This is a genomic window from Zobellia russellii (assembly GCF_018728565.1).
Lineage (GTDB): Bacteria > Bacteroidota > Bacteroidia > Flavobacteriales > Flavobacteriaceae > Zobellia > Zobellia russellii.
On the sequence record NZ_JACSOI010000003.1, the window covers coordinates 1 to 461,373 of the forward strand.

At 38.5% G+C, this 461,373-nt stretch carries 366 protein-coding genes, 1 other RNA gene, 1 pseudogene and 1 riboswitch (1 of these 369 only partly in view); of the genes and pseudogenes, 162 read left to right on the top strand and 206 right to left on the bottom strand.

The genetic code is table 11. The features are described from left to right. Nucleotides 1-108: 108 nt before the first annotated feature. Nucleotides 109-1,389 carry a sugar isomerase gene (locus H9565_RS08225; RefSeq protein WP_215438748.1) on the bottom strand — a complete coding sequence of 427 codons (1,281 nt, stop codon included), beginning with the start codon at nucleotides 1,387-1,389 and terminating at the stop codon, nucleotides 109-111. 78 nt (nucleotides 1,390-1,467) lie between these two features. Next, complete coding sequence (locus tag H9565_RS08230; RefSeq protein ID WP_215438749.1) at nucleotides 1,468-3,573, bottom strand: bifunctional aldolase/short-chain dehydrogenase; 2,106 nt, start codon at nucleotides 3,571-3,573, stop codon at nucleotides 1,468-1,470. 175 nt (nucleotides 3,574-3,748) lie between these two features. On the opposite strand from H9565_RS08230, the gene H9565_RS08235 reads away from it, so the two are divergent. From H9565_RS08235 to H9565_RS08270, 8 genes are all read left to right on the top strand, one after another. Next, nucleotides 3,749-4,795: a GntR family transcriptional regulator gene (locus H9565_RS08235; RefSeq protein WP_215438750.1), complete on the top strand. Its 1,047-nt coding sequence runs from the start codon at nucleotides 3,749-3,751 to the stop codon at nucleotides 4,793-4,795. Nucleotides 4,796-5,629: 834 nt separating this feature from the next. After that, nucleotides 5,630-7,240, top strand: a complete 1,611-nt coding sequence (locus tag H9565_RS08240) for a sulfatase (protein WP_215438751.1) — start codon at nucleotides 5,630-5,632, stop codon at nucleotides 7,238-7,240. A gap of 503 nt (nucleotides 7,241-7,743) precedes the next feature. After that, complete coding sequence (locus H9565_RS08245) at nucleotides 7,744-10,839, top strand: SusC/RagA family TonB-linked outer membrane protein (RefSeq protein WP_246560415.1); 3,096 nt, start codon at nucleotides 7,744-7,746, stop codon at nucleotides 10,837-10,839. Nucleotides 10,840-10,897: 58 nt separating this feature from the next. Then, on the top strand, nucleotides 10,898-12,394 hold the full coding sequence (locus tag H9565_RS08250; protein WP_246560418.1) for a RagB/SusD family nutrient uptake outer membrane protein: 1,497 nt from the start codon (nucleotides 10,898-10,900) through the stop codon (nucleotides 12,392-12,394). A 233-nt stretch (nucleotides 12,395-12,627) separates the two neighbouring features. Further along, nucleotides 12,628-13,443 carry a 3-keto-disaccharide hydrolase gene (locus tag H9565_RS08255; protein WP_246560421.1) on the top strand — a complete coding sequence of 272 codons (816 nt, stop codon included), beginning with the start codon at nucleotides 12,628-12,630 and terminating at the stop codon, nucleotides 13,441-13,443. A gap of 25 nt (nucleotides 13,444-13,468) precedes the next feature. After that, on the top strand, nucleotides 13,469-14,044 hold the full coding sequence (locus H9565_RS08260) for a peroxiredoxin-like family protein (RefSeq protein ID WP_215438752.1): 576 nt from the start codon (nucleotides 13,469-13,471) through the stop codon (nucleotides 14,042-14,044). A 172-nt stretch (nucleotides 14,045-14,216) separates the two neighbouring features. Continuing rightward, nucleotides 14,217-17,738, top strand: coding sequence for a sulfatase-like hydrolase/transferase (locus H9565_RS08265; RefSeq protein ID WP_215438753.1), 3,522 nt, complete (start codon nucleotides 14,217-14,219; stop codon nucleotides 17,736-17,738). 124 nt (nucleotides 17,739-17,862) lie between these two features. Continuing rightward, on the top strand, nucleotides 17,863-19,200 hold the full coding sequence (locus tag H9565_RS08270; protein ID WP_215438754.1) for a Gfo/Idh/MocA family protein: 1,338 nt from the start codon (nucleotides 17,863-17,865) through the stop codon (nucleotides 19,198-19,200). A gap of 62 nt (nucleotides 19,201-19,262) precedes the next feature. Here H9565_RS08270 and H9565_RS08275 read toward each other — a convergent pair whose 3' ends face one another. The 19 genes from H9565_RS08275 to H9565_RS08365 form a co-directional block, all read right to left on the bottom strand. After that, nucleotides 19,263-20,786 carry a sulfatase gene (locus H9565_RS08275; RefSeq protein ID WP_215438755.1) on the bottom strand — a complete coding sequence of 508 codons (1,524 nt, stop codon included), beginning with the start codon at nucleotides 20,784-20,786 and terminating at the stop codon, nucleotides 19,263-19,265. Between the two features lie 21 nt (nucleotides 20,787-20,807). Continuing rightward, the gene (locus tag H9565_RS08280) at nucleotides 20,808-22,724 is read right to left on the bottom strand and encodes a hypothetical protein (protein WP_215438756.1); all 1,917 of its coding nucleotides are present in this window, start codon (nucleotides 22,722-22,724) and stop codon (nucleotides 20,808-20,810) included. A 31-nt stretch (nucleotides 22,725-22,755) separates the two neighbouring features. Beyond that, complete coding sequence (locus H9565_RS08285; RefSeq protein WP_215438757.1) at nucleotides 22,756-23,859, bottom strand: glycoside hydrolase family 88/105 protein; 1,104 nt, start codon at nucleotides 23,857-23,859, stop codon at nucleotides 22,756-22,758. 217 nt (nucleotides 23,860-24,076) lie between these two features. Further along, nucleotides 24,077-25,519: a sulfatase family protein gene (locus H9565_RS08290; protein ID WP_215438758.1), complete on the bottom strand. Its 1,443-nt coding sequence runs from the start codon at nucleotides 25,517-25,519 to the stop codon at nucleotides 24,077-24,079. Between the two features lie 11 nt (nucleotides 25,520-25,530). After that, nucleotides 25,531-26,865 carry a sulfatase family protein gene (locus tag H9565_RS08295; protein ID WP_215438759.1) on the bottom strand — a complete coding sequence of 445 codons (1,335 nt, stop codon included), beginning with the start codon at nucleotides 26,863-26,865 and terminating at the stop codon, nucleotides 25,531-25,533. A gap of 62 nt (nucleotides 26,866-26,927) precedes the next feature. Next, nucleotides 26,928-28,445: a RagB/SusD family nutrient uptake outer membrane protein gene (locus H9565_RS08300; protein WP_215438760.1), complete on the bottom strand. Its 1,518-nt coding sequence runs from the start codon at nucleotides 28,443-28,445 to the stop codon at nucleotides 26,928-26,930. Between the two features lie 10 nt (nucleotides 28,446-28,455). Next, on the bottom strand, nucleotides 28,456-31,878 hold the full coding sequence (locus H9565_RS08305) for a SusC/RagA family TonB-linked outer membrane protein (protein ID WP_215438761.1): 3,423 nt from the start codon (nucleotides 31,876-31,878) through the stop codon (nucleotides 28,456-28,458). 93 nt (nucleotides 31,879-31,971) lie between these two features. Next, the gene (locus H9565_RS08310) at nucleotides 31,972-33,099 is read right to left on the bottom strand and encodes a FecR family protein (protein WP_215438762.1); all 1,128 of its coding nucleotides are present in this window, start codon (nucleotides 33,097-33,099) and stop codon (nucleotides 31,972-31,974) included. A 120-nt stretch (nucleotides 33,100-33,219) separates the two neighbouring features. Continuing rightward, nucleotides 33,220-33,780 carry an RNA polymerase sigma factor gene (locus H9565_RS08315; protein WP_215438763.1) on the bottom strand — a complete coding sequence of 187 codons (561 nt, stop codon included), beginning with the start codon at nucleotides 33,778-33,780 and terminating at the stop codon, nucleotides 33,220-33,222. 430 nt (nucleotides 33,781-34,210) lie between these two features. Further along, nucleotides 34,211-35,683, bottom strand: a complete 1,473-nt coding sequence (locus H9565_RS08320) for a sulfatase family protein (RefSeq protein WP_215438764.1) — start codon at nucleotides 35,681-35,683, stop codon at nucleotides 34,211-34,213. Nucleotides 35,684-35,693: 10 nt separating this feature from the next. Then, nucleotides 35,694-38,696 carry a glycosyl hydrolase gene (locus H9565_RS08325; protein WP_215438765.1) on the bottom strand — a complete coding sequence of 1,001 codons (3,003 nt, stop codon included), beginning with the start codon at nucleotides 38,694-38,696 and terminating at the stop codon, nucleotides 35,694-35,696. Nucleotides 38,697-38,803: 107 nt separating this feature from the next. Beyond that, nucleotides 38,804-39,865, bottom strand: a complete 1,062-nt coding sequence (gene rhaT, locus H9565_RS08330; protein WP_215438766.1) for an L-rhamnose/proton symporter RhaT — start codon at nucleotides 39,863-39,865, stop codon at nucleotides 38,804-38,806. A gap of 26 nt (nucleotides 39,866-39,891) precedes the next feature. Further along, on the bottom strand, nucleotides 39,892-41,319 hold the full coding sequence (locus H9565_RS08335; protein WP_215438767.1) for a hypothetical protein: 1,428 nt from the start codon (nucleotides 41,317-41,319) through the stop codon (nucleotides 39,892-39,894). Continuing rightward, the gene (locus H9565_RS08340; protein ID WP_215438768.1) at nucleotides 41,316-44,423 is read right to left on the bottom strand and encodes a glycosyl hydrolase; all 3,108 of its coding nucleotides are present in this window, start codon (nucleotides 44,421-44,423) and stop codon (nucleotides 41,316-41,318) included. The genes H9565_RS08335 and H9565_RS08340 overlap by 4 nt, the downstream gene beginning before the upstream one ends. A gap of 103 nt (nucleotides 44,424-44,526) precedes the next feature. Then, nucleotides 44,527-45,624, bottom strand: coding sequence for a 6-bladed beta-propeller (locus H9565_RS08345; protein ID WP_215438769.1), 1,098 nt, complete (start codon nucleotides 45,622-45,624; stop codon nucleotides 44,527-44,529). 123 nt (nucleotides 45,625-45,747) lie between these two features. Continuing rightward, complete coding sequence (locus tag H9565_RS08350) at nucleotides 45,748-47,211, bottom strand: DUF1501 domain-containing protein (protein ID WP_215438770.1); 1,464 nt, start codon at nucleotides 47,209-47,211, stop codon at nucleotides 45,748-45,750. Between the two features lie 8 nt (nucleotides 47,212-47,219). Beyond that, nucleotides 47,220-50,054: a DUF1549 domain-containing protein gene (locus H9565_RS08355; RefSeq protein ID WP_215438771.1), complete on the bottom strand. Its 2,835-nt coding sequence runs from the start codon at nucleotides 50,052-50,054 to the stop codon at nucleotides 47,220-47,222. Nucleotides 50,055-50,163: 109 nt separating this feature from the next. Beyond that, nucleotides 50,164-51,669 (bottom strand): RagB/SusD family nutrient uptake outer membrane protein, encoded by a 1,506-nt coding sequence (locus H9565_RS08360; protein WP_215438772.1) that lies wholly within the window; start codon nucleotides 51,667-51,669, stop codon nucleotides 50,164-50,166. A 22-nt stretch (nucleotides 51,670-51,691) separates the two neighbouring features. Next, nucleotides 51,692-54,763, bottom strand: a complete 3,072-nt coding sequence (locus H9565_RS08365; RefSeq protein ID WP_215438773.1) for a SusC/RagA family TonB-linked outer membrane protein — start codon at nucleotides 54,761-54,763, stop codon at nucleotides 51,692-51,694. A 233-nt stretch (nucleotides 54,764-54,996) separates the two neighbouring features. Between H9565_RS08365 and H9565_RS08370 the strand changes: the two genes are divergently transcribed. Together H9565_RS08370 and H9565_RS08375 are read left to right on the top strand one after the other, a co-directional pair. Next, entirely contained in the window at nucleotides 54,997-55,884 is an 888-nt protein-coding gene (locus tag H9565_RS08370) for an AraC family transcriptional regulator (RefSeq protein ID WP_215438774.1), read from the top strand. 71 nt (nucleotides 55,885-55,955) lie between these two features. After that, on the top strand, nucleotides 55,956-57,272 hold the full coding sequence (locus H9565_RS08375; protein WP_215438775.1) for a pectate lyase family protein: 1,317 nt from the start codon (nucleotides 55,956-55,958) through the stop codon (nucleotides 57,270-57,272). Between the two features lie 247 nt (nucleotides 57,273-57,519). Here H9565_RS08375 and H9565_RS08380 read toward each other — a convergent pair whose 3' ends face one another. Then, complete coding sequence (locus H9565_RS08380) at nucleotides 57,520-60,282, bottom strand: alpha-L-rhamnosidase (protein ID WP_215438776.1); 2,763 nt, start codon at nucleotides 60,280-60,282, stop codon at nucleotides 57,520-57,522. A gap of 234 nt (nucleotides 60,283-60,516) precedes the next feature. Between H9565_RS08380 and H9565_RS08385 the strand changes: the two genes are divergently transcribed. The 5 genes from H9565_RS08385 to H9565_RS08405 all read left to right on the top strand — a co-directional run bounded on the left by H9565_RS08385 (nucleotide 60,517) and on the right by H9565_RS08405 (nucleotide 67,359). Further along, nucleotides 60,517-62,271: an alpha-L-rhamnosidase-related protein gene (locus tag H9565_RS08385; protein ID WP_215438777.1), complete on the top strand. Its 1,755-nt coding sequence runs from the start codon at nucleotides 60,517-60,519 to the stop codon at nucleotides 62,269-62,271. 25 nt (nucleotides 62,272-62,296) lie between these two features. Further along, nucleotides 62,297-62,590, top strand: a complete 294-nt coding sequence (gene rhaM / locus H9565_RS08390; protein WP_246560424.1) for an L-rhamnose mutarotase — start codon at nucleotides 62,297-62,299, stop codon at nucleotides 62,588-62,590. Between the two features lie 64 nt (nucleotides 62,591-62,654). Next, nucleotides 62,655-64,145, top strand: a complete 1,491-nt coding sequence (locus tag H9565_RS08395; RefSeq protein ID WP_215438779.1) for a sulfatase family protein — start codon at nucleotides 62,655-62,657, stop codon at nucleotides 64,143-64,145. A 62-nt stretch (nucleotides 64,146-64,207) separates the two neighbouring features. Next, nucleotides 64,208-65,218, top strand: a complete 1,011-nt coding sequence (gene fbp / locus H9565_RS08400) for a class 1 fructose-bisphosphatase (RefSeq protein ID WP_215438780.1) — start codon at nucleotides 64,208-64,210, stop codon at nucleotides 65,216-65,218. A 680-nt stretch (nucleotides 65,219-65,898) separates the two neighbouring features. Beyond that, nucleotides 65,899-67,359 (top strand): BLUF domain-containing protein, encoded by a 1,461-nt coding sequence (locus H9565_RS08405; protein ID WP_215438781.1) that lies wholly within the window; start codon nucleotides 65,899-65,901, stop codon nucleotides 67,357-67,359. Between the two features lie 10 nt (nucleotides 67,360-67,369). Here the strand turns inward: H9565_RS08405 and H9565_RS08410 are convergent, their stop codons facing one another. Continuing rightward, a complete protein-coding gene (locus tag H9565_RS08410; protein WP_215438782.1) occupies nucleotides 67,370-67,807 on the bottom strand; it encodes a response regulator in 438 nt (145 codons plus the stop codon). 308 nt (nucleotides 67,808-68,115) lie between these two features. On the opposite strand from H9565_RS08410, the gene H9565_RS08415 reads away from it, so the two are divergent. Beyond that, a complete protein-coding gene (locus H9565_RS08415; protein ID WP_215438783.1) occupies nucleotides 68,116-68,343 on the top strand; it encodes a hypothetical protein in 228 nt (75 codons plus the stop codon). Between the two features lie 24 nt (nucleotides 68,344-68,367). On the opposite strand, the gene H9565_RS08420 is transcribed toward H9565_RS08415, so the two are convergent. The 4 genes from H9565_RS08420 to H9565_RS08435 all read right to left on the bottom strand — a co-directional run bounded on the left by H9565_RS08420 (nucleotide 68,368) and on the right by H9565_RS08435 (nucleotide 73,287). Then, nucleotides 68,368-68,751: a hypothetical protein gene (locus H9565_RS08420; protein WP_215438784.1), complete on the bottom strand. Its 384-nt coding sequence runs from the start codon at nucleotides 68,749-68,751 to the stop codon at nucleotides 68,368-68,370. 149 nt (nucleotides 68,752-68,900) lie between these two features. Continuing rightward, nucleotides 68,901-71,399: a PAS domain-containing protein gene (locus H9565_RS08425; protein WP_215438786.1), complete on the bottom strand. Its 2,499-nt coding sequence runs from the start codon at nucleotides 71,397-71,399 to the stop codon at nucleotides 68,901-68,903. A 5-nt stretch (nucleotides 71,400-71,404) separates the two neighbouring features. Further along, nucleotides 71,405-71,851 carry a response regulator gene (locus tag H9565_RS08430; RefSeq protein ID WP_215438788.1) on the bottom strand — a complete coding sequence of 149 codons (447 nt, stop codon included), beginning with the start codon at nucleotides 71,849-71,851 and terminating at the stop codon, nucleotides 71,405-71,407. Nucleotides 71,852-72,117: 266 nt separating this feature from the next. Next, nucleotides 72,118-73,287, bottom strand: a complete 1,170-nt coding sequence (locus H9565_RS08435) for a HipA domain-containing protein (protein ID WP_246560427.1) — start codon at nucleotides 73,285-73,287, stop codon at nucleotides 72,118-72,120. A gap of 437 nt (nucleotides 73,288-73,724) precedes the next feature. On the opposite strand from H9565_RS08435, the gene H9565_RS08440 reads away from it, so the two are divergent. After that, a complete protein-coding gene (locus H9565_RS08440) occupies nucleotides 73,725-73,925 on the top strand; it encodes a hypothetical protein (protein WP_215438791.1) in 201 nt (66 codons plus the stop codon). Nucleotides 73,926-74,236: 311 nt separating this feature from the next. On the opposite strand, the gene H9565_RS08445 is transcribed toward H9565_RS08440, so the two are convergent. From H9565_RS08445 to H9565_RS08470, 6 genes are all read right to left on the bottom strand, one after another. After that, nucleotides 74,237-74,602 carry a hypothetical protein gene (locus H9565_RS08445; RefSeq protein WP_215438792.1) on the bottom strand — a complete coding sequence of 122 codons (366 nt, stop codon included), beginning with the start codon at nucleotides 74,600-74,602 and terminating at the stop codon, nucleotides 74,237-74,239. Nucleotides 74,603-74,874: 272 nt separating this feature from the next. Continuing rightward, the gene (locus tag H9565_RS08450) at nucleotides 74,875-75,603 is read right to left on the bottom strand and encodes a phosphatase PAP2 family protein (protein WP_215438793.1); all 729 of its coding nucleotides are present in this window, start codon (nucleotides 75,601-75,603) and stop codon (nucleotides 74,875-74,877) included. Nucleotides 75,604-75,676: 73 nt separating this feature from the next. Then, on the bottom strand, nucleotides 75,677-76,135 hold the full coding sequence (locus H9565_RS08455) for a DUF2383 domain-containing protein (RefSeq protein ID WP_215438794.1): 459 nt from the start codon (nucleotides 76,133-76,135) through the stop codon (nucleotides 75,677-75,679). Nucleotides 76,136-76,263: 128 nt separating this feature from the next. Then, nucleotides 76,264-77,109 (bottom strand): SDR family oxidoreductase, encoded by an 846-nt coding sequence (locus H9565_RS08460; protein WP_215439459.1) that lies wholly within the window; start codon nucleotides 77,107-77,109, stop codon nucleotides 76,264-76,266. Nucleotides 77,110-77,510: 401 nt separating this feature from the next. Beyond that, entirely contained in the window at nucleotides 77,511-78,248 is a 738-nt protein-coding gene (locus H9565_RS08465; RefSeq protein ID WP_215438795.1) for a DUF3891 family protein, read from the bottom strand. Between the two features lie 368 nt (nucleotides 78,249-78,616). Next, nucleotides 78,617-79,339, bottom strand: a complete 723-nt coding sequence (locus H9565_RS08470) for a GNAT family N-acetyltransferase (RefSeq protein WP_215438796.1) — start codon at nucleotides 79,337-79,339, stop codon at nucleotides 78,617-78,619. 285 nt (nucleotides 79,340-79,624) lie between these two features. Between H9565_RS08470 and H9565_RS08475 the strand changes: the two genes are divergently transcribed. From H9565_RS08475 to H9565_RS08515, 9 genes are all read left to right on the top strand, one after another. Continuing rightward, nucleotides 79,625-83,740, top strand: a complete 4,116-nt coding sequence (locus H9565_RS08475; protein ID WP_215438798.1) for a two-component regulator propeller domain-containing protein — start codon at nucleotides 79,625-79,627, stop codon at nucleotides 83,738-83,740. Between the two features lie 693 nt (nucleotides 83,741-84,433). Further along, nucleotides 84,434-87,532, top strand: a complete 3,099-nt coding sequence (locus tag H9565_RS08480) for a SusC/RagA family TonB-linked outer membrane protein (RefSeq protein ID WP_215438800.1) — start codon at nucleotides 84,434-84,436, stop codon at nucleotides 87,530-87,532. Between the two features lie 11 nt (nucleotides 87,533-87,543). Next, nucleotides 87,544-89,352: a RagB/SusD family nutrient uptake outer membrane protein gene (locus tag H9565_RS08485; protein ID WP_215438801.1), complete on the top strand. Its 1,809-nt coding sequence runs from the start codon at nucleotides 87,544-87,546 to the stop codon at nucleotides 89,350-89,352. Nucleotides 89,353-89,389: 37 nt separating this feature from the next. After that, nucleotides 89,390-92,239 carry a SusC/RagA family TonB-linked outer membrane protein gene (locus H9565_RS08490; protein ID WP_215438802.1) on the top strand — a complete coding sequence of 950 codons (2,850 nt, stop codon included), beginning with the start codon at nucleotides 89,390-89,392 and terminating at the stop codon, nucleotides 92,237-92,239. Between the two features lie 19 nt (nucleotides 92,240-92,258). After that, on the top strand, nucleotides 92,259-93,986 hold the full coding sequence (locus H9565_RS08495; protein ID WP_215438803.1) for a RagB/SusD family nutrient uptake outer membrane protein: 1,728 nt from the start codon (nucleotides 92,259-92,261) through the stop codon (nucleotides 93,984-93,986). Between the two features lie 62 nt (nucleotides 93,987-94,048). Further along, entirely contained in the window at nucleotides 94,049-95,074 is a 1,026-nt protein-coding gene (locus H9565_RS08500; RefSeq protein ID WP_215438804.1) for a DUF5627 domain-containing protein, read from the top strand. 9 nt (nucleotides 95,075-95,083) lie between these two features. Then, the gene (locus tag H9565_RS08505; RefSeq protein ID WP_215438805.1) at nucleotides 95,084-96,673 is read left to right on the top strand and encodes a carbohydrate binding domain-containing protein; all 1,590 of its coding nucleotides are present in this window, start codon (nucleotides 95,084-95,086) and stop codon (nucleotides 96,671-96,673) included. A gap of 211 nt (nucleotides 96,674-96,884) precedes the next feature. Further along, nucleotides 96,885-98,066, top strand: a complete 1,182-nt coding sequence (locus tag H9565_RS08510) for a glycoside hydrolase family 5 protein (RefSeq protein WP_215438806.1) — start codon at nucleotides 96,885-96,887, stop codon at nucleotides 98,064-98,066. Between the two features lie 313 nt (nucleotides 98,067-98,379). After that, complete coding sequence (locus H9565_RS08515; protein ID WP_215438808.1) at nucleotides 98,380-98,958, top strand: collagen-like triple helix repeat-containing protein; 579 nt, start codon at nucleotides 98,380-98,382, stop codon at nucleotides 98,956-98,958. 264 nt (nucleotides 98,959-99,222) lie between these two features. Here the strand turns inward: H9565_RS08515 and H9565_RS08520 are convergent, their stop codons facing one another. Then, nucleotides 99,223-100,611, bottom strand: coding sequence for a helix-turn-helix domain-containing protein (locus H9565_RS08520; protein ID WP_215438810.1), 1,389 nt, complete (start codon nucleotides 100,609-100,611; stop codon nucleotides 99,223-99,225). Nucleotides 100,612-101,035: 424 nt separating this feature from the next. Here H9565_RS08520 and H9565_RS08525 point away from each other — a divergent pair, with 424 nt between their 5' ends. Beyond that, nucleotides 101,036-102,856, top strand: coding sequence for an arylsulfatase (locus H9565_RS08525; protein WP_246560430.1), 1,821 nt, complete (start codon nucleotides 101,036-101,038; stop codon nucleotides 102,854-102,856). A gap of 36 nt (nucleotides 102,857-102,892) precedes the next feature. Further along, nucleotides 102,893-104,155 carry a glycoside hydrolase family 117 protein gene (locus H9565_RS08530; protein WP_215438811.1) on the top strand — a complete coding sequence of 421 codons (1,263 nt, stop codon included), beginning with the start codon at nucleotides 102,893-102,895 and terminating at the stop codon, nucleotides 104,153-104,155. A 384-nt stretch (nucleotides 104,156-104,539) separates the two neighbouring features. Here H9565_RS08530 and H9565_RS08535 read toward each other — a convergent pair whose 3' ends face one another. From H9565_RS08535 to H9565_RS08625, 18 genes and pseudogenes are all read right to left on the bottom strand, one after another. After that, complete coding sequence (locus tag H9565_RS08535; protein ID WP_246560433.1) at nucleotides 104,540-104,758, bottom strand: hypothetical protein; 219 nt, start codon at nucleotides 104,756-104,758, stop codon at nucleotides 104,540-104,542. A gap of 96 nt (nucleotides 104,759-104,854) precedes the next feature. Then, nucleotides 104,855-106,036 carry a putative Ig domain-containing protein gene (locus H9565_RS08540; RefSeq protein WP_215438813.1) on the bottom strand — a complete coding sequence of 394 codons (1,182 nt, stop codon included), beginning with the start codon at nucleotides 106,034-106,036 and terminating at the stop codon, nucleotides 104,855-104,857. A gap of 419 nt (nucleotides 106,037-106,455) precedes the next feature. Then, on the bottom strand, nucleotides 106,456-106,986 hold the full coding sequence (locus tag H9565_RS08545; protein ID WP_215438814.1) for a DUF4269 domain-containing protein: 531 nt from the start codon (nucleotides 106,984-106,986) through the stop codon (nucleotides 106,456-106,458). Between the two features lie 126 nt (nucleotides 106,987-107,112). Further along, on the bottom strand, nucleotides 107,113-107,865 hold the full coding sequence (locus H9565_RS08550) for a YoaK family protein (protein WP_215438815.1): 753 nt from the start codon (nucleotides 107,863-107,865) through the stop codon (nucleotides 107,113-107,115). Nucleotides 107,866-108,084: 219 nt separating this feature from the next. Next, entirely contained in the window at nucleotides 108,085-108,861 is a 777-nt protein-coding gene (gene speB / locus H9565_RS08555) for an agmatinase (protein WP_215438816.1), read from the bottom strand. A 95-nt stretch (nucleotides 108,862-108,956) separates the two neighbouring features. Beyond that, nucleotides 108,957-110,603, bottom strand: a pseudogene (locus H9565_RS08565) (amidohydrolase). A 106-nt stretch (nucleotides 110,604-110,709) separates the two neighbouring features. Further along, the gene (locus H9565_RS08570) at nucleotides 110,710-111,510 is read right to left on the bottom strand and encodes a M20/M25/M40 family metallo-hydrolase (RefSeq protein ID WP_215438820.1); all 801 of its coding nucleotides are present in this window, start codon (nucleotides 111,508-111,510) and stop codon (nucleotides 110,710-110,712) included. Next, the gene (locus H9565_RS08575) at nucleotides 111,435-111,848 is read right to left on the bottom strand and encodes a M20/M25/M40 family metallo-hydrolase (protein WP_215438822.1); all 414 of its coding nucleotides are present in this window, start codon (nucleotides 111,846-111,848) and stop codon (nucleotides 111,435-111,437) included. Before H9565_RS08575 ends, H9565_RS08570 begins: the two co-directional genes overlap by 76 nt. A 350-nt stretch (nucleotides 111,849-112,198) precedes the next feature. Beyond that, nucleotides 112,199-112,714, bottom strand: a complete 516-nt coding sequence (locus tag H9565_RS08580) for a hypothetical protein (protein ID WP_215438824.1) — start codon at nucleotides 112,712-112,714, stop codon at nucleotides 112,199-112,201. A 3-nt stretch (nucleotides 112,715-112,717) separates the two neighbouring features. Then, complete coding sequence (locus H9565_RS08585; RefSeq protein WP_215438826.1) at nucleotides 112,718-113,629, bottom strand: helix-turn-helix domain-containing protein; 912 nt, start codon at nucleotides 113,627-113,629, stop codon at nucleotides 112,718-112,720. 8 nt (nucleotides 113,630-113,637) lie between these two features. Further along, complete coding sequence (locus H9565_RS08590) at nucleotides 113,638-114,300, bottom strand: NAD-dependent epimerase/dehydratase family protein (RefSeq protein WP_215438828.1); 663 nt, start codon at nucleotides 114,298-114,300, stop codon at nucleotides 113,638-113,640. A gap of 10 nt (nucleotides 114,301-114,310) precedes the next feature. After that, nucleotides 114,311-115,261: an SDR family oxidoreductase gene (locus tag H9565_RS08595; protein ID WP_215438829.1), complete on the bottom strand. Its 951-nt coding sequence runs from the start codon at nucleotides 115,259-115,261 to the stop codon at nucleotides 114,311-114,313. Nucleotides 115,262-115,835: 574 nt separating this feature from the next. After that, complete coding sequence (locus tag H9565_RS08600) at nucleotides 115,836-116,378, bottom strand: GNAT family N-acetyltransferase (protein ID WP_317195435.1); 543 nt, start codon at nucleotides 116,376-116,378, stop codon at nucleotides 115,836-115,838. A gap of 8 nt (nucleotides 116,379-116,386) precedes the next feature. Next, entirely contained in the window at nucleotides 116,387-116,863 is a 477-nt protein-coding gene (locus H9565_RS08605; protein ID WP_215438830.1) for a GNAT family N-acetyltransferase, read from the bottom strand. Nucleotides 116,864-117,105: 242 nt separating this feature from the next. After that, a complete protein-coding gene (locus H9565_RS08610) occupies nucleotides 117,106-118,128 on the bottom strand; it encodes a phosphotriesterase family protein (RefSeq protein ID WP_215438831.1) in 1,023 nt (340 codons plus the stop codon). A gap of 461 nt (nucleotides 118,129-118,589) precedes the next feature. Next, complete coding sequence (locus H9565_RS08615; RefSeq protein ID WP_215438832.1) at nucleotides 118,590-119,726, bottom strand: fibronectin type III domain-containing protein; 1,137 nt, start codon at nucleotides 119,724-119,726, stop codon at nucleotides 118,590-118,592. Nucleotides 119,727-120,303: 577 nt separating this feature from the next. Next, entirely contained in the window at nucleotides 120,304-120,852 is a 549-nt protein-coding gene (locus H9565_RS08620; RefSeq protein ID WP_215438833.1) for a hypothetical protein, read from the bottom strand. Nucleotides 120,853-121,255: 403 nt separating this feature from the next. Further along, nucleotides 121,256-122,497 (bottom strand): DUF2971 domain-containing protein, encoded by a 1,242-nt coding sequence (locus tag H9565_RS08625; RefSeq protein ID WP_215438834.1) that lies wholly within the window; start codon nucleotides 122,495-122,497, stop codon nucleotides 121,256-121,258. 337 nt (nucleotides 122,498-122,834) lie between these two features. On the opposite strand from H9565_RS08625, the gene H9565_RS08630 reads away from it, so the two are divergent. Then, on the top strand, nucleotides 122,835-123,380 hold the full coding sequence (locus H9565_RS08630; protein WP_215438835.1) for a DUF4442 domain-containing protein: 546 nt from the start codon (nucleotides 122,835-122,837) through the stop codon (nucleotides 123,378-123,380). A gap of 62 nt (nucleotides 123,381-123,442) precedes the next feature. Here the strand turns inward: H9565_RS08630 and H9565_RS08635 are convergent, their stop codons facing one another. Next, the gene (locus H9565_RS08635; protein WP_215438837.1) at nucleotides 123,443-125,101 is read right to left on the bottom strand and encodes a sulfatase; all 1,659 of its coding nucleotides are present in this window, start codon (nucleotides 125,099-125,101) and stop codon (nucleotides 123,443-123,445) included. A 262-nt stretch (nucleotides 125,102-125,363) separates the two neighbouring features. Between H9565_RS08635 and H9565_RS08640 the strand changes: the two genes are divergently transcribed. The 5 genes from H9565_RS08640 (at nucleotide 125,364) to H9565_RS08660 (ending at nucleotide 136,339) form a co-directional block, all read left to right on the top strand. Then, nucleotides 125,364-129,278: a hybrid sensor histidine kinase/response regulator transcription factor gene (locus tag H9565_RS08640; RefSeq protein ID WP_215438838.1), complete on the top strand. Its 3,915-nt coding sequence runs from the start codon at nucleotides 125,364-125,366 to the stop codon at nucleotides 129,276-129,278. Nucleotides 129,279-129,395: 117 nt separating this feature from the next. Then, on the top strand, nucleotides 129,396-130,451 hold the full coding sequence (locus tag H9565_RS08645; RefSeq protein ID WP_215438839.1) for an NHL repeat-containing protein: 1,056 nt from the start codon (nucleotides 129,396-129,398) through the stop codon (nucleotides 130,449-130,451). Between the two features lie 3 nt (nucleotides 130,452-130,454). Beyond that, nucleotides 130,455-132,758 (top strand): PSD1 and planctomycete cytochrome C domain-containing protein, encoded by a 2,304-nt coding sequence (locus H9565_RS08650; protein WP_215438841.1) that lies wholly within the window; start codon nucleotides 130,455-130,457, stop codon nucleotides 132,756-132,758. Between the two features lie 16 nt (nucleotides 132,759-132,774). After that, nucleotides 132,775-134,229 (top strand): DUF1501 domain-containing protein, encoded by a 1,455-nt coding sequence (locus H9565_RS08655; protein ID WP_215438842.1) that lies wholly within the window; start codon nucleotides 132,775-132,777, stop codon nucleotides 134,227-134,229. Nucleotides 134,230-134,233: 4 nt separating this feature from the next. After that, nucleotides 134,234-136,339, top strand: coding sequence for a c-type cytochrome domain-containing protein (locus tag H9565_RS08660; protein WP_215438843.1), 2,106 nt, complete (start codon nucleotides 134,234-134,236; stop codon nucleotides 136,337-136,339). 3 nt (nucleotides 136,340-136,342) lie between these two features. Here H9565_RS08660 and H9565_RS08665 read toward each other — a convergent pair whose 3' ends face one another. Continuing rightward, the gene (locus H9565_RS08665) at nucleotides 136,343-137,374 is read right to left on the bottom strand and encodes a LacI family DNA-binding transcriptional regulator (RefSeq protein ID WP_215438845.1); all 1,032 of its coding nucleotides are present in this window, start codon (nucleotides 137,372-137,374) and stop codon (nucleotides 136,343-136,345) included. A 333-nt stretch (nucleotides 137,375-137,707) separates the two neighbouring features. Here H9565_RS08665 and H9565_RS08670 point away from each other — a divergent pair, with 333 nt between their 5' ends. The 8 genes from H9565_RS08670 to H9565_RS08705 all read left to right on the top strand — a co-directional run bounded on the left by H9565_RS08670 (nucleotide 137,708) and on the right by H9565_RS08705 (nucleotide 150,352). Further along, nucleotides 137,708-139,207: a xylulokinase gene (locus tag H9565_RS08670; protein WP_215439469.1), complete on the top strand. Its 1,500-nt coding sequence runs from the start codon at nucleotides 137,708-137,710 to the stop codon at nucleotides 139,205-139,207. Further along, entirely contained in the window at nucleotides 139,195-140,520 is a 1,326-nt protein-coding gene (gene xylA / locus H9565_RS08675) for a xylose isomerase (protein WP_215438846.1), read from the top strand. Before H9565_RS08670 ends, xylA begins: the two co-directional genes overlap by 13 nt. Before the next feature lie 5 nt (nucleotides 140,521-140,525). Then, a complete protein-coding gene (fsa, locus tag H9565_RS08680) occupies nucleotides 140,526-141,179 on the top strand; it encodes a fructose-6-phosphate aldolase (RefSeq protein ID WP_215438847.1) in 654 nt (217 codons plus the stop codon). Between the two features lie 302 nt (nucleotides 141,180-141,481). Continuing rightward, nucleotides 141,482-145,621, top strand: a complete 4,140-nt coding sequence (locus H9565_RS08685; RefSeq protein ID WP_215438849.1) for a hybrid sensor histidine kinase/response regulator — start codon at nucleotides 141,482-141,484, stop codon at nucleotides 145,619-145,621. A gap of 72 nt (nucleotides 145,622-145,693) precedes the next feature. After that, nucleotides 145,694-146,368 (top strand): hypothetical protein, encoded by a 675-nt coding sequence (locus H9565_RS08690; protein WP_215438850.1) that lies wholly within the window; start codon nucleotides 145,694-145,696, stop codon nucleotides 146,366-146,368. Between the two features lie 333 nt (nucleotides 146,369-146,701). Beyond that, on the top strand, nucleotides 146,702-147,841 hold the full coding sequence (locus tag H9565_RS08695; RefSeq protein WP_215438852.1) for an endo-1,4-beta-xylanase: 1,140 nt from the start codon (nucleotides 146,702-146,704) through the stop codon (nucleotides 147,839-147,841). Between the two features lie 5 nt (nucleotides 147,842-147,846). Next, on the top strand, nucleotides 147,847-149,304 hold the full coding sequence (locus H9565_RS08700) for an MFS transporter (RefSeq protein ID WP_215438853.1): 1,458 nt from the start codon (nucleotides 147,847-147,849) through the stop codon (nucleotides 149,302-149,304). A 25-nt stretch (nucleotides 149,305-149,329) separates the two neighbouring features. Beyond that, entirely contained in the window at nucleotides 149,330-150,352 is a 1,023-nt protein-coding gene (locus H9565_RS08705) for a glycoside hydrolase family 43 protein (RefSeq protein ID WP_215438855.1), read from the top strand. A gap of 33 nt (nucleotides 150,353-150,385) precedes the next feature. On the opposite strand, the gene H9565_RS08710 is transcribed toward H9565_RS08705, so the two are convergent. The 4 genes from H9565_RS08710 to H9565_RS08725 all read right to left on the bottom strand — a co-directional run bounded on the left by H9565_RS08710 (nucleotide 150,386) and on the right by H9565_RS08725 (nucleotide 160,110). Next, nucleotides 150,386-153,712, bottom strand: coding sequence for a VCBS repeat-containing protein (locus H9565_RS08710; protein WP_246560439.1), 3,327 nt, complete (start codon nucleotides 153,710-153,712; stop codon nucleotides 150,386-150,388). A 122-nt stretch (nucleotides 153,713-153,834) separates the two neighbouring features. Next, entirely contained in the window at nucleotides 153,835-155,322 is a 1,488-nt protein-coding gene (locus H9565_RS08715; protein WP_215438856.1) for a RagB/SusD family nutrient uptake outer membrane protein, read from the bottom strand. A gap of 10 nt (nucleotides 155,323-155,332) precedes the next feature. After that, nucleotides 155,333-158,359, bottom strand: coding sequence for a SusC/RagA family TonB-linked outer membrane protein (locus H9565_RS08720; RefSeq protein WP_246560442.1), 3,027 nt, complete (start codon nucleotides 158,357-158,359; stop codon nucleotides 155,333-155,335). Between the two features lie 506 nt (nucleotides 158,360-158,865). Beyond that, nucleotides 158,866-160,110 carry an MFS transporter gene (locus tag H9565_RS08725; protein WP_246560444.1) on the bottom strand — a complete coding sequence of 415 codons (1,245 nt, stop codon included), beginning with the start codon at nucleotides 160,108-160,110 and terminating at the stop codon, nucleotides 158,866-158,868. A 499-nt stretch (nucleotides 160,111-160,609) separates the two neighbouring features. Here H9565_RS08725 and H9565_RS08730 point away from each other — a divergent pair, with 499 nt between their 5' ends. From H9565_RS08730 to galK, 3 genes are all read left to right on the top strand, one after another. Next, the gene (locus H9565_RS08730; RefSeq protein ID WP_215438859.1) at nucleotides 160,610-161,950 is read left to right on the top strand and encodes a Gfo/Idh/MocA family protein; all 1,341 of its coding nucleotides are present in this window, start codon (nucleotides 160,610-160,612) and stop codon (nucleotides 161,948-161,950) included. Nucleotides 161,951-162,094: 144 nt separating this feature from the next. Beyond that, nucleotides 162,095-163,237, top strand: a complete 1,143-nt coding sequence (locus H9565_RS08735; RefSeq protein WP_215438860.1) for a formylglycine-generating enzyme family protein — start codon at nucleotides 162,095-162,097, stop codon at nucleotides 163,235-163,237. A gap of 12 nt (nucleotides 163,238-163,249) precedes the next feature. After that, nucleotides 163,250-164,377: a galactokinase gene (gene galK / locus H9565_RS08740; RefSeq protein WP_215438861.1), complete on the top strand. Its 1,128-nt coding sequence runs from the start codon at nucleotides 163,250-163,252 to the stop codon at nucleotides 164,375-164,377. A gap of 53 nt (nucleotides 164,378-164,430) precedes the next feature. Here galK and H9565_RS08745 read toward each other — a convergent pair whose 3' ends face one another. Further along, the gene (locus H9565_RS08745) at nucleotides 164,431-165,132 is read right to left on the bottom strand and encodes a LytR/AlgR family response regulator transcription factor (RefSeq protein ID WP_215438863.1); all 702 of its coding nucleotides are present in this window, start codon (nucleotides 165,130-165,132) and stop codon (nucleotides 164,431-164,433) included. A 261-nt stretch (nucleotides 165,133-165,393) separates the two neighbouring features. Between H9565_RS08745 and H9565_RS08750 the strand changes: the two genes are divergently transcribed. Continuing rightward, the gene (locus tag H9565_RS08750; protein WP_215438865.1) at nucleotides 165,394-166,239 is read left to right on the top strand and encodes a universal stress protein; all 846 of its coding nucleotides are present in this window, start codon (nucleotides 165,394-165,396) and stop codon (nucleotides 166,237-166,239) included. Between the two features lie 14 nt (nucleotides 166,240-166,253). Here the strand turns inward: H9565_RS08750 and H9565_RS08755 are convergent, their stop codons facing one another. Further along, nucleotides 166,254-166,952 carry a LytR/AlgR family response regulator transcription factor gene (locus H9565_RS08755; protein WP_215438867.1) on the bottom strand — a complete coding sequence of 233 codons (699 nt, stop codon included), beginning with the start codon at nucleotides 166,950-166,952 and terminating at the stop codon, nucleotides 166,254-166,256. 257 nt (nucleotides 166,953-167,209) lie between these two features. Between H9565_RS08755 and trxB the strand changes: the two genes are divergently transcribed. Next, nucleotides 167,210-168,175, top strand: a complete 966-nt coding sequence (trxB, locus tag H9565_RS08760) for a thioredoxin-disulfide reductase (protein ID WP_215438869.1) — start codon at nucleotides 167,210-167,212, stop codon at nucleotides 168,173-168,175. A gap of 60 nt (nucleotides 168,176-168,235) precedes the next feature. Here trxB and H9565_RS08765 read toward each other — a convergent pair whose 3' ends face one another. Next, nucleotides 168,236-168,685: a hypothetical protein gene (locus H9565_RS08765; protein ID WP_215438871.1), complete on the bottom strand. Its 450-nt coding sequence runs from the start codon at nucleotides 168,683-168,685 to the stop codon at nucleotides 168,236-168,238. Between the two features lie 71 nt (nucleotides 168,686-168,756). Continuing rightward, on the bottom strand, nucleotides 168,757-169,203 hold the full coding sequence (locus H9565_RS08770) for a hypothetical protein (RefSeq protein WP_215438872.1): 447 nt from the start codon (nucleotides 169,201-169,203) through the stop codon (nucleotides 168,757-168,759). A gap of 265 nt (nucleotides 169,204-169,468) precedes the next feature. Here H9565_RS08770 and H9565_RS08775 point away from each other — a divergent pair, with 265 nt between their 5' ends. Both H9565_RS08775 and H9565_RS08780 read left to right on the top strand, forming a co-directional pair. After that, a complete protein-coding gene (locus tag H9565_RS08775) occupies nucleotides 169,469-172,564 on the top strand; it encodes a SusC/RagA family TonB-linked outer membrane protein (RefSeq protein ID WP_215438873.1) in 3,096 nt (1,031 codons plus the stop codon). Nucleotides 172,565-172,568: 4 nt separating this feature from the next. Next, nucleotides 172,569-174,068 (top strand): SusD/RagB family nutrient-binding outer membrane lipoprotein, encoded by a 1,500-nt coding sequence (locus H9565_RS08780; protein WP_215438874.1) that lies wholly within the window; start codon nucleotides 172,569-172,571, stop codon nucleotides 174,066-174,068. 17 nt (nucleotides 174,069-174,085) lie between these two features. Here the strand turns inward: H9565_RS08780 and H9565_RS08785 are convergent, their stop codons facing one another. The 7 genes from H9565_RS08785 to H9565_RS08815 form a co-directional block, all read right to left on the bottom strand. Further along, nucleotides 174,086-175,129, bottom strand: a complete 1,044-nt coding sequence (locus tag H9565_RS08785) for an aminotransferase class I/II-fold pyridoxal phosphate-dependent enzyme (RefSeq protein ID WP_215438876.1) — start codon at nucleotides 175,127-175,129, stop codon at nucleotides 174,086-174,088. After that, the gene (locus H9565_RS08790; RefSeq protein ID WP_215438879.1) at nucleotides 175,126-176,139 is read right to left on the bottom strand and encodes a dipeptide epimerase; all 1,014 of its coding nucleotides are present in this window, start codon (nucleotides 176,137-176,139) and stop codon (nucleotides 175,126-175,128) included. Before H9565_RS08790 ends, H9565_RS08785 begins: the two co-directional genes overlap by 4 nt. A gap of 162 nt (nucleotides 176,140-176,301) precedes the next feature. Then, nucleotides 176,302-177,033, bottom strand: a complete 732-nt coding sequence (locus H9565_RS08795) for a head GIN domain-containing protein (RefSeq protein WP_215438881.1) — start codon at nucleotides 177,031-177,033, stop codon at nucleotides 176,302-176,304. 119 nt (nucleotides 177,034-177,152) lie between these two features. Then, nucleotides 177,153-179,012: a PspC domain-containing protein gene (locus tag H9565_RS08800; protein WP_215438883.1), complete on the bottom strand. Its 1,860-nt coding sequence runs from the start codon at nucleotides 179,010-179,012 to the stop codon at nucleotides 177,153-177,155. A 62-nt stretch (nucleotides 179,013-179,074) separates the two neighbouring features. Further along, nucleotides 179,075-179,404: a PadR family transcriptional regulator gene (locus H9565_RS08805; RefSeq protein WP_215439474.1), complete on the bottom strand. Its 330-nt coding sequence runs from the start codon at nucleotides 179,402-179,404 to the stop codon at nucleotides 179,075-179,077. Between the two features lie 213 nt (nucleotides 179,405-179,617). Then, complete coding sequence (locus H9565_RS08810) at nucleotides 179,618-180,070, bottom strand: nuclear transport factor 2 family protein (RefSeq protein WP_215438885.1); 453 nt, start codon at nucleotides 180,068-180,070, stop codon at nucleotides 179,618-179,620. Continuing rightward, on the bottom strand, nucleotides 180,070-180,549 hold the full coding sequence (locus tag H9565_RS08815) for a DUF4870 domain-containing protein (RefSeq protein ID WP_215438886.1): 480 nt from the start codon (nucleotides 180,547-180,549) through the stop codon (nucleotides 180,070-180,072). The genes H9565_RS08810 and H9565_RS08815 overlap by 1 nt, the downstream gene beginning before the upstream one ends. A gap of 133 nt (nucleotides 180,550-180,682) precedes the next feature. Here H9565_RS08815 and H9565_RS08820 point away from each other — a divergent pair, with 133 nt between their 5' ends. The 5 genes from H9565_RS08820 (at nucleotide 180,683) to nudK (ending at nucleotide 183,880) form a co-directional block, all read left to right on the top strand. After that, nucleotides 180,683-181,138, top strand: coding sequence for a DUF4442 domain-containing protein (locus H9565_RS08820; protein ID WP_215438887.1), 456 nt, complete (start codon nucleotides 180,683-180,685; stop codon nucleotides 181,136-181,138). A gap of 72 nt (nucleotides 181,139-181,210) precedes the next feature. Then, complete coding sequence (locus tag H9565_RS08825; protein ID WP_215438888.1) at nucleotides 181,211-182,008, top strand: TIGR00266 family protein; 798 nt, start codon at nucleotides 181,211-181,213, stop codon at nucleotides 182,006-182,008. 59 nt (nucleotides 182,009-182,067) lie between these two features. Further along, the gene (locus H9565_RS08830; protein ID WP_215438889.1) at nucleotides 182,068-182,724 is read left to right on the top strand and encodes a DUF2461 domain-containing protein; all 657 of its coding nucleotides are present in this window, start codon (nucleotides 182,068-182,070) and stop codon (nucleotides 182,722-182,724) included. Nucleotides 182,725-182,820: 96 nt separating this feature from the next. Beyond that, nucleotides 182,821-183,240: a response regulator gene (locus tag H9565_RS08835; protein WP_215438890.1), complete on the top strand. Its 420-nt coding sequence runs from the start codon at nucleotides 182,821-182,823 to the stop codon at nucleotides 183,238-183,240. A 55-nt stretch (nucleotides 183,241-183,295) separates the two neighbouring features. Then, nucleotides 183,296-183,880: a GDP-mannose pyrophosphatase NudK gene (nudK, locus tag H9565_RS08840; protein ID WP_215438892.1), complete on the top strand. Its 585-nt coding sequence runs from the start codon at nucleotides 183,296-183,298 to the stop codon at nucleotides 183,878-183,880. Between the two features lie 15 nt (nucleotides 183,881-183,895). Here the strand turns inward: nudK and H9565_RS08845 are convergent, their stop codons facing one another. Beyond that, nucleotides 183,896-185,164 (bottom strand): D-alanyl-D-alanine carboxypeptidase/D-alanyl-D-alanine-endopeptidase, encoded by a 1,269-nt coding sequence (locus tag H9565_RS08845; RefSeq protein WP_215438893.1) that lies wholly within the window; start codon nucleotides 185,162-185,164, stop codon nucleotides 183,896-183,898. Nucleotides 185,165-185,316: 152 nt separating this feature from the next. Between H9565_RS08845 and H9565_RS08850 the strand changes: the two genes are divergently transcribed. Next, complete coding sequence (locus H9565_RS08850; protein WP_215438895.1) at nucleotides 185,317-185,514, top strand: hypothetical protein; 198 nt, start codon at nucleotides 185,317-185,319, stop codon at nucleotides 185,512-185,514. A 90-nt stretch (nucleotides 185,515-185,604) separates the two neighbouring features. Here the strand turns inward: H9565_RS08850 and H9565_RS08855 are convergent, their stop codons facing one another. Continuing rightward, on the bottom strand, nucleotides 185,605-186,543 hold the full coding sequence (locus H9565_RS08855) for a hydrogen peroxide-inducible genes activator (RefSeq protein WP_215438897.1): 939 nt from the start codon (nucleotides 186,541-186,543) through the stop codon (nucleotides 185,605-185,607). Between the two features lie 107 nt (nucleotides 186,544-186,650). On the opposite strand from H9565_RS08855, the gene H9565_RS08860 reads away from it, so the two are divergent. Continuing rightward, complete coding sequence (locus H9565_RS08860) at nucleotides 186,651-187,130, top strand: Dps family protein (RefSeq protein WP_215438898.1); 480 nt, start codon at nucleotides 186,651-186,653, stop codon at nucleotides 187,128-187,130. A 9-nt stretch (nucleotides 187,131-187,139) separates the two neighbouring features. Here H9565_RS08860 and H9565_RS08865 read toward each other — a convergent pair whose 3' ends face one another. After that, nucleotides 187,140-187,550, bottom strand: coding sequence for a TfoX/Sxy family protein (locus tag H9565_RS08865; protein WP_215438899.1), 411 nt, complete (start codon nucleotides 187,548-187,550; stop codon nucleotides 187,140-187,142). Nucleotides 187,551-187,729: 179 nt separating this feature from the next. On the opposite strand from H9565_RS08865, the gene H9565_RS08870 reads away from it, so the two are divergent. Beyond that, nucleotides 187,730-188,713 (top strand): NAD-dependent epimerase/dehydratase family protein, encoded by a 984-nt coding sequence (locus tag H9565_RS08870; RefSeq protein ID WP_215438900.1) that lies wholly within the window; start codon nucleotides 187,730-187,732, stop codon nucleotides 188,711-188,713. Nucleotides 188,714-188,719: 6 nt separating this feature from the next. On the opposite strand, the gene H9565_RS08875 is transcribed toward H9565_RS08870, so the two are convergent. Next, a complete protein-coding gene (locus H9565_RS08875; RefSeq protein ID WP_215438901.1) occupies nucleotides 188,720-189,328 on the bottom strand; it encodes an FMN-binding negative transcriptional regulator in 609 nt (202 codons plus the stop codon). A gap of 141 nt (nucleotides 189,329-189,469) precedes the next feature. Here H9565_RS08875 and H9565_RS08880 point away from each other — a divergent pair, with 141 nt between their 5' ends. After that, entirely contained in the window at nucleotides 189,470-190,303 is an 834-nt protein-coding gene (locus H9565_RS08880) for an alpha/beta fold hydrolase (RefSeq protein ID WP_215438902.1), read from the top strand. A 67-nt stretch (nucleotides 190,304-190,370) separates the two neighbouring features. Here H9565_RS08880 and H9565_RS08885 read toward each other — a convergent pair whose 3' ends face one another. From H9565_RS08885 to metE, 4 genes are all read right to left on the bottom strand, one after another. Continuing rightward, nucleotides 190,371-191,129: an endonuclease/exonuclease/phosphatase family protein gene (locus H9565_RS08885; protein WP_215438903.1), complete on the bottom strand. Its 759-nt coding sequence runs from the start codon at nucleotides 191,127-191,129 to the stop codon at nucleotides 190,371-190,373. A 261-nt stretch (nucleotides 191,130-191,390) separates the two neighbouring features. Beyond that, nucleotides 191,391-192,704, bottom strand: a complete 1,314-nt coding sequence (locus H9565_RS08890; RefSeq protein ID WP_215438905.1) for a DEAD/DEAH box helicase — start codon at nucleotides 192,702-192,704, stop codon at nucleotides 191,391-191,393. Nucleotides 192,705-192,762: 58 nt separating this feature from the next. Beyond that, nucleotides 192,763-194,316 (bottom strand): NAD(P)/FAD-dependent oxidoreductase, encoded by a 1,554-nt coding sequence (locus tag H9565_RS08895; RefSeq protein ID WP_215438907.1) that lies wholly within the window; start codon nucleotides 194,314-194,316, stop codon nucleotides 192,763-192,765. A gap of 84 nt (nucleotides 194,317-194,400) precedes the next feature. Beyond that, the gene (gene metE, locus H9565_RS08900; RefSeq protein WP_215438909.1) at nucleotides 194,401-196,725 is read right to left on the bottom strand and encodes a 5-methyltetrahydropteroyltriglutamate--homocysteine S-methyltransferase; all 2,325 of its coding nucleotides are present in this window, start codon (nucleotides 196,723-196,725) and stop codon (nucleotides 194,401-194,403) included. 159 nt (nucleotides 196,726-196,884) lie between these two features. On the opposite strand from metE, the gene H9565_RS08905 reads away from it, so the two are divergent. The 5 genes from H9565_RS08905 to H9565_RS08925 all read left to right on the top strand — a co-directional run bounded on the left by H9565_RS08905 (nucleotide 196,885) and on the right by H9565_RS08925 (nucleotide 200,397). After that, nucleotides 196,885-197,346 carry an Lrp/AsnC family transcriptional regulator gene (locus H9565_RS08905; RefSeq protein ID WP_215439476.1) on the top strand — a complete coding sequence of 154 codons (462 nt, stop codon included), beginning with the start codon at nucleotides 196,885-196,887 and terminating at the stop codon, nucleotides 197,344-197,346. A gap of 124 nt (nucleotides 197,347-197,470) precedes the next feature. Next, complete coding sequence (locus H9565_RS08910) at nucleotides 197,471-198,814, top strand: 2TM domain-containing protein (protein ID WP_215438910.1); 1,344 nt, start codon at nucleotides 197,471-197,473, stop codon at nucleotides 198,812-198,814. 145 nt (nucleotides 198,815-198,959) lie between these two features. After that, nucleotides 198,960-199,253 carry a 2TM domain-containing protein gene (locus H9565_RS08915; RefSeq protein ID WP_215438911.1) on the top strand — a complete coding sequence of 98 codons (294 nt, stop codon included), beginning with the start codon at nucleotides 198,960-198,962 and terminating at the stop codon, nucleotides 199,251-199,253. A gap of 23 nt (nucleotides 199,254-199,276) precedes the next feature. Next, nucleotides 199,277-199,612: a 2TM domain-containing protein gene (locus H9565_RS08920; protein WP_215438912.1), complete on the top strand. Its 336-nt coding sequence runs from the start codon at nucleotides 199,277-199,279 to the stop codon at nucleotides 199,610-199,612. Between the two features lie 29 nt (nucleotides 199,613-199,641). Then, complete coding sequence (locus H9565_RS08925) at nucleotides 199,642-200,397, top strand: LytR/AlgR family response regulator transcription factor (protein WP_215438913.1); 756 nt, start codon at nucleotides 199,642-199,644, stop codon at nucleotides 200,395-200,397. Nucleotides 200,398-200,476: 79 nt separating this feature from the next. Here the strand turns inward: H9565_RS08925 and H9565_RS08930 are convergent, their stop codons facing one another. Continuing rightward, a complete protein-coding gene (locus H9565_RS08930) occupies nucleotides 200,477-201,664 on the bottom strand; it encodes an LETM1-related biofilm-associated protein (RefSeq protein WP_215438914.1) in 1,188 nt (395 codons plus the stop codon). 291 nt (nucleotides 201,665-201,955) lie between these two features. Between H9565_RS08930 and H9565_RS08935 the strand changes: the two genes are divergently transcribed. From H9565_RS08935 to H9565_RS08945, 3 genes are all read left to right on the top strand, one after another. Continuing rightward, nucleotides 201,956-202,636 carry a DUF4331 family protein gene (locus H9565_RS08935; RefSeq protein WP_215438915.1) on the top strand — a complete coding sequence of 227 codons (681 nt, stop codon included), beginning with the start codon at nucleotides 201,956-201,958 and terminating at the stop codon, nucleotides 202,634-202,636. A gap of 24 nt (nucleotides 202,637-202,660) precedes the next feature. Next, nucleotides 202,661-203,470 (top strand): DUF4331 family protein, encoded by an 810-nt coding sequence (locus H9565_RS08940; protein ID WP_246560448.1) that lies wholly within the window; start codon nucleotides 202,661-202,663, stop codon nucleotides 203,468-203,470. A 93-nt stretch (nucleotides 203,471-203,563) separates the two neighbouring features. Beyond that, nucleotides 203,564-204,847: a tetratricopeptide repeat protein gene (locus tag H9565_RS08945; RefSeq protein WP_215438916.1), complete on the top strand. Its 1,284-nt coding sequence runs from the start codon at nucleotides 203,564-203,566 to the stop codon at nucleotides 204,845-204,847. 507 nt (nucleotides 204,848-205,354) lie between these two features. Here H9565_RS08945 and H9565_RS08950 read toward each other — a convergent pair. After that, a complete protein-coding gene (locus tag H9565_RS08950) occupies nucleotides 205,355-207,598 on the bottom strand; it encodes an efflux RND transporter permease subunit (RefSeq protein WP_215438917.1) in 2,244 nt (747 codons plus the stop codon). Between the two features lie 95 nt (nucleotides 207,599-207,693). Here H9565_RS08950 and H9565_RS08955 point away from each other — a divergent pair, with 95 nt between their 5' ends. Then, nucleotides 207,694-208,794 carry a BamA/TamA family outer membrane protein gene (locus H9565_RS08955; protein WP_215438918.1) on the top strand — a complete coding sequence of 367 codons (1,101 nt, stop codon included), beginning with the start codon at nucleotides 207,694-207,696 and terminating at the stop codon, nucleotides 208,792-208,794. Between the two features lie 9 nt (nucleotides 208,795-208,803). On the opposite strand, the gene H9565_RS08960 is transcribed toward H9565_RS08955, so the two are convergent. Continuing rightward, nucleotides 208,804-209,592 carry a DUF547 domain-containing protein gene (locus H9565_RS08960; protein ID WP_246560451.1) on the bottom strand — a complete coding sequence of 263 codons (789 nt, stop codon included), beginning with the start codon at nucleotides 209,590-209,592 and terminating at the stop codon, nucleotides 208,804-208,806. A 164-nt stretch (nucleotides 209,593-209,756) separates the two neighbouring features. Between H9565_RS08960 and H9565_RS08965 the strand changes: the two genes are divergently transcribed. Then, the gene (locus H9565_RS08965; protein WP_215438919.1) at nucleotides 209,757-210,467 is read left to right on the top strand and encodes a TIGR04283 family arsenosugar biosynthesis glycosyltransferase; all 711 of its coding nucleotides are present in this window, start codon (nucleotides 209,757-209,759) and stop codon (nucleotides 210,465-210,467) included. Between the two features lie 88 nt (nucleotides 210,468-210,555). Here H9565_RS08965 and H9565_RS08970 read toward each other — a convergent pair whose 3' ends face one another. The 11 genes from H9565_RS08970 to H9565_RS09020 all read right to left on the bottom strand — a co-directional run bounded on the left by H9565_RS08970 (nucleotide 210,556) and on the right by H9565_RS09020 (nucleotide 219,952). After that, nucleotides 210,556-211,359 (bottom strand): anti-sigma factor, encoded by an 804-nt coding sequence (locus tag H9565_RS08970; protein ID WP_215438920.1) that lies wholly within the window; start codon nucleotides 211,357-211,359, stop codon nucleotides 210,556-210,558. Next, complete coding sequence (locus H9565_RS08975; RefSeq protein WP_215438921.1) at nucleotides 211,350-211,898, bottom strand: RNA polymerase sigma factor; 549 nt, start codon at nucleotides 211,896-211,898, stop codon at nucleotides 211,350-211,352. The genes H9565_RS08970 and H9565_RS08975 overlap by 10 nt, the downstream gene beginning before the upstream one ends. Nucleotides 211,899-211,975: 77 nt before the next feature. Beyond that, nucleotides 211,976-212,587: a superoxide dismutase family protein gene (locus H9565_RS08980; protein ID WP_215438922.1), complete on the bottom strand. Its 612-nt coding sequence runs from the start codon at nucleotides 212,585-212,587 to the stop codon at nucleotides 211,976-211,978. Between the two features lie 198 nt (nucleotides 212,588-212,785). Beyond that, the gene (locus tag H9565_RS08985) at nucleotides 212,786-213,421 is read right to left on the bottom strand and encodes a hypothetical protein (protein WP_215438923.1); all 636 of its coding nucleotides are present in this window, start codon (nucleotides 213,419-213,421) and stop codon (nucleotides 212,786-212,788) included. Nucleotides 213,422-213,551: 130 nt separating this feature from the next. Beyond that, entirely contained in the window at nucleotides 213,552-214,772 is a 1,221-nt protein-coding gene (locus H9565_RS08990; protein WP_215438924.1) for a bifunctional alpha/beta hydrolase/OsmC family protein, read from the bottom strand. A 35-nt stretch (nucleotides 214,773-214,807) separates the two neighbouring features. After that, a complete protein-coding gene (locus H9565_RS08995; RefSeq protein ID WP_215438925.1) occupies nucleotides 214,808-215,506 on the bottom strand; it encodes a DUF2490 domain-containing protein in 699 nt (232 codons plus the stop codon). 269 nt (nucleotides 215,507-215,775) lie between these two features. Next, nucleotides 215,776-216,792 carry a transporter gene (locus tag H9565_RS09000; RefSeq protein WP_215438926.1) on the bottom strand — a complete coding sequence of 339 codons (1,017 nt, stop codon included), beginning with the start codon at nucleotides 216,790-216,792 and terminating at the stop codon, nucleotides 215,776-215,778. Further along, a complete protein-coding gene (locus H9565_RS09005; RefSeq protein ID WP_215438927.1) occupies nucleotides 216,770-217,819 on the bottom strand; it encodes a cytochrome-c peroxidase in 1,050 nt (349 codons plus the stop codon). Before H9565_RS09005 ends, H9565_RS09000 begins: the two co-directional genes overlap by 23 nt. A 73-nt stretch (nucleotides 217,820-217,892) precedes the next feature. Further along, nucleotides 217,893-218,693 (bottom strand): MbnP family protein, encoded by an 801-nt coding sequence (locus H9565_RS09010; protein WP_215438928.1) that lies wholly within the window; start codon nucleotides 218,691-218,693, stop codon nucleotides 217,893-217,895. A gap of 195 nt (nucleotides 218,694-218,888) precedes the next feature. Further along, nucleotides 218,889-219,266, bottom strand: a complete 378-nt coding sequence (locus tag H9565_RS09015) for a hypothetical protein (RefSeq protein WP_215438929.1) — start codon at nucleotides 219,264-219,266, stop codon at nucleotides 218,889-218,891. A 77-nt stretch (nucleotides 219,267-219,343) separates the two neighbouring features. After that, nucleotides 219,344-219,952 (bottom strand): methyltransferase domain-containing protein, encoded by a 609-nt coding sequence (locus tag H9565_RS09020; RefSeq protein ID WP_246560457.1) that lies wholly within the window; start codon nucleotides 219,950-219,952, stop codon nucleotides 219,344-219,346. A gap of 163 nt (nucleotides 219,953-220,115) precedes the next feature. Between H9565_RS09020 and H9565_RS09025 the strand changes: the two genes are divergently transcribed. Then, nucleotides 220,116-223,148 (top strand): ThuA domain-containing protein, encoded by a 3,033-nt coding sequence (locus tag H9565_RS09025; protein ID WP_215438930.1) that lies wholly within the window; start codon nucleotides 220,116-220,118, stop codon nucleotides 223,146-223,148. Nucleotides 223,149-223,214: 66 nt separating this feature from the next. Here the strand turns inward: H9565_RS09025 and H9565_RS09030 are convergent, their stop codons facing one another. The 7 genes from H9565_RS09030 to H9565_RS09060 form a co-directional block, all read right to left on the bottom strand. Next, on the bottom strand, nucleotides 223,215-224,831 hold the full coding sequence (locus H9565_RS09030; protein ID WP_215438931.1) for a M1 family metallopeptidase: 1,617 nt from the start codon (nucleotides 224,829-224,831) through the stop codon (nucleotides 223,215-223,217). Between the two features lie 137 nt (nucleotides 224,832-224,968). Then, nucleotides 224,969-225,544 (bottom strand): hypothetical protein, encoded by a 576-nt coding sequence (locus H9565_RS09035; protein WP_246560460.1) that lies wholly within the window; start codon nucleotides 225,542-225,544, stop codon nucleotides 224,969-224,971. Between the two features lie 384 nt (nucleotides 225,545-225,928). Then, on the bottom strand, nucleotides 225,929-226,867 hold the full coding sequence (locus H9565_RS09040; RefSeq protein ID WP_215438932.1) for a nuclear transport factor 2 family protein: 939 nt from the start codon (nucleotides 226,865-226,867) through the stop codon (nucleotides 225,929-225,931). 452 nt (nucleotides 226,868-227,319) lie between these two features. Then, complete coding sequence (locus H9565_RS09045) at nucleotides 227,320-228,243, bottom strand: NAD(P)-dependent alcohol dehydrogenase (protein ID WP_215438933.1); 924 nt, start codon at nucleotides 228,241-228,243, stop codon at nucleotides 227,320-227,322. A 163-nt stretch (nucleotides 228,244-228,406) separates the two neighbouring features. Continuing rightward, on the bottom strand, nucleotides 228,407-229,579 hold the full coding sequence (locus tag H9565_RS09050; RefSeq protein ID WP_215438934.1) for an MFS transporter: 1,173 nt from the start codon (nucleotides 229,577-229,579) through the stop codon (nucleotides 228,407-228,409). A 6-nt stretch (nucleotides 229,580-229,585) separates the two neighbouring features. Further along, nucleotides 229,586-230,773, bottom strand: a complete 1,188-nt coding sequence (locus H9565_RS09055) for a nuclear transport factor 2 family protein (protein WP_215438935.1) — start codon at nucleotides 230,771-230,773, stop codon at nucleotides 229,586-229,588. Between the two features lie 17 nt (nucleotides 230,774-230,790). Then, on the bottom strand, nucleotides 230,791-233,001 hold the full coding sequence (locus H9565_RS09060) for a bifunctional alpha,alpha-trehalose-phosphate synthase (UDP-forming)/trehalose-phosphatase (protein ID WP_215438936.1): 2,211 nt from the start codon (nucleotides 232,999-233,001) through the stop codon (nucleotides 230,791-230,793). Between the two features lie 102 nt (nucleotides 233,002-233,103). On the opposite strand from H9565_RS09060, the gene H9565_RS09065 reads away from it, so the two are divergent. After that, nucleotides 233,104-234,906, top strand: a complete 1,803-nt coding sequence (locus H9565_RS09065) for a glycoside hydrolase family 15 protein (protein WP_215438937.1) — start codon at nucleotides 233,104-233,106, stop codon at nucleotides 234,904-234,906. A gap of 79 nt (nucleotides 234,907-234,985) precedes the next feature. Here H9565_RS09065 and H9565_RS09070 read toward each other — a convergent pair whose 3' ends face one another. From H9565_RS09070 to H9565_RS09095, 6 genes are all read right to left on the bottom strand, one after another. Then, on the bottom strand, nucleotides 234,986-236,782 hold the full coding sequence (locus H9565_RS09070) for an acyl-CoA dehydrogenase family protein (RefSeq protein ID WP_215438938.1): 1,797 nt from the start codon (nucleotides 236,780-236,782) through the stop codon (nucleotides 234,986-234,988). A gap of 31 nt (nucleotides 236,783-236,813) precedes the next feature. Next, on the bottom strand, nucleotides 236,814-238,004 hold the full coding sequence (locus H9565_RS09075; protein ID WP_215438939.1) for an acetyl-CoA C-acyltransferase: 1,191 nt from the start codon (nucleotides 238,002-238,004) through the stop codon (nucleotides 236,814-236,816). Between the two features lie 38 nt (nucleotides 238,005-238,042). Beyond that, entirely contained in the window at nucleotides 238,043-238,390 is a 348-nt protein-coding gene (locus H9565_RS09080; protein WP_215438940.1) for a four helix bundle protein, read from the bottom strand. Nucleotides 238,391-238,434: 44 nt separating this feature from the next. Further along, the gene (locus H9565_RS09085) at nucleotides 238,435-240,840 is read right to left on the bottom strand and encodes a 3-hydroxyacyl-CoA dehydrogenase/enoyl-CoA hydratase family protein (protein WP_215438941.1); all 2,406 of its coding nucleotides are present in this window, start codon (nucleotides 240,838-240,840) and stop codon (nucleotides 238,435-238,437) included. A gap of 22 nt (nucleotides 240,841-240,862) precedes the next feature. After that, the gene (locus tag H9565_RS09090) at nucleotides 240,863-241,345 is read right to left on the bottom strand and encodes a MarR family winged helix-turn-helix transcriptional regulator (protein ID WP_215438942.1); all 483 of its coding nucleotides are present in this window, start codon (nucleotides 241,343-241,345) and stop codon (nucleotides 240,863-240,865) included. A 184-nt stretch (nucleotides 241,346-241,529) separates the two neighbouring features. Then, a complete protein-coding gene (locus H9565_RS09095) occupies nucleotides 241,530-243,305 on the bottom strand; it encodes an AMP-dependent synthetase/ligase (protein WP_215438943.1) in 1,776 nt (591 codons plus the stop codon). A 254-nt stretch (nucleotides 243,306-243,559) separates the two neighbouring features. On the opposite strand from H9565_RS09095, the gene H9565_RS09100 reads away from it, so the two are divergent. Next, complete coding sequence (locus H9565_RS09100; protein WP_215438944.1) at nucleotides 243,560-246,157, top strand: DUF6923 family protein; 2,598 nt, start codon at nucleotides 243,560-243,562, stop codon at nucleotides 246,155-246,157. Between the two features lie 23 nt (nucleotides 246,158-246,180). On the opposite strand, the gene H9565_RS09105 is transcribed toward H9565_RS09100, so the two are convergent. From H9565_RS09105 to H9565_RS09115, 3 genes are all read right to left on the bottom strand, one after another. Then, nucleotides 246,181-246,633: a GNAT family N-acetyltransferase gene (locus H9565_RS09105; protein WP_215438945.1), complete on the bottom strand. Its 453-nt coding sequence runs from the start codon at nucleotides 246,631-246,633 to the stop codon at nucleotides 246,181-246,183. A gap of 82 nt (nucleotides 246,634-246,715) precedes the next feature. Further along, nucleotides 246,716-250,399 (bottom strand): phosphoribosylformylglycinamidine synthase, encoded by a 3,684-nt coding sequence (gene purL / locus H9565_RS09110; RefSeq protein ID WP_215438946.1) that lies wholly within the window; start codon nucleotides 250,397-250,399, stop codon nucleotides 246,716-246,718. 201 nt (nucleotides 250,400-250,600) lie between these two features. Further along, entirely contained in the window at nucleotides 250,601-251,815 is a 1,215-nt protein-coding gene (locus H9565_RS09115; protein WP_215438947.1) for an RsmB/NOP family class I SAM-dependent RNA methyltransferase, read from the bottom strand. A gap of 72 nt (nucleotides 251,816-251,887) precedes the next feature. Here H9565_RS09115 and H9565_RS09120 point away from each other — a divergent pair, with 72 nt between their 5' ends. Further along, the gene (locus H9565_RS09120; RefSeq protein ID WP_215438948.1) at nucleotides 251,888-252,916 is read left to right on the top strand and encodes a WD40/YVTN/BNR-like repeat-containing protein; all 1,029 of its coding nucleotides are present in this window, start codon (nucleotides 251,888-251,890) and stop codon (nucleotides 252,914-252,916) included. A 6-nt stretch (nucleotides 252,917-252,922) separates the two neighbouring features. Here H9565_RS09120 and H9565_RS09125 read toward each other — a convergent pair whose 3' ends face one another. The 7 genes from H9565_RS09125 to H9565_RS09155 all read right to left on the bottom strand — a co-directional run bounded on the left by H9565_RS09125 (nucleotide 252,923) and on the right by H9565_RS09155 (nucleotide 259,789). Next, nucleotides 252,923-253,387, bottom strand: coding sequence for a hypothetical protein (locus H9565_RS09125; protein WP_215438949.1), 465 nt, complete (start codon nucleotides 253,385-253,387; stop codon nucleotides 252,923-252,925). Then, complete coding sequence (locus tag H9565_RS09130; RefSeq protein ID WP_215438950.1) at nucleotides 253,380-253,895, bottom strand: hypothetical protein; 516 nt, start codon at nucleotides 253,893-253,895, stop codon at nucleotides 253,380-253,382. Before H9565_RS09130 ends, H9565_RS09125 begins: the two co-directional genes overlap by 8 nt. 11 nt (nucleotides 253,896-253,906) lie before the next feature. Then, nucleotides 253,907-254,461, bottom strand: a complete 555-nt coding sequence (locus H9565_RS09135) for an RNA polymerase sigma factor (RefSeq protein WP_215438951.1) — start codon at nucleotides 254,459-254,461, stop codon at nucleotides 253,907-253,909. A gap of 58 nt (nucleotides 254,462-254,519) precedes the next feature. Beyond that, nucleotides 254,520-256,346: an ABC transporter ATP-binding protein gene (locus H9565_RS09140; protein WP_215438952.1), complete on the bottom strand. Its 1,827-nt coding sequence runs from the start codon at nucleotides 256,344-256,346 to the stop codon at nucleotides 254,520-254,522. Beyond that, entirely contained in the window at nucleotides 256,346-258,055 is a 1,710-nt protein-coding gene (locus H9565_RS09145) for a phospho-sugar mutase (RefSeq protein ID WP_215438953.1), read from the bottom strand. Before H9565_RS09145 ends, H9565_RS09140 begins: the two co-directional genes overlap by 1 nt. Nucleotides 258,056-258,118: 63 nt before the next feature. Further along, complete coding sequence (locus tag H9565_RS09150; protein ID WP_215438954.1) at nucleotides 258,119-259,069, bottom strand: glycosyltransferase family 2 protein; 951 nt, start codon at nucleotides 259,067-259,069, stop codon at nucleotides 258,119-258,121. A gap of 198 nt (nucleotides 259,070-259,267) precedes the next feature. Then, nucleotides 259,268-259,789: a DUF4199 domain-containing protein gene (locus H9565_RS09155; protein ID WP_215438955.1), complete on the bottom strand. Its 522-nt coding sequence runs from the start codon at nucleotides 259,787-259,789 to the stop codon at nucleotides 259,268-259,270. A 175-nt stretch (nucleotides 259,790-259,964) separates the two neighbouring features. Here H9565_RS09155 and H9565_RS09160 point away from each other — a divergent pair, with 175 nt between their 5' ends. From H9565_RS09160 to mtaB, 3 genes are all read left to right on the top strand, one after another. Beyond that, complete coding sequence (locus H9565_RS09160) at nucleotides 259,965-260,252, top strand: type B 50S ribosomal protein L31 (RefSeq protein ID WP_215438956.1); 288 nt, start codon at nucleotides 259,965-259,967, stop codon at nucleotides 260,250-260,252. A 117-nt stretch (nucleotides 260,253-260,369) separates the two neighbouring features. Beyond that, a complete protein-coding gene (locus H9565_RS09165; protein ID WP_215438957.1) occupies nucleotides 260,370-261,545 on the top strand; it encodes a GlmU family protein in 1,176 nt (391 codons plus the stop codon). A gap of 223 nt (nucleotides 261,546-261,768) precedes the next feature. Continuing rightward, nucleotides 261,769-263,100: a tRNA (N(6)-L-threonylcarbamoyladenosine(37)-C(2))-methylthiotransferase MtaB gene (mtaB, locus tag H9565_RS09170; RefSeq protein ID WP_215438958.1), complete on the top strand. Its 1,332-nt coding sequence runs from the start codon at nucleotides 261,769-261,771 to the stop codon at nucleotides 263,098-263,100. 57 nt (nucleotides 263,101-263,157) lie between these two features. On the opposite strand, the gene H9565_RS09175 is transcribed toward mtaB, so the two are convergent. Continuing rightward, nucleotides 263,158-263,451 (bottom strand): GNAT family N-acetyltransferase, encoded by a 294-nt coding sequence (locus tag H9565_RS09175; RefSeq protein WP_215438959.1) that lies wholly within the window; start codon nucleotides 263,449-263,451, stop codon nucleotides 263,158-263,160. A gap of 169 nt (nucleotides 263,452-263,620) precedes the next feature. On the opposite strand from H9565_RS09175, the gene H9565_RS09180 reads away from it, so the two are divergent. From H9565_RS09180 to cls, 3 genes are all read left to right on the top strand, one after another. Beyond that, complete coding sequence (locus tag H9565_RS09180) at nucleotides 263,621-264,283, top strand: alpha/beta hydrolase (protein WP_215438960.1); 663 nt, start codon at nucleotides 263,621-263,623, stop codon at nucleotides 264,281-264,283. Between the two features lie 188 nt (nucleotides 264,284-264,471). After that, a complete protein-coding gene (locus H9565_RS09185) occupies nucleotides 264,472-265,437 on the top strand; it encodes a lytic transglycosylase domain-containing protein (RefSeq protein WP_215438961.1) in 966 nt (321 codons plus the stop codon). A gap of 122 nt (nucleotides 265,438-265,559) precedes the next feature. Beyond that, nucleotides 265,560-267,032 carry a cardiolipin synthase gene (gene cls, locus H9565_RS09190; RefSeq protein ID WP_215438962.1) on the top strand — a complete coding sequence of 491 codons (1,473 nt, stop codon included), beginning with the start codon at nucleotides 265,560-265,562 and terminating at the stop codon, nucleotides 267,030-267,032. Between the two features lie 26 nt (nucleotides 267,033-267,058). Here cls and H9565_RS09195 read toward each other — a convergent pair whose 3' ends face one another. Continuing rightward, a complete protein-coding gene (locus tag H9565_RS09195; RefSeq protein WP_215438963.1) occupies nucleotides 267,059-267,574 on the bottom strand; it encodes a DUF2892 domain-containing protein in 516 nt (171 codons plus the stop codon). Nucleotides 267,575-267,579: 5 nt separating this feature from the next. Continuing rightward, the gene (locus H9565_RS09200; RefSeq protein ID WP_215438964.1) at nucleotides 267,580-268,485 is read right to left on the bottom strand and encodes a DUF6263 family protein; all 906 of its coding nucleotides are present in this window, start codon (nucleotides 268,483-268,485) and stop codon (nucleotides 267,580-267,582) included. A 185-nt stretch (nucleotides 268,486-268,670) separates the two neighbouring features. Between H9565_RS09200 and rpmH the strand changes: the two genes are divergently transcribed. Both rpmH and carB read left to right on the top strand, forming a co-directional pair. After that, nucleotides 268,671-268,838 (top strand): 50S ribosomal protein L34, encoded by a 168-nt coding sequence (rpmH, locus tag H9565_RS09205; protein WP_072991142.1) that lies wholly within the window; start codon nucleotides 268,671-268,673, stop codon nucleotides 268,836-268,838. Between the two features lie 119 nt (nucleotides 268,839-268,957). After that, complete coding sequence (carB, locus tag H9565_RS09210; protein ID WP_215438965.1) at nucleotides 268,958-271,813, top strand: carbamoyl-phosphate synthase large subunit; 2,856 nt, start codon at nucleotides 268,958-268,960, stop codon at nucleotides 271,811-271,813. Nucleotides 271,814-271,939: 126 nt separating this feature from the next. Here carB and H9565_RS09215 read toward each other — a convergent pair whose 3' ends face one another. The 4 genes from H9565_RS09215 to gndA all read right to left on the bottom strand — a co-directional run bounded on the left by H9565_RS09215 (nucleotide 271,940) and on the right by gndA (nucleotide 276,698). Beyond that, nucleotides 271,940-272,290, bottom strand: coding sequence for a ribose-5-phosphate isomerase (locus tag H9565_RS09215; protein ID WP_215438966.1), 351 nt, complete (start codon nucleotides 272,288-272,290; stop codon nucleotides 271,940-271,942). A 15-nt stretch (nucleotides 272,291-272,305) separates the two neighbouring features. Next, nucleotides 272,306-274,534 carry a tetratricopeptide repeat-containing hybrid sensor histidine kinase/response regulator gene (locus tag H9565_RS09220; RefSeq protein WP_215438967.1) on the bottom strand — a complete coding sequence of 743 codons (2,229 nt, stop codon included), beginning with the start codon at nucleotides 274,532-274,534 and terminating at the stop codon, nucleotides 272,306-272,308. A 145-nt stretch (nucleotides 274,535-274,679) separates the two neighbouring features. Beyond that, nucleotides 274,680-275,237 carry a DUF3124 domain-containing protein gene (locus H9565_RS09225; protein WP_215438968.1) on the bottom strand — a complete coding sequence of 186 codons (558 nt, stop codon included), beginning with the start codon at nucleotides 275,235-275,237 and terminating at the stop codon, nucleotides 274,680-274,682. 48 nt (nucleotides 275,238-275,285) lie between these two features. Beyond that, nucleotides 275,286-276,698, bottom strand: coding sequence for an NADP-dependent phosphogluconate dehydrogenase (gene gndA / locus H9565_RS09230; protein WP_215438969.1), 1,413 nt, complete (start codon nucleotides 276,696-276,698; stop codon nucleotides 275,286-275,288). 173 nt (nucleotides 276,699-276,871) lie between these two features. Here gndA and zwf point away from each other — a divergent pair, with 173 nt between their 5' ends. Both zwf and pgl read left to right on the top strand, forming a co-directional pair. Beyond that, a complete protein-coding gene (gene zwf / locus H9565_RS09235) occupies nucleotides 276,872-278,404 on the top strand; it encodes a glucose-6-phosphate dehydrogenase (RefSeq protein WP_215438970.1) in 1,533 nt (510 codons plus the stop codon). A 55-nt stretch (nucleotides 278,405-278,459) separates the two neighbouring features. Continuing rightward, nucleotides 278,460-279,185 carry a 6-phosphogluconolactonase gene (gene pgl / locus H9565_RS09240; RefSeq protein ID WP_215438971.1) on the top strand — a complete coding sequence of 242 codons (726 nt, stop codon included), beginning with the start codon at nucleotides 278,460-278,462 and terminating at the stop codon, nucleotides 279,183-279,185. On the opposite strand, the gene H9565_RS09245 is transcribed toward pgl, so the two are convergent. The 7 genes from H9565_RS09245 to H9565_RS09275 all read right to left on the bottom strand — a co-directional run bounded on the left by H9565_RS09245 (nucleotide 279,166) and on the right by H9565_RS09275 (nucleotide 285,467). Further along, entirely contained in the window at nucleotides 279,166-279,711 is a 546-nt protein-coding gene (locus H9565_RS09245; RefSeq protein ID WP_215438972.1) for an acyl-CoA thioesterase, read from the bottom strand. The genes pgl and H9565_RS09245 overlap by 20 nt on opposite strands. Continuing rightward, nucleotides 279,711-280,076, bottom strand: coding sequence for a 6-phosphogluconate dehydrogenase (locus tag H9565_RS09250; protein ID WP_215438973.1), 366 nt, complete (start codon nucleotides 280,074-280,076; stop codon nucleotides 279,711-279,713). The genes H9565_RS09245 and H9565_RS09250 overlap by 1 nt, the downstream gene beginning before the upstream one ends. After that, the gene (gene rmuC, locus H9565_RS09255) at nucleotides 280,073-281,419 is read right to left on the bottom strand and encodes a DNA recombination protein RmuC (RefSeq protein ID WP_215438974.1); all 1,347 of its coding nucleotides are present in this window, start codon (nucleotides 281,417-281,419) and stop codon (nucleotides 280,073-280,075) included. Before rmuC ends, H9565_RS09250 begins: the two co-directional genes overlap by 4 nt. 66 nt (nucleotides 281,420-281,485) lie before the next feature. Then, nucleotides 281,486-282,268 carry an ABC transporter ATP-binding protein gene (locus H9565_RS09260; protein WP_215439486.1) on the bottom strand — a complete coding sequence of 261 codons (783 nt, stop codon included), beginning with the start codon at nucleotides 282,266-282,268 and terminating at the stop codon, nucleotides 281,486-281,488. A gap of 12 nt (nucleotides 282,269-282,280) precedes the next feature. After that, on the bottom strand, nucleotides 282,281-283,153 hold the full coding sequence (locus H9565_RS09265) for a 3-keto-disaccharide hydrolase (protein WP_215438975.1): 873 nt from the start codon (nucleotides 283,151-283,153) through the stop codon (nucleotides 282,281-282,283). 133 nt (nucleotides 283,154-283,286) lie between these two features. Then, nucleotides 283,287-284,318, bottom strand: a complete 1,032-nt coding sequence (locus H9565_RS09270) for a FecCD family ABC transporter permease (RefSeq protein ID WP_215438976.1) — start codon at nucleotides 284,316-284,318, stop codon at nucleotides 283,287-283,289. After that, nucleotides 284,319-285,467, bottom strand: a complete 1,149-nt coding sequence (locus H9565_RS09275) for an ABC transporter substrate-binding protein (RefSeq protein ID WP_215438977.1) — start codon at nucleotides 285,465-285,467, stop codon at nucleotides 284,319-284,321. A gap of 220 nt (nucleotides 285,468-285,687) precedes the next feature. Between H9565_RS09275 and H9565_RS09280 the strand changes: the two genes are divergently transcribed. The 4 genes from H9565_RS09280 to H9565_RS09295 all read left to right on the top strand — a co-directional run bounded on the left by H9565_RS09280 (nucleotide 285,688) and on the right by H9565_RS09295 (nucleotide 290,334). Then, a complete protein-coding gene (locus H9565_RS09280; RefSeq protein ID WP_215438978.1) occupies nucleotides 285,688-286,137 on the top strand; it encodes an FKBP-type peptidyl-prolyl cis-trans isomerase in 450 nt (149 codons plus the stop codon). 87 nt (nucleotides 286,138-286,224) lie between these two features. Beyond that, a riboswitch (cobalamin riboswitch) is annotated at nucleotides 286,225-286,452 on the top strand. Nucleotides 286,453-286,483: 31 nt separating this feature from the next. Then, nucleotides 286,484-288,328 (top strand): TonB-dependent receptor plug domain-containing protein, encoded by a 1,845-nt coding sequence (locus H9565_RS09285; RefSeq protein ID WP_215438979.1) that lies wholly within the window; start codon nucleotides 286,484-286,486, stop codon nucleotides 288,326-288,328. A 15-nt stretch (nucleotides 288,329-288,343) separates the two neighbouring features. Next, on the top strand, nucleotides 288,344-289,402 hold the full coding sequence (locus H9565_RS09290) for a YncE family protein (protein WP_246560463.1): 1,059 nt from the start codon (nucleotides 288,344-288,346) through the stop codon (nucleotides 289,400-289,402). Nucleotides 289,403-289,407: 5 nt separating this feature from the next. Further along, nucleotides 289,408-290,334 carry an ABC transporter substrate-binding protein gene (locus H9565_RS09295; protein ID WP_215438981.1) on the top strand — a complete coding sequence of 309 codons (927 nt, stop codon included), beginning with the start codon at nucleotides 289,408-289,410 and terminating at the stop codon, nucleotides 290,332-290,334. 74 nt (nucleotides 290,335-290,408) lie between these two features. On the opposite strand, the gene H9565_RS09300 is transcribed toward H9565_RS09295, so the two are convergent. Further along, on the bottom strand, nucleotides 290,409-291,896 hold the full coding sequence (locus H9565_RS09300) for a S41 family peptidase (RefSeq protein ID WP_215438982.1): 1,488 nt from the start codon (nucleotides 291,894-291,896) through the stop codon (nucleotides 290,409-290,411). A gap of 83 nt (nucleotides 291,897-291,979) precedes the next feature. Beyond that, nucleotides 291,980-293,494: a S41 family peptidase gene (locus tag H9565_RS09305; RefSeq protein ID WP_215438983.1), complete on the bottom strand. Its 1,515-nt coding sequence runs from the start codon at nucleotides 293,492-293,494 to the stop codon at nucleotides 291,980-291,982. Nucleotides 293,495-293,729: 235 nt separating this feature from the next. On the opposite strand from H9565_RS09305, the gene H9565_RS09310 reads away from it, so the two are divergent. The 6 genes from H9565_RS09310 to H9565_RS09335 all read left to right on the top strand — a co-directional run bounded on the left by H9565_RS09310 (nucleotide 293,730) and on the right by H9565_RS09335 (nucleotide 297,393). Continuing rightward, a complete protein-coding gene (locus H9565_RS09310; protein WP_215438984.1) occupies nucleotides 293,730-294,239 on the top strand; it encodes an RNA polymerase sigma factor in 510 nt (169 codons plus the stop codon). Continuing rightward, nucleotides 294,226-294,675: a hypothetical protein gene (locus tag H9565_RS09315; protein WP_215438985.1), complete on the top strand. Its 450-nt coding sequence runs from the start codon at nucleotides 294,226-294,228 to the stop codon at nucleotides 294,673-294,675. The genes H9565_RS09310 and H9565_RS09315 overlap by 14 nt, the downstream gene beginning before the upstream one ends. A gap of 16 nt (nucleotides 294,676-294,691) precedes the next feature. After that, on the top strand, nucleotides 294,692-295,234 hold the full coding sequence (locus tag H9565_RS09320; RefSeq protein ID WP_215438986.1) for a DUF4252 domain-containing protein: 543 nt from the start codon (nucleotides 294,692-294,694) through the stop codon (nucleotides 295,232-295,234). Between the two features lie 58 nt (nucleotides 295,235-295,292). Further along, the gene (locus H9565_RS09325) at nucleotides 295,293-295,838 is read left to right on the top strand and encodes a DUF4252 domain-containing protein (protein WP_215438987.1); all 546 of its coding nucleotides are present in this window, start codon (nucleotides 295,293-295,295) and stop codon (nucleotides 295,836-295,838) included. 54 nt (nucleotides 295,839-295,892) lie between these two features. Then, nucleotides 295,893-296,429 carry a DUF4252 domain-containing protein gene (locus H9565_RS09330; RefSeq protein WP_215438988.1) on the top strand — a complete coding sequence of 179 codons (537 nt, stop codon included), beginning with the start codon at nucleotides 295,893-295,895 and terminating at the stop codon, nucleotides 296,427-296,429. 148 nt (nucleotides 296,430-296,577) lie between these two features. Next, nucleotides 296,578-297,393 (top strand): mechanosensitive ion channel family protein, encoded by an 816-nt coding sequence (locus tag H9565_RS09335; RefSeq protein WP_215438989.1) that lies wholly within the window; start codon nucleotides 296,578-296,580, stop codon nucleotides 297,391-297,393. Nucleotides 297,394-297,476: 83 nt separating this feature from the next. Here H9565_RS09335 and purB read toward each other — a convergent pair whose 3' ends face one another. The 3 genes from purB to H9565_RS09350 all read right to left on the bottom strand — a co-directional run bounded on the left by purB (nucleotide 297,477) and on the right by H9565_RS09350 (nucleotide 300,220). Further along, entirely contained in the window at nucleotides 297,477-298,820 is a 1,344-nt protein-coding gene (purB, locus tag H9565_RS09340; RefSeq protein ID WP_215438990.1) for an adenylosuccinate lyase, read from the bottom strand. Between the two features lie 119 nt (nucleotides 298,821-298,939). Further along, the gene (locus H9565_RS09345; RefSeq protein ID WP_215438991.1) at nucleotides 298,940-299,512 is read right to left on the bottom strand and encodes an adenylosuccinate lyase; all 573 of its coding nucleotides are present in this window, start codon (nucleotides 299,510-299,512) and stop codon (nucleotides 298,940-298,942) included. A 12-nt stretch (nucleotides 299,513-299,524) separates the two neighbouring features. Then, nucleotides 299,525-300,220: an SIR2 family NAD-dependent protein deacylase gene (locus H9565_RS09350; protein ID WP_215438992.1), complete on the bottom strand. Its 696-nt coding sequence runs from the start codon at nucleotides 300,218-300,220 to the stop codon at nucleotides 299,525-299,527. Between the two features lie 32 nt (nucleotides 300,221-300,252). On the opposite strand from H9565_RS09350, the gene H9565_RS09355 reads away from it, so the two are divergent. Together H9565_RS09355 and H9565_RS09360 are read left to right on the top strand one after the other, a co-directional pair. Then, nucleotides 300,253-300,924: a TrmH family RNA methyltransferase gene (locus H9565_RS09355; protein WP_215438993.1), complete on the top strand. Its 672-nt coding sequence runs from the start codon at nucleotides 300,253-300,255 to the stop codon at nucleotides 300,922-300,924. Between the two features lie 100 nt (nucleotides 300,925-301,024). Next, nucleotides 301,025-301,552 (top strand): SRPBCC family protein, encoded by a 528-nt coding sequence (locus H9565_RS09360; RefSeq protein WP_215438994.1) that lies wholly within the window; start codon nucleotides 301,025-301,027, stop codon nucleotides 301,550-301,552. A gap of 65 nt (nucleotides 301,553-301,617) precedes the next feature. Here the strand turns inward: H9565_RS09360 and H9565_RS09365 are convergent, their stop codons facing one another. The 4 genes from H9565_RS09365 to H9565_RS09380 form a co-directional block, all read right to left on the bottom strand. Then, nucleotides 301,618-303,333, bottom strand: coding sequence for an alpha-amylase family glycosyl hydrolase (locus tag H9565_RS09365; protein ID WP_215438995.1), 1,716 nt, complete (start codon nucleotides 303,331-303,333; stop codon nucleotides 301,618-301,620). Between the two features lie 50 nt (nucleotides 303,334-303,383). After that, complete coding sequence (locus H9565_RS09370) at nucleotides 303,384-304,160, bottom strand: carboxypeptidase-like regulatory domain-containing protein (protein ID WP_215438996.1); 777 nt, start codon at nucleotides 304,158-304,160, stop codon at nucleotides 303,384-303,386. A 102-nt stretch (nucleotides 304,161-304,262) separates the two neighbouring features. Next, complete coding sequence (locus tag H9565_RS09375; protein WP_215438997.1) at nucleotides 304,263-306,047, bottom strand: DEAD/DEAH box helicase; 1,785 nt, start codon at nucleotides 306,045-306,047, stop codon at nucleotides 304,263-304,265. Nucleotides 306,048-306,187: 140 nt separating this feature from the next. Continuing rightward, on the bottom strand, nucleotides 306,188-306,757 hold the full coding sequence (locus H9565_RS09380) for a non-canonical purine NTP diphosphatase (RefSeq protein WP_215438998.1): 570 nt from the start codon (nucleotides 306,755-306,757) through the stop codon (nucleotides 306,188-306,190). A gap of 87 nt (nucleotides 306,758-306,844) precedes the next feature. Between H9565_RS09380 and H9565_RS09385 the strand changes: the two genes are divergently transcribed. The 5 genes from H9565_RS09385 (at nucleotide 306,845) to serA (ending at nucleotide 311,511) form a co-directional block, all read left to right on the top strand. Then, nucleotides 306,845-307,297 carry a methyltransferase family protein gene (locus tag H9565_RS09385; protein WP_215438999.1) on the top strand — a complete coding sequence of 151 codons (453 nt, stop codon included), beginning with the start codon at nucleotides 306,845-306,847 and terminating at the stop codon, nucleotides 307,295-307,297. A gap of 83 nt (nucleotides 307,298-307,380) precedes the next feature. Continuing rightward, on the top strand, nucleotides 307,381-307,989 hold the full coding sequence (locus tag H9565_RS09390; protein ID WP_215439000.1) for a SatD family protein: 609 nt from the start codon (nucleotides 307,381-307,383) through the stop codon (nucleotides 307,987-307,989). Next, a complete protein-coding gene (locus tag H9565_RS09395) occupies nucleotides 307,990-308,688 on the top strand; it encodes a DUF3307 domain-containing protein (protein WP_215439001.1) in 699 nt (232 codons plus the stop codon). Continuing rightward, nucleotides 308,675-309,475: an alpha/beta fold hydrolase gene (locus H9565_RS09400; protein WP_246560465.1), complete on the top strand. Its 801-nt coding sequence runs from the start codon at nucleotides 308,675-308,677 to the stop codon at nucleotides 309,473-309,475. The genes H9565_RS09395 and H9565_RS09400 overlap by 14 nt, the downstream gene beginning before the upstream one ends. A gap of 143 nt (nucleotides 309,476-309,618) precedes the next feature. Next, nucleotides 309,619-311,511 carry a phosphoglycerate dehydrogenase gene (serA, locus tag H9565_RS09405; protein WP_215439002.1) on the top strand — a complete coding sequence of 631 codons (1,893 nt, stop codon included), beginning with the start codon at nucleotides 309,619-309,621 and terminating at the stop codon, nucleotides 311,509-311,511. A 166-nt stretch (nucleotides 311,512-311,677) separates the two neighbouring features. Here serA and H9565_RS09410 read toward each other — a convergent pair whose 3' ends face one another. Continuing rightward, entirely contained in the window at nucleotides 311,678-312,712 is a 1,035-nt protein-coding gene (locus tag H9565_RS09410; RefSeq protein ID WP_215439003.1) for a bestrophin family protein, read from the bottom strand. A 102-nt stretch (nucleotides 312,713-312,814) separates the two neighbouring features. Beyond that, on the bottom strand, nucleotides 312,815-313,288 hold the full coding sequence (gene rlmH / locus H9565_RS09415) for a 23S rRNA (pseudouridine(1915)-N(3))-methyltransferase RlmH (protein ID WP_215439004.1): 474 nt from the start codon (nucleotides 313,286-313,288) through the stop codon (nucleotides 312,815-312,817). Nucleotides 313,289-313,418: 130 nt separating this feature from the next. Between rlmH and nadC the strand changes: the two genes are divergently transcribed. Genes nadC through priA form a run of 4 tightly spaced genes read left to right on the top strand, consistent with a single transcriptional unit; the run spans nucleotide 313,419 to nucleotide 318,155 of the window. Further along, nucleotides 313,419-314,276: a carboxylating nicotinate-nucleotide diphosphorylase gene (gene nadC, locus H9565_RS09420; RefSeq protein WP_215439005.1), complete on the top strand. Its 858-nt coding sequence runs from the start codon at nucleotides 313,419-313,421 to the stop codon at nucleotides 314,274-314,276. Next, nucleotides 314,277-315,245 carry a YihY/virulence factor BrkB family protein gene (locus H9565_RS09425; protein ID WP_215439006.1) on the top strand — a complete coding sequence of 323 codons (969 nt, stop codon included), beginning with the start codon at nucleotides 314,277-314,279 and terminating at the stop codon, nucleotides 315,243-315,245. Beyond that, the gene (locus tag H9565_RS09430) at nucleotides 315,242-315,682 is read left to right on the top strand and encodes a DUF2147 domain-containing protein (protein ID WP_215439007.1); all 441 of its coding nucleotides are present in this window, start codon (nucleotides 315,242-315,244) and stop codon (nucleotides 315,680-315,682) included. The genes H9565_RS09425 and H9565_RS09430 overlap by 4 nt, the downstream gene beginning before the upstream one ends. A 16-nt stretch (nucleotides 315,683-315,698) precedes the next feature. Next, a complete protein-coding gene (gene priA / locus H9565_RS09435; protein ID WP_215439008.1) occupies nucleotides 315,699-318,155 on the top strand; it encodes a replication restart helicase PriA in 2,457 nt (818 codons plus the stop codon). A 65-nt stretch (nucleotides 318,156-318,220) separates the two neighbouring features. Here priA and H9565_RS09440 read toward each other — a convergent pair whose 3' ends face one another. Then, nucleotides 318,221-318,913, bottom strand: a complete 693-nt coding sequence (locus H9565_RS09440; protein ID WP_215439009.1) for a LytR/AlgR family response regulator transcription factor — start codon at nucleotides 318,911-318,913, stop codon at nucleotides 318,221-318,223. A gap of 228 nt (nucleotides 318,914-319,141) precedes the next feature. Here H9565_RS09440 and rpsF point away from each other — a divergent pair, with 228 nt between their 5' ends. The 6 genes from rpsF (at nucleotide 319,142) to hisS (ending at nucleotide 325,519) form a co-directional block, all read left to right on the top strand. Next, nucleotides 319,142-319,480: a 30S ribosomal protein S6 gene (gene rpsF / locus H9565_RS09445; protein WP_215439010.1), complete on the top strand. Its 339-nt coding sequence runs from the start codon at nucleotides 319,142-319,144 to the stop codon at nucleotides 319,478-319,480. Between the two features lie 6 nt (nucleotides 319,481-319,486). Further along, complete coding sequence (rpsR, locus tag H9565_RS09450; RefSeq protein ID WP_013991412.1) at nucleotides 319,487-319,783, top strand: 30S ribosomal protein S18; 297 nt, start codon at nucleotides 319,487-319,489, stop codon at nucleotides 319,781-319,783. 12 nt (nucleotides 319,784-319,795) lie between these two features. After that, nucleotides 319,796-320,248 carry a 50S ribosomal protein L9 gene (rplI, locus tag H9565_RS09455; RefSeq protein ID WP_215439011.1) on the top strand — a complete coding sequence of 151 codons (453 nt, stop codon included), beginning with the start codon at nucleotides 319,796-319,798 and terminating at the stop codon, nucleotides 320,246-320,248. Between the two features lie 102 nt (nucleotides 320,249-320,350). Next, complete coding sequence (locus tag H9565_RS09460) at nucleotides 320,351-323,488, top strand: TonB-dependent receptor (RefSeq protein ID WP_215439012.1); 3,138 nt, start codon at nucleotides 320,351-320,353, stop codon at nucleotides 323,486-323,488. 65 nt (nucleotides 323,489-323,553) lie between these two features. After that, entirely contained in the window at nucleotides 323,554-324,027 is a 474-nt protein-coding gene (locus tag H9565_RS09465) for a DUF6495 family protein (RefSeq protein ID WP_215439013.1), read from the top strand. Nucleotides 324,028-324,142: 115 nt separating this feature from the next. Beyond that, nucleotides 324,143-325,519, top strand: a complete 1,377-nt coding sequence (hisS, locus tag H9565_RS09470; RefSeq protein ID WP_215439014.1) for a histidine--tRNA ligase — start codon at nucleotides 324,143-324,145, stop codon at nucleotides 325,517-325,519. Here hisS and H9565_RS09475 read toward each other — a convergent pair. Beyond that, the gene (locus tag H9565_RS09475; protein WP_215439015.1) at nucleotides 325,514-326,062 is read right to left on the bottom strand and encodes an NUDIX hydrolase; all 549 of its coding nucleotides are present in this window, start codon (nucleotides 326,060-326,062) and stop codon (nucleotides 325,514-325,516) included. The genes hisS and H9565_RS09475 overlap by 6 nt on opposite strands. A 43-nt stretch (nucleotides 326,063-326,105) precedes the next feature. Then, entirely contained in the window at nucleotides 326,106-327,194 is a 1,089-nt protein-coding gene (locus H9565_RS09480; RefSeq protein ID WP_215439016.1) for a M42 family metallopeptidase, read from the bottom strand. 102 nt (nucleotides 327,195-327,296) lie between these two features. Between H9565_RS09480 and H9565_RS09485 the strand changes: the two genes are divergently transcribed. Beyond that, nucleotides 327,297-327,980, top strand: a complete 684-nt coding sequence (locus H9565_RS09485) for a DUF4294 domain-containing protein (protein ID WP_215439017.1) — start codon at nucleotides 327,297-327,299, stop codon at nucleotides 327,978-327,980. Nucleotides 327,981-327,982: 2 nt separating this feature from the next. On the opposite strand, the gene H9565_RS09490 is transcribed toward H9565_RS09485, so the two are convergent. The 10 genes from H9565_RS09490 to H9565_RS09535 all read right to left on the bottom strand — a co-directional run bounded on the left by H9565_RS09490 (nucleotide 327,983) and on the right by H9565_RS09535 (nucleotide 339,953). Continuing rightward, on the bottom strand, nucleotides 327,983-328,225 hold the full coding sequence (locus H9565_RS09490; RefSeq protein WP_215439018.1) for a DUF6095 family protein: 243 nt from the start codon (nucleotides 328,223-328,225) through the stop codon (nucleotides 327,983-327,985). Between the two features lie 26 nt (nucleotides 328,226-328,251). Then, nucleotides 328,252-329,109, bottom strand: a complete 858-nt coding sequence (locus H9565_RS09495; RefSeq protein ID WP_215439019.1) for a DUF4249 family protein — start codon at nucleotides 329,107-329,109, stop codon at nucleotides 328,252-328,254. Nucleotides 329,110-329,113: 4 nt separating this feature from the next. Beyond that, entirely contained in the window at nucleotides 329,114-331,513 is a 2,400-nt protein-coding gene (locus tag H9565_RS09500) for a TonB-dependent receptor (protein WP_215439020.1), read from the bottom strand. A gap of 125 nt (nucleotides 331,514-331,638) precedes the next feature. Next, nucleotides 331,639-333,858 carry an NADP-dependent isocitrate dehydrogenase gene (locus H9565_RS09505; protein ID WP_215439021.1) on the bottom strand — a complete coding sequence of 740 codons (2,220 nt, stop codon included), beginning with the start codon at nucleotides 333,856-333,858 and terminating at the stop codon, nucleotides 331,639-331,641. Nucleotides 333,859-334,564: 706 nt separating this feature from the next. Then, a complete protein-coding gene (rplS, locus tag H9565_RS09510) occupies nucleotides 334,565-334,915 on the bottom strand; it encodes a 50S ribosomal protein L19 (RefSeq protein ID WP_215439022.1) in 351 nt (116 codons plus the stop codon). 142 nt (nucleotides 334,916-335,057) lie between these two features. Then, the gene (gene trmD / locus H9565_RS09515) at nucleotides 335,058-335,732 is read right to left on the bottom strand and encodes a tRNA (guanosine(37)-N1)-methyltransferase TrmD (protein WP_215439023.1); all 675 of its coding nucleotides are present in this window, start codon (nucleotides 335,730-335,732) and stop codon (nucleotides 335,058-335,060) included. Nucleotides 335,733-335,743: 11 nt separating this feature from the next. Further along, nucleotides 335,744-336,187, bottom strand: a complete 444-nt coding sequence (locus H9565_RS09520) for a GNAT family N-acetyltransferase (protein ID WP_215439024.1) — start codon at nucleotides 336,185-336,187, stop codon at nucleotides 335,744-335,746. 42 nt (nucleotides 336,188-336,229) lie between these two features. Next, complete coding sequence (locus H9565_RS09525; RefSeq protein WP_215439025.1) at nucleotides 336,230-336,850, bottom strand: tRNA (guanine-N1)-methyltransferase; 621 nt, start codon at nucleotides 336,848-336,850, stop codon at nucleotides 336,230-336,232. A gap of 148 nt (nucleotides 336,851-336,998) precedes the next feature. Next, the gene (locus H9565_RS09530) at nucleotides 336,999-338,447 is read right to left on the bottom strand and encodes a glyceraldehyde-3-phosphate dehydrogenase (protein ID WP_215439026.1); all 1,449 of its coding nucleotides are present in this window, start codon (nucleotides 338,445-338,447) and stop codon (nucleotides 336,999-337,001) included. 114 nt (nucleotides 338,448-338,561) lie between these two features. Continuing rightward, nucleotides 338,562-339,953 (bottom strand): S1C family serine protease, encoded by a 1,392-nt coding sequence (locus tag H9565_RS09535; RefSeq protein ID WP_215439027.1) that lies wholly within the window; start codon nucleotides 339,951-339,953, stop codon nucleotides 338,562-338,564. Nucleotides 339,954-340,143: 190 nt separating this feature from the next. Here H9565_RS09535 and dapF point away from each other — a divergent pair, with 190 nt between their 5' ends. From dapF to H9565_RS09555, 4 genes are all read left to right on the top strand, one after another. Continuing rightward, complete coding sequence (gene dapF / locus H9565_RS09540) at nucleotides 340,144-340,920, top strand: diaminopimelate epimerase (RefSeq protein ID WP_215439028.1); 777 nt, start codon at nucleotides 340,144-340,146, stop codon at nucleotides 340,918-340,920. Next, entirely contained in the window at nucleotides 340,914-341,438 is a 525-nt protein-coding gene (locus tag H9565_RS09545) for a GNAT family N-acetyltransferase (RefSeq protein ID WP_215439029.1), read from the top strand. Before dapF ends, H9565_RS09545 begins: the two co-directional genes overlap by 7 nt. Next, nucleotides 341,438-342,481: an endolytic transglycosylase MltG gene (gene mltG / locus H9565_RS09550; RefSeq protein ID WP_215439030.1), complete on the top strand. Its 1,044-nt coding sequence runs from the start codon at nucleotides 341,438-341,440 to the stop codon at nucleotides 342,479-342,481. Before H9565_RS09545 ends, mltG begins: the two co-directional genes overlap by 1 nt. Before the next feature lie 146 nt (nucleotides 342,482-342,627). Further along, the gene (locus tag H9565_RS09555) at nucleotides 342,628-343,257 is read left to right on the top strand and encodes a hypothetical protein (RefSeq protein WP_215439031.1); all 630 of its coding nucleotides are present in this window, start codon (nucleotides 342,628-342,630) and stop codon (nucleotides 343,255-343,257) included. 135 nt (nucleotides 343,258-343,392) lie between these two features. On the opposite strand, the gene H9565_RS09560 is transcribed toward H9565_RS09555, so the two are convergent. The 5 genes from H9565_RS09560 to dnaA form a co-directional block, all read right to left on the bottom strand. After that, entirely contained in the window at nucleotides 343,393-343,782 is a 390-nt protein-coding gene (locus tag H9565_RS09560) for a RidA family protein (RefSeq protein ID WP_215439032.1), read from the bottom strand. A 140-nt stretch (nucleotides 343,783-343,922) separates the two neighbouring features. Continuing rightward, complete coding sequence (locus H9565_RS09565; RefSeq protein WP_215439033.1) at nucleotides 343,923-344,486, bottom strand: Crp/Fnr family transcriptional regulator; 564 nt, start codon at nucleotides 344,484-344,486, stop codon at nucleotides 343,923-343,925. A 213-nt stretch (nucleotides 344,487-344,699) separates the two neighbouring features. Continuing rightward, nucleotides 344,700-345,425 carry an SAM-dependent methyltransferase gene (locus H9565_RS09570; protein WP_215439034.1) on the bottom strand — a complete coding sequence of 242 codons (726 nt, stop codon included), beginning with the start codon at nucleotides 345,423-345,425 and terminating at the stop codon, nucleotides 344,700-344,702. A 13-nt stretch (nucleotides 345,426-345,438) separates the two neighbouring features. Continuing rightward, nucleotides 345,439-345,885: a low molecular weight protein-tyrosine-phosphatase gene (locus H9565_RS09575; RefSeq protein ID WP_215439035.1), complete on the bottom strand. Its 447-nt coding sequence runs from the start codon at nucleotides 345,883-345,885 to the stop codon at nucleotides 345,439-345,441. A gap of 6 nt (nucleotides 345,886-345,891) precedes the next feature. After that, on the bottom strand, nucleotides 345,892-347,316 hold the full coding sequence (gene dnaA / locus H9565_RS09580; protein WP_215439036.1) for a chromosomal replication initiator protein DnaA: 1,425 nt from the start codon (nucleotides 347,314-347,316) through the stop codon (nucleotides 345,892-345,894). Nucleotides 347,317-347,523: 207 nt separating this feature from the next. Between dnaA and H9565_RS09585 the strand changes: the two genes are divergently transcribed. Continuing rightward, complete coding sequence (locus H9565_RS09585; RefSeq protein ID WP_215439037.1) at nucleotides 347,524-347,931, top strand: acyl-CoA thioesterase; 408 nt, start codon at nucleotides 347,524-347,526, stop codon at nucleotides 347,929-347,931. A 254-nt stretch (nucleotides 347,932-348,185) separates the two neighbouring features. Further along, complete coding sequence (locus tag H9565_RS09590) at nucleotides 348,186-352,706, top strand: DUF7507 domain-containing protein (RefSeq protein WP_215439038.1); 4,521 nt, start codon at nucleotides 348,186-348,188, stop codon at nucleotides 352,704-352,706. A gap of 6 nt (nucleotides 352,707-352,712) precedes the next feature. On the opposite strand, the gene H9565_RS09595 is transcribed toward H9565_RS09590, so the two are convergent. Genes H9565_RS09595 through ribD form a run of 4 tightly spaced genes read right to left on the bottom strand, consistent with a single transcriptional unit; the run spans nucleotide 352,713 to nucleotide 355,878 of the window. Further along, nucleotides 352,713-353,330 (bottom strand): IMPACT family protein, encoded by a 618-nt coding sequence (locus H9565_RS09595; protein ID WP_215439039.1) that lies wholly within the window; start codon nucleotides 353,328-353,330, stop codon nucleotides 352,713-352,715. Then, the gene (locus H9565_RS09600; RefSeq protein ID WP_215439040.1) at nucleotides 353,330-354,193 is read right to left on the bottom strand and encodes a DMT family transporter; all 864 of its coding nucleotides are present in this window, start codon (nucleotides 354,191-354,193) and stop codon (nucleotides 353,330-353,332) included. Before H9565_RS09600 ends, H9565_RS09595 begins: the two co-directional genes overlap by 1 nt. Nucleotide 354,194: 1 nt before the next feature. Then, on the bottom strand, nucleotides 354,195-354,800 hold the full coding sequence (locus H9565_RS09605; protein ID WP_215439041.1) for an HAD family hydrolase: 606 nt from the start codon (nucleotides 354,798-354,800) through the stop codon (nucleotides 354,195-354,197). Beyond that, a complete protein-coding gene (gene ribD / locus H9565_RS09610) occupies nucleotides 354,793-355,878 on the bottom strand; it encodes a bifunctional diaminohydroxyphosphoribosylaminopyrimidine deaminase/5-amino-6-(5-phosphoribosylamino)uracil reductase RibD (protein WP_215439042.1) in 1,086 nt (361 codons plus the stop codon). Before ribD ends, H9565_RS09605 begins: the two co-directional genes overlap by 8 nt. 88 nt (nucleotides 355,879-355,966) lie before the next feature. On the opposite strand from ribD, the gene H9565_RS09615 reads away from it, so the two are divergent. From H9565_RS09615 to ligA, 3 genes are read left to right on the top strand one after another with little or no spacing between them, the layout of a single operon-like run. Then, on the top strand, nucleotides 355,967-356,452 hold the full coding sequence (locus H9565_RS09615; protein WP_215439043.1) for a GNAT family N-acetyltransferase: 486 nt from the start codon (nucleotides 355,967-355,969) through the stop codon (nucleotides 356,450-356,452). An 18-nt stretch (nucleotides 356,453-356,470) separates the two neighbouring features. Then, nucleotides 356,471-357,331: a peptide chain release factor N(5)-glutamine methyltransferase gene (prmC, locus tag H9565_RS09620; RefSeq protein ID WP_215439044.1), complete on the top strand. Its 861-nt coding sequence runs from the start codon at nucleotides 356,471-356,473 to the stop codon at nucleotides 357,329-357,331. Nucleotides 357,332-357,388: 57 nt separating this feature from the next. Further along, nucleotides 357,389-359,386: an NAD-dependent DNA ligase LigA gene (gene ligA / locus H9565_RS09625; protein ID WP_215439045.1), complete on the top strand. Its 1,998-nt coding sequence runs from the start codon at nucleotides 357,389-357,391 to the stop codon at nucleotides 359,384-359,386. Nucleotides 359,387-359,408: 22 nt separating this feature from the next. On the opposite strand, the gene H9565_RS09630 is transcribed toward ligA, so the two are convergent. Beyond that, the gene (locus H9565_RS09630; protein WP_215439046.1) at nucleotides 359,409-360,650 is read right to left on the bottom strand and encodes an EpsG family protein; all 1,242 of its coding nucleotides are present in this window, start codon (nucleotides 360,648-360,650) and stop codon (nucleotides 359,409-359,411) included. A 72-nt stretch (nucleotides 360,651-360,722) separates the two neighbouring features. Between H9565_RS09630 and H9565_RS09635 the strand changes: the two genes are divergently transcribed. Beyond that, nucleotides 360,723-361,025 (top strand): hypothetical protein, encoded by a 303-nt coding sequence (locus H9565_RS09635; protein WP_215439047.1) that lies wholly within the window; start codon nucleotides 360,723-360,725, stop codon nucleotides 361,023-361,025. On the opposite strand, the gene H9565_RS09640 is transcribed toward H9565_RS09635, so the two are convergent. From H9565_RS09640 to H9565_RS09650, 3 genes are read right to left on the bottom strand one after another with little or no spacing between them, the layout of a single operon-like run. After that, nucleotides 361,026-361,478 (bottom strand): GNAT family N-acetyltransferase, encoded by a 453-nt coding sequence (locus H9565_RS09640; protein WP_215439048.1) that lies wholly within the window; start codon nucleotides 361,476-361,478, stop codon nucleotides 361,026-361,028. It abuts the gene before it with no gap. A gap of 2 nt (nucleotides 361,479-361,480) precedes the next feature. Then, complete coding sequence (locus H9565_RS09645) at nucleotides 361,481-362,392, bottom strand: bifunctional metallophosphatase/5'-nucleotidase (protein ID WP_215439049.1); 912 nt, start codon at nucleotides 362,390-362,392, stop codon at nucleotides 361,481-361,483. Nucleotides 362,393-362,407: 15 nt separating this feature from the next. Then, nucleotides 362,408-363,127: a 5'-nucleotidase C-terminal domain-containing protein gene (locus H9565_RS09650; RefSeq protein WP_246560467.1), complete on the bottom strand. Its 720-nt coding sequence runs from the start codon at nucleotides 363,125-363,127 to the stop codon at nucleotides 362,408-362,410. Between the two features lie 149 nt (nucleotides 363,128-363,276). On the opposite strand from H9565_RS09650, the gene H9565_RS09655 reads away from it, so the two are divergent. The 13 genes from H9565_RS09655 (at nucleotide 363,277) to H9565_RS09715 (ending at nucleotide 375,818) form a co-directional block, all read left to right on the top strand. After that, nucleotides 363,277-363,810 (top strand): DUF6913 domain-containing protein, encoded by a 534-nt coding sequence (locus tag H9565_RS09655; RefSeq protein ID WP_215439051.1) that lies wholly within the window; start codon nucleotides 363,277-363,279, stop codon nucleotides 363,808-363,810. Further along, a complete protein-coding gene (gene dapA, locus H9565_RS09660; RefSeq protein ID WP_215439052.1) occupies nucleotides 363,810-364,697 on the top strand; it encodes a 4-hydroxy-tetrahydrodipicolinate synthase in 888 nt (295 codons plus the stop codon). Before H9565_RS09655 ends, dapA begins: the two co-directional genes overlap by 1 nt. A 120-nt stretch (nucleotides 364,698-364,817) precedes the next feature. Then, nucleotides 364,818-365,642 (top strand): outer membrane protein assembly factor BamD, encoded by an 825-nt coding sequence (locus H9565_RS09665; protein WP_246560469.1) that lies wholly within the window; start codon nucleotides 364,818-364,820, stop codon nucleotides 365,640-365,642. A gap of 12 nt (nucleotides 365,643-365,654) precedes the next feature. After that, entirely contained in the window at nucleotides 365,655-365,987 is a 333-nt protein-coding gene (locus H9565_RS09670) for a DNA-directed RNA polymerase subunit omega (RefSeq protein ID WP_197057960.1), read from the top strand. Nucleotides 365,988-365,990: 3 nt separating this feature from the next. Further along, nucleotides 365,991-367,196 (top strand): bifunctional phosphopantothenoylcysteine decarboxylase/phosphopantothenate--cysteine ligase CoaBC, encoded by a 1,206-nt coding sequence (coaBC, locus tag H9565_RS09675; protein WP_215439054.1) that lies wholly within the window; start codon nucleotides 365,991-365,993, stop codon nucleotides 367,194-367,196. Beyond that, on the top strand, nucleotides 367,189-368,076 hold the full coding sequence (gene porD / locus H9565_RS09680; RefSeq protein WP_215439055.1) for a type IX secretion system protein PorD: 888 nt from the start codon (nucleotides 367,189-367,191) through the stop codon (nucleotides 368,074-368,076). The genes coaBC and porD overlap by 8 nt, the downstream gene beginning before the upstream one ends. A 55-nt stretch (nucleotides 368,077-368,131) precedes the next feature. Beyond that, complete coding sequence (gene recN / locus H9565_RS09685; protein WP_215439056.1) at nucleotides 368,132-369,784, top strand: DNA repair protein RecN; 1,653 nt, start codon at nucleotides 368,132-368,134, stop codon at nucleotides 369,782-369,784. 154 nt (nucleotides 369,785-369,938) lie between these two features. Beyond that, on the top strand, nucleotides 369,939-370,751 hold the full coding sequence (locus tag H9565_RS09690; protein WP_215439057.1) for an enoyl-ACP reductase FabI: 813 nt from the start codon (nucleotides 369,939-369,941) through the stop codon (nucleotides 370,749-370,751). Nucleotides 370,752-370,874: 123 nt separating this feature from the next. Then, on the top strand, nucleotides 370,875-371,876 hold the full coding sequence (locus H9565_RS09695; RefSeq protein WP_215439058.1) for a glycosyltransferase: 1,002 nt from the start codon (nucleotides 370,875-370,877) through the stop codon (nucleotides 371,874-371,876). Nucleotides 371,877-371,942: 66 nt separating this feature from the next. After that, nucleotides 371,943-372,845, top strand: a complete 903-nt coding sequence (locus tag H9565_RS09700) for a CdaR family protein (RefSeq protein ID WP_215439059.1) — start codon at nucleotides 371,943-371,945, stop codon at nucleotides 372,843-372,845. Next, the gene (coaE, locus tag H9565_RS09705; protein ID WP_215439060.1) at nucleotides 372,842-373,429 is read left to right on the top strand and encodes a dephospho-CoA kinase; all 588 of its coding nucleotides are present in this window, start codon (nucleotides 372,842-372,844) and stop codon (nucleotides 373,427-373,429) included. Before H9565_RS09700 ends, coaE begins: the two co-directional genes overlap by 4 nt. A gap of 83 nt (nucleotides 373,430-373,512) precedes the next feature. Then, nucleotides 373,513-375,096: a sensor histidine kinase gene (locus tag H9565_RS09710; protein ID WP_215439061.1), complete on the top strand. Its 1,584-nt coding sequence runs from the start codon at nucleotides 373,513-373,515 to the stop codon at nucleotides 375,094-375,096. An 11-nt stretch (nucleotides 375,097-375,107) separates the two neighbouring features. Beyond that, nucleotides 375,108-375,818, top strand: coding sequence for a response regulator transcription factor (locus H9565_RS09715; protein WP_215439062.1), 711 nt, complete (start codon nucleotides 375,108-375,110; stop codon nucleotides 375,816-375,818). A 53-nt stretch (nucleotides 375,819-375,871) separates the two neighbouring features. Here H9565_RS09715 and H9565_RS09720 read toward each other — a convergent pair whose 3' ends face one another. Genes H9565_RS09720 through H9565_RS09750 form a run of 7 tightly spaced genes read right to left on the bottom strand, consistent with a single transcriptional unit; the run spans nucleotide 375,872 to nucleotide 382,137 of the window. Next, on the bottom strand, nucleotides 375,872-376,366 hold the full coding sequence (locus H9565_RS09720; RefSeq protein WP_246560471.1) for a gluconokinase: 495 nt from the start codon (nucleotides 376,364-376,366) through the stop codon (nucleotides 375,872-375,874). After that, nucleotides 376,356-377,297, bottom strand: a complete 942-nt coding sequence (gene miaA / locus H9565_RS09725; protein ID WP_215439063.1) for a tRNA (adenosine(37)-N6)-dimethylallyltransferase MiaA — start codon at nucleotides 377,295-377,297, stop codon at nucleotides 376,356-376,358. The genes H9565_RS09720 and miaA overlap by 11 nt, the downstream gene beginning before the upstream one ends. Next, complete coding sequence (locus tag H9565_RS09730; protein ID WP_215439064.1) at nucleotides 377,297-378,145, bottom strand: ion transporter; 849 nt, start codon at nucleotides 378,143-378,145, stop codon at nucleotides 377,297-377,299. Before H9565_RS09730 ends, miaA begins: the two co-directional genes overlap by 1 nt. A 3-nt stretch (nucleotides 378,146-378,148) precedes the next feature. Then, complete coding sequence (locus H9565_RS09735; RefSeq protein WP_215439065.1) at nucleotides 378,149-379,519, bottom strand: exonuclease domain-containing protein; 1,371 nt, start codon at nucleotides 379,517-379,519, stop codon at nucleotides 378,149-378,151. Nucleotides 379,520-379,571: 52 nt separating this feature from the next. After that, nucleotides 379,572-380,228: a YggS family pyridoxal phosphate-dependent enzyme gene (locus tag H9565_RS09740; protein ID WP_215439492.1), complete on the bottom strand. Its 657-nt coding sequence runs from the start codon at nucleotides 380,226-380,228 to the stop codon at nucleotides 379,572-379,574. Nucleotides 380,229-380,270: 42 nt separating this feature from the next. After that, on the bottom strand, nucleotides 380,271-381,158 hold the full coding sequence (locus H9565_RS09745) for a 3-hydroxyacyl-CoA dehydrogenase family protein (RefSeq protein ID WP_215439066.1): 888 nt from the start codon (nucleotides 381,156-381,158) through the stop codon (nucleotides 380,271-380,273). Nucleotides 381,159-381,177: 19 nt separating this feature from the next. Beyond that, nucleotides 381,178-382,137: a Gfo/Idh/MocA family protein gene (locus tag H9565_RS09750; RefSeq protein ID WP_215439067.1), complete on the bottom strand. Its 960-nt coding sequence runs from the start codon at nucleotides 382,135-382,137 to the stop codon at nucleotides 381,178-381,180. Nucleotides 382,138-382,298: 161 nt separating this feature from the next. On the opposite strand from H9565_RS09750, the gene H9565_RS09755 reads away from it, so the two are divergent. Then, on the top strand, nucleotides 382,299-382,940 hold the full coding sequence (locus tag H9565_RS09755; protein WP_215439068.1) for a protein-L-isoaspartate(D-aspartate) O-methyltransferase: 642 nt from the start codon (nucleotides 382,299-382,301) through the stop codon (nucleotides 382,938-382,940). Between the two features lie 12 nt (nucleotides 382,941-382,952). Here H9565_RS09755 and smpB read toward each other — a convergent pair whose 3' ends face one another. Beyond that, nucleotides 382,953-383,417 carry an SsrA-binding protein SmpB gene (smpB, locus tag H9565_RS09760; RefSeq protein ID WP_215439069.1) on the bottom strand — a complete coding sequence of 155 codons (465 nt, stop codon included), beginning with the start codon at nucleotides 383,415-383,417 and terminating at the stop codon, nucleotides 382,953-382,955. Between the two features lie 113 nt (nucleotides 383,418-383,530). Then, on the bottom strand, nucleotides 383,531-384,088 hold the full coding sequence (locus H9565_RS09765) for a SixA phosphatase family protein (RefSeq protein ID WP_215439070.1): 558 nt from the start codon (nucleotides 384,086-384,088) through the stop codon (nucleotides 383,531-383,533). Between the two features lie 99 nt (nucleotides 384,089-384,187). On the opposite strand from H9565_RS09765, the gene H9565_RS09770 reads away from it, so the two are divergent. After that, nucleotides 384,188-385,990 carry a PorP/SprF family type IX secretion system membrane protein gene (locus H9565_RS09770; protein ID WP_215439071.1) on the top strand — a complete coding sequence of 601 codons (1,803 nt, stop codon included), beginning with the start codon at nucleotides 384,188-384,190 and terminating at the stop codon, nucleotides 385,988-385,990. Nucleotides 385,991-386,114: 124 nt separating this feature from the next. Here the strand turns inward: H9565_RS09770 and H9565_RS09775 are convergent, their stop codons facing one another. Both H9565_RS09775 and clpB read right to left on the bottom strand, forming a co-directional pair. After that, nucleotides 386,115-386,711, bottom strand: coding sequence for a TetR/AcrR family transcriptional regulator (locus H9565_RS09775; protein WP_215439072.1), 597 nt, complete (start codon nucleotides 386,709-386,711; stop codon nucleotides 386,115-386,117). 120 nt (nucleotides 386,712-386,831) lie between these two features. After that, on the bottom strand, nucleotides 386,832-389,432 hold the full coding sequence (clpB, locus tag H9565_RS09780; RefSeq protein ID WP_215439073.1) for an ATP-dependent chaperone ClpB: 2,601 nt from the start codon (nucleotides 389,430-389,432) through the stop codon (nucleotides 386,832-386,834). A 166-nt stretch (nucleotides 389,433-389,598) separates the two neighbouring features. Here clpB and ytxJ point away from each other — a divergent pair, with 166 nt between their 5' ends. Next, entirely contained in the window at nucleotides 389,599-389,994 is a 396-nt protein-coding gene (gene ytxJ, locus H9565_RS09785; protein WP_215439075.1) for a bacillithiol system redox-active protein YtxJ, read from the top strand. Nucleotides 389,995-390,054: 60 nt separating this feature from the next. Here the strand turns inward: ytxJ and fahA are convergent, their stop codons facing one another. Beyond that, complete coding sequence (gene fahA / locus H9565_RS09790) at nucleotides 390,055-391,347, bottom strand: fumarylacetoacetase (protein ID WP_215439076.1); 1,293 nt, start codon at nucleotides 391,345-391,347, stop codon at nucleotides 390,055-390,057. A gap of 112 nt (nucleotides 391,348-391,459) precedes the next feature. On the opposite strand from fahA, the gene glyA reads away from it, so the two are divergent. Further along, on the top strand, nucleotides 391,460-392,734 hold the full coding sequence (gene glyA, locus H9565_RS09795) for a serine hydroxymethyltransferase (protein WP_215439494.1): 1,275 nt from the start codon (nucleotides 391,460-391,462) through the stop codon (nucleotides 392,732-392,734). A gap of 146 nt (nucleotides 392,735-392,880) precedes the next feature. On the opposite strand, the gene H9565_RS09800 is transcribed toward glyA, so the two are convergent. From H9565_RS09800 to H9565_RS09835, 8 genes are all read right to left on the bottom strand, one after another. Next, nucleotides 392,881-393,537: a hypothetical protein gene (locus H9565_RS09800; RefSeq protein ID WP_215439078.1), complete on the bottom strand. Its 657-nt coding sequence runs from the start codon at nucleotides 393,535-393,537 to the stop codon at nucleotides 392,881-392,883. Between the two features lie 148 nt (nucleotides 393,538-393,685). Next, nucleotides 393,686-394,357: a response regulator gene (locus tag H9565_RS09805; protein ID WP_215439080.1), complete on the bottom strand. Its 672-nt coding sequence runs from the start codon at nucleotides 394,355-394,357 to the stop codon at nucleotides 393,686-393,688. Nucleotides 394,358-394,392: 35 nt separating this feature from the next. Next, entirely contained in the window at nucleotides 394,393-396,456 is a 2,064-nt protein-coding gene (locus tag H9565_RS09810; RefSeq protein WP_215439082.1) for a tetratricopeptide repeat-containing sensor histidine kinase, read from the bottom strand. A gap of 72 nt (nucleotides 396,457-396,528) precedes the next feature. Next, complete coding sequence (locus H9565_RS09815) at nucleotides 396,529-396,927, bottom strand: hypothetical protein (RefSeq protein ID WP_215439084.1); 399 nt, start codon at nucleotides 396,925-396,927, stop codon at nucleotides 396,529-396,531. 142 nt (nucleotides 396,928-397,069) lie between these two features. Continuing rightward, nucleotides 397,070-397,801, bottom strand: a complete 732-nt coding sequence (locus H9565_RS09820) for a LytR/AlgR family response regulator transcription factor (RefSeq protein WP_215439086.1) — start codon at nucleotides 397,799-397,801, stop codon at nucleotides 397,070-397,072. 289 nt (nucleotides 397,802-398,090) lie between these two features. Beyond that, the gene (locus H9565_RS09825) at nucleotides 398,091-399,629 is read right to left on the bottom strand and encodes a hypothetical protein (RefSeq protein ID WP_215439088.1); all 1,539 of its coding nucleotides are present in this window, start codon (nucleotides 399,627-399,629) and stop codon (nucleotides 398,091-398,093) included. Nucleotides 399,630-399,711: 82 nt separating this feature from the next. Continuing rightward, entirely contained in the window at nucleotides 399,712-400,107 is a 396-nt protein-coding gene (locus H9565_RS09830; protein WP_215439090.1) for an acyl-CoA thioesterase, read from the bottom strand. Continuing rightward, nucleotides 400,108-401,160 carry a glutaminyl-peptide cyclotransferase gene (locus H9565_RS09835; protein ID WP_215439092.1) on the bottom strand — a complete coding sequence of 351 codons (1,053 nt, stop codon included), beginning with the start codon at nucleotides 401,158-401,160 and terminating at the stop codon, nucleotides 400,108-400,110. Nucleotides 401,161-401,299: 139 nt separating this feature from the next. Here H9565_RS09835 and ffs point away from each other — a divergent pair. From ffs to fsa (H9565_RS09850), 3 genes are all read left to right on the top strand, one after another. After that, nucleotides 401,300-401,398: signal recognition particle sRNA small type (gene ffs, locus H9565_RS09840), an RNA gene on the top strand. A 114-nt stretch (nucleotides 401,399-401,512) separates the two neighbouring features. Continuing rightward, the gene (locus tag H9565_RS09845) at nucleotides 401,513-402,322 is read left to right on the top strand and encodes an SDR family oxidoreductase (protein WP_215439094.1); all 810 of its coding nucleotides are present in this window, start codon (nucleotides 401,513-401,515) and stop codon (nucleotides 402,320-402,322) included. A gap of 74 nt (nucleotides 402,323-402,396) precedes the next feature. After that, nucleotides 402,397-403,050, top strand: coding sequence for a fructose-6-phosphate aldolase (gene fsa, locus H9565_RS09850; RefSeq protein ID WP_215439096.1), 654 nt, complete (start codon nucleotides 402,397-402,399; stop codon nucleotides 403,048-403,050). An 83-nt stretch (nucleotides 403,051-403,133) separates the two neighbouring features. Here fsa (H9565_RS09850) and H9565_RS09855 read toward each other — a convergent pair whose 3' ends face one another. Next, on the bottom strand, nucleotides 403,134-404,516 hold the full coding sequence (locus H9565_RS09855) for a transaldolase (RefSeq protein WP_215439098.1): 1,383 nt from the start codon (nucleotides 404,514-404,516) through the stop codon (nucleotides 403,134-403,136). Nucleotides 404,517-404,695: 179 nt separating this feature from the next. Here H9565_RS09855 and H9565_RS09860 point away from each other — a divergent pair, with 179 nt between their 5' ends. After that, nucleotides 404,696-406,327, top strand: coding sequence for an ABC-F family ATP-binding cassette domain-containing protein (locus H9565_RS09860; protein ID WP_215439100.1), 1,632 nt, complete (start codon nucleotides 404,696-404,698; stop codon nucleotides 406,325-406,327). A gap of 143 nt (nucleotides 406,328-406,470) precedes the next feature. Further along, nucleotides 406,471-407,610, top strand: a complete 1,140-nt coding sequence (locus H9565_RS09865; RefSeq protein ID WP_215439103.1) for a hypothetical protein — start codon at nucleotides 406,471-406,473, stop codon at nucleotides 407,608-407,610. 74 nt (nucleotides 407,611-407,684) lie between these two features. On the opposite strand, the gene H9565_RS09870 is transcribed toward H9565_RS09865, so the two are convergent. Then, complete coding sequence (locus H9565_RS09870) at nucleotides 407,685-408,398, bottom strand: hypothetical protein (RefSeq protein WP_215439105.1); 714 nt, start codon at nucleotides 408,396-408,398, stop codon at nucleotides 407,685-407,687. A 195-nt stretch (nucleotides 408,399-408,593) separates the two neighbouring features. On the opposite strand from H9565_RS09870, the gene H9565_RS09875 reads away from it, so the two are divergent. Further along, the gene (locus tag H9565_RS09875; protein WP_215439107.1) at nucleotides 408,594-409,157 is read left to right on the top strand and encodes a fasciclin domain-containing protein; all 564 of its coding nucleotides are present in this window, start codon (nucleotides 408,594-408,596) and stop codon (nucleotides 409,155-409,157) included. Between the two features lie 50 nt (nucleotides 409,158-409,207). On the opposite strand, the gene pheT is transcribed toward H9565_RS09875, so the two are convergent. Next, nucleotides 409,208-411,634, bottom strand: a complete 2,427-nt coding sequence (gene pheT / locus H9565_RS09880) for a phenylalanine--tRNA ligase subunit beta (protein WP_215439109.1) — start codon at nucleotides 411,632-411,634, stop codon at nucleotides 409,208-409,210. Between the two features lie 130 nt (nucleotides 411,635-411,764). On the opposite strand from pheT, the gene H9565_RS09885 reads away from it, so the two are divergent. Beyond that, on the top strand, nucleotides 411,765-412,988 hold the full coding sequence (locus H9565_RS09885) for a TlpA disulfide reductase family protein (RefSeq protein WP_215439111.1): 1,224 nt from the start codon (nucleotides 411,765-411,767) through the stop codon (nucleotides 412,986-412,988). 3 nt (nucleotides 412,989-412,991) lie between these two features. Here the strand turns inward: H9565_RS09885 and leuB are convergent, their stop codons facing one another. Next, nucleotides 412,992-414,110 (bottom strand): 3-isopropylmalate dehydrogenase, encoded by a 1,119-nt coding sequence (leuB, locus tag H9565_RS09890; RefSeq protein WP_215439112.1) that lies wholly within the window; start codon nucleotides 414,108-414,110, stop codon nucleotides 412,992-412,994. A gap of 142 nt (nucleotides 414,111-414,252) precedes the next feature. Next, nucleotides 414,253-415,425 carry a 2-isopropylmalate synthase gene (locus H9565_RS09895; RefSeq protein ID WP_215439114.1) on the bottom strand — a complete coding sequence of 391 codons (1,173 nt, stop codon included), beginning with the start codon at nucleotides 415,423-415,425 and terminating at the stop codon, nucleotides 414,253-414,255. Nucleotides 415,426-415,731: 306 nt separating this feature from the next. Between H9565_RS09895 and H9565_RS09900 the strand changes: the two genes are divergently transcribed. Both H9565_RS09900 and H9565_RS09905 read left to right on the top strand, forming a co-directional pair. Next, entirely contained in the window at nucleotides 415,732-417,276 is a 1,545-nt protein-coding gene (locus H9565_RS09900; protein ID WP_215439117.1) for a hypothetical protein, read from the top strand. Between the two features lie 3 nt (nucleotides 417,277-417,279). After that, a complete protein-coding gene (locus tag H9565_RS09905; protein WP_246560477.1) occupies nucleotides 417,280-418,143 on the top strand; it encodes a DMT family transporter in 864 nt (287 codons plus the stop codon). 36 nt (nucleotides 418,144-418,179) lie between these two features. On the opposite strand, the gene H9565_RS09910 is transcribed toward H9565_RS09905, so the two are convergent. The 7 genes from H9565_RS09910 to panB form a co-directional block, all read right to left on the bottom strand. After that, the gene (locus tag H9565_RS09910; RefSeq protein WP_215439118.1) at nucleotides 418,180-418,389 is read right to left on the bottom strand and encodes a hypothetical protein; all 210 of its coding nucleotides are present in this window, start codon (nucleotides 418,387-418,389) and stop codon (nucleotides 418,180-418,182) included. 72 nt (nucleotides 418,390-418,461) lie between these two features. Continuing rightward, nucleotides 418,462-418,770 (bottom strand): DUF3817 domain-containing protein, encoded by a 309-nt coding sequence (locus H9565_RS09915; RefSeq protein ID WP_215439120.1) that lies wholly within the window; start codon nucleotides 418,768-418,770, stop codon nucleotides 418,462-418,464. A 2-nt stretch (nucleotides 418,771-418,772) separates the two neighbouring features. Continuing rightward, on the bottom strand, nucleotides 418,773-419,231 hold the full coding sequence (locus H9565_RS09920; protein WP_215439122.1) for a hypothetical protein: 459 nt from the start codon (nucleotides 419,229-419,231) through the stop codon (nucleotides 418,773-418,775). 70 nt (nucleotides 419,232-419,301) lie between these two features. Beyond that, nucleotides 419,302-419,892, bottom strand: a complete 591-nt coding sequence (locus tag H9565_RS09925; protein WP_215439124.1) for a TetR/AcrR family transcriptional regulator — start codon at nucleotides 419,890-419,892, stop codon at nucleotides 419,302-419,304. 191 nt (nucleotides 419,893-420,083) lie between these two features. Beyond that, complete coding sequence (locus H9565_RS09930; protein ID WP_215439126.1) at nucleotides 420,084-420,626, bottom strand: DUF4252 domain-containing protein; 543 nt, start codon at nucleotides 420,624-420,626, stop codon at nucleotides 420,084-420,086. A 33-nt stretch (nucleotides 420,627-420,659) separates the two neighbouring features. Then, nucleotides 420,660-421,358, bottom strand: coding sequence for an RluA family pseudouridine synthase (locus tag H9565_RS09935; protein WP_215439128.1), 699 nt, complete (start codon nucleotides 421,356-421,358; stop codon nucleotides 420,660-420,662). 32 nt (nucleotides 421,359-421,390) lie between these two features. Beyond that, complete coding sequence (gene panB, locus H9565_RS09940) at nucleotides 421,391-422,209, bottom strand: 3-methyl-2-oxobutanoate hydroxymethyltransferase (RefSeq protein ID WP_215439130.1); 819 nt, start codon at nucleotides 422,207-422,209, stop codon at nucleotides 421,391-421,393. A gap of 147 nt (nucleotides 422,210-422,356) precedes the next feature. On the opposite strand from panB, the gene H9565_RS09945 reads away from it, so the two are divergent. After that, the gene (locus H9565_RS09945) at nucleotides 422,357-422,815 is read left to right on the top strand and encodes a nuclear transport factor 2 family protein (RefSeq protein WP_215439132.1); all 459 of its coding nucleotides are present in this window, start codon (nucleotides 422,357-422,359) and stop codon (nucleotides 422,813-422,815) included. Between the two features lie 50 nt (nucleotides 422,816-422,865). On the opposite strand, the gene H9565_RS09950 is transcribed toward H9565_RS09945, so the two are convergent. Continuing rightward, complete coding sequence (locus H9565_RS09950) at nucleotides 422,866-424,332, bottom strand: Gfo/Idh/MocA family protein (protein WP_215439134.1); 1,467 nt, start codon at nucleotides 424,330-424,332, stop codon at nucleotides 422,866-422,868. 170 nt (nucleotides 424,333-424,502) lie between these two features. On the opposite strand from H9565_RS09950, the gene H9565_RS09955 reads away from it, so the two are divergent. Both H9565_RS09955 and H9565_RS09960 read left to right on the top strand, forming a co-directional pair. Beyond that, entirely contained in the window at nucleotides 424,503-425,372 is an 870-nt protein-coding gene (locus tag H9565_RS09955) for a cation diffusion facilitator family transporter (RefSeq protein ID WP_215439498.1), read from the top strand. Nucleotides 425,373-425,519: 147 nt separating this feature from the next. Beyond that, the gene (locus H9565_RS09960; RefSeq protein ID WP_215439136.1) at nucleotides 425,520-426,452 is read left to right on the top strand and encodes a 3-keto-disaccharide hydrolase; all 933 of its coding nucleotides are present in this window, start codon (nucleotides 425,520-425,522) and stop codon (nucleotides 426,450-426,452) included. Between the two features lie 63 nt (nucleotides 426,453-426,515). On the opposite strand, the gene H9565_RS09965 is transcribed toward H9565_RS09960, so the two are convergent. From H9565_RS09965 to H9565_RS09975, 3 genes are all read right to left on the bottom strand, one after another. Beyond that, complete coding sequence (locus H9565_RS09965) at nucleotides 426,516-427,313, bottom strand: DNA/RNA non-specific endonuclease (protein ID WP_215439138.1); 798 nt, start codon at nucleotides 427,311-427,313, stop codon at nucleotides 426,516-426,518. A 105-nt stretch (nucleotides 427,314-427,418) separates the two neighbouring features. Continuing rightward, a complete protein-coding gene (locus H9565_RS09970) occupies nucleotides 427,419-428,210 on the bottom strand; it encodes a DUF3050 domain-containing protein (protein ID WP_215439140.1) in 792 nt (263 codons plus the stop codon). Nucleotides 428,211-428,352: 142 nt separating this feature from the next. After that, nucleotides 428,353-429,780 (bottom strand): L-serine ammonia-lyase, encoded by a 1,428-nt coding sequence (locus tag H9565_RS09975; RefSeq protein ID WP_215439142.1) that lies wholly within the window; start codon nucleotides 429,778-429,780, stop codon nucleotides 428,353-428,355. A 276-nt stretch (nucleotides 429,781-430,056) separates the two neighbouring features. Between H9565_RS09975 and dnaK the strand changes: the two genes are divergently transcribed. Beyond that, nucleotides 430,057-431,964: a molecular chaperone DnaK gene (dnaK, locus tag H9565_RS09980; RefSeq protein WP_215439144.1), complete on the top strand. Its 1,908-nt coding sequence runs from the start codon at nucleotides 430,057-430,059 to the stop codon at nucleotides 431,962-431,964. A 122-nt stretch (nucleotides 431,965-432,086) separates the two neighbouring features. Further along, on the top strand, nucleotides 432,087-433,019 hold the full coding sequence (locus H9565_RS09985; RefSeq protein ID WP_215439146.1) for a hypothetical protein: 933 nt from the start codon (nucleotides 432,087-432,089) through the stop codon (nucleotides 433,017-433,019). A 4-nt stretch (nucleotides 433,020-433,023) separates the two neighbouring features. Here the strand turns inward: H9565_RS09985 and H9565_RS09990 are convergent, their stop codons facing one another. Continuing rightward, entirely contained in the window at nucleotides 433,024-433,452 is a 429-nt protein-coding gene (locus tag H9565_RS09990; protein WP_215439148.1) for a YybH family protein, read from the bottom strand. A gap of 92 nt (nucleotides 433,453-433,544) precedes the next feature. Beyond that, complete coding sequence (locus H9565_RS09995) at nucleotides 433,545-434,252, bottom strand: Bax inhibitor-1/YccA family protein (protein WP_215439150.1); 708 nt, start codon at nucleotides 434,250-434,252, stop codon at nucleotides 433,545-433,547. Between the two features lie 289 nt (nucleotides 434,253-434,541). Here H9565_RS09995 and H9565_RS10000 point away from each other — a divergent pair, with 289 nt between their 5' ends. Both H9565_RS10000 and H9565_RS10005 read left to right on the top strand, forming a co-directional pair. Next, complete coding sequence (locus H9565_RS10000) at nucleotides 434,542-435,582, top strand: sugar kinase (protein ID WP_215439152.1); 1,041 nt, start codon at nucleotides 434,542-434,544, stop codon at nucleotides 435,580-435,582. 25 nt (nucleotides 435,583-435,607) lie between these two features. Beyond that, nucleotides 435,608-436,276 (top strand): bifunctional 4-hydroxy-2-oxoglutarate aldolase/2-dehydro-3-deoxy-phosphogluconate aldolase, encoded by a 669-nt coding sequence (locus H9565_RS10005; protein ID WP_215439154.1) that lies wholly within the window; start codon nucleotides 435,608-435,610, stop codon nucleotides 436,274-436,276. 2 nt (nucleotides 436,277-436,278) lie between these two features. Here H9565_RS10005 and uxuA read toward each other — a convergent pair whose 3' ends face one another. Both uxuA and H9565_RS10015 read right to left on the bottom strand, forming a co-directional pair. Then, entirely contained in the window at nucleotides 436,279-437,481 is a 1,203-nt protein-coding gene (uxuA, locus tag H9565_RS10010; protein WP_215439156.1) for a mannonate dehydratase, read from the bottom strand. A gap of 51 nt (nucleotides 437,482-437,532) precedes the next feature. After that, entirely contained in the window at nucleotides 437,533-438,339 is an 807-nt protein-coding gene (locus tag H9565_RS10015; protein ID WP_215439158.1) for an SDR family oxidoreductase, read from the bottom strand. Between the two features lie 378 nt (nucleotides 438,340-438,717). On the opposite strand from H9565_RS10015, the gene H9565_RS10020 reads away from it, so the two are divergent. From H9565_RS10020 to H9565_RS10045, 6 genes are all read left to right on the top strand, one after another. After that, nucleotides 438,718-441,798, top strand: a complete 3,081-nt coding sequence (locus tag H9565_RS10020) for a SusC/RagA family TonB-linked outer membrane protein (protein ID WP_215439160.1) — start codon at nucleotides 438,718-438,720, stop codon at nucleotides 441,796-441,798. 17 nt (nucleotides 441,799-441,815) lie between these two features. Next, nucleotides 441,816-443,372, top strand: coding sequence for a RagB/SusD family nutrient uptake outer membrane protein (locus tag H9565_RS10025; RefSeq protein ID WP_215439180.1), 1,557 nt, complete (start codon nucleotides 441,816-441,818; stop codon nucleotides 443,370-443,372). A gap of 71 nt (nucleotides 443,373-443,443) precedes the next feature. After that, nucleotides 443,444-446,956 (top strand): VCBS repeat-containing protein, encoded by a 3,513-nt coding sequence (locus H9565_RS10030; protein ID WP_394370251.1) that lies wholly within the window; start codon nucleotides 443,444-443,446, stop codon nucleotides 446,954-446,956. Between the two features lie 28 nt (nucleotides 446,957-446,984). Then, nucleotides 446,985-451,217, top strand: a complete 4,233-nt coding sequence (locus H9565_RS10035) for a two-component regulator propeller domain-containing protein (protein ID WP_215439184.1) — start codon at nucleotides 446,985-446,987, stop codon at nucleotides 451,215-451,217. An 8-nt stretch (nucleotides 451,218-451,225) separates the two neighbouring features. After that, nucleotides 451,226-453,049, top strand: coding sequence for an arylsulfatase (locus tag H9565_RS10040; protein ID WP_215439187.1), 1,824 nt, complete (start codon nucleotides 451,226-451,228; stop codon nucleotides 453,047-453,049). 3 nt (nucleotides 453,050-453,052) lie between these two features. Continuing rightward, nucleotides 453,053-454,375 (top strand): Gfo/Idh/MocA family protein, encoded by a 1,323-nt coding sequence (locus tag H9565_RS10045; protein WP_215439189.1) that lies wholly within the window; start codon nucleotides 453,053-453,055, stop codon nucleotides 454,373-454,375. A 3-nt stretch (nucleotides 454,376-454,378) separates the two neighbouring features. On the opposite strand, the gene H9565_RS10050 is transcribed toward H9565_RS10045, so the two are convergent. Continuing rightward, nucleotides 454,379-455,242, bottom strand: coding sequence for an AraC family transcriptional regulator (locus tag H9565_RS10050; RefSeq protein ID WP_215439191.1), 864 nt, complete (start codon nucleotides 455,240-455,242; stop codon nucleotides 454,379-454,381). Between the two features lie 231 nt (nucleotides 455,243-455,473). On the opposite strand from H9565_RS10050, the gene H9565_RS10055 reads away from it, so the two are divergent. The 3 genes from H9565_RS10055 to H9565_RS10065 form a co-directional block, all read left to right on the top strand. Further along, complete coding sequence (locus tag H9565_RS10055; RefSeq protein ID WP_215439194.1) at nucleotides 455,474-458,722, top strand: DUF1553 domain-containing protein; 3,249 nt, start codon at nucleotides 455,474-455,476, stop codon at nucleotides 458,720-458,722. Nucleotides 458,723-458,747: 25 nt separating this feature from the next. Next, a complete protein-coding gene (locus H9565_RS10060; protein ID WP_215439196.1) occupies nucleotides 458,748-460,262 on the top strand; it encodes a DUF1501 domain-containing protein in 1,515 nt (504 codons plus the stop codon). A 64-nt stretch (nucleotides 460,263-460,326) separates the two neighbouring features. Then, nucleotides 460,327-461,373: the 5' portion of an NHL repeat-containing protein gene (locus tag H9565_RS10065; protein ID WP_215439198.1), read on the top strand. The gene runs 57 nt beyond the window's last position; the window shows 1,047 of its 1,104 coding nt (coding positions 1-1,047); it begins with the start codon at nucleotides 460,327-460,329; its stop codon lies beyond the right edge, outside the window.

The following is a 461,373-nucleotide window of genomic DNA, read 5'->3' on the forward strand; positions in this document are numbered from 1 at the left end:
ACGTATTCACGGTGCACCTCCTGGAAGTTCCCGTCAAAAAGAAAGAACTTTTTGTTGGTCTTCCCGATATCGAATACCGCCGTTACTTTAGTTTTCATGGTGTTGTGGTTATAGTCCGGATGCGACAGAGTCAGCGCCTCTTTCTTTAATTAAATTTTCTCTTACTTTTAATGATCGATAAGCGTCTAAAGGACTTAAAGCTCCACCTCTGTTTAATCTTGCTCTTTCCAATAGAGGTCTAACATCCGTACGGTAGGCATCTTGAAGAATTTCTTGACATTTAACCACATCATGATTCAATTGTGCCTCGGTCAATAGTTTTTGGTCTACAAGTAGAGCTTTTGCGTGCGCCTCCTGTATGGCCTCTAAAGATTGAATCAAATCCTCTAATGGATCTTTTATGTTATGGCTGGCATCTATCATCCAAGCCGGATATGGATTTTGAGGATTATTTTCCATTCCATAAACCAACGCATTAAAAATCAAAAACAGGGCATAAGGTTTAACACTACCAACGGTAAGGTCATCATCGCCATATTTGCTATCATTAAAATGGAAACCTCCCAGTTTACCCTTTAACATTAATGTAGAAACTATTTGTTCAATATTGGTATTAGGTAAATGATGTCCCAAATCTACCAAGGTATATGCTTTATCTCCACATGCGTTGGCAAGCATGAATGAAGTTCCCCAATCTTGAATTACCGTACTATAAAAATTGGGCTCATAAGGCTTATATTCTATGAACATTTTCCAGTCCTCGGGAAGGGTTTTGTAGATATCCTTAAGGCTATCTTCTGTATTTTGTAATGCAGATTGAAAGTTGGTCTGTCCAGGAAAATTAGAACCGTCCGCTAACCAAACCGTTAAACTTTTGGAACCTAGCTTATCTCCAATTTTTATTACCTCTATATTATGAGCTACAGCCTGTTCGCGAGAAGCTTTACTTGTGTTGCTCAAAGAACCGAACTTATAACTTTCCTTACTGTCCTTTTGGTCCTGGAAGGTGTTGGAGTTGACAGCATCGAAGATAATATCGTGGGAATCTGCGAGATCCTTTATGGAATTGTAGTCCGTTGGAACATCCCATGGAATATGCAAAGATATGGCGCCCGCAGTTTGTGTAAGTGAATGAATCAGTCCCACATCGTCTATCTTCAGCTCTAGGCTAGAGGGTTCTCCTTGAAACCCGAAACGACCGAAGCGAGTACCGCCGGCCCCTAAGGCCCAACTGGGTATAGCTACTTGGAAGTCCTGTAATTTCTTGATAATTGCGTTAACGTCGTTCCCCTTGTTGGAAAGGGTATGTGCTAAAAAGTCGAAACGTTCATTGTGACCGGTGATTCCTTTTTGGTTGGCATCACCAAGCCGATTTTTATCTATTCTCATAAAGTTCTTGATTTTGGTAAAAATACTTCCATGGGCCATACGGCCCATGGAAATAAAAACAAACTAACTCAAAACGATCTATCTTACAAAGGCATTCGCCATACCCCCGTCCACATTGATGATGTTCCCTGTGGTCTTGTTCAATACGCCCACGCATGCAAATACCCCGTCCGCGATATCCTTGGGGTATATGATCTCGTTCAGGAGGTTGCGTTTGGCGTAATGTGCGGGAAGCTCCTCAACGGTGATCCCGTAGGCCTTTGCACGTCCCTCGGCCCAATCGCCTTCCCAGATCTTGCTGCCCACGATCACCCCGTCCGGGTTTACGGTATTGACCTTTATTTTGTCGCCCCCCAGTTCCGCGGCCAATAGGCGCGCCATATGCTGCTGTGCGGCCTTCGCCGTTCCGTAGGCCACGTTGTTGGGCCCCGAAACCAGTCCGTTTTTACTGGCTATGCTAATGAAGTCCCCACCCAAATTTTGTTTACGCATAATGGCAACCGCCTGTTTCGCGAGTTCAAATTGCCCTTTTACCAAAACGTTTTGTAGGATGTCCCAATCTTTTTCCGTGGTATCTCCCAAAGGTTTTGAAATGGCCAGGCCTGCACTGTGCACAACGATATCGACACCTCCAAACTCCAAGCATGCTTTTTTGTAGGCATTTGCAATGGATTCGCTTTTGGTTACGTCGCAAACCGCATAGCTTGCCGTATCCCTAGCGTAGGTGGCCACACCTTCTTTTAATCGGTCTTCGGCAATGTCGGTCAACACCACATTGGCACCTTCTTCGGCCAGTTTATCGGCAATGGCCTTGCCGATTCCTCCCCCTGCACCGGTAACCAAGGCTACTTTGCGTGACAAAGGCTTCTCTTTCGGCATTCGCTGTAGTTTAGCTTCTTCCAGCAACCAATATTCAATATCGAACGCTTCTTGTCGGGGCAAGGATGTGTATTCCGTAATGGCTTCGGCACCTCGCATTACATTAATGGCGTTTACATAAAATTCATTGGCAACACGGGTCGTCTGCTTGTTTTTGGCGAAACTGAACATACCTACCCCCGGATAGATAATTATAACGGGATTGGCATCTCTAACAGCAGGACTATTTTCGCGTTTATGGAGGTCGTAATACGATTGATATTCCTTTCGGTACTCTTCAAAGGCAGGTCTTAATTTGGCCAGCACGGCCTCGGTATCGGAAAGGTCTTCTTTGGCATCTAATTTTAATACCAAAGGCTGTATCTTAGTTCTCAAAAAGTGGTCTGGGCAAGAGGTGCCCATAGGAGCCAAGCGCTCCAAGTCATTGCTGTTAATGTACTCAAGAACAACATCACTATCGTTAAAATGCCCGATCATTCCGTTTTCGGAAGAACATAGTCCCCTTAACATAGGCATAAGCAGGGCGGCTTTTTCCAAACGCTCCTCTTTGCCCAGGCTTTCGATTTTTTGGCCTCCGAATACGCTTCCGTTGGCCTTGATTTTATTCTCTATATATTCCGAAGCCATTTCAATGACCTCTAAACTGTTTATGTAACATTCATAAGAGGTATCCCCCCATGTGAAGAGACCATGGCTTCCCAAGACTATTCCACGTATTCCAGGATTGTCGTTCAGACATTTTTCCAGTTGGAGTCCCAAATCGAAACCGGGCCGTTGCCATGGAACCCAGCCCATGGTGTCTCCCCAGATTTCCTTGGTCACTTTTTCGCTATCCTTTGCTGCGGCTACGGCAATTAGGGCATCGGGGTGCAAATGGTCAATATGTTTAAACGGAAGCAATCCGTGTAAAGGCGTATCTATAGAAGGGGCTTTGCTGTCTAGGTCATAAATGCAATGATTGAAAAGTCCGACCATACGGTCTTCATCTTCCAGACCGCCGTAGACGTTTTTTAGATTTCTCAACCTTTCGGTATAAAGACCGGCTATGCCAGCTTTGGTCAAGGTTCCAATATCACCGCCCGAACCCTTGATCCACATCACTTCTACCTCCTCATTGGTCAGTGGATCCTTTTCAACGGTCTTACAACTTGTATTTCCTCCGCCGTAATTGGTGATCCTTAAGTCCGCACCTAGAATATTGGATCGATAAAGAAATAAGGCGACCTGGTCATCACCTAGGGCTGCAGCTTTCTCTTCGTCCCATAGATAATCGACATACTTGAATTGTTGTGTTGTATTTTTCATTTGAAGGGTTATTATGTTTGGTAGCAAAAGTAGATTATGATGGAAAGCTTTGTGTCCTGTACTGTACCGTTCAGTGAAAAAATAAACTGGTTTTTCTTGTAAATTATCAAATTACATCTTTATTATTGCTCTATTATGTGTCAACGCAATCATAAAGAGAAAAAGCCTTTTGACGATGAATATATTTGAGTTTATTAAGATCAATGAGAATTCAAGAGTTCCAAAGTACAAACAAATTGTGGACTCGATAATTTATAATATTTCCGCAGGCAATTTAAAGATGGATGATAAAATACCATCTATCAATAGATTCAGTGAAGAATACCTACTTTCAAGAGATACGGTAGAAAAGGCATATAGTATTTTAAGGGAGCGTAAAGTCATTGTCTCTATTAGGGGAAAAGGGTATTATATAGCCAGGACCAAATTAATTTCAAAGGTTAATATCCTCTTTTTAATTAATAAATTGAGTTCGTATAAGATGAGAATCTATAATTCTTTTGTCAATAGTATCGGAGGGAAGGCACACACAAATCTTTTCATATACCATTGTGAAGAAGAACTTTTTTTGAATCTGTTGGAAAAAAATAGAAATGCATATGATTACTATGTCATTATGCCTCATTTTAAGACCGAGAAATTAAAACATACAAGTAGTACCCCTGAAGTAATCAAGTCTATAAATGACATTCCCAAAGAGAAGTTAGTCATAATGGATAATTTGATAACCGAAGTAAAGGGTAACTATATTGAAGTGTATCAAGATTTTGAGGACGACATTTATAATGCCCTAAAAAAGGGTTTTAATAAAATTTCGAAGTATGAAAAAATGATTATTACCTATCCCCAAGAGTCTGTTTATCCCTATCCAAAAAGAATATTACACGGGTTTAGGAAATTTTGCAGTGAGCATTCTATAGATTTTGAAGTGTTGGACGAAATCTATGACGATATGATCTTAAAAAAAGGTGACTTATTTATAACTATAAGTGAGTCTGATTTAGTTAATCTTGTTAATCAAATAAGGAACCAAGAATTTGATCTTGGTAATGATATCGGCGTTATATCCTATAATGATACCCCTTTGAAACAATTGCTGGGGATTACCTGTATTTCAACTGATTTTAAGGCAATGGGGGAAACTGCCGCCCACATGATTATGGATAAGAAAAATGGGAAAGTTAAAAACCCATTTCATTTTATAGATAGAAATTCTATTTAATCTAAACTTGCTATCTAATAAAATCGACACCAATAGCACCATTTCAACCATGTAAAGAAGTTGTTGAGAGATGCGAAGGTCTTTTGGCATGTCAATATTTTTTTCAAACTTTTTGCTTGCATAGATTCTAAATCAAGCTAATTTTTATAACAACTTTTGGCATTTGGTTTTTTTTTATGTCGCATTACGTTCCACACTGCGTTAGTATGGCAAGGGGGAGATTTTCTTGGCCACGGGGTAAAGTGCGGTGATATTACTTCCATGGCCTATTTGGTTTATGTTTTTTAATAAGTGTGAGCTGTAGCATATATTCGTTCTTTTATGCAAGGGCAAGCACCCTCCCTCATATTTCTTCGTTGTTAATAGATGAACCTATTCAATCGTAAAAAGGTCTGTTTTTCAACATTTTATTACTGGTAGGGGCATTAAGGTTTAGGTTAACTTTTTGTAAATCAGGGTAAATAGATTTGCGTGTTATGTGAATTATTTGAAAACCTCGTTTGCTTTGTGATTTTCTCGAGATTGCCGCCCCTATTTTAGCGAACAGTATAGAACAGGATGGTAGTTTAAAAATCTGAACCTAGATTAGCTGGAATTTAATAGCCTGTTATAGGTGCATTCTTCTTGTTGTTTTCTTTTCTGAGATGGTGCGTTGAAGATAATTTGTTACGCTTCAATGTTCGGTTTTATTCAAATAGGAAAATAATCTTATACGCGATAAAATTATAATCAAATATCATTAAAATGACGGAATTTAAATCGATAGTTATATGCTTATTCCTTTTTGTAATAATGGGATGCAGGGGCACAACCGAGGAAAAAACGACAGAAGAAGTGATTAGAACAAAACCTAATATCATCTTTATCTTAGCGGATGATTACGGTATAATGGATAGTCAGGCTTATGCGCGCAAATTCTCCGGGGCCAATACGTCTGAAATGTATTATGAGACACCTAATATAGATAGATTGGTAAAAGAAGGAGTAGCCTTTAGTCAGGCCTATGCCAATCAATTGTGTTCACCTACACGGGCTAGCATTATGACAGGTAAGTACGCCAGCCGTCTAGGCTTTACCACGGCCATGCCGCCAAGGGAAACCTATTACAATCAAAATTTGCCGGTGCCAGATGGTTATTATGCGAATGACGTTTTAGAGCACAAAGACCCTATTGCTATTGAACAGGCTTTGGAAAATGGTATTTCAAATTCAGCGGTACCGGCTGGTTCGATTCTAGACAGCGGTCAGGATGAAGTTTCCATAGCAGAGGCTTTACAAGCGTATCATTCCGCTTTTATTGGGAAATGGCATATTGGTGGTTTTGGAGCAAAAGGGTACCAACCTTCAAACCAAGGTTTTGAGCCTTTAGCTTGGTTTGATGCCGGCGGTTCTGTGTATTACGATTGGAAAAAAGGTTGGAATAATAAAGAAAAGACCCTATTTCCTAAAATGCCACAGGAATTTTCAGAAATAGGGGATTCCGGACGTGAAACAGGTGAAGATTATTTAACGAACGACCTTACTGTTCAAGCTTTGAATTATATTGATAAAAGGTCAAAAATAAAAGAAGAACCTTTCTTTCTCTATTTTTCGCATTTTGCCGTACACTCTCCTTACCAGGGTAAGGAAGATGAAATAAATTACTTTAAAAATAAAGCAACTAAAGGATGGAACAATCATAAGGATCCAATTTATGCTTCTATGATTAAAACCTTGGATTGGTCAGTTGGTCAAATCTTGAAAAAACTTGAAGAAACAGGTCTTGATGAAAATACACTGATTATTTTTATGTCTGATAACGGAGGTATAGATTCTAAAATTACACCAAGGGGAGAAGGTACGGATAATAGCCCATTTTTAGGAGGTAAAGCCTGTCTTACCGAAGGGGGTATTAGGGTGCCACTTATTTTTAGATGGAAAGGAAAATTAAAGAAAGGTCAATGGGTAGATGTTCCTGTTGACTGCACAGATATCTACCCCACTATTTTAGATGTTGCTGGTTACGATTCAAAATCTATTTCCAAAGCTAATTCCTTAGATGGGCAGAGCCTTTTAGGCTTATTGGCAGATACCGAAAACAAAGAGAATACATATAACAAAACAACACATTATTGGCATTATCCCTTTAATGTTATTTACAATAGTCCCTATGAGCCTTACGCGCTTACACCTCATTCTGCAATACGTGATGGGGATTATAAGTTAATATTTGATTGGTACGGGCGATTGCATCTATATAATATAGCCAAGGATCCCTTTGAGCGAAATGATTTGGCCTTAGACAACGAAAATTTACGAGAGCAACTTTTTGATAAGTTGATGGTCTGGATTACAGCAAATGTTGAAAAACGATATTGGCCCTCGATTAACCCTGATTATAATGCGGCCAAAGAAGTTAGAAAAGACCCTTTTCAAGATTTGTTCTCTGTCTATGTAAAACATTAGGGGCCAAATTCCTTTCCGTTTACCCTTAAGATTTGATGTTTTAGAATAGAACTTTTTCATCATTGACTTTTGTGTACTTCAGGTGTGCGAAATTTAATAAATATAATAATGCTGTAGACGAGACCAATGTCATTTGAGTATCAATCAGGAAGTTAGAATTATAGGTTGGTATTACAGTATTAGAAAATTTAGTACACGTCAATTTTGTCCAACAGATAAAGTTGGAAATTTACTATGGGATACGTTATTATATGAATTTTAGAAATAAGAAAAAAAGTTGGGTCTAAGCTTAATTTGGTTGAAGTTAGTAGTATTTGCTGGTTTTTATAGGGTTGAACAGAGGAGATTTGAATCTGTTTTAACATGTTAAACAGGACAGTACAGGACACCACAGCATGGTACAGGATGAGTTCTAATAATCACCCGCATACATTTGAAGATGCCTTAAAATATCGCTCAATATTTTAAGGATTGTATATAACTCAACTAAATAATTCTACATTATGAAAAAAAGGTTTAGATGGAACTCCCAAGGGTTTCTAATTATTATGACCCTGTTATGGGGGGGTACAATGCAGGCGCAAAGCGTTACAGTATCTGGAACCGTGGTTTCGGCCGACGATTCGCAAGCCCTGCCCGGGGTTAACGTAGTCGTTAAAGGTACAACTATAGGATCAGTGACGGATTTTGATGGGAATTACAGTATTGAAGCTCCAAATGCCAATAGTGTTTTGGTATTTACCTACCTAGGTTTTACTACCCAAGAGATTTCGGTTGGGGGTAAAAACCAGATAGATGTGTCTATGACAGAAGACGCAGCACTTCTAGATGAAGTTGTAGTGGTTGGGTATGGTACTCAGATTAAGCGTCAAGTTACTGGTGCGGTTTCTACCATACAGGCCAATGAACTTGCGGATATACCTGTTTCACAGGTTACCCAAAAGATACAGGGTAGATTACCAGGAGTTCAAATAAATCAGGCCACAGGTAAACCGGGACAGGGAATGTCAGTTCGGATAAGGGGGCAATTATCCGTTTCAGGAGGAAGTGATCCATTGTACGTAGTAGACGGTTTTCCCATTTCCGGAGGTATAAACACCATAAACCCAGATGAGATTCAGGATATTACAGTGCTAAAGGATGCTGCCTCTACTTCGCTTTACGGTTCTAGAGCAGCCAATGGGGTAGTTTTAATTACGACTAAAAGTGGACGATCAGGAGAAACTAGTGTGAGCTTAAACATGACAACCAGCATGCAAAGTGTTCCGCAACGTGGAAGAATAGAGATGATGGATGCCGTGGAGTTCGCTCAATTCAAAAAAGAATATTATGAAGATCAAGGTAGCCCTGTTCCGGATATTTTTCAGAATCCGGCACAGTATGAAGGGCAGACCAATGATTGGTACGATGCACTTTTGAGAACTGCGCCTATGACCAATTATAATTTAAGTATTACTTCCAACAAAGAAAAATTAAAGACATCCGTAGTATTAGGCTTTTTTGACCAAGAAGGAGTTGTTCTAGGTTCTGACTATAAGCGTTACTCACTTCGTGCTAATTTGGATTACACCTTATCGGATAAGGTTCGTATAGGTGTAAACATTGCCCCCAACCATATAGTTGACAATGTGCCAAGAACAGATGGTACTAGGGGCACTGGTCTTTTGTTCAATGCATTGCATACATGGCCCATTATGCCAATTTATAATCCGGATGGTACAAGAACCGAGTTTAATAGATTTCCTGCGGATACAGGAAATATCTTCTCGTACGCCAACTGGTTGAACTCTGCGGAACGAATTAAGGATGAGACCAAAAGTGTTAACCTTTTGAGCAACGCGTTTCTTGAATATAAACCTATTGAGGGTCTTGCTATTAAGACTAGTTTGAATGCAGAATTATATAATGAGCAATATGAATTCTTCAGTCCAACTAACGCTACTTATTCAATCAACAGACCCGTGCCTACCAATAATGAGGCCATTTGGGATGATCGAAATACATTTTCTTGGTTGAACGAAAATACGATTACCTATGATAAGAGTATTGGTGATCATACCTTCTCCGTTTTAGGAGGTTTTACCTATCAGAAATACCGTCAAGATCGTAACAGGGTTCAAGCATCAGATTTTGCAGATGATCGTTTGCCTACTATACAAGGCGCGACCAATATTAACAGAAACGGGACTTTTGATGAAGTTAGAGAGTGGAGTTTGGTTTCTTTTCTATCTCGTCTTACCTATAACTACAAAGGAAAATATTTGTTGACCGGATCCATACGTAGTGATGGTTCTTCTAGATTTGGGTCGGAGAACCGTTGGGGTACGTTTCCTTCTGTATCCGCTGGTTGGATAGCTTCGGATGAGCCTTTCCTAGAAAAATCAGAAACTATATCCTTGCTTAAATTACGAGGTAGTTACGGTGTAACAGGAAATAATAATATTGGTAATTACACGCAATATGCATTGATTGATAATACGGTAAATGCCGTTTTTGGAGATACTTTTGCACCAGGTTCGGCAGTTAACTCACTGTCAAATTCAAACTTAGGTTGGGAAACTACCAAGCAGTTTGATGCCGGGCTTGATTTAAGTCTTTTTAATGATAGGGTATCCTTTGTGTATGATTATTATACAAAGAACACTACCAACTTACTTTATAATGTTCAGGTTGCTCGCGAATCAGGCTTCTCCAATTTTAGTGATAATATTGGTGAGATTCGTTTCTGGGGACATGAATTTGCCTTAAATACAGTGAACACAACTGGTAAGTTTCAATGGACGACCAATGCCAATATTTCATTCAACCGAAATAGAGTAGAAGCGCTGGCTGATGGAATTGATAGGGTTTATGGACCAGGAGGATGGCATATTACTCAAGTGGGCCAACCCTTTGGTCAGTTTTATGGTCATGTATCGGATGGAGTATATCTCAATCAAGAAGATTTGGACAATTCACCTCAAGTCCCAGGTCGTTCTACGGTAGGGAGTATAAAGCTTGTGGATATAAATGGAGATGGTATTATTACAAATGGAGGAGATTTTGATGACCGAGCTATTACTGGAAGCCCTTTTCCAGATTTTACCTATGGTATTACAAATACTATTAAATATCGCAATTTAGACTTTTCCATTGTGGGTACAGGTTCTCAAGGTAATGAGTTATTGGTTCGTCACTTATATAGTACTACCAATCTTGATGGTGTTTTTAATCTTTTGAAAGACGTTGAGAATCGGTTTAGGTCCGTAGATAATCCAGGTGATGGTTTTTATGGAACTACCGTTGGAGGAGGAAACGTTACAGGTATAGAGAGAGACTGGATAAACGATCGCTTTGTTGCGGATGCCTCTTATTTCAATATTAGAAATATAACTTTAGGCTATACCTTACCAGGAGTGGATAAATATTTTAAATCGGCCCGTATATACGGATCTATTCAAAATGTACACATTTTCACTAAATATTGGGGAGGACCAAACCCTGAAATAAGTGTGCAGAATAACGGAGATGGAGACGGGGGCAACCTTGCTTCCGGGGTGGATATTTCTGGATACCCGGTTCCCCGCATTTTTAGTGTTGGTTTAAACTTAAACTTTTAAATCATAGACTACGATGACAAAACATATTTCACTTTCGACAAATTTTAAAACTGAAAAAATGAAAAAGATATTTTATTGTGTCGTAGCGTCCATGGCTTTTATAGTCAGTAGTTGCGATGACGAATTAACCATATTTCCCGAGGACTCATTAAGTGTTCCTACATTCTTTAAAACAGAAACGGATTTTACCCAGGCAGTTAACGGTGCTTATGTCCCGTTACGTCTGATTAACAACCAAGCCAAGCCTTATCTGGCGGAAATGCACTCAGACAATACTTATTTTGCTCGTAATACGGCATTTGGTGCAACGGATAATCAGGAAGATATTGCGGACCACTCCATACCTAGTGATGGGGGAATAACTGCTAATACTTGGGTGGAGCAGATTTACCGTGAATATTATCAGATCATAGCACGTACAAATCAAATTTTGACCACTATTGATGATGCGGAATTTGATGAAGCGGCCAAGGCCAACCTTAAAGGACAGGCACTTTTTTTAAGAGCTTATTCGTATTTTGAATTGACGCAGCTATTTGGTAGTGTACCTATGCACCTAGAACCAGTATTAGATCGTGATGGGGCAGCTTTGCCACTCTCTAGTGAAGACGACCTTTATGCACAAATTATTGAGGATGCTCAGGGAGCTACAGCCTTGTTGCCGCTTAAGTCGGAGCAAGAACCGGGTAGGGTTACACTAGGAGCGGCTCAAACCCTTTTGGCCAATGTTTATATCGTTAGAGAACAGTGGGCAGAGGCGGAGATCCTTTTAAAAGCTGTGGTAGCTAGTAATGAATATATGTTGATGCCTAATTATGAAGATGCTTTTTCCGGGAATAGCGAAAACAAGAACAATATGGAATCTGTTTTTGAAATTCAATACAGGGAGGGTGCCGAAGGTTTAAACGGAAGTTTTTTATATAACTTTCTACCAAGACCAATTACTGCCGAAGAAGTTGGTGCTATAACGGGAACTTCAAATCCACAACCGGTTAATGGTGAAGGAAACAATATACCTACACCGGACATAATTGATGCCTATGAAGAAGGAGATTTAAGGGAAGATGCTTCAATTATGTATGTTACTATTAGTGAAAGTTTTTGGGAAGATGGTGTTTACCCTATCATTAAAAAATATGTGGAGCCCCATGCATTACATAATAACCATGGAATGAACTGGCCCGTATACAGGTATTCCGAAGTGTTGTTGTTTTTAGCCGAAGCTTTGGAAGAACAAGGTAAAGACGGAGAAGCTCTTCCTTATCTTAATCAGGTTCGTACACGTGCTGGTCTAGGTGATCCTGTGGGGGATCTGGGAGAAGCTATCTTTAACGAAAGAAGGGTGGAGCTTGCTTTTGAAAACAAAAGATGGTTTGATTTGGTAAGGACAGGCAGGGCTATAGATGTGATTACCGCTCACGGTAATAAAATAAAGGCGAATCCTATTGATTATTACTATCCTGCTGGTGTAGAGCCAAGAGGCAATGTTTTTACCAATATTTCTGAACGTTACGCCTTACCTGCATCGGAATCTTCATTAAATCCAAATTTTTAATTGAATCGGAAAATATAATTTATCAAAGAAAATTAAAGGTCATGGACATCCATGACCTTTAATCGTACAAAAAATTTCACTTGTAATCTATCAATTAGAAGTGCGGAAAAATCAAAGAATAAACCAAGAATTGTTGTAAATGTAGAACCTTAAAAAGGAGGCTTTAGGTTTCTTAATTTTATGGAAATTATCAGTAGAAGAATTATGACAATCAAAAAAATATAATAGGAATTATGAATAAATATAGTAGCGTATTTAAATTAATGGGGAGAACTCTTTTTGCTTTAACATTACTGTTAGGTTTTCAATCTTGTAAAGAAAAAAAACAGGAAACTACTGTAGAAACCACGGCAAAAGTTCAAGAGAAAGAAGACGGTTTTATAAATATATTTGATGGGAAAACCTTGACAAATTGGAAAGGCGACCTCAATTATTGGCGTGTTGAAAATGGTCATCTAGTAGGAGAGGTAACCCCGGAAACCCTTTTGAAAAGTAATACCTTTATTATTTGGCAAGGAGGGCAGCCGGATGACTTTGAGCTGAAGTTGGAATTTAGAATAACCGAATCCGGTAATAGTGGCATAAATTATAGAAGTGATTTGATCGATACCATACCTAACGCCATGAGGGGATATCAAGCAGATATTGATGGAAAAATTAGGTATACGGGACAGAACTATGAGGAAAAGAAAAGGGCTACATTAGCATACCGTGGGGAGAAAGTAAAAATAAAGACTCAAGATAATCCGGATGTTGCCGGTTCTTTACGAGGCAATGTAAAAAAGAATTGCTGGCAAAGTAGAGAGGTAATAGGTTCTTTGGGAGAATCGGATTCGTTAAAGACTAAGATTAAAAGTGAAGATTGGAACGAAGTACATCTGGTTATAAAAGGAAATCGCCTTCAGCATTACGTAAATGGGACATTAATGAGTGACGTAATTGATGAAGATACTATAAATAGAAAATTAAAAGGACATTTAGGAGTGCAGGTACATGTTGGCCCGCCTATGAAGGTAGAGTATAGAAATATACAGCTAAAGAACTTGTAACATCTAAAAGATAAAGATAGTTAGAATGGGAGATTTAAAAGATTTTCAAAAGTTGGTTATTTCAAATGCAAGCCACGTTAAAGGATTAACGGTAGGAGATAAAGCTCCGGACTTTACGCTTCCCAATGCCTTAGGGAAAGAGGTTTCGCTATCTAAACTTTTAAAATTTGGTGTAGTTGTCATCAAATTTTATCGTGGTGAATGGTGTCCTATTTGTAATTTAGACCTGAAGGAAGTACAAAGTAAACTACCCGATATTACATCTTTAGGAGCTTCATTTTTGGCAATAAGTCCTCAAAACCCTGATGAAGCATTAACGGCAAAAGAGAAAAACAGTCTTGATTTTGAAGTGCTAAGTGATACACATCAAAAAGTCATTAAAGCGTATAATCTTCAGTTTGATCCAGGAGAGGATTACCATGCGCGAAGAGATTTAACACTTTTAAATGGCGATGGTTCAAAAACACTTCCTGTTCCCGCAACATTTATTATTAACACTGATCAAATTATTGAAGCTGCCCATGTTGAAGCAAATTATACAGAAAGAATGGGAGTTTCTGAAATACTATCGGTACTTAAAGATTTAGCGAACAAAAAGTAATACGTTGGGTGAATGTAACACAAGAATTTATAAACAATAATCACGCCCGCTCTCAGGACAGCACAGGATGGGTAATGCTTCTATAACACATAAGTTTGAATAAGATTCCTTACCCGACTTCTAAGGTTTGAACAGAGAATCTAATTTAAGAGAATTAACAAATATCAAGTTTATGAGTATAAAAATTTTAGCGGCAATCTTTCTTTGTGGTGGCGTACTAACATTAAAGGCACAAAAAGCGGAGAAAGAACTGCAGGTTAAAAAGCCTAACATTATTTTTATTTTAACGGATGACCAACGTTTTGATGCTCTGGGTTATGCAGGGAACAAACTTATTTCTACCCCTGAAATGGATAAGTTGGCAAAAGAGGGTACCTATTTTAAAAACGCTATGGTTACCACTCCGATCTGCGCGGCAAGTAGGGCCAGCATTTTAACAGGGCTTTATGAGCGTACCCATAATTTCAATTTCCAGACAGGAAATATTAGAGAATCGTACATGGCTGAATCATATCCTTCAATTTTAAAAGAGAATGGATATTTTACCGGTTTTTATGGGAAATATGGGGTTCGTTATGATAAACTAGAGAATCAATTTGATCAATTTGAGTCCTATGACCGTAACAATGAGTATAAGGACAGACGTGGTTATTACTATAAAACGTTAGGTAAGGATACCGTTCATTTAACGCGATATACGGGACAGAAAGCTATAGATTTTATTGCAGATGTAAAGACGGATAAACCTTTTTGTCTTTCTTTAAGTTTCAGTGCTCCCCATGCACATGATGGGGCAAAGGACCAATATTTTTGGCAGGGAGAATCAGATGCCTTGCTTCAGAACATCAATATGCCCGATGCAGATTTAGGAGAGGACAAGTATTTTGAGGCTCAACCTAAATTTGTACGAGATGGTTTCAACCGGTTACGTTGGACCTGGAGGTACGATTCCCCTGAAAAATATCAGCATAGCGTAAAAGGCTACTATAGAATGATTTCTGGTATTGATAGGGAAATTGCCAAAATTAGGGCCGAGCTGGAAAAGAAGGGACTTGCAGAAAACACGGTTATAATTCTCATGGGCGATAACGGCTACTTTTTAGGGGAGCGCCAGCTTGCAGGTAAATGGTTGTTATATGATAATTCCGTAAGGGTGCCTTTAATAGTCTTTGACCCAAGGGAGAAAAAGCAAAAAGATAGTGATGCCATGGCCCTGAACATAGATGTACCTTCTACAATTCTGGATTTGGCCGGCATTGATCAACCGAAAGCGTGGCACGGTAAAAGTCTTATGCCTATTGTGAAAAGCGCCAAGCGCGATTTTGGGCGGGATACTGTGCTCATTGAGCATATTTGGGAATTTGAGAATATACCACCTAGTGAAGGAGTACGTACAAAAAAATGGAAGTACTTCCGGTATGTTAATGACCAATCTTTTGAAGAACTTTATAATTTAAAAGACGACCCCAAAGAAATACACAATCTGGCCAAGGATGCAAAATATGCCGAAAAATTAAAGGCTTTTAGAAATAAAACTAACAGTCTTATTCTAGAGCATTCGGATGAATATTCCAATGGACCAAGCGACTTGATTGTAGAATGGATACGCAACACAGAGGGTGTTGCCATTATTGATGACAAACCAGAATTTGGATGGGTGGTGCCGGATGGCGCAGTTTCACAATCGGCCTATCAAATATTGGTAGCTTCAACCAAAGAAAAAATAGACAGCAATATTGGTGATGTTTGGAATAGTGGACAAATGCGGACCAATGCCTCATCAGAAATAGAGCACGGTGGGTCAGCTTTAAAAAACGGAGAGACCTATTTCTGGAAGGTACGTATTTGGGACCAAGATAATCGACTATCAAGATATTCTCAAAGTCAGTCTTTTACCATGGGAAGCCCCAAGGCAACCATAACGACCCCCAATAGTTTTCAAATAGACAAAATTAAACCTGTCAAATTCGAAAACAGAGGCGATACTTATTTCATGGATTTTGGAAAAGCGGCTTTCGCTACCCTCAATTTTACATATAAGGCCAAAACTTCAGGTATAGTTACCTTTAGAATTGGAGAACAATTAGACGGGGAGAACATCAACAGAAAACCTTTTGAAAAAAGTCATATCAGATATCAGGAAATTAAAATGAAGGTAAATCCGGACCAAACGGAATATCAACTTGAAATCAAACCGGACAAGCGAAATACCTTACCCGGCAAGGCACTACCTCTTCCTAAAGGTTTTTCTGTCTTAATGCCTTTTAGGTATGTAGAGGTTCAAGGTATAGAGGGGGACGTTAATGCGGAAGACTTTACATTCTTAGCGCATCATAGCTACTGGGAAGAAAGTGCCAGTAGCTTCAAAAGCTCAGATGATATTTTAAATCAGGTTTGGGAAATTTGTAAGTACACGATAAAAGCTACAACATTTAACGGTCTTTATGTAGATGGCGATCGAGAGCGTATTCCGTATGAAGCAGATGCGTATTTGAACCAACTAAGTCATTATACCACTGATCGGGAATATGCTATAGCTAGGCAAACCATAGAATATTTTATGGAACATCCTACATGGCCAACGGAATGGCAACAGCATGTGGCGCTTATGTTTTATGCAGATTATATGTATACGGGCAACACAGAACTGATCAAGAAGTACTATAATCGATTAAAGTATAAAACGCTTTACGAGCTTGCTAATGAAGATGGTCTTATAACCTCTACTAAAATGACTCCGGAATTGATGAAAAACCTTGGGTTTCCCAAAAAAATGAAGGAGACCTTTAGGGATATTGTAGATTGGCCTTCTGCGGGCTGGGGAGGAGACCCATCAAATAAGGGGGAACGTGACGCTTATGTTTTTAAAGATTATAATACTGTAGTAAATGCGTTTTATTACCAGAATATGAAAATCATGGCGCAATTTGCGGAGGTTTTGGGTAAAACGGAGGAGGCACTGGATTTTGAACTCCGAGCTTTAAAGGCAAAAAAAGCGGTCAACGAAAAAATGTTCGATGCCGAACGTGGTATATATGTAGATGGAATTGGAACGGACCATGCAGCCCTGCATGCCAATATGTTGCCCTTAGCCTTTAACATGGTACCGGAGGAGCATATTTCTTCTGTTGTAGAACACGTAAAATCTAGAGGAATGGCCTGTAGCGTTTATGGTTCACAATACTTAATGGATGGATTGTATAACGCCGGAGCAGAGGACTACGCGTTGGAATTATTAACGGATACCAGTGATAGAAGCTGGTATAATATGATCCGTATTGGGTCTACTATGACCTTGGAAGCTTGGGACCTGAAGTACAAGAACAATCTAGATTGGAACCATGCGTGGGGTGCTGTGCCCGCAAATGCCATTCCACGAGGACTTTGGGGTATTCAACCCAAAACACCGGGGTTTGGAGTCGCTATTATAAAACCTCAAATGAGCGATTTGAAAAATAGCAGTATTGAAGTGCCTACCATTAAAGGAACAATAAAAGGAGAATATACCTATGAGACTTCTAGGCTTCAGGTTTTCAAAATTGAGATTCCGGCAAATATGGTAGCAGAGTTTGAAATTGCTCCATCACCAGGAAAAGAGTTAATGCATAATGGTAAAAAAGTAAATGCCGCTTTCGGTTCTGTACGTTTGGAACCAGGGCATCATGAAATTAAATTGGTAATCAATTCTTTTTAAAGATAATATAGTAGCAATGGTCTACATTGTGCTTATTTTGGTGACGCCAAAACAGGGAGCATATTATTACAAAATCATGGGTCCAAGTATTTTACCGGAATATTAATATCAAAGAATTATAATAATGAAAACATCTAGACGAAGTTTTATTCAGAAAACAGCCTTGGGAACTACGGGTGCTATACTCGGAAGTTCCAGCTTATCTGCTAAGAGTTATAGAAAAGTTATGGGGGCCAATGATAGGATCCAAGTAGCCATAGCTGGTTTGGGCCGTCGTGTTGGAGCCATATATGCTCCGGTAGAGTTAAAGAGTAATAATGTGGAGCTCGTTTACCTTTGTGATGTTATGGAAAGCCAGCGTGTAAAAGCAGCAAAAGAAATGACTCCTCGTTTGGGGTATACTCCAAAACTGGAAAATGATATAAGAAAGGTGCTTGAGGATAAAAAGGTAGATGCATTGTTTAATCTAACACCTGATCACTGGCATGCTCCAGGTTCTATAATGGCACTAAAAGAAGGAAAACATGTATATGTTGAAAAGCCTTGTAGCCATAACATGGCCGAAAACGAACTGCTCGTTGCTGCGCAGAAAAAATATGATAGAGTGGTTCAGATGGGTAACCAACAACGTTCTGCTCAGCATAGTATAGATATTATCAAGCAAATTCATGATGGTGTAATAGGTAAGCCATACAAGGCTGTAGCCTTCTTTAGTAGCAAACGGGGAGAGGTTCCACATCAAAAAGCGGCTCCAGTTCCTACAGGACTAGACTGGGAATTGTTTCAAGGACCTGCTGTTCGCCGTGATTATACTTCGGAGACATGGAATTACAATTGGCATTGGTACGGTTGGAATTACGGTACCGCAGAATTGGGAAATAACGGTACACACGAGCTAGATGTAGCACGTTGGGCCTTACAAGTAGATTTTCCGAATCATGTGGAGGCAGATGGCATTAAATCTGCCTTTGTTGATGATGGTTGGGAGATGTACGATACCATGGAGGCTACATTTAAGTTCGATAACAATACTACTATTAAATGGGACGGAAAGAGTAGAAACGGATACGGGACCTATGGCGGCGGACGTGGTACGATTATTTACGGTAGCGAAGGCAGTGTTTATGTAAACCGTGATCTATACAAGTTGTATGGTCGTGAGGGAAACTTGGTAGAAACGGTCAAGGCCAAAACCAAGGAAGGTGGGTTAGAGCTTGGTGGGGGTGGAGGAATGAGTACCATACATGTGGGTAATTTTTTCAATGCCATTAGAGGTAAGGAAACTTTACAAGCCCCTATAGATGATGCCTCTAAAAGTATGGCGTTGGTACACTTTGGAAATGTAGCTTATAGAATTGGAAATGGTTTTGATATAGACCCCAAAACAGGTAGAATGTTAGATAGAAAAGCCTTGGCTTTATGGGGAAGGGAATATGCTGCGGGTTGGGAGCTTACGCTGTAGAACTTCTATAAAAAATATAAGAAACGGGGTAATGTTCTTTTTGGGAGATTACCCTGTTTTAGTTATTGGGGCGCTCCAATTACTTTTACATCTGTCATCTCTTTGCCGTTAGTTCTTGTCTTTTGTTCAACAAAATAAGGTTGAAAAGTATAGGATGAATTATCGTCCCAAATGGCATTTTTAGTGGGCAGATGTTGTTTTAAACGCCTTGTAATGTTTAGGTAATCAGGGTGGTTCGCTAGATTGGTGAATTCGTTGGGGTCATTTTTATGATCATATAATTCTTCCGTTTCATCTTCGTAGCGAATGTATCTAAATTGCTTGGACTTGACGGCATGATTGTTCATCCCAAAGGTTGTGATTGCAAAATGGGGATTTAGATCGTTATCATTCATTAAGGGGACAAGACTTTTTCCTTCGTTTCTTTCATAAGCCGGTAGTCCGCACAGTTCCAAAAGAGTAGGGTAAATGGATAATAACTCCGCGGGTTTATCTATTACTTTTCCTTTAGGTAAATTGGGGGCTGCAAATAATAAGGGTGTCTTGGTAGTCGCATTCCAAAGGGCATGCTTGGCGAAGGTGCTTTTTTCCCCCAATCGATAGCCATGATCGGACCAAAGAACAATAACGGTATTATTGGCGTGTTCGCTTTCATCAAGTGCATCTAACAGTCTTCCTATTTCGTAATCCACATAGCTGATACAAGCCAAATATGCCTGAATGATTTTTGGCCATTCTCCACTTTTAATGGCCCAATCTGTAGAGGGCATCATAGGCAAATCGTTTATTTGTAATGCCACAGGAGGAACATCGTTTAAATCATCTGCCCGATAGGGCCTGGTTTTTATACTGTCGAGCGGATGGAGGTCAAACCACTTTTGTGGCACATAAAGTGGTACATGTACCCGTAAGAAACCTATTCCCATAAAAAAGGGACGGTCGTAGGTTTTCTTTAAACGCTCGTTGACCCAATTTACGGATTGGTGGTCGGGCATCAATGAGTCGGCTTCTGGGAAAGCACCCCAATCTGTACTTGTTCTTCCATATTTCTTACGGTCGGAGGAACCGAAACCGTCCCAAACAAATCGTTTCTCGGGATAAGGTCCAAAACCCTTCTTCCTGCCGCCAGACTCGTCAAAAACTTCATTTGGGGCATGGGTATGGAACAATTTGCCAATCCCCATGGTATGATAGCCATTTTTCTTAAAGTATTCGGGAAGCATTATAATATCCTTTGTTGCGGGATTGTTCTCAGAACGTATTTTTTCATCCGATATCATGCCATAAATGCCGGTGGTTGATGGTCGTAGACCTGTCATTAATGAAGCCCTTGAAGGGCCGCACAAGGGGGCTTGGCAATGCGCATCGGAAAAAATCACCCCTCTAGAGGCCAATCGGTCTATGTTGGGGGTCTTGGAGCCCGAATACTTATCGAGTATTCCGATCATATTATTCAGGTCGTCTACAGCAATGAATACTACGTTAGGATGTTCTGTTTTTATGTTTTTTTTTGTTTCCCCTTTCTCCTTACAGGCGAATAAACATAATAAACTTAAGAAAAGAACGAAAAATACTCCATTTTTCATAAGGTGAATTTTATAGGGCCTTTAGAAGATTTCAATTGTTAGTTCTACCACTTTGTTTTTGTCAAAATAGGCCATGATAGGAATAGCTTCGGCGCCGGGAACCATATTAAAGATACGTTCTTTAGACGTTTCCCTTATGGTGAGGGGGACATTTGAAGTGATTTTTACCAAACCTTCTGGTTTTTGTACGGTAAGCTCATTCGTATTGAGTTGTGTGATCGTCTCTCTGCTAGGAGAAATAATAGGTAGTACAAAAGAGGTTCTCGAAATAATTTCCTGATCGGTTTTAGCAATTATTCGTAAAGAACTTTCCGAACATTCATAAGTTAAATCAAAGTCCGAGGCGGTAGCCTCAACAGCTTGGTTGTACTCGTTTTTTAATTGGCATTGCGCATTTATTAGAATCTGTCCATTGGTATCTTCGGACGAAATAGTCGCAGCACGATCAAAAATATTAGAGCTCCATTCGTCATTATGTACGGTTTCTATTCTTGGGGTAAACGGAAAATCTTCTCCAGGATTGGGTTGTTGGTTTAATGGCTCTACCAACTTATATTTGGCCATACTTGCTGCTAGCACTAGCCCTACTTTGGTATGGAACAATAAAGACAAAGCTCCTCCCGTAGCTTGACGGTAATACCCGTCCTTATAAATAGCGTCATAGGCGGTTACGGTTCCTCTCCAATTTCCACGGGCAAAAAGACTTGTGTCTATTTCCTTATAGTGTTTTATACCATCAGCAGTACTTCGAGGTAGGGGGGCGGCTGTGTTTATTTTGGGTAATTCGTTCCAATTATCCAATAAATGGGCCAATGGTTTGGTATGGGCGAACGTGTGGTGTATACAAGGTTTAATACCGTGCGAAGCATAGTGAATGCCACCATGTAATAATCCGTTGTGGGTACAGCGTCTCAATAATTCGGTATATTTTACCGCGGCCGTGCCCAAAGCGGGGTTACGGTTGGCCATAAGTGCCAATGCAGGTTGACTGCCATCACAAGTGCGACTGCCCCAATAGGTCCATTTGAACATTCGTGTTCCCCAGCCGTTGTCCCACCCCCCATCAGGCAACATGAATTCTAAATGGGTGTTTAGGGATTTATTCAATAGTTCAAGAAGTTCGGTGTCGTTCTCATGCACGGCATAAAGCACGATGTTGTTTAAAGATTCTTCTACATTATAGCCTAAATCTACTCCATGCAGTCCCTTGGCGCTTAATTTATGTGCACTTGGTTTTACCTCACCGTATAAAAAATTATTCGGTTTTGTGAAATATGTTTTGATGGTTTTCGCTAGTTCCTTACTACGGGATAGGTATTCTGGCTTATTGAGCATCTTTCCAATGAGGTTGAGAGCGTAAATGGTAGTGGCTCCATAGTTTACGTTGGTCACATCTATCGTTGGGAATTTTCTGTAAACAAAATCTGCGGCTCTGGCCAATCTATCCGTCCATCGTTCACGTCGTTCTTCGTCGAGCAAATCTCCTTGGTACTGTAAAGCTTCGGCTAGCGAAATGGCACCAAATACCGTAATGCCGTTCCAAGATTTTGGATTAAGATCGTTGGACCACGCTCCACTAGGCAATGTTACATTTTCGGCCCACTCCATCACGGCAATACCTGAGTTGAGATATTTTTGTTCCCCCGTGTACTTTGCCATAGCCAGAAGAGGATATACGGCATCCATCATTCGTCCGTGGACCTTGTTGCATGCCGGACATTTGAACATACCATGTACTTCTGGGTTGTCCGTATTAATAATTTGTGTTCGGATAAGCCCGTCGCACCAATCTTTTAAAAGATCATAAACGAGTTTTTTGAACTCTAAAGAATGTTCTTTGGTAACCTTATCGGAACATGAATTGAACCATGGCCCCATAGATAGGGTAAGACCGGCGGAGCCTAGGCTGGAGAGTTGTAAAAATTCTTTTCGTTTCATAAGAGCCGATTTTTTTTTTGGGTTACCTTTTCTACTGACCCTTTACCATTTTGTAAATTTCGGAACCTGCACTTAAGAAAGCTCCAGTACCGTACACTTCCGTCTTGTCTGGGCTGGCGTTACCGGGAGCGGCACCAATGGGCTGAACATACCCCAGCATGCCATTATCATCCACATAACTGGCCATGGCGTTCCATCCTTTGATTATGGCTTTTTTATAATTGTTGCCTTTTAATATTCCGTTATTGATGCCCCAGGTTAGACCATACACAAAAAAGGATGAACCACTGCTTTCTGGTGTTGGATAGAATTCTTGACCCAATAGGCTCATGGCCCAATGTCCTTCTGGAGTCTGTAATTCAAGGAGTTTTTTAGACATTTTTTTATAAATGTCCAAGAAGTATTCGTATTCCTTGGTTTGAGGTTTTAAATTCGATAGAATATCGGCTAGGCCAGCATAGACCCAACCATTCCCTCGTCCCCAAAATATTTTGGTCCCTTTATCTAGTTTTCCTTTAAACCTCTCATCACGATAATATAGGTGCTCCTCCTTATCAAACAAGAATTCGGTAGTAGCCTTGTATTCTTCAAACATGAAATCTAAGTATTTTTGTTCTCCGGTTATGTTGTACAAGTCGGCCCAAACTGGTGGAGACATAAAAAGGGCATCACACCAGTTCCAACGGTCTTGGTGGTAGGGTGTGGCCCAGTTCAATTTGGTATTGGCAGGGTGGTGCATAAGAAAGCTGAATTGTTCTATAGTGGGCTCCAACATCTCTTTTTGGTTATATTTTCTATACAATGCCGCATACATTCGGCCAACGGCATGGTCATCTGCATGATATTTGCGTTCATGTAATTGCCAGTTGTTTTGATTGCCGATTCCCTTCAACCAATTGTAGTAGGTGTCATCGTCGGCCATTTCTGCCCATTTGGCCATTCCTACATAAAGAGCTGCGTTTGTCCAATGTAAAGGATGATGAGGTTTTTTATTACTATAACTGTCATTGATGTGGTCCATTTGCCAGTCAGCCACCTTTTTCATGATGTCTTTGACTTCGTCAGGGATTATTTTTTGGGCATTACAGAAATGAATGGTGAAAAATGTGACGAGTAGTAATTTGATTGTTTTCATAGGATTGATTTTTTGATTTTATTCAAAACGCCCGATGTGATGCTTCAGTTCTGAAAAAGAAAAGGAAGCACAAATGGAATAACAATTTTAGTGGGGTTTTGGGGAATTTGCATCCTGTGCTATCCTGTCATTCCATACTATTAAGACTTCGTTTTAAAGTATAAAGGGCGGCTCTTTCGAGCAGCCCTTTATTTTAATCGAATTAAATTAGGTATAGTTAATGTGTATAGGGAACCGTACCGGTTTCATCAATTGTATATCCCCATTTTTTTATGTACTCCAGACCGGGAAGAAATTCATCTCCCGTTTCCTTTAATCGTTGATATAGCAATTTCTCCATATCGTCTTGTACTGAAGTATACCCTTCATTGCCCACAAGGTTGTTCAGTTGATAAGGGTCGATTTTATTATCAAAAAGAAGCCATGGTCCTGTTAAACCCCTGGCATAAGTATATCGTTGTGTCTTAATAGCTCTATATTCCCTGGCACCATGCTGTACCTTGTTCCATTGCCCAAACGGTTGTACGCATGTCAGTAATGTTACGTCACCTACCTGCTCCTTTCCTTCCATATAGGGCCTATAATTTATTCCTTCTACAGTACTTGGAATAGAAATATTGCACAAGCCTAATATGGTTGGCATAATGTCTTCTGAATTCATCAATGCATCTCGCTCTCCTTTTTGAATTTTTAGTTGTTGTGGGATGCGGAATAACATAGGGACCCGGGCAGACTCTTCATAGGGTTGTTGCTTTTTGTATGCGCCATGAGAGCCTAGTAAATCGCCATGATCAGAGGTGAAAACAATAATTGTGTTGTCGTACTTACCGGAGTCTTTTAGGTTTTTGATGAGCTTACCTATCATATCGTCGATTGCGGCGATATGGGCATAATAGCCGGCCAAATCTTTTTTAGCCCTTGCTTTGAGACTGTCCGGGACATTTTTACGTAATTGAATCTTATCTGGGTCAAATCGATTTCTATATTCCTCCGGTGCCGTATGGTACGGCGCATGTGGTGTGCCGTAAGAAAGAATCATCATAAAAGGATTGTCGGAAGATTTTCTTTCTTTAATATAGTCGATGGCCGCATCGGTTTGTTCAAAGGTATCGTACCCGTCCCAGATTTTTCTGTTCGGGTCTTCATTATCATAATATACCGATTTGTTGTAGTCATGGGTACATTCGTTGCCCTTCCAGAATTTGAATCCTTGTCTTCTTTTGCCAGGGACCACATTCTGAAGCCTGCCGTGCCCGTCCAAATGCCATTTGCCAATATAGCCAGTATCGTAATTTTCTTTATTAAATACTTTGGCAATTGTTACCGCATTGGTATCTAATTGAACATCGTTCATAAAGACCCCATGGGTCAATGGACGTTGACCAGTTAAAAGTGAAGCCCTAAAGGGAGAACATACGGGCATACCAGAAACTGCATTTTTGAAGTTTACGCTTGCCGAGGCCAGTTCATCTAGATTAGGAGTGTTTACATTTGGGTCTCCAGCATAGCTTGTTGCTTGAGCCCGCCATTGGTCCGTTAGGATAACGAGGACGTTAGGTCTAATACCGTTCTTAGGGGTTTCCTTAAGATTCTTATTGTTTTTACAGGAACTAAAAGCAATTAAAACTGCTGCGAAAATAAAATAGCACGTTTTTTTCATAAGTTTTGTAATCAGTTTTTCCAAGATTCTTCTATTTTTTTCTTTAACTCTTCAACTATGGAAGGGTTTTCATCCGCTATATCTGTCTGCTCTAACGGGTCTTCATAAATATTGAACAATTGAACTTTTTCGTTAGGTCTATTTTTGGAATTGGGGACAATTAACTTGTAAGGATCCGTCATTACCATTTTATATTTTAGACTTTCTTCTACGGTATTGAAATCGTGATTATAGATTTCTCCGAAAATTGCTTTTCGGTTTTCAAGTTCATTTTTATCTAAAACATTTATACCGTCGAGGGCTTTGGGGCGTTCAATCCCCAATAAACTCAGTACTGTAGGAACCATATCTAAACTACTGACCAATGAGCGGTCGTCATGGTAGGGTGTGATTTTTCCTTTCCACTTGAACATAATCGGGGTTCTCAAACCGTAATCATACGGTGCTTGTTTAGAAATAGGGTTGTAGTTGGAATTGTTCTCATTTTGTACCCATCCATTGTCACAAACGTAAACGAACAATGTATTTTCCATTTCCCCTTTTTGGTCAATGTAGTCCATTAAGTCTCCACAGGTATTATCGAACCATTCGCACATAGCCCAGTATTTGGCAACATACTCAGACGGCGCTTTCTTCCGATATTTTTGTAAGAGACTATCCGGTGGATTGTGTGGCGAATGAGGTAAAAATGGGGCATACCAAGCAAAAAAAGGTTTCTTTTTTTCTAAGGCCAAATCAATATAACTGTAAAGAGTGTCCATGCCCTTTCTTCCTATTTCCAGGCCATAGTCTCCATGTCTACCTCCTCGTTCGGGATCACCATGGGTCATGCCATAATCGAACCCTCCATTGGCGTAATTGCCTATCCACCATTTTCCGGTTTGAAACGATACATAGCCTTTGTCCTTCAGCATTTTTGGTAAAGTTTCTAACTGTTTGAAGTTTTCGATGACGTGGTTGTAATTTTTTGATCTCCAAGGCATTTCCCAAGCCCTGTTATTCTCTACAACATTACCTGGTAAAACTCTGTCATTACCCAAAACCATATGGTCACGTGGGTACACTCCTGTAATTATCGATGCGAGCGAAGGTGAGCATAGTGATGTTGGCACGTAACCACGGGTAAAAGTTCTGCTCTCAGAGGCGAATTTATCTAGATTAGGAGTTTCAATAAACTTATGTCCCATGAATCCGTAATCCGTCCAAGCCTGGTCATCGGATAAAATGAAAACTATATTGGGAAGTTTTTCTCCTGTTTTTTCCTTTGAAACTTGTTTAACTTCTTTGCAAGAAGTTAAACAAGTTATTGCTAATATTATTGATGTTAGCAGTGTTATATTTTTCATTTTGTTCTTTACTTTATGGTGTTGTTTGCATACTCCGTTATATAAAAAAGTAACATTATGCGTTAGTAGCCCGGATTCTGTGTAAGGTTGGGGTTTAAGTCTAATTCATTGTTAGGGATAGGGTACAATAACTTTTCTTGGGTTATAGCAAAAGACTCGGCACCATATGCTATAAAATCGGGAGGGGTCAAAGTGGGGTTGGCTTTTTCCTTGATTCCAAAAGCTGTAATTGTCTCAATTGCTTTATCGGTTCTCAAGAGATCAAACCAACGATGGTTTTCAAAGGCAAGTTCAACTCTTCTCTCTTGAGCGATAGCATTTCTAAATGATTCTTGGTCGGGTAAATCCGTAGAGGTTAATTCTCCCAACCCTGCGCGGGTTCTGACCATATTCAGTAAGTTAAATGGAGTCCCTGTCTGATAACTTTGTTCGTTTATTGCTTCCGCCAACATTAAAAGGACGTCGGCATAACGGTACAATGGCCAATTGTTCGGTGTGCGCGAAAAATCTGGGTCCGTATCATGGTTGTATTTGTTGATATAGTACAATGGACTCGGATTTCTGTCGAAGTAGGCCACCGATATATCTTTTCTCAAATCGTTAGGTTCATAGGCCTCGACCATATCGGTAGTCGGGATGTTTCTTCCAGGTCCGCTCTCAGGTCCTAAAAAAACAACTCCCCTTGATCCCACGGGAGCAAATTGATATATGAAATTACTGGACTCCCCTTCAAACCCTTCTTTAAACTGGATTTCAAAAATCGATTCATTATGATTTTTATTCGCTGGGTCAAAAATAGCAGCGTAATCTGTGAGCAGTGAATATTGATTAGAAGAAACGATTGTATTCAGTTGTTGCACGGTATTGGAATAGTCCTTTCGGGTTAAATATACTTTAGCCAAGAGCATTCTTGCGGCTCCTTGTGTAACCCTACCAATATCGTCGCCCGAGTAGTTTTGTGGTAGATTCGAAATCGCAAATTCAGCATCTTCTATGATTGCCCCGTATACCTCCGATATTGGATTTCTTTGAAGGGCAAAGGCTTCTTCTGCAGAGTTTATAGGTGCTAACAGTAAGGGTACATCTCCCCAATATCTAACGGCTACAAAATGATAGAAAGCCCTAAAAAAACGAAGTTCGGCTTCTGATCTTTGTGCTAAAACGGGATCGATATCGGCTTTGCTAAGGTTTTCCAATGTAACATTACAGTCTTTGATCGCACTATAAATACCATTCCAAGCGTCTGCCACTGGACCTGCATCAGAAGTCATCTTAAACTGATCTAAAAAACCATATTGTCTTCCGCCACCCAATGAGCCTTGGTCTAAAAGGTTGTCATACATAGTGTTATCTGATCGCCCTTCTTCAAGAAAATGCGCAGACAGCACATAATCCTGTAAACTGCCATAAACTCCTAGAACGGCTTGGTCAATATCTTCTTCCGTTTGATAGAAATTACCTTCGGTCAAATAATGATTGGGAGTAATATCTAAAAACTCATCGCTACAACTTGAAAAAAATAGGATTAGAACTATATGTAAGATGTTTGTAGACTTGCGAATTGAATTATATTTTTTCATTTCAAATGTTTTAGAAATTAATGTTGACACCTAGGGTGTAGGTTCTATTTATGGGATAGGAAAAGTCATCAACCCCTAGTCTTTGCGGGTTGTTGCCAAAATTGCTCACTTGTGGATTCCAGCCAGAATAACTGGTGAATTTGGCTAAATTCTGAACACTGAAATTAAACCGGAGACTTCTTATGAACACATTTTCTAAAGCAGAATCGGGTACTTGATAGCCCATACTTACATTTTTGATCCATAAATGATCACCCTTCTCTAGCCAGAGGTTAGAAGCAGCATGTTGCCCAGGGTAGTGTATGGAGGGAATTAGACCGTCACCGGGATCTTCGGTAGACCGCCACCTATTCAAGAACTCAGAACTTACATTCCATCGCCCTTTTTCATTGTAAAGAACTTCGTTTAGTTGTGGGATAATTTGATAACCAAAGGCGCCCGTGGCCAATATGGATAAAGAGAAGTTTTTGTAGTTAAAGACATTATTGAAACCTAATATTGTTTTGGGGTGGGGGTTTCCAATATGGTCCCTATCGAGACCGCTGATTACCCCGTCGCCATCTACATCTCGATAGATGTATGCCCCTAATTGTTTGGCGCCTGGCCATCCGTGTAGATTGGGGTCGTCTAATTGTTCTTGGGTGTTAAAAATTCCATCGATAACATATCCTCTTAAAGAACCTACAGGCAATCCTACTTGGGTGATATTCCATGTAGATATAATCTGGGATATTTCTTCAGGAAGATAGGTGACTTCGTTTTTAATGAACGATAGGTTTAAGTTACTTTTCCATGAAAAATCACCACTATTTACCCGTCCGCTCAACTCAAGGTCAACCCCCTTGTTTACCATCTCCCCAATATTGGTTCTCGTTGAAGAAAATCCTGACGCCCTTGGTATTGACAAGTTGAAGAGCATATCTTCAGTAGTTTTTTCAAAATAGCTGGCATTTAAGGTAATGGCATCATTGAAAAAGCCCATAGAAAGCCCCAAATCCAATTGTTTACTAGTTTCCCATTTTAAATTTTTAGAACCTAGCGAGGTCAACGATTTACCGACCTTTATATTATCATTCAATACGTAATTGAAATTATTGTCAAGGTTGTTCAGGTTTGGAGTGGAAATAATAGTCCCGAACCGGTCGAAATCGCCAATGGCCGAGTTACCCGTTATACCGTAACTTGCCCTTAGTTTGAGCTCGTTCATTAGAAAGTCTTGAGGAAAGAATTGCTCTTCAGAGATTCTCCAACCTACTGAAGCAGAAGGAAAATTCCCGTATTTGTTGTTATTTCCAAACCTAGAGGAACCCTCTCTTCTAAAATTGATTTCTGCTAAGTATTTCGATTTGTAATCGTAGCTGAAGCGGGCAAAATATGCTGCTAATGACCAATTGGTCAGATCGGTAATCGCTGCCGATACTTCGGCGGCCTCTAAGTAATTCAGGGTGACATCACTAGGAAAACCCTTAGCATTAATGGTAGAGAGTTCGCCAGTTTGCTTTTGGGCAGTGTAGCCTAACAAGGCACTGAGTGAATGGTTTTCAATTGCAATATCATAAGACAAAAGATTGTCAATACCCCAATTGGTAATATCGCTCTTTTGATTGGCACCTGAATTTACAAAGGGGGGAGCCCCAGGGGCAAGATTCGAAGCATTGCCGATAGCATGTCTACCAATAGTACTTGGGGTGAATGTGTTAACTTCACGGGTCAACAATCTTCCATAAATTTGAGGTTTGTAATGTAAGCCTGGAAGAATTTGCATATCTAGGTTGAAACTCGCATTTATATCTCTTTCTACCCTATTATTAGTAAGGGACTCCGCTTGGAATATCGGATTTGCATATGCAAAGTAGCCTGGTGAATCAGCGGGTATATATGGCTTCAGTTCTCCTGTTTCGTCAAAGGGAGACTGTAGAGGACTTGCTGTTATGGCCTTCATTAGAACACCGCGAGACCCATCTTCCGGAATTGAATTATTGTTAGAATAGGAAACGAACATATTGGTTCCTGCCTTTAACCAATCGTTAATGGTGGCATCCGCATTTGCCCTTAGTGATAACCTAGAAAAATCAGTTTTAAGTAAAACTCCTTCTTGATTCAAGTAGCCGGCTGAAACTACGCCTTTAAATTTATCGTTGCCCCCCCTGAATGTAAGGTTGTGGTCTTGAAAAAGGGCACTGCGCATTAGTAAGTCTTGCCAATCGGTACCACTGTTCTGAGAGTTGTTAAGAGCATCTAGGTAGATTTGGGGAACGGGACTGTTGTTCCCGCTTCTTTCATTGATTTCTTGAACCCGTTCTATATTGTATTGCGCATATTCTTGCGCGTTCAGTGTTTGAGGACGCCAATTGCTAGGTACCGATTGAAATCCGCTCGACCCACTATAGGAAAATTCACTCCTTGTTTCTTTGGCCTTCAGTGTTTGTATCAATACCACACCGTTAGTTCCCCTTGCACCATAGATAGAAGTAGAAGCGGCATCTTTAAGAACCGTAATTTTTTCAATATCGTTGGGGTTAAGACTCTGGGGTATACCGTTACCTACCGGAAAACCATCTATAACCACTAAGGGTTCTATACCTGCGTTAATAGAGCTTATGCCACGTATCCTAATACTGGGTGATGCCCCTGGGGAACCATTGCTTTCACTAATTGTAACCCCGGAAACCCTGCCTTGGAGAACTTGTCCTGAAGTAGAGTTCGGCATATCCTGTACCCCGCCCATATCAACTTCGGAAACGGCAGAGGTAATCTTTTTTTTGCTTTGCGAACCATACCCTACCACAACTACTTCATCCAAACCTGCAGCACTTTCTTCTAATGTTATTACCATGTTTGTTTGGCCGTTTACGGGAATTTCTTTTGTAGCGAATCCAATATAGGAAACCACTAGAATAGCATCGTTATTGGATGTCTTCATGGAAAAATTACCGTCAAAATCTGCGGTAACTCCATTTGTAGTGCCCTTTTCCACTATGTTAGCACCTGGTAATGGCACACCACCGGAGTCGGTTACGGTACCTGTAATCGGTTGTTGCACTATTTTATTAGGGACAGTTTTTGGGCTTTTCTGCAAGAAGATAGATCCGCTATCATCAAATCTGAATTCAAGGTCGGTTAGGGTTGCACACCTATTGAGCAATTCTCCAACCTTAACTGTACCTTTTTTAACGTCGACAAGCGGACTACCGACGAACAAATCCGATCGATATATAAAATTATAATCAGTCTGCTTTTTAACAACCTCAAGCACTTCTTCGATTGAAAGCCGGACATCTTCGGTAAACGTAATTTTTTTGTTTTGTGAAAATCCTTTTTCTGCGGTAAACCCGAATGCAAGGACCGAAAAGAAAAAGATGAAAATTTTCATAGTTAAAAGTAGGGATGACTTGACATAGCCAAGGGGAGTCCCATTTGGTTTAGTTTTCATAAATTTGAATGTTAGTTAAATTTTTTAATTAATGATTTCGGGGGGTGGAGATTTAAATTTTCCCGATCTAGACTCCATTCCCTTTTTTAAGATTTACTTCATAGTGATGGTTTTTCCTTTTATTTCGTAATTAACTTCGTTGGTGTTCTGAATGATTTTTAATATTTGGTCAAGTTTTAGGTTTTTTCTAAAGATACCATTGAAGGTCAACTTTTTAATACTTTTGTTTTCAAAGGCTACATCAACGTTATACCAGCGAGAAAGCACTTTCATAATATCTTCTAACGATTGGTTCTTGAAGCTGAAAAGTCCATCTTTCCATGATATTTCATTGTACACATCTACCGTAGAAACGACTAGTTTATTTGTGCTACGGTCGATTTTTGATTGATGGCCGGGAGTAAGGTTCTTTGAATCATCTCCGTTTTTAACCAAGACCTTGCCTTCTACTAAAGTTGTGGATATATGGTCATCGTCATCATAGGCCTTAATGTTGAACTCCGTGCCCAAAACTTCTATTTTCTGACCCTCGGTTTTTACGATAAAGTGAGAGCCATTGTGTTCTGTACTCGGGGACACATCAAAATAGGCCTCGCCATGTACCAATTCTATTTCTCTGGGTTCGTTAGCGGTAAAGGCTACAGGATACTTTATTTGTGTTCCAGAGTTGATCCATACTTTGGTTCCATCGTTGAGAATTAAGAAAAATTGACCTCCCCTAGGGATAGTAAGTGTATTTTTACCTGTGCTTTTCTCTGGAGATCTATTTTTATTGTAGACTAACTGTTCCCCATTACTTGACGCTTTGTTAGTTTCAAAACTTTCCCCTCTTTCTAAAAGTACTTCTGATCCGTCTTCTAAGGTAAGTGTGGCTTTATCCGAACCAATATGATCCTGTTTTTTATGGATTACGGTTGATTCTATGGGAGGCGTTGTTCGGATATTTTCGGTATTCCAATACCAAGTAAGGATGGTTGAAAAAAGTAAGGCGATGGCAGCTGCATATTTATAAGAAGAATAACGCTTTTCTTTTATCTTGGCAGAAACATTGGTCCATCCTTTTTTAACATCGACTATATCAGCTCCCTTTGAATAATTATTTTTCACCCTATCAAAGTAGTTTCGATGAACTTCGGATTCATTGTGCCACGCTTCGAAAATTTTACTTTCCTCTACGGTTAGGGTGTTGTTAATTTTCTTTATTATGAGTTTGAAATCCATTGATGCTTGATTGCTTATACTTGTAAGACAATCAAATTCTTAAAATGGGTGACATAAAAATGTAAAAAAAATAAATTTTACCGCAGATATATGTGGATGTGATGTTCTAAAGGGGTTTTTCTAAAGAAATAATAATAGAACTGTTATAGAGGCGGTAAGTTCACCTAATTTGGCCTTGGCCCTTTTCAATTGGGTCTTTACAGTGTTTATGGAAACATTTAATTCCTCGGCTATTTCTTTATAGCGATAATTGTCTCTAAAACGTAGTTCAACGATGGAACGCATTCTTAGAGGTAAATTCTCTATGATACATAAAGCTTGTTGATTCCGAATTTCCTTTTCTTGTTCAGTGGACCAATCTGGTTCTTGATCAAATGAAAATAAAATTTGTGTGTCTAAAGTATTCGAATTGTCCGTAACTTTTAATGTCTTTAACCTATTCAAACATTTATTTCGCACCATGGCGTACAAGTAGGCTTTCAGGTTTGTTTTAAGGTCAATCTTGTTTGATTTCTCCCAAAGTCGCACAAAAATTTCTTGTACTACATCTTCACTGGAAGCCATATCAAATAAATAACCATGCGCATATGTAACCAAATCATGGTACATGTCATCAAACAACCTTTTAAAGACAAAGTGGTTTTTGTTCTGTATTTCCGTTAAGAAGTTATCTAGGTTCAAATTGATAATTAATTGAGTTAGCCTAAAACTTAGTTATGGGTTTTGCCATCATCTTTAATAATACCACTGTTTGAATCGAACTAGTATATTTTTTAATCGATGCCGTATAAAAAATAGATAAAATCGAGGCTATTCGATAGGGTTCAAAATTTTATCGTCTATAGGATAAAATTGTAACATTGAACTAAAGAATTGAATTTTGTTTCAATGTCATATCAAGTTTACGTAATAACCTAATAAAGAGTATCCTGTACTGTACTGCATGGTTGGCCAGGAGGGTGTAAAACAAAAACCTACAGGAGCCGTCGAATCAACGGCTCCTGTAGGTTTTTTCTTTTAATATCTTTCCATTTGTAGGAAGGGCAAGAATAGGTTGTAAAGGCAATTTTTCAAACCATGTTGTTCTTAAAAAAAGCGAAGAAAGTATTCTTCAGTTATGGGTAAGCCTAGGTGTTTGAACGACTCCTTTGCCCTCTTCAAAACCGAAATAATCAATTGCATGATTTCTATTACTCAGTTCTAAATTCCACTTTTTTAAATAATAGTCCCTATGTTTAAAATTTTTATCACCAATTTCTTGCAGGGCCTTTTTGAGTTTAGCATCCAATTCTATATAAAGATTTTGAAAATTGTCATTGCCAATGAGGTTTTTCGTTTGGTATGGGTCATCAATATTATCAAAAAGCATGGTGGCATTATCAGGTGTGCGAACATAGGTATATTGCTTTGTCCGGATGGCCCTATACTCTTGATAAATGTATTCTTCGGCAATAGGACAGACGCTCATAACCAAGGCGGTTCGGTCAATCTCAGGGTTTGGGGACTTTATCAAGGATGAAAGATTTTCTCCTTCAATAGTTGATGGTATTTCAATTTCAGATAGGCCCAAAAGAGACGGAAGAATATCAGGGGTGTTTATCGGGGCATTTACAATAGCTCCCTTATTTTTCCCAATAGAAGGATAACTAATCAAAAATGGAACTTTAATAGATTCATCCCATGCCAATTGTTTGGCAAAAGGCCTAGCTCCATGAGAACCCATCATTTCACCATGGTCGGCCGAGAAGACTATAATGGTATTTTCCCATATGTCCAATTCTTTAATTTTATTAAGAATACTTCCAATAGCCTCATCTGAAACTGTGCATTGCGCATAATAACCTTGTAATTCTTTTAGGGTTGCATCTTTCCATTCCTCAGGTACATTGGGAGCAAGTGTTAATTCAGATTTTGGGTATAAGTCTTTATATTTTTGAGGGGCATTGTTATGGGGGAAATGTGGCGTTGCTATAGAGACAAATAAAAGAAAAGGGTTGTCTTTTTTTGTTTGTTCGGCCATGTAATTGTTTGCATCTTCGGCAATGGCAAATGGAGAAAAGCCATCCCAGTATTTCATTTGCGGATCTTGGTTTTCATAATAGGGCATCTTGTTATAATTGTGGGAACACTCCAAGGCCTTCCAATAATCAAAACCCTGTCGTCTTTCCGGGGCTACGTTATTCAACCTTCCATGGCCATCTAAATGCCATTTTCCAAGGTATCCGGTGTCATAGCCAGCGGTCTTGAATATTTCTGCCATGCAGAGTTCTTCTTCAGGTAAATGAAGATCGTTCAGAAACATACCCGTAGTGGTTGGATAGCGACCAGTCATCAAGGCCGCTCTATGCGGGGTACAAACCGGGGCAACAGATACTGCATTGGTGAAATTGACCGCCTCTTTGGAGAACTTATCCAGGTTTGGAGTTTTTACATCTGGGTTTCCTGCGTAACCAAGGGCGGAAGCCCTCCATTGGTCAGTTAAAATGTAAACTACGTTTGGTCTTTTGGTCTTATTCTTTTCCTGTGAACGCAAGCTTGGAGGGAAAAAAATAACGACAGATAATAACAAAATTTTAATATTCATTTTTAATTTTTTAATTTTTAATAAGTTGTACGGGGCCTAACAAGCCAGACGATAGAGGTTTCTTAAATTTAAAAGAACGCATTGCGGCTTTTGTGGTAAACGTATATCTACCGGTAGTAAATTCTTTTCCGCCCAGTAATCCGTTATTGAATTTTACCTTACGAACATTGGCATCTGGTGCTTGCTGGTCTCCCAGTAAACGGTTGATCCAACGGTTGGCGACTTCAATCTCCAATTCGTTGGCACCTTCTTGTAAGGCACCGGAAACTTCGATTCTCCAAGGGGCACACCAAACAACACCGAGGTCTTTGCCATTGAGCTTTACCCGTGCGATGTCGTTAACCTTTCCTAGGTCTATAAAGTATTTTTTATCGTCAACACCTTCCAGCTCAAAGGTTTTTTTATAGGAGGCAATGCCAGAATAATACTTTACGCCCCTATTTTCGTGGGATGTCCAATCTTGAAGCTCATTGAATACAATGTTTTCTGGCCCTCCGTTTTTGGGGTCAAAAGAAACGAGCCACGAGCCTTGCAAAGTTTTTACAGGGGTAAGTCTTTCAAAGTTGCCGTTATTGTTTCTCGTATTGGTTTGATTAGTATTGTTTTTAGAGAAGGTAATAAAGAAACTTTCGTAGGGGAAAAATTCTAAGGGGATAACAGTGCTACCATCTTTAAGTGAATAATCTGTTATTTTTCTAGTTTCCCCCGTAGTTGGAAGCCATAGCTCTGGAGTACCCTGGGCACGAAATGTGCATTTTTTGGATTGAAAATGGTCTGTTCTGTTGGCTACAAAATAGATGTCTCTGTTTTTTGTTTTTCGGTGGCCGAACCTAATCGTATTGTTTTCGGAACTAAAGTCTATAGGAACGTTTAATTCGGATAAAATTTCTAAAGTGTTTTTGAACGTAGGGTAAAGCTCACCGGTCTCCATATTGTTTAATTGACCTCCCCAATAAATTGTTCCGTTTCCATACTTTACCTCTTGTCTTGTTGCTGGAGGTTGAAGCTTTCCCCAAAGTTTTTCGGCCATAGTTTTAACTTGATCGTCACATTCTGGATAATCTGTTAGACTAGGGGACTTATGGGGAGGGGAACCTATTATTTTGGCGCCTTGCTCTACGAGCGATGCGATTTTGTGGAGTAATGCAGGTGTCATTGATTCAAAGTTGGGCAATACCATGATTTCATAGGAAGAAGCACCGGGAAAGACTATTTTCCCATTTTCAACTACGGCCCTATCCATTAACATTTTGGGAGAGCAGCCGTCAAAACCATATTTTTTCTTATCCGGAATGGCCCCATTTTCTTCCAAAGCATCTGTAGGGGGGGTAAAGACCATAGGGGCACCTTCGGGTGTAAGATATAGAATGTCGGAAACTGCCTGCCCCTGTTGCATCATGTGCGAAGAACGATTAATGTACTTATGGTATGCCTCGACCATGGGCCACCAGGTCTGTCCCCTGTCCCAATGCACACCATATTGTCCCATGGTCATTCCTGGACGGTATTCATCACCTAATGGCTTGTGGGCAAAAGTGTGATATATAAAGCGATTGACACCTAATGCCAAGGCCCAATCACTTTGGTCTTTCATAGACCAAGGGTATTCTTGCCAAGCCTGTTCGTTGCTAGAGGTGAAAACTTCCGCTCCTACTATAGGGCGACCGGTTATGTGGGCAATGGAAGTGGCTTCTAGAACTGCGTACCAAGTGACGTATCCAAAGCGCTTGCTCCAAAATTCGGCCATGATAACATCGGCAATCGCTCCTAGGTCTAAGTCGCCTGCCGGGTTCATGTCGTAGGGCTCAATAGTTAATTCCAAGCCGTTTCTATGTGCATATTTCTTGGCAAATTCAACGTGGTTTTCTAACACTAATTCCTTACAGGTTTGACGTAAATCCCATAAGAATCGTTCCGTAATCTCCGTACTTTTTACCGTTCGGCCAGTATAGGTTAGAAAATAGGGTTCAGGATCGTAGCCCCTACGTTTTATAAACTCTTCAACAATGCCTTCAGTCCAGTTTTGGGCCCCGCTTTCCCAACTATCCATATGGAAACCTGTCCAGCCGGAATCTTCTTTTCTAGGTGCAGTTTTTTCTAGTAATATATCAGTATAGTTTGCGAGATGATTTTTAAAGGCAACTGAATCCATTTTGTTGCTTTCGAGACCAATTACAGGTTCGGGGGAAGGACGGGTGCTTGCTCCCGTTACTCTCTTTCCCATACGGATAATGGTCCAATCACCTTTAGGAGCTTGCCAGACGAGCTTCCCGTTCGGCTCCATAAACGAGGTTATATTGATAACGTCGCCATGATCGAGGATTTTACCGCCATCGACATTTGAACCACCGGTAGGGTCGGGCAGAAAGGGTTTTACATTTGGTTTTGAAGAATAAGGGTCGCGTTCATAAAGCGCTTTTTCGTTTATATCCTTAATCGTTGGCTTTACGGAGTTGGGAATCGCATATACTGCAACATCCTCGTAATATGGATCTTTAAGGTTGTGCCATTGCGTACTTCTCTGTTCGGGTATAGGAAGCTTTATTTTTCTTTTTTTTTTTCCTTTAACTTCTGTTTCGCTATACACCAAATGTTTCATAGACTCCTCTGGTGTAACCCAAGGACCGCCGCTGCCGCACCATCCTGGTCCTGCACCTAACAAAATTTTAATTCCTAATCTTTCGGCCTCCCTAACCGCATGTACATAGAGCTCTTGCCATTCGGCACTCATAAAATCTATAGGGCCGCGGGGCACTCCGATTCCGACTTCAAGAAATATCAGGTTACTAATGCCGACTTCTTTCATTGATTCGAGGTCTTTCGTCATTTCTTCACGAGAGAGGTTTCCATCCATAAAATACCAATAGACTCCAGGAGCGGATGTAGAAGGCGGGTTTTTGAAATCTTCTTTTAGAGCTGACTTCTCATCGTTGTGCTGACCAAAAAAGAAAGTAGTGTACAGCATAAAACATACCACGGTTAATGGCTGTATTCTGGAAATAATTGTATTCATTATGATTGCTATTTTATTCTAAGGTTGTTTTATAAATATTGACTTGCCGTTAATGGGGAATTATTGCGTTTATATGTTTTTTAGATTGAATTATGTCTAATTCTCTTTTAAATGGAGCGTAAATAGTTTCCATAGCCCAGTAGGGCAACGGAAATTAGAATCACAAAAATACCTGTGCCTACCGTGATTTTTGCCCTACTTCCAGTCTCCTTCCATTCCTTTAGTACAATACCCCAAATATTACCTACCAATATGATACAAGACATATGCAGCACCCATCCTGTAGCTCCATTCCCCAATTTACTTTCGCCCATGCCATAGAAGAAGAATTGCAGGAACCAGGTTGTTCCGGCCAGAGCGCATAACAAATAGTTTTTTCCCAAGGGTTTTTTTAAGTCTGAATAATCGCCAAAGCTTTTATTTCTAATATTAAGTGAGACGCACCAAATTAGATTTAAGGTAAGGCCGCCCCATAACAGTACCACAAAGGTGGCGTTGTTCTGAAATAAAGGATTCATACCGGCCGCAACGGCCGATTCGGCCAAAGACTGACCGGCCTCGATACCAAAATTAAAACAAGAACTTAAAATTCCCGAGCATAAACCAATAGACAACCCTTTGAATAAGTTAAACTCGTTATTGGTCTTTGATTGCTCTTTTTGGGGTAACTGTTTTTCCTTCATCATACCCGCTTTTCCGCAGATAGCAATTCCTAGTAAACAAATTAAGATGCCCAATAAAATGACTTGCCCCCATGTAGAGGAAATTAGTTCGTTAAAAGTGGTCTTTCCTTCTTTAGGGAAAAAGTCGTAATAAATTGTTGGGACAAGGGCGCCAAATGCGGCGGAAAAACCGAGTATTACGGTATTTCCCAGTGATAGTCCCAAATAACGAATACCAAGGCCATAGGTCAATCCGCCAATACCCCACAACAATCCAAACAAAATAATATACCCCAATGTAGCTGGGGGCATACTCCAAATTAACTCCCAGAAACCGGGCAGGGTCAACCACGCCATGATAGGGGGTATTATAAGCCAAGAAAAGAGTCCGCCCACAAGCCAATAGGTTTCCCAATTCCAACGTTCCACTTTTTTATATGGCATGTAAAAACTTCCTGCCGCCACCCCTCCGATTAGATGAAAAAATACTCCTAATACTGTTTGCATGTTTTACGATTTATTAGTGTTTGTCCTTAGCAAATTTTAATACACTCAATATTTAAAAGTAAGGCGAGTTTTTTTATTTTCGATGCGATATGTCCCACACCCACCGCACAATGGTGCGCTGGTCCATGGCTGTTCCATTGTTGCACAAAATTTCGGGCACCAATAGAAAATTTATAGCGGCTATTGGTATTTCCTATCTCCAATATAGGCCCGGCCACCGATTCTCCTTCGGCAATTAAGAACAAAAGACTTCCTTTGCCATCCTCAACAACGGAAAGAAGTGTTACTGGACCATTTTTGACTGTCATTTCAATAGAGAGCCCTTGACCTACTTTTCCGTGGTAGACCTCAAGAGGCTTTACCCTGGTCTTACCTTGGGCAATGGCAATATGTCCAGGACCGTCGTGCCCCATAAGAACCACATCTTCCTTAAAATCTAATGCGTAATATTCGGTAAAAGAACCGCCTGCACCAAAACAATCCATAATTTTCATGGCTTGTGCATTCTTAATTTCATATTCGCCGGCTACAGGAATACCACTACCTGTAAGTAGTGAAGTTCCTAGAATGATAGAGCTGAGCGTATCGTAATTATCGGAACCTTCGATGCCTTTATAGTAGTAGGCCATGGAACCCAAATCGTATTTGTTGACCAATGTATCTAATGCGACAGATGTTCTCGCGGCCCTTCTTACTTCACGTTCTAAACAATCGCTTTGAATATCGAAAGCCTCGTAAAAGGTTTGTATTTTATCTTCGATGGATTTGCTCGATACATTATGGCGCAATGCTGATAGTTCATCTACTTCAATAAGTTCTATATGTCCCCCAAATACGGAATATTGAGTAGTTAAATCGGTATAGATGTCTAACATACCACTGTAGTAATGGCCCATGCATCCTAATTTGTTGTTGGACATGGAGTGTGATACGAATGCGGCATCTACCCATTCTTGGACTTCATTCCAGGTTTTATCGTCATTTTCTAAAATACCGACAACTTCGTGAAATTGAATACCTACTCTTTTAAATACATTTGCGATTTCCGGAGCGGGACACGAAGAGCAATACGCTAACCATTCACCGGTCATATCTTTTCTGGTCTTCAACTGGCTGAAAGCGTTATAATCAATGGCATCGACCGGGGTTAGGTTTAATATGATCACAGGTACTTTTGCCTTTTGTACCACTGGTAAAACAGTAGAGGATAAAGCGTAAGTGCTTATATATAGAAAAATAAGGTCTACACTTTCTTCCTTAAATTTAATGCCGGCTTCAAAGGCGCTAGAGCTATTATCTATAAGTCCAAAGTTGATAATGTCGTGGCCTGATTTTTTTAGTTGATTTTCGACTATTGTCGTATACCCCTCTAAACGGGATTTTAATCCTTCAAACTGATCCCAGTAGGTGTCTAGGCCAATTGAGAAAAGTCCAATTTTTAAATTTGGAGTCATAATTTTATCTTTTTTGAAAAACGTAGCCGAACCGGACCGAACAAACCTGATTTTCGTAAGTACTTTTCAGCATCCGGTTGGTCGAACTTATTAATATTGGTTTTTGTTGTACGTTCATTAGGGGGTAATTTACTATCGCCAATAAGCTGATTGGGCCAAAGGTTGATGATTTCTATTTCGATGGTATTGCTTCCTGCATTTAAATAATTTTTTACAGGTATTCTATAAGGTGCTTTCCAAAGGGTATTTACCTCTTTACCATTTATACGAACCGTGGCCACATCCTGTAGATTTCCCAAATCCAAGGTGATATTTAAGTTGTCCTGTATTTGTTTTTTGGGGAGCCTGAAAATTGTATTGTAGGTGGCTTTGCCGGAATAATACTTAATTCTAGGGTCAGGAACCTCTGTCCATGATACAAGGGTGTCCATTTTATACGTAAAACTCTCCTTTTTTATAGGATGAAAAGTTACCCTCCAAGCATTATTGATATTCGAGAAGGTTTGAAATGACTTTACTACTATATTTTCTTTTTTTCGATTGGCTCTTGTGATAGTGTATGAACCAGGTTCAAAAACTTCGAGTATTTGTAGACCATCCTCTTTAAAGAATCTTTGGGCAGGATAGTCACCGACCTCTGTCTCTTTTGATACGGGAAACAACGAAACACCATCTTTGTAAATAGCGTAGCCGACTTGAGGTTTAGTGGTATTCCTGAAAATAATAAACTTAGATTCCTCGGGTTTAAAATACAATGAAACTATAGTCTTTCCGTTTTTGTGTCGATAAAGTAAAGGCTTGGTAATGCTTCCATCCATTGGGTCCCATATTTCGGGGATACCATTTTCTACCCTAAATTCACAATCTACAAGTTCATAACGGTTCGGTAGCGAACTGTCATAGTGATATTTAAAGCTGTTGAGGTCTTTACGGAGCATGGTGTTAACCACAAAATAGATATCGGTTTCCTTTGTTTTTCTGTGGATATAATCCAATTGGGTATCATCATTGGCGCTCTTGAAACTAAAATCGGGAGATACTCTCATGGCCTTCAATACCTCAGCTGCCGTTTTGCCATATACAACTTTCCCCTTTCCTGACTTGTTTTCTCCTTGGGGGGCAATCTCGGGACCCCATAGTCTGTTCACTATTTCGGCTACCTTCTTATCGGCTACAGGGTAATCCATCAAGCCTTTTGCCCGCTTGGGCCTTGGACCGAGCACAGTGAGTCCTTCCTTTACAAACTCTTCTATTTTTTCAAGAACATCAAGTCGTATGGATGCTTCATCGGGTAAAACTAGCACCCTATATTGCATACCATCGGGCAAGACCAAGCGGTTGTTCTCAACCTTGGCCCGATTTAATAGAACATCTGAGTTTGCCTTGTCCCAATCATAGCCAAAACCTAAATCGGGGACTTCGGTTTTTAAGAATACAAAATTGGGTACATCGTCTCCATAATAATATAAGGCATCAGCTTGAAAATGTCCTAGGCTCAGTAAGTAGCTAGAGCGATTCAAATAACTTGTAACTGCTCCCGCCTGTTCCCACCATGTGGTGCTGGTATTGAGGTGTGTGCCGGCAAAATACTCATTGCCCGGCACACCAAATTCTTCCGGAGAGGAGGTAAACGTATGCCATACCAAACGGTTGACCCCTGAACAAAATATGCGGTCAATCACACCTTTTAGGTCATTGGGCGAACGTTCCCATTGAGGGCCAATACTTGTAGGGCCTTCCGCTGCCATGAAGCGTTTTCCGTATATGTGGGCCGCAGAAGCCCCTTGCTTGACAGATAGCCGTTCTGAATCTTCTATACGATGATTGTCGTTTCTTGCCCAAAATTCACCCATAGGGATGTCATTTGTGCCCATTACTTGTAATGCATCTACAGGGGCCGAATGTGGTCCGCCGGATTCTGGATGAACAAAAAGTCCGTTTTGATGTGCCAGTTCACTAAAATACTTGTAGTTGTTCTCATAAACCAGGTCTCCTATCGTTCTTCTAAAATCGTATAAAAAGCGATCGGAAATCTGGGCATTGCCCACTATTTGATTTGTCAATACCGGTAAATATGGTGTTATGTCATAACCCCTTAACCGTTTAAAATCATTCATAAAAGTGTCCGTCCAGTTTACGGCACCCATTTCCCAGCTGTCGGTATGTAAAAACTTTAGACTATTACCTGCTTTTTTGCTGGTTTCAATTAGGGGCTTGACTACTTGGTCAAAATAATCCTTAAAGGGCTTTTTGTTAAGATGGTCGTATGACAAACCTTTCCATCCATCTGAACCTGTTGAAACCCGTGCCCCGGTATTGGCCATACCATAACGCACTACCGTCCATTTACCATTAGGGACATTCCAGTTCAGTGTATCGTTCTTGAAAAAATCGGTAATGTCGATTATTTTGGCGGGATCCAATCCTTGCTTGCCGAGGGAAGCTTTTTCCTTTAATTTATAAATGGGAAGGATACCTTTCCAGCCTAGATTGGCGTTCATACTTTTTTTGTCCCAGTCTAAAATAGTCGCTTCGGACAAATCATCATCTAGAGGGTAAGCTTGTACGATGATATCGCGATAATAACCTTGCCCACTTGGATTTGGAAGAGGAATAGTTTGTAGACCGGGGCCTTGAACAGTGGTTTTACTAGCTACAATCTTCTTTAGTGCTTGCTCGGGTGTCACTGTTGGGCCACCAGGGTTCCAACCACTTTGGATATTCAAACTCAGTTCCATATCCAAGGAATCGGAAATCTTGATTGCATGGGCGAACAAACTATGCCATTCAGGACTGGAAAAATCTGGGCCATGAGGAGTTTTTAGGGCAACTTTATAATTGGAAGAACCGGCATCGAAGATTATGGCCCCTCCGTAGCCTTTGGCTTTCATTTCACTCAGGTCGCGTGTAATCGAAGTTTTTGTAGCCATACCGTTGAGCCACCACCAATACGACCTCATTTTTGCTTCATTGGGTGGGTTTTTAAAACCTTTTTTGATATCAGCATAGCTAAGGTCGCTTATTGTGTTTAAGCTATAGTTTAATTGTTGTCCATAGCCCAAGCCCCATAGGAGTAATGCGATATATGGTATTAGAATCTTCATCTTTAGCAATTTGTATTTAGGCCTGTATTTTGCTTCTCGATTGTTAAAATGGCTTTTTTTACTATTAAACAGTCTTTTCTTTTAGGGATACAGGATGCATGCATCAGACCCTTTCCAATTTTATAGGGTAGGCTTTATTGGCATTCCATTGGCACACATATAGATTATCATCATTGTCGATACAGACATCGTGACAGTGATGAAAAACAGGCTCTTGCTGCATCATTCTTTGTAATTTTCCATTGTTATAGTTGGGAGCCGTGCCACCAGGATTTGAAACTACTTTATTGTTTATATCTAAAATGGTAACAAAACCAGAATTAGGATTGGTTCGTGTAGGGTGTGTATCCATGTATCCCTCAATAAAATCAATCTTTGAAGACCAACATACCCCGGCATATAGGTTTTGATGGTGAATGACGGGGCGACAAACGAAAGCACCGGGAAGAATGATTTCCTCAAGATAATTGCCATCTAAAGTAAATCGTTTAAAAGAATTGCTCGCGCGTGATGTAATAAGTAGGGTGGGGGAGGTTTTAATCCTGTAATCAATACAGATACCATGGGCGGTTTGGAATTGGTCTTTGTCGGTGCCCCGGCCATTTCCTATTTTACGAATGAATTCTCCGTCTTTGGTAAATTGAAGTACATACTGGGATCCGTAGCCATCTGCAATATAAATATCACCATTAGGGCCAATTGCGGTTTCGGTTGGCTTAAACGGATCTTCTTTTTTGTAGGCTCCATATTCGGAGGGATGGCCTAACAACATTAACTCTCTACCGTCTAAGGTTGTTTTTACCATAGATCCATCAGTGTCGCAAATAAAAAGAAAATCTTCTACACCGTCGTTCCATAAGGAAAGACCGTGTCCTCCTTTGTAGCGTATACCCCATGAGTCTAGTAATTTTCCGGACTTATCGTAAATCAATACATTATTGTGAGTGTTGTCCCCAACCATAATTAAACGGTTCTTAGAATCCATAACCATTTCGTGACAATTATTTACAGGGGTTTTGCTTGGGTCTAGGTTGCCCCACTCTTTGTGTACCTTGTATCGGAAATCACCATGACCTATAACAGTTTCGGTTAGTTTAGGTTTAGACGAGTTGATGTTGAAATGGGGAACAACAAAAACACCCGCCGTAGCTTTGGCCGTTGTGCTCAAAAAATTTCTTCGATTTCTTTTTATTTTTTTCATGGAATATGGCATTTATTATATTCTTCAAAGATTCATTTATAAACCTTATGTGAACACTGTCTAATTGATATGGTTTCTTATTAGAAACACGGGCCATTTGGCCCGAGCCTCAAAAGAACTAACTCAACTAACGTTCTTAGAATTTTTTTTAATTGGTTTACCGAATAAATCTAAAATGGGCTTACCATGTCCGTCAGGTGTGGTATAAAACGGCCTACCTTCGATAGTGTAATGCGTTTCGGGGTGCATCCCTAAAGCATGATATATAGATTGGTGTACTTGATCGATCACTACGGGATTCTCTATTGAAGAACAGGGTCTCTCATCTGCTGTTTTTCCGTATACAAGTCCTTTTTCAATTCCACCGCCCCACATAAGTATAGAACTCCCGTCTGTAAAATGTCTGTGCATGCCAAAAAATTTTTCATCCTCGATTATATCGGGTTGCTTAACCTGATCCTGTACTTGTTCGCCAGGTCTACCTTCCATAATGGCATCACGGCTAAATTCGCTTGCGAGAATAATTAGGGTTCGATCTAAGTGGCCACTTTCGTCTAGGTCTTTTATCAATTGGGCAATTGGCCTATCCACTAATTTTTTCATTTTTTCTGTACGGGTATGACCATTTTCGTGGGTATCCCACCCTAGAAAGGGCTCATATTCGGTAGAGACACTAATAAACCTACCACCATTCATAGCAAGTCTTTTCGCTAAGAGGCATCCCAAACCAAATCTGCCCGTATTGTAGGTGTCGTATACTTCTTTTGGCTCTTCAGAAAGGTCAAACACTTTTGCTTCCGGAGAGTTTAACAAACGATAAGAAGACTCCATAGAACGCATTAATGATTCACGTTGATAGTCGCTACCATCTTCCATGATGCTGCTTTTGTTGGCTAATTCTTTATAGAGTTTATAACGAGCCTCAAACCTTTTTAAAGACATACCTTGGGGAGGTCTAACGCTATCTAAGCCAGATGAAGGATCTGGTATTAGAAAGGGACCAAACTCACTTCCTAAAAAACCAGCTGAATGAAAAGCTTTTAATTCTTCGGCTTCTCCGACCGTAAAGCGTTGCCCCATAGAAATGAAAGGAGGGATGACCGGATTTACGGGGCCTAACTCCTTTGCTATCCACGCACCTATATGTGGTGCCTGTACAGATTGTGGAGGTTCGTAGCAAGTGTGCCAATGGTATTGATGTCGCGTGTGTAAAATATGACCAAGATCGGCAGATTTATAGGATCGAATAATAGCGCCTTTATCCATTACCCCTGCAATAGATTCAAGGCCTTCTGAAAATTCTAGCCCATCAACGACTGTTGGTATTTTTGGGAAAGTACTAAGTATCCTTTTACTTTCAACACCCTTACTGTATGGTACATATGCCTTGGGATCGAAAGTTTCGGTATGGGCCATGCCCCCTGCCATCCAAAGTAAGATAACGGTGTCGGCAGTGGAAGCAATTTTAGGAACTTGGTTAGTACAAGAACTTAAAAAGCTTGCTAAAGGTATTGATGTGGCCGATGCGGCCAAACTTGCAGCCGTCATTTTCTTGATAAAATCCCTTCGTGCGTTTTGTTTATCCATTATCAGCTTTAATTTATGAATTGGAATTCCGGTAAAATCAGTGTAGACCAAAACAAGTCCTGTAATTTTTCTTTGCTGGGGTCGTTACCCAATGCAGAAACCATTATTCCGAATTCTTGATCGGTTGGTTTTCTGCCCATGGCATGTAAATAGAGTTCATTCACGATTTTGCTACTGTCTTTGTTGTATTTTTCAAGCCAAATTTTTGCACCCTCTCCTAAGACGTTGTTGAAAAACTCCCCATTGGTGAGCTCTAAAGCTTGCAATAGTGTGGCTTGTTCGTCTCTTGAGGTAGTAACGTTTTCCCTGCTAGGTCTGCCAAGGGCTTTCATGAACGGGTGTTGTTCAACAAGGCTTGCCCTGGCGAATTCACCGTTACGTTTCTTAAATGTGAAATCTATTAAATTGCCCCAATTTGAATCGCCATAATTACGCACAGCTTCCCACTTACTATCATTATAATCGGAACTGGTCCAATTTTTTTCTGGTTTACCGGAGGTGCTTTTCCAGGTATTATCAGAATTGATGATGGTCTCGTCACCATTGGTGTAAACAATCTTTAGGGAGAAGAGTATTCCAGCAGGGTTTGCAATCTTACCCTCGTTGATGCCTTCAATAGCAATTGTATTTTTTCCGCTTTTTAAAGTTTTTTGAATACTTAGCTTATCCACTTGTGTCCAATCGGAACCTTGCGCCAATTCAGAACCATTTATATAAAGGGTGTAAGAATGGTCTACTGAGATTAAGGCGGTTGCACTTTCTATAAGCTTACGGGGTAGTGTAAATGTTTTTCTGAAATATCTTTTTCCCGGTTCGGGAAGAACGACCCTGTCAAACTTCACTTCTTTATGCCAAATTCGGGAAGAAGGTAGTTCGTTACCTTCTGGGTTATAGGCTACAGAGGCGTATACTGGTTTTATCAATTGGCTGACCGCATCGGAAAACTGTTCGGCACTCATGCGTTTAAGTATAGGGCCTTTAAATTGATATGACGATTTGATGTCATCACTATTTTTGTAATTGACCGTTGGCAGCTGGTATGCCTTTGACATCATGATTTGTTTAATAAGATGCTTCAGGTTGTAATTCGAATCTATAAAATCAGATGCTAACCAATCTAGTAAATTGGCATCCCATGGTTCACTGTCCATTTCGTCTAAGGGTTCTATAATACCCCTGCCCATTAACTGCTCCCAAAACCTATTGGTTATAGTACGGTACAGTCTGCCGTTTTCTGGTTTTACCATTACTTCGGAAAGCTTAAATAACCTTTCTTTGATACTTTCTGCCTCAACACTACCTAATTCCGGATAAAGAAAATTCACAGAGGCCATTTTTCCGATGGGTTTGTCACAACGGTTCAATTCTAGGACGGAGTCTGCAAAAATCGAAGCAAAACCATAAGATTGTTCAAGGGTAAGGTTGCTTACAAAGCTATTATGGCATGAAGCACATTTCACATTGACCCCAAGTAAGGATTGACCAATATTTTGGGCAGCTTGCATTTCAGTACGTTGACTGGCATTGACTACGCCTCTCCATTGAATTCCTTTTATAAAACCCTCGGAGACCTCTGTAGGGTTGACGAGTTCCTTTACCATTTGGTCATAGCTCTTATTGTTCAATAGTGAGGTGTACAACCAATCGGTAATTTGTTTTCTTCCTCCCGTTATAAAACCCGTTCCACTGTAATCGTTTCGCAAGAGATCGTTCCAGAAACTCAACCAATGTTGGGTGTAGTTATGAGAGTCGTTTAATAAGGTGTCAATTAGAGCTTCTCTTTTGTTTAAGTTTGTGTCATGGACAAATTCGGCGACTGTTTTTGGATTTGGAAGCAATCCAATTATATCTAAATGCGCACGTCTTACAAAGGTTCGGTCATCGACGACTTGTGGCCATACAATGTGGTTATCATTAAAGTAGGTATCTATTAATTTGTCAACGGGATTAATTTCACCCGACTCAGGTAATTTTGGTTTTTTTAGGGATAATTCGGCTTCAGGAAAAACTTTTAGCGTTTGGTCTGACCAGTGAGCCCCATTTTTAATCCATAGTTTTATCAATGCAATTTCATTATCCTTGAGAGCTTTACCCTTTTTTGGCATAACTTCATCATCATTCGGAGATAGGGTTATTCGTCGGTACAGTTCACTTTTTAAAGGATTTCCAGCTTCAATGGCTTTTCCGGAATCTCCGCCCGCAAAAACGCCCTCTTTGCTATCCAATACCAGATTTCCTTTTTGTTTGTTCTCATTATGACATTGGTAACAGTTATGGGCTAAAATAGACCTGACTTCTAAATTTAATTTGTCAAGTTGTTCTATGGTTAAAGAATCGGATTCTTTTAAATCGGTCAGCAATGCTAGACCCTTGGTATGGTCATAACCTTCATTGTTCCCTGGTAAAACACTGGTAAGATAATCTTCTCCATGCGTAAGGTTCGCCCCTAAATGACCGGCTATGGTCAGCACAACAATGGTCAATGTAAGCGAAGTCCTGTAGAGACGAAAATCAGTAATTCTCCCCTTTAAGGTAGCCCTTAATATCAGAATGGTGATACTTGCCAAGATTGCAGTAGCAATACCCGTATATTGATGATTGTCTACTAAATCTCCACTGTAGTCCTCTTGCGTTCGTAAAAGCCAACCGAAAAAAGCTGAAAAAATTGAGAAAATCGCCCCCGCATAAATCATGCAATAGGTTCCTGTGCGAAGCCCTTTTCTTTTTCCTCCGACGGTTGACATTTCAAAAAGAAAGGCAACTACTAATAATCCAATAGGAAAATGCACCAATAAAGGGTGCAACCTTCCTAATAGTTGAAGTATCCAATAAGAATCGTCCATAGTTTATTTACTTAGTAATGTTCAAGCTCGCATATCTATTCCCCGTATTTTCTTTTTTGATATAATAAGGTGTAGCAATAAAAGGGGGGGGAGATGTTGTCTTTGTGTCTCAATAACCTTCGTTCTGCTTTAAATTAGGGTTGACCAATAATTCTCTTTCCGGTAATGGAAATAAAATTTCGTGGGCTTCAAACTTATAATCTCCTGGAGAAAATCCGATTTGGCCTCTTGAGGTAGTGGGGTTCGCTCGTTCATTTTCACCATGTGCATTTAAGAACGTCACTAATTCGGAGGGGGTAAACGTGCGTTTCAAATCAAACCAACGATGGTTTTCAAAAGCCAGTTCAATTCGTCGTTCATGACGTATGGCATCCTTGAGCTGGTCTTGAGAAAGCCCGCTAACGGGGTCTAATCCTGCCCTTTCACGAACTTGGTTCAAATAGCCTAAAGATTCGTTGGTCGAGCCTGATGTTTCATTTATTGCTTCGGCCAACATCAATAATACATCGGCATAGCGAAACACTGGCCAATTGTCGTCTGGGCGACCTTGAACAGAGTGGGTATGATGGAATTTTTTTATGAACGGAACATCTACAAATGTACCTTCATTGTTTGTGTAGCCTTCACTTAGGGATACATCTTTGCGTAGGTCACCCTCTTCATAAGAGTTGATCAAATCAAGGGTAGGTATATTCCATCCATTGCCATCAACACCTGAAAAACCGGTTACTGCACCTTGCGAAAATAATGGGTAAAAGTTGTAGATAAAACCACTTGATTCACCTAAGTCGTTATCTCCCTGAAATTGTACCTCAAATATAGATTCTCGGTGATTTTTGTTGTTCGGGTCAAATATGTCGGCATAGTTCGGTAATAATGAATAAATCCCTAAATCGATTACTTCTTCTAAAACAGTCTTTGCCTTTACATAATCTTTTTGGGTTAAAGAAACCTTTGCTTGTAACGTAAGTGCGGCTCCTTTACTTGGTCTACCTGCTTCCGAAGCGGATATTTCTTTAGGAAGGCTTGAAATAGAGAAGGCCAAATCGCTTTCTATTAAAGCATAGATTTCAGAGATTGGGGAACGCGAATACTCAAAAGCTTCCGAAGGGTCTTGAATAGACTCTTCTACTATGATGGCATCACCAAAATACTGAGAAAGAAGGAAATAGTAATAAGCTCTAAAAAATCTTGCTTCCCCTTCAAATCTTGATTTTGCACTTGCTTCAATTTCGGTTTCCGAAAGTTTCGATAATACGGTATTGATATTTCCTAAAGCATTATAAATACGCCTGTAAACGTCATATATTTTCCCTGTATTGGAATTGTATTGCCAATATTCGATTGATTCGATATTAGGTCCGTTTCCTCTGTTTCCTTCGTTGAAGTGAACCGTGGTGTTATCTGTAATGAACTCTTGAAACAGCCATTGGTCAGCTATGATATCCTGCAATTGACTATAAATACCTATGACCGCTTGGTTGACTTGTACCTCTGTATTATAGAATGTTTCTTCCCCAAGTTGAGTAGGGTTTTTTTTGTCAAGAAATTCTTTACTACAAGAGCATATGAACAAAGCAAGCATAGTCCCTATAATTTTTGTTGAAAATTTCATTGGTATAGTTTTTTAGGTGATGTTAAAATGATAATGTTGCTCCTAAAGTTATTGTTCTAGGAACGGGATAAGCAGAATCGTCTCTTCCCGGATTTATTCCCCCTGCTGTACTCACTTGAGGGTTGCCGCCTGGGAAATCTGAAAATAGATAGAGGTTATCTGCATTGATATAGATTCTGGCATTGCTCAATAGGGCACCTTCATCTAAAGGTAGTGTGTACCCAAGGGAAACACTCCTGATCCACATATGGCTGGCATCATGGACGTAAAAGGAGTTGGATTCACGTTCCCATTTCCAGAAATTACTTGTAGGTACTATTCCGTTTCCGGGATTGTCCGCAGAACGAAAACGCTCCTTGGCTCGAACATCAACATTAAAAACTCCATCAAGGTTTAGTGTCGTAGATTCGATATTTCTATAAACATCATAGTTTTCAGCCCCGGTTAAGACGGCATTAAAGTCAAAAGCCTTATAGTCGGCACCTAGAGTAAATGACCATACGTATTCAGGATGTGGATTGCCTATTTCTACCCAATCCGTAGTGTCATACGATATTTCTCCATCACCGTTCGCGTCAAAATATATAAATGAACCGGGAATAGCCCCATCTTGGGTGGGGGAAGAGTTTATTTGCTCTTCTGTTCGGAATACGCCCAAATTTCTAAACCCGTGTAACATTCCGATAGGGCGGCCCACTTGAGATACATTATTGGTACTGTAAAACCCGCCATTTCTTATCTCGTCATTGTCACCGTTTATTTCTAAAACCTTATTGTCGTTGAACGAAATATTAAAATTACCTCTCAATCTCAGGTTGTCGGTAATTTGCTTTCGATAGCCAAGGGCGAATTCTAAACCGGTATTCTGGACTTTGCCAATGTTGGTAAACGTGGTTTCAAATCCCGATATGACGGGAATGTTAACCGGAAGCAACATGTTTTTTGTGGTTTTCTTATAGTACTCGGCGGTAAAAACCAGATTATTAAAAATGGTGAGGTCTAGGCCATAATTATATTGGTCGGATTCTTCCCATCCCAATTGTGGATTCGCTAAGGAGTTTAGTACTTTTCCGGGTTGAAAGGAGTTCCCTAATATATAATTTTCAGGAGCTAGCGTAGAAAGGCTGCGATAGTTTCCGATATTATTGTTGCCCGTAACGCCAAAGCTTGCACGGAGCTTTAAATCGTTCAACCAATCGATTTCTTTTAAAAAATATTCATCTGAAACTCGCCATCCCAACGATACCGAAGGAAAGTTACCCCATCTATTTTCAGATCCAAATCTAGAACTTCCCTCACGACGATAAGTGGCCGATACCAAATATTTATCTTTATAAGCATAGTTCAAACGGGCGAAATAAGCAAGTAGACTCCAACTACTTTCACCTGATTCAACGCTAAAAACTTCGGCATTTTGAAGAAATTGAACTTGGTCGTCAGGAAACTTTTGCCCGCTTCCATCAATGTTTCTTAGGGTGGCCTCTTGCGCAGTATACCCTAAAAGCACATCTAAAGCATGGTCTTCTTGTATAACCTTTGAATAACTGAGCAACTGATCTGTTGACCAATTCACTTCTTCAGTGTAGGTTTCACTTAATACAGCATCTCTTGGTGGCGGACTATTAAAGCTGTTGGCGGCCAGTGTGGAAGGTCTAAAGCTATTTTCCTTGGATCCAATTAATGATGTATTTACCAACGACTTGAATTTAAAGTCTTTAAGAAATTCGAATTCTATAAAGGCATTTGAAAGAAGCCTGTTGATATGCCTTGTGTTTTTTTCTTCATGTAATAATTGAACAGGATTGGGAGATCCGAAAATTAAGTCTCCTTCGCCACCATAACCTCCTATATAGTCGTTAAAACTGCCGTCGGGGTTGTAAACAGGTTCGCGAGGATCAGCCCACAAGGCTCTTCCTACGACAAGGTTTCTACTACCGTCATCAATAAACCTTTCATTGGTTCTAGAGCCGGTTACATTTAGACCAACCGTAATTTCGTCGGTAATTTTGGTATTTACGTTTGCTCTTAGGTTGAAGCGCTCAAAATTGGTTTTGATAATAACCCCTTCTTGGTCTAAATAACCCATTGAGATGACTGATTTCGTTTTTTCGCTACCAGAAGTAATGGTTAAATTATACTTTTTGAATAGCGCGGCATCATTTACTATTTCATCGAACCAGTCCGTAGATGTCATATACTGTTCGGGCGTTCTAATTCTAAGGGGTATTTCACTCTCTAATGGCTCGCGTCCTTGGTTAAGAATATATTTGTCAATCCAGCTCTCTTTTTGAAACTGTCCGAATTCTTGCGCGTTCAACATTTTTTCTCTCCTCGAATCGGGTACTTGTTGTAGACCGGAAACTACATCTAAAGTTACACTTGTTCTCCCCTCACTACCCTGTTTTGTATTGATTAGAATAACACCGTTAGATCCTCTTGCTCCGTAAATGGCGGTAGAAGCGGCGTCTTTTAGAACTGTCATAGACTCAATATCGGCAGGGTCAATACTAAGACCGGTAGATGTTCCTACGGGAAAACCATCTATTACATAGAGGGGTTTGCTGTCAGCTCCTAAAGAACTTAATCCACGAACTACAATATTGAGTTCTTGGCCTGGGCGGCCTGAAGTTTGCCCGACAATAACACCTGGAGCTTGCCCCAAGAGCAACCGGGAAGCATCCGTTGCAGGGACGTCTTTTACTTCTTTAAGGTCAACCACGGAAACAGCCGAAACAATGTCTCTTTTTCGTTTTGTACCATAACCAACTACGACTACTTCTTCTAGTCCTGCAGCATTTTCTTCCAGAACAATGTTCAGGCTACTTTTATCGTTCACAACAACTTCTTTTGTAGAAAATCCAATATAGGACACAGACAAAACTGAGCTGTCATTAGAAACGTTTATTGTGAAATTCCCATCAAAATCAGCGGTAACTCCGTTGGTTGTGCCTTTTTCAACGATATTGGCGCCAGGCAGGGGAGTGCCATCTGAAGAACTTACTACACCGTCTATTTGCTTTTGTCCAAAGGAACAGACACTGGTGAAGAGTGTTAGTAGCAGCAAGATTTTTAAATGCGACTTTTTTGTTTTCATATGTTGATCATTTATTGGTTGGAAAGTTTTTGTTTTAAATTGAATTGTTTTGCTCCTGCTTCTTAATCACTTTATGTTTGGTTGTATCATAAAATTTATTTTTTTTCATATTTAAATGTTATGTTTTGTGTATTGTATAATATATTGTGGTAAGAATTGGTGTGTTTGTCAAAATACGACCATATATTTTACAATATCCATACACAAACTGGCTATCTTTTGTACTATTTGATATGAGAATTTTTAAAAAATACCTAGGTAATAATGCGAAATCAATTTCTGAGAATTTTGGAGTTCAAATATTGAACTTGGGCCATAATGTGCATCCTCCAAATGTGCAATATCCCGATGTGGATCATCCTGAAGGATATTATTTTGATTGGAAAAAAGGAAGGTACTTAAAAGAGTATCAGATTATATACATTACTAAGGGTGAGGGAATTTTTGAGGCTAATGGACTTCCTCCTCAACAAATAGGAGCAGGTACTGTATTTCTACTATTTCCAGATGTGTGGCATAGGTTTCGACCTAAAATTAGTACGGGATGGGAAGAATATTGGGTAGGTTTTACTGGGGAGTATGCGAAATATTTACTCGACCAAAAATGTTTTAGCCCAGAAAACCCCATAATAGATGTTTTTTTTATTCCTGAGTTTTTGGAAACTTTCTCAAACCTTATAGAGACTATAGAAACGGACAATGTCTTGTTGAAGAAAATGTCTTCTTTTCATCTCATAAATTTGTTAGGTATAGCATATGCATCCGTTTTAAAAAACAATAACGGACTTTCGCATAAAAAACAAACTATTCACGAAATGCAGAATGAAATTCACAAGCAGTGGAACCAAAATATTGATTTTGAACTTCTTTGTGATAAATTTAAAGTAAGCTATAGCTGGTTTAGAAAATCGTTCAAGGAAATATTTGATACGCCACCAAATCAATATCTTTTAATGTTGCGGCTTAGAAACGCCGCCCGTATTATCCAAGAAACCGACTTATCTATTTCAGAGGTGGCTTTTGAATGTGGGTTTCATTCCGAACACTATTTTTCTCGGGTTTTTAAACAAAAGATGAGATTGAACCCAACAGAGATAAGAAAAGATAAAACTAGTAAATAGTATATTATATATTAATGCTCAATCATTGTGCCGCAGGCAAGAACATTAAGCATCATATAAAATCTAAAAATATGAGAGAATTAATCTTGACTGGGGCAATTTCAATACTAAGTTTATTTTATGCATGGTCTCAACAATTGGCCTTCCCTACTGCAGAAGGTTACGGAAAATACACAGTCGGGGGGCGAGGTGGAAGTGTATTTGAAGTCACAAATCTTAATGACTCAGGAGAAGGCAGCCTAAAGGCTGCATTAGAAGCTAAAGGCACTAGAACTGTTGTCTTTAGGCTTTCGGGTACGATAACGGGTAATTTTAGTATCAATAATGACAGTATAACTATTGCCGGACAAACGGCTCCGGGTGAAGGAATATGTGTTAAAGGAAACCTGTCTATCGATGCCGATAATATAATCATTCGGTACATTCGAGTAAGGTTTGATCCATCCACTGGTGAAAATGACGGAATAGGCGGCAGATATCACAAGAATATTATTTTTGACCATATTTCGGCTAGTTGGAGTACCGATGAGACGATGACACTTTACCATAATGAGAATACAACCGTTCAATGGTGTATTATAGCAGAAGCATGCCCCAAAGGGACTACCGATGAACATCGATTTGGGGGTATATGGGGAAATAAATATGGCTCCTGGCATCATAACCTTTTTGCACATAATGCTAGTCGAAACCCGCGTTGGGCTTCTGGAAGCGGGTTTAATGATTATAGGAACAATGTAATCTATAATTGGGAATATGCAAGTAGCTATGGCGGTGAAGCACGTCAGAAAGGAGATAGGCGTAACCCGCCAATTGAACATTCTACGATTAACATTGTTGCCAATTATTATAAGCCGGGGCCCGCAACCGATTCAATCGTAAGGAGCTGTATTGTTGCTCCTTCATCAAGGGGTGAAGATGCTGATGCAGGAAAATGGTGGGTTTCGGAAAATATTGTCGATGGAAGTCCTAAGGTTACTGACAATAACTTATTTGGGGTAACAAAAACAAGTTCGGCGTATAAACTAGATGAACCATGGCCTGCAATTAAAATTAATCAACAAACGGCAGAAGAAGCTTATATGGTTGTGTTAAAATACTCGGGTTGCTCTTTACCTATACGAGATAAAGTAGATGAAGATATTGTAGATGATGTATTTCATGGAACGGCGAAATATGGTAGCAATGGTATTATTGATGCTCCAAGCGATGTTGGTGGCTGGCCCGAACTGAAAAGTACTCCCGCCCCACTTGATACTGACCATGACGGAATGCCAGATGACTGGGAGGTTAAAAACAAATTGGATAAACAAAGCCCTGATGACCGCAATATAATAGCTACGGATGGATATACTATGTTGGAAAAATATTTAAACAATATAAATTAATAGCACGACACCGGCTAGAAGTAATGCGGGAGGTTGATGTTTTTTTCAATATTTCGTGTGTATTTACAGGGGCCGCAAATTTTAGCATTGGGTTTTAAGGGAAAAAAGATAGTCCAAAAGTGAAAATTTTGCTTGTGCTCGGCCAAAAGACCTTTGCGCATCTACCCCAGTACTGCATATAGACCCAGCACTACACGACCTATACAAATAATACCTTGTAGTAAATCTATCCTTTGCTTATTGGAGTTTAGTTTTTACATGAAAAAATATATGTTCCCGAACCAATTTCAACGATAGTTTCTTTTTCGTTTGATTCTAAGACTTGAACGGATTCATTTCTAGTGAGACTTTTATTCCCTTCTTTTATATCGGAAAGTACTGATGTGGGGATATAGACTTTGGCTTTGGTATTCACGGGGATCGTAATATTCATATAAACCTTATTCCCCTTACGTTTCCAAGCAGATGCTATGGTACCATTAATACTTTTGTAGCTACCCTCTATGAAATCCATTTCTCTGGTTATGGCGGGTTTTATAATAATTTTTCTATATCCGGAATCTTCTGTGTCTATTCCTACGGCATGTTGAAACATCCATTCTGCCACTGAACCGAAAGCGTAATGGCTAAAGGAATTCATTTTAGCGTTCAAATCCGAATTTTCCGCGTCGTCTTTAGTATAGCTGTTCCAGCGCTCCCATATAGATGTACTACCGTTTTCGACGGAATAACCCCAGCTGGGATATTCGGTCTGTTGAAAAATTTTATAGGAGATGTCATTATAGCCGTATTTGGACAAGGCTAACATAACATGTTTGGTGCCTAAAAACCCCGTAGCAAATTTGTATCCGTTTTCTTCTATTTTTTCTGCTAGCCTAGCGGCCCCTTTTTTTGCCAGTTCGTCAGGGTACAAATCAAAATATAAAGCTAGGGCATACGTAGTTTGTGTATCTTCTGTAGTATGTCCGTTCGCTAAAATATACTTTTGGGCAAATGCTTTTTTAATATTTTCAAATAGATTCCTGTAATTAGCTGCATCTTTGGTCTTTCCCAATGCTTCGGCCATTTCGGCCATTAGTTTGGCATCGTATCCATAAAATGAAGCACCTATGAAATCATGGCTCGTTTCTTCGTTAACGGCAAGCCAGTCTCCCCAATTGTTGCCTCCACCTGGTCTTAAATAATCTGTGCTCGCGTCTTCTTGGAACGCCATGAACTTTTGCATGCCTTCATACATAAAATCTAGGGCACGGGTATCATTATACACTTTGTACATGTTATATGGAATAATGATTCCTACATCCATCCATGCCGGTGCATATTGATTGGGTCTTGAATAAGGGAAAGGAGCAAAATTCGGATAGGCTCCGTACCAACGTTGTGCATCATCAAGGTCTACCAAAAACTTGGTCATAAAAGCGGCCACATCTGAATTGTAGGTGGCGGATCGCATATAGATTTGCGCATCTCCCGTCCATCCTAAACGTTCATCCCTTTGTGGGCAATCCGTAGGAATCTCAAAAAAATTGGCACTTTGTGTAGTGTTTATATTTTTGAACAGGGTATTGTTCATTGCATTAGATGAACTGAAGGTACTGGCATCAGTTTCAATAGAGCTTAAGACTAGCCCTGTAATGGCATCTAAAGTAGGCTTTCCGGGGTATCCTGTTACTTCTACATACTGAAAGCCATGATAGGTAAATTTTGGTTGCCAGGTTTCTAATCCGTTCCCTTTAAGGATATAAGTGTCGGTAGCCCTTGCCTTTCTTAGGTTCTCGGTCTGAATATGGCCATCGCTTTTTAAAATTTCTCCGAAACGCAATTTGACCTTTGTTCCTTTTGGACCTTTCACTTTGAGTTCGGCAATCCCGGCAATATTTTTTCCGAGATTAAAAACATAGGTTCCTGGGCCGGGTTCCGTAATTTCAATAGGTTTTAATTGCTCAACATTTTTAACTTTCGTACCTGGATGGGCTTCTAATTTTCCATTGGGGTAGGTGTATATTTTTGGGTTTTTCCATCCGCTATCATCATAATTTGGAGTGTCCCAACCTGAATGTTCTAATCGAGCATCGTAAGTCTCTCCCATTATAATATCCGCTTCACGAATAGCTCCTTCATTTGATTTCCAAGAACGATCCGAAGCTATGATTTCGGTTGAGCCATCTTCGTATTCAATATGTATTTGACCCATGAAAGAAGGGTTGACGCCGTAGAATTCCCTAACCTTATCCAAGCGTACCAAAAGAGCATATCCGATATAGCCGGCGTACCATCCATCCGCAATAACCGCCCCAACTACGTTCTCGCCTTCTTGAAGTCTGTCCGTAATATCAAAAGTTTGATAATATAGCCTTTTGTTGTAATCGGTCCATCCTGGTAAAAAATAATCATCTCCCACCTTGTTACCGTTTAATCTTAGTTCGTAAAGTCCTAGGGCGGTAGTGTAGGCAGTTGCTTGTTTTATTTTTTTATTTATAATAAAAGACTTTCGTAAGTACCTGGCGGGAGGTAAATATAGGCTGTCATATTTATCTACAGTATTATAGCCGACATCATGACCGATAAAAAGCCCTTTCCAACTAGAGAAATTCAAAAGTCCCATGGACCAATGAGCCGGCGAACTCCATTCCGACGGGTTATTTGATTCGTCCCAAATTTTTACCTTCCAATAATATTTGGAATCTGATTTCAATGAAATTCCGTCATATTCTATTTGATTGGTATGGTTGGAGTTTACTTTTCCGCTATCCCAAATATCGGCTTCGTTTTGTTCCAGTTTAGTACTGGAAGAGGCCACTATAATTTGATATGCAGATTGTAACCTGTTTCGTCCATTGCCTTTTAGAATCCAGCTGAACCGTGGTCGTTTGACATCAATTCCTTCTGGGTTAGTAAGGTATTCAACGCGTGTTTCATGTATGGTGAGTGCGTCATTTTTTTTATGTTGAGAATAAGATGACACCATTGTCAAAAGGGTGATAAATAATGCGGATAAATGAATCTTCATTTTGGGCTTATGGTTTATTGGTAAGGGAAATCTTTGCATTTTGCAGCAAGGTAATTGGCTTTGTTTTTATAAGTGTCCTGTACTATGTGGGCTAGGGTCGGTTTATGGTGTTAGCTTTAAATATTTGGCTTTAACAGCATTGTGCAGGATACTTAACTATTTTTCTAACTTTATTTTTGAGGCAATTAAGAATGACTAACTCTACTATCATTCTATCAACTCACACACAAAAAAATGAAAAAGAGTATTCAAATTTTGGTTCTCATACTGTTTGTCAATTACACATACCCACAACTGCCACCTGTGTTTAAAGGTGGTGATATCAATCGGGCCAGTACATCGGAAATGATCAAGAGCTACCTTGTGCCCCGACAAATCATATGGCAATCCGATACTTCCGGAAAATCAATTCAAAATGCGGAAACGCTACTTCAAACCGGGAACGGGCAGGTTGCGGTTAATGACGAAAACCTTTTTCGTTTTGTAAGTACAGAGAATGAGAAACCGGGAATATTACTGGATTTTGGAAAAGAGATTCACGGTGGGATTAAAATCTCTATGGGAATACGTAAAAGTAAAACACCCCTTAAATTACGCCTTCGTTTTGGAGAATCGGTTGGGGAGGCGATGTCCGAAATTGGAGGGCGGCAGAACGCCACTAATGAACATTCATTGCGTGATTTTATAATTGAAGTTCCGTGGTTGGGCAGTGTAGAAGTAGGGGAAACCGGTTTTCGGTTCCTACGGGTAGATGTTGTGGATTCAGGCGAAGATGCCCCCATAAAATCTATAGAGGCTGCTTTTGTTTACCGTGATATACCTTATTTAGGAAGTTTTGAAAGTGATGATGAACGTTTAAATGAAATTTGGCTTACAGGGGCTTATACAGTACACCTAAATATGCAGAATTATTTATGGGATGGAATTAAACGAGATCGTTTGGTCTGGGTAGGGGATATGCATCCTGAAGTAATGACCATCAATACTGTTTTTGGTAATCATGAAATAGTAAGTAAGAGTTTAGATCTGGCACGTGACCAACATCCATTGCCGCAATGGATGAACGGTATTAGCTCTTACTCTATGTGGTGGCTACTTATTCATAAAAATTTATATGATTACCATGGAAATCTTTCTTATTTAAAGGAACAGGAGCCTTATATGATTGGTCTACTAGATCAATTGAGCACATTTATAGATAAGGATAACAAAGAAATTCTAAACGGAAACCGATTTTTAGATTGGCCCACGAGTGAAAAGCCAGAGGCTATACATGCAGGGCTTCAGGCCATGATGGTAATGACTTTTCAAGCAGGTGCTGATATGATGTCTATTTTATCTCGGCCTGAACTCCAAGAAAAATATAATAAGATAGCCGATAGGCTTAAAAAACATAAGCCAAAGGATAACACCACTAAGCAGGCAGCGGCCCTAATGGTGCTTGCCAGTTTAAAAGATGCCCAAAAAGCTAATAGCAAGGTGCTGACAAAGGATGGCGTGCAACGTATGTCTACCTTCTACGGATATTATATTCTTGAAGCCATGGCAAAGGTGAAAGATTATAATGGGGCACTTAGGGTAATACGTGATTACTGGGGAGGAATGTTGGATTTAGGGGCGACTACCTTTTGGGAAGATTTTGACATACTCGATATTACCAACAGTGGTCCAATAGATAAGCTGATACCTGAGAGCAATAATGATATACATGGTGATTTTGGTGAGTATTGTTACGTAGGCTACCGGCATAGTTTATGTCACGGATGGGCTAGTGGACCTACTGCTTGGTTAAGTCAACACGTTCTAGGTATTAATGTAATGGATGGAGGGAACAAAGTGAAAATTGCACCAAACTTGGGCGACCTTAAATGGGTTAGGGGTAGCTTTCCCACCAAGTACGGTGTGTTGAAAGTAAGTCATACAATTGGTGCGGATGGTAATGTCAAAACAGAAATCGATGCTCCTGAAGGACTGGACGTAATACAATAATAAAATGGTTAGAAAAGCATTCAAAATGAAGGTATATGAAGATAAAATCGAGGAATATACCAAGAGGCACAATCCAATTTGGCCAGAATTAAAAGAAGTACTTAAGAACCATGGCGTTCGTAATTACAATATTTTTTTAGATACCGAGAGCTGTTTTTTGTTTGGTTACGCCGAAATAGAATCGGAAGTAAAGTGGAATGAGATAGCCAATACTGAGATTTGCAAAAAATGGTGGCAATATATGGCGACCCTGATGGAGACCAATGAAGATAGTAGCCCGGTCTCTACTGAGTTAAAACATTTATTCTACATGGAGTAGTCTGCATAAGACGAGGTTTGTTTATAGCATTAACTATATGTTTAATCGATAATATTAATAATTTATGTTACGCACTAAAGAGGTATTGCTGGGTTTGGGAGTCTTGGTAATGATGGTTTCCTGTGGGAATAAAGAAAAAAAAGTAAAAAGCGAAGTAATTAAAAAACGTCCGAATATAATATTTATTATGGATGACCAGCATAAGTACGATGCTTTGGGATTGATAAACGAACAAGTACTAACCCCTACGTTGGATAGTCTTGCAGCTAGCGGTACCTACTATAACCAAGCTGTTTGTCAGGCTCCAATGTGTGTGCCTAGCCGTAATTCAATAATGTTCGGACTCTATCCAAATCAAACAGGTGTTTATCGAAATACACGAGGTGGTGTAAGCGATGATAGTTTGCCGGGAAAGACAATGGCCCAATATTTTAAAGATGCCGGGTACGAAACAGCTGGTTTTGGAAAAACCCATTGGGGAAGGTATAAAACCGGGACTAGGGGATTTGAAACGAGGTATGTATCGGAAATTGCCGAAGACGGAGCTATTAGTATGCAAGATTTGAACCCTGAAGCCAAACGAAGATATAACGGGGAAACAAAAACAATGGGGGCCGGAGAAGAAAATAACTTGGGTTATCTTGGTTTCACCAGTGAACTTCCAGAAGAAGATCATCGTGATGGTTGGATAACAAAGCAGGCTATCGAGTATATAAACAAAAGAGAAGACGAACGTCCGCTGTTTTTTTATCTCTCATATATGAAACCGCATGCCGGACATAATGTACCTAAAGGTTATGAAGATTTATATGATGTAGATAACATTTCTTTTCCCGAGCAACCAAATTGGGATAAAGATTATTCGCCACATTCGGAAGGGATCAATAGAAGGGAAATGTATGAAAATTACTGGAAAGACGCTTCTGAGGAAGATTGGAAATTAATGACAATGCGTTATTATGCCAATGTAACATGGATTGATGATATGATGGGGCGTACATTGGATGCTCTGAAGAAAAAAGGAATTTTGGATAATGCCATTGTAATTTATACTTCTGATCACGGAGAAATGTTGGGTGAACGGTACTATAGGTTTAATAAATATAATTTATATGAATCAAGTGTTCGGGTTCCGATGATAGTATCGGGTTCGGCCTTGCCCGAGTCGTTTAAAGGAGGGAAGGTAAATAGTCACCCTACAGAAAACATTGATATTTTACCAACGCTCTTGGATTTGGCGGAGATAGATATGGAAAAAAAATTGCCAGGAAGGAATCTTTTGGAAAATAAGCCAAGAAAAGCAAGTTTTTCAGCGCTTCATGAGCGTGAGGGCGAAGCTGCCTTTATGTGGAGGACGCGTCAATATAAACTGATACTTGTATTTCACCGGAAAAAGGAGGCTGCCGATTATAGGAAGGAAGATATTATCACGGGAGAATTTTATGACCTGCATAATGATACCAAAGAGTGGTATGATTTGTATGGTAAAAAGGAAATCCAACCTATACAAGAACAATTTACGAGCGAGTTATTGGAACATTTACAATCAATGTAAATACAGGGCTCTTGCATGTTTGGGTACTGTTACTGATTGTTATAAAATAAAAAGTATAGAAAATGACCAATCAAAAAATGACTCTTGGAGAGTTTATTTTTGACAACCAATCCGCTTTTCCTTATTCTACCGGTGAATTGTCAAAACTTATTAATGCCATACGTTTGGCCGCAAAGATTACGAATCACGAAGTGAATAAGGCGGGATTGGTAGATATACTTGGTGATGCAGGAAATACTAATATCCAAGGAGAAAATCAACAGAAGCTGGATGTTTACGCAAATGTGAAATTTATACAAACCCTTGTTCAAAGAGGTATCGTATGTGGAATAGCATCTGAAGAAGAAGAAAATTTCATAGCCGTAAATAGTCATGATGGGAAAAACAGCAATCAATATGTAATACTTATTGATCCTTTGGACGGCTCTTCAAATATAGATGTCAATGCATCTGTTGGAACTATATTTTCTATATATCGAAGAATTTCCCCCATAGGCAAACCGGTAGAATTAAAGGACTTTTTACAAGCAGGAAATAAGCAGGTTGCCGGGGGATATGTTATGTACGGCACATCTACAATTTTGGTCTATAGTACGGGGCGTGGTGTTAACGGCTTTACCTTGAATCCGGCCTTGGGAACTTTTTATCTTTCACACCCAAACATGCAGTTTCCTGAAAATGGAAGTATCTATTCGGTTAATGAAGGTAACTATGTTCATTTTGCCCAAGGGGTTAAAGATTATATAAAATATTGCCAATGCGAAGAAGAAGATAGACCTTATTCTTCGCGGTATATTGGTTCGTTAGTTTCCGATTTTCATAGAAATTTGATTAAGGGAGGTATCTATATGTATCCTAGGATTGGCCCAAGGCAGAAAGGTAAGTTAAGATTGACCTATGAATGTAATCCAATAGCATTTCTGACCGAACAGGCAAATGGTGTTGCAACTACTGGATATGAAAGAATTTTAGATCTTAAGCCTACTGAATTACATCAGCGCGAAGCCCTGTTTTGTGGGAGCAAAAATATGGTTGAAGATTTAATTCATTTTGTACGTAGGGACACAATGTAATTTTTGATTGCTCTTGGAAGAGTAGCCTCTAATTCCGAAGATAAATATGTATCACGTAAATTAATATACAACTACTATATCTTATAAAAATTAAGTATATGGAATTGATTGTTGCATGTTAGGGTGTTTTTGTTGAATTTTTTGAAAACAATAACCCTAGTAATTTCCGGATTAATATTATTTGAAATCATTTTGTTAGATTTGTTTTATTGAAAGCTTTAAACGCTCTCGTTAGTGTCTTAATTGATGTCTTTTTTTAGTTGATTAAGTGTAAAATATTGGTTTTAAGGATGTTGTGTGGGTTTTTTGTTAACTCTGTCATCCCGACAAATTAAGGTGTTTAAATACGATTTTAATGTAAAAACACAAAAGTCAGTAAATTTTTACTGGCTTTTTTTGTTTTTTAATGAGAAAAAGTTTCTACTCTCCCTTTTTGTAAAACATCTCTATTTGAATAAAGTAGGTTTTATAGCACTTTGGATGATTTTAAATTTAAATATGCATTTAGAGTAGTTTTGCATAAGATTTTCAGGTAATTTTTTTTCATAAGGGAGTATATGCTGGATTTATATTTACACTTTATAAATGCCAAGTTGACATTTACATTGCTCAATAACGTTAATTTTTCTCGATAGCGTTAAAATTTATTCAACAATAATTTTATTTTTAAAGAAAAAATTATGTTGAGATTAAGGGAAGATAATCCCTTGGAAATGCTACGTCAATTTTCAGTTTACTATGATGGCGACCTCATTGAAAATTTGGGTGCAGCCAAAATGTCAATTGATAATGAGCATGGTAAAGGGTACGTAAGTTTATATGAGTTGATGCCAGGTCTTACGGCATGGGTGTATAATATTGAGTTTACCCAAAATTTAGTAATCAATATGAACTTCTCCGAGGATAGACCCTATTACTTTGGGTATAACGTATCAGGTCACCAATTGCAGAAGTTTCCTAATGAACCTGAACATAAGAAAATAAGGCAGGGGCAAAATTTTATTATTGTTAGTGAACCTAATACTAGCTCAGAATTTATTGTACCAAGTAATATTGCATATAAATGCTGTTATATTATTATCAATCCTAAGGAATTGGCAGAGGGGAATATAGCTAGTAAAAAAAGACTTCTTCAGGAGTTGGAGGCGAACTTTGATAATAAAACTAGTAAACACCCGTATAGATATTTTGGTGACATTGATACTAGGATTGGAACTTACGCCTCAATCATTGTTGAAAATTTACGCACAGACGTGGTTGGTAGATTAATTACGGAAGGCACTGTGCTCAGAATGTTGGGTTCGCAATTAGAGGCACATCAACATGACCGTAATAATGAAGAATTTCGACCTGTTTTAACTAAATCTGAGCTTTCCAGAATAACCCATGTTGGTGACTATGTGATCGAGCGTATTGCCGATAAATTTACCATAGATGATATCAGCCTCCACTTGCGTATTTCACCAAAAAAGCTTCAAAGCGGAATTCGTTTCCTGTATGGGTATTCTGCAAATGAATATCTCACAAAACTTCGTTTGGAACACAGCAGGGAGTTAATGCATTCAACCGAAATGAATATCTCAGAGATATGTCTTGCGGTGGGTTATCAGAGTAAAAGTTACTTTTCTAAGATTTTTTTGGATATGTACGGGTTTAGCCCAAGTGTTTATAAAAAGAGGTTTGAAGACGCCAATTTACTTTTTGATATAAGCTACCGCTCATTAGCTGTAGATACTACTAGCGGAAAGGATGTTGATGCTATTATTAAAACGGCAAGATCCTTAAACCCTGAATTTAATATAACTGGCTGTATCATTTATCACCGTAATATATTTTTCCAAATTATTGAAGGTCCCAAAAAGGATATACTAACGTTGTTTGATAATATCAAGAACGATGAGAGGCATAAGGATATTAAGGTGATGTGGAAAGGTTACAAAATAAGACGGGAATTTAAAAATTGGGCATTGGCAACAATTAGTGACGAGGGTGTGTTAGATGTGCAAATTCAAGGAAGTGCCAAGAGTTTAGAACTAAGTAATGTTTTGGGTAAGTTGGACAATAGTGCTATAGACTCTGAAAACTTATGGCGAAAAGTTAGAAATATTATAAAAGTCCATACGGATAACTCCGCTGCTTGACTTCTATTAGTTACACTAATTTTAGATTTTTCTTTCTTTTGAACAATTCGTCTATCACCAATTTTAATTGATTGTGCATTTTATTTATAGAGGTCTCTTTTGTTAAAAAAAACAAGGCTCCCATTTCTAAACTTTTGCGTCGGTCTTCTTCCGATGAGGAAGTAGAATAGATTACAACCGGGATTTTAGTTAGTAATTGGTTTTTTTTAAGATGTGTTAAACATTCAAACCCGTCCATTACGGGCATATTTAAATCTAAAAAAATTACCTTAGGAAGTATACCCGCAGATAAAGTATTCAATATATGGGTCATTAGTAATTTTCCATTAGGAAATATTTCCATATTTATCTCAGGGAAAATATCTTGCATGGCTTCAGCAAAGAACATTCTGTCATCTTCATCATCATCTGCATACGCCAAAGGACTAAAAACACTGTAGTTGTTCATAAATGTGATTTTGGGGTATTTGTGATTTCTCACTAAATAAATGTAGTATTTTTAGTAAGCCTCTTATAACAATATACGATAAATATATAACACTATTCGGATTGCCGTAAAACAGGTTGTTTCACTTTAAAACTGGAACTCATTATTTTTATTTTAGAGCAGATGTATGGGCAAACCCTTTTCGCAATATGATAATGATAGCAAACAATTTTTTCAGATAGTTTTCCACCTGATATAGTTAAACATCAAAAAGCTATCTCATTAAATTTCGTGTAAGTATTAAAGTCTAATTATAACTTACAGTAATCATGAAAACTCCAAAACTACTATATGTATTTACACTATTTATGTTTCTAATAACTTCATGCAGAGAAAGTACGGAAAAGTCGTCAACCCCGGGAAGTGGTATGGATGGTGTTAAGGAAACACAACAAGAGGCCATGGAACGAGAAAAAAAATGGAAAAGCGAAGAACGTCTTGGAGCGGATACCGTAAATATAGATAGTGCAAAGACTAATGGAAAATTGAAGGAGTAGCTCTATACCTACACTATACATTTTCTAAAATTTAGTAATTGATTTTTTTTTGAAAAATGCAGCATATCTCATTGATTGTTTTAAGGACAATTTTCCATCACCAAGAATAGAACTGAGGATATTATCGCTTAAATCAATATGTTCCTCCCCAAACCATTCAAGGGTAAAGGTATACCAGGTTTCACTTATTACTTGTACCCGAGTATATTCAACCTGACATCCAGATGCATAATCTATTGATAGTGGTTGTATCTCTAATTGTCCATCATTATCAATAATATTAAGGGCCAATCTATTTTTGGTTACCTCCAACCATTCGTTATTATCACAATCGGGTAAAATACTATTTTTAATTTTTGGGTCGTCCACTGTAAAGCTCCATTTTAGCCAGTTTTCACAGTATCCCATAGCTGTATGTACACGCGTTCTTGCAAATGGGACAGGTTCTCTTTGCTTAATTTCAATTCTATTTTCTCTAAACTTAATATTATTGTTTTTAGTAAGCTCGCTGAAAATAAAATTGTAATTATCTTATCTTTTTTTTCAATATCGCGGGCTTAAGCAAGCGGAAGGTACAGTCTGAAAATAGCTCCTTTACCTAAGCTGCTATTGGCGGATACGGCACCATTGTGGTTAAGCGCTATTTTCTTAACAATAGCTAGGCCAATACCGGTTCCTTGGTATTCCAACTTACCATGTAGTCTTTTAAAAATCTCAAAAATTCGTTCCTCATGTTCTTTTTCAAAACCTATACCATTATCGTGAAAACTGAGCTCTTGGTAGGAAAGTTCAGAATCCAATAACACATTTTTTATTTTGGAACCATGAATAGTTTTTACTTTGATATCAATTTGTGGAGGAGTATTTATCTTTGCAAATTTTATTGAGTTTTCGATTAGATTTTGAAAAACTTGTCTTATTTGAAAGGGAATTACTTTTGCTTCACCAAGTTCATCGTATGTAATTTGGGTATTGGTCATTTCAATCTTTTCAGAGAGGTTCTCAATTACCTGTTCTAATAATGATGTCAAATTCTGAACTTCAAACTCTTCTTGTTGTTTAGAGGTTCTTGAAAAAGCCAATAAATCTTCAATAAGGGTTCGCATACGTTCTGCAGCCGATATAACTCGGTCAAAATATTGCATACCTTTCTCGGACAAATTCTCCGATTCCATTTTTAATATGCGACTGCTCATCATCTGTATTTTGCGCAGGGGCTCCTGAAGATCATGACTTGAAATATAAGCGAAAGACTCCAACTCATCATTACTCTTCTCCAGTTCTCGTACGGTATCTTCTAATTTTTCATTTGCCTTTTTTAATAATTCTGTCCTTTCGAGTACTTGTTGCTCAAGTTCCTTTGAGAAGTTTTCTAACTTTTGTCTTGCCGCTACACTATTGGTTACATCTGCAACCGTTAACATAACCCCGGAGATTGAACCGTCTAACTCTTTAAGAGGTATATAATCAAAATCTACATAATACTCTTTTCTAACACCATTGCTTTCTACAATGGCATGAGATTCTTTAACAGACACAGGCTTACCGGTCTTAATAACCGAGCGTAGATAGGTAGGATATTCTTGAGAATTAAGCTCAGGAAACACATCTAAAAGATTTTTGCCTAAAACCTCTTTCTTTTTCTTCCTCCAAAAGTGGTTCAATAATACCTCATTAGCCATCTCGATTTTTAAATCGGTGCCTCGTAATATTCCCATAGCAATGGGTGATTGTAATACTAAATTCTGAAATTCGGCTTCACTTTCTAAAACATGATGACGTGCAATAACGGATTCCGTTACTTCTGATGCAACGCATAAGATTGTGGCAACATTACCTTTGTCATCAATTGAGGGGCTAAATATAAAATTGAAATAGGCTGTAACTGTCTGCCCGTTACGCACCAGATTAAATGGGTATTCCATACCCGTTTGAGCAGTCTGCGTTTGAATAACGTTTTCAAAAATGGGACGAAGACCTGCTTCTATCTCTGTTAAAACATTAAAAATGGACCTTCCTTCAGCAAGATTTCTATTTGTATTCCAAATATCCAGAGCCTTATCGTTTACTAACTCAACCTTAAAGTCTTTGGCATTGATTATAGCGATACCTACAGGCACATCCTGAACAAGATTCCGGAATTTTTTTTCACTATCTTGAATTTTTTGTTGGGCTTTTTTATCATCGGTAATATCCTGCAAAATACCATTAAAGCGATATGCTATATTTTCATTGTTAAACCAGCTTCTGCCAACTGCCCTTACAATTCTTGTTTGTTTGGTCTTTTTATTTTGAATCGTGTAGCATATATCATACTTGCCTCCCGAGGTATGGTCTAGTGCCCTAGCAATAGCTTTGGACACGCGTTCTTGATCTGATTTTTGTATGGCGGCTATGGCATCATTCAATTGAATATGGAATTCCATAGGCAGGCCAAACCATTCTTTAAGACGCTCGTTACTTTTAAATTTATTGGTAAGCGGGTTGTAGTCCCACGTACAAAGTTCGGCAGCATCCATGGCAAACTGAAGATCACTTTCACTTTCTTCAAGATCTTGCATTGTTTTTACACTGGCCGTAGTTTCGGAACAGGTTACCAAAATTCCGTTTATTTTTCCTTTCTCTTCTTTTATGGGACTATAGCTAAATGTCCAATAAGCTTCTTCAATAGTACCGTTTCTGTAGATTGGTATAAGTTGGTTTTCGCTCCATGTTGCCCCATTTCCTTTTAAAACATTCTGTAATAGGGGGTATATAGTGTCCCAAATTTCAGGCCAGGCATCCTTGCCTTTCATGCCTAGAATGGAAGGGTGTTTTCCATCTTTGCCTAAGCTAACCCTATAAGCGTCATTGTAAAACCCAATATAATCAGGACCCCAAAAGACATACATAGGAAATCTTGAATTTAGAACAATACTTAATGTTGTACGTAAACTTTGTGGCCAGGTACTAGGAGAGCCCAAAGCAGTTGACTCCCAATTTTTGTTACGGGTCAGTTCTCCCATTTCACCTCCGCCTTCCATAAATGGAAAAGTATGTTCCGTTTTGGCTTCCATAAAGGTTAATATTTGAGAACGAAATTATTGGAGGAAACTTCCTGACGAAATTTAAAATCTATAAACTCAATGCACTTTGTAAGAGCTAGTTTTAATTGGTCAAAAGTATTCGGTTTTTTTAGATAAAGGTCCGCGCCCTTGCTTTGTAGTTCAAGAACTTTTTTGGAATCTATAAGGGTGGAATAGATAATAACCGGAATCTGCGTAAATTTTGATTCTAGCCTAATATCGTTCAAACATTCTTCACCGTTCATCATGGGCATATTCAAGTCTAGGAAAATACAATCGGGTAGTTGTATTTCGGCATCCAGTAAATTTTTCATTAAATCAACACCGTTTTCAAATGATTTGAAAACGATATTTATACCAATATCGTTTATGGCTTCCTCAAACAATTGGCGATCATCGTAATCATCATCGGTTAGAAATATATTATATGTTTTACCACTCATCGTTACTATGAAAATTGAAAGGTTAAAAATTTATGGAAGTGCTCATAGGTTATCGCTTAGACTAGGCTTATTTGCAATTTCTAGAGAACTAATCATCGTCTAATCTTGTGGTAGATGTTTTCATAGATGGAAACTGGATTAATATATTCTATAAAAATATATAAGGTTGTCAAAAGTTTTGTAACCGAATAAATTTTTATTTGACTTGATAGAATATAAGTTTGAAAAATTTACTTCTATAATATTCATTTCATTGGAGCTGTTTCTTAGGGCCAACACGCAAAGCATTTGTGTAGTTGAGAGGGAATAGTGTCATTTTTTGATCCCTTTAAAGGTTTCTCAAGATAGGGTTGGTCATCAATCAGACCCTTGAATTTGATGGCATACTCATGAATATTTGATTTGCGTTCCTGTATTTTATTTATGATTTCTTGGCCTTCCAAATTGAATATTTCTGTAGGCCAAACTTTAAAAGCATTTGTAATGTTCTGATCAGTAAGTCTGGTTTCGAGATATTTGGCCTCTTCTTCAAAAATTCGCCTATCTATTTCTTTTAAAAAATATACATCAAAATCCATTATTAGCCCAGGGAGATAATCAATTTCCTTTTCAAAATTTTGAAGATCGGGAATAAATACTTCGTTAGAAATAATAGTAGGAACTATACCTTCAATTTTAAAAAAGGCATTGTCTCGGTCGCAGGGTAGTGGTATTGCTTTTAGTTTGTCGTTCTTTTTCTGTATAATCCAGCCCCATTGCTTTGCATGACGGTCCCAGTCCCCAATTAATAGATCAAATAATCTAGACCTGACCAATAAGTTTTGGTCAATGATCAGATTTTTTCCATACTCTAGTTTCAAAAGTTGGAGCTCTTCGGTATCTACCACTTTCCAAGTGTTGGGTATATCACTCCATTCTGCATTGCCGGAATCTTCGTGTTCTAACAAGTATAGTCTATTACCGTATTTGGCGTTATATTTATCTAGTGTTGATTGTTTGGGAATGAACAAAAGCTGTGGCCTAGTTGATGAAATACCCACATCTTTAGCCAACTGCGCGACAACCAATGCCGCATATGGATGTTGAGCGGAAATTCCATCTACAATAATATTTTCTAAGCCAAGAATCCGTGCAAATTCGGGGATTAAAGGTTCTGGGTTTTTGGTAACACTCCGTAGGGTAAATATAGTACCATTGGAGGTTTTTAATTTTAAAGAATGGGTTTGTTGCCCCCCGCCTTCATCAATAATTGTAAGACCTCCTTTTAAAGTATCCAAGAAAGCAATAGGAACTTTAATAGGTGTTTCCCATACCTTACGGTACTGTTCTCCTTGAATTATTTTTTTTAATGAATTGCCTTTGTATAAAGTGCTTGCAGCTACAAGTACCGAATCGTAATCACGAAAATTTACGGATTCTAACTGGTAAATATTCAAAATTTTGCAGGTGCTAAATTCTTTTTCAGTTGTGGATACAGAAAAATAAACGACTGTAATAAACAGAATCGCAATTGCGACGAAACCTAATATTATTTTTTTTAGCATGGTTTAGTTTTTCCTTCAAATGAGCTAATCTTAATTACTAGTTTATGCAAATAGAAAAAAGAATAACTGCTTCAAGGATTGTATTAAGGTGATTATGGTTAACTGGTTTCAATTTAGTGAATAGGGTGATTCTTTTAAACGCTATCAAAATAGTTGTTGACCTAAAAGGACAGCTTAAAAAAAATTGATTTGCTTCTTTTTGTATTAAAAAAAAACTCATTTACAATAAGGCCTCCCAGTAGAAATGAAGAATTTAGAAAAGACATGGCGAAGGAATTTTCTATTGAAATTCCAGCTTTTAAGTAAAATGAACCTTTTAAATATTGATTATGAGTACTGGAGTTAATAAAGAAGAGATGAAGGCTAGTGAAAGTGCCCCTATGCCTACTAAGCAAAAAGATGATGGGTCAGTAAGAAACCAGACTACCAATGTTCCTAGAACCCGCTTTCCTTGGGTAACTATCATTATGGTAATTGCCTTTTTAATGGTTTTTTGTGTTATTTATTTTGTTCTGGACTCTGCCTCATAAGAAAATTCATTGAGTTAAAAGCTGATAGGGGACGAGTTGCGCAATACCTGTGTACATTGCAGAACTAAAGGAGATATAATAAAATCTTTGTTCACCAGCGGTTCGTGCATATACACTGCATTAAGCAACTGTATAGATTAAATTATCTATAAAAACTTGTGCTTTTAATCCTTGCCTGCACCCTGCTATAGTTGACGCAGTATCCATACAAGATGGCTAAAGAAATTTAAGAATGTATACGGAACAAGGTGTCCGGACATGTATAAAGATTAACTGTGAACTAAATAGTATATTGAGTTACTAAATAAGAATTATTCATTTTCAGCTACCCATTTTTCATATCTGATAAATTGTTCATCAGATAATATATTCTTCATTTGTCTAGAGCGTTCACTTTCAAAACTTCCTAGCATCTCGCCGTTTGGCATATTTCGCTTTTGACTTTCGAAATTTTCTATAGCCGATTTGTAGGAGTTGATTTGTTCTTCGGTCATATCCAAATGTGAAAACAATTGCGAATCTCCGGAGGTAATAATTTGATTGTGTTGCGCATTGGCTTGTAGGTTATTCATGGCTCCTGTAGCTCCGTTAGCTTTGGCGACGGCTCCACCGGATATTTGGGAATCAGAAGAAGTAATGCCAATTGAGGTCTCGGTATTTTGTTTCTGGGCTATCACGGAGTTGTTATTTGTCGCTTTTTGCTTGGTGCTTGTGCACGCTGTGAAGCAAATTGTGAGTAACGTTGTACCTATTATATTTTTTAACATGGTTTCTATATTTTAATTATACTAAAATTAATCTACAGATGAAGAAAGGATAGATGTTATTAAAAACAATGTTAGCTCAGTTGATTAGTAAACTGTGATTGTTCATATGGAATGGACTGTCTAATGGAATTTAACTTAGTGAAGAGATTTTTAATTACTCCGTTAATTCGCCCAATTCTAAACTAAGTTTTTGGATCTCTTCTGAATATGTCTATTAGATTAAATATCATTATGCAAAATATAACCCATATGAATCCGGCTATGAACCCCCCGGCAATATCTGAAGGAAAATGAACTCCCAGATAAATTCTACTGATTCCAATGCTCAATATGAGTGCAACCAAAAGAATAATCAAAGGGATTTTAAAAAGTCGGCCCATTTTTAATTTAGAGCATAGATATATTAGAAAACCATAAAATGCCATTGCGCTCATGGCATGACCGCTAGGGTAGCTTAAAGTTTCAACCGAAACCAGGTGCTCAATACCCGGACGGGCTCTATCAACAAATCGCTTTAATACCATATTAGAAATCGTAGCTAAAAAAAGAACAATAGTAATCTGTGAAACATATTTCCAATTTTTATAAACTACGGCAGAAAGTAATACGCCCAGACCAAGAATAATCAGATAGCCATATACGTCTCCTACATGGGTAATGAATACAAAGAAATTGGTAAGATTTGGTGAGCGATAAGAAATTATATAATCCGTAATACTAGTGTCATATGCAGTTAGGACTTCGTTTTTTAATTCTTCGGTAAGTTCCACGAACAAATTAATGCCACCTACTACTATAGCTGTAGAAGAAATAACAGCAATGATATAGGGTAAATAGGTACTATACTTTTTGTAGTGAAGTTCAAGAAACCCTCTTAACTTTTGAATTAATTGGTATAATTTTTCTTTCATCTTAGAGTTTTAGTCAAACTAAACATACGATTACGACGTTGAGGGCAGTTCATATATATTCTAATATTTAAAATTAAGATTCTTCTTGAAACTGAATGCTGTCAAGCTCTTTCAGAATAGCTAGCCCGTATTCAATCTTTGCACAATGTTTCTTTAGAATCACCACAATTCTGGAAGGTAATTTCGTGTTGGAAAGCATGCTATTATATTCATCCACAGCTGCTTTTTCAGCTCTTAGAGCTTCTTTCAGTATAGTTTCATCGTCAGTTGCGGCTTGTATAGTTTTAAAATCTATACAATTATATACTAAATCTTCCACCGTATTTTGTAAATCTTTATCCGAAATATCACAGCTGTTCATTTCCTTGGTGAGCTCTATTTGGAAATCTCTTCTTTCATTTTTTCTAACATCAAACCATTGGGTCAGGGACTCAGCAGTTACTTTTTTAGACGCCATAAAAAAAACTCTTTCGGCCTGTATGTTCTTATTGATAAGACCATCAAGAGTTTTTGTAGCAAGTTTTGTCATCATAATTTTACCCTTTCATTCTGTAGCTTTAGGAAGAGATTTTAATTGGACCCGCATCAATTTTTGAGGCGCGTAATTCTTAATATTTAATTTTTTGAACCGATACAGGTACGCTGGAAATAGTGTGCCTATCACCCTCCAATTATCTCCCCGCCATTAATATGTAACACTTGGCCGGTCATATAACTACTATCTTCACATGCCAAGAATACATAAGCTGGCCCAAGCTCAGAAGGTTGTCCTGGACGCCCTAAAGGAACATCTTTGCCAAAGCTCTCTAGTTCTTCCTTATCAAATGTAGCGGGAATAAGCGGAGTCCAAATTGGTCCGGGAGCAACAGCGTTGACCCGGATTCCGTCTGCAGCCAAATTCTTGGAGAGGCTTCTGGTAAAGGCAACAATTGCCCCTTTCGTGCTTGAATAGTCTATTAAATGTTCAGACCCTCTGTATGCCGTTATGGATGTTGTGTTTATGATGACATCACCTTTTTTTAAATGTTGTATTGCTGCTTGTGCTATATAAAAATAGGAGTAGATATTGGTTTCAAAGGTCTTATGTAGATTCTTAGTTAGAATATCGTCTATATTTTCGGAAGGAAATTGCATAGCGGCATTATTGACCACGATATTAATTTTTCCAAATTCTTTAATTGTTTTTTCTATAGCTTCTTTGCAGAATTCTTCGTCACGTACATCACCTTTTAATAAAAGACACTTTTTTCCCTCTGCTTCAACCGTGTTTTGCACTTCTTTGGCATCTTGGTCTTCTTCCAGATAAACTATTGCAACGTTAGCACCTTCTCGTGCAAAATGTACTGCAACACTTTTACCAATACCGCTATCACCTCCCGTAATTATAGCTACCTTTCCTTCTAATTTGTTGCTCCCCTCATAATCCTTGCGTATAGTTTGTGGTGTTATTTCCATAGAATGTTGGTTGCCCGGTTGCTTATACTGCTTTTCTTTGGCAAGGGTCATTTGGTCATCTATTGTAGAGACCACATCATCAATTCTAGATTCATTATTATTATGTGCGTTAGTAGCGTTTTTATGTATATCCATGATTCAATATTTTGGCGAAGATTATTTGGTGTAAACAACCATAAAAGTGAAATTTAGCAACAGATAATCTTTGTGTGATTTTAAAATTTTACATTTCTAGAATTAAATTTACATTATGGGAAAAAATAGGATGAACCTTATGCAATTTGAAAATATCCCAAATGAATTTTAATCTCGAAAGACCCATCATAAGAGAATTTCTTAAATAAAAATTATAGAAACATTCTAGAGGTTCTTGGAATCCTATGTTATAAATGGGAATGAGGATTAAGCTTGTAAATCAATAAATAGCCTATTGGGGAAGTGGTCGTTGTATATTACTTTTTAAAGATATAAGTACGCATTTTAAAATCTGCCTCTGCAAGTACTTTCTTTAAGTGATTGTTGTCCTTGTAAACAGGTGTATCCAAGACTTTGTATTCGGAATGGACTTTAAAGAAATCAGATTTAAAGGGCCAAGGTTCTACGGTAATGGAATTATCTTCTTTTTGCCTTAGATAGTACCTTTCGTTATTTATAGTTTTATTGATTTCTACTTTACGACCAACTTCCGGTATTTTGTCTTGACTTAGAATTAAGGAACAGCGGTCTGAAAAAAGCAATATATTATATAATTCGTCTTCAGTTTTTTTTGATATTGCATAGAGTTTTCTTTGAGTTGAGCGTTTAGAGTCTATTTCTGAAAGGAATTGCTTCAAAGGCTCGTAATCACCTGCTAACGATTCATAAAGGAAGGATAGGTGCCGGCCAATTAAAAGCGCGATTAACTGAGATTTTTGCATGGAGTTCTCAAACACTCTTTTAGCATGTTCTAAAGCATCTGAAGGGGAATTAGTATCCATTGTAAAATCTTTAGGACTACCATTTTGTGTCAAATAATTATGTTCTTCAAAATTTAAAAGATAGTCATCATGCTCTACAATAGCTGTTAGGGCATCAACCCAAAAACTTTGTGTTAGGCTTGTCTCTAATTGAGATGCTATCTTTCCAGCAAGAAGGCCATGAGCATATTGAGATATAATTTCCCAACCTGTTAACGTGTGTTTTACTATCATAAAATTTCATTTACTTTTCTCAGTAGTCTAAGTAATATTAAAACCTAGCAAAATATTCTAGTATGCAAATAGTGAGACTCCGATTAAAATTATCTAACAAGTAACAGTCAATTTTAGCAATTGATTCTTAAATCTTATGACCCAAAAGAAATAATTTCTGTTTGGAATAGATATTGCAAATCACTTTTAATGGTTTAGCAAAATTGTTTGGGTTGGTTCTATTGAGAGCTTTCAAATTTTGGGAATACTAAATAAATGGCAGCTCTTTCCTTCTGGTTAAGAACATTTGAATTTAGAGTTGAATACATGGTCTGTAAAGGCCCAATTCTGGTGTAAGAACAAAAAATTACGGGTCTATTCAAATTGTTTTAAGGACCATGTGTTGTTAGGAAATAATCGGAATTATGTTGATTTGAATCAGTCGCCATTAAATTATTAAAGCTCATTTTTCTGAGTGTCTGGAACCCCAATGATTTGTATATACCTATGGCTCGGGTATTGATTTCCAAAACATGTAAAAACGGAGTTTTCCCTGACTTAAAAATAATATTAGAAGTATATTTAAGTAACTCTTTTGCATATCCGTTTCCGGTGTGTTCAGGATGGGTTACAACAGCACTTATCTCGGTAAAATCATTCATTTGTAGACGTTCACCAGCCGCCGCAACAAGTACATTGTTTTTATAAATCCCAAAATAGCGTCCTAATTCTGCAGTCTTTTTTGTAAAATAACCTGGCTGTACCAAACTAACCAACTCATAAAGTTCGTTCTTCTGTAGATTACTGGTTAAGGATGTTATTTGGTTTTTTAGTTTCAAATCAATTGGAGCTCTCAAAATCATTTGATCACAGATATATTCTTTTTGCAGCGTATAGAGAGGTGATGGTAATGGTTGACTACCTACCACAAAGAATTGTTTAATATGCTGGCTGTATTCTACAATGCTCTGCATTGCTTTTTCAATGGCGTTGGCACCGCCAAACAGGCAATAGTCTGGTTTATAAAAAGCAATACCTTCTCCCAAATGGGAAAATTGTGAATGTGTTTCATTTAATGAATACCATACGGGATTCTTCAATTTATCTTCCATTTAATACGCTTCACTTTTACAAAAGTTAAAAATAAAGGAATTGGGGATTGCTCGCACTGTCTAACGGAAAGAAATAGAATTTTAAACACTAAAAAGTTTATCCATTGGAATTTACAGATAACAATCTTAAAGCGTTAAATTCTATTCGTTCAAATTCATTTATCAAATTAACATATACATATAGTTACTTGGAACGGTTTTTTATTAACTTAACTTTTTTTCGGATAAAGGTGGTTATCCTTATCTCGTATAACTATTGAAAAACACAGGGGGACACTCGTTTCTATGGGGAAAAGATTACTATTTTATATATACTTCGTAAGCATATTAAGCTGGCAGGTAACGGCGCAAGATGAAAGAAAGAAATTAGATTTTTATAAGATTAAGGATGGTATTTCTCAGGTTGGTGTGCATACCATTGCTCAAGATAACAACGGGTTTGTTTGGATAGGTACGCATGGATCGGGTGTGTATCGTTATGATGGAATGGACTATGTCTCTTACAGGCCCAAAGATATTAATCATAAGACGTTGAACAGTAGTTTCGTATACTGTACTTATTTAGATCAACGCAATAGATTATGGGCAGGAACTAATATTGGACTTGCGCTCTATGATAGAGATAATGATGAATTTCGTCATATACCATTAATTTCCAAGGAGAACTCAAAATACGGTAATATAGGGGTTATAAGTTTGCAAGGTGATGGTAAGGGTAACCTGTATGTTGGAACCGGGGAACAAGGGGTATATGTCATGGACCTTGAAACATTAAAGCTTGAGGAATTAGCCTTTAACAACCCCAATTCAGATACTTATCTTGCCGTAAATGAGATTAAGTTAACCAGTTCTGGAGTAATTTATGCCGCTACCAGTGGTGGCCTTCTAGAGGTAGACCCAAGAAACAAGAGGGTAGATTTTGCGCTATTTAGAGATGGAAAGGAGGCAAAGACTATTGCCGTGGGCATACAGTCATTGTTTATAGACTCGGATAATACCATTTGGGCGGGCTCTATTTCTAATGGTATTTATAGGGTAAAGTTGTCTGCAGATAGCCAAACACCTGCTGTAGATAATTTTAAGGTTACATCAAATAACATCTTCGCTATTGCAGAATCGCCATACGATGAGATTTTACTTGGAACGGAAAATGACGGACTTTATAGCCTAAACAAAAATGGAGGTGTAATTCATCATTATCTCTTTGATAAAAATGATGAGAAAAGTATTTTATCCAATTCTGTTTGGTCTTTGTATGTAGATGAAGACCAAAGAATATGGATGGGTTTTTATAATAGAGGTATTGTAGTCCATGATAAATTCCACAATAAGTTTAGTGAAATTCAAAGTATCTATAATAAGTCCAACTCATTGCAAATAAGTTCGGTAACCTCAATTATTGGAGACAATAATGGTAAGTTATGGATAGGAATGGATGGAGGTGGTATTGATGTTTTGGATAAAGCAACTAACTATTTCAAACATATCAATACAGGTGTCCGTTCAGAATACACGGGCTTGACCAGTGATTATATTCAGTCTTTGTTTATGGATAGCCAACAGAACATTTGGGTTGGTAGTTGGGATAAAGGTCTTTACTTTCTAAAAAAGGGAACTACAAAATTCGTCAATTACAAATTTCCTGTCATACGAAACAGAAAAGGCTCCGGCGCTATTATGAGCTTCGCAGAAGACGATTTTGGTAAGGTTTGGGTTGGGACCTTTAATCAGGGTTTGTATTCGTTTCAACTTAATGATAAAAATGAAACCAATATAATTCCTTCATCGTTTGAGCTTCATGATTTGGCAGGGGAATATATAAATAAAGTAGAAGTAGATTCTCAAAATACCATTTGGATAGCAACAACTAATGGTCTGTTTAAATTAGATAAAGATACGGATGATTCTTATAAACTGTTACGTATGAACAATTCTATATCTGCGGATAAGACCGAAAATTTGACCTATTATGACATAGTATCATTGTATGCAGATGGAGACATTCTTTGGGCAGGAACTAGGGGTATGGGGTTATTGCGTTTCAACACTCGGGATAGCTCTACTACTTGGTATAATAACGAAAACGGTTTAAGTATGCCTAACGTTATTGGAATTATTGGCGATTCCAATGGTAATTTATGGTTGGATGGTAATTCGGGCTTAGTATTGTTTGACACTAAAACCAATGAATTTACCAAGTTCACTAAAAACGATGGTTTGGTTTCTAGTGACTATAATAAGAATGCGTTATATAAGGACAATGATGGAAAGTTATATTTTGGGGGAACAGAAGGAATTGATTATTTTAATCCCAATGGCATAAATATATTGGAAACACCTCCTCAGGTCTATCTTAAAAACCTGAAACTATTTAATGAAACCGTGCAGCCTATGGCCGAAGGTTCTCCTTTGGAAAAAGCACTTTCCCAAACGGATAGTATTACGTTAAACAGTAAACAGTCTGTATTCTCCATAGAATTTTCCGGAATAAATTATACACGAGCCGAAGAGAACCAGTATGCGTATTATCTGGATGGCTATGAAACCGATTGGAATTTTGTGGGTAAGGCAAGGAGTGCTACCTATACCAACTTAGATGCGGGCCATTACACATTTATGGTAAAAGCGGCTAATAATGATGGGGTGTGGAGTGAAACTCCAAAGAAGCTATACATAGAGGTGTTGCCTCCTTGGTGGAAGTCCAATTGGGCACTGTTTGTATATGCTCTTATTATTTTGTCCTTGCTGGGGTTGTTAAGGCAGTTTGAAAAAAAACGAATTATAGACAAACAGCAGGTTGAAAACGAACGCCAAAAAAGGGTAAGGGAGGAAGAATTGCACAAAGAGAGAATTCAGTTTTTTACAAATGTAGCTCACGAATTTAGTTCGCCGCTTACCTTAATTCTGAACCCTATTAGAGATATTATAAGCGAACCGAACGCTAATTTTTCCAGCAGGCTTAAAATCAAGCATGCTACTATATATAAGAATACGGAGCGCTTAATTCGTTTGATCAATGAGTTGTTAGACTTTAGTAAACTAGAATCCGACAAAATTAAAATTCATGCCAGCAATCTAAATGTTGTACCGTTTGTAAAAGGAATTGTAGACCATTTTATAGAAGAAGCTTTTTCAAATCATATTGAGCTAAAGGTAAGTTCAAACCAAGATGTTATTAGGCTATGGGCAGATGAAGGTATGTTGGAGAAGATAATTTTTAATTTGTTGTCTAACGCTTTCAAGGTTACACCAGAAGGTGGATCCGTTCACGTTAATATTGAGCAAAAAGAAAATCATGTAGAGTTTTCTGTGTCGGATACAGGGCCTGGTCTAAAGAAAGGGGAACAGGATAAATTGTTTGAAAGGTTTTATCAAGCTGAACCTTTCAAAAAGGGATTCTATAACGGTACGGGTATAGGGCTGGAATTGGTTCATAATTTTGTGAAACTCCATAGCGGCAATGTAGAGGTCAATAGTCAACTGAATTTGGGAACAACCTTTAATGTATCACTTCCACTAGGAAATGCCCATTTTAAAGCTTCAGAAATTCTAACCGAAAACAGTAGTGTGTCGTCTCCAAGACAAAGTTTAGTTAAATCTAGTTTTGTTCCCGAGGAAAACAGTCAGCCTTCATCAACAAAAACAACAAAAACCTTACTTATCGTTGAGGATGATGCAGAACTACGAAATTATTTGAGAACGGAGTTTAAGAGTCAGTACAAAATTCATATTGCAAAAAACGGAAAAGAAGGTTTACGATTGGCTCTGGAACTTCTGCCCGATGTTATTATGACGGATGTTGTTATGCCTGAAATGAACGGTTATGATTTCTGTGAAGCCATACGAACGGATATTAAGACCAGTCATATACCTATAATGATGATTACCGCTAAATCTAAGGTGGATAATAGAATATCAGGTATTGAAAAGGGTGCGGACGTTTACTTGGAGAAACCTTTTGATATGAAATTGGTACAACAACATCTTAAACAGCTCATTCATAGCAGGGAGGTTATTTACAAGAAATATTTTAAGTCTATGGGAGAGATCCAAGATGATACCAGTATTACATCTTTGGATAAAGCTTTTGTTGAAAAAGCGGTGAATTATATTCATGAGAACATCACTAACCCAAATTTAGGGGTAGAGTCGTTGGCCTCGCATTTAAATTTGAGTAGGAGTCAGTTGTATCGGAAAGTAAAAGGACTGACCAACCAAACGGCTAACGAATTTATTAGGAACCAAAGACTTCAAATAGCTAAAAAACTTCTCGAAAACGGAAACAAAGACCTAACTGATGTTTGCTCCAAAGTTGGTATTTCATCTACAACCTATTTCTCCCAAAGATTCAAGGATTATTTCGGAATAGCTCCTATGGATGTGCAAAATAACAAAGCATAAAACTTCATTGCTTATTCCATCCTTTACTGGGTAAATACACCCTTCTAAACAGTAACCCCTTGGATTTTTTTATTAGCAAAAACTTTGTTCCGTTGCAGTAGTTCTATGAGTGTGAAACAAAACTAGGACCCTGTTTCTTGACTGTACTTTATAGTGTGTTCTTTTAGGTACTATTAGCTTCTTTAAAAGACTTAAATCAGCTCTGGTTATTTAGTTTTTCCATAACCCTTTCCGTTAAAATCCACATGTTATCGGTTCAAATACTCATGAGATTGACATGGGTACGCGGTTTTTCTATTCGACAAGAATACAAATGTTGCACAAAAAATTACAAATGTTGCAAAGTGCATCAAACGAGGAATAATTGCAACAAATAAAAGGCTAGTGGCATCATCCCTGTTTTTGTTTATTTGATTTTTTTTTAACATTTACAACAGGAAATTAACAATTATCTAACGTTCAATTGTGAATTTGAAAAGTCGTTAGGATTTATTTATGATTTTCAAGTAGCTCTTTGTTTTACCAGTTTCAATAAGTCTAAGTAAAGCCGGGCTTTTTGATAATAATAAAAAGTTATACCAACCATAATTATACAAAGCTCAATTAAGAAATATCAACCCACATTATAGCGGTATGAAAAAACGGATTCCTTGTACAAAACAGTCTATATTTTGTTTTCATTTATTAAAGAAGATGAGAGTTTTAGTAGTGTTTATTTTGCTTTCTCCCATTATTCTTTCTGCCAGTGATTACCCGCAAAGTAAGATTACGGTAACCGGTAATATATCGGAAGCGGATACCGGTTTGCCAATTATTGGTGCCAGTATATTACAACAAGGAACCACAAATGGGGTAATGACAGATTTTGATGGTAACTATACCATTAATGTACCGGAAGATGCAACGTTGATTATCAGTTATATAGGTTATGCAAGACAAACCATTAACGTATCCGGACGAACAGAAATGGACGTTATCATGCAGTCCGAGGCATCGGAACTGGATGAGGTGGTGGTTGTGGGGTATGGTACCCAGACCAAAGAGAGTGTTGTAGGGTCCATTGCGCAGGTAACCGGGGCAGACCTTATGCAGTCTGGTGGTGTTTCTACGGTAGGGCAGGCATTAACCGGGCGTTTGCCTGGTGTAACTACGGTATCTTCAACAGGTAGACCTGGTGATGAATCTCCCCAAATTTTTATTCGTGGTCAAAGCTCATGGAACGGTGGGGGGCAACCTCTTATTTTAGTAGATGGTATTGAGCGTAGTATGAATGATATAGATGCGGGAGACATTGAAAGTCTTTCCGTTCTTAAAGATGCTTCCGCAACGGCAGTGTTTGGTGTAAAGGGAGCCAATGGGGTAATACTTATTACCACTAAAAGAGGTAAGGAAGGTAAGGCGCAACTATCGCTTACGGCAAGTTCCGCAATAAAGACATTGTCTAGAATTCCAGAAAAATACGATTCATATAACAGTTTAATGGTGGCCAATGAGGCTATTGAAAGAACGGTTCCCGTTCGCGAAGAAGCTTGGAGAAATTATACACCCGTAGATATTATTGAAAAATATCGTAATCCGGCCAATGAATTGGAGAGAAGTATCTATCCAGATGTAGATTGGGTAGATGTAATGCAAAAGGATTTTGCTACAGATTATAGGCTTAATTTTTCTGTTGCCGGAGGAACAAAATCCGTTAAATATTTTGGTGCACTTTCTTACCAGCACGTGGGTGATATTTTTGATGCGGGAAGTTTCAATAACGGACGTGATTATGCGCCCAACTTTAATTATGATAGATTTAATTATAGAAGTAACATAGATTTTGATATTACGCCTACAACTCGTTTATCGGTTAACTTGTCCGGTTACTATGGGCTTCAGAATTCTAACCAGGCAGACCCACAATTGTTGTACAGTAGTATCTATTCACTGGCACCAAACTTATACACCCCTATTTATGAAGACGGTACTTACGGCAGGGCCATTACAGAGAATTTTGAGTTAAGTAATCCTGCCGTAATACTAACCGCAAAAGGTTCAACAAAAAACCATAGGGTACAGGTAAACAGTGATTTTGTCCTAGATCAAAAATTAGATTTCCTCTTAAATGGTTTAAGTTTTACCGGGCGTTTGTCCTATGATAACAATTTTAGAGGAGGTGGCGGAGTCGTGGAAGAGAATCCCACTGGTTTAGATAACGTAGTGTACAAGATTTACGACCAAGACGGATCCGCTCAACTGGTTTCACCGGTAGGCACAAATCAGTTTGATTTTGTACTGAATCCTTGGGAACGCAATGGGCTTACCATACAAGATTGGGAAACAAGCAGACGTTTGTTTTATCAGCTTTCATTAAACTACAATAGAACCTTTGCTGAAAAGCACAATACCACCATATTAATGTTGATGAACAGGGAAGAATACGCAATTGGTAGTATGTTCCCGAGGTACCGTGAGGATTGGGTTGCACGTGCTACATATAATTATGACGGACGCTATTTTCTTGATGTAAACGGAGCTTACAATGGTTCGGAGAAGTACGGGCCAGGTTATAAATTTGAGCTGTTCCCATCAGTTGCTTTGGGATGGATGGTAAGTAATGAACCCTTTATGGAATCGGCAACGTGGTTGGATAAGTTTAAAATAAGAGGTTCTTACGGAGTTGTTGGAGATGATAGTGCCGGAGAAAGATGGGCTTACCTGTCACAATGGTCTAGTGGAGGTAGTGCATTTTTAAATAATGTAAGTCCCTACGGCACGCGTTCACCATATACCTTTAGAATGGAGGATATAATTGGTAACCCCAACTTGCAATGGGAAACGTCCGAAAAAGCAAATATAGGTTTTGAGCTATCGGTTCTTAAAAATAGCCTTTCTTTAGAAGTCGATGTTTTTAAAGAGGACCGTCATGATATAATTGTGCCGGCAGATTCCCGTAGTGTTCCTAGCTTCTTCGGTTTTCAACCTGCTGATTTTAATATTGGAGAGACAACGGTTGAGGGTATTGAGGTTTCCTTGGACTATAAAAAACAGTTGACCCAAAACTGGGATATCTGGTCCAATTTCGCTTTTACCAAGGCAAGAGACGAGATTATTTTTAAAGAAGACCCACTCTTGAAGCAAAGCTATCAAAAAGAAGAAGGTTTTGCCATTGGTCAACCTAGGGTTAATATTAGGGGAGATATATTACAGTCTTGGGACGACGTGTACGGTGCAACGCCTCAAGAGAACAGTCAAGAAACCAGACGCCCCGGTTACTACGATGAAATAGATTATAACGGAGACGGGGTAGTAAATAGTGATGATGCAGTCCCTTTTGGTTATACCGTAAGACCACAGAATACCTATAATCTTACGTTGGGAACTGGGTACAAGAACCTATCCTTCATGGTTCAATTTTATGGAGTGAACAATGCTACTAAATATTATCAAGATAGAAGTTTCATACTAGAGACCCCTTTGTTCTTTGAGGAGAAATCTGATTATTGGAGTGTTGATAATCCAGACGGAGAGGAAGTACTTCCCGCTTGGTTGGGTACGGGAGGGGCAACCGATCCGTATAGAAATTGGTACGATGCTTCTTTTGTACGACTTAAGAATATTGAGTTGGCCTATACTTTTAAAACCGAAAACGGAAGTAGTTATAGGGTTTACGTAAGCGGTAACGACTTGGCCTACTGGTCAGATTTACCTGATGACAGACAGGATAACACCGGTAGTACGGCCTCTGAATATAGAGGTGATTACCCTACGTTCAAGAGATATAACATAGGGCTGAACATTAACTTTTAATATAGTAGACAATGCGTAAAATATTCAAACTGGTAATAGGAATATGTTTTCTGGGAATATTCGCCTCTTGTGAAGATTACCTGGATAAATCAATAGAGACAGAACTAACAAAGGAAGAAGTCTTTAAAAATTTTGATAGTGCTCAAGGCTTCGTTGAAGAGATGTATGCCATGATCGTAGATTACAGTACGGCGGCACATTGGCAACATTTTCACTGTTATGCAGAAGATGCGGTTGGTATTGATACATGGCAGTTTGATTATGCCATTGATGAAGGACGATACTGGGAATGGCAAAGAAGCGGTCCGGGAAGTATGTTTGACGGTAACACCAACACTGATGCCGAATTACCTTTTGACAGGGCCAAGCTATGGCCAAGCAGTTGGGCGGGTATTCGCAAATCAAATATTGTTATAGCCGATGCGGATAGCCTAATGACAGGTGCCAATCAGGTAGAAAAAGATGTGGTTTTAGGGCAAGCGTATTTTTTCAGGGCATTTTTTCATCATGAAATCATGAAGTTTTGGGGAAGCATTCCATATATAGACCAAGTTCTGGAAGATGATTGGAAGTTGGAGAGACCTGCGGAATGGTCCGAAACTGCTCTTAAAATAGACGAGGATTTTCAAAGAGCTGTTGATTTATTACCGGTTGATTGGGACGACCCTGATTTTGAGCCTGGATTAAAATCAAGAGGAGAAAATATGTTCAGGCTTACAAAGGGAGCCGCCTTGTCCTTAAAAGCAAAGAACTTGCTCTATGCAGCTAGTCCGCTTATGCAAAATAGTAGTAGTACCTATGATTATGACGTAGAATTGGCAAAACGTGCTGCGGATACCTTTGCAGAGGTACTTAAAATGTCTAGATACAGCCTTACACCTTGGGATGAGTATGAAAGTGTTTTCTATTCAACACAAGGTAGATATCCCTATTCTTCGGAGTATATTTTTAGCCAGGCAGGTTCTGTAGGCTGGTTTCAAAGTTTTCTGTCTACGAATTGGCAGTTGGGGGCAATTGGTCAAAATAACCTAGCATCGTTCCCTACCCACAATTATATTGAGGACAATTTTGGAATGAGCGATGGATTGTCCTGTGAGGATAGCCCTCTCTATGACCCGGCCAATCCTTGGGAGAATAGAGATCCAAGACTTTACAAATGGATTGTTTTAGATGGAGATCAAATGGTGGAGAACCTTGGTGCTGCCACGGGAGAAAACGAGGTGCATCGTTATGCCCAGTTTTTTAGGGAAGGTGCACACCGCTATCCTAACAAAGGAAATGGATCTAGAACGGGATATGTAGCCAAAAAATGGTTTCCGGTGGGGTTCAACAATTTTGATAATCAAGGTGTATTTGCATGGCGTCTTCATGTGAGGTTAACAGATGTGTATTTAATGTATGCGGAAGCTGCTTTGGTCGCTTACGGAATCAATGGAAAACCACAAGGTTTTGAACTATCCGCACTTGATGCCATTAACAGAATTAGAGAGCGCGCAGTTCCGGATGGTAGTTTAAACGTAAAGCCGGAATACCTTGTTAGTGATAATGCTTTTATGGACGAAATACGAAGGGAAAGGGCCGTAGAACTGTCTTATGAATCTCATCGTTGGATGGATGTTAGAAGATGGAAATTGGGCACTCAAGAAAAATATAAGCTTAAAACAGAAATAATTTTTGATCGTAATGCCGAAGGTAAACCCATAAATTTTGTAGAAAGGGTCTTAAGAACCAAAGTTTTTGAGGATAAGCACTATTGGTTGCCTTTCCCTAAAAACGACACAGAAATATATGAAGGTTTTCCGCAAAACCCAGGTTGGTAATTAAAACGATTTCACCACTAGACAATAACCATATTTTATGATACAATTAAATATACTTACAAAACTTCTGCTTGGTGGGTCCTTCTGTATGCTCTGCTGCATGTCGGTAACGGCACAAACTATAGATTCCACCAGTACGGTTATTTTAGAGAACGCACCTAATGGGTTGGAGTCCTATTTAAACGAAGACATAAACTTGGGTTTCCACACCACGGAGAAAAAAGATATTGTGGGTTCTTCGTCTACCGTAAAACCAGGAGACTTTTTAAAATTTGATACTACACAATGGGTACGCGATGCCCTTGGGGGAAGACTTACCGGTTTATCGGGAGGGAGCAGTGTTCGTGGGTTAGGAGAGGCCTTGATAGTGGTTGATGGTATCCCGGGGCGTAATATAGACTTGTTAAATATGGAGGAAATAGAGGAAATCACCATATTAAAAGATGCAAATGTATCTGCCCTCTATGGCTCTATGGCTAGAAACGGTGTTATAGTAGTAACTACAAAAAGGGGTTCCACCCAAAAGCAGTTTAATATAAGTGCCAGTACTGGGGTAAGATTACCTATTAGCATGCCCAATTATTTGAACTCGGCAGATTATATGGAATATTTTAATGAGGCTCGCGCCAATGACGGTCTGGGCGAACTATATTCTGCAGAACAAATACAAAACCACAGAAGTGGTGTCAACCCGTATAGATACCCAAATGTAGATTTTTATGACGATGGAAACTTTAATCCATTAACGCCGTATTCCAATGTTACGGCAGATTTTGCAGGGGGCTCTGAAAATACTAAGTTCTATATTAATCTCGGGTTTAAATCGGATGGTAGTTTTCAATCGGTAAACCCTGAAAATGACAAAGGAGCTAAAAGGTTTAATGTACGGGGTAATATAGATTTTAAAGTAAATGATTGGATTAAAAGTAGCTTAGATGTTGTGGCTATTATCGATAAAAATAAAACATCGCTTAGTAATATTTACGCAGCGGGCGATTCTATAAGGCCTAACTTATATTCCCCATTACTGCCCATAAGCGAGATTGACTTTTCTGCAAATCCTGATTTGCGCGGTGTTGTTGACGCGGCCAACCAGTATGATGGTTTTCTTTTAGGGGGGAACCAAGTGTTCAATGGTGGTGCCATTGCAAGTATTTATGCAGGCGGTTACCAAACGAACATGACTCGTATGAGTCAGGTGAACAATGCTATAGATTTTGACCTTAGCGCAATTACTAAAGGGTTGTCTGCAAAGAGTTACGTGAGTTTTGATTTTTACAACATTTACAATTTAAGTGTTCAGAATGAGTATGCAGTGTATCAACCTACTTGGAACGATCAAAACAAAATTATCGATTTGGTCAACGTAAGGGATAACGACCTTAAAGATCAGGTTGAAAGTGTAAACACAAACGTTTTTGCTATCAGGTATGGTTTTTATGGTCTGTTGAACTATGAAAAACAAATTAAGGATGACCATTTTATAGATGCGTCATTAATCGGCTTTGCCAATAATACCTATGTGAAAGATGAAAAACAGTCCGCTAAAAACAGTCATGTAGCATTTAGCCTTAATTACAATTTTAAGAAGAAGATATACGCTAATTTCAGTGGGGCCTACGTAAACTCTGTAAAGTTGGCAGAGGGCAATAGAGGTAAATTTGCACCATCGCTAGGCTTGGCATATGTATTGACTGAGGAGTCTTCCTTAAAAGAATCATCATGGTTAGATTACTTGAAATTAAGATCATCCATTGGCGTGGTATATACAGATTTGGGTATTCAGGACTATTTTCTTTACGACGCTATTTATCAGCAAGATGGTGGGGGGTATAATTGGGGAGATACCAATGGAGCGGGCTATTACAATGCATCTACAAAAATTCTGCGCGGTCAGAACTTAGGTTTGGATTTTGAAAAAAGAACGGATTACACATTAGGTTTTGAAGCATTAATGTTTAAAAAGGTTTGGTTAGAGGCCAATGTTTTTCAGTCCGTAATGGGAGAAAAAGTAATTAGGGCTTCTACCTTATATCCTGATTATTACAATTCGTTTAGACCGTATAGTAATTTTAACGAGGATCAATATTCAGGTTTTGAAGTAGGTGTCAATTACCGTACAAAAACAGAGAACTCAACTTTGGATATTGGGGCCAGGGTACTATATACGAAGTCAAAGAGAATAAAAGTAGACGAGATTTACGAAGACGAATACCAAAATAGAAAGGGCACTCCCGTAGATGCTATCTGGGGCCTTGAGTCTTTAGGACTATTTGGTGTGGATGATTTTAATGAGGATGGAACGCTAAAAGGTGACTTGCCAACACAATATGGTACAGTAAAACCGGGTGATATTAAATATAAGAACCAAAATGGAGATGATGTTATAAATGATCAAGATATGGTCCAAATTGGATTGTACGGAGCACCTTGGAGTTTTGGGTCTGACTTTACATGGTCTTACAAAGCCTTTACTTTATTCGCTCTCTTTACTGCAGAAGCGGGTAGGGACGGGCTCTTGTCCGGAGATTATTACAAACCTCAAGGAGACGCCAAATACTCAGAAGTTGTTGAGGGCAGATGGACGGAAGCTACTGCGGATACAGCTACGTTTCCAAGGCTTTCCTCAATTGGGAACACCAATAATTTTGATAAGCCCTCTACCTATTGGTTGTACAGTAATGACAACTTTAGGATACAACGGGTACAGCTAACGTTTGATTTGCCTGATCAATTGGTAGACAAATTAAAAATGAAGGATATTAACCTGTTTACTTCGGTGTCTAATTTGGCGGAATTTTCAAAAAACAAGGATATCAGGGAATTACAGTTAGGTTTTGATCCAATGTTCCGGTATTTCTCTTTTGGGGCAAGAATGAAGTTTTAATGTGAAAAATAAAATTGAAATGAAGAACATACTTAAAAATATAACCCTTTTCACGTTATTTTCATCCATAATGGCGTGTAGCTTGGTAGAACCCGTAGATGAAAATCTATTGGGGGAAGATCGTCTCAATTTTGATCCGGCCTTTGCCGAGGGCGTTTTGCTAAACGCATATGAGGGCTTGGTTAATCAACTCTATTTTAATGATGCAGCAACAGATGATGCCGTAAATAATTTCTTGAGCGGCTACCGTAGAATGGCCACCGGAGAATGGAATGCCCAAAACGCCTATACAAGTAAGTGGGGTATGTATGAGCAAGTATTATATGCCAATAAATTTATCACCTTAATAGAAGAGGTGCAGTGGAAGCGAGACGATGAAACCAATGAATTGTTTAAAGAGCGTTTGTATGGTGAAGCCGTTGCACTTAGGGCACTTAGACATTTTTGGATTCTTCAGGAGCATGGGGGGCGTGGTGCTTCAGGGCAATTATTGGGCATACCTTACATTAGCGAGTTCTATGAATTTGATGCCGATTTCAACACACCTAGGTTAGGATTTGAAGAAACGGTTTCCAGAATTTTGGCAGATTTTGATGAGGCGTTGGAATACTTACCAATGGATTATGATGGTGATTTGGCCAAAAGACCTTCTAGGTATAATGATTCTGATGATGATAAATATCAATTTGTATTCGGCAAAGATCAGGACAACAGAATAAACGGAAGAATCGTAAAGGCGTATAAAGCTAAGTTGTACTTATTGGCGGCAAGTCCTGCTTTTATGAACGGCCAAGGAGGGTATTACCAAGAGGCGGCTAACCTTCTTGCAGAACTTCTAAATGATATTGGAGGTCTTGGTGGACTTGATCCTGAAGGTTATTTTAACTTTTATGAATTTCCCATAGGAACACGAAATTTTCCTGAAGTACTTTGGAGAAGTAACGCTTTTACCTCTATGACCTGGGTAGAAAGTCAGCATTTTCCTCCTTCCTTAAACGGGCAAGGTCAACTTAACCCGTCTCAAAACTTGGTGGAAGCTTTTCCTATGTTAGATGGTTTTCCATTCTCGGAATCCCACCCAGACTATAACCCAGCCAATCCTTTTGAAAATAGGGATATGAGATTACAGCGGTACATACTTTATAACGGCAATGATTTAAATGGGAGAGCGGTAAGTATTACTAATGATGGAGGTGTTGATGGTATTGACCAAATTTCGCAACGGTCAACACGATCGGGGTATTATCTAAAAAAATTATTAGATCAAAGAGTAGTAATAAGTGCAGATGGTTCCATCTCTAGCTCGGAGAAGATAAATGTTTTTGTACGGTATACGGATTTGTTCCTTATGCTTGCTGAGGCAGCCAATGAATTAGGAGGGCCGGATCAAATGGTAGGTGGCATGTCCGCTAGAAATATCATCGGGGCCATAAGGCAGAGAGCTGGTATTGGACTTAATAATTCAGATGCGTACTTAGGTAGTATAAGTTCTCAAGAAGATATGAGAAACCTGATCCGTAACGAACGCCGTTTAGAACTTTGCTTTGAAGGCCATCGGTTGTACGATTTAAGAAGGTGGAACCTTTTTGACCAAACCCCGGATGCTAAAGGGTTACAGTTTGATGGGGGCGCCTACAAAAGCTTTACGGTAGAACCAAGGCTCTATAATGCTAATGCCAATTATGCGCCTATCCCGCAAAATGAAGTCGTACGATTCAATTTAATTGAACAAAACCAAGGATGGTAAGGCATTCAAAAAGGATATAAATTTAAGCTTCGGCCAAAATGTTAATTTAATTTTTTCATTTTATGAACACAAGATATTTCATTGGTATACTTTCAATCTTATTCTTGGGATCGTGTAGCAATACAGAACCTGAATTTGATGATTTTGATACGCAAACCGTCTATTTTCCATACCAAACACCGGCAAGAACCCTAATTCTGGGTAATTATGACCAAGGAATAAATGTGGAGGATAATGCCCATCGTTTTGAAATTACAGCTTTAATGACCGGGGTTTATTCTAACGATGAAGAAAGAAAAATTCACTTTGAGGTAGATAATAGTTTATTGGCCAATGTTGCAAATGTAAAACCACTTCCGGCAAGCTATTATACTTTTGAGAACATTAGTCCCGTAACCATATCCGCAGGAGATACTAAGGCGCGAATACAGGTACAATTGTACGATGATTTTTTTAACGACACCTTATCTTTTGGAGCAACCAATACTACCAATTACGTAATTCCCCTTAGGCTAACACAGGCCGAAAATATAGATAGTATTCATTCAGGTGTGAGCTTTGAAGGTATAACCGATTTAGATAGGGTGAATGCCAACCACTGGGACATTCTTCCTAAAGACTACACGCTTTTTGGTATCAAATACATGAATAGGTTTCATGGAAATTATCTCCGAAGAGGAACTGATATGATTACTACGGGAACACCCACTCTAGGTAGGGAATACAATGCAGAGTTTACTGTAGATGATGAAATAACCTTTGTGGCCACTAGCGGTTTTAACAAAGTGCACCTAGAAAATATTATTGGACGAGGAGAAAACTCAAGTCCCGGAAACGTAGCTATGGAACTAACTTTTTCAGAAAATAATTGCACCATTTCAAGCTATAAAGATGACCCTTATAATGTTAGTGGTACAGGAACATTTGTAGAAGGAGGAGATACATGGGGAGGAAAACCACGAGATGTTATTTATTTGGATTACACCTATACAGATGCGGATAATTCAGAAACTCATGCCGTTAAGGATACCTTGGTCATACGGGATAGGACCGCTGTTTTTGAAGAGTTTGAAATTGAATTAAAATAAGATCGGAAAATGAAATATATTCTAAATTTTGCACAGAACAGAATAGTATTACTGTTAATGGCATTAACGGTTTTCATATTTTCTTCCTGTAATAGTGATGACGATGCTGAGGTGGCCGATGGGTCCACGGTACGTATGAAAACCTTGCCCAAAGTGGCATATGTACTTGGAGAGGCGTTGGACCTTTCCGGTATTGTTATTTCTATGGATAAAGACGGGAGTGTTGTAGATGTTCCGTTTGCTTCTTTTGGTTCGGAAAACATTAGTACGGACCCCGCCAATGGTACGGTACTGGATTTTTCTCACCAACAAATAACCATTTCCGTTGGGGAATCTGGAACGGGGTTGATTCAGGCTATTAGTGTAACCAATAATGTGGTGGCTTTAGAAGTAAAGAACAAGGCTACCGAGAACTATGTGAATGGCCAAAAATTGGACTTGAGCGCCATGGTGGTTACACTAGTTAAGGAGGACGGCACCAAATCGGATGTCGCTTTTGCCGATTTTGATACGGATATACTAGTAGCTCCAATGAACGGGGATGTTTTATCCGTAGACAATGCAGAAATTACCGTTACTTATGCTTCTACGAACGCTAAGGTTGCACAGGAAATTCAGGTATTGCCTTTTGCTCCTTTAAGCGGCTCGGTTACTACACCGCCTATTAAAAGTGAATATGAGATAGGGGAGCGGTTGGATCTAGAGGGCGCTGTTATAACTTATGAAATGACCGGTGGTCTAGAGGTAGTAGTTCCTTTTGAAGAGTTTGAGGCTTTTGAACTCATGGCAACTCCTACAAACGAAACTAAATTGAAAGCTACGGATACCGAAGTTCAGATTGCACATTCTTCCGGAGTTTCCGTTGCCGTTCCTATTACGGTAAATATGCTGGATATTACGGGTATGGTTATGGAAACAAAACCGGAAAAAACACTTTATGCAGATGGGGAGACAATAGACCTTAAAGGATTGACTCTTAGATTATCCATCAATGGAAAAGAAGACCTTATTGTAGCAAGCGAAGATTTTGATATCTATGGCATCGTGTCCACTCCCGCACAAGGAGAAGTTTATACTGAAGGCACCAGTGAAATTGTAGTTTCCTATCCGGATTTACTGGATACCGTTTCTATATCCTTAGGGTCAGAGACTATTTATGAATCTGATTTTTCAGCAGGTGAAGATGGTTGGGCGGCCAATCAAAATGGGGGCGGTTCTGTAAACTTCTTTGCAGAAGATAATCTGCTTGTTGCAACTGATATTGTTGTAGGCGCTAACCCTTGGGATGTACAATTGTTCAAGCCTTCAATAATACTTGAGAACGGAGCTAAGTATAAGCTTTCGGTTATTGTAAAAGCTTATCCAGGACAAGGAGATTTTTGGTTTTCACTTTCTGTTGGGGATGGCACCGGTAGAGATGGCTGGCAAGCGTATGATGGTGGAGGCGGCATTTGGTTGGCAGGAGATACGGAATACCAAACCTATGAGAAAGAATTTGTAATGGGACAAGAGACCACAAATGGAGGTCGTGTTTTATTGGACATCGGAAACCAGACCAATGGTGTTATGGTGCAATATGTAAAATTGGAAAAGTTGTAGTTTATTAGTTTAGTAGTTAGTTAAGGTAATTTTTTGACAGAGTTGAGTTGTTTAGTTAGTCAATAATTACAGAGGTAGGGCCGGTTTTTTTTCATAATCAACCGGCTTTGTCCTTTCGTTTCGTGCCTTATTTAAGTATTCTGTTTACAGAAGGTCAAACGCTTTTAGGTTTGTTAAAACCAAGTACAATTCACTTTAAAATTAAAATCAGATGAAAAATACAGTACTAGTATGCATAGTTCTCAGCATTACTTTGGGTAGTTTTTTTGGATGTGCCCAAAATAATAAGGATGAAAATGATAATAGCAAAGATGTGGATAATACGACCGATACTGTTGAAACGGAAATACCAGATGAGACAGAGGAGGATGGTGATATGCGTGAAATAACCGCGCAGGAATTTGTTACGGATATGGGTGCCGGATGGAATCTTGGTAACGCTATGGATACCGAAAATGAGGATGAAACGGCTTGGGGAAATCCTATCACCACAAAGGCAATGATTGATGAGATTGCCAAAAAAGGCTTTAAAACCTTACGATTGCCCGTCACGTGGAGGTTTCATATGGGGCCTGCTCCAGACTATATTATAGAAGAGGAGTGGATGGATAAAGTGGAGGAAATTGCAAATTATGCATTAGATAATGGCATGTACGTTATCTTAAATATTCATCACGATGAAGCATGGATTATACCCACTTATGAAAAGGTCCCAGCGGTTAAAGACCAGCTCACCAAGGTGTGGACTCAGATAGCCAATAGATTTATGGCCTACGGAGATTATGTAATTTTTGAAACGTTGAATGAACCCCGTCTAGAGGAGAGCCCCGAGGAATGGAATGGAGGTACTGCAGAGGGGCGTGATGCCGTAAACCAATATCACCAGGTAAGTGTAGATGCGATCCGGGCTACCGGAGGGAACAACGCCACCAGAAAAATCATGGTCTCTACCTATGCCGCCAGTACAACCCCTAATGCTCTTAGTGACTATAAAGTTCCCAATGAAGATGAAAATGTAATTGTTTCCGTTCACAGTTATTTTCCGTATTTGTTCTGTCTAGATGGAACCGACCCTACATGGGGTACAGAAACTGATAAAAACGAGTTAACCCAGGAATTGAATACGGTTCAGGATACTTTTGGAAAGAAAGGTAGAGCGGTTGTAATGGGAGAGTGGGGTTCTACTTTTAGTAATAATCCACAAGACCGTTTGGCCCACGCGGAGTTTTATGCGAAAGCATGCATTGAGCGAGGTATTTGTCCTGTTTGGTGGGATAATGGAAATCTTGACGAGTTTGCCATTTTTAATAGAAATACGTTGGAGTGGACCTACCCGGAGATTGCGGATGCGATTGTAAAGGCAGTCAGTAACTCCAGTTCTAAGACGAAGTGAAAATAAGAAAAAGTCTCTTCAAACGGGTCAATACAATTAATTCGGAATTATCGTCACACGCTCAGTCTTTAGAAGAACTCTCAATAGTACCTACTTTTTTCAACTTCTTCATCAAATATTATAAACATTAATTAAGCATTTGTCCTGCAATTTTAAGGCAAATTGGATTCTGGGATGTAAAGTACTCTTTTTCATTTTTCATTTTTTTCTTGATAGGTGTTAACCTTTTTTAGCTAAAAACATACAAAAGGGCAAACAATAAATTTTTTTCCAGTTAAAATTTAGAATTATGAAAACTATGAAATTATTTACAATGCTATTTTTAGCAATGGGTATCGCTTTTACATCCTGTGAAGGTCCGGAAGGTCCGGAAGGAGAAATGGGACTTACAGGTGAGACCGGTGCACAAGGTGAGGCTGGTGCTGAAGGTGAACAAGGGGTACAAGGTGAGCCAGGAGAAGATGGTAATGCCAATGTTATTGCGTCAGACTGGATACCATCAACATTTTCTGATACAGAGACGTATTTTCAAAGCCAAGAAGTGTTTGATGAAAGTATTACGGGTGATATAATTGATGGAGCACAAATTCTTACGTACGGTAGACTTGGCAATGATGGTGATCCAAACCGTCTTGCATTTAGTTTACCTTATCATTATATTACTGGTGAGGGACTTTATTTTAGCTATGCGCAAATAGGCAGTATTTTCTTTTCTGCAAGAAGAACTGGTAGTGACAATGTAATTTTTGATTACTTCACGGCGTTTAGATATGTCATCATTCCGGCTAGTAGCGCATCAAAAGCGAATCGCTCAAATTTTGAAAAAATGTCTTACGAAGAAGTAATGGATCATTTTGGTCTAGACTATAAAAATAAGAAAATTAAGAATTGATGAACCGGGGCAAAAGCTCCGGTTTTTTTGGTCTTAACTCTAAATATTTGATAGGTCCGTTCATCTTTTCAACTAGTTTCAAGACTAAATTGAAAATAATAACAATGATATAGTTAAACAAAGTTTTAATATTCGTTGGAGCACTTTCTTCAATCTAAAGAGCTAGAAAACCTATATGTAAGAATTCATAGAAAAACAGGTGCATGAGCTATCTAGTTTGCGATTGCAGTACCAAAACTTAATTACAGATATTAATAAGTACAACTAAATACCCGCAATATAATTCTCCAAATTATCTGACCGTTCCAACCCCATCTTTTTACGGATTCTAGAACGTGAAACGTGAACGCTATGCGGCTCTATGTTCAGGATTCTAGCCATTTCTTTGGTGCTTAAATTTAGTTTGATTAGGGCACAGTGTTTCTGCTCGGTAGAACTTAATTTGGGATGTAACGTTTTGAGCTTGTCATAAAAGGCCGAGTTAACTTGGGTAAATTGCAGATTAAATTCGTTCCAAAGGTCTTTGGAGCCCTTTTTATATTTATTGAAAAGCGATTTGTATTTAGGTGAAGATTCCGTTTTTAGTAGCTCTAAAAGTTCGTCAATCGCACTATCCTTATCAATCAATTGCAGTGCATATGATGTTAGCTCCCTACTTTTAAGTTCTATTTCGTTATGGCTTCTTTCCTTTATGAGTTTTGTTTGAAGTTCCGCCTCTTTTTTGTGTAAAAGGGTCTTTTTAAGTTTTAAGCGCATTTGAAATACAATAGCCAGAACAAGACCTAAAAGAACCAATAGAAAGAGTATAATTTTAAGCCGGAATTGAATGGTATTGTTTTCTTCAATAGTCCGTGTTTTTTGCTCTAACTGTTCATTTTTTTCCGAAATGGATTTTAAATATGTGTCCTTTATCTGAAAAAGTTCACTGTTGGTTTGGTTCTTGGCCTGTAGTACCTGATCTGCTTTTTTTGTAGATTTCACAAGATAGTCGTAGGCAAGTTGCGTATCACCGTTTGTAGAATAAATTTCGGATATCTTTCGTAACACTTCGGCTTCTAAATCATTTCTAAAACCTTGGTCTTGGCTTAAGGCCAGACTTTCATTGTAAAAGAAAAGGGCACTGTCTTTTTGGCCAAGGTCCTTTTTTAAATCGCCCAAATACATAGAGATATTGGGTCTATAATTTAGTTTTTTTCCAAGCGTATGGTTTCGGGAAATATGCAAAAATGTATTTGCTTTTTTAAACTGATGCAGTTCTTGCATAATTTTCCCCTTTTCAGCATCCCAAAAGGGCATTTCTATACTTTTTTCCAAGGTAATAGAGGGAGTAACAAAACAAGAATCCAAGTACTGAAGTGCTTTTTGGTAGTTGCCCATCTTTCGTTGTCGTACGGCCAAATACATATAACTAGAAATAAGGTCGTCTATTTTTGTGGAATCTTGAACATAAATTTTCTTGGCAATTGTTACAGCTTCCTTTAAATACAAAACGGATTGCTCGTCCATATTGAACTCATCGTACAATCTGGCTAAATTAACACGGGTTTGAACTTTCTGGGCTTTACTTGAAACTTGATCACTTAAATATTTAGCCTGCCACAAGTGGTCAAACGATGTACTGAATTTTCCTTTTTTCTTTTGAATGTCTGCCATGGCCAACAAACATTTTACCAAGTTGGATGTATCCTTTTTCCTTTCAAAATAGGCTTTGGAATTTGCTAGGACCTCATAGGATTCAGTAGGAAATAGATTAGAGTTGGCCAACGCTTTTCCAAATCTATCTGTATAGTATAAAGCACTGTCTTGTATATTATTTTTTGTGCTTTTAGTTTGGCAATTTCCCGTGGCAATAGCAAGAATTAGAAATAATAATATATGTAGTTGTTTGTAATACAGTGTGTTGTGATTTTTTTCGTTTAGTTAAATCAAGATATTAAATATTAGGGTGATAATGGCAATAATAGCATTTAAATCTAGTCTTGTATAATATTTGTACAGTACATTTTTGGTCAATTATGCTTTTCTATGGTTAGTTTTGAGAGGTTTGATTATTCAATTCATTAGAATGTTACGGGAAATGAAATTTCACTTAAATATGATTACGCTACAGTTGTCTGGAAATAGGTATAAACAATTACTTCTAATGTGCTTGTTAACGGTATGGGGCACCAACTTATTCGCGCAAGAAAAGAAACCGCCCAATGTAATTTTAATAATGACAGATGACCAAGGAATTGGAGATTTGGGCTGTCATGGAAATCCTTGGATAAAGACGCCAAACATAGATAAGTTTTATAAGCAGGCGGTGCGTATGACAGACTTTCATGTTAGCCCTATGTGCACGCCAACACGTGCAGCATTAATGACTGGAAGATATCCGGTAAATAACGGTACCTGGGCAACTTATAAAGGAAGGGACGCTTTAGCCGAAAACGCGATTACCATGGCCGATGTATTTAAGAACAATGGGTATAGAACGGCCATGTTCGGTAAGTGGCATTTAGGAGATAATTATCCGTCAAGACCCACGGACAGCGGTTTTGATGTAGCCGTGCATCATAAAGCCGGTGGAGTGGGAGAACTATCCGATTATTGGGGCAATAGCTATAATGATGACGTGTATTACGTAAATAATGAGCCCAAGCAGTTTTCAGGGTATTGTACGGATGTATGGTTCCAAGAAGCTATGCGCTTTATGGATGAGAATAAAGACGCTCCATTTTTTCTGTATCTACCTACGAACGCTCCCCATAGTCCTTTTATAGTCGCAGAAAAGTATGCGGCTCCTTATCGGCATTTGGTGGGAGATAAAATTGTTGGGGCCGAATTTTATGGTATGATTACCAATATAGATGAAAATTTTGGGAAGCTAGAAACTTATTTAAAGGAGAAAAAGTTGGCTGATAATACCATACTCATCTATATGACCGATAACGGTTCCGGAGGTGGATTAAGTAACGATGGAAAATTAGGTTTCAATAAGGGGTTTAGAGGAAAAAAAGGACATCGCACAGAAGGTGGTCATCGTGTTCCTTTCTTTATTAGATGGAAAGATGGTAAGGTTAAAGGAGGGAAGGACCTTAATGAATTAACTGCTCATGTAGATTTGATTCCAACTTTGGCCGGACTTTGTAATCTTCAAATTCCAGAGAGTATGAAGTTAGACGGCATCGATTTTTCGCCCTTGCTCCTAAAAACCGGAAAACTAGATGGCAGTAGAACGGTCTTTGTTCATAATCGTCAAGATTGGCGTACTCCACATGACAAAGAAGAAACCGCAATTCTTAATGAAAAATGGCGATTGGTAAACGGAAAGGAACTCTACAATATTGAGGCGGATAAACATCAAGATAAGGATGTGGCATTAGAAAACAGAGAGGTAGTTGATGGTCTCCTGTCCCGTAACGAATCCTTTTTAGATAAAGCAAAAGCGGGGTATGAATATCAGGAATTTCCGGTGAGTATTGTTGGAAACGAAAGCCAAAAGGAGATAAAACTAACCATACAGCACGCCATAGGAGAGGACGGAGGTATTTGGAAACCGGAGCAGGTAGCATCGGGAATGAAAAATAGTAACAATACGCACCCTATAAAAGTAGAAAGAGCAGGTAGGTACAAAATATCATGTATGCGTTGGCCCAAAGAATGTCCAGGACCAATTTTAGGCATTCCAGAGGAAAATCCCAAGAACCAATATGCCTATAAAGCCATACATCCGGAGAAGGTGCGCATCCAAATTGCCAATCAAATTAGAGAGCAAACTATTGAAGGTGACATGCAGAGTGCAGATTTTATATTAAACCTTCAGAAAGGGAAGACAATGTTGGTGAACGATTTTATTGAAAACGGGAAAACCTTTGGAGTATACTACACTTACATTGAATATTTGGGTGAATAATAAAAGATTTTTTTAAACCTTAAAACAAACCGAACAATGAAAAACATAATTACAATCCTGTCGCTATTTTTAGTTTTGAGCGCATGTAAGGAACAGCCCCATAAAGAGGTGGTGGAAGAAGTAAAAGAGAAAACAGAAGGTTTCCCGTTTAAGTTGCCAGAGGAGAAGCCCAATAGGCAAATGAGTGCTGCCATGGAACGTATTTACACGAATTATGAGTCTCCCGAACCCCATAAGAATGAACTTTTTAGTCAATTTAAGTATACTGAACTTAAGGGGTTTGACTACAATGGGCACGACGGAACCATTACACGAAGAGACCCCTCAAAAATACTCTTGCATGATGGTAAGTATTATGTTTGGTACACTTATAGAAACACTTCTACACCACCGCGTGGGGCCGATATGAGCAATGACACAATTCCATCATCGGATTGGGATCTTGCGGAGATTTGGTACGCTACTTCCAAGGATGGCATTACTTGGGAGGAACAAGGAGTTGCTATTGAAAGACCGGAAAAACCTTTGGTAGGGTGGCGTTCCGTTACCACTACGGATATTTTGGAGTGGAAGGGAAAATACTACCTATACTATCAAGGATTTATGGAGGCTAGCGGTAAAAGGGGGGATGATTGCCCGGTGGCCGTTTCCTATGCAGATTCTCCGGATGGCCCTTGGACAGCGTACAACAAAATAGTTATTCCCAATGGAAAAAAAGGGGAGTGGGACCAATATTCCATTCATGATCCGTACCCTTTGGTACACGATGACAAAATCTATATTTATTACAAATCGGATTTTGGTGATCCTGACAAAGTACGTATGCAAGGGCTGGCCATAGCCAATGATCCACTGGGTCCTTTTACAAAGCACCCTTTAAACCCGGTAATTACATCTGGACATGAAACATCGTTGTTTCCATTTAGAAAAGGGGTAGCGGCCTTAGTGTATAAAGATGGGCCGGAGCATAACACCATTCAATATGCAGAGGATTGGGTAAATTTTGAAATAGCTTCCATTACAGAATTAATGCCTTATGCTGCAGCGCCTTATGTGCCCGATGCTTTCACGAATACAACGGACGGACGTGGAGTTACGTGGGGACTTGCCCATTTTATCAGTTTGGGTGGCAAGGACCAGTTTCATTCCAAACTTGTCCGGTTTGACTGTGATTTGAGTTTAGATCTGGATGATCCCGGTATGAAAAACCATAGGGTAAACCATGAACCGGATGTATATTATCGTCAAGGATTAAGTAAAAAACAAATGGAGCGTATACAATCTGAGCGTTTGGATTAATTACAACGTTTTCCACAATATATTTTAAAGGGCATCTTAAAAAGTGCTCTTTTTTTATGCGAAAAAACCATTCGTCTATAGGTATTTAGGGATTAATGTGTAGATAAACGGAGTTGACCGAAAATGAGGGTTTTTAACAGCAGCGAAGACGTAATTTTGGAGTAAGCAAATTAAAAAATGCTTAATCACTATTGGTTTTTAGTTCTTTAAAATGCGGACGATATATGTCTGATATGAAGTTTGAGAAAGGTCAGTTTTATTGTTTATGATAGAATGATATTAAACGTTCCCCCTTTTTGAAAAAACAGCAATTGACCGAGTTGAAACTATCGTTCGCATTTTATATTTTCTTTTTCCCCATATCCAAATTGGGAATTTACTCCTTTAAAAATTTAGAACATTGGCCCATTTTAAGACACAAAGTATAAGAAGGGTAACTCCTGTACTAGTATAAATGGCACCCTGCCAAAAATAAAGCCTTGTTCCCCATTGTTTCCAAAGTCTTTCTCCATATTCATTTTTGAAATGTGCGCTCAGAAGCTTCCAAAAAAGAAAAGTGGTCAGAAAAAGTACTGCCAATGCAAAAATCCAGTTCGTTGCCATTTTTTTATTGATTAATGACTGGTAGTCAGGTGTTTATTAACTTAAGATACAAAAAAATACTTAACTGTGGTAGTACAACTTTTTCTAATAGCAAGATTATTGGGTAACAGTTATTTTTAATCTGTCTTCAGTAGAGTTTAAAGCTTTATCGGTTGCCGTAAAAATCAGTTCAAATTCTCCGTCTAGGGTAGGGCGTCCGGATAATGTCATGGTTTCATTATCAAAATTTAGCCAATTCAATTTACTCTTCGTGGTGTTCAAAACCAGTTGCGTATCATCTATGTCTTTAAAATAATCCGGGGGAAGCTGTAGTTCAAAATTTTCTCCTTTTCGTATGGTAATGGCGTCAAGTGGATGGTAAACGAAAGGATGGAAGACCTTTGAAGTGTTTGACCAATAAATGTCGGATTCGGCTAAACTGTTTGAGGCAATTTGTAAACGCGTAAAGAATAGATACTTGTTATCTGCACTTACAAAAGGTCTCCGGTCCCAATCTTTGGAATTTATAGTGGGATCAAGGATTTGTGGCGATGTCCAATTTCCATTGTGGTTACGGTAACTAATATATAAATCTACAAAAGTTTCGTCATTAGTATATCTGCAAAAAAGAAGGTATGTTTCTTTAGGGGAGATAAATACACTTTCTTCATCATTGGCCGAATTTAGGTCGGCTATTTCACTTACGGATTGATACTTTTTGTCCAAGATTTTTGAAAAGAACAAATCTGCAGTAAAACAATTTTCCTTTCCTTGGCAGTTTCTATTTGATGAGAAATAAAGGGTTCCATCCATAGTAATACTGGCACTGGCTTCCCTGCTTGCTGAGCTTATTGGGGTTTCTAGTTTTTCAGGGAGTCCCCAATGATTATCCACCTTTTTAAGGCTCCCAATATTCGTAATGTATAAGTTGTTGGTGTCAGGTATGCTTTGAGCGTAGAGCAACGCTTGTCCGTCTGGCGTAAAATAGGGTAGAAATACGCTCCTATTTTCTAGTGGCTTAAAAGTCTGCGGATCGGACCATGTGTTATTATCTTTTTTTGAATAATAGATTTCTCCCCTAACACCAGTTTTATCCAAAATCCCAAAAGCCAATTCATTGGTATTAGGCGTAAATGAAATGCCATGCTCAAATCTGTTTTTAACAGAAATAACGTCCGGAGCAAATATTTCAGGAATGGCTCCAGGGTATTTTTGTCCAAAATAACTAGTTAGTTCAGTAGAGGATTTACAGCTCATTAACGCAATAATGAAAAAAAATGGTAGTATGGTCTTAATCATTGGGTTTTATGTTGTTTAGGAATTGATGAAGTTATGAGTAAACGAATTCAATAAATATGAGCTGTCCTTTTTCTACAAACCTAAAATAAATTTAGAAGATAAAACGGTTCATCTACAGATATGTAAGATTGGAGTACGGATAAACGGCATTCGTCTAAATTGTAGGATAATAACTACATGTATATTGTAATTTTGAAGTAAGCAAATCAAAGAATTCACTAATAGAATTAAGGTTTAAGTTCTTTAATATGCGGACGATACGTGATGGATCGGATGTTTAGGAAGGCCATTAGCACTGTTTATGATAGAACAGATGATGATGTTACCCCCGTTTGGAAAAAACAGTGCTAAGGCCTATTTGAAGTTATCGTTCGCATTTTCTAATAATACTTCTGCATCAGCTACAACTTCTGGCCCTGTTACTTTCCTTCAAGTTTTAATAATTCAAGATAGGGGTTGCCTTTTAGGCCTAGTAATTGAGCAAAAGCGGGCTCGGTCTTTAATCCTTTAGATTTTAATTCTTTTATCTTTTGCCTAAAGTCTGCTCCCTTTTCAAGTAAAATCTTATTTTCTATAAGCATGTGCCGGTAAGCGTTCTGTTTTTCGGTAGCTTTGTTCTGCCCAAAAATTTCGAATAGAAAATTCTCCGTTTTGAATTCTGCAATAGTGGATTCGGTACCGTTTTGAACCGTAGAATACGTCTTGAAACCCTTTTCTTGGGAAAATTGCTCCGTAACATATGCTGTGAACTCGGCATGGTTTTTACACTCACAAATTATATCCAAATCACTTATAGGTAAATCAATACCAATGGGAATGGTACCGGTTAAAATAGGATTGTATTTTTTCAGTTTCCCAAAGACCTTATATTTTATGATTTCGGCATGGGCAAGCTGTTGTCTTTCCGTACCGGATTTTAAATATTCAATATTCTTAAAATCAATATTCATTTTTGGATATCAATGTTTTTGGCGATTTGTAACCGAAAAGGAATATATACGAAAACAATTTTTTGGGTTTTTCGTACAACTATAGTGGACAAAGTTTACATACTAAAGTTTACCGCGGCAAAGGGGTTATACAAGTCTATGAGCATTTTTTCTTTGCCTATATTTCCTTTTGGTTCTGATTAGCCTATATCTTAAATCATCATAAAATAAGCTTGTAGCTAAAATTACAGCTCCTATGATTAACGTGTGCAATTTGAGGTCTAAACGGGAATAGAAGAATCCTCCGGAGATTCCACCAATAAAAAAGAAACAAATGATATAACTCCGCAGTTTTATAGTTGATTTAATTTTTTCTCTATTTGGATGTGATTTGGGAAAAAACAGTTGTGATAACTCAATTCCTAAATCTGTGAATAATCCTGTAAGGTGAGTTGTTCTTACCACGGCATTTGAAATTTTGGTTACAAAAGAATTCTGGAGTCCCATTGCAAAAAGTAAGGAGCAAACAATAAAATTAGGATATTCTAGGGCCGTTACAGTACTCAAAAAAGAAATGAAGGTAAGAATTAGACACTCTATAGCGGTGGGTAATACAAAGACATTAAGTTTTTTATTACCATTAAACTTTTCAATTAGAAAACTAGATAAAAAAGAACCTAGAAGAAAGGAGAAAATATATAAGAAATAAACTGTTCCCTTCCAAAACTCAAAGTTGGCTACATCGCTTATAAAGAGGGCAAAATGACCGGTTACATTTGTAGTTAATTGATGAAAAGCTAAAAAACCGGTAACATTTACAATGCCTGCAACGAATGACAAAATGGTGGCAATACGCAGATTGTGATTTAAAGTCCTGCTTTTACCTTGATGTCTAAACATTCTATATATCTTTGGTTAAACCCGAAAATTACCATAAAGGTATTACATAGGAATTGCCTAAAAGCATATACGCATTGATTTATGTTTTGGCTATTTGCAGAGCTTTTAAATTTCCTGCGGAAGGCTTTCTGAATATAAAGTCTAAGTAAGACTTTGCTACAATTTAGAGCTCACCAAATGTTTATTTTTTAGAGTTATATGGTATAAAAAATCCATGCTTTAAAGCATTTTTCCTAATAGTTCTTTCATCATTTTGGCAGCTAGAAAAGCAGTCATATTTTGAAAATCCCTATTTGGGTTGTATTCAACAATATCGGCTCCAATAATTTCGGTGTTTATATTTTGAATTATATGAATTACTTCTCTGGAGGTTAATCCTCCGGGTTCATGATGCGAGACTCCTGGAGCAAAGGCCGGGTCAAATCCGTCCATATCCAAAGAAATATATAAGGGGTTCTCAAATTTTGGAATTCGGTTTAAATTCAAATCCTTCATTTGATGAATTTCAACATTAAATTTATCCGCTTGTTCCGCTTGGTGTGTGTTCAATGTTCTAATTCCAACTTGAACTAATTTTATGGCAAAGCCGTTTTCCATAATCCTCGCAAAAGGGCATGCGTGGGAATATTTATCGCCTTCGTAATTATCGTATAAATCTGAATGTGCATCTATGTGAAGAATGTCTAGTTTGGGATATTTTTTGCTGTGGGCTTTAATTATGGGGAAGGTTATGGAGTGATTGCCCCCTAAAGTAAGGATTTTGGCACCGGAGTCTATGTGCTTTTCAGTTATGCGTTCAATATCAAAATATTCGGTTATTTCAAAATTGCCTTTATCTTCAATTCTTGAATTTTCGATAGAAATCAAGTTTTCGGCATACATATTGGCAGAGCCACAGTTTAAAGCTTCCCTTATCAAAGGAGGAGCTAATTTAGGGCCTTTCTGATACGAAGATTTTTCATCGAATTGTATTCCTTGTACGATTATTTTGCTCATTTTATGCTATTAAATACAACAGTTAAACTTGATTAGACCACTTGTAGCAGGGATTTTAAAGGTTTTTCTGTTTAAAATTAGTTTAGTTATTACTTTTAATTACCTGTATAAACCTTTTGCCCGCCAACGTATGTTTCTAAAACTCTAACATCCTTTATTTTTTCTGGATCTATCTTGGTTAAATCATCACTTAAAATAACAAAATCAGCAAGTTTTCCTTTTTCCAAGGTTCCTTTTAAGCGTTCCTCAAATGAACTATAAGCTGCATCTCTGGTATAAGCCGTTAGGGCTAGTTGTACATTTATTTTTTGTTAGGGAACCCAGCCATTTGGGTTTTTATGATCTAAAGTTTTACGCGTTACGGCCGCATAGATACCTAATAGGGGAGAAGCGGGAACAACGGGCCAATCACTACCAAAAACCAATGTTGTATTGGCATCTAACAAAGATTTAAAGGCATAAGTTGTTTTTATTCGTTCCGGACCGATCAGATCTTCTGCCCACCTACCATCATCAATGGCATGGTAGGGTTGCATACTTGCAATTACATTTAATTCTGAAAAACGGTCTATATCTTTACGGTCTAAATGTTGTGCATGTTCAATTCTAAACCTACGGTCTTTTTTTCCGTTGGATTGTATTACCGTTTCATAAGTATTCAGGAGGGTATTGTTGGCTTTATCTCCTATGGCATGTACCGTAATTTGTAAATTATTTTTGTCTGCCTCTGTAATCCATGTTTTGAGGCTATCTAGATTAGCGGTTAAAATTCCCTTATCCGTTGGCTGGTCTGAGTAGGGTTCTTTAAATGCCGCCGAATGTGACCCCAGGGAACCGTCTACAAATCCTTTGAGCATTCTGTTTTTTAGCCATTTGTTATCTATTTTTTCCTTGTTGGAAAGTAGTTTCCAATTGCGTAGAGGATCAGCGGAATAAACACGGACCTTAAGCTCCTTGTTGGAGTGAATTTTTTTCAAAATGTCAAAACCACCTAGGCTATCAACATCATGAATGCTGGTAATACCTTGGGCATTTAAATAATCCTGTGCCGCCTTAATGGCTTTTTCTTTTTGGGAATCGGATAGAGCGGGAATTTTGTTCAGAACCAAATACATAGCCTCACTTTTTAAAATTCCGGTGGGTTCACCATTTGAGTTTTTAACGATTTCCCCATTTTCTACGTCTGGCGTGTTTTTATCTATACCCGCAATTTTTAGAGCTGCTGAATTCGCTAAAATCATATGGCCGTCCATTCGGTACAGGGCAACAGGATTATCTTGCGTAAATTCATCTATCCACTCTTTCGTAGGAAGTTCACCGCCCCAAAGGGTATGGTCCCAATTGCCTTCTACGATCCATTGTTTAGGTTTTAGGTTTTTTGAAAATGATGCTATCCTTTTGATGAATTTTTCCTTTGTGACAGCATCTCTCAATTGAACACTTAAAAGGCTGTTTCCGCCCATTAATAAATGTACGTGGGAGTCAATAAAACCTGGGGTGATAAATTTTCCTTGAGCATCAACAATTTTGGTAGCATCACCTACACTTTTTTCTATATCCTCAAAAGAACCAATCGCCAAAATAGAATCCCCCTTAATCGCTATGGCTTTAGCATTTGACTGGTTTACATTTCCGGTCCAGATGTTAGCATTTTTAATGATGAAATCGGCCTTTGTAATTTCTTTATGACATGAAGTAAAAAGAAATAAAATAATAATAATAAATTGAAAGTGTATTTTCATTTTTTTAGATATGTGTTAGGGCAAATGGTTCGTCTGCAGACTTTATAAAAGTAAGTGAACCATTTTTATTTAAGCTGAAGCACTGGAAATCGTTGTTTGAATCAATTTATGACTCTTCCAAAATAGTTGAAATTATGGATTGGAACATGTTAATCCCGGTTTCTATAATTTCATCGGGAAAATCATAGTCAGAATTGTGTAAAGCGGGTGTCTCAATGCCTGCACCTAAACCGAACATTGCCGTTTTGTATTCTTTTGAAAACCATCCAAAATCTTCTCCAAATTTAAATGGATAAGGTCTTTTGATGATTTTATAACTGTTTTTTTCAGCAGCCTTAATTATATAATTGGTACTTTCTGTATGGTTTGTAGAAGCAGGAAAATATTCTAACCATTCTATTTCGTGCTTCAACTCATACTTTTCACAAGTATTTTCTATAACGGATGTTATTTGAGATTTTAGATGAGTGGTTTTTTCTCTGGACCATGTTCTCATAGTATAATGCAATTCTGCATTTTCCGGCGAAATACCGTAAGCAATTTGTCCCATGTTAATATGCACGGGTGTTATTAGGCTAAAATTCTCATCTTCTGGATCGGTTACTTCCAAGCTGGAAAGTAGGCTGATAATACTGGAAAGTGCCAATGCTGGATTGTTGCCATTTTCCGGTTCGGATGCGTGAGACTTTTTACCTTTGAGCCGCACAATAAAACTTTGTACTTCTGCCGAAAACCCTTTATCTATAACAATAATATTATGAAAAGGTTCCTTGGGGATGTTATGAAGTGCAAATACATAATCTGTGTTAAGATTTTTGAACCTTTCATCGGTTACGACCTCTTTGGCTCCTTTTCCATTTTCCTCTGCTGGCTGAAAGAGTAAAATGACTTCTCCAGAGCTAAACAAACTTTTTTTAACCAAAATAGTAACCCTGAAACTATTGCCATATGACCATCGTGACCACATTTATGAGATATTCCTTTGTTTTTTGATTTATGGAGAAATTGATTCTCTTCCTGAATTGGTAATGCATCCAACTCACATCTAATAGTAATGGATTTTCCTTTTTTAGGAAGTTTGTAGATAGCGGCAAACCCCGTTTTACCTATACCATCAAGAATTTCTGTAGGGTTATGCTCATTAATAAACCTTTGGATTCTTTTAGCCGTTTCATGTTCAAAACAAGATAATTCAGGATGTGAATGAAGCTCTTTTCTTAATTCTATTATTTCCGGATGAATCAATTTTGTTTTTCTTTTTAGATTAATACTCTAGATAGTCAATCCAAAGCTAAAATAAATGGGGCTAATGGATAATTTAATTTATTTGAGTATAGTAAAAATACGGAAATAGTGTGATTACACACTCAAAGCAGTATCGCTTTTAGAAGTCTAAATCAATAAAAAGAAAGTCATAAAACCGTAAGTTAAAGAGAAATATTTGGTTATAGGGTTTTGTGAAAATTACTGAAAGAGTTTATTGGAAAACCTGGGAGTAAGGATGATTGGTACAGCACTTTTTACTGTTATATTTAATAGATAAGCCAAAGTTTTTAGATATGAGGACCTATTATTCTAGTGTAATCGTCTTAATACTAGCGATTGTTTTCATTTTCTATATCCACCAACTTCAGTTTTTTATGGTAAGCTTCAATTCTTGAGTAAGCCGTTCCGTCAACCAATAAGATAACCGTCAACATTGCAATTGTTGTAATACTAATGGCTCTCCACGTTGAGGTAGGAAAAAAGAGAATAAGTAGTGCCGCTATGATAATGAGAATAGGTATGACCTTGAATACAACGGTGTATTCCTTTAGGGTGCTTTCTGTACGTTTAATTTCAGAACTATAAAAGGCAGGGACATCTGCGTTAAAAGCTTTTTCAAATTGGGTAATTCTAGAAGTATTTGTAAAAAATAAACCGAGACCTATAGTCATGAGTAATAGCCCCGCTACCAAGGTTGGAATTATGTAAGCCTTTGCTAAGTCGGTTTTTCCCAATTGCCAAAAACCAACACTTGCTATTAAAAATAAAATGGCAAATAAGATGAAGAAACGGGTTGAAAAAACCTCGGCCTTTGCCCATTCTGTGGCTAATTTTAATAGTTCCATATCTTAATTAAGTTTATATTTTTCTCTGTACTCAGTAGGACTTATACCTTGTTTCTTTTTAAATAATCTAGAAAAGTAAGGCGGATATTCAAACCCTAGTTCATACGCTACATCTGCAATACTTTTGTTGGGTTGTAACAGAATATTTTTTGCTTCATCTATTAAATGCAAGTGCAAATGTTCAGTAGTGGTTTTACCGGTTTCTTTTTTAAGCGTATCACTTAAATAACGCTGTGATACCAACATTTTATCCGCTATTTGTTCTATGCTCGGTATGCCCTTTTCCTGTAATTGTCCAGATTCTAAATAGGCAGCTATTTGCGCATTGAACTTTTCCAACAAATTATTGGACAATTCTTTTCTATTTAAAAATTGGCGCTCATAAAATCTATTGGCATACTTTAAAAGGGTACTCAATTGTGATATAATAATTTCTTTGCTAAAAGCATCTTGGTTGTTCTGGTACTCCATTTCAATATTTTCAACCAGCAGTTCTATTTGCTTTTCTTCTTTAGGCGAAAGGTGCAAAGCTTCATTCACGGAATACGAAAAGAAACCGTAATTTTTTATTTGTTGCGCTAATTCCGTGCCTTTTATAAAATCTTCATGAAAGTTAATAGAAAACCCTTTTTGCTCAAAGACCACGCTGCTATCCCATTGTAACACTTGTCTTGGAGCAATACATATTAACGCACCATTTGTAAAATCATATTTGGTACGTCCGTAGTTTAATTCGCCTTTTACAAACTTTTTAAAACTGATAGAATAACAATCATTTGTAATTGCAGGCGAACTTTCCCTGGGGCAGGGTAAAAAGCCATCACCTTTGGAGTTAAAGACACTTAACATAGGATGCTCGGGTCTGGGCAATCCCAAATAATCTAAATACGATGCTAATGTTTTAAAGTGTTGCATAGTTTTAATCAGTTCAATAGTGCTTCATTAATAGCTCTTCCACTCAAGATTTTTAAATTTTGAGGCTTTTCTACTAAAGTAATCATAGCTTTACCTATGGTTATAGTAGTAGTAACAGATTTCATTCTTTGCATTATAGGAAAAAATGGTCGTGTTAATATGTAAAAAATATTGTACAGTCTAGTTTTAGATTTAATTCCTCTTTTTGGCAAAATAACTCCTGGCCTAAAGGTATAGGCATCTTTAAAGCCTTTATTAAAAATAGAATTCTCTGTTTTACCTTTTACTCTTGCCCACATGGTTTTACCTTTTTCAGTGCTGTCCGTGCCTTCCCCTGAAACATAAACGAAAGTTAAGTTTGGGTTGGCTGCATAGGTAGCATTGACCAAAGCCTCTGTAACGGTATAGGTTAATTTATAGTATTGTTCTTCTGTCATTCCAGCAGAAGAAACTCCCATGCAATGAAAACAGGCATTGTACGCTTCAAAAGTCTGTTGAATGGCACTAAAATCAGTGAAATTTGGATGGATGATTTCTTCTATTTTAGGATTTTTAAGGCCTATAGAAGATCTATTTATTAAGAGGATTTTTTTAATTCTCTTATCATCTAAACATTCTAACAAAACACCTTTGCCTACCATTCCTGTAGCGCCCGTAATTATTACGTTCATTTGCTTTGCTTTAAATATTCCACTTTACACCAGTCTCTTTTTCTGAAAGTTCCCACAGTCTATAAGCCACAGCTTTATCTTTGGCATGCGGCTCCAATTTATGCGCCCCAACCGGACCGGTCCAAAAGTTTCTCCCAGTTGGCCCGTAAAAACCATTTTGGTCCAGATTTGGTTCCGTAGCACACATGAGTTGCGGGTAGGCCCCTTTTTCTGCCGATTGTGTCAAAGGAGATAATTTCATTAAGTTAAAGATAAATTTCATCATAAAACTACCACTGGAATTTATTAAGTTGGTTCTTGATGAACCAGGGTGACAAGCATATGCTTTTACCTCTGTTTTACCTGCTGCTGCCAATCTATCCTGTAGTTCATAGATAGTCATGATCTGTGCCAGTTTACTTTGGCTATAGGCATTATTAGGGGTATACTCTTTATTCCAATTTAAATCATCAAATTTTATGGTTTTAATTCCCATATCATAGCCCATACTTCCTACTGTTACAATACGTCCCTTGGATTTTTCAATAAGCGGAAACAATAATGCCTGAAGTGTAAAATTACCAAAGTAATTTGTCCCCATTTGACTTTCCCAACCGTCTACGGTTAGTGTTTGTTTTGGCACCTGGGCTATTGCGGCATTGCAGATAAGCGCATCTATTTGAGAAACTGTTTTTAGAATTTCTTGCGCTGCTTTTTTTACTGAAGCTTGTTCTGATAAATCCATTTTTATGGTCGTAACCTCTATAGCGTTACCAAGCTCTTGTTTTAATGTAGCAATAGTATCCGCAGATTTTTGTGGGTTTCTATTGAGCATTACCAGTTTTGCACCTTTAGACAATAGTATTTTAGCAGCTTCAAATCCGGTTCCGCTAGTGGTGCCCGTTATCACAAAGGTTTTACCGTTTAAATTTTCAATTCTATCCGGTGTCCAACCATTTTCCCCAAACTGATTTGTTGTCATTATTGCCTATTTTTTGATGATTAAAATAATAGGGCAAAGGTCGGACAGACGTAAACTTAAGTACGTATACGGATTTTCATATGTTGTATACTTTTTGGTAATTCCCAATCGTTCCGGACGAACCTATTGGAATGCGTAGGCACTGAATTTCGTGATGCCCTTGAAAAGATAGGGTTACTCTAAAATTGACTTTTAACGTCAGGTTGAACATGAAAAAGACTTCTTAAAGAGGCCTATATGAATCTATTGTTGATACTGAGATGATCTAAGTACCTAATAAACATTGAATGTTTTCCTCTGATTTATTACCGGAAATAAAAGAAGAGTACGCCGTTAATAAATTATTGAGAAACGAAAAACAGTAGGTGATTTCATCATCATTGTTCTAAATGTAGAAGGACCAGAAAATACCACTTTTGATAAAGCTTAGTGAATTAGAAACCTCATTTTGATCCATATAAGTATCACCCTTTTTTACATGTTTTGTTTCTGTCAATTTTAGAAAATCGTCTATTTCGTAGTCAGTAAATAGGTTAAAGGATTTTAGATAGTCAATCATTAGTACATGTAGTTTTTATTCGTTTAAAACAGCATATAAAACATGGTCTTGGTATACTCCAGCTTTATAGGTGTGGCACTTTAATATCCCCTCTTTTTTCATTCCTGCTTTTTCCATAACCCTTCCAGATGATAGGTTTGAGGTAAAGTGAGTTGCAAAAATTCTTTTCAACTTTAGTTCTTCAAAACCAAATTGAATTATTGATTTTACGGCCTCGGTCGTAAACCCATTATTCCAATATTTTTGGTCTAGCCAATATCCCAATTCGGCTTTATTAAACGGTTTGTCAATTCCCAAGTCAACTCCTCCAATTAATTCATTGCTTTCTTTTAAGCGAATGGCGAAGATATACTGATCTTGATTTTTTAGTCCGTCATCAGCTAATTTCACCCAAAATTTTGCGTTGTCTAGGGTGTAAGGGAAAGGAATGTTAATTGTATTTTTTGAGTACAGTTCACTAGCATTCAGTATGGAACTTATTTTTCCCAAATCGTTTAAGCTAGGTCGATTTAGAATTAGCCTTTTGGTTATAATCTGGGACAATTGTATTCTAGACACGATTTTTTTTAATTATTGGCAACGTCATTAATATTCTCCATTCCACTATATACTTTCGGGTTATGTTTCTCCATATAAAATTCAGGATTAGGTATTTCTGTAAAGCCAAATTTTTTATAAAGCCATTCAGCTGTATTAGTCAATAAAATCCAGCGTCTTAGGCCCTGAAGATTTGGGTGTACCATTATTTCATTAATTAGCCATTTACTTAATCCTTTTCCTCTGTATTCCTTTAGAACATAAACATCTCCTAAATATGCAATAGTGGAATAGTCCGAAATTATTCTAGCAAAACCAATTTGTTTGTTTTTATGATAAAGCCCAAAATTCAAAGAGTTTTCAATTGATGTTTTTAAAGTATTGATTGGAATTCCGTTGGCCCAATCGGTTTCGTTTGCAAGGAATTTGTGAATACTCAAAATATCTAATTTATCCATGTCAGTTGAAATGGTATATTCACTTCGATGAACTTCTCTAATTTCCATTTTAATTTTCTTTGTTATAGCTAACGATTTAAGTTTGTATTTTGGGTTCTTGATTAGCGGGGTATTTGGCTAGTATACGACAAACAAATAAACCTTTCCGATTTTCGTAACAAGGTAAGAACTAACCTTTAATTATACATGGTATTGGCCTAGGTTACCGCCAATAAAATACTAAATAGAAAGCCAAACTTTGAGCAAATTACTGAACCTCAAATGTTTGTATGGAGTTATGATTCGTTGTATCACTTGTTGATTTTATCTGAAGGGTAGTTTTTGACTTCTATTAAAAATGCCTTTGTGGGATTGGCGCTTATTAATACATTGAATTCATCATCTGTAAACCCATGTGATTTTAGCTCTGGATAGAGTTTCTCAAAAATATTTGTATATGGTTTTATTGTTTGATTTTCTTTTTGTGGATCATACCAACCAGAATCGTGCGAAATTAAAATTCTATCTAAGATTCCATTTCTTTTTGCAAACAACAGTTTTTCAACATGTCTATCCAATTCCCAACCTAATCCATCAAGACTTACCCAGCACCCCATCTCTGCGGCTTTAAGATAATTGTTGTTATTGTCTTCTTCTTGAGCATGCACCCAAATAAAAGCTTCGGGAGAAACCCCCATTTCTTTAAGAATGTCTAATTGCGGCCATAAACCGGTTGCCTTTCCGGTGTGTGATGCTATTGTTAAACCTGTTTCTAAATGAGTCAGGGCTGCAGCTTTTGCCAATTTTTGGTGCATCACATGTAAGGAGTCGGAATTATCTATACCAATCTTAATAAAGCCTGGTTTTATCGTGGTTCCGTCAATGCCATTTTTAAACTCATCAATCCACAATTGAGCAAGATTTTCTGCTGTCATTTCTTGGGCATACTTAGGAATAAATTTATTATTCCGCGCTCCATAGAGACCGGTATTTGTAATAATCTTAATACCTGTTTTATTGGATATTTTATTAAGAAGTAAAACATCTCTTCCTAAGTAAGCTGGTGTAGCGTCAACAAAATAACTAACGTTATGCTCTTTAAGCTCTTTGAGATAGGGCATCATTTCGTTAATTATGGTATCATGGTTCCATCTTGTAGGTTGTATACTGTCTGCTCCTATAAAATCAACTAAAATATGTTCGTGTGATAACCATATTTGATTTGAGACAAATTGGTGCGTTCCGTTTACATCTTGTATTAACGGTTGTTTTTGTGCTCCACAACCAATTAATAAGAAAAAAAATAAAATATTAATTTTTAGTTCCTTCTTCATGGATGTATGTCGTGATCTTTTAATGAATAAGCAATATTATTTATAAATGAACTCTAACCGTTAAATTCAGCATTTATGCCCTATTTGCTATAGCCATTGTGCCTGATGTACAAGTTAACGAAAAAAACATATAGGGAGAACATGATCTTAACTTTGCGTTATTAGCTTTAAGTATACATGGAAAAAAAAGAGCGCTAAGAAAAGCTGTCCACCTATTGTTAGTAGAGTAAGGAATACATGAAATTTGAACTAAAGCAGTCAAAAGAGGGGCAGGACAACCAGCTTTTACCGGATGTATAAAAAGAGCCCCTGGATATTTAACGGGCTCTTTTATCAAGCATCTAAAATTAGAAATCGGTTTCTGGTCGGGCATAAAAAAAGCCCCGTAAAGAGGCTTATATGAATCTGTTTTTTTACTTATCAATGGCTTGTGCAACGGTTACTATTGTTAGCAATAGTAATCAATAATAAAGTAGATTTATCTCCATTCCATCAGTTATGAGTTTTACCGGGTACCCATATTCATTATACTCATATTCGAATGACCTTATTATATCTCCATTTCGCGAATACCTTAAGGGATTGTTTGGGTTAATATGATTATGTAAGTCAGGTATTAATCTTAGTTTTCCCGCTAGACTATTGTCTAAAAATAACAAACTCATAACGTCTGAAATTCTAGTGCTCCATCCGTTGCTATAGCCACTGGCATAAGTATGAAAATTCCTTTTATTGTCATAAACTATCTCATATTGATTTTGATCTTGATCAGTGATTTTTGTTAAGTTTAAACTTTTGTCATATTCGAAGACAAGCTGACTTTGTTTATTGTTATCTGTATTTTTGGAATTTACTTGAATAATTTTGCCATTTGAATCTTTTGATAAATTCACTTCAAAAGTCCCAACGTGAGTAGTTTCAAAATCACTAAAATATTCAGTTCGAGTATATAATGAATTATTGGTGTAAACTATTTCATGTATTTGTTCTGCATCAGAATATCCATTTGTAATTCTTATTTCGGAAAAACTACGGTCATCATATACGTAAGTTGCAGAATTCCCGTAAATCGAACCGTCATTAGATCTTTGACTCAAAATATTTCCATCTAAATCATAATTATAATATGTATTGCTTCCGTAATTTGAGACACTAAATGAAATTTGTGTTATTTTTTCATCAGTATAGGTGAAATTGGCTTCAGAGCCATCATTTCCCAAGTGTTTTTTTAAAAGTAATGTTAGATTTTCTAATGTGGTAAATTGAATTGAGTCGCTTGATTCTCCTACTGCATTTTTAGCAATTATTTTTATTTGATAATCAGTGGAGCTATCTAGGTTTAATAGTTCGTATTTCGTTTCAGACATATCACTATTTAAAATTTGATCGTTTAAATAAATGGAATATGTGATTTCTGATTCGTGGTTGCTTATGGATTCATTCCATCCTAATTCGGCAGAGTCAACAGTTATATTTTCTACAAATATTTCTAATTCACTTGGTTCGTAATTTACCAATTCGTTTGATTGTTCTTCTTCGTTACAGGACAAGATTAACAATATAATAATAAAGAAAATACCATTTTTGAAGTTCTTCATTTTAATATTTATTTGTAAGATATTATTGCTGACTATTCTATAAACGCACCCCGAATACATTTATTTCTCTTTCAAGGGTAATTTACTTAAATATCCGATACTGTCAGTATCTGTAGGAAAATAAGAATAAAACGTCGGTGTATTACACTTTTGTAAACGTCAAAAACGGTTTTTCAAATTTAAAATGGTGGGATGTGTCATATTGGTAAAGTTGGGGAATTTTATAAGTAGATACAGTTCATGAGTTCTAAAAAGATAGACACTGTTAGGATTGGAACAGGCGTGAATAGAATATGTGTGCTGCATCTAGAATTTACTTTCCACTTCTAGTCGGACATAAAAAAAGCCCCTTGATGAGGCTTGTATGAATCCGTTTTTTGCATGTAAATAGCTTATGTAACGGTTACTATTGTTGTAATCAGTAGTGATACGTTCGTGTAAGCACATTATTCTTTTTTTTACCCGAGTAAAGTCTATCTACGCAACAATTGTGTTTGAGTCAAATCCACTCAAATGAACTGGCAAAAAAGTCCATCTGACTTAAACTAACTTTCTTGTATTCATAATCAAGTAAATTCTAATTAGTTAAAAAATACTGAACGTTTACAAGTTCTATATCATTGATCATACCTAAATCTAGGGAGCTTTCGTGGTCATATAATAACGTACAACTGGATTTAGCTCCAAGTTGGAAGCAGGGTAAGGTTGTTTTATCTGAATAACTTTGACTGGACGTTAGCTCTCCTATCTTTACGGTTAATATAGGCAACCCTGTAACATCGTAAACATTTGGGTTATTTAATTGAATTTCAAATCGCCAACGCGAAGTATTATTTCCAGTATCAGGTGTAAACTCATAAAATAAGACATCGTAAGTAAAGCCATCTAACTCCGGTGGGTCAATTTGATTTAATGGTTCTGGATCAGGAAAGCTACAGGGTAGTTCAATAGTTTTATCAATGAAGTATTGTTGATTATTTAAGAAGTAAGTATCGCTAACAACAGCATTTTTTGTGCAATCTTCATCTTTAGAATCACAGCTACTGATAAGAATAATGCCGTAAAAGGAGAAAAAAAGTAATAGTGTAGAAACTGTGCGTGGTGAACGCTTTATGCTATTTTTCATTAATGAATATATTATAATTTAAGATTCTTGTTTTTGATTTTCGAAAGGTCAAACCTCACTCAGGGCGAGAATTCGAATATCATTTAAGGAAGAAAAATCTTAATCACATATATTTTGTTTTAGTGATGTCAAATGTATACAAAATAATAAAATGGAAACTTTTTATACCTGTAATTAAAGGCTTTTTTTTATTGAGCTATTGATTGTAACGGTTGGGCTATGTGGAGTGCGGGACTTTGAAACGCTTCACAGTCAGGCTACCACTGAGCCAATTCGTTTATTCATAATTTCAAATTTTCCGTCAATCGTCGGAGACGAATTGGCGGTGTTGCAACAACGAGCCGCAGTTACAAAAAACCGCTGAAACCCGCATTACATATAGCTTTTGTTAGGCACTGGTTTTTTATAAATTATATCTTTCTTTATTCAATAAATTCATTTTTTCTTGCTTGTCATTATCGTTTTCTAGTTGATATATAATTTTACTTCGATTACGATATTCTTCCTCCTCTATGTTTCTCAAATACAAATCCTCAAGTCTTAGTTCAAAGGTTTCGTTACTTAGTTTAGTTTGATAGATTGGAATTTCTTTCTTTTCCGCAATTTGCACAAGGAACTTTTTGAGATTTGATTCAATCCTCGCACCGAGAAAAATTGCTTCTGCTTTTAAAAAAGGAATTGTATTATTGGTTATTATATCCGAATCATAGTTGCTGAGAATTAAACGCCATTCTTTCTCATAACTCCATGAGCGTGATTTCGTTGTCATGGTTTTGTAAGCTGTTTTAAGAACTGGTTTGTTTAACTTCAATTCTTCATCTGAGAACTTTAACCTCATAAGTTCTCTAGGAGAAATTTGTGGTACTTTGGAAGTATAATGAATGGGGAAGAGTCCACATTTAATAGCTTTTCCATTAACTATATTGTCGAAGTCAGTTTTATATTTAATACTAAAACCTTGATGGTTATCCGCATAATGTGACCACATAGTCGTATTATTCAATAATTCTGTTTCATCCTCGAAATTTGAGAAACAAGAAATTTTGAATTCCATATTCCTTATGTAATCAATCTTTTTTCTACATTCTCTCCTTGCTTCCTCAACAATTTCATAAAGTAAGGAACTCAGTGAACCACTTTTTTTATTTCTAATGTCAAATAAAGCAAAAATGAAATGTTTTGGACGTTTCCTATTTAGCATAAAAGGTGGTTCTGATTCTTTAGTCCATGAGTGGTAAAGTTCATAATATTCCTTTTCAGAGATTTTATCCTCGCTCTCTGCTTTTGAAATTAGGTTTAATTCTTTGAGTTTTTTTAGCAAATATATTTTCTTAAACTTCTCAGCTTCTATGCAAACAAAACTGTCAAATGGGTCATTAAAATTTCGTGGTGATGAAAGGAAAAGTGAGTTGTTTTCTAAATTTATTAAACTGTATTGAGAAGGAGGGAAAAATTTAAATAAGCTTTTAGGTAGGTGCTCATTTTTATAGTCGGCATACTTTTCTTGTGTTTCGACAATGCCTGAATTGAATATAGAATCAACAAAGTCATTAACGAAATGCTTTGTCCAATAACCGGAGAAATCTCTACTTCTATAGTCTGATTTTGGAAAGTTTGATTCTATTTTATTATTCCAATCTATCATTTAGGTTCGGTTTTCAAGCTTGTGCCTAACAATTGTATAAAGCAACTAGTTGCTTTATCTCTATTTTAGACCTAATTTACTTAAATATTGGATACTGTCAATGTTTGTAGGAAAATAAGAATATAGCATACATATAATATGCTTTTACAAACGCTTAAAAACGGCTGGGCGTTTGTAGAATAATTACTTATCCCAGAACTTATCTTAACAGCTGACAAAACTTGGGTACCCCCTTTTTTATGTTTTTCACTGAACCGCGTTTCTCATGTATATATTTCTTAAACCCTTTTTAGAGTACTAAATTTGTGGTTTTATTACATAAAAAAACAGAAGGCAAATGTCATTTTATAGTAAGGTATCGGATTTTGGTTCACGGTTTATGGGCAAGCACACCCTTTTTAAACATGGGTTTAACTTATCGCCAATGTACCGCAGAACTACCGCTAGGGTAAAACACGTTTCAGAAGACCTTAAAAAGGTAACGGTTAAACTTCCTATTAGCTATAAAAACAGGAATTACGTAAATACTATATTTGGGGGCAGTCTTTTTTCGGCGGTAGACCCCATACCCATGGTCCAGCTAATTCATATTTTGGGCAATGATTTTGTGGTGTGGGACAAATCTGCGGAGATTGCTTTTAAAAGACCGGCAAAAGAGGACGTATACGCAGATTTTGAATACGACCAAGAAGAAATAGACGAAATTAAATTAAGGCTAGGGCAGGAAGAGGAGATAGATATCGTAAAGACAACCCATTTAATGAATGCCGATCGTAATACTGTTTTCTGTGAAGTAAAGAAAACGATTTATGTAGCGAACAAGGAACACTACAAAAAGAAACGGGCGCTGGCCACCGTACAAAAAAAGGAAGGGAAACAGTAGGTTGTTTACCTAAGTTGCGTTTGGTTTTTTTCTGCTTCGCACCACTGTGTGTCAAAGGAGCGTTAAGCTCCTTTCTCAGCAACTTTGGCCTGGTTCCCTTGCCAACCTTTATTGAATTGTTCCATAAGTTCTTTTACAAGCTCAGGCTGCTCCTTGGCAATGTTTACGGTTTCGGACGGGTCTTTTTCATGGTCATAGAGTTCTATGAAAATGGGTTCTGCTGTAGCATCCGTATAATCTTTCCAAACTATAAACCGATACTTTTGGGTACGCATAGAATAGCCCATGAGTCGGTTTTCAAATAGGTCGCGGTCCCATTTTTTGCCTTGTTGTTTTTTTATACGGCCCTCAACATCCTCTATTAATGGTCCAAATGAAGTTTCCCGCATTCCTTTGGATAAGGGGTTGGCCGCCCATTCACGCAATGCTGGCGTGGGGAATTGAGAAAAAACCGCTGTTTTCCATTCTTGTTCGGGATTGGAAAGTAAAGGCGCAAAACTCTGGCCCTCTAAAGTTTCGGGCTTTGAAATAGCGGCAAGCTCACAAAGGGTTGGGTACATATCCACTAGCTCTACAAGGGCATCGGTAGATTTCCCTCTAGTTTCTTTTGCCATATCCGGAGTGCGTATAATTAACGGAACCCGTGTTGCAATTTCATAATTGGTGGCTTTCCCCCAAATACCCATATCGCCTAAATGCCAACCGTGGTCACTCCACAAAATAACAATGGTATTGTCCTTTATTCCTGCATCTTCCAATGCGGCAAGCATTTTACCAATTTGGGCATCTACGTAACTTACGCAGGCTAGATAGGCATGTTTCAATTGTATGGCCTGTTCGGGAGAGATATCGCCTTTTTTAGGAATTCCCGCCCTGGACCTTAATTCAAACGAAGCATGAAGCCCCATAGTGGCACCGTCTTTGGGGGCTTTGTCCTGCTCGGCAAGTTTAATGTCCGCCTCATCGTACATATCCCAGTATTTTTTAGGGGCTATCCAATCCAAATGGGGTTTTTTCATGCCCATACCCAAGAAGAACGGTTTTTCAGGATTTTTTTCCAACATATCTTTCATAGTGGCAATGGCCAGATCGGTGTTGAAACCGTCTTCGTAGGCATTGTCGGGAAAATCGGCAAACTCATAGGAAGGCCCTTTACCAAGTCCGTTTCTAAGCGCATTCTCGCCGTATTTGGCTACCATGGCCGCGCTATTTTCTTTTTGCATTTTAATGTTCTCGGGCAGTTTAAAACCGAATTTTACATCGCTTTTGCTCATGGCAACGGGCTCTCTGCTCCATGAAAGCTCCGGGTCGTTATATTTGCCGTGATAGATTTTTCCGGTGTAAACGGTCTCATAACCATTGGCTTTAAAATGCTGAGGAAGGGTTTGTATATCCGGGTTTTTATCCCTGAAATACGTAAAGTTTTCAATCACCTGAATGGTTTCGGGCCGGGCACCGGTCATTAAACTGGCTCTGGAAGGACTGCAAATGGCCTGTTGGCAATATGCATTATTAAAACGAAGACCTTCATGGGCAAGTGCATCTATGTGTGGGGTAATGGCAATATCGGAACCGTACACGCCCAATTCCGGCCTAAGGTCATCTATGGCAAGAAACAGAATGTTAGGTTGTTTTGGTGTTTCTTTTGGTGCGGGAGTAGTAGAATTTTTGCAACCGAATAACAACCCAATACAGACAAGAGCAAGGATACGAATGTTCATTTTTAGCGTGTTTTATAAAACGATTTTAAAGTGCCTAGTTCTTAAAGTCACGGAAGGGCACATACAACGGTCTACAAAGTAACCTTAAAATGGGGCGTGTGCGTTTTCGTATTTTAGCAAGGGTCGGCACTATTTTAACCCTATTGGCTAACAGGTGTAATTAGTAGGTTTTCACACTAGAAAGCGGTGTGTATTTTTAATTAGGGGCTTATAAATTTTAAAATTAATTTACCTTTCATGAGAATTGGTTTATATTCAAAACATGCATAGCGTTTCTCGTTTTTTATTTCAATTTATAACGGTCTGTATTCTAGGTTTTTCTACAACGGTCTACGGGCAAGGTAAGGTTGGTAATTATGAAATTACTCATTTTCAACTGCCCATAGAAACGGAGACCCAGGATATTTTGGAGGATCGTTACGGGTTTCTTTGGATAGCCTCTACCAATGGTCTATGGCGTTTTGATGGGGGTAATTTTAAGAATTATAGTAAAAATGAGCATGAGCAGACCAGTATCACGGACAATCATGTTTTTTGTCTGTTTGAAGATAGTGCGGGTGTTTTATGGGTGGGTACCTATGGTGGTGGTTTATTAAAATATGATCGGGAGTATGACCGTTTTCAGCGGTTTATTCATGACGAAAATAACCCGGAAAGCCTCAGTTTTAATGAAGTTAGGGTAATTTATGAAACGGCGGACAAAACTTTTTACATCGGGACGGATGGTGGCGGGTTAAATATCATGGACCGTGAGACCGGAACTTTTAAAAGGTTTCAACACAATGCACAGGACCCCAAGAGTATTAGCCATAATAACGTGCTGGATATACAGGAAAGCCCGGATGGTCGCCTTTTTGTAGGTACCTGGATCGGGCTAAATGTATTCCATTCAAATACAGGGAAATTTACACGTTTGGTAAAAAATATAGCGGAGGGTTCCCATGCGTATCCCGTTTTGGGGTTTTATAATGATTTGATTGTTTCTAGCGGTAAGCTGTTTACCGTGGATAAAAAGAACCGGTTCCACAGATTGAGTTTAACCCAGGACTGGGTGAGTGCCATACAGCCGGATGACGTAGGTAACTGTTGGATAGCTCATGGGGGAGAAATAGCGATTATAGATGACCAATTTAAAACCCAGAAATTAATAGCGCTAAATGAGCGGTTCAAGGATGGGGCTTTTTACATACGGCAAATATTTCACAACCCGGCCAAGGAAGATTCTTGGGCCTTGGACGGTACGGGCCATTTTTTCCACATTAAAAAATCGGCAGTCATTTTTAAGCCGTTCATAGCACCTGGGGTTAGCGGCAAAATCCTAAAAACAAATAGCAACTACTGGGTGTTTGATGGAGGTACCATTACCATCTATGACAAAGCTACTCACGAACAGGTTAAAACGCTAAAGGGCTTTTACCATAGAACGTATATGAGTTCCTACGACAAGGAAACCGTTTGGGTGGCAGATACCAATTCCATCTATCAATTTACCGAAGCAGGGGAAACGCTTTCCAAAACCAGTAGAAAACCTGCCGAGCTTTTTGGTCTTTTGGAGACCAGTGCCGGACTGGTTTGGACAGGAGAGGTTTTGGGTGCACGTATCTACGACCCCAAAACCGATGCCACTGTTTATTTTGACTGTGACCCCAATGACCCTAACGGTATCGGGTACTTTCACCGTGCCAATGAACTGTTCGAGGATTATAAAAATCAAATTTGGATCGGGACCAATGGCGATGGGGTAAAACGCTATCTACCGGAGAAAAATCAGTTTGTACACTACAGGCATGAGATTGGCAATACCGCAACGGTAAACAACAATTTTATAAATGTAATTTTTGAAGACGCAGACCGTACCCTTTGGGTGGGAACAAACTCGGGGCTTTGTAGTTATGATGCACAAAAAGATTTGTTTGTTCAGTATGATAATGCCCTCCTGAAAGATAGGATTATTAACAGCATTGAACAGGACGGCAAGGGCAACCTGTGGTTGGGTACAAGAAACGGACTTATAAAACTGGATGCGAAGAACAATGTGGTGCGTATTTTAAATGAGCAGGACGGACTCATTTCACAGAAAATCAATGTTTCTAGCGCGGTTACGGATAACGGGCATATGGTATTTTCCACCAACTCGGGCTTTATGACTTTTGACCCGGAAAGGGTAGTGCCCAGTACCAAGACACCATCGGTCTATATTTCTAAACTGTGGGTTAACAATGAACTGGTTACACCGGATAGCGATTACATAAAAAAAAGTATTGAGGTAGAGGATCATCTACAGTTATCCTATAAGGACCAAAAGATAGAACTGGGATTTCAAGCCATTCAGTACGAAAATACACAACGGTGCCAATATGCGTATATGCTGGAAGGTTTTGATAAGGACTGGACCATGGCCAATGGTACACGGGCAACCTATACCAACTTGCCCTCCGGGAACTATACCTTTTTGTTAAAAGCTACCAACGAAGACGGCGTCTGGACGGATAAATTAAAACGATTGCACATTGAAGTGACCCCTCCGTTTTGGGAGCGCCTGTGGGTTCAAATTCTAGCGGGAATTCTGGTGATTTTATTAGGGGTCTGGGCATTTCGCTACTTCTTGCTACGGGAAAGGACCCGGAACAAGTTTGAGATAGAGAAGCAACGCGTGTATCAATTTGAGGAGTTGGCACAGATGAAATTGCGGTTTTTTACCAATATCTCCCATGAGCTGCGTACACCCTTAACGCTCATTACCTCTCCGTTGGACAAGTACATACGTAAAGGCACCAAACCGGATACCAAGGTATTGCAGATGATGCACAGAAATAGTAACCGTCTGTTGGAGCTTGTCAATCAGATTCTGGATTTTAGAAAACTGGAAGGAAACCAACAATTGCGAATCAAGGCCCATGATGAACTATTGGTCTGTTCCAACATGTACACGGCCTATGAATATTGGGCAAAGGAGAAGAATATAAATTTTATATGCGATGCCCCGGAAACGGATTATACCCTTTATTTTGATGAGGATATTATTGAAAAAATGGTGAGTAACCTAGTTTCCAACGCGTTTAAGTTTACACCAAAAAACGGAAAAATCACCTTGAAGGCTTCGTACGTAAATCTTGAAATTGATACGGATGATAAAGTAAAGAACGGAAGCTTGTGTATAGAGGTCATAGACAACGGTTCGGGCATTCCGGCAAAGTACCAGAAAAAAGTTTTTGAACGGTTTTATCAGTTAGATGAGAACCCCAATAAAGGGTACAGTAGTGGTATTGGTCTTTCGCTGATTTCGGAATTGGTGAAATTGCACAGAGGGAGTATCGGCTTAAAGAGCGAAGAAGGTGTAGGTTCGCATTTTACCATCACCTTGCCTATAGGTTATAAAGATTATGAAACCGCCGTTGAAGAAAAAGCGGTTCCCATGGTAGAGAGTACAACGGGGGAAACCGTAGTGTTACTTATTGAGGATAATGAGGATATCAGAAATTACCTGACCACAGAGTTGTCCGACGATTATGTAATTCTTCAGGCAGATAATGGCAAGGATGGTTTTCAGTTGGCCTTGGAGCATATTCCGGATATTGTAATAAGTGATATTATGATGCCATTATTCGATGGAATTCAAGTGGCAAATCAATTAAAGGGAAATGAATTAACGGCCCATATCCCGTTGATGTTCTTGACTGCCAAAACGGGCTTGGAAAACAAATTGAAAGGTCTGGAAACGGGTGCCGAAGATTATATTGAGAAGCCTTTTAATGTTTCGGAGATTAAAATGAAAATCCAGAACCGTCTAAAAAGTAGGCATAGACTCATCAAAAAATATCAAAAAGAAGAGTTGTTCGTAGAACCTAGCTCGTCCGTAGATCAGTATTTGATAAAGGTGAACGAAGTCATTGATGCGCATCTGGAAAACTCGGATTTTTCAATCGATTATCTATGCGATGAATTGGCTATTGGCCGTTCACAATTGTACCGAAAAATTCAGGCCTTGACCGGTAAAACCATAATTGAATATATCAACACCTATAAATTATCCAAAGCCATGCCCATGCTTCAGGAAGGGAATCTAAGCATTAAGGAAATTGCGTTTAAAGTAGGGTACAATGACAACCGGTATTTTAGTAGAATTTTTAAAAAGGAGTTTGGCCACCCGCCATCTCATTACGTATCCAAGAAGTAGGTTAAGTGTATGTAACACACAAAAAATGCACCTATTTGAGTAATAAGTCTACATTGTAAAAGAGGGAGTTAGGTATTTTTGAGAAGCATTTTGTATAACTGCACCAAAAATACTCAAATGAAAAACTCCAGACGAAACTTCATTAAACAGTCCGCTCTTGCAAGTGCCGCTGTAACCATACCCACTTATAGTTTTGGGATTATAAACAGGCCAAAATTATCCGATCAAATTATTGGTCATGGCAATTTTAAATATCGTGTCCATAAAGAGTGGGGCAACCTAAATCCGGCAAGCACTCCGGTGAAAAATTGCCATGAAATGGTAATGGACTCCAAAGGCAGATTGATTATGGTAACGGATGAAATAAAGAACAATGTTATTGTTTATGACAAGTCTGGAAAACTATTAAAAAGCTGGACTCATGATTTAAAATCCGCCCATGGTTTAACCCTGTCCAAAGAAGGGGAAGAGGATATGCTTTTTATTACTGATAATGATGGGGCTATCTTAAAAACTACGGTAGACGGCAAAGTACTTATGCAATTGCCAAATCCGCATGAGATAGGAGTATATGAAAAGGACCAAAAGTACCGTCCTACGGAAACTGCTGTAGGTCCCAACGGAGACATCTATGTTGCTGATGGGTATGGCTCCGATTTCATTTTGCAATACTCAAAAGATGGAGAGTTTATCAGAAAATTTGGGGGGCACGGTCTTGAGGACCATTTGTTCAGTACGGCCCACGGAGTTACGATAGATGACAGAGATCCCAACAATATCACTTTATTATGTACCTCTAGAAAGCACAATTCGTTTAAACGCTATAGCCTGGACGGTAAATATCTGTCCAGTATTTTTCTGCCCGGGGCTTTTGTTTGTAGGCCGGTCATAGATGGTGAGAATTTGTACTCGGGCGTATGTTGGTCCAGACTTAAATATTTGGAGCAAACTCCGGATTCGGGTTTTGTTACCATTCTGGACAAAGACAATAAAGTAATCTCAAATCCCGGAGGTACTGCCCCCGTCTATAAGAAAGGGGAACTACAGCTTATGGTGCAAGAGGTGCCGTTGTTCAATCATTGTCATGATGTATGTATTGATGATGATAAGAACATTTATGTCTGTCAGTGGAATGCCAATAAAACCTATCCTATAAAATTAGAAAGGGTATAGTTCATGAAAAAACAGGTTTTACAACTCCTAATTTTGGGCGTACTTCTGGTCTCTTGCAAGGACCAAGGGCAATATGCTTCCATTCCGCAGAAAAAAGTGCCGGATAGGGTAGACTATAATTTTGATGTGCGTCCTATCTTGTCGGACAAGTGTTTTAATTGCCACGGTCCCGATGCCAATAAAAGGTCTGCAGACCTGCGGCTAGATACTCCCGAAGGGGCGTATAAGGCATTAAAGGATTCGGAAAACGAGTTTGTTATTGTGCCTAGGAATATAGAAAAATCCATGGTGTACCAACGGATTACGACCAAGGATAGTTCCAACCTTATGCCACCGTTGGAATCCAATTTAAAACTATCCGATTACGAAATAAAGGTGTTGAAAAAGTGGATAGAGCAGGGAGCGGTCTATGACCCTCACTGGGCGTTCATACCTGTGAAAAAACCAAAAATTCCAAATACGGATTCAGATTGGGTGAATAACGAAATTGACCATTTTGTTTTGGATAAACTGAGCGAAGTCGGTCTTGAACCCAACGAAATTGCGGATAAGGAACGTCTGTTAAAAAGGGTTTCTTTGGATATTACAGGTTTGCCGCCCACTCCGGAAATGCGTAAAAAATTCATATCGGATAATGCTCCCGATGCTTATGGGAAAATAGTAGATGAGTTATTGTCCAGTCCTCATTACGGTGAGAAAATGGCGAGTCATTGGTTAGATGTGGCGCGCTATGCAGATTCGCACGGTTTCCAGAACGATCAGTTGCGTACCATGTGGCCATGGCGGGATTGGGTAATTCATGCTTTTAACGAAAATTATAGCTACAAAAAGTTTGTAACCTACCAGTTGGCGGGAGACCTGATGCCCACTAAAAACATAGAGACCATTTTGGCAACGGGTTTCAATAGGAATCATAAAATAAACCAAGAGGCCGGTATTATAGAAGAAGAGTTCAGGATAGAAAATGTAACAGATCGAACCAATACTTTTGGGAAGGCTTTTTTAGGACTCACCTTGGAGTGTGCCAAGTGCCATGATCACAAGTATGATCCCATTTCGCAGAAAGACTACTTCAGCACCTTTGCCTTTTTTGATAAGGTAGTGCATAGGCCAAAACCAATGGGCGAAGTATTGGCAGAGCCTCCATTAATTACACTTACGGATGAGGTTGTAGAAAAGGAACTCCCGTTCGTAAATAAAAAGGAACCGGAAGATGTAGAGGTTATGGTTATTGAGGAGAAACCGGACATAAGAACCACCCATTTGCTAAATAGGGGTGTGTATGATGATAAAGGTGAAATTGTCCAGCCCAGTACACCGGAGTCGGTCTTAAAATTTGATACTCTGGTTTATGACCGTAACAGGCTTGGTCTTACCAAATGGCTTTTTGATGAAAAGAATCCATTAACGAGCCGTGTTTTTGTGAATAGGGTATGGCAAGAAATTTTTGGTGAAGGTATTGTTAGGTCTTCTGGAGATTTTGGTATGCAGGGAGACCTGCCCACTCACATAGGTTTATTAAATTGGCTTTCCGCAGATTTTATGGAGAACGATTGGGATATGAAACGTTTGGTGAAGCAAATAGTCATGTCATCTACCTACAGACAGTCTTCGGTGGTTGATAATAAAAAGCTGGCCATAGACCCGGACAACAGATACCTTTCGCACATGACGCGCTTACGGTTTACTGCGGAAACCATTAGGGACCATGCATTGGCAACCAGCGGTTTATTAAATGATGAAATAGGAGGCCGTAGTGTAAAAGTATACCAACCTGATGGTATTTGGGAAGCGGCCAGTTCAGGACGTGGTATTTTGGCCAATTATGTGCAAGATCATGGGAAGGACCTGTATAGACGGGGTATTTATATTTTTATAAAACGGACAACCCTGCCACCGGTTCAACTGACTTTTGATGCGGCCACACGTGACCAATGCGAGGTAAAAAGGCAGTCAACCATGACTCCGCTCCAAGCACTCATAGCCTTGAACGACCCTACTATTCTTGAAGCGGCAAGAGTACTGTCCGAAAGTTTAATACAGGAAAAAAGTACGGTAGATGAAAAAATAGAGAAAGCCTTTGAGCGCATTCTCTGTAGGAGTATAAAGCCCAAGGAAAAGGAAATGTTGGTAGAGTATTACCAAGATCAGGAAGAGACATTTGCGAACAATACGCAGAAAGCAAAAGATTTTATTGAAGTTGGGGAGTACCCCATTTTAAAGGGTAGGGATGAGGTGAAAGTTGCCGCACTAATGCAGATTGTTCACACCATCTATAATCTGGAAGAAACCATAGTAAAAGGTTAACGTTCAATTAAAAGATATGGATAAAGAAGTTTTTGAACATTATTTGAATACGAACCGTAGACACTTTTTGGGTAAAATGGCCATGGGAGTAGGGGGTGTAGCCTTAGGTTCCCTTTTAATGCCCGATTTGCTAAAAGGTAAAAAAGCAGCGGAAGAACAGTTGCCTTTGGGATTAAAGCATTTTGCCGCCAAAGCCAAACGGATTATTTTATTGGTACAGAACGGGGCACCTTCGCAATTGGAGACTTTTGATTACAAACCCAAATTGAACGATATGTTCGGCCAAGAGCTACCGCCTTCAATTAGAGGAGAGCAAAAGTTAACGGGTATGACAGCGGGGCAAAAATCGTTTCCGCTAGTGGGGTCTAAATTCGGCTTTAAGCAATATGGGGAATCCGGTACTTGGGTAAGTGAGCTTTTTCCGCATATCGCCAAAATTACAGATGATATTTGCATGATCAAGAGCATGCATACGGATGCTATTAACCACGATCCGGCACTAACCTTTATGCAAACCGGGGCCCAGGTTGGGAATAGGCCCAGTATTGGTTCATGGTTCAGTTATGGTCTGGGTAGTGAAAACCAAAATTTACCGGCCTATTGTGTGTTACTTTCAAAGGGCAAGGGTAACGGTCAAGGAGTATATTCAAAATTATGGTCTAATGGATTTTTGGACAGCTCGCACCAAGGGGTGCAATTGAGTGCCAGTGAAGACCCTATTTTATATTTGAACGACCCAAAGGGAATGGACCGTGAAACCCGGCGTAAGATGCTAGACCATTTGGCGTCTTTAAATCAGCTAGGGTACGATGAGTTTGGTGATCCAGAAATTCCGGCAAAGATAAAGCAGTATGAAATGGCTTTTAGGATGCAAACGGCCGTTCCCGAGATTACGGATGTATCCAATGAGCCCGATCACATCAAAAAAATGTACGGGCCGGATTGTATGGTGCCGGGCACCTATGCGGCCAATTGCTTGCTGGCAAGAAAACTCTCCGAATCCGGAGTGCGTTTTGTACAATTGTACCACCAAGGGTGGGATCAGCACAATGATCTGGTAGGCGAGATTAAAGGACAGGCCAAAGATGTGGATATGGCTACCGCAGCCCTGATTACCGATTTAAAACAAAGGGGACTTTTAGATGAAACCTTGGTGATATGGAGCGGAGAATTCGGTAGGACCAACTATTGCCAAGGAAAACTCACAAGAGACAACTATGGGCGTGATCACCATCCACGATGTTTCAGTATCTTTTTGGCCGGTGGCGGTGTAAAATCGGGTATCTCCTATGGTAAGACGGACGAGTTAGGGTATAACATAGTGGAAAGTCCGGTGCATATTCATGATCTGCATGCTACTATTATGCATTTAATGGGCTTGGACCATGAAAAATTAACGTATAAGCATCTGGGTAGAAGGTTCCGTTTAACGGATGTTCATGGCCATGTGGTAAAAGATATTCTAGCCTAGCTATATGAAAAAAGCGGTTCCCTACGTTTTGAACGTTTTGTTCTTTCTGCATGTACTATTGGCATTTTTAGTACTCTTTGAAGGCTATATGAAGGTTCCCTTTTGGGTACAACCTTTAGGACGGATGCATCCTTTGGTATTGCACTTTCCGGTAGCGTTCATCGTACTTTTGGTAGTACTCAATCTGTTCAAAAAGCAATTGGAACCCGCCACTTTTAAAAAGATAAACTTTGCGCTGTTATTGCTTACGTCCTTTACAACGGTTCTGGCAACCCTTATGGGGCTTTTGTTATCGTTGGAAGGGTATGATTCGGAGTTGCTAACGCTCCATAAATGGGTAGGCGTGGCCTTGTGCTTTGTGATTTATGCGCTTGTTTGGTGTTATTCCTATCCAAAAGTGTTTCAGGTATTACTGTATGTGGGTCTGATAGGTGTTATGGTAGGCGGGCATTTTGGTGCGGGATTGACGCATGGCACTAATTTTTTAATGGAGCCCATTACCGCTTCAAAAGAGGGAATTATAGATGAAAATACACCGGTTTATACGGCATATATTGCTCCCGTTTTAAAGGCGAAATGTACCAGTTGCCATAATCCGCAGAAACATAAGGGCGATTTGGATTTGACCACAATCGAAGCTATAACCAAAGGAGGGGAAAATGGAGACTTGTGGTTGCCCCATAATGCAGAGGAGAGTCTTTTTCTAAAAAGGGTAGCCTTGCCTCTTGAAGATGAAGAGCACATGCCGCCCGAAGGAAAACCGCAACTTACGGAAACTGAAATTGAATTAATGCGGACTTGGATTCAACACGGAGCGGACCATCAAGTGAATTATGCGCAACTAAAAGAAGCCGATACCTTAAAGCAACTACTTGCCAGTAAATGGATAAAATCTACGGAAGAAAAAAAGTATGAATTCGGTTTTGTAAGTCAGCAGACAATTAAAGAACTCAATAATCCGTACCGTACGGTAGTTCAAAAGTCGCCTTCATCACCTGGTCTGGACGTTGCAATATTTGGGCGAAGCGCCTTTCAGGATGCCAATTTAACCGAATTGGAAAAGGTAAAGAATCAAGTAGTCTATTTAAATCTGGCGAACCTCCCCATTAATACAGATCATACGGCAACCATTGGAAAGTTTGGAAACTTGGAGCATTTGGTGCTCAATTTTACAGATGTAAATAGTGAATCTATTGCCGCGTTGGCGAGTTGTACCCAACTAGAAACCTTATCCTTGTCCGGAACCGCTGTAGACGCCAGTGTTTTGGAGCACTTAAAAGGTCTAAAAAGTCTAAAGGAGGTGTTTGTTTGGAATACGGACTTGGAGGCAGAGGATATTGAGGCATTAAGAAATGGATTGCCCAAAATGGTTATTAACGAAGGTTACATTCCAAACCCGGAAGAGGAGCTGGAATTAACACCGCCAACTTTGGAGAACGAAGGCAATATTATAAGTTCTGGTGATTTGATTTCCCTAGGACATAAAATGAACGGAGTTAGTATTCACTATACTTTGGATGGTTCTCAGCCGGATTCTACTTCAACCATTTTTACAAAACCCTTTGCGTTAGATTTAAAGGGCGAAAGAAAACAGACCATAAAAACATTGGCCTATAAAGACGGTTGGTTGGCCAGTAAACCGGTTTCCTATGAGTTTTATGATAGAGGTTTGGTACCTGAGGGCGTAGAAGTTTTACACCCCGGGCTATTAAGTTCGTACACGGGCAATGCCGAGAAAATATTAACGGATGCCGTTCGCATCAATGAAAAAATAGGTTTCTCTAAATACTGGGCCTCTTTTAAGAAGGACCCGTTAGTGGCCGTTGTTGATTTTAGCAGTTCTGCACCGGAAATTGGGGAGGTGGTCCTAAGTTGTGGTATCCATTTTAAGCAAAAGGATTCGCCATTGGACTATGTAGCCGTTTGGGCCAGCGATGACAAGGAAGATTGGAAACTGATTAAACAACAGAGTTTTGCCCATGAAAATATAATGGAGCGACTTAAGGAAATATCTATGAAGCTTCCGAAGCAATCCTATAAATACTTAAAAATAGTAGCGCAACCGCAAAAAGGCCAGATCATACGCGTTAATCAATTGTTCTTTTTTTAAGGGTTAGGCTTTTACCAAGGGTATGGTAGAATCCCGTTCGATCATAGTGGTTTTGATTACTTCGGTTTCAAAAGCTTTGTCCGTTTGGGTTTGTTCTATCCGGCTCACCAACCGTTGGGCTGCGCGTTGCCCCATGTGGTACCCATGTTGACTTATAGAAGTTAGGCTGGGCCTTACATATTTGGGAAGCACCCCGTTGGTAAAACAGATTATGGAAAGCGCCTCGGGAATCTTCATGCCCAAAGAATTAGCGGTCAGCAAAGAGGTAACTCCTGCTTCTTCCTCCAATCCCAAAATAGCGTCTACTTTTCCGGCAGAGAGTAATTTTCGAATTTCTACCTCCATAAAAGACTTCTCCAGTTTTTCAAAAATTAAGCTCTGGTCCAGTTCTATATTGTGGTCCTTTAGGCATTGGTGGTACCCGTTAATTCTCAGTTTTGAAATCTCAAGGTCGCCCAAAAGCGAAACAACGGCAATACGCTTGCATCCGGATTTTATAAGATGCTCTGTTGCATTGTAGGCAGCTTTGGTATCATTTATGGTTACCTTATCGCATTCTAATTTTGAGGAAACACGATCAAACATCACCAACGGTATACCTTTGTTCAAAAAAGGTTCAAAATGGTCTACTTTGTCCATCTTTCCGGTTTCCTCGGCCAAGGAGACTAAAAGTCCGGAAATGGCACCTTTGCGTAACATCTCCGTAATGGCAACCTCTTTATTGTAAGATTCATTGGAGATACAGGCAATCATATTATAACCATGATCGTTCAGGACCTTTTCCACACCGCTAATGACCTGGGCAAAGAAGTAATTAAGAACATTGGGAATGATAACACCCACGGATTGCGATGATTCCTTTCTTAGATTAATGGCATTAAGGTTAGGGCGATATTTGTGTTCCTTGGCGTAAGCAACTATTTTGGCCTTGGTACGGGCACTGATCTCATGGCTATCGTTCAATGCTTTGGATACGGTAGATTTAGAGACCTTAAAATGCTTTGCAATATCGTCTAAACTAAGTTTTCGTTTCATAACTGCATCAAGATACTAAATATCATCAATACCATTTTACTTCTTTATTACCTTCCTGATCGCTAAAATACCATTTTGGCCCTACGCTTTTTACGAAACCCGTTTCGAAAAATGTAAAATATTGTAAATATCTGATTTTAAACAGGTTGTGATTGCGAAATTTTGAATTTATAAACGCTTGTATTTCGTATTTTTAGTACGGAAACGAATTATCTGGAACTCGTTTTAAGTTATAGTGTAAATTTGACAAAAGCGCTTGGTTTTTAGGGGTCTACAAGATACCCTATGAGGATTAAACCGAAAAACAAAGGCACTTACAAACACCAAAAGATGATGTATAGTATAGGTTACGATATAGGAAGTTCGTCAATAAAAGCGGCCTTGGTAGAGGTGGGTACCGGTAAACCCGTAGCTGTAGTGAGCGAACCCAAAACAGAGATGGATATTCTGGCCATTAATAATGGTTGGGCGGAACAGGACCCGGATACCTGGTGGAAACATGTGTGTACCGCAACAAAAACATTGTTGTCCGAGAACAATATAAAACCGGAAGAGGTCACGGGTATTGGTATTTCTTATCAAATGCACGGATTGGTGGTGGTTGATGAAAACCTAAAGCCTTTACGCGAGTCCATTATTTGGTGCGATAGTAGGGCAGTGGGCATAGGTCAAAAGGCATTTGATGAATTGGGGAATGACCGTTGTAGTGAGAATTTATTGAATTCGCCGTCCAACTTTACCGCTTCCAAATTAAAATGGGTAAAAGAAAACGAGCCGGAAACTTTTGAGCGTATCCATAAGTTTATGCTTCCCGGAGATTATATAGCTTGTAGGTTAAGCGGAATGACAAACACTACCTTATCCGGCTTGTCCGAAGGTATTTTTTGGGATTTTAAAACGAATAGTCTGGCTACTTGGTTATTGGACTATTACGGATTGAATGAATCTCATGTACCTGAAATAGTAGATACTTTTTCGGTTCAAAGTAAAGTGTCTGAACAAGGCGCAAAAGAATCGGGTTTAAAAGAAGGCACGCCTATTTTATACCGCGCAGGAGACCAACCCAACAATGCATTGTCATTGAATGTTTTCAATCCGGGGGAGGTAGCGGCTACAGGTGGTACATCTGGGGTAATCTACGCGGTTACGGATAACCTTTCGGTTAAGGAAAGCTCGCGGGTAAATAACTTTGCCCACGTGAATTATAGTGAGGCCAACAGGTTTGTGGGCAAGCTTCTTTGTATTAACGGAGCTGGTATTCAATACCGCTGGTTATTGAACAACTTAAGTGTTGCTTCATACGATGAAATGAACGATTTGGCCAATTCGGTACCACAAGGTTCGGACGGTGTAAAAATATTGCCCTTTGGTAATGGTGCCGAACGCATGTTGAACAATGTAGACCTAGGAACCAATATTTTTGGTATCAACCTGAACAACCACACCAAAGCCCATTTATGTAGGGCCTCATTGGAAGGAATTGCCTTTTCATTTGTGTACGGTATGGAAATCCTAAGGTCGGACGGCATTACCGCTACCAAAATACGGGCTGGAAACGATAACCTGTTTCGCTCGGAAATTTTCTCGAACACTATAGCGACACTTATTGATCGCGAAATAGAAATATATAATACCACAGGCGCTATTGGTGCAGCTAGGGCTTGTATTTTACGCGATGGCGATTTTTCAAGCTTCGGAGAACAGATTATGGCCAATGATTATGTCATGAGCTATAAACCATCCGCAGAAAAAGAAGCATTGCAATCTGCATATTCCGCATGGAAAAAAGAATTAGAACAATTATTAAAAAAACAAGTAACATGGCATTATTAGGAGACAAGGAGTACTTTAAAGGTATTGGAGACATTAAGTTTGAAGGGAAAGAATCAGACAACCCTTTAGCGTTTAAATATTACAACCCCGATCAAGTTGTTGCTGGCAAGACCATGAGAGAGCATTTTAAGTTTGCCATTGCCTACTGGCATACGTTCTGTGGGCAGGGTTCCGATCCATTTGGACCAGGTACGCAAAGCTTTGAGTGGGATAAATCTACGGATGCCGTTCAAGCCGCAAAAGACAAGGCAGATGCCGCTTTTGAGTTTATCAGCAAAATGGGATTTGATTATTTCTGTTTTCATGATTTCGATTTAATTCAAGAAGCATCAACTTTTACCGAGTCGGAAAAAAGATTGGCTACGATTACGGAGTACCTTAAGGAAAAGAAAGCGGCTTCAGGTATTAAATTATTATGGGGTACAGCTAACTGTTTCTCTAACCCAAGGTACATGAACGGTGCCGCTACCAACCCTGATTTTGATGTGGTTGCCAGAGCCGGAGGTCAGGTAAAAATGGCATTGGACGCTACTATTGCCTTAGATGGTGAGAACTACGTTTTCTGGGGAGGTCGTGAAGGATACATGTCCCTATTGAACACCAATATGGGAAGAGAATTGGATCACATGGCCAAGTTCTTGACCATGGCAAGGGATTATGCCCGTAAGCAAGGTTTTAAAGGAACTTTCTTTATTGAGCCAAAACCAATGGAGCCTACAAAGCACCAATATGATTTTGATACGGCTACGGCAATCGGGTTCTTAAGAGAGCACGGACTTGAGAAAGACTTTAAAATAAACATAGAGGTAAACCATGCTACTTTGGCACAGCACACTTTTCAGCATGAAATGGAAGTTGCCGCAAACGCAGGAATGCTAGGAAGCTTGGATGCCAACCGTGGTGATTATCAAAACGGATGGGATACAGATCAGTTCCCGAACAATATTCTTGAAACTACAGAAGCTATGTTGGTTTTCTTGCAAGCAGGAGGCCTACAGGGTGGTGGTGTTAATTTTGATGCTAAAATCAGAAGAAACTCAACCGATCTAGAAGATATTTTCTTGGCCCACATTGGAGGTGCGGATACGTTTGCAAGAGGTTTGATTACTGCCGATAAAATTATCCAGTCTTCGGACTACACCAAACTTCGCGAAAACCGTTACAGTTCTTTTGATTCCGGAAAGGGAAAAGAATTTGAAGATGGTAAGTTAAGCCTACAGAACTTATACGATCTAGCGGTAACTAATGGTGAGTTAGAGCTTAAGAGCGGTAAGCAAGAATTGTTCGAGAATATTGTAAACCAGTACATTTAGGATATATGAAGTTTTTTATAGATACAGCAAATTTAAACGACATTCAAAGCGCCTACGAGTTAGGTGTTTTGGATGGCGTAACTACCAACCCTTCTTTGATGGCCAAGGAAGGAATTACTGGAAAGGAAAACATTTTAAAGCATTACTTGGCTATTTGTGAGAAAGTTGAAGGCGATGTTTCCGCTGAAGTCATTGCGACGGATTATGACGGTATGATCAAGGAGGGCGAAGAATTGGCTGCCTTACACCCGCAGATCGTAGTAAAATTACCTATGATTGCAGATGGAGTTAAAGCTTGTAAATATTTTTCGGACAAGGGAATAAAGACCAACGTTACTTTAGTTTTTTCCGCGGGGCAGGCGTTATTGGCCGCTAAAGCGGGAGCTACCTACGTTTCTCCGTTTTTAGGAAGACTGGACGATATTTCAACGGATGGTTTACGTTTGATCGAAGAAATACGTTTGATCTATGACAACTACGGTTTTGATACACAGATTTTATCCGCATCCGTACGTCATACCATGCATGTTATTAACTGCGCCAAATTAGGGTCTGATGTAATGACAGGTCCATTATCAGCAATTGAAGGCCTTCTAAAGCACCCATTAACGGATAGTGGTTTAGAGAAGTTTTTGGCAGATTATAACAAAGGAAACTAATAAAAAAAACTTAAGAAAGTAGACCATGTAGCCATGGTCGCCCCAATGGTTAATTTTTGATTCAATACATGAAATTGCCGGTGGTCTGATCTACCGGCAATTTGGTTTGTGATATCTTTAGTATCCAGTATTAAATGTAGATGCTTTGGTGACAGCTTTTCCTTTCATGGTGCCAGAGCGTTGGCCAACTGTTCCGTTTGTGTGGATTGATCAATTGGTCTATCTTCAGGCAGGCATGAAAAGGCGTTCGTTTTAGAGTCAAATCGGTAATCTATAATTCATCCGCAAGGCGGTACTTATATATGCAGTTTGTAAAGGTAATTTTGGTCTTAATTTCTTGTGCGTTTTTTACGCAAGGTTGCCTGTATGCCCAAAATTCTGAAACGGAATATAATTTTGTAAGTATTGAGCAGGACAATACACAAAGAGCGGTCTCTACTATTGTTGAAGATAGTATGGGACTTATCTGGATAGGAACCAATGGCGTTGGGTTAAAAAAGTATAACGGCATTGATTTTATTACCTACAAACAAGATATAAACGAATCCAAGTCAATAAGTAACTCGCTTATTCATACCTCGTATATAGACCGTTATGATAGACTTTGGGTGGGTACGGAAACAGGTCTTGATCTCTACAACACAGACCTTGATAATTTTGATAAAGTAGAACTTGGGAATGATACCGCAAGACAAGGAAGTATCCTTATTAGGGCTATTCAAGAAGGTATTAATGGAGAACTCTTAGTGGGCTCACATTATCATGGTGTATTTAGGGTAGACCCTTTGACTATGAAAAGTGAGTCAATTCCCATTCAATCTACTATAGATATAGCCACACTTCAGGTCAACTATATTTTAAAAAGCACCACGGGTAAAATCTATGTGGCCACAAATTATGGTCTCTTTGAGTATAATGGAGTTAAGGTAATACCCTTACAAATAGTAAATGAAAAGGGAGAGGAAGTCAAAAGTCTATCAAGGAATATCGAGACTTTATTCCAGGATAAAGAAGGGGCCATTTGGTTGGGAACCTTATCGGATGGTTTGGTGAAAATAAAATTCATATCCGGGAACAAATACAGTATAGACTCCTTTGAAATAACTCCGGAGCGGGTTTTTTCAATCGCTCAAGCTGCAGATGGTAATATTATCTGCGGTACGGAAAATGATGGCCTTTTTGTCCTAAAAGCAGATGGAACGCTGATCAAGAACTATCGTTATGACAAGTTTGATGTAAACAGCATAAAATCCAATTCCATCTGGTCCGTATTTGTAGATAGCCAAGAGCGTATCTGGATCGGCTACTACAACAAGGGGGTAGGGGTTTATGACAAGTTGTACGATAAGTTCAGAGATATAAAGAGCTTGGCGAACATCAATAACTCTTTGCTGTTGCCATCCGTTACGGGTATTGTGAGCGATAAAAAAGGAAAACTGTGGATAGGTTTGGATGGTGGTGGAATAGATGTATATGACACTAAAGACAATAGCATTGTACATTTGAAAGACCCTCAAAACGGGATAGCCACGAACCTGCATGCCGCTGCGGTTTCAGGGATGTTTTTTGACAGTAAGGGCAATCTCTGGGTAGGAACTTGGAACTCGGGCATTTACTTTCTGGAAAAGAATGCTACAGCCTTTAAAAATTATAAAATTTCCAATACCAATGGCGGATTAACCAGTAACCGTATCATGACCTTTGATGAGGACAAAAACGGAATAATCTGGATTGGCTCCTATGTAACGGGTTTACATTCCTATAATCCTAAAACCCAAAAATTCACACCTCACCTTGACCGGATTTTTCATGACCAGGTACCCCATCACGGAGAGGTACGTAAGGTTCTGGTAGATAGCAATGGTTTTATCTGGTTGGGTACCACAGGCGGACTGTACAAAATTAAAAGTGATTTTTCCGAAGGAGACAAGGCTATTTCTTTGGTGGAGCGCATGCATGCAAATACGAGTCAACAGCTTATAGTAGATAGAATTATATCCTTATATGAGGATAGTAACCGCATTATTTGGATAGGCACGGACGGCGGAGGTCTGTGCAAATATGATCCTTTCAAAGACTCGTTTACTTGGTACGGAGATAGGAACGGTCTAAGCCAACAGACCATAGCTTCTATTTTAGAGGACAATAATGGCGCCATTTGGTTGGGGGGCAACAATGGCATTTCTAGAATGGATGTGGAAAAAGAGAATTTCAAGAATTTTGATGTTCACGACGGACTTCTGGCCAATGATTTCAATTTTAATTCCACTTTTAAGGATGAAGCGGGTATACTATATTTTGGGAGTTATGAGGGCGTAAATTCTATAGACCCCCAGAACCTGAATTTTAATGAGCACGAACCGGAAGTATATTTTACGGATTTTAAACTCTTCAATAAATCCGTGGTTCCGGGAACGGAAGACTCGCCTTTAGAGAAGGTAATTAATCGTACCAAGGCCATGACTCTTTCCAACAGCCAGTCCGTTTTTACCATAGAGTACGCCGGAATTAATTTTACAAGGCCCAAAAAGAACCAGTACGCCTATATTCTGGAAGGGTTTGATAATAGATGGAACTATGTAGGTAGTACAAGAAGTGCCACCTATACCAACCTGCCTCCGGGCGATTATGTTTTTAAAGTAAAGGCCGCCAATAATGATGGGGTTTGGAACAATACCCCAACGACAATGGTCATTACGGTTTTGGCGCCGTGGTGGAGTACCAATCTGGCCATATTTCTATATGTTTTGGCTATTCTTCTCATTACCTATTTCTTAGTGAATTTGGCCAGCCAGCGCATACGTGAAAAGCGCATAGTTCAGTTTGAACGTGAAAAACGACTGCAGGAAGAAGTATTGAACGATAGAAAAATTCAATTCTTTACCAATATCTCTCACGAGTTTAGAACCCCGCTTACCCTTATATTAAATCCTTTGGAAGACATTCTGCGAGATTCGGAACAGGTGTTTTCAAAGAAAATGAAAGAGAAGTTGAGCATCATCCATAAGAATACCGATCGGTTAAAACGGTTGATAGATGAGCTGATGGATTTTAGAAAACTGGACATCAACAAGCTGAACGTTAAAGTATCTGAACTGGAAGCCGTGTCATTTGTAAAGGAGATAACCGGTCATTTTGAGGAAGAAGCTATCTTAAAGGATGTGCATTTGGTGGTTGAGTCGGATGAACCGCCCATAACGCTATGGAGCGACCCCTCCATGCTAGAGAAAGTAATTTTTAATATTCTCTCCAATGCCTTTAAGATTACTCCGGATAAAGGCACCATTACCGTGGGTATTTATAAACGTGCCGATAAAATTATATTGCCTCTTTTAAACGAAGAAGAGCCCGTTCAGGCCTTGGAAATTTATATTGAGGATACCGGAAGCGGTATTGGTAAGGACGAATTGGAAAAGGTTTTTGAGCGTTTCTATCAGGTTGAAAAAATGAACAGCCAGTATTATGGCGGTACAGGTATTGGTTTAGAAGTGGTAAAGAGTTTTGTAGATCTGTTAAAAGGAAAAATTACCGTAGAAAGCGAAGAAGGTATCGGAACCAAGTTCAAGATTTTCCTGCCGTTGGGGAATGCCCATTTTAAACCTAGCGAACTTTTCTTAAAACCAACACCTAAAGCGGATGACTTACCACTGGCCAGAGTAGATGAAGATATAGTGGAAAGACTTACCAATAAGGGCTCCGGTATTACTTTGCTCATTGTGGAGGACAATGCGGAACTGCGTAGCTACCTAAAAAGCGAACTTAAGGAGGAGTACACCATTATTGAAGCCGTAAACGGTACGGAGGGACTAAAAGCTGCGGAAAAAAGAACTCCGGATATTATCCTGTCGGATGTGGTTATGCCCGAAATGGATGGTTTTGAGTTCTGTAGACATATTAGGGAAGACCTAAAAACAAGCCATATTCCTATACTTATGTTAACGGCCAAAACCATGACGGAGGATTGGGTAAAGGGAATTGATTCCGGAGCGGATATCTACCTTACCAAACCTTTTGAGATGACCGTTTTAAAAGCTCAACTAAAGCAGATTCTTAGCAGTAGGCAGGTACTTTTTAACAAGTATTTAAATGATTCCAATAATGTAAAAGTACCCGAAAACACTTCCGAACTGGATAAAGGTTTCATTTCCAAAGTGCTGGATTATGTTACCGCCAACCTATCGGATGAAAACCTTAATGTAGAGCAGTTGGCAGAAGAACTGAACCTAAGTAGAAGTCAATTATACCGGAAGATTAAAGCGCTCACCGGTTACTCCGCAAATGAATTCTTAAGAAAGATAAGGCTTGAAAAAGCCAAGAAAATGATAGAGAACGGAAACGAATCTATCAGTGAGGTCTGCTTTAAAGTGGGTTTTTCCTCTCCTTCTTATTTCACCAAATGCTTTAAGGCCCAGTTTGGGTTTCTTCCTACAGAAGTAAAGTAAGGGCTTATTAATTTTTATTGTAGTACAAATCTTAATTCTTCGTTGGATTTAACTAAATTAGGGGTTGAATAGATGCGTACGGATTATGCGGTGTATAAACGCGTTTGCAGACTAGAAAATATAAAAATGACATCTAACCGATACATTTCAATTGGAAAAATAATAGCTCTGATTACTTTTTTGATTGGTATGTTGATTTTTGGAACATATTACTTTACAACAAATGGAGAACTCTTGTTTCTCGGATACGGTTTTGTCGTTCTTGCAGGAATAATCAACCTAATTACCCTAATCGGAATTTTAGTGCGAGTCCAAACCGATAAAACAAATCGGAAAGAATTATTAAAAGTAAGCGGAATGATATTGTTGAATATACCAATTATGTTTGGCTGTATGTTGATATCGATGATGGTTCTTGGTAATATGAGAATTACATTCACAAACAGTACACAAAACGAACTGACAGAAATTAAAATTGTAGGTTGTGAAACGGAACGAATTGCGCAACTTGAACCGAATGAAAGTAAAACCGTTTGGGTTGGTATTACAGGAGACTGCTCAATATTCGTTGAATACACAGAAAACGGAGTAAAAAGAAAAGAAACAGTTGTTGGGTATGTAACGTCTGGTGGAGGACAAAAAATGAGTTATAAAATTAATAGAAAAAATAAAGACAATCAAGTGCAATACATCCAAAATTCTTTATGGAATAATGGCTTTTGTTTCTATGCTCACCTTGTTTATTAGTTTGTGAGAAAAGGTATTGGTGATTTCTCCAATATTCAAAATAAACCCTAAAAACTCACCTTATTTCAATGTGTTTTTACTTCAATTAGACACGATTCTGTCATCTGTTTTCTCGGTTTCGTAAGGCATAATTTTACACTCTCATTTTCGGCCTAGGGCCCAAATGCTTTGGTACTATTGCATTTGCAAAACAAAATGCCACAAATGTTCTATACTGCGCTTCATTTGTAGTATGGCCCACCTGCTTATTTTCCGACTTTTATCAAACTATAGTCTTCAAAACAGAAAGGAGCTATTATCAATTTCTTTATTTAACCTTTTTAAATTAATGATATGTTTAAATCCGTTGTATTATTTTTTGCAATTCTGTTGTTTTTGTTCGGTTTTGGAAAAATCAGGGAAAGCAATTTTCAAACCGAAGATGATGCTGCCAGTCTCAAGAAAGTATATGAAAAAGACTTTTATATTGGGGCGGCCGTAAACGACCGGATCATTACAGGAAACGATGCAAAAGCGCTTAAAGTCTTGAAAGGGGATTTCAATTCGCTAAGCCCGGAAAACGTTATGAAATGGGAAGCCCTTCATCCATCTCCCGATACCTATAATTTTGAGATGGCGGACAAATATGTGGCGTTGGGCAAAAAGAATAATATGCACATTGTAGGGCATACATTGTTATGGCATAGCCAAATTGGCCAATGGATGAATTCCGTCAAGGATAGTGCCCAAATGGCCAACTATATTAAAGAACACATTACCACGGTTGCAGATAGGTACAAGGGAAAGATAGACAGTTGGGACGTGGTGAACGAAGCGCTTAACGAGGATGGCTCTCTACGGGAATCCGTTTTCTTGGAAGTAATGGGGGAGCGCTATTTGGAGTTCGCTTTTAAAATGGCAGAAAAGGCCGATCCTGCCGCAGAGTTGTATTACAATGACTATAACATGTGGAAGCCTAAAAAGAGGGAAGGCGCCATTAGGCTTATAGAAAACCTTCAAAAGAACGGTGCCAAAATTCACGGGGTTGGTATGCAGGCCCACTGGGGTCTTACGGAACCTTCGTTGGAAGAAGTAGAGGCAAGTATCGTAGCCTATGCCAAATTAGGGATTAAAGTAGCCATAACCGAATTGGACGTTACCGTTCTGCCCAACCCTAGGGAACTAGAGGGCGCGGAAATAAGCCAGAACTTTGAGAACAGCGAGGAAATGAATCCATACCCGGATGCCTTGCCGGATTCTGTAGAAGTACAGTTGGCGGAGCGTTACCGAGATATTTTTAAGCTTTTCTTAAAGCACAGCGATAAAATTGACAGGGTTACGTTCTGGGGTGTGAACGATAGAAGCTCGTGGCTTAACAATTGGCCCATTAAAGACCGTACCAACTATCCGCTACTTTTTGATCGGGAGTACAAAACCAAAAAAGCATACTACGCTGTTACAGGCTTAAAAACCGATGCTACCAACCAACATTAATCTTCATGAATTTAGAATCTCAAAAATTATCCGTTAAGGAAAAAATAGGCTATAGTCTGGGCGATCTCTCGGCAAATTTGGTCTTTCAGACCTTAATGACGTACCTGGCCTATTTCTACACGGACATCTATGGCTTGGAAACCAACCATGCATCGGCCATTATGCTTACCGTAGGTCTTATTGCGGCCTTTGGTTTTAATCCTATTATAGGGGCTTTGGCAGACCGTACCACCTCCAAATGGGGTAAGTTTAGACCTTGGATTTTGTTTACGGCCATTCCGCTAGGAGTAGTGGCGCTGCTGGCGTTCAGTACACCTGATTTTGCCTATAAGGGCAAGGTCATTTATGCCGTGGTAACTTATACGTTGCTATTATTGCTGTACGCTGCGAACAACCTGCCTTACTCGGCCTTAAGTGGGGTTATTACGGGCGATATGGGCGAGCGAAACAGTTTGTCCGCTTACCGCTTTGTAGCGGTTATGTTCGCACAGTTTTTTGTTCAGGTTTTTATGTTACCCATAATTGAATCTGCAGGAGGTGGCAATAAAGCCGTTGGTATTGAAATTGTAATGACCTGGTTGGCCATTATAGGAACCGTAATGCTGATTATTACCTTTTTGACCACTAAAGAACGCATTGTTCCTACTTTGGAACAGAAATCTACACTTAAGGAAGATTTGGGTGACTTGTTCGGTAACAGGCCGTGGATCATTATGTTGGTGCTTACCACTTTGGTATTCATAACCTTGGCCATGAAAGGTGGCTCTTATGTGTATTATTTTGAAAATTATGTAAACGAAGAAAGCCTTACCCTTTTTATACAGCCCGTTCTTGATGGTTTGTCCGCTATTGGGGTCAACTTTTTTGGGGAAAATCCGGTATCCGCTGGTTTTGGCCTTTTTAATGCCGGGGGAATTATTTTTATGATTGTGGGTATTACGCTCTCAAAACGGTTCGCAGATACCTATGGTAAAAGGGATGTTTTTATGGTAGCCCTATTTTTATCAACACTGTTCATAGTTTTCTTTTACTTTTTTGCACCTACTTCTATTGGGTTGATTTTCATCTCACAAATTTTACACGGCTTCTTTTACGGTATCACCATACCCTTGCTTTGGGCCATGATTGCAGACGTTGCAGATTTCTCCGAATGGAAGAACAACCGTAGGGCCACAGCCATAATTTTCTCTGCCATGATGGTAGGGTTAAAAGGAGGTTTAAGTATAGGGAGCGCATTGGTAACCGCTATTTTGGGTATGTACCACTATGTTTCAAAAGAAGCAGTGGTAGCCGGAGAAGCCATTGTGCAGCCGGAAACTGCAGTGCAAGGCACCCGAATGTTGGTTAGTATCTATCCGGCCATTCCGTTTTTGATAGGTATAGGTTTGTTGTTTTTCTATGAAATCAACAAAACAACGGAAACCCGCATAGAATTGGATTTAAAGAAACGAAGAGAAAAATAATATCTAAAACAAAACACAAGATTTCATGCCAGAAGAATCTATAGAAAATATCGATTTTGATAAGTTGAACGAAACGGCTATTTCCCAGCCATTGGTAAAGCACATATACACCGCAGACCCTTCTGCCCACGTTTTTAACGGAAAAATTTACATTTACCCATCTCATGATATAGAATCTGGGATTCCTTTTGATGACTTGGGAAGCCATTTTGCAATGGAGGATTACCACGTGCTTTCCATGAACGGAATAGCGGGTGAAACGGTAGACCATGGGGTTGCACTTCATGTTGATGATGTGCCCTGGGCGGAGAAGCAAATGTGGGCACCGGATGCGGCCCATAAAGACGGGAAGTATTATTTGTACTTTCCTGCTAGGGATTATGATGGAATTTTTAAAATAGGTGTTGCCGTAGGCGATGCTCCAGAAGGACCTTTTACGCCCCAACCCGAAGCTATTAAGGGAAGTTATTCCATTGATCCAGCAGTATTCGAAGACGAGGACGGAAGCTACTACATGTATTTTGGTGGAATCTGGGGCGGACAGCTCCAAAAGTACCGTAAAAATGCTTACGATAAGACCAATGAAATGCCCGAACCCCAAGAAACGGCCTTATTGCCTATCGTAGCCAAGTTAACGGACGATATGTTGGAGTTTGCCGAGGAACCAAAAGAAGTACAAATTTTGGATGCCAATGGTAACCTTTTGTTAGAAGGGGATAATAACAGACGTTTCTTTGAAGCATCATGGGTACACAAATACAATGGCAAATACTATTTCTCATATTCCACTGGAGATACCCATTTCATTTGTTACGCTATAGGGGATAATCCATACGGACCTTTTACCTATGCCGGACGCATCTTGAATCCGGTTGTGGGTTGGACGTCTCACCATTCCATTTGTGAGGTAGATGGCAAGTGGTATCTGTTCTACCATGATTCTAGCCTTTCCCGAGGGGTTACACATCTACGATCTGTAAAGGTTGTGGAGATTACCTATAATCCAGATGGGAGTATCGTAACCTTAGACCCATATAAAGAATTTTAATCGGATTTTATAATGAAGAAAAAAGAGGGACTATCATTGTGGTAGTCCCTCTTTCTTGTTAAATGCTATAAACTGCAAATAATCATTGTTTTTGGCCGCTAGAATGTAGGATTGGGAATTTACTTGAATAGGGGCCATATGCTTCACATCTCCAGTAACAAAAAAGCCGCTTTCAGAAGCTGCTATAGGTGTAAAACCTCCTTCTCCGTTACCTTCTAGGAAGAGTCCGTGGCTTGCATCGTTACGTGGAGTCTCAACTTCCGAGGCATAAAGGTTGCCCGCTACAAGAATATCTAGGTTTCCATCCTTATTATAATCGTCTACCAATATTTCGTTAATGCTAGAGGTTTGCGCTAACACCGGAAGCTTATGAACTATAAATTTCCCGTCCTTATTTTCTAAATAGATACTGGCAAAGGATTTTACTTGATAATGAAGCGCGGATTCCAGAGACTTTTCTGTGTAGACATCTTCTAAGGTAGCTTCGGCAAAACTCTCGTAATCCTGGAACTTCTGTTTTATAGCAGGAATCTGCTGTGACGAACATCCACGGCCACGAACAGGGTACTGTTTACCATCATTATAGTAACTAAGTACAATATCTTGGTTGTTGTCCTTATCAAAATCGCTCACGAAAATATCAAACGTTTCTTCTTCAGTGGCCTTATATTTATAGTTTTCACCATTGTTGCCCAAAACATAATCCATATCGCCATCCTTGTCAAAATCGCCTTGTTGAATGCTCCACCACCAGCCAGTAGTATCTTTAGTGAGCCCCCAAGACTCAGAAACTTCCTCAAAACCGTTCTCGGTATTTTGGAACAGGCGTATGGGCATCCATTCGCCCACAATCATAATATCCTGTCTGTTGTCATTATTAAAATCTGTAATTAAGGCGCTGGTGGCCATGCCCAGATTTTGGAATTCTTGTGGTTGCATATTTTCAAAGACTTCAAAACTAACGTTGCCGTTTGTACTCGTGTTTTTAAGAAGGTAACTGGAAGTAGGGCTAGGGTAGTTTTTAGGAATCTGTCTGCCTAAGACCAGAAGGTCCGGTTTGCCATCTCCATTAAAATCGGATTGATAGACTTGGGAACCGCTAATTTTTAAATCCGGTAGGGCCATGGCATCAGATTTTTGGAAATTGCCTTGGCCGTCGTTTAGATATAATCTATCTCGTAATGCATTAGAGTTTTCTGAAAATTCATATCCTCCACTTACTACGTAGAGGTCATTATCTCCATCCCCATCGGCATCAAAAATTAAAGAACCGGAATCCTCACTTATTAAATCATCCTGTAAAAAGTTAGAAGATTGCTTTTCAAAGCCATCATCCGTCTGTAAAAATATACTACCAAGATTTCCGGAAGAGCCCCCTACGAAGTAGTCATCCAGACCATCATTGTTAAGGTCTCCAACAGCAAGAGTAGGACCAAAAGAGGACATTTTATGTGGGAGCAGAACCTGGTCCTCAAAATCATCATATTTGTTTTCTGTATGTTGATATTCAGGGAACTTTGAGTTGGTAACCGTGGCAAATAATTTAGTTTGAGATCCCTTTTTCTCAATATTCGTAACAGCACTCTCAAAATTTAAGGTCAGTGCTTGGTTGGCTTTTACCGCCTGCAGTTGTTGAACCTTTCCGTTAGGCCAAACCACTTTTAATCCGTCTACTATAGAAGCGTCGCCCAATCCAAAATGAAGCATAGGAGCTACTGAAGACTGAAATCCTCTGGTCAGCGTTAATTCTTGCATTTGTGTCCGTCCATTAACCGTTACATATACACGGGCACCTAAACCAAATGGATTGGTATTATTGCCTTGGAGCTTTATTTGTACATAATTATTGTTCTCCGAAGCGTTGTTCCTAAAAACCGAGGCTTTATCATCTATGTTATTGGTAACGATTTCCAAATCTCCATCATTATCAAGATCAGCATAGACCACGCCGTTGGAAAAACCTTTAAACTCAATGCCCCAATCCTTGTTGGCTCGTTTGAATTCTAAGTTTCCGTTGTTCTTAAAAATGAAGTTATCTATTTTCTCAGATGGAATTTTTTGACTGAGTTCCAGTAGCGTATCATTCTTTATTTTGATGGATTTCAGTTTGTTGAAATAGTCATTATTATTGATTTCCCGTCGCGTACCGTTGGATACAAAAAGGTCTTTATACCCGTCATTATCAAAATCGGCAAAAAGAGGGCCCCAGCTCCAATCGGTTGAAGAGGTTCCGGTAATTCTAGAAACATTGGAAAAATGAGGAATGCCATCTTCAAAAACTCCAGAATTCATTTGCATACAATTGTGCATGTACTGGTAATGGAACCCGGCATCTACCACGTCCCAAAACAGTTGCGGATTCATGCTGGCCATATTGGCTTTTTTTCGTCGGTTGGATTTGGCGTCCATATCTACCTGGAAAATATCTAGGTTTCCATCGTCGTTAAAATCTGCTATATCGGCTCCCATACCATAAAACGCAGTATGGGATGTAGCTTGTTTTACCACTTCTTTAAATGTACCGTCCTGATTATTAATGTACATGAAATCAGGAGAATTAAAATCATTGGATACATAAAGGTCCGGCCAAGTATCATTGTTGAGATCGCCTACGGTGGCACTTAAGGAAAGTCCGTATGCTTTAAGTCCCGAGGCTTCGGTAACATTGGTAAAGGTCTGTCCGTTATTTTGGTACAAGTGCCCGGATTCATGGTCCTGGACATTTTTCATCTTATATGAATAAACAAAGGTGGGAGAGTCAAATTTAGTAGGAGGGTAGTTGGCCACGAAAAGGTCTAGATCACCATCTTTATCATAATCAAAAAAAGTAGCTTGCACACTGTTGCCTTTATCGTTAAGACCATATTCTGCCGCCTTTTCGGTGAAAGTACCATCTCCGTTATTCATGAAAAGTTCATTGTCCTTTGGACCGAATTTGCCACCTACGGAACAATAGATATCTAGAAATCCATCTGCATTAACATCGGCCATGGTAACTCCGGTATACCAACGGTTATCACCTGTTACGCCGGCTTTTTCCGTAATATCCTCAAATTGAAGATTACCCTTGTTTAGGTATAATTTGTTAGAAACCTGGTTTCCGGTAAAGTAAAGGTCAACCAAGCCGTCATTATTAACATCCCCAGCAGATACGCCACCACCCATGTACAGGTACGAATAGGTAAAATAATTTAAGGAATCATTCTCCGTAAGGGTATTATTAAAGTGTAAACCACTAAGCTCCGGGTCTAAACCCGTAAATAATTTTGTTTCCACTTTATTGGATTCTTTGGTGCAATTCACCAAAAAAAGAAGGATAATGGAGTATACCAGTGTTTTACCGTACATATTAAAATCCATTGGATATGTGTTCAAATTTTTAAGATACAGCTTTTTTAAAATAGAATTGAAGCAAAAAAACAGTGTGTTGACCAAAACACACTGTTTTTAAAATAACTAACTCAAACTAACTCGTAAAATGTTTAGTAGCCAGGATTCTGATCTGCAGCAGAAATATTGATATTGGCATCAATCTCTGCTTGAGGTATAGGTAAAAGCTCATGCTTGCCTTCTTGGAACTGGGTCCCGGACAATTCTGTACTTGCAATTCCCCAACGGATAATATCATTGAACCTGCATTGCTCACCGGCCAATTCAACTTTACGTTCGTGTACCAAAGCATCAAAGACTTCAGCTTTGGATAATCCTGTAGGCAATGGGTCTAATGTAGCCCTTTCGCGAACTTGGTTGATGTAACCTATGGCTACATCTTGGTCACCTCCCGGTCTCGTGCTCTCACACTCGGCCATCATTAACAAAACATCGGCATATCTTAAATATTTAAAGTTGATACCAGAAGTTTGATCCTCATTGGCATCTTTGTAATAGTTGTTGTATTTGGACCAGCCTGCATTGCCACCACCATTGCTAGGGAAAGCATCTACGGTTAATGAACCGTCAGGTCCAAATGTATCTCCGTTTACGTAAAAACTTTGCTCAAAACGAATGTCTCCAATTTCATATTCCTCCAATAAATCATCCGAAGGAAAAACATTGAACCAATCATTAAAGCCATATTCTTGACCTCTAAAAGTGGCCTCGTTAGGACCTTGACCGCTGCGGTCCGAGTTCCACTGTGCGCTGGTGCCAAAATCATCATTATATTCAATTTCAAAGATAGATTCAACACCATGTTCGGTTTCTTCCATGAAATTGTCAAAGTAGTTGTCTTCCAATTGATAGCCGTTTAAAGCATTGAACTGAGCCAAAGCATCATCATATTGCTCCAAGAACAAGTATACTTTGCCCAGTAAGGCTTGAGCGGCCCCTTTTGTAGCACGGCCATTTTCTTCCTCACCCTTTACTTTAAGTACAGGAATAGCTTCTTGCAGGTCTTTGATGATCTGTGCATAAATTTCAGAACTAGGGCTCTTGCCTGGGCCGGAACCATCATCTGGGGGCAATGTAGTAACCAACGGCGCATCTCCATATCTGGTTACAATAAAGAAATGGAACAGGGCACGCAAGAACTTAGCCTCTCCAATGGCCTTTTGCTTTAGGGCATCGCTCATTTGAGAAGGTAGAATCTCATTGATTTTATCTGAATTCTCAATAACGAAATTGGCTTTGTTGATACCTCTGTAGCAACTTTCCCAATAAGCTCCAATGGCGCCATGACTGGCATCAAATGAGAAATCAAGATATTGTCTTTTATCGGCCTCTAATTGGTTGTTTCCTCCGTTTTCATGAGACATATTATCCATCATAAAGAACATATGACGACTATAGAGGCCTCTGGTCTGCAAGTTAGAGTACACCGCGTTAACGGCAGACTGTACCTGGGTGCTGTTCGTAAAAAAGGTATCTGGCGAAAGTTCGTTCGGGTTGGTCAATTCCAATGAATCTTCATTACACGATAGCACCAGACTTATCGTAGCTATGACCGTTACTAATATTTTATTTCTTTTCATGATAATTTTTTTAGAATGATAGTTGAACTCCAAGTAATACTGATTTAGGCTGTGGATAGTTACCTCTATCTATTCCCAATTCATACTGGCTATTTCCACCATTATTTGTCAAAGGGTTTCCTATCTCTGGATCCAAACCTGAATAATCTGTTATAGTAATCAAGTTCTGACCGCTCACGTAAATTCTGCATTTAGAGAAGTAATCTTCCAAGGCAGTATTTTTTAAGGTATACCCCAGTGTTATGTTCTTTAATCTGGTAAATGAACCATCTTCTACAAAACGATCGGAAATGGAGTTGAAATTCTGGGCATTACCTCCTGCAGCAGGTACGCTATTTGATGTTCCTGGGCCCGTCCAACGGTTTAGGACATTAGTGCCTGCGTTGAACAACCTTGGCATACCTTCCAAGTCATAAATATTGGTGTTGTACACATCAACACCGGATACCCCGGATATGAATAGGTTAAGGTCTAACTGCTTGTAATTAGCGTTTAGGTTTAGCCCATAAGTGAAGTCAGGATATGGGTTTCCAATTTTCACACGATCGTCCGCATTAATTTGACCATCTCCGTTTTGATCTACGAATCTAATATCTCCAGGGTTAACCGGGAACTCACCATCAACAAGGGTTTGGTTTAGATTAGCGTCTACTTCTGCACGAGTTTGGTAAATACCGTCTGTTTCATAACCGAAGAAAAAGAACAAAGGCTCGCCCACTTCAATCCTTGAGATATCCTGAGACTCAAAAGTACCCCCAGAAAGCGACTCGTTAGATCCTAAGGATTTTACTTCGTTGGTAGACGTACCTACATTAAGATTGGCAGACCATGTAAAGTCTCCGTCGTAATCATTGTAACCAATATTAAATTCAACTCCATTCGTTTCAACAGAACCTACATTTTCGGTTACGGAACCAGAGTGAATTCCTAGTGACCCGGCAAGAGGGCGACTCATAAGTAAATCATCACTGGTGTTGTTGAAGTATTCAACGGCACCCGTTAGTTTACTATTGAATAGTTCAAAATCAAGTCCAATATTCATCATGGTAGTTTCCTCCCATTTTAAATCAGGATTAGCGAGTCCGCCTGCTGTTGTTCCGGTTGCCAATGTATCGCCAAACGGATAAAAGAAATCAGAAAGTAAGGTAGCGCTGTACTGGTAATTGTTAATACGGTCGTTACCCGTAATACCCCAACTACCTCTTAATTTTAAAGTGTTGAAAGCGGTGTCCGTAAGGAAATTTTCTTTGGCAATGTTCCAACCTAAAGCTACAGAGGGAAAAGTACCCCATCTGTTGTTCTCTCCAAATCTAGAGGAAGCATCGTGTCTGATTGATGCTGCAAAAATATACTTCTGGTCAAAGTTATAGTTTAACCTACCCAAATATCCTAAGCGGTTATATTCATACGTAAAAGACTGTAAGAATGCTTTTTCTGAAGATACTTGGTTAATATCATTAGTAATGGGGTTCTGACTATTACTGTTTAGAAGCTCATCTATGGTTTCTTGTTTCTCTGCAAGTACCAGTACATCAAAATTATGCTTGTCATTAACAGAGAAGGTATAGTTTAAGCTATTGGTAATCGTAATTGATTTTCTTAGGCTAGAATTTTTGGTAATGGCCGCAAATTCTGAGCTGTGCGTAGCTCCTTGACTATCATCATTATAAGAAGGTACAAAAATATTGGTATTGGCGTTTCTGTACTCTAGACCCACTTGACTTTTAAATTTAAGCCCGTCTATAATTTCAAATTCACCAAAAATACTACCAAGAACGGCAGATGATTTGTTCACGTGTTCCCCAAGGGTTTGAACTCTAATTGGGTTCTCGCCGTCTTGGCCGTCCGCATCATTATTTGGTCCCTGAAAACCTTGTAAGTTGTTAGGATTGTAAATAGGTAAATAAGGAGCAGCTTTTATAGCATGTTCCAAAAGGGACCTATCTCCTAGGTTTCTTTCAGGGTTTTGCTTTTGAAAGGAAACCGCCATGGTTTCACCAAAATTGAATTTACCTACGGTAAAGTTACTATTGGCACGGAAAGAAAATCTTTCAAAGCCAGTTTCTATAATAGCTCCTTCCTGATCCATATATCCGGCAGAAAATCTATAGTTGTTATTGTCTCCACCACCAGCAAGTCCAAAATCTACTTTTTGCATAACACCCGTTCTAAATAGAGCGTCTTGAAAATCCGTAGTGTTCCCATTGGATTGTGAAAGGGCGGAAGTTGGGGTAAACCCAAAAGCGTCCTGTGCGTACTGTAAGTATTGCTGTGTATCCAATAGGTCAAACCTTTGGTTTGAGAAATTAACCCCTGTATATGCATCAAGCGTCACTAAGGTTTTTCCGGACCTGTTTCCTTTTTTAGTAGTCACCATAACCACACCATTAGATCCCAAAGAACCATAAATGGCCGTTGTAGAGGCATCTTTTAATATGTTGATGGATTCAATGTCATTAGGGTTCAAATCGCCCAAACCGCCAGCAATAATACCATCAATAACATACAATGGATCATTGTTGTTCATAGTACCAAGACCACGAATACGAACTACCGGGGCGGTACCGGGAGAACCGGTATTTAAGACCGTAACACCTGCGGCCCTACCTTGCAAGGCTTGATCGGCACTAGCTACTGGTAATGCGGATAGTTCTTCCGCTCCTACGGTGGCAATAGCTCCGGTTACTTCTGCACGGGACTGCGTACCGTAACCAACCACAACCACTTCATCCAAAGCTTGAGCGTCTTCTTGTAAGCTTACGTTTATAGAGGTTCTGTTTCCTACGGTAATGGTTTGTGATGTCATGCCTATATAGGAGAAAACTAAATTGTCCGAAGGGCTTACATTAGAAAGGGAATAGTTACCATCAAAATCCGTAGTTGTACCGTTTGTTGTTCCGGATACTAAGATTGTAGCACCTGGCAAGGGAGTTCCGCTTTCATCTGAAACCACACCATTAACGGTAGAGGTTTGAGAAAAAGCAAACTGTCCGATCATTACAAGACATGCAATGATCGCATGTTTAAGTTTAATCATAATCATTAAGTTTAGTTAGTTAATTTTTAGGATGTTGGTATCAATGAAAACATCACCGAAACAAATGTATGTGAAGGCTTGAACGAGAAGTAAAAGATTTGACGCATATGATGGAAATTTTGTTGCATTCCTTTTGTTATCCCAATATTTACGGGGTAAAAATGAGGAATTTAATAGTTTTGAGAGGTGAAAATTAGTAATGTGATATGTGTCTGAGAGGGCATAAATAAGAAGCGAAAAACCATATGTTATGCATATGTTTTACTTTGTATCATACAACTGCTAATTTGCATTGAAAAAATCCTAAAATATAATACCAAGAAAACGGAGTTTATAGTGCTGCAAGGCTATGTTCGCAGTAACTAGAATAGAGTACTTCAAAATACATAGAAACAAGTAGGGGAGAATGAAGGAGAGGACTATAGGAGCAGCACTTAATGGGGAGGGATAAATAAAAAAGCCCGATGTATCATCGGGCTTTTCCATATAAATTATAAGACTAAGATTTAAGCAACTTCAGCCTGAGTGTTTTCTTTTCTATTTTTCATCCAGAAATAAAGCAGGGTGAAAAGCACGATTAGAATACCAGGGAATATTGTCATTGTCAACAAAGTAGCTTGACCGGAAACCAAATCCAGTTCATCACCTGTAAAACCTTCCGCAGCAGCTTTTGCTTTATCGGCATCAATCCATCCACCAATAATTGGTTGAAAAATAGAGCTAGAGAACATACCTACGGCACCAACAATAGAAAGACCTAATGCACCACTTTTTGGAATTTTATCAGCAACAAAACCAATCATGTTAGGCCAGAAGTATGCAACACCTAGGGCAAAGAAAATAGCAGCAACATATGCCATAGCACCTGTTTGCGTGCTAAATAAGTAAATACCTAAAGTGGCAAGTACGGCAGAACCTAAAAGAACGCCGGTTTGGTTAAATCGCTTCACCATATTACCTCCAAAGAATCTTGCAATGGCCATTAGTCCCGCTGTTAAGGCAAGAATGATCATAGGGTTGGCTCCACTTTTAGAGAGGATAAGACCCACCCATTGGTTAGGGCCAAATTCGGAAATAGCCGTCAAAGACATACAAACCAACATAAAGATGAATAATGGCGATAACATAGCTTTTACGTTCCCGCCAAGTGTAGCGGCTTCTTCTACCTTAGCCTTAGGCCATGCTTGGCCAAAGAATAAATAGGCGTAGATTAAAGTAGGTATTAAAATAAGCCATATTTGACTTTCCCAGCTAAAGCTCATATCTGTCATAAAGCTTGAAATTAAGCTTCCTATAGCAATACCACCTGGGAACCACATGTGAAAACGGTTCATCATAGTACTCATCCTGTTTCCTTGGTATGCATCTGCAATCATAGGGTTACATGCGGCTTCGGTACAACCGTTACCCAAACCTATTAAAAGAGTAGAGATAAGAAGACCAGTATAACTACCGGAATAAATGGTAAGTATAATTCCTATAGCATGAGCAAAAAAAGCAAACTGCATTATGGCTTTACCACCAACTTTGTGGTAAATAAGACCCCCTATAACCATAGATAAAGGAAAGCCGATAAACCACATAGCGTTAATAAAGCCTAATTGTTCACCACTTAAACTGAGCTCTTCGCCCAATTGTGGTAAGATACCAGCCCTAATACTAAAAGAAAATGCGGTGGTAATAAGTGCAAAGCAACTCGCGTAAAAAAGTCTATTGGCGTTTGAAGCCATTTCATTTGTGTTTGTTTCCATATAATATTTGGTTTGTTGTTTTTGGTGTTCAGATTTGTAAAAGTAATTTTTATTAAAAGTTTTTTTACGAAAATCGAAACGAAAGATAATTTAAAAATATGTAATTGATAAAAAAAAAGTGAATTTAACAATCCTTGGTTTACTTGCCTAACACAGGAAAATTAGACAAAAAGTTCATTTTTAAAATTCAAAATGTGTTAAAAGTACACTTAATTGAAATTGGAGGTATATCTTCAAGGTGCCAAAAGTCAGGTGGTTAGGAGTAAAAAAGACTTAATGCTATAAAATGGCAGACTTACGGCTGAAAAGGTAGTTTGCGCCCATCCCATTGACTGGATATTCTTAAAACTAACAAATTTGTATTGCTTTGATAAAATAATGTTTCAGAAAGTGAGAAAAACGCAAATTTTGATGAAATAAGTTGGCTTATTATTTTTATATTCACAGTTGCTTTGTAGATGTACCAGCTACTGCAAATAATCCTAGAAATATACAGAAAATGAAAGTAGACAAGACCAAAACCAGTATGATCAAAAAATCCAGAAGAGATTTTGTTAGAAACACCGCCTTATTTACTGGCGGGGCATTGTTGTTGCCCAATTTACAGATGAGCGGTATGGCAAATGTATTAGGGGACAAGAAATTGAAATTAGCACTAGTAGGTTGTGGAGGTCGTGGAACCGGCGCAGCTGTACAAGCGTTGAATGCAGATGATAATATAGAGCTTGTGGCTATGGCCGATGCCTTTGAAGATCGTCTAAAAGGTAGTTTGGCCAATATTTCAAAGGCAATGGGCGAGACTAAGAAAATTAATGTGAAGGAAAAGAACCAATTTGTTGGTTTTGATGCTGCTACAAAGGCAATGGACCTAGCAGATGTTGTTATCCTTGCAACGCCTCCAGGATTTCGTCCGCAGCATTTTGAATATGCGGTAAACAATGGCAAACACGTCTTTATGGAAAAACCGGTTGCTACAGATGTACCTGGCGTTCGTAAGGTTTTGGCCGCTGCCAAAAAGGCCAAAGAGAATAAATTGAACGTTGTTGTAGGTCTGCAAAGACATTATCAAGATAGTTATCTATCTGCCATTGACCAGATTAAAAAAGATGCCATCGGTAAAATTGTTTCGGGACAGGTGTATTGGAACAGTGGTGGTGTTTGGGTTCGTGAGCGCCAACCACAGCAAAGTGAGTTGGAATACCAAATGCGTAACTGGTATTATTTTAATTGGTTATGCGGAGACCATATTTTGGAACAGCATATCCATAATATAGATGTTGCCAATTGGTTTGTTGGTGAATACCCAATTTCTGCCCAAGGTATGGGTGGTAGACAGGTTCGCAACGGTAAGGACCATGGTGAGATTTATGACCACCACTTTGTAGAATACACTTATCCTAGTGGCGCGGTCGTTGCTAGTCAATGTCGTCATCAGCCGGAAACTATGAGTAAGGTTTCGGAGTTTTTCCAAGGAACAAAGGGTACCGTTTATACAAAAGGAGATACCGCTACAATTACAGATTGGAGCGGAAACTCGGTCTTTGAACATAGAGGTAAGGATGATCCTAATCCATATGAAATAGAACATATAAAGTTGTTTGAATCCATAAGAAACGGAGGTGTGATAGCTGATGCCGAAAATGGGGCCAAGAGTACCATGAGTGCCATTATAGGAAGAATGGCAACATATTCGGGTAAAGTAATTGAATGGGACGAAGCCATGCAATCTAACATTGATTTGGCACCCGATGATTTAACATGGGATTCTCCAGCCCCCGTACAACCTAATGCGGACGGTAGTTACAACATTCCAAAACCAGGTGAAACCGTAGTCATATAATTTATAAGTATCACAAAATAACAATGTCCCCGTCTTTTTCGGGGACATTTTTTTGTTTCCGTTTTAAAAGAAACAGACGGAATCCAATATAGTGGTTAACCGGAAAATAGGTTTAACTTTGTTTTCCATTTTTGAAATAGAATTATGCATAATACAATCAAAATACTTGCTTCTGTTGCGGTTTTATGTTTTGCCATAGGGTGCAAAGAAGATAAATCACAAAAGGCAGAGGTAGTAAAAACTCCAGAAAAGAAAGAGGAGTCCAAGCCAATTGTGGTAGATACAACGGTAGTTAAGGAAAAACCAGAAGATGTAACTACTCCCAAAGGAATGGTTTGGATTCCAGGAGCAGTTTTCTCACAAGGTGCCGTACCACAGGATAAAGGGGCAATGGAACATGAGAAACCAGCACATAAGGTTGCCGTTGATGGTTTTTTTATGGACATTACGGAAGTAACCAATGACCAGTTTAAAGAATTTGTAAAGGAAACAGGTTATAAAACAGTTGCCGAAAGGGAAATAGATTGGGAGGAAATGAAAAAGCAACTTCCCGAAGGCACTCCCAAACCACATGATAGTATCATGCAACCAGGGTCGCTAACGTTTAAGCAGGCAAAAAGTCCTGTGCCCAATCTTTATGATTTCTCACAATGGTGGAGTTGGACCATTGGTGCAGATTGGCAGCATCCTAACGGACCCAAAAGTTCCATTAAAGGAAAAGGGAATTATCCCGTAGTGCATATTGCTTATGAAGATGCCTTGGCTTATTGCGAGTGGGCCAACAGACGTTTGCCTACCGAAGCGGAATGGGAACGTGCTGCACGTGGTAATCACTTAACTACAACTTATTTCTGGGGAGATGAGGATACGAAATTATCGGAAAAAGCGAATACCTGGGAGGGTGAGTTTCCGGTAACCAATGTAGAAACGGATGGTTTTGGACTTCGGGCACCTGTAAAATCATATCCTGCCAATGATTTTGGTCTTTATGATATGGCCGGAAATGTTTGGGAATGGACCAATGACTGGTATAACACCAATTACTATAAAGAGTTAAGCGCAACATATCCGGTAGCTAAAAACCCGTTGGGTGCGGATCAAGCCTATAATGAAAGAGACCCTTATGCAAGGGAGAAAGTTATGAAAGGCGGCTCGTTCTTGTGTAATGCCAGTTATTGCGCCAGTTATAGGATATCGTCTCGTATGGCTACAAGTTTAGATTCATCATTGGAACATTTGGGTTTTAGAACTGTTGCAACGCCCGATATGGTCCGCAATTCAAAATAAACAACTTCTCTTATGCAATTTTTAGAAAATTTTCAGCCAGAACTGGTTATATCATCACCGGGTAGAATTAACCTTATAGGTGAACATACGGACTACAACATGGGGTATGTGTTGCCTACGGCCATAGAAAAGAACATAACTTTTAGTTTTAGAAAGAACGGTTCTGAAAACCAATGCCATGTGTATAGCAAAACTTACGATACGGGTTTTGAGATAGATTTGAATAAAATTGCCGTAAGCAAGGTAGAATGGGAGAATTATATCCTGGGCGTGCTGAACGAAATTTCAAAAAGAACCGATAAGGTAAGAGGTTTTGACTGTGTTGTAGAAAGTAATTTGCCTACGGGTTCAGGTCTTAGTTCATCTGCGGCCTTAGAATGTGGTTTGGCTTTTGGTCTTAACGAAATTTTTGATCTTGGACTATCAAAAATAGAAATGGTTCAGCTTTCACAAACCGCGGAACATACATATGTGGGCACGCAGTGCGGAATTATGGATCAATTTGCCTCGGTTATGAGTGAGGCCGGTAATGTTATTTTATTGGATTGCCGTTCATTGGATTACGATCACATTCCCATAGATTTAAATCCGTATAAAATCATACTATTAAACACGAAAGTGTCTCATAATTTAGCTTCCAGTGAGTATAATACACGTAAGCAAGAATGTGAACAAGGGGTAGCCATTATCCAGAAAAAACATCCAAACGTAAAATCACTAAGGGATGTTGATAGCGAAATGCTCTTAGCTTCAAAAGAAGAGATGGATCCTATAGTTTATAATAGGTGTTCGTTTATTGTTAAGGAAAACGATAGAGTATTGGAAATGGTTAAAGCCTTAAAAGAGAACAATCTTAAAGAAGTAGGTCAGATTCTATATAAAGCTCACGAAGGAATTAGTACGGAGTATGAGGTGAGCTGTCCGGAATCTGATTTCTTGGTAGATTTCTCTAAAGGTAACGATCAGGTTTTAGGCGCTAGACAGACCGGTGGCGGTTTTGGAGGCTGTACCTTGAATATTGTACATGATAGTGCGGTAGAAGATTTTGTAAGTGCCGCAACCAAAGCATATAAAGATAAGTTTAATATTACTCTTGAAGCTTTTGAAGTCCGGCCAAGTGGCGGTACTTCCGCTATATAATTAAAAAGGCCGATTTTTTAAATCGGCCTTTTTTTTATTTTAAACAATAGACTTTACGCCTGAGAGTTCATAAGTGCATCTTCCAATGCTAATTTTTTATGTCTGCTTAACGGAATGGAATGCCCGCATACTTCAACTTGGGAGCCGTTAAATTTATCAACCCTATCTAAATTGATAATATAGGATTTGTGTACACGCAAGAATCTATCCTTAGGTAGCTTCTCGGCAAAGGATTTCATGGTAGATAAGATTAAAATATTCTTTTCTTCGGTTACCACCTTTATGTAATCGCCAAGACCTTCGATCCATTTAATATCACCAAGAACGAGCTTTAATTTTTTGAGTTTGCTGTTTACATAAATGTAATCGTCCTCATTTTCCTCAACTTCAATATTATTTTGAAGGGCCCTTTTTATAGCAGTGTTAAAACGGCTTTGGCCAATGGGTTTGAGAAGATAATCCGTTACATCGTAATCAAAGGCCTGCATGGCGTATTCTTCTTTTGCCGAAATTAAAATGATCTGCGGACGATTTTTTAAAGAATCCAAAAATTGAAACCCGTTAATGAGCGGCATTTCTATATCAAGAAAAACAAGGTCAACATTGTTCTTCTCCATATGTTTTTGAGCCTCTACCGCGTTCTTGTAGTCGGCTAGAAAACGCAGGTTAATATGATTTTTTATAAGCTTGGCAACTGCGATACGTTGTGTTTTAGAGTCATCTATAACTACGCACGTTAATTTTACAGAGTTCATAATAAGAGGATTGCTTAAAAAGTATGTAACTTCTTAAAGAGGTTAAATATTAATTAACTAATCACCTTCTTTTAACAGTTGTGGGGCCAGATAAAATAGGTTAGCTATTACAAATATATAGTTTAAAAATTTATTGGCTCCCCAGCTCATTTAAAATTAGACTTGACACCCGTAAAATTCCGAATATTTCATTCAAAGCTGATAGATGTCATGTTTTTTCTCTTTAAAAGGATATAGTTTTATTAAATCAAATCAAAAGTCATGCTAAAAGTCCTTTTGCCCACAGATTTTTCTGAAAATTCTAGAAATGCCATTGATTATGCCATGCGATTGTATGAGCATACAGAGTGTGTCTTTTATTTCTTGCACACCTATACTCCGGCAGCTTATAGAATAGATTACATCTTAGGTTCGCCCGCACAGGTAGGATTGGGAGATAATTGGCAATTGGAAGCAGAAAGTCAAATGCATGATTTCTGTACCAACATTGCAGAGGAGAACCAAAACCCAAGGCATACATTTATTGAACACATAGCTTTGGAATCCTTGTTAACCGAAATTCTAAAGGTATCTGCAAAAGAAAAAATAGATCGTATTGTTATGGGTACCCAAGGGGCAACAGGAGCAAAATCTGTTTTTTTAAGTACGAGAACGGTAAACGTAATTAAGATAGCGGCCTGTCCGGTACTAGTAATTCCTAATGGATGCTTTTATAATGAGCCTAAGAAAATAGCATTGGCAACTCATTTTAAAAGAAACTTCTCCGCAGACGTTTTGGAGCCTATAAAAGAAGTACTCAATAAGTACGAAGCCAGTATGCATGTAATGCATATAAATGAGGAGGAGCGGTTAGATTCTATACAGATTTCCAATAGAAATACCTTAGAAGCGTATTTATCAAGGTATAAACTCTCCTACCATTGGATGCCCAATTTTACAAACAAGACAAAGAGTATTCAGGTTTTTCTTAAGGAGTTGGATATTGATATTTTGGCCATGATCAAACATGATCATGACTTTCTTGAGGGTTTAATGAGAGAGCCTGTAATCAAAAAAGTAAGCTTTTGCGTAGAAATACCTTTTTTGGTGGTGCCAGTGGCCAACTAAACCAAGAGGTATCTTTAGGAAGTTCCTATGGCGTTCATAAAAGAATCCCTTCGGCTTCTGCTTAGGGTTATTTTTTTACCTTCAACCTCTACCATGGTGTTGTTGAATTTTTCTATTCTTTTTAAGTTGATGATATAAGATTTGTGAATACGTACAAATTGCGAAGTAGGTAGTTTTCCTTCAAAAGCTTTCATAGAGGACAATACAATGTGGTTAGATTTTTCGGTGACTAATTTTACGTAATCCCCTAAAGCTTCTATCCATTTAATATCCTTGTAGTTTATTTTTACTTTTCTTGAGTTGCTTTTCACAAAGAAATGCGCTTCATCTTGCAAGATTGCTGTCAGTTTAGCATTTCGCAGTGCTTTTTCAATTGATTTGTTAAATCGTGAGGACAAAAAAGGTTTCAGTAAATAATCGGTTACTTCATAATCAAATGCCCTAAAGGCATAATCTGGCTTACTGCTTACCAATATAATTTGCGGACTTTTTTTAAAACTTTCAATTAAATCAAAACCGGTAATCAACGGTAATTCCACAGTCAAAAAAAGGAGGTCAACATTTTCGTTCGCTCTATGGTTTTTTGCTTCTATTGCGTTTCTATAGGTTTTTTTAAACTTTAAACTCGTATGTTGATGAATTAATTTTTCCAGTTGCTTGGCGTGAGCAGGAGAATCTTCAATAATTGCACATGTCAACTTTAAATTTTCCATAATAGCTTGTTCTTTTTCAACCAGTATTTACGAGATGCGCATATGAAGGGTTTGGTTTTTCAAAAACTTTTTGTTAATTCATCTTTCGTTTTTAAATAAGGAAAGTTTAAAACCTTAGTGTTTATTGAAGGTCTGCGGCATTGTAAGTACGTAGAACAAATACGACCAATCCCTAAAACTTTTAATAACTTTTAGAAGGGTCTTTTTGCAAAAAGGCTATTTTTGTTTTTTAACTATTTTAAAATGAGTATTTGATTATGTCTGAGAAAATAGAAAGGCTTAAAACGTTGATTATAGGATCGGGACCTGCAGGTTATACTGCGGCTATTTATGCGGCCCGAGCAGATTTAAAACCGGTTGTTTATACTGGAATGGAGCCAGGAGGACAATTGACCACTACAACTGAGGTCGATAATTTTCCAGGCTACCCTGAAGGTATAGACGGACCAAGCATGATGGTACAATTACAACAGCAAGCAGAACGCTTTGGTACTGAGGTACGTATTGGCATGGCTACCGCTGTTGAGTTGAGTGATACCGTTGGAGGTATACACAAAGTTACTATTGACGATTCTAAGACTATAGAAGCAGAGACTATCATTATCTCAACGGGAGCTTCTGCAAAATACCTTAATATCCCTAGTGAACAGCGTTTACGTGGAGGTGGTGTTTCGGCATGTGCCGTTTGTGACGGATTCTTTTACAAAGGTCAAGATGTGGCTATTGTAGGTGCGGGAGATACTGCAGCGGAAGAAGCTTCATATTTAGCTAATATTTGTAACAAGGTTACTATGTTGGTACGTAAGGACCATATGCGTGCTTCAAAAGCAATGCAACACCGTGTTGAAAGTATCAAAAATATTGAAATTAGATATAACACAGAGGTTGATGAGGTTCTAGGTGAACAAGTAGTAGAAGGCTTGCGTATGGTGAACAACCAGACAGGGGCAAAAGAGGATATTGCTATCACCGGGCTTTTTATAGCTATTGGCCATAAACCGAATACCGATATATTTAAAGGTCAATTGGATATGGACGAAACCGGGTATATTATAACCAAGGGAAAATCTACCAAAACTAACAAACCTGGTGTTTTTGCCAGTGGAGATGCTCAGGACAAGGAGTACCGACAGGCCGTGACGGCAGCAGGTACAGGTTGTATGGCTGCGTTGGATGCAGAGCGTTATTTGGCTACGGTAGAAACTCCGCAGGAAGCAATCTAAGAATTGTAGGATATAAATTAGAAAAAAGCTGCTTTACGCAGCTTTTTTTATGGGTAATTGTTAATCTAAACGTTTATAATTTTCAGAATTTATCCTGTTTCCTTCTTCATCCCTAAAAATTTGACTGTACCTATCTTTTTCCAAATGTAATTCCATGTGCCATTTCATATCGGAATTGGCAATTTTTCTCATGGAGGCAGACATGTACTCTAACTTTTCCGTTAAGGTACTGTCCGTAGTTTCATAAGAACCATACCCGAACCACTCTACGGAATCGTTGGGTACGTAGCGGGTCCACATGACCTTACCGTTATAATACATTTTAATTTGTCGGTACCCGTCAACCGCAAGGAGTGTATCGGAAGGGTGTACGCCATCATTGTAGTTGTAGTGGCTAACAAGTTCCCAAGTCCCCTCAATAGAAGGGTGGTAGGGAGTGGATGGTGGTTCCAAGTTAGTAGCGGAAACAAGTAAAAAAGAAATACAGATTATAGTAATTAGTTTTTTCATGGCTAAGTGTTTTAAATGTTATTTGCGTTTTGATAAAACCAACTAAGAGGCATTAGCTTTATGGTTCTTAATTAATCAATGCGCCTATAATTTTCAGAAGCAATTCGCCCACCATCTTCATCTAATGAGATTTGGGTAAATGCGTTGTTTTCCAATTGTAGCTCCATACTCCATTGCATATCCGGGTTGGCAATTTTGCGCATGGAGGCAGACATATACTCTAGTTTTTCTGTAAGTGTGTTTTCCGTGGCTTCGTATGAGCCGTAACCAAACCATTCTACCGTTTTGTTTGGCGTGTAGCGTGTCCACATGACTTTACCGTTATAGTACATTTTAATTTGGCTGAAGCCCTTTTCCGGGGTTAGTGTATCTGTAACATTCTCACCATCATAGTTGTAGCGGCTAACCAGTTCCCATGTGCCTTCAATTGAAGGGTGAAGTTCAGTTTTAACAGTAGTAGTTCCTGTTGCGGAGATGAGTAGAAGCATCAATAAGGCCAATCCTAATAGTTTTTTCATAATAGTGTAGTTTAAATGGATAAGCGGTTTTGTACCAATAAGTTACAACAAATTTTGGGAAAATCGTATTTTTTGTAACAAAAAAATAGGGTATTCTCAGTGTAGGTAAAATCTTCAATTATGGGTATTTGTAAATCTAAATTGAATAAAATAGCATATTGATAAATTGACGAATGTATATTATAGATGTGTCATTTCTGCTCTTTAGCCTGATGTTTTGGGCAAAAAATACCTAAATTTAATAGATAAACTAACTCCAAAACACATGAAGAATATTACACTCGTAATGTTTGCCTTGCTTTGTTCATATACATCGTTTGGCCAAACAATTTCAGGAAATGTTACTGACACAAAAGAGGTGCCCCTGCCGGGTGTTTCTATTGTGGTCGTAAGAACTAACAAAGGTGCCACAACGGATTTTGATGGTAATTATACCATATCAGCTTCGGAGGGTGATGTACTCAACTTTTCCTATATAGGTATGAAAAGTAAGACTGTCACTATTGGCGCGGACCAAACCATTAATGTAGTCTTAGAAGAAGACGCCCAACAACTTAATGAGGTTGTGGTTACGGCCTTGGGTATTAAAAAGGAAAAACGCTCTGTTGGTTATGCAATTCAGGAAATTGGCTCCGATGAGCTTAATAGGGATAACAACGGAGATGTTTTAAGTGGAATACAAGGTAAAGTTGCCGGGGTAAATATCAACTCTAGTAGTGGTGCTGCCGGAGCTGGTTCTAGCATTATAATAAGGGGTATTACTTCTTTGAACCCTTCAGCAAACAATCAGCCATTATTTGTTGTAGATGGTATACCTATAAGTAATGAAGCTACAACGGGTAATCTTTTGCCAAGCACAGGGTCTAATGCACCCTCTTCCTCAGAGCAGTTTTCTTTTACGAACAGAGGGGCGGATATAAACCCTAATGATATAGAAAGTGTCTCCATATTAAAGGGTCCTGCTGCTACAGCTTTATATGGTGTAAGGGCAGCTAACGGGGTAGTGGTAATTACTACCAAGAAAGGAAAGAATGGAGAAACCAAATTTAACCTGAGAACAAGTATTGGTTGGCAGGAAGTAAATAAAACGCCTGATGTTCAAACCAAATGGCGCGAAGGAAGAGGTGGTGAGATTATTTCTACATCCAATAACAACGCCCCTGACGGATATGATTTTGCAGGTGACAACAGTTTTGGGTTTTGGACACTAGGTCCTAAGTATGGCCCAAACGACAAGAATTACGATAATTTCAAGAATTTTTTCAATAGGGCTTTTACTACTAGTAGTTCTTTAAATATAAGTGGTGGTGGTGAGAGTTATACTTATTTTGGTTCCATATCGCGGTCAGATGATGAGGGCTTGGTACCCAACACCTATTTTGATAGAACCTCCCTTAAGCTTTCAGGTACTTTTAATATAACAGATAAGTTTACGGTAGAACCCTCTTTTTCATACATTATTTCAGATGGGAGATTACCAAATGGTGGCGATAAGTCTATAATGAGTTCTCTGTCCTATTGGTCCCCTACAATAGATGTAAATGATTATATCCTGCCTAACGGAGACGAAAAAAATTATACGGCAGGAGTGGTAGACAATCCTCGTTATTTTGCTGAGGTAAGCTATCTGGACAGTAGGGTAAACAGAATTTTAGCCAATACAAAGTTCAATTATAAATTTAATGATTGGGCTTCCGTGCAATATCAATTGGGTGTAGACAATTATCATGATTCAAGGCTTCGTTTTGTTCCGCCGGATATTGACCCCGGTTCTGCGACCCAAGGTTTTATTGTTGACGAAGCTTTAAATTACAATGAGCTAACATCTAATTTGTTCGTTACACTATCAAAGGATTTTAACGAAGATTTTTCTGGGTCTATCCTCGTAGGAAACCAAATATCGGATACAAAAACAAGAAGGCTTACGTTACGTGCCGAAGGTCTTGACCCAAACAATTTAACAGCCTTTGGCCAGGCAAATAACTTCTTTGAGGATATTGGTGGTGCCGAACGTAAGATTGTTGGTGTGTTCGGAGATGCAAGGCTGGAGTATAAGAATACTTTGTTTTTGAACGTAACGGGTAGAAACGACTGGTCGTCTACACTACCAAAGGAGAATAGAAGTTTCTTTTATCCATCTTTCAATTTAAGTTACGTTCTATCTCAAACTCTTCAAGATGCAGGAAGCTTACCGGACTTTTTAACCTATGCTAAATTTAGGGCCTCTTATGCTGAAGTTGGTAAGGATGCCCCAGCTTATGTAGGAGTTTATTATGATCAACCCTCTAACTTTCCGTTTGGCACTGTAGATGGACTTTCACGAGATAGCTCCGGAGGTTCAAGTACCCTAAAACCGGAACGCACGGCTTCTATTGAAGTTGGTGGAGAGTTTAAGTTTTTCAATAATCGATTTGGAATAGACTTTACTTACTACAAACAAAATAGTAAGGATCAAATTCTACCCGTGCCCGTTGCCCAATCTTCTGGTTTTGATACGTTTGTTCTAAATGCAGGTGAAATTGAAAATAAAGGATTGGAAGCATTGGTAAATATTGTTCCCATAAGGAACGATAATTTTCAGTGGGATGTTACTTTAAACTGGTCTAAGGTTGAAGCGGAAGTTATTTCATTACCTAACGGTATAGACGAAATTATATTTGCCGATAGTGGTTTTCCCGGGGTTGTTTCCAAATTAGAAGTTGGCGGTGCTCCCGGTGACCTTTTTGGATACGTTTATGCAACACATGAAAATGGTAGTCGGTTAATTGGTGATGACGGTTTTCCTACCATCGTGGCCAATAACCCTTCTGATCGTGTTAAAGTGGGTAATGCGCTTCCAGATTGGTTGGGAAGTGTAAGCAGCACAGTTAAGTATAAAGGATTGGCATTATCATTTTTGTTGGAAAGAAAAGAAGGAGGTGAGCTTTATGACTCAGGGCAACGAAACGGTATCCGTAACGGGGTTTTGGCCATTACTGAATTCCGTGATGCCGAAATTGTTTTGGACGGTGTTCTGGCAGACGGTTCCCCAAATAATATTCCTGTGCTTATAGATGAAAATTACTATAGAAGTTCTTCTGTGTACAATCGTGCTTCAGAAATATTGGTTCAAGATGCTTCTTGGTGGCGTTTGCGCAATGTTACCCTGTCTTATGACCTTCCTAGTAAATTGATAAAGAATACCCCTTTTACAACAATGGGCTTCAGTTTTACAGGCACCAACCTTTGGTTAGATACGCCTTTTAGAGGTTATGACCCAGAAGGTAGTCAGTTTAGTGCCGGTACAAATGCTTATGGCTTTACCGGACTTAACATTCCTAATACAAAGTCGTTCATATTTGGTCTTAACCTTAATTTCTAGAAAAATGAAAGTTTTAAAATATATATTCTCGGTTACGGTAGCGACCTCTTTTTTAATTGGTTGTGATGATTATTTGGGCGATAATGTAGACCCGAACAAAGAGCTTCCTGAAAATGTTACGGAAGCAGATTTATTGCCTACGGCTATTTACAATTCATCCTCTGCACATTATAGTATAGCCTTAAGCATATGCCAATATTCTCAGCAATTGGCCTCTTATTTTGAGCCTGGGGCAGATACCCAGGAAGAGGTTCAGATCAGTGGAGGATGGAGCAATATTTATTTGCAGGCCTTGGCAGACTTGGGTCAAGTAGTTGCAATAGCTGAAGAAAACGGTGCTAACCACTATTTAGGTGTGGCTAAGGTTTTACAGGCATTCAATTTAGGACTCGCAACGGATCAGTGGGGAGACGTACCTTTTTCGTCGGCTTTAAAAGGCGAAGATGATTTTAAACCTTCCTATGATTCCCAAGAAAGTATTTACACTCAAATAAACAGCTTGTTAAATGAAGCAATCACTTTATTGGAAGCTTCGGGTTCCAGTACTATTGGTGAAGCGGATTTGATTTACAGCGGAGACCTGTCTAAATGGATAAAAACGGCTTATTTCTTAAAAGCTAAGTATGCGCTTCATTTATCCGAGGTAAACCAAACCGAAGCAATTGAGGGTGTATTGGCCAATGTATCTTCTAGCTTTTCTAGTAATGAAGATGATTTTCAGTTGGTATACAATGAAAGAAATTTTAACCCATGGAACTCAGGAGTTGTTTTGCCTAACAATACGGGAAATTTTTCAGTGTTATTGTCCGATCAGTTGGTAAGCTTAATGGATGGTACTTCAATACCATTTGCAACTATAGAACTAGACCCACGTTTGCCCCTAATTACTACTATAGGTGATGATACGGAGTATAGAGGAGCTATTAATGGTTCTGCAGGAAGTCATGAGCTGGCCGCATCGGAAGACGATGATGGAGTAAGTGCCAACACGGACCTTGGAGCTAATAATTTTTATTCCTCACAGACAGCTCCGGTACTATTAGGAAGTTATTCGGAACTCAGATTCATGGAAGCGGAAGCTCTATTCCTTCAGAATGGTGGTAACGCTACTTCTGTTGGTAGTTCTGTAGAAGCCTACAATGCTTATTTGGCTGGAGTTGAAGCTAATATGGATAAACTGGGGGTCTTGCCAGCCGATAAAGCGGCTTATTTAAGCGATGCGTCCGTTGCTGTTGGTGCTGATAATTTAACCATGGCGTTGATTATGCGCGAAAAGTTCATTGCTACTTTTTTAAATCCGGAATCTTTTGTTGATTTAAGAAGGTATGATTTTGACCCCAATGTTTTTATAGGCTTGGAATTGCCTGTGGGACATAATGAAATATTAAATGGGGAGTGGGTTAGAAGAGCCCAGTATCCTGCATCGGAGCAAACTAGAAATGGAGAACAAGTTGAGGCCGTAACCAAGAATATAAGTGAGCCTGTTTGGTGGGATAGGGATTAACCACTAAAGAATATTTTTTAAGGAAGGATATTGATGCAATGTAATACGTGCTCAATATCCTTTTTTTTATGGGCGGCACTCAATACGATTCTGCTCATAAGGGGAGCGCTTTCATCTGGATACGGAAAGCTGGTAACGATAATTCTATTGGCTTCAAGGTATTCGGTTAGTTGTAAGTCCGAAAAGGAATAGGCAGGATGACCCGGCATAAAATGGAATTTTTTTCGCTTTTTCAGATGCCTAAAAAAGTGATTCATATTTCGTTGTAGTCGCTTTCTTTTTAGGTCATAAATAACACCCGCTTCTACAAGAGTGGCCATAGCTGCTGGTGTTGCCGGACTTGCACCACCATAAAAAGAGGTCTCGGTTAAAGAATTGATGCGCTCATCCGTACCAAAAATGGCACCTGCTTGAATCCCGAAACCCTTGCCCAATGACCCGCAGACAATAAGTTCTTTGATCTTTAACTTGGATAAAATAGAGAAAACGCCACTTCCATTTTCCCCAACTACACCCAAACCATGGGAGTCGTCTACCACTAAAATAATTTCTTCTAATGGCAGTACTTGTAATGCTTCAAAACCAGGATAGTTACATCCTGAAAAATCAATACTGTCCAAAAATACAACCGGGGTAGTCTTACTGGAAGTTAGATGTTCGCGAACGGCAATATTCAATGCGGCAAAGGTGGTGAACGGTTTCCGTTTTACTTGGTATAGCGCAGAATGGGTGTTTGGTGCATAAAAGAAGTGATGTTCTTTGGAATTGAGCGCCTGAGCTAAAAACTGACCGGCCAAATATCCTGAGGATACCGTTATGCATCCTTCGCTACCAGCTAAATTGGCCAGATAACGCTCGGCCTCATCAAATACTCTTAAGCGAATATTGGATTTTCTAGAAGCTCCGTAATTGGTGCCATATCTTTTAATGTTATTGATAAACAGTTTTTGAAAATCACTGTCCGTTTGAAGTGCAAGGTAGGAGGTGCCCCCAAAATAGAGATGGGGGACTTCGTTAATGATTACTTTTCTTCCGGGAAATGTATCTATATAATGATTCATGGCCTAAGGCTTACTCCGGTTCCGTTCAACTGTGGGAAAACAAGTTTTCCGTTGGGCAAAATTTTAACGCCATCGGCTATATCGTCCTTTAAAAGTAGTGGGCCGTCCATATCTACATAATCAAGTTGGGGAACCAACTGCGCTATAGCCGAAATTCCTACGGTAGATTCCGTCATGCAACCGATCATAACTTTTATACCCATATCTTTTGCTTGGGCGATCATACGTAGAGCAGGGGTAATGCCTCCACATTTGGTCAATTTTATATTTATTCCACTGTAATGCAGCGCGCATTTTTTTACATCTGCCTCTACAATACAACTTTCATCGGCAATAACGGGTAGTACGCTATGATGCATAACTTTTTCCATTCCTTCCCAATCATCCGCCTTTAAAGGTTGTTCAAGAAATTCAACACCCAATTCTTTTAAAAGTGGGGCATTGGCAATAGTTTCATTAGCAGACCATGCACAGTTGGCATCTATTCTAAAAATAGCATCGGTATGCTTGCGCAGTTCCCTTACAATGGCAACATCATCTTCCGTTCCCAATTTTATTTTATAGATAGGCCATGGCATTTCTTTCATTTTCTCCAACATTTTTTCGACGGGAGCTATACCAATGGTATAGTTGGTTATGGGGTACGAGGCGTTACCGGTATTCCAAATACTATACAACGGTTTCTTATTGAGTTTTCCATATAGGTCCCATGCGGCCAGGTCTAATGCGCAAATAGCAAAATTAGAAAGGTTTTTTGTGGTTAGGAAAGCGTGGAAATTTTCCGGATGGTCTATGTTGAACGCCTCTATTTCTGTTCTGATTTCTTCAATTTCCGCCATCATACTTTCAACCGTAATCTTATAGTACGGATTAGAGGTAGTTTCACCGTAACCGGTTTCGCCGTTCAATGAAAGTGCAACGATAAGGGTATCTTGAAAATCGTGTGATTCACGAGAAATACTAAAGGTGTGTTTTAAGGCTAGGACGTATTTTTTTAAATCTAACTGCATGGTTCAATTCTTTCTACTAATATAAAAAGACAAATAGGGTTTGTAGTTTTCTGCGCGCTTTTTTTCGGAAAGAAGAAAAGATTAACATTAAAGACCCTTTAAACCAAAAACAAGCTGCCAAAAATTTGACAGCTTGCATTCATGGTCGATCGTTTTTTGATTTTAATATTTATGTACGCTGCCCGAAACCGATTTTTTTGTTTTTACACTGGCATTACCGGAGTAAGCAACATTGCCACCGCTGCTGGCATCGGCTACTAGGGTTTCTGAAACTAGAATTTTCATGTTACCGCCACTGCTGGCATCTGCGGTACAGGTTTTGGTAGAAAGCGTTTTTGCGTTAATATTACCACCGCTACTTACATCTACATCTGCACGATTAGCTTTGCCGGAGATGTTTAGATTGGCTCCACTACTGGCATCTATTTCAATGGTATTTGCTATAAGTTCTACACTAATTTGAGCGCCACTGCTGCCATCAATTTCTAGATCATCACTTTCAATGGTGTTTTCAATACGAAGTTGAGAACCGCTAGAAGCATTTAAACTAGTTATTACGGGAAGCGAAACATATACAGTTTTGATTGCTTTGCCAATGTTCTCTCTGGCATGAATACGTAATTTCCCATTTTTTATATCCGTAGCAATAAGGTCTATAATGTTCTCATCTGCTTCTACCTTAATGTCAAATTCATCGGCTTGGGTTACGTACACCATTAGCCCTTCTGAGGATGATACTTTGGTAAACTCGCCCGTTACTTCTCGGTTATCCGTTACTACGGTTCCGTTTCCTTTTTCTCCTGTTCCAAAATCTCCTATGTTTATGTCAAACCCACAGGATGATAGAAATAGCGCAACTAAGAATGCTATTGCAATACGAATTAATGTTGTCATGATTGTTGTTTTTAGATTGATGTAAAATTGAACTATTGGTTGCGTTCTGACCAGATTTTCAGACTCAAACGTCATATTTTGATACTGAATTGATTACACTGGATAGATCGCCTTGATAATTATGTTTTATAATTGGTGTCCTCAGGTTCAGAACGCTTGTCGTCTATATCTATATCAATGCCGTTTTCATCTATATTGATTCGGTTTTTACCATCAGAGCCATTTTCGTTGGATTTTATTTGTACTCCGTCTTCACCTATTTTCATTTTAAATGATTCACCATCTTCTTGAATGTCTATATCAATACCGCCTTCGTTAATTCTGATTTTGTTTCTTCCGTTATTGTCATCATCAAAATCATCATCATCGTCCTCATCAACAAACTCCGGGCATTCTAGACATTTTAATTCTCCATCAGAACCCATTTTCCATGTATAATCGCTTATATCGCAGGCATCCAAGTTTCTATCGTTTTGAATATGGAAGCGCCAGCATCTATAATCGCTATCATTTACATAGTTAAGAACAGTGCCTTCTGGAATGTAAAGGTTGATGCGAACCTCTTGGTTCATCATTTTATTCTCTCTGGCAGTTGTTAAAAAGTCTTGAAGGTAAAGTGTGCTGTTTTCAACCTTGTAACTATAGTTGATAGCTTCGGCATATTTTTCTGCCACCTCAAAAGAAGAACCATCGGATTCTTTTATAATCTCTATTCTAGTGATGGTGTCTTTTGATTTTTCCAAATAGAAGCTAACATCATCTAACACCATTACTTCTTCACCAGATTCGTTTCTGCTAATAGTAACTCCGTTACCCATCTCAACTTTACGCTTGTTTCGGAATTTTCGGTTGTAGGATTCCAAGTTGATTTCTAAGGTGTCAACCGTGGTTGGAAAATGAATATTCTCCATAGTTACAGTAGATTCAGAAAATGCGCGCGCAGAAGCTTGTTTTATTCCAAAAACAATCAATAGTATTATGGAAATCAACCAAAGGCCTAATAATGAGAATTTAGCAATACTTCCAATAGATTTAAGGTTGTTGACCAAGATTTTCAATCCTAAATAAAGAAGAAAGAAAAACGGAATACCTATGGCAAAAAATCCAAGTAGTGAAATCAACCAGATAGACATATCACTGGCATCCACAATATGGTACATGTTTATTCCTGGTACATGAACCATATCTGCAATACCTACTGTTATCATTCCTATAAACAGCCCAATAATAGTAGCCGCACCAATAAGGATTAGGAGAATACCGATAAACTTTCCAAAGATTTTGAAGAAAAACATTATGATATCTCCTAAAGTGTCAAAAAACGACTGACCACCACTTTTTACTTTGTTACCTACACCTTCATAATCAACGCTCTTAATTTTTTGGGCAACATCATCAAAGCCTTCCTTGACCTTGCGTTCTATATTGCTGATGTTGATGTCCTCCCCCCGCATATCCAATTTTTGCGATGTGGTAACTGCTTCGGGAATCAATAACCAGAGTAGTCCGTAGATTAAAATAAACCCACCCGAAGAGCCAATGGTTAACAGTACCCATATTAAACGCACCCAAAGTGGGTCTATATTAAAGTAATGTGCCAGACCGGAAGATACGCCCGCTACATATTTGTGCTCTGTATCTCGGTACAGTTTCTTGGATTTTCTTGGTTCCGAATAACTACTTCTTGTATTGGGTTCGTCTTCAAAAATATCTTCGTCAACCATATAGTCTTCTGGTTGCCCCATGATGGCGATAACCTCGTCTACCTGTTTTTGGGTAATGACCTGGCGCTCGTTCTCAAGCTTTTCATGAAATAGTTCCGCTATACGGGCTTCAATATCTGCCAGTATCTCATCACTGCCGGGAGTATTTGCAAAAGACCGTTTAACGGACTCTAAGTAGCGCTGCATTTTGTTATATGCGTCTTCATCCATATGGAAGAGCATATTGGCTAGATTAATGTTTATAGTTTTGTTCATTTTAGTCGTTTTTTCTCTGTAAGTGCATAGTAAGTATGAAGCTGCAGAGTAGTTTTTTAGGTTTATTTATTATTGGTTACCAAATTTGTTGCTGTTCTTAGCTCGTCCCACGTACTGTCCAGTTCCTTTAGAAAAAGTTTACCGGTTTCTGTAAGTGCATAATATTTTCTTGGGGGACCAGAAGTTGATTCTTCCCAGCGGTAGCTGAGTAGTCCCGCATTTTTAAGACGGGTAAGCAAAGGGTAAATAGTGCCCTCTACCACAAGCATTTTTGCATCTTTTAGCGTTTCAAGAATTTCAGAGGCGTATTTGTCCTTTCCGTTAAGGATAGACAGAATACAGTACTCCAAAACGCCCTTGCGCATTTGTGCTTTTGTATTTTCTACATTCATAATTTCTTTTTGCTTTTTATGCAGTTCCTTTAAATTGGGGGAACGTGATTGTTCATAAATGGTACGCTGCATAGTTTGATTGTTCGTTTTTTTGCTATTCCACATCCGTTTTGGTTAATGCCCCGTGATTAGTGGGACCCGTTGCGGATTTAGAATAAATTGATTGATGAATAAACTCCTTTTTGATTGGGTATGATGAGTACCCTTTTTCTATTAATGAAGGCTTATGACCCTCGTGATTTTCCAATTAGAATCTGTGTTTTTCCATATCATTATAAATTTACCAGGCTTGGAAATAGCATCCGGTTCCTGGTTGTTGTGAAATTTGTGCATTCCTATTTCTACGGCGCCAAACCCGCTTATGGGGTACACCTCTATACTTCCTTCAACCAATTCGCGTGTTACTTTTCCGCAGATGTTCTTCTTTAAGCTTTCCAGCAAATCTTGTTTTGATGTGGATAATCCGCCTTTGTCATGATAGAACTCCAAATCTTCGGCATACATCGCGGCTTGTTTGTCCATATTACAGGTATTGTATGCCTCAAAATATTCGGTATCTAACCGGATAATTGTTTCCCTTAATTCCTCTTCGGAAGGAGATTGTGCCGTCATTCCCCAGAAGCTAAAAGCAAAAACAAGTGCGGTTATGAATGTGTACAATCTCATTATTTTAAAAACTTTATAGTTAGCGGATATGAAAATTCTTGGCCCTCATTAGTACGGATAACGGCAAGTATGGTGTATACTACGTTCACTACAAAAAGGGCACCGTGGGCCAAACCTGCTATACCTAATGGAAATAGCCAAGAACCAAAATTAAGACCTTGACTCAAATCAAGATTAAGATTGTTGTAATCGTTTAAATGGTCAAGCCCCAAAAAGCTACTGTTTAACAATTCAGGAAAAAAACCTAGAAACATAGGAATGCTGATTGCACCAAGGACAATAGAGTAGAGCAAAAGGCTAATCTGAAAATTTAACACCTGTTTGCCGTTGTAGTCCACAAACGCATAATCCTTTTTATTGGCGGTCCATAACACTAACGGAATTATAAAGTTACCGAAAGGAATAAAGAATTTTGAAAAAGAAGAAGCGTGCACGATTGCCGCTAAATTTCGTTCATGTTTTGTTATTGTACTTTCCATCGCTTAGTAATTTCTTATGCAAATATATATCTAAAAGAAGGTACTATGCAAAACAAAGTACTAAATATTAACATTATATTAACAATTGTAAACAGGAAAAAAATATCTACATTTAGGAAAAATATATAAGACAATGGCAGTATCTACGGGCAAGTTCAACACATTTACATTTTTTAAATTACCATCTGCATGGTGGAGTGGGGTTAGGTTGCGTTATATGGATGAGAAGAAGGCTGTTGTAACCGTTACCCATAAATGGTTTAATCAAAATCCGTTTAAAAGCATGTTTTGGGCAGTGCAGGGTATGGCTGCAGAACTAAGTACGGGAGCCATGGTCATAACCCAGATTAGAGAAAGTGGAAAGAAAATTTCTATGCTCGTAGCTAATAATAATGCCAATTTTTCTAAAAAGGCAACCGGAAAAATAACCTTTACTTGTGAGGATGGCCACCTCATAAAAGAAGCCATAGACAAAACTATTGCTACTGGAGAGGGACAGGCGTTTTGGATGAAGTCCGTTGGTGTTAATGAAGATGGAATAGTAGTATCTACCTTTAATTTTGAGTGGACTGTGCGGGTAAAACAATAAAAATTTTCACTCTATCTGTAACATTTTCCGCTTCATGGCCAACTAACATACATCAATAAAAAACGAAAAGAAATGAACGCACACGAAATAGACTACCAAATTTATGGTGAAGAAATGCAATATGTAGAAATAGAACTAGACCCGCAGGAAGCCGTAGTGGCCGAGGCCGGTAGTTTTATGATGATGGATTCCGATATTAAGATGGATACCATTTTTGGAGATGGCTCCAACCAAGAAACGGGTGTTTTAGGCAAGATTTTTTCCGCAGGTAAACGTATCCTTACGGGAGAGAGTCTTTTTATGACCGCTTTTTTAAATATAGGACTAGGCAAGAAAAAGGTAAGCTTTGCATCGCCCTATCCAGGAAAAATACTTCCCATAGACCTATCTGAAAAGCAAGGTAAGTTCATTTGTCAAAAAGATGCTTTTCTCTGCGCCGCTCAAGGGGTATCCGTTGGCATTGAATTTTCAAGAAAGCTAGGTCGTGGCCTATTTGGTGGTGAAGGGTTTATCATGCAAAAATTAGAGGGAGACGGCATGGCTTTTGTACACGCAGGTGGTACTATGGCCAAAAAGGAGCTTACCGCAGGTGAGGTCCTTAAGGTAGATACCGGCTGTATTGTTGGTTTTTCACAAACCGTAGATTATGATATTGAATTTGTAGGCGGAATAAAAAATACGGTTTTTGGTGGTGAGGGTCTTTTCTTTGCCACGTTAAGAGGTCCGGGAACCGTTTATGTTCAATCTTTGCCATTCAGTAGGCTTGCCGGCCGTGTTTTAGCATCGGTGCCAAGAGGAGGTAAGGATAAAGGTGAAGGAAGTATATTGGGTACGCTTGGAGATATAGTAGGAGGGGATAATCGTTTTTAGGTGTTCTTACCGTATATAAATAACTTAAATGGTATAACGCCTCTAATGGCGATAATTTAATGGATTTTAAAAACCTAGTTGAATTTTTAAAGGCACTTCAACGGAACAATTCCAAAGAGTGGATGGATGCCAACCGTAAGTGGTATAAGGAAGTGCGGTACGATTTTGTAAAATGGTTGGACCATATGAATCTTATCTTGGCAGAAATAGACCAAGAGTATTATGATACACCGGGTAAAAAGGGCATTAACCGGATTAACAATAACCTTATGTTTCATCCCAACAAGCCGGTATACAAAGATCACTTTGGAGCTGGCTTGGACAAGAGACCCTTTACGGCCGATTTTTATATTGAAATAGGAATAGAAAGATGCATCTTGGCCGGTGGTTTTTGGCGGCCTGATTCAGGAACGCTCAAGAGTATCCGTGAAGGTATTGACTATGATGGAGATTTATTAAAGGATATCCTGGAGAAAAAATCATTTCAAAAGGCGTTTGGCGGACTTTATGAAGACGCAAAACTCATAAAGGCCCCAAAAGGATTCTCCAATTCCCATGAGCATATAGAGCTTTTAAGAAATAAAACATTTGCCGTAGCACATGAATTTTTTACAAATGAGGTATTTATGTCCGGTTTTGAGGATAAAGTTGTTAATTTATACAAAGAAATGCTGCCTTTTAGGCGATATCTTAATAAAGCGGTGACTGTGATTTAAAATTGAAAGAAAAATAAATGATTTACCTATTTTTATTTCATTTTTGAATTATTTTTCTAGTTTTGAAAGATTTTTCTGACTATATTTTGAGCGATTATGGAATTTGAAGAAGTTACCCCGTTAACAATATGGATTATAGATGACGATCTTGTATCGTTGTTTGCGGCTAGGTATGGCATAGAACAACTGGGGAAGCCTTACATAGTTGTGGATTTTGACAGCGCCGAAGTTGCTCTTAAAGTATTGTCCGATAGTCTTGAAGGTTCCACCAATCTCCCGGATATAATCTTACTGGATTTGGTAATGCCCAAAATGGATGGTTGGGAATTTTTGCAAAAACTTGAAGAAATGCCAGAGCATGTAAAAGCTACTGACGTTTATATACTTTCGGCATTTTTAAGTACCAAAGAAAGACAACGGGCTTCTCACCACCCCGAGGTAAAAGGATATTTTGATAAGCCTATCTCAAAAAGAGCTTTAGGCCGTATATTTGGAGAAAAAGAAGAAGCCCGGTAAGGTTTCTCTTTTTTTTTGAACTAATCTCTCTTGTATAATCTCATACAATTTCAACGTGAAGAACGGTAAAATCAAGAATATTAAGAAAGAAGTATTATCGGACAATTGGTATACTCTTAATAAATATGTGTACGAATATCAAAAGGAAGACGGTTCTTGGGAAACTCAAGAAAGGGAAGCCTATGACCGGGGCAATGGGGCTGCAATTCTGCTGTATAATAAGAAAAAAGGAACAGTTGTTCTAACGCGACAATTTCGTATGCCTACCTATGTAAATGGCAATACCAACGGCATGATGATTGAGGTCTGTGCCGGTCTTTTAGATGGTGATAACCCGGAAGATTGTATCCGTAAAGAGGTAGAAGAGGAAACCGGCTACCAAATAGAAAACGTTCATAAAGTTTTTGAATCTTATATGTCTCCAGGTTCGGTTACAGAGGTACTCCATTTTTTTGTGGGTGCCTATGAAGAAAAGATGAAAATTGGCGAAGGAGGAGGAGCGGATGATGAAACCGAAAATATAGAGGTTTTGGAATATCCGTTTCAAGTTGCCATGGGCATGATAACTTCAGGGGAGATTAAAGATGCAAAAACAATACTTCTTTTACAGTATGCAGCGGTGCATAAGCTGTTGGAATAATCACCTTTTAAAGCTTTAATAAGTATCCGCAATTTGTTTGAGTACCAATTGCATTCTTCTTTTTACTTCGGAGGTTGGATTTTTATAGTGATTGTTCATAAAACTAAAAATCAAGGTTTTTCCGGTTTTGGTAATGAGGTAACCGCTTAAGCAGTAGTTGTTGCTTAAACTACCAGATTTGGCATATAGCTTGGAGTACCCGGCATTGTAATCCCACCCTTTTAATGTTCCTGAAACGCCGTTTTCCGGAAAAATAGAGAACAATCGTTGTTGTGGTATGGTCCGGTACATTTTGTTAAGAACCATGACCATAGATTCTGGCGTAAATAAATTGTACCTAGAAAGTCCAGAACCATCAACCCACCTTGGTAGTTGCTTAAGGTCTGTAAGTTCATTTTCAAGTATATGCTCCCGCGTTTTTTTGCCGCTTAAAGTATCTGATAGGGTAGAGGAAGACACTATAAGTAGTTGTTCTGCAATAAAATTATCGCTTTCGTGCATCATTCGTACGTATAAAGAATCGGATGCTTGCCCGTAAAGTATTTCCTTTTTGCCTGCTATGGGTTTATTGGATAGGCTTATTTTTTGGTTTAAAGCAGATGCTAAGAGTTGTTTGCTCAAAACGGTATCGGTTCTAAAAGGAATTTCAATAGTGTCCTTGCGAGAAGGCGAAAAGTAGAAGGTATTACGCTCTAATTCCCTATTTTTCGTATACCATGTACGAGCAACACTATCTTTAAATAAACCGGGTTTTACGTTTAGACCGTTTGTGTTAGATATACTCGTAACGTTTCCGTAGAGGGGAAATGAGGTCATCTCCGGTTGGTAGTAATATTGATAATCATCCCACGCCCAACCTTGGCCTAATTTTTCATCCATATAGTTATTCAGGTTAAAAACTATGGATTTGTACTTCTTTAGAAAATGGTATGCGGTACTATCTTGAAAATGCGGGTGAAGAAATGAAGGGTCTCCGGTTCCTTCTACATATAGCGTATTGTTATTAACACTATACTGTAAGGCGGGAACTTTCTCCGGTAATAATTTTAAAGCCGCAAAAAGTGTGAAGATTTTAGTGTTGCTGGCCGGCGTAAAGTATTTCTCACTTTGGTGGGCATACAGAGTGTCGTTCGTTTCCGGATCCAAAACTAGTAGCCCTACAAACTGATTTTTGTAAAAATTGGAAAGAACTACACCGTCCGTAGATTTTTTTATGGTCTTTTTGTATGAGGTACAGCTAGTTGCAAATATAAGCAGAGCAAAAATCAATAGGCTGTTTTTCATTTTTATAGTGTCTTAACGCCCGAGTTACGGCTATTTAACAAGAATTTGGCTAACATTTAACAACGCATATGCAATATAGTAAATGCATTAATGTTTAACTTTATGGAGAGAGAATATCTCTTAAACAACTAATAACTTAAACATTTTGAAATATGGCTAGAGCTATGCTTGAATACTCTAAAACAGTATTGAAAAAAGTTAGTTTTGACGCAAAATTGTTCATCAAAGAACTACAAAAAGCAGTCTCAATGCTGCTACCTGAAGAAGTAGATGAACTTAAACTCTGGTTACAGCAGTTTATAACCGATAAACCGGAGCTAAAACAAACTCTTATTTATTTAAAAGCATAATAAAAAAGCCCTCCTTTAGGAGGGCTTTTTTTATGGACCTATGTTATCATATCCTAGTATAGTACAAGGGTTGGTTGGATTTAGGTCTATTTATTTGTTGATAGGACTTATGATTTGTACATCTTGAAAAGCGATAGCCCCTCGTACAATACTGGAGATAACATCTCTTAAAGCATCGGTGATTTGAATTTTGAGCTCACTTTTGTGATATATAAGACTTATTTCGCGGGCAGGAGAAGGTGCTTCAAAGTATTTTAGTTTGCTTTTTTTCTTATCGTCCAGAACCAAGGTGTTCAAATACGGTAAAAGGGTCATACCCAGGTTTTCGTCCGCTAGATTAATTAGGGTTTCAAAACTGCCGCTTTCCAAACGGAACTGCTTATGGTCTAAATTCCGTGGGGCTTTGCAGAGGTTAATTACATTGTCCCTAAAACAATGGCCGTCTTGTAAAAGAAGAACATCGCTAATATCAAGGTCTTCAGGTTTTAGCGTTTCGGAATTACCCAGTCTATGTTCTTTAGGTACATAACCCACAAAGGGTTCATAATATAGAGGGCGTTCTTTTATAAATTCAATTCCCAAGGGTGTTGCAGCAATTGCGGCATCTATATGTCCGTCTTGAATATTTCTAATAAGCGTTTCCGTGCTTTGTTCTTTTATGATCAAATTTACCTTTGGGTACTTGTTGATAAAAGACTTTAGGAACATGGGCAGCAAAGTGGGCATAATGGTAGGTATAATACCTAAAGTAAAATCTCCGCCAATAAATCCTTTTTCCTGATCTACCACGTCTTTAATTCTACTGGCCTCGTTTACGATATTTTTGGCCTGTGCAACAATTTTTGCGCCCACTTCTGTAATAGAAATAGGTTTTTTACTTCGGTCAAAAATTAAGATATCTAACTCATCTTCCAACTTCTGTACTTGCATACTTAGAGTAGGTTGGGTAACGAAGCTTTTTTCGGCGGCTAAAGTAAAGTTTCTGTACTCGGCAACGGCCAGTACGTACTGTAGTTGAGTAATTGTCATTTGCTATAAGTTCGAACGATAAAAATATAAAAACTATCAATGATAACTATCATATTACAGGGGCTATTATTCAGTACCTTTATACCATAGAAAAAACAACAAGAACCATGAAACTAAATAGTATAGGATTAAGCGAAAAGGATTCAAAATCATTGAGTGGAGATTTAAACGAACTTTTGGCTAATTTTCAGCGTTATTATCAGAATTTAAGAGGTATTCACTGGAACATTAAAGGGAAACGTTTCTTTGAACTTCACCCAAAATTTGAGGAATTATATACCGAGGCAAACCTTAATGTAGACGAAATTGCAGAACGTATATTAACCTTGGGAGGAGTGCCGTTACACACTTTTGAAGATTATATTGAAAAGGCAAAAGTACCTGTTGGGAAGAATGTTTCTCATGATGAAGAAGCTATTCGTTTAATAGTAGATTCCCTAAAGGAACTTTTAATTATTGAGAGACGTATTCTAGATGCTTCTGATGAATCTGGAGATGAAGGAACCAACTCTATGATGAGCGATTTCATTACCGGTCAGGAAAAGACGGTTTGGATGATGAAAGCTTGGTTGGCAGAAGAAATATAGTTTAGGTGATTATAGATAGAAATCCCTGATGGACTTATAGTTCATTGGGGATTTTTTTATTACTTTTTTTTTGCTCTTTTTTGCCAATGGGTTAAAATCCAGACAAAGTTGAATCCAACGCTCTAAGTCTTCTTCGGTATCCAATCCATCCGCATCTACATAAATATAACCTTTCATTTTGCGTCCAGTTAAATCCATAGGTCTGCAATGCGGCAATTGAAGTATTTCGTTTTGGTTTTCTTTTCCTATTCTTGCCATCATGCGAGAAGACTCACTGTCCTTATCAATAGTAATGGCAAAGGACATTTTATTATCTACCATAAAGCATAGGGTGCCCATCATTTTCTTCTCTTGGGAATACACATGCTTTTGCTTTAATATTTGTCTACATCGGTCTGCAAGATATTCGTCGTAAGCCATACTTTGTCTTTTAGGATAAGGAAGTTGGTATAAAGGCCTGTCCGTTATTCAAAAGTACAGTTTTGTTTTAAATGGTTATGACGCTAGGGGTGGAGTATCATGGAATTTCAATAAACCTATGACATTATGGGATTACCATTGCTAATGAGTATATTCGAACAACAAAAAATGACAGCGTAATGAAGGTTTTATTTATTGGGGGAACGGGAAATATAAGTACAGCATCTAGCCTCCTGGCGGTGGAAAGAGGTGTTGACCTTTATCATTTGAACAGAGGTACAAATAAGGCGGGACTGGCTGGTGTGAATACAATTTTAGGCGATATAAATAAACCGGAGGAACTTGCTGAATTACAAAAGCATACCTGGGATGTGGTAGTTAATTGGATTGCCTTTACACCCGAAGATATAGAGCGTGATATTCAATTGTTTCAAGGAAAGACAAAACAGTATATATTCATCAGTTCGGCATCTTGCTATCAGACTCCGTTACAATATCCAATTATAACCGAATCAACCCCGTTATGCAATAATCTTTGGGATTACTCGCACGATAAAATTAGAAGTGAAGACCGTTTAATGAAGGCCTATAGAGAAACCGGTTTTCCTATTACCATAGTCCGTCCCTCGCTAACTTATGATACGGTAATTCCTATTGCCATTGGGGGTTTTAGGGAATGGACAACGGCGGACCGTATTTTAAAAGGAAAGGAAATTATTGTTCATGGAGATGGTACTTCGTTATGGACCGTAACCCATGCCGATGATTTTGCAAAGGGTTTTGTTGGCTTGTTGGGGTTAACTACGGCCATTGGCCATGCGTTTCATATTACTTCCGATGAAATCTTAAGTTGGAATATGATTTATAAAATTCTAGCGGATGCCTTGGGCAAAGAAGCTAAGGTGGTACATATAGCCTCTGATTTTATTTGTAAAATGGAACCTTCGTTTACCGGTACGCTATTGGCGGATAAAGGGGAAAGTGTCATTTTTGACAATAGTAAAATAAAGACCTTTGTTCCTGGCTTTAAAGCTACCATTCCTTTTTCTGAAGGTATAAGAAGAACACTAAAATGGTTTAATGAAAATCCGCAGCATAAAATCATCAATCAGGAAAAAGATGATAAAATAGAACGAATCCTCAAGGCTTATAAATCAATATAAAAGGAATTAGGCTTTATTTTTCATGGCTTTGGCAATTTCAATACGCATGGGGTCTTTGGTGTCCTCAAGCTCAGCAATAATTTTAGGATGGTCTTGCTCCCGGGTACGGGAAAGCTTGTACTGGGCCTGGATATCCGTAATCTCAATCTGAAAACCTACTACACCTTTTACTTGTTTTAAGGTTTGGGGAGACATGTTTTTTAGCGAAATTGGGTTCTTGGAGTTTGCTTCGTACTTATCTACCAGTCGGTGCATGGAAGCCATGACTTCTTCCTCGCTTAAAATTTTCAACTTCCCATACACGTGAACGGCAATATAGTTCCAGGTGGGGACCTCTTCTTCTTTGTACCAAGAGGACGAAATATAAGAGTGCGGACCGTTAAATATACAGAGCACTTCTTCGTTCTGGTCAAACTCGCGCCATTGGGGGTTGGCTTTGGCAATATGTGCGGTAAGCACTTCTTTTCCATCTTCAGTAGTTTCTAGTTCCAAAGGAATATGTGTAGCCCAGGGTTTGTTTTGGTATTGGCTTACGAGAATGCCAAAACTGTTCGCCCTTAAAAACTCTTTAATTTCTGAAACATTTTCATTGCGGTGCTGATCAGGTACGAACATAAACTAAATTGATTGTCAGTTCTTTTAAAACTGTGTTTTAAGAAATTGTAAAAGTATCTTTTTAAGACGAATATTAATGCGAATGAAGCAAGGTCTATTGCAAACATTCCGTAAATTTAAATTCACTTTAAAATTAAATATATGCCATTTATAAAGAACAGAAAAGGAAAAGAAGAAGTAGATATATTTTACGAAGATTACGGGTCCGGACAGCCGGTTATACTTATTCACGGTTGGCCATTAAGCCACAAAGCTTGGGAGCAGCAAGTTTGGAAAATAGTTGAGGAAGGCTACCGATGCATAGCATACGATAGAAGGGGTTTTGGAGCGTCTTCGGCTCCATGGGGCGATTATGATTATTCTGCCTTGGCCAGCGATTTGAATGCTATAATTGAGGACTTGGACCTGAAAGACGCCGTGATTGTAGGGTTTTCTATGGGAGGCGGAGAAGTAGTGCGCTACATGACAGACTATGGAACGGACAAAATTGCAAAAGCTGCGTTGATCAGTTCCATAATTCCGTTGGTGAAGAAGAAAGATGATAATCCGGATGGTGTGCCCGAAGAGGCTCTTGACGGAATCAAAGATGCTTTACAGAACGATCGCGCTGGATTCTTAAAGGAAAAATTCCTAACGGGTTTTTATAATTATGATGACAACAAGGATAAGGTTAGCGAGGCTCAGTTAGAGTATGACTTTAGCATAGCGTCCCATGCTTCACCACGAGCAACGATTCAGGCGGCTTTAGCTTGGATGCATACGGACTTTAGGCCTGAATTAAAAAATGTTACTGTGCCCACGCTTATTGTACATGGTGATGCCGATGCTACAGTACCTCAGGCAACATCGGCCGATCAAGCGGCAAAGGGAATCAAGGGTAGTCAGTATGAGGTAATAAAAGGTGCACCGCACGGTCTAAACCTAACTCATGCCGATCAGTTGAATGAAATCCTAATTTCTTTCCTTAAGAAGTAAACGAAGGTTTAAAGCATAAAAGCCCAAGACTTGTTAAGTTTTGGGCTTTTTTTGTTTTGGAATTATGCTATTTTCTAACGGTTGCCATTACGGGAAGATGGTCGCTAATATGCTTGTTATTTTCCATCCGGTCATCTATGTGAAGGTAGTTTTCAACTTTCACTCCTTTAACAAAAATATAGTCTATGCGATGGTCTAGCACTCGTGAATGGTCAAACCCGCTAAAAGTACCAGTAGGACCATAAAAAGGCTGTTGGGTAATTTCCTTGCCATCTGTCATTTCCTTTTTTAGAAATTGAATAGGTTCTGATTCTGGCTTCAAGTTAAAATCTCCAGTAAGCATCACGGGTATATTATCCGTATTTATCTCATTGATTTTTTTGATTATAAGTGCTGCGGATTTTTCACGGGCCTCCGTTCCTACATGGTCAAAATGCGTATTAAAAACCCAGAACCTTTGTTTGTTCATCTTATTTTCAAATAGGCCATAGGTGCAAATTCGTTCCATAGCGGCATCCCAACCCACACTTATTTTTTCCGGTGTTGGTGAAAGCCAAAATGTATTGGACTGTAATAGATTATACTTTTTACTATTGTAAAGAATAGGGGAGAACTCGCCTTTTTTCTTACCGTCATCCCTACCTACACCAATGTAGTTATAGTTTTTTAGCGCCTCGTCCAAATAAGTCAATTGGCTAAACAGAACTTCCTGCATACCCACAAATTCGGGCGCATAATGCTGTAGCAGCTTAACCATAGGAGCTTTACGGTCGTTCCAATTGTTTACGGTATCGTTCACGTTATCATATTTAATATTGTAGCTCATTACCGTTATATCTTGGGCATGTGTTATGCTAAGAGTGAAAAATAGGAGCGAAGCAAAAAATGATTTTAAAGCCATATTTAGTTGAGATATATTCGTTTGCAAAGGCAATTTAAGTATTTTGTATTTCACTTCTCCCAATGGAAAATTAGGAAACTGTTATTTTAAATAATAGAAAAAGAAAAACCGTAAAACGAGTAGGCTGTATTATACGGCCCAAACATTTTACGGTAGATTTATTGTTCAAGAATGAACGAGATACTTTTAGTCTTCTCTACGGGAAGGCCTGCTGGAATTACCACGATTCCTGTTATTTGAATTCCTGTTGTTGGAATTACCAGAACGATTTCTATTCCTGTTTCTATTTCTATTGTTTCTGGAGTTGTTTGAAGGGCGTCTTTGCTGAGGTCTTTTTTCCTCTGTAGTTTCTTCGCCTTCATCTCCATCAATAAATTGATGCTCCGGCATACGCGGTACCTGTTGTTTGATCAATTTTTCAATGTCCTTTAAATATGCGCGTTCTTCCTTGTCGCAAAAAGAAAGAGCAATACCGCTGGCACTCGCACGTCCTGTTCTACCAATTCGGTGCACATAGGTTTCCGGTACGTTGGGCAAATCATAATTTACCACTAAAGAGAGTTCTTCAACGTCAATTCCCCTTGCGGCAATATCCGTAGCGATTAAGACCCTTAATTTTCCGTCCTTAAAATCGCCTAAGGCTTTTTGTCTAGCGGTCTGTGATTTGTTGCCGTGTATGGCGGCGGACTTTATATCTGCTTGCGCTAGTTTCTTGACTATTTTATTGGCACCATGCTTTGTACGTGAAAACACTAAAACGGAATCATTAGGACGCTCGTTAATAAGGTGCACCAATAATTTGGGCTTGTTAGGTTTGCTAACAAAATAAACACCTTGCTCCACTTTTTCGGCCGTGGCCTGTTGTGGTTTTATGGTAACCCGTTCAAAATCTCCTAAAAGCGTTCTAGAAAGCTCTACGATACTTGATGGCATCGTTGCCGAAAAGAAAAGCGATTGTCTCTGCTTGGGTAGCTTTGCAATTATTTTTTTAATATCGTGAATGAAACCCATATCCAACATCTGGTCAGCTTCGTCCAAAACAACAAATTCAATATCCCGTAAAGAGATAATGTTCTGGTTCATTAGATCTAATAACCGTCCTGGTGTGGCAATTAACGCATCCACCCCGTTGCGCAAAGCATTTACCTGTCGGGATTGCTTAACACCGCCAAAAATTACGGTATTCTTAATGTGGGTATGCTTACTGTAGGCCGTAAAGTTATCGGCTATTTGAATCGCTAGTTCGCGTGTAGGGGTAACGATAAGGGTACGTATACGTCGTTTCCCTCTAGTTTGTTCTTGACTCTTGTGTAAATGATGTATAATAGGAATGCTGAACGCGGCAGTTTTTCCGGTTCCTGTCTGTGCAACTCCTAAAAGGTCTTTTTTGTTAAGTAAAATTGGAATGGCTTGTTCCTGTATGGGGGTCGGGTTTGTGTATCCTTGTTCCTCAATAGCTTTGAGTATAGGCAAAGCAATACCTAAATCTTTAAATGTCATGTATATTTAATAAGCGGCAAAGATACGGCTAATGTTTGGATAAGCCTATAAACACTAATTATAGACCCGCTACGGCAGCCTCTGCACACCGTTCACCGTCCATAGCGGCAGAAACGATTCCGCCTGCATAGCCACCGCCTTCTCCGCAAGGAAAAAGCCCTTCCACTTCAGGGTGCTCCATTTTTTCATTTCTGGGAATATTAACCGGAGATGATGTTCGGGATTCTACCCCTACGATATTAGCTTCGGTGGTGTAATACCCTTTCATTTTATCGCCAAAAGCTTTGAAACCTTGCCTAAGTCTGCCACCGATCAGTTTTGGAAGTAAGGAATGTAACGGAGCGGAATTTAATCCAGGTTGGTAAGAAGTGGGGTTGAGGTCCGCCGAAAGGTTTCCATCCACAAAATCCGTTAGACGCTGCGCGGGTGCCGTTTGTGTTCTTCCGCCTGCGGTAAATGCCAATCGCTCTAAATCTTTCTGGTATTCCAATCCTTTCAACACTCCAAAACGTTCATATTTGTACAAATCTTCATCGGCATTGATTTCTACTACGATACCTGAATTGGCAAACTTGTTGTTTCGTTTAGATGGAGACATACCGTTAACGACCACTTCTCCGGGAGCCGTTGCAGCCGGAACGATAAATCCACCCGGACACATACAAAAAGAATACACCCCACGATTCTTGACTTGCTCTACCAAACTATATGCGGCAGCGGGAAGCAACTCGTTGCGCTCGCCCGAACAATGGTATTGGATAGAATCGATTATATGCTGAGGATGTTCTACACGAACGCCCATGGCAAAAGATTTGGCCTTCAGGCCGATTTTCTTGTCGTTCAGTAAATAATAGATATCCCGCGCCGAATGTCCCGTGGCCAGGATAACCCTATTCGCTTTCATTTCATTCCCGTTCTGCAACTGTAGACTTTCTATCTTGTTGTTTTTTACGGTGAAATTGGTAAGCCTTGTATTAAAATGGACTTCGCCACCATGCTCGATTATGGTTTCCCTTATGTTTTGTACAATTTTAGGCAGTTTGTTGGTGCCGATATGTGGGTGTGCATCTACCAAGATTTCTTCCGTAGCGCCATGATGGACCAAACTTTCAAAAATACGGCGTACGTCTCCGCGTTTAAGGCTGCGGGTGTATAATTTACCATCGGAGTAGGTGCCGGCACCGCCTTCGCCAAAGCAGTAGTTGGAATCTTCGTTTACCGTATGGTCCTGATTGATGGCTTTTAAATCCCGTCTTCTGTTTTGGACGTTGTTCCCGCGTTCTAAAACAATAGGTTTGTATCCAAGTTCCAGACAGCGTAGGGCCGCCCACATGCCTGCCGGGCCAAAACCAATGATATGAACTTCCTTGGCTTTGGAAACATCTTGGTATTTAAATTCGTAATCGGGAGCTTTTGAAGGTTTCTCGTTAATGTAGACCTCCATTTTGTAATTGAAATAGATGGTAGGTTTACGGGCATCAATAGATTTACGCAACACCTTAATGGTGATGTTCTTCTCGTCCTCACTCAAATATTTGGCAGTTTTCTGTAAGAGGATGTTGGGCTTGCTTTCCTCTTTTAACGATACGCGTAACTGAATTCTTCTTACCATAGTGCAAAGCTACTGCGCTTTATGATATAAAAAAATGCATCCTACGAATTGTGGGATGCATTTTTGAACTTTAATTTGGGTTTGTTACGCTAGAACGGCACTGTTTTGGCGGCATTCTCTAGCTGCGGCTACCATTTCTATAAGGGCTTCCCTGGTTTCCGGCCAGTGTCTGGTCTTTAACCCGCAATCCGGATTGATCCAAATCTGCTCTACCGGAATCTGTTTGGCAGCTTTTTCCATTAAAGCAACCATCTCCGCCCTTTCCGGAACTCTTGGTGAGTGAATGTCATACACTCCCGGTCCAATCTCGTTGGGGTATTTAAAAGTTGCAAAAACGTCTAAAAGTTCCATTTGCGATCTTGAACATTCAATGGTAATGACATCGGCATCCATATCCGCTATATTGGAAATGATATCATTGAACTCGGAATAGCACATGTGGGTGTGGATTTGCGTTTCATCCTTTACACCACTAGCGGAAATTCTAAATGCCTTTATGGCCCAGTTCAAATAAGTATCCCAATCTTCTTTACGTAAGGGTAGCCCCTCTCTAATGGCAGGTTCATCAATTTGAATTACCTGTAACCCGGCCTTTTCAAGGTCTACAACTTCATCCCGGATGGCCAACGCAATCTGTGTACAGGTTTCAGAACGTGGTTGGTCATTACGAACAAAGGACCACTGTAAAATGGTAACCGGGCCGGTCAACATTCCCTTTACGGGTTTCTTGGTCAACGATTGTGCAAAAGCGGACCATTTAACCGTCATAGGCGCTTCCCTGGATACATCTCCGTAAATAATAGGAGGCTTTACGCATCTGCTACCGTAGCTCTGTACCCAACCAAAGCTGGTAAAGGCAAATCCGTTTAGTTGTTCCCCAAAGTATTCTACCATATCGTTTCGCTCAAATTCACCATGTACAAGTACGTCTAGCCCCGTACGCTCTTGGAATTCTATGGTTTCCTTAGTTTCCTTTTCTAAAAGAACATTGTACTCCTCTGCAGATAAATTTCCTTTTTTGAAATTGGCCCTCCAGCTACGTACCTCTTTGGTTTGTGGAAAAGAACCAATGGTAGTGGTAGGGAACAAAGGAAGGTCTAAAGCTTCTTTCTGAAGTTTCTGTCGGGTTGGGAATGTGCTTTCCCTTTGGTCGTCTTTGGCGGTAAGGGCGCTTACGCGTTGTTTTACTTTTTGATTATGAATTAGCGTTGCCGTTTTTTTATTGGCAAGCGCTTCGCTATTCTTTTTTAGCTTTTCCAGACTTCCGGAAAGGTTCTCTTTATTGGCCAACTGTTTGATCGTGGCAACTTCTTCTAATTTTTGTTTGGCAAAGGCCAGCCATTGTTTGATTTCTCCGTTTAGATTCTTTTCATTTGATTCTAAATCCAAATCGCAAGGGGAGTGTAACAAGGAACAGGAAGGCGCAATAAGAACGCGTTCGGCACCTACATGATCAATTGCTTTTTGAACCAGTTTAAGGGATTTTTCATAGTCGTTTTTCCAGATATTTCTACCATCAACTACTCCTAAAGATAAATGTGTATAACTATTTAGTTTATTTGATTCTATAATATCATCTAATTGTAACGGGCAACGTACCAAATCTAAGTGTAAAGTGTGTACGGGTAGAGCTAATGCTGTATCTATATTTTCGCCAAAACAGTCAAAATAATTGGCGACCGTTAATTTTAAACTAGGGAATTTGGTGGCGAAATATGAATAGGTTTGATGTATGGCGCGCTGCTCTTTTTCCGTAAGGTTGAGCGCCAAATAAGGTTCGTCAAATTGAATGTATTCCGCATCAACATCAACCAATTGCTGAAGAATTTCTTCATACGCAGGAAGAAGTCTTTCTAAAAGGTCTATTCTATGAAAGCCATTTTCCTTTTCTTTTCCCAATAGAAGGAAAGAAACAGGGCCGATCAGTACCGGTTTGGTTTTGATACCTAAGTCTATTGCTTCTTTGTACTCGTTTATGATTTTACCCGGAGAAACATTAAACACTTGGTTTTTAGTAAATTCTGGAACAATGTAATGGTAATTGGTATCAAACCACTTGGTCATTTCCATAGCGGTAATATCCGCTCCATCTTGTTGAATACCCCTTGCCATGGCAAAATAAAGGTCATGGCCGGAGAAAGACGGGTTGTTTGCCAGTGCAGTATAGCGCTCTGGAATACACCCTAAGGTTGTAGAAAGGTCCAATACTTGGTCGTAAAGGGAGAAGTCGTTACTCGGAATCAGGTCTATGCCCTGTTCTTTTTGTAACAACCAGTTTTCTTTCCGGATGTTTTTTGCCGTAGCCAACAGGGACTCAAGGTCTGTTTTTCCAGACCAATATTGTTCTAGGGTTCTTTTTAATTCTCTTTTACTTCCAATTCGGGGATAACCAAGGTTGGTAGTTTTCATGCTGTTGTTTTTCAATTAATATCTATGCAAAGCTATTGTAAAGGATGTTTTATCCATAATTATGATTTTAATTAAGAATATTTAACTGTAAATAGGTATTTTTAAAGTGTAAATGAAAAGTAAATGTTCGGTAAAGGATGTTTTAAAGACGATTTATCTATGGAAAATTTGGATTTGACCGATTTGAAACTATTAAAACAGCTTCAAGAAAACTCGAATATTACTACAAAAGAGTTAGCTGCAGCTGTCAATTTATCACCAACCCCGGTATATGAACGTGTTCGTAAATTGGAAAAAGAGGGGTATATTAAAGGGTATTCCGCTTTGTTGGATGCAGGAAAAATGGGGCTAGAGCTGATTGTTTTTTGTGATATCACCTTAAAACAACATACGAAAGATATTGGAAATCAATTTGTTGAAGATATTTGCGCGGTAAAGGAAGTAACGGAATGTTATAATATTTCCGGCGATTATGATTTTAGGTTAAAAGTGTTGATGCGTGATATGAAGCATTATCAGGACTTTGTAATCAACACCTTGGGGGCTGTAAATAATATAGGGAGTGCGCACAGCACTTTTGTAATTGGGACTATAAAACAAGGGTATGGTGTTCCGTTTTAGTAGATGCGGACTGCAGTTTGGGGCGGTTTATTTACAGTTGGGTCAAATTCATTTTTAAAACGGGCTATGGTTGGGCATCTTTACATCGCTAATTGGCATGGATGTTTTTTAGAAAACAAGAAAAATGGGTGGCAGTAGAATTTTAAAGGAGCTCTTTTGGGGTTTTGTTATCGGGAACATAGTCTTCTTTGGGTTTAATACATATTGGTATTTTACCAATGAGCAAAGATTTGAATTGATTTTCGAAGATGTCTGGCGGGAGTATATGGTGAACATCATATTTTCGGTGGTGTTGTATGTTGTAAATATGTATTGGTTCTATTTTCTTTTGAGGAAGTATGAAAGAAATATATATACCCTAAAGCGAATGGTGTTGGCGGTCTTGGGAAATGCGGTTATATCCTGTTTTGGTGTTTTTGTAGCCACTTTTATTGCAATGGTTTCCCTCTATGGTAAGTCTGTTCAAGAGGCTTTGGTATATCATTCAACGGATAATTACCTGCGTTCTACTGCAATTTCCCTGATAATAGCTATGGTTTTTTACGCTATCTATTATTACAGGTATAGGCAAGAGAATAAGGTTAAGGAGCAAAAAATAATAGCCAATACGGCATCGGCAAAATTTGATGCATTAAAGAATCAATTAGACCCTCATTTTTTGTTCAACAGTTTAAATGTGTTGTCTAGTCTTATAGAGGAAGACCCGTATCAAGCACAAAAGTTTACTTCTTCTTTATCAAAGGTTTATAGGTATGTACTTGAACAAAAAAGTAAAGACCTGGTTTTAGTTGATGAGGAGCTTAAATTTGCCAGAACGTACGTGCAGCTCTTGAAAATGCGATTTGAGGACAGTATTGTTTTTGATATCCCAGAAGCAGCCTTGAACCCGGAATCCAAGATAGTGCCATTATCACTTCAGTTGCTAATTGAAAACGCGGTAAAACATAATGTGGTAACCTCTAGCAAGCCATTACGTTTACGGGTGTTTGAGCAAGAAGGAGAACTGATTGTAATTAATAACCTGCAGGAGAAACAGGTGGTAAAGAAGAGCAGTGGTGTGGGCTTGTACAATATACGTGAGCGCTATGCCCTTTTAACGGACAGGAAAGTTCATATAGATAAAACGGCAACCGAGTTCAGTGTCAAGTTGCCTATACTTTTAAAACAAATTTCAACTATGGAGGTGCAACAAGAGTATATTCAGGATAAGCGCTATGAGAAGGCAAAAGAGCGTGTGGAGGCTATTAAAGGGTTTTACGGTAATTTATTGGCGTATTGTATTGTAATCCCCTTCTTGGTCTTTTTAAATTATAGAACAACCAGTTTTCCGTGGGTTATTTTTCCTGTAATGGGATGGGGTTTTGGAGTGGCTATGCACGCCATGGAAGCTTTTGGTGCCAATCCACTGTGGGGAAAACGCTGGGAGGAAAAAAAGATGCGGGAGTATATGGATGATGAAAACTTTTAGTCCAGCTGTAGTGGTGATTTGTAACTTAAATGAATAGTTTGCAATTCGGTCTTAAAAAATTACAGTTCAGGAAGTATTATTTTAAAAATGGAGCGTTTTGGCCGAATTTTGAACCAGTAGTAATAACTGATAAAGCACTTAAATTATGGATAGGGAAAGTAAATACATTAGAGCAAAAGAAAGGGTTGAGGCAGAGAAGAAATTTTATACAGGGTTAATTTCCTATGTCGTGGGCATAAGTTTCTTGGCTGCTATAAATTACTATACCAACGGTTTTGCGTATGCTTGGTTTTTGTGGGCTGCATTTGGTTGGGGAATAGGTGTTGTAGTGGGAGCCATAAAAACGTTCGGAAATAATTCGTTGTTTGGACGTGATTGGGAAGAGCGCAAAATAAAGCAGTTTATGCAGGAGGATGAGCAGAGAACTAAATGGCAGTAAGTATAATGTTAAAACAAATTAAAATGGATCAATCATTAGATAGAAGGAGTAAACAGGCGAGGGCAAAGAAACAGGTAGAGCGATTAAAGGGGTTTTATATTCATTTAGCTGTGTTTATTTTGGTTAATATCATGGTTATGACCGGAGCTGTAATCGGTAACATGAATAATGGCGAGAGTTTTACAGAGGCTTTCTTTAATTTCGGAACGTTTTCTACATTCTTCTTTTGGGGAATAGGGGTTTTGTTTCATGGTTTTAAGGTGTTCTCGTATAATCCTTTCTTTGGTAAAAAATGGGAGAAGCGCCAAATTCAGAAATATATGGAGGCGGATAAAAACGAAATGAAAAAGTACTCTTAGGTAACTAGATTTGAACCAATCAACCCAGTATGAAGACCATAATTATAGAAGATGAAAAGCCTTCGGCAAGGCGGTTATCACGTTTGTTGTTGAATTTAGGTGTAGAAGTGTCGCAAATGCTTCACTCTGTTGAAGAGGCTGTTGAATGGTTTCAAAATAATACACATCCAGACCTTATATTCTTGGATATTCAGCTGTCGGACGGACTTTCGTTTGAGATTTTTGATGTTGTAGAGGTGAAAAGTGCTATAATATTTACAACGGCCTATGATGAATATGCGCTACAGGCTTTTAAGTTGAATAGCATTGATTATTTGTTGAAACCCATAGATGATGAGGAGCTGGAGACGGCTGTTGAAAAATATAGGTCCTTAAGACCTGAAACCAAACCTTTGACGCTCAACTTTGACGATATAAAAAACCTCTTGGTAAACCCGTTGGAGCGGGAATATAAAAAACGATTCACGGCAAGGGTGGGGCAGCACTTAAAAATAATCAATGCAGATGAAGTTGAAAGTTTCTATAGTGAAAATAAAGGAACTTATGCGGCAACTTCGGATGGTAGAAATTACCTTTTGGACACCACCTTGGAAAATCTAGAAAATGAATTGGAGCCTCAAACTTTCTTTCGGGTGAGTCGTAAATTTTACATCAATATAAATCATATAAAAGACATTGTTTCTTACACTAATTCTCGGCTTCAAATCAAGTTAAATCACTTTAATGAGCAAGAAATCATTGTAAGTAGGGAGCGTGTCAAAGACTTTAAGTTATGGTTGGAGTAGAGTAATTTAACAATTTGATTTAAAATTGATTAATAGCATGTATAGATTTTCTTTATAGTGCTTATTTTAGCAAAAAAATCTATTTTTCTACACGATTTTCATCAAAAGATGAAGGAAGTAACTTTGGGATTAGTTTTATAAAAATGGGCAAGAGCACGGCACCTCCCGGAAGTATAAAAATAGCTAAGGAAGGTATGCTTTTAAAAATATCGATCAGTTGGTTTTGTACCTTTTTCTTTTCTTCCGGGGTGAGATCTTTTAAGGTAGATTTTGAAATGAGGTAGACCAATTCTTTACTTTCGGATAGTTCTTTTTGTAAGCGCTTGCTATTTCTTAAAATCAGTTTATTTACCATTTTGGACATGTTATCATAAAACTGAATCGCTAGATTGGTGTCTTTTAAAAAGGGTATAGTTTTGGAATTTTTTATAAAGAAAATTTTAATTTCCTCAAGGGAATTAAGAATATCCTCTTCTGCTAATTTCAAGTCCTTTCCAAGACCAAATATAAATTCTGATTCTTGGTATTCTAAAGACTTGTCTTCCCATACCGCCAAACAGGCTACATCTAAAAAATATCGGTTTTCAATTTCGGAACGGTTCTCAAGTAGTTTTTCACGGTATGAACCATCAAAATTTTGGGAATCAATTTCAATAAAGGTCAATGAGGACGCAAACAGTTGTGCCAAACGCTCATCGCTCTTGTTCTTTTCTTTGGAGTTTAGGGCGTGATAGGTAATGTTTATGGTAAGGTACTCTACCAATTGTGCCTGCTCTCTTATGTTTATAGAATTGCATAAGTACCGCTTAAATAGAAGGACATCTATAAACAATAATGAATTGGTAATAATGCTGTTGAATGTCTTGCTAATTAAGTTATCTCCAAGAGAAACTCTAGAATCTATTAGTTTTTCTAACTGCGCAGCCGTTTGTGAGCCCGTAAGTATTTTGCTAAGAAGAGAAATATGACCAATCTCTAATTCTTTATAAAACCGAAAAATTTCTTCTAAAAAAGTCTTGAAGTCCGTTTTGCTGGTCTCCAGGGTATAGGTGCTGTAGAGTGCGTTTAGAAGGTTGATTTTTGCACACTCATCTTCGGAAAGTTTATGTTCGGCAACAATGAATTGTGGAATACCCATGTTGATACCGTAAACGAAACCGGTGCTTCTTAAGTCACGGTAGAGTGTATCAAAACTAGAGTAGCGGTCTCGCTCTTTTTCTACAAGCGAACCGAATTTATTGATCCAACCTGAAGCCGAAGGGTTCATAGTTTTATTGGTTTTTAGAGTACCAAATTACGCTAAAATGAATAAAAACAATCCTCGTTGGGAATAGAATATGTTTAGATAGCCCATTTTTAAAAACGTAGGTGTATATGGGGTTGGGTATTGTCAAATTACTAATAATGAGAGGATTTAATTATGTGTAAAAAGTAATAGGGCTTCTAAGAGAAATGTTTTTGCTATATTTCATTTAACATTTTATTAACATTTAAAACCAAACCCTGCTATTAAAGTCCCGTAAGTAGTGGTGAATTAATAATCATTAAAAACTTAAAAATGAAAAAGACAAAACTTTTAATTGGCATGGGAATCCTCGCCGTTGTTGGTGCGGTTCTAGTGGCTGCTGATCATATTGATGCGCCAGGAACAACGGGCAATACTGCGGATATTGCGGATTTCTACGGATTTGAATCGCCTTCTAATCCAGAGAATACGGTATTTATTGTAGATCTACAGACCAACGTACTTCCTGATTTGGCATATGGAACATTTGATGAAGATGTATTAACGGAAATCAATATTGATACAAATAATGACTTAATAGAGGATTTGGTTATTCAGGCCATCCCTAGAAAAGATACCATGTATTTCTTTGGTCCTGTTGTTCCTGCTGAAACCGGAAAAACAAGTGGTGTTATGGTTGGCACTCCATTAGGGCAAGTTGCTATATCTGGAGAAAGTGCATTAACGACTACCACAGAAGAGGGTGTTTCTCTTTTTGCCGGACCAAGACAAGATGCTTTCTTTTTTGATTTTGGACAATTTAATAAAGTAATTGGCGGTACTGCACCAGAAGGTTTTTTACCAGAGGGCGAGGCTGTAGATACTTTTGACGGAGCCAATACAATGGCCTTGGTGTTGGAGATTCCTAATAGCATTCTAGGAGAAACTACGGCAACTAACGCATTAGGCTTAAAAGTGTACAAAACTTGGGTAACTACCAATAGAAAACAATAATAACTAATCTTAAAATCGATAAAAATGAAATTACATACTTTAAAATATATGTTTCTCTCGCTTTGTGCAGCTACCATGTTTGTTGCTTGCGATGATGATGACGCTTTAGAAATGGTAGAGACCAGCTGTACGGATGGTGTTATGAACGGTACCGAAACCGGTGTAGATTGTGGTGGTACTTCTTGTCAGCCGTGCGAAGATGGTGGCGGTGACGGAGATGGTGGTGACGGAATGATGGTTACACCTCCGGATTTTTCAGGAACCTACGCTCAAGTAGATTTTATGGGTAGACCAGGAATCAATACAGTATTGAGTATTCCTGATTTTAAAGATCCTTACAACCAGGCTGTACCGTCTACTATAGCTGAGTTTTATCAAAAAGATTTTGAAAATAGATTAGAAGGTTTGCATGATGTGTACGCAGAGTTGTTAGGTCTTAACCCGGAGGATGTTAATTATCAGCCTAATATTTTAGGGGATATTTTGAATGGTCCTGATAAGGATGGTTTTACTGATAATCCTGTGAGTGCAGAACTTTTAACCACAATTTTGGCGAACGATGTTCTGGAGGTTGCTCCAGATTTGCCAACTACCTATTTTAACCCGGGTACGGGTGCTCCAAATTATGAAGGAGCTATTGGTTTAACGGGTAGAACGCTACAAGACGATGTTATTGATGTTTCTCTAATTCTACTATTTGGTGGAGGTGATGGAGCACGTTTTAACGGACAAGAAGTAGAAGGTGTAGGTACTTTTCCAAGATTAGTTTCGGATGGTGTTGCTTTTACTGCACAACCTACAGATACATTCCCGTATTTGGGAGCTCCTGAATAAGGCGCAAGTCTATGAAAAAGAAGGAGTGGGGAGGATGGTAATCCCGTCCTCCCTTTTTTAAAACAATAATTTCCGAACCTTAAAAACTTGAAGATGAAATACATTACCCTTTCCCTATGCATTGTGTTGCTTTTTCTTTCCTCATGTAAAACCGAGGGAGAAGACCTGTTGACACATAAGGAAGATTATAATAAATATTTGACCTCTCAACCGGCCAACACAACTTCAAAGTATTTTGAACTTTGGAATTCAAAGATAAAACCGGATAGCTCGCAACTTATGAGCTTTGGTATAGTAGGAGGGGAGTACAATCGGTATTTTCAAAATACTGGAGACATACAATACTTAAAAAAGGCCGAGCAGGTTCTGAAAAAAGCGGTAGATATAGCCGCTATAGGAAAGGCCGATTATTATAGGGCTTTGGCCAGAAATTATGTATCGCAACACCGTTTTAGAGAGGCTGCACAACTTGCAGATTCAGCACGAACGGTAAACAGTGGAGTAGACCAAACTTTAGGACTTTTGTTTGATGTGAATATGGAACTGGGTAACTACAGTAAAGCTAGAAGTTACTTAGATAGTTTAAAGAACATGAACGATTTTGGATATCTCATTCGATTGGCAAAATGGAATGATTACAAAGGCGACTTGGATACTACCATACGGTTTATGGAAAAGGCAAAACAAAAGGTCAATGATTCAAAAAATAAAGAGTTAAGGCTATGGGCTTACACCAATTTGGCAGACTATTACGGTCATGCCGGAAGAATTGAAGACTCATACAAGCACTACTTAAAAGCATTGGAGTTAGATTCTGGCAATGCATATGCCAAGAAGGGAATAGCATGGATCGTGTTCTCGCACGAAAAAAAAGCAGAGGAAGCCATGCGTATTCTTGATTCTGTTACAAAAACTTACAAAGCGCCGGATTATTATTTGTTGAAGGCCGAGATTGCAGATTTTATGGGAGATGATTTAAAAAGTCTCTCCAATTTTGATGCATATTTTGAAATGGTGAAAAACCCGGCATACGGAGATATGTACAATGCCTATAACGTTTCACTTTATTTAGATCGTACGGATCAGTTTGATAAAGCATTGCAGCTCTCAAGAGAGGAAGTGGGTAATAGACCTACTCCGGAAGCCTATAGTTTGTTAGCGTACAGTCATTTCAAAAAGGGAGATAAAGAGAAAGCCTTGGAAATTGTTCAAGAATATATTGAGGGCAAAACTTTTGAACCCGGTATACTACTTTATGCGGCTGAAATTTATAAGGCGACCGGACAGGTAGAAAAGGCCGAAGAAATAAAAGCAGAATTGGTTGGTGCGGTTTATGAATTAGGACCTTCGTCAGAAAAAAGTATTATGAATTTGTAATAGATAAAGGGCTTGTTGAAGTTTCACTTCACAACTACTTGATTTTACATAGGTTTTTAGATTAGAGTTGTTGTTCCAGGTGTCAAAATATTAGTTTTGGCACCTTTTTTAGTAAAAAAACAAATTAATTATGTTTTTTTTAACTTTAGTGTAGGAAATTTCAAAACTAATTATTATGTTTACCTTCCAAATTACACATATGCTATTCTATGGTATTGTATTGTACCTTGAATAAGAACGATTTAACCTAAATAGTCCCCAAAATTAGTAGTGTTATGGAATACATTCTTTTCTTCGCTTGGCTTTCATTTATGTCTATTTTATTGTACCGCATCGTAATAGCTCGACGAGCCCTTAGAAAATCCCTTAAAACTGAAAAATAGCCGTTATCCTTCTCTGCGATAATACAGAATTGATGGGAGAGTTACATTTTGTTGGAACTCACAACATAAGTTGATACTGTACGCGTATTTTCTGTTTAAGCTTTGTTTTTGCTCATTTCCGTCCTTATTTCAACCAAGATCTAATTAGAACGGGCAATAGCAGCAAATCCAGCACCAGTGCGGTTAATAGGGTTACACTTACCAATAAACCAATAGTAACGCTTGGGGCATGCGCTGAGAATAGTAAGATTAAAAAGCCAAAGAACAGGGTAAGCGTAGTTATTATTAACGCTCTACCGGTTTCTGAAAAAGTTATGTTTAGGGCTTCTTCTTTATTCAACCCTCTATCTCTACATAACTTGTACCTTCCTAAAAAGTGAATGGTGTCATCTACGGCAATTCCAAAAACAATAGCAAAAACAACGGAAATTGTAGATTCCAAGGGAATACCGAAATATCCTAACAAAGCCCCTGCAAACAAAAGGGGAACTAGGTTGGGCAGTAATGAAATTAGTAGCAGTTTGTAGTTTCTGAAAAGAAGGGTCATAATAAGAGCTACAATCAGTAAACCTGCTAAAAGCCCGGTTATGAGGCTATCTTGAATGTAATAAGAGTTTTTGTCCAAGAGCACCCCACTTCCCGTAAGTTTAAATTTTACTTTGGAGGAGTCCGTTTGACTTGCGATAAAATTGTCGAATCTTTTATATAGTAGATTTAGAGTATCTGTACCAACATCTAGCACTCTCGCTTTTATTCTGGCTTTGGTCTCGTTTCCGTTAACATATTTATTGTACTGTTTACGAGCCATTTTTTCGATGTCTCTTTTATAGATATCAAAAGTCTTATGGTCTTGGGGCAGTGTAAAATATTCCGTTTTATTTAAGTTGTGGGCTTTGTTCAGGGCTTTGTAGAATGTTGTAACGGATTGTATGTTTTTTATAGGTGCCTCTTGCGTCAGTTGTTGCTCTGCCATCTCAATTTGTTGGATTACATCAAAATCGGATATTTTGCTGCTACCTTGGGTCATGATAGCCACTTCTAATGGCCTAAAACCGGAATAGTGGTCCTGAAAGAATTGAAAATCTGTGGCAATAGGGCTATTGGTCGGTAAGCTTTCTTTAATTTGATAGTTGGTATCTATTTTGGTAACTCCAAATGCACAGACTAGTGTAAATATAAAACTTCCGTAAAGTATAGGTCGGTGTCTTTTCTTGGTGAAATCATTCACCTTGCCCAGTAGCCCAGGCCATAGGTTAGATGTTGTCTCCTTAGGTAATAATAGCTCTTTTTTTGGTAGTAATATAAGAGCACTAGTTAGAAAAATTACTGTAACAAAAGCTGTTAAGACTCCCAAAGCAGCATTTATACCAAAATCACTAATACTACTGGATTTTGACGTTAGTAATGATGCGAACCCTATTGCGGTAGTGGCAGAGGTTAAAAGCGTTGAGGTACCTACTTCTTTTAGTGCGGATAGTAATGCGTTCTCTTTGGAAAGCCCTGCCTTAAGTTTGTTTAGATAATCATCTACAATATGGATTACATCAGAAGTGCCCACTATGAGCATTAAAATAGGGTAGAAAGCAGCCATTGCATTAAGCTCCTTTCCTAATACGGACAATAGCCCCATAAAGAGCAAGAGCGCTATGGTTATGGAAAACAAGGCTATGAAAACAATGATGACTTTGCGGTAAATCAACAGTAAAACAATGAATATCAAGAGAATGGAGGCGATACTTGTTTTTATCACCTCTTGTTTTTGCATGGCCACCAACGCCTCATAAAAATAGGCGCGGCCCAAAAGGTGGTGGTCGGGTAACTCATATTTAGCCAACAGTGCTCTAACTTCGGTCAAAAGAACAATGCTTTGCTCGTAGTCAAGTTTGTTCTCCGTTTCCAACGCTAGTACCAAAGACGTGGCATTTTCATCTATTAGCGCATCAACATATAGGTTGTCTTCCCATATTTTTTCTAGATCGGTTTTATATTGGGAAGGGTCATCTAAATGGATAATGGGTAATTTGGTATAACCAAATGAGGTTTTTAAAGGATAAAAAAGAGTTGTAAGAGATTGGGATTCGGTTACGTACGGAAGCTTTCGGGTTTCTTTTGATAGTTTATGAAAACGTTCTAAAAACTCTTCTTCAAAAACACCGGAATTATTTTCTACGGCAACTAGTAGAAAATTATCATCGGTACCAAATTCATCAATAAATTCATTATAAAAAAATAGGTCTGGGTCTCCTTGTGGAAAAAACTGACTAAAATCAAAAGAGAACTTTAAATCATTCAGAGACATTGCCGCTAAAACACTCAAAATACCAAAGGCAAGAAGCACGGTTTTCTTTAAAGCAAGTAATTTATGCATATGGAATATCTGCTGAACAATTATAGCGCTAAATTACCCATTCAAAGACGATAATCAATTACTTTACTAAAACATAAGGTATCTTAAAACAAAGAATGACCAACATACAAAGAATATTACCCGCCTTGTTACTTTGCTTAAGCGTTAATTTTGTAATCTCTCAAAAGCAGCAACAAAGTAGTCAAGACTCCATTGTCAAGAATTTAAAAATTTCTGCTTTTCCCGTAGCATTTTATACACCGGAAACCGCTTTTGGGTTTGGAGGAATAGGTATTGCCAATTTTTGGCTCAGAAACGAACAGAGAGAAACGAGGCCTTCATCCATACAGTTGGGGTTAAGCTATACTACCAAGAGTCAATTTTTACTATATATGCCTTTTGAGTTTTATAAGGATAATGAAAAATGGCGGTTTTTGGGTGAATTGGGTTTTTATAAGTACTTCTATAATTTTTATGGAGTTGGAATTGATAGTATGGAGGAGGACGAAGAAGTCTACGAGGTTACTTTTCCTAGGGCTCGCTTGGCTTTGATGCGTGAGGTACTGCCCAGTTTTTCTATAGGATTGGGTTATGAGTTTGATAACTTTAGTAGTTTAAAAATTAAAGAGGATGGAATTTTAGAAGCCTCGGATGTTCCAGGAAAGAAAGACGGTACAATATCAAACATTGGTATACAGGCGTTTTACGATACACGGGATAACATCTTTTTCCCAACCAAAGGATTCTATATTCAGGGAAGCGTTTATACTTCTAGTAAAATTTTGGGTTCTAGCTTTAAGTATTCTAAATTTCAATTGGATAATCGCTTTTATCAGAAGGTGGGAAAAAAACAGGTAGTTGCTGCCAATGTTTTTTTAGGGGGAAGTAGTAAGAGTACTCCTTTTTACGATTTGTTTTATTTGGGATCTCCGCGTACCCGAGGTATCAATAACAGAAGATTTCAGGATAATTCGGAATTGAGTATGGCTTTGGAATATAGATTTCCAATTGCCGGAAGATTTGGTGGAGCGGTCTTTGGTTCTACTGGAACGGTAGCGCCCTCGTTTGACAATCTATTTTCATCTGCTTATAAAAATGCGGCAGGAGTTGGGCTCCGGTACATTATCAATAAGAGAGATGGTGTGCGTATACGCGCAGATTATGGTATGTCTAGCGAAGGAGGTAATTTCTATTTTACGATAAAAGAGGCATTCTAGAAACGGGGTTTAAAGGTTGGTCCAATTATCTAAATCCAAGGTCCAATCATAATCTTTATACTTTAAATCAATGTTTTTTGTAGTTGGAATAACATTAAATTCTTTTAAAATATCCTTCACCCCACTTTTACAACCAAAATCTCCTCTAAACCAACTGAATAGGGAGGTCACAGCGACTTCTCCGGTTTTTTGGTTATAAGTAGATGTCTTTGTTAAATGTGCGGCGGTACTTTGGTTGAGCTGTTCGTTTAGCTTGTCCGGATTGTATATCGCAACTGGCGGACAGTCTTTTGCTCCACAATTTAGTGCAAAATGAACTCTGTAGTCCCTTTGGTCTACCCTTAGTTTCCGTTCAAATTTATTCGGGAACCATTTACGTATAAGGCCCAGTCCCAAGTTCCACTGCGATTTTCTAATAATACCGTGCTCTATTTTCTCAAAAGAAACCAGCCGGCCCGCTATGGGTATTTGTTCTGAACTGAAAAAAGTTCTTCGGTCCTCATATTTTTCCGGGTAGTTGGATAGAATAACTTGAATATAGGCATTGTAAATATTGACCCAAAAGGCTATTTTTTTTTCATCTGTATTTAATCCTTCTTCCAGATTTTCTAAAGTGGCATTGTAAAGTTGGGCTTGTATGTCATTAGTTTCCTGGTTATTACGTACCCTAGTTAAAAAAGTTTCCGAGAGTATATTCAGGTCTAAAATTTTGCTATTGTCCGTTTGCCCGTAAATGGGGGCAATGAGCAAAATAAAGAATAATAAAATAACAGGACTTTTATATCGGATACCGTTCATGGGTTCTTGTTTAGAATTGTACTATTGTTACCTACGTAATATTGGAAACAAAGGTTTGGTTACTAATTATAGCGAAACCTTTCTTTTAAAGTTACGTAGATATGGTTTGTAAGAGCAATTTTATTGATTAACAAATTAGCTCTTGAAAAAACTTATACAACGCTATGATATCCATTGTTATACCTGCTCACAACGAAAGGCAAAATTTGTCACATCTACTACCTTCACTTGAATTAAATTCTAACGGAATTGTTTTTGAGGTTATTGTGGTGCTTTCTTGTGATAGCATGGATGGCTCGGAGAACTTGGAGGTCTCTTCACATATTTCATTTGTTAGATGCAAAGACAGGGGTAGGGCAGTACAAATGAATATAGGTGCTGCGTTGGCAAAGGGGACCATTTTGGCGTTTTTGCATGCAGATGTAAAACCCCCCAAAACATTTTTGTGTGATATAGAAAATGCATTGAGAGGAAAATATGAGGCTGGGTTTTTCTCGTACCAGTTTGATAAAAAGAGTTTTTTGTTGAATATAAACGCTTCATTTACCGGTAAGGATGGCATCTTTACGGGTGGAGGAGATCAATGCCTTTTTATAGAACGCTCTACTTTTGATCTGCTCGGCAAATTTAATGAGCGGCAGATTTTGATGGAGGATTTTGAATTTTTTAAACGAATGAAAAAAAATCATATTCCGTACACCATCGTAAACAGTGATTTAATTGTTTCTGCTAGAAAATATGAAAGTAACTCCTACCTGCGCGTAAACCTAACAAATCTATTACTTGTAATTCTCTTTAAAATGGGGCTTCCTTCCCATAGGCTAAAATTTGTCCACAATGCACTTCTTAATAGGGACTATCAACATAAGACATGATAATTATTTGCGTGTATAGCACAATCCTATAAATAAAAAGAGCCTTGCCGTTAATGACAAGGCTCTTTTAGCTCAGAGTTATAATCTATTATGAAGAAGCTACTGCTCCTAATGTATAGAGCTGCTCTAAATTAGGTGATTCACTACCGCCTGCTGGCTCAAGTGTAATACCAAAGGCTTCGGTCTGGTTTGGATTGTCCAAAGTAAAAATCTTGTTTTCGTCTTCGGTAAAATCCTCTAGAAGTCCCATGCTGGTAGGTGTTAATGGTTCTAGTTTTAGAGACCATACTTGGTACACCATACCGTCCGGAGGTTCCGGTAAACCTTGGGCATCTATATACACTTTGTCTTCCTTCTGGTTCCAATACGCCTTGGCATAGGAAGTAGGAGAAACTTCTTGACCGCCCAAAGGTGTAAGGATAATATCTTTATCCCTAAGTTTAGTTAACAACTCATTGGTGCTGGCCAATGATCCCCGTGCCTCAAAAATTTGCTGCTCCAGGATTTGGTTCTGTTGTTCAACAATATTAATATCTGATTTAAGTTGTGTATTTTCATTGTAGAACCACGCCACACCAACACCCAATAAAATGGCAGCGGCCCAACCTGTATAACTGCTCCAATTGGATTTTTCCTTAGGAAACTGAACTACTTTGGTGTCTTTTCTTTCACCAATACGTACCTTAACATCATCAAAACCTTTTCTTTTGGCCAATTTTGGAGCAACGGTTTTGGTCAACTCCAAAATAGATGCTTCTATAGCCAATATCTCTTCTCGTATTTCAGTATGCTCACGTGCATATTGAAACACCTCAATATTTTGTTCTTCCGTGAGCGCTCCCGCCACGTAGAGTTCCAAAATTCCCGATGCTATATATTTGTCTACTTCCATTCTAATGTAACATTTTTCCGTAATTGGGAAATACAGCTTCTATTTCGTGTTTTTACGGTGCCTAAGGGAATGTCCAGCTCTTTTGATGCTTCTGTTTGGGTGTAACCCTTAAAATAAAGCATTTCAATAATCTCCAGACATTTTTCCTTAAGGTTCAAAACCAATTTTTTAAGCGCGGAAGTGTCTATCTCTTCTTTGTTTTCTTCAGGACTATCCGCTCTGTTCAAAATACCTACGAAGTAATCTGCCGATAGGTTTTTTTTCTGGTCTTTATAGGATTTTGAACGCACTTTATCGATGGCAGCATTTCGGGCAATATTCAAAATCCATGTAAAAAAACGTCCTTTTGAAGCATTGTAGCTGTCCGAATTGTTCCAAACCTTGGCAAAAACATCCTGACAGATTTCCTCTGATAAGCCCCTGTCCTTTACAATAGTGTATATTACGCCACATATATTTTCCCAATACATTTCGTAAAGCTTTTCAAAAGCTAGAATATCTTTTTTTTGGAAGCGAACGACCAAAGTGTCTAAATCCATAATTTATAGTAAATGAGTTAAAGATAGAAAAAACCGCTGGTAACAGCGGTTTTTGGTGTTAAAGTCTACTAATACGATTATTTGGTAATGCCAGCACAACCAATTCTAGAACCTGCATCTCCACTGGGTTGAGAAGTAAAATCGTCTTGACCTTTATGTACAATTACCGAACGCCCTATGATATTTTTAGTTTCATCATCACAACCTATACACCACTTATTGGTAGAGAACTCTACGGTAGCATTACCGTCTGCATCGGCTGTAAAATTACCTATGTCACCTTTATGGAATCCTTTGTCCGCGCCCCATTTTCCATGTGGTTCGTCAGTAGGGTTCCAATGACCACCAGCAGATTTACCGTCATCGGATGAACAATCTGCGTTTTCATGTAAATGTATGGCGTGCGAACCTTTTTCCAAACCGGAAAATTTAGCTGTCATTTCAACTTCATCGCCATTTTGAACAAAGGTAATTTCTCCATTCATGTTACTATTGCTTTTAGAAGTCATTATGACGGTTAGTGTATTGTTCATGTCCTCTGCTTCCATCTCAGATGCACTATTCTCCATTGGCTCAGCACCTTTGTTCATGCCATCTGTAGATGTGTCTGCTGCATTCTTTTTGGTCTCTTTGCAATTAATCATAGTCAATGCAAGCATTGCTATAACCCCTAGTTTTATATTTTTCATTGTCTCTATGTTTTGTGATTAAGTTGAAATGTAATAAGAAATTAGGGTGCTTTCAACCTTCGTAATCGTATGCGGCACGATTCTTTTTTATTGCGTTAAAAAATAGAGGGTATAAAAAATCCCCTTACCAAATAAGTACTGGTAAGAGGATAATTTTATGAGATACTAAAGGAAACTCAGGTACTTCCTTTTTATTTCTTAGTTCTTTTGAAGCAATACTTCTGCATGAACGGCTACTTCGCTCCATGTTTTGCTAACTCCATCCTTACCCGTATGTAATGCTTCACAGGCTTTGTTGATGGAAGCAACGGCATCTAGGGCATCCCACTCTTCTAGATTCATAACACCGTCAAAAACTAGAGAGGTATCCGAAACGGCTTTATGAGTCAAAGGAATAGTTGCAGTGTTACCGTTAAGTGTAACATCAATAGAGTAATTGTTATCTTCTGAAACATTGAATACACCAGAAATAAGTTCAGTGTTCTCCATTACTCCAAAAAAGAATTCCAGAATTTTTGGGTCACGCGTGCCTGTAGCGTCGTTGGTAAACAAACTGCTTACGGGAATGCTAAATTCCGTACCGTCCAAAGCAGCTATAGGAGAATCACCTTCGTCTGCTTTTGTAATATTTATTTTTGTGAACTTGCCGCCAACCGGTAATTTTTCAGTGGTCTTATAGGCCGTAAAGCTAACCTTAGTAGAATCCTGTATCAGGGTATAAGTTTCCGTCGCAGCTTGTGCTTCGGTACTTTGCTCTTGTTCTTTTTTAGCTTCTTTACAGCTAAAAGCGCCAACTAACAGTAGTCCAAGGACTATCAATTTAATTTTTTTCATGTTCACTGTGAATTTTTAGGTTTGGCATCAAAGTTAATCATTCTTACAGCGAAACCAAGGTAGGATCAAGACGATTTTAATACATAAAAACTGAATGGGTGCGTAGTTTTTAAAGAAGATATTTCTTGCTTCATTCTATAAGTGTGGTTACAACCTGTGTTTTGCTATGTAAGGTCTTGTGAACGGGGCACTTATCCGCAATTTGAAGAATACGTAATTTCTGTTTTTCGTCTAGATCGGCAGTAAGTTTTATTTCCCTTGTAAAAGTGTCAATTTTTGCGGCATCTGATTCACAATCTTTACAATCTGCGGCGTGACTACGACTATAGGAAGTATGCACTTCTATATTGTCTATTTTCCACCCTTTTCTTTTGGCGTACATCTGAACGGTCATTGCCGTACAAGCCGAAAGACCGGCAGAAACCAACTCGTAAGGAGAAGGTCCAAAATCGTTACCGCCTACATCAACAGGTTCATCGGCCAGCATAAAATGGTTGCCTACTTTCATTTGAGTGGAAAAATCATCATCAAAATCTAAACTGGCCACTACTTGATGTTTTGTTTTTGGTTCTTCAGCGCGCTCTGTATCTATTTCTAGATATCGTTTGGCCCATCCGGAAATGACCTCACCGGCATATAGCGAGTCTTTTTTGTTGGATAGCAAATGGTCCGCGCCATCTAAGGAAACAAAACTTTTGGGATGGTGGGCGGCTACATATATTTCTTCGGCATTTTTTATTTCTACTGTGCTGTCTTGGGGCGAATGTAGAATAAGCAGAGGTTTACGGAGTTTGCTCAATGTTTGTGGTAGCGACTTGTGCTGCAAGTCGTCCAAGAACTGTTTTTTAATGGTAAAGTCTCTACCACTAAGATTAATAACCGCTTTTCCGGTTTTTTCAATTTCCGGAATTCCACTTTGCAGTAGGTGCTCTATATGAACGGGATTAGACGGTGCTCCTATGGTTGCTAGGGCGTTAACGGAACTTATCTTATCGGCAGCAAATATAACAGCGGCTCCTCCTAATGAATGGCCTACCAAAAGGGTAGGGGCTTTGTAATTATCTTTTAGATAGGACGCGGCGGCAACAAGGTCTTCAACATTACCGGAAAAATTAGTGTCGGCAAAGTCTCCTTCGCTTTCTCCCAAACCAGTAAAATCAAAACGTAAAACCCCAAATCCGTTTGCGGTAAGCGCCTTACTTATATTACGTACGGCAGCTAAATTTTTGGTACAGGTGAAACAATGCGCAAAAATGCCAAAATTATGCGGGTGCCTGTTGGCGGGCAATTCTAACCTGCCTATTAGACTCTGCCCGTCTTTGTTCTGAAAAGTAACCTTCTGAAGTTTCATTTACACTTGTTTTCGTAAAACGACACCTTGGTTTGCTATAAACTGCCACTGTCATTTTTATTGAATATACCTCTTAGGTCGGGATTATAGAAAACACCTATCTGCAATCTATCAAAATTTGCCGAAGGGAAGTGATTTTTAAGATAACCTGCCTGTACACTAAGGTTGTGCGTTACATTTATGCCAAGGGCCGCATATAAGCGGTTTTGCCCAAAAACTTCATCTTGGAGATTCAAGAAAATCTCATCATAAAAATTCAGGAAAAAAGTATTGGTCAGGGGCAGGGTGACCTGCAATCTATATCTAGCTCTGTGCTGGGTATCCGTAGTTTCCCCAAAATCCAAAAAACGTTGTTCAAGCCTATAACGGTGCTCAAATAGAAAATCGCCAACCTTGTTTTTTAGGATAAGTTGCTCAAAAATACGGTGTTCCTTGGAATTGGTCTCATCCGGGAATTCCTCAAAAGTACCATCGGTAGTAATATACCCGTAACCCATAGTGGCTATGGCATTTGGGTTAATATGGTAGTTTAGTCCTGTACGCAATAATAGCTGATTGAAGTTTTTTGCCTGTTCATAATAGCGTAGTTGGCCTTCGGTATGAATACTGAATTTTTCAGATACTCTATTAGTTCCAAAATACATATGCCAACTACCTAGGCTGTTCTCGCCAGTTTCTTGGGCATTGCTAAAAATTGAACATAGAAAAGTGAGACTTAGTAAAATTCGCTTCATTAAAATTTAGGGATTTAGTTTTCTTTGGAAAACGTGTTGAGTGTTGGTAAAGCGATAAATATACCAAAAACTTTAAACCTCAATTCTTAAAAGGGTGTTAAGGGGAGAGTATAGTTGCTGAGAAAAAAATAAAGATTCTTATTTATCCATAGATAAAAATGCTTTTTCACCTCCACTTTAGTACATTATGTAAAGTGAGAGGAACAAAAAAATCCTACTTTCAGATGACTATCAAACATTGAAAGCAGGACTTTTAAGAAAAAGATAAATTATAGATTAATATTCAAATAAACTGAAACCCGATTGCGCAGTTCCACTTTATCACTATTTAAGTTTTGTGAAATTGGAAGCATCCCGGTCAATCCTAAAGCGTATCTATTGTAGCTGGCTTCTACACTTAATTTTCCCAGGAAAACATCCCCTTTGGTATCTGCCACATCAAAGCCTATTTCTTTATTGGTTCCATATATTTCTTCGGCAAGGCCAATAATTGGCGTTATGGCCATATCCGAAACATAATACGTTTTAAAGGCATTGATACCCAAATTCAATTGATTTCCGAATTGATAGTCTTTTGGATTTTTCGTTTTAATGGTGTAGTTGGCCATAGTGCTTATACCCCAATTTCTGTAGGTGAAGCCATAATTCATGGCCAGTACATAATCCCAACTACCATTGCCCAGTTGAAAACTTGGGTTAACACTCCCCTCATTATTATCTTTGTCATATTTGCCGGTAGGCATTTTAATACCTCCTCCTAATTGAAGATAGTGTTCCGTTTTAATGGAAACGATAGTGTCCGGAGTGGATTTTAGTAAATTATAGTACCCTAGAACACTAATATCTCCGATACCGTTAATGTTCTGTTCCGTATTATCTGGAAGAACCCTGTTGTGGAATTGATAAGGTACAATGACATTTAGGATGGCTCTCTTGGTAATGGGTACATTGGCCCAAGCTTGTACGGTGTTGAAGTTTTCTGTAATCCAAGGAGAATCAGCAAAAATACCATCTCTAGACCGGTACTCTTGCCCAATATAGCGTATGCCTATAAAGTTATTGTTAAGTCCGGTGCCATACCCCATACTTCCTCCGCTACTGCCGCAACCGCAGGTGTCACAAAAATCAAAATATTCACCATCATAATGTATGTGTGTAGCACAATTGTTTGGAGTTGGGTCTATGTTTGTAATCTTATTATTACTGTAAGAGATGGCCGTAAAAAAGCCAACACATACGCAAGTTAAAAACCGGCACCAGGTTTTAGTATTCTGAAAATCGTTCATCGTTTATATAAGTTTCATCGGTTAGTGTATTTAAAAAAGCCACCAACACATTTTTTTCGTTTTCGGTAAGGGCTATGCCCAAAATACCGTCTTGTTTTAGAATAGGATCTAGAGTAGGAGAATCCGTAACCGACCCGCTGTAAAAATCCAGTACCGCCTCTAAAGTGCCAAATCTACCATCGTGCATGTATGGAGCGGTAAGGGCCACATTTCTTAAACTGGGCACTTTAAATTTGTAGCGATCTGCGGCATCTCCGCTAACTTCTTCACGGCCTATATCATTTAGTGAAGGGTTTGGAGGCAGACCATTGTTTCTAAAAGCATCATCGCTAAAAAGATCAGTAGCGTGGCAGGATGCACATTTATTTTGAAAAACGGATAGTCCTTCCAATTCTTCCGCGGTAAAAGTCCCGCCTTCTTCTTGGCGTACGTATGCATCATATTTAGAATTTGAGGACACCATCATAACCATAAACTGGGCAAGGGCTTTAAGGAAATTTTCGTTGTTTACTTCCCCATCTTCAAAAGCGGAGGCAAACAAACGGTTGTATTCATCATCACTTTTAATTTTGTTTATGACATTGCTTACCGTTTCACCCATTTCTACTTCATTGGTAATGGGTATGATAGGAAACAAGTCCAAATGATTTGTGGCTCCGTCCCAAGCAAATTCTTTCATAAAAGCGGCATTCTGTATGGCAGGAGTGTTTCTAACGCCTTCCAAATCATCTATACCATGACTAAATTGATGACCATGATGCGTAAAAGCAGTTCTTTGTTCGTGACAAAAACCACATGATATAAATCCATTGCTGGATAGGCGGCCATCATAAAAAAGCTTCTTTCCAAGCTCAAAGCCTATTTTGGTAGGCGGATTGGCCTCCAAGTTATAAGTTGCCTCAGGGAAATTAGAAGGTACAGAGAACTCCAATGGTTCATTAATAGCTTGGTACTCATCTTCATTGGAAGCGCTACAAGAATATAAAACCAGCGATAGTAATGCTGTATATAGGATTGTTTTAAGCATTTTAATCAAATTAAGACAACCGGCCATACGAAAGCCGGTTGCCAATTATTGTTGCTGTAACAGCAGTACCTTTTTAGTGACCGTTACCGTTATGAATATGGTCTACTACAAAAATTTCAGAGGTGTTAACGGCAATCTGAGGAGATTTTTCAGCATCAACCATGATAACTTGCTTTTCAGTAAGTTCAATACTGTTGGTGCCACCTACCAATATTTTGGAGGCGTCAATTTTTAGGTGAATGTTAGAATCTATTCCATCTCCAATAACTACATTTTCCGGTAGTGCAAGGGTAACTTCTTTGTAGTTATCCAGACTTGACCCATGACTTCCCATATGAATTTTAAACTCTGTAGCTTCGGTTATAGTCTCGGAGGTAAACGTCCCTTCAAAGTTCAAGAATTTGTAACCGGCTTGCCAAGACCACATCATATTGTTTTCTTCTGCTAGCGTTAAGAAATCACCTTGTCCTTCAGCACCTTGTAAATATTTTTCCTGGTCAACGCCAACTCCAAATTTCACGGTAGTGTATTCGCCGGCAGGAATGTCCGCAAGGGCAATTAGATCTTCTTCCCTTTCTTGATTGATAATAAAATAACTATCGTCTTTAGCGTAGATATACTCTTCCCCGTCTTTATTAATAAAACTAATGTTGCTTATAATGTAGCTAAAACGGTTTACGGTAATTACTTCGCCGTTGGCATTAGCTGTATTGGCAGTCCCTAAGACAAGGTCGTTGCCGTTATAGCCATTGTCAAATTTTAAAGATATTTCACCACTTCCGGTTAGGGTTTCCTCGTTAACGTCATCATTGTCTGAACAAGAGGTTAGAACTAGTGCGAAAATGGCTGAAAGGGCTAATAATGATTTTTTCATTGGTAAATATATTATGTTGAATGGTTTGCCTAATGCAGTCTATTTTTTTCTGCATCAGGAACCGAATTCAATAGATTTTTTTGAATTATTGTTTACGAAAGGGATGCTCCAATTCTAAAAAGGTGAAGCATGTTGAATATGTGCGCTTATCCCTGTTTTTTAAAACACGGATAAAAGCAATTCTGCAGAAATGGATTAAGCCAACTCGGGTGGTTGGGCTATATCGTAAGTTAAGAGAAGGGAAATTAAATTGGATTCAGTTTTATAGTTCCCTTGTGGTGTGTAAAAGGTATCAACACCAAAATCTATTTGTAGGAGAGATTGAAAGAAAACAACGGTCTGTATCTCTACTTTTGACTGTTTTTCCCCAAAAGGGTTTTTACTATTTTCTTCGGATTCTTTGGCGAGCTGCTTGGCAAGATAACATTTACCGTCACAGTTAAGCATTGGTTTGTCTTTGTTCTCGCAGAGTACGTTTACAATATAATCGTAGTTGGCAATATACTCGGCCACTGGCCAAAGGGGTTTGACCATCATTACAAAAGTTACGAAAAGTACTACGTACTGCTTCATGGTGCAAAAATAGTTCCTTTTTTCAATTGATGACAGGATAAAGGCAAAAAAAGGGTATACTTAACCGAAAGCACCTCTTATTTTTTTTCGAAGATGCCAAATAGCTCGTTACCGCTCCTTGGCGGTATAGAATTATGGCATTTTAAGAAAGTTTTTGTTTTGAAAAACGGACTCAAATATTTTAAATACAATTTTTTATTACCTCCAAAGGGGCGTTTTTCCATGTCACCCGTCAATGAAACATTAAACCACACCCCTACTAATTTCCCCGAAGGTTTTAAAAGACTGGCCATTTGTTGAGCATAACGTGTGCGGTTGTCATCTGTAGGAACAAAGGAGCAGAAAAAGGTTTGTTCCAAAATAAGGTCGTACTGTCCTTTGTGGAGAAAGAAGTTTTCAAGCAGCAAATTGTTCTTTGGAAATTTAGGGTTTCGCTCTTGAAATTTCTTCAAGGGAATGTCGGAAATGTCCATTACATATACATTCTTAAATCCTTGCTCCCAAAGATATTCGGCTTCATAGGCGTTTCCGGCACCAGGTATTAAAATTGATAGGTCTTTATCCGCTAATTGATCAACGTATGTTTTTATAGGAGTGGAAGGGTAGCCTATATCCCATCCCGTGTTGTTTTCCTTATAGCGTTGTGTCCAATAAGTACGCAGCTCGTTCATCGTATTTTTTGCCATGAAATTAATCCGAAATTTCCAATGACTATAAAATTCAGGTCAAAGTGTATTAATTTTATCCCAAAATTGTATTTCTGACACTTCCTTTTGGGCGATTAGAAAGCTAATCCTTACATTTAAAACTTGTTTCTAAACTAACCCAACATATTCAAGTATATCATTTATGAAAAAAACAGTATCCATTTTGGTCCTGATGGTAGGACTGATTCTAGCCGGTTGTGGTGACGGTAATCAAAAAAGAGAAGGTAAACCTAAAGTTTTGGTCTTTTCCAAAACATCTGGTTGGAAACATAAATCCATTCCGGCCGGTATAGCTGCTATTCAGAAATTGGGAGGTGAACAAGGTTTTGAAGTGGACACCACAAAAAATTCCGAACTTTTTAACGAGGATAATTTAAAGCAATATTCCGCAATTATCTTTTTAAGCACTACGCTAAATGTTTTGGATGCCAAGCAAGAGGCCGCTTTTGAACGCTACATTCAAGCAGGTGGTGGTTTCGTTGGCGTGCACGCAGCAGCCGATACGGAATACGATTGGGGTTGGTACACCAAATTGGTTGGGGCACAGTTTCGCAGTCATCCTAAAGGCACACCGGAAGCCGATTTTATTGTTACGGACAGAAACTTTGGGGCAACGGAGTTTTTTACGGATTCCGTTTGGCACAGAAGTGATGAAATCTATAACTATAACAAACTAAACCCAGATGTTCATGTGGTCATGACCGTTGATGAGTCTACTTACGAAGGAGGAACAAATGGAGATAATCATCCATTTGCATGGTACCATGAATATGATGGTGGTAGAGCTTTTTACACCGGAGCGGGACATACGGACGAAACCTTTTCCGAGGAACTGTTCTTAAAACATTTACTTGGAGGTATCAACTATGCCATTGGTGAAAATAAAGTTTTGGATTACTCCAAAGCTACTACGCGGATACCACCGGATGTGGACCGTTTTACTAAAAAGCAGTTGAGCGTAGGTGAATTTTTTGAACCTACAGAAATGGCTGTATTACCTAATAATGATGTGTTAATCGCACAGCGTCGCGGTCAGATTGCTTTATATAGCGATGCTACCCAGGAGCTAAAGGAAATAGCCTCTTTGGATGTGTATTTTAAAACCTTGAATACCCCAGGTGTTAATGCCGAAGAAGGTTTAATGGGACTCCAGAAAGACCCTGATTTTGCTACGAACAATTGGATATACCTTTACTATGCACCCACCGGAGATGAATGGGTAAACCGTTTATCTCGCTTTAAGTATAAAGATGGGGTGTTGGATATGGATTCCGAGCAGGTGATATTGGATGTAGCCTCACAACGTGAAATTTGTTGTCATACCGGAGGGTCAATTGCATTTGGGCCGGACAAATTGTTGTATCTCTCAACGGGTGACAACTCCACTCCGTTTAACGAAAAAGGAGTAAAATACGTTAACAATGGGTATGCACCGTTAAACGATATTCCCGGTCATGAGCAATATGATGCGCGTAGGTCGTCTGGGAATACCAATGACCTTAGGGGGAAAATTATCAGAATAAAAATAAATGAAGACGGTAGTTATGATATTCCTGAGGGCAACTTGTTCGCGGAGGGAACGGAAAAAACGCGTCCGGAAATTTATACCATGGGACACAGAAATCCGTACCGTATTTCAGTAGACCAAAAGAACAGTACTTTGTATTGGGGTGAAGTAGGACCAGATGCTCGTAAAGACGAGTTTGAAACCCGTGGCCCTAAAGGTTATGATGAAATGAACAGAGCTACGGAAGCCGGTAATTTTGGTTGGCCTTTATTTATAGGAAACAACAAGCCGTATGTAGACTATGATTATGAAAATGGGGAGAGTGGTATCACTTTTGACCCAGAAAAGCCTATAAACGATTCTAGGAACAATACGGGGCTTCATGAGCTTCCTCCTGCAAAATCCGCTTACATCTACTATCCGTACGATGAAACCAAAGAATTTCCCGAAGTGGGTACCGGTGGTAGAAATGCCATGGCAGGACCAACCTATTATTCGGATTTATATCCAAACGGAGGTAGTCTTCCCGATTATTTTAACGGAAAGACCATTATTTACGAATGGATGCGAGGATGGATGAAAGCCGTAAGTTTCTTTGAAGACGGTACATTAAATAAAATGGAACCGTTTGCTTCGGATATTAAGGTGAATAACTTGATCGATATGGAAATGGGACCTAACGGAAGAATCTATTTACTAGAATACGGAAGTGGTTGGTTTACCCAAAATGAAGATTCTGGTTTAAGTTATATTGAATACAATGGAGGAAACCGACCACCAATTATAGATAATATGATCGTAGATCATACTTCCGGTAAATTACCACTTACGGTTAACGCTAAAGTAGAGGCAAGAGATCGTGAAGACGATGCTATTTCCTATATATGGAACTTAGGTAACGGAGAAACAAAAGAAACTTCCGAACCGGAAATCAGCCATACATTTAGCACTCCAGGCGAATACAATATTTCCGTAGAAGTAAAGGATGCCCAAGGCGATGCCGTTAAAAGTAAGGTAGTTCCTATTGTTGCGGGTAATTCCAGACCAGAGGTAGCTATTAACCTTGGAGATGGCAGCACTACTTTTGAAAAAGGGGTTCCCGTAACCTATGAAGTAAAAGCTACGGATGCCGATGGGGATGCAATTGACCCTAAGAACATTTATGTATCGGTAGATTATTTAGAGAGCTTTGATGAACAAAGTATGTCTTTGGGCCATCAAGAGGTTTCAGCAGCTGTTACCGGAAAGGCCCTTACACAAGGTATGGATTGTAAGACCTGTCATAAAGAGTCCGGTCCTTCAATTGGTCCAAACTATACAGATGTAGCTAATAAATATAGTAAAGACAAAAGAGCAAAGTCTTACCTTCAGAAGAAAATTGTTTCTGGTGGTGGCGGAGTTTGGGGAGAAGTGGTAATGCCTGCACACCCAAACATTACGCAAGACGAAACAAGGCAAGTGGTAGAATACATTATGTCTTTAGCAGATACTTCGGCCAAGGTTAAATCGCTTCCTGCATCGGGTAGTATTGTACCTAAACCTACAAAAGATGATAAGGTTATGGTCATAACCGCATCCTATACGGATAAAGGTCAAGAAGGAACTATACCACTTACCGGTATGAAAACCGTTGTATTAAGAGCAAAGGAAACGGATTCATCTAAATAGTACGTTATAAAAAGTAAAAAGGGGCCACATGTACATGTGGCCCCTTTTTTTATGGTATTTTGTGTATTACTTTACTTCTTTATGGTTTAGGTAATAATTGCGGTCTACAGTCAATGTAGAAAGCTTGCCCTTTAACTGTTGGGTTTGCCATTCGTTGGTTGGTGTAAGCGTAGTGGCCTTGCCATTGATCAAAACGTTGAGTGGCATATGGAAACCATCAACTGTGTTGGTATATCTATATTCTAGTTGGTTGCCCTTAATTTTATATTCTAAAACAGGAATCATAGTAGTACGTAAATACTGATCAAATACTTTGGACAAGTCTATTCCCGATTTTTTTGAAATATAGTCCTCAATTTGCTTAGTGGTTACGGTTTGGTGATAAAACTCGCTGTTTAAACCCCGTAGAATTTGTCGCCATTTTTCATCGTCACCAATCAATTGCCGTATGGTATGCAGCATATTGGCGCCTTTGTAGTACATGTCTCCAGAGCCTTCTGTATTTACATCATATGGGCCAATAATGGGCTTGTCATTTTTTATAAGGGCACGGGTACCAACCACATAGTCAGAAGAAGCTTCTTTGCCTAGGTAAAAGTCTAAAAACAGATTTTCGGAATAGGCTGTAAAACTTTCATGGATCCACATATCCGCAATATCCTTGTAGGTAATATTGTTAGCGAACCATTCGTGACCGGCCTCGTGAATGATTATAAAATCAAATTTCAGCCCCAAACCTGTTCCGGATAAATCTCTACCTAGATATCCCTTTTTATATTGATTACCGTAGGTAACGGAACTTTGGTGCTCCATTCCTAAATACGGAACTTCTACCAGCTTAAAACTGTCTTCATAGAAAGGGTAGGGACCAAACCAATGCTCAAAAGCCTTCATCATTTTTGGAGCATCTTTAAAATGTTCTTTGGCCTTTTCTAGGTTATCGCGAAGCACATAATAATCCATGTCCAACGTGCCTTTCTCCCCATCATATTTTTCGCCAAAATGAACATAATCGCCAATGTTGATATTTACACCGTAATTATTAATAGGGTTTGAAACGAACCAATGGTAGGTATTTGTATCCTTGTTTACTTTTGTTAGCCTACCGTTAGAAACATCCATGAGTCCTTTTGGAGCCTTTACACTTATGAGCATACTATCTACCTCGTCATACATATGGTCTTTGTTGGGCCACCATACACTTGCGCCCAATCCTTGGTTAGAGGTGGCTATAAAGTCTTTTCCGTTATTATCTTTTCTCCAAGAAAAACCACCGTCCCACGGGGCATTTACGGCTTCTTTTGGATGCCCTGAGTAGTATATTTTTATTTGGTTGAAATCGCCCTTTTTTTGCTTTTTCTTCAGTTGAACAAAATGGGCATTACCGTTGGTGACAACTTCAAGCTTTTTTCCGTCTTGAGTTACCTTTTCTATAGTTAATGGAGGCTGAAGGTCTACCTGCAACACTTGGTTTTTCTTCAACACTTTATAGCGGATGGTATTGCTTCCGGAAATAAACTTCTTATCCGGGTCTACGGCAACATCAAGATGGTAGTAGTTAAGGTCCCACCATTCCCGTTCAGTGGTAATGCTTCCTCTTAAGGTATCCTGTTCCGTAAATTCCTGACCAATAGCTGCCGATGTTATTCCCATCAGCATGAATGCTAGCATTTTTTTCTTCATAAAATCTTAAATCTTTTGAACAAGGTTCAAGATAAAGTTTTAAAATTTTTGATGCCTCTTATTTATGTAGAATTTAATAGAAAATGCAAGGTCTCTATATCTCGCATTGGCCATGATTAATTTTGTTTGGAAATAAGTTATCGGTTTATGGGAAAAGTAAAGCCCAGTGCCATTGCTCCTGAAACTTGTTCCAATGAAGGGTAGGTGTAATAGGTGAATTCAAGTTCAAAATCGTGCTTTTTACCTATGGCGAGACCTATACTAAAAGGAACATGAAATTGTACTCCATTAGCTTTTATATGGGTTGCTGGGGTGTAAGTCTCAAAAGAACCTATAGACGTGCCAAGACCAAGTTCAAGGTAGGGGGCAACATAGGGTATGGGCGCAACTATACGGGCCTTGCCACCAATCATAAAGGCTTTGGCCGTAACCTTGTATTGTAGGAGGTTGGCGTCCGTAACAGTTTCGTTTGGAGAGGTAAAAATAACTCCGGCATAAGGTCTTATACCAAACCACTTGCGTATACCAATTACATATTCTCCTTGAGTGTAAAATCCAGAACCAGTTATGTTGTACTCATCTAGAGGCAAAGTAATGCCATAACCAATAGATGCCTTTATAAATCGCCCTTTATTGGGTTGGGCCTGAACAAAATGAATTGAACATAGGGTAAAAAGTAAGGAGAAAACAAACGGCCTTAATGTAGCGGACATAACTATATATTTTAAGGGCGAATGTAATTTTTCCTACAAATATGTAATTTTAAAATCGATGAAATACTGCAATTAACGAACAATGGAAAAATGGATTTGGAAAGGAAATCTGGCACACGAATTTCTTATAATGATGATATAAGTTGTGTTGTAATTGGCTGTATAAATCCGCTAATTTGATATTGCTTTGTCTTTTTTTGAGCACCTCTTTTTTATGCAATACACACACTTAGCAAAACTGCAGATTCGCTTCAGGCAACCGCTTCATCCAATAGATCTCATACGACAAGGTTATTGCCGGTAGTGAAGGTGTTTAATTTTATAGTTGTGTTTGCATTTAATTTAAAAATGCCGTGAAGTACATTATACTTCACGGCGTAATTATTACTTTTCCAGTAGTAGTGATTTATTATAGTAAATAACTTCAGATGTTATTTTACCCTCTTCGTCAAAGTTATCATTAAGATGAATGGGTAAGTCTATTTCTTTCTTGTCCGATTTTCTAATAAGATGAAAATCCCACCAAGATAAAACGGACCTTCCGTTGTCCATTTCATATTCCAAATAGTCGGGATAGCCAATCATTTCAATACTTTTAATTTCAAAATCATCAAGAAATTTTTGCCGGACAGTTTTTACCTGATCTCGTGTTCCAGGAGTATTAAAATCGTCATTTATGTTATAAAAATAGGCATCTTCGGAATAGTAACTTATAGCCTTGTCCAAATCTGAGTTTTCGAATGCATAGACAGCTTTTCTTACGGTATTGATATTGTCATGATGGTTGTAAATCGTACCGTTGGTACGGTCAGCAAAACTTGCTCTCAACTCATCAAAAATGCTTTCGTTTAGGTATTCGATCGTCATTTTAATTTTATTGTCCTTGGTAACTAAAACAAGACGATGTGCTGGCGAAGAAAATTTTACACCCGTAGTTTTATGGATGCCTTTTAATAAGTCCCACGTTTGAACCCAGACCTCATTTTCCTTATTATCCTCTTTGTACTCAATGGCATCGGGGTATGAACCAGGAAAATCAGAAACTGAAAAATAATCTAGCTCATCAAACCAACGGTACGAGTTTTTTACGAATTTAGTTTTTCCAGTGCCTTCGGGATTAGGGTCTTGGGAAAGACCGTTGTATGCCTTAAAATCTTCGGTTAGCATACTAGCTAACTTAGTAGAATCTCCTTTTACAAATGCCTGAGTAAAACTAGCAACTACATCAATGGCCGGGTGGTCCTTATAAACTGTTCCGTTTTTCTTTTGGGCAAATGTGATGAGCGATGTCATCATAACGAGCGTAAAAATTGTTTTTTTCATTGTACTTGGTTTAAATTATTAGATTGGTTAAGCTTTTTGGAGTCTTTTTTTTTTTGAAACATTACTTATTTAATTATTACACTATCAGGTAATTATGGTATTCTGAAAATTACTTATATCGTACTTTTCGGGGGGTATCAATGTTAGGCTAAGGACCGGAGGGATAAATACTAATCGCAATTTTGGTGTTGCCTACTTAATATGGTAACAGAGAAGGGCATAGGTGTCCCTTTTTTAATCTCTAAACAGCAGTGTCAACAATCCGATTATTATTTTAAAGAAATCGATAATTCTAAGAAGGAACTGTCCTTTATGGACGAATAGGGTTTTAAACTGTCCGAACCCCAGGATTTACTTATCAAAGCATTGGTGGAAGAAGCGGTAAGGAACTAATTTTACGCTTGGTACATGGGGGAAATTAAAATAGCAACTAAATATGTAGTGAAGCTTATTTAAGAAGGTAATATTTCAATAACAACATTACCTTTTTTTCTTCCACTGTCAACATAGGCATGTGCTTTTACGATGTCATCCAACTGAAAACTTCGGTCAATATAAGGAACCAGTTTTCCTTCTTCTGCCAATGTTCTAATTTTTGAAAGGTGTTCCGTTTTTTCTTTGGTCATCATTTTTATGGAAACAAAGCTTCCTGCTTGATTCAAAACACTCTTGGCTTTTGTTTTAGAGGTCTTTCCCACTGCATCAAAAACAATATCAAATGTATGGTCAAGGTCAGAATAATCGGTTTTTTTGTAATCTATTAAATGGTCTGAACCAAGCGATTTTACCATTTCAAAATTTGAACCGCTACATACACCGGTTACAGTAGCTCCGTGATGTTTTGCTATTTGAACCGCATAGCTACCTACGCTTCCGGAGGCACCGTAGACCAATACCTTTTGTGCTTGACTTACATTTGCTTTCTCCAGTAAGAATAGGGCTGTCATAGCGCCAATGGGTAAAGCCGCTGCTTCTTTAAAATTGAGGTTTTTGGGTTTGAAATCTACTACGCCATGTTTCCACTCTTCAGGTAAACATACGTACTCTGCATAGGAACCTCCGGAAAGCATAGTTGTTGTTCCAAAGACCTGATCACCAACTTTAAATTTGGTTATATCTTTTCCTATAGCCTCAATAACACCAGCCAATTCGTGACCAAGAATTCTTTTTTTGGGTCTAAAAAGCCCGAATATGAGCCTTGCCGGTAACCAGAAAATTGCAGGGAAGTCTGAACTACGGAGCCTTGCGTCACCAGAAGTAACCGTTGCCGCATGTATTTTTACTAAAATTTCATTATCAGCAGGGCTAGGCTTTTCAACTTCTGTTGATTTTAGAACCTCTGGAGGACCGTATTCCATATAAACTGCAGCTTTCATAGCGTTCTTTTTAATTGATGAGAAAAAAGCGACAAGGACTTGTTCTTAGCAACCTAAGCCAAGCTTTACCTGAGGCTTCTAAAAATACATAATCCTTTTGATTATCTGGATAATTTTTCTTTGCTCGGTGATAGTGCTGAAGATTATTTATAGCTGGTGTAACTCAACCGTTCTTTTGATTTTTTCCTAGTAGACCTAAAAGTCCAATGGCAGGACCAAGGGCCAAAGCGGTAAATAGGTAAGTAAGGGGTATGGTTTCCGCAAGCGTAGACAGTAACTGTATGCTAAAAATACTAACGGCAAAACCAATACAATTTACCAGGGTTAAAGCCGTACCTTTCAATTCTGCAGGTACTGAGCCGGCTACTAGGTTTGAAAATTGTGGAGAATCTGTCGTAACGGCCATGCCCCAAAAACTCCACCCCACTAAAAACAATTCTTTAGGAAGTATAAAGAGCAGGGGTGAAAGCAAACAAAAAAGTCCAGAAAGGAGTAATGAAATTACGGCTACTTTACGGCTGCCTGTTCGTAAGGAGATTAATCCGCCAAAAACACATGAGAGTCCGCCTAATGCAATAATAATTCCTGTAGACAAGGGAACGGACAATACAGAACCGCTAATGGTGCAGTAGGTCTTAAGTGCCAATGGTGTAAACGCCCAAAAGGCGTAGAGCTCCCACATGTGCCCAAAGTACCCAAAAGCAGCTTGTCTAAAACTGGGTAGTTTAAAAAGTAACGGGCCTGCGCCCAAAGAAAGCTTGGCACTGGGTTTCCGAAACGGTCCATTGGGAACCAACATCCACAACAGAACGCCACCTACAATTGCAAGGGCAGAGGTGATTTTTATGACCAATGTAAAATCACTACCTAAACTGGTGCCACTAACAAAATAGGGGAAAGCGGTTCCTAGAACAAGTGCACCAACTAAATACCCCAAAGCTTTTCCTAATCCTTCTTGATAATAATCTGCCGCTATTTTCATTCCTACGGGATAAATACCTGCAAGAAAAAAACCTGTGCCAAAACGGGCTAAGAGCAGCGTCCATTCAGAAAGGGTTTCTGAGAGCAAAAGAAAATTACAGGCTGCCGCTAAAACGGAACAGGTCATAAAAACACGGGCAGGCGAGAAGCGGTCCGCAATCATAAAAAGGCCAAAAACCAATGTGCCAATAATAAAACCGAACTGTACCGAAGAGAGCACATAACCAATAATTTCAGGCCCTAACCCTGTTTTTAAGGTTAATTCATCTACAATAGCATTACCGGCAAACCATAAAGAGGTACAGGCAAATTGCGAAAGTATGATTATAGGGAGTATATGGGCTTTAGGCTTCAATATAAATTACTTGATAAAAGTAACCTTGGCAATTTTGCCGTTCTCCACTTCATAAATGGCAACGGCCCAAAACACTTTGCCATTGGCGGTAACTTTTTCTTTGTCTATGATTTTATTACCTAGAATAATACGGTTCCTAATTTTACAGTGTAAATCTGGCGTGGACTCAAAAAAGGTCTTGTATGTTTCTTTTAATTTGTCTTTTCCTTGGTATATGAGTGTATTGGGGTAATCGTAAACTTGTAGGTCTTCCGAATACGTATTTAAAAAAGCGTTTAGGTTTCTGGCATTGTACGCATCTAGTTGATTTTGAACAATGGCTTCGGGTGTTTGTTCCACGACCAAGGTAAGGTGGCTACCGTTAGGGCTTACCGCAATCCGGCTAATGTTGTTCAGCCCCTTTTTGTCCAATCGCAAGAAGCGTTTCCACTCTTTACTTTCCTCTGGAGCTATCTCCATTAAGGTTTTGTTATCGGCAGCTATAATGTGCCCGTTGGCCAACCAACAGACATCATCAATATTTTTGAACATTGGGGTAATGGTCTTAATTTTTCCAGTTTTTGGGTCCAGGGATTTTACCTCCCAAGGGTCGCTATTTTTGCTAATAAAGCTGATGAGGTTCTTACCGGGAATTTTATGGAGCGAACGCCCCACGTTGTTATAGATGGTATCATGGCTGCCATTTTCTACATCGGAAATTACCAGATTAAGGCTGGTATTGCCCAAGGCCGCAGAAACAATGGTTTTTTCATCGAACCAAACATGATAACCTATTTTCAGATCTTTAAGGATTTCGGTAGAACTGCCGTCCCAAATACTATATTCATAGAGACGTTGTAGTCCCGTAGTATCCAAACGAATTGCCGAGGTGGAATTTTTTCCGGGAATTTTTAACGGGGAATACTCGCTGCCCTGCGGTGTATCCGAAATGTATGTTAACGCCCCGGATTTTACATCGTACTTGGCAATGTCCGTTTGCCCTTTCCGCGTAGATGAAAATAAAATAGTATTCTCATTGTAAAAGGAAGGTTGGTTGTCATAGCCTTCATTATTACTTATGTTTCTCGGGTTTACCATTTCGGTTTTACCGTTTACCGTTTTTATGTCCAATAGGTATACTTCCGTATTTTGTTGGGCGTAAATGTTAGGAATAGAAAACAGTAAGCTTACAATTAGAACGTATTTTATTTTCATCTGGTTGGATTGGCTTTTTACAGTTCAGCAAATTTCTGTAAAAGATTTCTAACTTTAAGGGTATTCTCCACGTAATATTTAGCTGAGGTTTTTTGGCGCCCTACTTTTACGGTTACGGTACTTTCTGGTAATTCTTGAAACATGAACTCATCCGTCCAATCATCGCCAATTGCAAAAACAAAATCATAATCGTCCTCTCCTAGAATACGCATAGAAGCTCGGCCTTTGTTTACATTGCTACTTTTTACCTCTACCACCTTGTTTCCGTTGAGCAAGCTTAAATCATCCGTACCAATAAGACTGGTCAGGGTTTCAGAAAGTTCTGTGGCTCTTTTGTCCCCAAAATCAGGGTCGGTTTTTCTGTAGTGCCATGCCAGGCTGTAGTTTTTCTCTTCAATAAAACTTCCCGGTGTACGATCTACAAAAGACTCCAAAACAGGACGTACGTGTTCCATCCAATCGTTCTTTACGTTTTCCAGCATTCTAAAAGGCTCACCTTCCTGAGATATCCAAACACCGTGTTCTACTATCATATTATATTTCTTGGGCAGAAACCATTTGGTAAAGGTATCCTTGTCCCTTCCGCTTATTAAATATAATACGGTATTGGGTTGGTTGTTCAGTGTATCCAATAATTGGTATAGCTGCTCGTCCGGACCGGCCTTTTGAGGGTCGTTGTTAAAACCGGCCAGAGTTCCGTCATAATCCAGAAACAATAGTCGCTTTTTGGCTTTGCTATATTTTTCGGCTATAGGAGACAATAGTTTATCCGTTAGTTTACGGGATACATTTGCCGCCTCACGCTCGTTCTGGGATTTTAATGAGGTCATAAAATCATTGGCCCATTTTTCTACGTTGTAGCGTGCTAACCTTTTTTGAAGGATGGAGTTTCTTGCTTTTTGCTCTTCCTTGGGCATGTTTATAGCCTCGTGCAGCGCATCTGCCGTCTGCTCAAAGTTATTAGGGTTAATCAATAGCGACTCGTTCATTTCGTTGGCAGAACCCGCCATTTCGCTCAAAATTAAAACCCCGGTCTGATCCGTTCGTGTAGCAATGTATTCTTTTGCCACAAGGTTCATTCCGTCTCGTAATGGGGTAAGCCAAGCAATATCACTAGAGGTATATAGATCTATAAGGTTTTCAAACGGCATAGATCGGTAAAAATACCAAATGGGCGTCCAGCTTACGGTAGAAAATTCACCGTTAATTCGCCCTACCAATTCGTCTATTTCTCTTTTTAATAGTTGGTATTGCGGTACGTTGGAACGGGAAGGTACAGCAAGAATAATCAGCCTCACCTTTTCCTTATACTGTGGATATTTATTCAAAAAGTATTCAAAAGCGTACAGTCGTTTGGCAATGCCCTTACTGTAATCCAAGCGGTCTATGGATAAAAAGAACTTTGCATCTGGGTCCGTTTTCTTGTGTGTGTTCAGGCGTTGCTGTAGCTCGGACTGTTCGTCTTCTGCTTTGTTATAATGTATTTCGGCCGCTTCGCTAAATTTTTTGTAGTCGATACCCATAGGAAACGAATCAACCTTTATCAAACGGTCGCCCATAGAAATATCGTTAAAGCTTACTTCTAGCCCTAACAATCGCCTTACGGAACTAAGAAAATGCCTTTCATAATCATAGGTGTGGAAACCGATAAGGTCCGAACCTAAAACCCCTTCTAGCAATTCTTCACGCCAAGGCAGTGTCCTGAAAATTTCAAAAGAAGGAAACGGGATATGTAAAAAGAAACCTATGGATACATTTGGTCTTTTTTCCCTTACCATTTGCGGTACCAACATTAACTGGTAATCATGTACCCAAATGGTATCGCCATCGGCAGCATTATCTAGAATGGCATCGGCAAATTTTTGATTCACTTTTTTGTAGGTGTTCCAGTAATCCAATTGAAATTCTGAATACTCCAAAAAGTAATGGAACAATGGCCAAATGGTTCTATTACTAAACCCGTAATAAAACCCATCTACTTCGTCTTCCGTAAGCTTTACTTTAGAGGAACCGTGCTCCGCCAACGCCTCGTCTATCTTAGGTTCCAATTCGGGAGAGATATCTTCCTCGGTAAGGCCGCTCCACCCAATCCATAGGCTATCGCCCCCGGAATGAACGGATTTCATTCCTGTGGCTAATCCACCCACACTAGGTATTGCGGTAATGGCCCCATTGCTAATTTGTAACTGAACGGGTAGTCTATTTGAGATTATGATAGTTTTGCCCATAAATTGGATATTTTACTGTGTTTTATATTTAATTTCTCTAAATTTCGTGAAAAAGAAGGGTAATTACAATACGTTACTCTATTGAATCAATAATTTTATTGAATGGATAATTTAGACTACGGAATAATAGGAAATTGCCGAAGCGCAGCATTAATATCAAAAACTGGAAGTGTAGATTGGTGCTGTTTGCCAGAATTTGATTCTCCTTCGGTTTTTGGAAAACTTTTAGATGAAGAAATAGGGGGTAGTTTTGAAATCTTAGTTGATGACAGCTACAAAATTGAACAAAAATATGAATCTCGTACCTGTATTTTAATCACCAAGTTCACAAATGGTGATGATTGCTTTGAAATTCACGATTTTATGCCAAGATACCATAAAGAAGATGGTACCTATGTTGCTCCTCCCGAATTTATCAGATACGTAAGACTGGTAGAGGGAACGCCTAAATTTAAGGTGTTGTACAACCCTAAGTTAGAATATGCTGCCGGGGAGACCAAGAGTTATATAAAAAAGGATTTTATAGCCAGCTTAACTCATGAAATTAAGTTTGATACGGTGTTTCTTTATACCTCTTTTGATAAAGAGGCCGTGCTAGAAGGCAAGGAAATTACATTAACGGAAGATGGTTTTTTCTTGATGGGATATAATGAAAAGATATTTCTGCCCAGTACAACAAAAGCGTATCTAGAACTAGAAAGAACAAAAGTATATTGGTTGACATGGTCGTCTCGAACCCCAAAGTACAAGAAGTTTAATGATGAAATTTCTCGTAGTGCTTTAACGTTGAAGCTTTTGAGCTATGACAAGACCGGAGCGGTATTGGCCGCCGCTACTACCTCTTTGCCGGAAACTATTGGCGAAGTTAGAAACTGGGATTACCGTTTTTGTTGGATTCGTGATGCTTCTATGGTAATCAAAGTGGTATCGGAGTTGGGGCATAAGAATATTGCAAGACGTTACCTTAAGTTTATAATCGATTTGATTCCGGACAAAGCAGAGAAACTGCAAATCATGTACGGTATTAACAAGGAGAAAAAATTAACAGAGGAAACTCTGGAACACCTTAGTGGTTATAAAGGTTCAAAACCGGTGCGCATAGGTAATGCGGCATACCATCAGAAGCAAAATGACATTTATGGTATTTTAATGGATGTTATTTACGAGCAGATGGTGAAATTTAGTGTGGACATTGAGAATGGAGAGGATTTATGGTCCATAACTAAAGGAATTGTTTGGATTGTAGGGAACAACTGGCATGAAGCGGATAAGGGTATATGGGAATTCCGTACGGAAGACAGACACTTTACATTTTCTAAAGTGTTATGTTGGACTGCATTGGATAGAGCCATTAAGGTGGCAGAAATGCTAGGAAAGACCCACAAGATTGAAAAATGGGAGCCGCTTCGTGAAGAAATCTGGAACGATATTTATGAGAATGCCTGGAACGAAGAAGTAGGTGCTTATACCCAATCATACGGTTCTAAGCATTTAGATGCTTCCGTTTTATTAATGGAATCCTATGGATGTGTTGATGCTTCCGATGAGCGTTACAAGAAGACTGTAAAAGCTATAGGTAAGGATTTAAGTAACGACGGACTTCTATACCGATATAAAAATGAGGATGATTTTGGACTTCCATCGTCTTCCTTTACCGTTTGTACTTTCTGGTACGTAAATAGTTTGTTTAAAATAGGTGAGCATGATGAAGCCCTAAAACAATTTGAAAAATTGTTGAGCTATAGCAACCATTTAGGATTGTTTAGTGAGGATTTGGACTTTAAGACCAAAAGGTTATTGGGGAACTTCCCACAAGCCTATTCACATTTGGCGTTAATTGAATGTGCCGTAAATTTCTCAAATAAAGAAAGTGCGGAAGAAATTAAAGAGTCTATGCGAAGCTAATTTAAGCGGATATTATAAATGAAAAAACACCCCAATTGGGGTGTTCTTTCGTCATAACAACAAACACTTGAATTATATACTAATCGAAAGTATATGCGTTATCAGCAGCAACTTTGTCCGCAATTTCTGTACGAAGTGCTACTACGTTAGGATTGTTCGTGTATTTGGTAAAGCGTTTTAAGCCCATTAGCATCATGCGTTGCTCATCGCCTTCAGCAAAAGAGATAATGGCCTCTTTACCTTTTTGAATAATTGTTTCGGTAGCATTATACAAGTATAATTTAGACATTGCTATCTGTGTTTTTTGAGATTCTTCACCAGAACGTTTGGCATTCTTTTCAGTTCTCAAAATAGTACTTTCCGCCATGTAAACTTCAATAAGAATATCGGCTGCGGATAGCATCAATTGCTGATGCTTCTCTAAATCAGGACCATATTTTTGAACCGCGCTACCAGCTACCATCAAGAAGACTTTTTTCAATCGTTTGATTAAATCTTTCTCTTCGGCAAAAAGTTCGGAAAAATTAGGAGTATCAAAAGAAGGGATTCCCATTAATTCCTCTCCGACCGCAGTAGCCGGGCCTAGTAAATCTACATGGCCTTTCATTGCTTTCTTGACCAACATACCAACTACGAGCATTCGGTTAATTTCGTTGGTACCCTCGTAAATTCTTGCAATACGGGCATCTCTCCATGCTTTCTCCATTGGAGCATCGGCACTAAAGCCCATTCCTCCAAAAATCTGAACGCCTTCGTCCGTTGTGTTTTGAACATCCTCGGAAACGGCAACTTTTAAAATAGAACATTCTATGGCGTATTCTTCAACACCTTTTAATTCAGCTTCTTGATGCGTATTACCTTCGGCTTCGCGAATGGCTATACGGTCCTCGATATTTTTTGCTGCACGATAACTAGCGGACTCGCCAGCATAAGCATTGGTAGCCATATTGGCAATTTTAGCCTTAATAGCACCAAAATTCATTATCGGTGTTTTAAACTGGATACGCTCATTAGCATATACCACAGCTTCTTTAATAACTCTTCTTTGAGCATCCAAACAAGCTGCTGCCAATTTAATACGACCAATGTTTAGGGCATTCATGGCAATTTTAAATCCATTACCACGCTCCGAAAGCATATTCTCAACAGGTACTTTGGTATCGCTAAAGAATACTTGACGGGTAGAGGAGGAGTGAATACCTAGTTTCTTCTCTTCATCTCCTAATGTAATTCCATTATCCGGTTTGTTTTCAACAATAAATCCTGTTATGTTTTTGTCGTCCTCAATTCTTGCGAAAACAATGAACAAACTACAAAAGCCGGCATTGGATATCCACATTTTTTGGCCCGTAATGCTGTAATATTTACCATCTTCTGACAAAACCGCTTTTGTTTTACCTGAATTGGCGTCTGATCCAGCACCAGGTTCAGTTAAGCAATATGCACCGAACCATTCGCCAGAAGCTAACTTTGGTACATATTTTTGTTTTTGTTCTTCGGTTCCATATAAAGTAATTGGCATTGTACCAATTCCTGTATGTGCCCCAAAGGCGGTACTGAATGAACCCGTAGCACCTGAAATGTAATCACAAACTAACATGGTAGAAACAAAGCCCATACCCATACCACCGTAAGACTCGGGAACGGCAACACTTAAAAGTCCAAGTTCACCTGCTTTACGCATACATTCTTCAGTATAAGCGTAATCTTTCTTTTCAAAACGTTCCCAATGTGCCCAAAGCTCGCGATCAACGAACTCTTTGGTACTTTCACGCATCATTTTCTGCTCTTCGTTCAAATCTTCTAAGGTGAAGATATCTTCGCAATTGGTCTCTTTTACGAGGAATTGCCCCCCACGTAGAATTTCTTTGCTCATAGTTTTTTTACTTAATGTTAGTTTTCTTGTGTTAGTTCAAAAATTCGAAAATTCCTGCAGCGCCCTGTCCGGTACCTACGCACATGGTTACCATACCGTGTTTGCCTTGCATATTTCGTTTTCTCATTTCATCAAAGAGCTGTACGGATAGTTTGGCCCCGGTACAACCTAAAGGGTGTCCCAACGCGATAGCTCCGCCGTTTACATTTACGATGTCCTGATTTAACCCTAATTCTCGAATCACGGCAAGCGATTGCGACGCAAAAGCTTCGTTCAATTCAATAAGTTCAATATCATCTTGTTTTAAACCGGCTTGTTTAAGGGCTTTAGGAATAGCTGCTACCGGACCAATACCCATTATTCTTGGAGGAACACCTGCAGCAGCGTAGTTGACCAAACGAGCAATAGGTTCAAGATTAAGTTCTTTCACCATATCTTCGCTCATGACCATAACGAACGCTGCACCATCACTCATTTGCGAAGAGTTTCCCGCTGTTACGCTTCCTCCTGCCGCAAAAACCGGACGCAATTTATTGAGTACTTCTACAGAAGTTCCCTTTCTTGGACCTTCATCTTTTGTTACCGTATATTTTTTATTGGCTTTTTTACCATTTTCATCAATGTACGTTTGCTCAACTTCAATAGGGACTATTTGATCTTGAAAACGGTCTTCCGCTTGCGCTTTTAGAGCTTTCATGTGGGAATTATAGGCAAATTCGTCTTGATCTTCCCGAGAGACTTTGTATTCATTGGCAACTGCCTCGGCCGTATTACCCATTCCCCAGTAATAATCCTCATGGCCTTCACTAACCAAATCGTAGTTCAATTCTGTTTTATAACCTGTCATAGGTACGGAACTCATGCTTTCGGCCCCACCAGCTATGATGCAATCCGCCATTCCGGACTGAATTTTTGCAGTGGCTATACCAATGGTTTCTATACCTGAAGAACAAAAACGGTTTACTGTTACCCCAGGAACATCAACAATATCCAATCCCATTAAGGAAATTAACCGTGCCATGTTAAGACCTTGCGAACCTTCTGGCATGGCATTACCAACGATAACGTCATCAATCCGTTTTTTGTCAAAATCGGGCAATTCTTTCATCATGTATTCAATGGTTTCCGCGGCGAGTTCATCTGTTCGCTTAAACCTGAAAACTCCTTTCGGAGCTTTTCCGACAGCTGTTCTGTATGCTTTGACTATATATGCAGTTTTCATATTATTTTGAATTGAGTATTGAGTGTATAGTATTGAGATTACAATGTTCTTTGAAACGAATAATTCATTTTTTGAATTTCAATACAAACATCAATTACGGGTTTTACTTTTTCTTTTTTTACCAAGTTTAATTCTATTAAGAGTATGAGTTGCGTATATAGCTCATATGTCGAACCGTTTGCAATACTCAAAAAATGTTTAAACTCCTTTTGAGAGTTTCTGCCAGCCCCCTCGGCTATATTCGAGGGAATTGAAACAGAACATCTTTTAATTTGAGAAACTAGTCCGTATTTTTCTTCCGAAGGTAATTCCGATGCCAGTAGATAAATGGATTTAGCTAGTTCAACAGCCTTTTTCCATATTTTTAAATCTTCTACCTTATGCATTTTATCCAATTACCTAATACTAATATCTCAATACTTCTTTACCATTAATTTCTTAGAGGTTTACCTGTCTTTAACATGTGTTGGATACGTTCAAGCGTTTTTCTTTCCGTACAAAGAGATAGGAAAGCCTCACGCTCTAAATCCAAGAGGTATTGTTCATTCACTAACGTAGGCTCGGATAAATCACCGCCAGCCATCACGTAGGCGAGTTTATTTGCGATTTTTTTATCGTGCTCACTAATGTAATGGCTCGCTTCCATAGAGTCCGTACCCACCAAGAACATACCTAGCGCTTGTTTACCAAGAACTTTTATATCACTTCGTTTAACGGGTTGGGTGTAACCGGCTTCGGCCATTAATTTGGCATGTGCTTTTGCTGTTGCAATCTGCCTATCTTTGTTCACTACAACTATATCTTTACCATGTTGAAGAATGCCTAAATCGTACGCTTCGTAAGCCGAAGTAGATACTTTGGCCATGCCAATGGTCAAGAAATATTCTTGTAGGACATTAAGCTCTACATCATTTTTTTTGAAAGTATCCTGTGCTCTAACGGCGAACTCTTTTGAGCCACCACCACCGGGAATAACCCCCACGCCAAATTCTACAAGACCTATGTAGGTCTCTGCTGCGGCAACCACTTTGTCCGCATGAAGCGAAAGCTCGCAACCGCCACCAAGGGTCATACCGTGAGGAGCAGAAATAGTTGGAATAGCCGAGTAACGCATGCGCATCATCGTATCCTGGAACATTTTAATAGCCATGTTAAGCTCATCATACTCCTGCTCAACGGCCATCATAAATATCATACCGATATTGGCGCCAACGGAGAAATTTGCTGCCTGGTTACCAACAACCAGGCCTTGGAAATCCTTTTCGGCAAGGTCAATGGCTTTGTTCAATCCTGCCAGTACATCGCCACCAATGGTGTTCATCTTGGATTGGAATTCAACATTTAATATGCCATCGCCTAAATCTTCAACTACAACACCGCTATTCTTAAATACTTCTTTTGATTTCCTGATGTTGTCCAAAATGATAAACGCATCTTGACCGGGAATTTTTTCCATGTCCTTTTTAGGAATATCATAGAAATAGGAAGCCCCATCTTTTACAGAATAAAAGGTGTCTTGACCGGCAGATTTCATTTCTTGCACCCAAGCTGCAGCTTCTAAACCTTCTGCTTTAATGAATTCTAACCCTTTGTCCAGGCCAACGGCATCCCAGATTTGAAACGGTCCGTGTTCCCAGCCAAAACCAGCCTTCATGGCATCATCAATTTTATAGAGTTCATCCGTTATTTCGGGAATCCTGTGCGATACGTAAGCGAACAATTGTCCAAAACTCTTTCTGTAAAACTCTCCGGCTTTGTCTTTTCCGCCAACTAATACGGTAAAGCGGTCTACCACTTTGTCAATAGTTTTTGTTAACTCTAACGTAGCAAACTTGGCACTTTTCTTTGAACGAAAGTCCATTGTGTCCAAATCCAAAGTCAGGATTTCCGTCTTTCCGTCCTTATCTTTTGATTTCTTGTAAAAGCCTTGTCCGGTTTTGCTTCCCAACCATTTGTTCTCCATCATTGTATTGATGAAATCAGGAAGTTCAAAAAGCGCTAAACGTTCATCGTCCTTACAGTTTTCATGAATACCGTTAGCCACGTGGACCAAAGTATCCAGACCCACTACATCAACCGTTCTAAAAGTGGCCGATTTTGGTCTACCTATTACAGGTCCGGTAAGCTTGTCTACCTCTTCAACGGTCATGCCCATGTCTTTCACGGTGTGAAACAGGCTCTGAATGCTGAAAATCCCGATTCGGTTTCCGATAAAAGCGGGAGTGTCCTTTGCTACTACCGAGGTCTTTCCTAAAAACTGTTCTCCATATCCATTAAGGAAATCAAGTACTTCCTGTGAAGTTTCCGGACCAGGAATAATCTCGAATAATTTTAGGTAACGTGCCGGGTTAAAGAAGTGGGTTCCGCAGAAATGTTTCTGGAAATCATCGCTTCGACCTTCGGACATAAATTTAATAGGAATACCCGAAGTGTTAGAAGTAATTAAAGTACCAGGGGTACGGTGTTTCTCCAGACTCTCAAAAACCTTTTTCTTAATATCAAGACGTTCTACTACAACCTCAATAATCCAATCTACCTTGCTTACTTTAGCAATATCATCCTCTAGGTTTCCTGTGGAGATACGCGAGGCAAATTTTTGATGGTAAATAGGTGAAGGTTTTGATTTCAAGGCTGCCGTTAATGAATCGTTTACTAAACGATTGCGTACAACTTTGTCTTCTAAGGTTAATCCTTTTGCTTTTTCCTTATCGTTCAATTCTCTTGGAACGATATCTAGCAATAACACTTCTACTCCGATATTTGCGAAATGGCAAGCAATACCACTACCCATAATTCCGGATCCGATGACTGCTACTTTTTTAATATGCTTGTTCACGATGTAGTTATTGGGTTATTAATTAATCTGTTTCTGGTCCAAGTGTATCTTGACCGTTAATCAGGTTATCATTAGTATAAATAGTTTTTTCAGCTATAAGCTCATTTATGGTTTCCATAACCTCAAAAAAGCCGTTAATCTTTTCTTCGGAAACATGGTTTCTTACAGTTTCATTAAATCGTAAGACCACATTTTTTGAATCGTTTCTTTTCTCTAGTCCAAATTCCGTTAAATAGATAAGTACACCACGTCCGTCATTAGGGTTTGGTTTACGTTCTATGAGACCTTGCTCCTCCATTCTTTTAAGAATACGTGATAAACTAGTAGCTTCCATGCCCATTTTTGGCCCAAGGGCCGTAGAAGGGGTCCCGGTCTTAGGGTCCACACTTAAAAGCGTAAAACCCACGGCCATGGTAGAATCAAATTTTTTAGCCTCTTCGTTGTACATGCGAGCTACGGCTTGCCACGTGGCTCGCAATGCGTAGTCTATAGTAATGTCTTTCATACATAAGGTGGGTTGACGGTCACCAAATATACAAAAAATATATTATGCATGCATAATATATTTTTGAATTTTTAAATCAGAAAAGCAATGCTATTATGAAGAAATAGCTTTATTCTTAGATTGTGAAGACTTTTTTTAGGAAAATAATATTTTGTGTTGAAATTTATGACAAATGTAGGAAGCGCTATGAGCGTCCATAAATATCGTTATAAAGGTCCATATATTTTTCTTTTACAATCTTGCGGCGCAATTTAAGTGTAGGAGTAAGGTGCCCTTCACTAATGCTCCATACATCTGGGGTAAGACGGAATTGTTTTACTTTTTCCCATTTCGCAAATTTTTCATTGGCTTCGTCTACTTCCTGTTGGTAGCGGGCCAATACTTCTTCGTTTTGAATGATATCCGAATTTTCCGGGACCGTAATATTATGTTTGGTGGCCCATTCATGTAAAAAGTCAAAATCTGGTTGAATAAGAGCTGCCGGCATTTTTTCACCTTCACCAACTACCATGATCTGTTCAATAAATCTAGACTGCTTAAAACGATTTTCCAATAGCTGGGGCGCAACATATTTACCGCCCGAAGTTTTGAACATTTCTTTTTTACGATCAGTAATCTTTAGGAAACCATCACTGTCCAGCTCGCCAATATCACCTGTATGAAAATAACCATCTATGATTACTTCTTCGGTCTTCTGAACATCTTTGTAATAGCCCATCATTACTTGTGGGCCTTTTATACAGATTTCGCCATCATTGGCAATCTTTACTTCGGTTCGTGCAATAGGCTTGCCAACGGTTCCAATACGGAAACCGCCATCGCGCATATCGTTCACGGAGATTACGGGAGATGTTTCCGATAATCCGTAACCCTCCATAAGCCCAAATTCCGCAGCGTTAAAAATACGGGACAGACGGGGCTGTAGTGCCGCACTGCCCGAAGCAATAAGGCTTAGGTTTCCGCCAAGACCTTCTTTCCATTTACTGAATATAAGCTTTCTGGCCAAAGCCAATTGCTGTTCGTACCACCACCCATTGGCACCATAGGGTTCATATTTAAGTCCCAGCTCTACGGCCCAAAAGAACAGCTTTTTCTTAATACCTGAAAGCTCCGCTCCCTTGGCATAAATCTTATCATAAACTTTTTCCAAAAGCCTAGGAACCGCGGTCATTACATGGGGTTGGGTTTCCTTTAAATTCTCACTGATCTTATCAAGAGACTCGGCATAGTAGATGGTAACACCTCTATATTGATACAAATAAATCAGCATACGTTCGTACACATGGCATAGGGGCAAGAAACTTAATGCCTTTGTTTTTCCGTCTTCAATGGGAAAACGTTTAGAACTTTCCAGGGCATTGCTTACTAAATTCTCATGGGATAGCATGACACCTTTGGGCCTGCCCGTTGTGCCCGAAGTATATATAAGGGTAGCAAGGTCTGTGCTCTTTACCCCATCCTTTAACTTTTCTACTTCTTCTTGGTTTGATGTATCCGAGCCTAGCTCAAGTACTTTTTCCCAATTATCGCAACCGGTAACTTGGTCAAAAGAATACACATGTTCGAGACTAGATACTTGGTCTTGTATGGATTTTACTTTCTGAAACACTTCTCCACAAGAAACGAAACAATATTTGGCTTCCGAATGATTAAGAACATAGGCATAATCCTCTTCTGAAACAGTGGGGTAAACCGGAACGTTTTGAGCCCCAAGCTGAAGAATGCCAATATCCATAATGTTCCATTCCGTACGGTTGGTCATTGATATTACGGCAATTTTGTCATTGGGTTTAACCCCCATTCTTAGCAACGCACGACTAATGGTGTTTGCCATGTCTATATATTCCTTAGTGGACGTAGAAATCCACTTCCCGTCTTTTTTGGAGACGAGTGACTTTTTTAAATTGAATTTTTCCAACTGGTAGTGTGGAAAATCGAACAGACGGGAAACGTTTTGCATATTGGTATTTAAATGTCCTTGCAAAATAGTGAAAGAACACCGGATTTTAAAATTACATTAATAAATAAAATGTATTCTGATTACAAATATGACAATCTGTGTGGGCCTAAAGATATACATCGATTTTAACCATTCATCTACAATAAATTGTAAACGAACGGGTTATGATATCATTCCAAACGAATGTAAGAAAATTCCTTTAAACCTTGCATTAACTTTGTAATAAACCCTATGAACCCCAAATCGCAGAAATTATGAAGAAAAAATACACCATAGGTTTGGCCGCCAAATTTTTTGCACTGTCCGTACTTCTCTTATTTTTTAATACTAAAACAGAAGCGCAGTCTACCCCGTTTGATTGCGACTATAATGCATATTTATTTCAATATAATGATATTTATGCACTAGACCTGGCATCGGGCAGCTCTTATCTTGTTTCAGAAAACATTACTCCAGGTAATGTAAATGCGGTTGCCTATAATACAACAGATGGATACATCTGGGGATACTTGTCAACTCCATCTAGATCTATAGTTCGTATAGGAAAGGATTTTAAAGTGGATCAATATGAAATTCCTGAATTACCTACAGGTAACAAATATGTAGGCGATATTTCAACAGAAGGTATTTACTATTTTAAAGCAGGAGGCGCTTCATACTATAAAATTGATTTGAATCCTGAATCTGAAAATTATCTTAAATACCTAGGGCAGTTTGCATTAAGCCAGAGTCTATCTATTGCAGATTGGGCCTTTAATGCTCAGGATAATAAACTGTACACTGTGGAAAAGGGTACGAATATACTCTATAAAATTAGTGCTGATACCGGAGAAGTAGAAGCACTTGGAGTAGTTCCTATTCTACAAGGGTTGAACTACACTTTTGGTGCGGTCTATTTTGATGTAGACGGTAATTTCTACATTTCCGCCAACCAAACGGGAGCGGTGTATAAAATAGATAGGGTTCAAGACATTAGCCTTGGTGTAATAAAGTCCAATATTTTTGCTTTTGGCCCTGCAGCTTCTAGTAATGACGGGGCAAGATGTCCTACGGCACCAGTACCACAAGAGGATTGTATCAACGGAATTGATGATGATGGCGATGGGCTTGTAGATTGTGATGACCCTTCGTGTTCCGGTGTTGCCGCATGTCCAACAATTACATTGACTTCCGGAGCTAATGATGGAGGTCTGGAAAGTAATGACCGTTTGTCTTCGCTTATTGGGGAGCGTAACTACAATAGAGCTAAAACCAATTATAAATTTGATAAGCTTACGGCAAAGAAGGTCAAGAAGGGCCCAAGTTATGCCAAGACCGGAAAATTCTCTGCAGATGCTATTCCGTTAACGCAACTTGTTCCTTTGGATGTAGTAAGGGAAACAAGTACTATTGAATCTTCTCCCGCAGATTTGCTGGACCTTACCAATGCTTCGGATATTTATTCGGTAGATTATCTTAGAAAAGATGACAATATTGGTGCTTTAATGGTCATAAAAACGGACAATAAGGTTTACGAACATAGTAAATTTATTTGCGACCGGTTTTTGGGAGCGCAACTTTTATCGGTTTCTACTATTCAATTACGCGAAAAGGATTTTATAAAGTCTATTATCAAGCAGCCAGATGGAAATACGGAGTTCGCATTAACTTTTTCCGCACGTTTGGATACTAATGATCAATTTGTAGTGGAATCTCATTGGAATATTGATGCTTATGCAGATAATTCAGCTTATTACAATTTCCAAATATGGTCCAACACGGTAGATGACTTGCTTTTGTTGGCGGATGAAATTTTAAATCTTTTGGAAGTGCACGGCCCAATTTCAGAATATAAAGGTTCTACGCCACCACCCGTTTTTGTAAAATCGGCAAAATATGCCAAAGGAGAAGTTATACTTAATCTGGTAAACAACAACAGAACAGAGAAAATTCAGCTAGAAGGTGGATTGAAAAAGACCGAAACCGGCACCACGGAAACCATGAAGTTGGCAGCTCCAATAGATGGGTATTTAGATTCTGTGGCCTTAAGTACCGGAAATATATTTGATTTTGGCTTTAGGGTAAGTATTGCTAATGGTACTCCGGACGACCTTTTTGTTGCCGATGCACCTTGGGGGCTAGATGGTTCTGCAGAAGGTACAACGGTAGAGAATTATGAGGTAACGCCAGTGCAAGCGCCTTACATAGAAGATGGCTACCCTGTAGAACGTAATATTGAGTTAAGCGGAAAAACATCCAGCTATATTGGGGTGTATCGAGCGCTAAGTCCGCGATTTACTCCGGTTGATCTATCGGATTATGGTAAGCTGTCCTTTGAGGCTAGTGGCACAGGAACTTTAGAAGTAAAATTGCTAAAGGGCGATGGTACTACGTATACAACCACTGTAAATTTGACGGCTGAAGCGAAAACTTTTACGGTCTTGGATACGGACTTTAAAAACGCAACCAATGCAACAACAGATTTTTCTAGCTTAAAAGTAATCAACTTTAATCTATTGTCCGAAGAAGGAAATGTTGAAGAAAAGCAAATGAGCCTTTCCAATGTATCATTCAATAATTTAGTGGAGGATAAGATTTTTATTTCAGACGATATTTCGGAATCTATAGTATATCCTAACCCGGTACGTACGGAGTCCAGCCTCTATTTTTATGAAGAAAGTGCTGGGGCCTATACTTTTGAATTGTTTAACATGGCCGGTAAAAAAATATCTTCCCACGATATGGCGGGAGATTCAAAAGAAGGTCAAAATATGATCGTTGTGAAGAAAAACAACTTGACTCCAGGATTGTATTTCTACAAAATTACAAGTAGCAATGATAGAACGTGGAGTGATAAATTGATGGTAAAATAGTTCCCTAAAACTTTAGAGCGTAGTTAGAGGTGGAATTTCATACCCTCATGGCTCGCTGTAAAACCTAGATTTTGATAAAATTTTAATGCATCGGGCCGTTTTTTGTCCGTAGTGAGTTGTACAACGTGTGCGCCTTTTTCGCCTGCGCGTTGTATGGCCCATTTAAATAACTGCCGCCCTATACCTTTGCTACGGTAGTCCTCATGTACACGTACGGCCTCTATTTGAGCGCGAACACCTCCTTGGTATGTTAGGTAAGGAATAAAAGAGAGTTGCATCGTACCAATAACCTGTTCGGTCTCGTTTACAAAAACCATAAGTTCTTGGTTTTTATCTCCGTTAATGGCGTTAAAAGCATCGTAATATTTTTGGGGTAGGGGCTCTTTATAGTCTTCCCGAAGCTTCCCCAATTTGTCATTGGCCAACAATTGTACAATCGCAGGAAGGTCGGATTCAGTTGCTTTTCGGATTTTCATATCCAACTAAATTATAAAAATAATGGCCTGAGTTTCTAAGCTCAGGCCATTATTTAAACTATTATGTATTTAATTTTTAAGACTACTTAGCCTCTAAAATCCATTTTTTGGCATTAACGAAAGCTTCTAACCAAGGAGAAACTACGTCATTGTTTCCTTCTGGATAATAGGCCCAGTTCCAAGGGAAAATGGAACGCTCAATATGCGGCATGGTTACTAAATGGCGTCCTGTAACATCGCAGAGCATAGCGGTGTTGAAGTCACTTCCGTTAGGGTTGGCAGGATAGCTTTCGTAACCATATTTGGCAACTATACCGTATTGATCTTCATTGTGCGGAAGGCTAAATTTACCTTCGCCATGTGAAATCCATACCCCTAAAGTTGTTCCCGCTAGACTGGATAACATAACCGAATTGTTCTCCTGAATTTTAACCGAAGTAAAGTTACTTTCGTGTTTATGGGAGTCGTTATAGGTCATTCTACCATGAGTTTCGTGCTCGGGATTGATGAGGTCTAATTCCATAAACAATTGGCATCCGTTACATATCCCAATAGATAAGGTATCAGGTCTGGCAAAGAAGTTTTTAAGAGCGGTATTGGCTTTTTCATTGTATTTAAAAGCTCCCGCCCATCCTTTGGCGCTACCTAAAACGTCTGAGTTGGAAAATCCGCCTACGGCACCAATAAACTGAATATCCTCAAGAGTTTCACGACCGGAAATTAAATCGGTCATATGAACATCTTTTACATCAAAACCAGCCAAGTACATGGCATTTGCCATTTCACGTTCAGAATTACTTCCTTTTTCACGAAGTATGGCCGCTTTAGGTCTGTTTCCGGTATTTGATGGAATACTGCTCAAATCAACATTTTCAGGAAACTTGTACTGAAGTGGTTGGTTTTTGTAGTTGTCAAAACGGTCTTTGGCCAAGTTGTTGGCCGTTTGTTTGTTGTCCAGTAAATAGGAGGTCTTGAACCATGTGTCTCTTAGGGAGTTGATGTTCAAGCCCATTTCCATACCTCCATTTTTTATTTTTAGAATGGTACCGGAAACTACTTTTCCTATTTTCTTGAAATCTATGTTGAGGTCGCTTAATTTTTGCTCTACGGATGCGTCTTTCGCTTGAAAAACAATTCCTGAATTTTCGGCAAAAAGCAATTTAATGGTATCCGATTCGTCTAAAATGGACAAGTCTAATTCTGCTGATAAATTGATGTCCGCAAAACAGAGCTCCAATAAAGTGGTAATCAATCCACCGGAAGCCACATCATGCCCAGCAACAATTTCACCTTCTTTAATCAAATCCTGTATACCGTTAAAAACAGTTTTAAAGTAGGCTGCATCCTTTATACTAGGTGCTTCGGTTCCTATGGCATTTCTAATCTGGGAAAAAGAAGAGCCACCTAGTTTATAGTCATCTTTTGATAGATTAATGTAGTAAATTGAGCCCGCATTCTTTTGTAGTACGGGTTCTACAACTTTGGTAATATCGCTACAATTTCCGGCAGCGGAAATAACCACTGTACCAGGAGCGATAACACCTCCATCTTTATATTTTTGTTTCATGGAAAGCGAATCCTTTCCGGTAGGTACATTTATACCTAATGCAATAGAAAAGTTGGATACTGCTTCAACAGCTTCGTACAAACGGGCATCCTCACCTTCGTTCTTACAAGGCCACATCCAGTTAGCGGATAGTGAAACGGATTTTAAATTGTCCTTTAGCGGAGCCCAGATGATGTTGGTCAGCGATTCCGCAATACTGTTCAAACTACCTGCTGCCGGGTCAATTAATCCAGAAATGGGGGAGTGGCCAATACTGGTGGCAATACCTTCTTTCCCTTTAAAATCCAAGGCCATAACACCACAATTGTTCAGTGGTAATTGTAATGGTCCTGCACATTGTTGCTTGGCAACACGGCCTCCCACACAACGGTCAACTTTATTCGTTAGCCAGTCTTTAGCGGCAACGGCCTCTAGTTGTAGCAATTGTTCCAGATAGTCGTGAAAGAATTCCAACGAATACTCAGGATTGGCATATGTTCTTTTTACGGTAGAATCGGTCATTACGGTTTTAGGAGAGCTCCCGAACATGTCCTCAAGGCTCAAGTCCATTGGCTTTTCGCCCGTAGTGGCGGACTCAAAAGTGAATTTGTGGTCTCCGGTAACATCGCCTACTTCATACATAGGGGACCGCTCACGATCGGCAATACGATGCAAAAGGTCTACATCATTTTTGCCGATAACCAAGCCCATACGTTCTTGGGATTCGTTACCGATTATTTCTTTGGCCGATAGGGTGGGGTCGCCTACCGGAAGTTTATCCAAATCTATTTTTCCGCCCGTATCTTCGACCAATTCAGAAAGACAGTTAAGATGTCCGCCCGCACCGTGATCGTGAATGGACACAATTGGGTTTACATCATTTTCTACCATACCTCTGATAGCATTTGATGCTCTTTTTTGCATTTCCGGGTTGGAACGTTGTATGGCGTTCAATTCAATAGCGGAACTAAATGCCCCTGTATCAGCACTTGAAACGGCTGCACCGCCCATACCAATACGGTAGTTGTCACCACCTAAGATGACAATTTTATCGCCATTTCTAGGTGTATCTTTTAAAGCTTGTTCTGCTTTTCCGTAACCAATACCACCGGCTTGCATAATCACTTTATCGAAACCTAGTTTTCTTGTGTTTTTTTGGTCACTATCTCTGGATTCGTCATGTTCAAAAGTCAATACGGAACCCGTAATTAGCGGTTGCCCGAATTTATTTCCAAAATCCGAAGCACCATTGGATGCTTTTATAAGGATGTCCATTGGTGTTTGGTATAGCCATTCTCTTTCCGGGAATGCCTTTTCCCAAGGTCTGTCTTCTTCTAAACGGGAATAGGATGTCATATAAACAGCGGTTCCAGCTAAGGGTAACGACCCTTTTCCTCCGGCCAAACGGTCACGAATTTCTCCTCCGGAACCTGTTGCTGCACCGTTAAAGGGCTCTACGGTAGTAGGGAAATTGTGTGTTTCCGCTTTAAGCGAAATAACCGAATTGAACTCTGTTTCTTGATAAAAATCAGGTTTATCAGCGCTTTTTGGTGCAAACTGGGTCACTTTTGGCCCTTTTACGAAAGCCACATTATCTTTATAGGCCGAAACAATATCGTTAGGAAATTCTTGCGAAGTTTTCTTGATAAGCTTAAAAAGTGAAGATGGCTTTTCTACGCCGTCAATCACAAAAGTACCATTGAAAATTTTATGGCGACAATGCTCCGAATTCACTTGGCTAAACCCAAAAACTTCGGAATCCGTTAGTTTTCTACCAAGTTTCTTTGCCAAGTTCTCCAAGTAGATAACCTCTTCATCACTTAAAGCAAGTCCTTCCTGTTGGTTATAATCGGCAATATTTTCTATTTCCAGAACGGCTTCGGGAGCCACATCTATTTTAAAAACAGATTGAGACAACCCATTAAATTTTTCTGAGAGCATGGGGTCAAAATCCGTAAAATCTTCACTTACCGCTTTAAACTCCTCTATTCTAATAACACCCTCAATGCCCATATTCTGGGTTATTTCCGTGGCATTTGTACTCCAAGGAGTAATCATTGCTGCCCTAGGGCCAACAAAAAAGGCGTCTATGGACGCCGTATTTATTTTTGGTAGGTTGCCGAACAACCATGTAAGTTTACTAATATTTTCCTGTGAAAGTTCTTCAACCGTCTGTACGGTAAAAACTTTTGTGGCTACATCCCCGAAGAAGTGAATCATTTAGCTTGTAAATTGATAGGTTTGAGAAAACGCAAATTTAACCTTTAAAAGGCGCTTTGTAAAGGAGTATCGTAATTTTTTCTGAGTAAAAGTTAACAGGTTGTTGATTACTTTGCACCCCAAGTTTCTCTTCTACTTAAAGTGGAGGAGATAGTATGCCCATCAAATGATTTTTAAGCTATTGTTGCTGTTAAAAAAGGACTAGCTTTTCTTTTCTAACAACGCCATATAGAATCCGTCAAATCCACTTTTGGAAGCGTAAATCTTGTTTTCCTTTACCAAACTAAAGTCTTTACCTTCTTCCGAAGCTAAAAAAGAAACCACTTGGTCGTTGTTTTCTTGAGGAAGTATTGAACAGGTAGCATACACCATTTTTCCACCAGGCTTTACTATTTTACTGTAGTTACGAATGATTTCGTGCTGTGTTTTCGTGATTTTTTCAAGAAATTCAGGTTGCATCTTCCATTTACTGTCCGGATTTCTGCGCAAAACACCAATTCCTGTACAAGGAGCATCTATTAACACACGGTCTGCACTTCCATAAAGTTTTTTGTAAACCTTTGTAGAGTCGATCTCGCGAGTTTCAATGTTGTGTGCATTGTTTCTTCTGGCGCGCCTTTTCAGTTCTTTTAGCTTGCTGCCATAAATATCCATGGAGATAAGCTGACCTTTATTTTCCATGAGGGCCGCTAAGTGAAGCGATTTTCCACCTGCTCCCGCGCAAGTATCAACCACGCGCATTCCCGGTTTTACATCTAGATATTCGGATACCAGTTGCGAAGAAGCATCTTGAACTTCAAAAAAACCTTTTTTAAATGATTCCGTAACAAAAACGTTGGCACGCTCCGGTAAACGCAGTGCGCTTGCATAACCTTTAATGGGTTCTATAACAATACCTTCGTCCAATAGAGTTTTACGTAGCTTTTCCTTATCTATGTTTAACGTATTGGTCCTAAGAATAACTTCAGCTTGTTCGTTAAGGGCAGCGCTTTCAGCCGTCCATAGTTTTTCTCCCAATGCCTTTTCACAGATTTCATCTATCCAATCTGGCATAGATTCGCGGAACTTCCTAATTTTTGAGAGCTCGTCAAAACGACCTTTGATACGGCGTTCCGGGGTTGGTTCTATCTGCTTCCAATCTGGAATTTTAATGCCTTTTAAAACGGCCCAAACCGCCCACATTCTAAATAGGTCCGGTCTGCTATAAGGGGCTTTTATTTCTGCAATTTCAGTGTACAAACGCTTGTAACGTACCATTTCATAGGTGGTTTCGGCAATAAAACCGCGATCGCGAGAACCCCAACGTTTATCGAACTTTAGTACTTTCTGTACTACCTTATCGGCATATTCATTTTCATTAAAAATCAGGTTCAAGGCATCAATTACCGCAAATACCAAGTTTCTATGTAGCTTCATTACAAAAAATTAAGGATGCAAAGGTATTGTTTTGCCACTGGATTACCTGTATTTTTGAGAAACTTTGTACGCATGCGTGTCCTATTGCCTATTTTAATCGGTATTCTCCTAGTTTCTTGTGCCCAAGAACCGAAAAACAAACCCTTTACATCCGTTACAATTGAAACTGTTTATGAAGACTCGGTAAGCATCAGAGCTATAGAACTTATGGGAAATAGTCTAGTGTATGCGGGTAGTAACGGTATTTTTGGGAGTGTAGATTTAGCAACGGGAAAAGTGAGGGAGAGCACAGAGAAATACCATACTACCATACCCGAGTTTCGTTCTGTTACGCATACGTCTTCCGATTTCTTTATGTTGTCCGTTGCCAATCCGGCATTATTATACAAAACAGGTGAAAATGGGCGAATGGAGTTGGTCTATAAGGAGGAGGGTGAATCTGTTTTTTATGATGCCATGACGTTTTGGAACGATACCGAAGGAATAGCGATTGGTGATAGTATGGATGGTTGCTTAAGCATTCTCATTACTAGAGATGGTGGAAACACTTGGGAAAAACTTCCCTGTTCACAATTACCATCAGGCATAGAGGGTGAAGGGGCTTTTGCTGCCAGTAATACCAATATTAAGGTTATAGGAGATAAAACTTGGATAGCCACAACTAAAAGTCGTATCTATTTTTCGGGCGATAAAGGAAAAACATGGCAGATTCAGCAAACTCCCATAAAAAGCGAAGCGGAAACCCAAGGCATCTTTTCTATAGATTTTTATGATGAAAATTTAGGTGTTGCTATTGGTGGCGATTTTACCCGACCCGAAATTAACAGCGGGAACAAGGCACTCACAATAGATGGAGGTAAAACTTGGCAACTGATGGCAGATGGCCAAAATCCGCAATATAAAAGTTGTATTCAATTTGTGCCAGAATCTAAAGGAAATGGTCTGGTGGCCATTGGTTTTACCGGAATATCATATTCTGCCGATAGGGGAGCCACTTGGACACAATTATCGGATGAACCTTTCTATACCCTGCGTTTTCAAAATACGAAGGTTGCTTATGCGGCTGGAAAAAATAGAATGGCCAAGCTTGTTTTTGATTAGAAGCTTTTAAGGCTCGTTCTTATTTTTTTCTTCTCGCCTTTCATGGTATTTTCTAATAAGTTGTCTTTTAAACTCTTCTTCCGAACGAATTAACAACAACGTTTTTTTTGCCGTAATTACTTCCGCTGCTTTTTTGATAAAATCTTTTCTGATGTCTTCTTCTTGTTGTTCCAGCTTTAGAAATAGTTCAATAACATCATTTGCCTCTTTCTCGGAAAGCTTATCGGATTCTTTTATTTTATTACGAATCTGGTTGTGCTCTTTTTCTCTAAGCGCTCCTCGTTTTGCTTCGTAGTCATTATAAATGGGCCAGAAAGCTTGCGCTTCTTGGCTGGTCATGTTCAACCGTTCTGTTATAAAGGCTATTTTAAGCGACTTTATTTTATCATAATCATGTGTTCTCTGCGCGTAGAACTGCACGGAAACCAATAAAAACACCATGGTCACCATTAATTTTTTTAATCTATTCATTGTCTTCAAGATTTAATTCATCAAAATAATCTGTGTTCTCATTAAGGTATTCCAGCACGTTTTCTTCGCTAAAATTACTATCGAACATATCTGTTATTTCTAATTCGTTTACAGGTACGACCTCTGCCAATTCATAACTGGTAAGGTCCAGTTCATTTTGGTCAAAATAATATTCAATATCTGACTGGGCCAGGTCATCAAAACCAATTTCGTTTGTTTTGTTTAGGTTCAACGTTAAGGCTACAACCAATATTGCTGCAGCGGCAGCCACTGCGTAATAGTATTTTTTATAAGATTTTAAAGGAATGACCTTAGTTTCCTGTTCTTCTTTTAGTTTCTGTTGAAGCTTATCACCCAAAGAATCAAAATAACCCTCAGGAAGTTCAAAACCTTCTTCTTTTGGTATTACGGAGTCTCCACTAGAGAGCTTTTCGAAAAGTTTTTTATCAAACTCATCAAAATAACCTTCGGGGGTCTTAAACGGATTTTTTTTATCTAATGGCTCCATAATCAATGGTTCTAAAGATATTCTTTTTGTTCTTTTAGGTATGCTTCAATCTTTTTAGTGGCCAAGTGATAAGAGGCTTTTAAGCCCCCTACGGACGTCTCAAGAATCTCTGAAATCTCTTCATATTTCAATTCCTGAAAATACTTCATATTGAACACCAACTTTTGCTTTTCCGGCAATGTGGCTATAGCTTGCTGTAATTTTAGTTGAATTTCATCTCCTTCAAAATATACATCGGCCTTTAGGTTTTCTACTAAACGGTCTTGTAATTCCCCTTCTTTTACACCCATCATCCTTGATTTGTTTTTAAGAAATGTGAGTGCCTCATTTGTGGCAATTCTATATATCCAAGAATACAGCTTGCTATCACCCTTAAAATTTGAAATGTTTTTGTAAACCTTTATAAATGTATTCTGCAACACATCGTCCGTATCATCATGATTTAACACAATTCTACGAATATGCCAGTACAGACGCTCTTTATAGGTCTCTACTAACACTCCAAAAGCGCTGGCCTGCGTTTCAGTTTGTTGTAATTGATTTACTAAGGTTTCCTCTGCAATCAAATGAATTGGGCTTAAATTCTATAGTTAAGACTATAAATTTAGCGAAAGGTTTAATGCCCTAGCCTAAAGATTGCATTTGCACAAGTTTTTTGTAGGCACTATCCTTTGCCATGAGCTCATCATGGGAGCCTTGCTCTACAATTTCACCTTTTTGAAGAACAACAATGGTGTTGGCGTTCTGAATAGTAGATAATCTATGAGCGATAACAATAGAAGTTCTGTTACGCATCATTTTTTCGAGAGCATCTTGTACCAGGCGTTCGCTCTCCGTGTCCAGGGCGGAGGTGGCTTCGTCCAAAATCATGATTGGAGGGTTCTTTAAAACCGCTCTGGCAATGGATAAACGTTGTTTTTGACCTCCACTCAATTTGTTTCCGCTATCACCAATATTGGTTTCATAACCTTGAGGTAAGTCTGTAATAAATTCGTGGGCATTGGCTATTTTGGCAGCTTCCATAATTTCTTCTTTGGAGGCGTTTTCCTTTCCTAAAGAGATATTATTGGCTACGGTATCATTAAATAAAATGGAATCTTGGGTAACAAGCCCCAAAAGTCCTCGTAAAGATTTTTTGGTGATGTCCTTTATGTTGTGGCCGTCTATAGTTATTTCACCTTCATTAACATCATAGAAACGGGTTACAAGATTTGCAATGGTACTTTTACCACTTCCTGACTGTCCTACCAAGGCTACTGTGTCTCCTTTGGGAACAGAAAGGTTGAAGTTTTTGAGTACGTATTCATCTTCATATTTAAAAGAAATGTCCTTAATTTCCACAGCTTTATCAAAGGTTTCTTTGGTCAGTGCATTAGGTTTGTCCTCAATGGGGTTTTTGGTTTCAAGCACCTCAATTACCCTTTCGGCTGCAGCATTTCCTTTTTTAACACTGTAAGAGGCTTTACTGATTGCCTTTGCAGGTGTTAGAATCTGATAAGACAGTCCCATATAAGTAATGAAAAGCCCTGGCGCCAAAGTTTTTTCAACAAGCACCATTTGGCCACCGTACCAAAGTATAACTCCTATGGCCGCAATACCAAAAAACTCACTTGTGGGTGAGGCGAGGTTTTGTCTATTAAGCAAACTGTTGGAGTAATTATAGAAGCGTTTTGTTGATGCTTGAAATGTTCTGCCAAATCTAGATTCTGCATTGAACGCTTTTATAACCCGTAGTCCACCTAAGGTTTCTTCTAAAATGGATAAAAAGTGGCCTTGTTCCCTTTGAACCTTATCCGATTTTCTTTTTAGTGATTTTCCGATAAGTGAGATTAAGAATCCCGAAAGTGGAAGGAACAAAAACACGAACAAAGTGAGTTTTGGACTAATGGAGAGCATGGCTATAATCGTAAAGATTATAGTCAATGGTTCCCTTACAATCAGTTCTAAAATAGATAGAAATGAATGCTGAATTTCTAAAACATCAGAAGTTATGCGGGCTATGGTGTCACCTTTTCTTTTTTCTGAATAGTAGGAAATAGGCAGTTCTACGGTTTTATCGTAAAGCTCGTTACGCAAATCCTTAAGAACGCCGTTCCGTAAGTAGGTAATGAAATACATGGCCAAGTAATTGAACACATTTTTCATGAAAAACATACCGATGATCAATGCCACCATAAAAATTAATACATCGCCGGAATCTTCCTGTTCACTTCTTTGGGTGACAAAGAAATTAAGATATTCCATTATATAATCCTTCGCTTCGGAGAGACCGCTCCAAACCGGTTTTTCGTATACCGGCTTAGTATTGTCAAACATAACTGTTAACATCGGGAACAACGAAATCATTGCCAATGTTGAGAACAACGCATAAAGGATGTTCGAGATAATGTTTAAAAATGCAAATAATTTATACGGCTTTGCAAACCGAAGGATTTTTTTGAAATACTCCATTAACCGAGATTAAGTTCACTAAGAATGTTTTGAATTTTATCATCCAATTCTTTAGAGACCTTTTTGAAATCCTCAGCTTTTTCCAATTTTGTATTCGTACTAATATAAAACTTCACTTTAGGTTCGGTTCCGCTTGGTCTTGCCGCGATACGAGTACCGTCTTCGGTTTCATATATCAATACATTGGATTTTGGAATATCTATGGTTTTTTCTTCGCCGGTAAGTACATTTTTGGCTGTAGAAGTATTATAGTCTTCTATCCATTTTACTTTGGATCCAGCTACTGAAGAAACAGGATTCTCTTTAAAATCTTTCAGCATCTGTTTGATTTCTTCGGCACCGCTCATTCCCTTTTTGGTAATTGAGATAAGTTTTTCTTTATAGAAGCCATAATCAACATAACAGTCAATTAATTCCTTGTAGAAAGAACTACCGGTAGATTTGGCCTGAGCTGCAATTTCGCAGGCCAATAGGGTAGAGGTAACAGCATCTTTGTCACGAACAAAATCGCCCACCATATAACCAAAACTTTCTTCTCCGCCACCAACAAAGTTGGATTCCGGAAAGTCTTTTATCATCTTACCTATCCATTTAAAGCCGGTAAGAGCTGTTTTGAACTCAACGCCGTAAGCTTTTGCCATGGCTTCCATCATAGGGGTTGAAACTATTGTGGTTGCAATAAATTCATTGCCTTTAAAGCCTTTTTGCTTTTGTTGCTCCAAAAGAAATTTGGTCATCAGAATCATGGCTTGGTTGCCATTTACGATTTCCATTTCTCCATCTAGGTTACGAACGGCAATACCCAAACGGTCACTATCCGGGTCTGTACCAACTACCATGTCCGCACCGATCTCTTCTGCTTTTGCAACGGCCATAGAAAGGGCTTCGGATTCTTCTGGGTTTGGAGATTTTACCGTTGGAAAGTTTCCGTCAGGCTTGGCTTGCTCCTCAATGATAGTAACATTCTTGTAATCGGCTCTTTTTAATACTTCTGGAATGGCCGTAATGGATGTACCATGAAGTGATGTAAAAACAATTTTAAAATCGTCTTTACCGGCAGCGTTAAAATTTCCGTTAGCCACGGAAGCCTCTATAAACGCTTCGTCTACATCTTTATCTATTAATTCAATAAGGCTATCGTTGGCTTTAAAGTTGATGTCCTCAAAAGAAAGCGAATTAATTTCCGATATAATCTCACCATCCTGTGGAGGTACAATTTGCCCACCATCTGTCCAATACACTTTATAACCGTTGTATTCTGGCGGGTTATGGGAAGCGGTCAATACAATACCGGCATGGCATTCTAAATGCTTAACGGCAAAAGAAAGCTCAGGAGTGGTGCGGAGTTCCGAGAATAGAAAAACTTTTATTCCGTTAGCGGACAATACTTCGGCCACAGTTCTTGCCAAGGTGTCACTATTATGGCGACAATCAAAAGCAATAACTACTTTTATATCTTCCTTCCCATAGGTTTTTATTAAGTAGTTGCTAAGACCTTGGGTGCTTTTTCCTAAGGTGTATTTATTTATTCTGTTGGTACCTACGCCCATAACACCGCGCATACCACCTGTACCGAATTCCATATTTTTGTAAAAACGGTCCTTTAGTTCGTCTGTATCGTTATCTATTAGATGTTGAACTTCTTTCTTTACTTCTGGGTCAAAAAAATCGGTTAACCAGGTTTTGGCGGTATTTAGAATGGCATCCATAATAGTGTCTGTATTATATGTGTTTATTAGCGCTTAAAATTACGAAGAATATTGCTTTGCTTTTTACTTAGGATTAATTTCTTCGGATATAGTATATCGTGTCTCGTTTTTTCGTGATCTTATTAAAATTTCGCCTAAAAATCCGGCTAAAAATAATTGCGTGCCAATTATCATTGCGGTAAGCGCAATGAAAAATTGAGGGCGATCGGTAATTAACCGTCCGTAGGGATTGATGAAAAGTTTATCAATACCTAGATAAATGGCAAAACCAAACCCTATTATGAACATAAGAACACCCAATGCGCCAAACAGATGCATAGGCTGGCGGCCAAACTTAGATACGAACCAAATGGTGAGCAGGTCTAGAAATCCGTTTATAAAGCGTTCCATACCAAACTTGGTCTTACCATATTTACGGGCTTGGTGTTTCACTACTTTTTCGCCTATATTGCTATAACCGGCATTTTTGGCCAAAACGGGAATATAACGATGCATTTCCCCTGAAACTTCAATGCTTTTAATAACTTTCTTATTAAAGGCCTTTAATCCGCAGTTAAAGTCGTGCAATTTAACCCCGGAAGTCTGTCTGGCGGCCCAATTGAATAATTTGGAAGGCATGTTTTTGAAAAGAACGGAATCAAAACGTTTTTTCTTCCAGCCAGAAACCAAATCAAAATTATCTTCCTTTATCAACCGGTACAGTTCAGGTATTTCCTCGGGGTCATCCTGTAAGTCTGCATCCATAGTAAGGACCACATTGCCCTGCGCAGCTTTAAAACCGGCATGTAAGGCTTGTGATTTTCCAAAGTTCTTTTTGAACCGTAGCCCTTTTACATTGGGGTTGGATTGGGATAGTTCTGTAATAATTCTCCAGGAATTATCAGTGCTACCGTCATCTATAAAGAGAATTTCGTAAACGAAATTGTTGGATTGCATGACGCTTATAATCCAATCATGAAGTTCTTTTAAAGATTCTTCTTCGTTAAGTAAGGGTATAATTATGGATAGATCCATGCAAAGTTTCTATATATCTGACCAAAAATACAATTTTGATATTGAAGTCATTTAAACTTTTCAGCTATAAAGCTGCTTTCTTTTTGGTTGTGTAAGGTAGGTTTTAATTATCAACGCCCTGAATGTTTGTTCAGGGCGTTGATAATTAAAGAATTACATTCTTTTGAAAAGAAAAAGAGTTTCTATTTAAAAAGGGGCTTAATAAGCTGGTTTGTCTTTTTTTAGGACGAGTCCGGTAATAAGACCTACTATAAGGCCAATAACAATGTTTATGATAAGAATAAGCGGGTAGGACATCCATGCAAACGATTTTTGCATTTCTATGCCTTGGTCAATTTGTTCCTCGGTTAGTTTAGGGTTGTTGGCAAGAGCTTGTTGTTTTCCTAACTCGTACATGTTATCCATATATTCTGGTTCTACGTAGTTAGAAAATACATAAAAATATAGTATGCCCAAGATACCTGCTATTAAGGCCACTCCTGCACCAACTTTTAAAGCTTCCGAAATGGTTAGGTAATTTAAATTGGCTTTTTTAAACTGGTAGATGCCTAATATGATACCTGCTACCAAAATTAATGTTTGTGTTCCCTGTACGGCAAGCCCACGTTCATAATGCATGTCCATAGTGTAGAGCATGATTCCAAAGGTTACGCCCACTACACCAACTATTAAGCCGTAATTAAGTGAAAACTTTCCGGTTTTAGCTTGACTATCTTCCATTTTTATTGTTTTTGGTTGTTGTCAAAGTTAGTGCTTGTTTTTATTACTTTGTTACAGCTAAAATATATTTTTTTGTTTCTTTTGGTTATTTAGATTGTGGGTTCAAGAAAATTAATTAAATTTGCAGCCTTAAAATGAGTGCCTGTCGGAATGGGTGCGTAAAATTTTATTTATAATGAAAAAAGATATACATCCAGAAAATTATAGATTAGTCGCTTTTAAAGACATGTCTAATGACGAAGTTTTTTTGACTAAATCTACAGCAGTTACCAAAGAAACTATAGAAGTTGATGGTGTTGAATACCCAGTGGTAAAATTAGAAATTTCAAGAACGTCTCATCCATTCTATACTGGTAAAGCTAAACTTTTGGATACTGCCGGACGTATTGACAAGTTCAAAAGCAAATACGATAAGTTCAAGAAGAAACCTGCAGCAGCAAAAGCTGATAAAGAAGAAAAATAGATTCTTGTTCAAAATATATAGAAAGCCTCCACAATTGTCGGAGGCTTTTTTAGTTTATAACCTTGCCTTTGCAAATTAAAAAATCAGATTACCTATTTTTGCCAAAAATAACCAACCATGAACTATATTCTTTTTGACGGTACGGTAAGAGAAAATCTTTTGCCTTTTACTTTCACAAGACCTGTTGCGGATATCCGAGTAGGGATAATGACCATACGTGAAAAATGGGAAAAGTATTTAGGCAATACTACCACAACTATTACGGAGGAATACCTTTCTGAAAAGTTTCCCATGGTAGAAATGGAAGAAAATGTACTCATTAATGCTTCTTTTTTGCCCAACCAAAAGTTAGTGGACCTTGTTCAGGATTTAGGGGAGAACGAAGCTATTTTTCAGGGCGATGAAGTTATCGCCTTTTTCACGAACGAAAGTCAAGAAGAAGTAGATTTTACATCATACAAGCATATAGAGTTTGATGAAGATGTGATTAGGATAGAACATACGTGGGATATTTTTTCCAAAAACGGCGAAGCTATTCAGGCAGATTTTGATTTCCTTACCGAAGGAAGAAAAAGTGCTCCTATTCCCAAGAGCAATACTTTAATTCATCCAGAGCGCATTTTTATGGAAGAAGGTGCGCAGGTTGAACATAGTATCCTAAATGCAACCGATGGGCCTATTTACCTAGGGAAGAATTCTGAGGTGTGGGAAGGAAACCTTATTCGCGGAGCTTTTGCTTTATGTGAGAATGCCGTGGTTAAAATGGGGGCCAAGATTTACGGAGCTACTACCATTGGTCCATACGGAAAGGTGTGTGGTGAAATAAGCAACTCCGTTATTTTTGGGTACTCTAGTAAGGGGCATGAAGGTTACTTGGGTAATGCTGTTTTGGGCGAGTGGTGTAATATAGGTGCAGATTCCAACAATTCCAATCTTAAGAACAATTACGCTAAAGTACGTTTGTGGAATTATGCTTCCGAAAGTTTTGAGCAGACAGGTTTGCAATTTTGCGGACTTATGATGGGAGACCACAGTAAGACAGCTATAAACACTATGTTCAATACAGGTACGGTAATAGGGGTGAATTGTAATATTTATGTACCTGGTTTTCCACGTAATTTTGTCCCTAGTTTCAGTTGGGGAGGAGCATCTGGTTTTTCAACGTATAGCACCTCAAAAGCTTTTGATGCGGCCAAAGTAATGATGGCCAGGAGAAATGTTGAGTTCAATGATGTAGAAGCCCGTATTTTGGAGCACGTATTTGAGCTTACTAAAAAGTGGCGTAATTATTAAGCATTGGCGTATAAGGTATAGCGTATATCTTACTTTTTACTTGAATTTCTGATTTTTTAAAATTGATTTAAAACTTGGGTGAAAAGTCTCTGGCATTATATTCTTTGGCACTGATAAATTCAAACGCTTCAAGTTTGTAATGGGCTGGTAACAAGTTCGTATATTTGCATTCTCTAAAAAGTTATAGCATCAATTGAATACGAAAGCGGAAAGAGATAAGAGTATGAAAAAGAAAGTTGCCTTCTATACATTGGGCTGTAAACTCAACTTTTCTGAGACTTCTACAATTGCAAGAGGATTTCAGGAAGATGGTTTTGATCGCGTAGATTTTTCCGAACATGCAGATATGTATGTCATAAATACATGCTCCGTAACGGAAAATGCGGATAAAAGATTTAAGACCATAGTAAAGCAGGCTCAGAAGATTAACCCGGAAGCATTTGTTGCCGCTATAGGTTGTTATGCGCAATTAAAACCAGAAGAACTAGCTGCTGTTGACGGTGTTGATTTGGTTCTAGGGGCCACAGAAAAATTCAAGATTACAGACTATATCAATGATCTTACCAAAAACGATTTTGGCGAGGTGCACTCCTGTGAAATAGAAGATGCGGATTTCTATGTGGGCAGTTATGCCATTGGAGACCGTACCCGTGCTTTTCTGAAGGTTCAAGACGGATGTGATTATAAATGTACGTATTGCACCATACCTCTGGCCAGAGGTATTTCCCGGAGTGATACGTTGCAGAATGTTTTGGATAACGCTGCAGAAATATCTGCAAAGGGTATTAAGGAAATTGTCCTCACTGGTGTAAATATCGGAGATTATGGAAAAGGGGAGTTCGGTAATAAAAAGCATGAACATACTTTTCTGGATTTGGTAAAGGCTTTGGATAAGGTAGAGGGTATTCACCGTTTACGCATATCTTCAATAGAGCCTAATTTGTTAAGGAATGAAACGATTGATTTTGTGTCTAAGAGCAATTCGTTTGTGCCTCATTTTCATATTCCGTTGCAGAGTGGTAGCGATGCAATTTTAAAGTTGATGCGTAGGCGCTATATGAGCGATTTGTATGTAGACCGTGTTAAGAAAATAAAGGAAACCATGCCGAATGCCTGTATAGGTGTGGATGTTATTGTTGGTTTTCCGGGTGAGACGGATGAACATTTCTTGGAAACTTATCATTTTTTAAATGAATTGGATATATCTTACCTACACGTGTTTACGTATTCGGAACGTGACAATACTACGGCAGCGGATATGGGAGGAGTGGTTCCTAAACAGGTCAGAAATAAGCGGAGTAAGATGCTGAGAGGGCTATCCGTAAAGAAGAGAAGAGCTTTTTATGAAGGTCAATTGGGTAAAACGCACCAAGTGCTTTTTGAGGGGGAGAACAAAGAAGGGTATATTCATGGTTTTACCAGTAACTATGTTAAAGTAAAATCACCTTGGAACCCTGAGCTGGTAAATACCTTGCATAATGTTCAGTTAAAGGAGGTTGATGAGGATGGTTTGGTGCGCTTTGAATTTGAAAAAAGCGCCGTTACCACAAACTAGGACAAAAAAAATCCCGCTGTTTGCGGGATTCATCTTCAAAAAAACTCTGAAATACTGTTAGATTCTGATACCTACGGGCAACATTTCTTTGTATTGTCTGTTTTTGCGTAAAAAACCGGCAATTTGTGGACTCGTAGGAACTACTCTAAGATTTTGCTCCTGAATGTGGTGAAGAACGGATTTGATAAAATCTTCTTTGAAACCATCTTTGGTGATTTCTTCAGGCACTACTAATTTTGTTAGAAATACTTTGCGTTCTTGCGAAGAATACTCGATCTTGGCTAAAGTGCCTTCAACCGTGGTTTCAAATTGACGCAAGAAACTGTTGTCAATAATTTCTACTTCATTCATATAGTTTGATTTTAGATGATGGCAAGAGGTAAGAAAATCACGGTGTTCTCAAATCGTAATTTTATATACTTTTGCTCAAATTTGTATAAACTATGGAAATCCCCCAAAGTCGATGACAAAAGTAGTGAAAATAATGTTAATTTCCTAACAATTCCTATGCTTTGTCATAATGAGAGATTCTAAGATTCACATATATTTTATGCCAGGAATGGCAGCAAATCCTTCCATCTTTAGATATATTATCCTACCTGAGGACAAATTTGTGCAACATCTCTTAGAATGGTTTGTGCCGGATAAAAATATGTCTTTGGAGGCGTACGCAAAAAAAATGAACGAGAATATTCATCATGAAAATGCTGTTTTGATCGGTGTTTCTTTTGGTGGGATGTTGATTCAGGAAATGGCAAGGTTTAAATCGTTCAGGAAAGTCATAATCGTATCTAGCGTAAAAGACAGTTCTGAATTGCCCGGGCGCATGATATTTGCTAAATACACTCATGTGCATAGGTTGTTGCCTACAGGGCTGGTCAATAATATGGAGCTTTTGGCCAAGTATGCTTTTGGAGAAACCGTGAACAAGCGTTTGGCACTTTACGAGGAATATCTGTCCATTAGGGATAAGTATTATATAGATTGGTCTATTGACCAAATTGTAAATTGGAAACCTATAAAGGCAATTCCCGGACTTGTGCATATTCATGGAGAGAAAGATGCGGTCTTTCCTATTGGTAAAATTAAAGAGTGCATAACTGTTAAAAATGGCACTCACACTATGATAATACACAGGGCTAGATGGTTTAACGAACACCTCCCCACAATTATTTTGCAATAAATGAGTTGTAATACTAAGCTCTTTTTTTACCTTTTTTTGTATTCACTGTATGCTTTGTGACCTTCTTTTTAATTATCGATTAATAATCGGATTTAAGAATTATAGTTAAAGCTCAATATGAGTGCATTTGGTTTAGAAAAATTCAAAAAGAGTTTACTAACTTTGAATAAACCGTACAATACCAAAAAATGAAGATTTTAAAGAATGTATTGATGCTTTTGGGCGTCTTTTTTGTTGTGAGCACTTTGATATTTGCTGTACAGAGCAATGCCGAGCCTGCCAAGGGCGACGCAGATGTTCTGGAAAACGAAATGAAGGAAATAGATAAGAACGTTGCCGATGGTTACCGGATTTCGGCTATAGAGATTCCGGAAAATTTAAATTTTGCAGGTGAGATTGTTCCGCAGGATGACCCTGAGGTAATGGAGCGCATTGACCGTGAGTTTTTGGTAAACACCTATTGGCAATCCAATGCTGTTTTGTTGATCAAAAGGGCCAATATGTATTTTCCTATTATAGAGCCAATTCTTGCCAAAAATGGTATTCCAGATGATTTTAAATATTTGGCAGTTGCAGAAAGCGGACTTCAAAATGTGGTCTCGCATGCAGGTGCTGCTGGTTTTTGGCAGATAATGAAGGCCACAGGGCAGGAACATGGCTTAGAGGTAAACAGGAACGTAGATGAACGTTACAACTTAGAAAAAGCTACTGAAGTGGCCTGTGAGTATTTGAATAGGAACTACAAAAGATATGGCAGTTGGACATTGACGGCGGCGTCCTATAATGCCGGAGCAGGTGCTATCAACAAATATTTGGGTATCCAGCAGGTGAGTGATTATTACGACCTTTTGTTGGGCCAGGAAACTGGTAGATATGTATTCCGTATTATGGCAATAAAGGAAATATTGAGTCACCCTGAAAAATATGGTTTTGATATAGATAAAGAAGATATGTACCAAGCTGTACCAACTTTTAAGGTTGAGGTAGACGAGCCCGTATTGAGTTTTGCCGATTTTGCGCAGCAGTATGAAATCAACTATAAAATTCTTAAAAGACATAACCCTTGGCTGCGGGAGGCACATTTAAATAACAGCTCCCGTAAAAAATATACTATTGAAATCCCAAATAAAGGATATTATAGGGTTAGCAAATAATCTTAAAGGTCTCAATACGGTTATATAAAATTCGTATTGAGGCTGTTTTACTCCATTTTATTTCCCATCTTTATATAGTAGCTGATTTTGGCTGAACTTGGCCTTATTCGGTGGTAAGAAAGATGGATACAACACTAAATTTTTTTAATAATAATCTTTGGTTGATACTTTTGGGTATTAACTATGGGCTTGTTATTGTGCTGTCTTTCTTTATCCTTCTAAAAAATAAAAACCCGGTAAAAACACTTTCTTTTCTTTTTGCCTTGGCTGTACTGCCTTTTCTTGGGTTGATTGTATACTATTTGTTTGGGCAAGACTATCGGAAATCAAAGATTTTTGAAAAGAAGTATTTTTTGGACAATCAAAAGATAAAGGAATGGCGGGCTAACTTTCGGCTGGACTCTAGTGAGCGGGAAGATTTTGAGGAAACTTATGGGGAAGGTATTTTTAAAGTATATAAATTGCTGAAAAACAATGAGAAAGCGGTTCTTACTTTTGATAATAATGTTGAGATTTTAATAAATGGCGAAGAAAAATTTAAACGACTGTTCGAAGATTTAAGAAACGCGGAAAGTCATATACACCTAGAATATTTTGTTTTGTTTGATGATGAGCTTGGAAATAAACTCATTAGTATTCTCATGGATAAGGCAAAATCTGGGGTTAAAGTTAGGTTGGTTTATGATGATGTAGGTAGTAAAATTTCAAATAGAGTAAAGAAAAATATGACCAAAGCCGGAATAGAGCACTATGCCTTTATGCCGGTACTTTTTTCAAATTCTACGGGAAAACTCAATTATAGAGACCACAGGAAGATAATTGTGATAGATGGTAAGGTAGGGTATGTTGGCGGAATAAACTTGGCGCAACGCTATGATAACAGCTATAAGAACCCGCGTTATTGGCGTGATACACATTTAAGGTTGCAGGGTGGGGCAGTAGGTTCTTTACAGTCTTCTTTTTTGTTAAATTGGAACTTTGCTTCCAATAATGAAGTTGATATAGAGAAGTCTTTCTTCCCGCAGAATAAACCCGAAACAGAGAAACCTGTGGCGGTTCAGATTGCCGCTAGTGGTCCGGATACGGACTGGGCCAATATTATGGAAGCTATTTTTTGTGCTATTAGTTCGGCTAAGGAGCGTATTTATATTACATCTCCATATTTTATGCCTAATGATGCCATTTTAACAGCTTTGACTACGGCTGCAAGAAGCGGACTGGATGTAAGGGTCATAGTTCCTTATGAATCCGATTCATGGGCCGCACAGTACGCAGGTGATTCATATATTGAGCATTGCCTGGAATCGGGTATCAGAATCTACAGGTATTGTAAAGGTTTTATCCATGCCAAGACTATGGTAATCGATAATCAATTTTCAACGGTAGGAACGGCTAATTTAGATTATAGAAGCTTTTCTATCAATTTTGAAATAAATGCCATGATTTATAACCAAGAAATAAACCGCCAACTCGCAACCAACTTTTTTGATGATTTGGAGGAGTGCGAAGAGGTAGAACTTGAAAGATGGCAAAACCGCGGTTTACGCCGTAAGCTAAAAGAATCTTTTAGTCGGTTATGGGCTCCGTTGTTATAGTATTTTCACTAACCACTAACTACAACCTAAATCTTCTTCATTTGCTGCTGCATCATTTTTATTTGGTCAGTAAGCATATTACTTTTATCAAGCTTTTTGGCTTCTTGTAGAAGTGTAGTGGCTTCTCTTTTTCTTCTTTTTTGCATTGCAATTCCCGCAAGGCTTAATTTGGCCATGGCTACATCATAATCCATGGTAAGACCAAGTTTTAGAGCCTTTTTAAAGTACTTCTCGGCTTGGGTAAGATTTTTTTGAGAGAGAATAATACCGTGTAGGTAGTTAAAATACCCTTGCTGTTTTGTAACTAGGGCGGCCTCAGGGTTCTTTATTTTGCTCAACCACTTTTGTGTGCCTTCTAAATCTTGTTTTCTCATACGGAGAAAGGCCAATAGAATAATCTCGTTTCTGAAATAAAGAAAAATGAAGATTAGGGATAGTAGAATTAAAAAGATTCCATTACCAATATATCCTTCTATAAATTGATATACGGCGTAAGCTATAATAAGTCCTGCTATGACAAGTTTAAGATTTTTATTGAACATGTGTATTAATTATTGATCGGTTCGTTTAAATTCGTTAGAAGCTCATATGTAATGGTAGACTCTATGGTCGTAGGTATTTCCTGATCGCCCATTTGCGTCATTGTAGAGGATCCAGTGGAAACACCTTCTACAGTCATCTTTTTGATGAAACCAGTAGTTGCACTAGTGGTAATGTTCGTTTTTTGAGAGCCTTTAAGCTTCATTGTGGTTGCTGCTTCCGTTACGTTCATTGTAACTTTGGCCGCTCCTGTTATATTTATGGTATCTGCGTTTAAAGCTTTCAACGTCCATATGTTGTCTGCTTGCAATTTTCCTGTATACTGGTTTTTCCAAGTATCTCCCACTTTTACTTTTTTACGTGGATAAATGAAGGTCATTTGCTTATAACTGTTAGAAAGCGCCTCTGATCCAAATTCTTTTTGCAATGACTTTTTCATCATATTCAATGAAAATTCATCTTTAAGGCCAGATGCTTCTGCCATTTTTACCACAAGACTATCGCCCCCTTTTACTTCAAGGATATCTCCTGTTTTGGCAAGGGTAATATTTACAGGCCTATTTAAAAGACTGTTGAATATTTGGGATTGCATATCATTTTCATTAACCTCTTGAGCGTGTACATCCATCAATTCACCTTGAATGCTAGAGGTCATGTTTAAGTTTAGGTCCTTGAATTTTAAAGCTATTCTGTAGGTGGTGTCCCTTACTTCCAGTACCTTGAACTCTAAAACACCATTGATCTTATTGGTAAGGATGTGCGAGGCACCATCCAGTTCTTGTGTTATAATTTGTTGTGCGTTTTGTTTTACTGTGAAGACAGCATTTTTCTTCAATTTGTACTCAAGTTGTGTCTGGGCTAAAGAAACGGTACTTGAAAGAACAATGAAAATAATGCTCAAAAAGTTTCTCATAGATTGATTTTATTGCGAAAATCCGATTTTGGCAAAAGTAATAAAAACCTATCGCTAGGCAGTAGGCATTCAATAAAAATATTTTTCAAAATGTATTTGCCAAAGAGAAAACTCTTTGTATATTTGCGCCCAGTTTTAGCGAGCGGTTTCGCAAACTTGTATCACACAAAGAAAAGGATAATACAATGCCCGGACAGAAAAGAACATATCAGCCTTCAAAGAGAAAGAGAAGAAATAAACATGGATTTAGGGAGCGTATGGCATCCGTAAATGGAAGAAAAGTTTTAGCTCGTAGAAGAGCTAAAGGAAGAAAAAAACTTTCTGTATCCTCTGAACCGAGACACAAGAAATAATGATATTATTTTTTAAGAAATATATAGGTGTTACTTTTTATAAGTAACACCTTTTTTTATGTCAGATTTGTACTGATATTTGTAACAATTTAATGCCAAAGTTTTAAAGAATACAACTAATGCCCAAAAGAAAAGATTTAAAATCCATACTACTGATCGGTTCCGGTCCAATCGTTATAGGTCAAGCTTGTGAATTTGATTATGCAGGTTCGCAATCATTACGTTCATTGCGAGAAGACGGTATTGAAACTATTTTAATTAACAGCAACCCTGCTACAATCATGACGGACCCTTCCATGGCCGATCATGTGTATTTAAAACCGTTGACTACCAAATCGATAATTGAAATTCTAAAGGAACACCCTCAAATTGATGCAGTGCTACCCACTATGGGTGGCCAAACCGCTTTAAATTTATGTATAGAGGCAGATGAAAAAGGAATTTGGAAAGACTTTGGAGTAGATCTTATCGGGGTAGATATTGATGCCATAAATATTACAGAAGACCGTGAAAAATTTCGTGAGCTAATGCTTAAAATCGGTGTTGGTATGGCACCGCAAGCTACGGCCACTTCCTTCTTAAAAGGTAAGGAGATTGCACAAGAGTTTGGTTTTCCTTTAGTAATTAGAGCGTCATATACCTTGGGTGGAGCAGGGGCTTCAATAGTTTACAAACCAGAAGATTTTGATGAACATTTAAGTCGTGGTCTGGAGATTTCCCCTATTCACGAGGTAATGATAGATAAAGCCCTTATGGGGTGGAAAGAGTATGAATTGGAGTTGCTACGGGATAAGAACGATAACGTGGTTATTATTTGTACCATAGAAAATATGGATCCCATGGGTATCCATACCGGAGATTCCATTACGGTTGCTCCGGCTATGACTTTATCTGATAGAACTTTTCAAAAAATGCGTGATATGGCTATCCATATGATGCGTAGTATTGGAGATTTTGCAGGAGGGTGTAACGTTCAGTTTGCTGTTAGCCCAGATGATGAAGAAGATATTATTGCTATTGAGATTAACCCAAGGGTTTCGCGTTCATCGGCATTGGCCTCAAAAGCTACAGGTTACCCTATTGCTAAGATTGCTACCAAGTTGGCTATTGGGTATCACTTGGACGAGTTGGATAATCAGATTACAAAATCAACATCTGCTTTATTTGAACCAACACTAGATTATGTAATCGTAAAAATACCAAGATGGAACTTTGATAAATTTGAAGGTTCCGATCGCACGTTAGGTCTTCAAATGAAGTCTGTAGGTGAGGTTATGGGTATTGGACGTTCATTTCAAGAAGCGCTACATAAAGCAACTCAATCCTTAGAAATAAAAAGAAACGGATTAGGTGCAGATGGTAAAGGGTATAGTAACTACGACCAGATTATTCAGAAATTGACTGTTCCTAGTTGGGATAGGGTCTTTGTAATTTATGATGCTATTCAATTGGGTATTCCTTTGAGAAGGATTCATGAGATTACCAAGATAGATATGTGGTTCTTAAAGCAGTATGAAGAACTTCATTTGCTAGAAAAAGAGATTTCTACCTACACGATTGCAACGCTTAACAAGGAGTTGATGTTGGAGGCCAAGCAAAAAGGTTTTGCCGATAGGCAAATTGCCCATATGCTGGATTGCTATGAGAGCGAAGTGCACAAAAAACGTACGGAAGAAATGAACATCAATAGGGTCTATAAATTGGTAGATACCTGTGCCGCCGAATTTAAGGCGATGACTCCTTACTACTATTCGACTTTTGAAGCGGAAATAGAAAAACCGGACGGAACACGTTATGTTGAGAACGATAGCGTTGTTACCGATCGTAAGAAAATTGTTGTTCTAGGTTCCGGACCAAACCGAATTGGACAGGGAATTGAGTTTGATTACTGTTGTGTTCACGGTGTACTTGCCGCTGCTGAATGTGGTTATGAGACCATAATGATAAACTGTAATCCTGAAACGGTTTCAACGGATTTTGATACGGCGGACAAGCTTTATTTTGAGCCTGTTTTTTGGGAGCATATCTATGATATTATCCGTCATGAGAATCCAGAAGGTGTAATCGTTCAATTAGGTGGGCAAACCGCACTGAAACTTGCGGAGAAACTAGAGAAATATGGTGTTAAGATATTAGGTACCAGCTTTAAGGCTTTGGATCTTGCGGAAGATCGCGGTAGCTTCTCAGAACTTTTAAAAGAAAACAATATTCCTTTCCCTGAGTTTGGGGTTGCAGAAACGGCAGATGAGGCTTTGGCTTTAGCGGATAAGCTTAATTTCCCATTATTAGTAAGACCATCCTATGTTCTTGGAGGCCAAGGAATGAAGATTGTAATCAACAAAGAAGAGTTAGAAGAGCATGTGGTGGATCTTCTTAGAAAGATACCGAACAATAAGTTGCTTTTAGATCATTACTTGGACGGTGCTATAGAAGCGGAAGCCGATGCAATCTGTGATGGTGAAGATGTTTATATCATTGGTATAATGGAGCATATTGAGCCTTGTGGAATCCACTCTGGAGACTCTAATGCTACCTTGCCACCGTTTAACTTGGGCGAGTTTGTCATGCAACAGATAAAAGACCATACCAAGAAGATTGCTTTAGCTTTGAACACGGTAGGTCTGATAAATATTCAGTTTGCTGTTAAAGATGATATGGTTTACATCATTGAAGCTAACCCAAGAGCATCCAGAACAGTACCGTTTATTGCAAAAGCTTATAAAGAGCCTTACGTAAATTACGCTACCAAAGTAATGCTAGGGGATAAGAAAGTAAAAGATTTTGATTTTAAACCAGAGCTTAAAGGTTTTGCCATTAAACAACCGGTCTTTTCTTTTAATAAGTTCCCTAATGTAAACAAAAACTTAGGTCCTGAAATGAAGAGTACGGGAGAGAGTATCCTCTTTATAGATAGTTTAAAGGATGATGAGTTTTATAACCTTTACGCTAGGAGAAAGATGTATTTGAGCAAGTAATTTGTTTGAAGTAAATATCAGAAAAGCCGTAACAAGATAGTTGTTACGGCTTTTTTTTATAGCTTACTTTTAGCTTAAATATGTTCTGTTTTGTTCATGGAATTTGCTAGTGAAGTGGGTAGGCGATTAGTTAAACCACACTGCGTAACGTTTTCGGCGTAGTTCCAATGCTAGGGTTTCTTCCATTTTTAAAGCCTCTGCTCTGGTGTTTAGAGGTTTAATATGGTTGTAAAGACTTGGTCTTAGATAGGAACCGTATTTTTTTACAATGCTGGAAGAAAGATTGTGTCCCTTTTTGCTTAAGCTTCCCTTTTTGTGTTGTTCAAAACGTTCTTTGGGTGTTTTGCTGGTCATACCTACATACAGACATTCTAAAACTCCATTAAATTGTGGATTTGCTTCACGAAAACGTCTGTTTTCCGTGAAAACTTTTTTAGAAAGTTCTATAACGTAAATCTGATATTGAGTTTCGGCCATTTAAAAATAGATTATTTAATGGGATAAATCCATTTCTTCTTTAGGAAGGTGTTTAAAAATAATTTTCAAAAATTCGGGAAGGTTATAGGGTTTGTGTATAACATCGTCCATTCCGGAATTAAGTATTTCCTGTGTTCCTTCTTCTAACTCAACGGCCGTAAGTGCTATAATGGGGATATTTTTATTGAATTTACGAATCATCATCGTGGCTTCCATACCATTTATATTAGGCATGTTGATGTCCATCAATATTAAATCGTATGCGTTAGACTTACACATGGCAACAGCCTGTACGCCATCATTTGCTAAGCTGGACTTGATATGATGTTTCTCCAAGGTTTTTTGTGTGACCTTTTGGTTTATTTTATTGTCGTCAACAATCAGGACATGACTTGTATGGCCATTTTTTAAACCCTGTGGTATGTTAGGGTCGCTATTAAGAATAGATACTGCTTTATGTTGCTCAGTTTGTTTTTCTAGAGTTAATTCAAAACTAAATTCCGCTCCTTCGTTAGGTTGACTTGTAAGTTGAATTTCACTTCCGTAAAGGTCTAGAATCTTTTTTACAATGGTTAGACCTAAACCAGTGCCTGTATAACTATGGTTTTTATTTTCTATTTGGGTAAACTCTTTAAAAATTTCCTTCTGCATATGCAAGGGAATCCCAAGACCATCATCCTTTATAGTGAATTTTACCACGGTGTTTTCATTCTTAGTAGTTTCAACTACAACAAGGCTTAACCAAATATTACCGTTTTCGGTGAATTTAATCGCGTTGCCCATTAAGTTGATAAGTACCTGCGAAAGCCGTATAGGGTCGCCAATTAATTTATTGGGGATGTTCTCGTCAATATGAAGGTGCAGTTTGTTGCTGTTCTCGTGTAGCGTAAATTCAAAGGAACGTACTATATTCTGTATAAGGGTATCCAATTCGTAAGGCACTTTAGATAGGCTAATGGCTTCAGCATCCATCTTACTCAAAAGCAATACATCATTAATGAGCGCTAATAAGTAATCTGCAGAGAACTTTAAAGAATTTAAGTCGTCCGCATAGGCTTTTAGATTTTGGTCTTCTTTAAGCAATGTAGATATACCTATCACTCCATAAAGAGGGGTTCTAAGTTCATGACTTACGGTAGATAGGAACTTGGTCTTTACTTTAGAAAGTTTTTCGGCTTTTTCGTTGGCAAGTCTAAGCTGTTTGTTCTTTGCCATCAACCTATTGATGTAAATCCTTCGGGTTTTAAAGAAAGTAATAATGCCGAAAAGGGCTAAAACAAGAATAACAATGGCAATAATAAGAACAGTGGTAAGCGATTTTGATTTGGAGATTAACTCCTCTGCATAGGCTTGTTCCTTTAAGGCAGACTGTAGTTCTTTATGTGCTTGTTCTAAATCGTATTTAGCTCGTGCCTTCTCGGTTTCCTCTAGTTTTTTTAAGGTGTATGCCTTTTGCTTGTAGAGATTGTGTTGGTCTAAATTGGCAAAGGCTTTTTTATAATCATCCGTTTCACTGTAGAGTTTGGATAAATCTCCGTATGCCTCTATGGCAAGGTCTGTATTATCATTTTCATTGGCAAACGATGCAATTTTCTCCAACTTTTGAGTTGCCGCATCGTACTTCTTTTTAGCAAGGTAATATTTGCCATGTAGCAAATCCATGTACAATCTGTCCAGGGAATCTACTTCTTGCAAAGAAAGCTCCTCTGCTTTTTGTATGTAGTGAGCCGCATTATCCAGTTGATTGTTGTCTAAGTATGTCCAAATAAGATTTATGTACGTAAGGTATATTTCGTCGTAATCTTGGGCTTTTTGATTTAATTCTATGCTTTCCTTAAAATAAGCAATGGCCTTGTTATAGGTTTGTTTATTCTCGGAGTAAAGGATTCCCAAGTTTAAGGCTCCCCATGCTATTAAGCTGTCCGTTTCTGTGGCTCGTGCCAGCTCTAGGGCTTTTTCAGAGTAGATTTTGCCTTTTATGGTGTCTTCGGTTTCGGAATAAATTCCGCCTAAAATATCGTAGCCTAGGAACTCGTAATAATCATAATCGTACTCATGTCCTTTTTCTATTAGGGTAGCGGCGTATTTAATGGCGTCTTTATAGTTGTATTGATCGTAGGCCTCGTTTGACTTGTTTACGTAAAATTCCAAGGTATCCCGTTGCCATTCCGTTGAGTTTTGAGCTAAGGTGTTAGTCAAATGGGAAAGAAAAAAAACAATAATAAGTAATCTGAATGGGCTCATAAAATCTTAGGGGCCAATAAGAAATTTCGGGGTTGGCCTTTTTTGACGAGCTAATATAAGGATTTGCTTCACAATATATTACGAAGTAGTCAATAGATCGATGGATGGTATCTTGATAGATAGGACGTAATTGCCCTTGAATATATTATTCTGCGTCTACTTCTATTCCCTCTGTAGTAAAGGAAAATGCTTGTGCACCCAAACCACCAACCATTACTGCTTGAAATAAGGGGTTTATGGGATGTTTGGAATACCAATCTATGATAAAATTGGCACCGCTACCTCCAGAAGTATCCTGTTGTTCTATAACATAGTCAATAGACTCCATAGGGCGGAGATAAATGGCTTGATCCAGGTAACTCCTTACCAGGTCACCTCCTGTATTGTAATAATCTATAGTAGTGATAAACAGGCTATCTTTTAAACTGGTATTTCTAATGCTTAATGTGGCCGTCAATAAAGTTCTTGAGTCTCTGGTCTGGTTATAAATATCCGAATAAATGGGTACGTAGACTTGTTTGGTAAGAGGGTCGACGGCTGCACCATCGACCCTTCTAGTTAAGGTATGTTCATCAAGAACCTTTACTGGTTGCTCTTCATTTGCTTGTTTGCAAGAGGTAACCAGAAAAATGAGTATAAGAACACAGGTCTGGGCCCAAATAGAATTTTCAATTAAAAAATCGCTATTGTTGTATTTGCTCATGCCCTTATTGTTCTAGTCTCATCGAGTTAGGTTAATGGTCAACTAATTTTATTCCCATTCTGTATGGAAAATACCCTCTTTGTCTAAACGCTCATAAGTGTGAGAACCAAAGAAATCCCGTTGAGCCTGAATAAGGTTTAATGGTAATCTGCTTGATGTATAGGCATCAAAATAGGTAAGCGAGTTAGAAAGGCCAGGTAAAGGAATTCCGTTTTTGGCTGCGTGTGCTACCAATTTTCTAGCAGAGCCAACACTGCCTTTTACTTTGTCTATAAACTGATCAGAAAGTAAAAGGTTCGGAAGGTCCTTGTCCGCTTCAAATGCATCTGAAATATCAGCTAATAATCCCGCACGAATAATACATCCTTCACGCCAGATTTTTGCAATTGTAGCTATATCCAAGTTGTAATTGTATTCTTTTGAAGCATCGGCTAATTGGTGAAGTCCTTGGGCATAAGTTATGATAAAGGAGAAGTAAAGGGCTTCTTCTGCCATTTTCTCTAATTCTTCCTTGTCTAATTTTTCAACTTCTGGACGGTCGTACAATTCGTCTGCCTTCACTCGCTCTTCTTTTAAGGCTGATATTTCACGCATGCTAACGGCAATATCTATAGAAGGAACGGGGATGCCCAAATCCATTGCGTTTTGGCTGGTCCATTTTCCTGTACCTTTTTGTTTTGCACGATCAGATATCTGGTCTAAAAGCCCTAATTTACTTAAGTTAAGCTCATCTTTCTGAATAAAGATTTTAGAGGTAATCTCAACAAGAAAAGATTGTAAACGGCCCTCGTTCCATTTAGAGTAGGTAGTATGAAGCTCCTCGTTGGTATAATCCCCGGCCTTTTTAAGCAGGTCATATACTTCCGAAGTTAATTGCATAAGTCCATATTCAATACCATTATGAACCATTTTTACGTAGTTTCCGGACGATTTTGGACCTAAATATGCAACACAAGGTTCGCCTTTGTATTTTGCGGATACCGCCTCAAAAATGGGTTTGATATGTTGGTAGGCAGATTTTGAGCCTCCAGGCATGATGCTTGGCCCTAGACGAGCACCTTTTGCACCACCCGAAACACCGGCTCCAAAAAAGTTAATGGCCTTATCATGAAGATAGGCTTCACGACGGTCAGTATCCGTAAAAAATGAGTTTCCACCGTCTATTATGATATCACCGCGATCTATATGAGGTAAAAGACTTTCTATAACTGCATCTACAATTTTACCAGCAGGAACCAAAAGCATAATTTTTCTGGGTTCCTTTAACGATTTAACGAATGTTTTGATGTTCGTAGAGGCATTGACCTTGGCCTCATGGCCTCCTTCTTCCTTTAAAGCCGCTACTTTTTCAGCGTCTAAATCGTATCCGTAAGCAGAAAAACCATTGTCTGCTACATTTAATATAAAGTTACGGCCCATAACACCAAGGCCTATTAATCCAAAATCATATTTTTCTTCCATTTCCTAATTTTAAAATTAAACGATCAACGTTCAAATTGTTCTTTTTTGGTAGGTACAACCAAAATTAAACGAAATTATTGAAATGTAAGATTATCTTAGGGTAAACTCGTTGGTATTACTGCATCTTTTCGATACTTTTAACCTTTCAAATAGTATTAGGATATTATCTCATTATGAATAAAACAGAAAATCAAATTCTTGTGATATTTGGCGCTTCTGGCGACCTTACGGCAAGAAAACTTGTGCCCGCACTTTTTAATTTGTATCAGGCCAATCAACTTCCTGAAAATTTTGTGGTACTGGGGGCAAGTAGGAGTGATATGACCGATAGCGCTTTTAGGAATAAAGTGGTATTAGAGAGCACTTATTTAGAGGATAAACTTAAAGATCTAAAGGAAGAGGAGGTAAAGAACTTTGCGGATAAATTCTTTTACGAGGATTTAGGAGGGAGCTATGACACGGACTATGGTCGCTTGAGAAAGCGGGTTGAAGACTTAAAGAACAAATACCAAACATCTGGTAATATCATATACTACCTTTCTACACCGCCTACGTTGTATGAAACAATAGCTCAAAACCTTGCAGATGCAGGTATGAGCACCCAAAATAATGGTTGGAAACGCTTAATTGTTGAAAAACCTTTTGGCTACAGTTTGGATACTGCCAAACAACTTAATAGCGGCCTTCAGCAATTTTTTAAGGAACATCAGATATATAGAATAGACCACTATTTAGGTAAGGAGACGGTACAGAACCTATTGGTTACCCGTTTTGCCAATAGTATTTTTGAGCCTCTTTGGAACAGGAACTACATACACCACGTAGAAATCACCAATGCAGAGAGTGTTGGTGTGGAGAAAAGAGGAGGATATTATGATAAATCCGGTGCCTTACGGGATATGTTCCAGAACCATTTATTGCAGATTGTTTCTTTGATTGTTATGGAGCCGCCTATAAGCGATGCTCCGGAAGATATACGAAACGAAAAGGTAAAGGCGCTTAAATCGCTCAGGGTTATGAAAACCGAGCAGGAATTATTTGATAATACCATTAGGGCGCAATACACCAAATCTGTTATAGACGGAGAAGAAGTTAAAGGTTATCGTGAGGAAGAGGGAGTGGATAAAGATTCTACCACGGAAACCTTTGCGGCCATTAAGTTCTTTGTTGATAACTGGAGATGGAAAGATACACCGTTCTACGTTCGCACCGCAAAGAGAATGCCTACCAAGGCAACGGAAGTGGTGATTCACTTTAAAACCCCTCATCATCAAATTTTTCAAGATTCCGGGTTGGATAGTAAGGACAACAAGTTGGTAATCCGTATTCAGCCAGATGAAGGTATTCTATTGAAATTTGGTGTAAAAGTACCAGGTCAGGGCTTTAAGGTAGAACGTGCCAATTTAGATTTTTACTATTCTAGTTTAGCTGAAACCCATGTAATGGATGCGTACGAGCGCTTATTGTTAGATGCTATGCAGGGTGATGCAACCTTATATGCGAGAGCTGATGAGGTTGAGGCGGCTTGGGAATTTGTAGACCCTATCTTAAAGTACTGGGAAAATGGCAAAGATGTGCGTATGTACGGGTATGCTGCCGGTGTTTGGGGCCCTGAAAATTCTCATGAGCTCATAGATGGTATTGGTGAGTGGAGAAATCCAGGTCCTAATCTTACGGACGACCCTGGTTTTTGTGTCATTTGTTAATTAAAGTAAAGGCCCTTTTTTTAAGAAGGGCTCTTTTGTTCATTTAAATAAAATTATGGAATTAAAGATATATCAAGATAAAGTTGAAGTTGCTCAAGAGTTTTCAAAGTATTTTGCAGAGCAGACCAAAGGAAACGAACCTTTTCATGTAGCGCTTTCGGGAGGAAGCACGCCAAAAATAGTTTTTGATGTACTGGCCGAAAAGTTTGGAGCTAATATAGATTGGAAACTGGTACATTTTTATTGGGGAGATGAACGCTGTGTACTTCCTACGGATGATGAAAGTAATTATAAAATGACCGTAGAGCACCTTTTGTCAAAAATTGATATCCCAGAGGGTAATATTCATAGGGTAGAAGGAGAGAATGATCCTGAAAAGGAAGCGGAGCGTTATGCTCAAGTATTGAAAAATGAACTTCCGGCCAAAAACGGATTCCCTCAATTTGATTTAGTTATTTTGGGTATGGGAGATGATGGTCATACAGCATCTATTTTTCCACATGAAATAGAATTGTGGGACTCAGAAAACCTTTGTGCAGTTGCCGTTCATCCAGATTCTGGTCAAAAACGAGTTACCATAACCGGGAATGTCATCAACCACTCTAAAACTGTAGCCTTTTTGGTAACAGGGGCCAGTAAAGAGGAAAAGGTAGGAGAAATTATAAATAAGGAAGGTTCGTACACTTCGTACCCTGCCAATTTAGTGGCACCTACAACAGGAGATTTACTTTGGTTTTTGGATAAGGCCGCGGCCGCTAAAATTACCGAAGGGCAAGTTTAACATTTTCGTTGCTAAGACTCTCTAAATGCATTTCCATTTTAAATTGTGAAGAGTCAAACTGAGTGTCCCTTGAAAAGGCCTCTTCTTTACGCTGTTTACTTCTGGAAAAACGTCTAACACCTTGTTCGTTTTCTAGAAGTAAGCCGGGTACGGGAACACTTTTCCCGTTTTCATCTTTCGCTACCATAGTAAAATAGGAAGAGTTGCAATGGCGCTTTGTACCCGTGGTTATGTTTTGCGATTCTACGCGAACCCCCACGACCATAGATGTTTTTCCCGTATAGTTAATAGAGGCTCTAAGCGTTAACAGTTCACCCACTTCTACAGGGTGTAAAAAATCTACACGGTTAACGGATGCCGTTACACAGTACCGCTGCGAGTGTTTAGAAGCACAGGCGAAGGCAATTTGATCCATAAGATTAAGAATGTGGCCACCGTGAACTTTACCCCCAAAATTAGAATGGGAGGGGAGCATAAGCTCTGTTATTGATACTCTAGACTCGTTAGCGCTTTTAAACTTTTCCATTAGTTTCTAAAATGAGGTGATTGTTCTTTCTGTACGTCGGTAATGAAATATTTACTATCGCCCAACCAAAGAAAGGTAGCAAAGCGTTCTACATAGTGCAATTTTACATATTGGCCCTGATATTCTTGAAGCTTCTCTATTACTTCTTTATCCTTGTCCAATACAGAAAAAGAAAAGATTTGAGCTCCGGAAATACCTTGACTTATCTCGCCTTCCCAAGTTTTTATGATAACTCCTTTGTGGCTTATTTTTATTAGCTCTCCAGAGCGAATACCATCGCTATACGGTACAAAGTAAATAAAGGCGTAAACAATTGCGAAAAGGGCTATAATAATGCCCAGGGTTACAAAAAGCGACTTTTTCATGGTTTCAGTTTTAGTTCGCTTTCAAAATCATCGTCTTGAGCGCGTTTTAATATGGGTTCGGGAATGGATTTTTTAGCCTTGGCACCCATTTTCTTCAATTTTTCTATGCTAATAACAATGTTGCCCCGCCCTTCTACAAGCTTATTCATAGCTCCTTTGTATTCAGATTTGGCCTCGTCCATTTTCTTACCAACTTTGGTAAGGTCGTTTACAAAACCTTCAAACTTATCATAAAGAGCTCCCGCCTGTCTGGCAATCTCTATGGCGTTGCGCTGTTGCTTTTCATTGTTCCACATACTGTCTATGGTACGCAGGGTAGCAAGTAAGGTAGATGGGGTAACTATAACTATGTTCTGTTCAAATGCTTTGTTGTATAACGTAGGGTCATTGTTTATAGCAATGGCAAAAGCAGGTTCTATGGGTACGAACATGAGCACAAAATCCGGACTTTCCATAGCGTACAGGTCTTCGTATTTTTTTGAAGAAAGCTGGTCTATGTGACGCTTAAGGGAATTAATATGGTCCTTTAGGAATTTGTCGCGCAGGTCCTCTTCCGCGTTTACGTACCTCTCATAATCGGTAAGGGATACTTTGGAATCAACAACCATCTTTTTCCCATCGGGCAGGTTAATGATAACATCTGGAAGTACCCTTGAACCATCTTCTCGGGTAAAACTTTGTTGCACGGAATATTCCCTGTCTTTTTCAAGACCGGATTTTTCCAATACACGTTCCAGAACCAATTCCCCCCAATTTCCTTGCATTTTGCTGTCGCCTTTTAATGCCTTGGTAAGGTTCTCTGCTTCTTGGGTGATTTTTAGGTTTTGTGTCTGCAGGTTTAAAAGTTGCTCTTTTAAGGCTGAATGTATGCTGATGTTCTCCTTTTGGCTCTCTTCAACTTTCTTTTCAAAAAGTTGTATTTTTTCATTTAAAGGGGATAGGATGTCTTTAATGTTCTTTTCGTTACGCTCCGTAAACTTTAAACTTTTCTCCTCTAAAATCTTGTTGGCAAGATTTTCAAACTCTTTGGTAAACTTTTCTTGAAGCTTTTCTACCTCGTCTTTTTGTTCTTTGTTTTTTAGTTGAAGGTTCTCTAAATCGGCTTGGTAACGTACAATCTGGTTGCCCAGTTGTTCTTTTTCACTCTGCAGTTGCAGTTTGTGTTCTTCACTGTCACGTAGCCGTTGCTCCATAACACCAAGATTGGCATGTAACTGTTGTTCGCGTTCTTCAAGCGCACTCTGGCTACTTTTTGTCTTTAAATTTTGAATATAGTTTCCTAGGAAATAGCCTGCCGCAAGACATATCAGTCCTATTAATAAATATATAAGGTAAATGTTCATTTGTAAAATAAAGTGTTCGGGGGTAAAGATACGAGATTGGCTTTAAAACCAAACATCACGCTTACGTTACTTTTTTATCCTAAAAGAACCTGTCTTTGGGTCAAAAGCAACGGTATCGGAAGGGAATAACGACTCAAACGCTTTTTGTTCAATTAGTTCGCAAGGTTTTCCAAAATAATTTTCTTTTCCATCTAACAGAACCATTTTGTCACACAGCTGAATAGCCATTTCAATCTCATGGGTAGTAAATAGCACAATTTTTTTTGTGGAATGTGCAATGGAACGAAGCAGTTTTAAAATCTGAATTTTATGGTAAAGGTCTAGATGCGTAGTGGGTTCGTCCATTAGGATGATAGATGTATCCTGCGCTAAAGCCCGGGCAATCATAACACGTTGCAATTGCCCGTCACTTAGCTCATAACATTTTTTATCCTGAAGTTTTTCTAGCTGCAGGGATTTTAGGGCTTCTTTTATTTTCTGTTTGTCCGTTGCTGTAAGAGTGCCCAGCCAATTGGTATAGGGCTGCCTTCCTAAAGCCACTAATTCAATAACGGAAAGGTTTTTAGAGGCAATAGGCTCCGTAAGAACCATGCTTATCTCAGCTGATAGGTCTTGCGGAGAGTAAGCGGCAATAGGTTTGCCCTTAACCGCTATATGGCCGGCCAGCTGAGGTTGTGAATTGCCCAGGGTTCGCAATAAAGTAGATTTTCCAATACCGTTCACGCCAACTATGGCCGTAAGCTCACCGGGCTCCAGGCCAAAAGTAATATTTTGGGCAATAGCATTGGAGCCATATCCAATAGATAGGTTGGCAGATGAAAGCGTACTATGTTTTTTTAGGAGCCCTATGACGATTTTTTATTAAAGTTGTTTTTTGATTTCCTTTGGTAACTTCTTGATGTTCTTAATTTTGATATTCTTGTAATAAACCTCGCAGGCTTCGGACTGAAACTGTATTTTTCCTTTTGTCAGTGATTTTGCGATACCTTCTTTATTGTATTCTTTTGCATTTTCTAGAACCATAACCACTTTTCCGTTTACAATATGGTAGGCCTTATCCTCTATGCAGATAAGCTCCAAACGGCTCCATTGCCCATGCGGATTTTCAAAATTAGCAATTCTTCTACAACGGCCATTACCGCCAGTTTTAAAAGTGCGAATTTCGCCGTTTGGGTCATAGAACCAAAACTCTTTTCCGTTGTCCGTTCGTTTTGTAGCCTTGATGTCCATGCTAACACCGGCCAGCGGAAAGAAATCACCACAATCCGTTTCTTGTACTTGCATTTCCGGGGCACGCATCCAAACGTTCCAAAACTGTCCGTGAGGTTCTTGGGCGTGGTAGAGTACACCACTGTCTCTTTTATCTTTTAAGCGTGGTTCGTATTTTTTCGTTCCCCATTTTATATCAAAGATCAAATGGTAGTTTTCATATTCTTTTTTGGTACTTAAACCTCCGTAAATTTCACCGCTTACATTTAAAATGGTTTCCCCGTTTTCCTGAGTGGTGGTAAAGACATTTAAAGGGTCATTGTTGAGTCCAATTGGTGTGCCGTGCATACCGTCTCCTTTTTCATAGCCTTCTAGGTCTAATGACGTATGAGGTACACCCATGAAAATATCCCAGTTCGTAAGGTCTTTGTCCAATAGGTTCTCCCATCCTTTATCGTTCTTTTGAGCGTTCAAGAAATAAGTTGTAGATACAAGAAGAAGCAGGTAAATTAGTTTAGTTTTCATAGGTGTTGTTAAGGTTGATTTAAAGAAAAAAGTTCAATAGTATATTACTCGTAAAACTATAGGATTAGGAACAACCAGAGTATAACATATGATCTTATATGTATAATTTAAAGCTTATAGAAAGGAACAGTTGTTAAAACACCATCTTTCTTTTTCTAATTAACAACCAGATAACTACAGGAGCTCCTAGAATGCTTGTAATTGCGTTGATAGGAAATACTTCGGCACTATTAGGAAGTTGGGCTATAGTATCACAAATAAGCATTAAAATGGCTCCGTAGATTAGAACGGCAGGAAGTAAAATGCGATGTTCCGTAGTATTGAAGATTTGGCGCGTTAAATGTGGCACGGCCAAACCTATAAAAGCAATGGGACCGGCAAACGCGGTAACAACCCCGGCCAATAAGCCCGTTGCAATAATAATTTGATACCGTGAACGAATTAAATTTACACCCAAACTTTTTGCATAGTTTTCTCCAAGGAGAAGGGCGTTTAACGGTTTTATGCACAATATGGCAAGAAGTATTCCTAAAAGGATAATGATGAACAGTAGGCCCAATTGGTGCCAAGATAGGTTGCCAACACTCCCAAAAGACCAGTACACAAACTGTTGAAGCTTCTCTGCATCCGTAAAGTAAGAAAGCACACTCACTATTGCAGCGCTAATACTCCCGAACATGAGTCCTATTATCAAAAGGGCCATAGTGTCCTTTACTTTGGAGGCCACAGTGATAACGGCCAAAAGCACCAGAAAACTACCTATACTGGAAACAATGGCCATAGATACATCCGTAACCAGACTCAACCCGAATAATGAAGCTAAGGTTGATGATCCCATAATTAAGAAAGCGGCACCTAAACTGGCCCCGGAGCTAATACCCAGTACGAATGGGCCTGCCAAGGGGTTCCTGAACAAGGTTTGCATCAAGAGCCCACTTAAGGATAATCCTGCGCCTACCAATATAGCTGTAAAAGCTTTGGGTATCCTGTAGTTCCAAATGATATATTCCCAAGCGGTATTTTCTATTTCTTTGCCAAATATGGAATGTAATGTTTCCGAAAAGGGAATAGAAACCGAGCCCAAAGAGATATTGACCCCTAATGCAACTACTAAAATAGCAATCAGGAAAATGAATGAATTACGGTATGTTTTAGGGTCTTGCAATTAGTTTAAAGGCTTAAAGAAAAACAGTTCGTGGTCCGGAAGCAATTCTGGATGAAAAATATGGATAAGGTCTTTTAGTACAAGGTCTGGCCGCATAGGCCCCAATTCATAGTATAATAAACCGCCTGTTTCTCCTTTGGCAATTGTATTGGAAAAAACGGTTTTATTTTTATAAGCGTTGAATTGAGTGTAATGTTTGTTGGATTCTTTTACTTCTTCATAGGAGGTAAGCATGGAAGGGTTTAGCCAATAATCTGCATCTTGTGCAGTGGCTAGAACAGATTCCAAGCTCAGGCCTATTCCCCCGGTTTCGGGAGTTTCTTTCCATAAATAATCGGTTTTGGCATCCCTTAAAAATTGTGCCATCCAGCTTTTTCCTCCAGCAACATGCCAAACATCTTTGTATAGTCCGCCTGTAAGAGCCGTAGGTTTTTTGGTAGCACGATTAGCAATATCTTTTGTTTGTAAGTAAGATTTTTCTATAGATTTAAAGATACTGTCCGCTTTAGTTTCCAAACCAAAAAAAGGAGCAAAAAACTTGAGCCATTCCGCTTTTCCTAAGGGAGATTCCTCTGTCCAGTCTCCATTATAAACCACAGGAACATTAGAACGAATTAAGGTTTGGTACGCCTTATTCTGATTGTTAATACCAAAACCTACAACTACATCAGGTTTAAGGTTTAGGGTGATTTCTGTATTCAACGTTTCGTTGTTCCCTAGTTCCTCTATATGCCCATTATCAATTCGTTTACGTGTCTTTTCAGAAGAAATTAAATCTGTATTGGGGAAGCCAACCAGTTTGTTGGTTACGCCCAAGGCTTCAAGGGCTGGTATATGAGTTGTAGAAGTTACGATCAACCGTTCTATGGGTACGGCAACAACAGCATCATATTCGTCCTTATTAAACGTAATTGAGGCTAATTTACTTTTTGGAATCAACGCATATTTAAAGGAAGTGTCCGCTCCGGGCCAAGCAGATGAGACTTCAATAGTGGTTAGTCCGTTACTGGAGGTCTCAATTGAAAAACCTTTGGCATGGCTAATTTCAATTTCTGTTGAAGGCTCATGTTGTAATTGCGAATCACTTTTTTTATCGGTCTTACAAGCGATAAAGAAGCAAAAAAATAGAATTAAGATGCTGTTTTTCAATGGGTTTGTTTTGTTTCTGTAGTTAAGGTATGGCTCTATTATGGCATTAAAGGTACATTCTTTATGCCCTAAGAAAAAAGTGGCGAGCTAAATATTTTTAGAAAGAGGAGGTACGTAACCCACTAATTGTCATTGTGCTATTAAATTAATTTTAAGGGAGTTTAAAAATAGTTTAAGGCCTGTTAATAGTTCATTATATTTGATGCTTAAAAAAATTGTAATGAAGAAAATTTTATTTGTTTTAGCCTTAGTTGTATTTGGCTCGTGTAGTGATGATGAAAAAGTAGATTATGTAGCCAAGAACGAGGAGGAGATAAAGGAATATATTGCGGCCAATGGTTTAAATGCCACCAGGAGCGATAGTGGACTCTATTATGTAGTTGAAGAAGAAGGAACGGGAGAACGACCAAATTTTAATTCGGATGTTACTGTGGCGTATAAAGGTTACTTTACGGACAAAGAAGTTTTTGATGAAAGTAGTGCGGAAGGTATTTCTTTTAACCTAAGACAGGTAATTGCCGGGTGGACAGAAGGAATCACCTATTTTAAAGAAGGAGGAAACGGTATTCTTTTGGTACCTGCGGCTTTGGGTTATGGAAACTCTGATAACCGTGGTATTCCTGGGGGTTCCGTACTTATTTTTGAGGTTAAGCTTTTAGCCACTAATTAAGACGTTTTTCTAAAAAGCACATCTATTTTGTTCTACATCGTTTGAGAACGGACTTTTTTTAGGGTTGCAATTTTGAACGAATTGATTACCTTCGCCACGAATTTTGGTTCGATACGGTAGCATATACTTTGTCGATTAAAAGGGAATCCGGTTAAAATCCGGAACTGTTCCCGCAACTGTATGTTCTTGCCAAGAATTTCTTGGTACCTCTTAATGAGGGTGTTGTTTTCTTCTACACCACTGTCCGTTTAAATGGATGGGAAGGTAAAATAACATGGAACAAGTCAGGAGACCTGCCAATTTCATAACCTTAAACAAGACTTTCGGGTAAAAGGTCTTTAACGGTATGAGAGATTATAAGCCATTTTTGATTATTCATATTTTATTATGCACTATCCTTTGTAATGCCCAACAGGAAAGCATAACTGTTTTGGATGAGGTCATTCTTACAGATGTTCGGCTTTTGCATTTTTCAAATGGAAAAGTAGACATCCTAAATGACTCTGTAGTAGATCGTAACGGTAGTTCCTTAACGGACCTGTTACAATTTAATTCTAATGTGTATTTGAAAGAAAATGGATTAGGAATGATTTCTTCTCCATCTTTTCGTGGAACTAACGCATCACAGACGGCGGTCATCTGGAATGGTATCAATATTAACTCACAACTTACTGGACAAACCGATTTTAATACAATTATACCAAGAAATTACGGGGCAGTAAGTGTTAGAAGTGGGGGTGGGAGTGTGCAATTTGGTAGTGGAGCAATTGGGGGTAGTATACACTTGAACGACTTGTTTAGATTCTATAAACATTCTGAACATGAGTTGCTTCTTAGTTACGGAAGCTTTGATACAAGGAATTTTAACTATCATACTTCTATTGGAGACGCGAAAACCACAGTGGGTTTTGGAGTAAGCTATCTTGAATCAGAAAATAATTATAAATATTTGGGAACAGACCAAAGAAATGAAAATGGAGCCTTTAATAATGTTAATGTCAATACAAACATAGGGTACCAAATAACTGACGGGCAATTACTAAAGTACTACCACAATACTTTTATTGGCGATCGTGACTTTTCTGGCACTATCACCGCACCTTCAAATTCTAACTATCGGGATTACAATTCCCGTAACCTTTTGGAATGGAGTAGCTTTAATGCAAAACGTATTCACCGGGTTAAGCTTGGTTATCTGTATGAAAAGTACAAATACTATGATAACAAGGAAAGAGAAGATTTTTCCTTTGGAAATACAAATACGTTTTTGGTCAATTATGATTATAAAATTAATTTCAAAAATGTTGTCCTTAATGGAATTGCCGATTATAATCATATTGAAGCAAAAGGGACTTCTATTGAAAATAGCAAGAGAGAAACACTTGCAGCAACCCTTTTATTTAAGCACGATTTAGGTGATAGAATTACCTATGGAGCTAACTTGAGAAAAGAATTTATAAGTGACTACAAAAGCCCATTAATTTACTCCTTAAACGCTAGATATTCTTTTAGTCCTCAACACGCTGTTTATTTTAATGCTTCAAAAAATTATAGGGTTCCTACATTCAATGAAGTTTATTGGATTTTAGGTGGGGGGGCAGGTGGAAACCCGGATATTAGGCCGGAATCTTCTTTACAGGCAGAAATTGGGCAGGCCTTTAAAAAAGAGAGTTATACCTTTCAATGGGCTGCTTTTTATATTGATTCAGAGGACCTAATACAATGGAGACCTAACAATATGGGAATTTGGTCTCCGGTCAATATCAAAGACGCATTAAACTATGGTCTAGAAGTTTCTTTGATATTCTCGCAAAATTGGGGGAATCATGATGTTAATTGGGACAATAGTTACGCGCACACTAAGGCGGTAGATTCAGAGACAGATAAAACTTTAATGTATGTGCCCCAACATAAGGTAACTTCTAGTTTAACGTATGCATATTCGGACTGGCGCTTATTTTACCAATTATTTTTTAATAGTAGCGTATTTAGTACTTCGGATAATTCTGGGTCGTTGCCAGGCTATTCCGTTTCAAACCTAGGGTTTGGAAGAAATTTTAGAATGAAGGGGAAGTTGAATATGGAAGTGTTAATGCAAATAAACAATCTATATAATAAAGAGTATCAAAATGTGGCTTTTAGGCCTATGCCAAATAGAAACATACAATTAAAGTTAAAGTTGAAAATTTAAAAAAACAAAATGAAAATGAAAAAGGTATCAATTTTAGTAGCCATGGCGGCTTTATTTGCAGTTAGTTGTTCTGATGATGACGATGAGGTTATAATGGAAGAGGTGAAGGGAGATTACCAAAATGGAATTTTGATAAGTAATGAAGGTCCGTTTAACAATGGTACTGGAACTGTCACATATATATCAAATGATTCATTACTTGTTAAAGAGACTATTTTTAAGGCAGAAAACAATGAAGATCTTGGCAACATTGTGCAATCCATAGCTTTTGATGAAGACATGGCATATATTGTAGTTAACAACTCACATAAGATTCATGTGGTCAACCGGTATACGTTTAAAAGTGAAGCGATCATAGAAGACGGACTTTTAAACCCTAGGTACTTTACTGTTGCCAATGGTAAGGGATACGTTACAAACTGGGGTGATACGGCTGATGAAACGGATGATTACGTAGCCATTATTGATTTAGAGTCCAATGTAGTATCAAAATCCATTCCTACCGAGTTAGGACCAGAGGCAATTACTTCCAATGAAGATTTTGTATATGTTGCACATCAAGGGGCTTTTGGCCAGAACAATAAGGTTTCTATCATAGATGTCTCTACTGATGTGGTGTCAACTACGCTCACTGTTGGTGATTTTCCCAATTCTATGCAATGGGATAATGCTGGAAATTTATGGGTGTTAAGTAGTGGAGCTCCAGCATATACTGGAGAAGAGACCAATGGCACACTTGCAAAAATTAACACGTCAGACAATACGTTGGCACAGATTTTAGATTTTGAAACTACAGAGCATCCTGGCGATTTAAGTGTGGAAAATAACACATTATATTTTGGCATGTCTAATGCGGTTTATTCATTTGATTCTGGATCAGAGGCATTGCCAACCGAGGCTCATATAGCCGATGTCTCGTTTTATAGTATGACTGTTAATGATGGTAAGCTTTATGGTACAGATGCAAAAGACTATGCTAGTAAAGGAGACTTATATATTTATGATTTAAGTACTAAGGAGTTAATCAGCACCATTGCTGTAGGAATCATTCCAGGAGGTATATATTTTAATTAAACTAAATGCTCAAAGTCTGCTCTTTCATGCCCGCTGTTACGCAAATGCTCTATGATATGGGGTTGCAAGAGCATTTATATGGTATAACGTTTGAATGTCCGCCACAAGCACTAAAGGAGAAAAAGCCCGTAGTACGATGTATATTGGAAGGCAAAAATTATTCCAGTAAAGAGATAGACGTGTTTTTTTCCGAAAGTAAAAAAGAAGGAAAGAAACTCTATTACGTAGATGAAAAAGCACTGGCAGATATAGCTCCCGATGTAATCTTTACACAAGATATGTGCGATGTTTGCCAGATTGATACGGAATGTACCGCAGCGGCCGTTGCAAACCTTGAAAAGCAACCGGAGCTTATTTCAATAAGTCCATCTAGTTTTGACGATGTCTTTGAAAATGCTATTACCATTGCCAAAGCATTGAATAAGGAAGAGGTGGCCTATGCGTATTTGTCAAAGTTAAATGAACGAATAGATTATGTGGTAGACCAGCTAAGGGCGGCTAAAGTTCGTACAAAAAGAGTGTTGTTGTTGGAGTGGATAGAACCAATTTATAATTGTGGCCATTGGATTCCGCACCAAATAGGTTTTGCGGGTGGGGTGGATATGCTTTCCAATCCATCTGGGAACAGTGGAGTTCTTTCTTGGGACAAGGTAAAGTTGTATAATCCTGAAGTAATGGTCATTGCGCCTTGCGGTTTTAATATGAACAGAACATTAAAGGAAATGTACTTGTTACTATTAAAAGAAGGTTGGACTTCACTGGAAGCTGTACAGAAACAACAAGTTTATATTGCGGATTTTGATTTGTTTACGCAATCTTCTGCAGCCACCTTGGTAGAAGGGGTAGAGCTTTTGGCGGGATTGTTTCATCCGGAAGCAATTTCTATTCCCTCGCATTTAAAACGTAAGTATCAAAAGTTTTATGAGTACTGAAGTTATAATGGATTATTAAATAAAAAAACGGCCTGTTGAATACAGGCCGTTTTTTAGTTTTAAGTTATATCAGGTTACCAGATTATAGGTGGGTCGGTAACGTACATATTATCCTTTAAAGGTGTAAACATTTTAGAATTGGTCATAGTTTCAATAGGGAATTCTACTTTCTGCACACCTTTTGCAGACGAACCGGTTATAAGTTCTATGGCTTTGGCCAAAAACGGCTCTTGCAAATCACCTAGAACCCCTAAATTGCTAAGGTCTTCTAGTAGCTCAACCTGAGGAGTGAGTCCGCTAGTGAATTCGGAAAAACCTTCCGCATTTTCATTTCTTCCCAGTAAAGGCTGAATGGCCCAATTATTTTTCTTATTTATTTTCCCTACTCGTTCCGGACTATAGATATATTTATTGTCCCTATCATCTACCATAGTTACACTGAATTCATTTTTTCCGCGTGTAGTGCCCCCGATTTGAATAACGTTCATGTAGGGGTCAAGTCCGTTAATAACTAGTTCACTTGCCGAGGCGGTTCCACTAGTGGTCAAAATATAGACCTTATCTAAGTTTAAGGTGTTGATAGCTGTTCCTTTTCCTGTTTTTTCTGTAAAAAACTGTCTCAGTTCAGTATCATTGTCATCTAATATTTTTTGATATTTTTCATTATATATCGCCTTTAGAAAAACATCTTTGGAATTGGTACCGTATATCATGCTAGACAAAAGAACGGCAGTATTTACTGATCCACCAGGGTTATACCTAAGGTCTAGTACAAGGTCTGTAACGTTACTTGCTTTAAAGCGCCCAAATACCCTATTAAGCTCTTCGTCATATTCATTGGTAAAACCTGTATAGACCAAATAGCCAATTTTCTTATCCTGTATCTCTATAATCTCATCCAGAAGAATTGGGTCTTCCATGAGGCCCACTTCTTTGGTTAATTGTATATCCGTACCATTTGGTTCTGCATTTTCCCCTACAATATCGGCCATATTTAAGGTGTAGGTATCATTATCGCCAAAAAGAAGTGCTATATAGTTTTGGTCGGTAAGGGTGGTGCCATTAACACCTGTAAAAAGGTCTCCTCTTTGAATGTTTTTTGTGGAAGCATTAGAGTTGGGTACAATGTATTGAACATAGCCATAAAGCTCACTACTGTTCTTATTCTGTCTGGCAAGACCGAACATAAGGCCGTTGCTTTTGGAAATTCCCGCAAGAGATTGGGTAAGTTCTACATAATCATCCGAAAAGAAACTAAAGCGGTCTTTGGAAGACAGTAGCTTGTTGTCAAAAAACTTTCCAGGGTCAGATTCAGAAGCTAGAAATGCAGTGTAAGCTTCGGAACCCTCTGGAGTATCAGGAAACTTGGTGTCTGAAAGATTTTCAACATCGGTTTGCCAGAAATACCAGAAATTCATGGCTTTCCACATAAAATCCTGTACTTCCACTCCTGCATCCGGATCCGGGTCTACTGTGTCAGGAATGGAGAAATCATCACTTTTAGTACAAGAGAAAAATAGAAAAAGTGAAAGGAACAATCCTGTTGTTATACTTTTTTTCATAGCCGCTGATATAAGTTACTCGGGGAAGTTTTAAAGAACACCGTGAATAGAATATCACAACGTAAAAATTATAATCTTATTTTTTAATTTTTCCTTTTTAACGGTTTAAGTAAACCATCCATAACCATTGCGTTCGTTGTCAAAGAGAAAACCCTAGAATTTGAAAAGGGTTTGGGAGCTAATGTAGCGTTCAAATTTTGTTTGGCCGTATTACCCGAAATTACTGATAAGGCCAATGCTAATAACGGCTCATCTTCTTCGCCAAGTACCCCCATATTTTCAAGATCCTCCCTTAATGGGTAATCAGGAATTAATCCACTTTCATAATCTGAAAACCCATCTGCATTTTCATTTTTACCAAATAAGGGTTGTAGCCCCCACTGGTTGTCAGGGTTGATAAAGTCTTCACGGTCTTCTGAATAGAAATAATTACTTTCACGATCGTCTACCATTGTATTTGAAAATTCGCTCTTACCTACGGTTACGTCTCCAATATGTACAACATCTACATATGGAGCCAGACCGTTCATAACAAGCTCACTGGCGGATGCCGTTCTGTCTGTAGCAATAACAAAGACCCTTTTTAGATTAAGGGTGTTGAGAGGCGTTTTTGAGTCATATGTTACATCCGTAAAATAATCCTCTCCATCTCCAGTTTCAAAAGTGGCCATAATTTTATCATTGTAACGGGCTTTTAAGAAAAGCTTATCCGTTTCTGTACCATATACCGCACTGGCAATTTGTATTGCAGAAGTTACTCTGCCACCACCATTGTATCTAAAATCTAAAATTAATTCTTGAACATTTTGTTCTTTCAGCGTACCAAAAACATCATTTAATTGGTCGTCATATGCGGCTAAAAAACCGTTGTACATTATGTAACCTATTTTTGTGCCGTTCTGCTCTATGATTTTACTCAAATGGATAGGGTTTTCCGCAAAATTCTCAATCTTGGTCAATGCTACCTCTTTACCATTTCCTATAAGGTCATCTTCAGACAAATCTGCCATATTAAGCGTATAACTCGCATTATCACTAAAAAGTAAATCTATATAATTGCTAAGGGTAAGGGCTTGTCCGTTTACACCATTAAAGATTTCCCCTCTTGAAATATCCTTGCTAGCTGCATCTGAATCTGGTAAAATATAAGTGACAACACCGTATACATCAATCTCATTTTCTGCAAGATATAATTGAAATTCAAGACCGTTACTACTAGAAATGCCTTGTAACGAATTTACTAGATCTTTATAATTTTCAACAGCACGACTGAATCTGTCTTGGGCGGCACTCTCGCCAACAGCGTCAACATGATCTTTACATAAATCGTTGTAAAAAAAGCGACTAGGGTCATCCTCAGAAGCTAAAAACGAAATATAGTCAGGATCCGCCAAGTCTTCAAACTTGTTATCCGAGAGATTAGGAACTTCGGCTTGCCAGAAGTAAAAAGAATTCATGACCTGGTACATGAAATTTTGAGCAGGAAAATCAGATGCCGTCTTTACTTCTTCCGGTTCATCAGGAAAAATATTGTCGTCATTTTTACAACTAGCGAATAGAAGTCCAACAGATAGGAGCGATAAGAAATACTTTTTCATAGTTTTTTTATGAGGCTATAACTACCGAATCAATTACCGTTCCAAAAAATGAGTGATAATATAATGGGGGAGTTTAAATTAAAAGTTCTTAATTAGTATACGTAGATGATTAGTAAAAGGTTGTAGCCTTTACTTACAAAAATGAAATATAAAAAATATTTGTAACATAATTAAGAGTGGTTCGTCTTCATTGTGTAACGTCTTTTAAAGATGTTTAAATAACTATACCAATAGAATGCAACAGGCAGATTTTTTAAAAATTGTTGGTCCTTTTCAGGATAAGCTATTTCGTTTGGCAAAACGGTTATTGGTGTCAAGAGAAGAAGCTGAAGATGCCACACAGGAAATTCTGCTGAAACTTTGGGCCAAAAGCAAGAATATGGGCCAATATAAGAATGTAGAAGCTTTTGCTATGACCATGACCAAAAACTTTTGTTTGGATCGCTTAAAATCCAAACAGGCCGGAAACCTGAAGTTGGTGCATACCAACTATGTAGAGAAAGGTAGTTCGTTACAAAAACAAGTAGAAGCAAATGACAGTGTTTCATGGGTAGAAAAAATAATGGAAGATTTGCCGGAACAACAAAAAATGGTATTGCAGTTGCGAGATGTTGAGGAATATGACTATGAAGAGATTGCAAAAATGTTAGAAATGAAACCCACAGCGGTAAGAGTGGCCCTGTCTAGGGCAAGGAAGACCGTAAGGGAGAGATTAATTCAAAAACACAGCTATGGAATTGGATAGAATAGAAAAATTGCTGGAAAAATATTTTGAAGCAGAAACAACAGTGGCAGAAGAAAAAGAGCTACGAGCGTTTTTTTCTAAAGGAGAGGTGCCTGAAAACTTGGAGCAGTATATTCCGCTGTTCAGTTTTACGAGCGGAGCTAAAAAGGAACAACTTTCTAAGGAAATTGTTTTGGAACCTAAGACTACAGGAGGTAGCAGAAGTTTGTATAAATGGATGTCAATTGCTGCAGCGGTGGTACTTATGTTTGGGGTGTATTTGGGCAAAACCTATTATGATGAAAAAGAACTAGAGCAGCAACAGGCCCTTTACGCTTATAACGAAACCAAAAAGGCCTTGGATATGCTTAGCCAGAATATGGAGAGAGGCACGGAAAAAATGGGCTACCTAAACGAGTTTGTGGTAGCAAAACAAAAAATTTATAACAAGAAGTAAAATTAAAACCCGAAAAATGAAACAGATATTAATTGTACTAATGGTAGCAATGTTACCGGTCATAGGCTTTTCACAGTCCCTTTTTGATAAATATGAAGACCTAGATAAGGTAAGTGCGGTAGTAGTAAACCGTAGCATGTTTAATTTATTAAGTAAAATAGATGTTGAGGTAGATGACCCTGAGGCCAAAGATTTTATGGATATAGCCAAGAGTTTAAATAACCTAAAGGTCTTTATTACAGAAGACAAAGTTATTGCGGGCGATATGAAACTATCGGTAGATAAATACCTTAAATCGGCCAAGTTAGAAGAACTAATGCGCGTAAAGGATAAAGATGCCAACGTAAAATTTTACATCCGTAGTGGTAAAGACGATGACCATGTGAGCGAACTCTTGATGTTCGTAACCGGAATGAAATCTGACATAGATGTAAACGGAAGAAAATTTGAAACCGTATTGTTATCCTTAACCGGAGACATAGACTTGAACAAAATAGGTTCATTAACGAAAAAAATGAACTTGCCCGAAGAACTTAATGAGGCAGGTAAGAATAGATAATACAGAAATCATCATCAATCAATAATCAAAATCATTATTAATCTTAAAACGAACAGTCATGAAAAAATTAAGTGTAGTACTAGCATTGGCCCTTTTGCCATTCTTTGGAATTTCGCAGTCCATATTCGATAAGTATGATAATATGAAAAATGTGGGGTCAGTAACCGTGAATAAAAGTATGATAAGGTTAGCGGGTAATATTGCCGCTTTTGATAAGGAAGACCAAGACGCCCAAGATTTTGCGGATATCGCTCAAGGTCTGGATGGTATTAAAGTTTTTATTACCGAAGATGTTAGAATTTCGGAAGACATGGGCAAAACGGTAAAAAAGTATCTAAAATCTTCTAACCTTGAAGAACTCATGAAAGTGAGGGATAAAGATGCCACCGTAAAATTCTATATTAAGCAAGGTAGGGATGAAGATCATGTTAGTGAGCTTTTATTATTTGTGTCGGATATTAATAACGATGAACTTGATATGGGCAACAGAAGTTTTGAAAGTGTGTTGGTTTCCTTAACGGGAGATATAGATCTAAATAAGATTGGGGCGCTAACTAGAAAGATGGATTTACCTGAAGAGTTAAACGAAGTAGGAGGAAGGTAATACTGGAGTCCCGCATAAACTTTTGGTAAAACTTAATCCTTTAAAAAGAATTATATGAAAAGAATAAATATGATTGTGGCAGTACTGCTTCTGGGTCTACTTGGTGCTTGTAATTCTACACCTAGCCTACAGCAGTATTATGTAACAAATTCAGAGAACCCTAATTTCCTGACCTTAGACTTGCCCGCGGGTCTGTTAAATATCAAGGAAGCAGAATTGTCTCCTGAACAAAAAGAAAGCTTAGGTTCGTTAAAGAAACTAAATGTTCTTGCTTTTAAGAAAACAGAGGCCAACAAGGCAGATTTTCAGAAGGAGAAGGCTATTGTAAAATCTATACTAAACGCTGAAGGTTTTACTGAACTCATGAAAATGAATACAGATTTTGGCAAGGCTACCATTAAGTATTTGGGAGATGAAGATGCCATAGATGAGGTGGTGATTTATGGAGATAATGATGATAAGGGCTTTTTAGTGGTCCGGGTTTTAGGAAATAATATGAATCCGGCAAAAATGATTCAGTTTGTTCAAGCACTTGAAAAATCGGAATTAAAAGAAAGTGAACTATCTAATTTTGTGGATTTTATGAAATAAAGTACACCTCATATTATATTTTGAAAAAACAAACCAGTTCTTCTGGTTTGTTTTTTTTTTTTTTGAATAAAATTTAAGTTTTAAGTGACCTTTTAAAATATTGGGTGTCTAACTTAGTATAACGTTAACCAGAAAACTATAAAAGATTATGGAACAAGCAGAAGTATGGATGAGCAAAGGAATTGACTTTGTTGTTGAATACGGTCCAAAAGTATTAGGAGCAATAGTAATTTACATTATTGGTTCATGGATTATCAAAAAAATAATGAATGTTCTTAGTAAAGGAATGGCTCGTAAGAGTTATGATGAATCTTTACAGAAGTTTTTATTGAGTTTGGTAAAATGGGCTCTTACAATTTTCTTGATTATAATGGTCATTTCAAAATTAGGAGTTGAAACAACTAGTTTTGCCGCCATTATTGCAGCAGCAGGTCTTGCTATTGGTCTTGCGTTACAAGGTTCTTTGTCCAATTTTGCGGGTGGCGTATTGCTTATCATATTTAAGCCTTATAAAATTGGCGATTTGGTAGAAGCACAAGGAGTTTTAGGTTCTGTAAAAGAAATTGAAATTTTTACCACAAAACTAGTAACACCCCAGAACAAATTGGCCATTATCCCTAATGGTGCCATGGCAAATGGAAATATCATAAACTATACTGCGGAAGGTAAAATGAGAGTAGATACTACTATTGGAGTAGGGTATGGAGAGGATATTAAAACAGCCAAGGAAGTTTTGCTTAACGTTCTTTTGGCAGACCCAAAGGTTTTAAAAGATCCTGCACCCTCTGTAAATGTTTCGGAATTGGCAGATAGCTCGGTTAACTTTGCCGTACGTCCTTTCTGTAAGCCAGAAGACTATTGGGATGTATATTTTGGAACTTTAGAAAACTGTAAAATCGCACTGGATAAAGCTGGAATTGAAATTCCTTACCCACATCAAGTTGAGATTCAAAAGAAAGGATAATTTTTACATAAACACTAACCATTATCCCCCGAAGAAGGCCGCATTTGCGGCCTTTTTTTCGTTAGGGATATTTTTTATAATCCTTAAATACCAGTATAATTACTTGGTGTTATTACTTTTAATTCTTTTTTGATTGCATCCGAAACATCAAGTGTATCAATGAAATCTGCAATTGAATTCTGGTCTATTTTAGCATTGGTACGGGTTAACCCTTTTAAAGCTTCGTATGGGTTAGGGTAACCTTCTCTTCGTAAAATGGTTTGGATAGCTTCGGCAACTACCGCCCAGTTATTTTCAAGGTCTTGTTCAAACTTATCTTTGTTCAATAAAAGCTTGTTCAATCCTTTCAAAGTAGATTGAAAGGCAATAACTGTATGGGCAAATGGCATACCGGCATTTCTAAGTACGGTACTGTCCGTAAGGTCGCGCTGTAATCTTGAAACAGGCAACTTGGCGGATAAGTGTTCAAACAACGCATTGGCGATACCTATGTTACCTTCTGAATTTTCAAAATCTATTGGGTTTACCTTATGTGGCATGGCAGAAGAGCCAACTTCTCCCTTTTTAATTTTTTGTTTGAAATAATCCATGGATACGTAAGTCCAAAAATCACGGTCCAAATCTAGAATAATGGTATTTATTCGTTTTAAAGTATCGAACAAGGCGGCCATGTGGTCATAATGCTCTATTTGTGTAGTAGGAAAAGAATGGTGAAGACCTAATTTTTCCTGAACGAATTTAGTTCCAAAAGCTTTCCAGTCAATAGATGGGTAGGCCACTTTGTGAGCGTTGTAATTACCCGTAGCCCCGCCAAATTTAGCCGCACTGGGTATATCGTTCAAGAGGTTGAACTGTTCTTTTAAACGAACCACGAAAACTTCAATTTCTTTGCCCAAGCGCGTAGGAGATGCGGGTTGGCCATGTGTTCTTGCCAGCATGGGTATTTCTGCCCATTCTGTTGCCAATTCTTGAATTTTGTTCAATAGCTTGGTGTACTCGGGTACATATACTTCGTTGGTAGCCTCTTTTATGGAAAGGGGAATTGCCGTATTGTTAATATCCTGGGAAGTAAGTCCAAAATGAATGAACTCCTTATGAGCGGAAAGTCCCAATTTGTCAAAAGCAGCTTTAATGAAATATTCTACTGCTTTTACATCGTGATTGGTCGTTTTCTCAATATCTTTTATTTCCTGTGCATCTACGGTATCAAAATTCTGGTAGATTTCTCTAAGTGCCCCAAATTTGGAATGGTCAAAATCGGCAAGCTGAGGTAGCGGAATTTCGCAAAGAGCTATGAAATATTCAATTTCAACACGTACTCTGTATTTTATAAGGGCTTCTTCCGAGAAAAACGGTGCCAATGGTTCAGTTTTACTTCTGTAGCGCCCATCTATAGGCGAAATAGCGTTCAAAGCGTTTAGCGACATAACGTTGTATAAGGTTGATTTTTGAAAAAAAGCAAAGATACCTTAAGATGGGTAGTTTTAAAAGGTTTTTAAGGTTCTTGTGGTAAAAAGTTGTACCTAAAAAGTTAATAACTCGGTTTTTAGGGTAAATGCTTCTTGAGTTTGGCCAAAGCATGTCTGGCTCTGGCTTTGTATGCGGCACTTCCATCTGCATAACTTTGCTCTAGGACCATTTTTAGTTCGGGGTGTATCCATGAGAATTTGTGCCCTAATAAATAAAGGGAAGTTATTGAATACGCTTTGGCGGCTACTTTGTAATCTCCTATCAGCCAATCAAAACAGGCAGTGGTTATTTGTTCTAGTTGGTCTTCCGTTAATACTTGCTGCAGTTCATTCTTTTCCTTTGAGAAATAAGCCATGGTCAGGAATTCGCAAATCTTGGCAACTGGCCTAATGGCAGAATCAAAACGCACTCTGCTTAGGTTAGCGGTGAAAACATCTAGATGTGGGTAAATAAAAGATAGGTTTTCTTTTGCTGTAAACTCCAGTACCCAGCATGCTCTATTGGAAATAGGGTCATCAACAGTAAAGGCAATTTGTAAAAGGGCATCCACCAATTGTGGGTTTTTACTAATAAGATCGGCCATTTCTGCTCGTTTTTCACGTGAGTGATTCACATAGTCCAGTGCTTTGTATAGTTCCTCTTGTGTCATTATAGCTTTATTTTAAGCCTGCTTCAGGAGTTCGTTAACCAAATTTGGAACACCTTCTACGGCTGTTTTTGCAATAACGGTCAGGTTGTTATAATGGTTTTTGGAAACGTTAGGGTTGGGGTCTATAAAATATATGGGCACGTTTTCCTGGGCGTAATCAATTAAGCTTGCAGCAGGATAGACTTGCATAGAGGTACCTATAATTATGACAATATCTGCCTTTTGAGTCGCCAAAGCGGCCTCTTTGAGTAAAGGTACCGCTTCCCCGAACCAAACGATATGCGGTCGTAACTGATAGCCTTTTTCACATAGGTCGCCTAAATTTAAATCGGCCTTCCAAGGAAGTACCGTGTTTTCGTTTACTGTGCTTCTTGCCTTTAGAAGTTCTCCGTGAATATGAATAAGATTGGTGCTGCCCGCCCTTTCATGAAGGTCGTCTACGTTCTGGGTAACAATGGTAACATCATACGAATTTTCTAACTTAAAAAGAGCCTTGTGTGCTTCGTTGGGGAATACTTCGGGTAATTGTCTTCGCCTTTGATTATAGAAATTAAGCACTAGTTCTGGATTTTTGGCAAAGCCCTGGGGAGATGCCACCTCCATAACATCATGTCCTTCCCATAATCCACCGGCATCCCTAAACGTATTTATGCCGCTTTCCGCACTGATTCCGGCTCCTGTTAAAACGGTAATTTTTTTCTTCATCATTATAAAAATAGAGTTTTTATTATATTCGATATATGGCAGATAAACAACTTCTTAAATATCTTGAGAATTTTATAACCGAAGAAAGAAAGCAAAGGTTTCTAGATGTACTAAAAGATCGTACAAAATTACTTACCGTAGCCATTGAAGATGTATACCAGATGCACAATACCAGTGCCGTAATCCGTAGTTGTGAAGTGTTCGGTATTCAAGAAGCGCATGTTATAGAGTCTAGGTTTGGTAAAAAATTGGACAGTGAAATAGCTATGGGAGCACAGAAATGGGTAGATGTACACCGTCATAAAAATACTAGGGACTGTATAGAAAAGCTTAAGAACGAAGGTTATAAAATCATTGCTACAACACCGCATAACGATTCTAATTTGCTAGAGGATTTTAAGATTGAAGGAAAAACGGCCCTGTTGTTCGGGACGGAGCGGAAGGGGCTTAGCCAAGAGGCAATTGATATGAGTGACGGGTTTTTAAAAATTCCTATGATGGGCTTTACGGAAAGCTTGAACATATCCGTTTCAGCAGCGATTATTTTACAGCACTTAACGGTGAAAATGCGTGCGACGGATTTGCAATGGGGTTTAACCGAAGAGGAAAAGGCCGAAAAACAGCTGGATTGGACCAAAAAATCTGTGCGGAGTATTGATGACGTCTTGAAGCGATACGAAGCCGAAATTAAAAAAGACGGCGTATAAGTTACTAACTATATTTAAAAGGAGAATTCAGATTTTTGATTTATTTAAAATCACGGGAGTTTTTAGTATATTTCTGTAATAACCAACAAATCAATCTATTATGTATACATTACTTTATGTTGTAGTAAGTGTTGTCGTGTTAATTTTTGTATTATCACTAATTGCACCAAAAACCTATAATGTTTTTAGGACGGTAGAGGTAGCCAAGTCCAAACCAGAAGTTTTTCAATATTTAAAATCTTTAAAAAAGATGGATGAGTGGTCTCCATGGGCAAAAAAAGACCCGAATATGGAGAAGCGCTTTACCGGTACTGATGGAGAAGTAGGTTGTACCAGTTATTGGAACGGCAACAAAGAAGTAGGGGAAGGAGAACAGGAAATTAAGAATATTATAGATGGAGAACGCATAGAATCTGAACTTCGGTTTTTGAAACCTTTTAAATCGACGTCTGATTGTTATCTTCAGGTAGACGATGCGAGTAACGGAAATACTAAGGTAACTTGGGGCTTTTCAGGAAAGCATAAGTTTCCTATGAATATTATGATGCTCTTTATGAGCATGGATAAGGCTGTAGGAAAGGATTTTGAAGCAGGTTTGGCCAGTTTAAAGGAAAACTTGGAAAAGTAAATTTGGTGTAAAATAAAAAAGAGCCCTTCGTTTTAAAGGGCTCTTTTTATTGTGTTTATTCTCTTTTATTCTTTCAGTTCCAAAAGAGCAATATCATAATCATTTTCTAAGATTACTTTACCGTTTGCAACCACTACTTCTGTTTCTGAATAGGTGTCGTAAAGTGTTGTTCCATCACCAAAGAAGCCTTTTACCCAAAGCGATTTTTTCCCTTTTGGTAAATCTAGCCCAACAACTACTTTGTCTTTGTAGTCACCGTCTACGTAGCTTCGGCTAAAAACATAAGGCGTTTTCCCCAGTCTTTTATGTCTTCCTGCGCCAACTGCCAAATGGTTTCTTCTAAAAGTACCCAGTTTTTTCCAGTGCTGTAGTATTTCTTGAGTCCTTGGTAAGCTATCAAGTTCGTCCCAATTCATAAAGGAGCGTAGTGTGGCGTCTCCTTGTACGGGGTTATCTTCGGTAGCTTTAATGGTTAGATCTCGGGCCGTTTCATCTCCGTAATAGATTTGTGATGCACCAGGCGTAAGCAACAGTATGTTTGCGGCTTTAAATGGGTTTGTTCTCTCGGCATCAAAAGGGTGACCATCATCATGGGAGGTTAGGTAGTTTACCACACTTTTTCCGGAAAGCTGCGAGTGCAGTATTTTATTATACTTGCGAAAAATAGATTCGTAGTCTTTTTTGGCATCTTCCTTTAGTTCAAAATTGATGAGACTTTTAAATCCATGGGCAAAATAATCTACTTTTTTATCGCCAAAATCGTATTCCCTACCACCGGAAATACCATAATTGTACACTTCGCCCACCATGTAGAACGGCTGGTCATCAAGTACCTTTTCAGGGTGCATCTTTTTCCAATTTTCAAAGGCGTGGGAAGCTTCTTTATAAAGTTCGGACCATGCATTTTCGTTAACATGTTTTACCGTGTCTACTCTAAAACCATCTATTCCAAGATTGTTTACATAATCCGTAAGCCATTTTATGATATAGTATCTTGGAGCTCTTGGGTAACCGGTACGTTCAAAGAAAAGCTGAAGTTCATCTAGTTCCTGACTTAAACGTCCTTCCTCTTTCCATTTGGCCAATAGGGCATCAGGCAGTTCTACGGCTTCATTGGATTCTGTTTTAACGTCAGGTAAGTTATCTACAAGGGTACACTCTACGGTAGTTTGGTAGGAACTGAAATCACAAGTAGGCTTAGTCCTAATCCATTCTTCAGGCCATGCTTCATCTATCTCCGTAACAGGTCCGGTGTGGTTCAGTACCACATCCATTAAAACTCTAATTCCGTTTGTATGGGCGGTTTTAACCATGATTTCCAAATCTTTTCGGGTCCCAAAATTAGGATCTAAAGCGGTCCAATCCTTTGCCCAATAGCCATGATAACCATAGGTACTTCCCGTACCTTCATCTGTATTACCGTGAATTTGTTCTATGACGGGCGTAAACCAAATGGCGTTGATACCTAAGTCTGAGAAATAACCCTCCTCTATTTTTTGGGTGATACCTTGAATATCTCCTCCCATAAAACCTCTTAAAGGCCCAGTGGGTTGGGTTCTTTCAAAATTTACATCGTTTTCAGGGTTGCCATTATTGAACCTATCCGTTAGTAGAAAGTAAATATTGGCTGCATCCCATATAAAGGGCAGTTTTTTTTTGGGTTCGATAGTTTTGGAAACAGTATCGGTTTTAATTGATACTTCTTCTATAAGATTCTTTCGCTTTTCTTTGCAGGCGATAAGAAGGGAGAAAATAACAACCGCAGAGAGCAGTCTTTTCATAAGTAGTCTATTTTCCCTAAAGCTATAAAATGCTGTGGAAAATAGAAAATTTATTTTTTACGATTTAATACTTTAAAATCTTCGTAACAACTGCTTATAGCATCTAGAATTTGCAGGTCGTTGGCAGTTCTTATAAAGGACTTGGAGTAATTACAATTGTTTAGAATATCTTGAATGTCCAGTTTCTCTATCTGAAGTAGTTCCGTTAAGACTTCACGGTCAAACTTTGAAGCCAAAAGATCTCGTATCTGATCATCTTCTTTTATTTTGCGTAGCTTTTTCATCTGGTTGGGCTGTTTTCCAAAGAGATTACGCAATAAATCTGCGGGATTTAAAATGGCGCCCAACACTTTGGTAACGGCGCTTGGGTTTTTATTACCGCCTTCATAACCTACTGAAAGTCCTGAAATACTATATTGGTACGCATTATTTATAGGAGCGTTCTTAACGTCTATTTCAAGATAGCCGGTGAGTTGATACGGTTTAACGATCACCTCTTCCAATGCATAGGCCAGTTCCGTTAAGGCAATTTTAGTGTCCTTGAATTTAAACATGTCATTGGTAACCCTGATTTTTTGTGATTTGAAACCTAAAAAAGAAAAATAAAGGATATCGTCTACCGATGCCGAAATTGTAAATTCCCCATCTTCTTTGGTAATTGTTCCTTTTACCTTGTTCAAGTTTATAACATGAACATCACCCATAACCGCATCGGTTTGGGCATTAACAACTATGGCTTTTATTTCTTTTTCTTCTAAAACTTCTTCCTCTTGAGCAAATGAAAAGGTTGAGATAAATAGTAGAATAATTATTAAGAGTGGTTTCATTACTTTAAGCATACAGGTTTAAAAGTACTAAACAAAACAAAAAAATACGCCGAAGCGTATTTTTTAATATACAATTAACTTTAAAAATAAGTTTCTTGAGGTCTAGAAGAAATCGCTTCTACTTTTTGAGCTTCTTCTTTTTCCGGAATGACTTGGCTTTCCTTTAGAAGAGTTTCTGCTTCTTGAGCGGCCACCACGATCGTTGTCACGATCTCTTTTTCTGCCACCGCCGCTTCTGCTTCTGCCACGACCACCGCCGCCACTTCCGCCAGGGTTTTTGGATACTTCTACGTTTATAAACCTACCTTCAAGTTTAAAGTCCGTGAAAAACGAAAGAATTTTATCTGTATGTTCAGCTTCGGTATTAAAGAATGAAAAAGAATCTTTAGTATCAACCTTGTAAACATCCTCTTTGCCTAAATCCAATGTGTCGCGCAAGAAATCTTTTAAGGACATCCAATCGTAACCATCTTTTTCTCCAACGTTTATGAAGTAACGTACAGAACCGTTTGAAGGTACGTGTGCGTTTCTTTCTCCTCTATCTCTGTCGCGACCACGGTCATCAGAAGTGTTCATGTCTTTCGTCTTATTGTAATAATTCGAAAAACGGGTAAACTCTACGGATACTATTTTTTTAATAAGCTCATCTCTGTCCAGACCTTCTAATACATCGTTAATGGCAGGAAGATAGTTTTCTACATCTGCATTAATTTCTGTTTCTTTGATTTTGTTGGCCAAGTGATATAGTTGAATCTCACAGATTTCTATTCCGGTCGGAATTTTCTTGGAGATGAAATCTTGCTGTATCTTTTTCTCTATAGCGTGAATCTTACGCATCTCACTTCTGGTAACGATAACCATTGAAATACCTGATTTCCCAGCTCTACCAGTACGACCGCTACGGTGGGTGTAGGTTTCAATTTCATCTGGAAGCTGGTAATTGATAACATGCGTAATGTCATCAACATCAATACCACGTGCCGCTACATCTGTAGCAACAAGCATTTGTATTTGCTTTTTACGGAAAGAGTTCATAACCAAATCTCTCTGGTTTTGACTTAAATCTCCATGTAAAGCACCTGCATTATAACCGTCTTCAATTAGCTTTTCAGCTACACGTTGTGTGTCTCTTTTTGTTCTACAGAAAACTACCGAGAAAATATCCGGGTTGGCATCTGCAAGTCTTTTAAGCGCTGGATATCTATCTCTACCCCCAACTACATAATATTCGTGCTGTACGTTTGAAGTTCCAGCATTTTTAGCTCCCACGGTAATTTCCATAGGGCTGTGCATGAACTTTTTAGCTATGGTAGCTACTTCTCTTGGCATAGTAGCTGAAAACAACCACGTAGATTTGTCCTTGGGAGTATTTGAAAGGATATCCTTTATATCTTCAAAGAAGCCCATGTTAAGCATTTCATCTGCTTCATCTAGAACGCAGTAGTCTATTTTGCTTATATCTACCAGGCCACGGCTGATCATATCTTTCATTCGCCCAGGAGTTGCTACAACTATCTGTGCGCCACGTTTGATCTGTCTTGCTTGTTCCGTAATACTTGCTCCTCCGTAAATGGCAACGGTATTGAGGCCTTTTACATATTTGGAATAAGCTTGCATCTCATTTGTAATTTGCAAACAAAGTTCACGGGTAGGAGAGAGTACCAAACCTTGGGTAGTTCTGCTATTGTTATCTATTTTCTGAATTAACGGAAAACCAAAAGCAGCAGTTTTACCGGTTCCTGTTTGCGCTAGTGCAACTAGGTCGGTTTCACTTTCCAATAAAATAGGGATTGCTTTTTCTTGTACTTCAGATGGGCTTTCGAATCCCATATCTTTGACAGCGTCCAATATGGACTTGTCTAGCCCTAAGGCTTCAAATTTTGTCATAAAAAAGGTATACTTAATCGCTAATAGGTGTGTTGCATAGAGCGATTATCGTGTATAACCTTAGTACTCAGAGCAACACCTGCCATACCGGCGGCGTTAAAATTAAGGCGCAAAGGTACGTTTTATTATTGAGATAGCCGTTATTGGAGGAAATCTATTAATTTTCTCATGGCTCGGCCCCTGTGGCTAATGGCGTTTTTGGTCTCCAAAGGAAGTTCTGCAAAGGTTTCATTATAACCATTGGGAAGGAAAATAGGGTCGTACCCAAAGCCTTTATCGCCTTTTTTTGCTTGTGTTATTTCTCCTTCTACGATACCGCTAAACTCATATTTTTCATTATTGATATTCAGGGCTATAACGGTCTTAAAGTGTGCAGCGCGATTATTTTTGCTTTTTAGATTCTCTAAAAGCTTATTCATGTTGTCATCGGAATTTTTATCTGTGCCGGCGTATCTGGCGGAATAAACGCCTGGAGCACCATTTAATGCATCTACCAAGAGTCCTGTGTCGTCGGCAAAGCATGCAAGGCCGTAGTTTTTGGTAACGTAGTCTGCTTTTATATGGGCGTTTTCTTCCAAAGTAGCCCCTGTTTCCGGAATATCGTCAAAGCAACCAATGTCCGTTAAGGAAACCAATTCTATATGTGGAGGTACGATTTTTTTAACTTCTTCAAGTTTATTTTTGTTATGCGTAGCGAAAACAAGTTTCATATAGACCAATTTTAAGATTGTTTTTCCTTGGATGCATTTACCGATCTCAAAAGTAGTAATTTTGATATGCTATAAATATTTCTTTCTATGGAATTGAAGATACCTCCAGCAGTTGTTTTCTTGATTTTTGCAGGTCTTATGTATTTGCTTGCTACTTTTTTGCCTTTTGGTTATTTTGATTTTTTTGGTAGGTATTATTTGATTTATGGCTTATTAGTGTTTGCCGGGCTTGTAGCTGGTGTTGCGCTTTTTCAGTTTCTTCGCCAGCGAACCACTATAGACCCGACCAAACCTTCTAAAGCAAGTAAATTGGTTGATGGAGGAATTTTTGCCTATTCTAGAAACCCTATGTATTTGGCATTGCTCATATTGTTACTGGCTTTGGGCATTTGGTTAGGGAATGCCTTTAATACGTTATTGGCTGCCGGTTTTGTGGCGTATATGAACAGGTTTCAGATTATTCCTGAAGAAATGGCTCTTTTGGAGCTTTTTGGAAAGGAGTACAAGCAGTACTGTCTAAATGTGCGAAGATGGTTTTGATTATAAGCATTTTGACTTATAAATAAAAATATTAGCGTTTTAGCTTATATTTTAATATATTAGCGTTTTAGCTTATATTGTTTATGGTAGCAATAATAACAGGAGATATTATTAATTCCGAGGGTTACAACTCATCGGAGTGGTTGGGCATTCTTAAGGATTACTTATCCAAACTAGGTAAATCGCCAGTAGATTGGGAGGTTTACAGAGGAGATGAGTTTCAGTTAAAAATAGCAAAGGAAGATGCTTTGCAAGCGGCAATATATATCAAGGCTTTAATGAAGACCGTAAAAGGGCTAGATGTCCGTATGGGTATTGGTTTGGGTAATGAAACGTTTAAGGGGGTGGGGGTTAGTGAGTCTAACGGTCCGGCTTATCATAGATCCGGTAGAACTTTTGAATCACTAAAAGAGGATAAGCTTAATTTAACCATAGCTACGGGCAATGGCTTTTTTGATGACACCTTAAATCTTATGCTTAAGTTGGCCCTGCACTTTATGGATGATTGGAGCACCGTATCGGCAGAAATAATTGTATTGGCGCTAGACAATCCCAATGCTTCACAACGGGAAATCGCCGAAAGGCTAAATATTAAACAATCTGCGGTAAGTCAACGTCAAAAAAGAGCACGTCTAGATTTGGTTCTAGAGTTGCTTGGGTACTATTCAAAAACTTTAAAAGATTTAGGTTAGATGGTTCTGTTTACAAAACTTTTATTGGCACATTTAATAGGTGATTTTTTGCTACAACCCAACCGTTGGGTAGTTCATAAGGAAGCTAATAAGGAGAAGTCTAAATACTTGTACGCGCACGTCTTGCTTCACTTTGCCTTGACCATGCTTTTGGTCTGGGATTTTAATTTTTGGAAAGTAGCATTGGTTATTATGGTTTCGCATTATGTTATCGATTTGCTAAAACTATACTTAACTCCAAAATTCCGTCTCAAGAGCATTCCTTTTTTCATAGATCAGGTGCTGCATGTGACCGTACTATACTGTTGTGTATACTATGGAAACCTAACAGAGCATACGGTAGCTCTTTTTCAAGGTTTGGATTGGCCGTTGGTAACCGCTCTTGTATTTGTAAGTTCTCCTGCTGCGATTATTATGGGGAAGTTGTTGGAAGCCATGTCGGATAAAATTGAACTAGACCATAAATCTTTGCCCAATGCCGGAAAGTATATTGGAATAATAGAACGGTTATTTGTTCTTATGTTCATTATCATGGGCAGATGGGAGGCTATAGGGCTTTTGATAGGGGCAAAGTCTGTTTTTCGCTTTAACGATTTAAAGGAAAGCAACAACAGGAAACTTACGGAATATATTTTAATAGGAACATTGCTAAGTTTTGGACTTGCTGTAATTACAGGGATTATCTATGTTAATGTATAAGCGTACACTTCGTATTTTTCTTTTGGTGATGCCGTTCATGTTCGTTACCGAATTATCGGCTCAGACCCAATTTTTCAATTCGTTTGACGATACAAAAATAGCCTATACGGATGAAGGTAAAGGAGATGTTGTGTTGTTGATTCACGGGTTCATAAATACCAAGGAATCGTGGGAAGATACAAGTTTAAAGGCTGACCTATTAGCCGAAGGTTTTAGGGTGGTTGCGCTTGATTTAAGGGGTAACGGAGAATCGGACAAACCGCAAACGGAAGATGCGTATAGCTTAGATTCAGAAATCATGGATATTATGTTTCTCATGCAGCACCTTAGGCTTAAAAAATATATGGCCGTTGGGTATTCTAGAGGGAGTATTGTGCTTGCCAAACTCTTGTTGAAGGATAAACGGGTGAAAAAAGCGGTATTGGGCGGTATGGGAATAGATTTCACCCATTACCGGTGGCCTCGAAAAATTAAGTTTATGCATGCATTTAACGGCAGGGTAACGGAAGAGACCCAAGAAGCGGTAGATTATGCTAAATCCGTAAATGCGGATTTTAGGAGTCTGTACTTGCAACAGCGTTTTCAGCCGTATACAAGAAAAAGTCATTTAAGTTATGTGCAGGCCAAAGTTTTGGTCATAGCGGGTAATGAAGATTTGGACAATGGCAGTCCGGAGGAACTACATCAAGCTATTCCCAAAAGCGAATTTGTAATTGTGGACGGAGACCATAACGGAACATATAAAACTCCTGCTTTTTCAAAGGCGATACTCTCTTTTCTAGATTAGCATAGTACGTTTTATCATTCTTATTAATATGAAAATCCCTATCAAAAAGAACTAGATTAGTTATAAGGATAACTTTTAGCAACATTAGTCCAATTTGGACAGAAATAATCTTTATTTTTGTTGCTTAATTTTTTAGCAAAGACATGGTAGAAACAGGTAGAAAATACGTATTCGATTTTGATAGCACCTTAACAAGGGTAGAAGCTTTGGATGTACTGGCCGAAATGACCTTGGAAGGCAAGTCTAACCGAGACGAAATCATTAGTCAAATTCAAGAGATTACAAATCTGGGTATTGACGGAGATATATCCTTTACCGAATCACTTGAAAGACGAATAAAATTATTAAACGCCCATAAAGATGATTTAGGGCCGTTAGTTGAGGAGTTGCGCCATAAAATTTCAAAGTCTATTGCTTCAAACAAAGAGTTTTTTGAAAAATTTTCGGATGATATTTATGTCATCTCTTGCGGGTTTAAAGAGTTCATAGACCCTATTGTTAAGGAGTATAATATTCCATCGGATAGGGTATATGCAAATACCTTTGAATTTGATAAAGAAGGAAATATTATTGGTTTTGATGCTAAAAATGTGCTTTCTCAGCATAACGGGAAAATAGAATGTCTTAAAAACATGAACTTAGAAGGAGAAGTTCAAGTTATTGGAGATGGGTATAGCGATTATGTAATGCGCGAAGCCGGTATTGCCGATAAATTCTTTGCGTACACGGAAAATGTGCATCGCGAAAAAGCGGCAAAAAATGCAGATTATATCACACCTAATATGGATGAATTTCTTTTTGTAAACGATTTACCTCGTAATATCTCTTATCCCAAGAACAGAATTAAAATTCTTCTTTTGGAAAATGTTCACCCTGATGCGTTCAAAAACCTGTCAGATGATGGTTTTTCAGTAGAACTGGTAAAACACAGTATTGGAGAAGAAGAACTTATAGAGAAGATTAAAGGTGTTCATGTATTGGGTATTCGTTCTAAGACCCAAGTGACGCAAAAAGTATTGGATGCGGCGGATAAACTTTTGGTTGTTGGTGCGTTCTGTATCGGTACTACACAAATAGATTTGCTGCATGCCAAGAAAAACGGCGTTGTAGTCTTTAACGCTCCGTACAGTAATACCCGTTCCGTTGTGGAATTGGCTATTGGGCAAATCATTATGCTTATGCGTAGTGTATTCTCTAGAAGTAGCGAAATTCATAGTGGGCAATGGCAAAAAACCGCCGAAGGTTCAAGAGAGGTTCGTGGTAAGAATCTTGGTATTGTTGGTTATGGTAATATAGGTAAGCAACTTTCTATTTTGGCGGAAGCTCTAGGTATGCGTGTGTATTACTATGATGTTGAGGATAAGTTGTCCTTAGGTAATGCTAAAAAGTGCAATACGTTAGAGGACTTGTTGAATGTTTCGGACGTAGTTACCTTACACATAGATGATAACAAGGCAAACAAGAATTTCATTGGCGCAAGAGAAATTAGCCAAATGAGAAACGGCGCAATGCTTATCAATCTTTCTAGAGGTTTTGTTGTAGATATTGAAGCTTTGGCCAATGGTCTAAAATCCGGAAAAATTGGAGGTGCTGCAATTGATGTATATCCTGAGGAGCCTCGTAGCAATGGTGATTTCTATACACCGCTTCAAGGTTTAAAGAATGTTATCCTAACGCCTCATGTAGGTGGTAGTACTGAAGAGGCACAACGTGATATAGCTGATTTTGTTCCTAATAAAATTATGGACTATATCAATTCTGGGAATACGGTAGATGCGGTAAACTTCCCTAACATCCGTTTGCCAAAACAACAGAACGCACACCGTTTCTTGCATATTCATAAGAACGTTCCTGGCATTATGGCAAAAATCAACGAAGTATGTGCTACGTATGGTTTAAATATCTCAGGGCAATTCCTTTCTACGGATAGTGAGGTTGGCTACGTTATAACCGATTTGGATAAGGAATATAATAAAGACGTAATCAAAGCCCTTAAAAAGGTTGAGAATACCATTAAGTTTAGAGTATTGTACTAAACCCTTCTCTAAATGATAAGAATTGAAAAAGCCCTTTAATTAGGGCTTTTTTTATGTGTTATTATGTAAATGTTTCTTGGCTTACTTCCGTTAAGGTTCGTTGTGACTCTAGGTAGGGTGGGCATAAGCAACTTTTAGTTTATAATGCCATAACTACAATATAAAACTACATAAGCACCCCTTTTTCTGCTTTTACCGGAGGTGGTAGTTCTGTTTCTCCCAACATTTCCCTAAGGTCTATTTCAATTGTTCTGCAAAGCGAAAGCATAGGAATATCATTCGCCATTCTCTGAAATGGATTTTCTGAATAATCCCCAATTAATTCCATCATAACATATATCCATCCTAACAATACGCAGATTGGTACGGCAAGCCATAGGTTGGCGGTTCCGGAATCTAGCACTTCGGGCATCATACTAAATGGCAATAGAAAAATGAATATCCCAACAAAATAATAGCTCATGTTTGCGTATTGGCGGGGGAAGGGAAATTTTTTGATTCGCTCGTTCTTACCTTGTAATTCATAAAAAGTACGTAAAACATCTTGCATCTTAATATGTCTAAAATCGTCAATTAACCCTTTTTTGCGTAATTCTCGTAAATCTCTGGATTGTTCATTTATAATTTGCGTAGCGGTATTGGCTTTGGTAACCAAACGTTCAAATTCTTCTTTAGAAAGAAAGTTTTTTAATTGACGGTATTCTAGATGGTCACTTATGATACCCACTCCAAAGTTATCTTCAAGTCTTTGGGCGTGCTTGGTGGTCAAGCCACCTTGTGAAACATGTTCCCAAGAGGTAGATACCAATAATTGTTCTCTATGGGTGTAAAGCCATCCTATCTGCCTGTAAATAAGTCTTTTTTTTATGGCGTGTAAGTCCTCTTCATTATGTTTTTCTAAGGCGTTCATGTTAGTTATATATCCATCTACCAACATACCCCATGTACGGCTATCATTTACTATTCCTCCCCATATTTTTCGGGCTTCCCACATTCTGTCATAGGATTGATTGTTTTTAAAACCAACGTAAAAGGCAACAGCGGTACCAATTACAGAGACTGGTAACCAAGGAACTTCGTACGAAATAATATTAAAACGGTATAGCACGGCAACGCTACCCATATATAGAAATAGCCAAATGATATGGTGGAAAGACAAATCAAATAACTTCTTAAACGGAATTCCTTTAGTAACAATCATGGCAATTTTTTTGTTAGACTGCTAATGTAGAAAAGTTGATTTGTTAATATAAGCTACAAGAGGTTTTTTTTAGATTGAACGGTTGAAGAATAGGGTATTGCTCTACCTGTGGTGATAAGGTTCATTACGTAGAATAGTAAATGCCCTGTAAACTTGTTCCACTATAAATAAACGTACCATTTGGTGAGAAAAAGTCATTTTAGACAGACTAATCTTGCCCTGTGCCTTGCTGTAAACGTCTGGGCTGAAACCGTACGGCCCGCCTATGACAAAAACTAGTTGTTTAAGACCGGCGTTCATTTTTTTCTGTAGATAGGAAGAGAAATCTACGGATGAAAACTGTTTTCCGTTTTCATCTAGGAGAACCAGTACATCCGTATTGGTCAATTGTTTTAAGATAAGTTCACCTTCCTTTTCCTTTTGTTGGGTTTCGGAGAGGTTTTTGGTGTTTTTAATGTCGGGTATAATGGTCAGGTCAAATTTAACATAGTGCTTCAATCTATTCTCGTATTCGCTAATAAGTTGCAGCAATGCTTGGCTATCCGTTTTTCCGATAGCGATGAGTTTTATGGTCATGCTGCAAATATAATTTGAAATAATAAAAATTCGTTATTCCTGTCCAAAGCAGTTCTTACAAATAACCCTTGGGGTAAAGTCTATAAACCCCCAACAATTTACTAATTTAGCTTTAAGTAAAATTTCATAGATGATTTCCAAAGAACAATTTCAAAAAGAAATAGAGTATATCATAACCAACGCCATTCGTGAAGATGTAGGAGATGGAGACCATAGTTCTCTAGCTTGTATTCCGGATACAGCAACGGGTAAGGCTAAATTATTGGTAAAGGACCAAGGTGTTATTGCGGGTGTGGAATTCGCTAAACAAGTTTTTAAGTATGTAGACCCTGGTATGGAGGTAGAAACACTTATAGAAGATGGTTCGGCGGTAAAACATGGTGATATCGTTTTTTATGTCACAGGAAAATCACAGAGCATTTTAAAGGCAGAAAGATTGGTTTTGAATGCCATGCAGCGTATGAGCGCCATCGCAACCAAAACAAATTCGTTCGTAAAGTTGCTAGAGGGTACGGGAACTAAAATTCTTGATACAAGAAAAACTACGCCCGGCATTCGTGCTTTGGAGAAATGGGCGGTAAAAATAGGGGGTGGAGAAAACCATAGATTCGCTCTTTATGATATGATCATGCTTAAGGATAACCATATAGATTTTGCGGGTGGAATTGGCAGGGCTGTTCAGAAAACAAAAGACTATTTAAAGGAAACCAATAGAGACCTTAAGATAATAGTTGAAGCTAGGGACTTAAATGAGATAGAGCAAATTCTTGAAGCCGGTGGTGTGTACCGTATTCTAATAGATAATTTTAATTATGAAGATACCCGTAAAGCGGTAAAGTTAATTGGTGATACGTGCCTAACGGAATCTTCGGGAGGGATAAACGAAGATACCTTGCGTAAATATGCGGAGTGTGGTGTGGATTATATTTCTTCTGGAGCGCTAACACATTCTGTCTACAATATGGATTTAAGCTTAAAAGCGGTGTAAATGTCGCAGGAGATAGAGGATAGAATTGAAAAAATTCCTGTCATTAACCGGCTTGCTCGTTTCTTAAAACGAATAAAATTACCGGCTTTTGAGGGGCTATCGCTCTATGATTTAATGGAAATGTATATTCTTGGTATTTTCCGTGGGGCTATCTCTACACGTGCCAGCTCCATTGCGTTTAGTTTGTTTTTAGCGCTGTTTCCGTTACTGATATTTCTCATCACCTTAATACCTTTTATACTGCCTTACGTAAGTGTGGGCAATGAAAATTTTGATTCTCAGTTCCTTGTTTTTTTAGAGTCTTTTTTACCTTCGGCTACAAGTGATTATTTTGGGGATATTTATCAGCAAATAAAAGACCAGAAAAGAGGTGGGTTGCTATCCTCGGCTTTTTTGTTCTCCATTTTTCTGATGGCCAATGGGGTAAATGCCATTTTTGGAGGGTTTGAAAATTCGTATCACGTAGAGCTTACCAGGAATTTTTTCCGTCAATATCTTTATGCTCTAATGGTGGGGCTTATCCTGTCCATTTTGCTCATTGTGGGTGCTGTTACCTACGGGTATTTTGAGTTTTATATTACGGATTACTTAAGTGTTTGGGCGGCCAAAACACGTGGCTATGATCTTACTGAGAATGATATTGTTGGAGCTCAGATAGGCAAGGTGCTCTTCTTTGTTATACTGTCCTATTTTACAACGGCTATATTGTATTATTTTGGTACGATGGAGGGTAAACATGCACGCTTCTTTTCTGTTGGAGCTTTAATGACTACCTTATTGTTCATGCTTACATCATATCTTTTTGGGGTATATGTTGAAAAATTTGCTAGATATAATGAATTATACGGAGCTTTAGGGGGTTTGTTGATACTTATGGTATATATCTGGTTAAATTCTAATATATTGTTGCTCGGGTTCGAGCTTAATGCTTCATTGAACTCTTTAAGAAAAACATATTCTAGAAGATGAGTGTAACCAATATTACGAGTTTAATTTTCCTGTTTTTATCCATGCTTCCAATGGGGCAGTCCCAAAGTGTATTCGGAAAATGGAAAACCATAGATGACCGCACCGGTAAACCAAAAGCCATTATCGAAATTTATGAAGAAGATGGAAAAATGCATGGTAAGGTGATTGAAATAGTGGAAGAAGGAAAGGAAAACTTTATTTGCACCAAATGCGAGGGAGATATGAAAGACAAGCCTGTATTGGGTATGACAATTATTGAAGATGCAGAACACCATGGGAACGGGGTTTATAAAGGAGATACTCTTTTTGACCCTCAGCAGGCAATGACCTTTAGATGTAAAATTTGGCTTAACCCAGATAATCCTGATGAACTTAAAGTAAGAGGGTATTTGGCCTTTATTTACCGCACCCAGACTTGGGTACGGGTAGACGGATAGATTTTCACTCCACTGTATGCAGTATTTTATTGATGTTATATTACCGATTCCTTTAGAGAAACTATTTACCTACACCGTTTCTGAAACCGAGGCTGAGTTTTTGCGTCCTGGTATGCGGATAGGGGTGCCTTTTGGAAAGTCTAAAGTCTATACGGGCTTGGTTTACAAGGTGCATACCAATGCCCCTGAAATATACGAAGCAAAGGAGATTGACCGTATTCTGGATGAAGACCCAATTATTAATGCTATTCAGTTAAAACATTGGCAATGGGTTGCTGAGTATTACATGTGTACTATTGGCGAGGTTTTCAGGAGTGCCGTACCTGGAGCTTTCTTATTGGAAAGTGAGACCCTTATTCTACGGAACAATAGTGGGGAGATAGATGAATCTGGACTGGAGGATGATGAGTTCTTGGTCTTTGAAGCGTTACAGCATCAGGCTGTACTAAAAGTGCAGGAGGTAAGCGCTATTATTGAACGAAAAAATATTCTGCCGGTTTTGAACCGGCTAATAGAAAAGAATGTTATTCTTCTCAAAGAAGAAATGTACGAGCAGTATAAGCCTAAACTGGTTCGTTATGTAAAACTTGGCAAAGAATATCTTTCGGAAGAAAAACTAGAAGCTCTTTTAACCAATCTGTCCAGGGCTCCCAAGCAAAGCCAAGTGGTTCTATCCTTATTTCAGTTACAAGCTACCAATAAAAAGCCAATTAAAGTAGATGAGCTTGAGAAAACCAGTGGGGGGTCAAAAGCGGTTATAAAATCGCTAGTACATAAAGGAATCCTGGAAGAGTACTTTATAAGAACAGACCGGGTCAATTATGAAGGAGAGGAAGAAAACTATAGTTTAAAGGATTTAAACGAATATCAGCAACAAGCTTTTGACGATATAACCGAGAGTTTTAAAGCGGATAAGGTTACTCTTTTACATGGAGTAACTTCGTCGGGAAAGACAGAGGTGTATGTAAAACTGATAGAAGAATGTCTGCAAAGAGGGGAGCAAGCGCTTTACCTTCTACCTGAAATAGCCTTGACCACTCAGCTTATTTCTCGTTTACAGAATTATTTTGGTGAAAAAATAACGGTGTATCATTCCAAATACAGTGTGCAGGAGCGTGTAGAGGCTTGGAACAATGTTTTGACCAGCAAAGATAAAGCCCAAATAGTCATAGGAGCGCGTTCCGCTTTGTTTTTGCCTTTTTCCAATTTAGGGCTTATTGTGGTTGATGAAGAGCACGAGAGTTCTTTTAAGCAGTTTGATCCGGCACCAAGATATCATGCGCGCGATGCTGCTATAGTGTTGGGTAAATTACATGATAGTAAAGTTCTGTTAGGGTCGGCTACACCAAGTATTGAAAGTTTTTACAATGCTAAAATTGGAAAATACGGATATGCGGCAATTACCCGGCGTTACGGAAATGTGCTTATGCCGGATATTGAATTGGTAGATATAAAGGAGCAGAGCCGTAAGCGCCGTATGAAGGGGCATTTTTCGGAACGCTTGTTTCTGGCGATCGAAGAAGCTCTGGAGGCAGGCGAACAGGTGATTTTATTTCAAAATAGAAGAGGGTACGCACCAATAATGGAGTGTACTACTTGTGGGCATTCGCCCCAGTGCCCCAATTGCGATGTAAGTTTAACCTATCATCAATATAAAAAACAATTACGCTGTCATTATTGTGGGTATCATATGGCATTGCAAGTAAGCTGTCAAGCCTGTGGAAGCCAGACTTTGGATACCAAAGGATTTGGGACAGAACAGGTGGAAAAGGAGCTGGAAACCTTATTTCCAGATGCTAAGACCTGGCGTATGGATTTAGATACCACTCGTGGTAAACATGGATATGAAAAGATAATAACTGCTTTTGAGCAACAAGAGATGGATATTCTTGTGGGTACGCAAATGTTGACCAAAGGGCTTGATTTCAGAAATGTGAGTTTGGTAGGTATTATGAATGCGGACTCTCTTCTGAATTTTCCGGATTACAGGGCGCACGAACGTTGTTTTCAACTATTGACACAAGTAGCGGGTAGGGCAGGACGTACCAAAAAAAGAGGTAAAGTTTTAATACAGAGTTATAATCCGTACCACCAAATTTTACAACAGGTATCTACCCATGATTATGATTCTATGTTCAATGAGCAGTTGTACGAGCGGGAACAGTATAAATATCCTCCCAGTAATAGAATAATAAAAATCACTTTTAAGCATAGGGAGTATAACCGTCTGAACGAAGCAACGGAATGGTTCGCAAAAGCACTTCGTACAACTTTGGGGGGTAATGTGCTAGGGCCCGAGTATCCGCCGGTGGCCAGAGTGCGGAACCTTTTCTTAAAAAACGTATTGATAAAGATACCACATGCCCAATCTGTTGTAAAGACGAAAATGGCTATCAAGAGAATAGAAAAATCGTTTAATTCCGTTTCACAGTATCGTAGTGTACGGGTTATCTATAATGTAGACCATATTTAAGGGCGAATCAAAAAAAATCCCGAACACCATTTGATGTTCGGGATTTATATTTTAAAGTAGAAATGCTAGACATTGGCCAATGCTTCTGCTAACTCGGTCTTCTTGTTCCTGCTCAGAGGAATGGACCTTCCACTAACTTCAACATTTTTACTGTTGAATTTTTCTATCTTTTCTAGATTCACAATGTAGGATTTGTGAATGCGCAAGAATTTATCTTCCGGTAGTTGCTGCTCAAATGACTTCATGGTAGATAAGATAACAATGTTAGCCTCATCCGTAACCAATTTAATATAGTCGCCAAGAGCTTCTATCCATTTAATATCGTTTAATATAACTTTACGTTTTTTAAGGTTGCTCTTAACGAAAATATGTTCTTCGTCTTCTTGAACTTTATTCATTTGTTCATATTTGGCAACCGCTCTTTTTACCGAAGCATCAAATCTGGCAAGGGTAATAGGCTTATGCAAATAATCGGTTACATCGTAATCAAATGCTTTAAGAGCATAATCTGGCTTACCTGTAATCAAAATTACTTGAGGACTGTTTTCTAAGGATTCGAGTAGGTCGAATCCACTGATGATAGGCATTTCAACATCAAGAAAAATAAGATCGATCTCGTTGTTCTTAATGCCGTTTTTGGCTTCGATCGCATTGCTGTACTCGGCCACCATAGCTAGGTTGGGATGACTGTTTACAAGCTTCGCGACTGCCATTCGTTGCATGGACGAATCGTCTACGATAATACTTCTTAATTTCATAAATGGGTCGATTTGTGGGGTTAAATCATCGACAAAATACTAAAAAAACGGGCTCAAATACAATAATATTGTAAACTTGGCCTGCTTTTTTGTGTAATTTGTAATGACATAGGTTAAGATTTGGTTATGTAAGATTTTAGGATTATCAAAGTATAACGAAGAAATTTCCGTTTTCTTGTAAAGTCTCATAAATATTATTACTTTTGCAACCCTAAAAAATATACATTTATGAACCATTACGAAACTGTTTTCATTTTGAATCCCGTGCTTTCTGATGATCAGATAGCGGAAACAGTTAAGAAATTTGAGGATTTCTTAATTAAAAATGGCGCCAAGATGGTCTCCAAAGAAAACTGGGGACTGAAGAAATTGGCCTATGCCATCCAACACAAGAAAAGTGGATTTTACCACTTGTTCGAATTTACAGCTACCGGAGAGGTAATTACTCCTTATGAGCAAGAGTTCAAAAGAGATGAACGTGTTATGCGTTTCTTAACGGTAAAACTAGACAAGCACGCAATTGAGTGGGCTGAGAAAAGAAGAACAAGGTTAAAAGCTAAAGCTTAAGGAATTATGGCAACATTACAACAACAAGCAAAAGGAAAAAAAGACGGTGAAATCCGTTATTTGACTCCATTGAACATTGAGACCAATACTAAAAAGAAGTATTGCCGTTTCAAGAAATCAGGTATTAAATATATCGATTACAAAGACGCGGACTTTTTAATGAAGTTAGTAAACGAGCAAGGTAAATTGTTACCTAGAAGACTTACAGGAACTTCTTTAAAATACCAACGCAAAGTGGCTCAAGCAGTCAAAAGAGCACGTCATTTGGCTTTGATGCCATACGTAGGAGATTTATTAAAATAAATTTAAGGCAAGATGGAACTTATACTAAAACAAGACGTAGAGCATTTAGGCTTTAAAGATGATGTCGTAAACGTAAAGAACGGTTACGGTAGAAATTACCTTATTCCAAGAGGTTTAGCCGATATGGCTACATCTTCTGCTAAAAAGGTATTGGCAGAGAACTTAAAACAAAGAGCTCACAAAGAGAAAAAAGTTGTTGATGCTGCTAGCAAAACAGCTGAAGCTCTTAAAGCTTTGGAATTGAAAATAGCTGCTAAGACAGGTGCTGCCGATAAATTATTTGGATCGGTTACTACTATTGATCTAGCTGCTGCCCTTGAAAAAGAAGGTCACAGTATTGATAAGAAATTTATCAGCATTCAAGGTGGTGCCGTTAAGCGTACTGGTCCTTATAATGCACAAATAAGATTGCACAGGGAAGTAATTGTAGATTTCCCTTTTGAGGTTGTCGCAGACAAAAAATAACGTTAACAGAACGTTAATAACCTTATGATAACTTAGAAGAGCTATGCTTGCATAGCTCTTTTTTTTTGCGCTCTTTTGTAAGACTAACTCAAACAGATGATTATGTCTAACAAACTTCATTTAAGTCTTGTGCTATTCCTTTCTTTCTTTAGCGCAATTGCACAGGTTACGACCTCCAACATGAGCGGATCGGTGGTTGATGATCAGAACTTACCTTTATTAGGTGCAAACGTAGTTGCTGTACATACCCCAACGGGTACCAAGTATGGCGCTATCACTAACGAAGATGGTCTATTTAGAATACTTAACCTTAGGGTGGGTGGGCCCTATACGGTTACAGTTTCTTATGTTGGTTTTAAGCCACATAGTTTAACTAATGTGTATTTGTCATTAGGGGAAACGTTTAATGCAAACATAAACTTAACAAGTGAAAGTCAGGCATTGGACGAAGTAGTTGTGGTTTCTGATAGGTCCGGGACATTTAATGGTGACAGAACCGGTGCGGAAACAAGTGTAGGTAGAAGGGAATTAACACGCCTGCCTACCATTTCTCGTTCTGCTCAAGATTTTACTAGGTTAGAGCCAACGGCCAGTGGCAATTCTTTTGGTGGACGTAATGATCAGTTTAACAATTTTTCTTTGGATGGGGCAGTTTTTAATAATCCTTTCGGGTTGGATGCAGCTACTCCTGGTGGGCAGACTGGCTCTCAACCCATATCGTTAGATGCCATTGAGCAAATTCAAGTTTCTACAGCCCCTTATGATGTTACACAATCTGGTTTTACCGGAGCTGCGGTCAATGCGGTAACTAAAAGCGGTACAAACGAGTTTCATGGAACAGTATATGGCTTTACTAGAAATGAAAGTTTAACTGGAGGAAAAATAAAAGGGGAAGATGTTACAAAACCCGACTTGAACCAAAATCAATACGGAATTAGTATTGGGGGGCCTATAGTAAAGGATAAATTATTCTTTTTTGCAAACTTTGAAAAAGATGAAAGAGATGATTTGGGAACAAATGGTTGGGTTTCAAACAGTGGGTCAGGTGCTATTAATGAATCTAGAGTTTTGGAGAGTGATTTGATTTCTGTTCAATCAGCCCTTGCAGCGGCGGGTTATAATACCGGCTCATATGATGGTTTTACGCATGCTTCGGAATCTACCAAAGGTATTTTTAAACTAGATTGGAACATTAACGATGATCATCGCTTAGCTGTTATTTATAATTTTTTAAGAGCATCTAAGGAAAAACCAGCGCATCCAACGGCTATTAATACTAGAGGACCCAATGCAAATACATTGCAGTTTCAAAATTCGGGATATGAGATTAACAACAACTTAAATTCTTTTCAGTTAGAATTAAATTCAACGTTTTCCTCAACAACTACAAACAAGTTGCAAGTTGGGTTTACTCATTTTGATGATTTTAGAAACCCGTTCTCAACACCTGCTCCAGTAATAAATATTACCAAAGATGGCTCACCTTATATTATAGCTGGTCATGAGCCTTTTTCTATTAATAATAAATTAGATCAAAAAGTTTTTCAGGTTACAAATAACATGAACTTCTTTAAAGGTAATCATACATATACTGTTGGATTTTCTTTTGAAAAATTTCAGTTTGATAATTCATTTAATCTAAAAGGCTATGGCTTTGATGTCTTTGGTAGTGTAGATATTGCGGATTTTGATGCAAGTAATTATGACTTTGCTGCGGCGCAAGCTACTTTTAATACTAAAAATGCTTTAGGTGATGGAGCAGATGGAGGATGGTTGTTGGCCGAAACGAATGTCGGTCAATTAGCTTTTTATGTACAAGACGAGTGGAATATATCTGAAAAATTCCGATTGACTTATGGCATACGTATGGATAAACCTCTATTTTTTGATACGGCGGATAAAGCCCAGGAATTTATTGATACGGATAATGGTGAGGTATATCTACCGGATACAGAATATTTTGACCCGGAAACGGGAGAAGCTCTGTTGATTGATTCTACAGAAATGCCTAATAATGATTGGTTAATATCTCCAAGAGTTGGTTTTAACTATGATATAAAGGGAGACAATACATTTAAATTACGAGGAGGAACGGGAGTATTTACTGGTCGTTTTCCTTTTGTTTGGGTAGGTAACCAAGTAAGTGGTGTGGATGCCTTTTTCTATCAGGCCGTAGATCCAGATTTTAAATTTCCCCAAGTTTGGAGAACCAACATTGGTGTGGATAAACGATTGGATAATGGTCTTGTTCTGACTGCAGATTTTTCTTATACGAAAGATATAAATGGTGTTCACGTTCAGAACTGGGGTTTGAAAGAGCCTTCAGGACAATTGCAAGGAGTTGATAATAGGGCAGTTTATTTAGACGGTGACCATGCAAAGGCTACTTTACCTTGGGGTGATGTTGTTAATGGAAACGCTTATGTAATGACAAATTCTGATAAAGGAAGAATCTGGAATGCTTCTTTAAAAGCTGAAAAATCCTTTACCAATGGATTGTATACAATGTTGGCATATAGCTTCTTGGATTCTAGGGATGTAAATTCAATTGAAGCAGAGATAACAGGAGATGCTTTTGCAGGAAACCCAGCTTTAGGTAATGTAAACAATGATGTTTTGGCCCATTCCAAGTACGGTGACAAACATCGTTTTATTGGAGTTGCAAGTAAGAAGTGGGACTACGGTAACGATAAATGGTCAACAACACTTTCCACCTTTTTTGAGTATGCGCAAGGTGCACGTTTTAACTACACTTATGGAGGGGATATTAACGGAGATGGTTCTAGTATTAATGATTTAATATATATCCCAACTACCAGTAAAATTGGAGCAATGCAATTTAGTGGTACGGATGATGCCGCAAGTTTAGAAAATTATATTTCCCAAGATGATTATTTAAATGAAAGAAGAGGTGAGTATGCTGAAAGGTATGGAGCAATATCACCTTGGAGAGGGAAGTGGGATGTAAAATTGTTGCAAGATTATAGAATAAAATGTGCCAATGGAAGAACAAATACCATCCAATTGAGCTTTGATATATTGAATATAGGTAACATGATCAATTCGGATTGGGGATTAATTCAACAACCAAATAGTGAGCAATTATTAGGGGTGAACTTTGATGCAGCCGGATTACCTGTATATACTTTTAATGGTAATGCGGAAAGTAGAACTTTTGGTTATGACTCAAGCTTAGCCTCTAGATGGCAGGCTCAAATAGGTCTACGCTATATTTTCTAGAACTAATAATCATATTTTATTGCACAAAGGCCGTACTTATCGTACGGTCTTTTTATTTTTGCAGAATGAAATACATGAGGCTTACCAAGCAGCAATTAGAAGAGCTGCATCAAGAATTTATAAACTTCCTGGCTACACAATCCATAACGGGTGATGAATGGGAAGAAATTAAAACGAACAGACCACAAGTTGCAGAAGAAGAGATAGATGTTTTTAGTGATTTGGTCTGGGAGGGCGTACTTACCAAAGTAGCGTATTTGGAAAATATTTCCGAAAAGCAAATGCATTTATTCTATTTGGCCGAAAAGGAAATGAAATTAATTTCGGTAAAGGTGATGAACCCAGAAATAGATTTGACCACTAATATTGGGTTTTCTTGGTTCAAGAAAAATTGGCAGTCAGACTTCGTAGAATATTTAACGGCTTCCAAGATGTATACTGAAGATAAAAACCTAGATAAATTTAAGCTTATCCAACAAGGTGCAGTTATTACAAAAGGTGATCTGTACCAATGGTTTGATAAGGTTATAGAGGTTTAGGCGAACCTTATTTTCATCGCACGCTAATTTTACAACAGAGCACGGAATTGGGATTATCTATATAATTCACTGCTCGTCTTTCTAAAATTTTATATTTGCACCACAATTACATCTAATGGCACAAAAACCGAGCATACCTAAGGGAACTAGGGATTTTACCCCTTCCGAAGTCATCAAAAGAAACTACATTTTTGATATTGTAAAAAGGCATTTTCAGACCTTTGGTTTTCAGCCTATTGAAACCCCTTCTTTTGAAAATTCGGATACCTTAATGGGAAAATATGGTGATGAAGGTGACCGCCTCATTTTTAAGATTTTGAATTCTGGTGATTTCTTGAACAAGGTAGATGATGTTACCTACAGTTCTAAAAATTCAAGTTCTTTAACCCCAAAGATTTCTGAAAAAGCTCTCCGTTATGATTTGACCGTGCCCTTTGCTCGTTATGTAGTCATGCATCAGAATGAAATTGATTTTCCGTTTAAGCGCTATCAGATTCAGCCGGTTTGGCGTGCGGATAGGCCTCAAAAAGGACGTTTTCGTGAGTTTTTTCAGTGTGATGCAGATGTAGTTGGTTCTGATTCCCTTTTGCAGGAAATAGAGTTTGTGCAGTTGTACGATGCCGTTTTTACTGATTTAAAGTTGGAAGGTGTCAACATTAAAATGAACAACAGAAAAATTCTTTCGGGTATTGCCGAAGTTATAGGTGCACAAGACCTCCTTATAGATTTTACAGTTGCTTTGGATAAGTTGGATAAAATTGGTGAAGAGGGTGTGAAGAAAGAAATGGCGGAAAGAGGGTTGACTCCGGAAGCTATTGCCAAGGTAGAACCACTTTTCTCGCTAACGGGTGGTAATTTAGAGCAGCTTCAAGCTTTAAGAGACCTGTTAAAAGACTCTGAAACAGGTAGTAAAGGAGTTGAAGAGCTGACTTTTATCGTGAGTACTATTGAAGAAATGGGGCTGCAATCCGCTAAACTTTCTATTGATGTTACTCTAGCTAGAGGACTTAATTATTACACAGGAGCTATTTTTGAAGTTGGCGCACCGGAAGGAGTAAAAATGGGGTCTATTGGTGGTGGTGGCCGTTATGATGACCTTACCGGTATTTTTGGTTTAAAGGATGTAAGTGGAGTTGGCATCTCTTTTGGCTTGGACCGTATCTATTTGGTCTTAGAAGAATTGGGCCTTTTTCCTGAACGTATTGATCAATCCCTGCAAGTACTTTGCCTAAATTTTGGGGATAAAGAAGGTTTGGCCGCGTTAAAATTGGTATCCGCTTTACGTAAAAATGGTGTTAAAGCAGATGTCTACCCGTCCAATGCAAAAATTCAGAAGCAATTCAAATATGCAAATAATAGAAATGTACCGTATGTAGTTTTGATCGGGGAAAAAGAATTGGAAGAAAATTCTTTTGTTGTAAAGCATATGGAAAATGGTGAGCAAAAAACGTTTGCTTTGAATGCCATTTCGGATTTTATAACAACATTATAGCCTCTTTTTAATCTCTTTAATAATGGTCTTATAGTATTCCGTACTATGAGGAACATATTTTTGGGTGTTGGCCAGCCCCCATGTTTCTTGAGAAAATTGAATTAAAGATAGTAGGGCCAAGTCTTCAACTTCACTTTCTTGTTTTTTTAGTTGATGTAAGGGCGCTTTAAGTTCACATAAGAAGGTGTGATGAAACTCGCAGTCTAGCAACTGCTCGGAATGTTTGTGAACGGATTTAAAAATACCGATTTTTTCCAAAGCTTCGGGCTGAACGCTTAGGCCTATCTCTTCTTCAATTTCACGCGTTGCCGAAATCTCTATATTTTCTCCGGCCCCAATATGGCCTGCCACCGATACATCCCACAGTAAAGGAAATACATCTTTGTTTTTAGACCGTTGCTGAAGCAAGATTTGTCCATTTTTGGTGTACAACCAAATATGAACCGTTGGGTGAAATAACCCTTTTAGGTGAGCTTCGGATTTCATTGCCGTCTTTCCAGTGGTATTTCCATTGGAGTCGAGGATATCAATTAATTCATCCATATGTAAAAAATAAACCCTCCTTTTTGGGGAGGGTTAGATTTGTTTAATCGAAATAACTAAAAGTTTCTCCGTCTTTAATATTCAAGACCGTTTCGTAAATCAACCTGATTACGTTTTCAACATCGTCTCTGTGAACCGTTTCAACAGTGGTGTGCATATAACGTAACGGCAAGGAGATAAGAGCGGAAGCAACACCTCCATTACTGTAAGCAAAAGCATCTGTATCCGTTCCGGTAGCCCTGGAAGCTGCCATGCGCTGAAAGGGTATTTTATTGGCCTCAGCAGTTTCAATGATACGTTCTCGTAATTTGTTCTGAACCGCCGGGGCATAGGAAATTACGGGTCCGGCACCAATTTCGGTATGGCCTTGTGTTTTTTGCTCGATCATAGGAGTAGTGGTGTCATGGCAAACATCTGTTATGATGGCCACATTGGGCTTAATGGTCTGCGTAATCATCTCCGCACCACGTAAACCTATTTCTTCTTGAACCGAGTTGGTAATATATAGCCCAAAAGGCAATTTCTTCTTGTTCTCGTGAAGCAAACGTGCTACTTCGGCAATCATAAAGCCACCGGCGCGGTTATCAATGGCACGGCAAACAAATTTGTCTCCGTTCAAGATTTGGAACTCGTCCGGATAGGTAATAACACACCCAACATGAACTCCCATTTTCTCTACTTCCTCTTTGTTTTTTGCTCCTATATCAATAAATATATTATCCAATTTAGGAGGTGTTTCCTTGCCTTTATCGCGGGTATGAATAGCTGGCCATCCAAAAATTCCTTTAACTATTCCGTCTTTGGTGTGGATATTCACCCATTTGGAAGGGGCTATTTGGTGGTCACTACCTCCATTTCTAATAACGTACAGTAATCCGTTATCGCTAACGTAGTTTACGTACCATGATATTTCGTCTGAGTGCCCTTCTATTACCACCTTGAATTTGGCATCTGGGTTAATTACCCCTACGGCCGTACCGTATGTGTCCGTTATAAAGGTGTCCACATAGGGTTTAAGGTAGTCCATCCATATTTTTTGACCTTCCCATTCGTAGCCCGTTGGAGCTGCGTTATTCAAATATTTTTCAAAAAAATCAAGTGATTTTTTGGTAAGAATTTTCTTTGTAGCCATTAAATTTATATTTAAATACGAATTTACTAATATTCACTTTTATTTAATAATAAGCAGACCTATTTATCGTTAATTTGGCAAGGCTTTTGTATAATGTCCGTTATGAAAAAAACAATTCTGTTTTTATTTTTTACCAACCTCTTTCTTTTAGGGTATTCTCAAATAGAGGAAGAACCTTTGGACTCCATTGCGGAAAAGATGATTATCGTAGAAGGCGATTCTATATTTAGGAATTCTATAGATTTGGATGAAGTTTATCTGTTCGGGAAATTAAAATTCACTTCCTACAAGGATAAATTAAGGTATTATATTTTGAGAAGAAAGACATTAAAGGTGTATCCCTATGCCAAATTGGCGGCTGAGCGGCTAGAGGAACTTAATGACAGTATTACAAAAATCAAGAAGCGTAGGCACCAAAAGAAATATACCAAAGAAATCCAAAAGTTTATTGAAGAGGAATTTTCCGAAGAATTAAAAAAATTGACTCGTACGGAAGGTCAGATTTTGGTGAAACTGATATACAGGCAGACCGGAGAAACGGCTTTTGACCTCGTTAAGGAGCTTAGGAGCGGTTGGCGTGCCTTTTGGTACAATACCACGGCAAGCATGTTTAAAATAAGCTTAAAAGAACGGTTTCAGCCTGATCAAGTACATGAGGATTACCTTATAGAAGATATATTGCAGCGCGCTTTCTCCGAGTTTAGGCTGGAGCGCCAAGAATCTGTACTAGATTATGATTATGCCCAGTTAATCAATAAATGGGGAGATGTAGGAAGCAAACAATAGAGTTATTTTTTCTTTTTCTTACCGAACAGAGACTCCATAATTAACCGTAAACTGTAAAATGCCATTACTATTGCTCCAATGGCGAATATAAAGCCTAAAATTAGAACGGGCCAATATAAGGGATGACCTTGGTTTTTAAAAGCTTGGTATATTACACCTGGAGCCAGGAACATTAGGAAAATTGTATAAGCAATATGTTTAAGCCCTTTTACCAGTAAATCTTTATCCGTTCTCTTTTGAGACATAGTTGCAAAATTCAATTTGGGTAAAATTACTCAATAGAAATGGACTTGGAGTACGTTTGGCAAACGGCAAAATATCCTAGGGCAAAATTCTCTTGGTCAACTAGGTTATCAAGATTGTCCAAATCCGAAATATCCTCAACATTAGTGACATTTATAATATTGCCTTTTACCGTGCCTGCTGGGGTTTGAAACGGACCTTGGTCTCCTCCGGACTGCACAATAAGTTGGTTCATGTAATTATAGAAACCCCTATCAACACCCAGTATACTTATATCCAGCACCATTCCGTCTTTTACATCATCATCATAAAAATAAGAGAACTCAAAAGTCTCACCAGGGTAAAATGTATCTTCCGTGACCAAGTATTCGTTAAAATCAAAATCAAAAAGATAGAAATCGGTTCGGTTGGGTTGGTCCTTAAAAGCTACTACTATTTCTGTTTCTTCGCCTGAAAAAAGAGTTGCATCGCCCTGCTCTAATTTGGTAATTGGTACCGTAGGTACATAGGCAGTCTGCGCCGCATATCTTGAGCCTTGATGTTCAATAAACAGAACCAAATCACCGGACGTCATAAAATCTATGGTCGTTTCACTCTGGTAGACACCGCTACCGCTAAAGGTTTCAAAGAGGGGTATAGTTTCTTCGCTTTCCAGATTGGTAATGCTTATTTGGTCTAGTCGTGCAGGTTCTACAGATTCAAAAAAATTAGTTGATGTGCTCACTCTTACTTCGGCATAATATGTAGAGGAGGGCTGAGTAAGATCAATTCGCATTAAGGCATCTACGGTTAAGCGAGACTGGTCCGTTGGAACTTCTACTTCCACAACGTCTTCACATGCGGATAAAAACGGAAGCAGGCAGAGTATATAAATAAACTTTTTCATGGCCTTAAAATTTAAAGTTATACGTTACCGCCGGTACCACGCCAAAAATTGATGTACGTACCGCTTCATTGGCTCCGGTATCCTCATTGCGACTAAAACTTATAGATGCGGCATTCCTGCGATTGTATACATTGTATACGCTGAAGACCCATTCGGTCTGCCATTTTCTGTCTTTGTTCTTTTTTGGGGTCAGGGTTGCGGAGACATCCATACGATGGTAAGCGGGCAAACGCTCTTCATTTCGTAGTCCGTAATAGGGAACGGTAAGCCCCTGAAAACGAAATTGACCTATAGGGTAATTGGTGGGTTGCCCTGTTTGAAATACAAAATTGGTATTGAAATTCCATTTTTGATTTAAATCATAGCTCGCATAGGCCGATATATCGTGGGTCTTGTCATACGGGGTGTTGTACCAGGCTCCGGAGTTTATGCCAGTTTCCGTAAATGAAGTACCATCTTGCAATTGAATGGTTCTTCCTGGTGTCCTTTGCTCAGATTTTGAAAGCGTATAGGCAAGCCAACCCTGAAACTTACCCTCGTTTTTGCGTAGTAAAAATTCCAGACCGTAAGCTCGCGCTTCGCCATTTAGAATAACTTGCTCAATGGCATCATTGGCAATAAGGTTGGCGCCATCTATATAGTCTATGCGATTTTGAACGTCCTTATAAAAAGCCTCGGTTTCAAAAGAGAAATCACCATCCTTTAGATTTTTAAAATACCCCACTGCGTATTGATCAAGAATTTGGGGTTTTATAAAGGGGCCGCTTGGAGTCCAAACATCCAACGGAGTAGGAGAGCTGGTGTTGGAAAGTAAATGCAGGTACTGTGCCAAATGGGTGTAGCTGGCCTTTATAGAACTACTGTTGTTTAAGGTGTATGCCAAGGATATACGTGGTTCCAGGTTGTTAAAGGTAGCTAAGCTGCCACTTCTTTTTACGTTATACCGATCTATAGGTATGCCTTCCTGATATACTTGAAGTACCGGGTCAAAAAAGACAGGGTTATCATCTAAATAGACGTTTACCTCGTCTTGTCCCAATCGTAAAAAATTACTGAAGCGGAGTCCATAATTTAGACTCAGGTTTTTGGTTATATCATGTTCAATATCAATATAGGCAGCAAATTCATTGGCATACTTTTGTGTTAACTGCTCTTCTACTATACCGGAATCTTCGTTGCTGGGCTGTATTTTTCCAGGGTTAAAACGATAGTAGATATTATTGATGCCGTAATTAATTTGAAACTTGTCCGTGATATAGTGCTTCAGGTCATATTTTATGTTGAAGTTTTCAATACCCGAATTCCAATCGAAGCCTACAAAATCCAGTTTTAGACCATAGTAATAGTTGGAATAGATTAAAGAGAGGTTAGAAAATAACTTGTCTGAAAATAGGTGATTCCATCTAAAATTACCTACTGCGTTTCCATAAGTATTTACAAAACTATCGCTTATACCAAATACATCACGACCAAAATATCCTGATAGGAAAATACTGTTGTTATCGTTTATGTTGTAATTGAGCTTGGTATTTAAATCGTAGAAATAGGCGGTATTATCTACGTCAAAAAGGGGCAGGAATAGGTGAGCATAGGAGGCACGGCCTCCCACAAGAAACGCAGCTTTGTCTTTTTTTATAGGGCCTTCTACCAACAAACGGCTGGCAACGGCGCCTATACCTCCGTTTACTTTAATTTTTTTGCTATTTCCTTCTTTTTGGAAAATATCCAGAACCGACGAGACTCTACCGCCATAACGGGCCGGAATTCCCCCTTTATATAGTTTAATATCCTTTATGGCGTCCGGGTTAAAGACAGAGAAAAAGCCGAATAGGTGGGAGGAGTTGAAAATAGTGGCCTCATCCAATAAAATTAGATTTTGGTCTACGGCACCGCCCCGCACATTAAAACCGGAAGCACCCTCGCCTGCGTTGGTTACACCGGGCAGTAAGAGAATGGATTTAATAACATCGGCCTCGCCCAAGATAACCGGAATTTTTTTGATGGTTCCCACAGATAAGGAGTTCACGCTCATCTGGGGTTTGCGTACATCCATTTTTTCTACGTCTTCCGTTACTACAACTTCTTGCAACTGTTCAGCGGATTCCATCAGCTGAAAATTCATTTTTTTATTCGCATCCAGTGTGACCGTTTTTACAACATCCTGAAAACCCAGATAACTGACCAACAACTGGTAGGTGCCTTCTGGGAGGGTAATGGAATAAAAACCGTATTCATTGGTGGTAACCCCTGTTTCCAGTTCGGGGAAAACAATAGCCACCCCAATAAGAGTTTCATTGCTGGAATCTTCTGAGATTGTTCCGCTTAAAGTGTATTGCCTTTGGGCGAAACTATTAAAAAAACAAAGTAGAAAGACACTGAGAACGACCTTGGTAAGTTGGTTCATCTAAGAGCAATTTTTTTATAAATGTAGCTAGAAAAAGACCTTTACAGAAAATGTTAACACTATTTTAAAAAGAAAAAGGCCCTTGCAAATGCAGGGCCTTTATTATTGTACTTAACTCATAATGGTTATAATGTATCCAAGATAGAATTAAAAGTCTCACTAGGTCTCATTGCCTTAGCGGCAAGTTCTGCATCTGGCTTGTAGTACCCTCCAATGTCTTGAGGTTTACCTTGAGCTTGCATTAGCTCCTCTACAATTTTAGATTCTTGAGATTGAATAGCTTCATAGACTTTAGAGAAAGTAGCCTTTAATTCGGCATCCTTATCTTGTTCGGCCAAAGCCTCGGCCCAGTACATGGCCAAGAAGAAGTGGCTTCCACGTGTATCTATTTCTTTTACCTTTCTTGAAGGCGATTTATCGTTAATCAAGAATTTTTCCGTGGCACTGTCCAAAGCATCACCTAAAATTCTAGCTTTTTCATTTTGATTTTTTTCTCCGTAGAAATCCAAAGAAACTCCTAAGGCAAGAAATTCGCCCAAAGAATCCCAACGTAAATGGCCTTCTTCTATGAATTGTTCCACGTGTTTTGGAGCTGATCCACCTGCACCGGTCTCAAAAAGACCACCACCGTTCATAAGTGGTACAATAGATAACATTTTTGCACTGGTACCCACTTCTAGAATAGGGAACAGATCTGTAAGATAATCTCTAAGCACGTTCCCGGATACGGAAATAGTGTCTTTACCTTCTTTCATTCTTGCCAAGGTAAATTCAGTAGCTTTCTTAGGAGAAAGAATGCGAATGTCTAACCCAGTGGTATCATGATTAGGTAAGTAAGTGTTTACTTTTTTGATAAGTTCTACATCATGCGCCCTATTTTCATCTAACCAGAAAACTGCAGGGTCATTTGTTGCTCTTGCTCTGGATACGGCCAATTTTATCCAATCCTGGATAGGAGCATCCTTAACTTGGCACATACGCCAGATGTCACCTTCTTCAACCGCATGTTCTTCTAAAACTTTATCAGAGTTGATGTCTACTACTTTTACGGTTCCAGCAGCCCCAATTTCAAAAGTTTTGTCATGAGAACCATACTCCTCAGCCTTTTGGGCCATTAAACCTACATTGGGAACGGTTCCCATAGTAGTAGGGTCAAAAGCACCGTTCTTTTTACAGAAATCGATTGTGGCCGAGTATATTTCTGCATAACTGCTATCCGGAATTACCGCTTTGGTATCCTGTGGTTTTCCTTGGGCGTTCCACATTTGACCAGAATTACGGATCATAGCCGGCATTGACGCATCAATAATAATATCCGAAGGAACGTGAAGGTTGGTAATACCCTTGTCCGAATTTACCATGGCCAATTCCGGACCTTCGTTTATAGCTTTTTGAATATCTTTTTCAATAGCCTCTTTTTTATCCGCTGGCAGCTCATTTAGCTTGGCGAACAAGTTTTCAAGACCGTCATTTGCACTAATTCCTAAAGTTTTGAACGTATCTTCATATTTGTTGAATACATCTGCAAAGAAAACTTCAACGGCATGTCCAAAAATAATTGGATCGGAAACTTTCATCATGGTAGCTTTCATGTGAAGCGAGAACAACACACCTTGGTCTTTGGCGTCTTGCACCTGCTTTTTCAAAAATGCGACAAGTGCATTTTTGCTCAAAACGGTAGCATCTATGATTTCACCTTCTAGAAGACCTAATTTATCTTTAAGAACTTGGGTTTCTCCATTGTTCTTGACCAATTCTATTCTTATATCCGTAGGTTGGGCAAGTGTCAATGATTTCTCATTGGCTTTAAAATCCCCATGATCCATTGTGGCAACATGGGTTTTGGAATCAGGACTCCAAGCCCCCATGGAGTGTGGGTTTTGTTTCGCGTAATTTTTTACGGCGCGTGGAGCTCTACGATCGGAGTTTCCTTCTCGTAGTACCGGGTTTACGGCGCTACCTTTAATTTTGTCATATCTAGATTTAATATCCTTTTCGGCTTCATTGGAAGGCTCGTCCGGATAGCTTGGTAAATCATAACCATTGTCTTGTAATTCCTTAATGGCTTCCTTTAATTGTGGAACGGAAGCACTAATGTTAGGAAGCTTTATAATGTTTGCTTCTGGTTTTTTAGCCAAAGCACCTAACTCTTCTAAATCATTTGCGATTTTTTGCTCATCTTTTAGAAAATCAGGAAATACTGCTATAATTCTTCCGGCCAAAGAAATGTCTTTGGTCTCTATGGTAACATTGGCCGTTTTGGTAAATGCTTTTACAATTGGTAAAAATGATTGTGTAGCTAAAGCCGGAGCTTCATCTGTTTTTGTATAAAAAATTTTGGACATGTAAGGAAAGGTTTAATTTAAAGCGGAGTAAATATACAACTTTATGTATTCTTCCAAGCCAAAAGATAAGGGGTTGTTTTGAGCTGTATCTCTTTATGGGCTATTTTAACAAAAACCTTGCGAATTAGGAAAAAAAAAGGCAAAACAAAAGCCATATCATTGTACTTGTACATTGATATGGCTTTTTAGAAACTGATATAGCAAACTTTCTTCCCTGTTCTTACGACAGATCGGCAACCATTGATTGCATTCGCATCACAATTTCAACGTTTGAGATGAATTGTACTTAATTATCGAACCAAGCTACAATTTATATCTCTTCATATTGTTTACACATTCTTTGTGCATATTTCCTAGACTTGCATCCGTTGAATATTTACAAATATGTTCACATAATCATTTCTCAAAAAGCGACAGCCTTTTGTTGATATGTTCGTTTTACTAAATGGCGTACTCTGAAATACATCTTTAAACATTTATAAAACCTAAACAATACTATAAAGAACGCTACCTCTATAACAATTTCAGAAGCTATCTTCGACAGATGTTTTCTTTAATTGTTTTATAAATGTAGGAAAAATAGTCTAAGTCACCAATTTTTTTAACATATTATAAATCAACAACTTATGAACTGCTGATATTAACAATTGTTCATAACCAAAAAATCCCGCTATAGCGGGATTTTTTTATTGTATGTATTCTTGGCTTAAGAACGTACCTCTTTAATACGTGCTTTTTTACCAGTAAGACCTCTAAAGTAGAAGATACGAGCTCTACGTACTTTACCTCTTTTGTTAACTTCAACCTTTTGTAAGGCTGGCATGTTTACTGGGAAAATACGTTCAACACCTACAGTACCTGACATTTTACGGATTGTAAAAGTTTCGGTAGCACCAGAACCTCTTCTTTGGATAACAACACCTCTAAAGAACTGAGTACGTGTTTTTTCACCTTCCTTAATTTCATAGTACACAGTGATAGTATCACCAGCTGAAAATTTTGGAAATTCTTTTTTTGGAACAAACTCGTCCTGAACGAATTTTAATAATTCTTCCATGATTTTTTTATTAATGATTATGCTATGGTCAACATTCACGATTTTCGTCAGAGGTTGATTTAACAGGCTGCAAAAATACTCTATAATTTAGAACTGACAATAATTTTTTTGATTTTTTGATATATCAAAATACGTAGGAATGTTACTCCAGCAGATCGGGTCTACGTTCTTCCGTTCTTTTTTGTGCTTGGTCTTCCCTCCATTTCTCTATTTTGGGAAAGTTGCCGCTCAAAAGCACTTCCGGTACTTTCATGCCTTTGTACTCTGAGGGTCTGGTATAGACAGGAGGAGCAAGGAGGTCATCCTGAAAGGTATCCGTCAACGCCGATGTTTCGTTGTTTAAAACCCCGGGAATCAACCTAATTACGGCATCACAAAGAATAGCGGCACCTAGTTCACCGCCAGAAAGTACATAATCGCCTATTGAAATTTCTCTGGTAATAAAAGCATCTCGTACTCTTTGGTCAACACCTTTATAGTGGCCGCAAAGTATGATTACATTGTTAAGCAATGAAATGCCGTTGGCCATTCTTTGGTTCAGGGTTTCCCCATCTGGTGTCATATAGATAATTTCATCGTACGTTCTTTCGGCCTTTAACTTAGAAATACACTTGTCTATAGGCTCTATCATAAGTACCATGCCCGCACCGCCACCAAATTGGTAATCGTCTACTTGGTTGTAGCTCTTGTCCGTGTAGTCCCGTATATTGTGCATGTGCACTTCAACTATGCCCTTTTCTATGGCTCGTTTTAAGATAGATGCGTTAAACGGGCTCTCCAACAATTCCGGTAAAACGGTGATAATATCAATACGCATTTTAGTTTGGGCTATGAATTAGTGCGCCAAAAGTAGTGAAAAGAGTGCGAATCTTTTTTCCACCCCAGCTTTTCATATAGCTTTTGTGCGGGATTATCCGTTGCCGTTTCTAGGGCTAACCCTTTAAACCCTTTTTTTGAACAGAATTCTTGTGCCGTACTCAGCAATGCGGAGCCTATGCCTTTTTTTCTTTGGGTTTGCTCTACATATAAATCGTTCAACACATAATAAGGGAGCATAGAAACGGATGAAAATGTAGTGTATAACTGGGTGAAGCCTACTGCTTCCCCGTCAATAAAAGCCATGAAAACTATAGATTCCGATTGGGAAAAGCGCTCTTTAAGAAAAGAAGTAGCGGCATTTATATCCGAAGGTTGTTGGTAGAAAACCCTGTAACTATCGAACAAAGGTGCTAACAATGGTATATGTGATGAGTTGGCTTGAATAATTTTCATAACACAAAGAATAAAAAAAAGCTCCGTGAGGAGCTTTTTAGATTATTTCTGTTTTTTGTACTTGTTGATTTCATCTTGCAGCTGCCTACTAATTTTTTGCTCCCTTTCTAAAGCCCTTCTGCGGTGGTCTTCATACTCAGTTTCCAGTTCTGCTAAATTAGTCTTGGCTTCCTGGGTTAGGATGTTACTGTTTCTAAATCTATATATAAAGAAAAGTAACAGTGCTAACAGAGAAGCAATAACGGTCCAAAGAATACCATTATATGTACTTTTTGAAACCATAATACCTAAAAAGGACATGCTGTCTTTTTCCTCGGTTACAGCTACCAAGTTGTTGGTAGTCTCTTCCAATTTTTTGTTTAGCGAACCTATTGTAGATTCGTGTCCGCCAATAGTAGCTTTTAGTTCGGCAGCTCTTTTGTTGTACCCTTTTAGTGTGTCAAGAACATTTTGGCGCAGTTTGTCCAATGAAATCGTACGTACGACCTCATATTTTTTTCCATCTGCACGATAATTACCAGATTTGGTAAAAATGTACTCAAATTGACTATCTATAGGCCCTTTATCAAGTGACAACTCTTCTTGAGCTTCCGCTTCTTGGGCAAATTGTAGGTTATATGCTAATAAAGCCGTTATCAGTAACAGGATTCTTAAGCCTTTCATGTTGAAGTGATTCTGTGAATTAATTATTTAGAGCCGACTAAAGTAATTCAATAATATCAATTAATAAAAAAAATCAAGGATAAGGTTGCTATTTAGTAGGGAATACCTTCAAAAAAGCAGAAAGTATTCCCTTGTAAGTAGCTTAAAATCAATAATAAGTATATCTTCTTACTTTTGATATGTATTTGGCCAAACGTATTACCTGATGCGAATAACCATACTCGTTGTCATACCAAATATAAAGTATAATATTTTTTCCACTGCCGTTAACAATTGTAGCGTTACTATCGTAAATGGAAGGTGCGTTTGTTCCTACGATATCCGAAGATACCATTTCCTTGCTCAAGGAATATTTTATTTGCTCTACCAAATCTCCCTCTAGGGCATACTTTTTTATAATGGCGTTAATACCATCTATAGAAGTTTTATTTTTCACTTCTAAGTTTAGAATAGCTAAAGAACCGTTGGGAACCGGTACCCTAATTGCATTAGAGGTAAGCTTGCCCTTTAATTCCGGTAGAGCTTTAGCTACTGCAGCACCTGCACCTGTTTCGGTTATGACCATGTTCAGAGCGGCTGCTCGGCCCCGTCTATGCTTGCTGTGCATGTTATCCACTAGGTTCTGGTCATTAGTGTAGGCATGTATAGTCTCCAAATGCCCTTTTGTAATTCCCAAGGAATCTTCAATAACACTTAAAATAGGGGTAATGGCATTGGTAGTACACGAAGCGGCTGAAAATATTTTAATAGCGTCCGGGTCATACGTTTTGTGATTAACCCCATGAACAATATTGGGTATCTCTTTTCCGGGAGCGGTAAGGAGTACGTGCGATGCACCTTCGGCTTCCAGGTGTCTGGCCAATTCGGTTTTGGTTCTGAAAGCCCCTGTATTGTCTATTATCAATGCATCGTTTATTCCATACTGGGTGTAATCGATTTTCTCAGGACGATCGGCGCTGATCATGTAAACGGTTGTACCGTTTATTATCAAGGCATTATTCTTTATATCTGTTTCTACCGTGCCGGAAAATTTACCGTGAACGGAATCAATACGTAAAAGATTGGCTCTTTTTTCCAGAATCTCATGGTTGTCCGCTTTTCGGGTTACGATAGCTCTTAAGCGCAGTTGATTGCCTTGACCGGTCTTTGCCATAAGCTCTCTAGCCAGAAGCCTACCTATTCTTCCAAAGCCATAAAGAACAATATCCTTAGGTTTTAAAGGTGGGGCATTGTCCGCGTCTTTTAGTTTGTCAAACACAAAGGCTTTTATATCCGTATTGTGATTGTCATCTGAGTGGTATTCATAGGTAAGCTTGCCAATGTCTAATTTAGCAGGAGGTAGCTGAATATCGTTTATGGCCCGCAATATTTCGGTGGAATCGAAAATAGAAATGGGTTTTTGGACAAATTCACCCGCATATTCATGCAGATTTATAATGTCACTTACGTTTTTGTCTATCACCTGATTTTTGAAAAGCACGATTTCTATCGTCTTATCATACCAAAGGTCACTGACCAGTTTTATGAATTCGGTTGTAGCTTTTCTTCTATCAGCCTGAAAGGCTAATTCTTTTTCGTAAGAAGCGTTAGATTTCATTTTGTTGAGTTGAGTTATATTTTGGTATAAAAGTAGCTATTTAGTGTTGTTTGAAACAATAGTAAACAAAAAAACACCTCAATTGAGGTGTTTTTAATTTAAAGTTTTAATGTCTTATTGAAAAATCAGGCGTTCTCTTTCTCCTTTTTCGTTAATCATTGTGATACTGGTTTTACCGTATCTAGAGATGCTTCCAAAAAGGTTTCTGGCCTCTTCAATATCGTTTATTTCATTATTGTCAACCGAAAGAAGAACTTTTCCTTCCAACCCATAACCACGGTAGGTTTCAGGTACACCAACAATTTTCACACCTTGTTTGGTCTTAAACTTTTTGTTGTCCTCTTTTGTTAAGTTCTTTACTTCAAGGCCCATTACCGGGACTATTACGGTCTGTCTTTTCTTAAGCATGACAGGCACGGTAAATTCTTCTCCGTCTCTATCAATAGTAACCTCTACAGAGTCGTTGGGTCTTTTAGCGGAAAGATAACCGGTAAGATCGGCAAATTTGCGAATCTTGATATTGTCTACTTTCTTTATGATATCTCCTTCTATCAGTTCGGCTTCGGCGGCTCCAGTTCCTTCTTCAACCCCGGAAATGTATACACCCTCAATCTCATTAAGTCCTTTTTCTATGGCGTAAGGCGTGTTTATGTTCAGGGTCTTAATTCCTAAAATGCCTTTTTGTACGTTTCCATATTCTAGGATATCATCAACTACTTTTTTGGCAATGTTGCTGGGAACTGCAAAGGAATAGCCCACATAGCTTCCCGTTTGTGATGTAATGGCGGTGTTGATACCCACAAGATCTCCGTTCGTATTAACTAATGCCCCACCACTGTTACCAGGGTTTACGGCTGCATCGGTTTGGATAAACGACTGATTTTTTCCTAAATCACGTGCTTTTGCACTTACTATTCCCGCAGTTACGGTAGAAGTTAGGTTAAAAGGGTTACCAACGGCCAAAACCCATTCACCTATTTTAACGTCATCGGAATCACCAAAGGCCAAATAAGGCAGATTGCCTTCAGCATCTATTTTAATTAGGGCGATGTCAGAGTTCGGGTCGGTGCCAATAAGTTCGGCATCATAAGTTTTGTTATTGTTTAGGGTAACCTGTAATTGATTTGCTTTGCTAATAACGTGGTTGTTCGTAACAATATAACCATCTTGCGAAATAATTACCCCAGATCCGGTTCCTACTTGAGGCCTTTCATTTCCTCCACTTCCGTAAAAGAAGTCCATAAGGCTATGGGGAGTTCTGTTAATGGTTACATTTTTAACGTGCACTACGGCATTTACGGTGTTTTCTGCCGCAATGGTAAAGTCAACCTCATTAATTCCCGCTCCTTTTGCAGAGGTAGGTGTAAGGCTCGTATTAAAAACCGAATGTCCTTCGTCTTGGGATATAACGGCGTAATTGGTGTTTTCAAAAAATAATTTGTAGCTGCCCAGAGTTATTGCTCCAGCAAAGAGGGCGATTAAAAAGGTACTGGCAATTTTTTTCATGTTATCGTTTTGTTTAAATTCTTTTGATATGTTAAAATTAGTCGTTTTTTAGGTGCGTTATATTTGCTTTAACTACTCTTTAACTGCTAAATATATCTTAATCCCTACTATTTCAGGTCGCTAAGTGGTGGACCAAAGAGGTTATTTCCGATAGGGATAAAAGCCTATATTTGTGTCTTTAAATAATTCTATGACACTTAGTTTTTACAAATATCAGGGCACCGGAAACGATTTTGTGCTCATCGATAATCGACAATTATATTTCCCCAAAAACGATACCAAACTGGTAGCTTCTTTATGTGACCGCAAGTTTGGCATAGGGGCAGACGGTTTAATACTTCTAGAAAATGACGAACTGTCAGATTTTAAGATGGTCTATTACAACGCAGACGGCCGTGAGGGCAGTTTGTGCGGTAACGGCGGCCGTTGTACCGTAGCTTTTGCCAATTTTTTGGGTGTTATAGATAAAGATACCGTTTTTAATGCTGCAGATGGTAAGCACCAGGCAACTATAGCTAATGGTATTGTTAGCTTGCAGATGCAGGATGTATCCGAAATAAAAGAGAAACCGGAGTATGTATTCTTGGACACGGGTTCGCCCCACCACGTGCAAATGGTAAAGTCCGTTCAAGATTTTGAAGTTTATAAAGAAGGGAAAAAGTTGCGTTACGGAATGTACGGACAAACCGGAAGCAACGTTAATTTTGTTGAAACCTTGGATAATGATGCTTTTGCCGTAAGAACTTATGAGCGTGGTGTAGAGGGTGAAACTTTATCTTGCGGAACTGGAGTTACAGCTGTAGCAATAGCCATGCATAACGCCGGAAAAACATCGGCAAATAGAATAAAAGTGAATACTCAGGGCGGTGAGCTAGAGGTAGAGTTCGCTAAAAAGAATGGTGTGTACGAGCAGATTCATTTAATTGGCCCTGCCAAACAGGTGTTCAAAGGAGAGATCGAATGTTAAGTTTAAATGGAGAACATATAAATCTGCGGGCTTTAGAACCCAATGATCTAGATTTTCTCTACGAACTTGAGAATAACACCCAGATGTGGGAAATAAGTGGTACGACCACCCCATATTCAAAACATGTACTAGCGCTTTATTTGGAAAACGCCCATAGGGACATTTATGATGTTAAGCAATTGCGGCTCTGTATCTGCAATAAGCAGAATTCAACAATTGGACTTATTGACCTATTTGATTTTGATCCTAAGAATTTTAGGGCGGGAATAGGTATAGTTATTTTGGATAAAGAAAAGAGGAACCAAGGAGTAGGGGCAGAGGCCATTCAATTGGTGTGTGATTATGCTCATAAGGTCTTAAATATGCGGCAACTTTACGCCAATGTATTGGAGGGTAATGACCCAAGCATTCATTTGTTCAAGAAGATGGGTTTTGAAGAGGTGGGAATTAAAAGAGATTGGATTTTTTCCGAAGGGAAGTATATAAATGAAATTTTGTTTCAAAAAATAAATACCTAATGTATATAAAACGTATTCTAGTATTTATAGCAATTGCCGGTCTTGTAGGCGGTGGAATCTTTGCTTACACGGTTTACAACGCCATTTTTGCGCCTAATACGGCTTTTGAAAATAACGAAGCCTTTGTATTTGTGCCTTCGGATGCAGATTTTAACGAAGTAAAGGAGTTGGTATCTCCACTTCTTAAGGATATGGGTTCTTTTGAGAAAGTGGCACAGCGTAAGGGGTACGCCGCCAATGTAAGAGGAGGTAAGTACGCTATTAAAAAGGGGGCGAACAATAATGATATTGTAAACTCACTCCGTAGTCAGAATATACCTGTAAAAGTTGCATTTAACAACCAGGAAACATTAGCGGACCTAGCCGGTAGAATAGCGATGCAAATAGAGCCGGATAGTATAACCTTGTTGAAGGCATTTACAGATGAAGCTTTCTTGAAAGCTAACGGATTTAATAGGGATACGGAGTTGGCTATGTATATACCCAACAGTTACGAATTTTTCTGGAATACTTCCGGGAAAGAATTCAGGGAGCGTATGCTAAAGGAATACAAACGTTTTTGGACGGATGCTCGTTTAGCCAAGGCAAAAGCATTAGGGCTTTCTCCCGAAGAGGTGATTACTTTGGCCTCTGTAGTACATAAAGAAACCGCAAAAGTTGATGAGCGCCCAAGAGTAGCAGGCGTTTACCTTAATCGTTTACGAAGGGGAATATTACTTCAAGCAGACCCTACGGTAATTTATGCCATAAAAAAGCACAGCGGCAACTTTAACACTGTGATCAAAAGAGTGCTTTATAAGGATTTGGAATTAGATTCTCCGTATAACACCTATAAGTACGCAGGTCTACCACCAGGGCCAATTGCTATGCCGGATATTACGGCTATTGATGCGGTTCTTAGTCCGGAAAAGCACGATTACCTCTACTTTGTAGCCAATGTGGAAAATTTTGGATACCACAAATTTGCTAAGACTTTAGCCCAGCACAACCGCAATAAAGCGCAGTATGTCCGGTGGATAAATGCTCAAAAAATTAATAGATAGGCATTTTGTCCGTAGTTTAATACTTGTTAACTAAAACGGTATATTTTTAACAAAGCATTCTAAAATGTAAGACTAAAACGGGCTTATCTTTGCCCCTCGTAATCTAAGCAGGTTAAATTTTCGTAAGTCTTAGGTAAATATAATGTATGAGAAAGTGGCTAGGATTTTCAAGCCCCCTAATCATTACCTTTATTTTATTGAGTTTCGGATTTGAGTCTAAAGAGGTGAAAGTGCCGGAAACCCTTAAAGTAAATCAACCTACTGAAGTTTTGTTTCCCAAAAACAAAACTATGCATTCAACGATATTGATAGCTCCGCCTTTTTTAGGGAGTTCTTATATCGGATTTAAAGAAGCTCTAGCGTTTAAAGAATCGCAGGGTAACTATTTTACAACAAATACACTTGGGTATTTGGGAAAATACCAGTTTGGTATTGGTACCTTACAGCTTATGGGTGTGTATAACGCAACAAGTTTCTTAAACGACCCAGTGTTGCAAGAAAGAGCTTTTCACACGAATGTAGCTCGTAATAAGTGGATTTTGAGAAGAGACATTGACCGTTTCGTTGGAAAACGAATAGGTGGTGTTGAAATTACGGAATCCGGAATGTTGGCCGCGGCCCATTTGGCCGGTGCCGGTAACGTTAAAAAGTATCTACGATCGTGGGGTGCGTTTGATGTATCGGACAGTTACGGAACAACAATAGCAATTTACATGAAAAAGTTTTCAGGATACGATATGTCATATGTTTCGCCAAGACGAAACCCTAAAGTGTAACTATCGCCTATTTAAGATTTAATGTACATATGAAAGTGGACGAGCCCCAATAGAAATATTGGGGTTTGTTTTTTTCCGGTCGTTTTCTATCTCGATTTTAGGGTATTTTTAATCGTGAATACCTTAATTCAGATGTTATTTTATGACTGTAGCTTCCAGTTCTATTTTTAATATTTCAAAAAGGCCTTTAACCTCCAGTAAGGTGCTTGCCTGCTGTATGTTGTGCTTGGTTGTCCAATTTTGGAAAATATCAAAACACGTAAACAGCTCTTCAGTTGAAGTTGTATAAAGGTTTAATCTCACAATATTTTTACATTCATATCCGGCATCCTCTATTACGCGTTCCAAATTTTCTATAGATTGAATTAATTGGGCTTTCATGCTAGCAGTGCTAGATTTACCTTCATCATCTATTGCGGTTTGCCCGGAAATATAAAGCGTGCCTTTTGGGTTCGTAACTTCTACGGCTTGTACATAACTTCTTTCGTCTTGCCATTTCCACGGGTTAATTATTCGTTTTTCCATATTGCTTTTTTTTGTGTACGCAGTAGCTAATTATATACTTTATTTGTTAATACTTGTGCTTTGCCATCTACACTGCAAATATTTAACTAATGGTATGGTTATAGCGTGACATACATCACAATTGTAAAGAAGCTCAAATTTTATGAGGAAAGGCGGCTAAGTGTCTCGCGGGACACACCTAAGTAAGAAGCTAGCAGAGTTTTAGGAACGCGTTGAAATAATATGGGGTACTGTTTAAGAAGTTGCTCATACCTTTCTTTAGCATTTGAAGTTAAAAAAGATAAGATTCTATTTTGCGATGCAATATGCCCTAAATTCGACTTTTGGAGAAAAAAATGCTGCATTTTGGGTAATTCATCGGATAGTTTTTGGTAATTGTCAAGACTTAGGGAAAATACTAAAGTGTCTTCAATGCATTGTAGTGCCATTTTAGCTTTAGTTTGTGAGAAATAGGCAGAAAAATCGCTTTCCCACCAGTTTTCCATGGCAAAGGATACAATATGTTGTTTCCCATTTTTGTCATCGTAAACTAATTTTAATAGCCCGGAAATCACAAAATAGCAATGCGTTACATGTTCTCCTTCTTTAATGATAAAATCATTTTTTTTGTGCTTTTCTAATGAGAAATGAGATAAAATAAAAGAGAACTCCTCGTCCGTAAGAGCTATCAAGTTTTCAATATTTTCTTTTAATCTATCTTTCATTAAGTAGAAATTCCAATTTGGGTGCTATATTAGAAAAAAAAGGTTAAGGATTAATGGTGTAATAAAGCAGCTACTTTAGAGTAACTTTTAAGAACACTAAAAATACTGGTTAATTTAGGCTTATATCAAAAGTCAGCTAGTAAAATGAAAAAATAATCTGGAGTGGAGTAAATAATTGTTCCAGAATAAGATTTAAAAACTCAAAAAGTAGAATTACCCTTGAATAATAAAGATAGCTGGGCGCTTATGAAGTGATTCTACTTTGGAGCGTTTCCAGTCGGCAATGGTTTTGGTTTGTATATATTCCTCAGGTAGGGTCACATCGCAAGCTATACATACTCTGGTGTTAGGGTGTAGTGTTTTAAGCAGCTCTGCAAAGAGCTTGTCGTTTCTATAGGGGGTTTCTATGAACAATTGCGATTGTCCGTAATCTTTGCTTAGCTTTTCCAACCTCTTAATGGCACTCTTACGCTCAGACCCGTCAATGGGCAGGTAACCGTTAAAAGCAAAGCTTTGGCCGTTCATGCCACTGGCCATAAGGGCCAATACAATAGAGGATGGGCCCACTAGGGGTACTACCTGAATGTTTTTTTCATGTGCTATTTTTACCACGTCCGCACCGGGATCGGCAATACCGGGGCAACCGGCCTCGGATAAGATTCCTGTGTTGAAACCGTCTAAACAGGATTGTAAAAATGTGGGTATTTCCTCGGCTTCGGTGTATTTGTTAAGAACGGATAATTGAAGGCTGGGCTGTGATTTTCTGGGGCTTATCTTTTTTATAAAGCGTCTGGCCGTTTTTTCGTTTTCAACAATATAATGGTCAATCTGTTCTATGGCCTGTTTTATGGAAATGGGTAATACTTCCAAAGGTTCATTATCGCCCAATGTAGTGGGTATTAAATATAACTTTCCCTGGTTTTCATTGTAGTTGGCCATAATCCTAAATGGGTTAAAGTTTTTTTGCAATAGACGTGCAAGCGGTGTCTATAAGTTGAAATACCTTTTCAAATCCATTGTCGTCCCAATAGGGGTCCGGCACTTCAATTACAGGTAATTCTACCTCCGTAAGCAATAACTTTACTTTTTTAGCATCATCAGGAGAATCGGCTAAATTTAGAATGTTGTTAAGATTGCTACGGTCCATAGCATAAATTACATCAAATTTTTTAAAATCCGACTTTTGGAATTGACGACAACGCTGATTTTCTATGTCCAGCCCATGTTTCTTGGCAACGGCAATAGAGCGCGGGTCCGGTGGGTTGCCAATGTGGTAACCTCCCGTTCCGGCAGAGTCTACAAAAACGTTTTCCGGGTCAACTTTAGCCTGTAGAATGCCTTCCGCCAATGGCGACCTGCAAATATTGCCAAGGCAGACCATTAAGACTTTGGTTTTCATAAGGATTTAAGAAAATTTCTTGGTAAGGTCTTCTATGTATTTTCTGAATTGCTTATCGGTCTCCGCTAGGTTATCAACCGTTTTACAAGCGTGCAGTACGGTAGCGTGGTCTCTTTTTCCTATTTGTGAACCTATACTGGCCAATGATGCCTTGGTAAACTTTTTGGCAAAGAACATAGCCAACTGTCTGGCCTGTACAATGTGGCGCTTTCTAGTTTTGGATTGAAGCGTTGCCACATCCATCTCAAAGTAATCTGAAACCACTTTTTGGATATAATCTATGGAAACTTCACGTTTGGTGTTCTTAACGAACTTCTCAACTACTTGCTGGGCTAGTTCCAAAGTAACTTCCTTTTTATTGAAAGAAGATTGGGCTATTAATGAAATAATGGCACCTTCCAACTCACGAATATTGCTCTTAATGTGTTTAGCAACATAATCTATAATGTCGTCCGGCATTTCAACCCCATCTCTATATAGCTTGTTCTTGAGGATAGAAATTCGTGTTTCGTAATCCGGGTTCTGTAACTCTGCCGATAATCCCCATTTAAAACGGGACAATAAGCGTTGTTCAATATCCTGCATGTCTACCGGAGCTTTGTCCGAGGTTAGGATAACCTGCTTTCCGTTTTGGTGCAAATGATTGAATATATGAAAGAAAACATCCTGTGTTCCCGATTTTCCACTTAAGAACTGAACATCATCAATAATAAGCACATCTATCAATTGATAGAAATGGATAAAATCGTTTCTGGTGTTCTTTTTTACGGATTCTATGTATTGTTGCGTAAATTTTTCTGCGGAAATATAAAGAACGGTACGCTCTGGGTACTTGTCCTTAATTTCAACCCCAATGGCGTGGGCCAAGTGGGTCTTTCCTAAACCAACACCTCCAAATACCAATAATGGGTTAAAAGAAGTGCCCCCGGGCTTATTGGCCACGGCCATACCTGCTGATCTGGCCAAGCGGTTGGAGTCTCCTTCTAAGAAATTATCAAAATTATAATTGGGGTTAAGCTGGGATTCAATTTTTATGTTTCGAATACCGGGAATCACAAAAGGATTCTTGAGCTCTGGATTTTTTGATTTAATAGGAACGTCCATTTCTTGTGGACTCATTGTAGCTCTGTTAGAACTTGGAATCTTTTCCGTAAAAGGCTCTTTGTTGCCATAGGTGTTTTCCATTCTAATGATGTACACCAATTTTGCGGTCTCACCTAACTCTTTGGTAAGGGCTACTTTTAATAACTTTACGTAATGCTCCTCTAACCACTCATAAAAGAATTTACTGGGTACTTGAATACTCAAAGCATTATCAGATAACTTAATTGGTTTAATAGGTTCAAACCAAGTTTTGAATGCCTGCGGTTGAATATTGTCTTTAATAAAAGTTAAACAATTGTTCCATACGGAAATAGCAGTAACACCCATGTGAAAGTTTATCTTATTTTTGTTGGTTAGTGATTTCGTAAGTCGGTCGAAAGTATATGGGATAATCCTTACTTTCTCGGAGGGCAAATATGTGAACAAAAAAACTAAAAAAAAAATCAAACTCTATTGAATTTACCCTTTTTTTTTTGCATGTTCAGAACGCGAAAATCGAAATCTTTTAAAGATATAATTTTTACATGATAATATATGAGTTTTAACAAAATTTCTTTTAGAGTACGATATTCGGAAACAGACCAGATGGGAGTAGTGTATCACGGCAATTATGCGCAATACTTGGAGATGGGAAGGGTTGAGTGGTTACGAAGTAAAGGTATTTCTTACAAAAACATGGAAGAAAACGGAATTATGCTACCAGTGGTTTCTTTGTCGTTGAACTACAAAAAATCAGCCTTTTACGATGACCTCATCAGCGTTGAAACTAGGCTTAAAAAAACACCTTCGGTTAGGATAGAATTTGACTATGTCATCCGTAATGAAAAGCAGGAAATTCTTGTAGAAGCAAATACGGTTTTAGTGTTTGTTGATAAGAAAAGTAAAAGGCCTATTAGGTGCCCCCAAAACATCTTGGAGATTATAATTGAAAATGAGAAATAAGTTATTTTGTTGCATTGATTATTATCTAAATTTAAGCTTTGATATACGCATTTGAATTTGGTTTTTATTTTGTCTGACATATTTTTTATCCTCCAATTGAGGATGAACGAAACGAAATTATAAATACATGTGTTTAACGGGGTTAGAACAGAAAGTGATATTCAACCGATTTTTTGTGCAATTTAATGTCTATATAGCAATACCTAGGATTTAGTAATCGTTACGTGTTTTCATAAAGTATTGAATTCACTTATATGTCTAAACTTTTAGTATATATATTCTTGTTTTGTTGCACAACTCTCACGGCGCAGTTAGACCTTAATTTAACGCAATCCGAATCGGTTTGTTCTTCGGATGGAAGCATTACGGCTCAAGCTAATGGTGGTACGGAACCTTATCAATATAGAATTAGTAATGGTCCTGAACTTAGAGGTTTTCAATCCTCTGGCACTTTCTTGGCCTTGCAGCCCGGAATATATGACGTAGAGGTCAGAGATGCCAGTTTTGATGTTTTTACAGCGTCTATAGAAGTTTTGGGCAGTTATACCTTACCTAGTTTTAATGTAGCTATAACGCCACCATCGTGCTCCACAAGTACGGACGGAGAGGCTGTTCTTAATGGAAGTGATGGGAATTTGATAGGAACACCGGCATTTCCCACTTATAAATATCGTATTGTAGATTTAAGTACAACGCCCCAAACTATAATTCAGGAACAGAATTCGGATACCTTTACCAATCTATCAGAAGGAACATATACTTTTCAAATTGAAGATGGATGTCAAAATACGGTTAGTGAAACCGTAACTATCTCAGCCCCTTCTATTGAGGCGTTAGATGGTGCAATTGATTTTATTGAAAAAGCAGGTTGTGATACTTATGAGGCTGAGTATTCTTCTTATGGTCGCGGAGTTTATCCACATGATATCACGGTTACTGAAGATGGAACAGGAACTGTTATTTTTTCAGGGTCCGTTGGTAGTGACACTTCATACCCCATTGGAACCAATTACGATTTTGGTACGGCCTATACAGCCAATATTGTTGATGCCTGTGGACAAACGGAGCGTATAAATTTTGCATATTCTGCTGATATTGACATGTGGCGTCAAAAATCATTGGATTGTTCAGGAAATACTTCGTTTTTTGTTTTTGCATCCTTGGCTTCCAATAGTGTTCAGGAAAAGAGTGTACTGGTGCCGGCAACATTAACGTTGACCAATCAAACCGATGCGAGTGATGTTCTTGTTTACGCGTTTACTGATCCTGATAATCTTGAGGCGGAAATTAGTCGGACTGATATTATGCTTGGGGCTACCTATGATGTTACTTTAGAAGATAGCTGTAGCACTACATTAAGCACCACTTTAACATTTGATCCTGTAGCACCTACTGTGTTTGAAGCTACTGTAAGACCTGAACGTGGGTGTATGGACGGAACAACGGGTATGTCTTTTCGTGTGAGAAATGGGGGAACAAATTACGGGCGGGTTACCATTCTATCCGGACCGGCAAGTTTTACTTCGGAAAGCGGAGTGGTTACAACGTATAGTTATCCTAGGGTATTTGAAAATATGAGCAACAGTTCTGTTTTTCCCGTAGCGTTTCCTCCTGGAAATTACGAAGCGGAAATTTCGGATGGCTGCGAATCCGGAAATGTAACTTTTGAGATTTTGCCTTCGGAAACTGTTCAACACGATTTTACATTGGATTTTTTACAAAGTTGTGGTAATTCCAATACTTTGATTATTAATCCAAATGAGATAAAAGCTTCTGGGTCATCATTTTATACGAATGTAAATGTGGTGAATTCGGATACGGGAAGTACTGTGTTTCGAGAGAGTATTTCCTTTTTTACGGAAGGAACCCCGGTAAGTGTACCTAATCTTCCACCAGGAAATTATCAGCTATTTCTAGAGTTTCAGAGTGGGGGTAGTTGTAGTTCGGCGCTTCCATTTACTTGTCCTTGTGAACCTCAGACCGTTGATATTAATATTCCGGTATATGTTTCTACTTCGTTTGAAAACATAGTAGGGTATACCTGTACGGAGGGCTCGGGAGTTATTCTAGCGGAAGGATCCAATGGGGTAGCGCCTCATCAGTATGAAATTATTGATTCTTCAATTCCGACAAATATCGGGCGAACTTCAACAGATGGTGTTTTTACGGGAACAGATGAAGGTACCTATACGATTAGAATTACCGATAGTTGTGGTAATTCTGCGGATGGTGCATTTGAAGTAACTCCTTACGTACCGGATTTAGTTGCTAATTGTGATGCAACGGGAACAAGGGTGACCTTAATGGCCAATCCCGTTCCGGATGCAGTATTTACTTGGATTGACTCCATGGGCACTACAGTGCAGCAAGGCACGAGCAACGAACTTGTTTTTGACCCTTTTGACGCTTCTCAAGCAGGAGAATATACTTTACAAGTGGCTGTTCCGGGATTAAGTTGTACGGTTTATGATGGTTCCGTTACCATACCCGATTCTCCTTGTCAAGCTAGTATAGATGTAAGTAAAACGGTTGAATCTGGTCCAGTATATAACAGTGCTACGGATGAATATACCGTTACATATAGGATTACGGCCGACAATAGTGGTGGGCTGGCTGGTGCGTATGATGTTGTGGATACGTTTATTCTAGGAGCAGGATACACCTTAAATTCTGCAACTTTAGCTTATGGAGGAGAGAGCGATGGCATTGATGGAACTATTTTAAGTCCGTTTAACAGTGGAGATCAAATAATAACTTCGGAATCAATAGCCGGACTTCGTGCAGAAAGTTGGCTTGTAACCGCTATTTTTTCAGTGGATAAAAGTATTGTGGACCCAACTCAAAACTGTTCCAATGGAGGAGGGTTTAGGAATGATATAACTGCAACGGGAGATACGGACACTTCTAATAATAGCGCTTGTGTACCCGCGACAATTGGAAACCTGAATATTACCAAGGATGGTGTTTACGTAGATTCAGATTCTAATGGTTTAACAAATACAGGAGACACTATCAACTATACTTTTCTTGTGGTCAATACCGGTAACGAGATTATTTCGAATGTAATGGTGTCCGACCCACTTTTGGGAGGAGCAATATCTGGTCCTGCTTCTGGTGATACCAATGGAGACGGAGCTTTGGATGTAACGGAGACATGGATCTATAATGCACCGTACAGTATTACTCAGGCAGATATTGATAATGGCCAAGTAAATAACCTGGCTACCGCTAGTGGGGAAGATTCAAACGAAATTAATGTTGAAGGCACGTCTACAGATCCAACTCCTTGTACCACGTGTACCATAGACCCGCTGTGTGTTGATTGTACAATGACGGCTTTGCCCAATACCCTTGATATTGCGGTAACAAAAACCGTAAATTTGGATATTGTTGAGATAGAGGATGAAATATTTTTCACTATATCCACTACAAATAATGGTGCGGTAACCGCAAATAATATTAGAATATTAGAAATACTTCCCAATGGATTTGAGTATATCACTCATATTACCTCGTTAGGAAATTACAGTTCTGCAACGGGCGTATGGGATATTCCTACGTTAGGCAATAGCCAAACTGCTAATCTAAATATTCAGGCGCGTGTAGTTGATGGGATGGATTATGTAAACACAGCTAGGTTAACTGGTTTGGACGAAACGGATATAGACCCATCCAATGATGGAGCTAGTGTAGAAGTAGGTATTCGTGGAATAACTATTACTAAGGATGGTGTATATGTTGATTCCGATGCAGATGGTACAACCAATGTTGGGGATTCAGTTGCCTATACGTTTTCTGTAACCAATACAGGAACCGTGGAGCTAGCTAATATTGTGGTATCCGACCCGCTGTTAGGAGGGGATGTAACAGAACTTCCTAGTGGAGACGTTAATGGAGATGGGCTTTTAAATACCTCTGAGACTTGGGTGTATAGGGCATCTTATGCAATTACACAAACGGATATAGATAATGGACAGGTAAATAACTTGGCTAGTGTTGCAGGGGAAGACTCCAACGGTATGGTTACAACAAATATTTCTACGGACCCTACCCCGTGTGCGAGTTGTATTGTAGATACTTCTTGTATGGATTGTACTTTGATAGAACTTCCTATCTCCTATGTAGATTTAGCTTTGTCCAAGTCTGTGGATGCAAATTCTGCCGCAGTTGGAGACGAGGTAAATTTCACTATGACCGCACGTAATATTGGAACAGCTAGCGCTAGTAATATATCTATAACCGAAAGAATTCCTAATGGTTATTCCTATATTGAACACACAACAACGGCAGGGGTTTATAATGTGTCTAGTGCTCTGTGGGATATTGAAAGCTTAAGTAGCGGTCAATCCGCTGAACTGAATATACGGGTACGTGTTGTAGAAGCAACCGATTATTTAAATATCATAAGATTGATTCATGTAGACCAACCGGATACAGATGTTTCAAATGATGAAGCCAGCGCCCAAATTGAAATTGACGAACCTATTTGTCCTATCAATATTTTTAACGTCATAACACCAAATGGCGATGGTGCCCACGATGTTTTTCAAATTGCTTGTATTGAGAATTATCCTAATAATAGATTGATGATATACAATAGATGGGGGATAAAGGTGTACGAGCAAGAAGGGTATGCCAATACTTGGACCGGCATCTCGGACGGTCGTTCCACCTATGAAAGAGATGAATTGTTACCAGTAGGAACCTATTATTATGTTCTTGATCTTGGAGATGGTTCACAGTCTAGGGCTGGATATCTGTATTTGACTAGGTAAAAGGGGTTATGAGGTAATTGGTTTAACACCGATTTTATGTAACCCTTCAAAAGCTTTTAATAGGCTCTTTGCATCTCTTTTTCTAATGGAAACTATGATTTTACAGTCCATTTCCATTTGTTGGGATACAATGTTGCATTGACTTTGCTTTAAAATACGCATTACTTTATCCATTTCGGAGTACTCAAAGGAGAGCTCAAAGGATTCTTCAATAAGTCGCTCTTCAATTTTTGAAGCCTCTAAAGCCATTTGTGCCCCGGTTCGGTAGGCAGAAATTAGTCCTCCAATACCTAATTTTGTACCTCCAAATATTCGGGCAACGGCTACTAATACATTCGTAACTTCAAAAGACTGGATTTGTCCGTAAATAGGCATTCCGGCGGAGTTGTTGGGCTCTCCATCATCGTTTGCACGGTAGCTAGGTTGTTCAACTCCCATTTGCCAAGCGTAACATACATGGTTGGCGCCGGGGTGTTTCTTTTTTAATGCATCAATTATATCTTTAACTTCTTCCTCGTTTTCAACGGGAAACGTATATCCAAAAAACTTGCTCTTTTTTTCTTTGAACAGAATTTCTTCGGAGGGTTTGGCTATAGTTTTATATGTATCGGTTATTTCATCCATTAGCCAAAAGCAACTAAAATTATACTGGTTATGGCCAAAGCAATACCGCTCCAGTTTTTAGGACTTATCTTTTCTTTAAATAAAAGAATCCCTAAAAGTGTTGTGAACATGACTATGGCTACATTGTTTATGGTAAATACAGAGGCGCTGTTCAAGGTGTCGTTTTGCAATGCCTTTAAAAGAAAATAAATGGAAAAATAATTCACCACACCAAGTGCAATTCCACCAAATAGTGTGTTTAGATTAAAATTTGAGCGCAAATCCTTAAGTTTAAAAATAGTAATTATGAGTCCCATAAATGCGGCTGAGGCAAACACGGTTGCGGAAAATATTGGATAATCCTCTTCTTTAATGTGTATTTCCTGTATGTATTTTAGGCTGGCGTCAATTATACCGGACCCTAAAAATACTAGGGCAGGAAGTATAAGGGATGATTTTTTGAATTTTATGGAAGAATCTTTCACAGAAGCGAAATAAACCGCTGCCAGGGCAAGCAAAATTCCTATTACCTTAAAGGTTCCCAATTCTTCATTATACAATAACAGGCCAAAAATAACGGGAATCACAAATGACATTTTGGTGGCTACGGAGGTAACCGCAACACCCACTTTTTGTGAGGCCATGGCCATAAGGTTAAAGACCAAAATAAAAAGTATACCTAGAATAAAAGTACCTAAGAACCAAGGTTTTTCCGGTACTTCGGTTATTTGAGTTGTACCTTCATACCGTATAAGACCTACACTGCAGGCCACGAAATAATTGGCAACTATGGCAAAAAGCGTATTGACCTTAAAGCGGGTATATAGCTTAAAAATAATGAAGATGAGGCTAGATGCCAATATGCTTAATGCAAGGAACGCCATCTTATAATTTTGATTTCAATTGAATGATATCTTCCTTGCCCACCTGAATATTCCAACAGGTAATACCTAATTTTTCGGCGGCATCTGTATTTTCCTTGGTGTCATCTATAAAAAATGTTTCTTCGGCCTTGAGTCCGTTTTCGTTCAAAACAAATTGATAGATTTCCGCATTGGGTTTTCTTAGGTTGATTTCATGTGAGAGGTAAAACTTCTCAAATGGTTTTTTAAACCGTGTATAGCGGTCCACACCCATTTTTTGTTCTACATGGGTAATATGCAACTCGTTGGTATTACTGAGTAAAAAAAGTCGGTAATCGCCTTCTGAAGCAAGCTTTTCAATAAACTCTAGTCGTTCCTCAGGAAAATCCAACAGCATGGAATTCCATATGTTTTCAATTTCTGCGGTATTTGCTTTGGGATATTGCTTTTGGAGTTGGGTTACGAACGCTTCGGAGGTCATGCCGCCAACTTCGTAAATTCCGTTCAATTCCAATAGTTCCGGTGATAAATCTATGGAGCCTCCAAATTTTTCCATTTCTCGGAAGATGACGCCTTTATCCAAATTGATGAATACATCACCAAAATCAAAAATAATGTTCTTAATCATTGCTGTATATTTTTAGGGTGTCCGTCTCAATGAATTTAGTGCTGTTAAGCCTTCCTTTAAATTTTGGGGCAGCTATTCCTGATTTAAAATGACTCATGCCCGTAAAGACCCTTGCTTCATCCCATAGGCCGGAATCAATAAAAGTTTGCAGGGTTTGGCTTCCTCCTTCTATGAGAATACTGCTTATATTTTCTTGGTAAAGAACATCGCATATTTGCTGTGCTACGTCCTTATCAAAATTAATTTGATGATAGGTTACACCTGCATTGGGTTGGGTGGTCTTGACTGCTTCGGTTAAAACTAAAGTGTGCACGCTTCCATCCAAAACATGATAATCGCTACTTATTTTTAGTTTTCGGTCCAATATAACCCGAATAGGATTTTTACCGGTGTGCAGCCTAACACCCAATTTTGGGTTGTCCTCAATAACAGTGTTCGTGCCTACCAGAATACTTTGCTCCTCACTTCGCCATTGGTGTACCAGTTGTCTGGAATATGAATTTGTAATCCAAAAGGGCTCGGGGTCGGTGGCCCGTTCTTCTTTTTTCGGAGCGATAAAACCGTCTGTAGTCTCCGCCCATTTTAAAATAATGTAAGGGCGTTTATTTTCTTGAAAAGTTAGAAATCGGCGGTGGTGCGTACGGCATTCGTTTTCCAGACACCCCGTTAACACTTCACTTCCGGCATCTTTGAGCTTTTGAATACCTTTGCCTGCTACTTTCGTGTGCGGGTCTTTTAATCCAATGACAATTTTGGGTATACCATGCTTGGCAATCAAATCTGCACAAGGCGGTGTTTTTCCATAATGGGAGCAGGGTTCCAAGGTTACGTAAATGGTGGCTTCTTTAAGAAGTGATTGGTCTACTACGGAATTTATAGCGTTCACTTCGGCATGTGGCCCACCGTACGGACTGGTGAAACCTTCACCAATAATAATATCGTTATGAACAATTACAGCACCTACCATAGGGTTTGGGGCTGTGGTTCCTAAACCGTTTTTTGCTATTTCCAAACAGCGAAGCATATAGGTTTCGTCTTTGGATATTGTGGTTTTTGATTTGGATTTATTGGTGGACATAAACTTTGTTTGCGGTGTTTTAGATACTTAGCATGCGCACATTTCTACGTATCTTCACACTGTAAAAATAGAATTTTATTTGTTGGAAATGGGTGTAGTGAACATTCGCGCTATAAGAAAAGAGGATAATGCCCAAGTAGCCGCATTGATTCGTAAGGTGTTAGTGGATTTAGGGGCGCCAAAGGTAGGCACGGCTTACGCCGATGTAACCCTTGGCAGCATGTTCGAAAATTATGAAAAACCGCGTGCCGCATATTTTGTGGTGGAAGAAAACGGTACTATTTTAGGCTGCGCAGGAATTGCACAACTGGATAACTGCGAGGATAACATTTGCGAACTCCAAAAGATGTATTTTTTGGAAGAAGCCCGCGGACGTGGGATTGGCGCTGAAATGCTGCAAAAATGTTTGGAGAAAGCAAAAGAATTTAATTTTGATTGCATCTATCTGGAAACCATGCCCTATATGAAAGCCGCCCAAAAACTTTATGCAAAAATGGGATTTGAATACATAGATAAACCGTTAGGTGATACGGGACACTATTCCTGCCCGGTGTATATGCTTGCTAAATTGTAATGTATAGCCCCAATAACAATGTTTTTAAGAGAAATAAAGAATATTTATTACAAAGAATTGGATGCCCTGTATCCAAAGGAAGAAGTAGATAGTTTCTTCTATTTGCTTATAGACCATTATTTGCAATTGGAGCGTTTTGTACTGGCCTTACAGCCTAATTTGACGTTGACAAAAGAAGAGGAGCAACCGCTTTTTGAGGCTCTGGCCGGTTTAAAATTACATCGTCCGGTTCAATATATTATGGGGAGTACAACTTTTATGGACCTTGATTTTAAAGTGAACGAAAATGTGCTTATCCCAAGACCGGAAACTGAAGATTTGGTCCGTTGGATCGTTGAGGAGGTAGAGAGTAGTACTTTAAAAGGTGAAAGTATACGGATTTTGGATATCGGGACCGGCAGTGGTTGTATTGCTATTTCGTTGGCAAAGCTCTTGCAACAGGCTAAAGTTTCTGCTTTGGATATTTCAGAAAAAGCATTGCAAACAGCAAAAAAGAATGCGGAAATTAACTCGGTTAAGGTTAAATTTATTCAAGCGGATATTTTGAATTTGGATGGGTTTGCTTCGGATTTTGATATCATTGTTTCCAATCCTCCTTATGTGCGCGAACTAGAAAAGCGGGAGATGCACAAAAATGTTTTGGAACATGAGCCGGATATGGCACTTTTCGTTTCAGATGAAAATCCATTACTATTTTACGAGGCTATAACAAAACTGGCCAAAGAAAGTCTTTCGGAAAAGGGTAGGCTCTTTTTTGAAATCAACCAGTATTTGGCAAAAGAAACGGAAGCACTTTTGCGGGAATATAATTTTTCAGAAATTGAGGTCCGAAAAGATATATTTGGTAATGACCGAATGACAAAGGGAGTTTTGGGGTAATTCGCCTTGAACAAAAACTTCAAACAGATATTAAATTAGAGTAACACTGAACAGGAAATGCAAATAAAAGAACAGATAGAATCCCTTCGTCAGGAATTGCGAGAGCACAACCATAATTATTATGTGCTTGATAATGCCACCATAACCGATTATGAGTTTGATGTAAAACTAAAAGAGCTGCAAACGCTTGAAGCAAAGCATCCGGAATTTTATGATGCCAGCTCTCCCACTTTGCGTGTGGGTGGTGGTGTTACCAAAAATTTTGAAACGGTTGTTCATAATGAGCGCATGTATTCTTTGGATAATTCTTACTCCAAAGAAGATTTAGAGGATTGGGAAAAGCGCATGCAGCGTATTTTGGGTGATGCCCAAGTAGAGTTTGTTTGTGAGCTAAAATACGACGGAGCGTCTATTAGCATTACCTATGAGGATGGAAAATTGGTAAGAGCGGTTACAAGGGGAGATGGTTTTCAGGGCGATGATGTAACTACAAATGTAAAAACCATAAAGTCCGTACCGCTGCAACTAAAAGGTGATTATCCACCTAAATTTGATATCCGTGGAGAAATTGTACTGCCGTTTGAAGGTTTTGCGCAAATGAATGCAGAGCGTGTTGAAAATGGTGAAGAACCTTATATGAATCCTAGAAATACGGCTTCGGGAAGTTTAAAATTACAGGATAGTTCGGCAGTTGCACAAAGGCCGTTAGATTGTCTGTTGTACAGTATTGTAGGAAAGGATACGGGAATAAGCTCCCAATGGCAAATGCTTGAAAAAGCCCGTGAATGGGGTTTTAAAGTCCCCGAAGTAGCAAAACTTTGCAAGACAACGGATGAAGTTATGGCATTTGTTAACGAATGGGATTCAGGAAGGCACAATCTTCCTTACGAAACCGATGGTGTCGTGGTAAAGATTAATAGTCTGCAGCATCAGGATGAACTAGGTTTCACTTCCAAATCACCTAGGTGGGCCATGGCCTATAAGTTTAAGGCGGAACAAGTTTCTACACATCTAAACGAAATCACCTATCAGGTAGGGCGTACGGGCTCCATAACACCTGTGGCTAATTTGGAACCTGTTCTTCTAGCTGGAACCACGGTAAAAAGGGCTTCGCTGCACAATGCCGATCAGATTGCAAAGTTCGATATTCGTGAAGGTGATACCGTATTCGTTGAAAAAGGAGGAGAAATCATACCAAAAATAGTGGGTGTTGATTTTACAAAACGTCCACAAGATTCAGAACCTACCCAATATATTACACATTGTCCCGAATGTCATGAGGAATTGGTCCGTACCGAAGGTGATGCCAAGCATTACTGTGTAAATTTTTATGGATGCCCACCTCAAATTACCGGGCGAATCCAGCATTTTATTTCCCGTAAGGCCATGGATATTGAAGGCTTGGGTAGTGAGACCGTAGAGTTGCTCTACAAAGAAGGGCTCATAAACAACTATGCCGATTTATATACACTCAAAAAAGAGCAAGTACTGCCTTTGGAACGAATGGCTGAGAAGTCCGCCGAAAATTTGGTTCAGGGTGTTGCGGAGTCGGTAAAGATTCCTTTTGAGCGTGTGCTTTTTGCTTTAGGAATTCGTTTTGTTGGGGAAACCGTTGCCAAGAAATTGGCAAGAGCCTATAAGAATATTGAAGCCTTGATGGCTGCATCGGAAGAAAGTCTTATTGCCGTTGATGAAATTGGTGAACGAATTGCCAGTTCCGTAGTGGAGTTTTTTAATAATGACACCAACCGTGAAATTATAGCTCGCTTAAAGACTTATGGATTACAGTTTTCCCTTTCTGAGGAGCAATTGGAAAATCAAACGGACAAACTAAAAGGGCTTACCATTGTGGTTTCTGGAGTTTTTGAGACGGTAAGTCGTGATGAACTTAAGAAAATAATAGAAGCGAACGGAGGTAAGGTTGGCTCAAGTATATCCTCAAAAACAGCCTATTTGGTAGCTGGAGACAAAATGGGACCTAGCAAACGAACCAAAGCAGAATCTTTAAATGTGCCTATTGTTACTGAGGGAGAGTTCTTGGAAATGGTAAAGTAGTTGGTTCAGAAGATGGGTAATTTTATAACAGCTCTTTTTTATTTGTTGATTTATAAAGACAATAGTGTATAGTCAGTAATAAAACTGTACAGAACAAGTATGTTGCAAAATACGTGTTTTCCCCTAGTCCAAGTTGTGGGTAATAGACAAAGCAGAATACAATGTTAGCGAGTGTAATTGTTGCAAATACAGGCATCATTCGCCAATTTTTCAATAAGCTTTTGTAACCGTTTTTGCTTTTTAAAAAGGTTAGGTCGCTTCCAAAAAGCTGCACGAACATGGGCCAAACAAAAAGTAGGGGTAAGGCGAATAGTCGCGATTCCCTTGCAAAAGCGGTTAGAAAGACAATCGGTGTATTGATAGCTACGGTGAGTAAAAAGGCAAAAACAAACTTGTTCTGCCAACTAGGTCTGTTTTTTCTTTTTAAATAGAAATAGGTAAAGTAAAGAAACAATCCTAAGGTAATAAAAATGGACACGGCGGATTCAACGCTGTTCTTAGTACTTTCAATATTCTCCAGAAAACAGGAGTATCTACTGGCCATCTCAATATGGGTTGCGTGTAGCAACCTTTGATGGTAAATAAAAAAGACCACATAGCACCCGTAGAAAACAGTAGGTAGCAGAATAAGGAGGCCGTATTTTTTTAAGTTCGAAAAAATATTTTTTCCAAAATGATTTTCGGTGTTTGGAAGAAACAAGACCAATGCTGGGAGTAATAAAATACTAGTTTCACGGGCCACTAGGGCCAAGCTGAATAAGATAATATACCAAAGCCACTTACGGCGCACAAAGGCAATTAGTGCGAGAAGAAGAAAACAATATTGTAAAGGTTCATCATAAGTAAATACAGGAGGGAAAAATGCAAATAACACTGAAAATGACGTGAAAAATACCATCATATTGGTTAAACCGTGGGTTTTGGAAGCTTTGAGAACTCGGGAAAGCTTGTACACTAAAACACCACTGCAACCCAGCAACAAAAAATTAACCAAGATAAAAGCGTAGCCAGCTTTAAGCCCAATTATCTTTTGTGAGGATTCTATTAAAAATGTAGTTAACGGCCTTCGGGCAAAAGGGGCTATCTCCTTATGGTAATTGATTTGTGATTTTAGAAAAACATGGGAGATACGCGTATTGTTTTCGTTAAGCATACTGTCCACGCTGGGCAACATATGTATGCCCAATATGGTTAGGGCGCAGAGTAATGCCATTACATAGGGCAATGGCCTCCAGGGTAGTAAGCTTCGGGATAGTTGAACCATTAAAGCGCACAGTTAATTTCAATCGAAATTAGGTATTTTTGTGTAGGAAAAAACAAATGACACTATAAATAGATGGCAGTACCTACAAGTTACCAAGATTTTACAGAAACATTAACCCATGCAACCCCACCTACAGATTGGCCCGATGCATTGAAAGCTATGTGGTTTGCCGCGACCGATAATTGGGAGGCTTCACATGATATAGCGCAAGATATGTTCAATGAAACGGGGAGTTGGATTCACGCTTATCTTCATAGGGTAGAAGGAGATAAGTTTAATGCGGGCTATTGGTATAGGAAAGCAGGAAAACCTTTTCCGAATATATCATTGGAGCAAGAGCTTCAGGAGATTACAACCAATTTGTTGGAAAGGTAGTTAGGTCAGGTCTTTCTTAAAACATACACTATTTTCCATTCCCGCATACTGGCCGTAATTGGGAATCACTTGATAATTGCTTTTTTTGTAAAGAGCGATAGCCTCCGGTTGACGTTTTCCTGTTTCTAGGATGCAACTTTCATATCCGGATTCTGCAGCCCATTTTTCTAGTTCCGTTAAGATGCGGGTAGCAATACCTTTTCCCCGGATTTCAGGTGAAACATACATGCGTTTCACTTCCACAGAAGTAGGGTTGAATTCTTTTATGGCTCCGCAGCCTACAGGAACATCGTTTATAAAAGCAATAACAACCTGATTTAAATTTTCTATTCCGTTATATTGATGATAAAACTCATGTTCGTCCCCATCCGTTTGGCTTAAATAGGCGTCTAACTTGGCCACTAAGCCTGGAAAATGTTCATTTTGGTATGTGGTCCGTTCAATTTTAATCATGCTTATACATTTATGGATATACCTGTGGCATTGCTGTTTTTTGAACCATCAAAATAAAAATCAATTCTACCCAGATTTATACCGAAGCACCCCACTTGGTTCACCAAAACATTTCTTCCCAACTTATTCTCTACGATAGTAGGCTTGTCTAGAAATGTGTGGGTGTGGCCCCCAATAATCAAATCTGTATATTCCAATGCGGCGGCCAGAGTTACATCCTGAGGTTTTTGCTTGTTTTTATATTCATAGCCCAAATGGGACAGGCATACTATTAAATCGCAATTTTCCTCGTTCTTCAAAGCACGTTCCGTATCCTGCGCTATTTCAAAAGGTTCTAAATATTGGGTTTCTTTATACAGTTTTTTAGTAACTAGGCCATTCAACTCAATGCCTAGACCGTAAACCCCTATTTTAATGCCGTCAACCGTGTAGATTTTGTAAGGCTTCACTTGCCCGTTCATGACCGTGTTGCTAAAATCATAATTGGCATTGATCATCTCAAAATTGGCATTAGGCATTTGGGCCAAAAGTCCGTCAATACCATTGTCAAAATCATGGTTTCCAATAGTTGCCGCATCATAATTAAGCATGCTCATTAGCTTAAATTCCAGCTCACCACCATAGAAATTGAAATAGGGTGTGCCCTGAAAAATATCACCTGCATCAAAAAGCAAGGTATTCGGGTTTTCCTTTCTAATAGCATCAACCAAGGTAGCTCTCCTGGCCAATCCTCCTAAATTGGGAAACTCAGAATGATCGGTGGGAAAGGGGTCTATATGGCTGTGAACATCATTGGTGTGTAAAATGGTAATATGCTTTTTTACATCGCCAAAACAAGAACTTAGAGAAAGTCCGCCCAGCCCCACAAGGGCACTGGAAGCCGTAGTATTTTTGATGAATTTCCTTCTGTTCATAAAAGCTTGTCTTTTTTACTTCTGTAGTTTAATGAACCTATTATCAACAACGGGCTTAAGGGTGTCTACTTTTTTAAAGTAGTCTATCATGGCATTTCTGATTAAATAATCGGTATTTATAATTTTTAGAGCCTCCTTAAAGAACACCATACTATCCCCACCGTTTACTAAATAATTAGATGTAGCTACGTAATATGCTTTGTTTGTGTCCAAAGGTTTGCCTTGTATGGAAATGGATTTTATTTCGTTTTCCGCATCCAAGGTCAGTTGCAACCCGGAAATGGGATGGGCGCGACCGGAATCTCTTAAATAGGCCGCTAATTTTAGGATAGAACTGCCTTTAAGTTCTGCAACAACAATAGAATTTTCAAAAGGCATTACTTCATAGGCCGTTCTTGAAGAAACGTTTCCTTTTGATATTAAGGAGCGAATACCACCGTGATTCAATAAAACAAGATCAATTGAATGTCCTGTTCTTGATTTGAATATGGGATTAGCTTCGGAAAATACAATGTCTGCCATAAGGTTTCCGGCAGTGGTGTTGAGAGCTCCGTCTGTTTTGGAAATAGGATAGGGGGCGTAGGCCAGAGTGCTGTCCAGTACATGGTTTATCCTTTCCCTGTAGGGCTTTACAAGAGTTTCAATACTTTCTGTAGTTGCCAGTGAATTGTCAATAGGAACTTGTTTTGCATCTATTTTTTGAAGCGTAGGGTGTTGCTCGCTGCAAGAATGCAAAAATGTTAATGTTGTAAATATAACAAAGTGTTTTATTTTTAAAACCATATTTCGTTTTATCTTAGCGCCATATTATGCGTGGAGATTCTTTACATTTGTAGAAGCCATTCCATTTTTGCATACCAGAATGGTTCAAAATGTAAAAGTACATGTTTAAGGGAATAAAAGATAAGTTCAAATACAAATCGAGCGTTAAATTTCTGAAACAAGAACTGGCTAAAGATCCGCCGGTAATTGAAAGAAGTAAAGGTATTACTTCAATTGGTTGCATTGTAGATCTGGACAGTTTTGATGATGCGAACCAGTTTTATGCGTTCGTAGAAGATTATAATTTGCGACCGAATGCGGTAAAGATTATTGGTTATAAAAGTTATTACGACAAAAATTCGCCGTATGCCACCCCTGTTTTTTCGGATAAGGACCTTGGGTGGAACGGAGCTATAGAAAATAGTTACGCACTTGAATTTTTAAGTAGGGAGTATGATTTGCTCGTAAACTATTATACCTCTGATAATTTATTGCTACAGTTGATGAGCGTAAAAACTAGGGCCCGATTTCGTGTAGGTTTCAAAGATGTGGATCTCATGTATAATGATTTGATAATGGATTCACCATTGAAAGATTTTAAGACCTTTAAATCGGAGCTTAAAAAATACCTTGGTGTATTAAACGAAATTGAATAATGAAGCAATTAATTGGTACAGGTGTGGCGTTGATCACTCCGTTCAAAACAGATTTTTCAGTAGACGTAGATGCTTTGCATAACATCGTTAATTACTGTGTGGACGGTGGTGTAGATTATTTGGTGGTATTAGGTACCACTGGTGAATCCGTAACACTTACTAAGGCCGAAAAACAGTTGGTTATTGATACGGTTACTATTGCCAATGCAGGCAGATTACCTTTGGTAGTTGGTGTAGGTGGTAATAATACGGTTGCCGTTATTGAGGAATTACAGAATTTAGACCTCACCAATTTTGATGCTGTTCTATCAGTATCTCCCTACTATAACAGGCCTACACAAGAAGGCATCTATCAACACTTTAAGGCAATTGCCCAAGTTTCACCAAAACCTATCATACTTTATAATGTGCCAGGAAGGACGGGTAGCAATATGCTTCCGGAAACCGTTATACGTTTAGCTAATGATGTAGATAATATTGTAGCTATTAAAGAAGCATCCGGAAACTTGATGCAAGTACAGGAGCTGATCAAAGGATGTCCCAAGGGATTTCATGTAATTTCAGGAGATGATGCTACGGCCTTAGCTACAGTGCTTGCTGGTGGTTCTGGAGTTATTTCTGTAATAGGGCAAGGATTACCTGCGGAGTTTTCCAATATGATCAGATTGGGATTGGACCGTAAGGTAGATGAAGCTTATAGACAGCATTATGAGCTCCAAGATGGTATGGGATTGATTTTTCAAGAGGGTAACCCTGCGGGAATAAAAGCTATTTTTGAGGTTTTAGGTCTTGCCAATGCCGGTGTTAGACTTCCGCTCATGGAAGCCTCCGAAAACTTGAAAAAAAGTATTGCGGACTTTGTAAAACCTTTTAAGGTTTTTGCCTAAGTGGTGTTAAATCTTCCCCAAAAGCATTGGTGTAAGGGTTCTAGAATGCTATTTTAGCTACTTTATTTTTTGTTTTTTATATCCGTTCGGAATCCGTAATTTTGCAAAATGCTTTTTAAAATGAGGTTATTAGCCCCTGTCTTATTGCTCGCTCTTATGACACAGTCATGTAGCGAATATCAGAAGGTACTTAAAAATGAAGAAGTTAAGCCCAAGTATGACCTGGCTCAGAAATTCTATGAGGAAGGTGATATGAAAAGGGCCAATCGTCTTTTTGAACAAATAGCACCTAAATATATTGGTAAGCCCCAGGGCGAACGTGTCATGTTTTTCTTGGCAGATACCTATTTCCAGAGGAAAGATTATAATATGGCGGGCTATCAGTTTGAACGTTTTGTGAAATCTTACCCTAAAAGTGATAAAGTTGGTGAGGCTTCTTTTTTAGGAGCTAAAAGTTATTTTGAACTTTCGCCATCGTATTCTTTGGATCAAACGGATACGGATAAGGCCTTGGCAAAATTGCAACTTTTCATCAACTCATATCCAGATTCTGAGTATTTTGCCGAAGCGAACGCAATGGCAAAGGAGCTGACAACAAAAAAAGAACTAAAGGCGTATGAAATTGCCAAGCAGTTTAATAAATTGGGTCAGTTTGATTATACGTTCCTTACACCTGCAGTAGCAGCATTTGATAATTTTGTTTCGGATTTCCCGGGCTCTATTTATCGTGAAGATGCCATGTTCTATAGGTTTGAATCTGCTTCAAGGTTTGCTTTGAATAGTTTTGAAAGATTGCAGGAAGAGCGTTTAAAAGAAGCTATTGCCGACTATAACGCATTAAAAAAGCAGTTCCCTAAAACAAAATATGCCGATAAGGCGGATAAGATACTTGAAAAAGTACAGTTACAATTACAGGGTTTTACCCAAGAGAAAGAAGCAAAATAAATTAGTTTGACTATGAATATGAACGATCTTAAGAATTCGAACGCTCCAGTGTCCACAGTAACGATCAACAAAAATGAGTTTGACCGTCCAACGGATAACATCTATGAAGCAATTTCAATTGCGGCTAAAAGAGCGGTACAGATCAATTCTGAAATTAAGAAAGAACTTTTAGAAAAGTTAGAGGAATTTGCTACGTATAGCGATAGCTTAGAGGAAGTTTTTGAGAATAAAGAGCAGATTGAAGTATCTAAGTTCTACGAAAAGTTACCTAAACCACATGCTCTAGCAGTGGAGGAGTGGTTAAATGACAAAATTTATCACAGAAATACGGAGAAAGACCAGTAGTATATGCTAGGCGGTAAGAACATCCTTTTAGGCATTACCGGAGGGATTGCCGCTTATAAAACTACTTTTCTCGTACGTTTACTGATTAAAGCTGGCGCCAATGTCAAAATTATTTTGACGGAGAGCGCCAGTTCTTTTGTTTCCCCACTTACCTTAGCAACCCTTTCCAAGAACCCAGTGCTTTCTTCTTTTGTGAAAAAAGAAGAGGATGCAACAGCATGGAACAATCATGTGGAATTGGGGCTCTGGGCAGATTTAATGCTGGTTGCTCCAGCAACGGCAAACACCCTTTCTAAAATGGCTTCGGGTACCTGCGATAATTTATTGCTCGCTACGTATTTGTCTGCTAAATGTCCTGTTTTCTTTGCGCCTGCAATGGATTTGGATATGTACAAGCATCCATCCTCTAAGAATTCTTTTGAGAAATTGCAGTCTTTTGGGAACGTTATGATTCCAGCAACTTCTGGGGAACTGGCAAGTGGTCTCCATGGAGAAGGGCGCATGGCGGAGCCACAAGATATTGTAGGGTTTGTTAAGGGCTATTTAAAAAAGGGACTTCCGCTTAGCGGAAAGAAAGTGCTCATTACAGCTGGGCCTACATATGAGGCTATTGATCCTGTACGTTTTATTGGTAATCACGCTTCCGGGCAAATGGGGTATGAGCTGGCTTCGGTTGCGGCTAATCTAGGAGCTGAAGTAATCTTGGTGTCTGGGCCTTCTAAGTTTTCGGTTACACATGAATCAATAGACCTAAAAAAAGTTACCTCGGCTGAGGAAATGTACAATGAGGTGCATTTACATTATAAGGAGGTAGATATTGCTATTTGTGCCGCTGCGGTAGCAGATTACAGACCAAAAACTGTTGCAGACCAGAAGATAAAGAAGAAGGTAACCGAGTTTTCTATTGAATTGGTAAAAACCAAAGATATCTTGCTTTCACTGGGCGATCAAAAGCACAAACAGTTTTTAGTGGGGTTTGCTCTAGAGACAGAAAATGAGTTGGAGAACGCTAAAATTAAGCTTAAAAAGAAGAATTTAGATGCAATTGTTCTTAATTCACTGAACGACAAAGGGGCTGGTTTTGGAAAACCTACGAACAAAATTACTTTTATAGATAAGAATTCATCAATTAAGCCGTTTGAACTAAAGACAAAGGCGGAGGTTGCCAAAGACATTTTTGACGAAATCTTGAAAAGATACCATGCGTAACTTCATTTTTTTACTTTTAGGTTCATTCTTTATGGTGTCCGTATCGGCACAGGAAATGAACTGCGTTGTTACTATAAACGCCGATCAGGTATCGCAGACCAATCAGCAGATATTTAGTACGTTAGAACGGTCTCTGAACGATTTTGTCAATAAAAATAAATGGACGAATCGTACCTTCAAGGAAAATGAGCGTATTAATACGCAAATGTTCATTACCATTACCAAGTACGAATCCAATCGTTTTGAAGGGAACATCCAGATACAATCTTCACGGCCTGTTTTTAATACATCTTATGAAACGCCTGTTTTTAATTACAAGGACAATCAGTTGAATTTTGAGTATATAGAGTTTCAACCTTTGGTGTTCAATGAAAACGTATTCGAATCTAATTTAATTAGTGTGGTGTCTTACTACGTGTATATTATTTTAGGGTTGGATGCAGATACTTTTTCTTTGGAAGGCGGCACGGAATATTTTAGAAAGGCACAACAAATTACAACACAGGCACAAAGTAGTAATTATGCAGGCTGGGATCAGAATAGTGATCGCAGTAGGTTTGAGCTCGTGGATAATCTTTTGTCCAATACGTATCGCGAATATCGTATTGCCATGTATAACTACCATCGTAAGGGATTGGATATTTTGGGCGATAACAACAGTACGGGAAAACAGGTTATTGCCGGTACTATGAAATTGTTTGAAACTATGATCAAGCGTAGGCCCAATGCTTTTCTGGTCCAGACTTTTTTTGATGCCAAATCAGACGAGATTCAGAATATTTTCTCTGATGGTCCAAAAGTGGATATCGTTCAGTTGAAAGAAACACTTAATAGTATAGCGCCATTATACTCCAGTACTTGGAACGATATTAAGTACTAGTTGTTTCCGTACGGAATTATCAATTATCTTTACGGCACAAATCGAATAGAAAACTGTGCTAGTACACCTTTCCATAAAAAATTACGCATTAATAGATAATCTCAATGTAGACTTTACCAATGGGTTTACCTGTATTACGGGCGAAACCGGTGCCGGTAAGTCTATTTTATTGGGTGGTTTGTCTCTTGTTTTAGGCAAACGGGCCGATTTATCCTCGCTACGGAACAAGGATAAAAAATGTGTTATAGAAGCTGAATTTCAAATTGAAAAATACAACTTGAAACCGTTCTTTAAGGATAATGACCTAGAATATGAAGAGCGGACTATTATCCGAAGAGCGATACAGCCCAGTGGAAAATCCCGTGCCTTTATCAACGATTCTCCCGTTACATTGGATATTCTTTCGCGCTTGGGTAGCGGTCTTATAGATGTGCATTCTCAGCATCAGACATTACAGTTAACGGATAATGATTTTCAACTTAAAGTTATAGATGCTCTTGCGGGTAACAAGGCTCAATTAACAGATTACGCTTCAAAACTTCGCCTATATAGAACAACTTCAAAAGAGTTATCAGAACTTGTTGATTTTCAAAAAGAAGCGAACAAGGAGCATGATTATAATAGTTTTCTGTTAGAGGAACTTCAGGCCGCTCCTTTAAAATTGGGCGTGCAAGAAGAGTTGGAGGAGCAATATGAGCAGTTGAACAATGTAGAGAATATATTGGAGCTTATATCGTCCGGACACCAGCTTTTAAATGATGAGCAGGTGGGTATTGTGAGCTTGCTTACGGAGTTGAAGCAAGTGGCCAATAAATTATCCGGATTTGGTAGTCAGTACGCAGATCTGAACCAGCGTATACAATCGGTTTTTATAGAAGTTGATGATATAGCTTCCGAGCTTCAGAATTACCAAGAAGGTACTGAGGCCAATCCGCAATTATTGGAAGAGACCAATACCAAGTTGCAGCAGCTATATGATTTACAAAAAAAGCATGGTGTTCAAGAAGTTTCCGAACTGCTGCAGATCAGGGAAGACCTCTCTGAAAAAGTAAGCGTTACGGAAAACCTTGAGGCGGACATAGAGAGAAAAGAAAAAGAGCTTGCGGATCAGAAAGTAGCGCTGCAAAAAGCTGCCGATGTTTTAACGGCTAGACGTAAAAAAGTAGTGCCGGAGCTTAAAAAGCAATTAGAAAGCTCTTTAAAAGCATTGGGTATGCCTAGTGCTACGTTTAAAATAGAACTTTTTAAAGCAAATGATTTTAAAGCGAATGGTGCGGACCGCCTTACATTTTTGTTCTCGGCCAATAAAGGTGGCGATTACGGGGAGCTGAAAAAAGTTGCCTCCGGAGGGGAACTGTCAAGAATAATGCTCACTATAAAGTCTATTTTGGCCAAGTATGAAAACTTGCCAACCATTATGTTCGATGAAATAGATACTGGTGTTTCCGGTGAAATATCTGGGAAAATGGGAGATATTATGCAGGCTATGAGCAAAAGTATGCAGGTATTCTCCATTACCCATTTACCTCAAGTAGCTTCAAAAGGCGATCATCATTTTAAGGTGTACAAGAAGGAGGAAGGTGCTGTAACCAAAACCAATATGAAGCAATTGAACAATGAGGAAAGGGTAGTGGAATTGGCAGAAATGTTAGGGGGTAAAGAACTTTCTGATTCTGCAATGGCCCATGCAAGACAACTTTTGAACTAGAATATAGGTTTAGTACCTAACTACAGGGGGTTATATTATTAGTTTAAGGTCTATTTTAAGACTATAAATGTGTTTTTCTTCGCATGGCAACTATTTGTTGCCAACTTTTTAAATATCTTTGAAGCTTTAAGAACAACCAACAGAATCTAACACAATGTCGTATAATTTATTAAAAGGTAAGAGAGGAATTATTTTTGGAGCTTTGGATGAAAACTCTATAGCTTGGAAAACAGCAGAACGCATTCATGAAGAAGGTGGTACTTTTGTTTTGACTAATGCACCCGTAGCCATGCGTTTAGGGCAAATTAAAGATTTGGCCGAAAAAACAGGTTCTCAGGTTATCCCTGCCGATGCAACTAGCGAAGAAGATTTAGCAAACTTGGTAGCCCAGTCTATGGAGATTCTTGGTGGGAAAATCGATTTTGTACTGCACGCCATCGGTATGTCCATCAATGTTAGAAAAGGTCGTTCTTATACAGATGAAAAATACGACTTTACAACTAAGGGGTGGGATGTTTCCGCCCTATCTTTTCACAAAGTATTGCAAAGCTTATATAAAGCCGATGCTATGGCAGAATGGGGTAGCATTGTTGCCTTGACTTATATGGCGGCACAGCGCGTTTTTCCTGATTATAATGACATGGCGGATAACAAAGCTTATCTAGAATCGGTAGCGCGTAGCTTTGGTTATTTCTTTGGAAAGGAAAAGAATGTACGTGTCAATACTATATCTCAATCGCCTACACCAACTACAGCTGGTCAAGGTGTTAAAGGCTTTGGAGGCTTCATTAGCTATGCCGAAAAAATGTCGCCTTTAGGAAATGCAACAGCATTGGAATGTGCAGATTATACGGTTACACTATTCTCTGACCTAACTAAAAAGGTTACCATGCAAAACCTGTTTCATGACGGAGGTTTCTCCAATACAGGGGTTAGCCAAGAAGTTATAGAGCACTTTACCGAGTAGAAATAGAATACGTTTCAATAGATCTAATTCTGGCGAAGTGTTTGTTTTCGGCATAAATTTTGGGCATTTTACATTGCGGAAAAAGTAATGTAAAATGCCCTAAGAATTTCCGTAAAAAAGCCCATGAATTTATCTTTTTCATTTATAGTTCCTGTTTATAATAGACCCGATGAAATTACGGAGCTATTAGAAAGCCTAACGCACCAGACCTATTCAAAGAATTTTGAAGTGCTGATTGTGGAGGATGGTTCTACGCTTTCTTCAGAAAGGGTGGTGGAAGATTTTAAGGATAGACTTTCTATATCGTACTATAAAAAGGCAAATTCAGGACCTGGTAATTCCAGAAACTACGGAATGGCCCGTGCCAAGGGCAATTATTTTCTTATTGTAGATTCGGATTGTATGATTCCTCCCCGGTATTTGGAAGCGGTTCATAACGCTTTGAACAAGGACTATGTGCATTGTTTTGGAGGTCCGGATGCAGCGCATGAATCTTTTGGTCTTTTACAAAAGGCTATTAACTATGCAATGACATCGGTACTTACCACGGGAGGTATTCGTGGTAATAAGAAAGCAGTTGATAAGTTCCAGCCGCGAAGTTTTAATATGGGTATTTCCAAAACCGCATTTGAAACCGTAGGCGGCTTTGGTAAAATTCATCCGGGAGAAGATCCGGATTTTACCTTTCGTATTTGGGAGAAAGGGTATGATACTAAACTAATACCTGAGGCATTCGTATATCATAAACGCCGTATAGATTGGAACAAGTTTTTTGTACAGGTGAAGAAATTTGGTAGTGTACGGCCTATTTTGAACAAATGGCATCCTAAGACATCAAAAATGACTTATTGGTTTCCAACGTTGTTTTGTTTGGGGTTTTTGGCATCTTTGGTGTTTATGGCGGTTGGTATACCCTTACCCTTGTATTTATACACTATATATTTTTCGCTCATTTTTATAGATTCATTTTTGAAGAATAGAAATTTGGCTGTTGCTCTATTGTCTTTGGTGGCTGTGAGCATTCAATTTATGGGATATGGATATGGTTTTTTAAAATCGACCATCTTCCTTAACTTTAGCAAAAAGGAACCGGAAACATTGTTTCCATATTTATTTTTTAAATAATTGATAAACAAGGTAGTAGATTTTGTAAAAAAGGCACTTAAGAAGAGAAAAGTAAAAATATTTTTAGTGTTTTTGTTTTTTTCCACCTTGATATGGCTCATAAACAACCTTTCACGGAGTTATGTGAGTACGGCAAATTTTGATTTGGAATATGTGAACGTTCCAGAAGGGTATTTGTTTAAGGGTTCTACGGATAGTGAGCTAAAAGTGAAGCTTAAGGCCGGTGGGTTTCAGTTTTTAGGTTTTAATTTTAAGCATGCAAAAATTGATATTGACCTAGCGGATGCCAAACAAAAGGACTCCATATTTTATATTCCCCAAGAGATTTATAGAAAACAAGTAGAAAAGCAGTTAAGTGGATCAATGTCTTTGATAGATATTGAAACCGACACTCTTTTTGTGGGTATGTTGGCCGTTATTTCCAAGAAAGTGCCGGTTAGACCAAATGTAGAGGTCAATATGGCCAGAAACTATTTGTTGGATGGAAAAATGGAAGTTAAACCGGATTCCATTACCATTACGGGGCCTTCAAAGGAAATAGATACCATAAATGTGGTCCGAACCCATAAATTGACCTTGCCAGATCTAGATACCAATTTTTCTGAAATGGTAGCGGTTTTTAAACCTGAAGAACTAAAAAACACGATGTACTCTGCAAACGAGGTGGAGCTTACTGCAAAAATTGCGCGTTTTTCGGAAAAGGTTTTTGAGGTTAAGATTAAGACGGTTCACTTTCCCGGTAATATTGAGGTAAAGACGTTTCCAGATGAAGTAGGGGTAATATGTAAGGCCAAGTTGGATCGCCTTAAAAAATTAGAAGTTTTGGATTTTGAGGTTATTGCAGATTATGGGCAGTTAAGAGATGGTAACCGGGAAAAACTTAAATTAGAATTAAGAAAAAAACCAAGTGGTCTGCATAGCGTAAAATTACAAACAACCAGTGTGGAATATATATTGAATAAAAAATGACCATTGTAGGTTTAACAGGTGGTATAGGAAGTGGTAAGACCACTGTTGCCAAAATGTTCGGAGAGTTGGGGGTGCCGGTATACAATTCCGATAACCGGGCCAAAAGTTTAATGCAGGAGTCCCCTGAATTGGTCAAAAGCATTAAAGATTTGTTAGGGGAAGAAGCTTACCTTAACGGAGTATTGAACAGGGCGTACGTATCACAGCAGGTATTTAATAACAAGGAACTTTTAGAGGCCCTCAATGCCATAGTTCATCCTGCGGTACGGCAAAATTTTATAGGTTGGGCCAAGGAGCAAAAATCAGGATATGTAATTCAAGAAGCGGCTATAATCTTCGAAATTGGTTCACAGGATTTTTATGATTGTATCATTTTAGTGACCGCTCCGGAGGAGACAAGAATAGAACGTGTTATGCAACGAGATGGTGACAATACCGTTGAAGGGATAAAAGCACGAATGAAAAATCAATGGGACGATGCTAAAAAAATAGAAGCTTCTAACTATATTATCCAAAACGAGAACATAGAGCAAACCAAGGTTCAAGTTTTAGATGTGCATCGCGATATACTTAATAAAATATAGGCCTCACGCAGTTTTAACATTTTTGTTAAGGTTTGGTTAAACCTACTATCTACTAGTTGTTAAATCTTTAATTTTGTTTTTAAATGAATAAGAGGTTATTTGTCCTTTTGGTGGCGTTGATGAGTCTCTCCTTGATAGGAATAATATCTGTTCAGTTCTTGTGGATAAAGCAGTCTGTAGAAGATAAGGAAGAACAATTTTCCAACACAGTGTCCGAAGTTTTGAACGAAGTGTCGGATAAAATTGAGGAAAGAGAGACAAAGGATTATTTTGAACGCTACATTAATATAAAAGATAGTGTAGGCGAGCCTAAAAGTTCCCATTTACGAAATATCTTTTTTATAGACCGTGATATAAACTCCAATGAGATTCGGTTTTATTCCCATGGTATTTTAGAAGAAGATTACAATATAGCATCTACGTTCTTTGATAACGGTAATGGTAGCGATACCGTAGCCACAATTAAAAACTATACGAGCAAGCGTTCCAAAACTATTTTTAAGGAAGATTTTGGATTGGACGGTAAGGAGTATAAGCTGAATGCGGTACAAAAACTTGAAAAAATTGGTGGACTCTCTGCAATAGAGAAGGCCCAATTTGAAGACGTTTTTAGTGAATACGCCAAGAAAGTACCTATCCACAAAAGAGTTTCCAATCAAGAAATTCAGTTGCTTTTAAATCGTGAGCTAAAGAACAGGAACCTTAATATTGATTATGAATATGGGGTGTACAGTAGAGGGCTTCCTACCAAGGTAAAGTCTAGGAAATTCAAATTTGATAAGGACATGCTGTATGAAACCGCTATCTTTAAGGATAGTGAGGGAGCAAGCAATTTTTCGCTCTTGATCTCTTTTCCAAAGAAGAAAAAGTTTTTGATTCAGTCTATCATAAAAATGGCGCTGTTGTCCCTGCTTTTTACTTTGGTCATAGTCATAGCGTATTCCGGTGCAATTTATCAGCTTATACGTCAGAAACAGATTTCGGAGATAAAATCCGATTTCATAAATAATATGACACATGAGTTTAAAACACCTATTGCAACTATCAATTTAGCGGTAGAGGCTATCCGAAACCCTAAAATAATAGGAGACCCGGAAAAAGTAGATAGGTATTTGACCATGATTCGTGAGGAAAATAAACGAATGCATGCCCAAGTAGAGAACGTATTGAGAATATCCAAATTGGAGAAGAACCAGTTGGATATTAGTAAGGATAGGGTAGATGTACACGACATAATAGAGGATGCAATTGCCCACGTAGAGTTGATTGTATCTGACAGAGGCGGATATATAGAAACGCATTTAAACGCAGGTAGAACTGAGGTTTTGGCCAGCGAAATGCACTTTACGAACGTTATCGTAAATATTCTGGATAACGCCATTAAATATTCAACAAAGGCACCGCGTATAGATATTTATACAGAGGTAGCCAAGAATTATATTGTAATAGAAATAAAAGACCAAGGAGCTGGAATGAGCAAAGCCGTGGTCAAAAAAGTATTTGAAAAATTCTACCGTGAACACACGGGAGATTTACATAATGTTAAGGGGCATGGCCTAGGGTTGGCATATGTAAAAAAGATTGTAGACGATCACCAAGGTGAAGTTTACGCAGAAAGTGAAAAAGGAAAGGGAAGTACTTTCTATATAAAATTGCCTTTAATCTAACTCAACAAGTTATGGAAACAATTAATAAAAAAATACTCTTAGTAGAAGATGATCCCAATTTTGGAATTGTGCTAAAGGACTATTTATCAATGAATGATTTTGATGTCACTTTGGCCAAGAATGGTATGGAGGGGTTTGAAAAATTTAAAAAGGATAATTATGACATCTGTATTTTAGATGTGATGATGCCTTATAAGGACGGTTTTACCTTGGCAAAGGAAATTCGTGAAAAGAATGAAAATGTTCCGATCGTTTTCCTGACCGCTAAAACCATGAAAGAAGATGTTCTAAAAGGGTATAAAGCGGGGGCTGATGATTATTTGAACAAGCCTTTTGATTCTGAAGTCCTTTTAATGAAAATTAGAGCTATTCTTCAAAGAAAAGCATCTAATACATTGGCAGATAGTAAGAAGTTTGAATTTAAAATTGGAAACTTCCACTTAAACTCTAAACTCAGATTCTTAAAGTATAAAGAAGAGGAAGCTATTAAACTTTCGCCAAAAGAAAATGAACTTTTAAGGCTTTTGGCTCTTCATGAAAATGATTTGATGCCAAGGGAATTAGCGCTGACAAAAATATGGAGAGATGATAACTATTTCACTTCCCGTAGTATGGATGTGTACATTGCTAAGCTAAGAAAGTATTTAAAATTAGATGATACTGTCGAAATCTTGAACATCCACGGAGAAGGTTTCCGTTTAGTGGTAAAAGAGGACGTATAGTAGTACTGCATATTTTATAAAAAAGCCCTGATATACGATATATCAGGGCTTTTTTAATTTAAATCCCCAATTATTTTAGCAACAATTTCTTCGGGTGTCTGCATAATGGATACTGTAATCGCCTCTTTTGGGACTTCTAAAGTGTTGAATTGGGAATGTAATAATTCTGGGGGCATAAAGTGGTTTTTGCGTTGTGAAAGACGCTCCATAATTTCATCAAAAGTTCCTTTTAAGTATACAAACTGAAGTTCCTTATCTAGGCCGTTCTGTAATATAGTGCGGTATTTATTTTTAAGTGCGGAACAAGCTATTACTGCTCCTGTATCACTTTTTTCTATGGCTAGAAGATTCAGTCTTTCTAACCAGCCTTGGCGGTCACTGTCATCTAACGGATTGCCTTCGGCCATTTTTTTTACGTTGGCTTCCGGATGGTAATCATCCCCATCATAGAATCCTAAATTTAACTCTTTGGCCAAGAGTTTGCCAATTGTACTTTTTCCCGAGCCGGATACGCCCATGACGAATATTATGGGGTGTTTACTTTTCATTTGAAATAGTATTATTTAGTATCGCTATAAATTCTTGAAAATCTGCATTATAAGGAATCCAGATGGTCTCCTCGTTTCGTTTGAACCAAGTTAATTGTCGTTTTGCGAATCTGCGTGTATTTTTCTTTATTTCCTCTAGGGCAAAGTTAAGGTCATTATGTTCTGGGCTATCATCAAGGTTCTCTTGCTTTTCAAAATAACTGAAAAGCTCTCGGTAGCCAACCGTTTGTAACGCGTTAAGCTCTTTGTGTTTTTTTAGTTGTTCTACTTCCTCAACAAGGCCTTCCTTAACCATAATGTCTACACGCTGGTTAATGCGGTCGTAAATTAGGGCGCGGTCTGCTTCTAAACCAATAGTAATGGTTTTAAACGGACGATTTTTTTTATTTTTTGATAGAAATGAGGAGTAGGGGTTGTTAGTACCCATGCAAATTTCAAGTGCTCTTATGAGTCTATGCGGATTGTTTAAATCTACGGATGCGTAGTACTTGGGGTCTCTTTCTTGAAGTTCTTTTTGCAAGAATTCAATTCCTTTTTCGGCAAAATGTTGATTAAGCTGTTCACGTATTTTTGGGTCTACTTTTGGAAAGTCGTCCAAACCTTCGGTTACGGCTTTGGTATATAATCCGCTTCCGCCAACCATGACCACTATATGGTTTTTTTCGAAAAGGGTTTCTAACAGTTGAAGGGCATCCCGTTCAAAATCACCCACAGAATACGAATCAAAAATGCTGATATGTTGTATAAAGTGATGTTTGGCTTCACTTAGTTCTTCTGGTGTGGGTACAGCGGTACCAATTCTCATTTCTTTAAAAAACTGTCTGGAATCCGCAGAAATAATTTCGGTATTATAATGCTGTGCAAGGGAAATTGCAAGTTTGGTCTTGCCAATTGCGGTTGGGCCTACTACGGATAAAAGTATTTTTTCCATTACAGCTCGCTTCCACAATTATAACAATGGCTGGCATCGTCCCTATGACCTTCTTTAGCACAATTCCTGCAGGCCTGAGTGTTTACGTGTACAAAATGATTGTTGCCTACTTTTTTCTGTTCTTGTCCTCTTTTACCAAACTCTACCGTAACAATACCCGTAGGAACGGCAATTACACCATAACCGACCAACATAATCAATGTGGCTATAAACTGCCCTTGTGGTGTAATGGGCGCAATGTCTCCATAGCCAACTGTAGTTAGGGTTACTATAGTCCAATAGATGCTCGTAGGAATACTGGTAAAACCGGCCTCGTCTCCCTCAATTAAATACATGAGCGTACCCAATATTACAGATAGAATAAGTACGGCAAATAGAAAAACGGTTATTTTGGCCCTACTGGCTTTTAATGCATTTTTAAGCTGAGAGGCTTCTCCTAAAAACCGAACCAATTTTAGGATTCTAAAGACCCTTAAAAGGCGTAATGACCTGATAGCCAAAAGTACTTGCGACCCTGCGAAAATATAGGAAAGATATAATGGAATTGTAGATAACAGATCAATTATTCCATAAAAACTAAAAATGTATTTCTTAGGTTGTTTTATGCTGATGATTCTAGCAATATATTCAATGGTAAAAAGGATGGTTACCACCCATTCTAGTATAAAAAGGGTTTGGTGGTATTCTGCATCGATCCATTTTACACTTTCCAACATTACCAGAAGTACACTGATGATGATTAGGATAAACAACAAAATGTCAAACCATTTACCCAAAGGAGTATCCGCTTCATAAATAATTTCATGAACTTTATACTTCCAGCCTTTATCGGGTTTATGTTCTCTCAAATTTTATTGATCGCTTAATTCTAGAATTTTTAAACTGTGTTTTTTACGTATATAGGTTTCAATTATGTGCGTGGTATTATGATTACCGCGCATAGGCACGATTATAGATTCTAAGATATGAATATTATTAATTTGATGATTCAAGTTATAATAACCAATACCCTTAAAGTCTCCATTTTTTATTAATACGGCACTGTATTCACCAATTTCTCGCCCCTTATCTACTATAACTACGTTTTTCTGGTTTAATGAATATTTATTTACCGCCTGAGCGACCCGTTGGTTATATTCCTCAACCGGTTCTTTGGAAACACAGGCACCAAGGCATGCATCATCATCGTAGTTGGAGCAATTGCCCTTGGCTTCTGATATACCGTTTATTTTATCGCAGAGATTGAACTCACGGGTTAACTTGTAAATAAAGTTAGAAGCTCCGGCAAGACTGTTAAACGTAGCAAAAGACCCGTTTCTTTCCGTTGTTTTCCTGATTTTGAAAGTTTCGTAACCCGCTTCATTTTTTTCAACATATATTCCGTGACTAAAAATAACGGCTTTGGGCCTGTGGTTATATTTAGGTCGGTTTCTTTTAAGCTCTTCGTTTTCCTTTAAAAGAGCGACCAATTCATTTCCGGTTCTTTCAAAAGTTACCTTTTTAGTTGCTTTTTGTAGTTGTCTTGAACGTCCGCCTGATTTGGTAAAATGCTGGTTTACCCTTTTCTTTATGTTGGTACTTTTGCCTAGATAGAGTATTTCCCCGTCCTTATCGTGCATATAATATACTCCCGTTTCGGAGGGTAAGGAGTCTACAATATCCAACTGCCGATCAGAAAGTTCACCTTCCGTTTCTTTGCGAATAACACTTTTAATAATTGTCTTGTCAAGGTCTTTAGAAAGTAATATTTTAAAGAGTTGAAGTGTTGCCAAGGCATCACCGTTTGCTCTATGCCGGTCACTTACGGCAATCCCTAAAGACCTCACTAGTTTACCAAGGCTATGTGATTCCGCTTCCGGAATCAATTTTTTGGAAAGCTCAACCGTACACAAGGTTTTTCGCTCAAAATTATAGCCTAACCGTCTAAATTCAGTCCGTAATATTCTATAATCAAATTGTGCGTTATGGGCAATGAGTACCGTGTCTTCAGTTATTTCTACAATTCGTTTGGCCACCTCATGGAATTTTGGGGCGGTCTGTAACATTTTATTGTTGATACCGGTAAGTTTTACAACAAATGGTTGAATCTCTTTTTCCGGGTTTACCAAACTAATAAACTGGTCTACCACCTTATGTCCGTCAAATTTATGAATGGCAATTTCTGTTATGCCCTCTTCATTAAATTTACCTCCTGTGGTCTCAATATCTAAAATGGAATACATCTATCTGTTTTTGTACTGTGGTAGCGGTTTGGTCTTGGTTGAAAGTAGAATGTTAATAATTCCGCTTACCAAAGATACTACTTCCAATGCGTACCATGGTACTTCCTTCTTCAATAGCTATTTGATAATCTCCGCTCATCCCCATGGATAGGGTTTTTATTTTTGGATTTTCAGGTTGAATGGAATCAAAAATTGACTTTAATTGTCTGAACTCCCTTCTTACTTGGGATTCATCATCTGTAAAAGTGGCCATACCCATTAAACCTACCACATTTATATTTTTAAGTTCACGGTATGCTTCCGAATTTAGAATGGCATGCAATTCCCCTTTGTCGAGTCCAAATTTGGTGTCTTCTTCCGCAATATGAATTTGAAGAAGAGAGTCTATGGTACGGTTGTTTTGCTCAGCTCTTTTATTGATTTCAGTCAAAAGTCTAAAGCTGTCTACACCATGAACCAAATTAACAAACTCAGCCATGTATTTTACTTTGTTGCGCTGTAAATGGCCGATCATATGCCATTGGATATCTTTTGGCAGGCGCTCCCATTTGCCCGTCATTTCCTGCACCTTGTTCTCTCCAAATATGCGTTGGCCGGCGGCATAGGCTTCCATGATGTCTTCGTCTGGCTTTGTTTTGGAAACGGCAACCAGGGTCACATGTTCGGGAAGTGTATTCTTTATTTCTAAAAGATGATCTTTTATCATTATGTTACTTGTGGATTATAGGTTCTACTGAGCTTGTTTTAGTTTTTATAAAAATTGGCTGGAAACCTTTTCTGCCTTTTTTGATTCGCTGTAATCATAAAAACCTTCGCCTGATTTTACCCCTAATTTTTTTGCCATTACCATATTTACTAAAAGTGGACAGGGTGCATATTTTGGATTTTTAAAACCATCGTACATAACGTTTAGAATGGATAGGCATACGTCTAAACCAATAAAGTCAGCTAGTTGAAGCGGACCCATTGGGTGTGCCATACCCAATTTCATAACCGTGTCAATTTCAGAAACACCGGCCACACCATTGTAAAGTGTTTCAATAGCTTCGTTAATCATGGGCATTAGAATCCTATTCGCCACAAAACCGGGGTAGTCGTTTACTTCTGTTGGGGTTTTGCCCAATTGCATGGAAAGTTCCATAATCTGTGCCGTAGTTTCATTAGAAGTGTTATAACCTCTTATGATTTCTACCAATTGCATGATGGGAACAGGGTTCATAAAATGCATGCCGATAACCTTCTGCGGCCGATTTGTAGAGGCTGCAATTTGAGTGATAGAAATAGAGGACGTATTTGTAGCTAAAATGGTGTGTTCATTGCAAATAGTGTCTAACTCTTTAAAAATACCCAGTTTAACATTTAGATTTTCGGAAGCGGCTTCAACTACTAAATCTACGTTGGCAACCCCGTCTTTAAGCGTGGTAAAGGTAGAAATACGGTCTAGAGTTGCTTTTTTATCGCTCTCTGATATTTTTTCCTTCGCCAGCATTCTATCCAGATTTTTAGAGATGTTGGCCAATCCTTTGATCAACGAATCTTCTGAAATATCTATCAAATGTACATTGTGGCCGTTTTGCGCAAAAACATGGGCAATTCCGTTGCCCATAGTTCCTGCACCTATAACTGCTATGTTCTGCATAGGTTTTGTTTTTTAAGATTTAAAAAGAAGCAATAATCTGTAATGCTACTTTTAATGCTTGTGTGCCTTGCTTTAGGCTTACGATTGGGGTAGTGTCATTGGCAATAGCATCTGCAAAACTTTCTAATTCATCAAGAATGGCGTTGTTGGTGCCCACTTCCGGATTTTCAAAATAGATTTGTTTCTTTTCGCCTTCCGCATTTTGGAGAACCATATCAAAATCGCCTACTTTTTCGGGAGCATCCTTCATTTTTACCACCTCAACTTTTTTCTCCAAGAAGTCTACGGATATGTAAGCATCTTTTTGAAAGAAACGTGATTTACGCATGTTTTTCAATGAAATTCTACTAGCGGTCAAGTTTGCAACACAACCATTTTCAAACTCTATTCGTGCATTGGCAATATCCGGAGACTTGCTTATGACCGAAACCCCACTGGCATTGATTTGTTTTACCTCGGATCTTACAACGCTAAGAATAGCATCAATATCATGTATCATGAGGTCTAGTACCACTGGCACATCCGTACCACGGGGATTGAACTCCGCCAAACGATGGCTTTCAATGAACATTGGGGTGTTAATCTGGTGTTTTACTGCAGAAAAAGCGGGATTAAAACGTTCTACATGTCCTACTTGGCCTTTTACGTTATACTTTTTTTCTAGTTCAAGAAGCTGCGCAGCTTCTTCAAAAGTATTGGTTATCGGTTTTTCTATAAAGATATGCTTCCCTTTTTCCATGGCCTTTTTGGCACAATCAAAATGGGAAAGGGTAGGGGTTACGATATCTACTACATCTACAGCTTCAATAAGTTTATTGATGTTGTCATAATAATGGTACCCAAATTCATCCGCTACCTTTTTTCCGTTTATAGCATCGGCATCATAAAAACCGACTAATTCATATTTTTTTGATTCATTTAACAGACGTAAATGTATTTTTCCTAAATGACCTGCGCCTAATACGCCAACTCTGAGCATAAATTTCAATTTGTATCAAAAATAAGGATAGTTTCGGAGTTTTCGGGTTTCATTTAGGAAGATTAAAGTTTACGGATTTTAAAAAATGAAGGCTGACATTTAGTCGGTAGACTTGTGAGTTGAAATTTTACAAGTTAACTTTACCTTCCAAAACCAAACCATTGAGAGATACTTTAAAACATAGGGGAATGCGCAATAAGCTGGCCGAAGTATTGGTAGCTAAAGGCATTTCGGATAAAAATGTGCTGGAAGCTATACGTACCATACCCAGACATTTATTTATGGACAGTAGTTTTGAGGGACACGCCTATCAAGATAAGGCGTTTCCTATTGCGGCCGATCAAACTATTTCTCAACCCTATACCGTAGCTTTTCAATCGCAATTATTAGAGGTGAAACCCGATCAGAATATATTGGAAATAGGTACGGGCAGTGGGTATCAAACGGCAGTATTATTGCTTTTAAGGGCCAAGGTATACACTATAGAACGCCAACTGGAACTGTTTAAGAAAACCAAGATTTTCTTTAGAAAAATGGGCTATAGACCTAAAAAAATGATTTTTGGGGATGGGTATAAAGGGTTGCCGGAGCAGGCGCCTTATGATGGCATAATTGTTACTGCCGGTGCTCCAGAAGTACCTAGGGCACTCATGAGCCAGTTGAAAATTGGGGGTAGATTGGTTATTCCCGTAGGTACGGACGATCAAATCATGACCTTGTTCATTAGAAAGTCCGAAAAAGAATTTGAGAAAAAGGAATTCGGTTCTTTTCGTTTTGTTCCTCTTCTGGAGAATAAGAACTAAACCACTCTTTTTTTAGCTATTAAAGCTTTTCTTGATTCTGGATAGATTACGTTGATTGTCGCGATCTTTCAGGGTTTCTCGCTTGTCATAAAGTTTTTTACCCTTGGCCAAGGCCACTTTTAATTTTGCCAAGCCTCTATCGTTTATAAATAGGTTGGTGGGTACGATGGTAAAACCAGAAGTAGTAACCTCTTTGCGCAATTTTTTAAGCTCCCGTTTGTTCATGAGCAATTTGCGTTCCGCCTTTGGCTTGTGATTAAAATGGGAAGCATGGGAATACTCGTCTATCTGCATATTGATTACAAACAGTTCTCCCGCTTCATTAAACTCACAAAAGCTTTGGGTAATGGAAGCTTTTCCTTCACGAATGGATTTTATTTCTGTTCCGGCCAAAACAATTCCCGTTACATAGGTGTCTATGAACTCATATTCAAACTTGGCCTTCTTATTCTTTATGTTGATGTTCTTCTGAACCATACCGCAAAAATAGTGAAGTTCCCTAAATTATAGACTAATTCATGGGTATAGATATTTGATAAGGGCATATTAAAAACTTATACCGCTTTTCTCTGTGCCGTCAAAAAAGAAGATTACCGTTCTTTAGGACAATTGCAGTTAATGTGAAGTCTTTGTGAAGTAGCTTGTTGGCCAACTATTTGTACAATAAAAAGACTTCCGTTATCGGTATCGTCCATTTCATAATATAGGTCTATGCCTATCATTTGGTTTACAAAATCAGGAGTGGTGTTACTATGGCCAACAACAAGAACGTTCTTGCCAAGATTGTCTTTTTTAAACTGCTCTATGTTTACGTTCTGAGGTTCGTAATACTTTACGTCAAGCTCTTTTTTTACGGCCGTTGGTGCGGCGGTCATAGAAGTTCTTTCGTAATCTGTGGTGTAAATAATATCTAGATCAACATCTTTTAATATCTCTGCCCAGTGCATAGCTCTTCCCAAACCGCGTTGGTTTAATTCCGGATCTACATTTTCAGGGTCCGTACGGTCTTTTTCTGCATGACGAATAAAATAAAAAGTAGAAACTACACCATTTGTGTTGGTATCTTGATTAACTTTTGTATCGTCTTTACAACTTACAAAAATTAAGGCCGTAAGGATAATAATATATAAGGATTTGATCCGTTGCATAATAGGTAATAGTTTTTGGTTGAAAACTCTTGCATAATTGTTAACTAAATTTAGACAAAAAAAGTATGTAGGAATACTGGTTTTTGTTTTTTTGTAATCATGCTCAGAACTCTATACACATTTCTCTTTTTATTGTCTGTTTTGGTTCTGCGGAGTCAAGAGTCTCGTTTGCCTGCAGACTTAAGACAACATAACTTAACAACGTACAACGCCAGTTTATTTAATCCCGCATTTTCCGTAGATAGGAACAATGCCAATTCTTTGGCGTATTGGGTGCGTTGGCAGTGGCAGGCAATAGATGGTAATCCTACTACCCAGTTTATAAATTACACTAGAAAATTAAATGGTAAGTCTGCGGTTGGCGTGGCATTCTTTCAGCAAAATACGGGTGTCTATTTTGATACGGGTGGGGTCATTAATTACGCGCACAGTTTTAATCTTAATGAAAGTGTAAAACTTTCGGTAGGGGCAAACGTATTTGGTTTTGTGCAGTCTCTTGCTGATGACCGTTTTACGGTAAATCCTGATTTTCCATTATTACAATCAGCTCCAACGGATGATTTTATACTACAGGTGGCACCAGGAGTGAGTTTAAGTGTGGAGCGACTTACATTAGGTTTCGCTTCCGAAAATTTAATCGATTTTAATTTTACCGAAAAAGAAGCGAATACGGAAAAAGAAGATAAGGTCTTTATGGGGATTGTTTCCTATGATTTTCCGGTAACTTTAGGTGCGGCACAAAATTCATTTATACGTCCGTCTATGTATTTGCGTACCATTCCCGGTGAGGCCAATCAAGTAGGTTTTAATGCATTATTGAACACGAATAAATATTGGGGACAATTAGGCTTCAACAATTTTTATGGATATGGCATTGGAGCGGGAGGCACATTTTTTAACCATTTGTCCTTAGGTGCGTTGGTAGAATTTGGAGCAAGTTCATCCGTAAGTTCCGAGCCTTCGTTTGAGTTGATGGCAGCTTACTTTTTTGGAAAGCCAGAGGAACGTCATAAGATGGTGGGGGCTGTTGATCTAGAGGAAAATGAGCTCGATCAAATAGAGTCAGAGACTATTGCCGACGCTGAAGAGGAAAAGAAAAATGAAGCTGTAGCCCAAGAATTGGAAAAAGCTGCGGAATTGGCTGAAGCTTCAAAAGATGAAGAAAAGCAGGCTAAAAAAGAAGAAAAAGAGCGTCGCAGGTTAGAAAAAATTGCCCAAGACTCCATAGCTAAATCTGAAAAAGAACAAGCCTTAGCATTAAGAAAAGAGGAGAAACGACTTAAAAAGGAGGCTGCCGAAAAAGCCAAAGAAGAGGAAGCTCTTGCCCAAGCAGCAGAAAAACAAGCAGAAGAGCAAGAAAATGTAATGGCTGAAAAAGCGAAAGCAGCAGAAGTTGCCAAAGCTGAACAAGAGGAGCAAAAAAGAAGACTGGACTCTATTAATAACGCCAAAGAAAAAGAGGCACTTGCTGCAGCCGAGAGTGTTGAAAAGAAAAGACGAGAGGCCGAAGCGGCAGCTCAAAAAGTAGCTCAAGAAAAGGCAAAACAAGAAGCGCTTGAAAAAGAGAAGACGGCTCAAGAGGCCAAGCTAGCACAACAAAAAGAAGTGGTTGTTCCTAAAAAAGGTGAAAAATACGAAGAAGTAAAAACTGAGGACGGGCTGGAACCAGGCTACTATTTAATTGCCAATGTTTTTGGTACCAAAAAGTATTTTGATGCTTTTATGGCGGATATGAAGAAAAGGGGACTTCAGCCTAAATCTTTTGTGCGTAGTAAGAACAAATTCAATTACGTCTACTTAGGGCGCTATAACACTATGGGACAGGCTAGGCAGGCTAGAGATAGTAAGTTTGATGGTAAGTTTACAGGTAACACTTGGATTTTTAGAGTAGTGGGCAAGTAAGAAGATGAAAAAACCGAGGAAAACAGGTTGGTTAAACTTTAAATCCTACTTAAAAAAGAATAGGGGTAACAGCTATTAAACTTCTGAAAGATTTAAGAAAGCTATTAATGGTAGGTGTAAAACTTTACTTCTTAAGCTCTTTCTTTATGAGCACCTCTAAATAAGCGATGGTGTTGGTCAGGTACTTTTTATCAGTGGTCATAGTGGCCATAGCAATTGCACCTTGAATCATAGTAAAAAGTTGTTTGGCAAATTGCAGCGGAGTAACGGGAAGGTGTAGTTCATTATTTTTAGAGCCGTTCTCAAGCACTAGGGCTATCTTACCTTCCATTTCTCTAATAACTTCCTTGTTGGCGGCAACCAATAATCTATTGTTGTGCTGCGCATCAACCCCGGTGTTTAAAATAGGGCACCCGCCCATACTCAGGGTAAACGAGTCGTAGTTTCTATAAAAATCCGTGAGTTTAAAAAGCTTGTCAAGAGCATTGTTTTCTTCCGCAAGAACTTCATCTATTTTTGATAAGAGTAAGTTGCTGTTGTATTGATAGGCAGATAAGGCTAAAGCTTCCTTATTTTCAAAATTACCATAAATGGCCCCTTTGGTTAATCCTGTAGCTTCCGTAAGGTCGCTCATACTGGTTCCGATATATCCGTGTTTGTTAAAAACGGAGGCAACAGTTTCAATAATAAAGGCTGTAGTTCTTTCGGCTTTCGTAGACATAATGGTACAGTTTTATACGAAGATAAAGAAATTATATACTGTATGGTATATACCTAAGAAAAAAAAAGCACCCTTTTTAGGGTGCTTTTAAAAACAAGTCTATTTTTTAGAAAAATATGTTTACTCTACCAGTTCATCTTGATTTCTAAAGACCAGTTCGTCATTAAAGGAATCAATCAGAACAATACTATCCGCTTTTATATTTCCGCTCAGGAGTTCCTTTGAAAGGTTGTTAAGAACCTCTCTTTGTATGACCCTTTTTATGGGGCGGGCTCCGTACTGTGGGTCATAACCCTTGTTGGCTAGGTAATTAACGGCTTCTTCGGTAGCATCAATTGTTATATGCTGCTTTGCAATAGTTTTCTTTAAGCTGTTTAATTGTAGCCTAACAATTTTGGTTATATCCTCTCGGCTAAGCGGGGTAAACATGATAATATCATCTATACGGTTAAGGAATTCAGGACGAATTGTTTTTCGCAACAATCCTAAAATCTCAACTCGTGCAGCCTCGGTGGCGCTATAAGGGTCTTTGCTGTTTTCAAATTTTTCCTGAATTATAGTACTGCCCATATTACTGGTCATTATAATAATGGTATTCTTGAAATCTGCAACTCTACCTTTATTGTCCGTTAATCTTCCTTCGTCCAATACTTGTAATAAAATATTGAATGTGTCCGGGTGTGCCTTTTCAATCTCGTCAAGCAGAACCACGGAATAAGGTCTTCTTCTCACGGCTTCCGTTAACTGACCACCTTCGTCATAGCCTACGTATCCTGGAGGTGCTCCAACCAATCTACTTACTGAGTGACGCTCTTGATATTCACTCATGTCAATACGCGTCATTGCATTCTCATCATCAAAAAGATAAGAGGCCAATGTTTTTGCCAGCTCCGTTTTACCAACTCCTGTGGTACCTAAAAACAGGAAGGATCCTATAGGTCTGTTCGCATCTTGTAATCCGGCACGACTTCTTCTAATGGCATCGGATACGGCTTCAATAGCTTCGTTCTGGCCAACCACTCTTTTGTGAAGGACCGTTTCTAGCTTTAAGAGTTTTTCGCGTTCACTTTGTAGCATCTTGGTAACCGGAATGCCGGTCCATTTTGCCACGACTTCCGCTATGTCTTCACTGGTAACCTCTTCTTTGATTAGAGTATCGCCTAGCTGCTGTTCATCCAATACTTTTTGGAGTTCCTCCAGTTTTTCCTGTGACTCTTTAATTTTTCCATAACGTAGTTCCGCAACTTTACCGTAATCTCCATTACGCTCAGCACGTTCCGCCTCAAGCTTAAATTCCTCAATATCCTGCTTGGTCTTTTGAATCTCGTCTACGACCGATTTTTCGCTTTCCCACTTGGCAAAAAGCTCATTTCTGTCTTCTTTCAGATTCGCCAAATCAACATTTAGCAATTTTAGCTTGGCCTTATCGTTTTCACGTTTTATAGCTTCAATTTCAATTTCTAACTGCATAATCTTGCGGTCCAGAACATCTAGCTCCTCTGGTTTGGAATTTATTTCCATACGTAATTTTGCGGCAGCTTCATCCATCAAATCAATAGCCTTGTCCGGTAGAAACCGGTTGGTAATGTACCGTTGCGATAATTCTACCGCAGCTATTACCGACTCATCCTTGATCCGTACCTTATGGTGGGCTTCATATTTTTCTTTAATACCGCGTAGTATTGAAATAGCACTTTCCGTATCCGGCTCGTTAACAACTACCTTTTGGAAACGTCTTTCGAGCGCTTTGTCTTTTTCGAAATATTTTTGGTATTCATCCAGTGTGGTGGCACCTATGGCTCTGAGTTCTCCGCGTGCCAATGCCGGCTTTAAAATGTTAGCGGCATCCATGGCACCTTGTCCACCACCAGCGCCAACCAACGTGTGAATTTCATCTATAAATAAGACAATGTCCCCATCTGATGAAGTCACTTCTTTAATGACCGATTTCAATCGCTCCTCAAACTCTCCCTTATATTTGGCACCGGCAATTAAAGCTCCCATGTCCAAAGAATAGATAATTTTATCTTTAAGGTTCTCGGGAACGTCACCTTGAACAATACGGTGCGCCAAACCTTCGGCAATTGCCGTTTTACCGGTACCTGGTTCACCAACCAACATAGGGTTATTTTTGGTTCTTCTTGATAAAATTTGAAGAATACGACGGATTTCTTCGTCGCGTCCAATTACCGGGTCCAATTTGCCACTGTCTGCTAACTGGTTAAGGTTACGGGCGTATTTATCCAAGGAGTTATAGGTGTCTTCCGCACTTTGAGAAGTTACCCTTCCTCCTTTGCGCAGTTCTTCAATGGCTGCTTTCAAATCTTTTTCGGTAGCTCCTTGGTCCTTTAATATCCGAGCTATTTTACTGCTGGATTTTAAAATGGCCAATAAAAGATGTTCAATGGAAACAAATTCGTCATCCATCTTTTTAGCAATGGTACTGGCTTCGTTTAAAGTTTTCCCTGCTTCTCTGGACAGGATAATATCCCCTCCCGAAACCTTAGGGAAGCTTTCCAGTTCCTTTTCCAAGATTTGTTGTAGCAAGGGAACGTTAATATTTAGTTTCTTCAGTATAAAAGGAAGTACGTTCTCATCAACCTCCCAAATTGCTTTGAACAAATGTTCGTTTTCTATCTGCTGGTGGTCCAAGCTTTGAGCAAGCTGTTGAGCTTGCTGAATGGCCTCCTGAGATTTTGTGGTGAAATTATTAAAGTTCATATGTATATTGTTATCTGTTGTTATTGTTTATTTTTGACTGAAATAGGTCAACAATCCTACCAATGTAAGACACAGGACAAAATGTCGCTTATTGCAATAAAACAAAGGACATTTAGTCAGTTGTAAAGTTTTGGAGAACGTTAGACTGATACTATAAAAATACAAAATGGGTCTCTTTAATAATTTGTTTGGAAGTAAAAATGAAGGTGAAGAAAAAAAGGAAGCTAAAATCCCTTGGATAGCACTTACTTCTCTAGAGCAATTAGATGAAATTGAAAGGAAGTCTTTAACAAAGCCTCAAGTAATATTTAAGCATTCCACTACTTGCGGAATTAGCCGGATGGTATTGAATATGTTTACTCAGAACTATGCAGTAGAAGAGGGGCAGATGGACTTTTACTTCTTGGATTTACATAGTTACCGTCAAGTTTCCGATGAAACCGGGTATAAATTTCAGGTCATGCACCAATCGCCTCAGTTGTTGGTGATAAAGAATGGCGGGGTAGTAGCTCATGATTCCCATGGCGCTATTACGGATATCAACTTAGAAAAATACCTTTAAACCCACCCGTTATAGGGGAGTGGTTTAAAGGTATCTTCAAGATTAAATATCTAGAGTTTATTAGCCTTTCTTTTTGGCCTCAAAAGGAGGTAAAAGCGTAGTTCTAACTTCTCCAAAACCAATACGGATATCTTTATTGGAGCAATATCCTTTCATAATTACGGTGTCATTATCTTGAATGAACGTGCGTTCTGAGCCATCGTTCAATTCCACCGGCTTGGTGCCTTGCCAAGATAGTTCTAACATGGAACCGTAGGAATTGGGGGTGGGACCGGAAATTGTCCCACTTCCCATCATGTCTCCACTATTCACCTTACAACCGTTTACGGTGTGGTGCGCCAGTTGTTGGGACATGGTCCAATACATATATTTAAAATTAGATTCGGAAATGGTAGTTTCGGTACCGTTTTCGGGAGCTAAAGCTACTTCTAGGTTAATGTCGTAACTATGTCTTTTCTTTTGCTGCAAATAGGGTAGAGGAGTAGGGTCTTGTTTTGGACTGTCTACTTTAAAAGGCTGAAGAGCATCTAACGTTACAATCCATGGAGATATAGATGACGCAAAATTTTTGGCTAAAAATGGTCCAAGGGGAACATATTCCCATTTTTGAATGTCGCGCGCGCTCCAATCATTAAAAAGTACCATTCCAAAAATATATTCTTCTGCCTCGTCTACGGAAATAGGTTCACCTAAGACATTGGTATCCGTGGTAATAAAAGCCATTTCCAATTCAAAATCTACTAAACGTGAAGGCCCAAAAACAGGAGTTTCCGCCCCTTTTGGCATGGTCTGCCCCATAGGTCTATGAATGGGGGTGCCGCTAGGGATAATGGTAGAACTTCTTCCGTGATATCCTACAGGAATGTGAAGCCAGTTAGGTAACAGGGCGTTATTGGGGTCGCGGAACATAGTACCTACGTTAGTGGCGTGTTCTTTGCTGGAATAAAAATCCGTGTAATCGCCTACTTGTACGGGCAATTGCATTTCAATTTCATCCATAGAGAAAAGCACTACGTTTTTATGGTCTTCGTTATTTTTTAGGGTGTCATTGGAAACTTCAAATATTTCACTAATGCGGTTACGTACTAACCTCCAGGTCTTTTGACCATCCGAAATAAAATCGTTCAATGTATCCTGAAGAAAAATATCGTCCGTAAGGGGTATATCATTAAAATAGCCAAGTTGGTGCAGGGCACCAAGGTCAATGGCGGTATCTCCAATACGGGTTCCTATGGTTATGATATCATCACGAGTGAGAAAAACACCAAAAGGAATGTTCTGGATAGGGAAATCTGAATTATCGGACACGGGAAGCCATGTTCTCTTTGAAGGGTCATTGGCATGTATGGGCATAGCAAGATTGTTAATTTATATTTGATAAATTCTTGATCAAATATATTGTTTTATGAGTTTTAACAAGGGGCAATTCGTACTTTTGCATCTCAATTTAACAGAATATTTGCTTATGCAACGAGACAATCAGATTTTTGAACTAATAGCAGAGGAAAGAGAACGCCAAATAAGCGGCATAGAGCTTATTGCCTCTGAAAATTTCACAAGCCCACAAGTTATGGAGGCTGCGGGGTCAGTACTAACCAATAAATATGCCGAGGGGTATCCCGGTAAGCGTTATTATGGTGGCTGCGAGGTAGTTGATAAAATAGAGCAACTTGCAATAGATAGAGCTAAGGAATTATTTGGAGCTGCATATGCAAATGTTCAGCCTCACTCCGGTTCGCAGGCAAATGCGTCAGTGTACCACGCTTGTTTAAAACCAGGGGATACCATTCTTGGATTTGACCTTTCCCATGGAGGACATTTGACCCACGGTTCACCGGTGAATTTTTCTGGTAGATTGTACAACCCTGTTTTTTATGGCGTTGATAAAGAAACGGGTATGCTAGACTATGATGTTATTCAAGAAATAGCAACTAAGGAAAAGCCAAAAATGATTATAGCGGGGGCTTCTGCTTATTCTCGTGATATAGATTTTAAAAGATTTAGAGCAATTGCAGATAGTGTTGGTGCTCTTTTGTTGGCTGATATTTCTCATCCAGCGGGGCTTATTGCAAAGGGCATTTTGAGTGATCCAATTCCTCATTGTCATATTGTAACAACAACTACGCATAAAACTTTAAGAGGACCACGTGGTGGGCTTATTCTAATGGGTGAGGATTTTGATAATCCATTTGGTATAAAACTAAAGAACGGGAATCTTCGTAAGATGTCCGCATTGTTGGATTTAGCAGTCTTCCCAGGAAACCAAGGAGGTCCTTTAGAGCACATTATAGCGGCTAAAGCAATAGCTTTTGGAGAAGCTCTTTCTGATGATTTCCTTAATTATATGATCCAGGTTAAGAAAAATGCCGCTGCAATGGCCGCTGCTTTCGTAGCTAAAGGGTACAATATCATTTCTGGAGGTACGGATAATCACATGATGCTTATTGATTTAAGAAATAAGGATATTACGGGTAAGGATGCCGAAAAGGTTTTGGTAAAAGCAGATATTACTGCAAACAAAAACATGGTTCCTTTTGATGATAAATCGCCTTTTGTTACTTCTGGAATTAGATTTGGAACAGCTGCCATAACTACTAGAGGTCTTAAAGAAGCTGATATGAACGTAATTGTTGACTTGGTTGATGAAGTTTTGACCAATGCCGAAGATGATGCAAAAATTGAAGCTGTTAAGGAAAAAGTAAATGCCTTAATGAGTGGAAGAGAACTTTTTAATGTTTAGTTCCAACTTCTCAAAGCATAGCAAATAATCAATATAATCCCATCCCCCAATCTACTCAATTTATTGAGTAGAAAATGGGGGAATTGATTATTTTGGGGAATGGGCAGCTTATATTACTGTCATTTACCTCAAAAAACTTGTTTTAATCAATGGTTAAGCATAAATAGGTCACCGTGTTCTATTGTAGAGCTTTTTAAATCGTAGATGACAGCATCATCCTCAGATTCAAAATAAAGACCCCAATACTGAAAATAGTCTTTCTTGGTATTGTTATCTGCCTCTATATTCTGTATAAGAATTTCGTTTCCTTCATTGTTTTCTTCCTCAAAAACAGGAACATAGATTTCATAAGGTGTTTCGGTTAAACCCTTGCTGAAATGCACATAGTGCTTACATATTTCGGAAATAATCTTGTCTAATTGCTCAGGAATACTATTATCATAAATCTTGTTGATAATAATAGCGGTGTCCTTTAGGAAAAAGGTAAACTCTTCAATATCTACTTTGGAACCACTTTCTTTTACAAGATTGTTGAGCAATTTTATAAAAGAGGTTCTTCCAGGTTTAAAATTGCCCCAAGTACCTTTATTAAAGTGAAATAACATCTCTACCAACGAAATATTACAGTTTAGCTCAATGGCTAAATTGGTTTTTTCATCTTTATTGGTATAATTTAAAATGGTAGCATCTGCAAAAAACAATTTTTCCAAACTATTTGCGAAAGACTCCATTCCTTCCATTTGTGAATTTGGAGTATAACCATTGGAATGGTTGTTCCTAAAACTATCGTGGTATAGTGGCATATGATGTAGTTATACACTTTGTGCCAAAGATAGTTTTCAGTTCTGTTTGAACTTTAAAGAAAAACCCCATAAAAACTGGGGTTTTTTTGTTTTAAGAAAATAAACTAATGTGTAATTTATTGTTATTCAACAATGTACGTATGATTTGTCAAATAAAGCCACGTTTTCTGGCTTCTTCAATAAGAGCAAAGTCGTTTCCGTTTTCAACATTGAAGATCACTTTTAACTGTCTTTTTCGGTTTTCAACGGTTGTGCTTGATGCTGCAACTAAGGAAGAGATATCCTTGGTTTTGGTTCCTATTGATAATTGATACAATATTTTTTTATCACGTTCATCAATTTGGTCTTCGTTTGCCATTTTTCTGCGAATGGCCTGTAATGCCGCTGCAGTGTAATAGGGCGGATTTTCAATTACCGTTCGTACCATATCTTGCAGCGTCTTTTCATCAACTTCGGATTTTACCATATATCCATCAGGGTTTACAGTCTTTAGTACGTTGTTAATATGGTAGCTGTCGCTAAAAGAAGAAAGAAAAACTACTTTAGAAGAGGGGGATATTTTTCTAACCAAAACCCCAAGGTCTACTCCACCTCTTTCTTCTTTAGCGCTATCCGGAAACATTTGGATGTCCAATAATATTATATCATAGGGCATGCGGTTTGCGGAACTTTCTATTTCTGCTTTGCCTTCATGATAACTAGGAGCAATATTTACGGTTACTTTGTACTTTTCAAAATCACACCCTTCAATGGTGTACTTGTAACCTAGAACAATCATCTCATGGTCATCAACAGCTAATATTCTAATTAAATTATCCATAATTTCTTGGTCAGTCTACACTTGAAAAAATGCTTCTAACTAATTTCTTTATTTAAAGGCACTTCCAACGTAACAGTGGTGCCCTTGCCAGGTTTACTCTTAATCGTGTACGTTCCGTTTATTTTTTCAATTCTAGACGAGATATTACGCAAACCTATACCTTTTTTTCTGGAACTTGTTTTGAAGCCTTTTCCATCGTCTATGATTGTGGCCATAAAACCAGAATCTGTTTTACTAAGTTCCAAAATTACGTTTTTACATTGGGCATGTTTAACACAATTTTGTAAACTTTCCTGAATCATCCTATAAACATTAATTTTTATGCTTGCCCCAAGCGAATCCCAGTTAAAGGTCTCATTATAAACAAACTTATAGTCAAAATTGCCTGTAGCTTGGACGGTAAGCAATAAATCTTTTATAGAGTGTATAAAGTTTGGAATGTTTTGGTAGGCGGCATGGCTTAATTCATGTGAAATAGAACGGACCTCTTTTTCTACCTCTTGTAATGCGTCTATTGCTTTCTTTCTTTCAGAAATAGCCTCTTCTTCTGTTCTTTTGTTGAGACCTGTAAGTACCATGCGTGCTCCTAACATTTTACCTAGCACGCCATCGTGAAGCTCTTCCGATATCCGTTTTTGTTCAATTTTTTTTCCTTCTTCTAATTTTTCCTTTTGGGTAAGCATTAGATTAAAAATCTCCTGGTTTGCGGCTTGCTGTTGTTGTTGAAAACGAAGTTTTTGGTTTTTTGACCTTTGATCTAGAATGATGTAGGACATAAGTCCTAGCAGTAATATGGATACCGCTACACCGGTCCATAATTGTTTTTGTCGTGATAGTATTTCGTTTTCAGCTATAAATTCATCTGTCTCAAAACGTATACGGGCAAACTTATTTCGTGCTTGTCTTTCTACCTGCTGTAAACTGTCATTTAAGGAAATATATTGTTGCGTGTAATAACTAGATTTTTCAGGTTCTAATTTAGCCAACAGTTGCAAACTCTTTAAAAATCGATCATTATTACTTGCAATTTTGGCATAACCCATAGCTTTTTTTGCTTGGGTTATGGCTTGTACAGTGTCTTGTTTGCCTAAATAATAATCAGCAAAACAGTAGTAACTTCTTGAAATATCTTGAATTTCACCAATACTATCTTGAATCTTTATGACCTTTTTGAAATTGGAAGATAGGTCCGATTTAAAATTAACTTTGGCTTTACTATACGTAAGATTATTTAGCGCCATGGCATATAGCGAGGGACGTTCCGTAGAGAGATTTTTGTCCTTTAAAACTTCTTCAAAATAGGGGATGGATTCTTTGTAGTTGCCCTGTTCCAAATAAACAACTCCAATATTATTATTAAGGCTTAGCAGATAATTATTTGGTGCGTCTATTTTCATTTGATATTGCAGAGCTCTGTTGTAGTAATCTAACGCCCTATCAAACTCTTTTAGTTCTTTGGTAATTGAACCTAAATTATTGTAACAGAGGTACAGTCTTTTGTACTCTTCTAAGGGTTTTAAGATATCAATAGCCTTTATCGTGTTTATTTCACTACCGGTATAGTCTTTAATGTCTGCTTGGGTAACAGCCATATTGTAAAGCATACGTGCAGATTCATAATCCATATCAAGAGCTTCGTATATTTTTTGCGCTTCCGAAAAGTGAAGATAAGCACTGTCGGCTTTTGCATACAATCTATGAAAATCGGCCAAATCCCAATTGGCTTCGGCTAACGTTATGCTATCATTCAATAGTTTGGATAACTCTAAGGTTTGTTGATTTGCTCTTCTAAAGTTTGTAGAGTCTTTAAGTACTAAATATCTAAGTGCAATTTTAGAAATCAGTTTATTCTTTAGAGAGTCATTCTCTATTTTATTGGTATGAGTTTCAGCTTTTTCAAGGAATAGTAGATGTTCGTTATGTGAAAATCTTGAGTTAGAAGAACTGTCTATTAATGAGAAAATGGAGTCTGCTTGGGTAGAAATTTGGTTATTACTAAGTTGGTTGTTTTTATTGTTGCATGAAACAAATACAAGAGCTAGCCAGAAACAACTTATAAAAAAAACTGACTGAGAAGGTCCATATTTGAAAGAAAACATGCGGAAAAATTCAGGTTAAAAAAAAGCCTTAAAAATTAATTTAAGGCTAAGATAATCTATTTTGATTGTATATTATGAACCACGTCTGTCAGTTGGTACATCGTCACCGTCTACTGAAGAACCGCGTCTGTCTGTTGGCACATCGTCACCGTCTACTGAAGAACCGCGTCTGTCTGTTGGCACATCGTCACCGTCTACTGAAGAACCACGTCTATCGGTTGGCACATCGTCACCGTCTACTGAAGAACCACGTCTGTCGGTTGGCACATCGTCACCGTCTACTGAAGAACCGCGTCTGTCTGTTGGAACATCGTCACCATCTACGGAAGAACCACGTCTATCGGTTGGCACATCATCACCGTCAACAGAAGAATCAACGTTTACATCATAAGCTGAATCTGTTTCGGTTTCACATGAGATTACTCCAAATGACATAATCGTTAATGCTAAAATGCTTGCTACTTTTTTCATAATTAAACCAGTTTTAGGGGGTTGTTGTTATTTCTTACACTGCTAAACTATTATTGTTTAATAGCATATTAACTAACTGAAAAAATGTAGTAGTAAAAGCACCAGTTTTGAGAGTAAACGGGTGAGTTTCAATAGAATTTAATTAATTAAGGGCTGAAATTGTGTTTTTTGACAATAAATCTTTAAGGCCATCAATGTTCTGTCTATAAGATTTAGAAAAAGGTAACTGCATTTTTGTTTGCTTTAAAGTGCAGTAAGATTTGCCATAACTAATACGAGAAATAAAGTTGGTGTTCACAATATAACTCTGGTGTATTCTTACAAAATTTTTAGGCAGTTGATTTTCGAAGGTTTTTAACGTTTTGTAGGCGTTATTTATTGTTCCATCCTTCATGACAAATTCCGTAGAATTGTTGTCTGCCTGAAGATAAAGAATGTCGTCTGTATTTATATACTGAAAATCTCGATATGATTTTAAGCAAAGGGTTTGGGGTTCTGCTTTTGCAGGTACTTGCTTTTTAAGACGTAGTATAGATTTCCTAATATCAAACTCATTATAAGGTTTTAGCCAATAATCAAAAAAACCGTTTTTAATGGCATCGTAGGCGTAATCCTTACTATTGGATATACCTATTATAATAGGAAGCTCGTTTATGTATTGATGAAGCTCCATAACCATGTGAAAATATTCGTACGCACTTTCGTTCAAATTTATGAAAACTACATCTGGAGAGTATTTTAAAATTGTATTAATGCCGTCCGTACTGTTCTGCGCCAGACCGGCACAGGTGAAGTCACCATAATCCTCCAAATAGTGCTGTAATTGCAAATTTGAAGTCGCATCTGAATCTATTATGGTGTAAGTATATTCCAAGACACATTATTTTGATGCAAATTAGTGACAGTAAGTTACATAGCTATAAAGATATTCCCCACAATATTTGGGGTTTTTATTTGGAATATAGAGGTTTTATTTGTATTTGAAGGAAAAAGATTACATTTTTATGTTAAATTTTGACCAAATCGTTAATTAGAACTTGTTTAAACAACTTTGTAGTACGCTTGTCTGATTTTTTTGTAGGTAAAAACTGAGTTGTAGCATATTGATTTAAGAGATTTATTCTGGTCGAACGGGGGCTCAAATAATTAATGCTGTATATGTTTTAGTCCAATTCAAAAAATTCGTAAGCTCCTAGGTCAGGAGACTCTGTACGCTCTGTTCCTAAGATGTCCAAAGGAATAGCAAGTGCATCTATTTTGTCCCCAATATTGAGGGCTTCGGAAGTAGAAGTTAATCTGAAGTTGTTCTTTTGGGTATCTTCAAATTCGGTCAGCCCATTTATAAGACTATTTTTGTATGTTATGTCATCTTCAAATTGGTACAATTCTCCGGAGTTGGATGGAATGTTGTTTTCATTCACCGTAATAAGACAAGAACTGAATAGAAAATTATAGGCATTTGAGCCATTGGAACCATGGGAAATTTCAAAATCGCCATTTCCGTCAATGATACAATTTTTAAAATCAGCTTTTATTAAATCTGCCCCATATGAATTATTTTGCGTGTCAGGTTCAAAATTGTTTATGGTCAATGCAGCGTTAGGTCTAAAGCTCTCCGTCCAATAATTGGCAATTGTGGTGTGCGTAAATGAATAGCTTCCTCCTAAGTTGCAATACAGAGAACTGTTCCCGGCACTACCCACAACAAGGTTCTTAGCTTCAATATACGCTGTTTTTCCCCATAGATTTATTTTGGAGCTATTGTAAATTTGAGAGTTTTCAATAGTTAAGGTAGGGGAGGATAACGAAGACTCACCCTGGGCAAAAATACCAACGGTAGCATTTTTAAGGGTGAGATAATTAATGGTATTGCTGCTGCTGCCCTCCTCTAAACGAATCCCTTGCCATTGTCCTGCCACATTGCCATATTCAGGTTCCAAACGGTCTCCTTCAAAAATGACCTCGTTCTCTAATAGCTCTTGATCTGAACTTAAGGCGCCATTGACCTTCAGGCTAGCTTTAGGGCGTACTGCCATTCCGGAATTTTGATGAAAAAACACTCGCGCGCCAGGGTCTAAAATTAGTTGCTGTTCGCTGGGAACTACGGCAAACCCGTAAATGACATAAGGCTTTTCATTGGTAAAGTGTAATTGGTCGTTTTTAAGCTCAAAGCCGGGAGCGCTTATATTATTTCCATCTGCATCTACATCAATTACGACCATTTCTTTTTCTCCTTTACTATTTCTATTGGGATAGAGAAATATTGCGTCTTGCACTAAAGTAACTAGAGGGATTTGTTGACTGTTGTTGCCTTGGTCAAATTGTAATATATCCGTGTATAAAAATTGATTTGTATTTTGGAGGGTTACAGTAGTTTCGATAAAAATATAGAGACTGTCTTGGGCCATTAGGGGAATGTCCGAAAAAGTTTTCCCGGCAACACCATCAACATTTAGGCGGTAAGAACTTGTTTCCCCTTGCTTTAATCCTATGAAGGGGATAGAAATATCATCTTTGCTCCGGTTGTATACTTTTAAACTGTATGTACTGCTACCAATATTGGAAAAAATAGTATCCAAAAAAACGGTGTCTTTTGAGAATTCAAGGTTTCCATTACTTGGTGCGTATTCAAAATCTTTACGACAGGACCCAGTGGATATAAATAAGGCAAGTAGTGCTATTGTCATTAAGTATTGCCTCATATCTTTTGTCTAAATATCTACTTTTAAAGCTGTTTTCAAACCATTTTTTCTAATTGCGAAATTATAGATTGACAACACTGGGCTATGAACGGGTGAAAAAATCCTTGATTTCATCCGATATGCGCATAGGTCTATATGTTTCGGCATTTAACAGACACCATTCTGTACTTGATTTTACTAACAGTTCTTTGGTCTTCTTATTGTGCATTTCTACAATTCTTATGGAAACGGCACCTTTGCTTTTTTGAATGTATGTGCTCATTTCAATAACATCACCTAGAACTGCAGCACTTTTATAGGTGATATGATGTGTCATTACCACCCAAATAATTCCTTTGCGCATTTCTTCTGGAGCAGCTTTCATCCAATGTTCTTTAGATATATCCTGCATCCATTGAACGTACCGTACATTGTTTACATGGTCAAGGTCATCTAGATCGTCTTCCTTTACGGTAATCGTTTTTTGATAACTCTGCATTTATTTTTTTTGGATTTTCACCTCAAACATCTTGTCCCATTCTTTACCGGTAACAAAAAACGTTTTCCTCTCCGGATGATATGCTATACCGTTTAAAACATTATCCGTATCGCTCCATGTAGCGTGGTGTGTAACCTTACTGCTAAGCCCACCAAAATTGATAACGCCTTCAATAGCACCGCTATTGGCATCAATAATCATAACACTTGGTTTTTGGTATACGTTGGCATATATTTTTCCATCTACATATTCCAATTCGTTGGCACTGTCGTTTATAGATTTGTTGGTCACGGTTTCTATATGACCTTCTTCAACCAAAGTTTCCGGGTTTAAAAACCATATTTTTTCTGTGCCATCACTTTTAAAGAGTTTTTTTCCATCGTTTGTCAACCCCCAACCTTCTTTACTTTCTCCAAACTGAAAATTATCAATTTTATCCAAAGTCTTTAAATCATAGATAAATCCAAGACCACTGCGCCACGTAAGCATGTAGATTTTATTGTTGAGAATAGTAATGCCCTCTCCAAAATAGGTTTGGTCCAAATCTACCTGTTGTAATACTTCGCCGGATTTAAAATCTACTTTTCGTAAAGAGGATCTTCCTTTTTTTCCTGTGCTCTCGTAAAGTGTATCGTTATAAAATTCAAGACCCTGTGTATAAGCTTTGTTATCGTGGGGGTACTCGTTTAGTATCTCGTAGGTGTAAATTTCCGGAGCATTTGGCGCCAGGAGTTTTAAATGCTTGGAAATCTCTACTGAGGCATCGTCATAGGAAACGGTTGCCGTAATTGTTTTGTCTCCTAAATGGGGCATGTTCAGTGAAATTTTGCCATCATTAACGGGAACCTCTTTACCATCAATTGCATACGTAACACTCTGAATGGTTTTATTCTTTTTGTTTTTGATGGAAACCGCTACATATTGTTTTTGCTGAAAGCTTTTACTGTTTCCTTCTAGTTGAATTTCGAATAGGGAAGAGGGAGAATTATCACCTCCACAGGCCATAAAAAGCATTAAAAAAAAGCAAAACGGGAAAAACTTTAAAGTTGTCATTACAAGATTAAATTTGGTTTAGCCTGATTTACAGGCATTTTTTAGTTGCACAAAAATAGCGAACTCAAAACAAATTGTTCATATAAAAATTAGAATGTAAAACGATTGCGAAAGAAACAAAAGGTTGTATATTTGCAGTCGGCAAGTCCTACACGACCAGCTCCTGTAGAATCCCCCAGGGTGGGAACGCAGCAAGGGTATACGGTTGTAGCGGTGCGATGTAGGTAGCTTGCCGATTTTTTTGCTCTAAATTCTTCAAATTATAAGGGCATTTGTTAAGTTTCTGTTTCAGCGCTTCTTCAAGGTTTAATTTCTTTTCTACTACACTATATTATTGTTATTTTGCACCCTTATGGAGCAAAAAATAGTATTGATTACCGGGGGGTCTTCAGGTATAGGAAAGTCCATTGGGTTGTATCTCAAGTCAAAAGGGTTTAAAGTTTATGGAACTACCAGAAATTTGGCTAGGCATCAGGATTTTGAGGTATTTGATTTACTTCAACTTAATGTTACGGATAATGAGAGTATCGTTTCTGCCGTAAATCAAGTCATAGCTGCTGAAGGAAGGATTGATGTGCTGGTGAACAATGCAGGGGTGGGGATTACTGGTCCTTTGGAAGAAACGCCTCCAGAGGAAGTACAAAAAGCTTTTGATACTAATGTGTATGGCCCGCTTAGAGTGGCCCAAGCTGTATTGCCCCAAATGCGAAAACAAGAAGGAGGAGTGATAATAAACATAACCTCCATAGCCGGATATATGGGCTTGCCGTATCGCGGAGTTTATTCTGCTACAAAAAGTGCACTTTCCATCCTCACCGAAGCTTTACGCATGGAAACCAAAGGGTTTGGAGTAAAGGTGGCTACTTTGGCCCCTGGAGATTTTGCTACAAATATTGCTGCAGGACGTTATCATTCACCTGTTTTAGAGAATTCGCCCTATAAGGAGCCGTATGTGAATACGTTGAAGATGATGAACGAAGATGTATCTAACGGAGATGATCCTATTGCAGTTGCTAAAAAGGTTTTTGAAATCATTGAAAACAAGAAGCCTAAGGTGCATTACAACGTAGGTTCGCCATTGCAGAAATTTTCTGTGGTACTCAAGCGAATTTTGCCAGATAAAGTATACGAGAAACTCTTGCTAAACCATTATAAGTTGTAATTTTGTTTCTTGGGAATTTAAGATTCCGCAAAACTTTGTATATCTCTAATATTAAACCTAATAAACTCTAGAAAATGAAATTTTTTATAGACACAGCTAATTTGGATCAAATACGGGAAGCACAGGAACTTGGTGTTCTTGATGGTGTAACTACCAACCCTTCTCTTATGGCCAAAGAAGGCATTACTGGAAGAAATAATATATTAAAGCATTACGTAGATATCTGTAACATTGTTGATGGTGACGTTTCTGCCGAGGTAATTTCAACAACTTTTGACGAGATGGTGAAAGAAGGTGAGGAATTGGCTGAGCTACATGAGCAAATTGTAGTGAAAATTCCAATGATCAAAGATGGTGTTAAGGCACTTAAATATTTTTCCGATAAGGGAATCAAAACCAACTGTACTTTAGTATTTTCTGCAGGACAAGCTTTGTTGGCAGCTAAAGCGGGAGCTACATATGTTTCTCCTTTCATAGGTAGATTGGATGATATTTCTACGGATGGTCTTAACCTAATTGCAGAAATAAGACACATCTATGACAACTACGCGTTCGAAACTCAGATTTTGGCTGCTTCTATTCGTCATACAATGCACGTAATTGATTGTGCTAAAGTTGGTGCGGATGTTATGACCAGTGGTCTATCTTCTATTACTGGACTTCTAAAACACCCATTAACGGATAGTGGTTTGGAGAAATTCTTAGCAGATTACAACAAGGGGAACTAATCTCGCTGTTTAATATAAATTAAAAAAGGGATGCTAAATAGCATCCCTTTTTTATACAAATATTTTATGTGTGGTAATCTAAATTAAAAAGAGGTATAGACATTTGCGAACGCATCTACAATGACCTTGTCATCTGTTATGATACACTTGTTTAACGGGTATATAATAAGTGACTTGGTTAACTCTTCAAAATCTGAAGACCGGTATTGTTTTGATTGATCCAAGCCGGACATCTCTAACATAGCCTTCCAGTTGGATTCGTTAGTTTTTATATTGATGCCTACGTAAGAATATTCAGGTTTTTTAGCAGAGAGGTGTTCAATTCTTCTTTTTATGTTCTCAAAATGCATCCTATCCGTGGCTGACCAAAAATAGAAAACTGTTTTATTGTTCTTGGCGGCAATCTCTCTCATAGTAAGTGTGGTGCCGTTTGTGCTCGTAACCGCTACATTGGGAATTTCTTTTTTAGGTTGAATGTTTTTAATGCCTTCATACAAAGCATCTATTTCATTCATATGCCTATTGTTGTTGCTCAACTCTCTGAAACCGCTAATAAATTCTTCGTTGTTTTCTTCGGAGTCATGAACCTTCAACAAATAATCAAATGCCACATATCTAAAAAGATTGTCCTTTAGTTCCTTTTCCTGAACTAGGCTATCTATAAGGTGAAGCTTGTGTTTGTTAAAATGAAGTTGATTACGAACTACATTATTTTTTATGCTGCATGCATGTGAGCAGGTCATGAAAGACATATTGCCAATATGGTTGATCATAAAATTGTAATAAGGCCTTAAATAGGTTAAATCCTTATCATCAAAAACCAAATCTTTTCTGTAATCGTAAAAATTAGAAGGAAGCTTTTTTAGTATTTCCTTTCCTGTAAGCCTTTTGTGTTTAAACGGATATTCCTCTTTGTAGGTGTTGTAGTTGTAGTTTACACTGGCGCTAGCGATCTTAAGCTCATTTTTAGAAAGCTTGTCTTCGCTTTTAATTTCGTCCAGTACATCTAACTTTAGTTGCTTTAAAGAGTCAATGCCTCGTTCAAAGTCTGTTGGATTCCATCGGTACATAGAGCGAACGGCACTTGCTTCTTCTTCATGTGCCAAAAATACTTCTAAAAGAAAATTGTTGAGTTCTTCTCCGTCTCCTGAAAATACCAAAGATTCATCAAAGTCTGATGTATTTAGACGAACCACTAAGCTGTCTCCTTGCTCTAGGTAAACATATTGTAATTCCGGGTCATGATTAAAATGGTACAGGCCTTCTGAGATAGAATCCAGAGAAAAGGCAAACCGGTTGTCCTCGTCCAATTCTGCCGAATCTATGACAACGTCTCCTTTTAATAGAACAATATGATTGCTGGTAGGATTAACAATTTCTCCAGAAAAAAATACAGTAGGAGAGCTTTTTTCTGCAGCACAACTTCCTAGAACAAGAAAAAAAAGATAGAGTAAATTTCTATTCATATAGGTATCGCTAACTGTGTAACGTTCAAAATTAAACAACCCTGTGGCAGTTTGCTGTTAATAGGGAGTTAAAAATGACAGGGTTGAGTTAAGGTTTAAGACAAAGTGAATGCTTTTTAAGTTTATTGGTCTAGGCCATTAAAATTCTGTATTTTTGCACGAATTTTAAAAAGAAAGCTATGCTGTCGGTATCAAATCTATCCGTACAATTCGGAAAAAGAGTCCTTTTCGATGAAGTTAACGTAACCTTTACTCAGGGTAACTGTTATGGGGTAATTGGAGCAAATGGAGCGGGAAAATCTACATTCTTAAAAGTTTTATCTGGACAAATAGAACCAACTTCGGGTCATGTAAACCTTGAGCCTGGTAAACGTATGTCCATCTTGGAACAGAACCACAACGCTTACGATGAGTCTACTGTTCTTGAGGCCGTTGTTATGGGGAATAAGCCGCTTTTTTCTATAAAGCAGCAGATAGATGCGCTTTATGCGGATTATACTGATGAAAATGCCGATAAAATTGGAGAGCTTCAGGTTCAGTTTGAAGAAATGAACGGCTGGAACGCAGACAGTAACGCTGCGGCCTTATTATCAAATTTGGGAATAACAGAAGAGTTTCATTATACCTTAATGTCGGATATAGATTCAAAACTTAAGGTTCGTGTATTACTGGCGCAGGCTCTTTTTGGAAATCCAGATGTATTGATTATGGATGAGCCTACCAATGACCTGGATTATGAAACCATCAACTGGTTGGAGAATTTCCTTGCAGATTATGAAAACACGGTAATTGTAGTTTCTCACGATAGACACTTTTTAGATTCGGTCTGTACCAGTATTGCCGATATTGATTTTGGTAAAATGAACCTGTATAGTGGTAACTATACATTTTGGTATGAAAGTAGCCAGTTAGCTTCTCGCCAGAGAGCACAACAGAATAAGAAGGCCGAAGAAAAGGCAAAAGAATTGCAAGAATTTATTGCACGTTTTAGTGCCAACGTTGCAAAAAGTAAACAAGCCACTTCTAGAAAGAAAATGCTTTCCAAACTTAAAGTAGAAGATATAAAGCCTTCCAGTAGAAGATATCCTGCCATTATTTTTGAAAGAGAGCGTGAAGCTGGTGACCAAATTTTGAATGTAGAAGGACTTTCTGCAAATTCGGAAGATGGAGATTTGCTTTTTGAAAATGTGAATCTAAACTTGGCCAAAGGCGATAAGGTTGCCGTTATTTCTCGTGACTCTAGGGCAACCACGGCTTTTTACGAGATTATAAATGGTCAAAAGAAGGCTGAGAAAGGTTCTTTTCAATGGGGGATTACTACTACACAATCATATTTGCCTGCAGACAACTCTGATTTCTTTACGGAGGATATAAGCTTGGTAGACTGGTTGAGACAGTGGGCAAAGACCGAAGAGGAAAGAGAAGAAGTCTACATTCGTGGTTTTCTAGGTAAAATGCTTTTTAGTGGCGAAGAAGCTCTTAAGAAGTGTACCGTACTTTCAGGAGGAGAAAAAGTACGTTGTATGTTAAGTAGAATGATGATGCTTAGAGCCAACGTAGTTATGTTGGACGAGCCTACGAATCACTTGGACTTAGAGAGTATTACCGCATTTAACAATAGCCTAAAGAATTTTAAGGGAACGGTCATGTTTACTACCCATGATCATCACTTTGCAGAGACGGTTGCCGATAGAATCGTGGAGTTGACCCCAAAAGGCAACATTGATAGATATTTATCGTTTGATGAATATATGTCTGACAAGACATTACGGGAGCAACGTAATAAAATGTATGACGTTGCTACGGTATAGCTTTTGTTAAACCAGTATTTTAAATGATGTAAGGGGGCGTTTTTTAAATTCAAGGACCCAAAACTTGAATTTAAAAAAGGCCCTTTTTTTGCTCAACTGGCAGGTGTTGGAAAAGTCATTTAGAATACATTAAAATGCAACAGATGAAAACCTACAATCTATTTTATGCCCTTATGGCGTTATTAGTCCTTATGGGTTGCAGCAAAACTGAGAGTGACTCACTTGGCAACGAAAAAGAGGAAGAAAAAAGCGTTCAAGCAGACTACACCTTGCTCGTTAACAACAAAGGAAGTTTAAGTGGTACATTGTTCAATGTAGAAGATGATGCCCTTACCATTAATCCGGAAAAGAGCAAATTTGCTTCCATGATGGTGCCTGATCTTTCGTTTCAAGAAAACAGTGTGTTGACCACGTATCATAAAAAATCCAATTGTAGCGGTGAGCTATCAATTCACGACTTTAACGATGATAGCAGTAAAACGTACCAAGTTTTTTCAGATTTAGGAGCGTGCAGTCTTACGGCAAAGTCAATTTTACGAAAAGGAGATATGCTCTACATTGCATACGAGCTTCATGTGAGCCCTACGGTAGATGAGTTTTATGTACGTGTTTTAAACGTGTCTGCCTCAGAAACAACTTCTTTGGACGTGAAACTTGACCAAAGACCTATTGAACTGGCATATGCAAACAAACGGCTATTTGTTTTAGGCGTTGATGATAATGTTACCGATGAAAACTCTATTACAGTAATGGATGCTAATGCCAATGCTGTTGTTCATAGTAAATTGGTAGGTTTTGATGTAAGGCGAATTTTCACAAACCCGGATGATAATATTATCATTAGTTATGATGATTTGCATAGTACAATGAACAGTGTAAGTCTTGCTATAACACATACCAGCTATGGTGTTGGAAAAGAACCTAATTTCACAAAATCTGCTTCTTTGCATTTTGATACGGAAGGTAAGATGTACTATGAGATGACACCTACGGCACATAGTATATTTCCAGTAATACCGGCTATTTATGATTTTGGCAAAAACTTAACCGTGTTGTACGCTTACGAAAATTTCATGACGGAAACTCAGCTCAATTTTGAATTTGAAGTTGAAAAAACAACAATGGTAAGCTATGACGAGGAGAACAATGTACTGTTGATAGGGTATAAAAAGAAAAGCGGGGAGAACAAAGGAGGGCTCTTGCTGGTAAAGCCGGCTCCTGAACCAAAATTTTTGAACAGTATAGATGTGGCAGGTATACCAACCTCTATATTTATAAACTAAGCACACCTGTAAAAGTTTAAAGGGCATTCCATAATTTGGTGGAATGTCCTTTTTTTATGATGTATAATACACTGCTAAGCGTTGTAAAATTTACTGTTCCAAATGGCGTGGTTAAAGTTTTTACCCAATGCAAACCCATAAAAAATAGCCACCGACGCAGAACATTTGAACATAAAAAAGAAAATAATAAAAAATTGAGCGTTAGAGCTGTTCTTTGAAAATAGACCTTCAGGCACCAATAGGGCCATAAAAAAACTTAGAAGAACTATGAGTAAAATTAAGTTTACAATATTTTTAAAAGGCCACATGAGCCATTTTCTTAGGGGGTGAAGGTCATTTCCCCATTTATGAATCAGATAAAAATAGTTGTTACCTATGGGGGCGAATAATACGGGGTCGTCCTTATCCTCTAATTTAAAGAGCTTGGAAGGCGCAAGAATTCTAAAACCTTTTAATTCAATACTGTGAGCTTCTTCAATCCGCTTTATTTCTGCTATGGCCTCCGCAGGAATTTCTCCTTTAAAATAATTGGATGTTAAAAAACGTAACCTGTAATCTATACAAATTGTCTTTATTTGCTCTACATGGTATATCCGGTTTGTTTCTAGTAAATCAAGATTAAAAGCGTTAGTAGCTGAACTGTTTTTATTTTGAAGGGTATTTCCAATTTTTTCTCTGCTTTCTATATCCCTGTTAAGAATCAGGTATAATTCGCTTAGGTTTTTATGGTCCGTTTCGGGGCGTATTTTGCTCAGTTTTTCTTCTATATTAACCTTTTTGAGTAGCATAATAGTGGGGTATATCTCAAATTTAGAAAATTTAAGAGGGATGTTTGAATTCCAAAATCACAAGTATTTGTTAATAATTTGTTAAAAATTAACATAAGAAGAGGTTTAAATAAGAAGATAAATTTCATATGTTGTAACTTGTCGAAGTATTTGAACCGTTAATCGACTACTTTAACAACTCCCTGCCTTATTTATATGAAATACCTTACTAAAGTTCTTTCTTGTGTGCTGATCTCTTCTTTTATCTCACTTACTGCTCAAGAAAGTGTAAGTAAATCAAATTCAACATATAAAAAATCCGAAGTTAAAAAATCTATAGTTAACTCTACGGCCACTTCTAAGAATCATCAAACGCTTTTGGCGGTAATGAAGGCTACAGATTTGGAGGACTTACTTGATCATGCAGGGCCTTTTACGGTATTTGCACCATCAGATTTAGCATTTCAAAAAATATCTGGAAAATCTGTTGAATATCTTTTGGATCCTGAAAACAGAAAAGAATTAAAAGATTTATTAACGTACCATATCGTTGCCGGCCATATAACTGCTTCCAAAATTTTAAAGGCCATGTGCAGGGGTGAAGGGAAAGCAACTTTTACCACGGTTCAAGGAGATATAATTACCGCAACAATGAAAGGTATAGATATCATTCTTAATGATAGCTTTGGAAATACGGCAACCATCGTGGTGGCAGATTCAAAGCAGCGCAACGGCGTTATTCATGAAATTGACAACGTTATCCTTCCAGGGAAAATTTAAGAGCTTCTTAATTTCCCCTTTTGTTCAGTTTCATTCTTATTACTACTTAATTACCTTAATTCGGCCCCTAATTCGTTTTGGTAGGTTTTTTCAAGCTTGCCCATAATGCGGTCTATTTGCTTGTCCGTTAACGTACGTTGGCTATCTTGTAATGTGAAGCTTACAGCATATGATTTTTTGCCTTTGGGCAGTTTATCTCCAGTATATACGTCAAAAAGATTGATATTCTTCAATAGCTTTTTTTCTGTTTTTCTGCCTAGTTCGTACACGTTTTGGAAAGTAACGGAATCATCCAATAGAAGGGCAAAATCTCGCTTTACCTCAGGGTATTTGGGTATTTCACGATAGGTAATGCTATTTTTCTCCGCATACGATATAACATTGTCCCAGTTAAAATCAGCATAAAGAACCTCTTGTTTAAGGCTCATTTTTTTAAGAATCGACTTTTTAACAATACCAAAAGAAACCAATTCCTTGGCTCCAACTTTTAAGCTTAAGCCTTCGGATAATGAGGTGTTGGAGGTAGGTTCTGGTGTGGCGTTGGTTACACCAAGACGGTTTAAAATATTAGTAACGATGGATTTCAAGAAAAAGAAATCGTTCACTTTATCCGTACCGGCCCAACCACCTTCATTACGGTTTCCGGTCAAATAAAGACAAAGGTGTTTGTCTTCTATATATTTAGACTTTTTCTGTTCGTAGGTTTTACCAAATTCAAACAACTTAAGGTTTAATTTTTTTCTGTTGTTGTTGTATAAAATGGTTTCTAACCCGGTAAATAACATGGAACGACGCAAAACGGAAAGGTCGTTGCTCAACGGATTCAACATTGTTACACTTTCCTCAGGAGCATTGTCTTCCAGCATTTGTGCGTTACCCGGAGCTGTTAAGCTATTGGTCATGATTTCATAGAAACCTTGTGAGGCTAAAAAGTCTCCTATTACGCTCTGTAGCTTATAATCATCAAACTTGGAGACAACCGCTGTTGAGGCGTTTAGTTTTGTGCCAAAGTTGATGTTGTTATAGCCGTAAACACGTAAAATTTCTTCTATAACATCTACTTCACGTTGTACGTCTACCCGGTAAGTAGGTATGGAAAGCCCAAGGCCAGCTTCGGTAACACTTTTTACCTTGATGTCCAAAGAAGCTAAAATAGATTTAATGGTATCCTGCGGAATTTCTTCACCTACAAGCGAGTATGTTTTTTTGAACGTTAGAAAAACCTGATGTTCATCAAATCTTTTTGGGTAAAAATCAATTATGTCCGAAGTAATGTCACCTCCAGCAATTTCCTTTATCAATAGAGCGGCCCGTTTAAGGGCGTATTCTACATTTTCTATATCAATACCTCGTTCAAACCGGAACGAAGCATCGGTATTCAACCCGTGTCTTTTGGCAGTTTTTCTAATCGCTACTGGGTTAAAGTAGGCGCTCTCAAGAAAAATGGAAGTTGTTTTTTCTGTTACTCCTGTGTTTATTCCTCCAAAAACCCCCGCAATACACATAGGTTTTTCAGAATCACAGATCATAAGGTCATCTTCATGTAGCTCCCGCTCTTCACCATCCAGTGTCATGAATTTGGTTCCGGCCGGAAGTGTTTTTACTATTACTTTTTTACCATGAATACGATCGGCATCAAAAGCATGCAGCGGCTGTCCTAGATCATGTAGTACATAATTGGTAGCATCTACAATATTGTTCATAGGATTAATACCTATGGCGCGCAATCTATTCTGTAACCAGGTAGGAGATGGTTTAACTTTTAAATTACTTAGAGTAATACCTGCATAACGCGGTACCAATTTGCTATCATCTACCTGAACCTGTAGCTTAAGAGAACGGTTGTCTATATTAAAATGACTGATAGATGGAGTGATTAGCTCTTTGGTAATTTCTTTTTGTTTTAAACCGGCTTTTAAATCCCTTGCCACACCGTAATGACTCATGGCGTCCGCACGATTGGGAGTAAGGCCAATTTCAAAAACTTCATCTATCTCAACATCAAAAATCTCCGAACAAGAGGTGCCGGGTTTAAGTTTGGAGTCCAATACAAGAATACCTTCATGACTAGAACCTAGGCCCAGTTCATCTTCGGCACATATCATACCATGGCTTTCTTCCCCGCGAATTTTCCCTTTTCCTATTTTCCAGGCTTTTCCTTCTGGGGTATATAGAGTAGTGCCAACAGTTGCTACAGGAACCTTTTGGCCCTTTGCCACATTGGGAGCACCACAAACTATATGTAACGGTGTGCCGGTACCAATATCTACGGTAGTAACTTTAAGTTTGTCGGCATTTGGGTGCTTTTCGCAAGTAAGCACATGTCCTACTACAATACCCTTTAATCCTCCTTTTATAGACTCAAAAGGACTGATTCCTTCTACTTCAAGACCTAAATCGGTTAAAAGTTCACCTGTTTTCTGGGAATCCCAATCAAGTTTAAGAAAATCTTTTAACCAGTTGTATGAAATCTGCATCGGTAAGTTTTAGTGGCGGTAAAGATAAAACAATGCTTTAAGACATTCAATACACAGCGCTACTGAATTACTCATTTTTTTGTTGTAAGTTTTTGGCATGTATTCCGATTGTAAAAGAAAATAAGTGATAATGAAGAGATTAATGTTTTTGTGGATAGTGGTAATGGTGTTGGTTTCCTGTAAGGAAGACAGGACACAGGGGCTGTCCGAAGGTATTTGGTTGGGGAAATTGCAAGTTATGGACGGAGAAAAGCTTCCTTTCAATTTTAATCTGAAAAAAGCGGAGAGCGGTGCGTACATAATGAAAATTTATAATGCCACCGAGGTAATAACAGTAGATGAGATTGTTATAAAGGGGGATTCCATACGCGTTCAAACCCCGGTATTTGAGGGATACATTTCGGGAAAATTTAACGAAAAGCGCATAGAAGGAAACTTTGTAAAAGAAAGCTTGGATAGGGTAGTGTCATTCGAGGCGATTTTTGGAGAGGAAGACCGCTTTTCCATTACTCAGCCATCTGCTGTAAATGTTTCCGGTATTTGGGAAACGGAATTTAGCCCTAATACGTCGGAGAGTTACATGGGAAGAGGAATTTTTGCTGAAAATGCTGGCAAGGTAACAGGAACTTTTAGGACTACCACTGGAGATTATAGGTATTTGGACGGAGTGGTAACAGGAGATTCCTTAAAACTTTCGGCTTTTGACGGAGCTCATGCCTTTTTGTTCAAAGCTCAGATAACGGACAGTACTTTGAACGGTATTTTTTATTCGGACAATCATTTTAAGGAGCCTTTTGTAGCTAAAAGAAACGAAAGTTTTGAGCTTCCGGACGCGGACTCACTTACATTTTTAAAGGAAGGCTATGATAAATTTGCGTTTTCGTTTCCAGATGGAAAAGGAAATATGGTTTCACTAACGGATAAAAGGTTTCAGGATAAAGTTGTTCTAGTGCAAATTATGGGCTCATGGTGCCCCAATTGTCTGGATGAGACTAAATTTTATGTCAATTACTTAAATGAAAATAGGGTTGAAGACATAGAGATAGTGGCCTTGGCGTTTGAGTATGCTAAAACAAAGGAACTTGCCTTTAAGAGTATTGAGCGTTTGAGACAGCGTATAGGAGTAGATTATCCAATTCTATTGGCTCAGTATGGTTCATCGGATAAAGAGGAAGCACAACAAAAATTACCAATGTTAAACCAGGTCCTGTCGTACCCTACCACTTTGTTCATTGATAAAAAAGGAGAAGTTAGAAAAATCCATACTGGATTTAACGGTCCTGCAACCGGAGATAAATATACCAAGTTCAAAAAGGAATTTGATGCGTACGTAAAAATGTTGGCAGGTGAGTAGGAATTAAATAATGGTAGATTTCCCCAAACCAATATTCTCGTCGTTTATGCTTGGGTTTTCATCAGATTCTACAATATTTTCTGATATAAAATCGCCTACATAATCCGTTCCGTATTTACTGCTGCCCAAAACATCTGTGGTAACTACCTTCTTCATAAAAGACTTGTGAACGGCAGCCACAATAGCGTTGGCTTCTTCGTTTAGATTAAAATGTTGCAACAACATAGCTGTACTTAAAATAGATGCTACAGGGTTGGCAATGTTTTTTCCTTTTGCTTGAGGGTATGAACCGTGAAAAGGCTCAAACATGGCGTTTTCGGCACCTACGGATGCGGAAGGTAGCAATCCCACGGAACCTAGAATAACACTCCCTTGATCAGATAAGATATCGCCAAACATGTTATCCGTTAGAACCACATCAAATTGGCGCGGGTTGAGCATCATTTGAACTGCTGCATTATCAATAAAAAGGCACTCTAAAGTAACTTCCGGATAACTTTTTGAGATATCCGTTACCGTTTTTCTCCAAAGTCTAGAGGATTCCAATACATTGGCCTTATCCACTAAAGTCAGTTTTTTGCGTCTTTTTTTAGCGGTTTTGAACGCTAAATGTGCAATACGACTTATTTCTTCTTCGGAATAGGAGCAAAGGTCGGATGCAGTTGTACCATCTGCACTCAATGTTTTTTCCCCAAAATAAATACCTCCCGTCAACTCCCTGAAAATAACAAGATCGGTATTGTCTACAATATTTCTTTTAAGTGGAGAGTTGTCCAAAAATGCAGGAAACATTTTTATGGGTCTAATACTGGCAAAAAGACCAAGTTCTTTGCGCAAACGCAATAGTCCTTGTTCGGGCCGTACTTTAGCTTCGGGATTGTTATCGTATTCCAAGGCGCCAATAGAGCCAAAAAGAATAGCATCGGATTCTCTGCACAGTTGCAAGGTTTTGTCCGGTAAAGGCCTTCCTGATCCGGACATGGCAATAGCACCAACGGGCGCTTCAACAAGTTCAAACCTATGGTTGAACGTTTCTTCGATCGCTTTAAGGCATTTCACGGATTGTGCCAATACTTCTGGACCTATCCCGTCACCGCCAAGGAGGGCAATTTTTAGCTGCATCTAGAGAATTTTTAAAGTGCTACCTGAATAAAACCCACAAGAAAGTGATTTTAATCATAGGAAGCTAAGATTAAAAATTTTTAGGACATTATGGCTAAAAAAAGATTAAAATATAAAAGGATCAGACCTCCAGTATATTTGCTTAGGAAATACTCTCTATAGTAATATTGCTGGCCTCAATGATTTTTGGAATATCTTGATCCGAAATTTCTTTGTGGCTATCTGCAAATTTCAAGAACTCTTGATATACCTCGTCTAGTTGAAGTTTTGTCAACTCATACCCCACTAATTTGGCTCTGTAAGCCAAAGCAGCTCTACCGCTTCTTGCGGTAAGAACAATAGATGATTCGTTAACACCGACATCCGCCGGGTCAATAATTTCGTAAGTTTCCCTATTTTTTATGACGCCATCTTGGTGAATTCCGGAACTATGGGCAAAAGCATTGGCGCCCACAATAGCCTTGTTGGGCTGTACTATCATTCCCATTTTTTGAGAAACCATTTGGCTTGTGTCAAAAAGCAATTTACTGTTAATGTTGGTGTCTAGGTTTAAGCTAGGATGCTGACGTAAAATCATTACAACTTCTTCCAAAGAAGTATTTCCGGCACGTTCGCCAATACCATTAATTGTACATTCTATTTGGCGGGCACCGTTTATAACGCCCGCAATGGAGTTTGCTGTTGCCAAACCTAAATCATTATGGCAATGACAAGAAAGTGTAGCCTTATGTATTCCGGTTACATTTTCTTTTAAGTATTTCATTTTTGCACCATATTCTTCTGGCAAACAATATCCTGTTGTATCTGGAATATTCAAAACAGTGGCACCTGCCTTTACTACGGCTTCACAGACCCTGGCCAAGAACTCGTTGTCGGTTCGGCCGGCATCTTCAGCATAAAATTCAACATCCTCAACAAAAGTTTTGGCATAACTTACGGCGTCTACCGCTCTTTCGATTATGGCATCCCTATTGGAATTGAACTTGAATTTTATGTGAGAGTCAGAAGTTCCTATACCTGTATGTATACGAGGCCTTTTGGCATGTTTAAGTGCGTCTGCAGCAACTTCAATGTCTTTCTTTACCGCACGGGTAAGTCCGCAAACAGTAGCATTTTTAACGAGTTGCGATATCTGGGTAACGGATTTGAAATCACCGGGACTCGATACAGGAAAACCAGCCTCAATAATATCTACTCCTAAATAATCCAGTCGTTCAGCGATTACTAATTTTTGTTCAGCATCTAATTTACAACCGGGCACCTGCTCACCATCACGAAGTGTTGTATCAAAAATTTGTACCTTATCTTTACTCATTATATCTTGTAGTTTAGCTAACTTAGGAACTGCTTGCAATAATTTCTTTGTCTACAAATATCATATTTTGTACTGTTATATCAACATTTTTTAATAACCTTAGCCCTGTCTTTTGCCAAAATGGGTAGATTATTGTACAAACGTCTATATGTTAGGATCCAAACAAAAAATGGCAATAAAGTTCAATACGAATATATAACCAATAGAGCGAACCACCTAGTACCTGCATTAAATAGTACAACGTTAAGCTGGTTTTTTGGTTGTTTAATATATTGATAATAAGTAAATTAAATAATATTTTTTACGATGACAAATGCGCACAGAGATGCTTTGTTCGTGCTGGTGAAATCTCTTTCAAAATCCGAAAAGCGCCAATTCAAATTATACGTGGGGCGATTGGGGGTAAATACCGATGCTAAATTCTTGGCTTTGTTCAACCTAATGGACAAGCTTAGAAAGTATGATGAAAAGGCGATTTTGGATAGCGGAATCGTTAAAAAAGCACAGTTATCTAATCTTAAAGCGCATCTATATAAACAAATTTTGGTGAGCTTAAGGTTGAATCCGGTGAACCAAAATATTCGGGTTCAAATACGGGAACAATTAGATTTTGCTACAATTCTTTATCAAAAGGGACTTTACAAACAAAGCCTAAAAATTCTTGACAAGGCAAAATCTACCGCCATAGAGAACGAAGAGAAGAATATAGCTTACGAAATAGTGGAACTGGAGAAAATTATTGAAACCCAGTATATTACCCGTAGTATTCCCGATAGGGCAGATGAGTTGGCCATACAGGCCAAAGAGCTTTCCGCACAGAATGTAATGACCAGTAAATTGTCTAATCTTTCTTTGCAGCTATACGGTATTATGTTAAAAGTAGGCTATGTTAGAAGTGATGAAGACTATAATCGTGTAAAGACTTATTTTGAAACCCATTTGCCCAAATATCAATTAAAGGATTTAGGTTTTAGGGAGAAATTATGGTTATATAAGGCACATCTTTGGTACAGTTTTTTAACCCAAGATTTTCTGTCTTCGTACAAGTATGCTACTAAATGGGTAGATCTTTTTTATGAGCATGAAGAGCAAATACATCTTAATCCGGTTTTCTTTTTAAAGGGAAACCACTATTTGCTAGAATCTATTTTTTATGTAAAATACAGTTCTCACTTTAGGGAAGTTTTAGAACGGTTGGAAGCCGTAGTGGAAAGTAAGAGTTTTCCAAAAAACGATAACATTGCGTCTTTATCATTTCTGTACATTAATGCGAATAAATTAAACCTTCATTTTTTGGAAGGGACTTTTAACAAGGGCCTGTATCTGGTTAAAATTGTTGAATACGGAATAAATAAGCACAAAGACCGTATAGATGCTCATCATATCATGGTGTTGTACTATAAAATAGCCTGTTTGTATTTTGGAATTGGCGATAATAAAACTTGTATACAATACCTCAAGAAAATAATAAACAACAAGAATTTGAAAATGAGGGAAGACCTCATGTGTTTCGCACGGGTTTTAAGTTTGGTGGCGCATTATGAGGCGGGAATGGACTATCATTTAGAAATTCAGTTAAAGAGTACCTATAAGTTTCTTTTAAAGATGAACGATCTACACGCGGTTCAAAAAGAGATGATAAAGTTTCTAAGAAACCTCGGGAACATTTTTCCCAACGAACTGAAAAACGAATTTCAAAAATTGCACACGGAGCTTAAAAAATATGAGGATCATCCCTATGAAAAGAGGGCTTTTCTGTACTTAGATATTATTTCTTGGTTAGAAAGTCATTTAGAAAACAGACCTGTGGCAGAAATTATTCGTGAAAAGGCTATGGCCGTAAAAAGATAACATTTGGGGTCCAATACTTCTTTTAACATCAAAAACTTTCTGGAAATTAACTTGGCCATGGTACTATTAAGTACTTCTGGTCCTTTAGGTAGGTTTATAGAGCTGCCCGTACCTATAACCATTGGTATTAGATCTTTAATAGCACTTCTGCTATTGTTTCTCTATTGCCGCTTAAAGGGAATTTCATTTGGGTTGAGTAGTAAAGATAGGATGCCAGTACTAGTAAGCGGAGTCCTTATGGGGGTGCATTGGTTGGCTTATTTTATGGCTTTACAAAAATCCAATGTGGCCATAGGTATGCTTTCATTATTTACGTATCCTGTGATTACCGCTTTTCTAGAGCCCCTGTTTCTTAAGACAAGGTTTCAGAAAATGCATTTGTTGTTGGGTATTTTGGTGCTTTGTGGCATCTATTTTTTGGTACCTGATTTTAGTTTTGAGAATAGTTATACCGTGGCCATTGGTTTTGGTGTGTTTTCTGCACTGTGCTACGCGGTCCGTAATTTAATATTAAAGAAACAGGTAGATACTTATCCGGGATCGGTTTTAATGGTGTATCAAATGGCAATAATTTGTATAATGCTTGCGCCAGCTTTTTTTTATTACGAACTAGAAGCTATACCTGGCCAATGGGCGGGACTATTAGGATTGGCGGTAGTGACTACGGTCTTTGGCCATACTATGTTCGTAAATTGTTTCAAATACTTTTCTATTACCACTATTAGTATTTTGAGTAGTATTCAACCTGTTTATGGAATCCTAATCGGTGCTTTGGTTCTATCGGAAATCCCGGCATGGTCTACCGTTATAGGTGGATGTTTGATACTTACTTCGGTTATCGTGGAGAGTGTCCGGTCGTACAGGTAAGTTTTCTAGTAAAGAAACGAAGGATGCTAATCATATTTATTCGAGTTCCTTACAGTTGAAATTCTGAATTTTCAATAAATCTATAACGGTTTTGTTTGAGCAGTTTCTGCTCTCTATGCGAAGAATATTATCGCAATCCTCTAGATCAAAATTCCAGTGAGATTCGCCAAATAAAACGTCTAAATACGGTTTTAAGTTGGCGACTTGGGTTTTGTTTTGAACGCTCGTTTTAAAAACGTGTACCATGTTTTAAAATTTAATAAGACGGTTTGTGTAAATAGTGATTGATATAAAAATAAGCAAGAATCAGAAAGGAACTCACGGTTGCAGTTTGCGAAGGATTTTATTATCAATATAGAAAGTGCCGAATGGAATAAAACACGCTAAAATTACTTTCCATGTTGTGGTTCGGAATCTCCAATTTTGCTCAATTCCAACGCTCAAGGTATTTATAACAAAGAGCATGAAAATAGCACCGTGAATAGGGCCTAATGATTTTGTTAGACTTGGTTCGTTAAAATAATGTTTCATAGGTGCAGCAATGAAAATAAGCACCAAAAGTGAAATGCCTTCTATGAAGCCAATTATACGTAAACGACCCACTTTTGAGTTAAGTAAATTCTTCATAATTATCTGATATAAGGTCTGTTTGCTAATGGTGAAAATGGCCATGGGATGGCAATACATATGATACATAGGGCAATTAGGAACCAGATGAGAATGGTCCGGAATTTTTCTTTATCCGTTGGTTTTCGTTTTGCCATAGCAGAACCAATAGTAATCAAGACTATTGCAGATAGCATTAGAATCATGTGCAATAAGCTATAAAATAGGGCTTCAAGGTTGTTTACGGCTTCACCTAAATTCTTCCAAAAATATTTTATGATAGGACTTTGGGAGTAAAGAATAAGGCCGATTACAAGTTGAAGGTGAGCAATTGTCGCCGTCCAATGTCTAATGAGATTATCAATTTTGGAGAATTTTAAGTTTTGAAAATAACCCCTACAGGCCTTAAAAATAGAGATGATTAGAGAAGCAAGAACAAACCATCGTATAATAGAATGATAGTACAGGAGCGATTGATACATTGGTGTTTCATTAAGATCAATGCAAATCTAATAAAAAACATACTACGTAGTATGTTTTTGTTTGTCTAAGTTATTTCAGGTGGTCTAAATATGTTTTAAGTTCTTCTAAATAAGAATGATAAATGTCTGCACTGTTAAATATTTTTCCCAAGTTACGAACGCCCCAATAGCCAGATAATATAAAATGGGCTACCTGTTTTGGGTTTGCATTTCCAGATAAAGCTCCGCTGTCAATTCCTATTTGTATGCTATTTTCTAGACTTGTTTGCCATTCCATTACCAATTCATTAAGTGCTTCGGAAAATTTAGGGTTCCATGGTGTCATCTCTTGGGCTAAGTTGCTTATGGGACAGCCATTTTCAAATTGTAAGAAAGGAGTTTCCAGCAAAAGAGATTTTATTAAAGCGTAAATACCTTCTGTTGGGTCTTTGGAATTTTGCAATGGGGCTAGAAATGCCGACTGTATCTCTGGCTTAACGATTTCGTTTATAATTGCTATTCCCATTTCATCTTTTGTTTTGAAATGATAGTAGAAGGCACCTTTAGTAACTTGTGTGGTAGCAATTATTTCATCAATACTGGTGGTTTGGTACCCTTTTTTATATATGAGTTGAAAAGACTTCTGAAGGATAGTGTTACGTGTGTTTGATGCTTTGCCCATAAAAGATACTAATTAGTATGATTCTGCAAAGTAACCAAAAAAAACGCTCATAAGAATAGATTTCCTTACGAGCATTTTTTAGAATGCATTCAAGTCTAAGTCTGTAAATGATAAATAGAAAGCTAACCTTATTCCTGTTGGAAATTAACTATTCTATTCATGGCTTATAGATAAAATCGACGGTAAGCTATTTAATTACTTTTTTCTTGGTTGGTGCCAGGAGTAAAATTTCCACCCTGATATTGGTTGATAAGTCCATCTCCCAGTTTTTGAAATTCTTCGTTCTGCGCCATTTGACGCACTTTTACCGGGTCAAAGTTCCCGTTAAAATATAGAAAAGAACCATTTTGATTATTGTTATTATAAATCAGGATTTCTTTTACGGCATCTCTTTTTTCACGTATGCTTACCACATTACGCTTTAGTTCATCGTTTTTTCGGTATACTTCAATAAAAGAACTGCCCGTTATGCCGTTCATTTGTTTGTTTAAAAATTCGGTTTTCGCAGCAGTTGTGCTGGGAAAAGACATGTAACGCAAATCTTTGGTATTGCCAACAAGGGATTTCATTTCGGGAGAGATGCCACTAATGAGCGAGAGCATAAAACGGGGTACCCGTACGGCCGTTACATGGTCGTCTTCTTTGTGGGCGTTGTAGAAAGTGTCTATTGAATTATAAGTACCGCATGAGGCAAGCAGTACAAGACTGCAAAGGATTAGTGTTCTTCTGATCATGGTCTTGTGTTTATACAGTTAAATATACTGTTTTTAACAACAAGCGTTCCAAACTGGGTCATTAGGGGGCGGGGCCACTATTTCTAAAGCTTCTTTTTTTACTGGATGCACAAACTTTAGTTTACGGGCGTGCAAATGAATACTGGCATTGGGATTGCTTCGGTCAAAACCGTATTTTAAATCTCCTTTTATAGGACAACCTATAGCAGCCAATTGTGCCCTAATTTGGTGATGGCGACCGGTATGTAAATCTATTTCAAGAAGGAAATAACGGTCTAGTTTTTTTATCACCTTATATTCCAAAACCGCTTTTTTGCTATCCGGAACCTCTTTGGAATGGGCGTAGGATTTATTTTGTTTGGGATTACGCTTTAACCAATGTGTAAGGGTGTCTTGACTTTTGCTAGGGGCATTTTTTACGATGGCCCAATAGGTCTTTTTTGCTTCTTTTTCGGCAAACAATTTGTTTAGACGGGGTAGGGCCTTTGACGTTTTTGAAAAGACCACAATACCCGAAGTGGGGCGGTCTAGCCTATGGGCCACCCCTAAATAAACATTCCCCGGCTTATTGTACTTTTCTTTTATATACAGTTTAACCACCTCGCTAAGCGGCATATCCCCGGTCTTATCGCCCTGCACAATATCTCCCGGCCGCTTGTTTATGGCAATCAGGTGATTGTCTTCGGATAGAACCAATAGATTTTTGGGGTCGGAAATAACTTTATTGGCCACTGGAGCAAATAATTAGAGTTGGTAAAACGGACTTAGTATTGCTCGTCATCGTTAGGGAAATCCCTGTTCTTTACATCGGTAACATATTGCGAAATGGCACTTCCCATTTCTTCATAGAGATTCATATAACGGCGTAAAAACCTTGGGTTAAACTCATGGGTCATACCTAACAAATCATGAATTACAAGTACTTGTCCATCTGCATGCTTACCACCGCCAATACCAATGGTAGGAATAGAAATACTTTCGGAAACTTTTTTGGTCAATGCTGCCGGAATTTTCTCCAGAACAATGGCAAAACACCCTAGTTTCTCAAGGAGTTTGGCATCTTCTATTAATTTTTCAGCTTCCTCTTCCTCTTTGGCGCGAACCGTATAGGTGCCAAACTTATAAATGGACTGCGGTGTAAGCCCTAAGTGGCCCATAACCGGTATGCCCGCATTCAATATTCTCTTTACAGATTCTTTAATTTCTACACCACCTTCCAGTTTTACGGCATGTGCACCACTTTCTTTCATAATTCTAATAGCGGAGCGGAGTGCTTCTTTAGGATCGCTCTGGTAACTCCCAAAAGGAATATCCACAACCACCAAAGCTCTTTCTATAGCACGAATAACGGAAGTAGCATGATAGATCATTTGATCTAAGGTAATAGGCAGGGTAGTTTCGTGGCCCGCCATAACGTTACTTGCGGAATCACCTACAAGAATAACATCTACATTGGCAGAATCTACAATCTTGGCCATAGAATAATCATATGCAGTAAGCATAGATATTTTTTCGCCGTGCTTTTTCATGTCCACTAAAGACTTTACCGTTACTCTCTTATATTCTTTCTTTGCCGTTGACATAGTAGTTTTGTTTTGGTGGGATAAATGTAAGGAAAATGTTGGGTTTAGAGGCTAAACGCCGTTGCCTTCTAGTATATAGAGATATAAGGGTGGGTAACTTGCTAGTACTAAATGGAATATTTATTAAGTTTGATAAAACAGATAGCGATGAAAAACATTTTTAAAATACTGTTCTGCCTTTTCTCATTGTCCGTTTCTGCTCAGGAAACAGAAGAAATAGCCATTAAGAAGACCATTGAAGCTTTTTTTGATGGATTTCATCAACAAGATTCGGTTCAAATTAAAAATACAGTTTCCAATACCGTAATCATGCAAACCATTGCAACGGATGAAAAAGGAAACCCACTAGTAAAGACCCAAGAGTTTTCAGATTTTTTAAAATCGATAGTCAGTATTCCCGAAAGCACAAAATTTGAAGAGGTTATAACTGATTATTCCATTCAAATAGATGGTCCAATGGCCAATGCTTGGACGCCTTATATCTTTAAAATCGATGGTGCGTTTCATCATTGTGGGGTCAACTCTTTTCAATTGGTAAAAGAGGACGAGAAAGATTGGAAAATAATCTACATTATAGATACTAGGAGAAAGGAAAATTGTAAATAAAAAGGCGGGTTGTTAAACCCGCCTTTTTTCAATCTTTACAAGGTGTCAATTTAAACTTTCCAGCCATCACGGTAGGTTCTACCTACAAATTGGTTGGCTTCTTCTAGATTGGTAATGCGCATGTTTTCGCCGTCCCATAAAAGTTTTTTCCGGGCATAGAAATCCATTTTGCCTGCACTGTCTTCTTTTCTCAACAAATAGCTTCTAACGGCCAAGTTCCCCATAAGAACGGTTTCAGTCATAGGACCGGCATAATCGAAAGAGGAAGTTAAACCTTTATGTTCTTCACTGCCAAAACCGGCTTTACAGGCATCTACCCACTTGCGCTGATGTCCGTATTCAGGTTCTTCGTTAGGCTCAGTTTCAGGACCAAAATCAGTTGTACCATCGTTCAAGTATAATTTTGGAGTAAGCGGACTACTATCGTTTATGTTGGTAGAGATAATTCCTTTTTCTCCAATGATAAGAACTCCATTATAGCTTCCTGGTCCACCTATGTCATTATTGGCCGGTATAATATTTGGGTGCGAAGGTCTAATTCCACCATCGTTCCAGGTCATTTCAATTGGGGTTTTAGTTTTTTCCGTGGCATCAAAATGGAGGGTTATAAAAGAAGAGGCCGGGCAACCTTCAGGGTGATAATCCGCATTCCACATTTGCGAATATACAGAACTAACACTGGCCTCGGCATCCGTAGGATACTTTAATCCTAATGTTCTAAACGGAATATCTATCAAATGACAACCAACATCGCCTAAGGCTCCAGTACCATAATCCCACCAACCTCTCCAGCTAAAAGGGTGCAAGTTGGGCGTATAAGGTTTTTCGGGCGCCGGACCTAACCAAAGATTCCAGTCTAGACTATCCGGTTTTAAACTTGGGTCGGGAGCTTGCATGGCACCACCTTGCGGCCATACAGGACGATTGGTCCATACCTGGACTTTGGATACGGCGCCAATAGCGTCATCATCTATCCATTTTTGAACCATACCTAAAAGCGGATTGGAGCCTCCTTGGTTTCCCATCTGACTTACAATTTTGTTGTCCCGTGCCATTTGGGTCAGGATTCGCGCCTCGCGTATGTTATGCGTCATGGGTTTCTGTACGTAGACATGTATGCCTCTTTCCATAGCATACGCTGCAGCTGGGCCGTGAATGTGGTCAGGTGTGGAAATGGTGACAGCATCAATACCCTTTTCTTTATCCAACATTTGGCGATAATCGGCATAGAGCTTCGCCTTTGGAAAATTTTCTACGGATTTTTTGGCAGAACCGCCAAAATCTACATCACATAAAGCAGCTACTTTTTCGCGGCCGTTTACGGATGCATTAAAAATATCGCTAGAACCTTTGCCCCCTGCGCCAATGGCAGCAAGGTTTAAACGGTCGCTTGGGGCCAAGTAGCCCACACCGCCCAAAACGTGCCTGGGGACAATGAAAATTGAGGATGCGATTGCTCCTTTTTTAATAAAGGATCTTCTTGAACTGGTTGAGGAGTTGTTTTTTTTGTGTGCCATTAATTTTTGGTTTTAGTTGTGAAAGGCTTCTAAAGTTACTTAAATTTCCCGCACTTTGAAGAAAAGTTAAAACTTCATGATAGTAGAGGTATTGGATAAGGAAATACAAGGTGAGCCATATGTATTTGCTACCTTTAAAATTCACATGACGAGAAACCTAAAAAGCAATGATGACCAACGAGCAAATTGGCATACGCACCACCTATCTTAGTATTTTTGGGAATGTAGTTTTAGCACTTATAAAAGGGCTTTCCGGTATTTTTGGAAACTCTTATGCTTTAATTGCCGATGCCATAGAATCTACTACAGATGTTTTTTCTTCGGCTCTGGTTTTATTGGGTTTTAAGTACGCAAAACGCCCGGCAGATTCCAACCATCCGTACGGTCATGGTAAAATAGAACCCTTAATTACTTTTGGGGTGGTAGCCTTTTTAGTGACTTCGGCAACCATTATTGCCTATGAGAGTATAAAGAACATACAAACACCCCATAAGGTTCCAAAAGCGTGGACGCTTATAGTTTTAGCGGGTATAATTTTATGGAAAGAAATTCTCTATCGTTTGGTCATCAAGAAAAGTAAAGAAACCCATAGCTCTTCTTTAAAAGCCGATGCTTGGCACCATAGAAGTGATGCCGTAACTTCTATAATGGCCTTTATTGGAATCTCAATAGCTATTATTTTTGGTAAGGGGTATGAAACTGCGGATGATTGGGCGGCTTTGCTGGCTTCGGCATTTATTCTTTACAATAGCTATTTGATTTTTAGACCTGCACTTGGTGAGATTATGGACGAGCAATTATATGATGACATATTGGTTAGGGTTCGAGAAAAATCTATGGAAGTGAGCGGAGTGCTGGATACTGAAAAATGTTACATTAGAAAAGCCGGAATGAAATACCATGTAGATTTGCACGCTAGGGTAAATGCTACTATTTCCGTAAAGGACGGACACGAAATTGCCCATAACCTAAAAGATCATCTAAAATCGGAAATACCAAATTTGGGCCATGTGTTAATTCATATTGAGCCACATGAATAAGATGAAGTTGAAAATCACCCAACTTCATCTGAGTATCTGCTACCGAATTAAAAATAATCTATAAATTTAGCAACTTATACTAACTCAGCATTGGTAATGGGGACCTCAGCTAACCGCACCAATCTAAAAACAACTCAATTAATGAAAATGAAGTCAAGATTAATGATGGCATCTACAGTTTTATTACTGTGGACAGGAAATGTGTTACAGGCGCAAGATGAAAACCCATTAGAAGGAAAGTGGGATTTGGTAATTGAAAAGGACGGAACCCAGCTTCCCTCGTGGCTAGAGATTACCCATTCCGGAACAAATACTTTGGTAGGTCGTTTTGTGTATGCATTTGGTAGTGCAAGACCAATTTCGGAAGTGGTGGTAAAGAATGATGTTTTTAGTTTTGTTATACCTAAGCAATGGGAGCCGGAAGGAACGGATATGACCTTTACCGGAGCTTTGGATGGCGAAGGTCTTAAGGGAACTATGATTTATACAGATGGGCAACCTTATAGTTGGACCGCCGTTAGGGCACCAAAATTAGATTACGTAACAAAAGCTAAATGGGGTAAGACCAAAGAGCTTTTTAACGGTAAGGATTTAAGCGGATGGAAAGCTATGGGGGAAAACCAGTGGGTAGTTGAAGACGGTATTCTGTCCAGTCCAAAGTCTGGTGCCAACTTGGTGTCCGAAGAAAAGTTTAAGGACTTTAAATTACATGCAGAATTTAAAGTACCATCTGGAAGTAATAGCGGTATTTATCTAAGAGGACGTTACGAAGTGCAGATTACGGATGATAAGGGTTCCGACCCTTCAAGTGTATTGTTTGGGGGTATCTACGGCTTTCTGACCCCAAATGAAATGGCGGCTAATGATGCCAGTGAGTGGCAAACGTATGATATTACGTTAATTGGCCGTCGTGTGACCATTGTAGCAAACGGAAAAACGATTATAAACGATCAAAATATTCCAGGAATAACCGGTGGGGCACTAGATAGTAAGGAAGGAGAGCCGGGTCCGTTTTTAATTCAAGGAGATCACGGTCCTATAATGTTCAGAAAGTTTGAGGTAACTCCAAGAGTAGAGTAGTGCTCCTATAAGAATACTTAGAAAACGCCTACCGTCTTTTGAGCAGTAGGCGTTTTTTTATTGTTACCAGTTAATTTCGGAAGAAAGTGTCAATGGCTTACGTTCCGTTGTTATAATAGAATTTAAATCAAATTCATTGGCTTGGTGAATAGCCTCGTCAAAAGTAAAGTCGCATTTGGCTTCAATTTCAGACGGAGCCACTTCGTACGTTTTAAACGCTTCCAAATCAAGAAAGGACAGCCTGCTTAAATCTTGCGTCAATATAAATGATTTGGTCTTTAGCTTTCCGTTCTCTTCGTACATAATGGTTTTGTAGAATTCTGAAGGGATTTTATAACCTCGGTATTCACGGTCATCCTCATTAAAAATGCACCCACCAATAATGCTAACACGAGACCGATCCATTTCTGTTTGATCGTACAGGGAATTTTCAAGTTCTCCCCAAACACCGCCTTTTCCACTTTGGTTAAAACTGTCCATTTGTGGCGCTATATTGGTGAAAACAAAAGAATCAGAGTTGGCTTTTTTCGCCTCGGCATAACTGCCCCAGTTTAAATCCACTCTACGGGCAAGGTGGCCACGATCTAAAGGATTGCTTTTGTACAATTGGTTTCCTGCTTGGTTCTCTGATGGTATTCTTGAATCCTCAAAAAAGCTTGCACCCTTTCGGGGGACTTTTTTAAGGTTTCTGCCATCTATATTCCATGCCACCCAAATTGCAAATTTGGTGCGGCTACTTAACGCCAAAGAAAAATGGGTGTAATCTACTATTTCAGAGCCTTCCAATTGATAAGCAGCATCTATGTCATTTAACTTTGGAGGATATATAGGGGTGTTCAAAAAATTATTATCAAAAGCCATAAATAGGTGTGTTACTAAAGTTAAGACATCAAAAATGCAAACTTTAGTAGTTGAGTGGTTATTCTACGTTTTAAATTATGTTTGTTTTTACGTAAGCTTACGTCCTTACAAAGTGTTTTTTAATGCGGTTTTATTTCTTGTTATAGCTTCGTCAATAGCATCCCATAGTTTTATGCGATTATTCAGGGCTTCTTTGGCAACGGCCAATGTTTCTTGCCATTTTTGTTCGTCATGTCCGCAAAGTTCGGAGACCATTTGCAAGGAGAGTGGGCCATGTTCATCACCATCTAACTCAATATGTCTTTCTAAGTAGTATACAAACTTGTTGTACTCTTTATTTTCTGCATCGGCACTTTTTAGAACTTCCATAAACATATCCGGTATAACATCTTCCCTGCCAAACGTAAATGCAGATGCTACTAAATGCGGTTTTCCGGTAGCGATGGTCTCAAATGAAAAACGAACAAAATCTGCTACCTTTTTGGGAATGTCTATTTTTTGCAATGCGTTGTTTACCGTAACCCCTTGTTCTAGATGGCGAATAAAAGCATTGGATTTTGAAATGTCAGCTCCCAATTGCTGCATAGCTTCCAAATACATCTCAAAATGACTTTTAGGCTCTCCTAATTCGTTTATATCACTTTCTTCACCATGTACTATTTCATTAATAAACCGTGCTAAAACAGGATTGGCACTGGGGGTCCATGGAATACTAACATTGGTCAATGATATCTGAAGAGACTTTAGTAACGACATGAAGTCCCAAACCGCATACACATGGTTTTCAGTAAAGGTTCTAATATCTTCTATACTGTTGAGGTTATTGTAAAGGGGGTGATTTTGAAGTTGATTTCGTAAATTGTTGATTTCATTCTCAATAAATTCAATTTGATACATAGGTTCTGTTTGTTTTATTAGCTCTGGGGCTAAATATCATGAGTATAATAGATATGATTAAAATAGGAATAATCTTATATTTTAGAAAGAATTACACTACTTTTTAAATAAATGTTTGACATATTAAACATTGGTACAGGTATTAGCAATCACTCATGTTGATACCCACTGCGAGTCCACCTTTCGAAGTTTCTTTGTATTTGGAGCTCATGTCTTTTGCCGTGGCCCACATGGTTTCAACTACCTTATCCAGCGGAACCTTAGCATCTTTAGGGTCTGAGCCTAATGCTAACTCTGCGGCGTTAATGGCTTTTATGGCGCCCATACTATTGCGCTCTATGCAGGGTATTTGTACGAGTCCGCCTATGGGGTCGCAAGTTAGGCCAAGATGATGTTCCATGGCAATTTCGGCCGCCATAAGGACTTGCTCTGGTGAGCCACCAAGTAATTCAGTAAGAGCACCTGCCGCCATGGCACTAGAAACACCAATTTCTGCTTGACACCCACCCATTGCTGCAGAAATGGTAGCGCCTTTTTTAAAAATGCTGCCAATTTCACCAGCTACGAGCAGAAATTTTTTGACGTGCTCAAAATGGGCCTCATGGTTTTCTATCACCATATAATACATAAGAACCGCGGGAATGACTCCTGCACTACCATTTGTGGGAGCTGTTACCACGCGCCCCAACGAAGCATTTACTTCATTGACCGCTAAAGCAAAACAACTTACCCATTTTAGGATTTGGCGGAATTTAACTTCTGTATTGCGAATGGTGGTTAACCAAGATTGGGGAGAATTATAAGTGGTAGAATCTCCCAGTAAATTTTTGTTGAGCTCAAAAGCACGACGGGTAACGTTTAGTCCCCCGGGTAATTTACCTTCGGTATGACAGCCAATGTACATACATTCCAACATGGTTTGCCAAACATCATTTAACTTTTGATCTATTTGGGCATCATCACGTAAGGAGCGTTCATTTTCCTGTACTATTTCTGAAATACTTTTGTTTTCGCTAGCACAGTATGCCAAAAGTTCGGAGCCCTTTTGAATTGGAAATGGAAAACTGTCAAAAGTAGCTATGTTGCGTTTGGCATTTTTTCGCTCTTTAACAACTACAAATCCGCCTCCTATAGAATAATAGGTGTTCTTTTTAGTTTTACCCGATTTTAAGGTAGCCTCAAACTGAAGTCCGTTGGCATGAAATTCTAGAAATTTTTTATGAAATATAATATCGGTTTTAGGGTGGAAGGGAATTTCTTTACATGCTCCAAAGTTTAATACATTGTTTTCCTGTATGTGCGATATAATGGAGTGAATGGTATCAACGGGAATTTCAACCGGATCGGTGCCGGATAGACCCAGCATTACGGCATAGTCCGTAGCGTGCCCCTTGCCTGTTAGGGAGAGAGAGCCGTACATATGTACTTTTACGGCAATAACCTCATCAAAGATTTGCGCAGACCGTAGTTCGCTAATCCAACGTTCGGCAGCTCGCCACGGACCTAAGGTATGGGAACTAGAAGGGCCTACACCGATCTTAAGCATATCAAAAATACTGATGGACTCCATAAACTTAATTTATGGTGTAAAGATAGATAAAGCATGCTTCTGGCAAAGTCAAAAACAGGAAGCCAAAAACTTAAGAAATAGCAATACCCGTTTAAGTCAATTGTTGCTTTTTTGCCCTAAGTTGTCGGTTTTAGCAGTAAAAAAGGGTTGTTCTGGCGTGTTCTTTGCTATAAAAAAAGTAAAAATGACATCATGTCAGGTTGTGGACGGTTGGCATATTGTTTGTCATTTAGAAACCGATTATAAAAATTAGCACTAATATTTAAAACATATAGCATGAGTAAAATTATAGGTATTGACTTGGGTACTACCAACTCCTGTGTTTCCGTTATGGAAGGTAACGAACCGGTAGTAATCCCTAATGCAGAAGGAAAGAGAACAACACCCTCTGTAATTGCGTTTGTAGAAGGTGGAGAAATTAAAGTTGGTGATCCTGCAAAAAGACAGGCGGTAACCAACCCTCACAACACTATATATTCTATTAAGCGTTTTATGGGAAACAAATTTTCGGAGTCTAGTAAAGAGGCCGAAAGAGTTCCTTATAAAGTAGTAAAAGGAGATAATGACACACCACGTGTAGATATTGATGGCCGTTTGTATACGCCACAAGAACTTTCTGCTATGATTCTTCAGAAAATGAAGAAAACTGCAGAAGATTATTTAGGGCAGGATGTTAGCCGTGCGGTAATTACCGTTCCAGCATATTTTAACGATGCACAACGTCAGGCAACTAAAGAAGCTGGTGAGATAGCAGGTCTTACTGTAGAAAGAATTATCAACGAGCCTACCGCAGCTTCTTTGGCTTATGGTATGGACAAGAAAGATACGGATCAGAAAATAGTTGTTTTTGACTTTGGTGGTGGTACACATGATGTATCTATCCTAGAGTTGGGTGACGGTGTTTTTGAAGTATTGTCAACAGATGGTGATACACACCTTGGTGGTGATGATGTTGATCAAAAAATTATTGATTGGTTGGCGGATGAGTTCAATAAAGACGAAAGCATAGATTTGCGTAAAGATGCTATGGCATTACAACGTTTACGTGAAGCTGCTGAGAAAGCTAAAATTGAATTGTCTTCTTCTGCACAAACTGAAATCAACTTACCTTATGTAACGGCTACCGCTACAGGACCTAAGCATTTGGTACGTACACTTACAAGAGCCAAGTTTGAGCAATTGATCGAAGATTTGGTAAAAAGAACTATTGAGCCATGTGAGACAGCACTTAAATCTGCTGGACTTTCTAAGAGCGATATTGATGAAATTATCTTAGTAGGTGGTTCTACAAGAATTCCAGCAGTACAAGAAGCGGTTGAGAAATTCTTTGGTAAGAAACCTTCTAAAGGAGTAAACCCGGATGAGGTTGTTGCAATTGGAGCAGCTATTCAAGGTGGTGTTCTTACAGGAGATGTTAAAGATGTATTGTTATTGGATGTTACTCCATTATCCTTAGGTATTGAAACTATGGGTAGCGTAATGACCAAGTTGATCGAGGCGAATACTACGATTCCAACAAAGAAATCTCAAGTATTTTCTACGGCAGCGGACAATCAACCATCAGTAGAGATTCATGTATTGCAGGGTGAGCGTCCAATGGCATCTGACAACAAGACAATTGGTCGTTTCCACTTAGACGGTATTCCACCAGCACCAAGAGGAACACCTCAAATTGAAGTAACTTTTGATATTGATGCCAATGGTATCATCAAAGTTTCTGCAACGGATAAGGCGACGAACAAAACGCAGGATATCAGAATTGAAGCTTCTTCAGGATTAACAGAGGAAGAAATCAAGAAAATGAAAGCTGAAGCAGAAGCTAATGCTGAGTCTGATAAAAAAGCAAAAGAAACTGCTGACAAGTTGAACGAAGCAGACGGAATGATTTTCCAAACGGAAAAGCAACTGAAAGAATTTGGTGAAAAATTATCAGATGATAAGAAAAAACCAATTGAAGAAGCTTTAACCGAGTTAAAAGCAGCATACGAATCTAAAGACTTAGCGGTTATTACACCAGCTTTGGATAAGATCAATGAGGCTTGGAAAGTTGCTTCTGAAGAAATGTACAAAGCTCAAGCAGAAGCACAGCAAAACGGTGCAGCTCCTGAGGGCGATACTGCTTCGGCAGAAGAGCCTAAAGAAGGTGATAACGTAGAAGATGTAGACTTTGAAGAAGTAAAATAAGTATAAGCGTTTAGCGCTCTACATATAAGACCCGTCCAGTTTTCTCTGGGCGGGTCTTTTCGTTTTGTCAATTTGGTACGTGTTTTGTTTTCAGTTGACAGAATATCAAGTAGTTTTGTAGTATGATTAAGAAATTCTTGTTTGTGTGTATGGTATGGGGCATATCCTCAATGGTATTTTCCCAAGACATCGAGATTTTTAAAATTTCCGATTTTAATCTAAAGGGAAATGTCAAATCCTGTTTGGTAATTACGGACTATGGTAAGGAAGAATATTACTTTAATCCAGAGGGCTTTTTAACCAAATCGGTTACCCGTTATAATGATACGGATTATGAAACCACGTATTATAAGTTTAAGGACGGTTTTTTAAAAGAACGTAGGATAGAGAATTATATGGATGGCGTTTTTGATTATGCCACTTCCATTGCCAGTCTTTATGAGATAGATACCGTAGCAAGAAAGATAACGGAGAAAATCGTTTCTTATGAAAAGAAACAATTGGAAAAGAACGTTTATAGTTATGATACGGATGAGAAATTAGTAAAACTTGTTCGCACCAATACCAGCGGTATAGACGAAATAGACTTTGAATATGTTAAGAATGATACCGTAGATACGGTTTCTAAAAAGGTAAATGGTGTATTATCTAAATTGGTTACTACCACTTCTTTTGTAGAGAATGACCGGAAATTTAAAAAGGTAATTTCAAAAAACTATATGGAAGGCAATCTTGCTTCTAAAACCGTTGAGGTTTTAAACTCAAAGAGCAAGGTAATACAACATAAAGAGTTTATGTTTGATGGTTCTACAGAAAAATGGATCTCATTGAACGACGAAAGTTATCAATACGATGAAAACGGATTTCTTTCTGTTGTCACGACCAAAAAGCGCTTTGGTGAGCTTACTCAAGAATACATTTATCAATTTGATGGTACTTCTGCCAATAATTGGGTGAAAGAAATAATTACACCTAGCAACACGTATACTACAAGACGTATAAAATATTACCCGCCGGTTGCAGATCAGACCGTTTTGGAAGAACAGAAGAATTGAAATATTAGCAGGAAGAATCTGCTATAATTTTCCACTCACCATTTATCCGTTTAAAGATTATCATAAATGTGCCATTGGCATCACCTACGTCTCGTACTAAAAAATATTGCCCCATAACGTAGTAAGAGTCTTCGGTTATTTTGGAAATCTGGTCAATTTTAAAATTTAATGTTCCTATTTCGGCTTGGGTGGGGTATCCTTTTTTGTAATTATCCAAAGTGGTTTGCCATCCTTTTGTGATTCTACCACCACTGTAATATGTAAGATCTTCGGATTTCCAGTAACCTTCCATGAATCCTTCTAGGTCTTGATCAGACCATGCTTTTTCTTGATTGCGAAGAATGTTTTTTATGGCTTCAATATCACTATTTTGGGCGTAAAGTGTTCCTATTGAAGTCAATAATACAAAAAAGAATAAAGAGGTGCTTTTCATTTTTTAGTGGTTTTACGATATACAGGGGTAAGGTATAAAAAAAGCCCCGCAAAATTTCCGGGGCCTCTCTCAAAATAAATAAACACTAAAAATTAATCATTTGTATGTAAGTTCAGTATGTACCAAAAAAGCAACATAAGACTGGCAAAGAGTCCTAAGGAAGCTGCAACATACTGGTTGGATTTATATTTATGGACAAGATTGGAGGTCTGGTACAAAATAGACCCCGATGCTAAAATTACCATGGCGGCACTAAATAGAAGCCCTAAGTTAAAACCAAATAATATACCTGCTACAATGAGTCCTAGAGCAATGGCAAAACCCACGGCCAATATAGATTTTAGGAAGGAAAAATCCTTTTGGGTCAGCAGTACAATGGCAGAAAGACCTGTGAACAAAGATAAGGTCATGATGGCAGCTTGGTTTAAAATATCATGAGAGCCACTTTCTGTCATTGTTATGGCAATAAATATTAATGGAATAAATATGAATGCTTCGGCAACAACATAGAGGAGAAGACCCCAGTAATGCGTACTGTTCTTATCGCTCTTCAAAGCCAAACGTTCTGCGTAATTGGTAATGAATAAAAAACCTCCCAACATAATCAACCAGCTATACCCTTGCGTTAGCGAAAGTGCAAAATTCAATAGTGGGGGAATCTGAAAAAATAGGGTTTCAATAAGAATGAACAGTAAAACGGCACCGGCTAAATGGGCATAGGTTTTTCTGTAAAAAGCGGCTTTTTCTACCTCGGTAAGGGTATTTACCAAAGCGCCGTTAGTGGTTTGGTGGTTTTTCATGTCTATAGTTTTGGCTCAGGACACAAATAAAAAAATATTATTAGAAGTAAAGATGGTTTTTGGTTGAACGGTAGTTATATTCGTTTTTTGTGTAAACTCCTTATTATTAGTAGGTATTGGTAGGGGTGGCTTATATCTCAAAAGCTATGAATATTGTTAAACGTATAGAAAGTTAAATAATTGACCAGTTTTTACGGTTAATTAGTTTGTGGGAAATCTTAGTTTTGTAGCTGTCAAAAAAATAACAACTATTTTCGTAAACTAAGAACTAAATAACCTAATTGTTAAAATGAAAAAAGTAGTCACTTTCGGGGAAATTATGTTGCGTTTGGCCCCTGCAGGATTTTTAAGGTTTTCTCAAGCCACCAGTTTTGATGTAATTTACGGTGGAGGCGAGAGCAATGTAGCCGTTTCTCTAGCTAACTATGGTGTACCAGTTGATTTTGTAACACGCTTGCCAAAGAATGATATTGGTGAATGTGCACTAATGGAAATGCGAAAGCGTGGCGTTGGTACCGATAAAATTGTTTTTGGAGGTGACCGTTTGGGAATTTATTTCCTAGAGACAGGAGCTGTTAGCCGAGGGAGTAAGGTAGTTTATGACCGGGCTCATTCCGCTATTGCTGAAATAGAAAAAGGAATGATTGATTGGGACGCCGTGTTTGAAGGCGTAGAATGGTTCCATTGGACAGGTATTACACCAGCTATTTCTCAAGGTGCTGCAGATGTTTGTTTGGAAGCTGTAAAAGCGGCAAGTGAAAAAGGAATTACTATTTCAACCGATTTAAATTACAGGGCCAAGCTTTGGAATTACGGTGGTGATAGAGAAGCTATCATGACCGAACTTACATCATATTGTGATATTATTTTGGGGAACGAAGAAGATGCAGAGAAGCACTTTGGTATTCACCCTGAAGGTTTGGACGTTCATAAGGATGGCGCCGATGTTAAGGCAGAAGCATTTTTATCCGTTTGTAAGCAAATGATGAAAAAATTCCCTAAAGCCAAAAAGGTAATTACAACTTTAAGAGGCTCTATTTCTGCTTCTCACAATACGTGGGCAGGTGTATTATGGGACGGTTCCAAAATGTACGAAACACGTCAATACCAAATTACGGATATTGTTGATAGAGTAGGAGGAGGTGATTCATTTATGGGCGGTTTGATCTACGGATTGCTGAAATACCCAGAAGATGACCAAAATGCATTGGACTTTGCCGTTGCTGCTTCCTGTTTGAAACATACAATTAAAGGAGATGCCAACTTGGTAACCGTAAGCGAAGTTGAAAAATTGATGGGTGGCGATGCTTCCGGTCGTGTAGCAAGATAAGAACATTAACTACAAACAATAAAATATGGCTCAGTATTCAAGAATAGAGGTTGCATCCGTAATGAAAGAAAACGGTATGGTGCCTTTGTTTTATCACCCAGATGTAGAGTTGGGTAAAAAAGTTTTAAAGGCATGTTATGACGGTGGATCACGTTTAATGGAGTTTACCGCTCGCGGAGATTTCGCTTATGAGGTGTTTCTGGAATTGAACAAGTATGCGATAAAAGAACTTCCTGGAATGGTTATGGGAGTTGGTTCTATTACTGATGCCGCTGCTGCTAGTTTGTTCATGCAAATGGGTGCGAACTTTATTGTTACGCCATCACTTCGTGAAGATATAGCAATTGCCTGTAACCGTAGAAAGGTGCTTTGGTCACCGGGATGTGGTTCTTTGGCAGAGATAAATAGAGCGGAAGAAATGGGATGTGAAATCATCAAACTTTTTCCAGGTTCTACTTACGGGCCAGGGTATGTTAAGGCTATAAAAGGCCCACAACCATGGACTAGCGTTATGCCAACAGGAGGTGTAAGTACAGATGAAGCTAATCTAAAAGGTTGGTTTGATGCTGGCGTTACCTGTGTAGGTATGGGTTCTCAGCTAATCAGTAAAGATATTCTGGCCAACAAGGATTATGCTGGCCTAGAAAATCGTGTCAGAGAAACTTTGGCTTTGATTAAAAAGCTAAGATCTTAATACTATTCGAAAAAGGCTTTTCGAATTCCTAATTCCAATCCTCGTAATTCGGCTAAACCGCGCAAGCGTCCAATAGCTGAATAACCGGGATTGGTTTTTTTATGGAGGTCATCTAACATTTGGTGACCATGATCTGGTCTCATAGGAATTATGGCATCCTTTCTTCCTTCTGTTTGTCTTCTTTTTTCTTCAGCAAGAATCAATTTAATCAGATCATACATAGGTACATCACCTTCCAGGTGGTTAGCCTCGTAGAAGTTTCCGTTCTCATCACGCTTGGTACTTCTAAGGTGCAGGAAATGTACACGATCAGAAAAACGTTCAAACATTTTCGGTAAGTCATTATCAGCCCTGGCCCCTAAAGAACCCGTACAGAAAGTAATACCGTTGTTTATAGATGGTACTTTATCAAAAATATAGGTGTAATCCTCTTCGGTACGCATAATACGTGGCAATCCTAATATAGAAAATGGCGGATCATCTGGGTGAATACACATGAGTATTCCGTTTTCCTCAGCAGTAGACATTATGGAATTTAAAAAATAAACAAGGTTACTGCGCATATTATCCTCATTCATGCCCTTATAGGTGTCTAAAGTCTTCTGAAACGGACTTAAATCAAAACCTGTCTTAGGTATGTTATATGTTTCGGAAGAGCCAGGGAGACCGGCTATAATTGTTTTTACTAGTTTATGTATGTCCTCTTCGGACATAGCATCATAATAAGATTTTGCCGCTTTAGTTTGTGATGGGGAGAAACTTTTTTCGGCATCGGGCCTTTTTAATATAAATAGGTCAAAAGCGGCTAGAGCGGTGGCATTAAAAAAAAGAGCCTTGGACCCATCTTCCACTTCATGGTCTAGGCTGGTGCGCGTCCAGTCCAATACAGGCATAAAATTGTAGCAAACTACGTTGATGTCGCATTTGCCAAGGTTAATCAAACTCTGTTTGTAATTTTCTATAAGTTGTTCAAAGCCATCTTGCTGCGTCTTTATACTTTCATGAATAGGTAAAGATTCTACTACGGACCATACCAACCCATTATTTTCTAATAGATTTTTTCTTTCCTCTATTTCGGCTACAGTCCAAACTTCGCCATTAGGTATGTGGTGCAAAGCAGTAACGATTCCTGTGGCACCTGCCTGTTTAATATCCTGTAAGCTTACTGGGTCATTGGGCCCATACCATCTCCATGTTTGTTTCATATTAGGTACTTATGATTGTTTGATATATGATTTTAAAATTTTGATAGGTAACTATACTCCGCTGAAAGCACTAAATCCACCATCTACAGGAAGAACAATGCCGGTAATAAAATTAGAAGCATCACTGCATAAAAACTGTATGGCACCATTTAATTCTTCAACTTCTCCGAAACGCCCCATTGGTGTGTTTCTAATAATGGTTTCACCACGCTGGGTAAATGAGCCATCCTCATTTGTTAGTAGGGCCTTATTTTGTTTTCCGATGAAGAAACCTGGGGCTATAGCGTTAACCCGTATACCACTACCAAATTTCGTAGCCATTTCAACAGCCATCCACTTTGTGAAGTTTTCCATTGCTGCTTTTGAGGCGGAATAACCGGCCACTCTGGTTATGACACGGTCAGCGGCCATAGAGGAGTAGTTAATAATGACACCCTCTTTTTGTTCGGACATCACTTTACCGAATATTAGGGAGGGGATAAGAGTTCCGTTTAGATTAAGTTCCGTAACCTTTTTAAAGTCATCAACTTTTATGTCAAAGATGGTTTTGTCGGGAGCCACTGTAGCTCCAGGAAGGTTGCCTCCGGCGATATTAAGAAGGATATCTATTTTTCCAAAATCAGCTATAATTTGGTTTTTTGCACTTTCAAGAGATTCTTCACTCAAAATATCAGCCTCGTAGGCATTAGCGTGTACGCCCACGGTTTTAATTCCATCTAATAAGGATTGTACCGATGTCTTCTTTCTCGTTAACAAGGCCAATTTAACTCCAGACTTTGCCAAGCTTTTGGCAACGCTACCGGCTAAAGCACCACTCGCACCTGTTATGACAGCAACTTTATTTTCTATGTTGAACATAATGTATTCATGTTTTATATTAAAAGGCCAAGATAAAACAATCTAATTTAAATGATAGAAGTGGAGGTTTGAAATCTAGTTTTTAACGGAATTTAATAAGGCAAAATATTCATGAATACTGCAACATTTAAATAAAAACAACTAAAAATTTGTTCAAAATAAGTGTGGGATAATACTTTTTAAAGGCTATTTGAGTGTAGGTTATTTCTTTATTACATGGGCTTTTAGCGCATATATTGTGTATCTAGTACACTTAAAAACACTTCTGAACCATTTGTTATAGTCATCTGATCATTTGTTGTTAAGGAATAGTTAAATAAAGTTCACATTTGGGGAAACTTAAACAAATGTTAACTGCTCAATTAAACTTTTTAACTTATGAATGGAACTAACTTTAAAATTAAAAACTGGCTACCCCACAGATATCTGTCGGGATTGTTATGGCTTTTGGCCATAGCGTATGGCCATGCTCAAGAGATAACCGTAAGCGGAACGGTTTCGGATGACACAGGAATTCCTTTAGCGGGTGCCAATGTACTTGTAAAGGGAACAACCAGCGGTACCCAAACAGATTTTGATGGTAACTACACTATTACCGCAGAAGGAGATGCAACTTTGGTATTCAGTTATATTGGCTTTACCAAGCAAGAGGTTGCTGTTAATGGTCGGACAGTGGTTAATGCAACCCTGGCGGAAGATGCCAGTCAATTAGAAGAGGTTGTTGTAATTGGTTATGGTTCTCAGAAAAAGTCAGATTTGACTGGGGCGGTAAGTACTGTAGACAGCGAGGAAATAAATAAATTTACTTATAATGATGCTGCTCAGGCTATTCAAGGTCGTACAGCGGGTGTGAGAGTAGAGGCCAATGGAGGTTCTCCGGGTGCAAATGCCCTGGTCACCATTCGTGGCTCCAGTACCTTGTCAGATGCAGGTCCATTATATGTGATTGATGGTATGCTTACCGGAGACATGACGTCGTTAAACCCAGGTGATATAGAAAGTATTTCCGTATTAAAGGATGCTTCTGCCAGTGCTATTTACGGTTCTAGGGCGGCTAATGGTGTTATTATCGTTACTACAAAAAAAGGTACCCGTGGAGGCATCAAAGTAGATTTGGATTATAGCTATGGTCTTCAATCATCTGTAAAGACTATTGACTGGGCCAACTCAAGAGATTATGCTACCATTGTTAACAGGGCTAGGGATAATGATGGAAACGCAAGGTTTCCGGCAAATGACGCTCAGTTCAATCCTAGTATAGATAGTGATATTCAAAAGGAATCACTACGTACTGCTGGCGTAATGAATGCCAATGCAAGAATTTATGGTGGTACTGAAAATAGTACCTATAGCCTTTCTATGAACCATTACGATCAAGAGGGTATTGTAAAGCAGTCAGATTATAAAAGAACTACTGCGAGAATCAACGCTACATTGACGAAAGGAAGGTTTAAACTAGAAAACACGGTAGGTTTAACACGTTCTATTGATAACCCTAACCCGTATTTCAATAAGGAAAGAGACTTGGTGCCAACTATCCGTATATATGATGATGAAGGTAACTTTAGTGCTACTGATCAGCCAGCTGATGTAGCGGTAGGAGCATTTTATGGTGTTGGAAACGTAGGTAACTCCTTAGGTCTGGCAACTGTTGAAGATAGAACGGTTACTCGAAACAGTATATTAGGTAATATTGCCGGTTCGTTTGAAATTATCGATGGGCTGACCTATAAACTAAATTTAGGTTTGGATTATTATGCGAACAATAATTATAGGTTTACCCCAACCTATGTATTCAATTCTGCCACGTTTGGTAACAACCAATTTGCTGAGTTGGCCGAAACGAATACAAACTTTCTTTCAACCTTAATTGAACACACTTTAACTTACAGTAAGGAGTTCAATAAACATAATATAAACTTTGTAGCTGGTTACACAGATCAAGTTTCAAATACAAGGTCTCTTGGAGCTTTGGCTAGAAAATTTCCTTCTAACGATGTGCGTGTAGCTTCTGCTGCTGAAGATAAAGTTAATTTCCCATCGCAAGATTTAACTAAAACTATTCAGAGTTACTTTGGTAGGTTGAGTTATGCTTATGATAGCAGATACTTGTTAACGGCTACCATACGTAGAGATGGTTCTTCATTGTTCAAAGAAGATCTTAGATGGGGTACTTTTCCTTCATTTGCTATAGGTTGGAATTTAGGTAATGAAAGTTTTATGGAAAACTTTACAGCCATTACTGATATAAAAATTAGAGCAAGTTATGGTGAAGTTGGGTCGGATAACGTTCCAATCTATTCATTAAGTCCAGAATTGAATCTTAATAGTGAATATCCAATAGGTGACGGTCAGGAAAGAGCTACGGGATACTCAATTACTAAAGGTATTAATGATCAGATTACTTGGGAAACCAGTAAGACAACCGATATAGGTTTGGAATTTAGGGCATTGAATCAGAAGTTAAGTATAACAATGGACTATTTTCAGAAGAAATCCGAAGATGTATTGGTTGAGTTGGGATTACCATTATATACTGGGTTTGGAAACAGAGTACCATTTAATACGGCAAGTATTGAAAATACTGGTTTTGAATTTTTGGCAAATTATTCGGATAGTTTAAGTGAAGATTTTTCATTTAATATTAGTGGAAACTTCACAACATTAAACAACGAAGTTACGGCTTTGGGTGATGCTACTCCAATTATAGAAGGACAGTTTACATCAAATGGATTAAGAGGAACTAAAACAGATGTTGGTCAACCCGTTTCTTCTTTTTATGGATATATTGTAGATGGAATCTATCAAACAGATGCAGAAGCTCTAGCGGCAAATGATAATAATAACCCACAAGCGGGAGATTTAAAATTTAGGGATATCGCTGGTCCCGATGGTTCAGGACCAGATGGAATTGTTGATGAAAATGACCAGACCTTTTTAGGGAATCCTGCTCCTAATTTTGAATACGGTTTCAATATTTCTGCAACATACAAAGATTTTGATTTAAGTCTTTTCTTTAACGGCGTTTCAGGTAACAAAATATTGAACGGTAACATTTATCGAGGATATTTTGATACAGAGGGGAACTATCTTACGGATGCTCTAAGAGCTTGGACACCAACAAATACGAATACTAACATTCCAAGAAATACACAGTCAGATCCAGGTTTCAACAGAAGACCATCTGATTTTTATTTAGAGAATGGTGCTTACTTCAGATTAAAGAATATGCAGTTGGGTTATACTATTCCATCTGATATCTCTGAAAAAATGAAGATGACGAAGTTGCGTATATACGGTTCTGCTACAAATCTGTTTACAATTACAGATTATACAGGTTATTACCCTGAGGTAGGTAGAAACACAAGATCGTCTAGAAGAATTTTTAGCTCGGGTGTAGATGAAAGTGCTTATCCAACAGCAAGAACTATTCAACTGGGAGTACAGGTTTCATTTTAATTCTAACAAAAAAAGACATGAAAAATAAAATAATATCAAGAAGTCTATTGGCTGCACTGGTATTGCTGCTAGTGATATCATATAGTTGTCGGAAAGACATATTAGAACAGGAAAATCCAAACGCGGTAACACCGCAATCATTTTGGAAAACAGAGGATGACGCCAATAAAGGTATCATTGGGGCTTACAGTCCGTTTACACATATTTGGTACTATACACGTTTTGAAATATTCCTTTCGGATTATAGAGATGACGTTGTGAATGCTTTCGCAACATCAGAACGTACTGCAGCGGGATCTTTTAATGGAATTCCGCAAAGTAACGGTGCATTTTGGGTTTGGAGTGCTATGTTTCAAGGAGTAACCCGTGCCAACGAAGTATTGGCCAATGTTCCCGATATAGAAATGGATGCTACGGCCAAAGAAAATATATTGGGCGAAGCCTATTTTATTCGTGCTTATAACTATTTTAACCTTGTAAACGGTTGGTTAAATGTGCCGCTTATTACGGAACCGATTTCAGATTTGGAAAACCCTAAGGCGGTTCCGCAAGCAGATCCTGCAGAAGTATGGGCACAAATAGAAAGCGATTTAAAGGAAGCTCAGACTATGGCGCCAGAATCATGGCCGTCTGCTATGAAAGGAAGGATTACTTCTGGTACCGCAACGGGTTTCTTGGGTAAAGTTTATTTATATCAAAAGAAATATGCTGAGGCCAAAGCGGAATTTGCCAAAATAATGGACGGCAGATACGAATTGATGGAAAACTACGCGGATAACTTTACCGAAGCTTCGGAAAACAATAAGGAGTCATTGTTTGAAATTCAATTGGTAAACGATGGAAATACTGGTTGGGGAGGAGATGCTCCTGGAGCTGGTAAAGGTGCTGCTTTTCATCCGGATATAGCTCCTAGAGGATTTACGGGCCAGGATGGTATGCGTATCAATGATTGGGTTCTAGATTTATTCTTAGATGAAAGAACCGTAAACGATGAAATAGACCCAAGAGCTTTTACAACTTTATTTTTTAATACAGACGAGTTTACCGTTTATCAAGGAGATACATTGGTTTCTCAGACGTACGGAGATAAAAGTTATAAAGAGGTGTTTCCAGATACCGATTTAGTTTGGGGGAACAAGTGGTTGGATATAAAATTTGACGATAAGACAGGTTCTCAGGATAACGGATGGCATCAGTCAGGTAATAACTTAAGGTTGTTACGCTATGCAGATATCCTATTGATGTATGCTGAGGCCGAGTTTATGTTAAACGGCTCTACTGCAGATGCTCTAAATGCTATTAATGAAGTACGGGCAAGAGTTGATATGCCGGCATTAACAAGCATTACAATGCAAGACATAGAAGATGAAAGAGTTAAAGAGTTGTCTTTGGAAAGAACCAGATACTTTGATATTCTAAGATGGGGTAAAGTAGAGGAGTATATTGTAAACAAACCAGAGTTAAAATCTGAGAGTGCAGGTACAAGCTCATATAGACCTGGTCGTGAATATATTGCTATTCCTCAGAATGAGATAGATGCTAACCCTGTATTTAAACAAAATCCAGGATACTAATTTATTGTTGTTTATTTTTAAAGGAACCATTGCGAGATGGTTCCTTTTTTTTTAAATTGAATTTTAGAATTATGCCCTTGAAGAAATTACTATTTATAGCAAGTTTGATTTCCTTTATATCCTGCGATAATCAACAAAAACAATTTCAGCTGGTTTTTGAGCGTGATTCAGGTATTGATTTTGCAAACACGATAAACGAAACCGATGAACTCCATTATTTTAGTTTCCCCTACATCTATATAGGAGGAGGTGTTGGTGTGGCAGATTTTGATAATGATGGCCTTAGTGATATTTTTTTTGCGGGAAACGTGGTTTCATCCAAGATTTACAAGAATACTGGAGATTTTAGGTTTGAAGATGTTACCCAAAGTTCGGGTATTGAAGGCCGCTATTGGGCTAATGGTATATCCGTAATTGACATTAATCAAGATGGTTTGATGGATGTGTATGTCTCTGTTGGAGGTTTTGCTACTGAGGCTGAGCGAAAAAACAAACTTTATATAAATCAAGGGAACTTTAAGTTTACAGAGCAAGCAGCAATTTATGGTATAGATGATTCCGGATATTCTACTCAAGCCGGATTTTTTGATTATGACAGAGATGGGGATTTAGATTTGTATGTAATGACTCATGCAAATGAACCGCCAAAAGAAATAGAAAAGCTATATACAAAAAATGATGGTTCAGGACCAAGTACGGACCGTCTATATGAGAATAAGGGAGTGGGAGCAAATGGCTATCCTCAGTTTGAAAATGTCTCGGAAAAAGCTGGTATTTTAATAGAGGGTTATGGTTTGGGACTTTCAATAACAGACATTAATAAAGATGGTTGGCCGGATATTTATGTAGCCAATGATTTTGTTGCTAATGACCTTTTGTATATTAATAACCAAGACGGTACATTCTCGAACAAATTATCTCAATATTTTCAGCATACATCAAGAAATGGTATGGGTATAGATGTTTCGGACATAAATAATGATGCCCTACCTGATGTACTGGTCATGGATATGCTACCGGAGATTAATAAGCGTCAGAAAACCATGACAGCCAATATGAACCATGAACATTTTAAACAAACCCTTAGGGAGGGGTTTTCGCCACAGTTCATTAGAAACACACTGCAATTAAATCAAGGTAACGACGTACAAGGCACGCCTGTTTTTAGTGAAATAGGTCGCTATTCTGGTTTGCATCAAACAGATTGGAGTTGGTCTCCGTTAATTGCAGATTTTGATAATGATGGGTTTAAAGACGTTTATATAACCAATGGCTTTAGGCGGGATATAACCAATCACGACTTTATGGAATATTCAAGTCAGGCCGGGATATTTAAAAATGGAACGGGTAGGGCCTCCGAAAAGAAAATAGTAGAGCGCTTAAAAAAGTTGGATAGTATATTCTTGCCTAATTACGCTTTTTCCAATGATGGGAGTTTAAAGTTTACAGATAAGACCCAACTATGGGGACTTGAAAAGGCATCTTTATCCAACGGTGCTGTATATGCAGATTTTGATAACGATGGAGACTTGGATTTGGTCGTGAATAATATTAATGCTCCGGCCTTTCTCTATAAAAATAATTCTGATAAGACTCAGGAAAACCACTATTTAAGAGTGCGGTTAAATGGAAATAAGAATAATGTAGAAGGTATAGGAGCAAAGGTCATTGCTTTTTTATCCAGTAAAGAAAAACTTTATTATGAATACAACCCCGTAAAGGGTTATATGTCATCGGTAAGTTCTGCCATTCACATGGGGCTAGGTAAACAAAACCATGTAGATTCTTTAAAAGTTATTTGGCAAGATGGTACTCAACAGCTTCTTGAAAATATTCGTGTAGATACATTATATAACCTTAACAAGAACGAAGCATCAACAATCAATAAGAAAAATCAAGTTCCTGCTGCCAGAATGTTTACGGAAATTGAAGATGCAAATGTTATAGGGTATAATCACTTTGAAAATGATAACAGTGATTTTAGAGGAGAACCTTTACTATTGCATTTAAATGATTTTAATGGCCCTGGAATAGCAACAGGAGATATTAACGGTAATGGTAAAAAGGATGTCTATGTTGGTGGGGCAAGAAATTACCCCGGTAAAATTTTTCTCAACAGGTCAAACGGTATTTTTGATTCTATAAGTCTTCCGGGCTCCGAAAAATATGAAGACCTTGGGGCTCTATTCTTTGATGCTGACGGAGATGATGACCTTGATTTATATGTCGTTAGCGGAGGTAGTTCTGTAAAATATTTTGATAAAGGTCACTATCAAGATAGGCTGTACATTAATAAGGGTAATGAAGTTTTTGAACATAAAACAGATGCATTACCAGAAATAAAGGCTAGCGGATCTTGCGTAGTAGCTGCCGATTTTGATTCGGATGGTGATTTGGATTTATTTGTTGGGGGTATGATTGTTCCAGGAAATTTTCCGGACACACCAAATAGTTATTTGCTCGAGAATGTTAATGGAAAATTTATAGATGTTACTGAAAAGAAAGCGGAAAAACTGCGTACAATAGGGTTGGTCAGTTCTGCTCTATGGACAGATTATGATAATGATGGCGACTTGGACCTTATGGTGGCTGGAGAATGGATGCCAATAACCATATTTGAAAATAAAAATGGTAGATTGGAGCATAATACTCAAACTGGGCTGGAGAATTATAGTGGATTTTGGAATAGCTTAATCGGTAAGGATTTTGACCATGATGGAGATATAGATTATATAGCAGGTAATTTAGGGGAAAACACCGCATACAAAGTAACCAAAAAAGAACCAATGAGGGTATACGCCAAGGATTTTGACAAAAATTCTAGTATAGATCCTATAATTACAAGGTATATTAAAGGGAAGGAAGTACCCTTGGCTCCTAGAGGTGAATTGGCAAAACAATTGGTTTCCATTAAAAGAATATTTCCTAATTATGATCAATATGCAGAGGCTGATATGCCCAAAGTACTAAAGGCATTAGATACTACTGGAATGAGAGTGTTGAAAGTTAATTATATAAGCTCTAGTTATATTGAAAATTTAGGCAGCGGAAAATTTACTGTAGTCCCATTACCTCAAAAAGCACAGCTGTCTCCACTTTTTGGTTTGGATACAGGTGATTTTAACTCAGATGGTTCGGATGATATTTTGGGAGTTGGAAACTTTTATCCTACCGAGGTAATCTCGGGCTGGTATGATGCTGGAAAAGGTGTTGTGCTTAGCGGGGATAATCAAGGGAACTTCACATCGGTTTTACATACTAAAACTGGGTTTAAAGTTGAGAATGATGCACGTGCTTTGGTGAATGTGGTTCTAAATGATTCTACCCTTTTGTGGTTAGCATCGGTAAATTCCAATAAGGTAAAACGTTTTAGACAAAATCTCAAGTTACCCATTGTGCAGTTTGAACCGGGGGAAACTAATGCCGAGATATATTTTAAAAATGGAGATGTAGCCAAGCAAGAGTTCTATTATGGTGCTGGTTATTTATCGCAATCGTCAAATAGTATTCAGGTTCACGAATCAATGGATAAGATTTTAATTTATGATGCTGAAGGTATAAGTAGAGAGGTTGTTCTAGATTAAAGGAAATAGAAAAGAAGGGGGCACATATATGAAGATGAGAGTAAAGCTTTTTGATTATATAATTATAATTGTTTCAGTTTTGTTTACCATTGTTGGTAATGCCCAAAGCCACATTAGCTTTAAACACATTACAACAAGTGATGGTCTATCACAAAGTGATATTAACGCCATTTATCAAGATAAACAAGGTTTCATGTGGTTTGGTACGCATGATGGTCTAAACAAATATGACGGGTATAAGTTTACGGTCTATAACCCTAGTGCCAATTCACCAAATCAGATTAGCAGTAACCTTATTGGAGCCATAACTGGGGATGATCAGGGTAACTTATGGGTGGGAACCACAGGGAGTGGTCTTAATTTTTATAATGCTGCTACAGGTACGTTCACATCTTATAGGAATGAGGATGACAATCCAAATAGTCTCATAGGTGACCATGTAACTGCCTTGTTTAAGGATAGTAAAAACCGCTTGTGGGTAGGTGTTCGTGACGGTTTGGATATGGTAGACCTTAACGTTTCGCCAGAGAATATAAAATTTCAGCATTTTAATTCCGAACAAGACCCTTTTATTATTGGTTGGGACGGTAGCTCTATCTACAGCATTTATGAAGATAAGAACGGACAAATACTGGTTGGTGGGGCAACTGGTATTTTTAAATTAAAAAAAGATTCAAATGGGAAGGATTATTTCGGGAACGTAAACAATTCATTAGGACTCCCTGATTGTATTGTTAGGAGTATTTTAGAAGATAATTGGGGCCGATTAATCATAGCTACTAACATTGGTATATTTTGCCAAGTAAAAGGCAAGGGTAGAGAACTTGTAAAAATTCACGACACCAATTTTAACAACCTTCTAGTTGACAATAACAACCGCATTTGGGCAGGGTCCAATGAGGGACTCTTTTATTTTGAGAACACGTCTATTGAGAAAAAACCCAAATTTGTCAAACGCTTTACGTATGATTCTAGAGATATAGGTAGCATTAGTAAGAATATCATAAAATCACTATATCTAGATAAGACGGGTATCATTTGGGTCGGGACCAACGGTGGCGGGGTCAATACTTTTGATCCAGGTAAAAAACAATTCCTAAATGTAAGAAACACACCGGACCCTAAGAGTTTAAGTTATGATAAGATTAGGGCTATGTACGAGGATAGCAATGGAACCGTATGGGTAGGCACAGAAGGTGGCGGCCTAAATATGTTATTGGAAGAAGATGATGACGGTAATTATAATAAATTTGAACATTTTAATTCTATTTCCAGAACATTTGCAATTACAGAAACAACAATTGCAAATAAGAGAACTTTATTAATTGGATCAGAAGGCACACCAGGTCTGTATCTTCTGGATATTAGTAATCCAAATGCTATTAAAGAATCAAATCTAAAATCCCAAGGACTAATGCACGGTGTGTTCAGTCTTTTGAACGATTCTAACGAAAATATATGGATTGGGACTTATACTTCAGGTATTCATAGGTGGATTAAGGAGGATAATGGCAAAGACTATCTTAAATCGACTTTTAAAAGTTACCCCAAGCAACCCAACGCTTTACCTAGCAACATCATTAGGGATATTCTTGAAGACAGTAATGGTTCTATCTGGTTTGCAACAGGAGATGGTTTGAGTAGTCTTAATAAGATAGAACGTTACAAGAAACAACCAAAATTTAAAACCTATAAATCGGACCCGAATCAAAAAGGGGCAATAAGCCACAATTATATTCTTTCCTTGTACCAAAGTACCGCGGGAGATTTATGGGTAGGTACTTTTGGTGGTGGATTAAACAAATTCATACCAGGTGAAAACGGAAATGATGATAGTTTCATTTCTTATTCGTTAAAAGACGGACTGCCCAATAATGTAATTAAAGGTATTCTAGAGGATCGTGAAGGTAACTTATGGCTTTCCACCAATATGGGGCTTTCTAAATTTGACCCTGTAAACGAGACATTTAAAAACTATAATGAAAGTGATGGTCTGCAAGATAATGAGTTTCAGGAATTGGCGTGTGTTAAACGGGCAGATGGGGAAATGCTTTTTGGCGGTATAAACGGATTTAATGCGTTTTACCCAGAAGAAATAAATGATAACGAACAGCCCGCGGAAACAGTAATTACGGATTTACTCGTATCCAATAAATCCGTAAGGGTTGGTGAGAAAATGAATGACAAGGTCATTCTGAAAAAAAACATAAATCAAATTAGTGATATTGAACTTAGCTATAAACAGAATAATTTTTCCTTTGAATTTGCGGCCTTACATTATGCAGCACCTTTAAAAAATAAGTTCGCTTATATGTTAGAGGGTTTTGATAAGGATTGGATACAAACTACTTCGGATAAACGCTTTGCTACGTATACAAATTTAGGGCCGGGAGATTATACTTTTAGGGTAAAAGCGTCCAATAATGATGGTCTATGGGATCAGTCTCCTTCGGAAATAAAAATTAAGATTACACCGCCAATTTGGCAAACTTCTGCCGCTTATTTGTTTTATAGTTTTTTAATGTTGGGTGTTTTATGGTTATTCTGGAGATACACGTTTATCAGGACTAGTAAAAAGCATCAATTGGAACTGGATCATCTTGAAAAAGAGAAATCCGAAGAAATGCAACGTGTAAAACTTGAGTTCTTCACCAATATCTCGCATGAGTTTAGAACACCGCTCACGCTCATAAAAGGTCCGCTAGAATATTTAAGGAAGGATGGGCTAAAGGTAAGCCAAACTAAAGTTCAGGAGCAGTACAATATCATGTACAAAAACACCAATTATTTATTGAAATTGGTAAATCAGCTTTTAGACTTTAGAAAGATAGATCAGGGAAAAATGCACTTGGTAGTGCGTAATAGTAATGTTGTTGAATTTATTCAAGAAGTTTGTCAGCCCTTCCAATTTCTAGCTCACAAGCAAAATGTAGATTTTAATATTTCCGCTAGTGATGACGCTATTGTATCATGGTTTGATCATGATGCTCTAGAAAAGATTATGAACAACCTGTTATCCAATGCTTTTAAATATACTCCTGATGGAGGACATATAAACGTAGAGATATCAATAGAAAGAGAAAAGAGTGGTGAAGCTGAGGAAAGTAACAGAAACGTAGTTATTAAAGTTCGAGATTCTGGGTTTGGAATAGCAAAAAATAGAGTGAACACTATTTTTGAACGTTTTAATACTCAGGATAAAAAAGACAGAAGAAATCTTCAAGGGGCGGGTATAGGATTATCGTTTACTAAAAATTTGATCGAGTTACATCAAGGTTCTATTGTCGTTAAGAGTAAACCGAATAAAGGGACTGATTTTATAGTACGACTTCCAATGGAAAAGGAAACCTTTATGAACATTCCAGAGGTGAGTATAAAAGAGGTTTCAGAAAGCGATTTCTTGGTGCGCTCTTCGGAAACTGAGTCGTTTGCCATTGGGATAAATGATGAAATTCTTGATGAAGATGTATCAAAATCACGCCCTAAACTCCCTATTCTACTTATTGTTGATGATAATGAGGATATTCGTACTTTGGTAAAACAGGCTTTGGAAGCGGAGTATGTAATATACGAGGCGGAAAACGGAAAACAAGCTTTAAAACTAGCTAAAAGTCTCATGCCGAATATTATCTTAACGGATATTTTAATGCCTGTGATGAACGGTACCGAGTTCTGCGAAAAACTTAAGACCAATAAAGAAACGAGTCATATTCCAGTGGTAATGCTTACGGCAAAAGCATCCGAAGAAAGTGAAATAGAAAATCTAAAATTGGGTGTTGAAGGATATATTCGTAAACCTTTTGAAATGGAGCTGCTACAACTAACGCTCTCCAATATTCTTAAGCAGAGGGATCAACTTAGAAAGCAGTTTACTAGGAATATTACGCTGCAACCTACGGAAATTGCCGTTACTTCGGTAGATGAGTCTTTTCTACAGACTGCTATTGAAATTGTAGAAAAACACATGATGAATACGGACTTTAACGTAGAAATGCTTGTAAAGGAAATGGGCTATAGTAGAAGTAACCTTTACATGAAATTTAAAGAGATTACCGGTCTATCTTCCAGCGAGTTCATTAGGAACATTCGTCTAAAAAGAGCGGTTCAGCTTTTTGAGCAGAGCGATTTGTCCGTCAAAGAAATTATGTACAAAACAGGATTTAATACGGCTTCTTATTTTTCCAAGTGTTTCAAGAAGCAATTTGGCGTAATTCCTAGTGAATACGTTGCCAACTTAAAAGATAAAAAAACAACCTCATAACTTTAATAATGAAAAATAAATTAGGTATCAAGTTTGGCCTTTTAGTCTGTTTTCTAGCCCTACTATCTTGTGGGCAGAAAAACAAAACCAAAACCGTATCCGTTATTGAAACGGACGACCAAAAACCAAATGTGATTATTGTATTTACAGATGATCAAGGTTATGGAGATTTAGCATCACATGGCAACCCTATACTAAAAACTCCTAATTTGTCTGCTTTTGGTAAAGAGGCTTTGGAGCTTACAAATTTTCACGTGGGCACGACTTGTGCGCCTAGTCGGGCAGGACTTATGACAGGACGTAACGGCAATAGGAACAATGCTTGGCATACTATTGGTGGATGTTCTATCTTGTTGGAAGATGAAACCACCATAGCGGAAGTGTTTGAAGATGAGGGGTATAAAACGGCTATGTTCGGAAAATGGCACTTGGGGGATAATTACCCGTACAGACCTTTTGATAGAGGGTTCCAAGAAACGCTTTATAATGGCGGAGGAGGTGTGCAGCAAACTCCGGATTATTGGAACAATACCTATTTTAACGACACCTATTTTAGAAATGGTGTTCCGGAAAAGGTGGAAGGATACGCAACGGATGTCTGGTTTAATGAGGCCATTAAATATGTACAACGTACGAAAGAAGAACCTTTCTTCCTGTATTTACCACTTAACGCGGCACATTCACCATTTAACGTTCCGGAAAGTTATGCGAAACAATACGAAGATGCTCCGTTAACCGATGTTCAGAAGCGTTTTTATGGAATGATTACCAATATTGATGAGAACTTTGGAAAGTTGGTCAATTTTTTAAAAGACGAAAAATTATTTGATAATACTATAATCATATTCACAACGGATAATGGTACTGCTGCGGGAATAGCAAAAAGCAAGGATGGAAGTGTTTTAGGTTACAACGCTGGTTTGCGGGGTACTAAAGGCAGTCACTATGACGGTGGACATAAGGTGCCATTCTTTATCAGTTGGCCCAAAGGCAATATAAAAAAGGGAACTACAAGTAATGAATTGGTAGCCAACGTAGATTTGTTACCTACACTTACCCAAATGGCAGGAGTATCTTTTCAGCCTAAAAAGCCTTTGGATGGGGCAGATATGTCAGCCGTATTAACGGAGGGTGCAGAAAGTAAGGAGCGTATGTTGGTTATAGATACGCAGCGTGCTCAATGGCCTGAAAAGGGTAAGAACAGCTGTGTTATGAATACGGAATGGCGATTGATCGGTGGTACCGAGTTATATAATATTGTTGATGATCCGGGACAAAAAAATAACGTTGCGGACCAACATCCAGACATGGTTAAAAAAATGCAGGCTTTTTATGATCAGTGGTGGTCCGGTATAGAACCCGAAATGAGATATGCCGAAATTCCTATTGGTCATGAAGAAGCAAATCCCGTTACGATTACAGTCCATGATATGCATACGAAAGAGAACATACCTTGGAACCAAGTTCAAATTCGTGAGGGGGAGTTTTCTCCGGAAGGCTATTATAGCGTGAATATTGTTGAAGATGGCGAGTATGAGTTTAAATTGTATAGATATCCACCAGAATCGGGCTTGTCTCTTAATGCTGCTTCAGATGTTATTATGGGGTCCTCAACGGTAAATGAATTGCCTGTAGGAAGGCGCATCAATTTTAAGGGTGCTCAAGTGAAACTAGGTGATGTTTCTTTAGAAGGAAATGTTGATTCAGACGAACCCTATGCGCAGCTACAAGGGGAATTGAAAAAAGGAAGCTACGAGCTTAATAGTCATTTTATTACGGATGAAGGAAACGCGTTTTCCGCATATTATATAGTAATCGAAAAAAAAGGATAATCCATGAAAAAGGCCAAGAAAAATATTGAAGCAAATTCAAAAAAGACGGATTCATTATCCCGAAGGTCATTTCTTTCTAAAACGGCTCTAGCTGCGGGTGCTATAAGTATTGTTCCCAGACATGTTTTAGGTAGGGGTTTTGTCGCGCCAAGTGATAAGGTAAATTTAGGATACATTGGCCTTGGTAAGCAAAGTATAACGCTGTCCAATACTTTTTTAGAAAATACAGACGAAGCGCAAATCGTAGCTGGTTCCGATGTGTGGACAACTAAAAACGATTGGTTTAAGGCACATGTAAGTAAATTGTATGCAGATAAACGCAAACAGAACAACTATAAAGGCCTTACAACAACAGGAAATTATCTTGAAATTTTAGAAAGAGATGACATAGATGCCGTAGTGGTTGCAACACCTGATCATTGGCATGCCATACAGGCCATTGGGGCTATGGAGGCTGGCAAGCACGTGTATTGCGAGAAACCTTTAACGTTAAAGATTCAGGAAGGCATAGACATGGTAAGCACCGTTAAAAAAACGGGTAAAGTTTTACAAACAGGGAGTATGCAGCGTTCGTGGGCCACGTTCCAAAAAGCTACGGAAATGGTAAGGAACGGTTATTTAGGTGATATCAAAAAAGTACTTGTTAATGTGGGTGACCCTGCTATTCCATTCAATATGGATTCTCAGCCGGTACCTTCTCAAATAGATTGGAACCAATGGTGTGGTCCGGCACCGTTGTTGCCCTATAATGAAAGACTTGCGCCACAGGAGAGCAAAGCGTTCTTTCCGGATTGGAGACTGTTTAGTGAGACCGGAGGTGGCATATTAACGGATTGGGGCGCTCATATGTTTGATATTGCCCAATGGGGATTGGGAATGGATAGAACTGGTCCGGTAAAATTTATTCCTCCTGCGGACAAAAAAGCAGTAAGAGGTATGCAGATGTTCTATGAAAATGGAATTGAAATGGTTCACGAAGATTTTGGTAGGGGATGGGGTGTTCGTTTTATAGGGACCAAAGGTAATTTGGATATTAGTAGAAGTTATTTGGAAACAGACCCGCCTAAGATTTTAAAATCTCAGGTAACGGATAAAGAGGGGCTGAAATCTAGAGGCAATCATTATCAGAATTGGATAGATGCCATAAAAAAAGGTACCCCCGTTATTTCCGATGTTGAAATAGGCCATCGTTCCGCGAGTGTGGGTAACATTTGTAATATAGGGTATCAATTGGGCCGCACCTTGGAGTGGGACCCAAAGAAAGAAAAATTTATAGGTGATAGTGAGGCCAACAAAATGAAGAGTAGAAAAAATAGAAAATACTAAAAATCAACCTCCGGGTCTTTCTTTTCTGAACGTTCCAGGGGTGATTCCATTTTTTAATTTGAACATTCTAGAAAGATAGGAAATGGTGCCTAGACCGGTCTTTTCCGCAATTTCCGCTAAGGTATTGTTTGTGGTGAGCAATAAGGTTTCCGATCGCTCAATACGTATAGTCTGTATGTATTTGCTGGGCCTGATTCCAAATTTCTGCTGAAAAACCCTAGAAAAATGATCGGCACTCAGGTTGCTGTGTTTGGCAAGGTCCGCTACGGTAAGGGGCTCATGTAAGTGTTCTTTAATATAGTTGAGTACCTCGTGAAAATCACTTCTAATATTTAACTTGGAGCTTTTACTGTTTTGTATAAATGAAGCAAACAAGAGGTGAAGAAGTCCCTGAGTCTCAATAAAAGACTTGGTAGAGAGCAAATCGTTCTTTTTCACGGTGTCAAGTAGAAATTTTTGCTTGTCATAAATAGTAGGGTCATCGTCTACCAAATAACGCTTTGGGTGAAGTTCTATAACCTTTTTAAAATATCCATAATGGTCGTTATTAGCTTCAATGGCATATCTAAAATCTTTCATGTCATAAATGGAAAGCCCATCGCCAACCTCTTCCAAAAAATGAATGTAATAAAGTTCTAAATGGTCATCACACCTATACCGGCTGTAGGTAAAGCTGGGTACAAGATATAGGTAACCTGGTTCTAGATCAAACTCTTCGTAACTGTGGTATATTTTGGCGGTTCCTTTTGTTACCAAATAAAGTCGGGAAAAAGGGCTGATTACGTTGTCGTAATCCCATGTGGAATCTAATTTTCCGTATCCACCATGTAGAAAGGTCAATTTTAAGGATTGCAGAATTTTATTCATACACTATTTACTTCTTATCGGATTTTATGCACTTATAATCGTTATGTAAAGATAGTAATTATGCTTTCAATAATTGATTTTCAGGGCTTTTTGAGTTGTAAAGTATTTTTATGCATAATGCGTCCGTGATTTATAAATGTCGGATTTGTACAACTCATAGCCTGATTTATGCAAGAAATTGACAAAACAAATACTTTAAGTTTGTGGAAAACATAAAATTTCTCATAAAGAATGTTCAAATTATCAAATTATTTCATTTTTTCTTGGGCTTTGATGCTATTCTCCTGCGGTGGCCCGGACCTTCCAGAGGATGTAGAACAGGCCTATGAGACGCTTCCGGAAAAGGTAGATTTTAATCAGCATGTAAAACCTATTTTATCCGATAAATGTTTTATTTGCCATGGTCCGGATAAAGCAAAAATAAAGGGTGGCTTACAGTTGCACGACCCTGAATTTGCATATGCCGAATCCATTAATACACCAGGGTTGTTCTCTATTGATCCTGGAAACCCGGGAAATAGTGAGGTGGTTAAAAGAATCTTGACAGATAATCCGGAAACCATAATGCCTGCGCCTTCATCGCATTTAAACTTATCGGCCTATGAAAAGGCTATGCTAGTAAAATGGATAGATCAAGGTGCGGAGTATAAAGATCACTGGGCATTTTTAAAACCGGAAAAGCATCAGGTTCCAAAAGTAAAACAGACCGACTTTGTTCAGAGTCCTATAGATAATTTTGTATTGGCCAATTTAGAGGAAAAAGGAGTTTCTCCATCTAAAAAAGCGAGCAAGGAGCTGTTGCTAAGAAGGGCTTCTATTGATTTAACGGGCTTGCCTCCAACTTTGGAGGAAATGGAAGCTTTTGTAAACGATGACGCACCGGATGCTTTTGAAAAACAGATAGACCGTTTATTGGCTTCTCCGCATTATGGGGAACAGATGACTTTGGACTGGATGGATGTTGCCCGTTATGCAGATACGCATGGGTACAGTAACGATAGATATAGAGATACCTCGCCATGGAGAGATTGGGTTATAGATGCATTTAATAAAAACATGCCCTATGATGAATTTCTCACATGGCAATTAGCGGGAGATTTATTTGAAAACCCCACACGGGAGCAAAAACTGGCCACTACTTTCAACAGGTTGCACCCTCAAAATCTGGAAGGTGGTATTATAGATGAAGAATTTAGATCGGAATATGTTGCGGATAGGACCGCTACGGTAAGCCAAGGTGTATTGGGATTGTCGTATGCTTGCGCTAAATGTCATGACCACAAATACGATCCTATTTCTCAAAAGAACTATTTTGAGATGTATGGCTTTTTCAATAACGTAGATGAGACGGGATTGATTCCTTGGGATTTAGCTACTCCGGTTCCGGCCATGTTGCTTCCTACGGAAGAACAGGAAGGGGTGCTTGCTTATCTAGATAAAATTGTTGAGGAATCCGAAGATAAAGTTGAGCGCACAGCTAAAACCGAAAATGAAAAGTTTGAACAGTGGTTGGCGGGTAATTCTTTTAAGAACATTCCGGTTAAAGGTAAGCCGCGTGGGTTGATTGCTTCTTTTAATTTTGATAACCAAAAATTGGTGAACACCGCTGGCGGAAATGGCAAAAACCATATTCGTATGCGTCAGCAGTTTGTAGATAACGAGAAACCTGTTTTTAAAGAGGGAGCTACAGGTAAAGGGCTATTTATGGATGGGGATACATGGTTGGATCTGGATAAAATAGGTATCTACAAACGCAACCAGCCTTTTAGCATTTCTATAAAAGTTTTTATTCCTAAGGACCTTGAAGATGGAGTTATATTTCATAAAATGCAAGGACCTGAATTACATAGTTTTAGAGGGTATCACTTAAAAGTAAAAGAGAACAAGTTAGAAGCGTTGTTTGCCCATGTGTGGCCAGATAATTCAATGGTAGTAGAGTCCGTTAAAGAGATTCCAAAGGAAAAATGGGTGCAGGTTACGCTTACCTATGACGGTTCTAGTAAGGCAAAGGGAATAGGGATTTATATGGATAGCGAAAAACTTGAAACCACTACTTCTTTTGATAACCTGTACAAGGATATTGTTTTTAACAATATGAACAATTATATCTATAAAGAAACCGTAGAGCCTGGTTTAAGAATTGGTGCTATATGGAGAGGAAAGGGCATTGGTAATGCTGTTGTAGATGATATAATGGTTTTTGATAATGAATTGAGTGCTGTTGAAGTAATGCAAATAAGCACTACAGACCGGCTTAAGAACTTAATCGCCAAAACAAAAGAAACACTTACCGAACAAGAAAAAGAGCAGCTGGCTCAATACTATTTGTTCAATAAATCTCCAAAATACAATGAAGCTCTTGCTGTTTTGGAGGAGAATCGTAAAGCCTTAGTAGATAGTATAGAACCTATTAAGCAAATAATGGTGATGAAAGAACGTAAAACACCTAGACAGACCTATATTTTGGATAGAGGTAATTACGATTCACCAACAGATTCGGTATTTCCAAATGTTCCAACGGAGATATTTCCAATGGCAGATAGTTTACCTAAAAATAGGTTGGGCCTTGCCCAATGGATTACGGATAAGGACAATCCGTTAACGGCTAGGGTAGCGGTAAACCGTTATTGGCAAAATCTCTTTGGAAGAGGATTGGTAAAGACTTCTGAGGATTTTGGTAATCAAGGTGAATTGCCAAGTCACCCTAAACTGTTGGATTGGTTGGCTCTTGAATTTGTAGAGTCCGGCTGGGATGTTAAGGCATTGCATAAAACCATAATGTTGTCCAGCACCTATCAACAAAGTTCCGTAGTTAGTGAGGAGCATTTAAGATGGGATGGTGAGAACAAATGGTTAGCAAGAGGACCTTCCACACGATTGTCCGGAGAAATGTTAAGAGATAATGTACTATATGCGTCCGGTCTGTTGAACGAGACCATAGGAGGAGAAAGTGTTAAGCCGTACCAACCAGAAGGACTATGGAAAGTAAACGGAGATACTTACGTTCAAGATGGGGAAGAAGGCCTTTACAGAAGAAGCATGTATACCATTTGGAAGCGTACGGTGCCTAATCCTACAATTTCAACTTTTGATGCCCCTACAAGGGATTTATGTACCAGCAGAAGGCAAAAAACCAATACGCCGTTACAGGCCTTGGTAATTTTGAACGACCCTACTTACATTGAAGCTTCAAGGGTTTTAGGAAAACAAATGGCGGAAGCCAAAGACGTAGAGACCGGTATTGCCCAAACCTTCATGAAATTGGCAGGAAGAAGTATTACGGACCAAGAACTTGAGGTTCTTGCTCAATTACGGGAACAGGAATTTGAAAAGTTCAATCAAAATTTAGATAAGGCCAAAGGTTGGTTGCAGACCGGGGCGTTTAAAATTTCCGAAACCGATGATAAGGCGGCTATAGCTGCAAACGCCGTAGTGGCAAGTACCATAATGAATGCCGATGCCAGCATCACCAAACGATAATTGTTAACAGCAAACAAAAGAAACTATGTGTAATCATCATCACAATAAACTGACTTCCAATAACCAGGATTTACAAAAAATCGAAAGGCAACTGGATAGAAGACATTTTCTTAAAAAGACATCACTTGGTATCGGTGCCATGGCGTTGGGAAGTTTACTGGGCGCAGAAAAGGCATTTGCCGGTATAGGCAAGAACAGTACGGAAGAAGAGATTTTAAAGGTTTACAATAAGAACCGATTAGGTCTACCGCACCATGCGCCAAAGGCCAAAAGAATTATTTATTTATTTCAGAGTGGAGGCCCATCTCAGATGGATCTGTTCGATTATAAGCCAAAGCTTACCAACATGTTCGGTCAGGAATTACCACCATCCGTAATAAGTGGTCAAAGACTTACGGGTATGAGCGGTAGTCAAAGTACATTGCCTATAGCGCCTTCTACTTTTAAGTTTCAGCAATACGGGGAGTCTAGAGCTTGGGTGAGCGATGCGATGCCCTACCTATCCGAAGTGGTAGATGATCTGTGTTTTATTAAAAGTATGCAAACCGACCAAATTAACCATACCCCGGCCATTACATTTATGCAAACGGGAAATCAATTACCAGGTAGGCCTGCTATTGGTTCTTGGTTAAGTTATGGTTTAGGTTCAGACAATGAAAACTTGCCAACTTTTATTGCATTGGTTTCTAAAAACGGAAAAGGACAGCCTCTAAAAGCAAGTTTATGGGGGAACGGCTTTTTGCCAACAGAGCACCAAGGAGTACAATTTAGGTCGGGTAAAGACCCTGTTCTCTATTTAAGCGATCCAGAAAATTATGATGGCAATGACCGTAGGGATATGCTGGATTATTTAAAGAATTTGAACGACCTACAGACGGATGCCTTTGGTGATCCAGAAATTCAGTCCCGTATGGCCCAATACGAAATGGCCTTTAAAATGCAAACTTCCATACCTGAGGTAACCGATCTAACAAACGAGCCCGAATATATTTTTGATATGTACGGCAAAGATAGTAGGGATCCCGGTACGTATGCGGCAAACTGCCTAATGGCAAGAAAACTGCTTGAAAAAGGGGTTAAGTTTGTACAACTGTACCACCAAGGTTGGGATCAGCACAACTATTGTCCAGGAGGAGTAAAAAGTCAATCTAAAAAAACAGATCAGGCCACTGCTGCCTTGATCAAGGATTTAAAGCAAAGAGGTATGTTTGAGGATACCCTTGTAGTTTGGGGAGGAGAGTTTGGACGTACGGTGTATTCCCAAGGTCAGTTAACGAGCGAAAATTATGGTAGAGATCACCATCCAAAAGCATTTACCATGTGGATGGCCGGAGCAGGAGTGAAGCCTGGGTTTACCTATGGGGCAACTGATGACTTTAGTTACAATGTAACCAAAGATCCTGTTCACGTACATGATTTTCACGCTACGCTTATGCATCTATTCGGTATAGATCATGAGAGGTTAACGTTTAAGCATCAAGGAAGGCGCTATCGTCTAACGGATGTTCACGGTCATGTAGTTAAAGATTTATTGACCTAGATTTACCTGTTTTTGACCAGTATTCATTGTATTTTACCATCAAAATAAAAATCATCAGTATCCTATGAACGACAGAAGGAGTTTTTTAAAAAAATCCGCCTTGGGCGCCACAGCTTTATCCACAACATCATCTTTCGGGTTTAATATTCTAAAAAAAACCGTTCTTGAGGACCAAATTATTGGTCATGGAGATTTCAAATACAAAGTGGTGAAAGACTGGGCCCAGATGTCTGTTGCACATAACCCAATTTTAAACTGTCATGAAATGCAGATGGACAGTAAAGGAAGGCTCATTATGTTGGGAGACCATACGGATAATAATATTTTGGTTTTTGATAAATCCGGAAAATTGTTGGATTATTGGGGTACACGCTACCCTGGTGGGCATGGGCTAACCCTTCATGATGAAGGGGGAGAGGATATGTTGTATATCGTAGACTGTGGCTGGTTTGTAGACCGTACCGGAAAATGGAGTAAGCAAGCAGGTTCTGTTAGTAAGACTACCGTAGACGGGAGGCTTTTATTTAATTTGCCCGATCCACATACTATTGGTGTATATACCAAAGAGCAAGAGTATTTACCCACGGAAACCGCCATTGGACCTAATGGTGATATCTATGTAGCAGATGGTTACGGGTCTGATTTTATTCTTCAGTTTAGCCCTAAAGGCGAATTTATCCGTAAATGGGGAGGTCACGATAACAGCGATAAAAACTATGATTTGCATAATGCCCACGGAGTGGCAGTAGACTATCGTGATAAACAAAACCCGGTACTTGTGGTTACATCACGTTCGGACAAGAGCTTTAAATTTTTTACGCTTGATGGTAAGTTTATCAAAACCGTAGAGTTGCCCGGGGCCTATGTATGTAGACCCGTGCTAGACGATGATAATATCTATGCTGGGGTTTGTTGGTCAGAAAATAAGGCGGGCCACCGCTTTAGTAATTCGGGGTTTGTGACCATTATGGATGGTAGTAATAAAGTAGTTTCCAATCCTGGGGGAGATGCGCCTGAATATAAGAATGGCAAGCTTCAACAAATGTATCAATCGGAAAAGGCCATATTTAATCACGGACATGACGTTTTCGTTGATGAAGATAAGAACCTT

Coding starts and splice junctions, on each gene's coding strand:
- H9565_RS08965 (WP_215438919.1), top strand. CDS start 209,757: ATGATATCCATTGTTATACCTGCTCACAACGAAAGGCAAAATTTGTCA.
- H9565_RS09130 (WP_215438950.1), bottom strand. CDS start 253,895: ATGGAGCCATTAGATAAAAAAAATCCGTTTAAGACCCCCGAAGGTTAT.
- H9565_RS10025 (WP_215439180.1), top strand. CDS start 441,816: ATGAAAAATAAAATAATATCAAGAAGTCTATTGGCTGCACTGGTATTG.
- H9565_RS09585 (WP_215439037.1), top strand. CDS start 347,524: ATGAGTTTTAACAAAATTTCTTTTAGAGTACGATATTCGGAAACAGAC.
- rplI (WP_215439011.1), top strand. CDS start 319,796: ATGGAACTTATACTAAAACAAGACGTAGAGCATTTAGGCTTTAAAGAT.
- H9565_RS09025 (WP_215438930.1), top strand. CDS start 220,116: ATGAAAAAAACAGTATCCATTTTGGTCCTGATGGTAGGACTGATTCTA.
- H9565_RS09040 (WP_215438932.1), bottom strand. CDS start 226,867: ATGAAAAAAACAATTTTTACGCTCGTTATGATGACATCGCTCATCACA.
- H9565_RS09095 (WP_215438943.1), bottom strand. CDS start 243,305: ATGCAAAACGTTTCCCGTCTGTTCGATTTTCCACACTACCAGTTGGAA.
- H9565_RS09735 (WP_215439065.1), bottom strand. CDS start 379,519: ATGTATTCCATTTTAGATATTGAGACCACAGGAGGTAAATTTAATGAA.
- H9565_RS08285 (WP_215438757.1), bottom strand. CDS start 23,859: ATGAAAACAATCAAATTACTACTCGTCACATTTTTCACCATTCATTTC.
- H9565_RS09860 (WP_215439100.1), top strand. CDS start 404,696: ATGCTGTCGGTATCAAATCTATCCGTACAATTCGGAAAAAGAGTCCTT.
- gndA (WP_215438969.1), bottom strand. CDS start 276,698: ATGGAAGAAAAATATGATTTTGGATTAATAGGCCTTGGTGTTATGGGC.
- H9565_RS08805 (WP_215439474.1), bottom strand. CDS start 179,404: ATGAATGTAGAAAATACAAAAGCACAAATGCGCAAGGGCGTTTTGGAG.
- H9565_RS08655 (WP_215438842.1), top strand. CDS start 132,775: ATGGATAAAGAAGTTTTTGAACATTATTTGAATACGAACCGTAGACAC.
- H9565_RS09300 (WP_215438982.1), bottom strand. CDS start 291,896: ATGAAAAAAAGTATAACAACAGGATTGTTCCTTTCACTTTTTCTATTT.
- H9565_RS09290 (WP_246560463.1), top strand. CDS start 288,344: ATGAAAAAGGTATCAATTTTAGTAGCCATGGCGGCTTTATTTGCAGTT.
- H9565_RS08620 (WP_215438833.1), bottom strand. CDS start 120,852: ATGAAAAATAGCATAAAGCGTTCACCACGCACAGTTTCTACACTATTA.
- rpsF (WP_215439010.1), top strand. CDS start 319,142: ATGAACCATTACGAAACTGTTTTCATTTTGAATCCCGTGCTTTCTGAT.
- H9565_RS09490 (WP_215439018.1), bottom strand. CDS start 328,225: ATGTCTCAAAAGAGAACGGATAAAGATTTACTGGTAAAAGGGCTTAAA.
- fahA (WP_215439076.1), bottom strand. CDS start 391,347: ATGCCCATACATGCCAATGACCCTTCAAAGAGAACATGGCTTCCCGTG.
- H9565_RS09430 (WP_215439007.1), top strand. CDS start 315,242: ATGAGTGTAACCAATATTACGAGTTTAATTTTCCTGTTTTTATCCATG.
- H9565_RS09530 (WP_215439026.1), bottom strand. CDS start 338,447: ATGAAATCTAACGCTTCTTACGAAAAAGAATTAGCCTTTCAGGCTGAT.
- H9565_RS08305 (WP_215438761.1), bottom strand. CDS start 31,878: ATGAAAACTAAACCAAATGGGACTCCCCTTGGCTATGTCAAGTCATCC.
- H9565_RS09985 (WP_215439146.1), top strand. CDS start 432,087: ATGATTAAGAAATTCTTGTTTGTGTGTATGGTATGGGGCATATCCTCA.
- H9565_RS09885 (WP_215439111.1), top strand. CDS start 411,765: ATGAAGAGATTAATGTTTTTGTGGATAGTGGTAATGGTGTTGGTTTCC.
- H9565_RS09055 (WP_215438935.1), bottom strand. CDS start 230,773: ATGAAAATAAAATACGTTCTAATTGTAAGCTTACTGTTTTCTATTCCT.
- H9565_RS08905 (WP_215439476.1), top strand. CDS start 196,885: ATGGAAAATTTGGATTTGACCGATTTGAAACTATTAAAACAGCTTCAA.
- H9565_RS08225 (WP_215438748.1), bottom strand. CDS start 1,389: ATGAGAATAGATAAAAATCGGCTTGGTGATGCCAACCAAAAAGGAATC.
- H9565_RS08720 (WP_246560442.1), bottom strand. CDS start 158,359: ATGATTAAACTTAAACATGCGATCATTGCATGTCTTGTAATGATCGGA.
- rpsR (WP_013991412.1), top strand. CDS start 319,487: ATGGCAACATTACAACAACAAGCAAAAGGAAAAAAAGACGGTGAAATC.
- H9565_RS09945 (WP_215439132.1), top strand. CDS start 422,357: ATGAAAAACATTTTTAAAATACTGTTCTGCCTTTTCTCATTGTCCGTT.
- H9565_RS08665 (WP_215438845.1), bottom strand. CDS start 137,374: ATGAAACGAAAACTTAGTTTAGACGATATTGCAAAGCATTTTAAGGTC.
- H9565_RS08450 (WP_215438793.1), bottom strand. CDS start 75,603: ATGAAAGAAAAATTATACCAATTAATTCAAAAGTTAAGAGGGTTTCTT.
- H9565_RS09215 (WP_215438966.1), bottom strand. CDS start 272,290: ATGGCCGAAACTCAATATCAGATTTACGTTATAGAACTTTCTAAAAAA.
- H9565_RS08755 (WP_215438867.1), bottom strand. CDS start 166,952: ATGGAAAATTTAAAGTTGACATGTGCAATTATTGAAGATTCTCCTGCT.
- fsa (WP_215438847.1), top strand. CDS start 140,526: ATGAAGTTTTTTATAGATACAGCAAATTTAAACGACATTCAAAGCGCC.
- H9565_RS09485 (WP_215439017.1), top strand. CDS start 327,297: ATGAAAAAAACAATTCTGTTTTTATTTTTTACCAACCTCTTTCTTTTA.
- rpmH (WP_072991142.1), top strand. CDS start 268,671: ATGCCCGGACAGAAAAGAACATATCAGCCTTCAAAGAGAAAGAGAAGA.
- H9565_RS08725 (WP_246560444.1), bottom strand. CDS start 160,110: ATGGAAACAAACACAAATGAAATGGCTTCAAACGCCAATAGACTTTTT.
- serA (WP_215439002.1), top strand. CDS start 309,619: ATGGTAGAAACAGGTAGAAAATACGTATTCGATTTTGATAGCACCTTA.
- H9565_RS09670 (WP_197057960.1), top strand. CDS start 365,655: ATGAATATGAACGATCTTAAGAATTCGAACGCTCCAGTGTCCACAGTA.
- H9565_RS09200 (WP_215438964.1), bottom strand. CDS start 268,485: ATGAGAAACTTTTTGAGCATTATTTTCATTGTTCTTTCAAGTACCGTT.
- H9565_RS08460 (WP_215439459.1), bottom strand. CDS start 77,109: ATGACCCTTGCCAAAGAAAAGCAGTATAAGCAACCGGGCAACCAACAT.
- H9565_RS09865 (WP_215439103.1), top strand. CDS start 406,471: ATGAAAACCTACAATCTATTTTATGCCCTTATGGCGTTATTAGTCCTT.
- fbp (WP_215438780.1), top strand. CDS start 64,208: ATGACCAATCAAAAAATGACTCTTGGAGAGTTTATTTTTGACAACCAA.
- H9565_RS09970 (WP_215439140.1), bottom strand. CDS start 428,210: ATGTATCAAATTGAATTTATTGAGAATGAAATCAACAATTTACGAAAT.
- H9565_RS10060 (WP_215439196.1), top strand. CDS start 458,748: ATGTGTAATCATCATCACAATAAACTGACTTCCAATAACCAGGATTTA.
- H9565_RS08750 (WP_215438865.1), top strand. CDS start 165,394: ATGCTAAAAGTCCTTTTGCCCACAGATTTTTCTGAAAATTCTAGAAAT.
- H9565_RS09845 (WP_215439094.1), top strand. CDS start 401,513: ATGGAGCAAAAAATAGTATTGATTACCGGGGGGTCTTCAGGTATAGGA.
- H9565_RS08945 (WP_215438916.1), top strand. CDS start 203,564: ATGAAATACATTACCCTTTCCCTATGCATTGTGTTGCTTTTTCTTTCC.
- H9565_RS08695 (WP_215438852.1), top strand. CDS start 146,702: ATGTTTAAATCCGTTGTATTATTTTTTGCAATTCTGTTGTTTTTGTTC.
- H9565_RS08690 (WP_215438850.1), top strand. CDS start 145,694: ATGCGTACGGATTATGCGGTGTATAAACGCGTTTGCAGACTAGAAAAT.
- H9565_RS08610 (WP_215438831.1), bottom strand. CDS start 118,128: ATGAAGAAGGAACTAAAAATTAATATTTTATTTTTTTTCTTATTAATT.
- H9565_RS09535 (WP_215439027.1), bottom strand. CDS start 339,953: ATGAAAAAAATTGCCAGTACCTTTTTAATCGCCCTCTTTGCTGGAGCA.
- H9565_RS08975 (WP_215438921.1), bottom strand. CDS start 211,898: ATGGATTTAGACACTTTGGTCGTTCGCTTCCAAAAAAAAGATATTCTA.
- metE (WP_215438909.1), bottom strand. CDS start 196,725: ATGAAAACTACCAACCTTGGTTATCCCCGAATTGGAAGTAAAAGAGAA.
- H9565_RS08920 (WP_215438912.1), top strand. CDS start 199,277: ATGGATCAATCATTAGATAGAAGGAGTAAACAGGCGAGGGCAAAGAAA.
- H9565_RS09800 (WP_215439078.1), bottom strand. CDS start 393,537: ATGCCACTATACCACGATAGTTTTAGGAACAACCATTCCAATGGTTAT.
- H9565_RS10000 (WP_215439152.1), top strand. CDS start 434,542: ATGAAAAAAGTAGTCACTTTCGGGGAAATTATGTTGCGTTTGGCCCCT.
- H9565_RS09065 (WP_215438937.1), top strand. CDS start 233,104: ATGGATAATTTAGACTACGGAATAATAGGAAATTGCCGAAGCGCAGCA.
- H9565_RS08525 (WP_246560430.1), top strand. CDS start 101,036: ATGAAATTTCACTTAAATATGATTACGCTACAGTTGTCTGGAAATAGG.
- H9565_RS08835 (WP_215438890.1), top strand. CDS start 182,821: ATGGAATTTGAAGAAGTTACCCCGTTAACAATATGGATTATAGATGAC.
- H9565_RS09090 (WP_215438942.1), bottom strand. CDS start 241,345: ATGAAAGACATTACTATAGACTACGCATTGCGAGCCACGTGGCAAGCC.
- H9565_RS08500 (WP_215438804.1), top strand. CDS start 94,049: ATGAACACAAGATATTTCATTGGTATACTTTCAATCTTATTCTTGGGA.
- H9565_RS09355 (WP_215438993.1), top strand. CDS start 300,253: ATGGCAGATAAACAACTTCTTAAATATCTTGAGAATTTTATAACCGAA.
- H9565_RS09480 (WP_215439016.1), bottom strand. CDS start 327,194: ATGGCTACAAAGAAAATTCTTACCAAAAAATCACTTGATTTTTTTGAA.
- H9565_RS08280 (WP_215438756.1), bottom strand. CDS start 22,724: ATGAAACGAAAAGAATTTTTACAACTCTCCAGCCTAGGCTCCGCCGGT.
- pgl (WP_215438971.1), top strand. CDS start 278,460: ATGGAATTAAAGATATATCAAGATAAAGTTGAAGTTGCTCAAGAGTTT.
- H9565_RS09920 (WP_215439122.1), bottom strand. CDS start 419,231: ATGTATCAATCGCTCCTGTACTATCATTCTATTATACGATGGTTTGTT.
- H9565_RS09105 (WP_215438945.1), bottom strand. CDS start 246,633: ATGAAAATCCGAAAAGCAACTGAATCCGACCTTCCTGCGATTGTACAA.
- mltG (WP_215439030.1), top strand. CDS start 341,438: ATGTATATAAAACGTATTCTAGTATTTATAGCAATTGCCGGTCTTGTA.
- H9565_RS08475 (WP_215438798.1), top strand. CDS start 79,625: ATGGGGAAAAGATTACTATTTTATATATACTTCGTAAGCATATTAAGC.
- H9565_RS08795 (WP_215438881.1), bottom strand. CDS start 177,033: ATGACAACATTAATTCGTATTGCAATAGCATTCTTAGTTGCGCTATTT.
- purL (WP_215438946.1), bottom strand. CDS start 250,399: ATGATTCACTTCTTCGGGGATGTAGCCACAAAAGTTTTTACCGTACAG.
- H9565_RS09370 (WP_215438996.1), bottom strand. CDS start 304,160: ATGAAACCACTCTTAATAATTATTCTACTATTTATCTCAACCTTTTCA.
- H9565_RS09115 (WP_215438947.1), bottom strand. CDS start 251,815: ATGAAGCTACATAGAAACTTGGTATTTGCGGTAATTGATGCCTTGAAC.
- H9565_RS08685 (WP_215438849.1), top strand. CDS start 141,482: ATGCAGTTTGTAAAGGTAATTTTGGTCTTAATTTCTTGTGCGTTTTTT.
- H9565_RS10050 (WP_215439191.1), bottom strand. CDS start 455,242: ATGAATAAAATTCTGCAATCCTTAAAATTGACCTTTCTACATGGTGGA.
- H9565_RS08395 (WP_215438779.1), top strand. CDS start 62,655: ATGTTACGCACTAAAGAGGTATTGCTGGGTTTGGGAGTCTTGGTAATG.
- H9565_RS08850 (WP_215438895.1), top strand. CDS start 185,317: ATGGCTAGAGCTATGCTTGAATACTCTAAAACAGTATTGAAAAAAGTT.
- H9565_RS09475 (WP_215439015.1), bottom strand. CDS start 326,062: ATGGATGAATTAATTGATATCCTCGACTCCAATGGAAATACCACTGGA.
- H9565_RS08890 (WP_215438905.1), bottom strand. CDS start 192,704: ATGACATTTAAAGATTTAGGTATTGCTTTGCCTATACTCAAAGCTATT.
- H9565_RS08775 (WP_215438873.1), top strand. CDS start 169,469: ATGAAGAATATTACACTCGTAATGTTTGCCTTGCTTTGTTCATATACA.
- ligA (WP_215439045.1), top strand. CDS start 357,389: ATGCAAATAAAAGAACAGATAGAATCCCTTCGTCAGGAATTGCGAGAG.
- H9565_RS09345 (WP_215438991.1), bottom strand. CDS start 299,512: ATGACACAAGAGGAACTATACAAAGCACTGGACTATGTGAATCACTCA.
- H9565_RS09385 (WP_215438999.1), top strand. CDS start 306,845: ATGGAATTGAAGATACCTCCAGCAGTTGTTTTCTTGATTTTTGCAGGT.
- H9565_RS09895 (WP_215439114.1), bottom strand. CDS start 415,425: ATGAGTAAAGATAAGGTACAAATTTTTGATACAACACTTCGTGATGGT.
- ribD (WP_215439042.1), bottom strand. CDS start 355,878: ATGTCCACCAATAAATCCAAATCAAAAACCACAATATCCAAAGACGAA.
- H9565_RS08660 (WP_215438843.1), top strand. CDS start 134,234: ATGAAAAAAGCGGTTCCCTACGTTTTGAACGTTTTGTTCTTTCTGCAT.
- H9565_RS08335 (WP_215438767.1), bottom strand. CDS start 41,319: ATGACTCCAAATTTAAAAATTGGACTTTTCTCAATTGGCCTAGACACC.
- H9565_RS09590 (WP_215439038.1), top strand. CDS start 348,186: ATGTCTAAACTTTTAGTATATATATTCTTGTTTTGTTGCACAACTCTC.
- H9565_RS08670 (WP_215439469.1), top strand. CDS start 137,708: ATGTATAGTATAGGTTACGATATAGGAAGTTCGTCAATAAAAGCGGCC.
- H9565_RS09900 (WP_215439117.1), top strand. CDS start 415,732: ATGACAAATGCGCACAGAGATGCTTTGTTCGTGCTGGTGAAATCTCTT.
- H9565_RS09325 (WP_215438987.1), top strand. CDS start 295,293: ATGAAAAAATTAAGTGTAGTACTAGCATTGGCCCTTTTGCCATTCTTT.
- H9565_RS09150 (WP_215438954.1), bottom strand. CDS start 259,069: ATGGATCTATCCATAATTATACCCTTACTTAACGAAGAAGAATCTTTA.
- H9565_RS09810 (WP_215439082.1), bottom strand. CDS start 396,456: ATGTTTTCTTTCAAATATGGACCTTCTCAGTCAGTTTTTTTTATAAGT.
- H9565_RS09335 (WP_215438989.1), top strand. CDS start 296,578: ATGGAACAAGCAGAAGTATGGATGAGCAAAGGAATTGACTTTGTTGTT.
- H9565_RS09045 (WP_215438933.1), bottom strand. CDS start 228,243: ATGAAAGCTGCAGTTTATATGGAATACGGTCCTCCAGAGGTTCTAAAA.
- H9565_RS08930 (WP_215438914.1), bottom strand. CDS start 201,664: ATGAACCCTTCGGCTTCAGGTTGGATCAATAAATTCGGTTCGCTTGTA.
- H9565_RS08385 (WP_215438777.1), top strand. CDS start 60,517: ATGAAAAAGAGTATTCAAATTTTGGTTCTCATACTGTTTGTCAATTAC.
- H9565_RS08585 (WP_215438826.1), bottom strand. CDS start 113,629: ATGCAACACTTTAAAACATTAGCATCGTATTTAGATTATTTGGGATTG.
- H9565_RS09350 (WP_215438992.1), bottom strand. CDS start 300,220: ATGATGAAGAAAAAAATTACCGTTTTAACAGGAGCCGGAATCAGTGCG.
- H9565_RS09160 (WP_215438956.1), top strand. CDS start 259,965: ATGAAAAAAGATATACATCCAGAAAATTATAGATTAGTCGCTTTTAAA.
- H9565_RS09805 (WP_215439080.1), bottom strand. CDS start 394,357: ATGGATAATTTAATTAGAATATTAGCTGTTGATGACCATGAGATGATT.
- H9565_RS08495 (WP_215438803.1), top strand. CDS start 92,259: ATGAAGAACATACTTAAAAATATAACCCTTTTCACGTTATTTTCATCC.
- H9565_RS09465 (WP_215439013.1), top strand. CDS start 323,554: ATGAAATACATGAGGCTTACCAAGCAGCAATTAGAAGAGCTGCATCAA.
- H9565_RS09265 (WP_215438975.1), bottom strand. CDS start 283,153: ATGAAAACTAAACTAATTTACCTGCTTCTTCTTGTATCTACAACTTAT.
- coaE (WP_215439060.1), top strand. CDS start 372,842: ATGACCATTGTAGGTTTAACAGGTGGTATAGGAAGTGGTAAGACCACT.
- H9565_RS08470 (WP_215438796.1), bottom strand. CDS start 79,339: ATGGAAGATAAATTGAAGAATCCCGTATGGTATTCATTAAATGAAACA.
- rlmH (WP_215439004.1), bottom strand. CDS start 313,288: ATGACCATAAAACTCATCGCTATCGGAAAAACGGATAGCCAAGCATTG.
- H9565_RS08615 (WP_215438832.1), bottom strand. CDS start 119,726: ATGAAGAACTTCAAAAATGGTATTTTCTTTATTATTATATTGTTAATC.
- H9565_RS08310 (WP_215438762.1), bottom strand. CDS start 33,099: ATGGATTTCAAACTCATAATAAAGAAAATTAACAACACCCTAACCGTA.
- H9565_RS09175 (WP_215438959.1), bottom strand. CDS start 263,451: ATGAATGAAGTAGAAATTATTGACAACAGTTTCTTGCGTCAATTTGAA.
- H9565_RS09565 (WP_215439033.1), bottom strand. CDS start 344,486: ATGAAAGATAGATTAAAAGAAAATATTGAAAACTTGATAGCTCTTACG.
- rhaM (WP_246560424.1), top strand. CDS start 62,297: ATGAAGGTATATGAAGATAAAATCGAGGAATATACCAAGAGGCACAAT.
- H9565_RS08630 (WP_215438835.1), top strand. CDS start 122,835: ATGTCATTTTATAGTAAGGTATCGGATTTTGGTTCACGGTTTATGGGC.
- H9565_RS08980 (WP_215438922.1), bottom strand. CDS start 212,587: ATGAAAAATATAAAACTAGGGGTTATAGCAATGCTTGCATTGACTATG.
- H9565_RS09955 (WP_215439498.1), top strand. CDS start 424,503: ATGACCAACGAGCAAATTGGCATACGCACCACCTATCTTAGTATTTTT.
- H9565_RS09995 (WP_215439150.1), bottom strand. CDS start 434,252: ATGAAAAACCACCAAACCACTAACGGCGCTTTGGTAAATACCCTTACC.
- H9565_RS08845 (WP_215438893.1), bottom strand. CDS start 185,164: ATGAAAAACAGCCTATTGATTTTTGCTCTGCTTATATTTGCAACTAGC.
- speB (WP_215438816.1), bottom strand. CDS start 108,861: ATGAGCAAAATAATCGTACAAGGAATACAATTCGATGAAAAATCTTCG.
- H9565_RS08245 (WP_246560415.1), top strand. CDS start 7,744: ATGAAAAAAAGGTTTAGATGGAACTCCCAAGGGTTTCTAATTATTATG.
- H9565_RS08940 (WP_246560448.1), top strand. CDS start 202,661: ATGAAATTACATACTTTAAAATATATGTTTCTCTCGCTTTGTGCAGCT.
- H9565_RS08235 (WP_215438750.1), top strand. CDS start 3,749: ATGAATATATTTGAGTTTATTAAGATCAATGAGAATTCAAGAGTTCCA.
- H9565_RS08590 (WP_215438828.1), bottom strand. CDS start 114,300: ATGAACGTAATAATTACGGGCGCTACAGGAATGGTAGGCAAAGGTGTT.
- H9565_RS09630 (WP_215439046.1), bottom strand. CDS start 360,650: ATGGTTCAACTATCCCGAAGCTTACTACCCTGGAGGCCATTGCCCTAT.
- H9565_RS08455 (WP_215438794.1), bottom strand. CDS start 76,135: ATGATGACAAAACTTGCTACAAAAACTCTTGATGGTCTTATCAATAAG.
- H9565_RS09250 (WP_215438973.1), bottom strand. CDS start 280,076: ATGAAAAAGTCGCTTTTTGTAACCCTGGGCATTATTATAGCCCTTTTC.
- H9565_RS08290 (WP_215438758.1), bottom strand. CDS start 25,519: ATGAAAAAAACGTGCTATTTTATTTTCGCAGCAGTTTTAATTGCTTTT.
- H9565_RS08640 (WP_215438838.1), top strand. CDS start 125,364: ATGCATAGCGTTTCTCGTTTTTTATTTCAATTTATAACGGTCTGTATT.
- H9565_RS09220 (WP_215438967.1), bottom strand. CDS start 274,534: ATGAGCCCATTCAGATTACTTATTATTGTTTTTTTTCTTTCCCATTTG.
- H9565_RS09655 (WP_215439051.1), top strand. CDS start 363,277: ATGTTTAAGGGAATAAAAGATAAGTTCAAATACAAATCGAGCGTTAAA.
- H9565_RS09320 (WP_215438986.1), top strand. CDS start 294,692: ATGAAACAGATATTAATTGTACTAATGGTAGCAATGTTACCGGTCATA.
- H9565_RS09060 (WP_215438936.1), bottom strand. CDS start 233,001: ATGGGCAAAACTATCATAATCTCAAATAGACTACCCGTTCAGTTACAA.
- H9565_RS09225 (WP_215438968.1), bottom strand. CDS start 275,237: ATGAGCAAATACAACAATAGCGATTTTTTAATTGAAAATTCTATTTGG.
- H9565_RS09960 (WP_215439136.1), top strand. CDS start 425,520: ATGAAGTCAAGATTAATGATGGCATCTACAGTTTTATTACTGTGGACA.
- H9565_RS09570 (WP_215439034.1), bottom strand. CDS start 345,425: ATGGCCAACTACAATGAAAACCAGGGAAAGTTATATTTAATACCCACT.
- rmuC (WP_215438974.1), bottom strand. CDS start 281,419: ATGAACATTTACCTTATATATTTATTAATAGGACTGATATGTCTTGCG.
- dapF (WP_215439028.1), top strand. CDS start 340,144: ATGACACTTAGTTTTTACAAATATCAGGGCACCGGAAACGATTTTGTG.
- H9565_RS09460 (WP_215439012.1), top strand. CDS start 320,351: ATGTCTAACAAACTTCATTTAAGTCTTGTGCTATTCCTTTCTTTCTTT.
- H9565_RS09365 (WP_215438995.1), bottom strand. CDS start 303,333: ATGAAAAGACTGCTCTCTGCGGTTGTTATTTTCTCCCTTCTTATCGCC.
- H9565_RS09750 (WP_215439067.1), bottom strand. CDS start 382,137: ATGCTCAGAGTTGGCGTATTAGGCGCAGGTCATTTAGGAAAAATACAT.
- H9565_RS09280 (WP_215438978.1), top strand. CDS start 285,688: ATGAAGAAAATTTTATTTGTTTTAGCCTTAGTTGTATTTGGCTCGTGT.
- H9565_RS08970 (WP_215438920.1), bottom strand. CDS start 211,359: ATGGAAGTAGACAAATATATAGCATCGGGAATTTTGGAACTCTACGTG.
- H9565_RS08710 (WP_246560439.1), bottom strand. CDS start 153,712: ATGGATTTTAATATGTACGGTAAAACACTGGTATACTCCATTATCCTT.
- H9565_RS08645 (WP_215438839.1), top strand. CDS start 129,396: ATGAAAAACTCCAGACGAAACTTCATTAAACAGTCCGCTCTTGCAAGT.
- H9565_RS08535 (WP_246560433.1), bottom strand. CDS start 104,758: ATGGCAACGAACTGGATTTTTGCATTGGCAGTACTTTTTCTGACCACT.
- H9565_RS08295 (WP_215438759.1), bottom strand. CDS start 26,865: ATGAAAAATATAACACTGCTAACATCAATAATATTAGCAATAACTTGT.
- rplS (WP_215439022.1), bottom strand. CDS start 334,915: ATGGAAGAATTATTAAAATTCGTTCAGGACGAGTTTGTTCCAAAAAAA.
- H9565_RS08540 (WP_215438813.1), bottom strand. CDS start 106,036: ATGATTAAGACCATACTACCATTTTTTTTCATTATTGCGTTAATGAGC.
- H9565_RS08735 (WP_215438860.1), top strand. CDS start 162,095: ATGCATAATACAATCAAAATACTTGCTTCTGTTGCGGTTTTATGTTTT.
- H9565_RS09015 (WP_215438929.1), bottom strand. CDS start 219,266: ATGAAGCAGTACGTAGTACTTTTCGTAACTTTTGTAATGATGGTCAAA.
- H9565_RS08275 (WP_215438755.1), bottom strand. CDS start 20,786: ATGAAAAATGGAGTATTTTTCGTTCTTTTCTTAAGTTTATTATGTTTA.
- H9565_RS09830 (WP_215439090.1), bottom strand. CDS start 400,107: ATGCAGAGTTATCAAAAAACGATTACCGTAAAGGAAGACGATCTAGAT.
- miaA (WP_215439063.1), bottom strand. CDS start 377,297: ATGGAAAAAATACTTTTATCCGTAGTAGGCCCAACCGCAATTGGCAAG.
- H9565_RS09715 (WP_215439062.1), top strand. CDS start 375,108: ATGGAAACAATTAATAAAAAAATACTCTTAGTAGAAGATGATCCCAAT.
- purB (WP_215438990.1), bottom strand. CDS start 298,820: ATGTCGCTAAACGCTTTGAACGCTATTTCGCCTATAGATGGGCGCTAC.
- H9565_RS08580 (WP_215438824.1), bottom strand. CDS start 112,714: ATGGAACTATTAAAATTAGCCACAGAATGGGCAAAGGCCGAGGTTTTT.
- H9565_RS09965 (WP_215439138.1), bottom strand. CDS start 427,313: ATGGCTTTTGATAATAATTTTTTGAACACCCCTATATATCCTCCAAAG.
- H9565_RS08350 (WP_215438770.1), bottom strand. CDS start 47,211: ATGGATAAACAAAACGCACGAAGGGATTTTATCAAGAAAATGACGGCT.
- H9565_RS09310 (WP_215438984.1), top strand. CDS start 293,730: ATGCAACAGGCAGATTTTTTAAAAATTGTTGGTCCTTTTCAGGATAAG.
- H9565_RS09770 (WP_215439071.1), top strand. CDS start 384,188: ATGCTCAGAACTCTATACACATTTCTCTTTTTATTGTCTGTTTTGGTT.
- H9565_RS09555 (WP_215439031.1), top strand. CDS start 342,628: ATGAGAAAGTGGCTAGGATTTTCAAGCCCCCTAATCATTACCTTTATT.
- H9565_RS08765 (WP_215438871.1), bottom strand. CDS start 168,685: ATGAAAAAACTAATTACTATAATCTGTATTTCTTTTTTACTTGTTTCC.
- H9565_RS09500 (WP_215439020.1), bottom strand. CDS start 331,513: ATGAACCAACTTACCAAGGTCGTTCTCAGTGTCTTTCTACTTTGTTTT.
- H9565_RS09425 (WP_215439006.1), top strand. CDS start 314,277: ATGTCGCAGGAGATAGAGGATAGAATTGAAAAAATTCCTGTCATTAAC.
- dapA (WP_215439052.1), top strand. CDS start 363,810: ATGAAGCAATTAATTGGTACAGGTGTGGCGTTGATCACTCCGTTCAAA.
- H9565_RS08870 (WP_215438900.1), top strand. CDS start 187,730: ATGAAGGTTTTATTTATTGGGGGAACGGGAAATATAAGTACAGCATCT.
- prmC (WP_215439044.1), top strand. CDS start 356,471: ATGTTTTTAAGAGAAATAAAGAATATTTATTACAAAGAATTGGATGCC.
- H9565_RS09775 (WP_215439072.1), bottom strand. CDS start 386,711: ATGTCTACGAAAGCCGAAAGAACTACAGCCTTTATTATTGAAACTGTT.
- H9565_RS08485 (WP_215438801.1), top strand. CDS start 87,544: ATGCGTAAAATATTCAAACTGGTAATAGGAATATGTTTTCTGGGAATA.
- H9565_RS09295 (WP_215438981.1), top strand. CDS start 289,408: ATGCTCAAAGTCTGCTCTTTCATGCCCGCTGTTACGCAAATGCTCTAT.
- H9565_RS09390 (WP_215439000.1), top strand. CDS start 307,381: ATGGTAGCAATAATAACAGGAGATATTATTAATTCCGAGGGTTACAAC.
- H9565_RS08270 (WP_215438754.1), top strand. CDS start 17,863: ATGAAAACATCTAGACGAAGTTTTATTCAGAAAACAGCCTTGGGAACT.
- H9565_RS09600 (WP_215439040.1), bottom strand. CDS start 354,193: ATGGCGTTCCTTGCATTAAGCATATTGGCATCTAGCCTCATCTTCATT.
- H9565_RS09520 (WP_215439024.1), bottom strand. CDS start 336,187: ATGAAAATTATTCAAGCCAACTCATCACATATACCATTGTTAGCACCT.
- H9565_RS09930 (WP_215439126.1), bottom strand. CDS start 420,626: ATGATCAGAAGAACACTAATCCTTTGCAGTCTTGTACTGCTTGCCTCA.
- H9565_RS09825 (WP_215439088.1), bottom strand. CDS start 399,629: ATGAGGCAATACTTAATGACAATAGCACTACTTGCCTTATTTATATCC.
- H9565_RS09605 (WP_215439041.1), bottom strand. CDS start 354,800: ATGATTAAGAACATTATTTTTGATTTTGGTGATGTATTCATCAATTTG.
- rhaT (WP_215438766.1), bottom strand. CDS start 39,865: ATGCAAACAGTATTAGGAGTATTTTTTCATCTAATCGGAGGGGTGGCG.
- trmD (WP_215439023.1), bottom strand. CDS start 335,732: ATGCGTATTGATATTATCACCGTTTTACCGGAATTGTTGGAGAGCCCG.
- H9565_RS09545 (WP_215439029.1), top strand. CDS start 340,914: ATGTTAAGTTTAAATGGAGAACATATAAATCTGCGGGCTTTAGAACCC.
- H9565_RS08420 (WP_215438784.1), bottom strand. CDS start 68,751: ATGGGATACTGTGAAAACTGGCTAAAATGGAGCTTTACAGTGGACGAC.
- H9565_RS09665 (WP_246560469.1), top strand. CDS start 364,818: ATGAGGTTATTAGCCCCTGTCTTATTGCTCGCTCTTATGACACAGTCA.
- H9565_RS08360 (WP_215438772.1), bottom strand. CDS start 51,669: ATGAAATTTTCAACAAAAATTATAGGGACTATGCTTGCTTTGTTCATA.
- H9565_RS08550 (WP_215438815.1), bottom strand. CDS start 107,865: ATGTTTAGACATCAAGGTAAAAGCAGGACTTTAAATCACAATCTGCGT.
- H9565_RS08730 (WP_215438859.1), top strand. CDS start 160,610: ATGAAAGTAGACAAGACCAAAACCAGTATGATCAAAAAATCCAGAAGA.
- H9565_RS09560 (WP_215439032.1), bottom strand. CDS start 343,782: ATGGAAAAACGAATAATTAACCCGTGGAAATGGCAAGACGAAAGAAGT.
- H9565_RS08345 (WP_215438769.1), bottom strand. CDS start 45,624: ATGAAAAAAATAAAAAGAAATCGAAGAAATTTTTTGAGCACAACGGCC.
- H9565_RS09745 (WP_215439066.1), bottom strand. CDS start 381,158: ATGCAGAACATAGCAGTTATAGGTGCAGGAACTATGGGCAACGGAATT.
- H9565_RS09245 (WP_215438972.1), bottom strand. CDS start 279,711: ATGGAAAAGTTTAAAAGCGCTAACGAGTCTAGAGTATCAATAACAGAG.
- H9565_RS08490 (WP_215438802.1), top strand. CDS start 89,390: ATGATACAATTAAATATACTTACAAAACTTCTGCTTGGTGGGTCCTTC.
- H9565_RS08510 (WP_215438806.1), top strand. CDS start 96,885: ATGAAAAATACAGTACTAGTATGCATAGTTCTCAGCATTACTTTGGGT.
- H9565_RS09005 (WP_215438927.1), bottom strand. CDS start 217,819: ATGCTTAAAACAATCCTATATACAGCATTACTATCGCTGGTTTTATAT.
- H9565_RS09010 (WP_215438928.1), bottom strand. CDS start 218,693: ATGAAAAAATCATTATTAGCCCTTTCAGCCATTTTCGCACTAGTTCTA.
- H9565_RS08415 (WP_215438783.1), top strand. CDS start 68,116: ATGAAAACTCCAAAACTACTATATGTATTTACACTATTTATGTTTCTA.
- H9565_RS08705 (WP_215438855.1), top strand. CDS start 149,330: ATGCCAGAAGAATCTATAGAAAATATCGATTTTGATAAGTTGAACGAA.
- ytxJ (WP_215439075.1), top strand. CDS start 389,599: ATGGGTCTCTTTAATAATTTGTTTGGAAGTAAAAATGAAGGTGAAGAA.
- H9565_RS08935 (WP_215438915.1), top strand. CDS start 201,956: ATGAAAAAGACAAAACTTTTAATTGGCATGGGAATCCTCGCCGTTGTT.
- H9565_RS08365 (WP_215438773.1), bottom strand. CDS start 54,763: ATGAAAACAAAAAAGTCGCATTTAAAAATCTTGCTGCTACTAACACTC.
- H9565_RS08625 (WP_215438834.1), bottom strand. CDS start 122,497: ATGATAGATTGGAATAATAAAATAGAATCAAACTTTCCAAAATCAGAC.
- H9565_RS09525 (WP_215439025.1), bottom strand. CDS start 336,850: ATGAAAGGCTTAAGAATCCTGTTACTGATAACGGCTTTATTAGCATAT.
- clpB (WP_215439073.1), bottom strand. CDS start 389,432: ATGAACTTTAATAATTTCACCACAAAATCTCAGGAGGCCATTCAGCAA.
- trxB (WP_215438869.1), top strand. CDS start 167,210: ATGTCTGAGAAAATAGAAAGGCTTAAAACGTTGATTATAGGATCGGGA.
- H9565_RS09910 (WP_215439118.1), bottom strand. CDS start 418,389: ATGGTACACGTTTTTAAAACGAGCGTTCAAAACAAAACCCAAGTCGCC.
- H9565_RS09815 (WP_215439084.1), bottom strand. CDS start 396,927: ATGAAAAAAGTAGCAAGCATTTTAGCATTAACGATTATGTCATTTGGA.
- H9565_RS08785 (WP_215438876.1), bottom strand. CDS start 175,129: ATGAATCATTATATAGATACATTTCCCGGAAGAAAAGTAATCATTAAC.
- H9565_RS09120 (WP_215438948.1), top strand. CDS start 251,888: ATGCGTGTCCTATTGCCTATTTTAATCGGTATTCTCCTAGTTTCTTGT.
- H9565_RS08860 (WP_215438898.1), top strand. CDS start 186,651: ATGAAACTAAATAGTATAGGATTAAGCGAAAAGGATTCAAAATCATTG.
- H9565_RS08340 (WP_215438768.1), bottom strand. CDS start 44,423: ATGAAGATTCTAATACCATATATCGCATTACTCCTATGGGGCTTGGGC.
- H9565_RS09950 (WP_215439134.1), bottom strand. CDS start 424,332: ATGGCACACAAAAAAAACAACTCCTCAACCAGTTCAAGAAGATCCTTT.
- H9565_RS09690 (WP_215439057.1), top strand. CDS start 369,939: ATGTCGTATAATTTATTAAAAGGTAAGAGAGGAATTATTTTTGGAGCT.
- H9565_RS09145 (WP_215438953.1), bottom strand. CDS start 258,055: ATGGATGCCATTCTAAATACCGCCAAAACCTGGTTAACCGATTTTTTT.
- H9565_RS09165 (WP_215438957.1), top strand. CDS start 260,370: ATGAACTATATTCTTTTTGACGGTACGGTAAGAGAAAATCTTTTGCCT.
- H9565_RS09855 (WP_215439098.1), bottom strand. CDS start 404,516: ATGAATAGAAATTTACTCTATCTTTTTTTTCTTGTTCTAGGAAGTTGT.
- panB (WP_215439130.1), bottom strand. CDS start 422,209: ATGTCAACGGCAAAGAAAGAATATAAGAGAGTAACGGTAAAGTCTTTA.
- H9565_RS10030 (WP_394370251.1), top strand. CDS start 443,444: ATGCCCTTGAAGAAATTACTATTTATAGCAAGTTTGATTTCCTTTATA.
- H9565_RS08515 (WP_215438808.1), top strand. CDS start 98,380: ATGCTATTTTTAGCAATGGGTATCGCTTTTACATCCTGTGAAGGTCCG.
- H9565_RS09080 (WP_215438940.1), bottom strand. CDS start 238,390: ATGCATAAGGTAGAAGATTTAAAAATATGGAAAAAGGCTGTTGAACTA.
- H9565_RS08895 (WP_215438907.1), bottom strand. CDS start 194,316: ATGGTAAGAAGAATTCAGTTACGCGTATCGTTAAAAGAGGAAAGCAAG.
- H9565_RS08745 (WP_215438863.1), bottom strand. CDS start 165,132: ATGAACTCTGTAAAATTAACGTGCGTAGTTATAGATGACTCTAAAACA.
- H9565_RS09870 (WP_215439105.1), bottom strand. CDS start 408,398: ATGCTACTCAAAAAGGTTAATATAGAAGAAAAACTGAGCAAAATACGC.
- H9565_RS08230 (WP_215438749.1), bottom strand. CDS start 3,573: ATGAAAAATACAACACAACAATTCAAGTATGTCGATTATCTATGGGAC.
- H9565_RS08375 (WP_215438775.1), top strand. CDS start 55,956: ATGAGAGAATTAATCTTGACTGGGGCAATTTCAATACTAAGTTTATTT.
- H9565_RS08380 (WP_215438776.1), bottom strand. CDS start 60,282: ATGAAGATTCATTTATCCGCATTATTTATCACCCTTTTGACAATGGTG.
- dnaK (WP_215439144.1), top strand. CDS start 430,057: ATGAGTAAAATTATAGGTATTGACTTGGGTACTACCAACTCCTGTGTT.
- H9565_RS09030 (WP_215438931.1), bottom strand. CDS start 224,831: ATGAAGAAAAAAATGCTAGCATTCATGCTGATGGGAATAACATCGGCA.
- priA (WP_215439008.1), top strand. CDS start 315,699: ATGCAGTATTTTATTGATGTTATATTACCGATTCCTTTAGAGAAACTA.
- zwf (WP_215438970.1), top strand. CDS start 276,872: ATGAATAAAACAGAAAATCAAATTCTTGTGATATTTGGCGCTTCTGGC.
- coaBC (WP_215439054.1), top strand. CDS start 365,991: ATGCTAGGCGGTAAGAACATCCTTTTAGGCATTACCGGAGGGATTGCC.
- H9565_RS08925 (WP_215438913.1), top strand. CDS start 199,642: ATGAAGACCATAATTATAGAAGATGAAAAGCCTTCGGCAAGGCGGTTA.
- H9565_RS08425 (WP_215438786.1), bottom strand. CDS start 71,399: ATGGAAGCCAAAACGGAACATACTTTTCCATTTATGGAAGGCGGAGGT.
- H9565_RS08545 (WP_215438814.1), bottom strand. CDS start 106,986: ATGAATATTGATTTTAAGAATATTGAATATTTAAAATCCGGTACGGAA.
- H9565_RS08265 (WP_215438753.1), top strand. CDS start 14,217: ATGAGTATAAAAATTTTAGCGGCAATCTTTCTTTGTGGTGGCGTACTA.
- H9565_RS08410 (WP_215438782.1), bottom strand. CDS start 67,807: ATGAACAACTACAGTGTTTTTAGTCCTTTGGCGTATGCAGATGATGAT.
- H9565_RS10035 (WP_215439184.1), top strand. CDS start 446,985: ATGAAGATGAGAGTAAAGCTTTTTGATTATATAATTATAATTGTTTCA.
- H9565_RS09645 (WP_215439049.1), bottom strand. CDS start 362,392: ATGAACAGAAGGAAATTCATCAAAAATACTACGGCTTCCAGTGCCCTT.
- H9565_RS08830 (WP_215438889.1), top strand. CDS start 182,068: ATGGATTTTAAAAACCTAGTTGAATTTTTAAAGGCACTTCAACGGAAC.
- H9565_RS08770 (WP_215438872.1), bottom strand. CDS start 169,203: ATGAAAAAACTATTAGGATTGGCCTTATTGATGCTTCTACTCATCTCC.
- H9565_RS08255 (WP_246560421.1), top strand. CDS start 12,628: ATGAATAAATATAGTAGCGTATTTAAATTAATGGGGAGAACTCTTTTT.
- H9565_RS09875 (WP_215439107.1), top strand. CDS start 408,594: ATGAAATACCTTACTAAAGTTCTTTCTTGTGTGCTGATCTCTTCTTTT.
- H9565_RS08430 (WP_215438788.1), bottom strand. CDS start 71,851: ATGAGTGGTAAAACATATAATATATTTCTAACCGATGATGATTACGAT.
- H9565_RS09140 (WP_215438952.1), bottom strand. CDS start 256,346: ATGGAGTATTTCAAAAAAATCCTTCGGTTTGCAAAGCCGTATAAATTA.
- H9565_RS08250 (WP_246560418.1), top strand. CDS start 10,898: ATGAAAAAGATATTTTATTGTGTCGTAGCGTCCATGGCTTTTATAGTC.
- H9565_RS08405 (WP_215438781.1), top strand. CDS start 65,899: ATGTTGAGATTAAGGGAAGATAATCCCTTGGAAATGCTACGTCAATTT.
- H9565_RS08520 (WP_215438810.1), bottom strand. CDS start 100,611: ATGGCAGACATTCAAAAGAAAAAAGGAAAATTCAGTACATCGTTTGAC.
- leuB (WP_215439112.1), bottom strand. CDS start 414,110: ATGCAGCTAAAAATTGCCCTCCTTGGCGGTGACGGGATAGGTCCAGAA.
- H9565_RS08910 (WP_215438910.1), top strand. CDS start 197,471: ATGGGTGGCAGTAGAATTTTAAAGGAGCTCTTTTGGGGTTTTGTTATC.
- H9565_RS09395 (WP_215439001.1), top strand. CDS start 307,990: ATGGTTCTGTTTACAAAACTTTTATTGGCACATTTAATAGGTGATTTT.
- carB (WP_215438965.1), top strand. CDS start 268,958: ATGCCCAAAAGAAAAGATTTAAAATCCATACTACTGATCGGTTCCGGT.
- H9565_RS09315 (WP_215438985.1), top strand. CDS start 294,226: ATGGAATTGGATAGAATAGAAAAATTGCTGGAAAAATATTTTGAAGCA.
- H9565_RS08355 (WP_215438771.1), bottom strand. CDS start 50,054: ATGGACGATTCTTATTGGATACTTCAACTATTAGGAAGGTTGCACCCT.
- H9565_RS09400 (WP_246560465.1), top strand. CDS start 308,675: ATGTTAATGTATAAGCGTACACTTCGTATTTTTCTTTTGGTGATGCCG.
- H9565_RS09125 (WP_215438949.1), bottom strand. CDS start 253,387: ATGAATAGATTAAAAAAATTAATGGTGACCATGGTGTTTTTATTGGTT.
- H9565_RS10015 (WP_215439158.1), bottom strand. CDS start 438,339: ATGTTCAACATAGAAAATAAAGTTGCTGTCATAACAGGTGCGAGTGGT.
- H9565_RS08440 (WP_215438791.1), top strand. CDS start 73,725: ATGAGTACTGGAGTTAATAAAGAAGAGATGAAGGCTAGTGAAAGTGCC.
- H9565_RS09710 (WP_215439061.1), top strand. CDS start 373,513: ATGAATAAGAGGTTATTTGTCCTTTTGGTGGCGTTGATGAGTCTCTCC.
- H9565_RS09720 (WP_246560471.1), bottom strand. CDS start 376,366: ATGAAAAGTAAACACCCCATAATATTCGTCATGGGCGTATCCGGCTCG.
- H9565_RS09990 (WP_215439148.1), bottom strand. CDS start 433,452: ATGAAAAGCACCTCTTTATTCTTTTTTGTATTATTGACTTCAATAGGA.
- H9565_RS09035 (WP_246560460.1), bottom strand. CDS start 225,544: ATGTCCGCTACATTAAGGCCGTTTGTTTTCTCCTTACTTTTTACCCTA.
- H9565_RS08595 (WP_215438829.1), bottom strand. CDS start 115,261: ATGACAACAAATCAGTTTGGGGAAAATGGTTGGACACCGGATAGAATT.
- glyA (WP_215439494.1), top strand. CDS start 391,460: ATGCAACGAGACAATCAGATTTTTGAACTAATAGCAGAGGAAAGAGAA.
- H9565_RS08950 (WP_215438917.1), bottom strand. CDS start 207,598: ATGCATAAATTACTTGCTTTAAAGAAAACCGTGCTTCTTGCCTTTGGT.
- H9565_RS10040 (WP_215439187.1), top strand. CDS start 451,226: ATGAAAAATAAATTAGGTATCAAGTTTGGCCTTTTAGTCTGTTTTCTA.
- H9565_RS08875 (WP_215438901.1), bottom strand. CDS start 189,328: ATGTTCGTACCTGATCAGCACCGCAATGAAAATGTTTCAGAAATTAAA.
- H9565_RS08715 (WP_215438856.1), bottom strand. CDS start 155,322: ATGAAAAGAAATAAAATATTAGTAACGGTCATAGCTACGATAAGTCTG.
- H9565_RS10055 (WP_215439194.1), top strand. CDS start 455,474: ATGTTCAAATTATCAAATTATTTCATTTTTTCTTGGGCTTTGATGCTA.
- H9565_RS08855 (WP_215438897.1), bottom strand. CDS start 186,543: ATGACAATTACTCAACTACAGTACGTACTGGCCGTTGCCGAGTACAGA.
- H9565_RS09075 (WP_215438939.1), bottom strand. CDS start 238,004: ATGAAAACTGCATATATAGTCAAAGCATACAGAACAGCTGTCGGAAAA.
- H9565_RS08635 (WP_215438837.1), bottom strand. CDS start 125,101: ATGAACATTCGTATCCTTGCTCTTGTCTGTATTGGGTTGTTATTCGGT.
- smpB (WP_215439069.1), bottom strand. CDS start 383,417: ATGGTTCAGAAGAACATCAACATAAAGAATAAGAAGGCCAAGTTTGAA.
- H9565_RS08320 (WP_215438764.1), bottom strand. CDS start 35,683: ATGAATATTAAAATTTTGTTATTATCTGTCGTTATTTTTTTCCCTCCA.
- H9565_RS09330 (WP_215438988.1), top strand. CDS start 295,893: ATGAAAAGAATAAATATGATTGTGGCAGTACTGCTTCTGGGTCTACTT.
- porD (WP_215439055.1), top strand. CDS start 367,189: ATGCGTAACTTCATTTTTTTACTTTTAGGTTCATTCTTTATGGTGTCC.
- H9565_RS09305 (WP_215438983.1), bottom strand. CDS start 293,494: ATGAAAAAGTATTTCTTATCGCTCCTATCTGTTGGACTTCTATTCGCT.
- H9565_RS08530 (WP_215438811.1), top strand. CDS start 102,893: ATGAAAAACATAATTACAATCCTGTCGCTATTTTTAGTTTTGAGCGCA.
- H9565_RS09505 (WP_215439021.1), bottom strand. CDS start 333,858: ATGTCCAAAATTTTTTATACAAAAACAGATGAAGCTCCGGCTTTAGCT.
- H9565_RS08810 (WP_215438885.1), bottom strand. CDS start 180,070: ATGAGATTGTACACATTCATAACCGCACTTGTTTTTGCTTTTAGCTTC.
- H9565_RS08820 (WP_215438887.1), top strand. CDS start 180,683: ATGGCAGTATCTACGGGCAAGTTCAACACATTTACATTTTTTAAATTA.
- H9565_RS08650 (WP_215438841.1), top strand. CDS start 130,455: ATGAAAAAACAGGTTTTACAACTCCTAATTTTGGGCGTACTTCTGGTC.
- H9565_RS09575 (WP_215439035.1), bottom strand. CDS start 345,885: ATGAAAACCAAAGTCTTAATGGTCTGCCTTGGCAATATTTGCAGGTCG.
- H9565_RS09975 (WP_215439142.1), bottom strand. CDS start 429,780: ATGGAGTCCATCAGTATTTTTGATATGCTTAAGATCGGTGTAGGCCCT.
- H9565_RS09195 (WP_215438963.1), bottom strand. CDS start 267,574: ATGTTCAATAAAAATCTTAAACTTGTCATAGCAGGACTTATTATAGCT.
- H9565_RS09495 (WP_215439019.1), bottom strand. CDS start 329,109: ATGAAAAAGTTTATTTATATACTCTGCCTGCTTCCGTTTTTATCCGCA.
- H9565_RS08260 (WP_215438752.1), top strand. CDS start 13,469: ATGGGAGATTTAAAAGATTTTCAAAAGTTGGTTATTTCAAATGCAAGC.
- H9565_RS09100 (WP_215438944.1), top strand. CDS start 243,560: ATGAAGAAAAAATACACCATAGGTTTGGCCGCCAAATTTTTTGCACTG.
- H9565_RS09925 (WP_215439124.1), bottom strand. CDS start 419,892: ATGGGCAAAGCATCAAACACACGTAACACTATCCTTCAGAAGTCTTTT.
- H9565_RS08700 (WP_215438853.1), top strand. CDS start 147,847: ATGAATTTAGAATCTCAAAAATTATCCGTTAAGGAAAAAATAGGCTAT.
- H9565_RS08800 (WP_215438883.1), bottom strand. CDS start 179,012: ATGAACAAAACTATAAACATTAATCTAGCCAATATGCTCTTCCATATG.
- H9565_RS08300 (WP_215438760.1), bottom strand. CDS start 28,445: ATGAAAAAATATAATTCAATTCGCAAGTCTACAAACATCTTACATATA.
- H9565_RS08780 (WP_215438874.1), top strand. CDS start 172,569: ATGAAAGTTTTAAAATATATATTCTCGGTTACGGTAGCGACCTCTTTT.
- fsa (WP_215439096.1), top strand. CDS start 402,397: ATGAAATTTTTTATAGACACAGCTAATTTGGATCAAATACGGGAAGCA.
- H9565_RS10020 (WP_215439160.1), top strand. CDS start 438,718: ATGAATGGAACTAACTTTAAAATTAAAAACTGGCTACCCCACAGATAT.
- H9565_RS09360 (WP_215438994.1), top strand. CDS start 301,025: ATGTATACATTACTTTATGTTGTAGTAAGTGTTGTCGTGTTAATTTTT.
- H9565_RS09020 (WP_246560457.1), bottom strand. CDS start 219,952: ATGGCAAAAAATACGATGAACGAGCTGCGTACTTATTGGACACAACGC.
- H9565_RS08505 (WP_215438805.1), top strand. CDS start 95,084: ATGAAATATATTCTAAATTTTGCACAGAACAGAATAGTATTACTGTTA.
- H9565_RS10045 (WP_215439189.1), top strand. CDS start 453,053: ATGAAAAAGGCCAAGAAAAATATTGAAGCAAATTCAAAAAAGACGGAT.
- H9565_RS09155 (WP_215438955.1), bottom strand. CDS start 259,789: ATGGAAGATAGTCAAGCTAAAACCGGAAAGTTTTCACTTAATTACGGC.
- cls (WP_215438962.1), top strand. CDS start 265,560: ATGGATACAACACTAAATTTTTTTAATAATAATCTTTGGTTGATACTT.
- H9565_RS09070 (WP_215438938.1), bottom strand. CDS start 236,782: ATGAGCAAAGAAATTCTACGTGGGGGGCAATTCCTCGTAAAAGAGACC.
- H9565_RS09180 (WP_215438960.1), top strand. CDS start 263,621: ATGAGAGATTCTAAGATTCACATATATTTTATGCCAGGAATGGCAGCA.
- H9565_RS09185 (WP_215438961.1), top strand. CDS start 264,472: ATGAAGATTTTAAAGAATGTATTGATGCTTTTGGGCGTCTTTTTTGTT.
- nadC (WP_215439005.1), top strand. CDS start 313,419: ATGATTTCCAAAGAACAATTTCAAAAAGAAATAGAGTATATCATAACC.
- H9565_RS08885 (WP_215438903.1), bottom strand. CDS start 191,129: ATGAGCTACAATATTAAATATGATAACGTGAACGATACCGTAAACAAT.
- H9565_RS08815 (WP_215438886.1), bottom strand. CDS start 180,549: ATGGAAAGTACAATAACAAAACATGAACGAAATTTAGCGGCAATCGTG.
- H9565_RS09635 (WP_215439047.1), top strand. CDS start 360,723: ATGGCAGTACCTACAAGTTACCAAGATTTTACAGAAACATTAACCCAT.
- H9565_RS08995 (WP_215438925.1), bottom strand. CDS start 215,506: ATGAAGCGAATTTTACTAAGTCTCACTTTTCTATGTTCAATTTTTAGC.
- hisS (WP_215439014.1), top strand. CDS start 324,143: ATGGCACAAAAACCGAGCATACCTAAGGGAACTAGGGATTTTACCCCT.
- mtaB (WP_215438958.1), top strand. CDS start 261,769: ATGAAAAAGAAAGTTGCCTTCTATACATTGGGCTGTAAACTCAACTTT.
- H9565_RS09615 (WP_215439043.1), top strand. CDS start 355,967: ATGGGTGTAGTGAACATTCGCGCTATAAGAAAAGAGGATAATGCCCAA.
- H9565_RS08880 (WP_215438902.1), top strand. CDS start 189,470: ATGCCATTTATAAAGAACAGAAAAGGAAAAGAAGAAGTAGATATATTT.
- H9565_RS08465 (WP_215438795.1), bottom strand. CDS start 78,248: ATGATAGTAAAACACACGTTAACAGGTTGGGAAATTATATCTCAATAT.
- uxuA (WP_215439156.1), bottom strand. CDS start 437,481: ATGAAACAAACATGGAGATGGTATGGGCCCAATGACCCAGTAAGCTTA.
- H9565_RS09440 (WP_215439009.1), bottom strand. CDS start 318,913: ATGAAATTAAGAAGTATTATCGTAGACGATTCGTCCATGCAACGAATG.
- galK (WP_215438861.1), top strand. CDS start 163,250: ATGCAATTTTTAGAAAATTTTCAGCCAGAACTGGTTATATCATCACCG.
- H9565_RS08955 (WP_215438918.1), top strand. CDS start 207,694: ATGACCAACATACAAAGAATATTACCCGCCTTGTTACTTTGCTTAAGC.
- H9565_RS09380 (WP_215438998.1), bottom strand. CDS start 306,757: ATGAAACTTGTTTTCGCTACGCATAACAAAAATAAACTTGAAGAAGTT.
- H9565_RS09285 (WP_215438979.1), top strand. CDS start 286,484: ATGAGAGATTATAAGCCATTTTTGATTATTCATATTTTATTATGCACT.
- H9565_RS09915 (WP_215439120.1), bottom strand. CDS start 418,770: ATGAAGAATTTACTTAACTCAAAAGTGGGTCGTTTACGTATAATTGGC.
- H9565_RS08865 (WP_215438899.1), bottom strand. CDS start 187,550: ATGGCTTACGACGAATATCTTGCAGACCGATGTAGACAAATATTAAAG.
- H9565_RS09835 (WP_215439092.1), bottom strand. CDS start 401,160: ATGACAACTTTAAAGTTTTTCCCGTTTTGCTTTTTTTTAATGCTTTTT.
- H9565_RS08915 (WP_215438911.1), top strand. CDS start 198,960: ATGGATAGGGAAAGTAAATACATTAGAGCAAAAGAAAGGGTTGAGGCA.
- H9565_RS08960 (WP_246560451.1), bottom strand. CDS start 209,592: ATGAACGGTATCCGATATAAAAGTCCTGTTATTTTATTATTCTTTATT.
- xylA (WP_215438846.1), top strand. CDS start 139,195: ATGGCATTATTAGGAGACAAGGAGTACTTTAAAGGTATTGGAGACATT.
- dnaA (WP_215439036.1), bottom strand. CDS start 347,316: ATGGGTGTTACTGCTATTTCCGTATGGAACAATTGTTTAACTTTTATT.
- H9565_RS08825 (WP_215438888.1), top strand. CDS start 181,211: ATGAACGCACACGAAATAGACTACCAAATTTATGGTGAAGAAATGCAA.
- H9565_RS08325 (WP_215438765.1), bottom strand. CDS start 38,696: ATGAATACAATTATTTCCAGAATACAGCCATTAACCGTGGTATGTTTT.
- H9565_RS08370 (WP_215438774.1), top strand. CDS start 54,997: ATGAGAATTTTTAAAAAATACCTAGGTAATAATGCGAAATCAATTTCT.
- H9565_RS08480 (WP_215438800.1), top strand. CDS start 84,434: ATGAGAGTTTTAGTAGTGTTTATTTTGCTTTCTCCCATTATTCTTTCT.
- H9565_RS08605 (WP_215438830.1), bottom strand. CDS start 116,863: ATGGAAATTAGAGAAGTTCATCGAAGTGAATATACCATTTCAACTGAC.
- H9565_RS09375 (WP_215438997.1), bottom strand. CDS start 306,047: ATGACAAAATTTGAAGCCTTAGGGCTAGACAAGTCCATATTGGACGCT.
- H9565_RS09000 (WP_215438926.1), bottom strand. CDS start 216,792: ATGAACGATTTTCAGAATACTAAAACCTGGTGCCGGTTTTTAACTTGC.
- H9565_RS08985 (WP_215438923.1), bottom strand. CDS start 213,421: ATGAAAAAAATTAAATTGATAGTCCTTGGACTACTGTTAGTTGGCGCT.
- H9565_RS09695 (WP_215439058.1), top strand. CDS start 370,875: ATGAATTTATCTTTTTCATTTATAGTTCCTGTTTATAATAGACCCGAT.
- H9565_RS09595 (WP_215439039.1), bottom strand. CDS start 353,330: ATGGATGAAATAACCGATACATATAAAACTATAGCCAAACCCTCCGAA.
- H9565_RS09640 (WP_215439048.1), bottom strand. CDS start 361,478: ATGATTAAAATTGAACGGACCACATACCAAAATGAACATTTTCCAGGC.
- H9565_RS08990 (WP_215438924.1), bottom strand. CDS start 214,772: ATGAAACTTCAGAAGGTTACTTTTCAGAACAAAGACGGGCAGAGTCTA.
- H9565_RS09410 (WP_215439003.1), bottom strand. CDS start 312,712: ATGATTGTTACTAAAGGAATTCCGTTTAAGAAGTTATTTGATTTGTCT.
- H9565_RS08790 (WP_215438879.1), bottom strand. CDS start 176,139: ATGCAGTTAGATTTAAAAAAATACGTCCTAGCCTTAAAACACACCTTT.
- pheT (WP_215439109.1), bottom strand. CDS start 411,634: ATGCAGATTTCATACAACTGGTTAAAAGATTTTCTTAAACTTGATTGG.
- H9565_RS09765 (WP_215439070.1), bottom strand. CDS start 384,088: ATGCAACGGATCAAATCCTTATATATTATTATCCTTACGGCCTTAATT.
- H9565_RS10005 (WP_215439154.1), top strand. CDS start 435,608: ATGGCTCAGTATTCAAGAATAGAGGTTGCATCCGTAATGAAAGAAAAC.